A 458,506-nucleotide genomic window follows, 5' to 3' on the forward strand; every position below is an offset into this window, starting at 1 on the left:
CGAGAAGGTGCGCCCAGGCCCTGTAGGGCGTGGTGACGGCGGGCAGCGCCGTGGCCGGAACGGGGTGCTCGCCCCTGTCCGCGGCTTCCGTGACCGTCTGCCATGCGCGGGCCAGGTCGGTGGCGAGGATGCGCCAGGAGACCGCGTCGACGGCCAGGTGGTGCACGACGAGCAGCAGACGCCCGCGGGCGTGCGGCCCGGCATCGCCCCAGACGGCCTCGATCACGTCCCCGTGCGCGGGCCGCAGACGGCTGCGCGCCTGTTCGCCCGCCTCGGTGACGGCGGCGCGGGCGGCTTCCATGTCGAGGCCGGCTGTGTCGACCCGGGTGAAGTGGCGGCGGGCCTGCACGGCGCCGGGTGGCAGGGCTTCGAGGACGGGTTCGCCTCCGGCCGGACGGCTGACTCGCAGACGGAGCATGTCGTGGTGGTCGATGAGCAGTTGGAGGGCGGCGACGAGCGTGTCCTCTTCGGCGCCCGCGGGCGTCCGCAGCACCCCGGACTGGTTGTAGCCGTCCGTGTTGCCGGGCCGCTCCAGGAGCCAGGCGGCGATGGGCGTCGGCGGCATTTCTCCGGTGCCCATTTCGGCCGGTGCGGCGGCGTCCTGACCGAGTGCGGTGGCGACGGCCGCGATGGCCTCGGGGGTGCGGTGGACGAACACGTCGCGAGGGGTGATCCCGAGCCCGGCCTCGCGGACGCGGCTGACGAGTTGGATGGAGAGGATGCTGTCGCCGCCGAGCGCGAAGAAGTCGTCGTCCGTGCGGACGGACGGGCTACGCAGGACGGAGGTGAACACGTCGCACAGGACGCGTTCCTGCGCGGTGCGCGGCTGCCCGCCCGGCCTGGTGGCGGCAGGGCGCTCCGGGACGGGCAGAGCTTGGCGGTCGGTCTTGCCGTTGGGCAGGAGCGGCAGCGCGTCGAGGGTGACGAAGACGGCCGGCACCATGTAGGGCGGCAGGGCCGATGCCAGTCGGGTGCGCAGTTCACCGGCGTCCGGACTCGCGGCGCCGCCGCGCCTGTCGGGAACGGTGTAGGCAACCAGGCGCCGCTCGCCCGGCCGGTCCTCGCGGACGAGGGCGCAGGCGGCGGTGATGCCGTCGAGCGCTGTGAGCGCGGCTTCGATCTCGCCGAGTTCGATACGGAAGCCGTGCAGCTTGACCTGGTCGTCTGCGCGGGAGACGTAGGTGAGCAGGCCGTCGGCGCCCCGTCGGACGAGGTCGCCCGTGCGATACATGCGGCTCCCGGCGGGGCCGTACGGATCGGCGACGAATCGCACGGCGGTCAGGCCGGGGCGCCCCAGGTAGCCACGCGCGAGTCCGTCGCCCGCGATGTGAAGCTCACCGGTGACACCCGGCGGCACCGGCCGGAGCCCCGTGTCCAGGACATAGGCCCGGGTGTTGTCGACAGGGCGGCCGAGCGGCACGCCCCCCTCCACCGCGACGGTGTCCGCCTCCCCGCCGCTGTCAAGGTGGGCGGTGGCGTCGATCGTCGTCTCGGTGGGGCCGTACAGGTTGTGCACCTCGACCCGCCAGGCCTGCCCCACGCGCGCCGCCAGGGACCGGGGCAGGGGTTCACCGCCGCACAGGACGGCCCGCAGGGTCGTCGGCGCCTCGTCGGGACCGGTCTCGGTGAGGACGAGCGAGAGGTGCGAGGGCACGAACTGCACCAGGGTCGCGCCCGCTTCGCTCATGCGGGCCAGCAGTCCGGCCGGGTCGTGGTTGAGCGCCGGCGGCACGGGGCAGGTGGAGCCGCCGTGCAGCAGCGGCAGCCAGGTCTCCCAGACCGAGGCATCGAAGCTCGGCGAGGTACGTGCCAGGACCCGGTCCTCGTCGGTGAGGCCGAGGTGGCCGGCCATCCACGCCATGTGGTTGACCAGGGACGCGTGGGTGACGACGACACCCTTGGGGCGGCCGGTGGAACCCGAGGTGTAGATGACGTACGCGGCGTCGAGCGGGTCCGGCGCGGCGGCCGGCGGTGCCGCGCGCCCGGTGGACCATGCGGCCCGGTCGTCGAGTGCGAGGCAGGGCACGGACGGGACGTACCGGGCGGCGCGGGCGGTGCCGTGGGTGAGGAGCAGCGCCGGGCGGGCGTCGTCGAGCATGTAGGTGATCCGGGCCTCGGGGTATTCGAGGTCGACCGGCAGGTAGGCGGCCCCCGCCTTGACCACCCCCAGCATCGCGACGACCTGGTCGGCGGTGCCTTCCAGGGCAAGGGCGACGAGGTCACCGCGACCGATGCCCCGGTCGTGCAGGTGGTTCGCCAAGTCGTCGGATAGTGCGTCCAGTTCACCGAAGGTGAGCCGGTGCGAGCCATCCCGTACAGCGATCGCCTCGGGGGTTCTGGCGGACTGTGCGCGGAACGCCGCGGACGCCGTGCGCGCCGCCAGGGGCCGGACCGGGCCGTGCGAGGCCCGCTCCAGGCTCTCCTGCTCCGCCGTGTCCAGAACGCCGACCGAGTGGACACGCAGACCGGGGTCGGCTGCGAGCAGGGCAAGCAGACGGGTGAGGCGCGCGGCCAGGGCGTGGGCGGTGGTGTGGGCGAACAGTTCGGTGGAGAACTCCAGGACTCCGCCGAGGCCGGCGGGTCGGCCTGCGCCGTCGTGTGTCTCGGTGAAGGTGAAGGTCAGGTCGAACTTGCTGATTCCGGTGTGCACGGGCTGCTGCGTCACCGTGAGACCGCGGAGGCCGACGGCGGTGTCCGCCTGGTTCTGGAGGACAAGCATGGTCTGGAACAGCGGGTGGTGGTTCTGCGCCCGTGCCGGGCTGAGGGCATCCACGAGCCGCTCGAACGGCACGTCCTGGTGGGCGTAGGCAGCCAGTGCGAACTCTCGTGCCCGGTCGATCACTTCGGCGAAGGTGGGGTCTCCGGTCAGGTCGGTGCGCAGGACGAGGGTGTTGACGAAGAAGCCGACCAGGTCGTCGAGGGCTTCGTCGGTGCGTCCGGCGACGGCCGTGCCGAGCGGGATGTCCTCACCGGCGCCGTGCCGGGACAGGAACACCGACAGGGCCGCCTGGAGCACCATGAAGAGGCTGCATCCGCGGGCTCGGGCGAGATCCGCGAGTGCCCGGTGAGTATCCGCGTCGACGGGGAAGGCGAACGCGTCGCCGCGGTACGTGGTGACGGCAGGGCGCGGCCGGTCGTACGGCAGAGCGAGCAGGTCGGGGGCGTCGGCGAGTGCGGTGCGCCAGAAGTCCAGCTGGCGGGCGGCCTGGCTGGTGGGGTCGTCCTCGGCTCCGAGCAGGGCGCGCTGCCACAGGGTGTAGTCGGCGTACTGGACGCCGAGTTCCGTCCAGGACGGCTCCTCGCCCTCGGCGCGTGCCCGGTAGGCGTCGCCGAGGTCGCGGGCGAGCGGGGCGAGGGACCAGCCGTCGCCCGCGATGTGGTGGACGAGCAGCACGAGAACATGGGTCTCGGCGCCGAGCCGCAGCAGCCGGGCCCGTACGGGCAGTTCGGCACTCACGTCGAAGGTGTGCGCCACCTCGGCGGTCAGGACTTCGTCGAGGCAGTCGGGGTCGGTGTCCCGGGGCGTCAGGTCGAGGTCGGCGCCACTGGCGTCGAGGACCAGTTGGCGCGCCACGCCGTCGGTCTCGGGGAACACGGTACGCAGGCTCTCGTGGCGTTCGACGACGTCCGCGAGGGCGTTCTGCAGGGCGTCCGCGTCGAGCGGGCCGTCCAGGCGGAGCACCATCGGCACGTTGTACGTGGCGGAGGGACCTTCGAGCCGGTTGAGGAACCACAGGCGCTGCTGGGCGAAGGACAGCGGCAGCGGCTCCGGTCGCCGCCGGGCCCGCTCCAGCGGGGCCCTGGCTTCTTCGGCGCCGTTCAGAGCGGAGGCGAGGGCGGCGGGAGTGGGGTGCTCGAAGACTGACCTGACCTGGATCTCCACGGCGAGCGCGGTACGGATGCGTGCGGCGAGCCGGGTAGCGAGCAGGGAATGGCCGCCCAGGTCGAAGAAGTCGTCGTCCGCGCCCGCCGCGTCGAGGCCGAGCACGTCAGCGAAGAGTGCACAGAGGATCTCCTCGCGCGCGGTGCGGGCGGCGCGCCCGCGGACCGGAGCATCGTGCGCGGGCACCGGCAGGGCCCGCTGGTCCACCTTGCCGTTGAGGGTCAGCGGAAGCGCCTCGATCAGGACGAACGCGGAGGGCACCATGTATGCGGGCAGGGACCGGCCCACGGCCCGGGCGAGATCGGCGGAGTCGGGACGTGCCCCGGTGGCGGGCACCACGTACGCCACGAGCCGTCGGTCACCGGGCGCATCTTCGCGGACGACGGCGAACGAGTCGGCGACGCCGTCGCAGCAGGCCAGCACGCCCTCGATCTCGCCGAGTTCGATACGGTAACCGCGCAGTTTCACCTGGTTGTCCGCGCGGGCGACGTAGGCGATCTGCCCGTCATCGGTCCACCTGACGAGGTCTCCGGTGCGGTACATGCGCCCGCCCCTCGCGTCGAACGGGTCGGCAACGAAGCGTGCGGCTGTCAGGCCCGGAAGCCCGGTGTATCCGCGCGCCACGCCGCGGCCGGCGAGGTACAGCTCGCCCACCACGCCAGGTGGGACCGGGCCCAGGGAGCCGTCGAGGACGTAACTGCGCATGCCGTCCAGGGACCGTCCGATGGGCGGCGGGCCCGACGGCAGGCCGGCCGCCACGTCGTAGCGGGTGGCGAAGGTGGTCGTCTCGGTGGGTCCGTACACGTGGAGGACGCGCACGCCCGGCGCTGTGCCGGCCACTCGTTGCATCGCGTCCGGGGAGGCCAGTTCGCCACCGGCGCAGACGAGCCGGAGACCGGCGAAGGCGCCCGGATCGGTCTCGGCGATCACGTTGAACAGGGCCGTCGTCAGGAAGACGGCGGTCACTCCGTGCTCATGGACGGCATCGCCGAGGACGGCGGCCTCCAGGACGCCCTCCGGTGCGATCACGACCCTGCCGCCACGCAGCAGCGGGGCCCAGATCTCGAACGTGGAGGCGTCGAAGACGTACGCCGAGTGCATGAGTACCGCGTCGGCGGCGCCGCCCTGCCAGGCCGAGTCGGCCGTCAGGGCCACCACGTCGGCGTGCGTGACCCCGACACCCTTGGGCAGACCGGTCGAGCCGGAGGTGAACATCACGTAGGCGAGGGTTCCGGGGCCCGGCACGGCAGCGGGGCGGCCCGGCTGCTCCGGCGCGCCCCGGAGGATCCGGCCGAGCCGGTCCACGACGACGACCGGTACCTGCTGGGCCATTGCGGCCACCCATGGGGAGGTGAAGGCGTCCTCGTCGACGATGAGGACGCGCACGGCCGCTACCCCGGCGACCTGTTCGAGCCGCTCCCCGGGCCAGCGCGCGTCCAACGGGACGTAGGCGCCGGCCGCACGGACCGCGCCGAGCGACACGGACACCACGGCCGGCGACCGGGTGAGCAGCACACCGATCCCTGACTCCGGGGCGATGCCGAGGCCCGCCAGGGCGCCGGCGAGATCGGCGGAGATCCGGTCGAGTTCGGCGTACGTGAGGGTCGTGCCGTCGCCGGCGACGGCCACTGCGTCCGGTGTGCGGTGCGCCTGTGCCGCGAAGAGGGCGGGCAGGGTGGCGGTGTCGGAGGCGGGCAGGCCGCGGCCGGTTCCCCATCGGGTGACACGAGCGTACTCGCTCTGCGTCATGAGGTCGTGGCTCGCGACGGGCAGTGCGGGCTCGGCGGCCGCCCGCTCCAGGAGCCGGATCAGGCGGTCCGCGAGTGCTGCGACGGTGGAGCGGTCGAAGAGTGCCGTGGCGTACTCGATTCCGGCGGTGAGGCCTGCCTCGCCCCGCTCCTCGTTGAAGGCGAAGGTGAGGTCGAACTTGCTCAGGCCGTTGTGGACGAGCCGGTCCACGACCGTGAGACCGGGCAGGTCGGGGCGGGCGGTCTCCTGGTTCTGGAGGACCAGCATGGTCTGGAACAGCGGATGGTGGTTGCGTGCCCGGACGGGGTTGACGCTCTCCACGAGGCGCTCGAAGGGAACCTCCTGGTGCGCATAAGCGGCGAGGTCGAACTCCCTGACGCGCTGGAGCAGTTCGAGGAAGGTCGGGTTGCCGGACAGGTCCGTGCGCAGGACGAGCGTGTTGACGAAGAAGCCGACCAGGTCCTCCAGCGCCTCGTCCGTGCGGCCGGCGACGGGCGAGCCGAGGGGGATGTCGTCGCCCGCGCCGTGGCGGTGCAGCAGGGCGGCCACCGCCGCCTGGAGCACCATGAACAGGCTGCTGCCGGACTCACGTGCCAGACGCAGGAGTTGAGCGTACAAAGGAGGCGGTACGTCGAAGGTGTGGACGGCTCCCCTCGGGTCGGTGGTGGCCGGGCGCGGCCGGTCCAGTGGCAGGTCGATCAGCCCGGGAAGGCCCGCGAGGGCGGTGTGCCAGTGGTCGAGCTGCCGACGCAGGACGCTCCGCGGTGCGATGCCGTCGCCCAGGGCGGCATGCTGCCAGAGGGTGTAGTCGGCGTACTGGAGCGGGGTGCCGGCCGCGGGTTCGGGCTCACGGCCCGTGAGACGGGCCGCGTAGGCCTCGCCGAGGTGACGGGCGAGCGGGGCGAGGGACCAGCCGTCGCCCGCGATGTGGTGCAGGACGAGCACCAGGACGTGATGGCCGGGGGCGGAGCGCAGCAGCAGGGCCCGCAGCGGCGGGTCCGTGACGACGTCGAACGGTTCACGCACGGCGGCCAGGACGGCCGCCTCCAGGTCTGCGGGCGCCGTGCTCACGACAGGCAGGTGGGGTGTCACCGCGTCGGCCGGAAGGACCAGTTGATGCGGTACGCCGTCGCGTTCGGGGAACAGGGTGCGCAGCGCCTCGTGCCGCTCCACGACGTCGCGCAGGGCGGCGCGCAGGGCGTCCGTGTCCAGGGCGCCGTCGAGTTCGAGGACGAGCGGGATGTTGTAGGCGGAGCTGGGGCCTTCGAGCCGGTTCAGGAACCACAGGCGTTGCTGGGCGAAGGAGAGCGGCAGCGGATCGGGCCGCTCTGCGGCGGGCACCACCGGCGGGTGGGCGCGGCCCTGCAGGTCGAGGACGCGGGCCAGGCCCGCGACGGTCGGGTGCTCGAAGAGGGTGCGGACGGCGATCTCGGCACCCAGGACGGCCCGGGCGCGGCTCACGACTCGCATGGCGAGGAGCGAGTGCCCGCCGAGGTCGAAGAAGCTGTCGTGCGGGTTCACGAGGGGCCGTTGCAGGACATCGGCGAAGATGCCGGCGAGCAGTCCCTCCTGGAGGGTGCGCAGCCCCGCTCCGTCGGCGGGGTCGGACCCCGCCGACGGCTCCGGCAGGGCTCGCCGGTCCACCTTCCCGTTGGGCAGGAGCGGAAGGTCGTCCAGGATGACGACGGCGCCGGGCACCGTGTAATGGGGCAGAGTCTCTGCGAGGGCATCGCGCAGGGCGACGGGCCGCAGGGCCGGGTCGCCGGTGACGGCATAGGCGACGAGAAGTCGCCCGCCGGCCATGTCCTCATGGACCACGGCGCAGGCGGCCGTGACGCCGGGGCACGCAAGAAGCGCGGCCTCGACCTCGCCCAGCTCGATCCGGAATCCGCGGAGTTTGACCTGGTCGTCGCTGCGTGCCACGAAGTCGAGCAGACCGTGGCGGTTCCACCGCACGAGGTCGCCCGTGCGGTACATCCGTGCGCCCGTGCCGTCGAACGGGTCGGCGACGAAGCGTGCGGCGGTCAGGCCCGGGCGGTCCAGGTAACCGCGGGCGAGGTTGGGACCCGACAGGTACAGCTCGCCGGTGACACCGGGTGGTACGGGTCGCAGCCGGCCATCCAGAACGTAGGCGCGCATGGTGTCGACGGGGCGGCCGATCGGCACGGTCTCGTACGGCGTGCCTTCCCCCTGCCCACTGGGCTCCCGGCCGGCCACGCGGTGGGCGGCCGCGTCGATGGTCGCCTCGGTCGGCCCGTAGAGGTTGTGCACCTCGGCCCGCCACAGCTCGGCGACGTCGTCGGCGAGGGTGCGCGGCAACGGCTCGCCGCCGCACAGCACAGCGCGCAGGCCGGGCAGCGGCGCGGCGTGTGCCGCCTCGGTGAGGACGAGGGTCAGGTGGGACGGCACGAACTGCGCGACGGTGACACCGAACCGGCTCATCCAGGAGACCAGGGTGCGGGGTTCCGTGTTCGCGCCGTCCGGCAGCACACAGACTTCGGCGCCGTTCATCAGCGGGAGCCACAACTCCCACACGGAGGCGTCAAAGCTGGAGGAGGTGCGTGAGAGGACCCGGTCGTCCGAAGTGATCGCCAGGTGCCGTGCCATCCAGGCCATGTGATTGGCCAGGGCTGCATGCGACACGACCACACCCTTGGGGCGGCCGGTGGAGCCCGAGGTGTAGATGACGTACGCGGGGTCCGCCGGACCGGGTGGGGCCGGGAGGGGCCCGGTGGGGCGCGTGGGCCGGGCCTCCTGGCCGTCGAGGGCAAGCCACGGAATGTCGCAGGTGGGCAGGCCCGCTTGAACGTCCCTGGTGGTGAGCAGCAGGACGGGGCGGGCATCGTCGAGCATGTGGCTGATGCGGGCGGGCGGATACTGCGGGTCGACGGGCAGGTAGGCGGCGCCGGCCCGCAGCACGGCCAGCAGGGCGACGACAGTGTCCACGGACGGCGGTGCGGCAATGGCCACCCTGTTCTCGCGGCCCGCGCCGCGCTCACGCAGGACGTGGGCGAGAGCGTCGGCGCGGGCGTCGAGTTCGGCATAGGTGAGGCGCGTGTGCGCGTCGCGCACAGCGACGGCATGCGGCGTACGCACGGCCTGCTCCCGGACCGCTTCTGGGGCGGTTCGGGTGGGCAGCGGCTGCTTCGCGCCGCACCCCTGGGCGAGGAGACGGTCCCGCTCCCCCGGGGCCAGCGGGTCCAGATCGCTGACGGCCAGGCCGGGTTCGGTCACGGCCAGGGTGAGGACGCGGGCGAACCGGGCGCACAAGGCGCGGGCGGTGGCGGCGTCGAAGAGGTCGGTGGCGTATTCCAGGTAACCGCCGATGCCTCCGGCGCCGTGCCGGGGGGCCGCGGCTGCGCGTCCTGCCGGGTCGGTGGATCCACCGGGCCCGGGAGCCTCGGCGGGTCTCCCGACCGGTCTCTCTGCGGCTTCGGTGATCTCGGTGACTTCGGTGACTTCGGTGACTTCGGTGAGCGAGAACGTCAGGTCGAACTTGCTGCCCCCGCGGTGCCGGGACCTGTCACGAACAGTGACGCCCGGCAGATCGAGGGCCGCCCGCTCCTGGTTCTGAAGGACCAGCATGGTCTGGAAGAGGGGGTGGTGGTCGCCGGACCGCTCAGGATTGAGTGCCTCCACTATCCGCTCGAAGGGTAGGTCGCCGTGGTTGAGGGCGGCGATGTCGAATTCCTTGACCCGGTCGAGCAGTTCGCGGAACGTCGGGTCCCCGGACAGGTCAGCACGCAGCACGACTGTGTTGACGAAGAACCCGACCAGATCGTCGAGTGCCTCTTCGGTGCGTCCGGCCACCGCGGTGCCCAGCGGGATGTCGGAGCCCGCGCCGTGCGCCTGCAGTGTCACGGCGAGAGCCGCCTGGAGCACCATGAAGGGGGTGCAGCCGGCAGCACGGGCGAGCCGGATGAGTGCGGCATGCGCGGGGGCGGGCAGCTCGAAAGGAACGGCGCCGCCCCGATGGCTGGGCACGACCGGACGGGGCCGGTCGAGAGGCAGGTCCAGCAGTTCGGGGGCGCCCTGCAGCGCGCCCTTCCAGAAGGAGAGCTGGGAGGCGGCCAGGCTGTCCGGGTCGCCGTCGTCACCGAGCAGCCGGCGCTGCCAGAGGGCGTAGTCGGCGTACTGCACGCGCAGCGGGGCCCAGTCGGGCGTGCCCGTGCGCTCGCTCCTGGCGCGGTAGGCGGTGCCCAGGTCACGGCTGAGCGGGGCGAGGGACCAGCCGTCGGCGACGACATGGTGGAGGACGAGGACCAAGAGGTGGCGGGCGGGGCCCAGGCGGAGCAGATGGGCGCGGACGGCGGTGTCGGCCGTGAGGTCGAAGGGCGTGGTGGTCAGGCGGCGCAGCGTTTCGTCAGCCCAGACGTCTGCGGTCTCCTCAGCCGGGGGGTGCTCGACGACGAGAGGGACGAGGGTTGCGGCAGCGTCCGCAGCAAGGACTTCCTGACGGGCGATGCCGTCGTGTTCGGCGAAGACGGTGCGCAGGCTCTCGTGGCGCACGACCACGTCCGCGAGGGCACCGCGCAGGGCGTCCGTGTCCAGAGGACCGTCGAGTTCGAGGACGAGCGGAATGTTGTAGGTGTCACCGGGGCCCTCCACCCGGTTGAGGAACCAGAGGCGCTGCTGCGCGAAGGACAGGGGTACTGCTTCGGGCCGTGGCTGCGGGGAGAGGGCGGGCCGGGCCGCCGCGGTGGAGTCCAAAGCCGCGGCCAGGGAGGTGACGGTGGGGTGGTCGAAGAGCGTGCCCAGGCCGAGTTCGGCGCCCAGGGCGGTCCGCACCCGGCCGGTGAGGCGGGTTGCGAGAAGCGAGTGGCCGCCCAGGGAGAAGAAGTTGTCGTCGGTTCCGACCTCGGTCACACCCAGGACATCGGCGAACAGGCCGGCCAGGACCTCCTCGTAGGCGGTACGCGGTGCGCGGCCCGTGGTGGCGACGGCGCGGGGGGCAGGCAGGGCGGCGCGATCGACCTTGCCGTTGGTGTTGAGGGGCAGCGCGTCAAGGGCTACGAACGCGGAGGGCACCATGTACGCGGGCAGGGCGCGCCCGACACGGCGGGCAAGGGCGGAATCGTCCGGCCGGGCGCCGGGGGCGGGCACGACGTAGGCCACGAGTCGGCGGTCGCCGGGTATGTCCTCGCGGACGACGACGCAGGCGCCGTGCACATCCGGATCGGTGAGCAGGACGTTCTCCGTCTCGGCCGGTTCGATGCGGAACCCGCGGAGTTTGATCTGACCGTCCGCGCGCCCGACGTACTCGATGTCGCCGCTCGCGGTCCAGCGCACGAGGTCGCCGGTGCGGTACATGCGGCCACCGCGTGTGTCGTAGGGATCGGCGACGAACCGGGTGGCAGTCGGCGCGGGACTCCTCTGGTAGCCGCGAGCGACGCCGTGACCGCTCACGTACAGCTCCCCCACGACGCCGGGCGGCACCATGCCGAGCGAGTTGTCCAGCACGTACAGACTCATCCCGTCGAGGGCCCGGCCGATGGGCGGCACGCCCGCGGTGCCGGCAGCAACGGGGTGGCGGGCGGTGAAGGTCGTGGTCTCCGTCGGGCCGTACACATGCAGGACGAGCGTCGCGGGCGCCGCGGCGGCCACCCGCTGCATCAGGTCCGGGGTCGCGGCCTCTCCCCCCGCGGCGACCATGCGCAGCCCGACGAACGCCGTCGGATCCGCCTCGGCCACCACGTTGAACAGCGCCGTCGTCAGGAAGAGCGCGGTGACACCGTGCCGGTGCACCATGTCGTGGAGCACCCGTGCCTCCACGACACCACTGGGTGCGACAACCACGCAGCCGCCGTTCAGCAGCGGCACCCAGATCTCGAACGTGGAGGCGTCGAAGACGTACGCGGAGTGCAGCAGCACCGCGTCGCACACGCCGTCCTTCCAGGTGTTGTCGGCCGCCAGCGCGAGCACATCGGCATGGGTGACGCCGACGCCCTTGGGCAGGCCGGTTGAGCCGGAGGTGAACATCACGTAGGCCAGTCGGTCGCCGCGGGTCAGGCGCGGCAGTGGGGCCGGTCCTGGCGGAGCGCCTCGTAAAATGCCGCCGAGAGCGTCGACGACGATCAGCGGCAGGTCGGCCGTCTCCTGCACCCAGGGGTGATCGGCGGTGGCCTCGTCGACCACCAGGGCACGGACGTGGGCGGCCTCGGCAACGCGGGCGAGCCGCTCGGCCGGCCAGGCAGGGTCCATCGGTACATACGCCGCTCCCGCGCCGACGGCGCCGAGCGTGGCGGACACCACGGCCGCCGAACGGCCCACGAGGACGCCGACGCCGTCTTCGGCACCGACGCCCCAGCCCACCAGGGCACTCGCCAGCCCCTCCGCCGACTGCGCCAGCTCCCGGTACGAGAGCGTGACGGTGCCGTCCACCATCGCCGGCGCGTCCGGCGTCCGGCGTGCCTGTGCGCCGAACGCCTCCGGCAGGCTCGCGGCCACGGCTTCCGCGGACAGCGCGGTGCCGCGCCCCTGCGCAAGCAGGGTCTCGGCGGCGGTCTCATCCACGAACGGCAGGTCGTGCAGGGGGGTGTCGGCATCGGCGTCGGCCAGAGCCGACAAGAAGGAGACGACAGCCTGCTGGTGCAGCCGCACGTCCTCGGGACGGTACAGCTCCGGGTTGGCGTCGAACCCGATCAGCGGCCCTTTGCCGACGGCCCGTTCGGAGACGAACAGGGACAGGTCGTCGACCGGCCCGATGGACAGCACGCGGGAGGCGCCGGGGCTGCCGGCGAAGTCGAGGTCGTAGTCGTAGCCCATGATGTTGACGACGACACCCGCGAGGCGGGCCGCGTCGTCGGCCATGTTCAGTTCACGGGCGAGTTGTTCACGGGAGAATCGGCGGTGCCGCAGGGCGCCGCGCATTTCGGCGGCGACGGCCCGGACGAGATCGCCGACTGTCATGTCGGCTGCCACGGTCAGGCGCAGAGGCAGGATGTTGGCGGTCATGCCGACGATGTGCCGCATTCCGCCGGGCCGGCCGTTGGAGGCGAGGCCCAGGGTGACTTCCTGCATTCCGGTGACCCGGCCGACGTATGCGGCGACCGCGCTGACGAGGACGGCGCTCCAGGTGGTGCGGTTGGCGGAGGCGAGTCGGCGCAGGCTGTCGAAGACGGTGACGGGCAGCGTCTCGCCGGTGTGCAGCCGGATGTCCGGCCCGTCGAGGACCGTCGGTGGCGGAGCATCGGTGCGTCGGCGGATGAGCACCCGGCCACCGTGCGGGTCCGCTTCGCCCCCGGCACCGGCCGGACCCACGGTGCGGTCGGTGACCAGGTCCGCGAACCGGTCGGTCCAGTAGACACGGTCGGCCTCGTACCGCTCCGAGCCGAGATAGGCCATCTCGTCGGCAACGAGATCGCGCAGGGGTGCGGTGGGCAGCTCGGCTTCGGCGAGCTTCTCGCCTCGCACGGCACGCCCGTAGAGGTCGGCCACGGTGCGGGCGAAGACGGAACCGCCGAGGCCATCGACGACTATGTGGTGGAAGCGCACGTACCAGTAGTGCAGTCGGGGACCGAGACGCAGCAACGCGAAGTGGTGGTGCGGGGCGTCGAGCCCGTGGGCGGCGGCCATGTCGTCGACCAGGTAGCGCTCGGCCTCCCCGACCGGATCCTCGGCGTCGGACAGGTCGACCACGCGGAGCCGGCTGATCCCGGCCGGGGAGCGACGGACTACACGCTGGCGGACTGCCTCGTCACTGACAACGAACTCCACGTTGAGGCTGTCGCACAAGGCCACAGCCCGGTCGAGCGCTGCGGCGAACAACAGCTCGTCGAGGCCTCCACGAATCTCGAAGCACTCCGCGATGTTGTACTTCGGACTGTCCGGATCGACCAGTTGTCCGTACCAGACGCCCTGTTGAGCCGCAGTAATCCCAAAGGACTCTTCGGGATCCGTGTGCGAGGGGATAGAGCTGTTTTCACGCATGCCGAGTCACACCTTTGGGGAGAGTTTTTCGGGGGGACGAAGAAGGCAGGCTGAAGCCGAGCACGCCGGTGCAGCAGCCATCGCCGACAACGGGCTGGTGAAATCCCAGGGGTGCATCGCGGCACCCATGGCATTAGGCAGCGCCGGGATCCTTGCCGACTCAGGCACCCGGCAAGGCACTTGGCTTTCTTCACGAATCAGAGACGAACCACGCGGCAGTCCACCGATGATTCACGACAGCCATATGAAAGCGATATGAAAACATGCGGGCACGACATGACCGATTACCGCTCCCCCCTGATCCGTTTCGCTCGAATTCGAGCAAACTCGATCAGGGAGGAGCGCCGGAACCCGCCCGGCCCACTAGGGAGCGTCCGCGAAGTGTCGTCGCCCGCCCGCAGACCAGGCGAGACTCTGCAGACACGGCCCCGAGGCAAGCGACACCTCGACGACCCGGAGGCCCCTATCCGGCGCCGGACTCCATCGCCCGCACCAGACTGGTGGGCCGCATGTCAGTCCATGCGGCCTCGATCGCAGCCAGGCACTCCTGGCGCGACCCCTCCGGCCCGCCCACACTCCAACCACCCGGGATATCGATGTGCGCCGGCCACAGCGAGTACTGACCCTCACCATTCACCAGCGTCACGAACCGCCCCGACTCGTCATCAAAAGGATTGATCACGACTGCCCCCTGACTTGTTCTCACACTTTCCACGACATGTTCATCAGCAGCATGCTTGCGGAGATCAATTCTCTGCACCCACACCACCGAGCCACCCACCCCTTGCGGTGCACTCTCGGCCACGCATGGCGGAAATACGTTACGCCTTGAGATATCGGCGTCACACCAACGGGCCCGCCAGGTTTCTCCCGGCTTCCCCCGTCCACCTCAATCACAATAGATGACCCTCAACGGCCAAAGATGCAAATCCAGCCGACTGCTTACAAGTACCCAATGGAACAACTGGGAAGCGGGTCGCCCGAGACATATGCCAACCCACCCTCAACGGAAACATTCGGCCACCCCATGCCCCTATTGTGCAAGTATCACTGAATACGACCCGAGCAAATCCGGATAGCCGCCGGCGTGCGCCCGCAGACTCTCTGACATGAACAGATCTCGCCGAGCCCCCGTGCGCCGGTCACGCGCCCCGCCTCTTACCCGCCGCGCCGAGCGGAGCCGGGTGACGACGGCGGCTTGGACTTCATGGCACCAGGCGCTCCCGCGCTGCCGACAGCGGATGGGCAAGCCACGGGCTGTCATCCGGGACGGCTCATGGCGGAGGAAGAAGTGTGCCGACAATGCCGGCCTGGCGCGAGTCGGCCCGGCCCGCGAGGGCGAGACCGATCGCGGCCACGGTCGAGCGCAGCCGCTCGGTCCGCCGGCCGTTCCTTCGGGTCAGGCCACGTATCTGCTCGACGAACGTGCGACGTCCGCATGCGGCGTTCCGGCAGGTGAACCGGCGAACCCGCAGCTGGAGTAGGACACTTCGTCCCGCACTCGGAACATCCGCAGGAAACCGCAGGTAGGAACCGTGATGAGCTACCGGGAATGACTGTCTGTCAGAGAGGCGTGGGGTGGGGTGGGGTGCGTGACGGCTCGCGGCCGACCCGACCTGCGACGGTTACTGCGCAGGAGAGCCACACACATACTGTTCGGTGCCGTTCTCTGACCCCGTTGAGCAGTTCGGGACGGGGACCGGGGAGGTGGGCGGGTGCCAGGTGAGCATCCAGCCGGCGGTAAGCGCCGCCGCGCCGCCGGCCAGGGCGATTGCGCCGCCTGTTCCGATGCCTGCGGCCACCGAGCCGAAGCAGGCCGGCCCGAGGCCCTGCAGCGTCATGCTGCCGGAGCCGAGCAGACCGAAGGCCTGGCCCTGGCCATCCTGCGGCAGGGCGCCCAGGAACGGCCGTTGCAGGCCGAGACCGTAGGCGAATCCGAGGCCGCTGACCAGCAGCAGGCAGGACGAGACGCCCACTCCGGGTCCGGCGGCGAAGCCGACCAGCGGCAGCCCCATCAGCATGATCAGCGGGACTACCAGTCGCTCCCGGGTGGGTGGCCGTAGGAGGCGACCCACCAGCAGGTCACCGACAAGCATGCCGACCGGCAGACAGCCCATCAGCGCCGCGTACCAGCCGGGCGCGAAGTGGCGTTCTCCCGCGTAGGCGACGATCAGGCCTTCCGCGCCCGCTACGAACGCGGGCGGTAGCCACTGGGCCAGCATCAGTCGTCGCACCGTGTGTCCGCGCAGCAGCAGGCCGGCACCGTGCAGGCTTGCCCGGACGGCCCCGTCATCGCCCCGAGCGCTGCCAGGAGTGCCGCCGAACTCTCCCGGCTGCAGCCGGGGTAGCCGGATGCGGACAGCGAGCGCGCAGCCGAGGTAGAGGACGGCGCTGACCGCGAGCGCCCGGTGCGGGCCGAGTGCCGCGACGGCCGCACCTCCCAACGCCAGACCGAACAATTGCGCGCCGGAGGCAGCGATGTTGTTCAGTGACCGGCCCAGTACATAGGCGTCGCCCTCCAGCGACTGCGCGACCAGCCGACTCGACGCGCCGTGGAACACCGGTGTGGCGAGGGAGACCAGCGCCACGACACCGAGGCTTGCCGCGATCGGCATCCGCACCAGGGCGAGCAGCAGGGCGGCGGCGCACGTCAAGGCGTAGCCGCCGGTGATGAGCGCGCGGGGCGGCAGTCGGTCGGCCAGTGAGCCCAGCAGCAGCGAGCCGAACAGCTGCGGGATGAAGCCGATGCCGAAGGCCAGTGCGCTCAGCAGCGGGGAGCCGGTGGCCGAGAAGACCAGCACCGAGAACGTGGTGATCCGCAGCGCGTCCGCAGTGATCGCGACGGTGCGGGTTGAGAAGAGCAGCCGGAATCGTGGCTCGGCCAGCACCTCCCGGTAGGTGGCACGGTGGTTGCCCTGCGCGGGTTCGGCGGTTGGGGTCATGACGCCCAGCCTCGCCGTGCGCGCGCCCCACCCAACAATGATTCGTCGCTCGACGAATCGGAACGGACGTCCTGCGGTAACGTCGCAGGGTGCTCCGCTTGGAAGTCTCCGTCGAAGCCCTGCTGCGCAGCCGCTTCGCACTCTCCCCCGCGATGGACCTCTGCTTCCTGCTGCGCTCGCTCGCCGGCCAAGACCGGCCACTGCCGCGAGCCTGGGCCACCCGGCTCCTGCCGGCCTTCGAACGGCTTCGCCGCGAGACCGAACTGAACGCCGCCCTCGCCCTGCACACCCCGCAATCCGGACCGAACTTCGTCGCCCCGCCCCCGCGCGGCCTCAACCAGACCTGGGCAGACGACCTGGCCATGATCCGGGCCACACCGCTGGAAGCGGCCCGCCACGAATTCGCCACCACCGCGACCGGCCCGTCCGCCCGTGATCCCCGCGTACGCGCAGTGCTGGACTCGACGGACGCCGTCTCCAGAATCGCCGAGGCGATGGACCAGGCGTGGCACGAGCTGCTCGCCACGGACTGGCCGCAACTGCGCGCGATCTGTGAGCGCGATGTCGTGCACCGGGTGGGTGTGATCGGCGAACACGGATGGGTCACGACCATCGAGAGCCTGCACCCGAGCATCGCCTGGCAAGCCGGCGGTATCGAGATCGGCCACTTCCCCCAAGTCGGAACAGTCCGCCTCGCCGGCGACGGGCTCCTGCTGATCCCTTCTGTCTTCGTCGCGAATATCGCCGCCCACCTGGAAGACCCCTGGCCCAGGACCTTGATCTATCGTGCCCGCGGCACCGCCGCCCTGTGGGGCGAACAGGAGAGCGTCCACCGACCGGACGCCCTGACCGCTCTGGTCGGCCGGTCCCGAGCCCGGCTGCTGGTGGCGCTGGACGCCCCGGCCAGTACCAGCCACCTCGCCCGAAGCCTCGCCATGACACCCGGCGCGGTAGGAGACCACCTCGCCATCCTGCGAGGCGCGGGACTGCTCGTCCGCGCCCGGTCCGGACGGTCGGTGCTCTACCGGCGCACCCCGCTCGGCGAGGCACTGGTAGGCGGTACGGGCTGAGGGATCAGATCAGCACTGCTTTCGAGGCGCCGCCAGCAGATGATTGCGCAGCCGAGGGTGAGGAAGGCCTGGTGGATGTCGGCGCGGATTCCCAGCGGATACGCAGTCGGCGGCGCAGAAGTACGAAGGCCGCTTCGACGGCCCAGCGGTTCTTGCCCAGGCCGCTTCCGTGCTCGGTGCCGCGCTGGGCGATGAGCGGGCGGATGACCAGCTCACGGACCTGGCGGCGGTAGACGTTGTGGTCTTAACCGCGGTCGGCGCAGCGGACGTCGGGGCGCTGACGGAGTCGTCCTCGCTGGCCGCGGATGGGCGGTACGGCGTGGATCTGGGGCAGGAGCTGGGTGACGTCGTTGCGGTTGCCACCGGTCACGGTGACGGCCAGGGGTATGCCGTGGACGTCGACAATGTGGTCCAAGGCGTCGCCGGCTCGGAGTTCGGCGAGCAGGAGTTCGCGCAACTGCTGCCACACGCCGGCCTCCTTCCAGTCGCGCAGTCGCCGCCGGCAGGTCATCCCGGAGTCGAAGGCCAGCTCCTGCGGCAGGAACTCCCGCCGGATCCCCGTGTACAGCTCGAACAGGATCCCGCACATGGCTCTGCGCCGCTCAAGCCGTTTACGTCCGGGATAGCGGTAGCGCCGCTTCACTACCGGCAGCAGCGGTTCAATCCGCTCCCACCGCCCGTCCTCGACCTCCCACGGCTTGTGCTTCATCGCCCCAGAAGCCGTCGCACACCCCCACAGCTCGCCGATACCAATGCGAGGAAGACACAAGCTGACAGGCAGTCATTCCCAGTAGCTTATTGTGTTAGGCGTCCCAAGAAGCGCTGCTCACCTCGCTGGTCCGGCTGATGCGCCCTGGCTCCTACCGGGACCGCCGGATCACCGTCGGGCGGGTCGTCTTCACCGCAGACGCCGCCACGCTGATGGCATGACCTCCTCCACACTCTGCCCAACACGGACCCGCTGCGCACGAGGAACCGGAGCGGTCTGCGGCCGACCGCCGACCGCTCCCCCTGTTCCACCGGCCCGAGGGCGGTTCGTAGGGGGCATCTCCCAGGTCACCGCACCGGCCGCCGGAGGCGTTCCGTAGGATCCGACCGTGACGACGGGAACAGGGACGACGGGGGCAGGTGTGCCGGGGACAGGGGCGCCGGGGTCCGGGTGGGGGCCGCCGACCGAGACCGAACGGCTGCACCACGAGACGGCGGCGGCCGGCAACCGGGACACGATGCTGGACACCCTGGCCAGGAGCAGGCTCTTCGTGCTCGTCGCCCGGCTGCACGCGGACACTCCCGGCTTCATTCCCCCGCTCACCGCACAGCCGGATCCCGTGACGCCGGGCCGGATGTGTGTCACCGCGCTGACCTCCGGCACATTGCCGCCCTGGCACCCGGACTGGGTGTTCGAGGCGACCGGCCTCGACGAGCTCGCGCGACGCTGGCCGGACGGAGCGCGGTGGCTGGCAATCAATCCAGGCACGCCATATGCCGTCACTCTCGAGGCCGGCCCGGGACGTCGCCGGGCGTGGCAGAGGGCCCACGCACGGTCCGGGGGGCCGCAGACCGGCCTGCTGCTGACCCATCGGGCTGGTCCGCTGCACGGACCGCTCGCGCACGGACTGGCACTCGGAGCCCATCTCGCCGTGCACAACGGCCTCGTCTGGAACGACCTGGGCGCCGCCTACGAGGGGTACTCAACGGATCGTGCCCGGCTTCGCAACCCCTGGGGAGTGCTGGACCGCGCGGCCTACCGGGAGACTCTCGAAGCACTGCTGACCACTCGGCTCGTCGGCCGTACCTACGAGTCGGTGCTTCGGATCCGTCGCACCCTCGCCGGGCGCCTGGGCCGGACCCCCACGATCCCGGAGTGGTCCGCCGCGCTCGCCGATGCGCTGGCGCGCCGCCGGTCCACACCGTCCGAGGCAGCCGAGGCCCATGAGGCACTGCGGCTGGCCGTCACGTACGAGGGCAGGCTCCGCGCGGATGGCGCTCTCGGAGCTGACGAACGGGTCGACACGCTGGCCGCCTTCGACTACGGGCGGGCCGTCAACGTCGTACGGCTCGCGCTGGGCGCCCGCCTCTGCGATCCGCGCGAGGCCGAACAGACCGTGCTGCGGATCGGCGCCCTGGCCGGGCAGGAATACGGCTCCTGGGCGCAGTTCTCGCTCGGCTACTCGCTGGCCCGCGTGATGCACTTCGACGCGGACGATCAGTCCGGGGTGAAGTACGAGCAGTCACTTGCACAGCACAGCGTCCTGACGCAGGACCCCAACAGCCCCTACCGGAACATCGCATGGTCATGAATCCACTGCCCTCCTACCCCGGCCATCCTGCCCACGGTGTCCCCTGGATGTCGCCGTCGGTGACGGAACATCTGCTGTACGAGGCGGGAGTACGCGGTGACTCGGAGGCTCAACTGCGTGTGTTGGCCGGCGAGGAGCTGTACATCGCCGCGCCGAAGTCCGAGGTGGACGCCGCTCCCGACATGGTCACATGGCGCTCGCACCGGGACGAGGCCGGTCGGAGCTGCCGGCCGGTGCTCACCCGCGGGATGCTGCCGCCGTGGCATCCGGAGTGGGTGTTCCACGCTGTCTCCCTCAGGTGGGTGGCGGAGTTCGACTGGCGCGATCCTTATCAACTGCTGTCCGTCAATACGGGCACTCCCGCCCAGATACTCTTCCCTGCCACGCCCCCGCACCGCGCGATGTGGCGGCGCTACCACGCGGAGAACGACCGCCCGAGGAACGACCGCCTGATCGCGTTGCGCCACGGGGCACTGCACGGTCCACTGGCCTACGGGCTGGCGTGCGGGGCGCATCTGGCGGTCGGCAACGGCGTGCCCTGGAACGAGGTGGGCACCGCCTACCACGACTACTCGTGCGAGCGGGAGCAGCTCCGCGACTCATGGGGCATCACCGAACCGACCGGCTGGCGGCTGCAGTTGGACGCTCTGCTGGATGCCCGCAACAGTCCGGCCGAGCCTGATTTCGTACTCCGGGTACGTGAACAGCTCAGGGCCGGGCTGGGCGAGCAGCCGTCTGCGGACCTGTGGCGCGAAACGGCCGCCGGGCACGCCCAGGACATCGGGGTGGGCCACGACACGGTCAGGGACATCGAGGAACTCGTACGGCGCATCGTCAGGTACGAGGCCCGGTTCCGCGCCGACGGGCTGCTGCCGCCGGACGGCCGGGTGACCACGACCGTCGCCTACGACTATGGGCGCGCTGTGAATCTGGCCAGGTGGGGGCTGTCCGCCCGATTCTGCGTTCCGCACGAGGCGGAGCAGGCCGTCGTCCACGCCGGTGCGCTGAGCAGATCGGCCTACCGATCCTGGGAGGATTTCTCGGCGGGGTACGCGCTGAGCCGTGTGCTGCGCTTCGACGGCGAGGACTTCGGCGACTACTACCGGAGCAATGTCACGGCGCACCGTCTGCTGACGGAGAGCGAAGGCAGCCCGTGGCGGAATATTCCCTGGCGCTGAGCCTGCCGACCCCTTCTCCACCAGAATGCGGCCGGTCGGCCAGGGTCTTCCGTGAAGATATCGCCCCGATGGCTTCGTTCACTTTCAGCAGGTTCTGGCTCGGGTTCTGTGGTCCGTGACTGTGCGGCACTGACCACAGAACCCGAGCCAGAGCCATGTCTCGTGAGTACGCGACGCGTAAGGGCCGTGTCTACGGCACGGTCCTGGTCGATGTCGAGACCCGTCGACCGGTGGACCTGCTGCCCGACCGAGAGGCATCCAGCCTGGCGAAGCGGCTGGCGAAGCGGCCAGGGATGGAAGTGGTCTGCCGAGACCGAGCTCCGTTCTTCGCCATAGGCGCCACGGCCGGAGCACCCCAAGCAACCCAGGTTGCTGACCGCTGGCACCTTCGGAACAACCTCGGCGATGCGGCCGAGCGGGCCGTCGCCCGCCACCGCCAGTGTCTTCGCGTCCTCGTCCCCGAACCGGCCGGGGAAGAGGACGACGAGCCCGCGCCTCCCGAAGAGACACCGGTCTCGCCGTGGCAGAGCCACCGGTTCGCCAACCGCATCCGAGCCAGGCACGCGACCGTCCACGCACTGCTGGAAGCTGGCCACAGCCGCCGCTCGATCGGCCGCCGGCTCCACATGACCCATCGCACCGTCAAGAGACTCGCCGACGCCGTCCAGCCCGAAGAACCCTTCCGGGGCAGTGGCAGCACAACCGGACCTCCGCCTTGGACGAGTACAAGCCCTACCTGGACGGCCGCTGGAACGATGGCTGCACCAACGCCTGGAGGCTCTGGGAGGAGATCGTCCCGCTCGGTTACCTGGGCAGTTACGGCATTGTCAGCGCCTACATCAGGAAGAAGCGCACCTCACCCCGCCCGGTCACGCGCAGCCGCCAGCACCCCGCGTAGTGACCAGGTGGATCCTCAGCCGGCCGGAATCCCTCACCGAGATCGAACAACTCCGGCTCAAAGCTGTCCTGGACGACTGCCCTGAACTCGACGCCCTCACCGGCCACGTCCGGTCCTTCGCCCAGATGCTCACCGAGCGCCAGGGCGAACGGCTCCCACAGTGGCTCCAAGCCGTCCGCCAAGACGACTTGCCCAGCCTGCACTCCCTGGCCGCAGGCATCGGCCGCGACCGCGACGCCGTCATCGCCGGCCTCACACTGCCCTGGGGCTCCGGCGTCGTCGAAGGACACGTCAGCCGCATCAAGATGCTCAAGCGCCAGATGTTCGGCCGAGCGGGTTTCTCTCTCCTTCGGAAACGAGTCCTCCTTGCCTGACGGGCCCAGACGGATCTTTTCTGCCTCAGGCAGCAGATCTCAGATCATCCGCAGTCAGCAGTGACAGCAGTTGGATTCGCTCCGACGCAAGCGCCTCGGCCCCACCCTGCTGGCGGTCGATGACGCAGAGCGCTTCTCGAACGTCTGCGCCCAGATCACGCAAGTCGGCAGTGGAGAGCACGATCTGCCCACCGCTGGTGACCACGTCTTCCACGACCAGCACCCGCCGCCCGGCGATGTCCGCGCCTTCAGCCAGACGACACGTTCCATACGACTTGGCCTGCTTGCGGACAAAAGCGCACGGAAGGCCGGTGTGCCGGCTGAGCGCGGTGACCACCGGGATGCCACCCATCTCAAGGCCGGCCAGCACCTCCGTGTCCGTCGGCACGAGCGTAGCCATCGCCTGGGCGATGGAATCGAGGAGAACGGGGTCGCTCTCGAAGCGGTACTTGTCGAAGTACTCCGAGGCTCTACGGCCAGAGCGGAGAACAAAGTCACCCTTCAGGTGGGAAGCAGCATGGATCTGCAGAGCAATCTCTGAGGAAGTCACAGGACGGAAGTATCCCAGGCCAACCGCACCTCTCGGCGGCTGGTGGTTCCCAGCACGCGGGAACCTAGGCCAGACACACCAAGATCAGCCATCACCGAGCGTGCTCGATTCACAGAAAGCGAGCCGGAACCCGTTCTCGGGTTCTGGCTCAGGTTCTGTGGTGCAGCCACGCTGACTGACCGGATCGGCTCGGGAGTGGCCAATCCCGGTGGCGAGAGCGAACCGCTGGTCAGCCCCCCGCCTCGACGGCCTCTTCCACCCCGACCCCACGGACAGCGACGACGTATCCGGCTGCAACATGGAGACATCGTGACCGACCACCACGCTCACCTGCTCGCCGCCATCGTCGCGCTCGGCAGCGAGCTGGAGCTCCCAGCTACCCGTAACGGGCGCTTCAGGGGCACGGTCATCCCAGCAGGCTGCGCGGTCAGCGCCGGCCGCCGCCGATGCGGCGGTCGTCGGCCAGTCCGGTAAGCGGGCCGAACTCACTGGCAAGCTGGTTCCACGTCAGAACCTCGCCACAGCGGGCCGGGAACTCCTTCGGGTTGAACTCGGGCATGGTCCAGGTGCCAGTGCCCCGGTCCCGCAGCCACAGGTCCCCGTCACCGTCGACCACAGTCGGCGGGACCGGTACGGGCTCGGCCTGATCGGTAGGCTCCCAGGTTACCCGGCCCGGGTGGGAAACGCGGCGCAGCTCGGTGGTGGCCAGCCGCGCGGCCAAGTCACGGGTGGACTCTTCGGCGTCCTTGACCGACGCGAGTCGGAATGCGTCGTCAAGTACGGGCAGGGCTGGATTCTTGCTGCGCTTCGAACTCATACGCTGACTACCTCCGGTGGGGGGCGTCACATCCGTTATGGCACCCCGTAGAGGAACACGGTATCCGAGGCGGGAGCCGGGCCGGCTACGACCACTGTCCAGGTGGAGGCGCTGGCACACCGGGCGGTGGGGCTAGGTGGTGAGCTGGTCCTCGATGTGGCGCAACCCGTGGTGGTAGCGCTTAGATATGGCGGTCCGGGTCTGAGAAGGTGAGGCCGCCGGGGGCGAGCGGACGTCGGGCCGGGGCGGGTGCGGGCTCGGTCTCGCCAGCTACCGCCTGCCGGATGCCCTGCACGGACCGGACGACGCCACCCACCCATGGCGCCTGGGCGATACGTGCCGGCCGCTGATGAGCTACGGACCGGTTATGGCATGCGGATGCTACGTGTGACTTCCGCGGCGCCGCCCAAGTGGACCAGCAGCCCCGACGCGTCGTGCCGTGCGCTGGCGGTGATCGTGGAGGGACTGCCGAGGGATTCACCCATGTCGACGGCGATGTCGCTGCTGCCCTGGCCGGCCAGGTGCGCAGCGAGGCAGGCGGTGCTGTTGGCGTTGGCGATGTCTTCCGCGACGCCGATCGACGGGGCGAACATGCGGGCCGCGACGCGGCCCGTGGGCATCGGCACCGAGTATGCGTAGCAGCCCAGGAAACCGAGACGGTCGCAGGCGGCACGGAGCCGTTCGAAGTCCGGGCTGAGGGTGGTGAGAGCGGACCGCGTAGTAAGGGGAACCAGTAACCGCGGCCGCCCCACTGAGGCGACGCGGATACCAGGAGCGAGTGTCCCCGAGGTGACACCGAGTGCGGGCAGGACAAGGTCGCACTCGATCGCTGTGGGCCTGCGGAGGTCTACGGGACCCGGGTCGAAGGCGGCATTGACATGCGTCTCCTCCCGTACGGACCAACCAGGGAAGACACGCCCTGCCGCATGGATGGTGGCTCGATACTCCCGGCCCCCGGCGCGCTCGGCCAGGAAGGCCAGAGCGGCAACCGTCCCATGACCGCACGCGGGTAATTCCCCCTCGGCGGTGAAAAAGCGGAGGGAAACGACCGGGCCACCCCGTCGGCTGTCGCGCACCGACACGAAAACGGCGTGCGACGTTCCCGTCAGGACCGGCACACGACGGCGCTCATCGTCACTCAACTGCACCTCGTCCAGCACCGCGGTGGGACTACCGCCTTGGCCGTCGCGCAGACACGCGCGGACGATCGTGACGGGCAGACGGTGCCCGCTCATCGCAGTGCCGTGATCCTTGTGCCGGACTGGCGTCCGCTGCCCCCGCCCACCGTCGGCTCCACCTTCATACCTCCGCAGGGTCGTTCTGTTCTTGCGCCTGCGCCCAGGTGATCGCCCATTCGTTGAGCGGTCGTAGGGCGTGACTGAGGGCTACCCCCAGGCGAGTGAGCTCGTAGCCGTCGGCTGAGGGGGCGATGATCCCGCCTGCCGTGAGTTCGCGAAGCCGCTGGTAGAGGACGCTGGATGACAGTCCTTCGCAATGTGCCAGCAGCGTGCGGGCGCCGAGCGGACCCGCACGCAGCTCCCAGAGAATGCGCAGCGCCCACCGACGGCCGAAGAGGTCCATCGCGGCCATGATCGGACGGCCTGTCGTCGATCCACGAACCGGTGTTCCTGGGCGCGGTGTCGGCATGACCCTCCTTGTGTTTCGTTATTCGAAACACTAGCATCCGTCCCGTGTTTCGAATTTCGAAACAACTTCAACGGGAGCGCCGATGTCGCGAATTGCCCTGCTGGAACCGCCGTACGCCGACCAGGCCGGCGCTCTGCTCGCGCGCATGATGCCCGGGGACGTGCCGCCGATCGGGCTGTTCCGGATGTTCGCCAGGAACCTCCCGATGGCCGGCGCCATGCACGGATGGGGGCGCTATGAGCTGGGCCGACAGCTGACCCTGAGCATGAGGGAACGCGAGATCGCCATCGACCGGACGTGCGCGCTGTGCGGCTGCGAGTACGAGTGGGGCGTGCACATGATGACGTTCGCCGAACGGGTCGGGCTCACCCGCGAGCAGGCGGCATCCCTGGTGCACGGCGGCCCCGCTGACGAGTGCTGGACGTCCGAGCGGGAACGGCTGCTCATCCTCGCCGTCGACGCGCTGCACGAGCGTTCCGACATCGATGACGCGCTGTGGACACAACTCGTGTCGGTCTTCGACGAGCTCCAGCTGCTCGATCTGCTTCTGCTGTGCGGGTGGTACCACGCCGTCAGCTTCGCCGCGCGCGCCACGCGCATGCCGCACGAGCCCGGCGCGCCTCGCTTCGCCGACTTCCTCCCCAGCACGACCGGAACCAACCGGTGAGCAGTACCCGGGAGCACTCAGAGGCGCGGCTGCTGGTCCCCGCCCTGATGTTCATCGCTCCGGTCGTGGCGGCAGTCGCCAGCCTCGGGGCACCGCTCATCACCAGCGTGGCGACCACGTTCCACGTCTCGCTCGACAGCGCGCAGTGGACGCTGACCATCGCGCTGCTCAGCGGCGCCGTCGCCACACCCGTCCTCGGCCGGATCGGAGCCGGCCCGCACCGACGAGCCACGATCCTCGCCACGCTGGCGGTCGTCGTCGCCGGCAGCGCGCTCACCGTGTTACCACTGCCGTTCGCGTGGCTACTGGCCGCCAGGGCAGCCCAAGGCGTCGGGCTCGGGCTGACGGCGCTGATGATGGGCGTGGCCCGGGACCACCTCCCCGAGGGACGCAGCGCGGCCACGATCGCCCTGATCTCGGTGGTCTCCATCATCGGGATCGGCGTCGGCTACCCCCTCGCCGGCCTGCTCACCGAGTTCGGCGGGGTGCGCGCCACCTACGGCCTCGGCCTGTTCGTCACCGCTGTTGCCTTCCTGGCCGCCTGGCGCTCCATGCCCGTAGCTCCCGAAGGCCGCTCCCCTCACGGACCTAGCGGGCGCACTCGTCCTGGCGGGTGGACTGTTCCTCGTCCTGTTCCTCGCAGGCCAGACGACTCCATGGAGCCATCACCTCGCCCTGGCGGTGAGTCTGGCCATCGTCACCGTGCTCCTACTCTGCGCCTGGACCGCCTCCGAGCTGCGCAGCACGACGCCCCTGGTCGATATCCGGGCAGTACGGCATCCGGCGGTCGCCGGGGCGAACATCGTCATGTTCGTCGGCGGGATCGGCATGTACCTCCTGCTCACGCTCATCACCCGGTACGCGCAGACACCGCGCGACGCAGGCTACGGCTTCGGGCTGACCATCTTCGTCGCCGGGCTGGTCCTCGTTCCGTTCTCCGTGCTGGGGTTCGTCGCCGGCAAGCTCACGCCTCGGGTTGGGATGCGGATCGACGCGCCCATGCTCTTGGCCGGCAGCGCCGCCGTCGTCGGTGGCGGGTTCGCCCTCTTTGCAGCGGCCCGGCCCAACGTGGCCGAACTGTTCATAGCCATGGGCGTGCTGGGCTTCGGCGTCGGCAGCTTCTCGGCAGCCATGCCCGGCGTCATCCTGGCCGTCACCCCCAAGAGCGAGACGTCGAGCGCCATGAGCTTCAACTACGTCGTCCGCAGCGTCGGATACTCCCTGGGCAGCGCCATCGGCGGCCTGATCCTCGCCGCCGGCACCGACACCGACCACCTCTTCCCGAGTGATGGCGCCTACACCACCGCGGCGCTGGTCGGCATCGGCGCCATGGCGATCACGACGCTGACAAGCCTCGCTCTCGCCCGCCGACGCTCGTCCGAGACCAACCCGTAAGTCAGATGCACTCATCCCAACACTGGAGGTTCCATGCCCAAGGGCTACTGGGTCAGCGTCTACCGCACCATTTCAGACCCTGAGAAGCTGGCTGCTTACAACAAACTGGCCGCTCCGGCCGTCAAGGCCGGGGGCGGTCGCACCTTCGCCCGTGGCGGTCGGGTCGTGGCGCATGACGCCGGAATCGCCGAGCGCACCGTCCTGATCGAGTTCGACAGCTTCGAGCAGGCCGTCGCGGCGCGCGAGAGCCCGGCCTACCAGGAGGCGTTGGTCGCCCTCTCCGACGGCGTCGAGCGCGACTTCCGCATCGTCGAAGGCATCGACTGACCGAGGTCCAGTCGGACACGCAACTTAGTCGCCGCAGGTCAGCATCCTGCGCCCGACTGTCTTCGCTGTCAAAGGACAGGAGCACCATGCAACTGATCTTGCCCAAGGGCCTGACCCTCGACAGGCTGCGCCAGGACCGGATTCTCGATGAAGCCTTCGCCACCGGCGACCCGCTCAAGCTCATGAGGCTCTTCGGCATCACCGAGGGAACCGCCATGCGCTAGATCACCGCCGCTCGCCCTGAGCGCACCGCGAAGCTGACCAGATGACGCGCACAGACTAAACAGCGCGTTCACGTGGGCACGGCCCTCACACGCGTCAGAGTCGAACTCAGCGAGGCACCGGATCTTCGGAGGCGGGCAGCGGCTCTGCGGTCTTCGGGACCAGCGCGCGGATGGAGGGGGTGGCGACCATGGTGAGGGTGGCGAGGAGGATGAGCGCGGCGGCCGCGTAGAGGGTGGCATGGAGCCCGAGGAGGAGTACGACGGGTCCGGCAGCGAGCTGGGCGAGCGGGAGCGCGAGGTAGGCGCCGAGGTCGTCGTAGGCGTAGACGCGGGCGAGGCGGTCCTCGGGGATCTGCTCGTTGAGGGTCGAGTACCAGGCGACGCCAGCTTGTTCGACCCCCACACCCGCCACGAAGTTGGCCACGACCAGCAGCCAGGTGTACGGGGCGAGCGCGAGCAGCAGCGGGATCGTCGCCGTGAGGCCCATCAGGGCGCAGCCGACCAGGATCGCGCGCCGGGGCCGCCAGCGCAGCGACAGGACGCCGCCGGCGACCGCGCCGAGCGAGCCCGCGGCGAGGGCCAGGCCCCAGCCGCTGCGGCCGATCCCGGTGCTGTCGGCGACAGCCGGGCCGAGGACGGTGAATGAGGCGGTGAGGCCGGCGTTCAGGAAGCAGAACGCCACCACGATCACCCACACCCAGCTGCGGGAAGTGAACTCTCGCCAGCCGACGCGCAGTTCATGCACCAGGCCGGGGCTGGGCGCGGGCGGCGCGACCTGGACGCGGACCAGTGCGAAGGACGTGGCGGCGAGCGCGAAGCTGAGCGCGTCGATGGCCAGGCCCCACCCGGGGCCGACCGCGGCGACCAGTACGCCGCCCAGCGAGGCGCCCGCGGTCATCGCGCTGCTGCCCGCGATCCGAGAGAGCGCGAGCGCGGCGCGGCGGGACTCGGCCGGCACGGTCTGCGGCAGCAGAGCCTGGGCTGCCGGCTGGTAGCAGGAACTTGACGCGCCGTTGACCGCGGCGAGCACCATGACCAGGGGGATGGCGGCGTTGTGGGTGAGGACCAGGGCGGCGGTCACCGCCTGGCTCGCGGCGCTCACCACGCTGCTGCCGACCAGTAGCGGGCCACGCGGCAACCGGTCCGCCAGCACCCCGCCGTACAGCAGGAAGAGGATGCTGGTGAGGGAGTGGGCGCCGACCACCAACCCGAGCGAGCCGACTGAGCCAGTGGCATCGAGAACGGCGAACGCCAAGGCGATCGGCGCCACCCCGTTGCCGAGCAGGTTGGCCGTCGTACCGATGAAGAGGTGAAGGAACGGGCGGTGGCGCAGAGGCGCCAGGGCGGCAGACACGCGCCTGATCGTCGGGGCTGGGCGGCGCGCCAGTCAAAGGGTTATAGGACCGGCACCGGGCCCAGGCGGTGCGGCATGCCGCACAACCGCTGATGGCCTCGGTCTCTACACCCTCCAGCCCTCAGAGCGCCTCCGGTCCGAACTGGCCATCGCGGACCATCCGCGTCGACACACCGACCCCACTCACCAAGGGTTCTCAATGGCCATCCTGCGCGCAGGTTCCCTCACGCTCCCCGTTCAGGAATCCGCGAACCCGCGCGCTTCCAGCCGCACGGACGGCAAGTCGTCCTTACCGCCCGCCTTCAACTGCGCCGTCCTGGCTGGCCTGGCGTCCTCGAGGACAAGAATCTGCCGCTGCCGGCCAAGGTGTTCGGCTCGACGGCAGTTCTTGCCTTTTGCGCGGCCGCCGTGCTGCTGCTCCTGGTCGTCCGGCCCAGGCTCCGCGCGGACTACAGGACTTCCTTCCCGTGCTGGGCGCAGCTCGACGAGGACGCGATCCGCGACTGCACGCAGGGCGACCCCCGCGCCGCCCGCATCCGGGTTCTGTCCGCGCTCGCGGTCCGCAGTTTCCTCTACATGCGCCGCGCGGTCGACCTCGGCCTCACCGCCCTGTCCTCGCCAGGACGTGGGAACTGGCTACGGTGTTGCCGCCCGGCATCAATGCGCCCCTGTCCCTGAGCGACCTCGAGGGGTGTCGCAGCCGCCTTTGCAGCATCACCACCGCACCCCCCGTCGCCGGGCAGGCCCGGATGAGACCAACCCGCTCGACGGCTCAGCTGGACCGGCCCGGTATCCGAACACTCAGGAGGCTTGCAGTCGCCCATGGAGCGGGGGCGCAGCATGACCGGCCCCCGCCCCGTGGCCGCGTGCTACGTTCGCGACATCGGACGACCGGGGGCACGTGGTGACGGAAGCAGGGACGTCGCAGCCGCCGTCGCGGGCGCGGCTGCGGAGGGAGCCTCAGCAGGCACGCAGCCGGGCCCGGGTCAAGGCCATCCTCGCCGCGGCCGACCGGATCCTGTCTCAGGAGGGGTACGAGGCCCTGACGATGCGGCGGATCGCCGAGGGGGCGGGCACGCCGGTTGGCAGCATTTACCAGTTCTACGCGGACAAGAGCGCCGTCGTGGACGCGCTGGGCCAGCGTTACCTCGATGTCTTCAAGGCCGCCATCGACGAACTCGTCGAGCGTACGGTCAAGGGCGAACTGTCCGACCCGGTCGGCATGATGGTCGGCGTCTACGCCGAGCTCTTCCGGTCCCAGGCGGGCGGCATGGCTCTCTGGGCCGGGCGGCACCTCAGTCCCGAGCTCGCACGGGCCGACGAGGCGAGCAACGCGTACATCGCCGAAGGGCTGCAGCGCATCGTGGAGCAGCTGACCGACGGGCCCGGCGGTCACCGGGCGCAGCGGGCAACGCGGATGGTGGTGTGGGCCGCCAACGCCGTGCTGCACGAAGTGTTCAAGAGCGACAGCGAGCCGGACCTGGAAACCGTGGACGAGCTCAAGCGGATGCTGAACGCCTACTGGGAGGACCTGCGCGGCAGGCTGACGGCCGCGGAAGGGTGAGCCGAGGCGTTCAGCAGCTCGCCGGGCCTCGGGCACGGGCTGTCGGGCCGACCGGGACCGCAGTTGACCGGCCCGCATTCCGGGCGTCGTGACGCGGGAATCTTCCCGGCCAGGCCCTGCACCCGGCAAGTCGTGCCCGCCGGGCCCGGCCACCCGAGGTCCCGTGACGGGGCTGACTCCGGGGGCCGGCCAAGCCGGCCACGAGGTCTTCCACCGTCCGAGGTACACCGCCGCGGACCGCGGTTTTCGACCTGGCCGCCGGCCGTCCCGACCCACGCTGCTCCTGCCCGAGCCGTGCCTCTCCTCTCTCCGCGGACCATGTCGTGGCCAGGCCCGACCCATAGAACATGAACGAATGTTCATGTTATGGTGCGGCCCACCTTGGACGGCGTGCCCCGGTCGCGAACAGCCGCCCCCCAAGCTGCCGTTGGGGCGCGTTGGAGCCCGTCGGCGGAATCCCGGATCCGCGCGCGGGCGGCCGAAACTGGGCGCCTCGCGCATCACCCATGAAGGCAGGCGCCAGTGACGACGAGCCCCACCGATGCCACCCGACTCCCCCGGCTCCCGGCCGGCTTCGCCTGGGGCGCCTCGACCGCCGCGTACCAGATCGAGGGCGCCGCCGACGAGGACGGCAAGGGAGCGTCCATCTGGGACACCTTCGTACGGCGCCCCGGGGTTGTACGCGACGGCCACACCGGCGACATCGCCTGCGACCACCATCACAGGTTCGACGAGGACGTCACGCTGATGCGCCGGCTCGGGCTCGACGCGTACCGCTTCTCGGTCTCCTGGCCTCGCATCCTGCCCACCGGCGCGGGCAAGGTCGAGCCGCGAGGGCTGGACTTCTACGACCGCCTGGTCGACGCGCTGCTCGACGCCGGGATCGAGCCCACGCCCACACTGTTCCACTGGGACCTGCCGCAGGCCCTGGAGGACGAGGGCGGATGGCTGAACCGCGGGACCGCCCATCGGTTCGCCGAGTACGCGGCTGTGGTCGGGGAACGGCTGGGCGACCGGGTCAAGCGGTGGATCACCCTGAACGAGCCCTTCGTTCACATGTCTTTCGGCTACGGCTTCGGCGTCCACGCCCCAGGCCGTGCACTGATGCTGGACGCGCTGCCCGTCGCACATCACCAACTGCTCGGCCATGGCCTCGCGACCGCGGCGCTGCGAGCCACCGTTCCAGGTGGGCAGATACTTATCGCCAACAACTGCACGCCCGTCCGTCTGCGGCAGGACGCCCGGCAGGACGAGGACGTGGCCGCGGCCTCCGCCTACGACGTCCTGCACAACCGGCTCTTCAACGACCCGCTGCTGCTGGGGAGTTATCCCGACCTGTCGGCCTACGGCATGACGGACCCGAGCTGGGGAGGAGTGGTGCGCGACGGCGATCTCGCCACGATCGCCGCACCCCTGGACGGTCTGGGCGTCAACTACTACAACCCCACCTGGGTCACCGCCCCGGCCGATCCTGCCGCCGCGCTGCCCTTCGACCTGGCCGAGCCCACGGAGCCGTACGAGCGAACCGCGTTCGGCTGGCCGGTGGTGCCCGACGGCCTCACGGAGCTGCTCACCGGCCTCAAGGCCCGCTACGGCGACGGCCTTCCACCGGTGTGGATCACCGAGAACGGCTGCTCGCAGCCGGCCGGGCTGCACGACCGGGCGCGCATCGAGTACCTCGCCGGACACATCACCGCGATTGCTCGCGCCGTGTCCCACGGGGTGGACGTGCGCGGCTACTTCACCTGGTCGCTGCTCGACAACTTCGAGTGGGCCGAGGGCTATCACCAGCGCTTCGGTCTGGTCGAGGTCGACTTCACCACCCGGCGCCGCACGCCCAGGGCGAGCTTCGAGTGGTACCGCGACCTGATCGCCTCCCAGCGGTCCTGAGCGACGGAGCCGCCATGTCCCACGCCTTCACTGCGGACGACGCCGCCGTCTTCGCCGAGCCCACCGCTCCGGTCAGGACCGAGTGGACGGTGAACCTCTCACTGGCCACGCTGGCTGTCTTCATGGCATTCATGACCCCCATCCAGATCCTGCTGCCACTCCAGCTGGAGGACATCGACCCGCACGACAAGAACGATGCGCTCTCGCTCGTCACCGGTCTCGGCGCACTCGTCGCGGTGCTTGCCAACCCTCTCGCCGGCGCATGGTCGGACCGCACCACGAGCCGGTTCGGCCGCCGACGGCCCTGGATTCTCGGCGGCGCCCTCGCCGGGGCAGTGGGGTTGTCGGTCACCGCCACCCAGCACACCGTGGCCGGGGTCGCCGTCGGCTGGTGCCTCGCGCAGGCAGGGCTCAACGCGATGCTGGCCGGGGTCACCACCCCGATCGCCGACCGTGTGCCGCTCACCCAACGCGCTCAGGTCTCCGGCTGGACCGGCCTCATGCAGTCTGTGGGCCTCGTCCTCGGCGCGCTGATCACCACCCTGTTGATCACCGGAGTCCGCTCCGGCTACGTCACCCTCGCCGTGCTCACCGTCGCACTCGCCCTCCCTTTCGTGCTGCGCCACTCCGAGCCACCTCTGCCCCGGGCGCTGCGTCCCGCCTTCGATGCCCGCGCCTTCGCCCGCTCGCTCTGGGTGAGTCCCCAGCAGCACCCCGACTTCGGCTGGGCCTGGCTCACCCGGTTCCTGATCAACCTCGGCAACGCCCTCGGCACCCTCTACCTGTTCTACTTCCTCGCCGACGCCGTCCACTACGGCGACCCCGGTACCGGCGTACTGATCCTCACGGTGGTCTACACCCTCTGCGCCGCACTCACGGCCGTCCCCGCCGGCGTCCTGTCCGACCGCATTGGACGCCGCAAGGTATTCGTCGTCCTCTGTTCGCTGGTCATGGCCGCGGCGGCAGTACTGCTCTCCCTGCTGCACACCTGGCCGTCCGCCGTCGCCGCCGCGGCCGTCCTCGGCGCGGGATACGGCATCTACCTCGCCGTCGACCAGGCCCTGGTCACCCAGGTGCTGCCCGAGGCCGCCGACCGCGCCAAGGACCTCGGTGTCATCAATATCGCCAACTCCGGCCCGCAGGTCCTCGCCCCCGCCCTCGCCTCGCCGATCATCACCCACCTCGGCGGCTACACCGGCCTCTACGCCACCGCGGCCATGGTCATCCTCATCGGCGGTCTCCTCGTCAACCGCATCCGCAGCGTGGCCTGACGAATGGCCGGGCAGGCCTGTCCGGCCGTCCGGTCATTCGACTCTCGGCACTCGTGCAACGCGCAACTGGCCGCATCCGAACACGGGTTCACCAAAGATGAGAATTTCTCATGTTTACCTGCCCGGACCGTTGACTCCGCCGACAGTGGTCGCGATTCTGATAACCCGTCAGTAACTTGAATGAGCATGCCAATCGAAGTGAGTGATGACCATGGCTCAACCTCCACGCCGCAGAATCAGATCCCTCACGGTGGTGTCACTGCTCATCGCCGTGATGTCGCTGGTACTCGGCCCGATGCCCACCTCCGCGGCGGAGCCCGACCCCGGGTGGTGGAACCCGACCGCGCGGCCCGCGCCCGACGCGCAGATCAACGTCACGGGCGAGCCCTTCAAGGGCACCGACTCCCAGGGCCGCGTGAGAGGCTTCGTCGACGCCCACGACCACATCATGGCCAACGAGGGCTTCGGCGGCCGGCTTATCTGCGGCAAGCCGTTCTCGGAGCAGGGCGTCGCCGATGCGCTCAAGGACTGCCCCGAGCACTACCCCGACGGCTCGCTCGCGGTCTTCGACTTCGTCACCAAGGGCGGCGACGGCAGGCACGACCCCGATGGGTGGCCCACCTTCAAGGACTGGCCCGCCCACGACTCGCTGACCCACCAGCAGAACTACTACGCCGAGATCGAGCGGGCCTGGCGAGGCGGCCAGCGGGTGCTGGTCAACGACCTGGTCACCAACGGAGTGATCTGCTCGGTCTACTTCTTCAAGGACCGCAGCTGTGACGAGATGACCGCCATCCGTCTTGAGGCGAAGAAGTCGTACGACATGCAGGCCTTCATCGACAAGATGTACGGCGGCCCGGGCAAGGGCTGGTTCCGGATCGTCACCAGCAGTGCGCAGGCCCGCGAGGTCATCGAGCAGGGCAAGCTGGCTGTCGTCCTGGGGGTGGAGACGTCCGAGCCGTTCGGCTGCAAGCAGATCCTGGACATCGCGCAGTGCAGCAAGGAGGACATCGACCGCGGCCTGGACGAGCTGCACGAACTGGGCGTGAGCAGCATGTTCCTGTGCCACAAGTTCGACAACGCCCTGTGCGGGGTGCGCTACGACTCCGGCGCCCTCGGTACGGCGATCAACGTGGGCCAGTTCCTGTCGACCGGCACCTTCTGGAAGACGGAGACCTGCCGCGGTCCGCAGCACGACAACCCCATCGGCAACGCGGTGGCGGCGGAGGCGCAGAAGCTGCTGCCGAGCGGGGTGGCCGTCCCCTCGTACGCCTCGGACGCGCAGTGCAACACCCGCGGGCTGACCAGCCTGGGTGAGTACGCGGTGCGCGGGATGATGAAGCGCCACATGATGCTGGAGGTCGACCACATGAGCGTCAAGGCCGCAGGTCAGGCCTTTGACGTCCTCGAGTCCGAGTCGTACCCGGGCGTCATCTCGTCGCACAGCTGGATGGACCTGGGGTGGACCGAGCGGCTCTACAAGCTCGGCGGGTTCGCCGCCCAGTACATGAGCGGCTCCGCGGCGTTCAGTTCGGAGGCCGACCGCACGGACGCGCTGCGCGAGAAGTACCAGGTCGGCTACGGCTACGGCACCGACATGAACGGCGTCGGCGGCTGGCCGGCCCCGCGGGGCGGGGACACCCCCAACCCGGTGAAGTACCCCTTCCGCAGCACGGACGGCGGCTCGGTGATCGACAAGCAGACCACCGGCGAGCGCACGTGGGACTTCAACACCGACGGCGCGGCGCACTACGGCGTGGTCCCGGACTGGATCGAGGACATCCGCATCGTCGGCGGCCAGAAGGTCGTGGACGACCTCTTCGCGGGTGCCGAGTCCTACCTGCGCACCTGGGGGAACGCCGAGAAGCACCAGTCCGGGGCGAATCTGGCCTCGGGTGCGGCCGCCTCGGCGTCCACGTCCCAGTGGTGGAACCCGGCCGTCAACTTCGCTCCCGGCCAGGCCGTGGACGGAGACAAGGGCACCCGCTGGGCCAGCGAGTGGAAGAACGACGAGTGGCTGAAGATCGACCTCGGATCCGCGAAGCCGGTCAAGCGCGTCACCCTCGACTGGGAGGAGGCATACGCGAAGTCGTACCGGATCGAGCTGTCGCAGGACGGCGAGAGCTGGCAGACGGCATGGTCCACGACCGCCGGTGACGGCGGCCTGGACACAGCGTGGTTCGCCCGGGCTCAGGCCCGCTACGTACGAATCCACGGCCTGGAGCGCGGCACCAAGTGGGGCTACTCGCTCCGGGAGGTCGGCGTCTACAGCGACTGACGGCACCGGCGGCGGCGCGCCGGGCCGGGGCCGGCCGGATCAGCTCTTCCGATCCGGCCGGCCTGAGCAAGCCCGAGACCACGATCGCTGCGTGACGCAACCTCTGGTTTCACACCGGTGACGCCGTGGTGCTCCAGCCCCACGGCGTGTCCGACTTCGCCGGCGGCTCGGTGACCGGATCCTCCTGCGCGGCGAGAACCTGTCCTCCTTCCAGGTGGAGGACCTGCTGAACCAGCACGAGCGGTCCAGCCGGCCGCCGCGTCCGCGATCCCGGGAGCGAGTGGGACCAAGACCATATCGTCGCGTGCATCGTTCATGGCGATCGCCACCGGCCAGGAGGCTTGCGTGGCTGCGACCGGGTGACGACCGTCGGCAGAGCACCTGGATGCTGGGCCCTGTGGACCCGTGGCCCACCACGGCGCGCGTCCCCGGCGAACTTCTCCGGCCCCGAACTCACCAAGGTCTTCGCGATCTTCGGACCCGTCCTCGGCCTGGGCGGCATCATCGGCCCGGTCCTGGGCGGCTTCCTCATCGAGGGCGACTTCTTCGGCCTGGGCCGGCGGTCGGTGTTCCTGATCAACCTGCCCATCGGAATCGCGGCGCTGGTCGTCGCCGCGAAGTGCGTACCCAACAAGGCGGGCGACCGCACGGTGCGGGTCGACATGGCCGGCGCGGCCCTGGTGGTGGTGTCCTGCGCGCTGCTGGTACTGCCTCTGAACCAGGGGCAGGAGGACAACTGGCCGCTGTGGACGTGGCTGTGCATGGCCGCCTCGGTGATCGGTTTCGTCCTGTTCGCCGTCCAACAGCGCCGAACGGCCACCGCGGGCCGTGAGGCGCTGGTGACGCCGGGCCTGTTGCGCAAGCCGGCCTTCAGTGTCGGGCTCGGCGGCATCGCCCTGTTCTTCGGCGGGCTGATCGGCACGCAGCTCGTGCTGACCCTGTTCCTCCAGATCGGCCAGGAGTTCACCGCCGGTGACGCAGGACTCGCCAACCTGCCGCTCGCGGTGGGAACCGCGATCGGCGGTGCTGTCAGCGGCGCGTTCCTCGCGGACAGGATCGGCCGCAAGGTGCTGCAGATCGGACCGCTGGTCCAGCTGGCCGGCGCGGCCGTGCTGTGGCTCGAGCTCGACGGCCTCGACACCGGCTCGTTCTCGATCCGGGACATCGTGCCCGGCACTGCGGTGGCGGGCGTCGGCGCAGGCATGGTGATCGCCGCCCTGTTCAGCTTCATCCTCGCCGCAGTCGACGACGACGAGATCGGATCCGCCTCCGGTGTGCTGACGGCGGTCCAGGCGGTCGGCGGCTCCATCGGCGTCGCGGTCTTCGGCTCGGTGTTCTTCGCCCGGGCCGAGACCGGTGACTTCACCAGGGGCTTCCAGCACGCGCTGATCGTCCAGGCGTGTCTGCTGGTGGCGTTCCTCGCGATCACCTACCTGCTGCCCAAGCAGGGCCGCCCCGAGGAAGAGCAGCACGGCACCATCCCCGGGGCCGCTGCCGACGGATCCGGCGCGAAGCGGCACCTCACCGTGTGAGCCCCGTCCTGGGGGCGCCCACGAGGAGCGGTCCCGGGCCCGCGTATACGGACCGTGCGCCGCTATCCCGTCGGACACGGCCCCTGCAACGTCGTCAGGCTGTGATCCGAATTGGTCAGCGCCGGTACTGGCCGGCCAGTACCGGCGCCGGGTACGGACGACTGACAGGCTGACCTCGCCACAGGTCGCCTTCGTGAACGCGGCGCAGGTCCTGGGGCGCGCCTCAGGGGTCCTGTGGCCCCCCGAGCAGCCGGATGCGAAGGCTGGGCGCCTCTGCCGTGACTGGCGATGCCCGCACATGCGCGAGTGCCTCAGTTCGGGCTCGCCTGCCGCGATCCTGTCACTTCCGGTCGAAGGAGAGCCATGTACCGGCAAGGCCCTGCTGGCCCACCCCAGGCTTGGACCAATCGCAGACACCGTCCCGGAAGATCGCCTTCAGATCGTTGAACTGGCCGTCGGTCACTGGCCCGCGGTAGTCGGAACGGATCACGGAACGCTTGCGGCACTTGACGATGTCGTTGGCCACATCGGCTCCCGCGACCATCCGCGGTGATGTCCACACCGGGTAGAGGGTGTTGCACTCGGTGTTGTCGATGCCCTCGACCTGGGGCTCCGTGATCTTCTTCGCGCCGATGCCACGGGTCCAGCAGGCGTCCGTGAGACCCTGCGGCTGGTGACGGACGATCTTCTCGATGGGGGCGTCGGCGCCGGAGTCTCCCTTGATGCCGGTGAGCCACTGGTCCATGTCGGACAACATCCCGGCGAGAGTGAACCCGTGGCCGTTCGCGCGGGTGAGCATGACCTGATTCGCGTGGGTGCCGTTGGCCTTGTCCAGGCGCGCCCGAGTGGAGAAGGAGTGGAACCGCATGTGCATGTCGCCGGCCGACGCATCGTCCGTGTAGTCACGGTAGTCAATGATCGGAACGTCGGCGAGGCCGCCACCGCCGTTCAGCATGCGGCCCGTGCGGTAGGCCGTCCGTACCGCACGGGGATCGGCTACGGTGCGCTCCGCGGCGGGCTTGGCATCATCGTCCAGGCCGCCTATGCGCCGGTTCAGGTCGATGAACTGGTCCATGTCGATGACCCCCTTGTCCAGAGCCTCGAGTCCGTACTGGATTCCGGTGTTGTCGAGCGGCCTGCGCACCTTCCCGGTTTCCGGTTCCTTGCCGTAGACGTTCACGGTGTGGCTGTAGACGTCACAGCGGGCACCATTCGGATTGGTTACGGGGTCGTAGCGCTGCTCCTCGGGCAGTTGGGGCGGGCAGAACACCGTGGGGTCGATTCGGCCGCCGGCCCGGGCCAGGCTGCCGATGCTCTCCCACTTACCGAACCCGGAGACCGCCTTCTGCTGCTCCTTGGTGAATGCGTCCGGCGCGACTTCCCTGAAGTAGTGGTTCAGGAGCTGGGCGTCACTGAGGGTCTGTATCGTCCCGAAGCCGACGTCGGGGAAACTGCAGCCGGAGAGGATGCCGTCCAGCAGGCCCGGGTAGTTGTCCGCGATCTGGTGGGTCTGGTACGAGCCGCCGGAGCAGCCGTTTCCGATGGTGAAGGCCGGGTCGCCGTACGTCTCCACGAAGCGTTCCTTGACCATGCTGGTGGTCTCGGCGGCCAGCAGATCGTTGCAGTTGTTGCCGAAGACGTTCAGCGTGGACGATGCGACGCCGTAGCCCTTGCTCAGGTACGTGTCATTCATGATGCCGACGGTGTTGCGGCCCTGGACGTACCAGCCGCTGGAACAGCCCCCGCCGAAGCCGTACACGAGGCGCCCGTTCCAGCCCGGTCCACGCTGCAGCGGGTCGGGTGCACCGGATTTCGGGTCGTGCAGCACGGCCGTCTCGTAGATGCCGCGGTTGATGGTGCCGGTCTCGACTCGGACGATGTACGGCACCGCCTTGCCCATGCTCGTCGTGGCGGTCGCCAGGTCTGCGGGGCGGACGTTCTCATCGGGCAACGGAACGAACTTGCCGGCCGTGGTGCGATACATGTAGTCGACGCGGGTCCTGACCGAGCAGTCCTTGTCGATCGGCTGCCCGAGCGTGCCGCCGGTCACCGTCTTGAACTCGGCGGTGTCACAGATGAAGGGCTGCTCCTGCGGACCGGCGAACACCGGCCCGGTGATGGGGTGGTTCTTCAGGGTCAGTTGTCCGGTGTCCGCGCCCTGAGCCCTGGCCGTGAGCCTGTTGTCGCCCTTGGACAGCTCCTTCACCACGCCCATCAGCGCATCACCGGACGGCCGGAAGCTCGAGGTCACGTCCCGGCCTTCCAGCTCGACCCGGACCGTGTCGGCGGCGATGGCTGCGGGCACCTCGACACGTATCAGGGCGTCACCTCCCGAAACCGTGCCCGGCCGCGACGATACGGCCGTCACCTGCAGCTTCGCGCGTTCCTGACCACCGGCCGGCGTCGCTGACGCACCTACCAACACGCCCATGAACGCTATGCCGGCCAGACCGATTTCGACCGGCCTCGCGGGTCCTCTGAACAACACGACGGAACTCGCCTCATTTCCTGGAGTCGGAGATCGTACTCAGTGCGTAGAAGCGGGCTGCGGGCCCGCCGGGGACGGTGATGCGAGTGTCCCGATGTCAAGGTGTGCGGGTCGCCGTGCCAACAGCATGGGCGTGACACCGCGGTTCAGCGAACGGGCGATGCCTGCCCACGAAGCCGCCGAGGGACTTCAGTTGGGCCCCGATCAGCTGCTTGCTGCCCTGCGAAAGCCATGCCACTCCTTGATGAAAACGTTCCCGCAAATTCAGTGATGTTCTGGAGGCACATCATCGACAGCAGTCGAGCCGAACCGCAAGACCCGTGCATCCAGAAGGATTTATTCGGTGAAGTGGCCCTGCCGCACGCCTTGACATGCCCTGGGAACGTTCGCAAGCATCAACCGCATTGGCAGGATCCAGGATGCGGGCCGGCCGGTGCCCCCGGCTCAGGACGACGAGGAGGCCGCGCGTGGCAGCCACGATTCGGGAGGAGGCGAGCGCCGCGGGCGTCTCGGTGTCGGCGGTGTTCCGTGCGTCCAACGCACCCGACAGACCCGGACGACAACCCGGCAGCGCGTCCTCGGCGCGGCGGCCGAGCCGTGCCACTCCCCCAACCCGGCGGCGCGCAGCCTGCGGGGCGGCGACACGGGGACGCCCGGGCTGATCGACCCGGACATCTCCAACCCGTTCTTCCCGGCGATCTTCAAGGCGATGCAGGCCAGGGACCGGCGACTGGCGCGCACGGTCCTGGTCGCCGACAGCGACGAGCACGTCCCCGATGACCGGCTGCTGACTTCGAGACCATGCAAGGCCGTGCGCTCTGTACGGGAGCAGCCTGACTCTTCAGCTTTGCCAAGGAATGTGGGGCGGAGAAGGCCGTGCCGGATGCCCGGCAACACCGGCGGCCTGATGGCCTGCGCCCGCCCCCAGCTCGGCGACCCTTCGCCCGGCGGCGTCACCGAGGACCAGCCGCTGCGGTTCCGTCGGTTCCAGGGCGTCAACTTCCCACTGCACGGTCGGGTCGACGTCGAAGCCAAGTGCGAGCAAAGAGCGGCCAACGGGAAGGTCTGTGCTTCCCTTCGGTCGCGGGCAGCCAGGAATCATGGATCAACCGGTGGATGGATCGACTGGTGTTAGGTGAGCGGCAGACGCCCAGCCGGGTCCAACACCCCCGTGCGCGCTCCTCAGCCCCGTTCGGCTCCTCTCCCCGGCAGCGCCTGACACGGCTGTGGCCGTCCTCAACCGCAGTTGCGGGAAACCCCTTGGGCTCCGTGCTCCCGGGCCGACGCGATACCCGCCCGTACCGCTTCCAGCAGGGCTTCCAGGCCCTGTGCCCGCTGCCATTCCTCGGCAGAGTGGTGCCATGTGTGCCCCAGGATCGCGGCCGGACCGTTCTCCCGGCCGGCCGCGAGCAGCGCCGACCGGAAGGGGAGGCGGACCGTCGAGATCGTCGCCGGTTCGCCCGAAGCCCCGGCGTCGCAGGGGCCCGTGACCCGCAGGTCCATGTTCCGGATGTGGAACCGCTTCGGATAGCTGCCGAAGACCTCCAGGATCCGGCCGTCGAACGTGTAGAACTCTCGAGCAGCATCATTCCCAGCACGGGCCACGCCTCCCGCCTGCGACGGTGCAGCCGCGTGGTGTCCATCTCGCTACGTAAACTGTTGGCTCGTATGCCCGTCTGTGATGGCTACGCGCGCGCTGACGGTTTCCCGTTCGACCCGAAGGACTGAGCCGTGCCCGACCGACCTGAGATTGTCTGCATCTGCGGCTCCACCCGGTTCGTGGACGAGATGAGCGCGGCGAACCGTGATCTGACCTTCGCAGGTGTCATCGTCGTCGCGCCAGGCGTCTTCCTGCGCGCCGAGGATCACGAAGCAGACGAGTTGATCACCAACGAGCAGAAGACCGCGCTGGACGCCCTCCACCTGCGCAAGATCGACCTGGCTGACAGGGTTCTGGTCGTCAACCCAGGCGGGTATATCGGCGAGTCCACGAGCAGGGAGATCGCATACGCCCACGCCACCGGCAAGCCCATCTCGTTCACCGATCCCTTCTGACCAGTAGACGCCTCGTGGTGCGCGCGGGCAACGAGTCTCGGTCAGCCTTGGAGCGTGTTGCTGGAGGGTCTTCGAATTCGTCGGGCGCAGCCTTGTGCTCGTATCGCGTGACGTGATCTCGGATGAGACGTCGGCCGTGCTCGGGCCGTTGTTCCCGGGCGTGAAGGCCAGGGGCCGCCCGCCTGTCGATCGACGCACGGTCGTCGAGGCGGCGGCGTGGCGGTTCCGCACCGGGGCGCCGTGGCGGGATCTGCCGGAGCGGTTCGGGAACTGGAACACGATCTACAAGAACTTCGACCGGTGGTCGAAGGCTGGGGTGTGGGCGCGGGTGCTCGAGCAGGGGTCCAGGAGATGGCCCACCGGGGCGGCGACGTCGAGTGGGTCGCGTCGATCGACTCCACGATCGTGCGCGTCCATCAGCGCGGCGCGACCCTGCCACGGGACACAAGGGCGAGGTCGACCTACAAGAAGTTCGGTGATGAACCCGCTGATCACGCGATCGGCCGCTCCCGCGGCGGACTGACGGCCAAGTCGTACCTGGTCGCGGACGGCTAAGGGCTGTCCTGCAATTCCTGGTGGATCAGCGCGCGGCGTCAGATGCGGTGCATCGCAAGGCGGAGGGACGCCCGAATACTGGATGTATTCGGGCGTTCCGACAACGCCGCGAGGTGCCGTAGCTGTCGTCGCGCGCCCGCCAGGAATTGCGGGACAGCCCTTAGGGACGGGTACTGGCGTTCATCCTTACCGGCGGCCTGGCCGCGGACACAACCATGCTGCCCGACACGCTCGACGAGATACGCGTCGCCGGTGCGACGGGGCGTCCGCGAGCAAGCGCCCGGACCGCCTGCTCGCGGACAAGGGCTACCCGTCCAACGCGAACCGGGCCTGGCCACGCAAGCGTGGCATCGCCACGACAGGTGGCAGTTGGCCAGCAGGTAGCCCACGACCTTGCGACCCGACTCGGCGACAGCGACCAGCGTGCCGGGCGCCTCTCCGAGCCTCTGCCATGTCACGTCGAACGCTCCGCGTTCTGGAGCGAACAACCTCGCGAAGTCGCGGGACAAGGGCCAGACCTGATCGGCGTCTCCCGGCTGTGCGGGGCGGATTCAGGGATCGCCGCAGTCTTCCGGGCGCTCACGCGTGCAGCAAGGCTTTAGCAACACGCCCTACGAGCTCGTGCGCGGTTAGCGGTGAGGTGGACGCTCGGGTTCAGTGCCGGGCCCGGTAGGGCGGGAACCTTGCCGAGTCGGCGAAGTCCTGGTCCGCGTCGGGCCATCGGTGGCGTAGCTCAGCGGCGATACGGCTGATCCAGGAGGTGAGATGGGGCATAGTCCTGTAGGTCTGGGCGGTGCGGGCGGCTGCTTCCAGCGTGGCGATGAGCTGGAGTCGGCTGTGGTCACCTGGCGAGCGGGTGTCGAGCAGGGCGAATCTCTGCAGACGGACCAGCATCCAGGACACGCAGGCAGCGGCGAGGCCGTCTCCATATCGCCGGTCGTCCTCGGCCGCCGGGATGCCGCGGGCCAGAGCGCAGCGGTACTGGTCGGCGAGGCCTGTGGCAGTCGGATTGCCCACTGCCAGCCAGGCCGGGCCGGGCACGTAGAGGCACACGGCATCGGTCAGCGCGTGCGTGTAGCCGGCGAATTCGAAGTCGATGAGGCGGGCCTCGGCCGGGCCGGAGGCGTGGAGCAGGATGTTGTTGACTTCCGCGTCCCCGTTACTCAGGGCAACGAAGGGGCCTGGACCAGCCAACTCCTCCAAGGCTGAGGAGAGTTCGTGCGCCGATCGGGTGTCCAGGGGTACACCGAGCGACGAGGCGTGCTCGATCGCTGCCGCCCGGAGAGGGGAGAGCCGTCCTCCCCGATCGGCCGCAGCATCAATCGGTCCCAGCTCGGCCCGGCGGGTGTAGTAGGTCTCGGCCCTCCCCGCAGTGGCCGCACTGAGCTCACCGCGGGCGCGGGCGAACGCGGTCAGTCGGTCGCCGTGCGTTGCCGCTCCGTCCCGTCGAAGCAGTTGGTCCAGGGAGACGCGGGGAGCGAGGTCTTCCAAGACGAGGAATCGGGCAACGGTGTCGGCGGCGATGACGCGAGGCGCGAGGTTGATCCCGACATCCTCGCTGAGGAACTGGAGCGCGGCCAGCTCGTTACGCAGCCGCCATGGAGCAGAACGAGCCTCGCGATACCCGTCCGGTATCCACTTGACGACGACGGAGCGCGGAAGCGCGGAAGTACTTTGGAGCCAGACCCGGGCTACGGCCCACGGATCCAGTCGCTCCAGGCGGTCTACGGCGACCGGCGAGGCGCAGACGTCGGTCAAGAGGTTCTGCAGCGCATCGACCCGAAAGGTCCCGCTGGGGGCAGCCATCCAGCCACCCTACGACTCGCCCCTTTGCACCGGGCACGCGTGCGAGGAACCAGGGCGAGCAGTCTGGTCCTCCTCCGAGCGTCACCTGGGGAACTTCAAGGCTCTGACCAGATCTGAGTGAGTGGTCCTGTAGTTTCTTCCGAACTCGCGTGGGCGGGTCTCGGTGGAGGCGACAGGGAGTGTCCGTGGCTCACGAACGGCTTGATGCCGAGTGGCTTCGCAGCTGGTGTGAACAGACGGATGCGGCGCTCGCGAGGCTCATGCAGCCGTTTCAGTCACGGTATGGCTTCGAACCTGGCAACAACGTGGTCGTGCTCGCCACGGAGGCGAGCCATCAGGCCACCGCCGCGCTCGTGGAGCTGACGCCGATTGCCTCGGACCTGACGACTATGTACTGGGTGATCGACGAGGTCTCCCTGTCCGATGTCGAGAACGGCTACTTCGTCCATCCGGCCTCGCTGGTCGCGGACCACTTCCGCGAGTACGGGACCGTCCGGATCGACGGGGAAGAGCCTGCCCTGGTCTTCGCCAGCGACGGCGGTGGCCATCTGTTCGCGCTGGCAGGCTCCGGGCGGGTCTGGAGGTCGACCACCGCCTCGTGGTTCGATCAGTTCGATCTCGCTGCGGCCAGTCTTCAGGAATTCTTCGAGGGGCTCTCTCAACAGATCAGCAGTCAGCCCTGACTTCCGGCCGCAAGGCAAGCCGAATCGTCATGGCCAGGCTGGCAGTTGGGCCGCTGGTTGATCACCTGGAGCAGTGCGTCGCACCGTCCGCGGGCAGCGGCAGACAGCCTGGATCGTCGCTGATCAGCACCTCGGGCCAGCGAGACGAACCGCGTGCCGGTATTCCGGCGGCCCTCGATCACGGCCCTGTGTGACCTGGCCGCGAGTTCGGCAGCGGTGGTGAAGTGGCCCGCCGCCCGGCATCGTCCACGGCCCGCCCCAGCGCGAGGGAAAGCACTCTCAGGGGTGCGGAACCGTGAGCGCAGTGACGACCAGGCCGTGGCGGATTATCCACCGCCCCTCGAAGATCCCTATCCGTCGTCCTCCGACCAGCGGTCCCGGGACGAGCAGTTCGGCGCGAAAGCGGCCCTGCGGCGACGTTCCGGGGTCCTGGTGAAACCCGATGTCCGCGTCCTCGAAGTCCAGCCATTTGCCGGTCAGCGGGAACCATGCCTTGTAGACGCACTCCTTCGCGCTGAACAGCAGCCGGTCCCAGTGGACGGCGGGCTGCCCGGCGGCAAGCACGGCCAGCCGCTCCCGCTCGGCCGGGAGCGCCACGGAATTCAGGACGCCGTCCGGAAGCGGACCGTGCGGTTCGGCGTCGATGCCGAGGGAGGCCAGGTCGGTTGCGCGGACGAGGGCGGCGGCGCGGTATCCGTCGCAGTGGGTCATGCTTCCGCGCAGGCCCTCCGGCCAGCGCGGGGCGCCGCGCTCACCCGGCAGGATGGGCTGCGGCGGGACGCCGAGCCTCGCCATGGCCCGGCGGGCGCAGGCACGCACCGCGGTGAACTCACGGCGGCGCTTTTCCACCGCCCTCGCCACCACCACCTCTTCCTCGGGGTGGAGCGCGGCGTGGCAGGCCTCGTCGTCCCCTCGGCTCTCCACGGCCACCACCGAGTCCGGGAGTACTTCCTCGATCACTGGCTGTCTCCTGCGGTCGGCAGAATGCGGCGCAGTCTGCCGGGCGCCCCCGGGCGGGCGCGCCACTCACGGGGATATCCCACCGACACCTCTTCGAAGCGGACGCCTTCGTGCCAGGTGGTCCGGGGGATGTGGAGATGGCCGTAGACCATGGCGGTCACCCTGAATCTGTGGTGCCAGTCGGCGGTCAGCCGGGTGCCGCACCACATGGCGAACTCGGGGTACCGCAGGATGTCTGTGGGGTGTCGATCCAACGGATAGTGGTTGACGAGGACCGTGGGCAGGTCCTCGTCGAGCGCCGTCAGCCGGCGCTCGGTCTCGGCCACCCGGTCCCGGCACCAGGCCTCACGGCTCGGGTAGGGGTCGGGGTGCAGCAGGTACTCGTCGCTGCAGATGACGCCGGTCTTGTTTGCGTAGGCGAGCCCTTCGGCCTTGGTGGAGCAGCCGGCCGGCAGGAAGCTGTAGTCGTACAGCAGGAACAGCGGTGCGACGGCGACTGGGCCGGTGGGACCGTTCCAGACCGGATAGGGGTCCTCGGGAGTGCTCACGCCCAGCTCGCGGCACATCTCGACGAGGTGCTCGTAGCGGGCGGCGCCGCGGAGGGTGACGGCATCCGTCGGGTGCGTCCACAGTTCGTGGTTGCCGGGAGCCCAGACAACCTTGCGAAAGCGGCTCGACAGGGTTCTGAGGGCCCATCCGATGTCGTCCACCGTCTCCGCGACGTCCCCGGCCACGAGCAGCCAGTCGTCATCGGAGCCGGGCACCATCTGCTCCACCAGGGCCCGGTTCTCGGGATAACTGATGTGCAGGTCGCTGATGGCCAGCAGTTGCCCGGTACCGCCGGTCATCGAAGTCCCCTCGTCCGCGCACGTGATCGCGTCCACGACAACACATCTCACGCCTCCCTGACAAGCACTCACGTGCCACGGGCGGTCAGCTCGACGGCCTCGCTGGGATGCGGGGACCGTGCCGACCGGGCCTACCCGACCGAGTGCACTCCGACGACGGCACTTCGTGCTGATCGCCGCGTGTCGGCGCCGCCGAGCCGGAAACCCCCGGCGTGCTCCTGCTTCTGCTCCTGCTCCTGCTTCTGCTCCTGCTCCTGCTCCTGCTCCTGCTCCTGCTCCTGCTCCTGCTCCTGCTCCTGCTCGAGATGACCGCGCGGCGGCCGACGGAACGTCCTGCGCCCGCCCGGAAGGCCTTGGGTCAGCAGCCCTGCCGCAAATGACCACACATGGAGTTCAGCCGGCGGGTTCTGCGGTGGTGCGGTGCTGGTCGGCCGCCCACGAGGCGAGGATGCGCAGTCCGTCGTAGGTGGAGGAGCCCACTTCGGCAGTCCATACGACGAGTTGCTGGTCGGGGTCGGTGCTGGCGGTGAGCGTGTCCCAGTCCAAGGAGAGCTCGCCGGCGATGGGGTGGTTGAGGACCTTCGTTCCCACACTGAGAGTGGCGACATGGTGTGCGGCCCACCACTGGCGGAAGTCCTCGTCCTGAACGGACAGTTCGCCGACCAGAGCGGTGAGGCGGGGATCGTCCGGGTACTTCGCCGCCTCCATCCGCAATTGCGCAACGGCGGTACGGGCAACGCTTTTCCAGTCGGCATACAGGGTGCGCATTTTCGGGTCGATGAAGAGAATGCGCACATAATTCCGGTGCTTTTCCGTGACAGTGGCAAAGTCGGTGATGAGGGCCGCCGCGAGGGGGTTCCAGGCGATGACGTCCATCCGGCGGCCCATCACGATGGCGGGCGTGGCGGTGAGGTCGTCCAGGACCCTGCGTAGCTGCGGCTGGACCTTCTGTCGGGCCCGGCGGCGCGGCTTTGCCGTCTCTTTCCCAGCCAGGCCGAAGAGGTAGCGTCGCTGGTCGTCGTCCAGACGCAGGGCCTGGGCCACCGCCTCCAGCACCGGCGCCGATGGAGGCAGCCGGCCCTGCTCCAGGCGGGTGTAGTAGTCCGTGGAGATCACCGCGAGCTGAGCGACCTCTTCCCTGCGCAGCCCGGAGACGCGGCGCGGCCCGCCGCTGTCGGGCAGGCCCGCGGCGCGGGGGCTCAGCTCGGCCCGGCGGGCCTTGAGGAACTCGCCCAGCTCGTTCAAATGCGGTGTCGGACTCATGCCCCCAGTCTGGCAGCGGACGGGCGCGGCGTGAGGGGGAAGGATTCTTCCCAGGATGCTTCCTTCCCAGGAACAAATTCTCCTCTGCACGTGCGCGCGCAGAAGTGCCAACCTGGAATTCCGCCAGCCAGGGCATGGGAAGGAAAGAGCATCGTGTCCGAAAAGAAGTCCGCAGCACAGCAGGCCATCGGCGACGCCGCCCCCAAGCTCGCCGGCCTCACCGACCAGGTGCTTTTCGGCGACGTCTGGGAGCGCGAAGGGCTCTCCCCGCGGGATCGCAGCCTGGTCACCGTTACCGCACTGATCGCCCTGTATCGCACCGACCAGCTCGGCTTCCACCTCAGGCTGGCCCTGGAGAACGGGGTGACCAAGGATGAGCTGGCCGAGGCCTTCACCCACCTGGCGTTCTACGCCGGCTGGCCCAACGCCATGGGCGCCGCCGGCCAGCTGAAGGCTGTCCTGGCGTCCGCCGACGCCCCCCAGGACCACTGACACCCCCCTTTACACAGGAGCACGCTTTCTCATGAGCAAGGTCATCTTCGTCACCGGTGCCGGGCGCGGCCTGGGAACCGACATCGCCCGCCAGGCCCTGGCCGCCGGCCACCAGGTCGTCGCCACCGGCCGCCGCCCCGCGAACGTGCTTGACGCCCTCGGCGGCGAGCAGGGAAACCTCCTGGTCACCGCCCTGGACATCACCAGTGCCGACGCCGCCCAAGCGGCCCTCGACGCCGCCGTGACCCAGTTCGGCCGTATCGACGTACTGATCAACAACGCCGCCGCCTTCCAGGCCGGGTACTTCGAGGAGATCTCCGACGCCCAGATGCGGGCCCAGATCGAGACGAACCTGTTCGGCCCGATGAACATCACCCGCGCCGTCCTGCCCGTCATGCGCGCCCAGAGCTCCGGGCACATCGTCACGATCTCCTCGATCGCCGGGCTGGCCGGCCAGGAGTTCTGCGTCGCCTATGCCGCCTCCAAGTTCGCCGTCGAGGGCTGGATGGAGTCCCTGCGCTACGACGTCGAGCCGTACGGCATCCGCACCACCATCGTCGAGCCCGGCTTCTTCCGTACCGAGCTGCTCGTGGACGCCTCCACCAGCTGGGCGGAGCTGTCCATCGACGACTACGCCGAGCGCACCAGGACCACCAAGGCGATGTGGCAGTCGATGAACGGTCAGCAGGCCGGCGACCCGGCCAGGCTCGCCGACGCCCTGCTGAAGGTCATCGGCCTGGACGATCCGCCGCTGCGCTTCGTCGCAGGCGACGACGCCATCCCCACCGCCGAAGCCAAGGGCCAGGAGATCACCGCGCAGGCCACTGCCTCCCGCGCGCTGGGCAGCGGCCTCGCCCACACCGACGCCCGCTGATCCAGCACCCGATGCACACCAAGGAGCACGTCATGGAATTCGTCACGCCGCAGCCCACCGGTAGGGGTCCCGAGAACTGGTTCAACGGGGACGTCTGGTTCGACGTCATCCACGCCGGCACCGAGCCCTCCCGCATCCGCGCCAACATGGTGCGCTTCGCCCCCGGCGCCCGTACCGCCTGGCACCACCACGCCGTCGGGCAGACCCTGCACGTCGTCGCAGGTATCGCCCTGATCGGTACTCGCGACGGCACCGTCCACGCCGCCCAGCCCGGCGAGACCGTCACCTGCCCGCCAGGAGAAGAGCACTGGCACGGTGCCGCCGAAAGCCGCTTCATGCAGCACCTCGCGCTGTGGGACGGCACCGCACCGGACGACGACCGCCCGGAGACCACCTGGCTGGAGCACGTCACCGACGCCCAGTACCAGGCCCCCCGTACCCGCAACAGTCACTGACCTCAGCCGCGCCGGCGAAGGAGCACCCGACCATGACCACCACGATGACCGCCCTCTTCGGCGGCACCGGACCCCACTGGGCCCCCCGCCAGGTAGCCGTCCCCGAGCCGGGCCCCGGTCAGATCGTGGTGCGTACACACGCGGTGGCGCTGAACAACACCGACGCCGTCATGCTTGCCGCCGCCGACCCCAGCACGGGCGGTAGCGGCAAGGAATACCGGGCCGGCTACGAGTTCGCCGGTCAAGTCTCAGCAGTCGGCGACGGCGTCGGCACCGCCACCGTGGGCCGTCATGTGATGGGCACGGCCCCCGCGGCCTTCGCCCAGTACGTACTGGCCGACCACCGGCACGTCCTGCCCATCCCTGACGGGCTCGGCTATTCCGAAGCCAGCGCGCTGCCCACCGGACTGCTCACCGAGCACGGCGCCCTCACGACCGGCGGATTCCGCCCCGGCCAGTCAGTGCTGATCACTGGCGCCACCTCCAGCATCGGCCTCATCGGCCTTCAGATCGCCCGCGCCCTCAACGCCGGCAGGATCATCGCCACCACCCGCAGCGCTGCCAAGCACGACCTGCTCAAGCAGGCCGGAGCCGACACCGTCGTCATCACCGGTGAACAGGACCTCACCCGGTCAGTACTCGACGCGACCGCCGGCGAAGGCGTCTGCCTGGCCCTGGATCACGTCGGCGGCCAGACCTTCGCCGCCTGCCTGCCGGCCACCAAGGTGGACGGCGCGGTGGTCAACATCGGCCGCCTCGGCCAGGCTGCCTCCACCATCGACCTCGACGCCCTGTCCTACCGCCACCTGCGCCTGCACGGAGTGTCCTTCGGCTTCACCCGCGCCGCGGAACTCGGCGCTGTCATCGCAGCCGCCGGCCGGGATCTGCTGCCCGCCGTCGCCGACGGACGCGTACGCCCCCTCGTGGACAGGACCCTCTCCTTCGACACCGCCGCCGAGGCTGCCACACGGCTCCGCTCCCACCAAGCCCAAGGAAAGATCGTCTTCGCCGTCCCGTGAGAGGGTTCAGACTTCGTCATCATGGGCCCCGAAGAACTGGCCTCGACCGGTTCGAGGAGGTCCGGGACTCGGCTTACCGACGGATCACGGCCCGGCCGTCATACACCGGGGTCATACACCTCGCCGACCGCGCCTTTCCCGACCTACGAGCCAGGAACGGTCCGGCGCCTGCTCTCTTCGTCCGGGTAACACTGCCCTGGCCAGGGTGTTGACCAGTGCCGCGGCAGCTCTCTCCCGGCTTTGCCCCGCTACACGTGCTGGTCTTGTTCAGCTGTGCCGCATCCAGATGTTGGGCTCTCGATACACGCCATGATCGGCGGATCGGTCGACCCGAAGGAGACTCAGTCCTCCTGGAATCACGTAGTCGCCCGACTCGGGGAAGGCCATGCCCGTCCAGTGTTCCCACTCGGCGACCGTGCCGGTCATCGTTTGCGAAGCGGGAGCTGCCGAAATGATCTCGGCACCGAGCCGCTGATGGGTCCGTATCCACGGGTCGAGGGCCATCCCGTCCTCACGGCACCACCTCATGAAGGTCTCGATGGGCGTCAACGGATACTGGGCCTTCGTCGTCGGGCGGACCGGCGCGATGACGTTGCCCAAGCCGGCTTTCTCGGCTGTCTGACGCAAAGCTCTGAGTGTCTCTCCTGCGAGCCCGCGCCCCTTGAGCGACGGGGTGACGACAGCTCCGCAGATGACCAGAGTGTTGGCTTCGGTCCCCTGCTCACGACCTTCGACCGCACGGACAAGAGCCTGGGTGTACCCGGTGGGGAGCGTCTCGGTCAGGCCGTCCCAGTGGATTGGTACACCCCAGCCCGATGCGACCGGCGCCTCGTGCTCATCCACCAGCGTCAGGTCCAGACCGGCGAACCACTCACCGACCCTGCCTATGTACTCCTTCACCAGCCGGTCAGCGGTGATGAACTCCGGAAAGCCCTCACTGAAAAGCTCCGTCAGCTGCTCGTCAGGCCACGTACGCGCGTCAGTTCGCTCGATCTTCAATGCCATCCCTGTTCATAGCACACAGGTTCTCAGTAGTCCCTGCACCGTTTCCATCCCGCCGTATGTGACCAGGAGCTGCCGGCACCGGTCCGCAAGCGCCTCCAGCCGGGCGGCCCCGCCGCGCCAGGGATGTGGAAACTGAACGAAGCCCGGGGGCGAAGCTCCTCAGGAACGCAGGGCCTCAAGTTCGTTCGCGCGACGAAGATCTTTGGGGCGGCCGAGGGAGCGCCTCATGAGGATCAGATCGTCCAGATCGGCGTACCAAATGTCGAAACCGGCCGGATCATGGGTGCTCACGGCCCGGGTAAGGCAGGGCATGACATCCATGTCACCCCAGGGAAGTGCAGGTGTGCACAGGTCGCCGCTGACACCGGTCACCTGGTAGGCCACCTGCGGCCGGTCCAGTTCGGGCAGGGCCGTGCAACCCGTGGCGGCCAGGGCATCGTTCAGGGCGCGCGCCTGCTCCGGCGAGCCGTCCCACAGGAGGTCGAGGTCACCCGTCAGCTCTGTCGAGCCGTGCATGATGCCGGCGACCTGACCTATGACCACCGCGCGCGAGCCAGCGTCGTGCAGAGCCCGAAGAAGGGGCAACGGGTCGAAGCCGAGCGCACCGTCCGTGGCGAAGGTGCCGGCAACGTCATTGGCTTCCTCCGGGCCGCACCCCGTGGCGGCACGTTCACGGGTAACCTCCCGCGTACGACGAACAGCGTGGTGAAGTCGCAGCACAGCAGTCTCATTCACCCGGCTCATTGAACCGTAATCGCTCATCGGCCTGAAGACGGGATGTCGGCCGGTTGCCGCATCAACGCTGCCGTCACTCAAGAGCCGGCGGAAGCTCTGCTCAAGCAGTCGGACGTGTGCAGTTTGCGCATCGTCCTCGCGGCGCTCATTGACGCGGACGATGACACAGGCGATCAACTCGACGTCGCAATCAACGATGTCTGCTGCCAGCCCGAAGAAGGTCTCGAACGGCTCGGGAAGCAGGCATCCGACGCCGGCGTCGGATGAGGTCGGGCGTACGAGTCACCGGTCCCGCGTCGTCTTGGTGGTGCACATGGACGCCAGGTGCGTGAGCGAGGGGCGCCGGCCCACAGGCAGCCGGCGTGGTTGAGGCGGTTGTTCACCGCACTGTGCCGCCCGGCCTGCTTGTGTTCGACAGCCCCAATTGACGTGAACACGTCTTGACTGATGGGTGCCTGTGCACGCACCTTTGCTGGGCGGATCTTTCCCAGGGGGGTACATGAACAGCAAGGTCCTCGGCGCGTCCACGGTCCTGGCCTTGTTGGCCCTGGTGGGGGCCTTGCCGGCACCGGCCTCATCCGCGCCGCGCCCCGGGCCGACGCGAGCCCTGCCGCTGGGTGCCACCGGATTGACCGAGACCCGAAGTACGCGGACGCTGCAGCCCGGTGTCACGCTCACACGCATCGTGCGCGGCGCCGACGCCCCGGCGCTTGCGTGGACGGTCGAGGTCTCCATCCCAGGCGGTGCCACCTCGCCGGACCCCGATGCGCCGCCGACTGCGCTGAAAGACCGGGCGAGCGCCGACGAGCTCACTGCCGCCGTGCAGGGAAAGGGCTTCGACGCCCGGGCGGAGCACGTCACGACTCCGGCTGTCGCCGACTACGCCGGCGGATCACTTGGGTGGCGGGTCCGGGTCGGACGGTTCGACTCGCAGTCGGCCGCGTCGGCCGAACTCACGCGGCTGAAAAAGGCCGGGTACGCCGGATCCGCCGTGTACACCGGATGGGACGGCAACCCCGCAGACCGCGGCCCGTGGCGGATCGACGTGCTCACCATCGACCCGGGCCGGTTCCGCGGCGGGCTCAAGGCGTCGTACGGTCCCGATCTGGAGAACCGCGAGAAGACCAGCGAACTGGCGGCCGCGGCCGGCGCGACCGCAGGGATCAACGCCGGGTTCTTCGTCCTCGACCCGAAAGCCGGAGCGCCGGGTGATCCGGCCGGCGTCGGCGTCTACGACGGCCGGCTGCTGAGCGAGCCGGTCAACGGGCGCCCCGGCCTGGTGATACGCGACGACGGCCGGCACAGCGGTGTCGCCCGGCTCACCTGGAAGGGGCGAGTCGTCGGCCGGGACGCGTCGCAGCCGCTGGACGGGATCGACCGTGTTCCGGGCTTGATCAGGAACTGCGGTGGCACCGACGACGACACTCCGACCTCCCTCCCCCTGCACGACGTGACCTGCACCGACGGCGACGAGCTCGTTGCCTTCACTCCTCAATACGGCAGTCAGACGCCGCATGGCGACGGCCTCGAGGCCGTACTGGACGCCCGCGGCCGAGTGCTGGAGATCCGCTCACCGCGCGGCGGACCGCTGCCGGCCGGCGGCAGTTCCGTGCAGGCGACCGGCAGCCACGTCGCCGAGCTGACCGCTCTGGCAGGGGTCGGCCGACCCCTGCGCGTCGAGATGACGTTGCAGGACGGCCACGGCCACCAGGTCTCCCCGTCACCGGCGACCAGCATCCTCAACGGGGGCCCCGAACTGGTCCGCGACGGAAGGCTGCACGTCACGCCTGCGACCGACGGGATGGTGCAGCCCGGCAACGCCAGCTTCTACTACGGCTGGGTACACAAGCGCAATCCCCGCACGCTGGCCGGGGTGGACGCCGCCGGCAGGACCGTACTGGTGACGGCCGACGGGCGCAGCACGGACGCGCTCGGGCTGAGCATCCCCGAGAGCGCCGCCGTCGCCCGGGCACTCGGCCTGCGCGACGCGGTCAATCTCGACGGAGGCGGGTCGACCACCATGGTGATCGACGGAGAAGTGATCAACGACCCGTCCGACGCAGCCGGTGAACGCCCCGTCGGGGACGCGCTGCTGATCCTGCCCGACCCGCACTGACCAGGTCGAGCCCGTGAAGGCCCGAGCCCGCGTTCACTCACTGCCAGAAGTCGCCATGAGCGCCGTCCCGATCCGACGAGCCCGCCTCCTGCTCGTCGTTGCCGCACTACTGCTCACACTGGTGTCGACCCCGGCGGCTCCTGCCGCCGCCTCGGCGGTGTCACCGGCCGCGGAAGCGAGCGGGATCGCCTCGTCCCAGGGGGCCGAGGTCGTCGCACTCACCCAGGTCGCCGACCGGCAGGTCGACCTGTCGGTCCGTTCACCGGCCCTCGGCGGCCGGACGGTGAACGTGCGCCTGCTCACGCCCGATGGCTGGGACCCGGGTGACCGGAGCCGGCACTGGCCCACTCTGTGGCTGCTGCACGGCTGCTGCGGGGACTACACGTCATGGACCGGTCAGACCGACGTCGCGCGGACCGAGAGTCTGCGCGATGTCCTCGTGGTCATGCCCGAGGCCGGCTGGAACGGCTGGTACAGCGACTGGTGGAACTACGGCCAGGGCGGTGCCCCGGCATGGGAGACCTTCCACACCAAGGAGTTGCGTCTCCTCCTCGAACACGGCTGGGGAGCGAGCAGTAATCGCGTCGTGGCGGGGCTTTCGATGGGAGGCCAGGGCGCTCTGCTGTACGCCGCCAGGCACCCAGGGATGTTCAAGGCGGCAGCAGCGTACTCGGGCTCCGTGCACCCGCTGCTCAACGACGAGTCGGTGAACCGCATCCTGGGGTTCTTCGCCGGTCAGGGCAACGACCCGCTGAGGGTCTGGGGCGACCCTGTGGCGCAACGCGATGTCTGGGCAGCCCACGACCCGTTCCACCTGGCCAAGCGCCTCAAGTCGATCCCCGTGTACCTGTCCTGCGGTGACGGCACCACCGGCCCCCTGGACCCGCCCGGCGCCACGAGCGCGCTCGAAGCGGACTTCAACAGGCAGAACCAGGCCCTTGCGGACGAGCTCGAACGCAGTGGCGCACAGCAGGTGACCACCCACTTCTACGGACCCGGAACCCACGGCTGGGCGTACTGGCAGCGTGAGTTGCACTCCTCACTGCCGATGCTGCTCCACGCCTTGCGAGCCGGCCGCTGAACGGCCGGCCCGGCGAGGTCGTCCGTCCTGCCGTCCCGCTCAAACAGATATGAATGACCGCCGGGACACGTACGCGGGGGCCTGTGCCCGCAGCCGCTCCCCGCAGCCACTCCCCGCTACCAGCCACGACTCGCCCCGGCAGCACCTCGCGCCAAGCACCATCCGTGCGGGGGCCGATCGTAGGGTGACGTGGGTGATCGTTCGTGAGGGTGCGGTGAGAACAGGCGGCGGGCGGCGGCCCGGCTATCTGGCGGCGGCTGTGGTGTTCGCCATCGGGATGGCCGGAACTACATTGCCCACTCCCCTGTACGGGCTCTATCAGCGGCAGATCGGCTTCTCCGAGCTGATGGTGACCGTCGTGTTCGCCGCCTATGCCCTGTCGGTGATCACCGTACTGATGCTGGTGGGCAACTACTCCGACAAGGTCGGCCGCAAACCCGTAATCCTGTGCGCCATGGCGCTTTCGGCAGCGAGCGCGGGATGCTTCCTGCTGGAGAGCGGGCTGCCGCTGCTCTTCGCCGGCCGCCTCCTGTCCGGCGGCGCGGCCGGCCTGCTGAGCGGCGCGGCGACGGCGGCGGTCCTGGAGCTCGCCCGTCCCGGGCAGAGGGCGCGGGCCGGGTTCGCCGCCACGGCCGCGAACATGGGAGGGCTGGGCTGCGGGCCGCTGCTCTCCGGCTTCCTCGCCGAGTACTCGCCGTGGCCGCTGATGCTGCCCTTCTGGGTTCACCTGGGCCTGGTGACCGTGGCGTGCGGGATCACCTGGTGTCTGCCGGAGACCGTGCCCCGGCCTCAGCGCTGGCCGCGTCCGGCACCGCAGGGCGTAGCGGTGCCGGACGAGGTGAAGGGTGTGTTCGTACGCGCTTCCCTGGCTGCGTTCGCCGGCTTCGCGCTGCTCGGACTGTTCACCGCGGTCGCGCCGAGCTTCGCTACGCAGACGCTGGGCGTGGACAACCTGGCCGTCACCGGAGCCGTCGTGTTCTCCGTCTTTCTGGCCTCGACTGCCGGGCAGTCGCTGACGCAGCGGATCGGTGCGCGCCTTGCGCTGCCCGTAGGGTGCGGTGCACTCGTCGCCGGCCTGCTGCTGGTGGCGTCGTCGCTGATCGCGGAATCCCTGCCGCTGCTCGTCCTCGGCGCTCTGTGCGGGGGCACGGGCCAGGGTCTGTCCTTTCGCGCGGCACTCACTCTGGTCAGCGACGTCGCTCCGGCCACGCACCGGGGCGGCACCATTTCGGCCTTCTTCGTCGTGGCGTACACCGGGATCTCGGTGCCCGTGGTCGGGGTCGGGGCCATGGCCACGTGGCTCGGGCTGCGCGAGGCCGGGCTGATCTTTACGGGCTGCGTCATTCTGCTGGCGGGCTGCGCGGGCACCTATGCGGCTCTCAAGCCGCCGCCGCAGACATAGCCGGAAGGCCGCGGTCAGCAAGCTGACCGCGGCCTTCCGGCGGTTGACTCCGCGGAATCGTCCGGCGGTTCAGTGTGTGGCGACCGGGATCTTCACCTCGTCCTGGCTTCCGTCCGTGGTGCGTGACGTGGCTGCGGGTCCGCCCTGGTGACCGGCGTTGATCATGGTCAGCGCGATGCCGGCGGCGAGGACCAGGATGCCGACGGCCCACCAGGTGGCGCTGGAGTAGCCGTCCACCATGGCCCGTGCCTGGACCAGTTTCCGTGCGGCCGGAGTGGCCGCATCCGCGGCGTGCGCGGCGAGGTAGGCCGTCGTGGCCGAGGCGGCGATGGTGTTCAGGAGCGCTGTACCGATGGCACCGCCCACCTGCTGCGAGGTGTTGACCATCGCGGAGGCGACACCGGCGTCACGCGGCTCGACGCCATGGGTGGCGAGCGACATCGCGGGCATGAACGCCGTACCCATGCCGAGGCCGAGCAGCAGCAGCCCGGGCAGCACCAGGCCGGCATACGAGCTGCCGATGTCCATCTGGGTCAGGAACAGCATGCCGGCCGCGGCAGTCAGGAAGCCCGGACCCATGAGCAGTCGCGGGGGAATCCTGGTCATCAGCCGGGCGCCGATCTGGGTGGAGCCCGTGATCATTCCGGCGACCATCGGCAGGAAGGCCAGTCCCGTCCTGATCGGCGAGTAGCCCTGGACGATCTGCAGGTAGTAGGTGAGGAAGAGGAAGGTGCCGAACATCGCGATGACCGCGAGACCGAGCGAAAGGTAGACACCGCCACGGTTCCGGTTGGCCGGTACGCGCAGCGGCAGCAGCGGCGCCTTGACCCTGGCCTCCGTGGCCAGGAACGCGCCGAGCAGCACCGCGGAGGCGACGAACGTGCCGATCGTCAGCGAGTCCGACCAGCCGGCCGACTCGGCGCGGGTGAAGCCGTAGACCAGGGCGACCAGACCGAGGCTGGAGAGCACGACGCCGGGGAGGTCGAGCGGCGAGCGGTTGCGGCCACCGGCCGGCTCACGGATCACGAAGTACGCGCCCAGGGCCGCGACGATCGCGAAGGGAACGTTGACGAAGAAGGTCCAGCGCCAGTTCAGGTACTCGGTCAGGGTGCCGCCGAGGATGAAGCCCACAGCACCGCCGCCACCGGCGATCGCACCGTAGATGCCGAACGCCTTGGCACGCTCCCTGGCCTCGGTGAACGTCACCGCGAGCAGCGAGAGCGCGGCAGGTGCGAGCAGCGCGCCGAAAGCTCCCTGCAGCGCACGGGCTCCGAGCATCATGGCCTCGCCCTGGGCGGCGCCGCCGAGCACGGAGGCGGTGGCGAAGCCGGTCAGGCCGACGAGGAAGGCCCGCTTGCGGCCCCAGAGGTCGGCGATACGGCCGCCGAAGAGCAGGAGACCGCCGAAGGCCAGGGCGTAGGCGGTGATGACCCACTGCCGGTTGCCGTCCGAGATCCCCAGGTCCTGCTGGGCGGAAGGCAGCGCGATGTTCACGATGGTCGCGTCGAGCACGACCATCAGCTGCGCCAGGGCTATGAAGATCAGCGCTCTCCAGCGCTTCGGGTCGGGGCCGGTGTCGACTTTCCCGGCGGACAGAACTGTTTCGGACATGGGGGTACTCACTTCGGGACTCAATTCGGAACTCAAGACGGGTGAACGGCGCCGCGCTGCGCCGTTTCCATGGATCGGGGCCGGTCCTCCGGAGCTGCGTCCGCAGGCTCCGGGTGGTGCGGGGTCAGGCCATGCCGTGGCTGACGGCGGGGCGTCGACGTCGTGCGGTCACGGTGAGTGCGGCCGGGCAGGCCATGCCGAGGGTGCCGATGCCGGTCACCGGGGCGAGGGTGGCGCCGAGGCGGCAGGGGCCGGCCTTGATGCCGGCCCGGCCCGGCGTGCGGTACCGCATGGCTCTCCTCCAACCGTGGGCTGCTGGTCACGGGTCCGGCTAGAATGAAACCGGAACACCGTTCAGCAATCACAATACGGAACATCGTTCCGGAGCGCAAAAGGGAAGACACTCCATGCCTGATCGCCCCGCCGAGGAGCCGGTTGCCCGCCGCGTGCGGCCCGATGTCCAACGCAACCTCGACGCCCTGCTGACCGCGGCCGCCGAGGTCTTCGCGTCGGACGGCGTGGACGCCCCTGTGCGGCGGATCACGGCAAAGGCCGGAGTGGGAGCGGGGACCCTCTACCGCCACTTCCCGCAACGCTCCGACCTCATCACCGCCGTCTTCCGCCACGAAGTCGACGCCTGCGCCGAGGCGGCCCCGGCCCTGGCGGAGCAGTACGAGCCGGTCGAGGCCCTCACCCGGTGGCTGCAGCGCTTCGCTCGGTTCGTCGCGGCCAAACGTGGTCTCAAGGCAGCCCTGCACTCCGGCGACCCCGCTTACGAAAGCCTGCCCGCCTACTTCCAGCAGCGCTTCCTCCCCGTCGTGACGGAGCTGCTGGACAGTGCCACCGCATCCGGCGGGATCCGCGCCGACATCCCCCCGTACGATCTGCTGCGCGGGGTCAGCGATCTCGTCTCACCGGACGACCAGGGTTACACCCAGCGCATGATCACCCTGCTCGTCAACGGCCTTCATTACCGCACGGATGCGCCTTCCTCCTGACTTCGGGCGGCAAGCGCGTCGAACCGGACCCGCTGGATGACCGGCAGCCGTCCGGCAGTTCGTGCCCCACGGCCCGGTGCGACGCCTCCTTGCCCGCCTTCCCCCGCCATTGCGCCAAGCAGCCTGGATCCGGTACGGAGTCCGATGTGAACGACCCGGCACAGCCCGCGACCATTCGCGTGTTCATCGCCCTCGCCCCGCCCGACCCGGCAAAGGAAGAGCTGGCCCGGGAACTCCGCCCCGCCTACGGCACACACCCGGACATGCGGTGGAACCGCATCGAGGACTGGCACATCACCCTTGCGTTCCTCGGCGAGCTGCCGGCCGCAGCGGTTCCCCTCCTGCGCCCGCCCCTCGCCGGCCTCGCAGCGGCACATCAGCCACCTCGCCTGGCGCTGCGGGGCAGCGGGGACTTCGACGACCGAGTGCTCTGGACCGGAATCGACGGGGACCTGGACGAGTTGCACCGGCTCGCCACCGACGTGCGTACCGCGGTCAGGGGCTGCGGGATCGCGTTCGAGGAGCGGCCCCTGCGACCGCATCTGACACTGGCCCGTGCCCGCCGCGGCGATCGGTCCTCGGCAGGGGAAATCGCGGCGGGGCTCGCCGGATTCACCGGCCGTCGATGGGCTGCCGAGCGTCTGCACCTGGTCGGCAGCAACGCCGGTCGGAGCCGTGGGCCGATCCGCTATCGCGACATCACGGCGTGGCCCCTCGGCTCCGGGGACTCCGGGGACGGGTCCTCGACGCCTCGGTCGGCTGCGGGCCGGTGCTGTTCGGCGGGCCCGCCCGCCGGCACCTCCCATGACGGATGATCACTGATCCGCCCCGGGACACTGACCCACCTGCCAGGCTGATGTGAACCAGCGGCCGGGCACCTTCACGTTCTCCGCCGAGAGAACGGCCCGGCTCGTCAGCGAGCCTCCCCGCCCCCGCGGAACTCATGGACCACCTGGATCTCGCCGACGATGTGAGCGTTGAAGTCGTCCAGTTCCTCGGCCGGAACCCAGAGTTCGAGGATCGTGCGGCCGCCGGCCTGCTGGATGGGATACCGGCTCAAGAACTCCGACTCGACTTCGAAACGAGTGACAAATCCGGCGCCGTCGTGCTTCACGTTCCAGTCCCGCGCGATCCTGACCGCATAGTCCTCGTTGAGGACCGGGTAGAAGATCGGCTGCTCGGGCAGCCGGGGCGGCCAGGCACGCCAGTTCAGTTCCCGGACCAGATCCAGCTCCTTGGGTCCGGTGGGGCGCCAAAGGGTCGTCGTTGCTTGCCTGCTGGTCATCTGCGTCGCTCTCTGAACGTAGCCGCTGTCACGCGGGGTGGGAGACCGGACCATACCGGGACGGCAGACTCTGCGGCCACGCGCTTTTCCCCATCCCGGCCGTCTCCGCAACCAGCGGCTTCCGGACACCCCTGATCCCGGAGTCCGGGCCCGTGCGAGTACTCCTGCCGGGTCCTTGGCCGACGAGCCGGTACCGAACGGCGGACCGAGCCGGTGCAGAACGGCGCTGCGTGTCATCGGGGCCAAATTCATGTGCCGCGGTTCGCCGGCGACGATACAGTCGTTGGCATGAACGTCACCGGCCCAAACACCACCGCGACCGCGCGAGCGACCAGCTCGCCGGTTGCCGCCGTCTGACCTTCCCTCCCCCGGCGACCGGAAACGGTCCGTCGGTAGTGCCGTGGAGCCTCTCGCCCCGGCCGGACGACTGAACGGTCCCGTTCTCCGGTGCCTCCCCCGCTGTAACGCGAAGGAGCCATCCCATGAATACGGAACAACTGGTCAGCACGTTCGTCGAGTACTTCCACGAGCGCGGCCATCGCCGGATCGTCGGATCGACGCTGCTGCCGCCACCGGGCGACCCCGTCCTGTTCACCACCTCCGGGATGCACCCGCTCACCCCGTACCTGGAAGGCATCCCCCATCCGCTGGGCAGGCGGCTGGTCAACGTTCAGCGCTGCCTGCGCACCACGGATCTGGAGGAGGTCGGCGACGCCACTCACCTGACGGTCTTCGAGATGCTCGGCACCTGGTCACTGGGCGACTACGGAGGCCCGCTCAGTCTCGACTGGGGGTACGGCCTGCTCACCGACGGTCTGGGTGTCGATCCCGGCCTGCTGCACGCCACCGTCTACGCCGGTGACGGTCAGTGCGAGCCGGACCATGACTCCCTTGAGCTGTGGCAGGACCGCGGCGTCCCCGTCGAGCTCACCGTCGAGGACAACTGGTGGTCCAACGGTCCTGTCGGACCGTGTGGTCCCGACTCGGAGATCTTCCTGTGGAGCGGTGACTGCCCGCCCGAGTCGACACCCACACAGGACGACCGCTGGGTGGAGGTGTGGAACCACGTCATGATGAGGCACCGCCGGCTCGACGACGGCTCCCTCGTGCCTCTTCCCCAGCGCAACGTCGACACCGGACTCGGCCTGGAGCGGCTGGCCTCCCTGCTCCAGGGCAAGTCGTCCGTGTTCGAGTGCGACGTCTTCGATCCCTGGCGCCGACTGGTTCCGCTCCTGTGGCATCTGGACGAACCGTCCCTGCGTCTGGTCTGCGACCATCTGCGCTCAGCCGTCGTGGTGCTGGGCGACGGTGTGCGCCCGGCCAACACCGGACGGGGCTACGTACTGCGCCGCCTGCTACGACGGGTCCTCACCGTGCTGTGGCGGGAGGACCCCTCGTACAGCCTCGGCGACCTGCCGGACGACCTGATCCAGCACACCCTGGACCACTTCCGGCAGAACATGTCACCGGCCGGCGTACGCCATGTGGTGCATGACGAGGAGCAACGGTTCGATCGCCTCATGGAGCGCGGTCGGCAGGTGCTCGCCCGCCCCCGGTTCCGAGGCCGGCTCACCGAGGAGGACCTCCACTACCTTCACGACACCCACGGGCTGCCACGCGACCTGATCACGAGCCTGCGGCCCGGATGAGACGCACGGTGCCGGCCCGGTCGGTACTCCCGACCGGGCCAGGGCCAGGGCCGCGGGGTCCAGGAGCCGTCCACGCTGCTCGCCCGTGCAATCACCCAAGTCGTCACGCCTGGAAACGTTTACGGTGGCGGGGTCGCACCACGCTGAGCCATGTCGCCGGACTGCCGTCGCCGAGCGGCTCGCAGCCACTTCACGCCTCACCGGCAGCGCACAACGGCATCGGGATCTGACGGGCCGAGCGCCGTCGGCCCATGAGGTCCCGGGCTTCAGGGGCCATGCGCACCGGCGGCAGGCAGACTGTGCTTGTGACGAATCTGAGCAAGGGCGCCAACATGGCGGTGACGGCATCCACCATCAGAGCTGTCCTGGGCTGGTCCCCCGGGACCGGCGCGCCGGATGTGGACGCTTCCGCGCTGCTGCTGACCAGCAGCGGACGAGTCCGTTCCGACGGCGACTTCGTCTTCTACAACCAGCCGCAGCATGCATCCGGCGCCGTGCGTCACCTGGGCAAGCAGTCCGGATCCGACTCGTTGGACGTCGATCTCAACACGCTGGGACGGGACATCGAACGGGTCGCCCTGTGCGCTTCGGTCGACAGTGGGACCTTCGGGCAAGTGCCCGGGCTTCATCTTCGGCTGTTCGATGCCGCGTCCGGTGCCGAGTTGGCCCGCTTCGACATGGAAGCCGGCCCGGAGACCGCGTATGTGAGCGGTGAGCTCTACCGACGCGACGGCTCATGGAAGTTCCGGGCTGTCGGCCAGGGGTATGCGGACGGGCTGGCCGGGCTGGCAACGGACTTCGGCATCAGCGTCGACGCGGAGCAGCCTTCGGCTGCTCCCCCGCCCGTCCCGGACCGGGTGTCGCCGCACCCCGCTCCCGCCCCGTCCACAGTCCGGCCCACCTCTGCCGTCGGCTCCGCGGCCGGCCGGGACGAGCCCTCGATCCGGCTCACGAAGGGCGAGGAGAACCTGCCGGTCGACATGCGCAAGCGCCTGTCGCTGCGCAAACAACAGATCGCGGTCAGCCTGACCAAGCACGGTCTGGCCAAGCTGACCGCGCGGGTCATCCTCGTCCTCGACGCGTCCGGATCGATGAGCGGCCTCTACACACGCGGCACCGTGGCGGGCGTAACCGAGCGGATGGCGGCCGTCGCGGCACAGCTCGACGACGACGGGGAGATGCAGGCCTGGACGTTCGCCAGCAACCCAGCCCGGTTGCCCGACCTGGTGGTCGGTGAACTGCCCGAATGGCTGGCCCTGCACGTGCGTGTGGGACAGGTCAGCCTCTTCGGCCGCAAGAAGCCGCCGAAGGGGCTCCGCCCCGGGCAGGTCGACATGCGAGCGGTCGGGATCCAGAACGAGGAGCAGAAGGTCATCGCCGAAGTGCGCGCGTTCGTGCGCGACCATCCGGTGCCCGACCCGACCCTGGTCCTGTTCTTCTCGGACGGAGGTGTGTACCGCAATGACGAGATCGAGCGGGAGCTGCGTGCCGCGGTGGAGGAGCCGGTGTTCTGGCAGTTCATCGGACTCGGCCGGTCGCAGTACGGCGTGCTGGAACGCTTCGACACCCTGCCCGGCCGCCGGGTCGACAACGTCGGCTTCTTCGCCGCGGACGACATCGAGAAGGTCCCTGACGCGGAGCTGTACGACCGGCTCCTGTCGGAGTTCCCGTCCTGGCTGACGGCTGCCCGGCAGCTCGGCATCCTGCGCTGAACGCGCGCCGCCGGTGGCCGGCGCACGTGCGGGTCGTCCGTCCCGCACGTGCGTTCTCCGGCCCCGGGGCACCCGTCCCTGAGCGGGCGTCACCGACCGTCGGTCGGCTACGGCGTCACCACGGTGCCGCCGAACGTCACGACGAGGCGGCCGTCCGCGGCGAACGACCAGCCCAGGGCGCCGTCGTACGAGGAGCACCGGGAACCGTTCGAACCCGTCCAGAACTGGTTCGAACTGTCGGCGTCACCGACCGTCTTGTCGTTCGACCCGCTGCCGCTGCGGCAGGAGGTGTTGTTCCGGTACACGGAAGTGCCCTTGTCGAAGGAGAAGTTGCGTTCCTCGTTGTCTATGCCGACGTTGTCGGACACCGTCATCGAGCCGGGGTTGCTGTTGTACGTGAATCCGTGATGGCCGTTGCCGTAGGCGATGTTACGGCGCACGATGTGGTCGACCTCGATGTCGTCGCCGCCGAGCTTGAAGCCGTTGCGGTCTCCGTCGGCGTTCACGGTCCCGTCCGAGAGCGTGCCATTGCTGTAGGAGAGGGAGTCCTCGATGGTCACCGGGCCGATGGGGCCCGTTTCGTTCTTGGTGTAGAGGTCCCAGCCGTCGTCGATGTTGTTGTGGGACACGGTGTAGCGGAAGACGTTTCCGGGGCCGGAGGTGAGCTTGGAGGCGAAGCCGTCGGCGTCCTCGCCGTCGGAGTCGGCGTTGTCGTGCGACTCCGAACTCAGGATCAGGTTGTCGGCGGGCCACTCGTCGTCCGGAGTGGTCGAGGCGATCCGTGAGATCTGCAGCCCCGAGTCATGGTTGAAGCGCGTCACGACGCGTTCGATGACGTTGTTGCTGCCCCCTACGAAGATCCCGTTGTCGCCGGCGTGCTCGACGGTGATCCCGTTGATGTGCCAGAAGGTCCCGTTCACGGCGAGTCCCCGGTTGGCCGGGTCCTCGCTCATCTCCGAGAAGTTCAGCACCGGGGCCTCGCCCGGGTAGGCGGCCAGGGTCGTGCGGGCACTCGCCGTGCCGTCGTTGCCCGGCGGAATGGTGACCGTCTGTGCGTAGTGGTACGTCCCGCCGCGCAGGTAGACCGTCCCGCCGGAGGTGACGCGGCTGATCGCGGAGGCCAGCGTCGTGGGGTCCGCCTCCGTACCGGCTGCGTCGTCGGTGCCGTCGGGTGCCACGTAGAGGGCAGTGGCGTCCAGCGGCACGGAGGCGACCGCCGCCTCGCTGCCGAAGGCGCTGCCGCCGGACAGGCAGGACTCACCGCCCGCGACGGAACTGGCGCAAACGGCCGGCGATCCTCCTGCCCGGTGCAGGGTGGGCGCGGCCTGAGCGGTCGTGCCTGACACGGCGGCAAGCGAGCCGGCCAGCAGGCTGACACACGCGAAGACGGGTTTGATCTGCATCGTTCGACTCCAGGTGGGGTTGGTTCGTTCGACGAGTTCGTTCGACGGGACGCAGCGAGGTCACGCGGCTCGGTCCGCCTCTGGGTGGGGCGGCGGATCGGGCAACTGTGCTGCGTTGATGACGATTTCGATACGGCGCGACCGCGGCCGTATCAGGAGGGAAGCAGGACGCTCCTCTTCTGACACGGCCTCAGTCGTGACGACGTGTCTGTTCGAGTCCATGAACGGGTCGCACGAAGAGGGACTCCACGCGCCCCGCACAAGCGCTTTCTACGGACGATAGACTCAAGACATGTTCACGTCAATGACATATATATGAAATGAGAACACACACATGAACACCCACTGCCATGCGTGCATGCGGGCGTCCATGCGCGTGATTGCCCAGCAGCGCAGGTCACCGAGACTGCCGGGCTCGGGTCGGCCAGGCAGACGCCACGGGTGCCGACGGACGGCTTGTGCGCCTTCCCCACCCACCCGCGGGGCGGGTCGTTCTCCACCGAGCACCCCGGCCCGGTCCGCGCGTACCGGTCAACGCCACCTGCCGTCAACGCCACCCGCCGTTCGGCCGCTTCAACGACTGGCGCTCCAGGACCTGCCGCGATGGCCGCTGCCGACCCTTGTCAGCCATCGTCGCCTGCGGCACGGGACGCCCACGACAGGGAGGGCCGCCACGTCGAAAGGCGTCGTGGGCGCCGCGAAGTGCCGCCGTCCTGTCCGTGTTCGGCTCGTCCGTTGCCTTTCGGCAGCGTCGGACCGGGCATGCATTCCGCTTCAGCCGGGGCGCGTTGTACGCGCGTCCCCCTCCGGCCCCTCGGCAACGCGTTTGATGTGCGCCAGCCGCCGGTCCCAGTCGGCCGCGAGGGAGGCCATCCACCGCGCCGTCGCGTCGAGTGCCGCGGGCCGTACCGCGTACCGCACCTCGCGTCCGACCCGGGTGCCGGAGACCAACTCGGCGGCGTCCAGGACGGCAAGGTGCTTGACCACCGCCTGTCGCGAGACGGGAAGCTGCTCGGCGAGCGTCGTCGCGGTGGCCTCGCCCCGCGAGGCGAGCAGATCCAGCAACTGCCGTCGCGTCGGGTCGGCGAGCGCGCCGAGGACGGTGCCGACGGCCTCGGCTGCGCCTGGCTGTTCCTCCGTCACGCGGAGGGCTGTTCGGCGCGCACCTTGAGCGCGTCGAGCTCCAGGGGCCAGCCCCCGCTGTGGTCCTTGAGGTTCTGACTGCGCAGTTCCTCGGATCCCGCCAGCGCCGCGAACCCGCTCTCGACGACGCGCAGCCGCGTCCGGTCGCCTTCCTGGGTCAACGTGAACTCCACGAGGGTGCTGTTGTCCTCGCGCAGGTCTTCTCCCGGGAACGCGCTGGTCCAGCGGTACGCCAGGTACGTCGGCGGCTGGACCTTCTCCACACGCACCGGGAAGTCCCCGTGCTCGGCATGCTTCGCCACCATTGATTCGCCTTCCCTCGCCACGGTGCCGGGCAGGCTCGCCTTGTCGGCCACCCAGAAACCGGGTTGGGCCACCAGCGACCAGACCCGCTCCAGGGATGCCTCGATCAAGGTTTCGCGTTCGATCCGGTCCTCGCTCATGAAATGACTCCGCTTCATCGCTGCCATTGACTTGCAACTCCAGAGTTGCACGATGCGACACTTAGCGCAACCCGTGAGTTGCACGACAGCTCGCAGCACCGCAGTTCGCTCATCTGTTTGTTCATTTGAACGCATCAATGGTAGAAAGTTGTCATGAGTGTCGCCAACCGTTTGGACCTGACCCTGCGACTGGTGCAGGGCTCCGCCCGGGTCTCCGTATCGGAGCTCTCCCAGCGCCTGGGCGTGTCGGAGATGACCGTGCGCAGGGACCTGGACGCCCTGGAGAGTCAGGGGCTGGTGCGGCGCGTTCACGGCGGAGCCGTGGCTACGCGCTCCCGGGCCGAGGACGCCGGATTCTCGGCACGAGAACCGTGGCAGGCCGCCACCAAGGACCGACTGGGCGGCGCTGTGGCCGCGTTGGTGGAGCCGGGATCACGGGTGCTGCTGGATGCGGGGACCACGACGGTGCACGTTGCCGAGCACCTGGCGACCCGGGCCCCGCTGACAGTCGCCGTGCTGAGTCTTCAGGCCGCGGTGTGCCTGGCCGACCGGCCCGGGATCGATCTCCTGGTCGTGGGTGGGCGCTCCCGGCCCGGTGAGCGGTCCTTCGTCGGTCCACTGGCGCTGCGCACGCTGGAGTCCCTGGCTTTCGACTGCTTCGTCATGTCCATCGGCGGTGTGCACGCCGAGCACGGCTGGTCGGAGTTCTCCCTGGACGACGCCGCCGTCAAGCAGGCCGGGCTCGCCCGGGCCGACCGCACCATCGCGGTGGCGGACGCGACCAAACTCGGCGTGCGGGCCTTCAGCCGGGTGGCCCCCCTCGACGCCGTGCACTGCTTCGTCACCGACCGGGCCGCCGGCAGCGCCGGCACACACCCCAGCGGTCCGCAGACCCTGGACGCCCTGCGTGAAGCAGGTGTCGAGACCGTCCTGGCCTGAACCCCGCCGCCATCCCACCCCCCATTGAGGAGTGTGCCGTCATGGCCACCGATCCCCGTTCACTGATGATTCTCGTCGCCGGCCCCTACCGATCGGGCACCGGCGACGACCCGCACAAGCTGGAGGCCAACGTCCGCGCGATGAACGAGTCGGCCCTCCGCCTCTTCCGCGCCGGGCACCTGCCCGTCACCGGCGAGGCCCTCGCCCTGCCGCTCCTGAACACCGCGGGAAGCACCCGGCCGGGCGACCCGCTGTTCGACGAGATATTCCACCCGGTCGCCGAGCAGTTGCTCTCCCGGTGTGACGCTGTTCTGCGGATCGGCGGCCCGTCCGAGGGAGCGGACCGCATGGTCGCCCAGGCCTGCGCCCTGGGCAAACCCGTCTACAGCGACCCCGCCCACGTACCGGACGCCCGATGACCGCCGGCGTCGACACCCCCGACCGCCGTGGCCGCACCGGACTGGACCGGCACGGCCTCGACTTGACCGGCAACCCCCGCGTGCGGATCGGCAATGTGGAGGTGCTCTCCTGCGACTGGTACGTCCTGCGCAAGACCACCTTCGACTACGAGCACACCGACGGGCACGTCAGCCGGGAGCAGCGGGAGACGTACGACCGCGGCGACGGAGCGACCATCCTGCTCCACAACGCGGACCACCGCACCGTGCTGCTCACCCGTCAGTTCCGCCTGCCCGCCTACGTCAATGGACACGCCGACGGCATGCTCCTGGAGACCGCGGCCGGGCTTCTCGACGGTGACAGCCCGCACGCGGCGATCCGCCGCGAAGCCGCCGAGGAGACCGGACACGTGATCGGCACGCCCGAGCACGTCTTTGCCGTCTACATGAGCCCGGGTTCCGTCACCGAGCGCCTGCACTTCTACGCCGCCCCGTACAACCCGGCGGACAATCCGGCCGGGTCGACCGGAGTGGCGGCCGAGGGCGAGGACATCACCACCGTCGAGCTCCCGTTCGACGAGGCACTGGCCATGGTGCGCAACGGCGCGATCGTGGACGCGAAGACCATCATGCTGCTCCAATGGGCCGCCCTCGACGGCCCGTTCCGACAGCCCGGCCCGCTCCCCCATCACAACTGACCGGGCGTCCGGCACCGGCCCATGGCCGGCAGGCATCCGAAGGGCGGCGGTCGCCACGGGGCCGACGATGCCCGGCAGTCAGAGGCCGGCGAGCAGGCCGTCGAGCGGGGCGGGGACGCGGCCGGGATCGAGGGCCTCGACGAGGACACGACCGTATTGGATCTTGCGCCCCTTCTTCGTGCCGAGGAACCGCCGCAACTGCTGCGGTGCCGTACGGCCCTGCTGGGCGGGCTGGCGCTGGAAGGTCTGCAGGGCCCGCAGGTCGCCCTCGGCCTCGATGAGCGCCTCCACCCGTGTCACGCCCAGTGCGCGGATGAGCTCTTCCTCCAGATCCGCCGCGCATACGAAGAACCGCTGCCCTGCCGCACCAGCCCGCTCCAAGCCGCGGATGTAATAGGGGCGTTCCGCTTCGTCGCACAGTCCCGTGAGACGAAGACCGAGGCCGGGTGGACCGAGGAGGGCGGCGAAGCGCGCGACGCTCATCGCGCCGCCCATCGGCAGGACGCAGACTCCTTCGGCCGGCAGGTTCCGGCCGCGGCTCGCCGCCAGGGCATTGACGGCTGCGGCATCGCTCGGTCCTTCCAGCAGGACGACGGTGCGTACGGACAACTGCGCGGCCAGTTCGCGCGCGGAGTCACCGGAGCCACCAGCCGCCCACGCGGTGACAGCCTCCTGGAACAACCCCATGTCAGCCACGGGACGAGTCTCCGCCATTTCCGGCCACGGCGGTAGGGGATTTCCGCCGACGTCGCCCACGGCATCGGCGGATCGGTGTCGGTAGCGGCGACAGTGCCGTGGACGACGTCGGCGCCACCACCGAAGCAGGCAGGCCGACCAGGGCCATGCGGATGCCGGCGGTCGCGAGGACGCTGGAGACGTCGACGGATACGCAGGCCATGGCTCGGCCGACGGCGAGTGCCGTCTCGCCATCGGGGGAGCAGGATCCTGAAGAACAGCCGCAGGCGTTCGACCATACGCTCGCCCGTCAGCCGGCTCAGCGAACCCGGTCGTAGACCATGGCCATCTCCCCCAGCTTTCCGGTCTCCTGGTGCGTGAGCGTCCATACCGAAGCCGGCAGACCGTCGTCGAACAGTCGCTGCCCGCCACCAGCGATCTCGGGAAAGATCATGAGGTAGAGCCGGTCGATCAGGTCGGCCGAGAGGAGGGCCTTGATGACGCTCGCGCTGCTGTTGACGAGGATGTCTCCCTCGCCGGTGGTCTTGAGTTCGGCGACGACGTCCGCGGCGGGTGCATTCACCAGACGGGTGCGTTCCCAGGGCGCTTCGGTCAACGTGGTCGAGAAGACCACCTTCTCGGCACCCACCAGCCACTTCGCGTATCCGCGGTCACGCGGATCGGCGCTCTCGTCCTCGGCCACCGAGGGCCAGTACCCCAGGAAACCCTCGGCGTTGATCCGGCCGAGCATCGCCGTCGTCGCGCCTTCCCAGATGCGGGTCAGGTGGCCTCGCGCGACCTCGGTGGTCACGTACGGAGCGAACATGCCAAAATCGCTGGGCCCGCCGGGGCCGTTGTAGCGCCCGTCCAGGGTGAGACTCAGGTTCGCGGTCACCTTGCGGCCGGTCGAGCTGGTCATCCCGTGCTCCTTGTGTCGATGTCGCTGATGTCTCCGTCGTGCGGTTCCGCAGCAAGGTTCGCCGCGAGCTTGTCGAGGCTCTGGCCGAAGCCGATCTCGATGCCCGCGACGAAGTCCGCGGAGCCGACCGTGCTGTCGGTGATCCGCCAGTGGACGTCGAGGTCCGTGCCGCCATCGGTGGGCCGCAGATCCATCTCCACGTGGGCGGTGAAGGCAAGGCTGCCGTCGGGCAGCAGCGGAGAGAGCCGATAGGCGAGGCGTTCGCCGGGGCGCACATCGTCGACGACTCCCTCCGCACGCCCGGCGATCACGTCGGAGCCGTCGGTGTCCTCGGCGTCGCGGTACTCCTGGACGACCCGTCCACCCGGTCGCGCCTCGAAGATGATCTCGGAGACGCGCAGGTCGTCGGGGGTCCACCAGCGCGCGAGAAGCGAGGCGTCGGTCACGTGGCGCCAGGCGAGCCCGGGGTGCCCCTTCAGCGAACGACGGAACCGGAACGAGCGGCCGTCGGCCCACCCCGAGTCGTCCGCGGCCAGCCGCTCCGCGCGGACGCTGAGCCCGTACCGGTCGTAGGTCGCGCGCGGGCCGCCGGCCTGTTCCGCGATGTCGGCGAGCGTGCCCAGCGCTGCCGCGAGGTCCCGAAGCGGGCCGGGGCGCAGTGCGTAGATGCGGCGCTGGCCGGTGCGCTGGGAGGTGACGACGCCGGCGCGCTCAAGGGTCTGCAGATGTTTGGTCGTCTGCGGCTGGCGCGCCTCGGCGAGCTGGGCGAGGACGCCGACCGAGCGGGGTCGCTCGGCCAGCAGGCCCACGAGCCGCCAGCGGGCCGGGTCGGCCAGTGCAGTGAGGAGTGCGTCCATGGCGCAAGCATTCCCCATGGCGAATATTCCTGTCAAGGAATATATTGGATCGGGCGAACCGCACCGGGGCCGATCCCTCTCCTTTGCCGGTCGACAGCCTTCCAACGACCGACGCGGTTCATGAGGCCAGGCCGGAGACCAGGCGTTGGCTGCGCCTGTGGGCAGTCGCCATGCCGGCGGTCGCGATCGGGCGGTCCCGGCAACGTTTCACGAGGCGCAGTCGCCTCTCTGGGGACAGCGGTGCACTGCGGTGAGTCACAGGCACTCCTAGCGCCAGGGATCGAGCGCGTGCTTGCCGCGGGTCTGGCCGGCTTCGAGTTGCCGCAGCACTGACGCCCCCTCGATCAGGGGGTGAACCTGAGGGGTCCCGGGCGGGTACACGCCGTGTGCGATCAGTGCCTCGATCTCGACGAGCAACGACCGGTAGAGGGAGGGCGCTGCGACCGCCAGCGCACCGATGTGCAGGCCCTTGAGCTGGACCTGGTGGGTGAAGACCAGGTCGTGCGTGGTCACAGTGGCGTCGCCGGAAGCCGCACCGAACACGACGACGCGTCCGGTGAAGGGTTTGGTGACCGACAGGCTGGCCTCGAAGGTGGCCTGTCCCACCGATTCCAGGACCAGGTCGACCCCGCCCGTCAGGCGGCTGATCTCCGCGGCCAGATCGGGGCGTGTGCTGTCCAGGACTTCGTCGGCGCCGAGCGCTTCGACGGTGTCGTGCTTGGCCGGTGACGCCGTGGCGATCACGCGTGCACCGTAGTGGCGGGCGAGGCGGACGGCGGCCTGCCCCACACCTCCGGCCGCGGCATGAACGAGCACCACCTCACCCGTCTTGATCTCGCCCAACGGCTTCAGTGCCGCCAGGGCGGTGGCCCAGTTCAGCACCAGGCCGAGGGCTTCGGCGTCGCTCCAGCCGGAAGGCACGGTGAGTACACCAGCGGCCGGCATCGTCATGTACTGCGCGAAGGCGCCCGGTCCGGTTCCGACGACGTGAGTGCCGAGCGGAAGCGGGCTCTCGACGTCCGGGCCGACGCCCACGATCTCGCCGGCGGCTTCGAAGCCCGCCACATAGGGCGCCTGCGGGCCTCCCTCGTACGTGCCATGGGTCTGCATGACGTCAGCGAAGTTGACCCCGGCGGCGCCCACACGGATCAGGTACTCACCGGGTCCCGGGGCGAGACGGCGCGGGCCGGTCGTGAGGGTCAGGTCCTTCGGCCCTCGGTGCGACTGCTGGACCAGTACCCGTGTCGTCCGACCGGCGCTTTTCTGCTGCTCGTTGATCTCCATGCACGAAACGTAGGAGTCTCACACTTGCGTCAAGGTCAAGTGGCGGTCAGAGGCCGGCGCGACGAGCCTCCCGCAGGTAGGCGTCGAGTGCCGCTTGCTGATCGCTGAGAATCGCGATACGCGCAGCGAGGCGGTCGCGATGGCGCTGCACCTCGTGCAGGAACTCCGCCTGCACCACATCCGTGCCGCCATCAGATGCGTCGGTGAGGCCCGGCAGAGCTTCCCTGATCAACCGCACGGGCAGCCCGGACTCCAGCAGCGAGCGTATGACGAGCACGCGGTCGACAGTGGACTGGCAGTAGTCGCGGAACCCATTGCTGAAACGACCGGGGACGATCAAGCCCTCATCTTCGTAGTGCCGCAACGATCGCGCGCTCACGCCGCTGACTCTGGAGGCTTCGCTGATCTTCATACCTGGAGTCAACGTCCAGGCGTGCCGCTGTCTTCCAGCAATCGTCGCGACGCAGACCAGACTTGATCAGACGTCGACAACCTCGTGTCCCGCAACAGCTGGGCCCGCCCGGCCTGGACCCGAGCGATGTCAATGCGCCTCGGCCTGCAAGCCCGGCCGGACGCGGCGGTCGTCCTCACCGAGCCGGAACCTGGTGCGGTACCCCATACAGGCCGCCGACAGACCGAACCTCGGCAACGTTCACACCCGAGGAAGCCACCAAGGTTCGATGTGCACTCGGCCGACAGGGCAGGCCTGCAGACGGATCGCAGTGCGTATGTCAGCGCCGTCGCGTGGAGGCGATCGAGGTGGCGGTGGTGCCGTACGCTCCCCTCGGCGGCAGTCAGGGTGCCATCGCAGGAAGCGGCCGTCCGTGGGGAGACCGAGTCAGCGATCGCGCGCACCAGTTCGCCGTTGACCCGGTTGATCTCTTCGCGCACCTCCGCGAGGTCCGGCCGAAACGCCGGCGCCCCGGAGGGATCGGCGTCCCAGCGACTGCGCATCGCGCGCTGCACCCGCTTGTTCGCCTCGATCTGCTCCCGGAAGATCCGTACGGCCTCCTCCGGTTCGCCCCCGGCCCCGCGCGCCTGCCTTGCCACCGCGTCGAGGACCTCCCGCTCACGGTCCGGATCCTCGACGGGGCTGCCCGTCCCCCACTTGGCGGCGACGACGAGAGCCGCAGTGGCAAGTCGCCGGGCCGAAAGCTCGGCGAGCAGGTGGAGCCGGTCGAATCCGCTCCGGCTCGCTCCGGCAGCGGGGGCCACCGGCAACGGGGCAGGAGCCGCATTCGAGCCTGCGAGGAAGATGGCGGCGACAGCGCCGGCGGTCAGCAGGCGCACGAGGTGCCCGGTCGGCTGCATGCAGCGATCGTACGGTCACTGTATGCTGCCCCCGATGCCACACGCGGAGTCGGCGGGTCCTGTTCCGCAGAGCGGTTCCTGCTGAAGCAGGAGCGCACCGGGGCCGGTCCGCCCCGCATTCCGCACCGGCCGACCGTCCGACTCCCTTGGCTGCGCCCGGCGTTCGGTCAGGCGTCGAGCGTCCCGGCCAGAGCTGCGAGACCGTCCCGGTAGATGCCCTCGAACAGAGCGGTCGCCTCGCTCTCGCTCGTGCCGGCCGGAGTGAACGTGCCCGACCATTCCACCCGGGCTCCTTCCGGCCCCAGGTCGATGACCCGCAGCGTGGAGAGATAGCCGGTGACGGGAAGCGGCGCCTGCGCGATGGAGTACCGATACGTGCGGGCGGCCTCGTCAAAGGCTTCGAGACGTTCGACGATGACGCCGCCATCGGCGTTCGTCAGCGTGCGCAGCCGTCCGCCGCCGCTGAGCCGGCTGTTTGTGATGTACGGCAGCCAGTCGGGAAGGGAGCCGAAGCCCCCGATGAGCTGCCAGATCCGTCCGGCGGAATGAGGAATGTCGAGAGTGACGGCGAGGGAAGCCATGATGCCTCCTTGCGGGGTGGATGAGGTCGGTTCAGCTGGTCGGCACGGGCGCGTCGCGAGCGATGATCTTCTGGTCGCGCAGGGCCTTCCAGAAGGCGTACGGAACGTCCTGGGCGAGAGCGCCGAGGTCCTCGGCGATGCGGCTGGGCCGGGTGGCGCCGGGGATGGCCGCGGCGACGGCGGGATGGGCCAGCACGAACTGGAGGGCGGCGGCCTTGATGCCGATGCCGCTCTCGTCGGCGAGTGCCTTGATACGGCCGACCTTGTCGATGACGGCGGCAGGCGCTTCGGCGTACTCGAAGTGACTGCCGCCCGCGAGGATTCCGGAACTGTAGGGCCCGCCGACGACAATGTCGACGTCCTGCGCGGCCGCGGCGGGGAGCAGTCGCTGCAAGGCTCGTTCGTGGTCGAGCAGCGTGTAGCGTCCGGCCAGCAGGAACGCGTCGGGCTGCGGCTCGTCCAGGTCCAGCGTCATCTCCAGCGGCTCGACCTTGTTGACGCCGAGACCCCATGCCTTGATGACGCCCTCGTCCTTCAGCCGTGTCAGCGCGCGGAAGGCGCCGGTACGGGCGCTCTCGTAGACGTTGACCCACTCGTCGCCGTAGAAGTCCTGGGCGACGTCGTGGACCCAGACGATGTCGAGCCGGTCCGTCCTCAGCCGCTTGAGGCTGTCCTCGACGGAGCGCAGGGTGGCGTCGGCGCTGTAGTCGTTCACGATCTTGTTGGGACGCCCGTGCTCGAACAGCGCCCCCTTCTCACCGAGTTCACGGCTCGCGGGATCCTCGACCTCGTCGAGGATGACCCGCCCGACCTTGGTCGACAGGACGAACTCGTCGCGGGGCTGCTGTGCGAGAACCTCACCCAGACGGATCTCCGCAAGGCCCGCTCCGTACAGAGGTGCGGTGTCGAAGTAGCGAATGCCCTGGTCCCACGCGGCCTGAACCGTGGCCGCGGCCTCGTCGTCGGGGATGGCGCGGAACATGTTGCCGAGGGGAGCGGTGCCGAAACCTATGCGGCCGGGCAGCAGGGAACGAATGGTCATGGGGGACCTCAATCAGGTGCTGATGGTGGGGGGTGCCGCGCGGAACAGCGATGACGCGGTAGCGCGTACGGCGGAGGCGCACGAGGGAGTGAGTGCCGGCGCCGTCCGGACGCCGGTGCCTACGTCCCGACATTACTTGCACACGCGGGTTACATGCAAGCGCGCTATATTGCCGTGCGCCTCGTCGCCCATTGAGCCACCCACACCCGGGATCCACGAGGGAAGCTCTCCCACGGGCGTCGAGGCGCCTAACTGGTCGTTTCGGAATGAGAAACGCAGGACGGTGAGAGTGCGGGCAGGCGCCTCGACCTGCGAGGAAAAGGCCAGGCATGGATGCCGGCTGTTGCAGTACAACGATCTGTATGAGCTGGGTGGCGAACGTGATGATGTCGGTTGACGTGGCCGACAGCGCGGGCGTGAAGGCGTTGAGCGAGTGGTTGCGGTCGGACGCCCCTCGTCGCACCCAACCGCAGGTCCATGGGGTCGGCTTCTTGAAGCTGCTCACCAGCCCCGAGGCGAACCAATGGGGTGGCTGGAAGCACCCTGAGTGCGAAGTGTGGGCGGGTGCCTTGAACCATGCCGACCTCGACGCTCTCAAGCAGCGAGTGTTTGAGACGTCGTGGCGCGAACCGAATCTGGTCCAACTCCTGGTGATGGATCAGGAGGAAGGGTTCTTCGGCATGTGGATGATCCGGGAAAGCGAACTGCGGCAGTTTGCACCGCTGCAGCCAGACGAGCAGGACGAGGGCTTCTGCCTGGGCTGATGAGCTGGGCCGTGACTCACACCGCCCTTCTCGCCGAACCTTACGTGTTGTTGCTCTCTGAGCCGGGTGGAGGCGGGTGCACCGTCCGTCACGGTCGAGGAAGCACAGGATTCCGCCGGTCCGCCGTGCGCCTTGAGGCGCCCCTGCCGACACCCGGCCGAGGCGGCGAATCCTGATCGCCCGTCGGCCGGGCCCGCCGGTCAGCCGGCTACCGCGGTCCCCAGTTGCTCCCGGTGCGCCCGGGCCGTCGCCACCAGTGCGTCGAGCGTGTCCCTGGTCCGCAGGAGGTCGTCGATGTGTGTGGAGAGCCGGTCGCGTTCCTGTGCCATCCGCTCGAGCGCGGAGTCGGAGTTCTCCCGGCTGGGCGCATCGACGCAGGGCAGCAGCTCGACGATGGTGCGGCTGGACAGACCTGCGGCGTAGAGGCGCTGGATGAACGCGACCCGTTCGACCTCCTCGTCCGTGTAGTGCCGCTGCCCACTGGGGCTACGGGTGCTGGCCAGCAGCCCCTGCTCCTCGTAGTAGCGCACGGACCGGATACTGACCCCGGCCCGTGACGCGAGCTCCCCGATGCGCACGAAACCCTCCCGGCTGTGTCCTGTGTCACAACGCTTGCCTCTGACATTGATGTGAGGTTTTAGCGTAACTGCACGCCCGAGGTACGGGCACCGCTGAACGCGAAGGAGTCGCGACGTGACTTCCCTTTTCACCGGCTACGGGCTCGCCGGCCTGACACTGCCCAACCGAGTGGTCATGGCGCCGATGACGCGGGTCCGGGCCGCCGCCGGCGGGCTGGCGACGCCGTCCATGGCCGCCTACTACGCCCAGCGGGCCACCGCCGGACTGATCGTGAGCGAGGGGATCCAGCCGAGCGCGGTCGGGCAGTCCAATCCCGGGACGCCGGGGCTGCACACCGATGAGCAGGTCGCCTCCTGGCGCCCCGTGACCGCCGCCGTCCACGCCAACGGCGGGCGGATCTTCGCCCAGGTCATGCACGGCGGCCGGGTCTCGCATCCCGACACCACCGGCGTGCAGCCGGTCGGGCCCTCGGCCGTCCCCGCTGTCGGTGACGTGTTCACTCCGACCGGCCCCCAGCCCGCACCGACACCCCGCGCCCTGGACACCGCCGAGGTGCCCGAGCACGCGCAGTCGTACGCCCTGGCGGCCCGCCGCGCCGTCGACGCCGGCTTCGACGGTGTGGAACTGCACGGCGCCAACGGCTATCTGATCTCGCAGTTCCTCTCGTCCAACGCCAACCTGCGCACGGACCGCTACGGCGGTCCGGTCGCCAACCGGATCCGCTTCGCCGTCGAGGCCGTCGCCGCCACCGTCGACGCGATCGGCGGTGCCAGGACCGGCATCCGGCTCTCGCCGGGCGGGACGTTCTGGGGCGTCGAGGACACCGACACCGTCGAGCTCTACACCGCGCTGCTGGCCGAACTGGCCCGCCTCGACGTGGCGTACGTACATCTTGAGGCCACCGTCGACGAAGACGCACTCCTCACCCTGCGCCGCGCATGGCCGAGCGCCCTGATCATCAACCCCACGCTTCCGATGGGGCCCAAGCAGACCGGCCGGGACGACGCCGACCACTGGCTCTCGCTGGGGGCCGACCTCATCAGCTTCGGCCGCGCCTTCATCGCCAACCCCGACCTCGTCGAGCGGCTCCGCGTCGGGCTTCCGATCGCCCCCGTCGACGAGACCACGTACTACCAGGGCGGCGATACCGGCTACCTGACCTACCCGGCCCATCAGTACGCGGCCTGACTCCCCGCACCGGCCACCCCACCGAGCGCGCCCGCTCCCGGGGGGTGGCCGGAGGCCGGCCGGAAGGTCCAAGTCCGGCCGGCAGCGCCACGGTGGTCGTGACGAGCTCCTGCTCACGGCCGGGTGCGGGGCGGGTGGCGCTGATCACGACGTCCTGGCCGGAACTCGACTCGGCCACGCCCTCGACGTGTGCCGCGTCCCCGGCACGGCCCTCGGCAGCCCCGGGCAGTGCGTGCCCCCGGGCCGGATCGCGTACCACGGCGGTGACGTGACGGCCACGTGCGAGCGCTTCGGTCACCACGCGGCCTTCCGCGTTGCCGGCCGCTGCGAAAGCGGTGATGGCGTATGACTTCAGCTCCTCGGATCAGTTGGCCGCAGTGGCCGATCGCGAGTCGTGACCTCGGTGGGCCGGGGGCTCCGGGGACTTGTTCGCCGTCCGTCCGACGGTGATGCGCTCCAGGGACCAGAGCAGAACGGTCCCGGCCGAGAGCGAGGCGCCAAGGATGCACACGCCGGTCCAGCCGTCGCGCACCCAGACCACCGAGGTCAGCGCGGACCCCACCGCACCGCCGATGAAGAAGGAGGTCATGAAGGCGGAGTTGATCCGGTTCCGGGCCTCGGGACGGAGCGCGTAGATGACGTTCTGGGTGCTGTTGAGTACCGCCTGATGAGCCAGGTCCAGCACGATGACGCCGATGAGGAGCCAGACGAGGGATCGGGCGCCGGCCGCGACAGCCGCCCAGGATGCCACCAGCAGGACCGTCCCGACGCCGGTCACGATCTGGACGTGCCCGCGGTCCGCCAGCCGCCCCGCGACCGCGGCAGTCAGCGCGCCCGCGGCACCGACCAGGCCGAAGAGGCCGATGGCCGACTCCGACCAGCCGTACGGGGATTGCACCAGCAGGAACGTCAGGGCCGTCCACAGCACGCTGAACGAAGCCAGGCTCAGAGCGCCGATACCCGCGCGCCACCGCAGCAACGGCTCGTACCGGAACATCGCCACCGTCGAGCGCAACAGCCCGGGATAGGACAGGCCTCCGCCGTCCCCGCCCAGCCGGGGCAGGAAGAGACGCAGCAGTACGGCCATCAGTGCCATCAGGACCGCGTTCACCCAGTAGACCGTCCGCCAGCCGCCCACCTCCGACAGCGCTCCCGCCACGGTGCGGGCCAGCAGGAGGCCGAGCAGCAGACCCGTCATCACCGTGCCGACCACCTTGCCGCGTTCGGCCGGGGCCGCCAGTGACACCGCGAACGGCACCATCACCTGCGCCCCCACCGAGGCCAGCGCGGTCAGGGCCGTCCCCACCAGCAGCACCGTGCCGTCGGCAGCGGTCGCCGACACCAGCAGGAACACCGCCGTCGCCGCGTAGAGCAACACTGCCAGTCGCCGGCGCTCCATCAGATCGCCGAGCGGCACCAGCAGGATCAGGCCCAGCGCGTACCCGCCCTGGGCCACCGTCACGACCAGCGCCGCCGATGTGGGCCCGAGTCCCAGCTCCCGGCCGATCAGGCCGAGCAGCGGCTGGGCGAAGTAGTTGCCGGAGACCGCCAGACCTGTCGCCACCGACATGAGCAGGAGCAGCCCGCGTGACAATCCGCCGTCCGTGCCAGATCTCATCGACTTCATGCGTTCAGCCTGGGTGACGAGCCATCAATGAGTCCAACGCATGTTTGTCATCGGACCGATCGTGAATCACGATTGGTCCATGGACCTTCAGCAGATGCGGTACGTCGTGGCAGTCGCCGAGACGAACAACTTCACCCGTGCCGCCGAGCAGTGCCTGGTCGTCCAGTCCGCGCTGAGTCACCAGATCGCCCGTCTGGAACGCGAGCTGGGTGCCAGGCTGTTCGAGCGCACCAGCCGCCGGGTCCGGCTCACGGCCGCCGGCGAGGCGTTTGTCCCCGCAGCCCGCCAGGCTCTGGCCGCCGCCGAGCGAGCGCGCGCGGAAGTGGCGGCCGCGGCCGGGGAGATCCGGGGTAGGCTCGCCATCGGCGCCATTCCCACGGTGACGGCGGTCGATCTGCCCGCTGCGCTGAAGCAGTTCCACCTGCGCCACCGGGAAGTGCGTATCGGCCTGCGCGCGGGCGCGAGCGAGGAACTGGTCGACCGGGTGCGGCAGGGCACTCTGGACGCCGCCTTCCTGGGGCTTCCCCTCGGTCAGCAGCCCAAGGGTGTCCGCGGCCGGGAGCTGGCCCGCGGTCACCTCGTCGCCGTGGTTCCGCCCGGTCACCCGCTGGCGGACCAGGATGAGGTGGACCTGGCGCGGCTCGCGGACGAGCCGTTCGTCGACTTCCCCGCGGGCACGGCCGGGCGGGCGCAGTCGGACGACGCCTTCGCCGCGGCGGGGGTACGGCGCGACGTCGCCTTCGAGGTGTCAGCCCCTGACCCCCTGGCCCGTCTGATCCGGCAGGGGCTCGGGATCGGAATGCTGCCCGCCGCCTACATGTCCGAGTTCCCCGACCTGCCCTTCGTTCGCCTCCGGGACGCACCGGCCCGGGTGGAGCACCTCGTCTGGAGCAGCTTCCGGCCGTCCCCCGCCACCACGGCCTTCCTGTCCATGTTCGGCATCACGGCAGCGGAGTCGGGCGGGTGAAGGGCGAGTGACGGGCAGGTGATGCCGGGGATTCCCCCCTCGGGGCCGTTCGAGTGCGGGCTGGTCGGCGAAGGTCTCCTTTCACCGGGCGTTTCGCCGGTGCGGAGGGCTGCCGTTCTCCGTCGCCGCATCAGAGCACGCCGGGCCGCCTCGGAGTTGCCGACGATCCGGTGTCGCGGCACGTGACGCACGCCATCCTTTGCGCCCGCGATCTCTGGGAAGGTCTCCGGTACGGTGTCGAACGCTCCGGGCCCGAGAACCACGGAGCACTTCGCCACCGCCACGTGACCACCGGATGCCGACACGCGCATCCCGTGCGACATCGCCTGTCCTGAGGCCACGCGCCCGCGACACGACTGGGGAGTTTGATGTTCGACAAGGTTTTGGTCGCCAACCGCGGGGAGATCGCGATCCGCGCGTTTCGTGCGGCGTTCGAGCTCGGAATCTCCACCGTGGCCGTGTACCCCTACGAGGACCGCAACTCCCTGCACCGGGCCAAGGCCGACGAGGCCTACCGGATCGGGGAACCCGGACATCCTGTACGGGCCTATCTCTCGGTCGACGAGGTGATCAAGGCCGCCCGGAAGGCGGGGGCGGACGCGATCTACCCGGGGTACGGCTTCCTGTCGGAGAATCCAGACCTCGCGGCCGCGTGTTCCGAGGCCGGGATCACGTTCGTCGGACCGCCGGCACCGGTACTGAACCTGACGGGGAACAAGTCCCGGGCGGTCGCGGCCGCCAAGGCGGCCGGCGTACCGGTGCTGAAGTCGTCCGAGCCCTCGGAGGACGTCGACGCACTCGTCGCGGCCTCCGACGACATCGGCTTCCCTGTCTTCGTGAAGGCCGTCGCCGGTGGCGGCGGGCGGGGGATGCGCCGGGTCGCGGAGCCGGGTGAGCTGCGCGAGGCGATCGACGCGGCCATGCGCGAGGCCCGCTCCTCGTTCGGCGACGCGACGGTCTTCCTGGAGCAGGCGGTGATCAATCCCCGCCACATCGAGGTGCAGATCCTCGCCGACGCCGAGGGCAATGTCGTCCATCTCTACGAGCGGGACTGCTCGTTGCAGCGCCGCCACCAGAAGGTCGTCGAGATCGCGCCCGCCCCGAATCTGGACCCGGACCTGCGGGACCGGATCTGCGCAGACGCCGTCGCCTTCGCGCGCCACATCGGATACGTGAACGCGGGCACCGTCGAGTTCCTCGTCGACGAGCGCGGCAACCACGTCTTCATCGAGATGAACCCGCGCATCCAGGTCGAGCACACCGTCACCGAACAGGTCACCGGACGCGACCTGGTGATCGCACAGCTGCGCATCGCCGCCGGCATGACGCTGCCCGATCTCCATCTCACGCAGGACGACATCAGCCTCAACGGCACCGCCCTGCAGTGCCGCATCACGACGGAGGACCCGGCCAACGGGTTCCGGCCGGACACCGGCACCATCTCCGCCTACCGCTCCCCCGGCGGGCCCGGCGTCCGGCTGGACGGCGGGACCGTACACACCGGCGCCGAGGTGTCGGCCCACTTCGACTCGATGCTGGTCAAACTGACCTGTCACGGGCATGACTTCACCAACGCGGCCCGCCGGGCGCGCCGGGCCATCGCGGAGTTCCGCATCCGCGGGGTGGCGACCAACCTGCCGTTCCTGGGGGCCGTGCTGGACCAGCCCGACTTCCGGGCGGGACACATCACGACCAGTTTCATCGAGGAGCACCCGGAGCTGATCCGGGCCCGCCCGTCGGCCGACCGGGGCAGCCGCATGCTGGGCTATCTCGCGGAGACCACCGTCAACCGGCCGTACGGTCCCCGGCCCGCCGTGATCGACCCCGCCGAGAAGCTGCCCGCCCTGCCGACCGGGACACCACAGGCCGGGTCGCGGCAGCGCCTCGCGGCCATCGGTCCCGAAGCCTTCGCCGCCGAACTCCGGGCCCAGTCGGCCGTCGCCGTCACCGACACCACGTTCCGTGACGCCCATCAGTCACTGCTGGCCACCCGGGTCCGTACCCGCGACCTGCTGGCCGTCGCGCCGCACGTGGCCCAGACCGTGCCACAGCTGCTGAGCATCGAGTGCTGGGGCGGGGCCACCTACGACGTGGCGCTGCGCTTCCTGGCCGAGGACCCGTGGGAGCGGCTGGCCAAGCTGCGTGAGGCCGTGCCCAACATCTGTACGCAGATGCTGCTGCGCGGTCGAAACACGGTGGGCTACACGCCGTACCCCACCGAGGTCACCGAGGCGTTCGTCGCCGAGGCCGCGGCCACCGGAATGGACATCTTCCGGATCTTCGACGCTCTCAACGACGTGTCCCAGATGCGCCCGGCAATCGACGCCGTCCGCGCCACAGGCACCTCGGTCGCCGAGGTGGCCCTCTGCTACACCGCCGACCTCTCGAACCCCGCCGAGACCCTGTACACGCTGGACTACTACCTGCGTCTCGCCGAGCAGATCGTGGAGGCGGGTGCCCATGTCCTGGCCATCAAGGACATGGCCGGGCTCTTGCGCCCGCCCGCGGCCCGCACCCTCGTCACCGCGCTGCGCGAACGGTTCGACCTGCCGGTCCACCTGCACACCCACGACACCGCGGGCGGGCAGCTCGGCACGCTGATCGCCGCGATCGACGCGGGCGCGGACGCGGTGGACGCGGCGGTAGCCTCCATGGCCGGGACCACCAGCCAGCCCCCGCTGTCGGCGTTGGTGGCCGCCACCGACCACACGGAGCGCGCGACCGGCCTCTCCCTCCAGGCGGTCGGCGACCTGGAGCCCTACTGGGAGGCGACCCGCAAGGTGTACGCCCCCTTCGAGTCCGGACTCGCCTCGCCGACCGGCCGGATCTACCACCACGAGATCCCCGGCGGACAGTTGTCCAACCTGCGCCAGCAGGCCATCGCCCTCGGTCTGGGCGACCGCTTCGAACTCATCGAGGACTGCTACGCCGCGGCCGACCGCATGCTCGGCCGGCTGGTGAAGGTGACGCCGTCATCGAAGGTGGTCGGCGACCTGGCGCTGCATCTGGTGGGCGCGGGGGTCGAGGCATCGGACTTCGAGTCGGACCCCGGCAAGTTCGACGTACCGGACTCCGTGATCGGGTTCCTGCGGGGTGAGCTGGGCGACCCGCCCGGCGGATGGCCGGAGCCCTTCCGTACCCGTGCGCTGCAGGGCCGGCCCGCCAAGGCTCAGACGCCGCACCTGTCCGAGGAGGACCTCGAAGCGCTGCGGGAGTCGCCGCGCGCGACCCTGAACCGGCTCCTGTTCCCCGGCCCGACCAAGGAGTTCAACGCCCACCGCGAGGCGTACGGGGACACGTCCGTGCTGCCGACGCAGGACTTCCTGTACGGCCTGGAGACGGAGACCGAGCACACCGTCACGCTCGATCCCGGTGTCACGCTGCTGATCGAGCTGGAGGCCATCTCCGAGGCGGACGAGCGCGGCTTCCGGAGCGTACTGGCCACCCTCAACGGGCAGTTGCGGCCGGTTTCGGTACGGGACAAGGCCGTGGCGACCGACGTGAAGGCGGCGGAGAAGGCGGACCGCGGCAACCAGGGCCATGTCGCCGCGCCGTTCGCCGGGGTCGTGACGCTGCAGGTGGAGGAGGGCGCGTCGGTGTCGGCCGGTCAGACGGTCGCGACCATCGAGGCGATGAAGATGGAGGCGTCCATCACCGCGCAGGCCGCAGGAGTGGTACGGCGGCTGGCGATCGGCAAGGTGCAGCAGGTCGAGGCCGGTGATCTGCTCATCGAGATCGCCTGACGCCACGGGCCCGCCTGTACGTCTGCGGGCGGGCCGGGCGTGCCGTCGCTCAGCTCAGCCTGGACACCGGCCCGCGCGGTGTGAACGGCAACGGGGCACCCTGCGGGATCAGGAAGGCGTGCTCGCGCCTGATCCCGCAGGTGTCGCACCGGCCGTCGGTGATGAGGAGCAGCGGGGCCGTCGGCGGGAAGTCGTGGGCTCGCTGCAACAGGCCGACGCCCGGCTGGAGTTCGACACCTCCGCGGCCACGGATCCGTACTGGCCGGCAATCTCGGCCGGGCGGCAGGCGGCCGGCGTCGTACGGTGCCGCATCGCCCTCGAGGACCGTCTCTTGCCCCTCACGCGTCGAGGGCTTCGGCACACCGGAGCAAGCCCCTCTAACGGGCCTGGTGCCGTCCCCTGTTCACGAATGGCCTTCGGGGCCTCCCTCACAGTCGAAATCCACGAGCCGTGGACCCACAGCCCAGGAATGATGCCGTCCGTGAACCATGTTCTGCACGGCCTCGCCTCCAATGCCGCTCTCCCGCCCGAGCTGGTGGACCGGCTGATCACGGTCGCGGACGCCGACGTCGCCACGGGACTCGCCCGTCGCCCGGACCTCAGCCATGCGCAGGCGGTCACCTTGGCCTCCCGCGTCGCGGAGAGCGTCGTCGAGCTCGTCCGTGCGGGCCGGTTGACCGTCGTCGACATCGATCCCCTGGCCCGGCCGGACGCCGCCCTCGCCCTGCTCGACGAGGGTTCCGGCACCCCGGAATGGGCGCGCCGGTTCGCGGCGGATCCGGTCCGTGAACATCGGGAGAGGCTGGCAGCCTGTCCCGGTCTGCCGCCCGATGTGGTGGGGATGCTGACCGTGGACCCGGACGCGCGGGTCGTAGCGGAACTTGCCCTGTGGTCCCCATCGGACGTCGCCGCCGGGCTCGCGGCGCATCCGCACGCCGAGGTGCGCCGGGCAGTGGCGGTCAACGAGGCGACACCTCCGACGGTGCTGACAGCGCTGGTCACCGGTGAGGGGTTGCCTCCCGCGCAACGGTGCCTCGTGTGCGACCGGGAGGAGACGCCGTTCGTGCACGACCGGCAATGCGGGCGTCTCGACTGCGATCTGTTGCCGGGAGCGTCGTGCGACGGCTCCCACGAGTCGACGGTGCACGACATGCGTCAGGCGGCGCTACGCAACCCGTCAACGCCCGTCGAAGTCCTCGTCGGCTTTGCCGAGCATCCTTCGATGCTGCTGCGCTGGGCCCTTGCCGCTCGCCCCGACCTGCCCGGGGAGGTGGGCGGACGGCTCGCCGAGGATCCGGTCCCGGGGGTGCGGGCGGACCTCGCAGAGAATCCCGCGATCGACCACGCCCTGATGCGGGCCCTGGCGAGCGACCGCGGCCACGACGTACAGCGCCGGCTGGCCCACAACCCGAACGTGCCGCTCGACGTACTCGTCCATCTGGCCGGTGCCACACGGATCGGCCCCACTCTGCTGCCTCGTATCGTCGCCGCATCTCCCGGCGAGGTCGAGGAGCTGGCCCGGTCGGCGGTGCCCGCCGCACGGATGCTGCTCGCTCTGCGCCGCGATCTGCCGGCCGGGATCCGCGACGCTCTGGCCGCCGACCCCGACGCGAAAGTGGTCAGAGCCGTCGCTCCGCACCCGGGTCTCTCCGAAGCACAGCTACAGGCCATGGCCGACCGTCACGGAGCTCAGGTCGCGTCCGGGGTGGCAGCCAATCCGGACGCGACTCCCCCATTGCTGGAGAGCCTGGCCCGGCACGATTCGCCGGCGAAGAGGACCCTCCGCGTGATCGCCAGGCATCCCCATGCGACCGCCCCTGCACTCCTGGCCTGCTTCTCGGACAGCAGGGCTCGGCAGGCTGCCGCCGGGCATCCGCAACTCCCGCCGCACGTCATCGTCGAGTTGCTCGCCGACCCCGACCCGCAGGTGGCGGAGGCGGCGGCAGCCAATCCGTCGCTGCCGCCGGCCGTGATGTCGGATCTGATACCCCGGTAGAGAGCGCCCGCGCCAACGGCTCGCGGGGAGCCGACGCGGGCCGCGCTCGCCGAACGCGCCGAACGCGCCGAACGCACACGAGGGTGCCGCCTCTACCCAGCCCGGGCACCGAGGTTGGCTCCGCACACGTCGGTCGGCGCCCAGGAGCGCGGTTCGGAACCCATGTCGGTCGTCGGCCAGGAGCGCGCACGCCATCGTGCAGCCGGCACCGGCGCACGCTGCGCACCCAGCTACGGCAGCGGCACCCGCTGCAGCGCTGTCAGCGGGGCAGCCTCAGCTCCCCCGCTCGCAGCCCGGCCTGGAAGCGTGATCCGGCCTCGAGGGCGGCCATCAGCTCGGCCACGCGCCGACGGTAGGTACGCAGCGAGACGCCGAGCCGTCTGGCTGCCGATTCGTCGGTGAGTCCGGAGCCAAGGGCTCTGAGGATCGCGCGGCCTTCGTCATCGAGATGGGGGACGTCGCTGCGCAGATAGGCATCGAGCTCAGCGGAGTTGTCCCAGACCGCCGAGAGCAGCGAGTGCACCCCGTCGACCATGGTCTGCGATGTCGTCACGCTGTACTCGCGGCCCGCAGGCGTCTCCCGTCCGGCAAGGATCATCACCCGCCGGTCGATGATGATCGTCTCGTGCGGCAGCGGTGCACCGCTGATCCGGACGAGAGCCCCCTTGCTCTGCACCAGCCGCAGGTGCGCGCGGGCCTCCTCGTCGACGAGCGCCACCGGGCTGAGCAGCTTGCGGGAAGTGAAGGCCGGGGAGTTCGCAGCACGCATCCGGAGCTGGATCGCGGCCCTGGCCTCCGGCTGCGACCAGGTGTCGAGGTCCCGGGCAGCACACAGGAACTCGGTGGACGCGGACGCGAAGAGATGGCCGGCACGCGCGATCAGTTCCACGTCCCCCTGGACTGAGAACATCTGTTCATTCCGCACCTCGCCAGTCTGGCAGCAACCTGCCACGAGCTCGCCGGTGTTCCTGCCTGCGGACACCATGAACCCCATGACGATCAAGACTTTCTCTCTCGGCGGGGACCTGACCGTCAACCGCCTCGGATTCGGCGCGATGCGGCTGGCGATGGGCACCTTCGACGGTCCGCCGCGAGCCCCGGAGACCGGTGTCGCCGTACTGCGGCGCGCGGTGGAGCTGGGAGTGGACCACATCGACACGGCAGGCTTCTACGGCAGAGGGGCGGTGCGGGCGAACGAGCTGATCCGTACGGCGCTGGCTCCCTACCGTGACGATCTGGTGATCGCGACGAAGGTCGGGCCGCTGCCCGGACCGAATGGTGTGCCGAGCGGGCAGGCGGCGCCCGGTCAACTGCGCTCCCTGGTAGAGGCGGATCTGCGCGCCCTCGGGCTGGACCGGCTCGACCTGGTCTACCTGCGGGTGGGTGGCATGACCGGACCGGGCGGCGAGTCGATCGCGGAACGCTTCGCGGTCTTGGCCGGGCTCCGGGCGGAGGGGCTGATCCGTCACCTGGGGGTCAGCAATGTCGACGCCGCCCAGTTCGCCGAGGCCCGGGCGATCGCGCCCGTCACCGCGGTGCAGAACCGGCACACCGACGAGATGGGGCTGCTCGCGGAATGTGAGGAGTCGGGGATCGCGTACGTGCCGTACTTCCCGCTCGGCGGTGGCACCACCCCACTCGAAACCGAACGGCTCAGCAGGGTCGCGGCGCGCCTGGGCGCCACTGCCGCCCAGGTGCGAATCGCCGCGCTGATGGCGCCGTCGCCGGCGGTGCTGGCGATTCCGGGCACCGGTTCGCTCGATCATCTGGAGGAGAACCTCGCGGCGGACGACCTCGTTCTCAGCGAGGAGGACCTGTCCGAGGTACAAGGCTGAGCGGTCGATCCGGCAGCGCGCGGGCGACGAGTATCCGGCATGACCGGCTGCCTGCAGATGCTCTCTCGCCGCCGCAGGGTCAGGTACCGGAAGGTTCCGGCCGATACGTCGGCCATACCGCGGAGCACGTAGCCGATCTCTTCGGGGTCATGGGCCGGCGCATTCCACGACCCAAATGAGGCAGGGCCCGGAACCTGAAGGTTCCGGGCCCTGCCTCGACAGTAGCGGGGACAGGATTTGAACCTGCGACCTCTGGGTTATGAGCCCAGCGAGCTACCGAGCTGCTCCACCCCGCGTCGTTGTGATCCCTACCGTATGCCATCACAGCGGGTCCCGTGACCACTTGTGTCGCGTGGACCCGGCGTGCCCGGTCAACCGCGTGGTGTTCCCGGGCTCGTCGCCACGGAGATCGTCACCCCGGAAGCGGGCCCCAGGCGGAGAGGAAGCCTCCGGTGGGCCGTCGGGGCCCAGGCGCGCCATACGGACGAAGATTCCGGCGCCCTCCCTCCGGTCCGGCGCTGCGCACTCTCGATCGTGGCGTCAAAGATCCTCTGCCGTAGGGTAGTTGCCTGATCACGCCACCCAGAGGGAGTACACGTATGCCGGCCGCGCTCGGTCTTGGTCTGCCGCAGATGAAGCAGTACGCCATCGGCCGCGACGTCGCCGTCGTGGCGCGCGCCGCGGAAGCAGTCGGGTACGAGAGCCTCTGGGTGTTCGAGCGGGTTCTGTTCCCCGAGCCCGCGGCCCAGGGTCTCTACGGCATTCCGGGGCTGGCCTGGCCCGATCACTACCGCAGTGTCGCCGATCCGCTGGTCACGCTGACGCTGGCCGCCGCGGCGACGGAGCGGGCCCGGCTCGGCACCAGTGTTCTCGTCGCCCCTCTCCACGTGCCCTTCCAGCTCGCCCGTTCACTGGCCTCGCTCGACGCCGCCAGCGGGGGCCGCGTGATCGCCGGACTCGGGACGGGGTGGTCCCTGGACGAGTACGCGGCCGCCTCCGTCGCCCCCTTCGAGAGGCGCGGCGCCGTCCTGGACGAGCTGCTGGACGTGTGCGCAGCCGTCTGGGGGCCGGACCCCGTCTCGTACAAGGGGAATCTGACCACGATCGTCCCCTCCGAGGTGGGGCCGAAGCCGGCTCGTCCCATCCCCGTCTACCTGCCCGCGAACAGCCCCCGGGCCACGCGCCGTCTGGTCGACCGGGCCGACGGGTGGATGCCCGTCGCCATGGGCGCCTCTCAGCTGTCCGAGCAGTGGCAGCGGGTGCGTGACGTCGCCGCCGAACGGGGCCGCACGCGTGCGCTCGCTGTCTGCGCCCGCGCCAACGCGCGGTACAGCGCGACGGCGGTGCCCGGCGCCGGCCGGCGGCCCTTCCACGGCAATGCCACGCAGATCGTCGAGGATCTCGTCGCACACGCCGCCACGGGGGTTCCCGAGATCATGATCGATCTCCAGGGCACGCTCCGTGACGCCTCGCAGCTCGTCGACGTGGCGACCGAGGTGTACGAGACGGCACGGGCAGCCGGGGTCTGAGCAGCGCCCTGCGGGTCCGCTGCCAGGTCGGCACCGGCGCACCAGTAGTTTCTCAGGGGCAGCTTCAGCGGAAACCCGCCGACGGAGGAACGTGAACGATGGACGACCGTACTGCGCTGGCCGAACGGTTCGAGGCGGACAGGAGCCACCTGAAGGCGGTGGCGTACCGGATGCTGGGTTCGGCGAGTGAGGCCGATGACGCGGTTCAGGAATCCTGGCTGAGGGCCGCTCAGACCGACGTCAGTGAGGTGCAGAACCTCACCGGGTGGTTGACCACGGTGGTGGGCCGCGTCTGCCTGAACATGCTCCGCACTCGCCGGACTCGGCGCGAGGACCCTCTCGACGCGTACGACCGGACCCCTGACCAGGACGAGGGGAACGCCCCGGAGCGGGAGGCCCTGCTCGCCGACTCCGTCGGGCTGGCCCTCCTCGTGGTGCTCGACAGGCTGACTCCGGCGGAGCGCCTCGCCTTCGTGCTGCACGACATGTTCGCGGTGCCGTTCGGCGAGATCGGCCCGCTGATCGACCGTTCCGCGGACACCGCCCGGCAGCTCGCGAGCCGTGCCCGTCGCCGGGTGAAGGGTGGCGCCACGTCGCCGGATGCGGATCTGTCCCGTCGCCGACGGGTCGTCGAGGCCTTTCTGTCCGCCTCCCGTGGTGGGGACTTCGACGCACTGGTCGCGTTGCTGCACCCGGATGTGGTGCTGCACGCCGACCGGTCCGTCATTCCCACCCTTGAGCCCGTGGTGGTCCAGGGTGCTCACACCGTGGCGAAGGGTGCGATGGCGGCCACGGGACGCGCGCTGTTCACCGGGGTCGCGCTCGTCGATGGAGCGGTCGCGCTGGCAATGGCGCCGCAGGGACGGCTTCGTCTGGTTCTCGGCTTCACCATCGTGGACGGCCTGATCGCCGAGATCGACGTCGTCGCGGACCCGGAACGGCTCGGCGGGTTCGACATCGGCGTCCTCGACGACTGATACGGCTCGGGGCCCGGTCGTCGACACGTCGTCGAAGTCGGCCCGGGCCCGCTCCCCGACCCGTTGTCATACGACCCGTTGTCATACCCCTGTGGCAGGGTCTTCTCAGGGCGCCGGGCCAGGTGTCCTGTTCTCACTGTCGGACGCGGTCTCACGGCTGCCGAAGGAGCGTTCTCCATGTCCGGACCCGACGACGCCCGTTCGTTGCTCGCAGCTGCGGCTGCGCTGCTCGCGCCCGCCCACCAGGCCGTCACCGAGCGGGTGCTGCACGCGTTCGACCACCCCGAGGCCTATGTGCGCGACCACGCCGACCGACTGGCGGACCGGGGTATCGACGAACCGGTGCCCGATCTCGCCTGGATAGCGCTCATCGACACCCTGGCCGACCACCGGCTGCTCGCGGAGTTCGACTGGAAGGAGGACGCCCAGGAGGTCCGGTCCCAGTTGAATGGGCTCGACTCGCGGCCTTCCGTGGATCCTTGGGTGCTGGTCGAGGAGGACGAGATGCTCCTGCCGACCGATGAGTTCCTGAATGCCTGCGGGCGGCACCACGGCGATGTCGGTGCGGCGCTCGTCGTACTCGACATCGAGTCGGACTGCTACCCCGTGGTGTGTCTGCGCGCCGCGCGGGTCGAGGAGCTGACCGCACTCGCGAAGCGGGCGGGTTTCCACGCGTGGGCGCTCGGCGTCTGACACGGGTCCGGAAGGAACGGAACATCGACCACCCCGTCTCGCGGCCGCACGAGGGAGCCTTCGGCCGGGCCGTCACACCACCGCGCGCTCAAGACGCCGGTAGCTGACGCCATCCTTTGTCCGCGCCAGCAGGCCGCCGATGACCATGTAGCGGCGAAGCGCGGCACAGTCCTCATGAACGGTGAGAAGGGCGTCGTTCACTTCGCGTTCGGTGTACGTCCGGTCGGGCAGGAACAGCGTTTCCGCGAGGTGTTCGAGGAGCTGTTCGCGACGGGCGGTCTTGCGTGGGATCGTCGTCAGTCGCCCCTGGGAGAAGAGGGCGGCCACGCCGTGACTGGAGCTTGATCGGTTGTCGGGCATGGCCCGGAGCCTCTCAGCCGGATCCGGCACGCTGCAACATGTTTCTTCCGGGGATCCGGCCCGAGCTGCGGCGATGGGCCGCCGGCTGTTCCATCCCTGCCGAGGGGCGCACGAGTTGACGCTCGGGCGCCCTCGCGGTTTCCTGCTGCGATGACTGAACTGAGTATCGAGCGTGTGGACGGCGACGCCATGCTGCAGGACTGGCGGTCCATCCACAACGCGATCATCCCCACGGCTGTGCTGTCGCTCGCGGATGTACGCGAACGCGCCGGTCGCAACCGGCTCGCCGTGGCGTATCTCGGTGGCGTCCCGGTGGGCTGCTCGACCGTGCGGCCGCCTGCCGACGGAGCTGCCACCGCCACCGTGATCGCACGGGTGCTGCCGGACCACCGCGGCAGGGGGTTCGGCGGGCAGTTGTACGAGAGCGGCCTGGCGGCGGCGCGCGCGGTCGGCGCCGAGGTGATCGAGACCTGTGTGCTGGAGTCCAACCCGGAGGGACTGCGCTTCGCGCTCGGCCGTGGATTCGTCGAGACCGAGCGGTACGTCCTGCCGGGTGACAGCGTGCCCTTCATCGATCTGAGGCTGGCCTGATCTCGCTCCTGCGGAAGGCGGCGCTCTGCGGCGGTCGCAGAGCGCCGGCTGTCAGTCCTGCAGGGCGGCGAGTTCGCGCACCGTCGCCATGTCGCTGAAGGGGATGAGCTGTTCGCCGACTGTCTGGTAGGGCTCGCTGCCCTTCCCCGCCACCAGGACGATGTCGTCGGGGCCGGCGGCCGACAGGGCGAAGGCGATCGCCTCACGCCGGTCCGCGTGGCGTTCGAACCTCGTTCCCGTGGCCCTGAGGCCCGGAGCGATCTGGTCCATGATCGCCTCGGGGTCCTCGTACCGGGGATTGTCGGACGTCAGGACGCACAGGTCGGATCGGGACCCGGCGATCTCGCCCATCCGGGCCCGCTTGGTCACGTCCCGGTCTCCCCCGCAGCCGAACACGGTGATGACCCGGCCCCGGGCGAAGTCCCGTACGGCGCTGAGCACCTTGTCGAGGGAGTCCGGGGAATGGGCGTAGTCCACGATCACCGCTGTGCCGCTCGGCGTCTCGAACCGTTCGAGCCGCCCGGGGACCGGGGGCATCCGGTCGAGCGCTGCCACAAGCCCGGCGAGGTCGTGTCCCAGGAGGTGGCAGGCCGCCAAGGAGGCGAGTGCGTTGGACACGGAGAAGCGCCCCGGCACCGGGATGGCCGCCGGATACTTGCTGCCTTCGTGGTGGAGCGTGAAGCGGGTACCGAAGGCGTTCATGCTCAGGTCCGTGGCGCGGTAGTCGGCCGGCGCGTCGATTCCGTACGTGGTGACCATGCCCGGCATCGTCGGCACGATCGCGGCCCCCACCGGGTCGTCCGCGTTGACCACGGCGCTGCGGCACAGCCCCTGGAAGAGCCGGAGTTTGGCGTCGCGGTAGTGCTCCATGGTGCCGTGGTCGTCCAGGTGGTCCTGGGTGAGGTTGGTGAAGATGCCCACGTCGAGGAAGGCACGGTCCACCCTGTGGTGGAGAAGGCCCATCGACGTGGCCTCCAGAACCACGGTGCCGACGTCCTGGTCGCGCATGTGGCCGAGGAGGTACTGGAAGTCGGGTGACTCCGGCGTGGTCAGGACCGAGCGGGGCATCGGGATGAGTTCGTCACCGATCCGGCTGCCGGCCGTGCCGATCACGCCGACTTTCGCGCCCTCGGCGATCCTCAGCACGGACTCCACCATGTACGAGACCGAGGTCTTCCCGTTGGTACCGGTGACGGCGACCATGTCCATGGCCCGGCCGGGTTCTCCGAAGTACCGGGATGTGACGACCGCCGCCGCGGTCCGCGCATCCGCCACCCGCACCACGCACGCACCGGTGGCCGCGGCCTGCACGGCCGCGAGGATCCCCGGCGCCTCGCACTCCAGGAGCACGGCGACGGCTCCGCGGGCCAGTGCCGGGCCGACGGCCTCGGGACCGCCCTCACGGTGATCGGGCACGGCGATGTACAGCGAACCGGGCGTGACGCGATGGGCGTCGAAGCAGGCTCCTGCGGTGATCGGGGTCTCCGGATCACCGAGGAGGACCTCGTGATCGTGACCGGCCAGCAACTCCCTCAGATTCATGCAGGGGTCCTCTCGAGAATGCGGCTCTGCCCGTCGGTCGCCGTGGGGTTGCCGACGGCGCGCCGCGGGAGCTGCGCATGGTGCGGGGTGCTGCGGTCTGCGCAGCGAAGGGGGTGAAACGGCTCCGGTGGCGGAGCGGGAAAGCGCGGCCGGGACGGGAAGGGCGTCGTGGTGCGGCCGGCTGCGGTGGGGTCCTGGTCAGCCGTGACCGTGCAGGGCGCGGCAGCGCGCCTGGGGAGCTGCGGGGCCCAGCAGGTGGGGCACCTGTCGCAGGCACTCCCTCACCGCATCTGTGTGACCCATGAGTGGAGTGTACGTCCCGTGGACCGTGCCGGATCCCGGTCACCTTCCTGGCCATGGGCAGCTGTTGCCCAGGTGGGGCTGCGGGGCGGTGACGCGGCTGCCCCGGCCGGTCCCGGTGGCCACCCGGATCACGCGCCGAGGGCCTGCCACGCGGGAGCGGTGTGCTCCGCGCGACAGGCCCCCGGGGCCGGTCTGCCTGTATCAGGCCGTGTGCAGCGTCAGCCCGTACCTGTTCAGGATCTCGTTGATCGGCTGGTGCCAGGTCTCACCGCCGGAACTGCAGTTGCCCCACCCGCCCGAGGTGACGCCCTGTGCCTGGTCCCCGCTTATGAAGGATCCGCCCGAGTCGCCCGGTTCGGCGCAGACACTGGTCTTGGTCATCTCGTGGACCGCGCCCTGGCTGTAGTTCACCGTCTCGTTGGTGGCGAGTACGTTCCCGCAGTGCCAGTGCGAGGTGGAGCCGGAGCGGCAGATCGACGCGCCGACCGGGGCCACGGCAGAGCCACGGACCAGCTGATCGGAGACGGTGCCCCAGCCCAGGACCACGGGGACGGTCCACCAGCCGTTGCCCACGCTGACCCAGGCGTAGTCGTTGTCCGGGAAGGAGGATCCCTGGAAGCTGCCTATCCCCGATCCGTCCCAGCCGCTGACCCCGGCACCCGCCTGTCCGCAGTGTCCGGCGGTGACGAAGCCGCCGTACACGGAGAAGCCGATGGAACACCGGACGTTGCCCGTGTAGTAGGGGTCGCCGCCGACGGTCCCCGCGGAGAAGGTCCGCGGCGCCTCGGCGGTCTGCTCGACGGCGACGGGGCCGGCTTCCCGGGCCCGCTCGACGAACTTCCGGACATCGTTGTCGGACCGTGCCGAGGAGACGACGTCGACGACGACCTTGTTGGCCTCGGGGTCGACGTGCCAGCTGCTGACACCAGCGGGTGCCGGGAGCCGGTCGATCTTCGCCTTGGCAGCGTCGAGACTGCGCGCGGTGTGCGTCACCAGACGAACGGCGGCGCCCGTCGCCCGTACGGCAGCTGCCTGCTTCTCGCTGGTGACGGCGACCGTGAGGCCGCCCGTCGACGGGTCGAACCAGGAACCGCCGTACGACGCCCCGGCGGCGCGTTGCGCGTCGGGCTGTATCGCGGTCGCCGCCTTCTCCGCGGAGAGCCGCGCCCTGGCCTGGCTCTCCGTCAGGCCGAGGTCCTTCTGCATGGCGGCCAGCAGACCGGCGGACGCCTGCCGCGTGCCGGTGCGGGATTCAGCGGTGGGGGCGTCCGCCGCCGAAGCGGACGGGAAGCCTGCTCCCGCCCAGGCTCCGACGAGGAGTACGGCGGACAGGGCGGTGCGTAAAGCCGTGGTGCGTCTCATGGTGTTGGCCCTTCTGTTGTTCCGGGGACGTGGGGGAGGAACAGCAGGCGTCCGGGAGACGTCTCGCCTGAGAGCGCTCTCAGAGTGTGCCGATCCGGACTGTAGCCGAGAGCCGTTAGCAGGTCCATGCCAATGACCAACCGAGGGGCGGCACCGGGCGAGCCGCTCAGGGTCGCGCCGGGCGATAGGTGAACGAGCTCCACAGTTCGCGCAGAGCGTCGCCGTCACGCCAGAAGTCGGGCCCCGCGGCAGGTTCCGCCGCTCCCCAGATCCTGATCACGTCCCGCGAGACGTCACCGAGCGGCTGCCACCCCGGATCACCGGTGGCAGCGAATCCGGCCCAGGCCGCGACCAGCCGGGCCGAGAGACGGTGGTCCGCCGGAGTGGGCGGACCACCGATCAGGAACTGGACGTTCTCGTCGGCGAGGTTCCCGAAAGCGAAGGGAACGTCCGCGCAGTGCCAGGCGTACACCCCCGGCTCCGATCCGCCCCGCTGCCGGGCGAATCGCGACAGGAAGGTGCGCCCGCCGCTCCGCGCATGCGCGGCGGCGAGCCGGTTGCTGTACTCGCCGTACATCAGGTCCCCGTACATCGCGAGGTGGATCTCGCGCACGGACGCCTCGGGCACACTGCGGCGATAGCCCTCTGGAACGGAGTCCGGGAGGCCGAAGTCCTTGGCGAAAAGGGCCATTTCGGACTCCGTCGTGACCTCGGCGCAGCTGCCGACGGCATCGAACAGCCAGCACTCCTGGGTGGTGTGGCAGACGAGGAGGTCGACGTCCGAGGCCTCCCCTGCCGCCATGAGGGCCAGCGGGTCGGCGCGCAGGAGGCGCCCGTCGGCGACCGGGCCGAAGATGACGGGGTCCCAGGAGAGGTGTCCGGAGTGCGGGTCCTGCCGGTATCCGTCGGAGACCGCGTCGGCTGCCTGCACCAGGGCTTGTGGAGACGTGGCTGCCAGGCCGGCGTGCGTCGCGGGGACCTCCGCCTCGGCGGCCACCTTCCGCATGAGGTGCTCGGCGAGTTCCGGTGCGAAGACCGGGCCGACCGCGCTGTGCGCGATGGCCCGCCGGAACAGTCCCTGTGCCCCGTCCATGGTCATCAGGCAGGCCACCGCTGTCGCCCCGGCGGACTGACCGGCCACAGTGACGTTGTCCGGCGCCCCACCGAACGACGCGATGTTGTCGCGTACCCACTCCAGTGCTGCGGTCTGGTCGAGCAGCCCGCGGTTCGGCGGGCCGGCGTCCTCGCCGTCGGCTGGGACATGGCCGAAGCCCTCGAATCCGACCCGGTAGTTGAGAGTCACCACTACCAGGCCGGCACGGGCGAGCGCCGTACCGTCGAAGTCCGGCTGGGCGCTCGACCCGAAGGTGTAGGCCCCGCCGTGGATCCAGACCAGCACCGGCAACGGGCGGTCCTCGGCCTCGTTCCCGCGTTCGGGGGTCCAGACATTGAGAGTGAGGATGTCCTCGTCACCGGACGACCACCGCGGAGCGCCCGGCAGCTCCGCCGACTGCGGCGAAACGGGGCCGAACTCCAGGCAGTCGCGGATGCCCGCCCAGGCTCGCCGCGGGCGCGGCTCCTTGAACCGGTCGGCTCCGAAGGGCGGTTCGGCGTACGGAATGCCGAGTACGGCGACGACGCCCCGGTTGGGGGCGCGTCCGCGTACCCGGCCGCTCACCGTGTCGAAAACACTCATCAAGGGCTGCTCCGCCGTCCTTCACTCCCCCGCCCCGGCCGGGCGGCACGAAGATCAGAATGGCAGAGCAGCCGGTCGTTGCGCGAACGAGATGACCGGCACCGCACGGGGTGCGTCAACAGGTGGAGAACGCGTGCACGGTCGTCGTCCGATAGGTCCGGCCGGGGCGCAGCACGGTGGAGGGGAAGGACGGCTGGTTGGGTGAGTCGGGGAAGTGCTGGGCCTCCAGGCAGAAGGCGTCGCCCTGCCGGTAGAGGCGGCCGGAGGTGCCGGTGAGGGTCCCGTCGAGGAAGTTCCCGGTGTAGAGCTGCATGCCGGGTTCGGTTGTGTACATCTTCATGACCCGGCCGGATTCGGGGTGGTTGACCGTCAGGACGTACTCCGGCCGGGACGTGAGGCCTTTGTCCAGCACGTAGTTGTGGTCGATCCCCTGCGCGATCACGCTCTGCTCGTGCGGGGTGCGGTCCTGCGTGCCGATGCTTGTGGCCCGACGGAAGTCGAAGGAGGTGCGGGCGACGGGGGCGAGTTCGCCGGTCGGGATGAGCGTGGAGCCGACCGGGGTGTAACGGGCGGCGGCGAGTTCCAGCAGATGGCCGTCGATCGTGCCGCTTCCCTCCCCCGCCAGGTTGAAGTAGGTATGGCTGGTGAGGTTGACGACGGTGGCCCGGTCTGTCGTGGCCTCGTAGTCGATGCGCCATGCGCCGCGCGGGGTGAGGGTGTAGGTGATGCGGACGGCCAGGGTCCCGGGGTAGCCGGCCTCGCCGTCCGGGCTCGTCCGCGTGAGGACCAGGCCCGTGTCGGCGCCTCGGGTGAACGGCTCGACGTCCCAGATCCGCTTGTCGAAGCCCCGGTCGCCGCCGTGCAGGCTGTTCGGGCCATCGTTGACGGGTAGTTGGTAGGTGGTGCCGTCGAGGGTGAACCGTCCGTCGGCGATGCGGTTGCCGTAACGGCCGATCAGTCCGCCGAAGTAGGGCGACTTGGCCACGTAGTCGTCGAGGTTGTCGAAGCCAAGGGCGACATTGGTGGCCCTGCCGTGGCGGTCGGCGGTCTCCAGGGACTGGATGACACCGCCGTAGGAGAGAGCCTTGAGGGTTGTCCCGCCGTTGCTCAGGGTCCAGCGGTGCACCGCCGTGCCGTCGGCGAGCCGGCCGAAGAGCTCCTTGGCGGGCGCGTGGCCGGGTGTGCCGCGACGGCCGTCGGTGGCGCGGGCGGTTCCTGCAGCGGTGGCGGTGATGCCCGCGGCGGCCGCGGCCGTCAGCACGGTGCGTCTGGTGCTACTGGGCATGGGTGACTCCTTGAGGGGCGGAGGGTCACGAGCCGACCTTGCGTTTGTTGTAGACGTCGAAGCCGACGGCCGCGAGCAGCACCAGACCCTTGATGACCTGCTGGTAGTCGGTGCCGATCCCCACGAGCGACATGCCGTTGTTGAGTACGCCGAGCACGAGGCCACCGATGATGGCGCCGAAGACCGTGCCGACTCCACCGCTCATGGAGGCTCCGCCGATGAACGCGGCGGCGATGGCCTCCAGTTCGAAGTTGGTTCCGGCCTGGGGTACGCCGGCGTTGAGGCGCGCCGCGTAGACGATGCCGGCGAGCGCCGCCAGTACGCCCATGTTCACGAAGACGAGGAACGTGACGCGCTGGTCCTTGACGCCGGAGAGCTTCGCCGCGGCGCGGTTGCCGCCGAGCGCGTACACGTGGCGTCCGATGATCGCGTTGCGCATGACGTAGCCGAAGCCGATGAGCAGAACGGCGAGCAGGAGGAGCACGACGGGGACGCCGCGGTAGCTGGCCAGGGTCATGGTGAAGGCGAGTACGGCCGCGGCCATGGCCACGCACTTGGCGAGGAAGATGTTCCGGGGCAGGACGTCGAGTTCGTAGCGCTGCTGGCGCCGCCGGTCGCGGACCTCCTGGAGGAGAGCGAAGGCCAGCAGCGCGCAGCCCAGGAGGAGGGTCAGATTGTGGTAGTTGGTCTCCGGCCCGATCTCCGGGAGGTACCCGGTGGAGATCTTCTGGAAGCCCTCGGGGAACGGGCCGAGCGAACGGCTGCCCAGGAGGATCTGCGTTCCGCCGCGGAAGAGCAGCATTCCGGCCAGCGTGACGATGAACGAGGGGATGCCGACGTACGCGATCCAGAAGCCCTGCCAGGCGCCGGCGACCGCTCCGACGATCAGCGAGAGTACGAGAGCGAGGACCCAGGGCATGTCGTGCTGGACCATCATGACCGCGGCGGCCGCGGAGACGAATGCGGCGAGTGAGCCGACGGAGAGGTCGATGTGACCGGCGATGATGACGATCATCATCCCGATGGCGAGGACCAGGATGTAGCTGTTCTGGAGGACGAGGTTGGTGACGTTGTTCGGCTTGAGCAGGACTCCGTCGGTCCATATCTCGAAGAGGACGACGATCAGCCCGAGGGCGATGAGCATCCCGTACTGGCGCATGTTGCGGCGGACCGCGTCCAGGAGGAGGGTGCCGGTCGTGGGAGGCGCGGCCAGGGCTTGCTTGTCGGTGCGCTGCGGGGTGTCGGTGGGGGCCTGGGGCATTCCTGCTACCTCTTGTCGCTGGTCATATGGCGCATGAGGACCTCCTGGGTGGCCTGTGCGCGCGGGACTTCGCCGGTGAGCCGGCCGGCGGCCATGGTGTAGATGCGGTCGCACATGCCGAGCAGCTCGGGAAGTTCGGAGGAGATGAGCACAACGGCCTTGCCCTGGGCGGCCAGCCGGTCGATGACGGAGTAGATCTCGTACTTCGCGCCGACGTCGATCCCGCGGGTCGGCTCGTCGAGGATGAGGACGTCGGGACCGGCGAAGATCCATTTACCGAGGACGACCTTCTGCTGGTTGCCGCCGGACAGGCGGCCCACCTGCTCGAAGACCGTGGGCGTCTTGATGTTCATGGAGGTGCGGTAGGACTCGGCGACACGGGTCTCCTCGTGCTCGTCGACGATCCCGCGCCGCGACACCTTGTCCAGGGCGCCGAGGCTGATGTTGCGGCCGATGGTGTCGATGAGGTTGAGGCCGTACTGCTTGCGGTCCTCGGTGACATACGCGATCTTGTGGCGGACCGCTTCGGAGACGGTGCGGGTGCGGATCTCCTTGCCGTCCTTGAGGACCGTGCCGCTGATGTTGCGGCCGTAGCTGCGGCCGAAGACGCTCATGGCGAGTTCGGTGCGGCCTGCGCCCATCAGCCCGGCGATGCCGACGATCTCTCCGCGCCGGGCCAGGACGGAGACGCGGTCGACGACCTTGCGGTGCTGGTCGATCGGGTGGTGGACGGTCCAGTCACGGATCTCCAGGGCCGGGTGTGCTCCCGGGTCGCCTGCGTACGGGGTGCGTTCGGGGAAGCGGTGGTCGAGGTCGCGGCCGACCATGCCGCGGATGATGCGGTCCTCGGTGGCCGATCCGGCGCTCACGTCAAGGGTTTCGACGGTCCTGCCGTCGCGCAGGACGGTGACGGAGTCGGCGACCGCCGTGATCTCGCCGAGCTTGTGCGAGATGATGATCGACGAGATGCCCTGGCCTTTCAGCTCCTTGATGAGAGTGAGGAGTTTGGCGCTGTCCTCGTCGTTGAGGGCGGCGGTCGGCTCGTCGAGGATCAGCAGTTCGACCTTCTTGGAGAGGGCCTTGGCGATCTCGACCAGTTGCTGCTTTCCGACGCCGATGTCCGCGACCCTGGTCTGTGGGTGCTCCCGCAGACCGACCCGGTCGAGGAGGACGGCCGCGTGGCGCAGGGTCTCGTTCCAGCTGATGAAGCCGCGCGTGGCGTGTTCGTTGCCGAGGAAGATGTTCTCGGCGATGGAGAGGTACGGCACCAGGGCGAGTTCCTGGTGGATGATCACGATGCCGCGTGCCTCGCTTGCCCGGATGTCCTTGAACGCGCAGTCCTCGCCCCTGAACCGGATCTCGCCCTCGTAGCTGCCGTGCGGGTGCACCCCGCTGAGGACCTTCATCAGGGTCGACTTCCCGGCACCGTTCTCCCCGCAGACGGCGTGCACCTCACCCTGGGCGACGGTCAGGGAGACGTCGGAGAGCGCCTTGACACCGGGAAACGTCTTGACGATGGACCGCATCTCCAGGACGGGTACGGCGGCGGCCACCGGGTCCGCCGTCGGGGACTTCATCGGAGGTCGCTCTCCTTGATGTAGCCGGAATCGACCAGCTCCGCGCGGTAGTTCGTCTTGTCGACGCTCACCGGGTCGAGCAGGAACGACGGCACGACCTTCTTCTCGTTGTCGTACGTCGTGGTGTCGTTGACCTCGGGCTTCTTGTCGTTCAGTACGGCGTCGGCCATCTGGACGACCTGCTTGGCGAGGGCGCGGGTGTCCTTGTAGACGGTCTGCGTCTGCTGTCCCGCCATGATCGACTTCACGGAGGCGACCTCCGCGTCCTGACCGGTGACGACGGGGTACGGCTTGGAGCCGGTCCCGTATCCGTCCGATTTCAGGGCCGAGATGATGCCGATCGAGATGCCGTCGTACGGGGAGAGCACGGCATCGACGTCTGCGGATGAGTAGGCGCTGGTCAACACGTTGTCCATGCGCTTCTGTGCGGTGCCGCCGTCCCAGCGGAGCGTGGTGATCTGGTTGAGCTTCGTCTGCTTGCTGCGAACGACCAGTTGCTTCTTGTCGATGTACGGCTTGAGCGTCTTCCAGGCGCCCTGGAAGAAGTAGCGCGTGTTGTTGTCGTCGGGCGATCCGGCGAACAGCTCGATGTTGAACGGCCCCTTCTCGGCACCGGACTTCAGCCCCAGCTTGTCGAGGATGTATCCGGCCTGGAGCTCGCCGACCTTCTCGTTGTCGAAGGAGGCGTAGTAGTCGACGTCCGGGCTGCCGAGGATGAGCCGGTCGTAGGAGATGACCCTGATGCCCTGCTCCCCTGCCTGGTGCAGCACATCGCTGAGGGCGCGGCCGTCGATGGCGGCGATCACGAGGACGTCCACACCCTTGGTGATCATGTTCTCGACCTGGGAGACCTGCTGGTCGACGTCGTCCTCGCCGTACTGCAGGTCCGTCTTGTATCCGAGCTTCTCGAACTCGGCGGCCATGTTCTTGCCGTCGGCTATCCAGCGCTCCGACGACTTGGTCGGCATGGCGATTCCGATGGTCGCGCCCTTGCCGCCCGTCTTCTTGTCCTTGCTGCCGCCTTCGCTGCTCTGTCCGCAGGCGGCGAGGGTCACGGAGAGGGCGAGCGCGGTGAGGACCGTTGCGGTCCGGGCGACGCGCGGGGTGGACGCGGTTCGTGAGGTGCGCATGGTCGGTCCTCCGGGTGCGGGGGGAGCGGCTGGGCGGGCCGCGCCACCCTCATCGACTGTTCGGTATTTCGGACATGGTTCGGTATGCACGACGGGTGAGGGCACTCGAAGACCGCCTCCGGGCATCCTCCCCGCGCGACAAGGCAGTTGAGTCGCACTGTTCGAAATTTCGTCACGCGTTCGAAATATGGGCGTGACGGTAGTGAGGAAGCGGGGAGGCTGTCAATGGTTCACGCAGGCACCGTCGGGCCAACTCGCACCGACAAGAGGTGGTTTCGGCCGCCGGGCCCTCGATCTTCGCGCCCCTCCCGGCCGGAGGGCGGACAGCGCCGGCCCGGCACGACACAGAACCGCACCCACGCCGGACGCGCCGGCGCCCCGCATCACCCCTCGTTGCGGAAACCCGCCCGCTCTCCGCGCCGCCACCCGTTACCGCGAGCGGGCCCGTCCGGCGTGCAGGTGGTCAGCCGGCCTGACCGATCGCACTGCGGAGCATGGCCACGGTGGTGGCCGCCGCGGCACGTTCCGCCTCGTCGCCCGTGGCGCGCACCCGCTCCTCCAGCAGCACGACGGCCGCCTGGAGCACGCCCACCCGCACCGGAACGCTCTGCATGGCCGTCAGCACGGCCGCCGCCTGTTCGGCAGGCGTCGCAGTCGCGGCCTGCGGAATGAGGGTGGAGATTCCGCGCCCGAGTGCACGGTCACGAGGCGGCTGAGCCGCGGCAGTGGTCACCGGGAAAGTCTGCCGCACCCTGGGCGCGGAATGGGTCAGCGACTTGACCGCCGCATCCCGGATCCGCCCTGGAGATGACCGTGAACTCGCGTCAACAGGGCTGTCAGCTGGGCACGTTCGCGCGTGTTCAGCGGCGCCAGAATGTCGTCCTGCACGGCCGTCGCGTCGGCCTGGAGACTGTCTAGCAGCGCGCGGCCGGCCGGGCTGACGGTGACCGTGACTCGCCGCCGGTCGGCCGCGTCGCGCGCTCGCTCCACCAGTCCGGCCGCGCCCAGATCGTCGACGATCTTCACCATGTCGCTGCGGTCGATGGCCAGTCGTGCTGCCAGTTGCCTTTGCACATGGGGGCCGAAGTCCACGAGCGCGGCCAGCACCGCCATGTGCCGGAGCCGCAGGCCACGGTCGGCCAGCCGATCGGCAAGCCGGCTCCGCGCCGCCTTGCCGGTCCTGGACATGAGGTAGGTGGTGAAGCCCAGGAGACGGGGCGGGATCTCGTTCTCGTTCACATGCATATCGTAGGCGAACACCAATTATGGGTGCTTACCCACCATTGAGGAGTGCGTCATACCGGCGTGCCGCTTGGCGTCATACCGGCGGCGTGCCGCTCAGGTCGAAGACGAGGCGGCCCGACACCTTGCCCTTGAGGACCTCGTCGATCGAGGCGTTGATGTCCGCCAGGTCCCGGCTCTCGCGCACCACACGGGTACGGCCGAGGCGGTGCAGCCGGAAGACCTCGGCCAGGTCCTGACGGGTGCCGACGATCGAACCGACGATCTTCGTGCCGTTCAGAACGGTGTCGAAGACAGGGATCTCCAGCCTGCCCTCCGCCGGGAGGGCCACCAGAACGAGCGTGCCGCCCCGCCGCAGCGCCCCGTACGCGGCCGCGAACGACTCGTTGCTCACGGCCAGTGAGACGGCGGCGTCGGCGCCACCGAGACGGCGTGCCTCATCGGCGACGTCCTGGACGCGGGCGTCGATCACATGGTCGGCGCCCAGCTCCCGGGCGAGGGCCAGCTTCTCGTCGGTCACGTCGACGGCGATCGTCTCCGCACCGAAGATCCGCGCGTACTGCAGGGCGAGATGCCCCAGGCCGCCGATTCCGGAGACGAGGACGCGGGTCCCGGGCCGCGCCCCGGAGAGCTTGACCGCCTTGTACGTGGTGACGCCCGCGCACGTGAGGGGCGCCGCGTCCAGCGGGTCGATGCCGTCGGGCACGGGCACGACGTACGTGCCGTGGGCGAGGGCGTACTCGGCATGGCTGCCGTCGACCGAATAGCCGCTGTTCCGCTGTTCCAGGCAGAGCGTCTCCCAGCCGGAGACGCAGTGGTCACAGTGTCCGCAGGCCTCACCGAGCCACGGGATGGCCACCCGGTCCCCCACCGCGAGATGACCGACCTGGTCACCTGCCGCCTCGACGATGCCGATGCCCTCATGGCCGGGGACGAAAGGCGGACTCGGCCTGACCGGCCAGTCCCCCTGGGCCGCGTGGATGTCGGTGTGGCACAGCCCGGAGGCCTCCATCCGGACCAGGACCTGATGTGCGGCCGGGATGGGTACCGGCCTGTCCTCGACGACGAGGGGCTCGGTGAAGCTGCGGACGACGGCGGCTCTCATGGGTGCTCCTCCGCTTCGATGCACGCGCCCGGCCGGCGCCTCTCGCACAGCCCGGGGTGCACAAGCTTCGAAACAGGATATTTCGGATAGCCGGTTCTCGCCTTCCCTCCCGCCGTCCCTGCCCCGCCGGGTCGCTACCCCCGAGCCCAGGTACGCATGGCCGCCCGCGAGGAGAAGGCGGCGACATCTTTGTCGAGTGGCTGATCGGTGTACTGGTGGATGCGCCAGGAAGCCTTGATGCGCGGCTTTCCGGAAGTGACGTAGTCGGCGATCCAGAGGCCGTCCCCGGCGTACGACGTGGTGTCGTGATTCAGCCAGAAGTAGCGGTTGCAGTAGAGCAGGACCTTGTGGTGCGGCCGCAGCCGTTTGACCTCCCGGATGAAACGGTCCTTCTCGGCATTGCTCGCATGGGTGCCCTCGCCGTTCTGCTCCCAGTCGACGGCCAGCAGTTCGCCCGCCTTTTCGGGCGCCCTGCTCAGGAAGTATTCCGCCTGCGCCGTGATATTCCCCGGCCACAGGAAGTGGTAGAAGCCGACCACACATTCCGCGTCGCGGGCACGCTTCGCCTGGGCGGCCAGACGCGGATTGACGTACGAACGACCCTCGGTGGCCTTGATGAGGACAAAATCCAGCCCGTCCGTGTCGAAGGACGACTGATAGGCGCTGACGTCGACACCGTGCAGCATGGGTACCGCCTCACACATGGTCCGGGTGATTCCGCTTCCTTCTCTGTTACGTGCCCGCAGCCTGCGGGTCCCATCCGTCCGACGCGCCGGGAAAACAATGTGCCACCGCACGGAATAGCTTCCGGGAGGGCGGAGTTGGTGAAGCGGCGAGAGCCTTTTCACGTACCGAACGCACCATCGGAAGGTCGCATCCATGAAGATCGGCATCATCGGGGCAGGGAATATCGGCGGCAACCTCACCAGGCGTCTCACCGCACTCGGACATGAGGTGTCCGTCGCCAACTCGCGTGGTCCGCAGACGCTCACCGCACTCGTGGAGGAGACCGGAGCAACCGCCGTCACCGCCGCCGAGGCGGCGAAGGGCGCGCAGGTCGTGGTCGTCACGGTTCCGCTCAAGGCCGTCCCGGCCCTGCCCGACGGCCTCCTCGACGGGGCCGCGGAGGGCGTCGCGGTCATCGACACCGGTAACTACTACCCGCGCGAGCGCGACGGCCGCATCGCGGCGATCGAGGACGGGCAGCCCGAGAGCCTGTGGACGCAGGGGCAGATCGGCCACCCGGTCATCAAGGCGTTCAACGGGACGTACGCGCAGGACATTCTGTCCAACGGCCTGCCGAAGGGCAGCGCGGACCGTCAGGCCCTGCCGGTGGCCGGGGACGACGCCGCGGCGAAGCAGGTGGTCCGTGACCTGATCGACGAGCTGGGCTTCGACACCGTGGACGCCGGCCAGCTGGACGAGTCGTGGCGCCAGCAGCCGGGCACACCGGTGTACGGCAACCGGGGTGATGTCGCAGCGATCGAGAAGGCTCTGGCCGCGGCGTCCGCCGAGCGGACCGCCCAGTGGCGGGCCTGAGATCCGGTGCGGCGCGGGTGCGACGGGGCGCGGACCCCGTCGCACCCGCTGCGTCGACAGGGTGCACACACCATCGCACCCACAGCGTCGTCAGTCGTCGAAGCCGGTGCTACGGCTGACCTTCTCCCAGGCCAGCGCTTCGGTGCGGGAGGCGTCGAGGCTTGCGAGGACCGCGTCCGTCGCGTCATTGCCGAGCGGCAGCCGCAGCGGCGTGTCCTGGGCAGCGAGCGCGGCCAGGATGGCGGCCGCCGCCTTGTCCGGGTCGCCCTCCTGCCTTCCGTCAGAATCCGGCAGGTCGCCGCGGACCGGGCCCACCGTCTCCTCGTAGGCCGGAAGGGCCGCGGACTGGCGCAGGGCACCGCCGCCGGCGAAGCCCGTCCGGAACGATCCGGGCTCGACGATCAGGACCTTGATCCCGTGCGGGGCCACCTCGGCCGCCAGCGCCTCCGACAGACCTTCCAGGGCGAACTTCGTTGCCGAGTAGGCGCCGACGCCGGGGAACGAGAGCCGGCCGCCCATGCTGCTCATCTGGACCACGGCACCCGAACCATTGCGCCGCATGTGCGGCAGCACGGCCCGCACCAGCGCGGCGGGCCCGAAGAAGTGCAGGTCCATGAGCTCGCGCAGCTCGCGGTCGCCGGTCTCCTCGACTGCGCCGATCAGCCCCATCCCCGCATTGTTGACCAGCACGTCCATCCGGCCGTACCAGAGCACGGCGTCCGCGACGACATCCGCGATGCGCGCCGTGTCGGTGACGTCCAGCTGTACGGCGACGGCCCGGTCGGGGTGTTCGGCGACCAGGTCGTCGAGCGCCTCCGGCTTGCGGGCCGTGGCGACGACGGTGTCCCCGGCTGCCAGAGCGGCTGCGGCGATGGCACGTCCGAAGCCGGAGGAAGCGCCGGTGATCAGCCAGACGCGGCCCGGCGTGTGGTCACGGGCGGTTGCTGCCTCGTCTGCTTCGTGTGCGGTGGTCACATTCAACTCCTGCCGTTCACAGTGGTGTTGCGGTGACTCAGTTATGTCATCCGACTCCCGGGACGGTCCAAGACGGAGACTCGTCGGTTCGATAAGCGCGCCTTATGATCGCTGCATGGAGCTGCGTCAGCTGCACTACCTCACCGTGATCGCCGAAGAGGAGAACCTGGGACGCGCCGCCAGGCGGCTGTTCGTCAGTCAGCCGGCCCTGTCGTACGCGCTCAAGAGTCTTGAGTCCGAGCTGGGGGTGCGGCTCTTCGACCGTCACGCCGGTGGTGTGTCCGCCACCGCCGCCGGCCGGGACGTGATCGCCGAGGCGCTGCTCACCGTCCGTCAGTCCGAGCGCGTGACGGCCGCTGCCGAGCGGCACACCCGAGGGGAGACAGGCGTACTGCGGGTGGGTTTCGAGGCGAGTGGCGCGGGCGAACTGACCACCCGGGCACGGGCGGAGTTCTCCCGGCTTCACCCCGGGGTGCGGGTGGTGCCCAGGCGCTACGACTGGGGGCAGGAGGCCGCCGCGCTCCGGGACGGCCTGACCGACGTCGCCTTCGTCTGGCTGCCCAACGATCTCACCGGCCTGCACAGTGAGCCGGTGCACACCGAGCCCCGCGTCGTGGGTCTGCCGGTCGGCCATGCGCTCGCGTCCCGATCCGGCGTCTCGGTGCTCGAGGTCGGGGACGAGCCGTTGCTGTGGACGGAGCGGGCGCCTCGGGAGTGGGTGGACTGGTGGGCCGTCAACCCCCGTCCCGACGGCTCGAGTCCACGATGGGGTCCGACCAACGACAACGTCGAGGAGATGTTGGAGCAGGTGGCGGAGGGAGCCGCGATCTGCTTCGCTCCCCTGAGCATGGCGCGGTACTACGCGCGGCCGGATCTCTCCTGGGTCCCGCTGACGGACGTGGAGCCGCTGCGCGTCGTACTCGCCTGGGTGGCCGGCACGGAAAACGAACTGGTCCGGGGTTTCACCGGCGTGGTGCGGGAACTGGCCGCCGCCTCCGGGCCGACGAGTGAGTGACATGGCACGAGGTCAGCGCCTCCGGAGCGGCGGGGCAGGACGGTTGCCCCCGGGCCACGATCCGTGGCGCCGGGTACGGGGCACGGGGACACGGTCGACCTGCGACACCTGGACGCACCGACGGCGGCGCGGTACACCGCCGTGGCCGGGCAGGACCGCTCCTTCCCTGAGACGCGGGCACCGGTGACCGAACCGGGTGAGGAATCCCGGTGGCTCGTGGACAACCTCCCGGGCGAGCGGGCGGCGTTCGGTTCCGTCGGGGGCCGGGGCTTCCCGGAGCATCAAGGAGAAACGTCCTGGACCGGGTCCTCCTGACGGGCCGGCAGGCTGTCCATGAACGAGCTGACGGAGAACACCGCCTGACCGGGGCCGGGCGGGCCGTAGCCGGGAGGCGAGCTGAGTCCGTACTCCTCCATCGTCGCGCGGTAAGCCTCCAACAGCCGGATGTGGTACTCCAGCGGCGCACCGTCCGGGTTGGTCTTGCCGAGCGGTGTCGTCGGTTCGGGGCACCAGGTGGTGAAGCGCGGGGTGATGCCGTGCGACATGAAGAACCGCAGTCCTTCGGTGGTGGAGTCGATCGCCTCCTTCACCGTGGTGAAGCCGAACGGCTCGGCCATCTCCACACCCGCGACGAAGTTGGGGATGACGTTGCGGGCGCCGAAGACGTCGGCGGAGTCGAGGATGCGGCGGTGCCATTCGTCGCGGCCGACGTAGCGCTCCTTGCCGGGGCAGTAGAGCTCGAACAGCCGACGGTCCCACACCTCGTAGTTGGGGTGGTAGATCTGCACGCCGTAGTCGTGGAAGCGCTGGACGTCGGACTTGGGCAGGGCCTGGGCGACGACCTTGCCGATCCAGCGGCCGGGGAAGCGTTCCTCGATGGCTTTGGCGTACTGGCCGTAGAAGTCGGCCTCGTCGCGTCCGCCGATGTGGGAGGTGATGGCGCCGCCGGTGAGGGTGTAGGCCGTGGAGGTCTTCGCCGTGTCGTACCGGTCGATGATGGCCAGTGCCTCCAGGACCTCCTCGACGGGCTTCACTCCGGTGTACGGGCGTCCCGCCGCCTTGTGCTGGCGCCAGTTGTGGTTGATGTCGCAGTACTGGCACTCCTCCTTCGCGCCGAAGTACTGGCAGACACGGAAGACCGTGAGGTAGACCAGGTATCCCCACTGGATGGTGGGCGCGACCTCCATGACCGACTTGCCGTTGCCGAGGGTGTGGCGGTAGTAGTCCGGCATCGGGGGCAGACCGACGTCGGAGATCCGCCGGCCGTCGAGATACAGCCCGAGCACGCCGTCGTCGTCGGCCGCCACGCGGTAGGGGGATGCCGGGTTGACCCGCACGGAGACGACGGTGCGCCGCAGTTCGTACGGGCCGCCGGTGAGGACGATCTCTTCGGGTGGCCGGCGCAGCGCCGCCGCGCCCAGCTCGGGGAGGGTGCCGTGGTCGAAGGAGAAGATGAAGTACGACTTGGGCTTGACGTCCCCGTCCTCGTTGTCGCTGAGCGCGGACTCGTCGAAGGCGACGCCGCCGCGCAGCAGGTCCTCCTTGATGACGGCCTCCCGCGGTACGTGCGGGAACTGCTCCATGAGCCGCTCGATCAGTCGGGTGCGGCTCGTGTCGGTACTGCCGGGGTCGGTACGGCTGAGCATGTGCGGGCTCCTGGATCCGGTCGTCGAAGGTGATGCGGGCAAGCCGTCCTGTCCAACGAACCAGACGGGTGAAGCGTTCGCGCTCCGGCCCGCCGGAACGGCCGGAACCCGCCGCAGGACTCTATGTGACCGGTGAGTAGGGTGTGGGGCCCGGGAGCCCGTCGGCCGTGCGGCCGTTCCGACGCCCCGGTGGTTGCCGCAGTCGGCCGCGGAACGGAAGTGCCTCATGCCCCGCACCATGTCCGTGTCTGACAGCATCGTGGTTCTCGCCGAACCCTCGTTCGTGTACGAGCAGTTGAGCGACCCCACGGCGATGGGGCGCTGGAGTCCGGAGAACCGGGGTGCGAAGGTGCTCGGGGAGCGTCGGGGCGCGTACGTCGGGATGGTCTTCGAGGGCCGGAACAAGCGAGGGGCCATGCGCTGGACGACCCGGTGCACGGTGACGGTGGCCGATCCGGGTGAGCGGTTCGCCTTCCGCGTCCACGCCATCGGGGCCAAGCGGCCGCTGCTGCCGGGCGCGATCGCCACCTGGGAGTACCGCTTCGAAGCCGTGGACGGCGGCACCAGGGTCACCGAGATATGGACCGACGACCGCCGCGCCTGGCCGGACTTCCTGGCCAACGCCTTCGACCGGGCGGCGACCCGGGGGCACACCTTCGGCGAGTTCCAGCGCGGCAACATCCGTACCACGCTCCAGCGCCTCAAGGCAGCACTGGAGGCCCCGGTGGACGACGAGGCCCCCCGGGCGTGACGTGGTGGCTGCCGGTCACTTCTCCCAGTGCGCGGGGCGGCCGAGCGAGGGAGGCAGCCGGGTGGCGCCGTTGCCCCTGGCGGCGTTGAGCTGGGACTGCGTCAGGAAGAGCGCTCCGGTCAGGTCGGCGCCGGACAGGTCCGCGTCCCGGAAGTCGGCGCCGATGAGATCGGCGAGGCGCAGGTCGGCGCCGGAGAGGTCCGCCGCGATGAGGTAGGCGCCGCGCAGATCGGCGCCCCGAAGATCCGCTCCCCCGAGGCGGGCGGCGATCAGATCCGCACCGCGGTGGTTGCGCTTCTTCTTGCGGGGCGCGGTGGCGCGCACGAGTTCACTGGTACGCGCCAGCAGGGCGGCGACCTCGTCCCGGTGCGCTGCCACGTCCAGTCCGGCGAAGGCGTCGGCGTCGAGGTGGGTGAGGCGTTCGGTCGCCTCCAGGGTGCGCCGGATCTCGCCGTGGAGGGAGCGGGCCGGTGCCAGGGTCGCCGCCTCCGTGAGGTACCAGAGGAGTTCGTGGAGCTGTCGCACGACCGGAAAGACCTGGAACATCTGCTGGGCGCTCTCCGGTGCCGTACGCCAGTCCCTGCCGCCGAAGGTCTCCCCCGACACCTTCTGGCCCGCCCCGAAGCAGTCGTACACGGTGCAGCCGGCGAAGCCCTCGGTGCGCAGCCGGGTGTGGATGCCGCAGCGGAAGTCGTCCTGGAGGTTGCGGCAGGGCTTGCCGGCGTCCTTGTTGATGGCGAAGTCCGCGGACCGGGTGAGGGTCAGCGCGACGCAGCACAGTCCGAAGCAGTTCCCGCAGTCGGCGCGCAGAACGGCAAGGCCGGTGGCGTCCACGCGGTCGGTGCCGGGGACTCGGTCGTTGTCGGGCACGGTACGTGGGGTCCTTTGGTGTGCGAGGTCCATGAGCGGTCGAGCCTACCGAGGTTCGGTGGTCCACCCGGCCGCGAGGTGCCCGCATCCGACGGCGCCCCGGCTCCCGGCCCCCTCGGACCGGGACCGCCCACGCCGCCCGGCGACACCGCAGACCATAATGATGGGTAATACATCTTTTGGGAGGTGGCCACCATCGTGGCGAACGCACCAGTCGACAGCATTCCGGCCCAGCGGGTGCTGACCGATCCGGCGGGCCTGACCCGGTACCAGCACGACGAGGCCGAGTGGGCTCCGTACGGGACTCCGCTGGCCGTGGTGCGACCGCAGAGCACCGACGAGGTGCGGGACGTGGTGCGTCACTGCATCACCCATCGCATCCCGTTGGTTCCGCGTGGTGCGGGCACCGGTCTGTCCGGGGGCGCGAACGCCGTCGACGGTGCGATCGTCCTGTCCTTCGAGGACATGAACCGCATCGTCACCATCGACCGCGCGGAGCGGCTGGCCGTCGTCCAGCCCGGTGTGGTCAACGACGATCTGCGCGCGGCGAGCGCTGAGCACGGGCTGTGGTACCCGCCGGATCCGGCCAGTTCGCCCTGGTCCACCATCGGCGGGAACGTTGCGACCAACGCCGGGGGCATGTGCTGCGTCAAGTACGGCGTGACACGCGACTACGTGCTGGGTCTGGAAGTCGTCAACGGACTCGGCGAAGTCGTCTCGCTCGGGCGCAGGACCGCGAAGGGCGTGGCGGGATACGACCTGGCCGGACTGATGGTGGGTTCCGAGGGCACGCTCGGGGTGATCACCGAGATCACGGTGCGCCTGCGGCCGGCGCGGCTCCAGGAGCGGACGGTGGCGGGGTACTTCTCCTCCGTCGTCGCCGCCGGTGAGGCGGTGAGCGCCGTGACCGCGTCCGGTGTCATCCCCTCGGCGCTCGAACTCGTCGACCGCCACTGCCTGGCCGCGGTCGACGCCTGGAAGAAGATGGGCCTCTCCGCGGACGCCGACGTGGTGCTGCTCGCTCGCGTCGACACCCCTGGCGCCGAGGGCGACGCCGAGGCCGAACTGGTCCGCGAGTGCTTCGACCGCGCCGGGGCGACCTGGGCCGCGGTCTCCACGGACCAGCAGGAGGCGGACGCGCTGTTCCAGGCCCGGCGGCTGGCCTATCCGGCGCTGGAGCGGCTCGGTCCGGTGCTGACCGAGGACGTCTGTGTGCCGCGTACCGCGGTGCCGGAGATGCTGGCCCGGATCGAACGGACGGCTGCCCGGCACGACATTCTCGTGGCCAACATCGCGCACGCGGGAGACGGCAATCTCCATCCGCTGATCATTACGCCGCCCGGGGACGAAGCCGCGCGCGCCCGCGCCCAGCTCGCCTTCGAGGACATCCTGGACGACGCGATCGCGCTCGGCGGCACGGTCACCGGTGAACACGGGGTGGGGCTGCTGAAGATGCGCGGCATGAACAAGGAACTGGGCCCGGCGGCGCTCGGGATGCACCACGCGGTGAAGGCGGCGCTCGATCCGCACGGCATCCTCAACCCGGGCAAGGTGCTCGGGGCCGCCTGACCCGGTTGTCAGTGGGGCGGCGCACACTGGCACTCATGCGGTACGGCGAAGGGGAATCGGATGAGCGCCGAGGAAGAGACCGGTTTCGAACCGGCCACCGGGGACGGCCCGCCGTCCTCGGCGCCGGCCGAGCAGCGGGCCGCCTCGGTGCGGACCGCTTTCGCCGGGATGCTCCAGATCCGGCGCCTGACGAACACCGGGTGCTCCGAGCCGGAAGCGGTGCCTGCGGCATGGGAACTGCACAGGACGGTACGGGCCGTTGCCCTCGCGCTGGAGGCATCGGGACTGGCCTCGTCGGCCGTTGACGCGTCGGGCAGGCGCACGACGACGGGTTACCGGGTGGCTGCGGGCGATTTGCCGGGCACCGCACGGGTGGAGTGGCTCGGTGCGCCAGGCAGTGGGGCGGCGCACGAGGAGGAGGGTGAGCTGACTCGGTGTGCGGCGGTCCTGCGGGAGTTGGGCTGGACCGCCCTGCTGTACCGCGGGCCGCGCCGCCGCCGGTTCCTGGAGGTGGAACCCCCGGTGGGTACGGCCCGGCCGGTCGGCCGGTAGGAGGCGTGCCACAGCCGTCGCCGAGGGCCGTTGTCAGACCCATGAGGGATGCTTGTGGGTCCGACACCTCTGACCGGGAGATGCTGAGATGCGCAATGACGAACTCGCCGCGGCGCAGGCGTACGTCCGTTTACTGGAGGCGACGCGGGCGGCGCTCTCCGATCCGGAGGACACCCCGCTGTACATGCCGTTGCTCGCCTCACCGATCGAGGAGGCGGACGGCGCGCTGCGGCGGGCGGGGCTCTCGGGCAATGAGTCCCGTTTCTTCGACCTCGTACGCTCGCTCCAGCCCAGTATGTCGGACAGCGGGCGCTGAACTGCGCCGTCCGGAACACGGCCGCACGGCGGGCCGGTCTCCGCACCTGCCCTCTCATCCCGGGAGGCGCGCAGCGGCGTCCCCACCGGCTTCCGGAAATCTGTCCACCGCAACTCACGGGCCCAGGCCGCCCCTGATCTCCGGGGCGGGCCGGGCCCGTCTTCGGCCGGGACGCCCCGATCCGTGGTGAATTGATTCAACTCCACTCCATCCCAGATGAAGAGAGACTGACGGCTTGACTAGTGAGCGGCGTCATACCTAGCGTACGTTCAGATGAAACGATTCACTTCATTCTGACAATCACGATCGTCGGATGACTCTGCTTACGAGGTGTTCATGTCTGATGTGTCGGCCGTCAAGGCAGCCCTGAAGTCCCAGGTGATCGAGACCCCGTCATGGGGCTACGGCAATTCCGGGACCCGGTTCAAGGTGTTCGCGCAGCCGGGGGTGCCGCGCGACCCGTTCGAGAAGATGGAGGACGCCGCGCAGGTGCACGCGTTCACCGGCGTCGCCCCGAAGGTGTCGTTGCACATCCCCTGGGACAGGGTCGCGGACTATGCCGCCCTGACCCGCCACGCCGAGGGACTCGGGCTGCGGATCGGCGCCATCAACTCCAATGTCTTCCAGGACGACGACTACAAGCTGGGCTCGGTCACCCACCCCGACGCGGCTGTGCGGCGCAAGGCGACGGACCATCTGCTGGAGTGCGTCGACGTCATGGACGCAACAGGGTCACCCGATCTCAAACTGTGGTTCTCCGACGGCACGAACTACCCGGGGCAGGATGACATCGTTGCCCGTCAGGACCGGCTGTCCGAAGCACTGGCAGAGGTGTACGAGCGCCTCGGAGACGACCAGCGGATGCTGCTGGAGTACAAGCTCTTCGAGCCGGCCTTCTACACGACGGACGTGCCCGACTGGGGCACGGCGTACGCACACTGTCTCAAGCTCGGCCCGAAGGCCCAGGTCGTCGTGGACACCGGGCACCACGCCCCCGGCACGAACATCGAGTTCATCGTGGCCCTGCTGCTCCGGGAAGGACGGCTCGGCGCGTTCGACTTCAACTCCCGCTTCTACGCGGACGACGATCTGATGGTCGGGGCCGCCGATCCCTTCCAGCTCTTCCGGATCATGCACGAGGTCGTCAAGAACGGCGGTCTCCGCTCAGAGACCAACGTCAACTTCATGCTCGACCAGTGCCACAACATCGAGGCGAAGATCCCTGCGGTGATCCGGTCGGTCGCCAATGTCCAGGAGGCGACGGCCAAGGCGCTGCTGGTCGACACCGCCGCGCTCGTCGCCGCGCAGACGTCGGGTGATGTGCTCGCCTCGAACGCCGTGCTGATGGACGCCTACAACACCGACGTGCGGCCGCTGCTGGCCCAGGTGCGGGAGGAACAGGGGCTGGCAGGCGACCCGTTCGCCGCCTACCTCGCCTCCGGCAACCAGGAGCGCATCGCCGCCGCCCGGGTCGGGGGCACCCAGGCCGGCTGGGGCGCCTGACCCCGGTTGCGCCCATAGGCCGCTGTCCGTCGACCACGCACTTCTCGTCCCGAAGGAATTGCCATGACGTCCCCGACGCACGCCGAAGTCGCCGCGCTCCTGGAGCGCGCGCACCGGATCGGATCCGATCCCCGCAACACCAACTACGCAGGCGGCAACACCTCTGTGAAGGCCGCCGGCACCGACCCGGTCTCCGGTGGCGAGACCGAACTCCTCTGGGTCAAGGGATCCGGGGGTGACCTCGGCACCCTCAAGGAGGAGGGCCTCGCCGTGCTGCGCCTGGACCGGGTCCGCGCCCTCAAGGACGTGTACCCGGGAGTGGAGCGCGAGGACGAGATGGTGGCGGCCTTCGACTACTGCCTGCACGGCAAGGGCGGCGCCGCACCGTCGATCGACACCGCCATGCACGCTCTCGTCGAGGCGGCGCACGTCGACCATCTGCATCCGGATTCGGGGATCGCCCTGGCGTGCGCGGCCGACGGGGAGAAGCTGACCGCCGACTGCTTCGGTGACAAGGTGGCCTGGGTGGGCTGGCGCCGGCCCGGCTTCCAGCTCGGGCTGGACATCGCCGCCGTCAAGGAGGCCAACCCACAGGCCGTCGGCGTCGTGCTGGGCGGTCACGGAATCACCGCCTGGGGCGAGACGTCGGACGAGTGCGAGCAGAACGCCCTGTGGATGATCCGTACGGCCGAGACCTTCCTCCAGGAGCACGGCCGGCCGGAGCCGTTCGGAGCCGTGCTCCCCGGCCGGGCAGCGCTGTCCGCGCAGGAGCGCCGGGAGCGGGCGGCGGCGCTCGCGCCGGTGATCCGCGGCCTGGCGTCCACCGACCGCCCCGTGGTCGGCCACTTCACCGACGCCGAACCGGTGCTGGACTTCCTGTCCCGCGCCGAGCACCCGCGGCTCGCCGCCCTGGGCACCTCGTGCCCGGACCACTTCCTCCGTACGAAGGTCAGCCCACTGGTGCTCGACCTTCCCGCGGACGCACCGGTCGTCGACGCCGTGGAACGGCTCAGGACGCTGCACAGTGAGTACCGCGAGGCGTATCGCGCGTACTACGAGCGGCACGCCGTCCCCGGCTCCCCCGCCATGCGCGGCGCGGATCCGGCGATCGTGCTGGTGCCCGGAGTCGGGATGTTCTCGTTCGGCAAGGACAAGCAGACCGCCCGCGTCGCCGGGGAGTTCTACCTCAACGCCATCAATGTGATGCGTGGCGCCGAGGCCGTCTCCACCTATGCGCCGATCGAGGAGTCCGAGAAGTTCCGGATCGAGTACTGGGAGCTGGAGGAGGCCAAGCTGCGCCGGATGCCGAAGGCGAAGCCGCTGGCCACCCGGGTCGCGCTGGTGACCGGAGCGGGTTCGGGGATCGGGCGCGCCATCGCGCACCGGCTGGTGGCCGAGGGTGCCTGCGTGGTCGTGGCGGACCTGAACGCCGAGAACGCGGCCGCGGTCGCTGAGGACCTCGGCGGACCGGACCGGGCCGTGGCCGTTACCGTCGATGTCACGAGCGAGGAGCAGATCGAAGAGGCGTTCCGGGCCGCCGTGCTCGCGTTCGGCGGTGTGGATCTCGTCGTGAACAACGCGGGTATCTCCATCTCGAAGCCTCTGCTGGAGACCACGGCGCGTGACTGGGATCTGCAGCACGACATCATGGCGCGCGGCTCGTTCCTCGTGGCGCGCGAGGCCGCCCGGGTCATGCAGGCGCAGAACCTCGGCGGAGACATCATCTACATCGCTTCCAAGAACGCCGTGTTCGCCGGCCCCAACAACATCGCGTACTCGGCGACCAAGGCCGACCAGGCCCATCAGGTACGGCTGCTGGCAGCCGAGCTCGGCGAGCACGGCATCCGCGTCAACGGCATCAACCCGGACGGCGTGGTGCGGGGTTCGGGGATCTTCGCCGCGGGCTGGGGCGCCCAGCGGGCGGCGACGTACGGCATCGAGGAGGAGAAGCTCGGCGAGTTCTACGCCCAGCGGACGCTGCTCAAGCGCGAGGTGCTGCCCGAGCACGTCGCCAACGCCGTGTTCGCCCTGACAGGCGGCGACCTCACCCACACCACCGGTCTGCACATTCCGGTCGACGCCGGCGTGGCAGCCGCCTTCCTGCGATGACCCGGACACGATCCCCGTGGCTGTGAACTCCATCGACACCGCACCCGGCGAAGCCGTCTTCGCCGCCGTGGATCTCGGCGCGACCAGCGGCCGGGTGATCACCGGCCGGGTCGGGCCGGGAACGCTCGAACTGACCGAGGCGCACAGGTTCGCCAACACACCGGTGCGCCTGCCGGACGGTCTGCGCTGGGACGTACTCGCCCTGTACCAGGGCATGCTGGACGGGCTTCGGGCTGCCGCGCGCTCGGGTCCGGTCGCCTCCGTGGGCGTCGACACCTGGGCGGTGGACTACGGGCTGCTGGACGCCGACGGAGCGCTGCTGGGGCTGCCGTTCCACTACCGGGACGAGCGCAACAGCCGGGCGTCGGATCGGCTGCCGGACGGCTGCGGTGTGCGGGAGCTGTATGCGGTCAGCGGATTGCAGCACCTGCCGTTCAACACTGTGTTCCAGCTTCTCGCGCACCGGGCGACGGCCCAGTGGGGGGCGGCTCGGACGCTGCTGCTCATGCCGGATCTGCTGGTGCACTGGCTGACCGGATCGGTGGGCGCGGAGATCACGAACGCGTCGACGACCGGTCTGTTCGACGCACGCAGCGGTGACTGGTCCGATGTGTTGATCAGGCAGTTGGGGCTGGAGCGATCGCTCTTCCCGCCGCTGCGTGAGCCCGGCGATCCGGCGGGGACGCTGCTGCCGCACGTGGCCGATTTCACCGGTCTGCCGACGGGCACCCCGGTGACGACGGTCGCCTCGCACGACACGGCGTCGGCGGTCGCGGCAGTCCCGGCCCCGGCAGCGGAGTTCGCATACATCTCCTGCGGCACCTGGTCGCTGGCCGGGCTGGAACTGGATGCTCCGGTGCTCTCCGAGGAGTCCCGGGAGGCGAACTTCACCAATGAGCGCGGGGTGGACGGCACGGTCCGCTATCTCCGCAACATCATGGGCATGTGGCTGCTGGAGGAGTGCCGCAGGGCGTGGGACCGCGCGGGCCTGTCCCTCGGACTGGCGGGTCTGCTTGCCGACGCGGCCGCGTCGGAGCCGTTCGCCGCGGTGATCGACCCGGACGACGCGTCGTTCCTCGCACCGGGTGACATGCCGGCCCGGATCGACGCGTATCTGCTGCGGACGGGGCAGGCGCCGCCGCGGACGCCAGGCGGGTACGTGCGCTGTGTGCTGGAGAGTCTGGCGCTGGCACACCGCAGGACGCTGCGCAGGGCAGCCGAGCTCGCCGGGCGCGACCCGGTACGGATCCACCTGGTCGGCGGCGGTTCGCGCAACGAACTGCTGTGTCAGTGGACGGCCGACGCGAGCGGCCTTCCGGTGACGGCGGGACCCGCGGAGGCCACGGCGCTCGGCAACATCCTGCTCCAGGCCCGCGCCCACGGCCTGGTGGGTGACCTCGCCGGTCTGCGACGGCTGGTCGCCCGTACCCAGGAACTGCGGCACTACGAGCCGCGGGGGGACCGGCGTGCCTGGGACCGCGCGGAGGCGCGGCTCGGGCCCTCGGCCGGTGGCGTGGACGCGGGAGCGACGCCCGGGCCGAAGGACGGAAAGGTCTGACCGTGCCCCGGCCGGGACCGTGGGCGTCCGACCGCTGTCGCGGCGGAGTCCACGGATGTCCGGCCGTGGCCCGGCGCGGTCCGGAGCATTCGGCGCAGCAGTGGTTCCGTCGGCGCGGCCTTCGATCCCGTCGGCGCAGTACCGGGTCCCACCGGCCTCAGCCGGTCACCGTCGTGGCGGGGCCCACGCCTGGACCGAGACCGAGTTCGCCGTCCCCCAGCGGTGCGAAATGGCGTGCCACGTCCTCGTCGGTGACCTCGGCCAGTTCTGCCGGGCTCCACCGAGGGTTCCGGTCCTTGTCGACGATCTGGGCGCGCACCCCCTCGATCAGATCGGGCCGGGTGAAAGCGGTGGACGAGACGCGGAACTCCTGGTCCAGGACTGCTTCCAGGCTGTCGAGACGGCGCGCGCGGCGGATGGCCGCGAGCGTCACTTTGAGTGCCGTGGGCGACTTGGCCAGGATCGTCGTCGTGGCCTGCTTCGCAGCAGGCACCCCGCAGTCGTCGAGGCGCTCGATGATCTCCTCGACCGTGTCCGCCGCGTAGCAGGCGTCGATCCAGTCGCGGTGCCCGGTCAGCTCTCCGCCGGGTGCGGTGCCCGCGAACCGCTCCGCCGTCGCGACAACGGCCTCGGGCGTGGTGCACGTGTCGAGCGCTGAGATGAAGGCGGGAACGTCCTCCGACGGTACGAAGTGGTCGGCGAGGCCGCACGCGAGCGCGTCGGCCGCGCCGACCGCGTCGCCGGTGAGCGCCAGGTGGGTGCCGAGTTCACCGGGGGCGGCGCCGAGCAGGTGGGTGCCGCCGACGTCCGGGACGAATCCGATGCCGGTCTCGGGCATGGCGATGCGGGAGCGCTCCGTGACGATACGGAGCGACCCGTGGGCCGACACGCCGACCCCGCCGCCCATCACGATGCCGTCCATGAGGGCGACGTACGGCTTGGGAAAGCGGGCGATCCGGGCGTTGAGCCGGTACTCGTCACGCCAGAAGTCCAGTGAGGTCCGGCCGCCGGCCAGGGCGTCGTCGCGGATGGAGCGGATGTCGCCGCCCGCGCACAGTCCCCGCTCCCCCGCACCGGTGAGCAGCACCGCGACGACCGAGCCGTCGTGTTCCGCGGCGTGGAGTGCCTCCCTCATGCGCAGCACCATGGCGTGGTTCAGGGCGTTCAGGGCGCGCGGCCGGTTCAGCGTGACGTGGCGGATGCGTCCCTCGGTGTGCAGCAGGACGGAATCCTCGTGGTTCATGCGTGCGCTCCGGTCAGCCCCAGTGCCATACCGTCCGCCGGTCACGGACGATCTTCCCCTCCCATTGTGCGCGGCGGTCCGGGGGGTGTGGCAGGGGGGCGCCCGGGAACTCCGGGCGGAGCGCCGTACGGCGGGGTTCCCGCTGTGGCAGACGTACCGAACCCGCCAGACAATTGAGTCACGCCGTACGGCAGCCCAGCCGGACGATCCTCGGAGCACGAATGACCGATCACGACCGGCCGCCATTCATCCCCGTCCCGCCCCGCCTGTTGGTCGAGAAGACACACAGCAGCGAGACGGCGACGGCGGAGCGGCTTGCCATGAACCGCACCGGCAGTTTCGAGTGGGACCTGGACGCCCGGACGCTGGACATCGACGAGGCGGGACTGCTGGTCTTCGGCCTGGATCCGGCCGTGTTCGACTCACGGCCCGAGTCCCTCATGGAGCGGCTCGAGCCATCGGAACGCATCCGCCTCGATGTGGCCATCGATGAGGCCATCAAGGGTGGGAGCTCCTCCTACAGCATCCATTTCCGGGTTCCGCTCGAGGACGACAGCGATCAGTGGACCCACGTCCAGGCACGGATCCTGCGCAGCGCCGACGGCCGGGCGCACCGCGTGATCGGCCTGGTGCGGGACGCGACGGCGGAAGTCACCCATTCGGCCTTCGTACTGGAACTGGAAAAGCGCCGCCAACGACAGACCGACATAGTTGAGCGAACAACCAGTGCGTTGTCGCGCGCGGTCACCGTGGACGATGTGACGGCTGCGCTGACCGGACCGGGCGGACTGGCGCGGCTGGGCGCCGACGGGCTCGCGCTCGGCCTGCTGGACAACACCACGCTCAACGTCATCGCACTGAGCGGCGAGTCGCTCGAGGTCGTCGACGAGCTGGGCTCGGGCCGGCTCGACCCGAAATTCCCCCTGGCCGACACCGTCCTCAGCGGACGACCACGGTTCGTGAGCTCACTCGGCGCGCTCACTCGGCGCTATCCGGTGCTGGAGCCGTTCGTGGGACAGCTCAAGTTCCAGGCTGCGGCCTATCTGCCCCTCATCGCCCAGGCCCGCACCCTCGGCGGCCTGGCCCTCTTCTACCGCGAACGCACGGCCTTCACGGCCGACGAACGCAACCTGTGCCTGGGGCTGGCCGCCATTGTCGCCCAGTCCCTCCAGCGGGCAACGCTGTTCGACGAGGAACGCGAATTCGCCACAGGGCTCCAGTCCGCGATGCTGCCCCGCCGGATCCAGGACATCGAGGGCGGCGAGATCGCCGTCCGCTACCACGCGGCGTGGAGCGGCCGTCAGGTCGGCGGTGACTGGTACGACGTGATCGCGCTCCCCAAGGACCGGTTCGGGATCGTGGTCGGTGACGTGCAGGGCCACGACACGCACGCGGCGGCGATCATGGGCCAGCTGCGCATCGCGCTTCGGGCGTACGCCGCCGAGGGTCATCCGCCCTCGACGGTGCTGGCACGGGCCTCGCGGTTCCTCGCCGAGCTGGACACGGACCGGTTCGCCACCTGTACGTACGCCCAGGTCGATCTGGGCACCGGCACCGTGCGGGTGGTTCGGGCCGGCCACTTCGGTCCGCTGATCCGGCACATGGACGGACGCGTCGGCACGCCGCAGGTGCGCGGCGGCATACCGCTGGGTATCGCCACCGACTTCGGCGACGAGGAGTTCCCGGAGACCCGGCTGGATCTGGTGCCGGGCGAGACACTTGTCCTGTACACCGACGGACTGGTGGAGGAGCCGGGCGCCGACATCGACGCAGGGGTGCGCACGCTCATCAACGAGGTCAGCGCGGGGCCGGCGGCTGCCGAGGCGCTGGCGGATCATCTGTCGGACCGGCTGTGGGAGCGCTGGGGCTCGGGCGACGACGTCGCGTTGCTGGTGCTTCGGCGCAGCCCCGACCCGGGGTCACCACGGGCACCCCGGCTGCATCAGTACATCCACCAGGCCGATCCCGAGGGGCTCTCCGACGCGCGGACGATCGTGCGTCAGGCCCTCACCGACTGGGACATGGCCGAACTCGCGGACGACGCCGAGCTGGTGACCGGTGAACTGCTGGTGAACGTGCTCCTGCACACGGAGGGCGGCGCCGTACTCACCCTGGAGGTGCTTCCGGAACCGGTGCGACGGGTCCGGCTGTCGGTGCAGGACCGCTCCAGCGCATGGCCCCGGCGCCGCACACCCGGTGAGACCGCGACCTCGGGCCGGGGGCTGCTGCTCCTGGACGCCGTCGCCACCCGCTGGGGCATCGAGCCCCGCGGCGAGGGCAAGGCCGTCTGGTGCGAGATCGGTCCGGCGGCGGCGCCGCCCGAGTCCGCCGCGGTCCGCAGGAACGCCGCAGAACCCGCAGAGCCCGCCGGCCCAGCCGGCTCGGACCGTCCCGGCGATGACTCCACGGACCGTGCCGGCTCCGCGGGCGGGAAGCGCTGAGCGGACAGCAGCGAGGGGCGTGCCGTCTCGTCCCGCAGGACACGGCACGCCCCTCGGCCGGAACCCGGGCGCGCTGAGTGCGCGCCCGGGCGACCGGACTGCGTCAGTGCTGGGCGGTGCGACGCTTGCGCACGGACCACATGATGCCGCCACCGGCCAGCAGCACGGCAACAGCCGCACCACCGATGATCGGCGTGGCGGACGACGAACCGGTCTCGGCCAGATCCGGCGAGCTGGGGCTCGGCGTGGCTGCGGCAGGCGCAGACGACGAAGCGGTCTCACTGGGAGTGGCGGTCGGCGTGGGCGTCGCCGTGGTGGGCGTCTCGGACGGCTTCGTCTCGGTCGGCGTAGGCGTGGGCGTCGGCGGCTTCTCCTCGCACACCGGCGCCTGCTTGCTCTCGTCGCGCGAGTACTGGTCGCCGTCGCCTGCCTTGACGACCAGACGGACCGTCAGCGCCTTGTCGTGCTCGGGCAGGGTGAGCGTCTTGTCGATCCCCCTGCCGAAGGTCTCCGTCGGCAGGAGGTCCTTTCCGTCGACGGTGACGGTCACCTGGTTGGTGACGTTGTCGTTGTACGCGGTCAGGTGCAGGTTCACTTCAGTACAGGTCACGTCCCAGGTGGGGGTGTGAGCTGCGGCCGGACCGGCGGTGAGAACCGCACCGGTCAGGCCGACAACCGCAGCGGCGGCGAGGGTTCCCGCAGCACGCCACGATCTCCTGGGTATGGTCATGGATTCTTCCTCCGCAAATGTTTCATCGCCCGAATGGCGGTGGGGCGCACAGTACTGCCCCCGTCCCCCATGTGTGCACCCGCCCCACATACCATTCGGCGTCACAACTAGCCGCACTTCGTCGCTGCTTGGGGCAACACGGACACTGATGCCGACGCCCGGTCCGCCCGGCCGTGGCGCGAAGTGAACGTCCGGCGCCGGACCGTGTCCATGGGGACGATCCGCAGCCACGACCCCACCCGGGTCCGTCAGAGCGGCCGGTGCATGATGTGCAGTCCCACGAACCCCTTCTTCGGGTGGTTGAAGCCCTCCGGCAGGGTCCCCAGAACCTGGAAGCCGAGCGAGCGGTAGAGCCCGACCGCGGCGGTGTTGCCCTCCACGACCGCATTGAACTGCATGGCGCGGAACCCGGCCGTGCGAGCCCAGTCGATCGTGTACTCACACAGAGCCCGCCCCACGCCCTTCCCTGAGTGCCGGGGATCGACCATGTAGCTGGCACTGGCAACGTGCGAGCCGTTGCCCATCTGGTTGTTGTTCATCTTCGCCGTGCCCAGGACGCTGCCGTCTTCGTCGACCGCGACCACCGTGCGGTTCGGGCGCTCCAAGAGCCACCAGTCGAGGGCGTCGGTCTCTCCGAGATCGAGGGGGTAGGTGAACGTCTCGCCTGCGGCGACGATTTCGTGGAAGAAGGGCCAGATGACAGGCCAGTCCTCAGCGGTTGCTTCCCTGATCAGCATGGTGCAAAGAATGCCTGGCCCGGGTGGCGGTGGCGAGCCGGTTCCCCGTGCGGCCGCCTGTCCGGCGAGGACGTCGGCGCCCAGGTGTCCTGCGTAGGCGGAGCCGGGTCAGCAGACCTGGCCCGCCACGGCCGCTGCCCGCGCCGCCCTGCCCGCCGTGCTCCGGCATGACCGACTCCGGTCGTTCGGCGGCATTGTCCCCCGATCCCGGCGGCCCCGCGGGTTCGGCCTGTGTGTCCCCCGATCTCACTGACCCCACCGGGGCCACCGGGGCCACCGGGGCCACCGACACCGCTGGTTCGACCAAGGCCCCTGATTCGCCCGCAGCCACTCCGTCCGGCTCGTCGGCCGCTCCGGGCCAACGCTCCTCTCCTGGGCGCGGGGCCGGCCGCAGTTCGCGTGCGCTGTCCAGCTCCATCCCGAGGGTGACCCTCCGCCAGAGGATCTCGTCCGGTTCATCGGCGAGCATCAGCTGGGCCATGGCCTCGCGCCCGGCAGCCGACCCCCGTTGACCGAAGACCGGTTCGGGCCGGATCCGGCCGAAGTAGGAGCGCTCGTACGGATCATCGACCACCTCGCCCAGCTGGACCGGGTCCAGTGTTTCCGCGACGACGGCCGCACGGGCCCAGGGGTCCTCGGTAAGGGTCAGCAGCCGCTCGATCCGGCGCGAGCGCCAGTTGCGCGCCCGGCAGTCCGTGCCCGCGTCCAGTCGGCTGCGCATCCAGGACGGGCTGTTGCCCACCAGAAGCTCGGGTGACCGGGCGGCCAGTCCGCCCAGCTCCTGCACGAGGTAGAGCCACACCACGGCACGGTATCGATTGAGGTAGAACGCGACCGGCGTGACACAGCCCGCGCGCGCCAGCCGAGTGAAGCGGACCGGACTGATCCCGAGCAGCCTCGCCCCTTCCGCCGTCCCCACCGTGCGCACCCGCTCCCGCAGCGTCTCCGGGAATCCGTCCTCCGACTTGAGGCGGTCGATCTCCTCCGGACAGACCCTGGCCCGCCCGCCTGCTTGCGGCACGTCCACCCGGACGATGCCGAGGTGCACCGCCAGGCCGAACTCTCCGCGCTTCAGCTCCAGTTCCGCGGCGGCCCTGCTTACGGTGACCATGCGAGCGCCGTCATCGCGCACCGCTTCCGTCATCGGCATGATGATTCTCCCCCGTGAGACTCGGATACTCTCCGTGACCACGGTAGCCCTGGAAAGGCAACTGCCGCCCGCCCTGTGGATAACTCCAGGGCCGGGCGGCAGCACCGACCGGGCCGTCAGACCCGCTTGACCCCCATGCCCCCGTCCTGCCGTGCGGCCACTCCGAGATGCTCCCCGACTCTGTTGACCAGCAGCGTCATCTCGTACGCCACCTGACCCACGTCGGCCTCGGCCTCGCTCAGCACACACAGGCAGCTACCGTCTCCGGCGGCCGTCACGAAGAGCAATGCCTCGTCGAACTCCACCATCGTCTGCCGGGCCTTTCCGGCACGGAAGTGCCGTCCCGAGCCACGGGCGAGGCTGTGCAGTCCCGACGAGACGGCGGCCAGGTGTTCCGCGTCCTCACGTGCAAGCCCCGTGCTCGCTCCCGTCACCAGGCCGTCGTTCGACAGCACCAGGGCGTGCCGTATGTGCTCCACCCGGCTGGTGAGATCGTCAAGCAGCCAGTCGAGTCCCCTGTCCAGCGCCATTCTGTTCCTCCCCGCTCATACGTTCCCCGTGCCCCACTTGTGCGCAAGCCTTACGCACCGGTCACGTACGGGCAAGCGCCCAGCTGCGCAACAGCGCGGCGGGATCAGGCCATGGCGGCTCAGCCCACCGAGTCGAGGAGCCGTGCAGTGTGCATCCGGCCCGCGTACTCGACCATCCGAATCAGGACCTCCTTGCCGGAATCCCGGTCTCTCGCGTCGCACAGCACCACGGGCGTTCCGGGATCGAGGTCGAGGGCGCGCGACACGTCCCGTTCGCCGTACGAACGCACCCCCGCGAAGCAGTTGACAGCGACGACGAAGGGGATGCGACGGTGCTCGAAGTAGTCGACTGCCGGGAAGCAGTCCTCCAGCCGCCGGGTGTCCGCCAGGACGACCGCGCCGAGTGCACCTTGGGAGAGCTCGTCCCAGAGGAACCAGAACCTGTCCTGCCCCGGGGTGCCGAACAGGTACAGGGAGAGTCCGGATCTGATGGTGATGCGTCCGAAGTCCATGGCCACGGTGGTGGTGGTCTTCTGGGCGACGCCGTCGGTGTCGTCCACCGACTGTCCGGCCTCACTGAGGAGTTCTTCCGTACGCAGGGGCCTGATCTCGCTCACCGCGCCGACGAGCGTCGTCTTGCCGACCCCGAACCCGCCCGCGACCAGGATCTTCAGGGCCAGGGCTTCGGTCGGGGCGGCCCCGGCGGTCTCGTCCCGGGTGCTGTCAGCGTGCTCGGTCGACATCGATCACTTCTCTCACCAGTGAGCCTCAAGACGCCGACTGCGCAGGTCAGAGCCATCTTGAGTGGTCTCGGATTCAGTGAATCAGCGGCAGGCGTACGGCGACAGCATGGCAAATCAGCCCCTGCCTCGTGGGGTGCGATCGCATTTTTGGGGATGTGACTGTTTCGGGCCGCTCTACGCCTGGAACGGTACGAATTTCAGTGTGATTGTCAGCCATTCGATTATTCTTGGCCGATCACCACGTGCAGCCCTTCCCTGGCGGCCGTGTTCCTGCTCCCGTCGCAGTTGCTCCTCACCCAGCATTCCGAGGCCGAGCTCTATGTCGCGACGAGTTCGCCCGCGACCGCGGCCGACCGGTCGTCGCGGAGACCGGGCATCAGGCGGACAGCCTGCGCCGCGTAACGACGGGCACGGAACGGATCGGCCTCCCACCGGCTGATCTCCGCCAGTACGAAGCGGGTCCACGCGTCGGCCTGGGCGTCGGGGGCGGTCGGAGTCCACTCCCCTGAGGTCGCAAGCCCATCCACGGCCGCTTCGGGCTCGGCGCCTGGACGAGGGCCAGCGCGAGCAGCGCCTCCGACGGCGGACCTCGCGGCGGCTCCCCCATCGTCCACCTGCGCGAGACGGTCGAGTTCATGTCGATCACCGGACCGCACGGCCTCGCGATCGCCCTCACGCTGCGCTCGCTCGAAGACCTGCCGGCCTGTGCGTCCACCCTCATGCGGCGGATGCCAGGACTCAGGATCGCGGACTCGTCAGTCGTCCCGCACTGCCACAAGTTCGCCGCGCAGGTGCTCGGCCCCGACGGCCGCCGGACCCGCACCGTGCCGCCGGACATATGGACCCGGCCGGTTCCGCTGCCGGCGGCACGCTGACCGTACGGCTGCGAGCGGGCCCGGGGGGCTTCGTGTCCGGCGCCTACACTGGTCGTCTCGGGTGCGAGGAGTCGGCCCACGCGGACAGGAGAGCAGAAGTGTCGACAGGTGCCGGCGGCGGTTTCCAGGATCCGCCCGCGGATGTGCTGGCCCAGGCAGCTGCCGCCTTCGGTCTCCTGGCCACCCCGGCCCGGCTGCACATCATCTGGGCTCTGGACCAGGGCGAGAGCGATGTGACCGGTCTGGCTGAGCGGGTCGGCGGCACGCTCCCCTCGGTCAGCCAGCATCTGACGAAGCTGAAGCTCGCCGGTCTCGTCCGCTCCCGACGCGAGGGCCGCCGCCAGGTGTACCTGGTCGATGACCCCATTGTCGTGACGGTGGTGCGGTTGATGGTCGGCCAGCTCGCGGAGCGGTCCGGGCACCAGGCCTCGCACCCCGTGCATCTCCGTGAACTCGGTGCCTGAGAAGGCTGCCGCTGCGGGATCCGGGCAGACCGGCGAGCCGTCGTCCGTGGCCGTACCCTTGCCCGGCGCCGCTTCCGCTGCCGCACGGCGGCCCACCCCACCGACTTCGCTCCAGGTGCTCCGCTCGCTGGACAGCGGGCCTCGGGGACTCCTGGAACGGGAAGCGCAGAAGCGGCTGACACGGTTCGGCGAGAACACCCTCCCTGCCCGGCGCCCGGTCCCCTGGCCGCGGCGGTTCCTGCGGACCCTGCGGGACCCCTTCACTTCGGTACTGCTCTGCCTGGGGCTGGTCTCGGCCCTGGTGAGCGCATGGGGCACAGCTGCCGTCACCTCGGCGCTCGTGATCGTCAGCTGTCTGCTGCGTTCCACGGAGGAACACCGGGCCGACCGGGCAACGGCCGCGCTGCACGAGCTGGTGGCGACGACCGCGACGGTGCTGCGCCGCCACGGCTCCGACGCGGTGGCGCAGGCCCGCGAACTGCCGGTCGGGGAACTCGTGCCGGGTGATGTGATCCGGCTGGCCCCGGGCGATCTCGTCCCCGCCGACGTGCACCTGCTGCGGGCGAGCGGCCTGACCGTGCACCAGTCGGCCCTCACCGGGGAGTCCGCGCCGGTCGTGAAGCAGCCCGTCGACGCACAGGCCCGGTGTGCGGCCGGGACCGGGCCGCCAGGCGCGCCCGACACCGGGGACGACCTGTTCGCGCAGCGTCAGTTGTGTTTCCAGGGCAGCAGTGTGGCGTCGGGCAGCGGTACGGCGGTGGTGGTGGCGACCGGTGGCGGCACCCGGTTCGCCGCCGCATACGACCGGTCGGCGCGCCGCCGTGGTGCGAGTGCGTTCGACCGCTCCGTGCGGGGTATCTCCTGGACACTGATCCGGTTCATGCTCATCACTCCGCCGCTGGTCCTGATGGCCAACGCCGCGCTGCGCGGACGCGGTCTGGAGACCTTGCCGTTCGCTGTCGCGGTCGCGGTAGGGCTGACGCCCGAGATGCTGCCGGTCATCGTCACCACGGTGCTCGCCCGGGGCGCCTCGCTGCTCGCCGGCGACCATGCGGTGATCGTGAGACGGCTGCCCGCGCTGCACGACCTGGGCGCGATCGATGTGCTCTGTCTGGACAAGACCGGCACCCTCACCCAGGACCGCCCGGTCCTTGACCGGACGGTCGGTCCCACGGAAGAGCCCGATCCCCTCGTGCTGCACTGGGCGGCCGTCAATGCGCTGTGGACGCTGCAGCTCGCCGAACTGCCGGCGCCGGACGCCCTCGACGAGGCCGTGCTGGACGCCTGGGACCAACAGGCCGGGCCGGATGCGGTGGCGCTCCTGCCTGTCGAGGAGTACGACGCGGTGGCCGCGCTGCCGTTCGATCCAGTACGTCGTCTCTCCACGGCGGTCGTCCGTCCTCCCGGCCGGTTCGCAACCCACGTCCTGGTGACGAAGGGCGCGGTGGAGGCCGTCCTGGAGCGTTGCGATCTGGACCCGGCCGAACGGAACCGTCTGGGTGCGCTGGCGGCGCGCGAGGCCGCGGACGGTCTGCGGCTGCTCGCCGTCGCCCGCACCGAGCGGCCTGCCCGGCTCGGTCCGTACACGCCGGCCGACGAGCGCGGGCTGACCTTTCTCGGGTTCGTCGCGCTGCGCGACGCGCTCACTCCGAGCGCCGCCGACGCCCTTGACGTACTGGCCCGCCGGGGTGTCGCGGTGAAGGTCCTGACCGGCGACCACCCGGGCACCGCGGCCCGTGCCTGCCGGGATCTCGGCCTCGACCCGGGGCAGGTCCTGTCCGCCGGGGAGATCGACGGTCTGTGCGACGAAGAGCTCGCCGGCGCGGCCGGACGGGCGATGGTCTTCGCGCGCTGCACCCCTGCGCACAAGGCCAGGATCGTCGACGCGCTGCGTTCCTCGGGGCACACCGTCGGGTTCCTCGGCGACGGTGTCAACGACCTGCCGGCCCTCTACGCAGCTGATGTGGGCATCTGCCCGCGCAACGCGGTGGATGTGGCACGGGAAGCCTCCGACGTCGTTCTCGCCGAGAAGGACCTCGGCGCCATCGATCACGCGATCACAGCGGGCCGCCGCAGCAGCGGCACCATCGCCACGTACCTGCGCATCACACTCTCGTCGAACCTCGGCAATGTCATCGCGATGCTCGCCGCCGGTCTGCTGCTGCCCTTCCTCCCCATGCTGCCGGCGCAGGTACTGGTCCAGAACCTGTGCTTCGACGCGGCACAGCTCGCGTTCGCCTTCGACCGGCCCGCACCCTCGGTCCTGAGCCGTCCGACGGTGCTGCGCCCCCGGGACTTCCTCCGCTTCATCACGGCCTTCGGGCTGCTGAACGCCGCCGCCGACCTGGCCACCTTCGGCGTGCTCGCCCTGGCCCTGCACGGTTCGGCGACGGACGGCCAGGCAGCCTTCCACGCCGGTTGGTTCACCGAGAACCTCCTCACACAGGCCCTGGTGATGCTGCTCCTGCGCACCGGCCGGCGAACCGCGCAACGGCGCGGCGGCGGGCCCCTGCGGGCAGCGGCGGCCGGTCTGGCGGCCGTCGGTGTGCTCCTGCCGCTCACCGCGCTCGGGCCGCTGCTGGGGATGGGCGCCCTGCCTCCGGTCTATTTCCTGTTGCTCGCCACCGTCCTCGCGTTGTACGCATGTGGTCTCGGATGGGCGCGCAAGCGCTACGAACGGAACCGGAGGAGCTCATGACGGTGAGTACGGGCCGCACCGCCGCCGGATCCGCCGACGGCAGCCCGGTGCGGGTGCGCCGGGCCACGCTCGCCGATGTCGGCGAGCTGGTGCGCATGCGGGCCCTGATGCTCGCCGACATGGGGATGGACGTCGGGGACGACCGCGCTCCCTGGCGCGCGGACGCGGCGCGATGGTTCACCGACCGGATGCCCCTGACCGACGAGTTCGCCGCATTCCTCGTCGAGGATGCGGAACTGGGCGTGGTGGCGTGCGCGGTGGGGGCGTGCGACGCGCATGCGCCGAGTCCGGCCAATCCGAGCGGGCTGCACGGGCACGTGTCCAATGTGGCCACGGATCCGCGGCGGCGCAGGCGCGGGCATGCCCGCGCCTGCGTCGAGGCACTGCTCGCCTGGTTCCACCAGGAGACGCGGGTGACGGTCGTCAATCTCAACGCCACGGGGGACGGGGCCGGGTTGTACGAGTCGTTCGGGTTCGCGCCGCCCCGCCACCCTTCGTTGCAGCTGCGGACGGCCCTGCCACAGCGCTGAGCCGTCCACGCCGGTCTCAGCCGTAGGAAAGGTCACTGCACGGGTCGTCGTCGGCGGAGCGCGCCTCGTCGGCGACGGTGGACGGCACGGTGTCGGGCTTCGGTGACACGGGGGCGGCCGAGGGGTTCGCGGCGAAGTCGCTGCCCACGATCACCTGGATCCCGGGCTGACCGGACTCCGTGGTCCGCGCGCCCCCGAACAGCCGGGCCGTGGTCCCCGCCGCGCCCTGCAGGCCGGGGCCGTAGGTGACGACGGTCCGTGCCTGGTCCTGGGAGTTCGCGGTGGCCGTGCCGGTGACGGTGAACCCGTGTGTACGCAGGAGTTCGGCGGCCCGGGCAGCGAGCCCGGTCACCGTGGTGCCGTTGTAGACGGCCACGTCGATGCCCTCGCCCGAGACGGGACCCGTGAGTGAGGGTGACGCGCCGGGTGCGGGCGTGGAGCGCTTTGCCTCGGACGTGCCCGCGGCGTCCTGGCCGTCGATCGTGCGGTCGGCCTTCAGCGCCGCCCACAGCGCGTCGGCCTCCGGTTCCACGATGGCGACGCGGGCTCCCTCGTAACGCCAGGGAACAGTGACGAACTTGGTGTTGTGGAGATCGATGTTCTTCATCGACATGGCGAACGACAGGAGTTTGTCGGCCGAGCCGAGGCCGGGGTCGACGGTCATCGCGTCGGTCGCCGCGTTGGCCAGCGGCAACAGGGTGGTGGGGTTCAGGCCACGGGACTTCACCTTCTTGACGAGGGAGCCGACGAACGCCTGTTGCCTCTTGATCCGGCCTATGTCGGAGCCGTCGCCGATGCCGTGCCGGATCCGTACGTAGTCCAGTGCACGCTGTCCGGAGACCGTCTGGGGCCCCTTGCCGAAGACCAGTTCGCCGCGGGTGGGGCGCTTGGGGTTCAGGTCCCGCTGGTAGATGTCCTGCGGAAGGCACACGGGCACTCCGCCGACTGCCGAGGTCAGCGCGGAGAAGCCGGCGAAGTCGACCACGACCGTGTGGTCGACGCGCAGACCGGTGAGGTGCTCGACGGTGTTCTGGGTGCAGGCCGGGTTGCCCTCGGCGGTCTCCCCCACGGAGAACGCCCCGTTGAACATGACGTGGTGCTGAGGGGTCGTCCAGTCGCCGTCGGGCTTCTTGCAGGCCGGAATGTCGACCAGCGAGTCACGGGGGATGGAGACGGCCACGGCGTGTCTGTGGTCGGCGTAGACGTGCAGCAGGAACGCGGTGTCGGAACGGCCGACCGTACCCGTGCCGCCGCCGAGTCCGCTGTTGTCGCCCGACCGGGAGTCCGACCCGATGACGAGAACGTTCTGCCCTGCGGATGTGTCGGGCGGCCGGTCACCGGAGATCCCGTCGGCACTGAACGTATCGATGCTGCCGGTGAGTTTGAGGTAGCCCCAGCCGACTCCGGCGACCAGCAGGACGAGGAAGGACAGCCCGATCAGAGCCGTCCGCCGCAGGCGGCCTCCCCTGCTGTTGCCGGCTGCCCCCTTGTGACTGCCCGTCATCGACCACCCCGTTCGTCCGGCTGCCATGGAGGAGGACCGGCACCGGCCTCACATGGTTGTACAGTTGCGCAATGTAGCAAGTGTTGGTGTCCGCGTGGATCAACGGCCCCGTCCATCGTCGGTCCGATCCCCTGTCCAATAACGCCTGCTGGAAACATTGACCGGAAGACGTCTCAGGAAAGGGCGTACCGCACATGCTGCGCAACGGCCTCGAACCATGGCACCTGTTGATCGTGGCGATCGTCGTGCTCGTGCTGTTCAGTTCGAAGAAACTGCCGGACACCGCCCGCGCTCTGGGCAAATCCATGCGAATCCTGAAGAGTGAGGCCAAGGCCATGAAGGAGGACGCACCACCGCAGGTGGCCGGCAGCGACTCCCGCGACCACGCCACCACTTCATGACTTGCGCAATCAGGGAACCATGGGGGAAGGGCCGCCGTCCTCTTCGGTGGCGGCCGAAGGAACGCCGATCAACGGATCACCGGATCATTGGAGGAAGCTCATGGGTGTGACCCTGGCCAAGGGTGGCAACGTCTCCTTGTCGAAGGAGGCACCCGGCCTGACCGCGGTGACGGTGGGCCTGGGCTGGGACGTACGGACGACGACGGGCGCCGATCACGACCTCGACGCCAGCGCGCTGCTGTGCTCGGACGCCGGCAAGGTGCTCTCGGACCAGCACTTCGTCTTCTACAACAACCTCAACAGCCCGGACGGTTCCGTCCAGCACACCGGTGACAACCTGACCGGCGAGGGCGAGGGCGACGACGAGTCCATCAACGTGGACCTGGCGGGCGTCCCCGCGGATGTCGCCAAGATCGTCTTCCCGGTCTCCATCCATGACGCGCAGAGCCGTGGGCAGAGTTTCGGCCAGGTGCGCAACGCGTTCATCCGCGTGGTGAACCGGGCCAACGGCGTGGAGCTCGCCCGCTACGACCTCAGCGAGGACGCCTCGACGGAGACCGCGATGGTGTTCGGCGAGCTGTACCGGCACGGTGCGGAGTGGAAGTTCCGCGCAGTGGGCCAGGGTTACGCCTCCGGACTGGCCGGAATCGCGTCGGACTACGGCGTCAACGTGTGACCGTCCGGCACGACATCTCGCAGCACTCCCGGGCCCCGGCCCCGCCCCGGACTTCCGGAGGCGGACCGGGGCCCGGCCGCGTCACCCGCCTTCGCCGCCCTGCCCCGCTCCGGCCGGGATCCGGCTGATCCTGCTCGGCCACCAGGCCCTGGGGCCGATGTCCACGACCAGGGCGGGGGCCAGGAGCGAACGGACCACCAGCGTGTCCAGCAGCACGCCGAAGGCCACGATGAACGCGATCTGAGCGAGGAACGCCAGGGGAATCACGATGAGCGCCGCGAAGGTGGCGGCCAGCACCACTCCGGCCGACGTGATGACCCCGCCCGTGCTGACCAGCCCCCTCAGCACTCCCTGCCGGGCCCCGTGCTCCAGCGCCTCCTCCCGGACGCGGGACATCAGGAAGATGTTGTAGTCGACGCCGAGGGCCACCAGGAAGACGAATCCGTACAGCGGCACGGACGCGTCCGTGCCGCTGAATCCCAGGACGTGTTTGAAGACCAGCGACGAGACCCCGAGGGTCGCGAGGAAGTTGAGGCCCACCGTGGCCACCAGCAGGACGGGGACCAGCACCGACCGCAGCAACCCCATCAGGATCAGCAGAATGATCACGAGCACCACCGGCACGATGATGCCGCGGTCGCGCTCGGCGGTCTGCTGCGTGTCGTACTGCTGCGCCGTGTAGCCCCCGACGAGCGCCTCGGCTCCCCCGACGCCGTGCACGGCGGTACGCAGACGCTGCACGGTCGCCTTGGCCGCGTCGCTGTCCGCGGCATCGTCCAGGGTCGCGTCGATGCGTACCCGGCCGTCGACCACCAGGGGCGGCCCCCCGCCCGGGGCGCCGGAAGCGGTGACGGGTGCCGCGGCGGCGACACCCCGGGTTCCCGCGGCCGCGGCGGTCACCTCGTCGACGCGGTCGGCCGCCGCGACGACCACGGCGGGATTGCCGGAGCCGCCGGGGAAATGTCTGCCCAGCGTGGCCTGGGCCGAGACGGACGGGGCATCGTTCACGAAGATCTCGTCCAGGGGCACGCCCTGCGACTTGAGTGTGGGTGCGAACGCCGCGCAGGCGACGAGGACCAGGGTCGTGGAGACCCACACCCTGCGCGGGGACCGGTCGACGCGAGTGGCGACCCGGCGCCAGATGCCGCGCCCGCCCGACTCCGCGTCCGCCGGACGCGGCCCGGCCGGCCAGTAGGCGGCCCGGCCGCACAGGACCAGCACCGCGGGAAGGAACGTCAGCGTGCTGAGCACCGCGCAGACGATGCCGATGGCTCCCACCGGCCCCAGGGCCCGGTTGTTCGTCAGATCGCTGAGCAGCAGGGCGAGGAGACCCAGTGCCACGGTGGCGGCGCTGGCGGTGATCGCGCCGAAGGAGCGGCGGAGCGCGGCGAGGGCTGCCGCCGTCCGGTCGCCGTGCCGGGCGAGTTCCTCCCGGAAGCGGGCGGTGAGGAGCAGGGCGTAGTCGGTGGCCGCCCCGATCACGAGAATGGACAGGATGCCCTGGACCTGCCCGTCCACGCGGACGACGTCCTGGTCCGCGAGGACGTACACGACGGCGCAGGCGAGGCCGAGGGCGAGAACGGAGCTGAGGATGATCAGGAAGGGCAGCAGCAGGCTGCGGTAGACGAGCAGGAGGATCACCAGCACGGCGGCCAGCGCCACACCCAGGAGGAGCCCGTCGATCCCCGCGAACGCGTCCTTGAGGTCTGCCTGACTGGCGGCGGGCCCGGCGATCTCCGCCTTCGTACCCGGCACGGAACCGGCCGCGGCGCGTACCCGGTCGAGGGTGTCCGGCAGCGCGTCACCCAGATCCGAGCGCAGTTGCACGACGCCGGAGAGCGCCTCACCGTCCGCGGAGGGCCTCGCGGCCGACGGCGCGCCGACCACACCGGGTTGGCCGGCCAGGGAGGCGAGCGCCCGGGTGGCGGCCTCCTGCCCGTCGGCGGGGATCCCGCTCGCCCCGCCGGTCCACACGACGATCGCGGGTACAGTCCCCGACTTCTGGAACGCCTTCTGCGCCTCGGACACCTTGGTCGACTCGGCGCTGCGCGGCAGGAAGGCCGCCTGATCGTTGGTGGCCACCTCGCCGAGCTTTCCGGCGTAGGGACCCAGCGTCCCTCCGATGCCGAGCCAGACGACGAGCAGGGCTACGGGCACCAGCCATCGGACGATGCGGTGCCGCGGTGCGGGCTTCATTGCTTCCCCATGGGTCGACGCACGACAGATACTTCTCGGCCATTGATTATCTCAATGAGTGAGAGATATTACTCTGGGGGTATGCGCACCGCAGACAGAGGCCCGGACAGAGACATGAGCGACGGTCCCACCGGGCTCCAGTCGTTCGCTGTGCTGCTGCGCCGTATGAACGGCGAGTTCAATCGCATCACCCATGAGTTCGCCCAGAACCAGGGCCTCCACCCGACGGATGTGCAGGCCCTCATCGCCATCTTGGACGCCGATCACGGCGAGGAGGGCTCGGTCATGACCCCCGGACGGCTGCGCGAGCAGCTGGACCTCACCTCGGGTGCGGTGACGGCGTGTCTGGACCGGCTGGAGCGTGCGGGTCACATCCACCGTGTCAGGGACGGCGGCGACCGCAGGGTGGTGCGTCTGCATTACGCCGCCGCGGCCAAGCTGGTCGCCCGCGACTTCTTCAGGCCGCTGGCGGCAAGCACCGATGCGGCCCGTGGCCAGTTCGACGAGGACGAACTGCACGTCGTCATCCGCTTCCTGGAGGCCATGAACGACGAGCTCACGCAGCTGAGGGGCAGCAAGCGGCAGCCGTAGGCAGAGGGCCGCCCGGGGACCGGCCGCCCTCAGAGCGCGCGAAGGCCGTTGATCACCTCCCGGAGGATGCGTTCATCGGGCAGCTGGGCAGGCGGCACCGGGCGGCTGACCGTCACGTACCCCGATTCGAGCAGGTCTCCGAGCAGAACGCGCACCACGCCGACCGGCAGATCGGCGTCGGCGGAGAGCTCGGCGACCGACTGTGTCTCGGTCCGGCAGAGGGTCAGCAGCGTCCGGTGCTCCGGCCCCAGCAGTGTGTCCTCGGAGCTCCCGGTCACGGTGTCGTCGAAGGTGACGAGCGCGATCAGATCGAAGCGCGCGCCACCGGGACCCGGTTCGGTCCGGCCACCGGTCATGGCGTACGGACGGACGAGCGGGCCCGCGTCGGCGTCGTACCACTGGCTGCCCGGCAGCTCGTACGGGTCGGGGGCCTCCGGGCCCCTGGTGCTGGACACTGATCTCCCAGCCCCCTTCAGCCGGCTGCCGACGGGTGCTCGGCGAAGCGCGCCGGGGTACGCAGGTGCTCCCCGACCCGCTTGACGAGTCGGGCCATCTCGTAGGCGACCAGGCCGATGTCGGCGAACGCCGTGCTGAGCACGGCAAGGCACGACCCCTCCCCCGCGGCGGCGACGAACAGGAATCCGTCGTCCATCTCGACCATCGTCTGGCGCACGTCTCCCGCCCGGAAGTGCCGTCCCGCCCCCTTGGCGAGGCTGTGGAAGCCGGAGGCGACCGCGGCCAGGTGCTCGGCGTCCTCGCGGCTCAGCGCGCTGGACGCGCCGACCGCAAGCCCGTCACCGGAGAGCACGACCGCGTGCCGGACCTCGCCGACGCGGGTCACCAGATCGTCCAGCAGCCAGTCGAGTTCACCGGATCGGCGGGGCACCCCGGGCCTCTCGTTCGCGATCATGCAGGATCTCCTTCGCTGAGCGGGCTGGGTTCGGTGGTGCTCGGGACTGCTGCCGGGGCCCCCGGAGCGGCTCCGCCGCCGCGTACCCAGCCGGCCCGGTAGGCGGCCATACGGTCCCTGGCCTGCTCCGGGGTGCGTTGCGCGGCCGTGTCCTCGGCCGGTCCGTCGGCCCGCGGCGGTTCGGGCCGTGGTTCTTCGCGCAGTTGCGGTACGAGGCTGGCCTGCCGCACCCGGCGGGGCAGGGTGTCGTCGTCCTGTTCCCCGGCCGGCGGCCGGGGTGCCGGCCGGGTCTCGTCCTTGTCGTCGGCCCGGCGGGGGCGCAGCGAGGTGACCTGTGCGGCGGGGCCCGTGCGGGACTCCAGCGCCGGAACCGGAACGGGCGCGGGAAAGGCCGTGTTCTGGGGACGTACGGCCCGGGGACCTGGTCCGAACGAGGTGCGTTCGGACGCGTCCCGGCGCTCGACGGAGGCCTTCTGCGGCGCCGGCTGTTCCTCGGCCGGCGGCAGCGCGGTCTGCAGCAGCGCCGTCGGCAGCAGGACCACCGCCGTCGTGCCGCCGTACGGGGAGGTGCGGAGCTGGACCTTGATCCGGTGCCGTACGGCGAGCCGGCTGACGACGAACAGGCCGAGCCGGTCGCTGTCGAACAGGTCGAGTGCCTCCGCCTGCTCGATGCGGCGGTTGGCATCGCCGAGCAGTTCGGCCCCCATGCCGAGGCCCCGGTCCTCGATCTCCAGTGCGTAGCCGTTGCCCACGGGTTCGCCGGTGATGCGCACCTTGGTGTGCGGGGGTGAGAACTGTGCGGCGTTCTCGACCAGTTCGGCGAGCAGGTGGGTGAGGTCGGCGACAGCCGTGCCCTTCACCGCGGCGTCGGGCAGCCTGCTGACCTCCACCCGGGCGTAGTCCTCGATCTCGGAGACGGCGGCGCGCACGACGTTGGTCAGGGACACGGGCATGCGCCAGGCCCTGCCGGGGGCCGCGCCGGACAGGATGATCAGGCTCTCGGCGTGCCTGCGCATCCGGGTGGTGAGGTGGTCGAGGCGGAAAAGATCGCTCAGCTCGTCCGGGTCGTCGGCGCGACGCTCCATGCTGTCCAGGAGGTTGAGCTGACGGTGGACCAGCACCTGGCTGCGCCGGGCGAGGTTGACGAAGACGCCGGAGATCCCGTCCGCGAGCTCGGCCCGTTCGACCGCGGCGCTGAGGGCGGCCCGGTGGACCGTGCCGAGGGCCTCGCCGACCTGGCCGATCTCGTCCTGGGAGGCGAGGCCCGGCGGCGCCTCGGCCCGGATGTCGAGCTCTTCGCCCGCGCGCAGCCGTTGCATGGCGAGGGGCAGTTTGCGCCGGGCGATCTCCAGGGCGCTGTTGCGGAGGCTGACGAGTTCCACGACCAGCGCGCGCCCGATGCGTACGGAGATCACCAGGGACGCGGCGACGGCGACGCAGCCGAAGATCACGGCGGCTCCGGACGGGCTGAGCAGTCCGTGGGCGAGGGGGTCCGCGCGGTCGGCGGCACGCTCACCGGCACCGGTGCCGATGCTGTGCAGTTCGCCGCGGACGTCGTCGGCGGCGCGCTGCCAGTCGGTGGCGGGCACCGCCAGAGCGGCCTCACGGCCGGGCGCCGCTGCGAGCACCTTGTCCTCGGCTGCCTGGATGCCGCGGTAGGCGGGCCGGGCGGTGAACTCCCGCCAGGCGGTGCGCTCGGTGGCGGGCAGGTCGACGCCGGCCGTCTCGGTGAGGCTGCGCCGGGTGTCGACCGCGCCGGTGAACAGCCGCAGCGACCGGTCCTTCAGGGTGCCGACGCGTGCCGCGGTGGCCAGCAGGGCGTCCTCACGGGCCAGCATCTCGTCGGCGCGGGCGAGTTCGAGCAGGACGCGGGCGTCGGAGCCGAGGGCGTCGTCCTGGATGCCGGTGAGGGCTCCGGAGACGGCGAAGGCGGCGCTGACCGCCGAGGTGTAGCGGTCGTACACAGCGGCCTCGTCGGACCCGGCACCCTTCCGGGTCCCGTTGTCCGCCCGCAGGTCCTGCGCGAGGCTGAGGAAGCGGTCGAGCCGGCCGGCCACTCCGCCGGGGAGGTTGCCGGTGTCGGCGATGGTGTGACCGTCGTCGAGCCGCAGCTCGTCGAGGGCCGTGTCGGTGCGCCCGGCGCGCTCGTCCATGGCCGAGGCGTGTGCGCTGCTGGGTTCGGCGGCCTGGAGCATGGCCGCCTTGCGTTCGTTCTGGAGCGCGGAGACCGCCACCGCCACCGGAGCCCTTACCTCTTCGTCGACGCGTTGCAACTGACGCAGCCGTGCCACGTCCTGGGCCGTGGACACAGTGGCGAAGCCCCATAGGGCCAGCAGGGAGACGACGGGCAGCATGAGCAGCGAGATGATCTTCGCGCGCACGGTCCTGGGGCGCAGCGTCCGGCGTCCGCGCGAGGCGGATATGCCGTACGCGGGCAGCAGACCGTCGTGCTCGGCGCTTTCGTCGGCCGGCGGTCCTGCGTGCGCGCGGCGGCCTCGGGCCGGCGGCACCGACGGGATGCCGTGCCGGGCATCAGAGGCACCGGGGTCCGGGGTCGTGCGGGGTGGGCGCATGGACTCCTCGATCCGGGTCGGAGCTGGGTGGGTGGCGGTGCGGCGGGCCGGGCCGCTCGTCAACGGATGCCGGCGGGGGAACCGGTGCCGACGGGTGGCGTATCGGAGCTGCGGGCGGCGCGCCGCGATCGGAGGTCCGGACCGCGGCCGACCGTGACGGCCCCGTCGGCGGGTGCCTGCGCGCCCTCGGCGTGGACGTACGCCGCACGTTCCGGTGCGGTCGGTGAGAGGGCCACGAACGCCGAGGTGAGGAAGAGGTAGGAGCCGAGCCCGACCGCGAGGGGGAAGATGAACTGCATCGCGGTGGCCCCGTGGAGTGCGCCGCCCGAGGGAGTCACCTGCACGGTCACGGCCAGCATTCCGGTGTAGTGCATGCTGCTGACCGCCGCTCCCATGACGAGGGAGGCGAGGGCGACGGCACGGGTCGATCTGATGTTGAGCGCGGCCCAGAGAGCGGCCGTCGCGGCGATGACCGCGATGACGACGGAGAGGACGACCCGCAGCGGGTCGTAGTGGATGGTGCCGTGCAGGCGGAGGGCCGCCATGCCGAGGTAGTGCATGCTGGCGACGCCGAGCCCGGTGGCGAAACCCCCGAGCAGCAGCGCCCTGGTCCGGTCACGGCTGTAGCCGACGGCGAAGACGCCCCCGCCGACCACCACCATGGCGCCGAGGAGGCTGAGGAAGGTCAGCGGCACGTTGTACCGGATGTCGGTCCCGTACACGCCGAAGCCGAGCATGGCGACGAAGTGCATGGTCCAGATGCCCGAGCCGATGGCCGACGCGGCCGTGATGAGCCAGTTGCGGCGCGAGCGCCCGGTCGTGTCGAGTGCGCGCACGGTGCAGCTCAGGCCGAGCGCGGCGCCGATGCAGGCCATCGCGTACGACAGCAGAGGTGTCAGCCAGCCGAAGGTGGCGTGGTCCAGGTGTCCCATGACTCGGGGACGCTAGTCGCGCCGGGGCGCGCGCCTGGGGCACATTCGAAAGCTGCCGAAATATGACAGAGAGATGTTCCCCAACGATCGCAGCGTGGTCGAACATGCGCGTCGATTCACGACGTTCCGTTCGGGCGGGCGCTGCGCGATCATGTCCGTATGGCCGATGACCACACACACGTCCAGGAGTTCTTCACCGCTCGTGCCGCGGACTGGGACGCACGTTTTCCCGACGACGCTCCGGCCTTCACCGCCGCCGTCACCGCACTGGGGCTCCGCCCCGGCGATGCCGTGCTCGATGCGGGTTGCGGTACGGGGCGGGCGATGCCGGCCCTGCGGGCGGCGGTCGGGCCCCGGGGTACCGTGCTGGGCGCCGACCTGACCCTGGCCATGCTGGAGTCGGCGGCGCGCGCGGGGCGCGGCAGCAACGGGCTGCTGGTCCAGGCTGATGCCGCCCGGCTGCCGCTGCGGTCGGGGACGCTCGACGCGGTGTTCGCGGCCGGGCTGATCTCGCACCTGGCTCAGCCGGGTCCCGGCCTGGCCGAACTCGCCCGGGTGGTGCGGCCGGGCGGGCTGCTGGCGCTGTTCCACCCCATCGGCCGGGCGGCGCTGGCCGCGCGGCACGGCCGGCAGATCACGGACGGCGATCTGCGGGCCGAGCCGAACCTGGGCCCGCTGCTGGCCCGTGCGGGCTGGCGCCTCACCTCGTACGTCGATGAGGACAGCCGGTTCCTCTGCCTGGCCGAACGGACCGGGTGACGGGCCGCCCCGGGCGGCTCAGGCGGCGGGTCTGCTCGCCTGCCGGGTCACTGGGCCCGGGTGTCCGGGCGGCGGTGCGGAACCGGGCAGCCTCCGACGCCTGGTGTGGGGAACGTGCCGAGCGCGGCCACCTCGTATCCGTTCGGGTATCCCCTGATCTCCGGGTTCTGCCGGGCGTAGTGCGGCTTGGTGCGCGGCGGCAGCAGCCGGACCGCGCGAGCTCTCAGACGCAGGGCGCCCCGGGTGAGTGAGCGGGCTGCGGCGCTCGGCTGTGCGTAACGGAAGGCCCGCAGCAGCGAGTCGTCGAGAAGGGCGAGGCTCGCGCCGCGCACGATCGGCGCGAGGGGACGCGGATACCAGGAGGCCATCAGCTCCAGGGTCGCGTCCGACACCGAGCGCGCCCCTGCGTCCCAGCCGAACTGTGCGGCCTCGTAGGTGTCGAGGGTGCGCTCGAAGTCCTCGTACGTCTGCGGCAGGTCCCTGATCCCCATGTGGGTGCCCAGGGTCCGGTAGTAGGCGGCACACGCCCGCAGTTCGTGGTCGGACAGCCGGCGCCAGCCGTAGGCGTCGAGCCACCGCTTCGGGGTGACGACGAAGGTGCACAGCACGTAGCGCATGTCGTCGTTGCTGATGTCGTAGCTGTTGTGCATCCGGTTGATCCGGCGGAGGGCCGTCCGTCCCGGGTCGCTGTCGAATCCGTGCTCGACGACCGCGTCCAGGAGCAGCGCGGTGTCGTCGTACCGCTTCTGTGAACGGTCCGTCAGCTCGGCTGTCTCCGCCAGGAGCCGCCCGATGCTGGGGACGGCATAGGTGCGGTACAGGGCCAGTTCGAGGGCGCGGGCGATGTCCCAGGGGAACTCGTACGTCGCCGTGATCCGGTAGATCTCGAGGAAGTCCCGCTCCGGATCGAGGCGTTGGATGTCCTTCAGCCGGTCATAACGCTTCACCGCACCATCCCCCTTGTCCGGGTCGAGTGTCCAAGCCTACGTGCGGGGGCAGGACGGTGAGTACGTACGCCGGACAGGGACGGCACGTACGCACGGCACGCACCCCTCACGCGTGTGCGACGCACGGCCCCGCACACGCACCGACGAAAGGCGGTCCCCATGGCCAGCATGTTCGGCATCCTGCGCAGAGCCGTGACCCCCGGGCACAAGGACAGCCCGTCCACGGCGCCGACACGGGCGCCGGGGCGCCGGCAGCACAACCTCTTCGAGGCGGCCGCCACGTTTGTCGCGGCATCGGTGGAGGACGACCAGGACCGGATGGACGAGGCGAGCGGCTGGGTGTCGCCGGAGGCACTCTCGTTCGGCGTCGGGGAACTGGCCTGCCGGGCCGTCATAGCGCTCGCCCGTGAGCGCGACGAGTCGCCGGAGACGGTGGCCCGTACGCTGCTCGGCCTCGCGGACGGCTGAGCGGGGGCGTCCGGTTCGCTGCGCAAGCCTGTGTCCGGCCTTGTCAGGGCCTCGACGAGCGGGTTACCCACTGGTTAAGGTGCGCCGACGACAAGCATGACGGAAGAGGAGGGTGCAGTGGCCGGGACGGACAACACAGTCGCCGACGACGACGCACTGTATGTGCTGACTGCGGTCCTGCTGACCCCTGCGCAGTTCCCGAGCGTCCTCGGCGACGACTACCCGGCAGCCTGTACGGCCCTGGGCCTGGAGCCGTACGCCGAGGGATACGGCCTGGTCCTGGGCCAGGACTCCGACGGGGCCCGGTGGACCGTGGTCGTCGACGACGTGTCCCTGGTGGCCGTGGCGATAGCGTCCTGGGACTGCGGGATGGAGTACGACCTGTCGCCGGACGACCGCTCGGTGGTCTGTGCGCTTCCCGGCTGGCCGCTCGCCGTGGCGGTCGCCGCTCCCGGAGTGGCCGCCCCGCACGATCCTGCGCCTGACCCGGATGCGGACGGAGAGGACCTGCCACCGCTGTCCCCGCCCGACACCGATGCGTGGGGGCCCGCCCAGCGCCGGCTGGGCGCGGACGCGATCGCGCTCCAGTGGGCGGTCTGGCGGGAACAGATCGACGACGAGACGGCCTTCCCGCCGGCGGATGGCGAGGATGCGGACGGCTCGGACACGGACACGGACACGGACACCGGCGCCGAGACCGCTGCCGATGCGGGCACGGGCTCTGCTTCCGGGACGGGTTCCGGTTCGGAGGAGACGGGCTCCGGCTCCGCTTCCGAACAGACGGCCGGGGCCACGGAGGAGTCGGAGACCGGAGCAGTGCCCCCGCGGCCCGCGGACGACGGCATCCCCCGCTCCGTAACGCATCCCGGCGTACGGCGGGCTCTGGCCGACGCGCACGCCTATGTCGACACCCCGCCGCCCCCTGGCCGAGTCCGCTCCTCCTTCGCCCCCGGCGACGCCCGGATGATCCGGGCCGACGGCCCCGGCTGGTCCATGGTCGCCAGGACCGACGACATCGCCTTCCTGCTGCTCGACGAGGTGCCGGGGGAGATCCTGACCGTGGGGCGAGGGACTGAGCTCCCCAAACTGCTCAAGGCCCTGGACGCGATGGCCGTTCGGCCGTCCTGACCTCGGCGGCGGCCGACCAGCGCGTGCGGGAGCCCCGGGATCATCCGATCCCGGGGCTCCGGCACGTCAGGCGTCAGGCTGTCAGACCCGCTCCAGCGGCCGGTGGGGCTCCGCGGGGAGCTCGACCTTGACCGGGTCCCCGGGCCGGACCAGGCCGCCCACGGCGACCACGCTCATGATCCCGGCCTTGCGGACGATGTTGCCCGCCTCGTCCCGGCCGACGACCTGCTTGAGCAGCCCGTCCTGGAAGTTATCGATCTGGAGGCACGGGTTGCGCAGCCCGGTGACCTCGACGACGGCCTCGTCACCGAGGTGCAGCCGGGTGCCTACGGGGAGCGCCAGCAGATCGACACCCCTGGTGGTGACGTTCTCCCCGAGATCACCGGGGGTGACGTCGAAGCCCGCCTCACGCAGCTCGTCGAACAGCTCTTCCTGGATGAGATGGACCTGCCGCAGATTCGGCTGGGTGGGATCCTGCGCGACCCTGGAGCGATGCCTTACCGTCACCCCCGCGTGTACGTCTCCCTCCACGCCCAGCCCGGTCAACAGCGTCACGCTGTCCCGGTTCGGCTTGGTGAAGCTGTACTCCTCATTGCTGCTCACGACGGTGACTCTCCCGCTCACTGCGCAGGTCCCCTCTCAGTCTCAGCGGCCTATTTCCTTACGCGTGATCCTACGGAGCCTGCGCCGCTGGCTCGGATCCAAGGCCAGGTAAGCGATCGCGGGAACTCCGATGAGCACCAGCAGTGACAGCCAGAACCCGATGAACGGCATCAGGACGACCGCGACGACAACTCCCCCGATGGCGATCTTTGCGCTGTTCGACATCGTCCACGCCTCCTTCGCGGCCATGGGCCGCTCCTGTTGTGAGAACGCCTGTGGGCGCCCATCGGTTCCAGCCGCCGCGGGTGCGTCCGCGCCGGTCACCTCAGAGGCGCGCCGACCTCGTGCATGTGCTCCAGGGCCTGCCGGTAGGACTCGATGAGTCCGGTCTCGGCGTACGGCATGCCGAGAGCCTCGCAGTGGGCCTTGACCAGGGGCTGGGCCAGCCGCAGATGCGGTCGCGGCATGCTCGGGAAGAGGTGGTGTTCGATCTGGTAGTTCAGCCCACCGAGGAACCAGTCGGTGAGGACGGCTCCCCGCACGTTGCGCGAGGTGAGCACCTGCCGCTGCAGGTGTCCCCAGCGGTCCCCGTCCGGATCGGGCATCTCCATGCCCTTGTGGTTCGGGGCGAAGGCCATGCCCAGGTGGAGGCCGAAGAGCGCATGGTGCACGAGTGCGAAGACGACGGCCTTTCCGGGGGACATGACGGTGAGCAGCAGCGTGGCGTAGAGGCCGAGGTGGGCGACCAGGAGCAGGGCGGACAGGGCCCGCTCCCTGACGGGCTGCTGTCGCAGGTACTGGAAGCCGGAGATCTTCAGGGCGATGCCTTCGAGGAGCAGCATCGGGAAGAACAGCCGGGCCTGGTTACGGGTGAGCCAGCGGGCGAAGCCCTCGCGCTGCGCCGCCTGCTTCTGGGTCCAGACGAGAGCGCCGACGCCGACGTCCGGGTCCTTGTCGATGTGGTTCGGGTTGGCGTGGTGACGTACGTGCTTGTCGTTCCACCACGCCTCGTTCATGCCGAGCAGAAGGTTGGCGTGGAACAGGCCGATGGTCCGGCTCGCCCGCCGGTCACCGGTTATCTGGGCATGGCCGGCGTCGTGTCCGACGAACGCGGTACGGGACCAGATGATGGCCAGGGGCAGTGTGAGCAGCAGGGTCCACCAGGTGTTCCCGAGAAGGACCACTGCGGTGACCACCGCTCCCAGTGCGAGCAGATTGACGGCAATGCCTGCCGCGTACCAGCCGGTGCGCCGTTCGAGGAGTCCTTGCCCCTTGACGGCCCGCAGCAGTGGCGCGAAGTCACTTCCTGTACTTCCGGCACTTCCGGCACTGTCGCGGGTTCGTTCCGCGACGGTGGTTGCGGCCTGAGGCATGATGTCTCCGGTCTTACTAGGTGCGCTGACCTGATGAAACGTACGGGTCGCAGATGTATAGCAGCCATGGAGCCACCACCCGCGGTTTCCTGGTGCCAACCCCCTCATTCCGAGGGGGTGCTGGCACCACCGGGCAGACATAAGGGATATTTACAAGTGATTTGAATCACGCACTCGACGCTCCCGTCACCGACCGCAATGGAGTACCCTCGGCGACCTTGGCCCACTAGTCAAATTTGAGGACTCTGACATCGCTGTGCACCGCCTCCCCGCAGCATCGCTCTCCGAGATCTCCGCGCTCGCCGGCTGTTCCGTGGCCTTCCTTCCCTCGGATCCCTCCAGGACGGGACGGGTCGCCTTCTGGTATCCGGACGGCAGCAGTCCCCCCGACGCCCCGGGAAGCGTCGAGGAACTCACCGTCGCCGGCGCCGATGCCCTGCCCTGCGGGGTACCGGCCCGGATCCTCCCGGTGCGGGACGCGCTCCCGGTGCTCACACGTGCCCGGACCGCGGCGCACGCCTCCGCCGCGGCCCTGTTCTGGGGCGCGGCGGGGCTGCTGGCCCTGCAGTTCGCCGCGCGAGGACTCCTGCTGCCGGGGCTGAGCGCCACGGATCACGACGCGTGGCGGGCCGGCCCGCTCACGGCGGACGACCGGACGCGGATCCGCACCCTTGCCGCGTCCATGCCGCCGACCGCCCACGCGGTGCCGGTCGACGCATTGGCGCAGCCCCTCCTGCTGCCCGATCCGGAGTGGCTGGTACGGGAGTTCCTCGACGCGGTCGCGGACGGGCTGCCGCGCACACCCGGTGCCCCGATCGCCGCGGGCGTCCCGGCGTTCACCGCGGACACGCCGCAGCACCTGCCGGTTCAGCGCGCCTGGGTCACCGACGTCGCCGCGGGACACGACGCGGGCGTCCGGCTCTCGCTGCGCGTGGAGGTGTCGGGCCTCGAGCGGACCGAAGAGGCGCCCGCGGGGCAGTCGTCCGGCCCGTCCTTCCGCGTCGTTCCGCAGATCCACGGCGTGAGCGATCCGACGCTGGTCGCCGACGCCGCCGAGATCTGGGCCGGCTCGGGACCGGCAGCAGCGGCCCTCGGGCCGCGGGCCCGGATGGACACCCTTCTCATGCTGCGCCGGGCCGCCCGCGCCTGGCCGCCCCTGACGCCACTCCTGTCGGCGGCCGTGCCGGATGCCGTGGAGCCGGCCGACGAGGAGATCGCCGAACTCCTCGGACCCGCCTCACGGGCCCTCGCCGCCACCGGTGTTCAGGTGCACTGGCCGCGGGAACTGGCGCGCAAGCTGACTGCGCGCGCGGTGGTCGGCCCCCCGGACCAGGGGGACGGCGGAGGCGAGCCGGACGGCAGCCGGGACCCCGCGCGCAACGCGTCGGACACCGTGCCCCTGCTGTCGGCCGACTCCCTGCTGACGTTCAACTGGTCGTTCGCCCTCGGTGACCAGCAGCTCAGCCGCACCGAGCTCGACCGGCTCGCCGAGGCGGGGCGACCGCTGGTGCGGCTGCGCGACCAGTGGGTGCTGATCGATCCCGAAGAGGCGCGTCGCGCCCGGCAGACGCAGGACCGCAAGGTCACCCCCATCGACGCGCTGGGCGCCGTGCTGACGGGTTCCACGGAGGTCGACGGCCACCGGGTCGACGTCCGGGCGACGGGCTGGCTGGAGCGTCTGCGGCAGCGGGTCGCCGACCCGGAGTCCCGGCAGGGCGACGAGCCTGCGGTCGGTCAGCCGGCCGCACTCACCGCGACGTTGCGGGACTACCAGCTCCGGGGCCTGAACTGGCTGCACACGATGACCTCGCTCGGGCTCGGCGGCTGTCTCGCCGACGACATGGGGCTCGGCAAGACCATCACGCTGATCGCTCTGCATCTCCACCGCCAGACCCTCGCAGGGGCCGCCGGGCCCACCCTGGTGGTCTGCCCGACCTCGCTGATGGGCAACTGGCAGCGGGAGATCGAGAAGTTCGCCCCGGGCACCCCGGTCCGCCGCTTCCACGGCGCATCGCGCAGCCTGGAGGACCTGGCGGAAGGCGAGTTCGTCCTCACCACGTACGGCACGATGCGGCTGGACGCGCCCCGGCTCGCGACCGTGCGGTGGGGCATGGTCGTCGCCGACGAGGCACAGCACGTGAAGAATCCGTACTCGGCAACGGCCAGGCAGCTGCGCACGATCGGGGCGCAGGCACGGGTCGCACTCACCGGCACGCCCGTGGAGAACAACCTCTCCGAGCTGTGGGCCATCCTCGACTGGACGACCCCCGGCCTGCTCGGCAGGCTCGGCACCTTCCGCACCCGGTACGCGCGAGCGGTGGAGGGCGGCGGCGACCCGGCGGCGGCCGAGCGCCTCGGCGCTCTGGTGCGCCCCTTCCTGCTGCGCCGGCGCAAGTCCGATCCGGGCATCGCCCCGGAGCTCCCGCCCAAGACGGAGACGGACCGCGCGGTGTCGCTGACGGCCGAACAGGCGGGGCTGTACGAGGCCGTGGTGCGGGAGACTCTGGCGGCCATCTCCGAAGCCGACGGGATGGCCCGGCGCGGCCTGGTGGTGAAGCTGCTGACGGCGCTCAAGCAGATCTGCAACCATCCCGCGCAGTACCTCAAGGAGGAGGACCCGCAGGTCGCGGACCGTTCGGGCAAGGTGGAACTGCTCGACGAGCTGCTGGACACGATTCTCGCGGAGGGCGCGGGCGTCCTCGTCTTCACCCAGTACGTGCAGATGGCCCGGCTGCTCGAACGGCATCTGGCGGCGCGCGGGATCGGCACCCAGTTCCTGCACGGAGGGACGCCTGTGGCCCAGCGTGAGGCGATGGTCAGCAGGTTCCAGTCGGGCGGGGCGCCGGTCTTCCTGCTGTCGCTCAAGGCCGCAGGAACGGGGCTCAATCTCACCCGGGCGGGCCATGTGGTGCACTTCGACCGCTGGTGGAACCCGGCCGTCGAGGCGCAGGCCACGGACCGTGCGTACCGCATCGGGCAGACCCAGCCGGTACAGGTCCACCGGCTGATCGCCGAGGGCACGATCGAGGACCGGATCGCGGAGATGCTCGTCCGCAAGCAGGGGCTTGCGGATGCGGTGCTCGGTTCGGGCGAGAGCGCCCTGACCGAGCTCAGCGACGCGGAGCTGGCCGATCTGGTGGAGCTGCGAGGGGGCACACGATGAGCGACGGATACGAGTCGGACGCGTTCGGCGACCGGTACGACGGGGACGGGGACGACACGGCGCCCGGGCAGGAGCGCACTTTCGCCGCGCTGCCTCCCTCCCAGGGACACGGCTTCGCGGAGTCCTGGTGGGGCCGGGCGTGGCTGAAGGCGTTGGAGGACACCGCGCTGGACGGACAACAGCTCAAGAAGGGCCGCCGGTTCGCCCGTGAGGGCCGGGTCGGTGCGGTGTCCGTGCGGCCGGGGCGGATCACCGCCGTGGTCCGCGACCGGGACGACAGCGGCTACCGCAGCGACGTACTGCTCCAGGAGCTGACCGACGGGGAATGGGACCGCTTCCTGGACATGGCCGTCGACCGGGCCGGGCACATCGCCGCGCTGCTCGACCGGGAGATGCCGCCGCATCTGGTCGAGGACGCGGCGGCGGCCGGGGTGGATCTGCTGCCGGGAATCGGCGACCTCGACCCGGAGTGCACCTGCGAGGCGTGGGATCACTGCCCGCACACCGCCGCGCTCTGCTATCAGGTGGCGCGGCTGCTGGACCAGGATCCGTTCGTCCTGCTGCTGATGCGGGGCCGCGGGGAGCGGCGGCTGCTGGACGAGCTCCAGGTGCGGATCGCCGCCAGGGCGGCGGGCCACGGGCCGTCTGACACCGCGGATGAGCCCGCCGAGGAGGCGGAGGACCAGGCCGCCGTGCGCGGGGTGGTGGCGGCAGAGGCCTACGCGGCGGCCGGCGGCCTCCCGCCACTGCCACCGGTCCCGGTGCTCCCCGGCGAACCGGGACCGGCCCCCTCCCTGGACACGGAGACCGACCCCGAACCGGGCGTGGACCCGACTGCCCTGGAGATGCTGGCAACGGACAGCGCAGCGCGCGCTCACCGGATGCTGGCGGAGGCGCTGTCACCCGGTCACGGACAGCAGCCTGTCCCGGCCGGGCTGACACCCGAGCAGGACGCGGTACGGCTGGCAGCCGAGGCGCACCCCGAACCGTGGATCGCGAACCGGCTGGCGACCGGATCGGGCCGTCAGCGCGCCGGCCTGCCGGCCGCGGTGCGCGCCTGGCAGTACGGCGGCACGGCCGCGCTCGCCGTCCTCGACGAGGAGTGGGCGCCTGACGCCGACGCCCTCGCCCGCGCCAGAGCGCGGCTCGCCGGAGCCTGGGAGGAGGACGAGGCCCCCCGGCTGCGCGCCGAGCGCAACCGCTGGACTTCGGCGGACGGCACGGTTCAGCTGCGGTACGGGCGGGACGGGCGCTGGTATCCGTACCGCAAGGAGGGCGGCCGGTGGACTCCGGTGGGGCCTTGTGACGAGGATCCGACGGCGGCCTGGGCGGACGCTACGACCCCCGCCGACAGCTGACGACGGCTCACCGGCGGCGGGCAGGGGCACATCACCCCTGCCCGCCGCCGCGTTCTGCCCCGGAGTTCAACTCGATGTCACCGGTCGTTGAGGAGCGCGGCGGAACGTGACGGCCGTCAGATCCTTATGTCCTCAGGAGGCCCCATGTCCGCGCGTGTCGTCCGTCGATCCCTTGCCGTCGGGCTGCCGCTCGCTCTGCTCGGCACCGTGTGTGTCGCAGGCACCGCAACCGGCGCGCAGGACCGGCACCACCGCCGCGCGGGCACCGCACGGGTCACCGCGAGCGCCGTGCTCGGGGACGTCCCTCTGGCCGGCTTCAGCAACGGGCTGCTGCCGGGGACCGTCGGTGACGACCGCGGCGTGATGCTCGGCGGCATCGGCAGCGACATCTACCCGGCCGGCCGCGAGGGCGAGTTCTGGACCGTCACGGACCGCGGCCCGAACGGCCAGATCAAGGTCGACGGCACCAAGCGGCGCACCTTCCCCGTCCCCGGCTTCGACCCGGCGATCGTCAAGGTACGGGTGCGCGGCGAGCGCGTCGAGGTGCTGCGCGCCATCCCGCTGACCACGCGTTCCGGCGCCCCCGTCAGCGGTCTGTCGAACCAGGCGGGCCGGGACGAGGCCCCGTACGCCTACGACGCGAAGACGCCTCTCGCGTACAACCCGAACGGTCTGGACACGGAAGGCATCGTCCGCAGCGCGGACGGCTCGTTCTGGCTGGTCGACGAGTACGGTCCGTCGCTGGTGCACGTCTCCGAACACGGCCGGGTACTGGCCCGTTACGTCCCTGAGGGCCTGAACCTCAAGGGCGCGGACTACCCCGTCGTGGAGTCCCTGCCGGGCGTCCTGCTCCACCGGAAGATCAACCGCGGTTTCGAGGGCCTGGCGCTGCTGCCGGGCGGCGATCTGGTGCTCGCCGTCCAGAGCCCGCTCTCACTGCCCGACCAGGACGCGGGCGAGGCCTCGCGCAATGTGCGGCTGTTGCGCTTCTCCACGAAGAAGCGCGCGGTCACGGCGGAGTACGCCTACCGCTTCGACGCGGTGGGTGTCGTGGATCCGGGTGAGGACGACACGTCCGAGCTGAAGGTCTCCTCGGTCGTCGCGATCGGCGGCAACGACCTCCTGATCGAGGAGCGCACGGACCGGGCGGCGCGCCTGCACCGCATCACGCTCCCCCGCGGCGCCGGCATCCTGGGTTCCCGCTGGGACGCCCCGGCCGCTTCGCCCTCGTACGAGGAACTGGCGGACCCGGCGGCCTCGGGGGTCCCGGTCCTGCGCAAGAGTCTCGTCGTCGACCTGGGCACGGTCGAGGGCGTGCCCGGGAAGATCGAGGGCGTGGCAGTGACGGGCCGGGACACGCTCGCCCTGATCAACGACAACGACTTCGGGATGACCGACGGGACGGGCGCCTTCGACGCGGACGGCCGGCTGGTCGACTCCGGCATCGAGACATCCGTGACGCTGCTGAAACTGCCGCGCCCGCTGACCCGCTGACGGGCCGAAGCTCCAGGGCCACCGGACCTCACCGTCCGGCGGCCCGGGCACGGCACCCATGCCACCGCCAACTCCCGCTGCTGCAGACCGATTTCGGGCTGCCGCCGTCTTCCGCCACCCGCGTGACGCCCGTACGGTGGTGCGCGCACGCTGCTCGGCCGTACATCGGACATCACATTCCGGTCATCGGACAAGAGGGAGTCACGGGATGTCGGGGGAATCGGGTACCGGACTCCTGCGCAATGCCGTAGGGCTGCGCGAGGTCCTGTTCCAGAGCATCACGGCGATGGCGCCGGCAGCTGCCATTGCCGCGTCCATACCCGCGGGAGCCGCGTTCGCGGGAGGAAGTCTGCCGCTGTCGGTACTCGTGGCACTGGTGGCCTGTCTGTTCACCGCCTCGTGCGTGGCGGAGCTGGCCCGTCACCTGCCGGCCGCAGGATCGGTCGCCACGTACTCGGCGCAGGGGCTGCATCCGACGGTGGGCTTTCTCGTCGGTTGGGGCTATGTGTTCGTCGAGGCTCTGGTGCCGTCGCTGTTGCTGCTCCAGCTCGGCTTCACGACAGCGGGCACCCTGCATCAGGAGTGGGCTTCCTACCCGGCGGACCTCTGGTGGCCGTGGTCGCTCCTGGGCGCGGTCGTCATCGCGCTGGCCGGCTTCCTCGGCGTCCGGGCCTCCGCCCGTTTCGGCACCGTCCTCGGCATCTTCGAAGTGCTGGTGTTCGTGGCCTTCGCCATCCTGCTGATCGGGCAGGCCGGCTCGGACAACACCCTGTCGGTGTTCGGCCCGTCGCACACCGCCGAGGGCTTCGACGGGATCAGCGGCATCTTCGCCGGTTCCGTCTACACCGTGCTGGCCTTCGCCGGATTCGAGGCAGCGGCCCCCCTCGCCGAGGAGACGAAGAACCCGCGTCGCACCATGAGGCGAGCGGTGCTGGGCGCCGCGCTCTCCATAGGCCTGGTGTACGTCCTCACCACGTACGCGATGTCCGTGTACTTCGGGCCCGACCGGTTCGCAGGCTTCGGCGCCTCGGGGGCGGCGTCATGGGAGGGCGTGGCCCGTGCGTCGTTCGGCCTGTTCTGGGTACTGCTCTTCCTCGCTGTCGTCAACTCGACCGTGGCCAACGCGAATGCGTGCGCGAACGTGTCCACCCGTACGGCGTTCGCGCTCGGCCGCACCGGGGTGTTTCCCCGGGCATTTGCACAGCTCCACCCCCGTCGGCGCTCCCCCGTCACCGGGGTCGCCGTGCAGTTCGTGATCGCGGCCGGCGCGGCGCTCGGGCTCGGATTCGCCTACGACCCCGTGACCGCCTTCGTCCTGCTGGCCACCGTGATCGTCACGGTGATCATCGGGGTGTACATCATCGTGAACCTGGCCTGCGCCGGCTATTTCCTGCGGCGGCGCCGGGACGCGTTCAATCCGGTGCTGCACCTCCTGTTCCCGGTGCTGGGCATCGCGGCGTTCGCGCCTGCCCTGCTGACGGCCGCAGGGATCCCGGCGTTCGACTTCGTCTCCGAACTCAGCGCCCCCGTCTCCTGTGCGGGTCCCGTCGTCGGCATCTGGATGGTGCTCGGGATCATCGTCCTGGCGGTACTACTGCGCAGACATCCGGAACGGGTGGCCCAGATGGGCAGAATCCACCTGGACGAGGACCCGCCGGCCCGGGCACCTGAACCGGACAACTGACCGATCATCCCCACCTGTTACTCTCCCCCACCACCCAGGAGTACGCATGGACCGCAGAAGGATCCTTCAGGGCGCCGCGGCGACGGCCGCGGGGGCACTGCTTCCCGCCTCCGTCCGCGCCGCTGCGGCGACGGCCGGCGAAACGGACTACCCGGCGGCCCACTGGGTACCGGCCTCGACGTCCAACTACACCGTCTCGACGCGGCCTTCGGCTTATCCGGTGCAGTACGTGATCATCCATGTCACCCAGGAGACGTTCTCGGACGCCGTGGCGATCTTCCAGAATCCGGCGAAGCAGGTGTCCGCGCACTATGTGGTGCGCTCCGCCGACGGGTACATCGACCAGTGTGTGCGGGAGAAGAACATCGCCTGGCACGCGGGGAACTGGGACTACAACACCCGTAGCATCGGCATCGAGCACGAGGGCTATGTGGACCAGCCCTCCTACTTCACCAACGCCATGTACGAGAAGTCGGCGCTGCTGACCGCCTCGGTGTGCGACCGCTACGGCATCCCCAAGGACCGCGCGCACATCCTCGGCCACGTACAGGTCCCGGGTACGGACCACACGGACCCGGGACCCCACTGGGACTGGGTCCGCTACATCCGTATGGTCAACCTCCTGGGCGCGGGCTGAGCCGCGCACGGGCCGGCGGGATCTCCGGGTCCCGGGCGTCCCGCGTCCGGGCCGGCGGGCTCACCCGTTCGCCGGTCGGGGCGTCGTCCGGTCCGGTCGTCACCTGGGGCGCCCCGCTGCGTGCGAGGGTCGCCGGCCGGCAAGCCAGGGCAGATCCGCCGGCACTCGTGACCGTTCCGGTCTGCGCCGGAGGTGCGGGCCGCAGCGAAATGGCTGCCAACGCCGGTGACCACCAGGCGAGACGGCTCGTCCCGCCTTCTTGACGGCGCCACCGGACGCACCGAAACTGACGTGGACGGTCACGATTGTCAGCGCTGCCCGTGCGGGATCTCCCGCCTGTGCGGTCATCGGCCCCGGCCCGCTGACAGGCAACCCTTCCACCGCGATGGGGTGCCCCGGGTGACGACCGGGTCCTGTTGGAGCAACAGGACAAGCGCGGTCTCGCGTCTCGCGAGCCCCAATGGCAGGACCGGTGGGAATTGCCCAGGAACGGCTTGACGAGGCGCCTGCACATCGATCTCCTGCGCGTCTCCAGCGCTTACTAGTCCGCATCGGACCCGTCCCCGTCCGATCGGCCGGACTCCTCGTCCCGGTGCGCTCGCACCGGGCCGGACGGGTCCCCTCGGTCCGGACCGGTACGCAAGCGCAGTCGCTCCGTATCCGGCCGCCGGTGCCACCATGGCGGCGGTGGCTTCGTCGTTCCCCCAGGGATCCCCATAGGGAGAGTCATGCCCGAGACAGCATCGCGCGGTTCCAGTACAGACAACTCGCCGCAGTGCGGCCCCGTTTCCTCCGCCTCCGCTTCACGCGCCGCAGGCCTCCGCTCTCCTTCGGGTGTTCCGTCCCCCCGCTTCGACAGCCGGATCGGCGTCGGTCTCGCCGGCGGCTTCTATCCGGCGCCGCACCGCTACGAGCTGTTCCTGTCGGCGAGTTGTCCGCGCTCGCAGCGCATCTCCATCACTCTCGGCCTCCTCGGTCTGCAGGACTCGGTCGCCACCACGCTCCTGACCCACCCGTCCGGGACACCCGAGGCCTTCGCCTCGCTGCGCAGTGCGTACGAGGCAACGGTGCACCACTACGACGGACCGCTGACGGCTCCCGCCCTGTGCGACCGCTGGAGTGGCCGCATCGTCAGCAACCACACGCCCGACATTCTCCGCGACCTGGCGGGTCTGCTGTCCGGGCACAACGAGGCCTGCCCCTCCGCACTGCACCCGCCGGAGCTCGCCGCGGACATCGAAGCCCTGCGTGAGCTGCTCGACCGGAAGGTCACTCCGTCCGCAACGCCCTCGGAGCGCTCGGCGGCGCTCGACCTGATGGAGCGCCGGCTCTCCTTGCATCCCTATGCGCTGGGTACGGAGCTGACGGCCGCCGATGTGGACCTGTGGGTGGCGCTCGTCCAGCCCGGCGCCAACTTCCTGCGCCCGTACCCCCTGCTCCAGGACTTCGTCCGCCGCCTCGGCGACCACCCCGCCTTCCCGTCCGCGAACGACGTGGCGTCCGACGCGGCGTGAGCCCCGGCGCTCAGCCGTCGTCGCGCGCGGTTGTCCGACCGGCTCCACCGGCAGGCTCCCCCGCCGAGGGATAGCGGACGAAGAGGATGCCCTGCACATCCCCGTCGGGCGCGCTGTAGACGTGGGGCACGTCGGCCCGCCAGTGCGCGCAGGCGCCGGGGCCGGCCGTGCTGATGCCGTCCGGCGGGCCGACAACGGCGGTGCCGGTCAGGACCATCAGGCTCTCCTGCGTACCCGGGACGTGCCCTTGCGACTCCTGTACGGCACCCGCCGTGATGCTGATGCGGAACACGTCGGTGACCGCGGACCCGTCCTCGTACCGCTCCAGAAGAACGGCGGTGACGGCACTTCCCGAGACCCCGGGAAGTGCCGGGCCGGAGCCGCCTCTCGGGCGCAGGTCGCTCAGTACGGCGCTGAGCGGCAGGCCGAGTGCGGTGGTGAGGGCGTACAACGTCTCCAGGGTGGGGTTGCGCGTGCCGCTCTCCAGCTCCGAGAGCGTGCCCTTGCCCACGCGGGAGCGCCTGGACAGCTCCGACAGCGACAGGTCCCGCTCGCGCCGCAGCGCTCGCAGCCTGCGCCCCACGTCCTCGTTCAGCCCCATCGGCCGTGCACCCGCTCCGCTGTCCTGGTTGACGGGCGTCGGCCCGCCTCTCTAGTGTTCCACATACAGAACGTTCCGTATACGGAACACACCGCGGCGCGCCGGGTCAGCCGCCGGCCATCGGCGCAGGCCGGCACCGCACCCGGTCGGGCACAGCACAGGAAAGTGACTCACTCATGTTCACGATCACCCGCATACGCTCGGCCGCGCCGCCCTCGGCCGTGGTCGCCGGACTGATCGCCGTCATGGTCGGGGTCACCAGTTCGGCGGCGCTGGTCTTCACGGCCGCGCAGGCGGCGGGGGCGGACTCACGCGAGATCTCCTCCTGGATGCTGGCGCTCGGCGTCGGACTGGCCTGCACCTGCATCGGGCTGTCGCTGCGTTACCGGGCGCCCGTCGTGACCGCCTGGTCGACGCCGGGAGCCGCGTTGCTCACGACCGGCCTGAGCGGTGTGTCGATGGCTCAGGCGGTCGGGGCGTTCGTCTTCTCGGCCCTGCTCATCCTTGTGAGCGGTGTGACGGGCTGGTTCAGCCGTCTCATGGGCCGGATCCCGGTGCCGCTGGCGGCCGCACTTCTCGCCGGGGTGCTGCTGCGGTTCGGCACAGGGCTGTTCAGCACGATGGACGGCGGATTCGCGGTCGCGTTCCCCATGTTCGTGATCTACCTGCTGGGCCGGCGCCTGCTGCCCCGGTACGCGGTGCTGCTGGCGCTCGCCGCAGGCGTGGTGGCCACCGTGTTCACCGGCGGCTGGCAGCTGGGCAAGGTCCGGCTCGCCCTGGCCACCCCCGCCTTCACCGCGCCGGAGTTCGACTGGAAGGTCCTCGTCAGCGTCGGTGCGCCCCTCTTCGTCGTCACGATGGCCTCGCAGAACCTGCCCGGCGTCGCCGTGATCCGCGGTGCCGGCTACGACGTGCCGGTCTCGCCCCTGATGACGTGGACCGGGGCGGCCAATGCCGTCCTGGCACCCTTCGGGGCGTTCGGCCTCAACCTGGCCGCGATCACGGCCGCCATCTGCACGGGCGAGGAAGCACACCCCGACCGCGACAGACGCTTCCTTGCCGCCGTGTGGGCGGGCGTCTTCTACCTCTGTGTCGGCCTTCTCGGCGCCACCGTCGCCTCGCTCCTCACCGCGATGCCGCAGGAACTCGTCCTGACGATCGCCGGGATCGGCCTGCTCGCCACCATCGAGGCCTCCCTGTCCACGGCACTGGCCGACAAGGCGTCCAGGGAGGCGGCCGTGGTGACGTTCCTCGCCACCGCCTCCGGCGTGACGCTGCTGGGGATCGGCTCCGCGTTCTGGGGCCTGCTGGCCGGCCTGGTCACCGGCGTGATCGCCTCGGCGGGCCGCCCGCGCCGCAAGGAGCCCGCGCCCGACCCCCGGCCGGACGAAGTCCGCGTCCGCTGAGGCCCGCCGGGTCCCACGGCGGATTCCGGGGCCCTCGTGCCCCGTCCGTGGGACGGGGTTGCCGCGGAGAGCGCGAGCGGGGTGGGATGGCCACCATGCAGAAAGCGGTTTCCCAACCCTCCGCCGAACCCCTGGCGCCCTTCGACCACCTCGACCACCGCTACCGCGGCGAGAACCCGTTCCGCACCCTCGGCCACCTCTTCCGGCCAGACCGTGGGCGGCTGGCCCTCGCGGTCGTCTTCTTCGTCGTGAAGCACAGCCCCATCTGGCTGCTGCCCCTGATCACCGCCACGGTCCTGGACGTGGTCGTCCAGCACGGCCCGGAATCCAGGCTCTGGAAGTCCACCGGCGTCCTGTTGTTCATCCTCGTGATCAACTACCCGCTCCACCAGTGGTACGTACGCTGCCTCGGCGGCAGCATCCGGCGCATGGGCACGACCCTTCGCTCTGCGCTCTGCCGCCGGATGCAGCAGTTGTCCATCGGCTATCACTCACGGATCAGTTCGAGTGTCCTGCAGGCCAAGGTGGTCCGCGACGTGGAGTCGGTGGAGCAGATGATGCAGCAGAGCGCCGACATGGGACTGGGCGCCGTCGTGACGCTGGTCGGCGGTCTCGTGGTCATCGGCGTGCGCGTGCCCGCCTTCCTTCCCGTCTTCCTGATCGTGGTGCCCGCGGCGGGCTTCCTCGTGATGAAGCTGCGCGCCCGACTGCGCAGTCACAACGAGTCCTTCCGGCGCGAGGTCGAACAGCTCTCCTCCCGCGTCGGCGAGATGACCACGCTCATCCCCATCACCCGCGCCCACGGGCTGGAGCGCACCGCGCTCGGGCGGGTCGACGGTTCGCTGCGCCAGGTCTTCGCGGCCGGTCTGCGCCTGGACGTGATCAACGGCCGCTTCGGCTCGCTGGCCTGGGTCATCCTCAACACGCTGGGCGTGCTGTGCCTGACCGGGTCCGCCCTGGTCGCCTACCACGGCTGGATGCCCATCACCCCCGGCGACGTCGTCATGCTCAGCGCCTTCTTCACCGTCCTGACGGGTTCCGTCACCACGCTGCTGGGGCTGGCTCCCATCCTCACCAAGGGCCTGGAGTCGGTGCGTTCGGCAGGTGAGGTACTCCAGGCACCCGACCTCGAACACAACGCCGGCAAGGCACAGGTCGACCGCGTCACCGGCCGGATCGACTTCGAGGACGTCGGCTTCGCCTACGACGACGCGGCCCCCGCCGTCGACGGGTTCACCCTCTCGGCACGGCCGGGCGAGACGATCGCGCTGGTCGGCGCGTCGGGCGCGGGCAAGTCGACCGTGCTGAACCTCCTCATCGGATTCATCCGGCCCACCTCGGGCCGCATCATGCTCGACGGGACCGACATGGCGGGCCTCGATCTGCGCAGCTACCGGCGGTTCCTGTCCGTGGTGCCGCAGGAGTCGATCCTCTTCGAGGGCAGCATCCGCGACAACGTGACGTACGGAATGGGAGACACCGACGAAGCCACGCTGATACAGGCGCTGGCGGACGCCAACGCGCTGGAGTTCGTCAAGGACCTGCCGCTCGGCCTCGACACGGTCGTCGGCGAGCGGGGAGCGCGGCTCTCGGGCGGCCAGAAGCAGCGACTCGCCATCGCGCGGGCGCTGATCCGCGACCCCAGGGTGCTGGTGCTCGACGAGGCCACCTCCGCGCTGGACAACCGCTCCGAGGCCCTCGTGCAGGAAGCCCTCTCCCGGCTCGTGCACGGCCGTACGGTCTTCGTCGTCGCCCACCGGCTCTCCACGATCCAGGGCGCCGACCGCATCGTGGCGATGAAGGGCGGCCGGATCGCCGAGGTGGGGACGCACGACGAACTGATCGGCCGGGAAGGGGTGTACGCGGGCCTTCAGCCCGCCTACCCGTAGCGGCCTGGCGTGGCGCCGCCGGACGGCGGCGCCACGCGGATCACCAGTCGTGGACGCTGCCGTCCCGCAGGCGGTTGACCGGAAGATAGGCCTGCACGTACGGATGCGCGGCCGCCGCCTCCTCGTCCAGCTCCACACCGATACCCGGCGCCTCGCCCGGGTGCAGGTACCCGTCGGTGAAGGTGTACGCGTGCCGGAACACCTCCTCGGTGAGAGGGCTGTGGCCCGAGTACTCCTGGATGCCGAAGTTGTGAACGGCGAGATCGAGGTGGACGGCCGCGGCCATCCCGACCGGCGAGATGTCCTCCGGCCCGTGGACGGCGCTCTTCACCTGGTACTGAGCGGCGAAGTCGAAGAGCTTGCGCAGCGGCGTGACCCCGCCGAAGTGGGTGACAGCCGAACGTGCGTAGTCGATCAGCTGCTCGGTGATCAGCGCCTGGTAGTCGTACACGGTGTTGAAGACCTCGCCGACGGCCAGGGGCGTGGTGGTGTGGCGGCGGACCAGACGCAGCGCCTCCTGGTTCTCGGCCGGAGTGCAGTCCTCCAGCCAGAACGGCCGGAACGGCTCCAGGTCCCTGCCGAGCCGAGCCGCCTGGATGGGGGTGAGCCGGTGGTGGGCGTCGTGGAGCAACGGCAGCTCGGCGCCGAACTCCGCACGTACCGCCTCGAACACGGCCGGCGTGTGACGCAGGTAGGCGTCCGTGTCCCAGTCCTCCACCAGGGGGCGTGCCTGCTGGTGGGCAACCGTCGTGCCGTCGTCGTCCTGGCTGTGCACGCCGTACACGGCCTTGAGTCCGGGGATGCCCGTCTGGATCCGGACGGCTGGATAGCCCTCGGCCAGCCTGGCCCGTACGGAGTCGAGGAGTTCGGGGATGTCGCGGCCGTTGGCGTGGCCGTAGGTGCCGATGCGCTCCCGGCCGGCGCCGCCCAGCAGCTGGTAGAGCGGCAGGCCGGCGGCCTTCGCCTTGATGTCCCACAGCGCCACGTCCACGGCGGCGATCGCAGCCATGGTCACCGGCCCGCGCCGCCAGTAGGCGCCGCGGTAGAGGTACTGCCAGGTGTCCTCGATCCTGTGCGGGTCGAGTCCGATGAGCAGGGGCACCACATGGTCGGCGAGGTAGCTGACGACGGCCAGCTCCCGTCCGTTGAGCGTGGCGTCGCCGAGCCCGGTGATGCCTTCGTCGGTCGTCAGTCTCAGGGTGACGAAGTTGCGTCCCGGGCTGGTGACGACGACCTTCGCGTCGGTGATCTCCATGGACTCTCTTTCGGGAGGGAACGGGCAGAACGCCAGGGGGTTGTGTGCACCGACGTGCCCAGGGAACCTGGCCACGCCTGCGCTGTGGGGGTACCGAGCGGGTCCCTGCGGAACGGCCCGCGTGGTCAACTCCGGGACGGGCGGACACCGGAGCGCCGGGACATGAGCTCACACCGGTCGGCAGCTGCACCGGAGGTCCGTACACGTCCGTCGATTCGCTCAGCCACAGCACACACGCATCGCCCCGTGCCCGGGCCACCAGCAGGGAGTTCGCGGCTGAGGTCCACGGCGAGTCAGTGGTCCGGAAGCGAGCCTGCGGCCTCCGGAAACGAACCCTGCCCGGCCGAAGCGAGCAGCATCGGAAGACTGGTTGCCTCGGGCATGAGGGCGTCGCGGGACACGCGCGTCCCGGTGGCGAGCGCCCGGCCCACGGAGGAGGCGTGGGCACTTGCCGGGAGGATTCCGCGGCTGCCGCTGAGGATCACGTCGACTCCGCCCGTCGCGCCGTCCGGCTCCGTGGTCCGGTCCAGACGCCGCAACGTCTGCCGGGCGACCGCCTCCGCACTGTCGTACAGGGTGGTGCCGGCAGGCAGCCGCTCCAGAATCTGCCGTGCCACCAGGGGGTAGTGCGTGCACCCCAGCACCACGGCGTCGCAGTGCTGCGGGGTACGCCCGGCGGCATCGGCGATCGCCTGCGACACGGCCGCCGGGTCCCCGCGGTCGATGGCTTCGGCCAGACCGGGACAGGCGATCCGCACGACGGGCTTGCCGTTCGCGAAGTCGGCGATCAAACGGGCCTGATAATCACTCGCCGTGGTCCGCACAGTCGCCCAGACCGCGACGCTCGTGCCGCCGGCCGCGGCCGGCTTCACTGCGGGAACGGTGCCGATCACCGGCACATGGGGTTCGAACTCCTGGCGCAGGGCGTCGATCGCAGTGACGGTCGCGGTGTTGCAAGGCACGACGATCGCCTCCGCGCCCTGCCCGACCGCCGTGCGAGCGGCGGTGACCAGACGATCGGTGATGAAGGACGTGCCCTTCGGCCCCCAGGGGGCACCCTCCGGATCCAGGAGCAGCAACAGATCGAGTTCCGGGGAGAGGTGCCGCAGCCAGCCGGCGGTGGAGAGGAGACCAAGTCCGGAGTCGATCAGTGCCACTGTCATGACGATCAAGCTACCAAGCCTGTTCTCACCGCGGGTGGTGCGCGAAGGAGAGACTGCCGTGATCGACTCTCCGGTCCAAAAGAGCACGGCCGGGTGCGTGCGCATGGTCGGCGCCTGACCTGTCCGGCGGACCGGCGGGGCGTGGGGGGTCCTGGTCCCAGCCCCTTCGACCCCTCCCTATCAGCCCCCTCCGCCCCTTCAGGCCCTTCAGTCCCCGATGTAACCCGTCGCCGGATCCACCTGCTTCAAGAATCCCCGGGCGGCGTCCTCGAGCTCCTCCCGTCGCATGGCCGCGGCGCCATGAACGGCCGCCGTGAATCCGTACCCCGGGTTCGGACCGGATTCCCAGTCGAAGTCGTACACCCCGCGACTCCCCGCCCGGCGGGTCACGGTGAACCGCTCTCCGTCCACGTTCAACACCACGTGCCGCACTCCCCCTTCGTACCGTCTCCTCAGCCAACCACAGACACGCCACTCTTCCGATGGCACTGCCCGTTGGGCATCCGCTTCACGGAGTGGCTTCCCAGAAGAATCCTCTGGTTCGCCGAGGCCGCGTACCGATGTCCGGCCGCCACGTACGACATGGATCTCGCCGAGACGGAACGGATCCTGCCCGACGGATCTGGCGCTCGCTGCAGCCCTGACCTCGTCGAAGACCGGCTGCCGTACGGGACAGGGGCTCGGGGACCCGTCGGCCCCGAGCCCCAGTTCGGCCGCTCGCGCCACGGCCCGTCGCCGTCCGCGTGAGCCGGGTCACTTCCCGGCAGCCGCCGCGCATGCCTTCCCCCTTGCGGGGCAGATGGCCAGACCGCCGGGAATCACCCGGCGTCGAACCCATGGCCATCGAAAGGGCAGCACACGACGTGTCGGCACAACACACCATCCAGGTAGCGGGAGAGTGGCGAGCGGCCGCCTCCGGCGCCACGCGCGAGATCCTCGACCCCGTCGACGCGACCGCCTTCGCCGTCGTGTCGGAGGGCGATGTCGTGGACGCGGACGCCGCGGTCGCCGCCGCCAGGGCCGCCTTCGACGCGGGGCCCTGGCCGCACACACCCGTCGCGGAGCGCGCCGCACTGCTCAGGCGGGTGGCGGACCTGCTGGAGCGCGACCGGGAGCGGCTCGGCGCGCTGGAGTGCCGCGACGCGGGCAAGACCCTCGACGAGGGCCGGGTGGACGTGGACTGCGTGCGCGACGCCTTCCGCTATTTCGCCGACCTCGTCATGAACGAGAGCGGCGGACGGGTCGTGGACGCCGGATCCGAGGAGATCCACAGCGTCGTGGTGCACGAACCCGTGGGTGTCTGCGGGCTCATCACACCGTGGAACTATCCACTGCTCCAAGCGAGTTGGAAGATCGCTCCGGCGCTCGCCGCCGGCAACACCTTCGTGATCAAGCCCAGTGAGATCACCCCGCTCACCACCGTCGCCCTGGTCGCGCTGCTCGCCGAGGCGGGACTGCCGCCCGGTGTGGCCAACATCGTGACGGGTGCGGGCGCCACGGTCGGCGCCCGGCTGGCGGACCATCCCGATGTCGACCTGGTGTCCTTCACCGGTGGACTCGCCAGCGGTACGAAGGTGATGCGGGCCGCAGCGGACACGGTCAAGAAGGTCGCACTGGAGCTCGGCGGCAAGAACCCCAACGTGGTGTTCGCCGACGCGTGCGCCACCGAGACGGGTTTCGACACCGCCGTCGACCAGGCACTGAACGCCGCGTTCATCCACAGCGGCCAGGTCTGCTCGGCCGGATCCAGGCTGATCGTCGAGGAGTCGGTGCGGGAACGGTTCGTGGCCGAGCTCGCGCGGCGCGCGGAGAGGATCCGCATCGGCCGCGGCACGGACGACGGTGTCGAGTGCGGTCCGCTCGTCTCCGCCGCGCAGCTCGCCAGGACCGAGGAGTTCGTCGCCTCCGCGCTCAAGGAGGGCGCGGTGCTGCGGGCGGGCGGCGAGCGTCCGGAGGGAGCCGGCTACTTCTACCGGCCGACGGTCCTGGACCGCTGTGACCGCTCCATGCGCGTCGTGCGCGAGGAGGTGTTCGGCCCGGTGCTGACCGTCGAGACCTTCCGTACGGAGGACGAGGCCGTGGCTCTCGCCAACGACACCGAGTACGGACTGGCAGGCGGCGTGTGGACGGCGGACGCGGGCCGCGGGCGCCGGATGGCGGCACGGCTGCGGCACGGGACGGTCTGGATCAACGACTTCCACCCCTACCTTCCGCAGGCGGAGTGGGGCGGGTTCGGCAAGTCCGGCATCGGCCGGGAGCTGGGCCCGACGGGCCTGGCCGAGTACCGCGAGGCCAAGCACATCTACCAGAACCTCGCCCCTCGCCCGGTGCGCTGGTTCGCGGGCTGAACGGGGAGCAGAGGCGATGGAGAACGACATGACCATGTACGACTACGTCATCGTCGGCGGCGGCACCGCCGGTTCGGTGATCGCGTCCCGGCTGACCGAGAATCCCGACGTCACCGTCGCCCTCATCGAGGGCGGACCGAGCGACGTGGGGCGCGACGACGTGCTGACCCTGCGCCGCTGGATGGGTCTTCTCGGCGGTGACCTGGACTACGACTACCCCACCACCGAGCAGCCCCGCGGCAATTCGTACATCCGCCACAGCAGGGCCCGGGTACTCGGCGGGTGCTCGTCCCACAACACCCTGATCGCGTTCAAGCCGCTGCCGTCCGACTGGGACGAGTGGGCGGCCGCCGGTGCGGCGGGGTGGGACGCCTCTTCGATGGACCCGTACTTCGACCGGCTGCGCAACAACATCGTCCCCGTCGACGAGGCCGACCGGAACGCCATCGCACGCGACTTCGTCGACGCGGCGCAGTCGGCACTCGGGGTGCCGCGCGTCGAGGGCTTCAACAAGCAGGCCTTCCAGGACGGTGTGGGGTTCTTCGACCTCGCCTACCACCCGGAGAACAACAAGCGCTCCTCGGCCTCGGTCGCGTATCTGCATCCCTTCCTCGACCGGCCGAACCTCCATATCGCCCTGGAGACCTGGGCGTTCCGCCTGGAGTTCGACGGCAGCCGGGCCACCGGTGTGCGGGTGCGGACCCCGGACGGCGAGGAGCGGGTGGTGCGGGCCCGGCGCGAAGTGGTGGTGTGCGCGGGCGCGGTGGACACGCCTCGGTTGCTGATGCACTCCGGCGTCGGTCACCGCGCGGAGCTGGAGAAGCTCGGCATTCCGGTGCTGCACGACCTGCCGGGGGTCGGCGAGAACCTGCTCGACCACCCGGAGTCGGTCATCGTCTGGGAGACGCACGGGCCGATCCCGGAGAACTCCGCCATGGACAGCGACGCCGGGCTCTTCGTCCGGCGGGATCCGGACAGTCCGGGACCCGACCTGATGTTCCACTTCTACCAGATCCCGTTCACGGACAATCCGGAGCGGCTCGGCTACGAACGCCCGCCGCACGGGGTGTCGATGACCCCGAACATCCCCAAGCCCCGCAGTCGCGGCAGGCTCTACCTGACGAGCCCCGACCCGGATGTCAAACCGGCCCTGGACTTCCGCTACTTCACCGATTCGGACGACTACGACGGACGCACCCTCGTCGACGGGATCAGGATCGCCCGGGAGATCGCCGCTCAGGAGCCGCTGGCCGGCTGGCTGAAGCGTGAGGTCTGTCCGGGGCCGGAGGTCACCTCCGACGAGGATCTGAGCGAATACGCGCGCAAGGTCGCGCACACCGTCTATCACCCGGCCGGAACGTGCCGCATGGGCGCGCCCGACGACGCGCTCGCCGTGGTCGCACCGGACCTGCGCGTCCGGGGCCTCGACGCCATCCGGATAGCCGACGCGTCGGTCTTCCCGACGATGACGACCGTCAACCCGATGATCGGAGTCCTGATGGTCGGCGAGAAATGTGCGGATCTGCTCGGCGCCACCCATGGGAGTCATGTCTGATGAACACGCCACCGCACGTCTTCTCCGTACGCAACCTCTGGAAGGTGTTCGGCCCGAAGGCCGAACGCGTGCCCGGTGATGCCGAACTCGGTGCGCTCGACGCCGCGGAGCTGCGCGCACGCACCGGCTGCACCGCCGCCGTGCGTGACGTCTCCTTCGATGTCCGCAAGGGCGAGGTGTTCGTCGTGATGGGGCTGTCCGGTTCGGGCAAGTCCACGCTCGTACGCTGCCTCACCCGGCTCATCGAGCCGACCTCCGGCGAGATCACCATGGACGGCGAGGACGTGCTGTCGATGAACACCGGACGGCTGCGCGAACTGCGCCGCCACCGGGCCGCCATGGTCTTCCAGCACTTCGGTCTGCTGCCGCACCGCTCGGTCCTCGACAACGTCGCCTACGGCCTGGAGATCCAGGGCATGGGCCGGTCCGAACGCCGCGACCGCGCGGCCGGGTTCATCGCCAAGGTCGGGCTCGACGGGCTGGAGAGCCGCCGCCCCGGGCAGCTGTCGGGCGGTCAGCAGCAGCGGGTCGGGCTGGCGCGCGCACTCGCCGTCGACCCCGAAGTGCTGCTGTTCGACGAGCCGTTCAGCGCGCTCGACCCGCTGATCCGCCGCGATATGCAGGAGGAGGTCGTGCGGCTGCACCGTGAGGAGGGCCGCACGATGGTCTTCATCACCCATGACCTGAACGAGGCGCTGAAGCTCGGCGACCGCATCGCACTGATGCGCGACGGCCGGATCGTGCAGCTCGGCACGCCGGAGGAGATCGTGGGCTCGCCCGCCGACGACTACGTCCGCGACTTCGTACGGGACGTGCCGCGCGAACAGGTGGTGACCGTGCGGGCCGCCATGCGCCCCGCGGACGGTGCGGAGAGCGTCTCCGGTCCTGCGCTGGCCCCGGGAGCCACCGTCTCCGAGGCGATCGAGGCGGTCGTCCGCACCGGGGAGACGGCACGTGTGGTCGAGGACGGGCGCTGTCTGGGCGTGGTCGACCACGCGTGCCTGCTCGGCGTCGTGGCCGGGGTCCCGTCCGTGAAGGAGGCCGCGTGATGCGAGTGGACAACGCGTCGGGACCACCGGGCCGTACGCACGAAGGCGTCGCCCACCGCCAGGCCACCGAGGAGACCGTCGGCGGGAGGTGGGCGATATGACAGCGACCGCGACGCCTGCTGCCCCGCTCGGCGCGGCCGGGCAGGCCGCCCCTCTCGCCCGGCACCGCACCGGGCTCCTGCTGGCCGGCGCTGCCGTGCTGCTGGTGATCGGCACCGTCCTCGTCGGCCACGGTGCGTGGCCTGCGCGGCTCACCGTGGACCTCACCGGACCGCTCGGTGACGTCAGCGACTGGATCATCGACAACCGCGACACGCATCCACTGTTCCTCTACTTCTTCGGGCACCTCAGCAACGCCGTGGTGCTCTCGGTCCGCGGGGTCTACCTGGTCCTGCTCGCCGCCGGCTGGGCCGGTGTCACCGCGGCGGCCGGACTGATCGCCTGGCGGGTCGCGGGGGTCAGGCTCGCGCTGACCGCCGTCGTCGCCTTCCTCGTCTGCGCCGCGCTCGGCATGTGGGTGCCCACCATGCAGACTCTTGCGCTGATGGTCATCGCGGTCCTGGCATCGGTGGTGTTCGGGGCGGTCCTCGGCCTCGCCGCGGGGCTCTCGGACCGCGTCTTCCGCATCCTGCGGCCGCTGCTCGACACCATGCAGGTCATGCCGGCCTTCGCGTATCTGCTGCCGGTGGTGCTCGTGTTCGGCATCGGTGTCCCCGCCGCCGTCCTCGCGACCGTCGTCTACGCGGCGCCTGCGATGGCCCGGCTGACGGCGCTCGGGCTGCGCGACGCCGACGCGGGAGTGCTGGAGGCGGCTGCCTCGCTCGGTGCCACGGGACGGCAGCGGCTGCTCACCGCCCGTCTTCCGCTGGCCCGCAGGGAGCTGCTGCTCGGTCTCAACCAGACGATCATGATGGCTCTGTCGATGGCCGTGATCGCCTCGGTGATCGGCGCCGGCGGGCTCGGTGACCGCGTCTACCAGGCGCTCGCCTCCGTCGACGTGGGCGCCGCGCTCGCGGCCGGGATCCCGATCGTCCTGCTCGCCGTGGTGCTCGACCGGGTCACCGCAGCAGCCGGCCACCGCCTGGGCGCGGCGCCCCGCGCCGGCTCCGCCCGGTTCGGCTTGGCCGTCGCCGCGGCCGGCACCGTTGCTGCCGCCGTCGTGGCCCGTCTGGTCTCCGGGACGGGCTGGCCGGACGGATGGACGGCCGACATCGCCCGTCCCGTCAACACGGCCGTCGGCTGGATGACCGACCACCTGTACTCCGGTGTGCCCGTGATCGGGGGCACGGCGGACTGGGCCGGCCGGTTCACCACCTGGGTCCTGGACCCGGTGCGCGACGGACTGCAGTGGCTGCCCTGGTGGGCTGTGCTCCTGCTGATCGCCGTGCTCGCCCTGCTGATCGGCACCTGGCGCACCATGCTGACCGCTGTCCTCGCGATGGCCGCCATCGGTGTCCTCGGGGTCTGGGACCCGGCGCTCGACACGCTGTCCCAGGTGCTGGCCGGTGTCGCGGTGACCCTGGTGGCCGGTTTCGCCGTCGGGATCGCCGCCTCCCGCAGTGAACGGGTGGAACGGCTGCTTCGGCCGGTGCTGGACGTGTTCCAGACGATGCCGCAGTTCGTCTATCTCATCCCGGTCGTCGCCCTGTTCGGCGTCGGCCGCGCACCGGCGGTGGCCGCTGCCGTCGTCTACGCGCTGCCCGCCGTCGTACGGATCACCACACAGGGCATGAACGGCGTCGACGCCGTCACCATGGAGTCCTCCCGCTCGCTCGGAGCGACGGGCATCCAGCAACTGCTCAAGGTCCAGCTGCCGCTGGCCCGCCCGGCGCTGCTCCTCGCCGTCAACCAGGGCGTCGTCCTGGTCCTGGCCGTCGTGGTGATCGGCGGCCTCGTCGGCGGAGGTTCGCTCGGCTACGCCGCCGTGTTCGGTCTCGCCCAGGGAGACCTGGCGACCGGTCTGGTGGCCGGCGGTGCGATCGTCCTCCTCGGCCTGATGCTCGACCGGGTCACCCAGCCGACCCGGCGCCGCTCCGGAAAGGGGGCCTGACATGGCTCGTACGCGTACTCCTCTCGTCACGCTCGCATCCGCCACGGTCCTGGTCGCCGTGGCCGGCTGCGGCGCGGCGGACATGACACAACAGGCCTCCCCGTTCGCCAACGCGCGGGGGGCTGGGACCGTGACCCTGTCCGTGCAGTCGTGGGTGGGTGCCCAGGCCAATGTCGCCGTGGCCGAGTACCTCCTCGAACACGAGCTGGGCTACCGGGTCGACACCGTGCAGATCGACGAGGTGCCGGCCTGGGACGCCCTCAGCCAGGGCCGGGTGGACGCGATCCTGGAGGACTGGGGCCACCCGGACCAGGAGGCCCGGTACGTCCGGGACAAGAAGACCATTCGGTCCGGCGGTGAGCTCGGGGTGACCGGCCACATCGGCTGGTTCGTGCCGACGTACTTCGCGAAGGCGCATCCCGATGTCACCGACTGGCGCAACCTCGACAAGTACGCCGACAGCTTCCGCACGGCCGAGAGCGGTGGCAAGGGCCAACTGCTGGACGGCTCGCCGTCGTATGTCACCAATGACAAGGCACTCGTACAGAATCTCGGCCTGGACTACCAGGTCGTGTTCTCGGGGTCCGAGGCGGCGCAGATCACCCAGATCAAGCAGTTCGCCAAGGGGAGGAAGCCGTTCCTCACCTACTGGTACAAGCCGCAGTGGCTGTTCGAGCAGGTGCCGATGACGGAGGTGAAGCTCCCGGCGTACAAGGAGGGCTGCGACGCCGAGCCGGAGAAGGTGGCATGCGCCTATCCGCACACGCCGCTGAAGAAGTACCTCAACGCGCGCTTCGCCGGCACCGGCGGCAAGGCGGCCTCGTTCCTCAAGAACTTCTCGTGGGACACGGCGGACCAGAACGAGGTCGCCATGATGATCGCCGATCAGAAGATGTCGCCGCAGGACGCGGCCGAGAAGTGGGTGGCCGGGAACGAGAAGAAGTGGCGGGCCTGGATCCCCGGGTGAGCCCTCGGCGGCCGGCCTGAGGGGGCTGTCCCGGCCGCGCCGGGACAGCCCCCTTCGTGGATCAGTCGCACTCGCTCCCGCTGAGGGTGAAGGAGGCCGGATCCTGTGTGGGCGCACCGGTGGCCTGGAACCCGAAGGAGACGGTGCCGCCCGCCGGTATGACCGCGTTGTGCCCGGCGTTCTTCACCGTGACGCGGGAGCCGGTCTGGGTCGCGGTCGCGTTCCAGGCGTTGGTGACCGTCTCGGCCCCGCCGAAGGCGAAGCCCAGCTGCCAGCCGTCTACCGGGGCCTTCCCGGTGTTCCGTACCGCGACGTCGGCCGTGAATCCGCTGCCCCAGGACTGGCTGACCCGGTACGTGACGGCGCAGGATCCGGCCGGGCCGGGCGTCCCCGTGGGGTCGGGCGTCGGCGTCGGGTCGGGTGTCGTGGTCGGATCGGGGTCGGGCGTCGGGTCCGTGCCGTCCGGCGCGGTCCCCCACTGCGGCGCCGCGCCTTCCAGCAGCACCATGTGCGGCGCGTCCACCGGCGTGGTGCCGGGGGTCGTGGCCGTCGACGGGTAGGACCAGTCGTTCGACGGATCCCAGACCCCGGCCGAGGTGATCCGGAACTGCACCTCCTTGCGGTACGCGGACTGGCCGGACGGTGCGATGTCCGTACCGGAGCAGTCCACGGTCACGTAGTAGACGTCGCCCGCCTCGTGCGTGGGGCCGGTCACCTGACCGCACTGGTTGTAGTTGGTGGTGAAGCTGATCTGTTCGGGCGTGACCCCGGGCTCCAGGGTGAAGTAGTAGCGAACGAACGCGTCGGTGAGGGCGCGTGCCGGCCACGCGGACCGGTTCACCACATAGGCCTTGATCTCGGTGAAGTTGCTGCCCGCCGCGTTGACCGACGCCTGGACGGACATCTCGGGCACGTCCGGTGTCTCCTGCTGCGGGAAGTCCGCGAGCGGGGCGCCGCCGTACTCGCCGTAGAGCCGGGCCAGAGCCCCGGTGAAGGCCGCGTTGTAGTCGGTGGCGACCTCGTTGCTCACGTAGTTGGACCGGTCGTCGGTGTACGTGTCGTCCGCCGCGCTGGGCCCGCCGACCAGCGCTCCGTACAGCGTGTGCCGGCTCTCCACGGGGCTGTTGATCTGGTCGGTCCACGAGCCGTGGGCGGTGCGGTGGTGCGGCTTGGTCGGCGGGTTGCTGCCGAAGCCGACCACGTAACTCGACTTGCGCGGGTTGTCGCCGAGCGCGTAGTCGATCTGCCGGACCGCGAAGTCGTGGTATCGGGCCTTGCGGGTGGCGTCCGCGGTCAGCCAGTCGGAGTAACTCAGCGCCACATAAGCGGTGTTCGCCGCATACCGCAGCGATCCCCAACTGTCCAGCACGGCCTGGCCGCCTGGTGAGTAGGCCACCCGCTGCCCGTTGACGCCGACCGTCCACCAGTCCAGCCAGCGGTTCGCGTCGTCGACGTACTTCTGCTTCCCCGTCAATTGCGCGAGCAGCACATACGCCCCGTAGGAACTGTCGTCCCAGGAGAGCGTCCAGCGGTAGGACCGTGTGGTGCTCTGCGGCTCGGTCGAGAGGTTGTCGTAGTACGACTCGGCCTTGGCGAGGTACGAGGCGTCACCGGTGGCCTTGTACAGCCAGATCGCACCCCAGACGAGTTCGTCGTTGTACCCGCTCCAGGAGTTGTAGTACGCCTGCGCGTCGGTGATGCAGTCGCTGTACTTGCCGCGGTAGGTGTCGGCGAAGGTGTACAGCTGCTTCGCGTGGGTGATCAGCTTCGCGGCGTACGCCGGGTCGCTTCCGGCGAACACCATCGACGACGAGGCCATGGCCGCGGCCGTCTGGCCGGCCAGGTCGGTACCGGGACAGGATGTATCGATCTTGTAGGCGGGCCGCTTCATCGGCATCACCTCGGCCGGTCCCCACCACTTGTGGTCGTCCCCGCCGTTGCCCACCTGCCCGTAGAGGACGTTGGGTGACGGGTGCGCCTTGAGGAAGTAGTCGTTGACGAAACGAAGGTTGTTCCTCAGGTACGGAAGCTGGCCCGAGGCTGCGTACGCGTCCTCCTGCTCGACACCTCCCCAGGCGAGCATGGTGGTGGAGAAGGCCATCGGCAGGCCGAACTTGACGTGGTCGCCGGCGTCGTACCAGCCGCCCGTCAGATCCAGACCGACGTCCTTGCCGTCGTCGAGGGCCGAGTCACCGCGCCAGCCGACCCGGTTGCTGTCGGGGAGTGTGCCGGACTGCTGCGCCTCGTAGAACAGAACCGACTTCTGCAGCGCCTCACCGTAGTCGAAGGCCGGTGCGGCGGCCGCGTTGCCGGACAGCGACAGCGGAAGCAGCAGACCGGCGCCGAGAGCGAGCGCCAGCGCGATGGCACCGGGACGGGCGGACCGCTGTGCGGGCGGGCCGCCGCCGGCCCGTCGGTGTCGCCTTCGCAGGGTGGGGAGAGTGAGCGAGCGCAACGGAACATTCCCTTCCGTACGTCGGTGGGGGCGCGGAACCGCAACCTGCATGGGAGCGCTCCCATAGGCGTTGCTCATGAAGCCAGCTACCGAGGGAGCCTGTCAATAGTTCTGGCAGGAACACATCACGCAACGGCTCTCAGGGATGCGCGGGCTCCAGCCGGCAGCGGTGGCGCAACCCCCCGTCCGGGTGACCCCGCGCGCGAACCGGGGCCGTTCGCCGGAGGCTGGCGGCCTGAACGCCCCGCACCTGTGGCGTTGCGACCGGAGGTATGCATGAGCGCGATGTAGATGCCGGCTGAACTGCCGAAGGAATCGGTGCGGCCCATGGCCAGGGCCCGGCCGGCTGCACCGAGACTCAGCTGGCTGACGCCGGCCCTGATGACGACGGCGTCGGTGGCGAGCCTCCGGGCGGCGCCCACGATGGCCGTCTACGGACTGGCCTGTGTCTTCCTCTGCCTCATCCCCGCGATCGTGTTCCTGCTGCCCACCGCACTGGTCTCGGCCGAGCCGGCGTCGGGCTGGCCGGGCGGTGTGTACCGCTGGGTGAGCGAGGGGCTCTCCAAGCCGCTCGGCTTCCTGGCGGTGTGGTGCCAGTTCGCGATGACGCTCCGCTGAGCCGGGTGGCGGGCGTCGTGCCGGAGGACGGGCGCGACGCCCTGGCCGGCTTCCTGGCCCGGCCGCCCTGGCTGACCCGACGGGGTACGTCAGGTCAGCCTGCGCGGTGCGGCCCCTTGCCGGCTTACGGAACGAGCAGTTGGAAGAGGTGTGCGCACGCCACTGCTTCGTCCGGGTGACGGGCGATCACCTCGTACCTGCCCCGTTCGTACGCACCGGTCTCCCACTCCCCGTCGGCTGCCCGCCGCAGGAAGAGGAAGTCGGTGGGGGTGGGGGCCGGTTCGTGGACCCCCTCGATGCGGTAGTAGCCATCGGCCACGCCCGCGGCGCTCAGCGCGCCCCGCAGTTCCCGGCGGTCCACGTCGGGGTTACGCGCCCGCGGGGGTGAGGTAGTCGTGCTCCAGCAGCCACTTGACGTTCAGGCGCTGGCCCTGGCCCGGGTCGAGGAAGACGGCGTCGAGCTTGATCTGCTGGCCTCCGCCGGGCTGCTCGAACCACGGGGCGATGCTGCCCTGCCACACCCAGAACGGCTTGGCGACCTTGTAGACGCGGTAGTCGCAGGCGACGGCCGCGTCACGGGTGTTGAGGTTCTGTGGGGGCAGTGCGCGCTCCGCGTACGCGTCACCGGCCGGGGCCAGGTAGCCGCCGAACTCCGAGCCGAAGCGGTCCAGGCGCTGGCCGGGGCGCAGTTTCGTGGGCTCCTTGTCGATCTCGCCGTTGACCTCGCCGAAACCGTCGTTGGGCGGGTACTTCCAGCTGCCGGAGTCGGCGGGCCCTTCCCAGTACTTCTTCAGGAAGGCCTGCGGGGACAGGGCGCCGGTGCGCTTGTAGCCCTTGAGAAGCGGGCCGACCGGGGCCAGGTTCCTGTTCGGCAGCCACTTCGGGCCGAGCCGCGCGTCGTCGTGGAACTCGCCGGTGCAGGGCTCGTGCATGGCCGTGGTGTCGGCCTTCGGGCTCTCCGGCTTCGCGGAGGCGGAGGCCGCGGGGGCCGTGATCAGCCCGGCAGTGATGCCGAGTGCGGCAAGTACGGTGCGCATGCGGTGCATTCAGGGGTCCCCTCGGGTACTGACGATCAAACGGGAGGTGACCCAGGGTATCCACATGATCACCCTGAGGCTTCACGCCGTGCCGTCGTGTTCCCCCGGGAGGGCGGGGAGTTGCCGGGCTGCGGCGGTGTCGCCGCACGGGCCGAGGTCAGCCCGTGACGGTGTCGCCGGGATCCGCCGGCGCTTCGGCGAGCGCGAACCAGGCTGTCTTGCCCTCGGGTTCGGGGCGCACGCCCCACTGGTCGGCCAGGATGTCGAGCAGCATCAGACCGCGGCCCGACGAGGCGAGCTCGCCGGGGGTCCGCTGGTGGGGCAGTTCGTCGCCGCGGTCCATGACCTCGACGAGCAGTCGGCGATGGCCGGTCTCGCCGGTGACGTACGCGTTGAGGGCGCCGTCCTGGTCGGTGTGGACGAGTACGTTGCCGAGGAGTTCGGTGGCCAGGAGCACCGCGGTGTCCACCTGGTCCGGCCGCGCCCAGTCGTGCAGCAGCGCCTTCAGTTCGGCCCGGGCCTCGGAGAGTCCCTCGCCCTGGTCCTGGCCCACGGTCAGCATCAGCCGGCGCCGGCTGACTTCCGCTCGCACCTGTCCGGGGTCCCGGCGCAGGAGCAGGAGGGCGATGTCGTCACCGTCGCGCGCGGTGTCGCCCTCCCGGTCCCCGGGTTCGGGGCTGAGCACGGCCCCCATGAGCCGGTCGGCCATCCCTTCGAGGTCCTCTACGGGGCCGGGCGAGAACGCGTCACGTACCCGGACCCAGCCGGTGTACATGTCGTGGCCGCCGTTCTCGATCAGCCCGTCCGTGCACAGCATCAGGATCTCGTCGTCGTGCAGGCGGACGATGTCGACGGGGTAGTCCTCCTCGCCGGGCATCAGTCCCAGCGGCAGTCCGCCGCTGATGTGCTTGATCAGACAGGTGCCGTCCGGAGTGCGCAGGACCGGGTGCGGATGTCCGGCCCGCGCGATGTGCAGGTCGCCCGTGGACGGATCGGCCTCGATGTAGAGGCAGGTGGCGAACCGGTCCTCGTCGAGGGTGGTCAGGAAGCGCGAGGCCCGCGCCAGTACGGCATCCGGCCCGTGCCCTTCCGCGGCGTAGGCGTGCACGGCGGTACGCAGCTGGGCCATCAGCCCCGCTGCGTGCACATCGTGCCCCTGGACGTCGCCGATGACCAGGGCGAGGCGGCCGTTGGGCAGGTCGATGCTGTCGTACCAGTCCCCGCCGACCATGAGGCCTCCCCCGGTCGGCACGTAGCGCGTCGCCACACTCAGCCCGGTCAGGGCCGGGCCGTCGGTGCGCATGCTGCGGCGCAGGCCGCGGGAGAGCTCCAGCTCGGCTCTGCTGGCCCGGGCCCGTTCGAGCACCTGGGCGATCATCCGCCCCGTCGTGGTCAGCAGGGCACGCTCGGCAGCCGTGAACGCCACGGGTGCGCGGAAGGCGGTCAGCCAGACTCCGGTGATCCGTCCGGCGGTCACGAGTGGCACGAAGGCCCACGCCTCGCGGTTCTTGCGGGCGGACATGTGCCAGGTCGCCGGGAAACGGCGACGGTACTCCGCCTGGGAGGCGAGGTAGACGGCTCGCCCGGTTCTGGCCACCTCGGCGGCCGGATATCCGGTCGTCATCGGCATCCGGAACCCCTGGTCGGCTCCCCCCGGCCGGAAGCCGTACTGCCCGAGGGCAGTCAGGGTTCCCTCGCCGATACCGAACACACACTGGCCGTCCAGCGTGAAGTCGGGGGTGTACAGGGCGGCCACCAGCTTCAGCGCCTCTTCGAGGGAGTCCGCCTCGGCCAGGGCATGCCCGGCGGAGAGCAGCCGGGAGTCGCGGCGCCTGCCCTCGTCCCCCGTGCCGTCGGCCGGTACCTGCGGGTCCGGGGGGCCGGGGCGGGGCGCCTCCCAGTGGTTCAGGGCGTCGATCTGGTCCCGCTCCGCCTCGAATCCGTCCGGTGGCGGCTCATGCCGTTCACCACCCATCCGGCATCCCTTCGTCCCGATGTCGTCGGCGACTGTTCGTTCCATGCTCCGACGGGAGAGCCCGGTCCGCAGTGCGAGACGTCGTGACGGCAGTGGGGCGCACGGTGCTGCGCCCCACTGTGAGGCGGGCGATCAGGACACCGGCCGGGGCGCGATCGCGGCTTCGAAGGGGGTACCTCGGTCGCCGCGACCCACCGCCCGCCGCCGGGGTGGATACGCCCCCACGAGACCGGTCCCCGGCTGCTACCGGTAGGCGGCCGCCCTGCGCACGTCACTGAAGTCGATGGCCCGGTCGGCCTCGCGCAGCGTCTCCTCAGCCACCCGGCGCACCTCGGCCGGCACATCCCCGTGCTCTTCCACGAGTCCGGCGTAGATCGGTGCATCGGTACTGTCTGTGAAACTCACGTCGCACTGCCTCAATCGGTTGTGTTTGCCATCGTTCGGCCGGAAACAGGGGCCGATTCTACGTGGTCCGCATACGCTGCCGCAGACGGCACCGAGGATTGGGCGTCCAAGCGGCCGACCTGCGCTCTTGTCGCACTATTCGGTCTTCCGGACCGCACTTTCCCCGCCCTCACGGAGGAATCCGTTGACCTCAAGTGCGCTTGAGGTCATAGCGTTCTCTCTGCGCCCCGGTCCGTGTCCGGGAGGCACGCAGGCTTTTTTGCACCCCGGAGGCACCGCATGAGTATGGAAGTCACCGCTTGGTCATCGCTGCACAGCGCGATGAACGCCCAACAGGACCGCAGACCCTTCTCCCGGGCCACCGTGCGCCGGATCGCCTCCTTCGCCCGGCCACGCCGTCGTGAGCTCTACCGCTTCCTGCTGCTGAGCGTCGTCATGGCTCTGCTGGCCGTGGCCACGCCGGTACTGGCCGGCAAGGTGGTCGACACGATCGTCCAGGGCAAGGAGAACGGCACCGTCACGCGGCTCGCGCTGTTGATCGCCGTGATCGCGGTGGCCGAGGCGGGGCTCGGCCTGCTGACCCGTCTGCTGTCGGCCACGCTCGGTGAGGGCCTGATCCTGGACCTGCGTACGGCCGTCTTCGACCATGTCCAGCGGATGCCGGTGGCCTTCTTCACCCGGACCCGTACCGGCGCCCTGGTGAGCCGGCTCAACAACGACGTGATCGGGGCGCAGCGGGCGTTCAGCAACACCCTGTCCGGGGTGGTCTCCAACCTGGTGACCCTGCTGCTGACTCTTACGGTGATGCTGACCATCTCCTGGCAGATCACCCTGCTCGCGCTCGTCCTGCTGCCGGTGTTCGTCGTGCCGGCCCGCCGGATGGGCTCCCGCATGGCGCGGCTGCAGCGTGAGGCTGCCGCTCACAACGCGGCCATGGGCACGCAGATGACCGAGCGCTTCTCCGCCCCCGGAGCCACACTCGTCAAGCTGTTCGGCCGCCCCGATGACGAGTCCGCCGAGTTCGCCGCCCGTGCGAGCCGGGTCCGTGACATCGGCATCCGTACGGCCATGGCGCAGTCCACGTTCATCACGGCGCTCACCCTGGTTTCCGCGCTGGCGCTGGCGCTCGTCTACGGACTCGGCGGCTACTACGCGCTGCACGGCAGCCTGGAACCCGGCGCCGTCGTCGCCCTGGCTCTTCTGCTGACCCGGCTCTACGCCCCGCTGACGGCGCTGGCCGGTGCCCGGGTCGAGGTGATGAGCGCGCTGGTGAGCTTCGAGCGGGTCTTCGAGATCCTCGATCTGAAGCCGCTGATCGCCGAGAAGCCGGATGCGCGCAGGGTGCCGGACGGGCCGGTGTCGGTGGAGTTCGACCGTGTCTCCTTCGGCTATCCGTCGGCCGACAAGGTCTCGCTCGCCTCGCTCGAAGAGGTCGCGACGCTCGACACCCGCGGCGGTACGGAGGTCCTGCACGAGGTGTCCTTCCGTGCCGAACCCGGCCGGATGATCGCCCTGGTCGGCTCGTCCGGCGCGGGCAAGTCGACGATCGCGCAGCTGCTCCCCCGGCTGTACGACGCCGACTCGGGTGCCGTACGGCTGAGCGGGATCGACGTCCGCGACCTGACGGCTGAGTCGATCCGCGAGACGCTCGGGATGGTCACCCAGGACGGGCACCTCTTCCATGAGTCGGTCCGTGCCAATCTGACCCTGGCCAGGCCCGGGGCCACCGAGGACGACATCTGGGACGCGCTGCGGCGCTCCCGCCTCGACGGTCTTGTGGCCTCGCTGCCCGACGGGCTCGACACGGTGGTGGGCGAGCGCGGATACCGGCTCTCCGGTGGTGAGCGCCAGCGGCTGACGATCGCCCGGCTGCTGCTGGCACGCCAGCGCGTGGTCATCCTTGACGAGGCGACCGCCCACCTCGACTCCACGTCGGAGGCAGCGGTGCAGGAGGCCCTGGCCGAGGCGCTGGAGGGGCGCACCGCTGTGGTGATCGCGCACCGGCTGTCGACCGTGCGGGCGGCCGACCTGATCCTCGTCGTGGAGGAGGGCCGGGTGGTCGAGCGCGGAACCCACACCGAGCTGCTGGCCGAGGGTGGCCGGTACGAGGAGCTTTACCGGACGCAGTTCGCGTCGCCGGAGCCCGAAGGGGCGCATTCGGAGTCCGTCTGAGCGGGCCGGACGTCGCGTCACGGGCTCCCTGATCGCCCTCCTCCGTGCCGGTCCGGGCACCGTACCTTCCGGGCAGTCGGATCGCATGGCGAAGGGACTGACGACGTCACACGGGCCCGCGCCCGCCGCGTGCCAGTGCCTGAACCTCGGCATAGGACGGGGCACTCGGATCCGCCGGCCGTCCGTCCCGGATGGCGGTCGCCGTGGTCACGGCCGCCGCGAGCGCCCTTCGGTAGAGCAGCGAGCCGAGGCTGACCCTGCGCACACCCAGCGCGGTCAGTTCGCGGAGGGTGGGGCCGGTCGGTGTGTACAGGATGTTCAGCGGCACGACGAGCGCCGCGGTCAGCTCGGCGATGCCGTCCGGATCCGACAACCCCGGCACGAACACCCCATCGGCGCCGGACTGTTCGTACAGGGCGAGGCGCGTCGCGGTCTCGTCCTCCTGGCGGGCCACCCAGTGGGTGTCGGTACGTGCGTTGACGAACAGCGCAGGCACCGCGCGTTTGACCGCGGTGATCTTCGCCGCGTGCACCCCCATCGGTGCGAGCGTGCCGTCCGCGCGGCCGTCCTCGAGGTTGATGCCGGCCGCGCCCGCCTCGTACAAGCTCCGGGCCAGCTCCGCCACTTCCTCCGCGTCGTCGCTGAACCCGCCTTCGGCGTCGACGGTGAACAGGAAACGGCCCTCTCCCAGGCGGCGGGCCAGCGCCAAGGTCGCCTCGAACGTAGCGCCCGCCCCGTCCGGCAGGCCGGCGGCAGCGGCGACGCCCAGGCTCGTGGTGCCCACGGCAGCAAAGCCCTCGGCTGCCAGTGCTGCGGCGGAGGCGTAGTCCCAGGCGTTGGGGAGCAGTAGTGGGCCGGTCCGGCGGTGCAGGCGGGCGAACGGGGTGAGGGCCGGGTCGGCAGGCGTCGACCGTACGTCCTCGAGGGGATCGAACTCATCCATCGTGTGCGTCATGGCTCCGACGCTAGGGCCGGCACGGTTCGGCACAGCCCGAACCGTCGCCGCGGCATCATGGCTGCATGTCCTCACTCTCCGAGACCGCCGCGCTGCTCGCCGACCACACCCGGGCCACCTTCTGTCAGGCCCTGCTCGACGGCCGCGCCTGGACCGCGGGCGAGCTGGCCCGGAGCGCCGGGGTCAGCGCGTCCACCGCGAGCGAGCAGCTCTCCCGTCTCATCGAGGGCGGTCTCCTGGCCGAGGAGCGACAGGGCCGGCACCGCTATGTGCGGCTGGCCGGCCCGGAGGCGGCCGCCCTGATCGAGGCCGTCGCCTCATTCGCCCCCGGCACCCCCCGCCCGCGGAACCTGCGCCAATCGGTGCAGGCAGGTGCCGAGGCGCGCGCCAGGACCTGCTACGACCACCTCGCCGGTGAACTGGGGGTGACCCTGGCTGATGCCATGGTCTCCCGGGGTCTGGTCTCCGACGTCGCCGGGCTGGCCGTCACTCCGGCAGGCGTGGCCTGGCTGGCCGACGCCCTGGACTACCGGCACCCCGCGGCCGCGCGCCGGCCCCTGGTGCGGAGTTGCCTGGACTGGACCGAGCGCCGGTCACATCTGGCCGGGGCGGTGGGAGCGGCCCTGTGCGCAACCGCGCTGGAGAGGCAGTGGGTGCGGCGGATCGGCTCCGGACGAGCGGTGAAGGTGACGGCGGTGGGGGCCGGGGCCTTCCGGGAGCTGTTGGGAACGGAGGTCGCGTGAAGTCGCGTGAAGCAGCGCGAAGAGCCGGGAACAAGCCGAAGTGGCAGGCCGTGCGCCGAGCGGTTGCCGTCTGTCCGCACCCGCAGGAGCTCGAGTGGCGCCTCGGACGGAGCCTGCACGCCGATTCTGCGACGCGGGCCGGCGTACGCGCCCCCTCTTCCTGACCGCCGCCGACGCGTATGCGCCGTGATCCCGGCCGCCGACTACCTCCGGGGTAATCGACGGCTCTCCCCTCTCCCGGCAGGATCGAGCACAGCGACGGGAACCCCCGCCGGAAGTCGGCCCCAGCCGCAAGGAGCCACCATGACCGTCAAGCCCGTTACCACCAAGCCTGGTTCGGCCCCGATCGCGGATTCCACCGCCGAGGCCACCCGGGCTGTCGTGCAGGAGTTCCTCGCCGCCCGGCTGGCAGGGGACACCGAGCGGATCGTCGCGTTCTTCGCCGACGAGGTCGACTGGCTGCTGGCCGAGAACCCCGTGGTCCCGTGGATCCGGCCACGGTCCACCGCCGCCGAATGCGCTGCCCAGTCCGCGGAGTTGGCGGCGCATACTGTGCCCGAGGACGCGCGCGCCTCCGTCGACACCTTCCTCGTCGACGGCGCCGACGCCGTCCTGATGGGGCACTTGTCAGGAACCGTACGGTCGACGGGCAAGTCCTTCGAAGGCCCGTTCGCACTCCACCTCACCGTGGAAGACGGCCGCGTCACCCGGCACCACCTCTACGAGAACAGCCTGTCGATCGCCGGGGCCTGCACCCCGTAAAGGCCCGGGCGCGCCCGGCTGCCGGGTCAGCCAAGAGCCGGCGGAGCCTGTGGGGAAAGGTGCTGCCACAGGAACGTGTGCATCAGAGCGTTGTTGTGGGCGGACTGTTCGTTGTCGCCGGCGCCCGCGTGGCCACCGCCGGTGTTCTCGTGGAGCAGGACCCGGTGGCCGAGTTCGCGCATCCGCGCGGCCGCTTTGCGGGCGTGGCCCGGGTGGACGCGGTCGTCACGGGTGGAGGTCGTCAGGAGCAGCGGCGGGTACGTCTGGCCCGCGGCAAGCCGGTGGTAGGGGGACAGCTCGCGCAGATGCTCGCGGTCGTCCTGGTTGTCCGGGTCGCCGTACTCAGCGATCCAGGAGGCACCCGCCAGGAGCTCATGGAAGCGGAGCATGTCCAGCAGCGGGACTTGCGCGACGATCGCGCCGAACAGTTCCGGGTAGCCGGTGACCATGGCGCCCATGAGCAGTCCGCCGTTGCTGCCGCCCGTGGCGCCCAGCATCGCCGGGGTGGTGATCCCCCGCGTGACGAGGTCGGCGGCGACGGCCGCGAAGTCCTCAAAGGCCCGTGCCCGGCCCGCGCCGAGCGCGGCCCGGTGCCATCCCGGCCCGTACTCACCGCCGCCCCGGATATTCGCGATCACGTGGGTGCCGCCGCGCTCCAGCCACGCCCGGCCCGTCACCGCACCGTAGTAGGGGGTGAGCGAGACCTCGAAGCCGCCGTATCCGTGGAGCAGTGCGGGGCCGGGGCCCTGGGATGTGTGGTCGGGGCCGATCACGAAGTACGGCACCTGTGTGCCGTCCTTGGAGATCGCGAAGAACTGCTCCACTGTCAGGCCGGCCGCGTCGAAGCGTGCCGGGGCCTGCTTGAGGATCTCCGTACGGCTCCCGATCCTCCCGTGGTGGAGCGTGGACGGTTGCAGGAACCCCGACACGTCCAGGAAGAACTCGTCGGAGACGTCCGGGTCCGTGTCCACCACGGTGACGGCGGACAGGGCAGGGATGTCCGCGAGCGGCTCGCGTGCCCATCCGGCGCCGGGGGTGGGTGTGAGTACCTCGATGCGGGTGCTGACGTCGCGCATCGTCTCCAGGATCAGATGGTGACGGGTCCACGAGTGCCCGGCCAGAGCGGTCCGCGCGTCCGGGGTGAACAGCACCTCCGGGGTGCGGTCGCCCGCCAGGAAGGAGTCGAAGCCGAAGGCCAGCATGGAGCCCGCCCGCTGTCCGAGCCAGTCGGACTTCAGGATGACGATCAGATGCTCTCGATGGGCATACGCTCTGGCGTCGTCCGGGACATCGATCCTGATGAGCGAGGAGTCGGGGCGAGCAGATACATCTCGCTGTGGTGGAAGTCGATCGACCGGAAGACGAAGTCCCGTTCGAAACCAGGTGTGGAGTCATGCCGGCCCCCGGCCGCCACGTCCCGCATCTCGCCCTCGAAGACCAGGTCGGCCGCTTCGAGTGGTGTACCGCGACGCCATCTGCGAACCGTCCGCGGATAGCCGGATTCGGTGAGGGTGCCGGGCCCGAAGTCCGTGCCGATGAAGACGGTGTCGGCGTCGATCCAACCGATCTGTGTCTTCGCCTCCGGCACCTGGAACCCGTCCTCGACGAAGGTCCGGGTGCCGAGGTCGAACTCGCGGACCACCACGGCATCACCGCCGTCGCGCGAGAGGCAGACCAGGGCGCGGCCGCAGTCGGGGTGGCGGACCCGTGCGCCGGCCCACATCCACTTCGTACCCTCCGTGGCGGCGAGCTCGTCGACGTCGAGGAGGACCTCCCATCGGGGAGCGTCCGTGCGGTACTCCTCCAGTGTCGTACGCCGCCACACACCCCGCGCGTGCCCCGCGTCCCGCCAGAAGTTGTAGAGGAACTCCCCGTGCCGCGAGGCGTAGGGGATCCGGTCCGGCGCGTCCAGCACCTCCAGCAGGCGCTCCTTCAGCGTGGCGAAACCGCCGCCGACCGCCAGCGCGGCCTCCGTCTCGGCGTTCCGTTCAGCCACCCAGGCGAGCGCGGCTTCGCCCTCGACGTCTTCCAGCCACAGGTATGGGTCATCAGTGATCACCACAGAATTGTGCAGGTTCGCGAGGCACTGCGGGACCATGTCCGTCTCGTGGAGCCGGAGGCCGCCGGGTTCGAGAGCTCGGTGCTGCCGTCGGTGGCGAAGCCGAAGTTCCCCCCGTACCCGGTTGCGCGGTGCACGGCAGCCCGTGCGTGCGTCCGCCGCCGGTCTGCGCAGAACCGTCGGACGTCCGATCATCAGGGCTATGGTTCCGAATCCTTCCGGCGCCCTGTGGTCGCCGCCGCCGATCGCACCCATGCTGGCCGTGCCGGGTCCGCTGCCCGTGCCCGATTCGGACTGGGCGTTCGAGACCAAGTGGGACGGTGTCCGCTGCATCCTGAGCACCACGGGCGACGGATCGGTGCGGCTGACCTCGCGGGCGGGCAACGACATCACCGTGGCCTATCCGGAACTGCAGGCATTGGGCAGCGAGCTGCGCGGCCGCGGTGTGGTCCTGGACGGTGAACTCGTGGTCCTCGATGCTTCCGGACGGTCCGACTTCGGCCTTCTCCAGAGCCGGATGGGTGTGGTCAACTCGCGCCGCGCCGGCCGCCTCGCGCTGGACTGTCCGGCCCATTTGATGATCTTCGACGTCATGTACATCGACGGCCATGCCCTGCTCGGCGCCTCGTACGTCGAGCGCCGCGAGGTCCTGTCCGTCCTGGGGCCGGCCGGAGCGCACTGGTCGGCACCCTCATACGTGCACGGCCGCGGGACACAGGTGTGGGAAGCGGTGGTCCGTGAAGGCCTGGAGGGCGTGGTGGCCAAGAGGCTCTCCTCGCCGTACACGCCGGGCACCCGATCGGCTCACTGGCGCAAGACCAAGCGGGTGGAGACCCTGGACGTGGTCATCGGGGGCTGGACCCAGCGACGAGGCACCGCCGCAGGTGTGCCGGGAGCCGTGCTCGTCGGCGTGGCCGGTCCCGCCGGGCTGCGGTACGCGGGATCGGTGGGATCGGGAATGTCCGAGCGTGAACAGAGCCAACTCATGGCGTACTTCACGGTCATCGCACGATCGACGTCCCCGTTCACGGACCCGGTCGACGTGACCGGCGCGCACTGGGTGGAACCACGGCTGGTCGCCGAGGTCACCGCGACGGAATGGACCAGGGCCGGCCGTCTGCGCCATCCGGTCTGGCAACGGCTGCGGCCGGATCTGACCCGGCTGGACTGATGGACCGGCTCCGGCAGCGCTGTTCCTCCGGAGACGCGTGAACGTCGGCGAGAAGCAGGAGCACCTGCGCTGGTGCGGGATCTCGGTGACCACGTGCGGACGCGGACCGGTCCGTGCAAGGTTGACAGGATGTTGATCCGAAAGGCTGATGCCGCGTAGGCGTCCGAAGGGGCTGCGCACGAGGCGTTGGCGTCCCGGAAGAGGTACTGCGGTTCGCAGGATCGGCGGCGTTCCCGCGGCGACTCGGGTAGCGGTCCGGAAGTTGGAAGAGGGCCGGTTGCGGCCGGGGCTCAGTCCTCACCTCGTGCCGGCAAGCCCGTGGGGTGCGTGCGGCTGGTGGCGTCGGCGGCTCATGGAGGACTGAGGGGTCTGGCGGTTCTTCGACGTCCAACCGCCGCGTCCCCGCCCGGACTGGACGGCCGCCAGGCGCGGGCCGCGTGTCCGCACCCGTTCTGCGGCTTCTGGCAGGATCGCGCCATGGCTGAACACGACACGGAGCGCGGTTATCTTCTGGACAACCAGCAGTCGGAGGCGGGAATCCGCTTCGGAGCTCTCAGCGAACTGTTCGATCCAGTGACGTTCCGGCATGTCGACCGGCTCGGGATCACCACCGGCATGCGGTGCTGGGAGGTGGGCGCCGGCTCCCCCTCCGTCCCCCTGGGGCTGGCCGAGCGGGTCGGACCGACAGGAGCGGTGGTCGCCACCGACATCGATGTGTCGTGGACGCAGGGCGTCACCGGCGGCGTGATCGAGGTGCTGCGCCACGACGTGGCCGCCGACCCGCCGCCGCCCGGCGGTTTCGACCTCGTCCACGCCCGCTTGGTCCTGGTGCACGTCACCGATCGGGCCGAGGCGCTGCGCCGGATGATCCAGGCACTGCGGCCGGGCGGCCGGCTGCTCCTGGAGGATGCCGACCCGGGGTTGCAGCCGCTGCTGTGCCCGGACGAGTCAGGCCCCGAACAGCGGCTCGCCAACCGGCTGCGCTCCGGCTTCCGCGCGTTGATGGCGGCTCGCGGCGCGGACCTCACGTACGGACGGACCCTGCCCAGGCTGCTGCGCGAAGCCGGTCTGGAGGACGTACAGGCCGACGCGTACTTCCCCATCACCTCACCGGCGTGTTCCGTCCTCGAGGCCGCGACCGTGCGGCAGATCCGCGGCCTTCTGGTGTCGGAGGGGCTCGCCACCGACGAGGAGATCGAGCGCCACCTGGCCAACGTCGCCACCGGCCTCCTCGACCTCGCCACCGCTCCCATGATCTCCGCGTGGGGGCGCCGCCCGTGACGCACTGCTCGCGTACCGCTGCGCCCGGAGGGGCGAACTGCTGTGATCCACCATGAGCCGGTGCACCTCTAGCGTTTGGACCGTGCCGGGCTCGCGGGGCCCGGCACGCACATCTGCGGCGTTGTCGTCGGTCGCCACTGGCCTGCGACGCCCCGGGCGGGCATCCAGCACGCAGCGGCGTCGCGCAGTGGGAAGGCAGAAGAACCGGCGGGATCGGTCAGGAATCAAGAAGCGCGGGCCGCAGGGGCGGCCTTAGCCTGATCGTCATGGACATCAGCATTCACACCAGCTTCCTGCCGCACGACGACCCGGACGCATCCGTGGCCTTCTACCGCGACGTTCTCGGCTTCGAGGTCCGCAGCGACGTCGGGCAGGGCAAGATGCGGTGGATCACAGTCGGCCCCGCCGGGCAGCCCAGCACGTCCATCCTGCTGGCGCCGCCTGCCGTCGACCCCGGCATCACCGAGGACGAGCGCCGCACCATCACCGAAATGATGGCCAAGGGCACCTACGGATGGATCCTGCTGGCCACCCCGGACCTCGACGCCACGTTCGAGAAGGTGCAGGCAGGCAACACCGAAGTCGTCCAGGAGCCGACCGAGCAGCCCTACGGCATCCGCGACTGCGCCTTCCGCGATCCCGCGGGCAACCTGGTCCGCATCCAGGAGCTTCGCTGAACCGTCCGGTCATCTGTCCGGCCGCGACGGCCGGTACCGCGACCGCCGGCAAGGAGTTCGGTGGACGGCCCGCACCCGCCCATGCGCCATGGCCGACCGCCGCACTCCGGGTATGCACGGACGACGACGAAACGGAGCTCGCATGTGTCACCCCGCGTGGGGGCGCGCACGCATCGCGGCGCAGCACCTGAGCGACCTCGCACGACTGCGTCGCGTACGCGACCGCATCGACCGGGAGTACGCGCAGCCACTGAACGTGGAGACGCTCGCCCGCGGCGCGAACGTACCGGCCGGACACCTCAGCCGCCAGTTCCGGCTGGCCTACGGACGATCGCCGTACGCGTACCTGATGGCCCGTCGCATCGAGCGCGCGGCTGCCCTGCTGCGGCACGGTGACCACAGCGTCGCCGAGACCCGCCGCGCGGTCGGTTGCCCATCGCCGGCCATCTTCCGTACACGCTTCACCGAGCTCGTCGGCGTACCACCCCATGTCTATCGGCGCCGCGCAACGGGCGCCGCCGCGGGGACGACGCCGCGGGTGCCGCACCAGGCGACGCCATCCGTCGGGCGGCGGGAAGTTCCGGCCGTCGGACCGGAACCGGCCTTTACATGAGCGGGGTTGTGCTCGGAGTGACTGGAGGATTCATGACGGATGCACCACCACGTGGACTTGAGGCAAGGCTGCGGGACACCCGGGCGCGGCTGGAGAGCGAGATCGATCTCTGGGCCGCAACGTCGGGTTCCCCGGGCGGCGTCCACCTCATCCCGCTGTCCTATCTCTGGGACGGAACCACCTTCCTCATCTCGACGCCGCGCACTTCCGTCACCGGACGCAATCTGCTGGCGGACGGTCAGGTACGGCTCAGCATCGGACCGACCCGCGACGTCGTCGTCGTCGACGGAACCGCCGAGCCGGTGGACATCGCCGGTCTCGCACCCGAGGCGGGCGACTCGTTCGCGACGAGGACCGGCTTCGACCCGCGCGCTCTCGGCGGGACGTACCAGTACTTCCTGATCCGGCCGCGACGCATCCAGGCATGGCGTGAGGCGAACGAGCTGCGGGGACGTGACCTCATGCGCGACGGCCACTGGCTCGGCTGACCGCGGGTCGTGTCCTCGGCCCGTGACCTCCGGTGCAGCGGCGTCCCGGCAGGCCTCACACCCCCCTGGCACCGTCGATCCGTTCGCGAAGCAGGTCCGCGTGCCCGTTGTGCCGGGCGTACTCCTCGATCATGTGGATCAGCACCCAGCGCAGCGACACCGCTCCGCGCCAGGAGTCATGGCCGTGGATGTCGAGGTGCGGCGCCTCCCTGACCAGGCGATCGGCGAACGCCACCTCGGCCCGCCAGGCCGCCCAGGACGCCGCGACCGGCTCAGGGCCGGAAGCCACCGTGTCGAAGTCACCGTCGGCGTTGTCCTCGGAGCAGAAGAGGGGCGGGACATCCTGCCCGGCCAGTACCTGGCGGAACCAGCGGCGTTCCACCTCCGCCAGGTGCCGGACCAGGCCGAGCAGCGACAGCGTGGACGGCTCCACGGACCGCCGGGTCAGCTCCTCCTCAAGGCCGGCGCACTTCAGCTCCAGTGTCGCGCGCTGATCCCGGAGGAAGTCGACCAGCATGCTCCGTTCGTCGCCGGTTCCGGACCCGCTGAACCGATGGTCGGGCCCGGGACCGGCGAATATCTCGGCTCGTCTGCTCGATGTGGTCATGCCCTCATCGTCCACCCCGGCCTGCCGGCCCCTGCGCTCAGCCCCCGGATCGCGCGTCTCTGCGACGGGCGGCAGGCCGCCGGCGTGAGGGAACAGCGTTCTGCCCCGCCATCGGGATTCTGAGCGAGGTGGTTCTTCTCGCCCCGCCCGCCTGTTCGGCAGGGACGCGGCCGGTATCACCAAAGGCGAGAGGGAGTAACCACCTCTCGCCACTCTTAACTTATAGCGCAGTGGGGGGCTTGCGGCAAGGCCCCGGTCATGCCGCAGAATCACTCGTCGAGGCCAGAAGCTGCGGAAATGGGAGATTCACGAAGTGCGTATGTCTTTGCCGGTTCACGGGTTGCGCGGCGACGGCGACCCGGTGGTGGGGCTCACCGTGTGGTGGCGGGCGCCGCGCAACGAGGTGCGGGAGTACGCGCCGACGGACTTCCCGGACTCGACCTCGGATCGGAGCTGATGGCATGAACCCCCTGACCACCAGTGCGTTCGACCTTCCTGACCGCCTCTCCCCCAAGGCCGACCCGAGGCTGACCGCCGGCGACGACAAGCACTTCGCGGCCATCGCCGAGTGCCTTGAGCAGTCGATCGCCGAACTGTCCGCACGCCTCGACGCCGAGCGCAGGTCGCCCGGCGGTACGGGCCGCCAGGCGATGGACCGGGACATCGAGATCCACCGGCTGACCGCCCGGCTGCGTACGCTGCGCCGGTTCGGCCTGGATCTGTGTCTCGGGCACATGGTCGGCACGGACGCCCCGGAGCCCGTATACGTCGGACGGCTCGGGCTTACGGACAGCACGGGCCGTCGGCTGCTGCTCGACTGGCGCTCCCCCGCAGCCGAGCCGTTCTTCGGAGCAACCCATGCCAACCCGATGGGCCTGGAAAGCCGCCGCAGGTATCGCTGGACCCGCGGCCGGGTCAGTGACTACTGGGACGAGGTGTTCACCCCCGGCGGGGGCGCCGGGCACGCGGCGCTCGACGACCAGTCCGCCTTCATCGCCACCCTGGGCGGCAACCGGTCGGCACGGATGCGCGATGTGCTCAGCACCATCCAGGCCGATCAGGACGCCGTCATCCGAGCGGGATCCCGTGGCGCGCTCGTTGTCGACGGTGGTCCCGGGACCGGAAAGACCGTCGTCGCTCTGCACCGTTCCGCGTACCTCCTCTACTCCGATCCCCGCCTCGGCCATCACCGCGGTGGCGTGTTGTTCGTCGGTCCGCACGAGCCCTACCTGGGCTACGTGGCCGATGTGCTGCCCAGCCTCGGCGAGGAGGGAGTGCAGACCTGCACCCTGCGCGACCTCGTCGCCGAGGGTGCCGCAGCAGCGGTCGAGGCGGACCCGGACGTGGCCCGCCTGAAGTCGTCCGCGGATCTGGTGAAGGCGATCGAGGCGGCCGCCAGGTTCTACGAAGAGCCCCCCGCCAAGGGGATGACGGTCACGACCCAGTGGTCCGACATCCGGCTGAGCGCCGGCGACTGGGCTGTGGCGTTCGAAGCGGCACCCGGCACTCCGCACAACGAGGCGCGTGATCAGATCCTGGAGGAGCTGGTCACGATCCTGGTGGACAAGCACGACGGTGACGTTCCGGACGATCTGCTCCGCAAGTCCCTTTTGCAGAACCGGGAGTTGCTCGCGGCCCTCGACGGTGCGTGGCCGCTGATCGAAGCGGCCGACCTCGTCGGAGACCTGTGGTCGGTACCCGCCTACCTGCGAATATGCGCCCCCTGGCTGAGCCGCGACGACGTGTCACGACTGCAGCGCGCGGACGCCCAGGCCTGGACGGTGTCCGATCTGCCTCTCCTGGACGCGGCACGCCAGCGGCTCGGTGACCCGGAGACGTCGCTGCGCAGGCGTCGGCACAACGCCTCCGTCGCCGCCGAGCGTGAGCACATGTCCCACGTCATCGACGCCCTGCTGGAGGCCGATGCCGACGGCGAAGGTGCGGTCACGATGCTGCACGGACAGGACCTCAAGGACACTCTGGTCGACGGATCCGCCCTGCCCGGCGGGGAACCGGACCTGCTCGCCGGGCCGTTCGCGCACATCGTCGTGGACGAGGCTCAGGAACTGACCGATGCCGAATGGCAGATGCTCCTGCTCCGCTGCCCCTCGCGGAGCTTCACCATCGTCGGGGACCGCGCCCAGGCCAGGCACGGCTTCACGGAGTCCTGGCAGGAACGGCTGGAGCGGGTCGGTCTCGACCGGATCAACCAGGCCTCCCTGAGCATCAACTACCGGACACCGGAAGAGGTCATGACGGAGGCCGAGCCGGTCATCAGGGCCGCACTCCCCGACGCCAACGTGCCTGCCTCCATCCGCAGCAGCGGCATTCCCGTCGTCCGCGGATCCGCTGCCGAACGCGACCTCGTCCTCGACACCTGGCTCGCCGAGCATGCCGACGGAATCGCCTGCGTCATCGGCGATCCCACGTTCAGGGCGACTCCCAGGGTCCGTTCCCTGACCCCGGAGCTGTCGAAGGGGCTCGAATTCGACCTGGTCGTCCTCATCGACCCGGAGGGATTCGGCGAGGGCATCGAAGGAGCGGTCGACCGCTATGTCGCGATGACCCGGGCGACGCAGCAACTCGTCATCCTCACGAGTTCGTGACGCGCGCCGGCATGACCGCGATGGCGGTCATGCCGGCGTCGCACCCGCGTGTGTCGCTTCCCGCCGTCCGTCCGGATCCGGCGCTGCCGGATCCGGACAGGCGGTGCGAGGCTGCCGCTACCCGGCGTAGGTCTCGAACTCGGCGATCTTCGGGGTGCCGGTCGAGCCGGTGATCTCGAAGGTGATCTTGCGCAACGAGGTCTTCGGAATCGTGATGGCGCCCGCGCCGCTGCCGGTGGTCAGCACGGCCCCGGTGTCGCCGTTGAGCACCTTCCAGGATCCGATGCTGCCGGCGGAGCCCGACGCCTCCCGGATGTTGACCGAGGAAACGGCGGTCGCCGAGGCCCACTTGACCGAGACCGAGCCGGTGGCTCCGGCGGGCGACCAGTAGGTGCTCAGGTTACCGTCCCGCACATTGCCGTAGCTCGTCCCGTCGGCCTTGCTGGTCCCGTCGGAGCCTGCGCCGATGCTGAGGTTGGTTCCGGCGGGGTCAGTCGGGTCGGTCGGGTCCGGAGTGGGGTCGGTCGGGTCCGGGGTCGGGTCGGTCGGGTCCGGGGTCGGCGTCTGCGTCGAGCAGTTGCCGTCCGACACCTTCAGCCCCTTGTTGGCGCCGGCCGTCTGGGCCACGATGCCGGGCACGCAGGATGCCGCGTCGAGGCTGTACGCGTAGGGGATGCTGACGGTGGTGTTGGACTTCGGGTCGGGCCCGGCCGGGTTGTTCTCACTACCGGGGGCGGACCACGTCACGTTGTCGAAGGTGTTGCCGCTGACCTGCCAGTATCCGACCGCGTCGGTGTAGAAAGTGCCCAGGACGTCCTTGGAGTCCTTGAAGTAGTTGTTGTCCACCTTGGCGCGGGCCCCGGCCCGGGAGTTGATTCCGGACTCGTTGAGCTTCACGTAGTAGTTGTTGTAGATGTGGGCGATGCCACCGCGCAGCAGGGGGGTGCGGGAGTCCAGGTTCTCGTACAGGTTGTGATGGAACGTGACGAAGCCGTTCGACAGTTCGGTCTCACTCGACCCGATGAGGCCACCACGGCCGGAGTTGCGCAGTGTGCTGTAGGACAGCGTCACGTACTGCGTGTTGTCCTTCATGTCGAAGAGGCCGTCGAACCCCTCCGACTCCCCTCCGGACGCCTCCAGGCTGGCGTGATCGACCCAGACATTGCGGACGTCGCTCTCCATGCCGATGGCGTCGCCGCCGTTGGACGTGGGCGAGCCGGACTTCTTGACGTTCTTGACGGTCACGTTCTGGATGATGATGTTGCTGGACTGGCGTATGTGGATGCCCAGTTGATCGAAGACGGCGCCGCTGCCCACACCGACGATCGTGACGTTGCTGATCTGCTTGAGCTCGATCACTCCGTCGGCGGTGTTGCAGCTGTCACCGGAGACCTTGGCCGTGTTGGCGTGGTTGATGGTCCCCTCCACCTCGATGATGATGGGGGTGCTGCTGCTGGCCCGGCCGCAAAGGGCCTGGTGGATCGCGGTGCCCGTAGTGGCCCGGACCGTCTGTCCGCCTGCACCGCCGGTGGTGCCGCCGTTCTGGGTTGCATAGCCGGTAGCCCCACCGGTCGCGGCCGATGCCGAGGGCATCGACACGACGACACCGGTCGCGGCGGCAAGAGCGGCCGTGGTCAGCGCCGCATACAGTCGCAGTGCGACTCGTCGTTTCATGATGGTTTCTCCCTGTTCGTCTTCTGGGCCGGACCGCAAAATGGCATGCCCATGTCATTCAGCAGCCGACACGTCTGCCGGCTGCCGACTCCTGGCTGGACAAGCCCTGATCGGCGTGGTTGCGGGTGCTCTTCTTCGGTGCGATCGGACGGGCCGCGCCATTGCGGCCTGGAGCTGCGCGTACGTCGGCGCCGGCCGCGGGATCACCGCTACCGCCGCTACAGGAAGCCGCCGCTTTCGAAACCGTGCAGGATGACGCGATGCGTCGTCGTCATGGCGCGTCCTCGACCCCATGACATGTCGGCACCGTGGGTACAGCCCCGCGCCGGATCGATGGCGGCTCGCTCGTGAAGTCGCGGCGGCTGCCGTGGCTTCACTGTCACCGGAACGGAGTTCAGAGAAAAAGGGAAAGCGCTTTCTCGTCGTGAGAATAGGACCGCTTCAGCTGGGCTGGCAAGGCTCTGGACACCCTCGCCGTGGCAACTGCCCCAACTCATGCACCAACTGCCCTACGATCGCTGGATTTAGAGGTGAATTCACGGCACGGCCGACGAGCCCCGAGGCCATGGATCTCGCGTCACACCGGATGATCCAGAGAAAGCAAGCGCATTCTTTCCGAGCACCCCGTGTGCCCCGGTCGCCTCATCGGGTTGAGTGGTGATTGACGGAAGCATGGGGCAGTGTGACGATGCGCCGATGCTTGGCCTACATGCACGGATGGCTGTTCGCAGCGGCGATTTCACCGCGACCGTGGTCGCTCGCTGTGCTGCGGAAGTGCCGTTCTATGGGGAACTACCGCGTCGCACGCTCGACGGTGAGGTGACACGGTCGATCACGGCGGTGCACGGGCTGCTGCTGCGGGCACTTCGTGACGGCGGCGCCATGGACTCGGGCGACCTGACCCGGCTCATCGAGTGGTCGGGGCGCCGGGCCGAGGAGCGCGTCCCCCTTGAGGCGGTGATCGCCGCCTATCTCATCGGTGCCGAGGTGTGGTGGCAGGTCCTGGCCGAGACGGCTCAGCCCGAGGAGCTGACCGGGGCGGGTGCCGGGCTGCTGGCTTGGCTGCACGCGGCCATGCCCGCCGTCGTGCTCGCTCACCGCAACGCCCAGGAGGACATCCACAGCGAGCACAAGCGGGTACGGCGGGCCTTGCTGACCGCCCTGCTCGCCGGTCGGCCGTACGAAGAGCTGGCGGAGGCGGCAGGGGTGACGGTGACCGGCGAACACGAGGTGGTCGCCTTGTCGTTCGAGTCGAATCCGCCGGCCAGGCTGGTCCAGTCGTCCCTGGAGGCCCGCGCCGGTGTCCCGGTACTGATGGATCACGTCGCCGGGATCGCGCTGCTGCCGGGCGGCTGCGACGTGGTCGGGCTGCCGGCTTCGCTCGGGAAGGAGGTGGGACAGCGTGTGTTCGCCGCTGCCGCCCCGGCTGTTGATCCTGCGGCCGTTCCCGCAGCCGCCGCAGAGGCGGGGCGCGTACTGGAACTCGTACAGCGGTTGGACCGCCCACCCGGGCTGTACCGGCTCGATGACGTACTGCTGGAGTACCAACTCGCACGCCCCGGTGACGCCCTGCTGCGGCTGGCCGCCAAGCTGGACCCGCTGGAGGAGCATCCGTACCTGCTGGAGACGCTGCGGGTGTTCGTCGACCGTGGCCACAACCGCCGCCAGAGCGCCTTGGAGCTGTGCGTCCACCGCAACACCCTGGACTACAGGTTGCACCGGGTGAGCACGCTGACCGGGCTGGACCTCGCGGTCCCTGCCGAGGCGCGGCTGCTCCAAGCGGCGCTCGTCGCCAGGGATCTCGCCTGACAGGTGGCCGAATCGGACCGGGCCTGCGGCGGGCCGGGCCACCACGGACCGGTACCGGGTCCGACACCGCGCCCTCCCCGGCGAGGATACGGTTCCCCTCGGGCCGCGATGGGCCGGGGCGGTTGTCGGCGATCCGGGTGGCTAGAGCCAGGCCTGCAGTTCCTCCTGGCGTGGCGCGAGGACCACACCCGTGTCGGGGTGGTCGAAGACCATGACCGGCCGGCGCGCGTCCCAGGCGGACCAGCCCGGGTCTCCGGAGGAAGCGAAGGCGACCCAGGCCCGGTGCATCATGTCGGCAAGCGGCTGGGGCGCATCCGGTCCGGTGAGCCCTTCACCGTGGCGAAGGTTGTCGAAGACGAAACCGATCTCCAGTGCATGACACGCGCCCAGTCCCAGGGTGGGCGAGCGCCAGGCGAACTCGTACAGAAACGTCCGTGCCGGCCGCGAGTCGGCAAGACGGTTGAGCGGCCCTCGCAGCAACAGGTCAGTGGCCATCTCGCCGAGGATCACCCCGGGCTTCGCGCCCGGTCTGGCCGCCTTGTACAGCCGGGCGACACGTCCTGGGATCCGGAACTTCAGCAGGGCCAGTCGCAACGACAATCCGCTGACGCGGTCCACCGCCCCGCTTGGCACGAACCACAACCGGTACTCCTCCCGGTTGGCGCCCATCAGCAGGTCGACCGTGGGCAGCGAAGGTTCTGCCGGAACCACGTCGTCGTCGACCACGAGGTGGAAACCGGGACCGCCACTGATCGGATCGGCTTTGCCGATGACCTCGTTCTGCACGTCCAGCAGCACCGCGCGGTCCACCGCCGCGAACGCCGCCGCCGTTGCGGGCACCCGCAGCGCCTTCGCCATGGCCTGTACGGTCTTCGCGCCCCGGCTGCGCGGCACCGTCTGCGGAGGCCCGCTCTGCAGGATCGCCCGGTGGAACAGGCCGGCCGCGCGAGGGCTGGTCATCAGGGCGGCGATGCTGATGGCCCCGGCGGACTCTCCGCACACCGTGACGTTGTCCGGGTCGCCGCCGAAGGCCGCGATGTTCTCCCGCACCCAGGCCAGGGCCGCGATCTGGTCCAGCAGGCCCCGGTTGTCGGGTGCGTCGGGGAACACTCCGAATCCCTCGACACCGAGCCGGTAGTTGACGGTGACCAGGACCACGCCGTCGCGTGCGAAGGCCCGGCCGTCGTACAACGGCACGGCACCCGAGCCGTTGCGCAGGGATCCTCCATGGATCCACACCATCACAGGCAGCGGTCCTCCACCGGCTTCCGGGGCCCAGATGTTGAGGTTCAGGCATTCCTCCCCGGGGATGTCCACGTCGGGAATCAGCTCGTCGAGAGGCGGCCGATAGGGGCGCTGCGGCGCGGTCGGCCCGTAGTCCACCGCATCGCGCAGTCCTTCCCAGGGCTCGACGGGCGCAGGGGCGCGAAAGCGGTGGGCGCCGAACGGTGCGGCGGCGTAGGGGATTCCCAGGAAGGTGGCGATTCCTTCCCGGACGCGGCCCCGGACCTTGCCTTGGCACGTGGTCGCGATGGCGTCCATGTCGGTCCTTTCACGAGATGTGACCGCCTCCCCCGCCGCGGGAGCGCGCAGGGGAGACGGATACGAGAGAACTCGGGCATCACGGGAATCGTGGTGCCTTCATGCGGTGGATGCCGGTTACGGGGTGCCGGCCGGGATGCTCAGGGCCAGGTCGTTGCGGCGGACGTCGGACCAGGTGGTGGTGTCGGTGCAGATGCCGCACGCGGGGCCGAAGAACTGGGCACGGGCCGTCTGGTCACCCATGAGCTGTGCACGGAACCACGCGGTGGTCGGCGCGGCGAACGGGCCGGCGTCGCCCACGACCGTGAAGTGGTCGGCCCCGCGCACCTCGCCGTACAGGGCGGGGATGTGGTCGGCGGCGTCGTAGAAGGCCTTGACCAGGAAGGGAAAGACGATGCTGTCCTTCTCACCGGCCAGCAGGAGTGCGGGGACGTGCACGGAGTTGATGTTGGCGAGGGGGCCGGGCTGGATCGGCAGGATGGTGTCGATGCGGGGGTCCGCGCCGACGACGATGGCGGCAGCGCCCCCCTGCGAGTGACCCGATGCGCCGATGTGCTCCAGGTCGACGTGGTTGCGGAAGATGCTGTCCGGGTCGGCGTTCCTGCGGGTGAGCATGTCGATGCCCGCTCGCATGGAGATGCCGAGGTTGGACTGCGGGGTGTTCGCCGCGGCGACGATGAAGCCCTGGCTGGCCCAGTGCAGCAGCAGGTCCCGGTAGACGACGGGGAAGGCGAACGTGCCGTTGCCCCACACGATCACGGGGTGGCGGCGGTCGCTGCTCGCGATGTCACGCGGGTAGTACAGGGTGGTGATCGCGCCGACTTCCACAGCGGTGGCGTAGGGCCCGGGGGCGCCGAAGTCGCCGGCGGCCGACACCGTGGGGGCGCTGGTGGGGGCGGGCGGCGGCGCTGCGCCCGCGCCGGCCGACGCGGACAGAACGAGGGTGAGTGCGGCCAACGGGACGAGCAGTTTCCTTCTCCACAACACGGCGACTCCTGACGTCAGGGCGAGCTGAATGATTCATCCGGATCACATCGGTGCCTGATGGCACATCCTGTGGGAGCGATCGGCGGTCGTCTCTGCGCAATCGCGGCAATCACCGACGGCGGAGTTTGTGCAACCTGCCGACGGACGCGGGCTGGGCGGTGGAGCCGCGCCTTGTCCGGCCGTCGCCGATTCCGGCGGAGACCGGACGCCGGCTGGCCTCGCGGGCGGTTGTCGCGTGCCTCGGCGGGCGGTCAGGCGGGCCGGGCTCCCCCACCGGCCTCCGCGGTCAGTTCACGCTTGAGGATCTTGCCGGTGGACGTCAGGGGCAGGCTGTCGCGGAACTCCACGCTGCGGGGGTACTTGTAGGCCGCCATGCGTTCACGACACCAGGCGATCAGTTCCTCCTCGCTCAGCGGCGCGCCGGGCACGCGGATGACGAACGCCTTGACGTCTTCACCGTGCGTGGCGTGGGGTACTCCCACCACGGCGGCCATGCTCACGGACGGATGCGTGATCAGGACCTCTTCGATCTCGCGCGGGTAGACGTTGAAGCCGCCGCGGATGATCAGGTCCTTGACCCGGTCCACGATGTAGTAATAGCCGTCCGCGTCGCGCCGGGCGATGTCTCCGGTACGGAACCAGCCGTCACGTATCACCGCGGCCGTGTCCTCGGGCCGACGGTAGTAGCCCTTCATGACGTTGTGGCCGCGGATCGCGATCTCGCCCCGGCCGTCACCCGGGACGGCCTGCCAGGAGTCGTCGACGAGCTTCATCTGCACGCCCCACACGGGCCGGCCGATGGAGCCGGGCCGCGGCGGCAGTCCGGGCGGGTTGAAGCAGGCGACGGGCGAGGTCTCCGACAGACCGTAGCCTTCCTGAACACCCACGCCGAAGGCCTTCCCGAACTGCCGCAGCACTTCGACGGGCAGAGCGGCTCCCCCGGAGACCGCGGTGCGCAGGTGCGCGGGCGGTGCCTGTTCGTCGAGGTCGCCGAGCGCGCCGAGCAGGGCCCAGTACATCGTCGGGACCCCCGCGAAGAACGTGACGCCTTCACGGTGCATCAGCCGGAGGGCCTCCGCCGCGTCGAAACGGGGCTGCAGGACGAGGGTGGCGCCTCGGAGCAGGCCCATGTTCATCACCGCGCTCTGGCCGAAGGCGTGGAACAGCGGGAGCGAGGCCAGCATCACCTCGTCCTCCGCTGCCGTGAACAGCCGGTCGGCGACCATGGCGTTCATCGCCATGTTGCGGTGGGTGAGTTCGGCTCCCTTGGGCCGCCCCGTCGTGCCGCTCGTGTAAAGGATCACCGCGGTGTCCTCCGCCGCGGTGGCCACCACCTCAGCGGGCCCGGCACTCCCGGAACTCGTGTGCTCGATCCGGTGCAGCAGAAGGAAGTGCTCGCAGGCGGGCGCCTGGTCGAAGCCTGCCTTCGCCACCTCGGCCAGGGGCAGCTGAGGTGTGCCCTCGAAGCAGAGCAGAGCTTTGGCGCGGGAGTCGGAGAGGTGGTACGCGACCTCCTGCGGACGCAGCAGCACGTTGAGAGGCACCACGACCGCTCCGACCCGGAGTATGCCGAAGTAGGCGGCCGGGAAGTCCGGCACGTTCGGACAGGACAGCGCCACCTTGTCGCCCTTGCCCACACCGCGGTGCCTCAGTGCGTCGGCGATGTCCTGGGACCGTGAGAGCAACTCGGCGTAGGTCAGGCGGGTGTCACCGAGGACCAGCGCGGTTCGCTCGGGGTGCTCCTGGGCGCTGTGTTCCAGCAGGGACGACAGGTTCAGCATCAGTTCTCCTCAGCGGCTCGTGAGGAAATGCTGAGGCACAACACGCTCCGTTCACGGTGGGCGGCCGACCTCGGATCCGGCAGCCACCTTGTGCGACTGCACAATTGCGGTCCAGGGGGTGAACCGTATGCTGACCGGCATGTCAGAGCAGCACGCCGATGGCGGTCTGATCGTTCCTCCGCTGTTGTCCGTGTGTGCGGCGGAGCTGTTGGAGGGGGTCGATGCCCTCGCTGACGATCTGTTCCGTGCGATCACCGCCGAGATCGCCCCCTACGCACTGTTGAGCGAGGAGGTCCAGGCCGACGTACGCGACTTCAACGGACGCAACCTGCACGAGCAGCTGACGTGCATGGCCGACCACCGGCCGGTGCGCACTGACTCCACCCGGCAGTGTGTACGCCGTCGGGCCACGCAGGGCGTTCCTCTCGACGCGGTCCTGCATGCCTTCCGCATCGGCTACCGCTTGTTGGCCCACGCCCTCATCGAGCGCGCCTCGGAGCAGCCCGGCACGACGATGGACGACATCGCCCAGGCGTCGATGTCGATCTGGTCCCTGTTGGATGCCGCATCGCAGACGGTCAACGATGTCTACCGGGAGACCCTCGTGGGTCTGGCACGGGCCGACGAGCTGCAGCGGCTGTTGCTGCTCGACGCGCTCCTCACCGGCAAGACGGCCGACTGGGCGAGGCTCGGGGGCACCGCCGCCTCCCTCGGTCTGCCCGAGCAGGGTCCGTACATCTGCGTGGTCGCCGAGCACAGCGACGTCACCGCGATGGAACAGGCCCTGCTGCGCAGTGGACTGCGCTCCGCCTGGCGACCCCGTCCCGACGGCCTGGCGGGCATCGTCGCGCTGCCCGACCCCGCACTCACCTCCGGTTCCGCACGTGTTCCGCAAGCTGCGCTCGTCCTGGAGGCTGTCGGCGCCGCGGTCACCGGGCGCGCGGGTCTGAGCCCTGTGTACCCGCGGCTGCGGGAGAGCGCCGACGCGCTTCGCCTCGCCACGCTGGCCCGGGCCTCGCTGCCTGCCGGGACGCACCGGGCGGTCACGCTCGATCACGACCCGGCCGCGGCCCTGGTCGCGGCCGGGCACGACCTGGCGTTGCGGCTGGGCATCGCCCTGCTCGACCCGGTCCTGGCCGCTCCGGACCGCAAGGACCTCATGGAGACGCTCACGGCATGGCTGGACTCCGATACCGGCTCCACCACCGAAATCGCGGAGACCCTGTACTGCCACCGCAACACCGTCCGCAACCGGCTCGACCGCGTCTCCCGCCTCACCGGGCGCTCCCTGCTCCGCCCGTCCGACGTCGCCGCCCTCTACGCCGGAGTGCGAGCTCTCAAGCTCCGCACGCACTGACCCGCCCGCCCGCTCCGCCGGCGTCAGGGCGCTCATGCGGCGTGCGGCGGGACGCGCCCCGCTACCGCATGTGTCCGCCGCAGGGCGGATGAATTCGGTTGCGGCGGGGCCGTCGAGCCAGGTGAGGTCATTCCATGGGCGGTGGCGCGGAGCAGGTGCATCGGGCGAGGACGGGGAGCGACCGTACGGGTACACCGCGCGCGGCTCCATGGCGCAGAGTGGCGGTGCTCGTGGCCCTGATGCTGGCTGCCTTCACCTTCAACACGGCGGAGAACCTGCCGATCGGTCTTCTGGAGATCATCTCCGGAAGTCTGCGGGTGCCGGTGTCAGCGGTCGGTCTCCTCGTCACCGGCTACGGCGTGACGGTGGCGGTGGCATCTCTGCCGCTCGCCCACTTCATGCGGGCTGTGCCCCGGCGCCATGTGCTCACGGGGTTGCTGACCGCCCTGGTCGTGTCCAGTCTGGCAGCGGCGCTGGCGACCTCCTACGGCCCGCTCCTCGTGGCCCGGCTGCTGACCGCGCTCGCCCAGGCGCTGTTCTGGGCCGTGATGGGGCCGGTCGCGGTGGGCCTGTTCGCGCCCGGGGTCCGTGGCCGGGTGGTCGGGGCGCTGTCCGTCGCCGGTTCGCTCGCCCTCGTGCTCGGTGTTCCCGCCGGGACCTGGCTGGGCCGGCAGAGCGGCTGGCCGGTTCCGGTCGCCGTGCTGGCGGCGCTGGGGCTCGTCTCCCTGGTGACGATCGCCGCTCTGCTGCCGACCTCCCGTCCGGAGGAGGAGCACGCCGCCTACGGGGTCAGGCCCGATGCCCGCCGGTTCGGGATCGTGCTGGCGGCCGGGACCCTGGCCGCCACCGGGGCGTTCGCCGGATTCACGTACATCGTGAAGTTCCTGGGCGACGTGAGCGGGTTCCCGCCAGACACGGTCAGCGCCCTGTTCGTGGCCTTCGGGACGGCGTGTCTGGCCGGGGTGAGCATCACCGGGGCGTTGCTGGACCGCTTTCCGGACTCCGCGCTGACCGCGGCCGTGACCACGCAGGCGGTGGGCATGTCCGGCCTGTACGCGGCCGGAACCGACCCGGTGGCGGCAGTGGTGTTCCTGATGCTGATGGGCGGTGCGCTCGGTCCGGTGTTCATGACCACCCAGAACGCGATGCTGCTCAGTGCACCGGGCCGTACGGATATGGCGCTCGCGGGCAACTCCGGTTGCTACAACGCCGGGATCGCGGCCGGCGCGGCACTCGGGGGGCTGATCCTGCCGCTCGCCGGCGTGCGCGGAACCTTCCTCGCCGGCGGGCTGCTGACCGTCGGCGCGTGCACGGTGCTGCTCGTCGGACGGCTGCTGCCCCCCGGACAGCACGCGGTCCGCCGGTGTCAGCGAGAAGACGCCGATCCAGCACCGGCGGCACATGGAAGACGGGCTCGTTCGTCGTGAGGTGTACCCGAGCCGCGGCCGAAGGCCGAGTACTCCCTGCGCTTGTTCCTCAGCCGCTGGCCCATCAGTCCAGCAGGGCAGCGGTGAACGTCTCATGGTGAGCAACCAGCCATCCCTGCATGCGGTCCCAGCGCTGCCACCCACCGCGCTCGGACAGCACCTGGGTGTAGACGGGGTCACCGTCGGCCACCCGGTCGGCGACGAAGGCCCGGCTGGATGCGGTGGCCTGTTCGATGACGCGGGGCAGTTCAGCGCATTCCTGAGCGGAGAGGCCGTAGCTCTCGGCGAGGATCCGCAGTCGGGTCGGAACATCCAGCCCTTCGGGATAGAGAGCTGCCGCGGACACGGGATCGAGCATGGGAACCCAGTAGCGGGCGGTCATGGCGACATCCCACAGTGGTCGGCCGGGTGCCGCCAGGTCGAAATCGATCACGGCCGCGGCACGGCCGTCGCGGAAAACGACGTTGTCCGGGCACACATCGTTGTGACACAGCATCGTTCCCCCCTCCGGATCGGCCAGGTCCCGGGGCCATTCGACGCATGTGTCGACCGCGATGGACTCACTGGCGTCGTGCAGGCGCCGCAGCAGGCTTCCCACCGATCTCAGCGCTGTCTCCGTCATCACCCAGCGCGGAAACGGCGGCAGGGCGACGTCGCCAGGGATGAAAGTCAGCTGCTCACGGCCATCGGCTGTGAGACGTACGGGCGTCGGAGCGGCGTCGAAGCCGTGCTCCCCGAGCGCGAGGAGGTGTCTGTGGAGGGCGCGTGCGGTGCGCGGCGCCGGGCGTTCCACCAGGGCACCGCGGCGGAACACCGCGCCCGCGTTCACCATGCCGCCGGCCAGTGCTTCGCCCTCTGTCTCATCGCCCTCAGCTGTCATGTCGATCACGCTACCGGCAGGTCGGGCGTGTGGGGACGGTCTCGAAACGGGGCTTCGAACTCGGTCGCTCACCTGGGCAATTGCGGGACGTCGAGGCGGCCTTCGTCTGATCATGTCGCAGGTGTGGCCGCGGCTTCCCGGCGACAGAGGCGGACCGACCACCCCGCCGTCGAGGCCACCGGCCCGGGTCCCTTGACCGGGACCTGGAGCCGGGCCGAGGTGCCTCGTACGCCGTGTCAGCGGTCCACTGCCGTGGTCGTGAAGCGGTCGCCGCAGATGTGGAGCTGGGAGGCCCGCAGGGTCATGGCCTCCTTGGAGCCGGGCGGGTAGACCCGCAGGTAGTCGGGCCGGCTCCAGCAGCCGGAGTCCGTGATGCCCTGGTTCAGGGTGTGCAGGGTCACCTCTGCGGTCTTTCCGGGACCGATCAACGTCCGCTCCCGCATGGCGCCCTCGCGCTGGGCCGGCACGCCGATCGCACTGCCGTCCCGCCTGATCAGTGAGACACCGGGAAAGCCACGCAGCGTACACGCGGTTGTGGACTTGTTCGCGAACGTGAGCCGGTAGTAGATCTGCCCCGCACCCGCGTCGGCACGGCCCAAACTCATGGTCAGGCCGTCGGCCGTACAGCGCCGGGCAGCCGGACCGGCCCCGGCGGTGGCACTGCCGGTGGACGGATCCTTGGCAGTGGATTCTTCAGGGGCGACGGTTGCCGAGGCAGGGGCGGAGGAGGTCCCGTCGGAAGGGCGGTCGGCACCCTGTGCGGAACCACCGGGCGCGGAGCCCGTCGCCCCGGGCGGTCCAGCTGAGGCCGGGGTACCGCCGCAGCCGGCTGCGACAAGGGTGAACGACGCGATCGCGACCGGGACAAGGACATGCCGACGGAGCATGCGAGCCCTCCGGGCTGTCCTCCCGCTCCGCGGCCGGCGCAATCGCTCGGACGGTGGTGGAGTGGTACGCGAGAGTGAACTCATCCCTCTCACCTGCTCGATTCTGCGCCGTTTGAACCTGTCCCGTCGCACACCGGCACGACAGACGGAGCAAAGCAACAAGCAGAGAGAGCAGCTGTCGGCAAGGTGTCCCCTTCTGTGGGGAATTCGTCGGCCCAGGCGGGTGACTTGGGCTGCCAGGGACTGCCGCCCGGGCGACACGGCAGCTATGCCTGACGTTCGTGATCAAGAACCTGATGCGCACTGCTGCGGCAGTCGCGTTGACCGCCCTGTCTCCCGCCCTGGCCGGCCCGGCGCACGCCGCGGACGGCTCCGCCCCGTCGCGGGCGGACCCCTGCGCGTCCGTCGCCGTACCCACCGGGTACGGCTGTGTCCCCGCCCCCAAGCAGTGCATCACGACGCCGTGCCCGCAGTACGACATCGTGCCGCTCCTGCCCGAACCATGGTCGGACGCACGAGCCTGACGGCCCCCTTCCCCGTCGCCGGCTCAGCTCAACGAGGCAGGCCAGCCCAGGGAAGCGCGGACCGCGTCAGTCACACAGCACTGCACGCCACCTGACGGCAGCCAAACGAGAACAGGGCCGACGGGCCCTGGACCGGTCACCTCCCGGCAGCCCACCCCGGAACCGTCGGCAGGATCGTCTCGGCGACGCGGAGCACCGCCGCGTCGTCCGGCACCCTTCCGTCCTCGCGCCACAGCACCGGTTCGAAGGAGCCGCCGCTGTCCTTCGCGTCCCGGGCCACGGCGAGTGCGCGGGCCTGGACACCGGGGACCGCTCCTGGTGTCGCCCCCCGTCGAGACGGAAACCGATGCTGATGGTCCGGTCCGAGTGGAGGACTACCGGCCGGCCCGGAACGTTCTGCTGCTGCGCGGCCTCGCGCAGCAGCGTGGCGTACGCCGCCATCGGCATACGGTCGTAGGTGGCGTCAGTGTCACGGTGTACGTCCCGAACTCGACGCGGGCCGAGGGGGTGGCGGTCTCCTTGCCGCCGGCAAGCATGACGGAACCGTCCCTGCCGCTCGCGGACTTCGCGATCTCGCCCGGTGTGCCCAGCAGTTCAGCAAGGTCGGAACGGTTCAGCGCCTCGCACAGCCGGGCCCCGGAGGCATGCGGACAAGGCAGTTGTGGTCGGCCGCGACCGCCCCTGTGCTCCCGGGGTCAAGGCACGCATCCTCAGCGTTCCAGGCGGGATCCGACGCATCGCGGCTCAGGTCCCGTCGGGGCCCTCAGGCCGGTTCCGCCGCCTTGCCCCGGCCGGCCGGAACCACCAGCCCTCCGATGACCGCGAGGCTCATGAGGACCACGCCGAACACTGTGGCACCGCCGGTCAGGCCCATGACGTCGCTGAGGTAGCCGGCGGACACGGGCAGGACACCCGCAAGGACGTAACCCCCCACATTGAGGGCGGCGTTGGCCTCAGCGAGGCGCTGGGGTGGCACAGCGGCATTGAGCAGCGACAGGCCACCGAGCTGCCCCATGCCCTGACCGGCCCCGGCGAGCAGCGCCGAGATGACGAGGATCGGCGCCGACGACGCGTGCACCGCGATGATCAGTATGACCATGCTCGCCGCGGTGCTGGTCGCACCGGCCGCGAGGATGGCGTGCCGGCGCAGATGCCGGACGGCGAACTGCACCCCGGTGGCAGTGAGGAACATGGCGAACGCCATGCCGCCGGCGACGATCCGGCTGGTGGTGCCCAGCAGCCCCGAGAGGAGCGAGGGACCGAGCGAAAGCACGAAGGAGGTGGCGGTGAGCCCGGGCGCGAACACGGCGACACCCCGGCCGAGTTGACGGCCGCTGCCTCGCGGCACGGCGGGCACGCGCACCCAGGGACCCTTCGCGGGCGATGTGGGACGCCGGACCGGCATGCGCAGCACCACAAGCACCGCGGTGACGAGCAGCGCGGCCTCGACGACGAAGACGGTGACGGTCGGCGCGGGCAGGGTCTCGGAGAGGACCCCGGCCAGGAACGGGCCGAGACCGGCGCCGAAGACCATCGCACACGAGGCGAGCAGGGCGGCGGTCCGATTGCGCTCGGGACCGGCCACGTCGGTCACCGCAGCCATACCGGCCGAGACCACGGCACCAACAGCGACGCCGGTGAGCAGCCGGGCCACGATCAGGGCGGCTACACCGGCGGCAGTCGCGAAGATCAGACATGCGACCAGGGCAAGCGCCAGGGCCGGCAGCAGGACCGGCTTGCGCCCGATCCGGTCGGAGACCACACCGGAGACGAGGAGTGAGCCGATGAGACCGACGATGTAGAACGCGAACACGATGGTCAGGGTGCCTTTGGAGAAACCGAGGTCCCGCTGCCACAACACGTACAACGGGGTTGCGGCGTTCGAGAGAACGAAGACGGCCGTGACCGGCCACGCGGCGAGCCATACCCACCACAGCGGAGCGGCACTCCGCCCATCGGCCTGCTCGGGGACGCCTTGCCGCCCTGGGCGGCCGACGGCACCGACTGATGCGGTCCGGGTTCTGGGCATGGCTGTTCCTCCCGACATCCTGCAGTACGAATTAAGTCGAACTTAGCATGCAGTACGATCGGAGTCGTACATAGGAATCGAGCCATGAGGAGTGACCGTGCCTCCGACAGCGCGCACCGCGCCCGCCGCCGACAAGGTGTTCCCGGAGCCGCCCGGCCTGCCTGATCCGCTGCCGGAGCCGGCGGTCGAGGACCTTCGCCTGGAGACGGTTCTCGCCGCGCTCAGCGACCCCTTGAGGCTGACGATCGTCCAGAAGCTCCTGCTGGAGTCGGAACAGTTCGATCACCCCTGCGGCTGGTTCGGCTTCGACCGGCCCAAGTCCTCTCTCACACACCACTTCAAGGCGCTGCGGGAGGCGGGAATCACGCGCCAGCGCCAGTACGGGCTCGAGCGCCGAAGTCACGTGCGCGTCGACGACCTCAACACGCGCTTCCCCGGGCTGCTCGACCTGGTCACAGCCTGGATCCCTCGGGCGTGACAAGGCGGCCCCACCCGGCCGCTCTCCTGTCAGTGGCGCTGCTGGGCCCCGGCGGAGGCTCCGGAGTCGCAGGCGGCCTCCTTCTTCCGGATCAGGAACACAGGGCGTGCGTCGAACCCAACCTTTCGGAGCCCCTCTCATGAAACGAGCTCCGGGCCGGCTCGATCACCCCCGAGGCCGATGGCCCTTCAGGCGGACTCCGTCAGCCCCTTGAGCCGCGCCAGGTCGGCGGCGACCATGTCGGCGTCCCGCCGGAAGTCTGCGTCACTCATCCCCGGCTGCCGCCGCAGGGTGAATACCACCTCGCTTCCCGTGCCGTCCGCGATGACGCGAACCGGGTTGTGGACGGTTTCCCCGGAGGGCAGCGTGACGTCGTGGTCGAGCACGCCCAGCTCGTTGTGAGGGGCGAAGGAAACGACGACGCGCCCCAGGGGGGACGAATCCGCGACCCATTGACCGTCGATCTTCTCGATGGACCCTCCCAGCCCCTTGGCCCACGCCGGGAGATGGGCGGGATCCGAGGCGTAGGCGTAGACGGCCTCGACGGGGCGGTCGATGCGGATGCCGATATGGCGCGATTCTCTTCCGGTGCTGTTCATGGCGGCGAGAATATCGACTGTTTCCGTCATTCTCTTGAAGAAAACGGACACAGTCCATTGCGCGAGGCCCTCGGAGCCGGTCATATCGCCGCCGCGGCCTGGAACACTCGGGCACATGGCCGAGCAGCATCAAGACACAGCACCGAACGGTCGCCTGCACGTCTTCGCGGCACATTCTCCAGATGTAGTGCGGTCGGGATCCCTGCAGAACGCCCTGCAAGCCGAGTCTGACCGCGCGGGCCACGGGCTCACGGTCGGGTTGACGTCCGCGCCCGGTTGGCGCCACTCGGCGGCGACGGTGGCCGCCGGGGACCGCTCGGCCAATTCCCTCATGGCACTGGAGGTCCGCAGCTTCTCCGTCGAGTGCTGGGCGGGTGGAGTGCACATGGCTACGGGTTCCACGGACGACCTGTCCGAGGTTGCCGGTGCGATGAGCTCCTGGCTGCGCCCATCCGGCGTTCGCGATCTCGTGGCCGCATGGCCTTTCATGCGGACCTGGGAGCTGGCCGAGGCGCATGAGCGCGGCGAAGCCGTACCGGCGCGCTGGCGCCAACTGCGTGAGTCCACCGCGCGCCGACAGGACACCATGCTGCATCAGCTCGTCGAGGCCGCCTACGAGGAGCCGCTGCTTCGGACTCTTTCGCCGGGGCGGAGCATGTACTGGCTCACCTTCAGCCGCCGTGCAGCACCCCCCATCTGCCACGACCTGCCGCGTGTCAGGCCGATGAGGAGCGGAGGCTATCTGGTCGCATACGCGGACGGGCGGCAGCAGGAGGTGAACGGTGCGGTGGAGGCCGTCGCCCTGATCCTGGCCGGCCTCCCCGACGATGTTCGCCGGGGACCTCAGAGCCCGTGACACGCATGCGGCTCAACGGCTCCTGGAACCCCGGCTGTCCCGCTCAGAGGACGGCCGTGAGGCGCGCGTACGCGACGACGTTGCCGTCGTAGCCCGTCTTCCGGGAGAAGCCGCCGCCGCAGGTGAGCACGCGCAGCTCCGGGTCGGAGGTGTTCGCATAGACGCGGTCGGCCGGGAACGCGGCCTTGCTGACGACCTCTACGGCATAGACGGAGAAGACGGCGGTGGTGCCGTCGCTGCGGCGGATCTCGATGCGGCGCCCCTTCTCCAGTGCGCCGAGGCCGTAGAAGACGGCGGGGCCGGCCTTGTTGTCCACATGGCCCACGAGCACGGAGGTGCCACGTTCCCCGGGAGTGACGGAACCGTCGTACCAGGCGGCCAGGTTGTTGTCCGTCAGCGGTGGTGCGTCGATCCAGTCGTCCGCGCCCAGACCGACCTTTCCGACCGGGGCGGCGACGTCGAGGAAGGGGATCGTGATCCGTTCGGGCAGCGAGCGGGTGAGGGGTTCGGGGGGTGGCTCCTTCGGCCAGGTGCCGGCACCCGAGGCGCCGGACCGGTCGCCCATGGCCGACGCGGGTTGCGGAGGGCCGTCGTCGCCTCCGACGCCCTGCCGGATCAGGGACACACCGAGCAGCAGGGCGACGACGAGCGTGCCCCAGCCCGGGCCGCGGCGGGCCCCAGCCCTTTTCCTTCCGTCCCGGCCATCGGCGGCGGCGCGGCGGCCGAACAGGCCCCGACGTTCCCGTTCCGGAGGTTCGGCGGGCTCGATCCACTCGTGCCACACGGCTTTGTGCACGTCTTCACCGCATTTCGGTCCTGTGGTGCCAGGACCGGGCCCGCGAAAGGGCCCGGTCCGTCGGCGCTCTCGCGGTCAGGCGTCGCTGCCGGAACGGCGGCGCATCTTGTGGACACCGAATCCGAGCGCGCCCGCGACGAGTGCGGCTCCCGCACCGATCTCTCCCGGGCTCATGCCGGAGAGGCTGCCACCGGCGCCGGCCCGGACGCCGTTGCCCGGCATCACCGAGCCCGTGTGGTCGTCGTGGCCGGAGCCCTCACGAATGGTCAGCGGCGTGGTCCCCTTCTCCCCCTTGCAGTCGAAGGTGACCTCGTACTCGGCACCGGGCTTGGCGTCGTCATCGACGCGCGCGGTGGCCGAACGCCCCGCCTCAAGGGTGACGGTGTCGAACACGCCCGAGGTGACGGTCACGGACGGGACCTCGCACCCGGTGGCGTTGAGGGTCACGGTGCCGCCGGGGGCCACCGTCGACGGGGAGACGGTGAAGCCGAACGACGTGATGTTGTGGTTCCCGTCGTCGGCAAGGGCCGCCGGAGCAGCGACTCCGAATGCGGCGGCACCGAGCAGGGCAACAGAAGCAGCACGTATCACGCGCATGATGGTTCTCCGGATTCTCGAGAAGCAGCTGTGGACCTTTTGTACACACAAGCGAGCAATGCCCCTCGACTTGGGCGACGCTAGGTCCCCTCCAAGGGGCTCGCCAGTCGACCGTGGCGGGGCGGCGCCGAATGGAGCAGCGCCGCCGTGACGCGCACGGATCGGCGGCATACCCCGTGCGGCCGCACGTCCATTCCGTAACCCAGCCACCCGCCGGCGGCCGAGCCTGTCGAAGCGAGCGGCGCCGGAACGCCTTTGCATCGACGGGACTTCGAGGTGGCGGAGCCGAGAGTCCTGCCCGCCGGTGGTTCTGGCGGCCGACAGGCGGCGGCGCGTTCGGACCACACCCCGCCCATGCCCCACCACGCTCGAACCGTAGATTAGGTTAGGCTTGCCTAAGTAGTCGCCATCGGATCTCGCCGCCCTCCCCTCAGGAGACCTTGGATGCGCCCTTTCAGCGCCCGCAACACGCAGCCGACTCCCGCCGAACGCATGCGGTCGATTCTCGTCGCAGCCCATTCGATGACGGTGGTGAGTGACGGCCTCGACCCCATCGAGGTCCACCGCCTCGACGGAACGGGCGCCATGGGCCACATCCACCTCCACGAACCGTCCGGGACAGGCCCCGCGCATCCGGCCGCGCCCGTCCCGGTCCGGCTGGAGTTCACGGACATCGCACCCACGCCCGTACGCGACCGGCTGCGCGCCCGCGTCACGATGACCGGGCTGCTGGCCGCCCGCTACGACGCGGATGCCACGGACAGCATCTGCATGGAGTTCGGCCAGGCGGTTCTCGACGACGGCGAAGGCCGCACATTCGTCACACTGCCCGCGCTCCTGGCGGCGACCCCCGATCCGGTCACCACACACGAGGCGGACATGCTGACCCACCTCGTGGACAGTCACGCAGAACTCGTACCGCTGCTGCTGCGCCTCGTACGCCCCAGGCCTGACAGGACCATGCTGCGCGCCCTGCCCGTGGCCCTGGACCGGTACGGCGTCACCCTGCGCCTGGAGTACCGCCGCACCCGGCGCGACGTGCGGCTGCCGTTCGCGACGCCCCTGACCGAGATGAACCAGGCCGGCAACCGGATCCACGCCCTGCTCACAGCCGCCCGTCGCGCTTCCCATCCCAGCCGGCTGTTCGCCTGACGGCACACGAAGCCGCGCCGCGCCGCGCCGTGTCCGCGGCGGGCCGGCGACGGCTCCTCACCCACGCTTCTTCGGCGCAGCCGCGACAAGGAGCCCTCTCAGGTGTCCAGGGTTCCCTGCAGTTCCTCCACAGCGGCCCGCGCCGCCGCCCCGATCACAGCGTCGGCACGGGGCAACTTGCTGTCGGCCCGGGCGGCTTGGGTGAACACCACCGCCGTATAGGTGCTTCCGTCCGCGAGTTCGACGACACCCGCCTCGTGGCGCAACGCACCGAAGCTGCCGGTCTTCCCGTAGACGGTGACGTCGTCGTAGGGGAAGCCGGAGGCGAGCCGGTGCGTCCACGGCTGGCTGCGCATGACCTCGCGCATGTAGGCGCAGCGCTCTTCGGAGGCGGCCCGGCCGGTCCAGATCGCGCGCAGAAGTCGGGCCATGTCCGACGCCGTGCTGGACGCCTTGAACGCAGGGTCGTACACGTCCACCGGCACGACGACGTCGTTGTCGTTCACGCGTGCCATCGCCGCGTCCAGCGATCGGGCACCCGTTTCGGCGACGAGCCGGCGGAGCGTGCTGACGACTCCCCCGTGGATGCGAGTGTCAGGCATGTCCAGGTCCCGGCACACGGCGTCGACCACGTCCGCGCCGACTGCCCGGAGAACGGCGGCGGCTGCAGTGTTGTCGGAGATACTCATCATCTGGGTCACCAGGTCGCGCAGTGACATGGTGACGGGGTCGCTGAGGATGGAAACACCGGTCGGACCGGGGACGCGGTCCGCGGGTTCCAGGGTCAGCCGACGGCACGGATCGATCAGCCCCGCATCCGCGAGCCGGCAGAAGGCGACCATGAGCGGCACCTTGTAGACCGAACCCATCGGCAGTTGTTCGTCGGGGTCGATGACCACTTGGGCCGAAGGGCGGTGCAGCCCCGCCACGTGGAGCCAGCCCCGGACACCCGCGTCGTCGAACATGCCGCGGATGGTGCGCTCCACACCGACGCCTCGCCGCATCCCCTTCACAGCGCCGCCTTCCGGGCCAGTGCGTCCTCCAGCAGTTGCGCCGTCCTCGCCGTCTCCTTCGAACCCGGACGCCGCGGGTTCCACGCCACTCGCAGCCGCAGGGGCAGCGGGGGCTCCGTCGCCGCGCGGCGCACGACTCCGGAGGCCGTCAACGCGCCGTCCGCCGTGACCAGCACTGCCTGACCTGACGCAACCAGGGCGAGGCCGGCGCGCTCATCGGCGACGACCACGGTCTCCACCCGGCGGCCGCGGCCGGCCAGGGTGTCGATGAACAGGTCATGGGCCGCCGGCGCCTCGGCGCGCGGGCGCACAGCGACGGGGAGCCCCAACGGCACAGCGCCACCAGCCTGTTGGAGGCCTGCGGGGACGAGGGCCCAGGTCGGCAGAAGGATCACGCGGCCTGCGGCCAGACCGTGCAGCACCGACGGATGCCGGATCACCGCCAGGTCGAGGCGCCCGGTCTCGACGTCGCTGAGCAGCGCGGCCGTTGACGCCGTCACCATGCCGGTCCTGGTCCGCTCGCCGGCCCGGACCGGCGCGGCTGCCACATCGGCTGCGAGCGACGCCGGCACCTCGGGGGTCAGCCCTAGTCGCAGCCGACGGCCGTCCGCGTGCTCGCGGGCGCCGGTCTCCCGGAGTTCCGCGAGCGCCGCCAGTGCCCGGCGGGCGTGCGGAAGCAGCAGGGCCCCCTCCTCGGTGAGAAACACCCCGCGCTCGCGATCGAACAGGCGAACCCCGAGCAGTGCCTCCAGCCTGCGCAGGCCTTGCGAGAGCGGTGGCTGGGTGATGCCCACCCGCTGGGCAGCCGTGCCGAAGTGTTCCTCCTCCGCCAGCGCGACAAAGATTTCCAAGTGCCGTTCGGTCAGCACCGTGCCCCCTGACATGCAGCGATATGACTTACGAATCCCCTTGATGCCGAGAGCGTATTCGACATGCGGTCGGGCAACGAGTTTGACTCCCGGCGGGGGTTGCCCTCGGGGGCAGTCGAAGGCCTGCCCGCACGGCTGCGCCCCCGTGGACGCCGGGGGTCGTCTCCGGCAGGCCGATCAGGCCGGACCCAGAACGGAGAGCACCTTGACGCGTGCCGGCAGCCGGAACACTCACCCGGGATACGGGCCGCGACGCCGCGGAAGGCGGCTGCTCGGCATCTTCACGGCCCTTCTCCTGCTGGCCGGCGGCGGGTACGCCGTCTTCAGTCTCGGGGGCGGCGGCGCGGAGGAAGACGATCCGCAGGTGACAGCCGCCCGGAAGCCCTTGACGGCATTCCTCGCAGCATGGGCGGGGCACGACGCGACAGGGGCCGCGCGCCATACCGACACACCCGACAACGCCGCGTCGCTCCTCACGTCGGTACTGACCAACCTCAAGCCTTCCAGGACCACCCTTGTGAGCGGCGACGGCCAGAAGAAGGAGGACGGGAAAGTGCTCTTCCCCTTCTCCGTGGCCATGGAGGTTCCTGGTGCGGGCGAGATCACCTGGCGCTCCCGGGCCGAGGTGAACCGCACGTCCGGGACGTGGAAGGTCGAATTCACCTCGCCGATGATCCACCCGGAACTGAGCCCGGGGCAGACACTAGCGCTCAAGACGGACGACACCCGGGCCAAGGTGCTCGACAGCCGGGGCCGGCCGCTTCAGGCCGCGTCACTCGTAGGCATCGTCGACCCGGTCAGCGGCAAGGGCACGTCGGGGCTCGAAGCCCGGTACGACAAGGTGCTGTCCGGTGGCAGGAAAGCCGGCAAGTCCCTCGTCGTCGCGGACCGGCAGAGCGGGCGTGCGGTCAAGAACCTCGGCTCAGCCGGGCCGGCCGAAGGACGTCCGGTACGTACCACCATCGACCCGCGCATCCAGACAGCGGCAGCCGATGCCGTGGCCGAGGTCAAGGACAACGCGGCGATCGTCGCCATCAACCCGCGCAATGGTCACATCCTCGCCGCCGTCAACCGGCCCGGTGGTCTCAATCGCGCTCTCGAAGGACGCTACCCGCCCGGCTCCACTTTCAAGGTCGTCACCACAGCGGCTCTGCTGAAGGGCGGCACCCGGCCCACGGATGCCGCGGCCTGCCCGAAGTTCGCGCACGTCGACGGTCAGCGCTTCGAGAACCAGGGGCAGTTCTCCCTCCCTGCCGGCTCGACCTTCACCGATGTCTTCGCCCAGTCCTGCAACACATACTTCGTCAACGCACGCAGCCGGCTCTCCAGCACCGATCTGCGGGATGCGGCCCAGGCGTTCGGGATCGGGGGCAGCTGGGACGTCGGCACGACCACGTACGACGGCAGTGTCCCTGCCACGACGAGCGACAACGACAAGGCCGCCGCCACCATCGGTCAGGCACGTGTCCAGGCGTCTCCGCTGGTCATGGCGTCGATCGCGGCCACCGTCAAGAACGGCACGTTCAGCCAGCCGGTGCTGGTCCCTGACGCGGTCAAGAAGAAGTTCACCGCGCCGGCTGCGCTCGGTGCCGAGGTCACCGGTCAGCTCCGCGAGCTGATGCGCGCCACGGTGACCTCGGGTTCCGCCCATGCGTTGCGGGAGCTCCCCGGCAGCCCCCACGCGAAGACCGGAACGGCTGAGTTCGGAACCGGGAAGCCGCCCCGCACCCACGCCTGGATGATCGGTTACCAGGGCGACTCCGACCTCGCATGGGCCGTCCTCCTGGAGGACGGGGGGTCCGGCGGCGCCGACGCGGGCCCGGTCGCGGCACGGTTCCTTCGCAACCTGGCCCGCTGAGCCGACTACGGTGCCCGGACGGGGCGCGTGACCGCGGTCGAGACCGGGTCAGCGCCCCACGCCGTTCGCTGCCGCCCGGCTCAACAGAGGTTCGACCAGGGCCGGTTGCACGCCCATGACCAGGAACGCCAGGCGTCCGGCCCCTCGTCTGTCGACCTCGAACCGGTGGAAGGCCATGAGGAGCGACACCGTGACCATCACGTTGAGCGCCGTCACTTCGCTCCATGCCACGACTCCTCGCGGCCGGCCGAACAGGCCGGTGACAACCAGGCCGCCCGGGAACAGGTAGCACCTGCGGAGCCCCAGCCTGGCGGACACGAGGCCCCATGCGCGGGTGAGCCCCCACGCGACGAGCGCGATCCCGGTGACGACAACGCCCTTGGTCAACGCAGCCGTGGGCTGCTTGACGACCAGGAGGACGAGCAGCACCAGGCACAGCGTCATGAGTATCCGCCGTCCCGTCTGCATGAGCGCGCCACCCACTCCCGCGACGGCGTAGTCGCCGCACGCCTCGCCCAATCCGAATCCGTTCACGGCCGGTCTCATCCGAATCGTCTCCTTGGAGGATGTGTCACGGTCCACTTGCCCGGTACGGAGGAGCACGTCATCGCCTCGTCCGCGCGATGAGTTCGGCGAGCAGCCGGGCGCGGGGAACCATCCGGGTGACATCGACATACTCGGAGTCGGCGTGCGCTCCGGCGCCCACGGCCCCGAGGCCGTCCAGCGTCGGACAGCCCATCGCCGCGGTGTAGTTGGCATCGGATGCACCTCCGACGGACACCCCCCTCAGCGGTTCCTGCCCCAGTTCGGCGGCGATCCGGGTCGCCAGGGCGAACAGGGCGGCGGAGGACTCCGGGCCCATGGGCGGCCGCTGTCGGCCGCCCCGCACTTCCAGTCGCGCGCCGGGGATCCGGGGTGTCATCCCTCGTACCAGCGCGTCAATCGTCTCCTGCGCCGCCGCGCTGGGCGCCCTTACGTCGACCGTCAGCCGCGCGAGTGCGGGGACGGTGTTGCGTGCGCTTCCCGCCGACAGGAGGGTGGGCGTGATGGTTGCCGCGCCCAGGGGGCCGCCGTCCACGGCCGCGGCAGCCGAGGCTCCCAGGCCGGCGACGGACAGCACCTGGTGAGCAGCCTCGATGGTGGCGTTGACCCCCTTCTCGGGTTCCTGGCCCGCGTGTGCGGCCTTGCCGTGCACCACGATCTCGTAGCGGGACGTGCCCTTGCGTGCGGTCTTGAGCGCGCCCCCGTCGTCGGCCGACGCCTCCAGCACGAACGCGGCGGCACACCCGGCGGTGGACTGCTCGATCAGCTGCCGGGAGGTCGTGGAGCCCACCTCCTCGTCCCCGTTGACGATCACGCACACCCCTTCCGGCGAGGAGAGGGACGCCAGCGCGTGGAACATCTGCACCAGCCCAGCCTTCATGTCGAGAACCCCGGGCCCCCACGCCCTGCCATGCGCCACCGACCAGGGGATCCTGCGGATCGAGCCCATGGGCCACACCGTGTCGTGATGTCCGACCAGCAGAACCTTCGGGGTGCCGAAGCACCACCTCAGGTGGCTCACTCCCCCGATCACGATCCGGTCCGGCGCGACCCCCAGCAGTCTTGCCCCGAGAGCTCCGACCACCTTCGCGCTCCGCGCCACCGCCACCATGTCGGACGAGAAGGACTCGCACCGGACGAGCTCCTCCAGATCGGTCAGCATCGCCGGCAGGGAGAGGACCCCCTCCCCCGTCACCGGGTCCGCCTCGTCATCGCTTGCCTTGGTGACAACACACGTCCCCCTTGGGCTTCTTGGTCCATGGATGAAGTGGCGGAACGCGTATCCGTGCTGCAACACCGCCGTGCGAACGACGTTAGGGCGGAGCCCGGCATACCACCAGCGACTGGATCGTATGGAAGCCATGCGCACCAGGGATGGGAGGGGCGAGAATGGCGGGCGAGGTCATCGACAACCGGAAGGTGGTGAGCGGGTGTTCGAGAACGATGCGCTTCGGCTGCTTGTGGCCGTGGCGAAGTGCGGTTCGTTCACGCAGGCGGCGATCCGGCTCAACTACACGCAGTCCGGGGTGTCCCGGCGGATCGCCGCGCTGGAAAAGCAGGCGGGCGGCCCCTTGTTCGACCGGCTGCCCAGGGGCGTACGACTCAATCCCGCCGGCCGCGCGCTGCACCGGCACGCCATCGAGGTGCTGGACCGGCTGGCCAGGGCGGAGCGCGAACTGGCCGTGCTCCACGCAGGGCAGGGCGGGCTGCTGCACGTCGGCGCGTTCGCCACGGCCAACATCTCCCTGGTACCCGGCGCCCTGCGGTCGCTCAGCGACACCCGGCCCGGCGTCGAGGTCGCGGCATCCGAGGGCCCGACCGACCTGCTCATGCGGCGGCTCATGGACGGCGCCCTCGACCTGGCCGTCGTCAGCGACTACCCGTCCGGCCTGCCGCAGGCCGACGGCGTCACCACGACGGTGCTGTGCGAGGACGAGTTGTGCGTCGTACTCCCCCAGGGCCACCGGCTGGCCGAAGCCGGTACGTTCGACCTGCGTGAACTGCGCGACGAGGCCTGGCTTCAGAGCGCTTACGGCGACCGCCCGACGATGCTCGCGGACGCCTGCGCCCGCGCGGGCTTCACCCCCAGGAAGGTCATTCGCATCGCGGAATGGACCGGCAAGTTCGGCTACGTCGCCGCGGGACTGGGGGTGGCGCTCGTCCCCTCGCTGGCCGCCCGGGCCGTCCCCGGCACACTGGTCCTGTGCCGGCTCACCGACCCGGATCTGCGCCGGACCGTGCACGTCGCGCTGCCCACCGCCCCGCTCCCGGCCGCCCTGGAACTGCGCGATCTGCTGCGTACCGCGGCCGGCCCCCAGAGCCTGGTGCCCGGCATGTGCAGCTGACCGGCGAGGTCCGCGCCGGCGACATCATCGCCCGGCCCCCACGGGGGAAGTGCTCGGAACCGATGCGCCGCCGTCCTCAGAGGGCTGACGGTCGCCGGCGCGCCCCGCGCGTCCGAGTGCGGGATAGTCGTTGTACCCCTCCTCCCCGTGTACGTGCATCAGGAACTCCGGGCGGATCTCGTTGAGCGGTGCGCCTGTGCGCAGTCTCTCCACGAGGTCGGGGTTGGCGAGGAAGCCGCGGCCCAGCGCGATCAGGTCGGCGCCCTCGGCCAGCAGTCGCTCCCCCCTCCTCATGCCGCCGTCGGCCGCTGCCTCCTCGCGTGACAGCGCCGGGTTGGCGATCAGCGTGCCCGGCCAGGCATTGCGGATCTCCGCGAACAGAGGCTGGTCCGGATCGGCCCTGACCAGATGCAGATAGACCGGGGCGATGCGCGCGAGGGCGGGCAGGAGCGCCGTGTAGATGGCCTCGGTGTCGCCCTCTTCGACGCTGTTGACATCTGCTCCGGGCGAGATGCGTACGCCGACCCGTTCCGGGCCGATGGCCTCCGCGACGGCCCGCACCACCTCGACGGTGAAACGGATCCGGTTCGCTGCCGGGCCGCCCCACTCGTCGGTCCGGCGGTTGGTGTTCTCGGCCAGGAACTGGTGCAGCAGGTGGCCGTTGGCCGAGTGCACCTCCACACCATCGAAGCCTGCCTCGACGGCGTTGCGGGCGGCAGCGGCGAAGTCGGCGATGGTGGAGCTGATGTCCTGCGAGGACATCTCACGGGGCACGACGGCGTCCTGGAGCCCACGCGGTGTCGGCAGCGTCTCCGGGAAGCGCACGGCGGACGGTGCCAGCGGGATCCGACCGCTGGTGTCGGGGTGCCCCACCCTGCCGCCGTGCTGCAGCTGGAGGAACATCGGGCTCCTGCCGGAAGTCGCACGTACCGCTTCGGTGACCCGGCGCCATCCGGCGATCTGCGCGGGACTGTGGATGCCCGGGATATGGGGGTAGGTCTGCCCGTCGGCGTTGGGGGTCGTGGCCTCGGCGACGATCAGACCGGCCGAGGCGCGTTCTGCGTAGTGGGTGGCCATCAGCTCGCCCGGGACACCGTCGACCCCTGCGCGGTTACGTGTCAGCGGTGCCATGACCAGACGGTTGGCGAGTCCGAGGCCACCGAGGCGGGCGGACTCGAAGAGACGGGATACGGCGGGTACCTGCTGTGTGTGCGTCATGCCGGTACCGTAGAACCTGACATTGATGTCAGATTCAAGTCGTGGGGTGGACATGCGAATCGGTGAACTGGCGGCTCGCACCGGTGTCGGCGAGCGTTCGTTGCGCTACTACGAGGAACAGGGGCTGCTGGCGGCAGACCGGACACCAGGCGGTCACCGTGACTATCCAGAGAGAGCCGTCGACCGGGTCATCCGCATCCAGGAGCTCTACGCGGCCGGTCTCCACAGCTCGAAGATCGCACGGATTCTGCCCTGCATGCGTGACGAGGACGGCGGGCCGTCACTGCGCGCCACCCCGGCACTGGTCTCCGAGCTCACCACGGAGCGGGACCGCATCGACCGCATGATCACCGACCTGCTCCGCTCCCGCGACGTCCTGGACGAGGTCATCGACACGGCAGCAGGCCGCGCTCCCGCGGAGCCTGCGTAGACCGGAGTGCGGACCGGCGCGCGCCGGGGCCGCGGGGACTCGCGACCCCGGTGCGCCCACGTCTTCCGCTCGGTCCTTCCGGCGCCGGCAGCGCCAGGCAGAAGCTCACCACTCACGGGCGGCGACGAGTTCCTCCGTATCGGCGTCATCGAACCCATAGGCCTTGGCCACGAACCAGAAGTCCTCGGATATCTCCTCGCGCGCGACGGTCTCGATCTCGCTTCCCGCCGCCTCGAACTCGGCCTCCAGCTCGTTGAACGCCTCCGTCGCCACCTCCGTGAGCGCGTACAGCGCCGTCAGGTCCGAAGGCCGCTCCGCCTCTATCCGCTCGCACAGACCCAGGAAGATCCTTCTGCCCATGTCCACGACGTGATCCGGGAAGTACGCGTCCTCGTACAGCCCTTGCAGAAACGCGTACGCCTTCACCTGCTGGTTTGCGATCGACATGATGAATCCCCACTCCTCCGAAGAGCCGATGAGGCGATTCTCCACCGCGCCACTGACAACGGGTGTCACACGCGGGCCACCGGCAGCAAGCAGGGCGAACGTTGCATAATGCGACACCTGGAATCCCTGACAGCGAACCCCAGGAGTCATCCATGCCATTGACCCGTGAAGAGCGCGAGCAGTTCCTGTCCGAGCCGCATGTGGCCGCACTGGCCGTGGCCGCTGCGGAGGAGGGCCGCGCCCCCCTCGTCGTGCCGATCTGGTACTCGTACGAACCGGGCGGCGATCTGTGGATCATGACGGGGCGACACTCCCGCAAGGGGACCTCGATCGCCGCGGCGGGGCGGTTCTCCATGATGGTCGAACGGGTCAGGCCGACCGTTCGATACGTCTCCGTCGAAGGCCCGGTCATCGCGACCCGTGCAGCCACTCGCGAGCTGCTGGTGGAGATCTCGTCACGCTATCTCCCCCCGGAGAAGGTCGACGGCTACGTCGACTTCGCCTGGCGGGAACACGGTGAGCAGGTGGTCATCCACATGCGGCCCCAGCACTGGCTCAGCGCCGATCTGGGCGGTGCCTGAGACGACCGGTAGGGCATAGCGCACCCCCGTCCGCCGATCGTCCCGGCCATTCGGTCCGCACGCTCGGGCCGGCGGGCGCCTCATCGGCCGAGGAGCGGGAACAGGCGGGTGACCGCGGCCACGGCCACCGTGCCGGCGGGCCGCCCGTCCCGGTCGCGGTATTCGGCCAGCAGGCGGCGGATCGAGGCGCCGAGTTCGGCCATCTCCTCCGGGGTGAGGTGGACGACGGCGCTGAACGACTCGTCGTGCTGCCACTCGCCCGGCGCCTGCTCCCGGTGGTCCAGCCAGTACTGATAGCTCTCGTCCTCCAGTCCGCGTGCCGGCCCGGCGAACTCTCCCGCCGCGTCCGTGTCCAGCCCGTCCGGCACCTCGGCAGCCGTCCAGCGAAGCCGCCACGGCCGCGCCCGGCCACCGCTGTGCGGCACTTCCTCGATGAGGCCGTGCCGGGCGAGCTGGCGCAGATGGAAGGAGCACAGACCGGAGCTGTGACCGAGACGGGCGGCGGCCTGGGTGGAGGTGACCGTGCCGACCTCGGCAAGCAGGTCCAGGAGGGCAACGCGCACGGGATGATCGGGGAGTTGCCGACGGGCGCGGTGCAGCAAGGGGTCCACGCAGGGAAGTTGGCGGTTCTCGTCGCTCATTTTGCAAAGGGTGCTACTTTGCAAAGCATTCGGTCAAGCTGCTGCGCGGGCCGGCCGCGGCCAACGGCTCCGGCCGTCCGAGGCATGTGCGGAAGGCGTTGGTGCTCCATGACGGTTCGGCTCGACAACACTGCGCAGGACCGCCGGGTGCGTGTGCTGGGAGTACCGGTGGATTCCTATCCGCGGCTCGCGCCGGAGGTCGAACGGGGTGCGGTGCGCCGCATCACCGTCGTCGGGGAGGAGATCCTTCGGCGCCGGTGTCTGGAGGTCACCCGGTTCGGCACGCCGGAGTTGTCGCAGCTGATCGACGACATGTTCGCCACGAACCAGGTGGCGGAAGGCGCGGGACTTGCGGCCAACCAGGTCGACGTGGATCTCCAGTTGTTCGTGTGGGACATCACGGACGAGTGGGGAGTACGTCATGTCGGGCACATCGCCAACCCGGTCCTGGTGGAGGTTCCGGCCGGGGAGCGCCGCCTGGTCGAGGAATCCGAAGGGTGTCTGTCCGTTCCGGGTCCCTACCGGATGGTGCCCCGCCTCGACCGTGCCGTCGTGCGAGGCCGGGACAGGAACGGCGCACCGCTGGTGATCGAGGGCCGCGGGTACTTCGCGCGATGTCTTCAGCACGAGACCGACCACCTTCGCGGTCAGCTGTATCTGGACCGGCTGGCCCAGCGGGACCGAAAGGCGGCCCTGCGTGAGATGGCGGCGTCCAAGGACGAGATGTTCGCCCGGCGGGCTGCCGTCGCCGAGAAGCTGGGCAAGTAGCGCCGTCCTCGCAGAGCCGGTCCGCCCACCCGCACCCCCTAGGGCCTTTTGGCCCGAAGGGCTGTCCCGCAGTTCCTGGCGGGACAGCCCCTAGACGCGCTCCAGCGGTCGGTGCGGGCCTGCGGGCAGATCCACGCCGATCGCGTCACCGGGACGCACCCGGCCTCCCTGCCGGACCACGCCCATGATCCCGGACTTGAAAGTGAAGTCCCCGGTCGCGAGGTCGATCTCGAACATCTCGTTCAGCAGGCCCGGCCGAAACGTGTTGATCTTCGAGCACGGGTTGCGCAGCCCTGTGACTTCCACGATCGCTTGCTCACCCAGGTTCAGCAGCGTTCCTGTGGGCAGGCCGAGCAGGTCGATCCCCCGGGTGGAGATGTTCTCGCCGAGCTCACCCGGGGCAACAGCGTAACCCTTTCCGGCGAGCTCGTCGAAGAGCTCCTCGTGCATGAGGTGCACCTGGCGCAGATTGAGCAGCTCCGGTTCGTAGGTCATGCGGAACTGGTGCTTGATGGTCTCCCCGGCGTGGACATCGTCCTCGACGCCGAGACCGGCGAGCAGTGTGATGCCCGCCCGGTTCGGCTTGCTGAACGAGTACGTCCCGTTACTGCTCACAGCGGTCACGCGCGCCGTGGTGGTGCTCACTTCTCACTCACGTCGAGGGGACGCAGGAAGCGGCGTTCGTACCGTCGGATGCATCGCGTGCGGCGCGCCAGCTCGAATGCGGCCTGGCACTCGGGGTCGGTGGTGCTGTCGGCCCGGTAGCGCTCGTACTCCGCGAAACCGGGGAACGAGAAGAGCGCGTAGGCGATGTCGCTGTCACCCTCACTGGGCAGGAAGTAGCCGTGGTGGGTGCCGCCGAACCGGTTGACGAGTACGACCCATCGCCGGCCGTACTCCTCGAAGTCCTCGATGCGGTCGGGGTCGATCTCGTACTTCAGATGAATGGTGATCACCGACGACATGATGCCTCAGCGGACGCACATTGCGGACGGGTGGATGCTGTGGACCATGCCACGGTTCAGCCGTAAGTCAGACCACGGGCAACCGCACCGCCGCCTGACGCGTCCTGCTGCGGGCGCGACCGCCTGAACGCGGAGGAGCGCACGTCCCCTCTCCTCGGGTACGTGCGCTCCGTCCGTGCTCGGGTCACGGGCGCGGGCCGCGATGGGCCCGGCCGGCCGTCAGCTCTTGACCGGCCATTCCAGCGGCTCGGCGGTGAAGCCCTGGCTCAGCTGGACCGCGGCGGCCTTCTGGCCCTCGGGGATCAGGAAGGCCTTGCAGATCTTCTCCGACTGCCCCGCGCTCAGCTTCTTGACCGAGTCGGGCGCCGGGCAGTTGGGCCATTTGGCCTCGCCCATGATGACGATGAGGGCCCTCGTGCGCTGGCCCTTGTCCGTCTCCACGACCAGGTCGTCGTCCATGTCGCCGACTTCCATGGCCTTGCCACTCTTGTGCGTGACGGTCGCCCACACGTACACCGGGACCCTGGGACTCTTGTCCTTGTCCGTGTCCAGGCCGGACTTGTCCAGGTCGGCCTTCGTCCCCGTCTCCACCTTCGTGGGCGTGACCGTGTACGTGCTGTCCTTCGACTCCTTCATGGTGCTCTTCTGCGGCGGGCTGGCCTCACCCAGGCTGTAGACCTTCTCGCTGTCCGACGCCTCGGAGCCGGACCCCAGCCCCTTCCTGCCCTTGGCCGAATCCGTGCCGTTGCAGCCGCTCAGCACCACGGCCAGCGCCAGAGCGCCCATCGCCGCAGGTACCGCTCGAGTCCACGTACGCATAGCTTCCTCGTTCCCCGTTCAACAACTTCGTGCACCCGGCGGGGACATACGACTCCCCCGACCGGGCTATCGGTTCAGGCGCACGATCCTGCCAGAGGGGGCGGCCCGGGTCGCACCAGGGTCCACGGCAGACGGTTTCGGGCCGGGCACTCGTGGCCGTCCGGGCTATCCGAACTGGCCGGGCTGGTAGTCACCGGCGGGCTGCCGGACGATGACGTTCACTCGGTTGTACGTATTGATGAGGCCGATGAGGACCACCAGCGCGGCAAGCTGGTCCTCGTCGTAGTACCGGGCGGCGTTCGCCCATGCCTCGTCCGAGACGCCTCCGGCCGCGTCCGCGATGCGGGTGCCCTGCTCAGCCAGCTCCAGCGCGGCGCGCTCGGCATCGGTGAACACCGTCGCCTCCCGCCAGGCCGCGACCATGTTGAGGCGGATCGCGGTCTCCCCGGCGTGCGTCGCGTCCTTGGTGTGCATGTCGGTGCAGAAGCCGCAGCCGTTGATCTGGCTTGCGCGGATCTTCACCAGCTCCTGGGTGGCGGCCGGCAGCGTCGAGTCCGCGACCACCTTGCCTGCGGAGTTGATGTACCTCAGGAACTTGCCCCCGACCGCGTTGCCGAAGAGGTTCAAGCGAGCATCCATGGTGCGCTCCTGTGCCGTCGTGGATGAATGGACTCTCTGACGGAGCAGATCGGCACGACGTGACAGAATCTGAAGTGCTGATGTCTACGACATCGCGTCGGCCACGATCGATGCCGCCTCGGCGATCAGCGCGTCATCGTACGAGGCGTCCTCGTCCAGGCGATTCGACATGATCGCCACCACGATCGGCGCCGCACGCGGCCGCCACAGCACGGCGATGTCGTTGCGGGTGCCGTACGTACCACCGGCCCCGGACTTGTCCCCGACCAGCCAGCCTTCGGGCACACCCGCCCTGATGCCCGCTCCGGTGGTGCCGTTCCTCAGCCACTGCGTGAGCAAGGCGCGCTCGCCCTTGCCGAGGGCGTCACCGAGGACGTACGCACGAAGCCCGGTGGCGAGGGCCCGCGGTGTGCTGGTGTCACGCGTCTCCCCCGGCACCCAGTCGTTCAGGTACGGCTCCTTGCGGTCCACTTGCGTCTCGTCGTCACCCAGCTCGCGGAGCTCGGCCTCAAGGCCCTCGGGCCCGCCGAGCCGGTCGACCAGCAGGTTGGCAGCGGTGTTGTCGCTGAGGCGGATGGCCGCCTGGCAGAGCTCGTTCAGACTCATGCCCGAACCGGTGCGCTGCTCGGTCCTCGGTGAGTGGCTCACGAGGTCCTCGCGGGAGAAGCGGATCGTCATCTCCCTCTCCTTCGCCGTGTGCGTGCGCAGCACGGCACCGACAGCCAGCGCCTTGAAGGACGAGGCGTAGGCGAAGCGCTCCCCGTCGTTGTACGTGACCTCGCGTCCCGTGCCGGTGTCGACGGCATGGACACCGACCCTGGCATCGAACCTGCGCTCGAGCTTGCGCCACTGATCCGCCGACGGCGTCGGTCCGGTGCCGGGGGACACGGCCCGGGACGGCGCTCGCTCCGGCGGACGGGACGGTGTGGCGGCATCACCGCAGGCAGCCACCGGAGCGAGGCATGACAACGCGAACAGAGCTGCGGCGAGACGCCGCGCGTACGTACTGCATGGGTCCGCTTTCCCTCTTCTCCCGGCTGTGCCCGCTTCCGGCGGTCCCGGTGCGGTGGCACGGTTGCGAGGCCGACGGGATTCGAACCCGCGGACAGGCAGGGGCAGGTCCGCCCGCACCCCGTCAGTCGTCGTGAGGGGGACCTCCCCCACGACGATCGCAATGGGCCGCTCTGCCACGGCCTCGCAACCTACGGGACCGCGCGGTCCCGACCCGCAGAGCATAGGCAACCGCGAGACGGGGACACGACGGATTTCCGCGCGTTCTGTAGCGGCGGGTGACCGTTCGAGATGCAGGTGTGGGGACGCGCTGATTCGCTGGTGTGGTCGGCTCTCCCCCGAGACCCAGGAGTGATCATGAGTGTTGCGGATGAAACCGGCGGCCGCGCGGAACGTATCCGGGCCAAGGCGCAGGAAATGAAGGAAGCAGCCGAGCGTGTCTCCGATCCGCAGGAGCGCCGGCGTCTCGAGGACAAGGCGCGCCGACTGCAGGAGCGGAGCGATCAGGTCTCCACCAAGGGTGAAGGCGGCACGAACCCGCTCTGACCGGCCACGGTGCCCGCCGGAAGGTGGCCCCTAGTCGTGGCAGGAGGGGCAGCCGGCCCGTCCGTGCGGGTGGCCGGGGTCCGGGGGAGGTTGACCCTCCCCCGGAACGGTGGTCCTACTGCGTGAACCGGGGCAGCCACTTCACCTGGTAGCCGGGGTGCCCCGCGTGTTCCGCGGCCATCTGCCGGACCACGAACCCCAGGCCGAAGGCCCGGCCCGAGGGGAAGTCCCGCTGGGGGCGGTCGACGTCCAGGGCGGCGACCTCCGCGTACTCGTCCAGGAGCACCCGGCTGGTCTCGATGCGCTGGAGGGTTCGCGCGGGATCCTGCAGAGCGATGTGGTGGTCGTATCCGTGCGTCCTCAGGGTGAACGCGATGGCACCGGTCCGGTCGTGGATCTCGCCGGGTACCTCGGCCGGGCACCGCCACCCTTCGCCGCCGGCCGCGCGTGCGACCCCTTCTTCCTCGTCGAGGCGCGCCCGGACGAACGCGACCAGCTCGGAGTTGTCTGTCATCTGGTTGTGCATCCTTCCGCTCGGCCCCACGCCTCAGGAGCCGTGCTGGAGAGTATCCCGTCGCGCTGTCCGCACTCGTGCGCAACGGCCGGCCCGAGACCGTGACGTCCCGGCCGGCGCCGCGCAGCCTGACGGACCGACCACACCCGTACCCGGTCGCCTCCGGCCCGTCCGCACGTGTCCGTGTTGCTCAGTGACCGCCGTCCACGGGCTCCAGGACGAGGACCGGGATCTGCCGGTCGGTCTTCTTCTGGTAGTCGGCGTAGTCCGGATACGCCTCGACGGCGCGCTCCCACCAGAGGGCCTTCTCGTCCCCGGTCACCTCACGGGCGGTCATGTCCCGGCGCACCGGGCCGTCCTGCAGCTCGGCGCGCGGGTCGGCGGTGAGGTTGTGGTACCAGACCGGGTGCTTCGGAGCCCCGCCCAGTGAGGCGACCACCGCGTACGAGCCGTTGTGCTCGACCCGCATCAGGGGCGTCTTTCGGATCTTCCCGCTCCTGGCCCCCAGTGTCGTCAGGACGATCACCGGCATGTCCCGCATGGTCGTCCCTTCCGTCCCGCCCGAACTCTCGTACTGCTCGACCTGGTCACGAACCCAAGGGGTGGGGCTCGGCTCGTACTCGCCGTGAAGCGGCATGGCAGCTGTCCCGTCGTCGACGTCCGTCCGCAGCAACTTGTCGGCCGCGGACCCTCATCATGACTTCAACAGCACCGGCCACCGAAAAATCCCGGTACGGCCGACGTGTCGTGCTCGGCGGGCGAAACGGTCGCGACGCCCCCTGCTTCGTGCGGCCGGCCCGTTTCGGGTCACTCGGTGTCGGCGTAGCCCATGGTCCGGTTCATGCCGATGGCGCCGGCGTTCGCCGGATGGTGGAAGGTACGGATCCTGCGCACACCGCACGTCACGGCGAATCGCATGCCGAGCGTCTTCATCGCGATGGAGACGCCCCGGCCCCGGTAGGACGCCCTCACCCCGGTCATCTCATTGAAGAGGAAGTCCGCGTGGCGGGACGTGGCCGCCATGCCGATCCAGTCGTCGCCGTCCAGTGCGATCACGACGCCACGCGGGTCGTACGAAGGCGTGTCGAACCGGCGCGTACAGAATTCCTCGTACGAGAAGAACTCGCCCCGTTCCGGGATGTCGGCCGAGCACTCCTTGTTGAGTTCGTACAACGCACGCCGGTGCTCCGGGCTGTCGCCCAGCTCGGCGAGCGTGGTCAGGTGGATGCCTTCGTCACGGCACCTGGCCACGTACCGCTCGAACCGTTCGGTATCGAATGTGGTCAGGTCGAGTTCGAGCCTCACCCATTGGTCAGCCATGATCCGTCCTCCGTCCGTCGCGCACTCCGGTTCACGGGCCGCGGAGCGGCGCCGCGCCGGAGCCCCCACCCTAGGCAATGGCGGGGGCCCCCGTTCGTACGGGTGTACGTATGACGAACAGCGGCCGGCTACCGGTGGCCGGCGCGACGGGTGGTGCGTGCGGTCAGCTGACGTCGACGTCGATGCACGCGTAGAAGGCGTTGGACGTGTCGGCGATGTTCCACACCGCGAGGACCTTCTGCCTGCCGGTGTGGCTGCCGAAGTCCACTTGGTGGGTGACGGTCGCGCCGGGCTGGGCGCCGTTGTCGTTGAACTCGGCGATCTTCTGCCCGCCTGCGAAGTACTGCCAGGTGCTGGTGGAGTGACGGGCGGTCAGCACCCACTGGAAGGAGGTGCTCCGGCTCACCGGGGTGACCTGCCAGCCCTTGGAGTCGTCGTCGAGTTCGGCGAACCTGCTGTTGCCGCCACTGCAGCTGGTCAGACCCTTGGGGCCCTCCACGCTCTGGGGCTCGTACTTGATGTCGCCGCAGCTGACGGTCCCGGCGGCACACTGGGCCTGCCTGCTGGGGGGTGACGAGATGTAACCGTGGGCGTCGGCCGAGCTTGCCGGCAGGCTCAGGGCGAGCACCGGTGCGAGTAAGGCACCGATGGCTGCTGCGGTCTTCCTTTTCGCGTGCATGGTTCTCCTTCACATGAGGCGTCGCTGCACGCGGGCGGACTGTGGGGAGCCCGGAAGCGGCAGGCCGGCCTCTCAGGTGTGGGGCCAAGAGGCGCGAAGGGCACGGCAGGATTCGTGGCCGGACACACCCCGAGATTGCGGGCGTCCGACGCCGGCCCTGCACTTGGCCTAGACCATGCCCATCGGAGCGTGACCGTCAAGAGTGCCGCAGCGAAAGGGAGTTCGGCGCGAGAAGCCGCTCGGGACGGCTACGGGTGCGCGTCACCGTACTTGACCGTGACCCTCTCGAAGCCGAGTGAGCCGAGCAGGCCCTGAAGCATCGCGGTGGTGTTCTTCTCGGCGCGCTGCGTCAGCCCGCTCTCCTTCGCCGCTTCGCCGATGTGCCGGGCTGCCAGTTCGTTGACCGCCTGCTCGCTGCCCGGGTTGTCGGAGAAGAAGTCCCCGATCCGGTCGAGGAGGCCACGCTGTTTGGACACCGCGTAGGAGTGGCTCGGGTCGAGTGCCGCCCTGCCCAGGACGGCGTGCGGCAGCCGTATGTCAGCCTCGGTACGGTCGTCGTTGACGACGACCCCGCTGCTCACCGCCTTGCCCAGGTCCACGGAGGCCCCGACCGTACCGGCGCCGACGTACAGCGTGCGGGAGCCGCGGATCGCGTCCGGGAGGAACTTCGCGTCCTTCTCCAGGTCGACGACGACCTGGAAGTTGCCCGCTGCAGCCTCGTACCTGCTCATGTCCTGGATCGACTTGAGCACGGCGGGACCCGAGCGGTCCCGGGTCTGCTCACCGAAGAGGTCGGAGAGTCCCGGGAGCAGACTGAGACGGGTACCGAGGAGCAGCAGGACGAGAGCGGCCGCGCAGACGGCCACCGCTCTCCCCCATCGGTGTGGGCGGCGGTCCCGGACGCGGCCGGTGGCTCCGGCGTCGTCGGGCCGGTGGGACAGGTCCGTGGGTGTACCGGTGGACTTCATGCTCTCCGTGTGACCCGGTCCGGGGGATTCACACCGCCGGCCGGCACGATTGCGCCGGCTGCCGTACCTCGGCGCAGACGCCTCGGCCGGACCGTCGGCGTTCGCGGGCCTCCCTCAGTCCCCGGTGACTCCGTCCAGCCGCTCGCGCACCAGATCGGCGTGGCCGATGTGACGCGCGTACTCGCCGATCATGTGGACGTGCACGAGCCGCAGCGAGAAGACCTCGCCGTTGTGGACGAACGTGTCGTCGAACGACGCACCGGCGACGATCTCGTCCGCCAGGCGGCACTCCTCGACCAGGCGGGCGTAGTCCTCGGCGGCCAGGGCCGGATCGAGGTCCTCGAAGTCCGCGTCCTTGCCCTTCTGCGGGTCGTACATCGGGGCGAGGTCCTGACCGGCGAACCGCTGCCGGAACCAGGTGCGTTCGACCTTGGCCATGTGGCGGACGAGTCCGAGGAGCGAGAGGTTCGACGGTGGCGTGGTCCGCTCGGCGAGCTGCTCGCCGGTCAGGCCGGCGCACTTCTGGAGAAGGGTGCCGCGGAACCATCCGAGGTATCCGGTGAGCATCTCCCGCTCTGCGGCGACGAGCGAACCTTCGGTACGTGTGGCTTCAGGTGCTGTCCATGTCATCGGACGATCATGCCGGTCGGCAGGTGGTTCGCACGAGTCCTTTACGCCTGCATGTGATAGTCGGTGTCGTCCGACGACGAGCGGGTCACGGACGTCGTGATGCTGCCGATGAGCCCGACGACCAGGAACAGGACCAGCAGCGCCTTGCCGGCGGTACTCATGACCAGGGGCCGGGTCGCGGAGCGCCCCTGCTGTTCCGGTACGGACAGGGCGTCCTCGCCGAAGAAGCCCTTGGGGTAGGCGGGGCTGAGCATCGTCACATAGGCGGACACGCGCATCTCGTAGCGCAGCGTGGCCGCGGTGGCTTCGAAGAGGGGGCGGGGCATGCGGCCCAGGATCAGCGTGATCAGCCACCACACGATCGCCACGGCCCACCAGCCGTACGTGGCGAGACTCTGCACGACCGCAGCGGGAATCACCAGGATCAAGCGGAAGAAGACGGCCAGCCGGTTGAGCTGTGTCGGACGGACCTCGATCCTGACCGGATAGTCCGGCGGCTGGACCAGCGTGAACGGCGGATACCGGTCGACGAGGAGCATGCTGCTTGCGGAGACCCTCGTACGGTAGGCGAGAACCTCGGCGAGGAAGCGGAAGACGGGTTCGGGCAACCGTCCCAGGACGAGTGCGGCGAACCAGCCGAACACCACGGTGAAGAAGGCCGCGATCTCCAGGAAGAACAGCACGATGAAGTGCGGAATCAGCAGGAGGAGACGGAACAGAACGGTGAGCCGGCGCTGGCGCGGGGGCTCGATGATGTCCAGCACGGGCAGGAATTCGTCCGCGTCTCCTGCCCTTCGCCCCGGGCTCCACTGGGCGTCGGCCATATCGCTCCCCTTCGGCGGGTGATCCGTGCGCCTGCTGCACATGCGGCGTCACCCCACGCTGGGACCACCGGGGGCCGCCTGCAATCGGCCACGGGCCGATCGGGTGCCCGCCGGGGCCGGTCGGCTCTCCCCTCGCCGGCCCCGGTTCCCCATCAGCCCTTGCGGACGCGTTTGCGGGTGAGGCCCGCCCGTACTCCCTGCCGGACCCGAGTCCAGGGCGTGGCCGCCCGCCCGGCCCGCTTCTTGGTCCGGGGGCGGACGGCCTTCGGCCGCCTGGTCCGCGCCTCAGTGGTCTCGCGAGTGGTCTCGCGCCCGGGTTCGGCCGCGAGCACGTGGTAACGGTGACTCAGACGCCGCCCCAGCAACAGATAGCCGAGCAGCGCACCCGTCGTGTTGAGAATGACGTCGTCGATGTCGAAGGCCCGCCCCGTGACCAGCGCTCCCTGCACCAGTTCGACCACGACGATGACCAGGACGGTCAGCAGGACCATGCGGACCATGCGCAGCCGCCGTGGCACGAGAATCGGCAGCAGAACGCCGAACGGCATGCCCAGCACGAGGTTGCCGCCGGCCTGTTTACAGGCGGCCAGGAAGGTGTAGTCCTCGGCGTACTGCCGGAGCGAGCGCCCCGGGTGCAGGTTCGACGTGACGAGATCCTCCGAGGCGGGCGACGGCGTGAGCGTCACCCTCGCCAGCACGACGGAGAATCCGACCATGGCCAGGAAGGCAAGTACCAGGATGGTGACCTGCAGGAAAATCCGGCCCCATGCCCTTTTGGGCGTTGCGTTGCGCGCGCTTCTTCCAGCCTCCACGTTCATGGGCGACAGGTGCCCCCGACCGGCCGTGCCACACCTGGGGCGCCGCACCCACATGGTGCGGCGTGCGGGAACCGAGACCAGACTGGTCGGAGCGGTCGGGTGCGCCGACGGCCCGGTGCACCCGGCAGGACGAACCGATGCGGAGGTCTCATGACGAGCGACCGCGGGGATCAGCCTCCGCACTGCCTGGTCACCGGCGCCACCGGCTACATCGGTGGGCGGCTGGTCCCGGAACTTCTTGCGGCGGGGTACCGGGTGCGCTGCCTGGCCCGCAGCCCGGAGAAACTGCGGGACTACCCGTGGGCCCGTGAGGTGGAGGTCGTCCGCGGCGACGTCACGGACGCCAAGTCGCTGGCCCCGGCGATGCAGGGCATCGACGTGGCCTATTACCTGGTGCACGCCCTGACGGCCGGCGGCGGCTTCGAGGAGACGGACCGCAGGGCCGCCACGGTCTTCGGCGAGCAGGCACACGCGGCGGGGGTCGGCCGGATCGTCTACCTCGGCGGCCTCACTCCTTCCGACGTCCCCGAACAGGAGCTGTCACCACACCTGCGGTCGCGGGCGGAGGTCGGCAGGATCCTGCTGGCCTCCGGCGTCCCGACCACCGCTCTGCGGGCCGCGGTCATCATCGGATCCGGGTCGGCCTCCTTCGAGATGCTGCGCTATCTCACGGAGCGACTGCCCGTCATGGTGACGCCGAGCTGGGTGTCCACGCGGATCCAGCCGATCGCCGTACGGGACGTGCTGCGCTATCTGGTGGGCAGTGCCCGGATGGAGCGGGAGGTGAGCCGCACCTTCGACATCGGCGGGCCCGACATCGTCACCTACCGGGTCATGATGCAGCAGTACGCGGAGGTCGCGGACCTTCCGCACCGGCTCATCCTGCCCGTTCCGATGCTGACCCCACGGCTGTCCAGCCACTGGATCGGACTGGTCACACCCGTGCCGAGGTCGATCGCGCGCCCGCTCGCCGAGTCGCTGCGGTACGAGGTGGTGTGCCGGGAACACGACATCGCCCAGTACGTCCCCGACGGACCCGGGCAGCCGTTCGGCCTCGACAAGGCGCTGCGGCTGGCACTGCAACGGGTCCGGGAGGCACGGGTCACCACCCGGTGGTCCTCCGCATCGGTGCCCGGGGTGCCCAGCGACCCACTGCCCACCGACCCCCACTGGGCCGGCGGCAGCCTGTACACGGATGTGCGCGGACTCGACGTCGACGCGTCCCCGGAGGCTCTGTGGCGGGTCGTCGAGGGGATCGGCGGCGATCACGGCTGGTATTCGTTCCCGCTCGCCTGGGCGGTGCGCGGGTGGCTCGACCGACTGGTGGGAGGCGTGGGACTGCGGCGTGGACGGCGGGACACCGACCGGCTGCGTGTGGGCGATTCGCTGGACTTCTGGCGGGTCGAGGAGATCGAGCCGGGGCGGCTGCTGCGGCTGCGCGCCGAGATGCGGCTGCCGGGCCTGGCCTGGCTGGAGATGTACGCGGAGTCCGACGGCCGGGGCCGCTCGCGCTACCGCCAGCGCGCGCTGTTCCATCCGCGCGGGCTGTTCGGCCACGCGTACTGGTGGAGCGTGCGGCCCTTCCACTCGATCGTGTTCGGCGGGATGGCCCGCAACATCGCCCGTTCGGCAGCAGCCGCAAAGTCACCCGAACCGGCGAGTGCCACGGTGTCGCCCTGACCGGTCCGCCCGCGGACGGCAGCATGACAGGTCCCCGGCCTCCCCAGGAGTTGCGCCATGACCGTAGCGGTCGTCCTGTTCACTGCCGATCTCCGGCTGCACGACCATCCGCCGCTGCGGGCGGCGCTCGCTTCGTCGGACGAGGTCGTGCCCCTGTTCGTCCGTGACAGCGCGATCGAGGCGGCCGGGTTCGGCGCCCCGAACCGCTTGGCCTTCCTCGCCGACTGTCTGCGGGATCTCGACGCCGGGCTGCGTGAGCGGGGCGGCCGGCTGGTGGTCCGTTCGGGCGATGTCGTCGAGGAGGTGGGCCGGATCGTCGCCGAGACCGGCGCGGCGGACGTCCACCTCGCGGCCGGTGTCAGTGCCTACGCCCGCCGCCGTGAGGAGCGGCTGCGGGCGGCGCTCGAGTCCGGCGGCCAACGGCTGCACGTCCATGACGGCGTGATCACCGCGGTCGTGCCCGGTGCCGTGACGCCGGCGGCATCGGACCACTTCGCCGTGTTCACGCCGTACTTCAGGCGCTGGTCCGCGGAACGGGTGCGGGACGCCTTCGCCGCACCACGTGCCGTGCGGGTCCCGGACGGTCCGGAGTCCGAGGCGGTACCGGCCCGCGGCGAGGTGACCGGTGTGTCGGAGGGGCTGGCAGAGGGCGGGGAGCAGCAGGGCCGTACCCGGCTCGCCGCATGGCTCCGCCGCGGGCTCGCTGCGTACGAGGAACGTCACGACGATCTGTCCGGCGACGGCACGTCCCGGCTCTCACCGCATCTGCACTTCGGCACCCTGTCCCCCGTCGAACTCGTCCACCGGGCCCGCACCGCCAAGGGGCCCGGGGCCGAGGCCTTCGTCCGGCAGCTGTGCTGGCGCGAGTTCCATCACCAGGTCCTCGCGGCCCGGCCGGACGCGTCCCGGCAGGACTACCGCACCCGGCACGACCACTGGCGGTCCGAGGCGGACGCCGCCGACGACATCGAGGCCTGGCGACGGGGGCGCACCGGCTACCCCGTGGTCGACGCGGCGATGCGCCAGCTGCGCCACGAGGGCTGGATGCACAACCGTGGACGGCTGCTCACCGCGGGCTTCCTGACCAAGACGCTGTACGTGGACTGGCGCATCGGCGCCCGGCACTTCCTGGACCTGCTGGTCGACGGCGACGTCGCCGACAACCAGCTGAACTGGCAGTGGATGGCCGGGACCGGTACGGACAGCCGCCCCAACCGGGTGCTCAACCCCGTGACCCAGGGCAAGCGATACGACCCGGACGGCAGCTACGTCCGCCGCTGGGTGCCGGAACTGGCGGCGGTGTCCGGGTCCGCCGTGCACGAGCCGTGGAAGCTCCGAGGGGCGGGGGGCGACCGACCGGACTATCCCCGGCCGGTGGTGGAACTGGCCGACGGGCTGTCCCGCTTCCGGCGGGCACGAGGCCTGGACTGAGCACCACACGCGCGCCGGAGCCGAATCCGGTGAACGCGGCGCGCACCCCCAGGGAATGCCCAGGCGCCGCGTCCGCCGCGCCGCGCCGGGGGCAACGCCGCCCTGCCGGCCGGGCGGCGACGAGGATGCTGACGTGCCGACTCCCACCGCATCCACCGAACCGGCCGGCCGCGACACCACGGACGGTTCCCGTGCTCATACGGCGCTCCTGCTGCTGTCGGCGGCCTCCGGGGCGGCGGACGCCTTCGTCTTCATCTGTGTCGGCCAGGTCTTCGCCGGTGTGATGACGGGCAATCTGGTGCTGCTGGGCGCCGCAGCAGCGGGGGCCGGCGAGGAGGGGGTCGCGCTGCGTGTGGTCACGGCGCTGGTCTCGTACGGATGCGGGGTGGCCTGGGGCGCGGTGGCCGGCGAGCGAATGTGGTGGCGGCTGCCCGTCATGCTGTCGTTCGAGGTGGTGCTGCTCGCTGCCGGCGCCGTGCTGTGGGCGTGCGGCCTGATCACGTCGGACGCGGACCGGCTGGGGTTGCTGGTCGTCATGGGGCTCGCGATGGGGATTCAGGGCCGTGTCCGGGCCACCCCCACGAACTACTTCACCGGAACGCTGACGTCTCTCGTCGCACGGCTGGCCCGGGCATCGTGGCGCCGCGATGACGTCTGGGTCGCCGGCCGGCTGCTCGCCGTCGTGGCGGGCGCGGCACTTGCAGCGCTGACGGTGCGCCTGTGGCCTGCGTCGGGCGCCGTGACCGCTGCGGGTCTGGCGGCCGCCGCGCTGTTCGTCGAAGCCGCCGGACGGCGGGCCGTCCCGGCAATGGCCCGGTCGTAGGCCACGGACAAGGGGAAGCCCCGGCCGGATCGGGGGAATCCAGCCGGGGCGGCTCTCGTGTGGGCGCTCAGCGCGTCATCCACATATAGGTGAACGATAAATCATCCAGCCTTGTTCCCGGGAATCCGCACCCCGGACTGTGATCCAGGGCACGGACCGCCGACCCGGGGACGCGGCGTCACGCCCCGGCTGCGGGCGCCTCGGTGCCGTAACGGCGGTGGAACTGTTCGATCCGGCCGGCCGTGTCCAGCACCTGCCGGGTCCCCGTGTAGAACGGGTGGCTCGCCGACGAGGTCTCGACGTCGATGACGGGATAGCTCCGGCCGTCCTCCCACGTCACCCGCCGATCGGAATCCGCGGTGGAACGGGTGAGGAAGGCCGCCCCCGCAGCGCGGTCACGGAAGACCACCGGACGGGAGACGGGGTGGATACGGGACTTCATGGGCATTCCTTCCCTGGTGCGAGAGCGGACGGACGACGCGGGCCCCCCGGCGGTGGCCGGGGCTGCGGTCAGCGTTCCTCGCGGAACAGAACGTGCTGCCCGGCCGCGGGGTCGTACTTGCGCAGGACCAGACGGTCGGGGTTGTTGCGACGGCTCTTGCGCGTCACATAGCTCTGACCGGTTCCGGCGGTCGAGCGGAGGGTGACGACGGGACGGGCCTCACTGCGGGCCATGGGCACCTCCGGACTCCTGTACCGATCCCGAACCCTTGATGGGAACGGGATTCGTTTTCGTTCTGGTCGTGTAACGCGAGCACACCCGCGGCCATTCCCGGCCCCCCGGACACCCCCTCACCGGCCGCCCAAGCGCTTCACCCGAACGAACCGCACACGCTCCGGCGAACCGTCACGCGGAGACGCTGCGCTCGTTGATCGCTGAGCCCGGCATTGCAGCCGACTTCCCGAGGAACGTGAGCCATGCGCCTGAAGAACACCCTGACCACCCTTGCGGCCACCGCGATGATCGCCGCCTGTTCGATGACGGCGGCCGGCCCGGCGGTCGCCGCCGGGGACACCGCACCCGCCTGCGTGGCACGCGACGTCATCAAGCAGAACAAGACCGCCTGGACGACGAACAACTGCGGCCGGAACATGCACATCCAACTGGTGATCAACAACGGCCCCGACAGGTCGTGCTGGACCACCTCCCCCGGCGAGACCCTCGAGTGGAAGTGGAAGATGGGCTCGTACGGCCGCATCGCACTCTGCTGACACCGCGGGCCACCACGGCCCCCGTGGCCCGGCCCACGCAACCCCGGAGCCCTCGCCCCCGGCGGGGGCTCCGGCCCGCATATGCCCCGGCACGGGTCCACGGACACCGCGCGAAACGGCACACACAGGCTCACATCAGGGGTCGGATGCCTGATGACTTGCATCAACACCCGGATTCAGCAAGGGTGTTCGACGAATCAGAGTTCCGGCCAGCCGCTGGCATATGCCGGACGCAAGAACGCGTCGAGTGTTGCCAAACCCCTTACGGGCGCCTGCGGGCTGTGCAACAGTCGTATTCGGTCCACCCTCAGACCTGGTTGTACCGCGCCTGTATCGGAGTACGACATGCCGCCCCATCCGTCCGCGGACCGTTCCGCCACCCAGCCGCCCGAGCGCGATGCCGTCGACGCGTTGATCAACCGGACACAGCGGCTGCGCGGCGACGTGGACGCGGTGCGGCGCGACACCGTCCTCGTCGACGAGGACGATCCTCAACTGCGCTGGCAGCGCGCACTGTGCGACCTGGCGGTCCATCAGCTCGACGACCTCGGCGCGCATCTGGGACAGCTCAAGCAGGGACTGCCGTCGGAGGCCGCGGAGCAGTTCACAGCCGGGACGGCGCAGCTCGCGGGCCAGGATTCACCTGTCGGCGAGCAGCAGGGTTCCCTCATCGGCCGGGTCGGCAGTGCCGAATGGAATCTGCTGACCGACGAGGTCAGCTGGTCCGACGAACTCCTCCAGATCTTCGGCCGCACGCCCGAGGCGGGGCCGCTTTCGCTCGACGACCTGCCCTCCGTACTCCTGCCCGAGGACCAGTCCCTGCTCACCGCGCTGGTGACGGACTGCCTGGTCGACGGCAAGCCGATAGACGGCGAGTTCCGCATCCTGCGCACGGACGGGCGGATCAGGACCTTGCACATGATGGGCGAGCCCGTCCTCGACGCGGACGGCTGCACCGCATCCATGTGGGCAGTCCTGCGCGATGTCAGCGCGCTGCGCCGCAGCCAGCAGGTAGTGCGCCGGACCCAGGAGTCCCTCCGCCACCAGCAGCACGTCGCCAGGACCGAACGCCGGCTGGCCGTGGAACTGCAGGAGGCCGTGCTCCCCCCGTGGCGGGGCTCGCTCAGCCTTCCGGACCAGGGGCCCGGGTCGCTGGACATCGCGGCCCACTACCTGCCGTCGGATTCGAGCGCTCTGATCGGCGGTGGCTGGTATGACGCGATGGAGCTGCCGGACGGCCGGACTCTGCTCACGGTCGGCGATCTGACCGGTCACGGTATCCAGGCCACCTCCGCCATGGCGATGATCCTGGGTGCGCTGCGGGGCATGGCGGTGGCCGGGATCGAGCCCGGAGCACTGATGCGGTATCTCAACCAGTTACTGGAGACATCCATCCAGCCCGCCCTGGGCAGCGCGGTGTGCTGCCGGTTCGACCCCGCCACTCGCAGGCTGGACTGGGCGCAGGCCGGACACCCGGCACCACTGCTTTTCCGCAATGGAGCCGGGCGCCCGATTCCCCCGCCGGACGGGGTGCTCCTCGGAGCGGCGTCCGGGGTCGCCTACGAGCAGGACGAAGTACACCTGCTGCCCGGTGATGTGCTGGTACTCCACACCGACGGGTTGGCCCGGGGCACGGGGAGCGCGCACAACGGTCTCCGCCCGGGGACCGAAACACTCCTCGGACTCGCGCCGCGCTTCACCGAGGCCCGCACGGCGCAGGAATGCGTACGGACCGTCGTCGAGGAGTTCGGTGGCACCGAGCGACTGGACGACGCGTGTGTACTGATCGCACGCGTCGGGGCGTAGGAACAGTAGGGGCACACCACGCACGGGGGCCGGCTCACGGAACTCAGGGCACGGCACGGATACGCCGGAGGCCTGGCGGCCCCCACGGTGCTGCGCCCGGACGGGTGTTGAGGAACGGCGTCTTCACGTCGCGACAACTCTTCGTCGCGACAGCTCTTCGTCACCGCACCCGATGATCAGATCTCTGAACTCCTGGGCCTCTTGATGACGGAGCTCTGCGGCAGCGAGAGCTGGATCTCCTCGCGCAGGTCCTCGATCTTCGCGTAGCCCGCAAACTGACCCGTAAGCCGGTACATCTCGCGCAGCCGGTCCCAGGTGCGGTGCGATGAGGTCTCCCCCATGGTCACCAGAGCGAGCCGGGCGTAACGGTCGGCTTGCTCGGGGTCGTCGGCGATGAAGCAGGCCGAAGCCAGCGAGATGTAGTCGAAGATCTTGGACCGCTGGCGTCCGTTGACCCGCAGTTCCAGCGCCTGTTTCGCATGGCGCTGGGCAGTGATGGCCGCCGAGGGGTCGTGCTCGGCCAGCGTACGGAACGCCAGGGCCTGCATGCCGTGCAGATCGGCCTCGTCGAACATCTGCATCCAACTGGGCGGTGGCACATCACCCTTGTCGGAGATGAAGAGCTCCTCGGCCCGGCCGAGGGTGCGCCGCATGGCCTGCCCCCGCCCCATGGAGGCCTGTGCCCACGCCTCGATGGTGTGCAGCATCGCCTGGGTGCGCGGCAGAACCATGTCGCCCGAGCCGGACTTGGCGAGTTTCATGAGGTCGAGCGCGTCGTCGGGACGGCCCAGGTGGACCATCTGGCGGGCCGCCCTGGAGAGCGCCTCGCCCGCCCGCGGCCGGTCACCGCCCTCGCGCGCGGCGTGTGCGGCGATGACGAAGTACTTCTGGGCCGTGGGTTCGAGGCCGATGTCGTGGGACATCCAGCCCGCGAGGACGGCGAGGTTGGCGGCGACGCCCCAGAGACGGCGCTGCAGATGGTCGGGGTGGCGGTAGGCGAGCATGCCTCCCACCTCGTTGAGCTGGCCCACCACGGCCTTGCGCTGGAGGCCGCCACCACGGGAGGCGTCCCAGGCGCGGAACACCTCCACGGAGCGTTCCAGTGCCTCGATCTCCTCCGAGCCGATGGGCGCGGCCTCGTACCGGTCGTAGCCGGCCGGGTCCGCGTACACGGGGTCGTCGATGCGTGGGGCGTCGGCCGCCAGTACGGGGTCGGTGTGCAGCCAGTCGTGCATGGGGCCGGTGATCGTGGAGCCGGCGGCGAGCGCGGCGCCCGCGCTCACCAAGCCGCGTCGGTTGAGCATGAGGTCCATTCCCGTGAATTCGGTGAGGACCGCTGCCGTCCGCTCGGGCGCCCACGGGAGTTGGTCGGGATTGTGTTCCGTCCCGGTCTCTCGCCGTTTCCCCACACGCCCGCGTCGGCCGAACCCGAGGTCCTCGATGGTCACGACACGACCGAGCCGCTCGGTGAACAGGGCTGCCAGCACCTTGGGCACGGGATCGCGCGGGGACTCCCCCATGTCGATCCAGCGCCTCACGCGCGAGGTATCGGTGGCAAGTTGGGGGTGGCCCATGGCCGCCGCCTGCCTGTTCACCATTCTCGCGAGCTCGCCCTTGGACCAGCCGGCAAGGCCGAACAGGTCCGACAGGCGGGTGTTGGGTTCTCCGGTCACGTCAAGCCCCCAGGTTCTCGGCTGTGTTGACAGTAACCCCCTGTCAGATGCCTTGCGACTATTCGCCAGGGTTCGCCAGGGTCCGCCACATGGTCTGCCACCCGCGCGCCGGTGTCAGGTAGGAAAGCGCCACCCCGCCCGGCAGCCCTAGGTACTCCCCAGGGTGCCGAACGGCCGCCGGCCGGGGCGGCGCACGCAACTTGTCGGCGCACGAAGGGATCTGTCTCGCCCATGTACACAGCATCGTCCTCCGTGCCCGCCCCGCCCCGGCCGCTGCGTCCCCTGGGAGTGGGTGGCGGACCGTATCTCGACCCCCGCGCCGTCGTCCCCGCGCCCGGCATCGGCCGGACCCGGCGCGTGGCAGGGCCGGGTGCCCCCTCGCTCAGCGGAAGACTGGACCTTTCCGGCCCGCAGGGTGCTCAGCTGAGAATGGCGATCGCCTCGGTGCACCGGATCTGCCCGGAGTTCAATCCGGTACAGGTGCTGCGACGCAGCGGCCGTTCGGTGCTCCTCGTCGGTTCCACCGGCCGCGCGACCGCTGTCGCCAAGTGTTTACTGGACCACTCCCCCGCATGGTCGGAGCGGTTCCGCCATGAAATAGCGGCATACCGGGCGTTCGTCCGGCACCGCCCGCCGGTCCGGGTTCCCCGGCTCATCGCGGCGGACCCGGAGAACTGCACTCTGGTCATCGAGCGGATGCCCGGCCGGGTGGCGGCGTTGACCAGGCACCCGTCGGAGGCCCCGCCGCGCGCTGATCTGCGGGCCGTGCTCGGTGCGGTCAGCCGGGTCAACGCCTGGCGTCCACCGGCCGGTCTGTTCGACGCCCCGCTGGACTACGCGGCACGCATCGCGCGCTATCACGAGCTCGGCCTGTTCACCGACCGTGATCTGGGAGACCTTCAGAAGCTGCTGCACGGCCTGGCCCACGCCGGGGGCCGCCAAGGCATGGGGCAGTTCTGCCACGGTGACGCATTGCTCTCCAACATCCTCCTGTCGCCCACCGGTCCGGTGCTGGTGGACTGGGAACACGCCGGGTGGTATCTGCCGGGCTACGACCTCGCGACGCTCTGGGCGGTTCTGGGTGACGCGCCGGTGGCGCGGCGTCAGATCAGCCAGCTGGCCCAGGTCGCGGGTCCGGCGGCGCGGGACTCGTTCCTGGTGAACCTGATGCTCGTACTCACCCGGGAGATCCGTACGTACGAGACTGCCCTTCAGCGGGCCATGCGGGACACCACCGCGCCGGCCAGGACGGGGCAGGACCGTCCGGGTGCGCTTTCGTCGGGTGAGGAGCAGCGACTGCTGCTGCGCCGCCTGCACGACGACTGCGCCATGGCGCGGAGTGCCGTTCGAGCCGCAGTCGGCACTCGCTGACCTGCCGATGGGGATGCGCGCTGCGGGTCCGGTGCCGACACACCGGACCCGCAGCGCGCTGTTGTGCCGCCCCTCGGGCCGAGGCCTGAGCCCAGCCGGCCTCAGTGTGCGCGGACGATGTCCACGTCGGCTGCCTTCACGAAGGCGATGCGGTGGCCGATCTGGACCGTCACGTACTTCTCCTTGCCCCGGAAGTACGCGTGGTCCAGGGGGTAGGAGGAGTCGATGGTCGGCGCGTAGAAGAAGCCGGTGGGGGCCTCTCCGCCGCCGGGGTAGGACTGACCTGCCTTGATGGTGTACTGCAGGGCCGTGCCCACTCGCTGGTCCGCGAAGTCGGCCGGGTATTCCGACTTCTCCGGATACGCCACGCCGTACACCGGGACCTCCGTCCTGCCCTCCTTGGGCCTGACGACGTACCCGGCGGTGGGGGTGGTGGTGCGGGCATGGTCCGGGGTGCGGAGCCACGCCTTCTTGCCGTACCACCAGATCGCCGTCCAGCCGGGTGCGTGGTCGGCGACGACGGCCTGCTGGGTGGCGCTGATCTTACTGCCCCAGTCGGCGGCGCAGTTGGTGCCGGGCGAGCCGTCCGTATGCAGCCCCGGGTCGGAGAAGAGCGGTGCGTCGTCGGCGGGTTCCGTGTGGAGCGGCACCGCACTGGAGCCCTGTACGGGCAGGTCGACGCCCTTCTCGCAGTCGCGGAACGCCTGCTGGTTGTCCTTGAACCGCGGGCTGACGGTGATGAGTTCGCTGCTCTTTCGGGCCGTCGGCACAGTGGGCTTGCCGAGGAGGGCCATGAAGCGGTTCCAGTCCCAGTAGGTGCCCGGGTCCCAGTGCATGTTCTTGGTGCCGGCGGCGCTGGTGGGCGGCACCCCGTCGTGGCCGATGATGTGCTGGCGGTCGAGCGGGATGTCGTACTTGGCGGCGAGATAGCGCACAAGTGCCGCGGTGGAGCGGTACATCTCGGGGGTGTACCACTTCGCGCCCTCGGTGGCGACGCCCTCCTGCTCGATGCCGATCGAGTGGGTGTTGAGGTACCAGTTCCCGGCCTGCCAGGCGACGTCCTTGTTCTTCACCATCTGCGTGACGTGACCGTCGCCGGAACGCACCACGTAGTGGGCGGAGGTCTGCTTCAGCGGGTTCTGGAAGATCTTCAGGGTGGTGTCGAAGTCCTCCTCGGTGTCATGGAGGACGATGAACTTGATCTTGTTGCTGTGCGGCCGGTCCGCGGTGTCGTAGTTGCCGTACGTCTCCTTGTCGGCCGGGTCGCCGGTCTGCTGGTAGGCGGCCGGGACCCAGTCGCATGCGAGACCGCGCGGGCACTCCGGCCGCACCCCGTCCGCGCCGGCGTGCGCCGCGGGACTGAGCAGCGCGAGACTCAGCGCGCCGGCGGTGGTCAGCGCGAGTGCGCGTCCGGTCCTCTGCTTGGACGTCATGACAACCCTTCTTGGAGCTGGGCGTCTCCCGAGCCGTACGTGTCGAGAGGTCTTCGTGCCGATCTCGTGTTGCTTCGTGCGCGCACACTCTCTGACCTGAGGTGATGGCGCGTCAAGGGTGTTGTGGGGACCGCGGGTCGAGCCAGTGGACCAGACCACTGGCAGGTGCTCTGACCTGCGGCCGGAAAGGAGCAACGGGTTTCTGGCGATGCCGCGTTACCTGAGTTTTACGCAGGGGCGGGCCGGCCGGCGCGGCCGGGTGTCGTCCCTCGAACGAGCGCACTCCTTGTGTGACTAATGCCGGCTGTGCGTGCCTCGAACGGCCGAGGGGTAGGGCTCGCGCGGACACGACCGAACCGCGTGACGCTCACGCGGAGGCTCATCGAAAGGCCGGACGCACATGGCACAGCCCTTCACCCTGCCGGACTTCTATGTTCCGTATCCGGCGCGCCTCAATCCACATGTCGAGGAGGCGCGGCAGCACACGAAGACGTGGGCGCGGGCCATAGGGATGCTGGAGGGGTCCGGCATCTGGGAGGAGAAGGACCTCGACTCGCACGACTACGCGCTGCTGTGTGCCTACACCCACCCCGACTGCTCGGCCGAGGCCCTGTCCCTGGTCACCGACTGGTACGTGTGGGTCTTCTTCTTCGACGACCACTTCCTGGAACTGTTCAAACGGACCCCGGACCGCGAGGGGGGCAAGGCGTACCTGGACCGGCTGCCGGCGTTCATGCCGATGGAGCGGGGTGCGCCGACGCCGGAGCCGACCAATCCTGTCGAGGCGGGGCTGGCGGATCTGTGGGCGCGGACGGTGCCCGGCATGTCGGACGCGTGGCGGGTGAGGTTCGCCGAGGCGACGAAGAACCTGCTGAACGAGTCGCTGTGGGAGCTCGCCAACATCAATGAGGGCCGCATCGCCAACCCCGTGGAGTACATCGAGATGCGCCGCAAGGTGGGCGGCGCCCCCTGGTCGGCGGGTCTGGTGGAGTACGCGGCCGGCGCCGAGGTGCCCGAGGCGGTGGCCGGCGAACGGGCGTTGCGCGTGCTGCGCGACGCGTTCTCCGACGGGGTCCATCTGCGCAACGACCTGTTCTCGTACCAGCGCGAGGTCGAGGACGAGGGCGAGAACAGCAATGGCGTCCTGGTCCTTGAGCGCTTCCTCGACTGCTCGACGCAGGAGGCCGCCGAGGCGGTGAACGATCTGCTGACGTCACGCCTCCAGCAGTTCGAGAACACCGCGCTGACCGAACTGGGCCCGCTCTGCGTGGGGAAGGGCCTCGACGCGGCGCAGACGGCGGCCGTGCTCGCGTACGTCAAGGGGTTGCAGGACTGGCAGTCCGGCGGCCATGAATGGCATATGCGCTCCAGCCGCTACATGAACGACGGCGGGGCCGCGCAGGCCGCGCCGGGCTTCGGGATGGCCGCCGCGTCGATCCGCTTCACCCCCCGCTCGGAATCCGCCAGGCTGCGCAGCCACACCCATCTGCCGTACCAGCATGTAGGCCCGTCCCTGCTGCCCGACTTCGATCTTCCGTTCGGCACGACGCTCAGTCCGCATCTGGACGGGGCCCGGGTCCGGATCGTCGACTGGGCGAACCGGATGGGCATCCTTCAGGCGCAGCCGGGGGTTCCGGGCTCACACATCTGGGACGAGGAGCGGCTGCTGGCGATCGACCTCCCGCTGTGCGCGGCGGGGCTGCATCCGGACGCCACCCCGGACGAACTCGACCTGTCCTCTCAGTGGCTGGCGTGGGGGACGTACGGGGACGACTGGTTCCCGGTGGTGCACGGTCGCGCCCGTGATCTGGCGGGGGCCCGCCTCGCCAACGAGCGGCTGTCGCTCTTCATGCCACTGGACGGGGCCGCGACGCCCGAGCCCGTCAACGCGCTGGAACGCGGCCTGGGCGATCTCTGGCAGCGCACCAGCGCACCGATGGACGACAGCGGCAGGCGTGCGTTCCGCACGTCCATCGAGGACATGACCGCCAGCTGGCTGTGGGAGCTGGCGAATCAGGCGCAGAACCGGATTCCCGACCCGGTGGACTACGTCGAGATGCGACGCATGACGTTCGGCTCGGATCTGACGATGAGTCTGTGCCGGCTCGGGCACGGCAGGAAGGTACCGCCGGAGATCTACGAGAGCGGCCCGCTCCGCTCCCTGGAGAACGCGGCGGCCGACTACGCCGCGCTGCTCAACGACCTGTTCTCGTACCAGAAGGAGATCGAGTACGAGGGTGAGGTACACAACGGTGTCCTGGTGGTGCAGAACTTCTTCGGGGTGGACTATCCGACGGGGGTGGCGATCCTGCACGATCTGATGAAGTCGCGGCTGCGCCAGTTCCTGCACGTCGCGGAGAACGAACTCCCGGTCCTGTATGACGACTTCGCTCTGGACGCCGAGGCGAGGGAGATCCTCGCCGGTTACGTCCAGGAGCTGAAGCACTGGATCGCGGGCATCCTGATCTGGCACCGGGACTGCAGGCGCTACCGCGAGGAGGACCTGCGGCGGGGTACCGCGGCCCCGTGGCACCTGGGCGGTCCCACGGGGCTCGGCACATCGGCGGCGCAGGTGACCTCGCTGTTCGCTCAGCTCTCCGGGGTCAGCGTGTAGCGCTTACCGGCGCGGGCCCTGATGACCTTCTCGCCACTGCTGAACAGCGTGCTGCGGACGGTCACTTCGCGGGTCCGGCCCGCCGTGATCACCACACGGCGGGCCTGTCCCGCGGCCCATTCGATGTCGACGGTGAATCCGCCGCGGGCGCGCAGCCCGCGCACCGACCCGGCCGGCCAGGCGGCGGGGAGGGCGGGGAGGATCTCGACGGCGTCGTGCTGGCTCTGCAGCAGCATCTCCGCGATACCCGAGGTAGCGCCGAAGTTCCCGTCGATCTGGAACGGCGGGTGGGTGTCCCAGAGGTTGGGCAGGGTGGAGCTCTTCAGCTGCTCGGAGAGCATCTTGTGGGCGTGGCTGCCGTCCCGCAGCCGCGCCCAGAAGTTGATCTTCCAGGCCTTGGACCAGCCGGTGCCACCGTCCCCGCGGGCACCCAGGGAGACCTTGGCGGCTTCGGCCCAGGAACTCCCGGCCTCGATCTGGCGGCCTGGGTGGAGGCCGAAGAGATGGGAGACATGGCGGTGGTCGTCGGCAGGGTCGTCGCGGTCGGTCTTCCACTCCTGGAGCTGGCCCCAGGAGCCGATGCGCAGGCCGGGGTCGAGGCGGTCGAGGGCCGTTTCGAGACGACCGCGGAAGGCGGGTGCGTCACCGAGGGTACGGGCGGCCTCCAGGGTGCTGGTGAGGAGGTCGTGGACGATCTGCTGGGACATCGCGGCCCCGGCGGTGAAGTCCCCGTGCTCGGGCGAGTAGCTCGGGGTGACGACGAGGAGTCCGTCGCGGGGGTCGGTGCGCAGGTTGGCCAGCCAGAATTCGGCGGCTTCCTTCATCGCCGGGTAGGCGGTGGAGCGCAGATAGTCGGTGGAGCCGCTGAAGCGGTAGTGCTCGTACATCTGCTGGGTGAGCCAGGCGGCGGCCTCGGGGAACCAGAAGGCGGTGGACCAGTCGTGGACTCCGGTGAAGCCGAACGGGTTGGTCTCGTTGTGCACGACCCAGCCGTCGGTGCCGAACATCTCCTTCGCCGTCCTGCGGCCGGGCTCACGCATGGCCTCGATGTAGCGGTCGTAGGGGGCGGTGGTCTCGGCGAGGTTGGTGACCTCGGCGAGCCAGTAGTTCATCTGGAGGTTGATGTTGGTGTGGTAGTCGGCGGACCAGGGCGGGGTGGTGGAGTTGTTCCAGACGCCCTGGAGGTTGGCGGGCAGCGAGCCGGCTCGCGAGGAGGCGATCAGCAGGTAGCGGCCGTACTGGAAGAAGAGCGCCTCCAGAGCCCGGTCCGCGGCGCTCGTTCCGCCTGTGTAGGCGCTCAGCAGCTGGTCGGTGGGCAGGTCGGGCAGTTGCTGACCGATGTCGAGGGCGACCCGGTCGAAGAGAGTGCGGTGGTCGTTCACGTGGGCGTCGCGGACACGCTCGTACGAGGTGGCCGCCGCGGTGTCGACGGCGGCCGTGACCTTGGCGTGCGGGTCCTGTCCGCGGTAGGCGGGAAAGGTGTCCGCATAGTCGGTGCCGGCGGCGAGGAAGAACCACGCACTGTCCGCGCCGGTGACGGTGAGACTGCCGTCGGCCCCGGCGGTGACCTTGCCACCGGTGGTGCGGACGCGGATCTGGGCCTCGAAGCGCAGGCCGTTGTCCTCGAGGGCTCCCCTGACGGTGAGGCGGTCACCGGCGGCGGATGCGGTGAAGTCGGTGCGTGGCGAGGTGTAGCGCAGAGTGAAGGCCACCTGTCCCGGGCGGTCCGCCGTCAGCCGTCCGGCGATGACGGAACCAGGATGGGAGACGAAGAACTCCCGGCTGTGGGCGACGCCTTCGTGCGTGTACGCGACGGTCGCGAGGGCGGTCCGCAGGTCCAGGCCACGCCGGTAGGAGGAGTCGGGGGCGGCCGGAGCGCCGGGCACGTCGAGGTGCAGTTCCCCGAAGACCTGGTAGGCGCCGTAGCCCCGCCGGGGCTGTCCGAGTTCGGCAGCCACGGCGTCGGGGCCGAGGCTGCCTTCGCTGTCGAGGCGCTCCTGCACCCCGGCGAGGGCGCCCGGTCTGGGGGTGGTCCAGTTGCCGAAGTCGTAGCCCTGGGCCGAGCCTGGGCCGCCGGACCAGAGGGTCTTCTCGTTGAAGGTCAGGAGCTCGGAGGCGAGCGTTCCATGGACGCTCGCGCCAAGAGCCCCGCCGCCGATGGGCAGGGACTCGCGCTCCCAGCCGACGGCGGGGGCACGGTAGTGGAGCACCGGGTTCGGCAGCTCCGCCTTCTGCTTTCCCGTCGCCGATTCATCGGAGGTCCCGGCGGCGACGGCCGTGCCGTTGAGGGCGGGAACCCCCAGCGCCAGAGCGCCCGTTACGCCGATCGCTGTCTTCACAGTGGTACGTCGCGTCATCCCGGATGTCATACCGAACGACGCTAGAGGTCCGATGACTACCCGAACAAGAGGCACGACAAAGCGGCCTCTTGGACGGAGGCCGCGTGTACTTGGACGGAAGTGCCGCTACCGGGCCGGGCGTGCTGAGCCGGCCCGGGCCGGCTCAGCCCTGCTGGAAGAGCTCGGCGGGCAGCGGCTTCAGGAGGGTGTACAGGTCGTCGGTGATCGGCCGGTCCCAGCTGGCGATGGTGACGAGCACGCCGTCGCTGCGGTCGAACTGGACGCAGGAGATGCGGCTCTCGGAGAGCTTCACCCGGCGGACGATCAGCAGGTTGTCGCCCTGCATCACGGGCATGTCCTCGGTACCGGTCACCTCGACCGGCTCGTCGTTCTCCAGCGCGAGCAGCAGCTGGGCCACCTCGAAGGGGACCTGGCCCTCCTCGGTCTCGCGGGCGGGCGAGCCCTCCGGGAGGTTGCCGATGATCATCGCGGGGCCGCGGCCGCCGAACAGGTCGTAGCGCAGGAAAACGCCCTGACAGCTGCCGTCGGGGGCGGGCAGCAGACCGGCGCCGAGGTTTCCGGGCCAGTCGCCCGGGTCCATGGCCAGGACGTCGAAGTCGGGGCCCGCGGGTGTGGCGGCGCTACGGCGGCGGAGGAAGGACATGCAGACATGTTACGTGGCCTGGGCCGCCTCGCCGAGCCGGGCCCGGGCAGGCCGGTGCCGCCCCGACGTCCCCGGTCACCCGGTGCCCGACTCCGCGGCGAGCGCCTCCAGCACGGCGACGGCCTCGGCGGCCCGGCCGAACGGCACGAAGAGGTGATCGTGGTGGAATCCGGCCACCACGTTGCAGCTGATCCCCGCATCGGTGAGGGCCAGCGCGACGGCGGCGGTCAGCCCGACGGCCTCCAGAGCCGAGTGCACACGGAACGTGATCCAACCAGCCGCGTAGGAGAAGGGCAGCCCGGCCGCCGTGGCCTCCGCTTCCGGGAGTACCAGTGTGAGGCCTTCGGCCTCACGGACCGTGACGACGGGGGCGGCCCGGTCGGGCACGACGCCGTCGGGCACGGTCACGTAGACGTAGCGCCCCGGGTGCAGCTCCGGACGCAGGTCGCTCAGCAGGACGCGAAGATCACTCTCACCTGTCACGCCCACCACGCTACCTACGGTGTGCGGTGCCGCTCGTCGTGGCGTGCGGCACGAAGTGGGCGGAGTTGCTTCGGGCGCATCAATGAGGAACGGCCAGGCATGGCGGTGACCTGGGGGCAGTAGCTCGTTCAGATGGAGCCGGGACATCTGGTCTCGGTCGAACCATGCCGAGCGCGAAGCGCTACTGGGCCGGGCGGAGGACTGCCCCCTACCAGCGTCACCTACGAACCCGCGCCGTAGCCACCTGTGGAAAGCGGCGTGACCGAAGTCCACACGCCGAACCACTGCTCGGCGCCGAAGTCCTCGTACCGCTCCACCTCGGTGAACCCCAACTTTGCCGCGAGGCGCATCGAGCGCTCGTTGGCGGTCTGGGTGCGGAGCACCACCGCCTGGCCGGGAAGCGCTTGGGCGAACCAGTCGAGTGCCGCTGCGCACGCCTCGGTGGCGTACCCGTACCCCCACGCCTGCGGCAGGAACAGGAAGCCGAGCTCGGTGCTGCCGACGTCCGGACGGACATGCCCCGGACGCTCTGCGTGCGGATCGAGCATGACCGTGCCGATCATCGCCCCGTCGAGATCGATCACGAAGAAGCCGGGGCGCCGCCCGGGCACCTCGGGCACCGTGCGTTCGAGTTCGGCACGCGGTTGTGGTCCGCCGAGGTAAGTGCCCACCTCGGGAGAGGCGTTCAGCTCGATGACCGTCGCACGGTCCCGGGGTTCGGACTCGCGGAGTACGAGCCGCTCGGTCTTGATCGGGGCAGGTGGCCAGGCGAGGGCTCTGGGGGCAGTCATGCCGGCCAACATAGCCAGCATCCTCAGAAGTGATCAAGGCGCACGAGCCGATCAACACACCGGCCTGCGGCCTCACCCTCACCATCGGGGCCGGGCCCGCCAAGCCAGCGCTTCGCATGACGCTCCCCGCCGGCCGACGCGGATGCCGCAGGACGGGGTTCGCCGTCCCGCCTCCGGTCCGGGCGGGCTCGGGGCCGCTGCGGTCCTGACCGCAGCCGTCACGTCGGGTCGAACTCGCCGTCGCGGGCTTTCACGACGAAGGCGCGCCATTCCGCCGGGGCGAAGACCAGCGGCGGGCTGCCGGGGCGCCCTGCGTTGCGCATCGCGATGAATCCCTCGACGAAGGCGATCTGGACGTCGCCGATGCCCTGACTGCCGGACCGCCAACGGGCGTTGCCCAGGTCGACATCCGGCTTGTCCCAGCCGGCCATGGGCTGCTGGGGCGTCGTGCTCCGTGCCACGTCGGCTCCTCCCGCTCGTCGTTGCGGCCGGGGCAAGCCTAGCCACCGCGGACGGTCCCGAACAGGCCACGGAACGCGGTGGGTGCGGCCTGTCCGGGAAGGCTCGCGGTCAGCCCGTGGGGGGTTCGGCGCCGACGAGCCACATGGAGAAGAACTGGGCGCCGCCGCCGTAGGCGTGGCCGAGGGCCCGCCGGGCACCGTCCACCTGGTGCTCACCCGCCTGCCCCCGGACCTGGAGCGCGGCCTCGGCGAAGCGGATCATTCCGGAGGCGCCGATGGGATTGGTGGAGAGCACCCCGCCCGAGGGGTTGACCGGCAGGTCGCCGTCGAGCTCGGTGACTCCGGCCTCGGTGAGCTTCCAGCCCTCACCCTCGTCGGCGAAGCCGAGGTTCTCCAGCCACATCGGCTCGTACCAGGAGAACGGCACGTACATCTCGACGGCGTCGATCTCCCGGCGCGGGTCGCTGATCCCGGCCTGCCGGTACACATCGGCGGCGCAGTCCTTGCCCGCCTGCGGCGAGACGAAGTCCTTGCCGGCGAAGAGGGTCGGTTCGCTGCGCATCGCGCCGCCGTGCACCCAGGCGGACGGATGCGGTGAACGGTCCGCGCCCGCGCGGTCGGTGAGGATCATCGCGCAGGCCCCGTCGGAGGACGGGCACGTCTCCGAGTAGCGGATGGGGTCCCAGAGCATGGGCGCGGCCTGGACCTTCTCCAGGGTGATGTCCGGGTCGTGGATGTGCGCGTACGGGTTCTTCAGCGCGTTGCGCCGGTCCTTGTACGCGACGAGGGAGCCCACGGTGTCCGGCGCCCCGGTCCGCCGCATGTAGGCGCGCACGTGCGGGGCGAAGAAGCCGCCCGCGCCGGCCAGCAGCGGCTGCTGGAACGGAATGGGGAGCGAGAGGCCCCACATCGCGTTGGACTCCGACTGCTTCTCGAAGGCGAGCGTGAGAACGGTCCGGTGCACGCGGGCCGCGACGAGGTTCGCGGCGACGAGTGCGGTCGAGCCGCCGACCGAGCCCGCGGTGTGGACCCGGAGCATCGGTTTGCCGACCGCACCCAGTGCGTCGGCGAGATAGAGCTCAGGCATCATCACCCCCTCGAAGAAGTCGGGTGCCTTGCCGATGACGACGGCGTCGATGTCCGCCCAGGTGAGTCCGGCGTCCTGGAGGGCGGCCACGGCTGCCTCGCGGACGAGGCCGGCGAGGGAGACGTCGCGGCGGGCGGAGACGTGCTTGGTCTGGCCGATGCCGACGACGGCCACGGGCTCCTTAGCCATGAGCACTCTCCCCTTCGAGAACGGCGACCAGGTTCTGCTGGAGGCAGGGCCCGGACGTGGCGTGGGCGAGTGCCCGGTCGGACTCGCCGCGGTGGATGCGGGCGGCGGCCTCGCCGAGCCGGATCAGCCCGGCGGCCATCAGTGGATTGGCGGCCAGCGCGCCGCCGGACGGGTTGACCCGGACCTCGTCGCCGAGGCCGAGTGCCTTGCGCAGCACCACTTCCTGGGAGGTGAACGGGGCGTGCAGTTCGGCGGTGTCGACGGGGCGCTCGAAGGCCCCGGCCCGTTCGGCGGCGAGGCGGGTCGACGGCGATTCGGTCAGCTGGCGCACGCCGAGACCATGAGCCTCGATGCGGTGGTCGATGCCGCGGATCCAGGCGGGCCTGGCGCAGAGGGACCGGGCGGTGTCCCCGGCGGCGAGGATCACGGCGGCGGCGCCGTCACCGATGGGCGGGCAGTCGCCGGTCCGCAGCGGCCGGACGAGGTAGTCGCCGGCCGGGACCGCCCAGCTGAGCTGCGCGTGCGGGTTGTCCGACGCATCCGCGCGACTGCGGACGGCGATGGCCGCGAGCGCGGCCTCGTCCGTGTCGCCCGCGTCGATCAGCGCCTGGGCCTGGAGGGCGGCGAGCGCGACGGAGTCGGGCCACAGCGGGCCGGTGTAGTACGGGTCGAGCTGCCGGGTGAGGACGTCGCGCACCTGTCCGGGCGAGGACTTCCCGTACGCGTAGACGAGCGCGGTGTCCGCCTCGCCCGTCTGGATCTTCACCCAGGCCTCGTACAGGGCCCAGGCGCCGTCCATCTCGACATGGGACTCGGAGATCGGCGGGTGCGCGCCGACGCCGTCGAGCGCCATGGTGAAGGAGAAGGCGCGGCCGGCGAGGTAGTCGCTGGAGCCGGAGCAGGTGAAGCCGATGTCGCTGGTCCTGAGGCCCGTGGCGTCGAGGACCTGATGCAGGACGGGCATCAGCATCTCGACTTCGGAGAGTTCGTCGGTGCGCCGCAGGTGATCGGTCTGCGCGAAGGCGACGATCGCTACGTCTCGCATCTAGACCAGCTCCTTGTACGCGTCGTAGTCGGCGTCGGGCTCGCCGGTCGGCCGGTAGTGGTCGGGGTGGCGGCTGCCCTCGGACCAGACGGGCTCGACACGCAGTCCCATCCGCACCTGGTCGTACGGGATGCCGCCGATCCGGGCGTGCAGCGCCAGGTCCGCGCCGTCGAGGGCGATGTGCGCGTAGACGTAGGGCACCTCGATGTCGAGGTTCTTCGCCTTGATGTTGACGACGCAGAAGGTGGTGACCGTGCCGCGCGGCCCGACCTCGACCTGTTCGTCGGTGGCGACGCCGCAGGTGGGGCAGGCGCCGCGGGGCGGGACGTACACCTTGTGGCAGGACGGGCAGCGTTCACCGACGACGCGCCGGCTCGCGAGCGCTTCGAGGTAGGCGCTCTGTGCGCGGCCCGGCGAGTAGGTGTAGTCGAGGCGGGCCGGAGTGACGATGCCGGTGACGGCGTCCGCGAACCGGCCGTCGTGCGGGGCGGATGCGCCGGACTCGCTCTCGTACGGTTCGAAGCAGGCGATGTCCGTGATGGCTCCGGTGCGGGCCTCGGCCCAGCGGATGCGGACACGCATGCCGGAGCGGACCGCCTCGGGCCCGGGCGCGTCCAGGACGTGCAGGAGGGCGGTGTCGGCGCCGTCGAGGCGGACGAGCACCCAGGCGAAGGGGGTGTCCAGCGGCTGGTCGCGGCGGGGGTGCGGATTCCAGGCCCAGGTGGTGACGGTGCCGGTGCCCGCGACCTCGACCAGGTCGCGGATCTCCTCGGCGGTGACGGGGTCGTACTCGACGGGCGGGACCAGGACCTTGCCGTCGCCGGTCCGTACGCCGAGCACGGTGCGTTCGCGCAGTCCGGTGAGGAAGGCGCTCTGTACGGGGCCGAGGGAGCGGGTGAAGGGGAATTCGACCACCAGCGGTGCGCTGAGGACTTCGGGCACGGTTGGCTCCTTTGGTCAGGCCCGCCGGTAGACGGGCGGGCGCTTCTCGGCGAAGGCGCGGGCGCCCTCCTTGGCGTCTGCGGTGGCGAAGACGGGCCAGCCGCGCTCGAGTTCGGCTGCCAGGCCGTCCGTCTCGGTCATCTCCGCGGTCTCGTAGACCGATGCCTTGACCTCTTCGACGGCCAGCGGGCCGCAGGCGTTGATCTGTTCGGCGACGGCCAGGGCCGCCTCCAGTGCGGTGCCGTCGGGGACGACCCGGCCGATCAGCCCGATGCGGGCCGCTTCGTCGGCTGTGTAGGGACGGCCGGTGAGCAGCATCTCCAGCGCATGGGTGCGGGCGATCTGGCGCGGCAGCCGTACGGTCGAGCCGCCGATGGGGAAGAGACCGCGCCTGACCTCGAAGAGCCCGAAGGTCGCGCTCTCGCCGGCGATGCGGATGTCGGTGCCCTGGAGGATCTCGGTGCCGCCTGCCACGCAGTGGCCCTCGACGGCGGCGATGACCGGCTTGCGGGGGCGGTGGTGACGCAACATGGCCTTCCAGTGCAGATCGGGGTCGGCCTTCATCCGGTCCCGGTACTGCTCGCCCTCCATTCCCTTGCCGGCAAGGGCCTTGAGGTCCATTCCGGCGCAGAAGCAGCCGCCGGCTCCGGTGAGGACGACGGAGCGGACCTCCTCGTCGTCGTCCGCGGCGAGCCAGCCGTCGTACAGGCCGACCAGCATCGGCAGCGAGAGCGCGTTCTTGCTCTCGGGCCTGTTCAAGGTGAGCACCAGTGTGGCGCCTTCGCGCTGCACGGTGAGGTGTTCCGTACCGCCCATGGTCTGTCTCCCGTCTCAAGGCTAGAACAGGTTGCAGTAGACGGAGGAGCAGTTCAATAGTTTGCTGACAGTCAGTCAGATTTCTTCCCGAGCCCTCTTCCCACTTGTGGCGGTGGGCGCTCTAATGACCGCCGGGCCACTCAGCAACCGGGGTCAGGAGGAACGGTGGAGTACAACCTTGCCGACCTGTTCGAATCGGTCGTCGACGCTGTCCCGGAACGGGAGGCGCTCGTCTACCTCGACCATCCCGGAACAGGTGCCGAGCGCCGGCTCACGTACGCGGAGCTCGACGCGGCGGCCAATCGCATCGCCCATCATCTGATCGAGGCGGGCATCGGCCCGGGCGAGCACCTCGGGCTCCACCTCTACAACGGCATCGAATACCTCCAGACCGTGCTGGCCTGCCTGAAGGCGCGCATCGTCCCGGTCAACGTCAACTACCGTTACGTGGAGGAGGAGCTGGTCTATCTCTACCGCGACGCGGATCTGGCGGCCCTCGTCTTCGACGCCGAGTTCGACGAGCGCGTCGCGGCCGCCGCGCCGCAGGCGCCGAAGCTCCGCCACCTCGTCCGGGTGGGCACGTCCGCGGACGGCACGCCCGGGCCCGACGCCGTCGCGTTCACCACGGCGGAAGCCGCCGGGGATCCGGGGCGCGGCTTCGCGCCCCGCTCGGCCGACGACCAGTTCATCATCTACACGGGCGGCACCACGGGCATGCCCAAGGGTGTGATGTGGCGCCAGGAGGACCTGTTCTTCTCCGGCCTCGGCGGCGGCGCACCGACGGGCGACCCGGTGAAGACCCCGCATGAGCTGGCCGAGCGGGTGGCCGCCGGCGGGGAGGGCATCACCTTCTTCCCGACTCCCCCGCTGATGCACGGCACCTCGACGCTCACCGCGTTCATCGGCTTCAACTTCGGACAGCGGGTCGTGGTGCACCGCAAGTACGTGCCGCACGAGGTGCTCCGCACCATCGAGAAGGAGAAGGTCACCAGCGTGTCGCTGGTGGGCGACGCGATGCTGCGGCCACTGATCGACGCACTGAAGGGGCCGCTGAAGGGCACCGACTGTTCGGCGATGTTCTCGGTCTCCAGTTCGGGCGCGATCATGTCCGATTCGGTGCGGGCGGAGTTCCAGGCGCTGGTGCCGCACGTGATGCTGCTGAACAACTTCGGCTCCTCCGAGTCCGGCTTCAACGGCACCGCGACCGCCGACTCCAGCCCCGAGAACGGCTTCCGGCTCCGGGTCAACTCCCGTACGGCGGTCGTCGACCCGGCGACGTACGAACCGGTGGCTCCGGGCGAACCGGGACGGATCGCCCAGCGCGGTCACGTACCGCTCGGCTACTACAACGACCCGGCGAAGACCGCCGAGACGTTCTTCCGCAAGGGCGACGAACGGTGGGTACTGCTCGGCGACATGGCGACGGTCGACGCCGAAGGGATCGTCACGGTGCTCGGCCGGGGCTCGCAGTGCATCAACACCGGGGGCGAGAAGGTGTATCCGGAGGAGGTCGAGCAGGCGCTCAAGTCCCACCCGGATGTGTACGACGCGCTGGTCGCGGGTGCCCCCGACCCGCGCTGGGGCAGTCAGGTCGCCGCCGTGGTGCAGGTGCGCGAGGGCGCCGACGCCCCCTCGCTCGACGACGTCCAGGCGCACTGCCGCACCCGGCTGGCCGGCTACAAGATCCCGCGCCATCTGGTGATCGCCCCCCAGATCCAGCGCTCCCCCAGCGGCAAGGCCGACTACCGGTGGGCCCGCTCCGTCGTCGCACCCGCCCGCCCGGCCACCGACTGACGCGGGCCCCGCCACAAGGACGAATCACCCGAGTGCACGGCCCCGCGTCCACGGCGGACGCGGGGCCTCCTCGGAGACGTAAGCCATTCGGGCACGCCCCGTGCCCATCCGGGTACCCTGCGTGGCATCGAGGGGTGATCGCCCATAGCTTCGGCTCATGAGAAAACGACACATCAAGGGCCTCGTGAGCATCGCAGCCGCCTCGGCCGCCGGACTGGGCGTCGTCGCGCCGTCCGTCCCGGCCGTCGCCGCGGGCGGCCACGTGGTACGTCCGGGCCAGTCCATCCAGGCAGCGGTGGACGCCGCACAGCCCGGTGACACCATCGTCGTCCGGCCCGGCACCTACCGGGAGAGCGTGCTGATCACCACGCCCGGACTGACCCTGCGCGGCTCCGGGGACCGTACCGTCATCGAGCCCGGCGCGAGCGGGACCCAGCCGGACAACGCCTGTGCGAAGGCCGGCAACGGGGTCTGCGTACTGGGCACGGCGGGGCACACCGTAGACGACGTGTCCATCAGGTCCCTGACCGTCTCCGGCTTCACCCGGAGCGGAGTCTGGGCGTCCTGGACGGACGGACTGAAGGTCCGCTCGGTGACATCCGCGTCCAACGGCGTCTGGGGCATCGCGCAGCAGCGGTCCACCCGCTCCGACATCCGGGACAACACTGCCCGCTCCAACGGGGACGCAGGCATCTTCGTCGCCAACAGCGTCGACGAGGAGGGTGGCGCCACCGACACCGGCGGCACCCGGGTCCGGGGCAACACCCTCACCGACAACCGGATCGGGTTCACCGCACGGCGCGTGCGGAACCTGACGGTGAACCACAACACCTTCACCGCCAACTGCAGCGGCGTGTTCGTCGTGGGCGACGAGGGAACGCCGCGGGCCGGCGCCATGACCATCCGGTCCAACCGGATCAGCGGCAACAACAAGTTCTGCGCCGCCACCGAGCGGCTGCCCGCGATCCAGGGTTCCGGGATCGTCCTCACCGGCACCGAGTCCACCGAGGTGCGGTCCAACGTGATCCGCGACAACGTGGGCGCCACCCCGCTCTCTGGCGGCGTCGTGCTGTTCAAGAGCTTCGTGGGTGCGAAGAACACCGACAACACCATCAGCGGCAACCTGGTCCAGGGCAACCAGCCGGCGGACCTGGCCAACCAGGACACCGGCACGGGCAACCGCTTCACCGGCAATGTCTGCACCACCTCCGCACCGGCCGGGATGTGCTGACCGGTGTCCCCCCGCACAAGGAGAAGCGAGACGGTATGACCACCGTGAGCACCACCCCCACCACCACTCCCGTCCAGCCCGTTCCCACCCCGCAGCCCGCGATGCGGCTGCGCGAGATCGTTTTCGGCGCGGCGCGATCCGCTGCCGTGCGCGCTGCGGCGCGGCTGCGCGTCGCGGACGCGCTGGGTGAGACGCCGGCCACCGCGGCCGAGCTCGCCGCTGTGGTGAAGACCGAACCCGGTCCGCTGCGGCGGCTGCTGCGCGCCCTGTCCTGCTACGGCATCTTCACGGAGAACGCCGACGGCACCTTCGCCCACACCGATATGTCGCGGCTGCTGCGCGAGGACGACCCGAACAGCCTGCGGGACATCTCGCTGTGGTGCACGGAGCCGTGGACGTGGGAGGTCTGGCCCCGGCTGGACGACGCGGTGCGCTCCGGCGGCAATGTCTTCGAGGGCGTGTTCGGCAAGGAGTTCTTCGACTACCTCCACCAGGACGCCCATGAGTCGGCCCAGGTGTTCAACCGGGCCATGACGACGTCCAGCATGCAGTCCGCACTGGACGTCGCCGCACTGCTCGACCTCACCGGGGTGTCGGCCGTCGCCGACATCGGCGGCGGTCAGGGGCATGTACTGGCGAGCCTGCTGGAGAAGCACCCGTCGGTCAGCGGCACTCTGATGGACCTGCCGGGTGTGGTGGCACGGGCCGACGAACGGCTGCGGGACGGCGGTCCGCTCGCCGGCCGGGCGACCATCGTGGCCGGTGACTGCCGCCAGGGCATTCCGGTGGCGGCCGATCTCTACATCATCAAGAACATCCTGGAATGGGACGACGACAGCACCCGCCGGGCGCTGCGCGCTGTCATCGCGGCCGCCCGTCCCGGGGCCCGGGTCGTCGTCATCGAGAACCTCGTCGACGACACCCCGTCGATGCGGTTCACCACCGCCATGGACCTGCTGCTGCTCCTGAACGTGGGCGGTGCCAAGCACACCCGGCAGAGCCTGGTCGACCGGCTGTCCGAAGCCGGGCTGAGGATCGGCGAGATCCGGCCGGTCAACCCGTACCTCCACGCGTTCGAGTGCGTGGTGCCGGACTGACTCCCGCTTCCCGGGCAGCACGAGGACCGCCCCGGGTCCGGCCTGGTGGCCGGACCCGGGGCGGTCCTCGTCGTCAGGCGCTGGTGTCGCGCTCCCAGCGGTAGAACTCCTGCGCCATCGCGTCCTTCGGTCCCCGCCACGTCTTCGGGTCGTAGGGGCTGACGAAGGCCGTGAGACGGTCGCTGATGTCCTTGAACGCCGGATGGCCCGTCACTTTGGCGATCTCCGGGCCCGGCGGCCGCTCGGACTCGATCAGGTGCAGATAGACGTCGCCGAACTGGAACAGCTTGCGCCGGGTGACGCCGACCAGGTGCGGCAGTTCACTGCTGTCGGAGGCGGCGAACAGCTCGGCGATGTCCGGCGCGGACTCCGGCGCCATCCGCGCGACGATCAGGGCGTGGTGCATCGGGTGATGCCTTTCTGGTACCCGGTCCGGGCCCGGCGGGGAGGGCCGGGCTGCCGGCCGTCGGCGGACGGTGTCTCAGTTGGCCGGGACCGCGGCCGTGCGGCGCTCGCGGTCGCGCTGCTCGATCTTGTCCCGGATGAGTTCCATCTGGACACGCGAGTTGCGGTTGATGTTGTCGGTCATCCACGCGTCGTCGACCGGGGCGTCGGGGCGCATCGCGAAGTCCTGCGCCCAGTGCATGCGGGTGCCGCCGGGAACCTCGGAGTACTCCCACCGGATGTCCATGTGCTGGAACGGGCCGGGCTCGACACGGCGGGCCCGGACGGTGCGTCCGGGGCGGTCCGTGGTGCGCTCGGAGACCCAGCTCCACACCTTGTCGTTGTCGTCCGGGTGCATGGTCAGGCGGAAGGTGGTCCGCTCGCCGTCGCGCTCGATGACCTCGACCGAGGCGTACTCGCTGAACAGCTGGGGCCAGTTCTCCAGGTCGTTCGTCATGTCCCAGACCAGGTCCAGGGGGGCGGCGATGACGATCTCGTTCTCGGTGTGTCCGGACACGTCAGGCTCCTGTCATGAGGCTGTTGTTGACGAGGTCGAGGAACTCTCGGGGCGTCTTGCACCGGTCGGCGTCGGCCGGGAGCGGCTGCCCGTGCCGGTTCTCCAGGACGCCGACGATGCCGAGGAGCCCCAGCGAGTCGAGGCCGAACTCGTCGAAGGCGGTGCCGGACCGGTTCTCCATCTCCTTGGGGTCGACGGTCAGTCCGGCGCCCTTCTTCATCAGGGCGGCCAGCTCTTCGTATGTCAGCCGTTCGGTCATGAGGAACTCTCCTTCTCACAAGGGTGTGGGGTTGGGGATCACGCAGGGCGCCGGAGCACCATCGCCGCGTTCGAGCCCATGAGGCCGCGGCTGAGCACGAGGGCCGTGCGCAGTTCGGCGGGGCGGGCACGGCCCATGACCAGGTCGAGGTCGTGGCACACCTCGAACACGTTGGGCGTGGGTGGGATCAGGCCGTTCTCCATGGCGAGGACGGCGGCGGCCGTGTCGAGGACGGGCGCTCCGCAGTAGGCCCGTCCGATACCGGTCTTGGGTGCGGTCACCGGGACGCGCCGGCCGTGCGGGCCGAGCGCGTCCGACAGTGCCAGCGCCTCGGCCCGGTCGGCGGCGGGGACTCCGAGGGCGTCCGCGAAGACCACGTCGATCTCCTCGGGCGCGCAGCCGGCCTCCCGCAGTGCGCCCTCGATGGCGTGGGAGAGCCCTTCGCGGGACTCCTCCCAGCGCATCGCGGTGGTGAAGGTGGCTGCGTGCCCGGCGATTTCGGCCCGGACCCGGGCGCCGCGCTTGCGGGCCGCCCCTTCTTCCTCGACCACGAACATCGCGCCGCCCTCGGCGGGCACGAATCCGCAGGCGTCCGAGGTGAACGGGCGGTAGGCCCGCGCCGGGTCCTCGGCCGCGCTCAGGTCGCGGTAGCCGAGCTGGCAGACGACGGAGTAGGGCGCGAGCGGGGCCTCGGCCGCGCCGACCACCACCGCGTCGGTGCCGCGCCGGACGGACCGGTCGGCGTGCGCCAGGGCGTCGAGGCCGCCGGCCTCATCACTGGCCACCACCGCACACGGCCCCTTGAAGCCGCCGCGGATGGAGATCTGGCCGGTGCTGGCCGCGTAGAACCAGGCGATCGACTGGTAGGGGCCGACGTACTTGGAGCCCTGGCCCCACAGCCGTTGCAGTTCGCGCTGACCGAACTCGCCGCCGCCCGAACCGGCGGCGGTCACCACGCCCACGCTGTACGGCGCGTCCTCGTAGTCGGCGCGGCCCAGCCGGGCGTCGTCCAGCGCCATGTCGGCCGCGGCCATCGCGAAGTGCGTGAACCGGTCGGTCTGCACGAGGTAGCGCTCCTCGATCAGCGAGACCGGGTCGAAGCCCCTGACCTCACCGGCCACGTGCAGCGGCAGCTCCTCGCACCCTTCACGGGTGACCCGGTCCAGGACGCTCATGCCTTCCTGCGTCCGCTTCCAGAAGGCTTCGGTGTTCGTGCCGTTGGGGGCGACGACGCCGATGCCGGTGACAACGGTTCGCCGGGCCTTGCGGGTGCTCATGGTGTCCTCCCACCGCTTCTGGTCAGGGCCACCGCGGACTGGAATCCGCCGAATCCGCTGCCGACCGACAGGACGCTGCGCAGTTTCAGCGGACGTGCGGTGCGGGGCACGTAGTCGAGATCGCACTCGGGGTCCGGGGACTCGTAGTTCGCCGTCGGCGGCACCGTCTGGTGGACCAGGGCGAGTACGCAGGCTGCGATCTCTATCGCACCGATGGCCCCGAGCGAGTGGCCCACCATCGACTTGATGGAGCTCATCGGCACGTCATGGGCGTGTGCGCCGAGCGCCCGCTTCACGGCGGCGGTCTCGTGCCGGTCGTTCTGCTTGGTGCCCGAGCCGTGCGCGTTGACGTAGTCGATGTCCGAGGCGGCGATCCCGGCGTGCCCGAGCGCCCGGTTGATGGCCTCGGCCATCTCCAGGCCCTCCGGGGTCAGCCCGGTCATGTGGTAGGCGTTGCCGAAGGTCGCGTAGCCCGCGATCTCGCAGTACACCGTCGCGCCGCGGGCGCGGGCATGCTCCAGTTCCTCCAGGACGAGTACGGCTCCGCCCTCACCCATCACGAAGCCGTCGCGGCGGGAGTCGAAGGGCCGGGAGGCGTGTTCCGGGTCCTCGTTGTTGGCCGAGGTCGCCTTGATCGCGTCGAAGCACGCCACCGTGATGGGGGTGATCGGCGAGTCCGAGGCCCCGGCGATGCACACGTCGACGCGGCCGTCCTCGATGGAGTGGAAGGCGTAGCCGATCGCGTCGAGGCCGGAGGTGCAGCCGGTGGAGACGGTCTGCACCGGTCCGTGCGCACCGACCTGTTCGGCCACGGCCGCGGCCAGCGAACTGGGTGAGAAGGCACGTTCCAGATGGGGTCCGGCCGGGCGGTGGTCGACGTCCCAGCGTGCTCCGCTGCCGCTGACGGCGACGTAGTCGTGCTCCAGCCGGGTGGTTCCGCCGACCGCGGTGCCGAGCGAGACGCCCATGCGCCACGGATCGGTCCGCTCCACGTCGAGGCCCGCGTCGGCGAGTGCCTCGCGGGCGGCCACCATCGCGAACTGCACGTAGCGGTCCGCGCGGGCGACCTCCTCCTCGTCGAGTCCGTACGCCGCCGGGTCGAAGTCGCACTCGGCGGCGATCCGGGACCGGAAGCCGGCCGGGTCGAAGAGGGTGATACCCCGGGTCGCGGTGCGGCCGTTGGAGAGGAGGTCCCAGAAGGCAGGGGTGCCGATGCCGCCCGGGGCGACGACGCCGACACCGGTGACGGCCACGCGCCGGGTCATGAGGCGGCCTCGGTTCGTTCTGGCGGCGCGCCCCGCTCGGCCGACTCGGTGACCTCGGTGTCGACGTGTCCGAGTTCCGGGCGCGGGGCGAGCGGTCCGAGATGGAAGACCATGCGCGCCTCGGTGTCGCCCACGTTGCGGAAGCGGTGCCGGACGTGCGGGGGGATCAGCAGTCCCTGGTCGGGCCGCATCGCATGCGGTTCGCCGTCCAGGTCGACCTCCAGGAGCCCGTTCACCACGTAGACGAACTCCTCGGAGTACGGGTGGTAGTGCTCGCCGATGCGGTCGCCGGGCTGAACGATGGCCAGTCCCATGAAGCCGCTGGTGGCGCCCACGGCCGTTGGGGTGAGCAGTGCGCGCAGGTCACCTCCGCGCCTGCGGTTGGGCTGGGTCTCGCTGAGGTCCACGATGCGTGGCCGGTGCATGGTCATGACTGCTTTCCTCCTGGCGCATTGCGCGTTGTAACGACGGGTTGAGCGAGAACCCCCCAGGGTGCTGCTGCGCGGCTCAGGACTCCGCGGCCCGCCGGTCTGTGATGAGCCGCATCTCGGACCGGGCGAGGAAGCGGGCGGCGTCCTGGTCGGTGGTCGGCACGGCGTTCGCGTCACCGTCGAGGAGACGGGCGAGCCGGGCCGCCTTGCCGGGCCCGTGGATCCCGAGCGCCTGGGCGGGCTGTGCGTCGAGCGGGCCGCTCACCTCGAGGAGGCGGACCACGACGTCGTCGCGCTGGAAGATCGTGCTGCTCTCGATGGGGCTGCCGGTGTTGTCGGCCTCCTCCTCGTCGTGCTCGGCCAGGAGGCGGGCCAGCGCCATTCCGCAGCCCTCCTTGGCCTGGTAGAACAGCGCGTGGCGCTTGTGCTCCCCGGCTGCGTGGCGGCCCGTCGTCACGTGGTGGACGGTGGGCAGGGCCGCCCGGGTGAAGAACATCCGGGCGGAGTCGGGATCGGCCAGGTCGCGGTCCTGCTCCAGGTAGGGGTTGATCGCTTCCTCGACGGCCCGGACCTCGGGCTGCCGGGAGACGTGGCGCAGGGCCGCGAGGAGGTCGCCCTCGACCTCGACCGCGCGCACCACGCGGTTGCCGTGCATGAAGAGCGAGGTGCGGCGCAGTCGGGTGTGCTCGTCGACCCGGGCCTGCGGGGAGTCGTAGTCGGCGAGGATCTTCGCGACGATCTCCTCGGTGCCCGGCTTGACGGTGAAGGTCAGCGCGTGGCGCACCACCCCGTCCCCGAGGCGGGGCGCGGCCTGGAGACCGCCCTTGACGGGCTCGAAGCTCTCCTCGAAGGCTGCGCCGGTCTCGCGCAGGACGCTGAAGCGCAGGGAGCGGGTGTCGCGCACGCAGCTGTGCAGGGGCTGGACCGTGGCGACGTGGTCCTCGCTGTTGACCCAGGCGAGGAAGGGCGGCGCGCTCTCCCACTCGCTGGTGATGAGCCACTGGGACGGGTTCTCGATGGACTGGCACAGCTGGTCGCTGATGTGGCCGGGGATCGAGGCGACCTGGTTGCGCATGTGCTCGTACGCCTCCAGGAACTGCTTCTGGGCGCCGTCGTGCAGGTCAAGGAGCAGGATGACCCGCAGCCTTGATCCGTCGAAGGCGGACTGGGAGGTCCGTTCCGAGAGGGTGGTGGTCATATTGCGAACTCCTTCGAGACGAGGGGAGAACCGGCCGGGCCGGTGGGGAACCGTCGAGTGGGGTCGGAGCGGGGAATCTCCCGGCGGATGCGCACAGTCCGCCCGGACCGTGGGCGACGTCTCCGTGACCGATCGTGAAACGCTGGTCCGCCTGACGCGAGATTTATGAACCGTTCAGGTGAGCGGGCGCCCGAAGCGCTCCGACGAGGCTCCGACAAGGGCATGGACACTGCATCTGTACGGCGTCCGAGCTGGAGCAACTCATGAACGAGAACGTCGACGTCCAAGTACCGGTCCTCATCGTGGGCGGCTCCCTGGTGGGCCTGTCCGCGTCCCTCTTCCTCGGTCGGCTCGGCGTCGAGCACCTGCTGGTCGAGAAGCACGCCGCAACCTCGACACATCCGCGCGGCCGTGGCAACAACGTCCGCACGATGGAGATCTTCCGCCGGGCCGGGGTGGAGCCGCAGATCCGTGCGGCGGCTTCGGTCCTGGCGGAGAACCACGGCATTCTGCAAGCCGGTTCACTGACCGGCGACGACCAGGAGTGGCTGTTCAAGGAAATTGACCCGGGTGGCGCACTCGCCCGCTTCAGCCCGAGCGGCTGGTGCCTGTGCAGTCAGAACGACCTGGAGCCGGTTCTCCTGGACCGGGCCCGGGAGCAGGGCGGCGACCTGAGGTTCTCCACCGAACTGATGTCGTTCGACCCGGACGGCTCAGGTGTCACCGCGGCCCTGAAGAACCGGCAGACGGGTGAGCACACCACGGTGCGGGCGGACTATCTGATCGCCGCCGACGGTCCGCGCAGCCCGGTCCGCGAGCAGCTGCGCATCGGCCGTTCGGGTGCGGGTGACCTCTTCCACAACGTGAGCATCACCTTCCGCTCCCGCGGGCTGGCCGAGGTGCTGGGCGACCGGCGCTTCATCGTGTGCTACCTGACCAATCCGGAGGCGGACGGCGCTCTGCTGCCGGTGGACAACGAGCGGGAGTGGGTGTTCCACGCGCCGTGGCAGCCGGGCCGGGGCGAGACCCTGGAGGACTTCACCGACGAACGGTGCGCGGCGCACATCCGCAAGGCCGTCGGGGCGCCCGACATCGACGTCGAGATCACCGGAAAGGCGCCGTGGCATGCGGCCGAGCGGGTGGCCGACCGCTACGCCCGGGGCCGGGTGTTCCTCGCCGGCGACTCGGCGCACGAGATGTCGCCCACGGGGGCGTTCGGATCCAACACCGGCATCCAGGACGCGCACAACCTGGCGTGGAAGCTCGCGGCAGTGCTGCGCGGTGAGGCGGGTCCGGGCCTGCTGGACACGTACGAGGCGGAGCGGCGGCCGGTGGCGCGGGCGACGAGCGAGCGGGCCTCGGCGCGTTCCGGAGAGCACAGCCACCCGGGGTACGCGGCGCCGCCGACCGTGGGTGGCGGGAAGCGCGGCGGGATGCTGAACGTGGCGCTGGGCTACCGCTATGTGGACGGCGCCGTGCTGGGTATCGGCCCGGACCGGCCCGTGGTACCCGAGGGTGTGCAGCTGACGGGTGAACCGGGCAGCAGGGCACCGCACTTGTGGGTGCGCCGGGCCGGTGAGCGGATCTCCACGCTGGATCTGTACGAGCGGTCGTTCGTGCTGCTGACCGACGCGGCGGACGTGGCGTGGCGGCAGGCGGCAGCGCGGGTCGGTGACCGGCTGGGGGCGCGGCTCGACGCCTTCGGGATCGGCACCGGCCCGGGCGGAGATCTGGAGCCGGAGGCCGGTGCCGACTGGGCCGAGGCACACGGGACGAGCGCCGATGGTGCGGTGCTGGTGCGTCCCGACGGGTTCGTCGCCTGGCGTGCGGAGTCGGGCGTCGAGGACGCCGAGGCGGCACTGTACGAGGTCATGGTGGCGCTGCTGCGCCGGGACTGATGCCGCGCCCGTGTACCGGGTCAGCCCACGCCGAACGACCGGAGGGCCGCGAGGAACTCCTCCGGCCGTTCGGTGTGCACGAGGTGGCCGGCGTCGATGGTGACGAGCCTGGCGCCGGGTATCCGCCGTGCCATCCGGGCGAGGTCCTCCTGGGCGATCTGACTCCTGGGCCCGCCGCCGATGACGAGCGTGGGCGCGGTGATCTCGCCGAGGCGTTCGCGGCCCTCCGGGTCGGGTTCGTTGAGCTGTGCGTTGGTGGACGGCACGACGGGCCAGTCGAAGTCCAGCTCCCCGCCGGGGTGTTCGACGGGTGCGCGGGGCGGGTCGAGCGGGAACGGCGGCGGCGCCTCCTCGATGACGAGGCGGCCGATGAGTCCGGGCTGCCGCTCGGCGAGCAGATAGGCCGCGGCGCCGCCCATGGAGTGCCCGACGACCGTGGCACCGGAAAGGTTGCGGGCCTCCAGGAAGGCGTGCAGGTCGTCGCGGAACAGCTCGAAGGAGTAGCGGCCGGTCCAGTCGCTGAGCCCGTGGCCGCGGAAGTCGAAGGCGTACACCCGGTGCCGGGCGGCGAGGCGTTCGGCGACGGTGGTCCAGGTGGTGCTGTCGCCGCAGCGTCCGTGGGTGAGGACGACGGGCGGCGCGGACGGGTCCCCCCACACCCGGTAGGCGAGCCGGATCCCGCCGGCCTGGACACTGTGCACGTCGGGGTCCAGGAACGCGGTGACGGTACGGACGAACGCCCCCGGGTCGTCCAGCCAGGGGAAGTGCCCGGCACCGCGCTGCACGGCGAATTCCGACTCCGGGAAGAGCGCTGCCAGTTCGGCAGAGCGGTCGGGCGTGGTCAGGCCGTCGTACTCACCGGCCAGGACGAGCACCGGGGCCGGGCACTCACGCAGGGCCGCGACCGTCGCGGGCGGATCGAATGCTCCCGGCCCGTAATAGCCCCGTGCCGCGTCGGCGTTGATCTGCACCGCGGAGAGGGCGGCATGCGCCTGCGCGGCCGCGTCCCAGCGTCCGTAGAGGAACGGCCGTGCGGCGGCGCGCAGTTCGTCCGTGAGACGTCCCGCCCAGATCTCCTCCAGAGCCGGTAGCGCCTTCGCGTACCAGGGTTCCGAGCTGCGCAGGGCGGCGGCCTCCCGGGCCTCGCGTTCGACGAAGGCGAATCCGGTGGCTTGCATGCCGGGGGCGACAAGGACAAGGCTGCGCAGGGCCCACGGGTGGCGCGCGGCGTAGAGCGCGGCCAGGTTCCCGGCCGCCGAGTGGGCGAGCAGATCGATGCGTTCGAGGCCGAGGTGGCGGCGCAGCGCCTCGACGTCCTCGACAAGTCGGTCGCAGCGGTAGGTGGAGACGTCGTCCGGTACGGCGGAGTCCCCCGTCCCGCGCAGATCGAGGACGACCAGTTGCCGTACGGCAGAGAGTCCGCCGAGGTCTCCGAGGTAGGCACCGGCTCTCATCGCGCCGCCCGGGAGGCAGATCAGCGGCGCACCCTCCCCCATGACGTGATAGGCGAGCTCGGTCCCGTCGTACGTATGGAAAGTCGGCATGGACCCATCCAAACAGGGCCGACCAGGTGATGCAGCTGTGTTCGGTACGGGCGTATCCACGATGCGGGACGGTGCCCGGCGGGTGCGGTGCGTCGAGTGGAGTGGACATGACGGCCTTCGAGCCGGGGCGGCCGTACGGCACGAGGCGGCTGGGGCGTGGCGAGCGGTGCTCCCGGCGGCGGCGCGCACGACATGCGTCGCCCCTCTTGCCACCTGGTGGAAGATCCTGAATTACTGCTCCCGGAAGGAACGACCGAATGATCGGTCGCCTGCACGGTGCGCATGGGAAGAAGGAGATCCGCATGACGGCTCTGCTGGACGCAGCGGAACGGATGGGCCGCGAGGAGCTGGAGGCGCTGCAGCTGGAGCGGCTGCGGGCCACCCTGCACCATGCGTACGAGCGGGTCGGCCACTACCGGAAGGCGTTCGACCGGGCGGGGCTGCGTCCGGACGACTGCCGTTCCCTCGCCGACCTGGCCCGGTTCCCGTTCACCACCAAGGCCGATCTGCGCGACAACTATCCGTTCGGGATGTTCGCGGTACCCGAGGAGCAGGTGCGGCGGATTCACGCCTCCAGTGGGACGACCGGCCGCCCGACAGTCGTCGGCTACACCGAGAAGGATCTGGACACCTGGGCGGACGTGGTGGCCCGCTCGATCAGGGCGGCCGGCGGACGCCCCGGGCAGAAGGTCCATGTCGCGTACGGGTATGGGCTGTTCACCGGCGGGCTGGGCGCCCACTACGGGGCGGAACGGCTCGGTTGCACCGTCATCCCGGCCTCGGGTGGCATGACGGCCCGGCAGGTCCAGCTGATCCAGGACTTCCGGCCCGAGGTCATCATGGTGACGCCGTCGTACATGCTGACGCTGCTCGACGAGTTCGAGCGGCAGGGCGTCGATCCGCGGACGACGTCGCTGAAGGTGGGCATCTTCGGGGCCGAGCCGTGGACGGAGGAGATGCGCCGCGAGATCGAGGAGCGGTTCGCGATCGACGCGGTCGACATCTACGGGCTGTCCGAGGTGATGGGCCCGGGCGTCGCGCAGGAGTGCGTGGAGACCAAGGACGGGCTGCACATCTGGGAGGACCACTTCTATCCCGAGGTGGTCGACCCGTTCACCGGTGAGGTGCTGCCGGAGGGGGCGGAGGGTGAGCTGGTGTTCACCTCGCTCACCAAGGAGGCCATGCCGGTGATCCGTTACCGGACCCGGGATCTGACCCGGCTGCTGCCGGGCACGGCCCGCGTCTTCCGGCGTATGGAGAAGGTCACCGGGCGCAGCGACGATCTGGTGATCCTGCGCGGGGTGAACCTCTTCCCGACCCAGATCGAGGAGATCGTGCTCCGTACGGCGGGGGTGTCGCCGCACTTCCAGCTCCGGCTGACCCGCGAGGGCCGGCTGGACGTACTGACGGTGCGTGCGGAGGCACGGGCCGGGGCGACTCCGGAGCAGCGGGCGGCGGCGGCCGCGTCGGTCGCGGCAGCCGTCAAGGACGGGATCGGGGTCTCGGTCGGGGTGGAGATCCTCGATCCGGAGACGCTGGAGAGGTCGGTCGGGAAGTTCCGACGGATCGTGGACGAGCGTGAACGGCACGGGAGTTGACCGTCGGCCGACGGCTGGCGGCATCAACTGGCTCTGAGGTCACCTGGGTTGCTGTGCCAAAATGCGTCGGGGTGGCCATGGGGCGCAGAAGGGATGTGTCCGGCCGCGTGCCACCCCGTTCTGATTGTTCTCCCGTACCGAAGACTTGGAGTTCGCCATGACGCCAGGCCCGGCCGAGGCTCGGATCGACACCAGCAGGCCGCACCCGGCGCGCGTCTACGACTACCTCCTGGGCGGCAAGGACCACTACCCCGTCGACCAGGCGCTCGGCGAGCAGATGCCGCCCGAGGCGAAGGACGCCGTCGCGCAGAACCGGGCCTTCATGCACCGGGCGGCCGGCTGGGCCGCGCGTACGGGCATCGACCAGTTCCTCGACATCGGGACGGGCATTCCGACCCAGCCGAACCTCCATCAGGTCGTCCAGGAGATCAACCCGGCGGCCCGGGTGGTCTACACGGACAACGACCCGATCGTGCTGCGGCACGCCGAGGCGCTGCTCGTCAGCACACCGGAAGGCACCACCGACTACCTCGAAGCGGATGTGCGCGAGCCGGGGAAGATCCTCGGCCACGCCAGGACCGTGCTCGACTTCGACCGGCCCGTCGTGCTGTCCCTGATCGCCCTCATGCACTTCGTTCCCGACGAGGACGATCCCTACGGCATCACCCGCACCCTCCTCGACGCGCTGCCCTCCGGCAGCTGCCTGGTGCTTTCGCACTTCACCAAGGACTTCCTCTCCGCCGAGCAGGACAAGACCGACGAGTACCGGTCGAGCGGCATCGCCCTGCGGCCCCGGACACGGTCGGAGGTCGCACGGTTCTTCGACGGGCTCGACCTGGTTGATCCGGGCCTCGTCACGGCCCCTCGCTGGCACCAGGGCGCGGCTGTCCCGGGGAGCAGGGGTGCCACCGACAGCTTCCACGCCGGGGTCGCCCGCGTCCGCCGGTAACGATCCTCCGTGCGACGGGGAGTGGAGCGCGCTCCCTGTCGCGTGGGAGGTCGTGGGGCACCGGCGAACTCAGGCGAAGCGGTCGCGGAGCTCCCTCTTGAGGATCTTTCCGCTGGCGTTGCGGGGAAGCCCGTCCACGAACACGACCTTCTTCGGGGCCTTGAAGTGGGCGAGCTTCTCGCGGGCGTGGCCCATCAGTTCGGCCTCGGTCGCCACCCCGCGCAGGACAACCACCGCGGTGACGGCCTCGATCCAGCGGTCGTCGGGCAGCCCGATGACCGCCACTTCGGCGACGGCGGGGTGGGTGTACAGGGCATCCTCGACCTGGCGGGAGGCGACGAGGACACCGCCCGAATTGATGACGTCCTTCACCCGGTCGACGACCGTGAAGTATCCATCCGGGTCGCGTACAGCGAGATCTCCGGAGTGGAACCAGCCGTCACGGAACGCCTCGGCGCTCTCCTGCGGCTTCTCCCAGTAGCCGCTGCACAGCTGGGGCGAGCGGTAGACCACCTCGCCGGCCGTGCCGTCGGGGACGTCCTTGCCGTTCTCGTCGACGATCTTGGCCTCGACGAAGAGGACGGGCCGGCCGCAGGAGTCCATCCGGCCCTCGTGCTCGTCGGGTCCCAGGACGGTGGCGAGCGGGCCGATCTCGCTCTGGCCGAAGCAGTTGTAGAAGGCGAGTCCGGGCAGGCGTGCGCGCAGACGCTCCAGCACCGGGACGGGCATGATCGACGCCCCGTAGTACGCCTTGCGCAGGCCGCCGAGGTCGCGGACCGCGAAGTCCGGATGGTTGGCGAGGCCGATCCAGACGGTGGGCGGGGCGAAGAGGCTGTCGGCCTGCCCCGACTCGACGAGGTCGAAGATCCGGGCCGCGTCCGGGGCGTCGAGAATCGTGCTCTCGGCGCCGACCGCGAGGTAGGGCAGCAGGAAGACGTGCATCTGCGCGGAGTGGTAGAGCGGCAGGGCGTGCACGGGGCGGTCGGTGGCGCGCAGATCGAGGGCTGTGACGGCGCTGACGTACTCGTGGACGAGGGCGCCGTGCGTCATCATCGCGCCCTTGGGCAGGGCGGTGGTGCCGGAGGTGTACAGCAGCTGGACGAGGTCGTCCGCGGCCGGTTCGTGCGCGGACGCGAAGGGGCGCGGGGAGTCGAGTTCGGCCAGGAGGGAGCCGGCGGCGTCACGGAGCGGCCGTACGGCGTATCCCTGCGGGACGCGGCCGGCAAGGTCCGGGTCGGCGAGGACGAGGGAGCTGCCGGACTGGCGCAGGATGTACGCGAGGTCCTCGCCCGTGAGGTTCTGGTTGACCGGCACATGGACCAGCCCCGCGCGGGCGCAGGCGAGATAGGCGATCAGGTACGCGTCGGAGTTGTGGGCGTAGGAGGCGACCCGGTCCCCCGGGTGCAGTCCGTGGCCGTCCATGAGGACGGCGGCCGCAGTGCTGACCGCCTCGTCGAGCCCGCGGTAGGTCCAGGCCCGGTCGGCGTACCGCAGGGCGGTGCGCTCGGGGGTGCGCCGTGCGCTGCGGGTCACGACGCCGTCGACTGTGCTGCTGCGTACACCGGTCATGGCGTGATCCTGTGCGGCCGGGGCCCCACGGTCAAGGGTCCGGATACCGGCCGGGATGTTGACAGACGTACAGGAGTGCTGGCTGAGTTGCCCATGACATCTCGAACTCCTGAGTAACCGTCTTTCGCACCCGCAGAGTTGGGAGGACCGTTGCCCCTCCGGAACCGTCTGAGGATTCTCGCCGTATCCGGTCTTGCGCTGTTCACCGTGTCGGCGTCACTGCCGCCGGCCTCGGCGCTCACCACCCGCACCCACCATCCGTCGGGCGGCGGGCTCTCCGCCGTGATCCGCTACACCGAGTACGGCATTCCGCACATCGTGGCGAAGGACTACGCGAACCTGGGCTTCGGCAACGGCTGGGCGCAGGCCGCCGACCAGGTGTGCACGCTCGCCGACGGCTTCGTCACGCTGCGCGGGGAGCGGTCCCGGTACTTCGGTCCGGAGGCGGCGCCGGACGGTTCACTGTCCTCGGCGGCGAAGAACCTCTCCAGCGACCTGTACTTCCGAGGGATTCGCGACAGCCACACCGTGGAGAAGCTGCTGAAGGTGCCGGCCCCGGCCGGACCCGGTCGCGCGGTGAAGGAGCTGCAGCGCGGCTGGGCGGCGGGCTACAACGCCTGGCTGAAGCAGAACCGGATCACCGACCCGGCCTGCCGGGGCGCCGGCTGGGTACGCCCGGTGACCACGCTCGATGTCGTGGAGCGCGCCTTCGCCCTCTCCGTACTCGGCGGTCAGGGGCGCGGCATCGACGGCATCACGGCCGCGCAGCCACCCGCCGCCGCACCGGCACCCGCGCCCCCGGCACCCTCACCGTCCCCCGACGAAGCGGCGGAGGCGGCGGCACGGCTGCTGTCTACGCAGAACGCGGACATGGGGTCCAACGCCGTGGCGTTCCGCGGCAGTACGACCGCGGGCGGCCGCGGGCTGCTGCTCGGCAACCCGCACTATCCCTGGCAGGGCGGGCGCCGGTTCTGGCAGTCCCAGCAGACGATCCCCGGTGAGCTGAACGTGGCGGGCGGTTCGCTGCTGGGCTCGGCGACCATGTCGATCGGGCACAACGCCAATGTCGCGTGGAGCCACACGGTGGCCACGGGCGTCACCCTCGATCTGCATCAGCTGACCCTCGATCCGGCCGATCCGACCGTCTATCTGGTGGACGGAAGTCCGCATCGCATGACGAAGCGCACGGTCTCCGTCGCGGTCGAGGGCGGCGGGAACGTGACGCGCACCCAGTGGTGGACCCGCTACGGACCGGTCGTCACCTCGCTCGGTGCGGGGCTGCCACTGCCGTGGACGCGGACGACCGCGTACGCGCTGGGCGATCCCAACGCCGTGAACCTGCGCTCGGGCGACACCGCACTCGGCTTCAGCAAGGCGCGCAGTACGGCCGGGATCAAGGAGTCGCTGCGCCGTACGCAGGGTCTGCCGTGGGTCAACACGATCGCCGCGGACTCCTCCGGGCACACGCTGTTCTCGCAGTCGCAGGTGCTGCCGAGGATCACGGACGAGCTCGCGCAGCGGTGCTCGACGCCGCTGGGCAAGGCCACGTACCCCACGTCCGGACTCGCAGTACTGGACGGCTCGCGGAGCGACTGCGCACCGGGGTCGGACCCGGACGCGGTTCAGCCCGGGATCTTCGGCCCGGGCCGGATGCCGACCGTGGAGAACGCACCGTACGTCGAGAACTCCAACGACAGCGCCTGGCTGACGAACGCCGATGCTCCGCTGACCGGCTACGAACGCGTCTTCGGGACGGTCGCCACACCGCGCTCCATGCGGACCCGGGGCGCCGTCGAGGACGTGTCCGCGATGGCGGACGGCGGCGGGCTGACCGTCGCCGATCTGCAGCGTCAGCAGTTCGCGAACCGGGCGCCGGCCGGTGACCTGGCCGCAACCGACCTGGCACGTGCCTGCGCGGCGCTGCCCGGTGGCACGACGCCCGGGAGCACCGGCACACCGGTCGACGTTTCGGCGGCCTGCCCGGTGCTGCGCGGCTGGGACCGGAAAGTCGACACGGGAAGCCGGGGCGCGCTGCTCTTCGACCGGTTCTGGCGCAGGGCGGTGGCAGTGCCGGCGGCCGAGCTGTGGAAGGTGCCGTTCTCCCCCGCCGACCCGGTGGGTACGCCGAACACGCTCAACACCTCGGCGCCGCGCGTCCTCGCGGCCCTCGCCGACGCGGTCGCCGAGCTGAGGGGCCGGGGCATCGCGCTGGACGCGCCGCTGGGCGAGCACCAGTCGGTGCTGCGGGGCGAGCGGCGCATCCCGATCGGCGGCGGTACGGAGTCCCTGGGCATCTGGAACAAGACCGAGGGCGTGTGGGACGCGGCAGCGGGCGGGTACACGGACGTCTCGACCGGCTCCAGCTACATCCAGGCGGTCGGCTGGGACGGCGGTCCCTGTCCGGTGGCGCGCACCCTGCTCACGTACGCGCAGTCGTCGAATCCGGCGTCGCCGCACTACAGCGATCAGACCGAGCTGTACTCGGGCGAGCGCTGGGTGACCTCACGGTTCTGCGAGAAGGACATCGCGCGTTCGCCCGCACTGAAGGTGGTGCGGGTGCACGAGCGCCGGTAGAGCCCTCCGGCCCGCGATCGGCCCCTGCCCGTATACCGGTCAGGGGCTGATCGCGAGGAAGACGAACGCGGCGAAGATCGACAGGTGCACGCCGCCCTGGAGCAGGGTGGCGCGCCCCGGTACGACGGTGAGCGCGCCGACCACCACGGTCAGCGCGAGCAGCACCATATGGGTGGCGCTCAGCCCCAGGTGGAGCGGTCCGGACAGCCAGATCGAGGCAAGGGCGATGGCCGGGATCGTCAGGCCGATGCTGGCCATCGCCGATCCGAGCGCCAGGTTGAGGCTGGTCTGGATGCGTTCGCGGCGTGCCGCCCGTACGGCGGCCAGGGTCTCCGGCAGGAGCACCAGCAACGCGATGACGACACCGACGACGGCCTGCGGCATTCCGGCGGCCTCCACCCCGGACTCGATGGCCGGCGAGACGGCCTTCGCGTCGCCGACGACGGCGACCAGGGCCACGAGCAGCATGGTCAGGCTCAGCGCGGTGGCTCCCCTTCCGGGCAGCGGCGCCCGGCGCTCCTCCTGTTTGAGCTGTCCGTCCTGGGTGAGCGGGAGGAAGTACTCGCGGTGCCTGACGGTCTGCATGGCGACGAACAGGCCGTACAGGAACAGGGAGGCGACGGCGGCGAAGGCGAGCTGGGCGGAGGAGAACTCGGGGCCCTCCTTGCCGATGGTGAAGGTGGGCAGCACCAGGCTGAGCGTGGCGAGCGTCGCCACGGTCGCGAGGGCGGCGCCGGAGCCTTCCGCGTTGAAGACGACCACGCGGGTACGGACCGCTCCCACCAGCAGGGAGAGGCCGACGATGCCGTTACATGTGATCATCACCGCTGCGAACACGGTGTCCCGCGCCAGCGCGGACGTCTTGGGACCGCCGTCCACCATGAGGGTGACGATGAGCGCCACCTCGATCACGGTCACGGCGACGGCCAGGACGAGCGAGCCGAACGGCTCACCGACGCGGTGGGCGATCACCTCTGCATGGTGCACGGCGGCCAGGACGGCGCCTGCCAGGCAGAGGGCGACCACCGCGACGGCGAACGGCGGCAGCTCACGCCCCCAGCTGAACACCAGCGCGAGCGCGGCGACCAACGGCACGACCACGGTCCACCGGGCCGCCAGTGACCGGATCGTCGCGCTCGTGTTCATGGGCCACACGCTGCCAGAGCGGGCCGGTGCCCGCTCGCCGGGAGGGACGCCCGGAGCGGGTCTTCAGCTGTGTCCCTCCCAGTACGGTTCGCGCAACCGCCGTTTGTACAGCTTGCCGTTGGGGTCGCGGGGCATAGTCGTGATGAAGCCGAGAGTCTTGGGTCGCTTGTACCCGGCGAGCAGCCCGGCGCAGTGGCCGAGGATCTCCGCGGCGAGTTCGTCGCCCGCCGCATGCCCCTCGGCGGCTTCGACGACGGCTCTGACCTCCTCGCCCCAGTCGGCGTGCGGAATACCGAATACGGCGGCGTCGGCGACCGCGGGGTGGCTGAGCAGGGCGCTCTCGATCTCGGCGGGATAGATGTTCACCCCGCCGGAGATGATCATGTCGATCTTGCGGTCGCGGAGGAAGAGGTAACCGTCCTCGTCCAGGACGCCGAGGTCACCGACGGTGAAGAAGTCGCCGATGCGGTTCTTCTTCGTCTTGCCCTCGTCCTTGTGGTAGCTGAAGCCGCCGGTGCTCATCTTCATGTACACGGTGCCCAGCTCGCCCGGCCCGAGCCGGTTTCCGTCGTCGTCGAAGACCGCGAGTTCACTGATCGGCCAGGCCCGGCCCACCGTGCCCGGTTTCTTCAGCCAGTCGTCGGCGGTGGCGAAGGCGCCACCGCCCTCGCTGGCCGCGTAGTACTCCTCGACGCACCGGCCCCACCAGTCGATCATGGCTCGTTTGACGTGGTCGGGGCAGGGGGCGGCGCCGTGGATGGCGTGGCGCATCGCCGAGACGTCGTACCGCTGCCGGACCTCGTCGGGGAGGGCGAGGAGGCGGTGGAACTGGGTCGGGACCATGTGCGTGTGGGTGCAGCGGTGGGTGTCCATCGCCCGCAGCATCTCCTCGGGCGACCACTTGTCCATCAGGACGAGCGGATGGCCTATGTGCAGGGCGGCGCCCGCGAACTGCAGCACGGCGGTGTGGTAGAGCGGCGAGCAGACAAGGTGGACGTTGCCGTCGAACGGCTTGATGCCGAAGATGCCGAGGAAGCCGCCGAGGTAGCTCTCCTCGGGGAGCTTGCCGGGCAGCGGCCGGCGAATGCCGCGTGGGCGGCCGGTGGTGCCGGAGGTGTAGTTCATGACCCAGCCGAGCGTGCGGCCCTCCGGGGGCGATACCGGCCGGTTCTCCAGCAGTTCGGCGTACGGGCGGAAGCCGTCGACGGCACCGACCCCGTAGCGATGGCTCGGGGGCAGTTCCGCCTCGTCGGCGGCGGCGGTCGCGGCCTGGGTGAAGCGCTCGTGGGCGATGAGCACCTTGGCGCCGGAGTCGGAGACGATCCAGGCGATCTCGGGCCCGACCAAGTGGTGGTTGACGGGGACGAGGTAGAAGCCGGCCTGCGAGGCGGCGAGGTAGGCGGTGAGGAACTCGACGCCGTTGGGCAGGACGACGGCGAAGGCGTCGCCCTCTTCGAGTCCGGCCGCACGCAGTCCGTGGACCATGCGATTGGCCTCGGCGTGCAGCCGTCCCGCCGTCCACGTCTCGCCGTCGGGTGCGATCAGGACCGTACGGTCGGGGTCTGCGGTGGCCTGGGCCCAGAAGCCGTTGGGCGGCTGGTTCATGAGGCGCTCCGTCCGGCGATGCGGTTGATCCGGTCGACGGCCCGTTCGAAGCCACGGGTCAGGTCGTCGAAGACTGCCTGCACGCTGCGTTCGGTGTTCATCCGGCCGACGATCTGGCCGACGGGGGTGCCGAGCAGCGCGCCCGTCTCGTACTTCTGGATACGGGAGACGGCCTCGGCGACCAGGAGTCCCTGGAGGGGCATGGGCAGGGTGCCGGGTCCCGAGGGGTCGTCCCAGGCGTCGGTCCATTCGGTACGGAGCTGTCGCGCGGGTTTGCCGGTGAGGGCGCGGGAGCGGACGGTGTCGCCGGAGCCGGCGGCAAGGAGTTTGGCGGTCAGCGCCCGGGAGTGCATATCGGCTTCCTCGGTGGTGAGCCAGAGGGAACCGAGCCAGACGCCCTGGGCGCCCAGGGCGAGGCCGGCGGCGACCTGTTCGCCGCTGCCGATGCCGCCCGCGGCAAGGACGGGCAGCGGGCCGACGGCGTCGACGACGTCCGGGACCAGCACCATGGAGGCGATCTCCCCGGTGTGGCCGCCCGCCTCGTATCCCTGGGCGACGACGACGTCGATACCCGCGTCCGCGTGGTGCCGGGCGTGCCGGGCGCTTCCGGCGAGGGCGGCGACGAGGACGTCCCGGTCGTGGGCGCGGGCGATGACATCGGCGGGCGGTGAGCCCAGCGCGTTGGCGAGGAGCTTGATGGGGTAGCCGAAGGCCACGTCGAGCTGGTTGCGGGCGACTTCCTCCATCCAGCCCGTGATGCGCCAGCCCGATGCCTCACCCTCGGCGAGTTCGGGGACGCCGTGTTTGGCGAGGGTCTCCTGGACGAACTGCCGGTGACCGGGCGGGATCATCGCCTCCACATCGGCCTCGCTCACGCCCTCCACCTTCTTGGCGGGCATGACGACGTCGAGGCCGTAGGGCTTGCCGTCCGTGTGTTCCTGCATCCAGTCGAGGTCGCGTGCGAGGTCGTCGGGGGCGGTGTAGCGAACCGCGCCGAGTACGCCGAATCCACCGGCCCGGGTGATGGCCGCGGCCACCGCCGGGAACGGCGTGAAGCCGAAGATGGCGTGCTCGATCCCCAGTTTTTGACTCAGCTCCGTCTCCATGGGCGGCAGGATGCCGCAGTCAGACGGACGAGGGAAGAGATTTTCTGATGCAGTGTCAGATTCTTTGTGACTCCGGGGCCTACGGGACGGCGGAGGGTGACAGTACCCTCTGCTTCGGCAGGAAGTTTCACGCTCGGAACATATTTCGAAAGTTACTTTCAGGCATGGGGAAGGGGTTCCGTATGACCGAGGACACGGCGGGCGGGGGCATCAGCCGGCGGAGGCTGGGCGGTGGGATGCTGGCCCTGGGCGGAGCACTCGCCCTGGCGCCCATTCCGTTCGCGGCGGCGGCGTCTGCCACGGAGTCGGGGGCGGGGTCGTCGGACATGAGCACAGGGACCGCGGCGGGGACGCAGCCGGGTCGGGACAGGCCGACGCTGCGGCGCGGATCGGCCGCCCGCGCGGGGCTGTTGCAGGAGCCGCTCGACCGACTGGTCACCGAGGCGGAGAGATACCTCGCCGACTCGCCCAAGCACCCTTGGTACGCGGGCGCCGTACTGCTCGCGGGACGGGGCGGGACGGTGGCACTGCACCGGCCGATCGGCAAGGCGGTGCGCTATGCGGCGTACGACGAGAAGACCGACACCGGTGTGGAGTTCCCGGCGGACCAGCAGATCCCCATGGCCGAGGACACGGTCTTCGACCTGGCGTCGGTGTCGAAGCTGTTCACCTCGATCCTGGCCGTGCAGCAGATCGAGCGCGGCGCGCTGGAGCTGGAGGCGACCGTCGCCTCGTATCTCCCCGACTTCGCCGGCGGTGGCAAGCAGGACATCACGATTCGTCAACTGCTCACGCACACCTCGGGTTTCCGCGCCTGGATCCCGCTCTACAAGGCGCCCACCCGGGAAGGGAAGCTGGAACTCATCTGGAACGAGGTGCCTGCGAACCCGCCCGGCACGGTCTACCTCTACTCCGACCTCAATCTGATCTCGCTCCAGCTGGTGCTGGAGAAGATCACCGGCCGCACCGAGGACGTACTGCTCCGCGAACAGATCACCGCTCCACTCGGGATGCACCGCACCCGTTACAACCCGCCGGCCTCCTGGAAGCCGAAGATCGCCGCGACCGAGGACGCCCGGCTCCCCTGGTCCGGGCTGGAACGCGGGCTGGTCTGGGGCGAGGTCCACGACGAGAACGCGTACAGCCTGGACGGGGTCGCCGGCCACGCCGGAGTCTTCAGTTGCGCCTGGGACCTGGCGATCCTCGCCCGTACCCTGCTCAACAGCGGGGTCTACGGCCGGGCGCGGATCCTCTCTGCCGCGTCGGTGGACCTGCTCTTCACCGACTTCAACACGGCGTTCCCGGGTGACGCGCACGGTCTCGGCTTCGAGCTCTACCAGCACTGGTACATGGGGGCGATGGCCACTCCGCGCACGGCGGGCCACACCGGCTTCACGGGCACCAGCCTGGTCCTCGACCCGACCACCGACTCGTTCCTGATCGTTCTGGGCAACTCGGTCCACCCGGTGCGCAGCTGGCGCTCCGGCAGCGCGCCGCGTGTCGCCACCGCCAACCAGATGGCCCGGGCGGTCGCGGTCCGGCCGGCACGGGGCCGTACGGCATGGTTCTCCGGTCTGGCAAGCGCCTCGTCGGCCACCCTCGCCCTCCCGCCGCTCGCCCTCACCTCCTCGCGTGCCCGGCTGAACTGCGCCCTGTGGTGGGACACCGAGCCCGGTTCCGACTTCCTGTTCCTGGAGGCCTCGGCGGACGCGGGGGCCACGTGGCAGCCGGTCCCCTTCAGCACGGGACCGGCCTCGCCGAACGGGCCGGAGCAGCCCGAACCGCATCCGACGGGCGCCGTCTCCGGCTGGTCGGGCCGGGTCTGGCACCGGCTGGAGGCGGACCTCGCGCAGTGGCGCGGCGGGGAGTTGCGGCTGCGCTGGCGTTACACCACGGACCAGCTGTACGTCGGCCGCGGGGTGTACGTGGACGCCATCAGGGTCGAGGACGGCGGACGTGCGGTCTTCGACGAGGGGCGTCCAGGAGACGCCCGGCGCATCTCGGCGAACGGCTGGGCCGCTTCGGCGGACTGACCGGCACCCAGGGGACACCGCCCCAGCCGGGCCCGGCCGGGCAGCCGAGGAGTGACGGGTAGCCCGGACACAGAGCGCGTTCACGAGTCTCCAGGGCGCGGCTGAAGGTGGCGACGGCCTCGCTCGGGGCGGCGGCCGCCCGGCGCGCGGGCGACCTTGCGGGGCCGCCGCGCGCGAGGCGGTGGAGATCATCTGCGAGCGCGGCGCAGCCTCCGCGCGAGTCCCCGACCGCCGCCGGCCTCGGCGCGCCGGGCCGGTGCCGGCAGGCGGTCCCGGGCTCAGGGCGTGCCGCGCACCGGGCGCTCGGGACGCGGCGTTGCCGGCAGGGGCGGGGAGAGCAGGGGCTCGAGCAGCCGCGCCAGTTGCTCGAGCTGCTCCGGACCGAGTCGGCCGGTGGCCGGCGCGAGGGCGTTCTTGGCTTCCTCGTACATGCGTTGGGTGAGGTCGCGTCCGGCGTCGGTGATCAGGACGACGACGGCGCGCTTGTCCTCGGAGCTCGTACCGCGTGTCAGCAGCCCACGCCGTTCGGCGCGGGCGATGAGGCCGGACATGGTGGACTTGTCCAGTCCCAGGAACGCCGCAAGGTCGCTCATGCGGGGGTGTCGGTCGCGCAAGATGCCGAGCACGCGCAGCTGGGTGAGGGACAGGTCGTGCTCAGCACCGATGCGGGTGAGCACGCCCATGACCTGGAAGGCACTGCGGACCAGGCCGTCGACCAGGGCGTCCGTGGAGTCGTCGGGAACCATGCATCCCACCAAACCGCCGGGGCCACCGCAGGCCCGCCCTGGGCTGGCTGGACCAGCCGGCCCGCCCCACCGCGATGGGCCGGGGCGACATGGAGGCCGCGCTCTGGCAGCAAGTCCAGCCGCACAGCGGTGACGGTGTCGAGGTCCGCTTCTCGACGGCACCGATGGAGATCGTCGAAGACGGCTCCGCGGCGGAGGTACTGCTGGAGGACGCCACCGGCCGGCGCTACCGCGAGCCCTTCGGCCTGGTCGTCGGCGCGGACGGAATGCGCTCGACCGTACGGCGCCGCGCATTCGGCCCTCACGAGCGCTTCATGACCACCTGGAACGCGATGATCTGCGCCTTCCCACTGTCCGAGCAGGCGCCGTCGCTCGGCGCGCAGGACAGTCTCATCAGCGCCCGCTCCGGGCGCGCAGTGTGGGTGTTCGGCCTGGCGGACAGGGCACCCACCGCGCTGTTGACCTACTGCACCCGAGACATCGACGCCCAGTTCACCGGAGACCGCACCGAGCGGCTGCGCGCCGTGTTCGACTACATGGACCATCCCGCCGTGCGCCACGTCCTGGACGCGCTGCCCACCACGACGGACTGCCTGTTCGACTCGGTGCACCAGGTGAGGATGGATCGGTGGAACACCGGACGGGTCATGCTCGCCGGCGATGCGGCGTGGTGCCTGAACCTGTTCTCGGGCATGGGCACCACAGCCGCTTTGACGGGCGGAGCGGAACTCGGCCGCGTCCTCGCGGAGCACCCCGACGACCTCGCCGCCGCACTGACCGCATGGAAAGCCCGCCTGCGCCCGCTCAGCACCACCCATCAGCGCGTGGCACGGCTGAAACACCAGTGGTTCGCGCCAACGAACCGTGCTCTGGCCGGAGTTCGGACGCCGGCCCTGCATCTGACAGTCAACGCCCGGCGCACCGTCACCGAAACTCGCCTCCTCCAAGCCACCGCCCCGGCCCCGAACAGCGCGTGAGACGTGCCGGCCGGCTCCGCCTCGCCGAGCCGGCCCGGCTGTCACAGGCTGCTTGCCGTCCTCGTTGGCCCCAGGCTGTCGGCGTCCTCGGATTCCGGGGCCCGGCGGGGCGAGGCCGGCCTGGCCGACTGAAGTACTCAATGGCCAACCGAAGCATGCCTTCGGCGTGCAGACGTCACAACAGGCAGAACTCGTTGCCCCCGGGTCCGCCAGGCAGGCGCCGTCGTCCCACTCCTCCGCCGGGACGTCGTAGTGCGCGAACCACTCCCCCCAGCTGCCGAAGCCCTTCGGCGCCGGCTTCTGCGCGTATCCCGGGGCGAGCGCCCAGAACTCCGCCAGTTGCGCGGGGTGCGCGCAGTCGATTCGATTCAAGATTCTTTTTCTGTCGAAACATTTCGATCGATTGCGTCTTCGATATCGATTCACCAGCCATCCGATTCGCCGATGCGAGCTAAAGAACCCCAGATCAGCCGGGGTGGCCCTGCAACTCGTTTTGCACTTGCCATGACGACTCACACGCTCAATCCGCTGAACATTCGGAATCCTTTCGTAACGCTGAGGGTTGAATGTACGCATGCGTCCCCTCGCATCCCATGGCGTGCATGAATAGGAGAACAAAACAGCAGGTCAAAGCTATACATGGCGCCACCGAGGTGGTTAACCTCTTCGAAATGTTTCGGAAATGTGGCGTTGACGAGCGATCCAGGCGCGCGCATACTCTCCCTCGCTCCCTGCATCACCGATCAACTTCGCGCCACGGAACCGTCGTTGGACGGCGGATCCCCCCGTGGCCGACGAACCGCTCAGCACACGGTCCACTCACGCGTCCGGGCGGCCCGCTCATGCCGCCCGGCGACCGGAAGAAGGTGTTGGAAAGTGATCGTCAATTCACCGCACAGCGGCGAAGCCGCACGTCCGCAGTTGCTCTCACGGGCACGAAGGGCCGGCGTGCTCGCCACGGCCGGCGTGCTCGCCGCGGCAGGAGTCCTCTCGCTCGCGGGCACCGCAGACGCCGCGACGACCCTCGGGGCTTCCGCCGCCGCCAAGGGCCGCTACTTCGGCACCGCGGTCGCCGCCAACCACCTGGGCGAGTCCGCGTACGCCTCCACCCTGGACACCGAGTTCAACATGGTGACCCCGGAGAACGAGATGAAGTGGGATGCCGTCGAGGCCTCCCGCAACAGCTTCAACTTCGGCTCCGCGGACCAGATCGTCAGCCATGCCCAGGGCAAGGGAATGAAGCTTCGCGGTCACACGCTGGTGTGGCACTCCCAGCTGCCCGGCTGGGTCAGCGGGCTCGGGGCCACCGACCTGCGCTCGGCGATGAACAACCACATCAACCAGGTCATGGCGCACTACAAGGGCAAGATCTACGCCTGGGACGTCGTCAACGAGGCCTTCCAGGACGGCAGCAGCGGGGCCAGGCGCAGCTCGCCCTTCCAGGACAAGCTCGGCAACGGCTTCATCGAGGAGGCCTTCCGCACCGCCCGGGCCGCCGACTCCGGAGCCAAGCTCTGTTACAACGACTACAACACCGACGGTCAGAACGCGAAGAGCAACGCGGTCTACGCCATGGTGAAGGACTTCAAGCAGCGCGGTGTGCCGATCGACTGCGTCGGCTTCCAGTCGCACTTCAACAGCAACTCCCCCGTCCCCTCGGACTACCAGGCCAATCTCCAGCGCTTCGCCGACCTCGGGGTCGACGTGCAGGTCACCGAGCTTGACATCGAAGGCTCGGGATCGGCGCAGGCCGCGAGTTACACCAAGGTCGTGAACGCCTGTCTGGCCGTGTCGCGCTGCAACGGCATCACCGTGTGGGGCATCCCGGACAAGTACTCGTGGCGCAGCAGCGGCACCCCGCTGCTGTTCGACGACAACTACGGCAAGAAGCCCGCGTACACCGCCGTACTCGCGGCACTGGGCGGCACCAGCGGCGGCGGGGACAACGGCGGCGGGACCGGCTCGTGCACGGTCACGTACACGAAGACCGACACCTGGGGAGACCGCTTCAACGGGCAGGTGACGGTCAAGGCGGGCAGTTCGGCGATCAGCACCTGGACGGTTCCGGTGACGGTGACGTCGCCGCAGAAGATCACCACCACCTGGAACGGCACTCCGTCCTGGGACAGCAGCGGCAATGTGATGACGATGAAGCCCAACGGCAACGGCAGTCTGGCCGCCGGGGCCTCGACATCCTTCGGGTTCACCGTCATGACGAACGGCAACACCTCGGCGCCCTCCATCGGCGCCTGCACCGCCTCCTGACCCACGGGCGGACGCGGGGCGCGGTGGCACCCACCGACGTCCGGTGACCATCGGCGCGAGGGCACCCCTACCCAGGCGGTGTCCTCGCTGCTCCGTTCACCGGCCGGCAGACATCCCTGGTGCGCACCGGTTCCTCACCGCCGCGCATAGACCTCGCCCGGTGACGCCACCTCGGCAGGGGCGGGCGCGGTCGACTCCCGGACCACCAGTCTCGGCCTGATCAGGAGCGAACGTCCGGCGACCGGGGCGGAGTCGATACGGGCCTTCAGCTGCTGGAACGTCTCGGCGGCCATCTCCGGCAGCGGCTGGCGCACGGTGGTCAGCGGCGGCTCGAAGAGGTCGGCCAGCAGGATGTCGTCGAACCCGACCACGGACACGTCCTGCCCGGCGCTGCGGCCGGCGTCCTTCGCGCCCCGGCAGATCCCGATCGCGCACATGTCGTTGATCGCGACGAACGCCGTGGGCGGACGCGGCCCGCACAGCAGCTCCCGGGCGGCTTTGCGCCCCAGCTCGGCCGCGTCCTTGTCACCGAACTCCGCGGTGTCGGCGCCGGGCCACACGATCGCGTCCGCCGGGTCCAGGCCCGCCGACTCCAGGGCGGCCCGGAATCCGCGCAGCCGCTCGCGACGGTTGACACTGTTGACCGAGCCGGAGACGAATGCCAGTCGGCGGTGGCCCAGTTCGAGCAGATGCCGGGTGGCGAGCTCGGCTCCCATCGCGTTGTCGACGCTGATGGAGGCCAGTGACGGCGGATCGCCCGCCTGGGCGGTGCGGTCGAAGGCGACCATCTTCAGACCGCGGCTGAGCAGCGGGGCCACATGGTCGAGCGAGGGCAGCGAGGAGCAGAGCACCACCCCGCTCACCCCGTCGGCCAGCAACTCCTCCCCGTACTTGAGCTCACGGGCCGGATCGCGCTCGCTGTTGCAGAGCAGTACGTGATACCCCTCGGCCAGCGCTATGGCCTCCAGCTCCCGGGCGAGCGCACCCCAGAAGGGGTTGGCGACGGACGGCACGATCAGGCCGATGACCTTGATCCGGCCGGTGCGCAGCATGCGCGCCGCACGGTTGGGCCGGTAGCTGAGCTGCTCGATCACCTGCTCCACGCGGGCCAGGGTGGCCGCCTGCATACGGTCCGTACGTCCGTTGAGGACGTTCGACACGGTGCTGGCGGAGACACCCGCAGCCTCCGCGACCTGATGGATCGTTACCCCGCTCATGCCACCTCCGGTTCGGAATGTGTTCGCCAGACTAGTGTACCGATTTACTGAACTCGCTTCACCGGTACACCCGTTAACTTCCCGGAAAATTGTTGTGCATCAGCTGTTGACGCGCCTCTCGAGGCGTTCTTAGTCTCAGTGCATCGATTTACCAGCGCTTCCCAGCCATGGCCGGGATGCGTATCGCTGGATCGATCCACCGCCTCCACCTCAAAAGGGGTGCCACATGGAACTCAAACGACGGTCGCTGCTCGCTGCCATCGGTGCCGGTACCGCTGCGGCCGCGCTCAGCGGCTGCGGCACCGGCTCCACGGCCGCAGGCTCCGCCGATGGTCCCGCCGAGGGCGAGATCACGCTGCTCACCCCGATCTACGAGAACGCCAACGGCAAGACGCTGTTGGAGAAGGAGATCCTCGGCGGCTTCCGGAAGAAGTATCCGGACGTCAAGGTGAACGTGGACTACACCACGTACACGCAGCTCAACGAGAAGATCACCACGGGTATGGCCGGCGGTCTGCTGCCCGATGTGCTGATGATGGGCGTCGGCTGGATCCCGCCGTTCGCCGCCAAGAAGGCGATCGCCCCGCTGCCGGAGAAGTTCGCCACCGCGCACGACTACGAGAAGCGGGTGCTGGAGCCGTCGCGCTACGACGGCAAGCTGTACGCGCTGCCGGTGGTGCTGGACACCCGCATCGTCGTCTACCGCAAGGACCACTTCGCCGAGGCGGGCATCAAGAAGACGCCCGCCAACTGGGCCGAGCTGCGGGCCGTGGCGAAGCAGCTGACGAAGGACGGGCGGATCGGTTTCGACCCGTTCTCCATCGATCTGCGCCAGTGCTGGGAGACCTTCCTGTTCGCCAACGGCGGTCAGCTGTTCAGCGCGGACGGCAAGAAGGTGCTCTTCACCGACAACCGGGGGGTCGAGGCTCTGCAGTTCTTCAAGGACCTCATCAAGGACGGCTCCGCCAGCTACGCCAAGAAGACGGCACTCGGTGAGCCGGCGAACGTCCAGACGGGCAAGGCGTCGATGATGATGACGAGCAGCGCCCTGTGGGAGCAGGTCCGCCTGCAGAACCCCGAGCTCCTGAAGGAGGACAAGCTCGGCGCGTTCGTGCTGGCCAACCGCAAGCCGGCGATGCTCCAGGGCGGCACTCTCGTCACCCAGTCGGCCAGCTCCAAGCACCCGGCCGCCGCCCGCGCACTGGTCCAGTATCTCGCGACCCCGGAGTCGATCCTGGGCGCCGCGAAGCAGCGCGGCTCGGTGCCGGGGCTCAAGGACCTCAACGAATCCGGCTATGTGAAGGAGAACAAGTTCGTCGACCTCTCCCTGCAGAACATGAGCGCCGCCTGCTCCGAAGGCGGCTCCCCTGCCTGGATGGAGATCCGCGAGAAGATCAAGCCGACGCTGGAGCCCGCGATCGTGGGCAACCAGTCCGCGAAGGACGCCATCGCGGAACTCGGCCGTCTCGCCGAAGCCGCCATCGGCCGGATGTGAGGCGCCACTGTGGGAGCTGTATCCGTACTGAAGGCACGGCCCGCGCGGCCGCCTTCCCCGCCTGAGGAGACCCGGCCCGCCAAGCGGCGGACCGGCAGGACCCCGACGGGTCCGGGGCGCCGCCGGCAACGGGCCGGCATGCTGATGGTGGCCCCCGCCCTGCTGCACGCGGCGCTCTGGATCGGCCTGCCGGTCGTCGCCTCGGTCGTCCTGGCCTTCACGAAGTACGACGTGCTGACGCCGCCGCAGTTCGTGGGGCTGGACAACTTCAAGGAGATGATGGACGACGCGGTGTTCCGCAAGTCCATCGTCAACACCGTCGTCTACACCTTCTTCACCGTGCCGTTCGGCATGATGCTGGGGCTGCTGGTGGCGCTCGCCCTGCACACGGGCCTGAAGGCGCGCGGCATCTTCCGTACCGCGATCTTCCTGCCGCAGGTCACTGCCACGGTGGCGATCGCCCTGGTCTGGCTGTGGATCTACAACCCGAGCAACGGGCTGCTCAACGCCCTGCTCTCGTTCGTAGGGATCGACGGCCCGGCCTGGCTCTCGTCGACCACCTGGGCGTTGCCCTCGGTGATCCTGGTCGGCATCTGGCAGGGCATCGGCATGAAGATGCTCATCTACCTGGCCGCGCTCCAGTCCCTGCCGAAGGAGCTGTATGAAGCGGCGTCGGTGGACGGCGCGTCCAAGGCGCGGCAGTTCTTCTCCATCACGCTGCCGCTGCTGAAGCCCGCGACGTTCTTCGTGCTCATCACCTCGATGATCACCGCCTTCCAGTCGTTCGACCAGATCTACATCCTCACCGAGGGCGGGCCGGCCAACAGCACCACGATGATGACGTACGAGATCTACAAGTCCGCCTTCCGGGAGTTCCGCGTCGGCTACGCCTGCGCCCAGTCCCTGGTGCTGTTCGTCCTGCTGATGGGCTTCACCCTGGTCAACCGGCGGATCATGGGAGGTACCCGTGGCCACAACTGAGCTGCACAAGCCCGGCGTCGCTCGCCCGCCCCGGCCCACGGCCAAGGGGAAGCCGGTCACTTTCGGGCGGATCGCGCTCTATGTGACGCTGTCCGCCGTGTCGCTGCTGATGGTGGTGCCGTTCGTCTGGATGGTGCTGACCTCGCTCAAAACACCGGTGGAGATCGCGTCGCAGGATGCCGGACTGCTGCCGGAGCACTGGGATTTCGGCAACTACGCCGAGGCGCTGAAGGCCGCGCCCTTCGCCACGTACGCCCGCAACAGCTTCATCATCGCGACCAGCCACACCGTGCTGAACCTGGTGATCGCCTCGATGGCCGGGTACGCGCTGGCCCGGATCAAGTTCCGCGGCAGCGAGGTCATCTTCTACCTCTTCATCGCGGCGCTGATGATCCCGACGTACACGAAGGTGCTGCCCGAGTTCCTGATCGTCCGCTTCATGCCGCTGGCCGGCGGGAACGACCTGTTCGGTCAGGGCGGCAGCGGCTGGCTCGACACATGGTGGGCGCTGATCGTGCCCGGCGCGGTCACCCCGTTCGCGGTCTTCCTCTTCCGGCAGTTCTATCTGGACCTGCCCGTGGAGCTGGAAGAGGCCGCCCGGCTGGACGGTCTGGGCGAGTTCCGGATCTACGCCCGGATCATGACGCCGCAGGTCAAGCCCGCCCTCATCACGGTGGCGCTGCTGACCTTCGAGTCCTCCTGGAACAACTTCCTCTGGCCGCTGCTGGTGACCCGGACGGACAGTCTGCGGGTCATCCAAGTGGGGCTCTCCGTCTTCAGGACGGAGAACGGTCCCCAGTGGCACTTCCTGATGGCGGGCACCACGCTCGCCACCCTGCCCATGGTCGTTCTCTTCCTGATCGGCCAGCGCTACTTCGTGCAGGGCTTCGCAACCGCCGGTCTCAAGTGACCGGTCCCGGTCCTCGACGGCCGGTTATCGAAAGGGTTACCCCCCATGTCTGCTGATCTCCAAGGTTCCCGCGCGCTGGTGACCGGGGCGGGCCACGGCATCGGCCGCGCCATCGCCGTCGCCCTGGCCGAGGCCGGCGCCGATGTAGCCGTCCACTACCACTCCTCCGCGGACGAAGCCGCGAAGACGGTCTCCGCGATCGAGGCGCTCGGCCGGCGGGCCAAGGCGTTCCAGGCCGATGCGACGGTGACGGCCGAGGTGGACCGCTTCGTCGAGGAGGCCACCGGGTTCCTCGGCGGGCTGGACGTCCTGGTCTGCAACGCCGGTCATCTGATCGGGCGGGCCACCATCGCCGAGATGTCCGACGACCACTTCGACCAGGTCATCGACACCAATCTGACCTCGACGTTCCGTACGGTACGGGCGGCGCTGCCGCAGCTGAAGGAGTCGTCCGCCGGGCGCATCATCACGATGTCGTCGCTCGCCGCGCACAACGGCGGCGGTCCCGGATCGGTCGCCTACGCGGCCGCCAAGGCCGGGATCCGCGGCTTCACCAAGGGTCTGGCCAAGGAACTCGGCGGCAGCGGCATCACGGTCAACACCGTCGCCCCCGGCTTCATCAAGGGCACCGCCTTCCATGACACGTTCACCGCGCCCGCGGCGCAGCAGGCGATGGAGGCGGGCATCCCGGTGGGCCGGGCCGGCACGCCGCAGGACGTGGCCGCGGCCGTCGTCCACCTCGCATCGCCCTCGTCCGGCTTCCTCACCGCGACCACCGTGGACATCGACGGTGGCGTGTGGCCGCGTTGAGGCGGATCGCGCGGGAGCGCGGCGGCTGGTGGCACGCGTACGTCTGCCCCGCGCACGGGGTGGAGCTGGACCACGGTGATGTACTCGCCGGGGTGTTTCCCGAGGGCGGTGCGCGCTGTGCGTACGGCTGCCGGGTGGACAACGAGGCGGTGCGCGGTGCCTGGACGGTGCTGTCGCACCAGGCGTGGGCGCGGCACCTGCGGGTGCTCGCCCACCGCGGGGAGCGTGCCGAGGCGGTGTCCCGTCTCGTCGAGTACACCGCTCTGTACGAGGAGTTGGCCACCGCGCAGCACGGCGAGGCACAGGGCTGGATGCTGCGCGGCCGGCTCTTCCACCAGGCGCTGACCGACGCGATCTGGGCGGTGAACATCGGGCACACCGTCATCACACTCGCCGAGCAGGGCACGGACGACCTGACCGGGGTGCTGCCGCTGCTCGACTCCCTGGAGCGGGCAGCTCTCGATGCCCGCTCGGTGCTGATCGGCAAGGGCCAGCTCGCCTCCAACTACACCGCGTGGCTCAACGCCGCGGGCGCCGCCGCCGGGCGGGGCGCCGCGGCGGTGCGCGGGCAGGAGTGGGACGGCTCCAAGGAGTGGCTGGAGGGCGACAGCGGGCTGTACGCGCATCTGCGGGTCGCGGTCGCCGGGGACGGCTGGGAGTGGGAGGGCAGCACCTACTACCACGGGTTCGTCCTGCGGGCGGCGCTGCTGGCGCTGCGGGGCACCGATCCGGTGGCCCTCCCGTCGGACGTGGTGGGTGTGCTGGCCGGGATGACGGACGTGCTGGCGGCGATCGCCACGCCGGGCGGCATTCTGCCCGCGCTGCACGACGGCCCGTATCTACGTGCCCCGCTGGCTCTGGAGTGGCTCGAACTGGTGGCTCTTGCCCAGCAGTTGGTTCCTTCGGCCGCGCTGGCCGCGGTGGCCGTCCGGGCCCGTGCCGAACTGGGCCCTGCCGACGACGGGCTGGACCGGGAGCTGGGCGGCTGGTTCACCGGCCCGCCGCTGCCGGAGCGCCCTGCGCCCGGCGCGCTCACCTTGTTCGGCACGGCCGGCTATGCGGTGCTGCGGGTCGCGGGCATCCACGCCCTGCTGGACTTCGGTCCGCACGGCGGTTCGCACGGCCACCGGGACAAGTTGTCTCTCTATCTCTATGGCGACACCACGCCGTGGCAGCCCGATCCGGGCCAGGTCCCCTACGCCCACGCCGAGTTCCGTGATCTGTACGCCTCGACCGAGGCCCATCCGGCGTTCCGGGTGGACGGCCTCGAACAGGCGGAGTGCGCGGGAGCCCTGCTCGGCTCGGACGACCGCTCCGTCACCGCCGAGGTGACCACGGCGTACGAGGGGGTGCGCGGCGTCCGCCGGATCGCCGCGGGCGCCGGCTATCTGGTGGACATGCTGACCGTGACGGCCACGGAGTCCCGGCACATCACCGCCCAGTTGCGGCCCGGTACCGCGCTGGACGTGCAGGTGCAGGCGGCGGGCGCGACGCGGACCACCTGGTACGGCGACGAGACCCTGCACGGCTGGCACACGCACCGGGCCGACGTGCCGGTGCGCCCGGTGAGCCGGCCGGGCCCCGGGCCGGCCGACGACCCGCAACGCGTACGGACCCGGGTGGACTTCACCGCCGACACCGACCGGGTCACGTTCGCCTCGGTGTACCAGGCCGCGTCGGCCGGGCCCGCGGTGACCGACGTACAGCTGGACGGCGACGGGCTGACGGTCTGCCTGGCCGACGGCAGCACCGCACGGTTCCGGACGGAGGACTGACCCTTGTTGCTCTCGGCGACCCCGCCGCCAGGACCGCGTCCCGCGCAGGAGAAGCGGCTGTACGAGGAGGCCACCCGCCACCGCGGGCTGACCCCGCCCCGTACGCACCCCCTGGCCAGCATCACCTGGCTCGGCCCCGCCGCCTCCAACCCGGCCCTCGCCTACCGGGTCTCCGGCGACCCCTCGCACCTGGCGGAGAGCCTGCGCTGGATCGAGGCGGCGGTGCGGCTGCCGCACTGGGGCAGGGCCCATATGCCGGACCACGACCTGGATGCCGGCTGGCTGCTGCACCATCTCTCCCTCGCCTACCGGTGGCTCGGCGACGACCTGCCGGACGGGGTACAGGCGCTGCTGCGGTACAAACTGCTGCTCCAGGGGCGGCGGATGTACGAGTTCGCGGTGGCGAGCGAGGGCCGTTGGTGGTCGTCGTCGTACTGGCAGAACCACAACTGGATCTGTTACGCGGGCCTGGCGACGGCCGGGTACGTGCTGGGCAAGGAGGAGTGGACCGAGCGTGCCAGGGACAACCTCGCAACCGTCCTGGACCTGATGCCCGAGGACGGATCGCATGCCGAGGGCGTCGTCTACTGGCGCTACGGCGTGCCGTTCCTCGCCATCCACCTGGATCTGCTCCAGGAGGCGGAGGGCATCGACTGGTGGGACCGCGGCGGTTTCATGTCCCGCACGTTCCGCTACCGGCTGCACCAGACGGCGCCCGGGTTCGCGTTCAACGTCGACCACGGCGACTGCCACGACCGGCGCAGCGGCCACAGTGCCGGTCTCTACTACCGGCTGGCCGCCCAGTACGCGATCCCCGAGGCGCAGTGGATGGGCGATCTGGCGTCGGGCGAACTGCTGTGGCCGGAGGCGGCCGAGAGCGGGGTGCGGCCGGGGATCCTGCCGGAGGCCTATCTGGAGTACCTCTGGTACGACCCGTCCGTCCCTGCCGCCCGGCCCACCGAAACGCGGGCGTTCTTCCCCGACCTCGGGCTGCTGGCCGCGCGCACGGGCTGGGACGACGACGCCACTCTGGTGTCGTTCAAGGCCAGTCCGGGCGGGGGCCACCGGGCGTGGGAGACCGCGGAGAAGCACCGGGCGGACAAGGGCTGGGACACGCTCAACCAGGGGCACCACCACCCCGATTCGGGTTCCTTCGTGTTCGTCTCGCAGGGCGCGTTCCTCGCGGTCGACGAGGGCTACAGCAACCGCAAGCGGGCCGCGCACCACAATCTGCTGCTGGTGGACGGGCAGGGGTACGCGGACGAGGACCGGTACCACGTGTACCGGGACATCCCCTTCGAGCGGCAGGCCCGGCAACGCGATGTGCTCGTCTCCCCCGACTGCGGATGGGCGCACTCCACGGCCGAGATCGCCGCGATGTACGACCCCGCGCTGGGGGTGCGGCGGCTCGACCGGACGCTGGTGTTCACGCCCTCGGGACGCCTGGTGCTGCTGGACCTCGCCGAGGCGGAGACGGCACGGGAGTGGACGTTCCTGCTCCAGACCGACCGGCCCACGGAGCCCCAGCAGGACGGCAGCCGGCTGATCCGCGCCCGGGCGGCCTCGGCCCGGTTGCGGCAGTTCGCCCCCGTCGACGGCCGCGTCGTCGGGGAGGTGACCGAGGTGGAGGCCAATCCGACGTCGAGCACGCCGGAACTGCGCCTCACCCGCACCCTGCACACCCTGCGCTCCACCACGACGCGTTCGGCCGAGGGGCTGTTCCTCACCACGATCGCCCCGGGAACCGGGACGGACGCCACCCGGGTTGCCTGCACGGAGGGCCAGGGCGTGGCCTTCGGAACCGAGACCGTGCTGCTCTCCCCCGTCACCCGGCGGATCCGTACCGCCGGAGTCCTCGCCGATGCCGCGGCCGTGCTGCTCACCGAGATCGACGCCCCCTGTGTCGTGGCGGCGACCCGGCTGGAGCTGGACGGCGTCGTGCTGCTCGATGTGGCGGAACCGTACACAGGAAAGGTCGGCTGATCATGCAGGCAACTCTCTCGTCCGGCTGGCCGACGCTGCTGCGGCGGCTGGAGTTCGTGGCCTACCCGGCCGCCGCCGGGGCCGCGTGCGCCGTGCTGTCGCTGGGGGTGGTGACCTGGCTTCCCGCGCTCGCCGCGATGGCGCACGGGCTCCAGCGCTGGAGGGCCGAGGGGGACAGCCGGTGCGTCGTCCACACGTTCAGGGCCTTCCCGCAGTACTGGCGGGCCCTGTGGCGGCACTCGCTCGTCTCGACGGCGGCCGGGGGCGTGCTGGCCGCCAACATCGTTCATCTGCTGGGCCGTTCGGAGCCGTGGACCTTCGTGCTGCTGGCGGCCCAGGTGGGCATCGCGGCCGCCCTGGTCATCCACCATGTGGCGCTCGCGGCCGAGGCCGGCCGGGCGCCGGACGGCACCGTCCGTACCTGGACCCGGGGCGCGCTGGCGCTCGGCTTCGGTTCGGCCGCCCGGGGCACCGCCCTGCTCGGCGCGGTGGTCTCCTCCGTGCTCCTCTCCCTCGTCGTACCGCTGGGGCCACTGCTTCTCGGCCCGAGCATTCCCGTACTGCTCGCTCTGTCCTTCGCTGATCCCAGGAGGCACACCCCATGAGCCACGCACTGCGCACCACTCTCGTCGCCGCGCTCGCCGTCGGCGCCCCGCTCGCCTTCCCCCCGCCGTCGGTGGCCGCTGCCGCCGCCACCGCCTACTACGTGTCGCCGACCGGCAGCGACAGCAACTCCGGTACGTCGGCCGGCTCCCCGCTCGCCACGATCCAGAAGGCGGTCGATCTGGCGCCGACGGGTGCGGTGGTCAACCTCGCCGCGGGTACGTACAAGCAGGATGTCGTGACCAAGCGCGCCGGCGTCACGATCACCGGCCCGGCGAACGCCGTGGTGAAGGGGGCGGGCGACGCCCGGATCATTCAGGTGCAGCACGACTCGACGACGCTGAACGGCTTCACCGTCGACGGGCTGCACGGGTCGTCCACCGATGTGGCGGGGTACCGCCTCAAGCTCGTATATGTCATGAGCACAACTCCCGGTAACGGTGTGGGTGGTCTGCGCATCACCGGCATGACACTGAAGAACGCCGCCGACGAATGTCTGCGGGTGCGCTATCTGGTGACCGGCGCCGACATCTCCGGCAACACCATCAGCGACTGCGGTGTCGCCGACTTCAAGTTCGGCGGCGGGGGCAAGAACGGCGAGGGCATCTACCTCGGCACCGCACCCGAGCAGCAGGGTGCGAACGGCGCCCCGGACGCGGCTCCCGACATCAGCAGGAACAACCGCATCCACCACAACACGATCGCCACCCGCGGCAACGAGTGCGTCGACGTGAAGGAGAACTCGACCAACAACTACGTCGAGTACAACGACTGCAGCCAGCAGAAGGACTCCAGCTCCGGCGGGCTCGACGCGCGCGGCAGCGGCAACATCTTCCGCTACAACACCATCCACGACAACGTCGGTGCGGGCATCCGGCTCGGTGGCGACACCGAGACCGACGGCATCGACACCAGCGTCTACGGCAACACGATCACCGGGAACGCCGGCGGCGGCATCAAGTTCATGCGCACCCCGCAGGGCCCCGTCTGCACCAACACGATGAGCGGGAACACCGGCGGCGACGCCGTGGGAACCTACGGCGGCGAGTACGCCCCGACCGGTGCGTGCCCCCAGTGAGCGGGCAGGGACCCGCGAGACGCGGGGTACTGACGGCGGCGGCCGGGCTGGCAGCGGTCGTGGCGGCGGCCCCCGGCGCGCAGGCCGCCGCAGGACCGGGCACCGGTGCGCGCCGCTCGCGCTGGACGGCGTCGTGGGCGACCGCGCAGACCGCGCCGACGCCCACCGACACGGTGGCGAGCGCCGGGCTGACGCAGGGCACGTTCACCGCGCACGTACGCCTGTCGGCCGGCGGACAGGTCCGGCTGCGCTACGGGCACGCCTTCGGCACGGTGCCGGTCCTGGTCGGCCCGGTGACCGCGGGCGGCAGGCCCGTGACGTTCGGCGGGAAGCGGCGGGCCTGGATCGCCGCGGGCGCCTCGCTGACCAGTGACGCGCTCGCGGGTCTGCGGGCCGCCGAAGCCTCCCTGCTGACGGTCCGCACCGAACTGCCGGGCCCCACCGGACCGTTGTCCTTCCACCGCAACACCCATGCCTCGCACGACGTCGACGGGGAGCGCACCGCCTCGGTGTTCCTGCTGACGGGCGTCGAGGTGACGGGCGCGCACGGGCCGGTGATCGCGGTGCTTGGCGACTCCATCGCGGAGGGCGTCGGGACACCCGACGACTCCGATCTGCGCTGGCCCGACCAGCTGGCCAGGCGACTGCCCGGCGCGGCGGTCGCCGATCTCGGGATCAGCGGCAACCGGGTGCTGCTCGACGACGCCCGGTTCGGGCCGGGCGGACAGGCCCGCTTCGACCGCGATGTGCTGTCCCTGCCCGGGCTGCGGACCGTCCTGATCCACCTCGGGGTCAACGACCTCCAGCAGCCGCCCAGCCAGACCGACCCGGCGCTCGTCCTGGCCGGCTACCGGCAGCTGGTGCTGCGCGCCCGTGACGCCGGACTGCGCGTGGTCGGCGCGACCATCGCGCCGTTCGGCGGCTGGACCCGCTGGACGCCCGAGCTGGAGACGGTACGGCAGCGGATCAACGCGGCCGTGCGGACCGGCCGGGTCTTCGACACCGTCGTCGACTTCGACGCCGCCCTGCGCGATCCGGACCACCCGGAGCGGATGCTGCCCGCGTACGACAGCGGCGACGGGCTCCACCCCAACCCTTCCGGCCATGCGGCGCTCGCCGCGGCCGTCGACCGCCGACACCTTCTGTGAGGGCCGCACCATGAACCCAGGCACCACCAGGGGCACCACCCGCCGCACCGTGCTCGCCGGTGCGGCAGCGCTCGGCGCGACCGCCGCCCTGCCCCTCACGCTCACGGCAGGCACCGCGCACGCCGCGGACCCGGTCGACGACGCCGCCTCCCTGCGTACCCGGTGGCACACCCTGCTCACCGGCGGCCCCGGCCTCGACCTCACGGACCCGCAGATCGCCGCGGCCGTGGCGAGGATCGGCAAGGCCGCGACGACGTCCGCGAAGGGCCTGGACCCGTCCCGTACCGACGGGCTCTTCCCCGACCTGACCAGCACCACGCTCTCCAACCACGTCACGACGTCGTTCAAGCGGCTCGCCACGGTCGCGACCGCGTGGGCCGTCCCCGGCACCGTCCAGTACGGCGACACCGCGCTGCGCGACCTGCTCCTGGCGGGCATCGACTGGATGCTCACGAACCGGTACGGGCCCGGGCACACCCGGTTCGACAACGACTGGGACTGGGAGATCGGCTCCGCGCTCGCGCTCAACGACGCGACCGTGCTGCTGTACGACGCGCTCGGTACGGAGCGGCTCGGCCGGATCAACGAGGCCGTCCGCAGCTACACCCCCGACCCGAACCTCTGGCGGGCCGACCGGCAGATCGCGACCGGCGCCAACCGGGTGTGGATCTCCACCGTCGTCGCCGTGAACGCGGTGCTCCGCGACAGCGGCGACGACCTCGTCCGGGTGCGTGACGCTCTTTCGGACGTCGAGGGTTCGGGCGCCAACAGCGTCCTCGCCTTCAACGACGCGAGCGCGGCGGCCGAGGGCACGGGCGAGGGCTTCTACTCCGACGGTTCGTTCCTCCAGCACTACAAGCACCCGTACAACGGCGGCTACGGCAAGGAGCTGTTGAACAACCTCTCCCGGCTCCTGAACCTGCTCGCGGGTACGGCGTGGACGGTGACCGATCCCGACCTCGACAACGTACGGCTCTGGGTCGACGAGGGCTTCGACCCGCTGCTGGCACGCGGCGATGTGATGGCGTCGGTCTGCGGGCGCGAGATCGCCCGGCCGAGCAAGCAGGGCCACGTCTCGGCGCAGACGGTCATCGAGGCGGTGGTGCGGCTGATCCCGAGCTTCCCCGGGGAGACCGCCGACCGGTTCACCTCCCTGGTCAAGCAGTGGATCGCCGAGGACACCTACCGGGACTTCCTCGCCGTCACCGACCTCGCCTCCCTCGTCGCGGCCCGGAACGTCATCGCGTCACCGGTGCCGGCCCGCGGCCCGCTGGTCGCCCACAAGCAGCACCCCCGGATGGACAAGGCGGCCCACCACCGGCCCTCGTTCGCCCTGGGCATCTCCGCGTACTCGTCCCGGATCTACAACTACGAGTCGATCCAGAACGAGAACCTGCACGCCTGGCACCTCTCCGACGGCATGGTCCTCCTCTACACGAACGACCTCGGCCACTACAGCGAGGACTACTGGCCCACGGTCGACCCCACCCGGCTGCCCGGCACCACCGTCCTCGCGGGCCGGCCCGCCGACGCGGCGGGGCAGCGCACCACCAGCACCACCGACTGGGCGGGCGGCGCCGCGCTGCCGGGGACGACGCTCGGCGCGTACGGCATGGAACTGCGGGCGTTCGGCAGCTCGCTGCAGGGCCTCAAGAGCTGGTTCTGCCTGGACGACGTCATCGCCTGCGTCGGCTCCGGGATCAGCGCCGACGCGGGTAGGGCCGAGACGATCGTGGAGAACCGGAAGCTGCGGGACCCCGCGGCGGCGCTGCTCGTCAACGGACAGGCCGCCCCCGCGGACACCGGCTGGTCGGCGACGCTGGACAGGGTGCGATGGCTGCATGTCGCCGGAACCGGCGGCTACGTCTTCCCCGAGGCCGTGACCCTGCACGGTCTGCGCGAGGACCGGACGGCGACCTGGCGCGAGATCAACCTCAAGTACGGCACGGACACCTCCGTCACCCGCCCGTATCTGACGCTGTGGCAGGACCACGGGACGACGCCGGAGGGGGCGGGCTACTTCTGGCTGCAGGCACCGATGGCCTCTGCCGAGCGTACGAAGCAGTGGTCGTCCGCGCCTCCGGTGGAGCTCGTCGCGGACACCACCGCCGTGCACGCGGTACGCCGCTGCGCGGACGGGCTGCTCGCCGCGAACTTCTGGACCGCCGGAACAGCGCAGGAACTCACCGCGGACGGACCGGCCTCGGTCCTGGTCCGGCCGGAAGGGAAGACGGTCACCGTCTCGTTGTCCGACCCGACCCAGCTGCGGTCCTCCGTCGTGCTGGACCTGGCCCGTCGCAATCTGAGCGTCGTCTCCGCCGACCCGGGCATCACGGTGGCCCCGACCGGCACCGGGATCAGGATCACCGCCGACACCGCTGAACACCACGGTGCAACCCTCAACCTCACCCTGAAGAGGAGCTAGACCCTTGCTGTTCGACATGCCCCTGGAACGGCTGCGCGACTACCGGCCGGAGCCGGAGGAGCCGGCCGACTTCGATGCCTTCTGGGAGAAGACGCTCACCGAGAGCACCCGCCACGGCCTGGACGCCGAGTTCGTCCCGTACGACGCCGGATTCGCCACCGTCGACGTGTTCGACGTGACGTTCCGCGGCTGGGGCGGCCAGCCGGTGAAGGCGTGGCTGATGCTCCCCCGGGAACGCTCGGGTCCGCTGCCCGCCGTCGTGCAGTACATCGGGTACAACGGCGGCCGCGGCATCCCCTACTCCTGGCTCACCTGGAGCGCTCTGGGCTACGCCCATCTGGTGATGGACAACCGCGGGCAGGGCGGCGGCGGCAAGAACACCGCCGACACCGTGGACATCGGCCCCGACGGAAACGGCTCCTCCTCCCCCGGCTTCCTCACCCGGGGCATCGAGGACCCGTACCGGCACTACTACCGCCGGCTGATCACGGACGCGGTGCGGGCCGTCGACGCGGCGAAGGCCCATGACGCGGTGGACGCCTCGCGGGTCGCGGTGCTCGGCGGCAGCCAGGGCGGCGGCCTCGCGCTCGCCGCGGCGGGGCTGCGGGACGACGTCGCGGCGGTCGTCGCCGATGTGCCGTTCCTCTGCCACTACCGGCGTGCCTCGCAGATCACGGACGCGGGGCCCTACGCGGAGATCGCCCGCTGGCTGTCCGGACACCGATTCCGGATCGACGAGGCGATGGAGACCCTGTCCTACTTCGACGGCGTCAACTTCGCGGCGCGGGCGACGGCTCCCGCGTGGTTCTCGGTGGGACTGATGGACAAGGTCTGCCCGTCCTCCACCGTGTTCGCCGCCTACCACCGCTACGCCGGTCCGGCGCAGATCGAGGTCTTCACGTACAACGGGCACGAGGGCGGCGCGGAGTACGACCTGCCGCGCAAGATCGCCGCGCTGCGGGGCGTGCTCGGTCGGTAGCGGGTGCCGGTCACCGGCCCAGCGCCGCCATCGCGGCGTTGTGGCCGGGGACCCCGCTCACACCTCCGCCGCGCACCGCGCCCGCCCCGCAGAGCAGGACGTTGGCGTGCGCGGTCTCCACGCCCCACCGGCCGGTCTCCGGTGTGGCGTACGGGAAGGCGAGGTCCCGGTGGAAGATGTGGCCGCCGGGCAGCCGCAGGTCCCGTTCGAGGTCGAGCGGCGTCTTCGCCTCGATGCACGGCGCGCCGTTCTCGTCGAGCGCCAGGCAGCCGGCGAGCGGCTCCTCCAGGTGGGCGTCGAGCTCGGCGAGCGTGGCCTTGAGCAGGGTGGCGCGGGCGGCGTCGTTGTCCGCGGCGAACAGGCGGGCCGGGGTGTGCAGGCCGAACAGGGTCAGGGTCTGGTAGCCACGGGCCGCGAGATCCGCGCCGAGGATCGAGGGGTCGGTCAGGGAGTGGCAGTAGATCTCGGAGGGCGGCGCGGCGGGCAGCCGCCCCGCGGCCGCGTCCCGGTAGGCGTCGGCCAGTTGCCCGTACCCCTCGGCGATGTGGAAGGTCCCGGCGAACGCCTCGCGCGGGTCCACGGACCGGTCCCTGAGCCGGGGCAGCCGGGTGAGCAGCATGTTCACCTTCAGCTGGGCCCCTTCGGCGGATACGGGCGGCTCGTCACCGAGGAGGGCGGCGAGCGCCTCGGGCGAGGCATTGACCAGGACGCGGCGTGCGCCGACGGCCGTCTCTGCGCTGTCCGTCCGTACCGTCACCTCGGCGTGCGTCCCGTCGGTGTCGATGCGGACGGCCTCGTGCCCGGTCCGGATCTGCGCACCGGCGGCGAGCGCGGCCCCGGCGAGGGCGTCGGTGAGCGCGCCCATGCCGCCGACCGGGACGTCCCAGTCACCGGTGCCGCCGCCGATCACGTGGTAGAGGAAACAGCGGTTCTGGAGCAGTGAGGGATCGTGCGCGTCCGCGAACGTGCCGATCAGGGCGTCGGTGAGCACGACGCCGCGGACGAGGTCGTCGGCGAAGTTCTCCTCGACGGCGACGCCGATGGGCTCCTCGAACAGCATCCGCCAGGCGTCCGCGTCGCCGATCCGCTCCCGCAGTGCGTCACGGGTGGGCAGCGGCTCGGTGAGCGTGGGGAAGACCCGCTCGGCTACCTGCCCGGTGAGTCCGTAGAACCGCTGCCACGCCTCGTACTCCCGGTCCGATCCGGTGAGCGCGGCGAAGGAGTCACGGGTGCGGTCGCCGCTGACGAGCAGTCCGGTGGCGTGTCCGTCGCGGACGGCGGGGGTGTACGAGGAGACCGTCCGCTTGCGTACGGCGAAGTCCAGGCCGAGATCGCGGACGATCTTCGGAGGGAGCAGTGACACCAGGTAGGAGTAGCGCGACAGCCGTGCGTCGACCCCGGCGAAGGGGCGGGTCGAGACTGCCGCTCCGCCGGTGGTGGCCAGCCGTTCCAGGACCAGGACGGACTGTCCGGCGCGGGCGAGGTAGGCGGCGGCGACCAGGCCGTTGTGGCCGCCGCCCACGATCACTGCGTCATAGCTGTCTCGTACGGGCATGCCCCTTGGTAACACGGACGAGCGGTCCGGACCAGAGCTCCCGCCGGGGCGTCGCTCAGTGCAGCGGGATGCCGCGTTGCTGCCGCAGCGCCGCCACCTGCCGATAGAGATCGACGGCCTCCGGGCCGCGGCCGAGCTGTTCGAGGCAGTGCGCCTCGTCGTTGCGGCCGGCGAGGGTGTCGGGGTGGTCGGCCCCGAGGATCCGGGTCCGTGCCTCGGCGACCCGCCGGTAGACGGCGAGGGCATCGGCCCACCGCCCCAGCCAGCCGAGGCCGACGGCGACCTCACGGCGGCTCACCAGGGTGTCGGGATGGTCGGCTCCCAGGGTGCGTTCGCGGTGCGCGCACACCTCGCGGGATTCGGCCAGCGCCTCCTCCCAGCGGGCCAGCCTGCCCAGGTTGACGCCCAGCCCGTGGCGGGCTCGAAGGGTCTCGGGGTCGGCGGGGCCACTGACCCTGGTCCGGTCCTCGACGAGCCCGCGGTAGAGCTCCAGGGCCTCGGCGCTGCGGCCCAGCCTGCCGAGGCTGATCCCCACCTCGTAGCGGGCCGCGAGGGTGTCGGGGTGGTCGGCGCCCAGTGCCTGCGACCGGGCCTGGACGACTTCCCGGTAGGTCTGCAGGGCCTCCGTCCAGCGGCCGAGCCGGCCCAGGGTGTAGCCGACCTCGTAGCGGGTGACGAGGGTGTCGGGGTGAGCGGCGCCGAGGAGCCGGGCGCGCGCCGTCGCCACGTCCCGGGCCATGGCGTACGACTCCTCCAGCCGGCCGAGCCTGCTCAGGTTGAACGCCAGGTTGTGGCGGCAGCGCAGGGTGTCGGGGTGGTCGGACCCCATGGAGCGTTCCCGGGAGGCGAGGACGGCGGCATACAGCTGGTGTGCCTCGAAGTGACGGCCGAGCTGGCCCAGTACGTAACCCATCTCCTGGCGGGCTGCGAGGGTCTCCGGGTGGTCGGGCCCCAGGATGCGTTCGCGGCCCCGGGCCACGCGGCTGAACTCCCGCAGGGCGTCCGCCGCGTGTCCGGTGCGGCTGAGGGTGAACCCCACCTCGTACCGGCTGGAGAGCGTGTCGGGGTGGTCGGGGCCGAGGGCGCTCTCGCGTTCGGCGGCGACCGCGCGGTGGACCTCGGCGGCCTCGTCCCAGTGGCCGAGCCGGCCGAGGTTGAGGCCGGCGCTGTGGCGGTTGGCGAGTGCCGAGAGGATCTCCGGGTCCGGGGTGGGCCGCTCGGCCCCGGGCGGCCCGCTGATGCCGGTGGTCCATGCGCCGGTCAGACCCGCCGAATGGTCGAACGAGTACGGCGGGACGGTCGCGCTGCCGGTCGCCTTGTGCCCGGTGGTCATGCCGTGGGTCCAGGCCGGCAGGTGCGGTGCGGGGGCGGCCGGTGCGCCGGGAAGCGCGACCGGGACGGGCGGCGCGAGGAGCACCCGGCCGGTGGGTTCCAGGTGCGGCTGTTCGCCGGTGCGGCCGACGGCGATGCGGCGGCGCAGGTCGCTCGCGTCGGCCGGCCGCTGGTCCGGGGCCTTGGCCAGCAGATCCAGGACGACGCGGTCGAAGAACCCGGGCAGTTCCGCCCGGTGGGTCCGCAGGGGTTCGGGCGGGGTGTCGCGGTGGCCGACGAGCACGCCCCAGGCGTCGTCGAGGTCGAACGGCGGGGCCCCGGTGGCGATCTCGTACAGCACGCAGCCCAGCGAGTAGAGGTCGCTGCGGTGGTCGACCTGGCCGCCGCTGATCTGCTCCGGCGACATGTAGTGCGGGGTGCCCATGGCGATGCCGACACCGGTGAGGCGGGAGGTGACCGAGATGTCGTGGCCGAGCCTGGCGATGCCGAAGTCGCAGATCTTCACCGTCCCGTCGGCGAGCCGCATGATGTTGGCGGGCTTGAGGTCGCGGTGGATGATCCCCTGCTGATGGGTGTAGCCGAGGGCGTCGGCGACCTGTTCGGCGATGTCGACGACGTCGTCGACGGGCAGCGGGTGCTGCTTGTTGTCCTCCAGGAGCTGGCTGAGGTTGCGCCCGTCCAGCAGTTCCATCACCAGGTAGAGCACGCCTTCGTGTTCGCCGAAGTCGTGGACGACGGTGACGCCCCGGTGCTGGAGGGCGGCGGCGACCCGGGCCTCCCGGCGGAAGCGTTCGCGCAGGATGCGGGTGAAGTCCTGGTCGTGCTGCGGGCCCATCGGCTTGAGGCATTTGACGGCGACCTGCCGGCCGAGGGATTCGTCGCGGGCACGCCACACCTCGCCCATGCCGCCGCGCCCGATCAGATCGAGCAGTCGGTACCGGCTCTGGATCAGCCTGGTTTCCGCCATTCCTGCTGTCGCCCCCGTCATTCCGCCTACTGTTGCTGCGCCCTCCCCGGCCCGTCCAGTATGGCTGCCTGCCTCTTCAGTTTGTACGGGGTGGGGCGGCTACCGGGTCCGAGTCGCGCCATCGCGTTCACGATGTGACCGGGCGGGAGTTGCCAGCGCAGCTTCGACGGAATGGTGCGCAGGACGGTTCCGGTGGTGCGCAGGCGACGGTCGACGGTGGCCGCCGGCGGCACCGGTCTGCCGTACAGCTCGTGGGCGAACGGGGGCGGCGACTGGTAGGCCATTGTCGCGACGCGTCGCCACAGCACGGCGCGGGCCGGCAGCAGCAGGGGGTGGACCGGCGGCCTGCGCAGGAAGTCGTCGACGTCCAGCGCCTCCCAGGAGCAGGCGAGTTGCGGCCGCACGCGCGCGAAGTACGCGGCCAGCTGGGCGGCCGTCGCCGGTACGCCGGCCGGGTCGAGGCCGACGAGACGGGCGCTGTTGCGGTGTTCGTCGACGTACCGGTCGGCCTGCTGACCTGCGGCACCGGCTGACGTACTGCTGCGAGGCGTTCCAGGCCTGCCACTACGGTGCGCTGGGCCGTGACCTGCCCTCCCTGATCGTGAAGTCCCAGCAAGCCGCCAGCAGGGGGAGCGCGGACTCTGGCGAGGCGTATGAGCTGCTGTCCCGGGTGCTACAGCTGGCCGCCTCGTTCCTCCACAAATACGGGCCTTCGACCGCGGTCCAAGCCGCCGTGGCTGCCGACCGTGCCCTTGCCGCAGCTGAGCGGTCGGGGGATGCGGTGGCGATAGGGGCGGCATCCCGCCGGGTCGCGAAGTCGCTCAGCTACCAGCAGCAGCCGCAGGCGGCCGTGGACTTCGCCATAGGGGCTGCACGCCGACTGTCCTCCGACCTGGAGGCGTCTGGTTCGCTCGGGCTGTCGACGCTCGGCATGCTCGACCTGAACGCAGCGATCGCCGCCGCCACGCTGGAGCGGTCGACGGCGGCGGTGCGGGAGGCGGTCGAGCACGTGGATGAGGCCGCAGAGGTGGCTGACCGTCAGGGCGCTGATCTGGACGAGGACCACACCAAGTTCGGGCCCACGAACGTCGTCCTGCACCGGGTGGACGTGCTGGCCCGCTTCGAGGACGGCTGGTCCGCCCTCGAAGCCGGGGAACCTCTGGGCGTTGAGGCGATCGGCGGGCTGTCGAAGGAGCGGCTGCCCAGCGCCTCATCACGATGGCACGCAGTCTGCTCTTGACACGCCGCAAAGAGGGTGCCGCCGAGTCCCTCCTGGAGGCGGCGCGTCTGGCCCCCTAGGAGGTCATCGGCCGCCAGTCGACGGTGGACCTGGTGGCCGACGTGGTGGGTGCGACGTTGCGCTACTTCGTCGCCGTCGCCGACAAGCTCCACTTCGGCCGCGCCGCCGATGAGCTGCACATCGCGCAGCCAGTACTCAGCCGGCAGATCCGCGCGCTGGAAAAGGATCTCGGCACCCCGCTGCTGACAAGGGACAGCCACGGCGTGGCGCTGACCGACGCCGGCAGGCAGCTGCTGACCGACGCCGGCCCGCTGCTGGCCTCCGCGCACGCGGCCCGCCGCCGGGTGACCGTGGCCGCGCGGGGCAGCCGGCGGCTCATGGTCGGCTTCCGGGCAGGCATCGCGGTCGCCCCGGCGGTACAACTTTTCGCCACCCAGCACCCGGACGTTCTGGTGGACGTGCAACGGATCGAATGGGACGACCAGGCCCCGATGCTGCTCGACGGTCGCATCGACATCGGCTATGTGAGGCTGCCCATCGACGAGGCCGGCCTGCGCGTCGCCCCGCTCTACACCGAGCCACGGGTGGCGGTGCTGCCCGTCGGCCACCGACTGGCCGGCAAGGATGAAGTCACCGAGGCCGACCTGGCTGGCGAGCCGCTGGTCTGGCATGCCGACACGAGCACGCAGCCCACCAGGCACCCGCACCCCAACGCCGGGTACCTGGCGCGCGGGGTGGACGAAACGCTCGAGCATGTCGCGGCCGGCCGGGGCATCTCATTCCTGGCCCGTTCGGCGACCGTGTTCTACTCACATCCGGACGTCATCTATGTGCCCATCCCGGATCTGGCGCCCGACCAGGTGTGCCTCGCGGTGCCGACATCGCGCATCTCGCCGCTGGTCGACGACTTCTTCACCGCGGCTCAGACGGCGGCCGAGATCACGGCAGAATGTGGGAACTATGAAATGTGGCAGCGTGGAGGCGCTGCCGCTGCAAAGCACGGTTGAGCAGTTCGACTGACAACAGCAGCGCGGAATGTGCCGAGCTCCCGCCGGGAGTTCGTCCAGTTCCTCTCGGTCCCGGAAGCCTGGTGACCTGCAGACCCGCTGCGAGTTCTTCGCGGGTCTGCTCCAACTCCAGGGACAGCTCGGTGGCGGCGCGTACCAGGGCGTGAACCCGTTCTCGCTCCGCTGCGAGATCCGCCTTGATCTTCGTCAGGGCTTTGCGCAGCACGATGTTCTCGTCGGCCATGTTCTGGACGACCTGCGGAGTGAAGTTCTGCGCCTTGGCCCGCGCCCGGAACTCATCCACGAGCTCCTTGTGATCGCCGTAGACGACGTCGCGCCGTAGCCCGCATTCGACGACCGTGAACCGTGTGCGGAGGTGCCGCCCCCACTTCATCGAGCTGCATGGCGACGGCTGGCGCACCACCGACCCGCAATCGCACCCCCCAGGAGAGGGACACTAACGAGCCCCAGGGCCAAAGCGCCCGCGAATGCGATTGCCACCGCGTCGGATGAATGGACATCTGGATCGCTGAGGACCGTGAAGTCGAGAATCCAAAGGAACGGGCCCAAGGCGGCACACGTAGCCAGCGCCCAGCAGGCGCGAGCACGCCCCAGGAGCCCTCCCAACAACAAGGAGGGCACAAAGCCGCAGACCAGCATGCTCAGAATGACAGTAACGCCGGTCAGATCCACGATGCCCGCGGTCCATGGCAGCCAAGGGCTGACAGTAATCACCGTCGCCCACAACATGGACGCTGAGACGAGCCCAGTGGAGCCCCCCACAGTCGTCCCTCCCTGACATGCCGTCTTGCTCACCATCCTCGCCCTCCCGAGTGAGCATGATGCTCCCACAAGATTTGAACGCGTTCAACCCATAGAGCGAATCAACGACGTCCCGACCTGGCGAGGCCGCATGGTGCAGCAGGAGTGGTGTCCTACTCGTCGCCGCAACCACCGGCCCAAGGTGTCGACGGCTTGACAAACGACATGAGGAATCGTTGAGAATGCTCAATCTTCGGTGCGACGGAACAAGAACGCCGAGTTTCAGCTCCGTCTCCTTGCCGCGCCCTACGTCGAACACCAGGACTATCCGCGCGTCCAGGACCTGTCCGGTCGATCATGTGACTACTCCGCGCCCGTGTCGTTGATGTGGACATGGGGCGGGGTGATCTCACGGATGCCGAGTGGGAACGGTTGCGGCCGTTCCTGCCGGTCAGTAACGGTCGTTGTGGCAGGTGGCGGGACCACCGGCAGGTGATCGACGGGATTCTGCACCGAGTGCGGACCGGCGTGCAGTGGCGTGACCTGCCCGAACGGTTCGCGCCCTGGAAGACCGTCTATGAACGCCACCGGCTGTGGTCGGCCGACGGGACGTGGGAGTGTCTGCTCCAGCAGGTAGGCCGCAGCCGACGCAGCAGGTGAGATCGACTGGGACATCTCAGTCGACTCAACCATCGTTCGTGCGCATCAGCATGCGGCGGGCGCCCGCACCGACCCGCCGCCGGCGCCCGGCTCAAAGGGGGCCGAAAGGCCAGAACACCAGGCCGAGACGCCGTGGCAGAGCCTGCAAGGCCGCCTGGTGGAGGTGGTGCGGGAGGAGAGGCCTTGGCCGCTCGCGCGGCGGCTTCACCACAAAAAATCCACTTGAGCGCGGACGGCCGCTGCCGCCCACTTTCCTTGATCGTCACACCCGGCCAGCGGGCGGACTGCACGCAGTTCAAACCGGTGCTGGAGAAGATCCGCGTCCCGAGGTCCGGGCCGGGCAGGGCCCCGCAAGAAGCCGGACAGCGTCGCCGCCGACAAGGCATACAGCAACGGACCGTGCCACGAGCACCTGCGACACCGGGGCATCCGGCACACGATCCCGGAGAAGACCGACAGCCAGGCCGCCCGCCTGCGCAAAGGCTCACACGGCGGGAGGCCACCTGGCTTCGATGAGGAGCGGTACACGAAGCGATACACCGTCGAACGGGCTATCAACCGGTTGAAGCAACACCGGGCGGTAGCCACCCGCTACGACAGGCGCCATTACGTCTACCTCGGCACCGCCACTGCGGCAACTCTCACGATCTGGCTCCGCACATGATCGACGGGAATGCTCCGTGTCACTGATCCGGCAATGTGCCGCGCTGCCGTAGTCGAGGGTCTGCACCTCACAACAGCGATCGAACCGCCGCTACGCGGGGCGAAGAACGGGATCGATCTCTGCCAGGCTCGCATGCAACCGACGGGCCCCCTGGGCAACACGATCGTCGGTGTCGCCCGACATCTCGTCGCAGATCCGTAGCGCCTCGTCCAGATCGTCCGAGAAGATGCTGAAGACATCGACGATCGCGGTGTGGAGGTAATCGGCGTGGTTGTCGTTGGCGACTGCCAGTGCGGACGCGACTATCGTCAGTCCGACCCTGTCCTTTCGTCGAAGCAAGCCCTCTGCGGTCCGCCGGGTGACAAAGGTGTCACCACGGTCGAGCACAAGGCCCAGCAGTAGCTCTACGGCCTCCGGCATCTCGGCGAACCCTGCCAGGCTGTGACCGGCATCCGCCCGGTCACGCCAGTCATCGCTTCGCCCGAGTTCGCCAAGCGTCACGACCACCGCACGCCGCAGGTCACTGTCCACGGATTCGCCCGCCCCTTCCCACGATTCCGGTCAAAATATCACCGAGGCGCCTTACCGGATGATCGCCAGGACAGGGCCTAGAGGCCTGCCGCTTACTCGGGTCCACTGCCAAATGGCTGCTGCGGCGCCCACGATGAAGCCCCCGCACCAGAGCGGTGCGGGGGCTTCATCGCGCGTCAGACGGGGCCGGGTTCGCTCACCGGTAAGCCCCGCTCGACGTGGAGTACACCGAGTTCGACGACTGGCGTGGCGGCGTCTCATCGACCCGCCCGTAGACCCTGTGCCAGCGCGCCTGCTCGGCAGTCCTTCGCTTTGCCAACTCGGCATTTTGGATGCGCTGTTCCACCCACCAGCCCTTGGGCTTCTTTGGCTTCTTCTTCGCCATGCTGCCCCACCCCCCTGAGTTGGGGAACGAGCGTAGCCCCGGCTCGGGCCGGACCGCTAGAGCCCATACGGGAGTTCACCCCCCACCTCCCCTGCTCCACCGGCAGAATGCCCCCATGGGCGCGAGGTACACGGTGCACGGCACGACCCAGCAGGAAGGCCAGCAGGCGTTGGATGACCTGTGCCGGCTGCTCGGTGCAGTGCCCACGACCAGGCCGATCGACCCGGCCGCGGATGGATCGCACGCGCGGTACCCGCGACGAAAGCCCCGGACCAGGAGGTCCGAGGCTCCGCCATGCGGTGATGTAGTGCCGCATCAGGCAGCAGCGCCACTCATCGTCCATCGCTCTCCGATTCGGAGCGAGGCCGACGAAGCATGACCATGAGGAACGCTGCGACCAGCAGCACCACCCCTGTCCCGGCACTCAGTGCGCCAGCCATCTCAACGGTGTTCCACAGCCCGCTCTCCACGCGTCGGCAAGTCGATTCGCACTCCCACGACATCGCCCCGTCGCTCTGCGAACCAGCGACGCCAACCAAACCGAGCACGAAGAGCAGGATGCCGCACCAGACCATCCGGCGTGCGGCAAGCAGGTACCCGCGCGAGTGAGTATCGACCATGCGACCACAGTCCCAGCCGCCCAGCCGGCAGGCAACGGTGCGGGGCGGGGCGGGCCGCGAAATTGAGGGTTCGTCGGTCGTGTGGCCGCCTCCTGCGACCCTCCAGGTACCCCAACCTCATCCAGCTGAGTATGAACAAGCGCGACATTGGCGCGCCGGCCGGTGCGAGCCACTTCGCGTAAGGCAACGGCCTTCGGAAGGCTCGGGCTTCTCTGGGCAGAGCGTGGCATGCGAAGGGGTCCATGGGTGCTTCAGGCAGCACTGCGTCTGCCGATGCGGAGCACTGTCCCCGGAGCGACGGCGCTCGGCAACGGGGCCGGGATCAACTCGGGTCCTGCGATGTCGCATCACAAGGCCCTGCATGCCTTTCGCTCAAGGCGGAGGATGCAGGCAACCCGGGCCACCCCGGGGGCGGGTCCGTCTCAGGATGCACGACGTCACCCTCACCCCCGCAGCCTGACGCACATCGCCACCTCAGCTCAACGAAAGCGCCGGCACGTCAGGCCCCAGGCCCTTCGACCTTGACCGCTGAGGTGACGAACCCGGGGTCCGACGGGGTTCCGTGCCGCAGCTCCACGTACCAGGCCATGCTCGTGTCCGCAGGGAAGGGGACGTCGGCGCGGTATGTCCCGTCGGCTGTCGGTGCCATGGCGGTCAGGGTCCACTTGGCGTGGCGCCAGTCCGTGCCGGGGACGCCTGCGGCGGCGAGGTGCGCCGCCGTGATCGGGATGTCTGTGCGGGTGGTCACGGTGAGGTGCTCGGGAGACCGGTCGACCTTCACGTCGTCGAAGGTGGGGAGGGGCTGCCCGTGGGCGAGGTGGTCCAGCCACATGCGCCAGGCAGCGAGGATCTTCTGCGAGGTCCAGGTGTGGGTGAGGTTGTCGACGGCGAGGAGTGTGGTCGGTCCCTTCGCGTGCCGCATGCTCTGTGCGACGTCCACGGCGAAGAACGGATCGTTCGTGCCGTTGACGACGAGCCATGGTGTCGTGATTGAGTCGCGCCAGAAGTACGGGTCGAATCGCTTGAGCGCCTCGAAGCCGAGCGGCGTGTTGAACATGCTCAACTGCGTTTCGGCGGAGAGGAATCCGAGGCCCTCCCTGCGCATCGGGGGGCCTGCGACGTCCATGCCGAGTTGGCCGACCTTGCGGGCGGTGGCCTCCAGCATGTTCATCCCGTTGGTGCCCGTCGTCACGATGCCGGCGAGGCGGTCGGGGTCCACGCCTGTTGCGATGCTCGAGCCGATGCCGCGTTTGGAGTGGCCGAACAGCACGGCTTTGCGGACGCCGAGTCCCGGGAGGGTCGTCAGGAGGGTGATGGCGCGCAGATAGGAAGTGGCGACGGGGTAGTAGCCGTACCAGGTGAAGTCGCCCGTCTCGAAGAACTTTCGGTTGCTGTAGCCGTTGAGGTCCGACTCGTTCATGTCGATGGGGAGTTCGGGAGGCGTCGCGAAGATCATGACCGGAATGCCGAGATCGACGGCGACACCTTCCGCGTACTCCTTCTCCGTCTCCCGGCCCGTCTCGGGGATGACGCGGCGCTCGTGGCCGGGATCGTTCCAGAAGTCGGCCTCGGTGCCGATGATGCCCGCGATCCCGTGGGCCGGCGGGTACTCAAGGGTGTGGGCGGGGGCGTAGACGTGGACGGGGTGACGCCAGGTCATGCCGTGCCACCGCTGGCTGGTGAAGGTGAGAACGATTTTCCGTACGCGGGCGCCGGGCCGGGCCGTGCTCTCCTCGACCGTGTCCTTCTCGATCACCACGTCGAGACTCTCGGTGTCGTACAGCTCGCCGAGGTCGAAGAGGCCGGCGGGGCCGACGTGCTTCCAGGCGTCGGCACTGGCTGCCGAGGCGGTCATACGTTCTCCATCGGGGTGTCGGGACGAGTAGTGCGTGTGGCCGGAGCTGGTGTCGTGTTCCCGCCGGAGGCGGCGTCCTCCAGGCTGACGCCCGTGGAGCGCGGCCCGAAGAGGTACACGGCACATCCACCCGTGGCGGCCAGGGCGGCCAGGAGAACGAAGACAGCCGTGTAGCCGAAACCTCCGTAGACGGCGGTCACCAGAACGGGGCTTGCGAAGTTGACGATCCGGGAGAGCGCGTTGGCGGTGCCGGACCCGACGGCGCGGATCCGGGTGGGGAACACCTCGGCGGAGTAGACCTGCATGAAGGGCACGGCCATCTGGAACAGCATGCTGACGGCGAATCCGAAGACGAGGATCGTCGCGTGGGATCGTGCCACGCTGAACAGCAGCAGCACAGTCGCGCACAGGGCGCCGACGACCAGCTGGGTCGTGCGCCGGTCCCAGCGGTCGATGAGCGGTGCGGCTATGAGCGCACCGATGGGGGCCGCCGTGGCGAGGACGGCGGACAGCAGCAGAGTGTCGTCGAGTGTGAGGCCGTTGTCCTTGAGGAGGGTGGGGGTCCAGGTGTTGAAGGAGGAATACGCGAGAAGTCCGGTGGTCCACAGGGTCGTCACGACGAGGAACCTGCGCCGGTACGCCCCGGTGATCAGGCTGACCGCGCGGACGCGGGGCCTCGCTCCGGCAGCGGATAGGGCTCCGTCCGGGGGCAGTGAGGGCGCCGGGCCGGACGGTGTCACCCCACAGGCGCGTTCGATGGAGCAGACGATCTCATGGGCGCGCTCCGTCTGTCCTTGAGCGGCCAGCCAGCGCGGGCTCTCCGGCACCCACCGCCACACGAGCACGGCGAAGACGGCCCCGAGCGCTCCAAGACCGAACAGTAGACGCCATCCCCAGCTCCATTGGGGCAGCAGCAAATACCCCGACCAGGCGGCGATCGGGATGCCGAGTGACCCGAGAGCCACCTTGTAGGTCTGCATACGTCCGCGGGCGGTTGCGGGCACGAACTCGGAGAGGACGACGATGGCGACGACAGCTGTGCCCTGCGCGCCGAACTGCACTGCGGTGCGTGCCACCAGGAGCTGTTCCGGCGACTGCACCAGGGTGGCCGACAGGGCGGCCAGGCAGTAGACGACGGCGAAGGCGAGGAGCGTACGCCGTCGCCCGGCCCGGTCGGCCAGCCAGCCGCCCAGGACGCCGCCGGTGAACGCTCCGAGTGAGCTGACCGCGACGACTGCCGCGAGCCCGGAGATCGGCAGGTCCCACTGTTCGCGCAGAATGGGTGCGGCGAATGCGAAGGAGTGGGTTTCGATCCACTCGAAGAGGATCATTCCGGCCAGCGCGATGACGAGTCTGCGGTGGAACGAGGTGAGGGGGAGCCGGTCGAGCCGGTCTCCCACGCTCAGGGTGGGGACGACACTGTCCACGGTGTGCTGACCTCCGGTGCGGCGGGGGCGGGGTGGTGTGAGGACGGAGCTGGGTGGATCGGGCCTTTCACGTACAGGAGCCGGGCCGGTCGGGAGACAGGAAGTCAGCCACGTGGCCGGTCGCCGAGAAGCAGCGAGCCCGCGATGGCGTTCCGCTGGATCTCGGAGGACCCGGTGAGGATCCGGAACATCCGCAACTGCCGGAACAGAAGCTCGACTTCGGAGCCGCGGACGAGTCCGGCCTTGCCGTGGATCTGTACGGCCTCGTCCGCGATCCGGAAGGCGCTCTCGGCGACCTGCAGCTTGCACATGAACGCCTCTGTGCGCGGTTCGGCGCCGGCATCCAGGGCGGCCAGCGCGTCGTACGTCATGGAGCGCGCCGCGTAATAGGCGGTGGCCATGTCGGCGAGCTTGTGCTGGATGGACTGCAGGGCGCCGAGCGGGGCACCGAAGACCTGCCGGGTCCGGGCGAAGTCGACGCTGAGGGCGAGGGCACGGCGGGCGCCGCCGAGGGCGGTCGGGCAGTGCAGGAGGCGGTTGGTGGTGACGCGGCCCAAACCGATGCGCAGGCCGTCGCCGACGTTGCCGAGGAGTTGTCCGGGGCCGACGTAGCAGTCGTCGAGGATGATGTCGCTCTCGATGTGCTCGCCGGACATCGGGGTCTCGCCCGCTTCGACGGTGACGCCGGGCGCGTCGAGGTCGACGAGGAACGCGGAGAACCTCGGCTTGACCGGCGGGGTGCCGTCCTCGGCCTCCGGCTCGGCCATGCGCGCGATGAGGACGGAGAAGTCGGCGAAGGGCCCCGCGGAGGAGAACACCTTGTGGCCGGTGATGCGCCAGCCCTCGCCGTCCGGGGTGGCGGTGGTGCGCATGGCGCGTACGTCGGAGCCCGCGTCGGTCTCGGTGAGCGAGAAGCAGCAGGCTCGCTCACCGCGGATGACCGGCAGCAGGTACTTCGCCAACTGCTCGTCGGTGGCGTACTGGAGGATGGATCCGGCCCGGAGCGGCCCGCCCATATCGCCGAGCACGCTGTGCTGAAGCACTCGCCCGGAGGCGCCCACCTCCTCCTTGAGAGCGGCGAGTTCGGTGAAGGTCAGACCCTGGCCGCCATGTTCCGGCGGCAGATGGATGCCGTAGAAGCCGAGCTCGCGGCTGCGCTTCCAGACGGGTTCGAGCACCGAGCGGGTGTAGAGGGACTCGTGGGTCAGGCCCATGTCGGATTCGTAGGCGGCGAGTTCACCGTCGAGGTATTCGCGCAGACGGCCGACGAGATCGGCCAGGCGGGGATTGCCGTCGTAGGCGGGGGTCAGGGAGAAAGGCATGAGTGATCGGGCTCCGTCGATGGGTCAGTGGACGTTGCGGGCGCTGCCGGACCAGTAGCGGTCGCGTACGGCGCGGCGGTCGGTCTTGCCGTTGCGGTTGACGGGGAGAGAGTCCACGAAGTCGACCGACTTGGGCTTCTTGATACGGGCCAGTCGCTCGACGCAGAACTCGATGAGTTCGCCCTCGGACAGCGCCGCGCCCTCGCGCCGTACGACGACCGCCTTGACGGCCTCGCCCCACTCCTCGTCCGGCACACCCACCACGCATGCCTCGGCTACGGCCGGGTGCTCGTAGAGCGTGGCCTCGACCTCGCTGCAGTAGATGTTGAAACCGCCGGAAATGATCATGTCCTTCTTGCGGTCGACGATGAACAGGTAGCCGTCTTCGCGCAGATAGCCGATGTCGCCGGTGTGTACCCAGCCGTCGCGGAAGGTCTCGGCGGACAGCTCCGGCTCTTTCCAGTACGCGCGCACGCAGTCCGGTCCGCGCGCGACGATCTCGCCATGGCTCCCGGCCGGTACGGGCTTGCCGCTGTCGTCGACGACCCGCACCTCCGTGTCGAAGACGGGACGCCCGCACGACATCAGCAGGTCGGGGTCGGTGGTGACACCTGCCGCCACGTCCTCGGGGGTCAGCACGGTGATGCCGCTGGTCGTCTCCCCGAGTCCGTACCCCTGCATGAGGACTGGCCCGAACGCCTTGACCGCCTGACGCAGCCGCTGCGGTGACACCGGTGCGCCCCCGACGCGCACGGAGGCGAGGGACGACAGGTCGTGCCCGGCGAGGTTCGGGTGGGCCAGGACCATGTTCAGCATGGTGGGCACGAGGAAGGTCGTCGTGATCCGTTCGGCCTCGATGTTGCGCAGGAACAGCTCCGCGTCCCACCTGGGCAGTACGACGACGGTCGAGCCACGCGACAGGGACGCGAGCAGCCCCATGCCGGTGGCGTGCGTGATGGGGCCGGCGGCGAGATAACGCTCGGCCGTGGAGGGACCGCCGCCCGGGGTCATCAGGAGCTTGCGCATGTTGGCGAGCCGGTTGCCCTGGGTCTGCACGGCGGCCTTGAGCTTGCCGGTGGAGCCCGAGGTGAAGTTCAGTACGGCGGGATCGTCCTCGCTCACGTCGACGGCGACGGGCTCGGAGGCCGCGCCCTCGGCCAGCAGGGCGCTGTAGTGCGTGACACCTTCGACGGCGTTGTCGTAGTCGACGACCAGGCAGTCGGCGCCGGCGCGGGCGACGGCACGACGAGCGGTCTCGGCGTGCGCGCTATCGGTGAACAGGACGCGTACGGAGGCGTAGCCGAGGATGTGCTCGACTTCCTCGGCGGCGAGGCGCGAGTTGACCGGCACGCGCAGGAAGCCGCCCTTGCACAGGGCCATCTCCGTCTCGACGAGCTGCCCGGAGTTACCCGCGAAGGTCGCGACGGCCTGCCCCGGCAGAACGCCACGCATGAGCAGGGCGGACGCGAGCCGGTTGGTGGAGTCCTCCAACTCCCGGTAGGTCCATCGCTGTTCTTCGCAGACCAGAGCCTCATGGTCGGGCCAGAAGGTGCTGCTGCGGCTGAGATAGCTGCCCAGATTCACTGGCGAATCACATCCCTCTCTGCACTCGGTGCACTCATTCGGCCTGGCAGTTATTTGCCTTGGTGGCCAATGCTGGACAGCGTGTCCAGAAACTGTCCGAGTGTCAATGGGGGTGTAACCTGCAGTTCGATCAAGACTGTGAGGAGGGCCGATGTCGCCAGAGGTGGGGGACCGCCGCGTACGACGCAGCCGGCGTCTGCTCAGAGACGCGCTGGTGTCACTGGTCCTGGAACGGGGCTACGCGGACGTCAAGGTCGAGGACATCACCGAGCGAGCCGACCTGGGACGCGCGACGTTCTACAGCCATTTCACGGACAAGGACGACCTGCTCGGCCAAGTCGTGGCCGATCTCCAGGAGGAGCTGGACCGTCGGCTCCGGCCACTCGTGCCCGCCGACGCGCAGGGATTCACCGGCAAACCGGTCCTGGAGATGTTCCGCCACGCCGACGAAGAGCGAGACGCCTACCGGGTCGTGCTGCGCGGTGAGGGCGACGGCCGGGCGCTGCGCCGGCTCGTGGAGGCGCGGACACAGGCGGCGGCCGCGGTGTTCACTGCCCGCGCCGAGCACTTTGGAGTGACACCCCGCATCGACGTCGAGGTGCTCGCCCGCGCCTGGGTCGGCGAGCAGATCTCCGTACTCCAGTGGTGGCTGGAGACCGACCCGCGCCCGCTGTCACCCGAGGCGGTCACCGAGATGCTTCTCGACCTGTCGCTGAGGGGACGGTACTGGGCGAACGGATTCGAGGGGCAACCACCGGCAGTCGGCAGGGAAGACGGACAGGAACGTCGGTAGCAGGGGCTGTTGACACCGAGGCGGCTGCTACGGCCTCCGCCGTGCGCCATCGTCTGTTTGATCTGGATGAGAGACGCCGGTCCCCCCGGGCACGTTGCCACGCAGCAGCAGGGCGGCCAGTGCCAGGGCGCTTCCGCGCGCGGAGGCGATGTCGAGGCCGGTGAGTTCGGTGATTCTGGCCAGTCGGTTGTCCACGGTGTTGGGGTGCAGCCCGAGATGGCGTGCGGTGCTGCGCCGGTCGTGCCGGTGTTCGAGGTGGACGCGCAAGGTCTCGATGAGGTCGGGCCGGTCGCCGACAGGGTCGAGGAGGGCGGCGATGCGGTCGCTGCTCTCGTCGCGGCGGGAGAGGTGGTACTCCAGCAGGACGTCGTCCATGCGGTGCAGGCCGGCGGGTCGTCCGCAGGCGCGGGCGACCCGGACGATGTCGGTGGCGGTGCGGGCGGCAGCCGGTACGTCCTGGGGAGTGGCGGCCGTGACCGCGGCCAGCCGGACGTTGCCCCCGCAGACCTGCCGGAGCCGGGTGGACAGCTCCTCGCAGGTACGGACGCCGTCGACGTCGTCGGCCCGCTGCGGCGCGATCACGTGACCTCCGCCGACGCCGAGCAACGACACCGCCTCGGTGCCGAGTGAACGGTCGAGAGCGGTCTGGACGCGGCGGACCTGGCGGCGGCCTGCGACGTCCGATGCCGCCGTGCCCTGCTCCTGTGCGACATGCAGGTGAATGACGAGAGAGCGGCCTTCGAGGCCCAGCTCCTCGAAGGCACGGGCGGGAGGCAAGGAGCCGTCCAGCAGCCCGCGTACCAGGGAGCGGTGGTGCTCGCGGCGTTCGGCGAAGAGTGCGGCCTGCTCATCGAGGTAGGTCTCGGCCACGGCCCCGATGATGGCTTCGTGGCCGCGCAGGAGGAAGTCGACGAGTTCGATGAGCGCGCCTTCCTCTCCGTCGGCGGCCTCGTCCCTGAGCGCTTGCCACAGGACGTAGACGCCCGTGGAGTGGCTGCGCAGAAGCGTGTGCAGGGGCATGCCTTCGTCGGCGCGCTGGGCGGCGCGTTCGCGGAAGAGGCTGTAGTCCCCCGCGCGGCCCTGGGTGTCGCGTACGCGGCGCAGGAAGAGGCGCAGCCCGTTGCGGACCGTCGCGGCGATCTCCACGTCCTTCACATCGGCGGGGAGCTCGGCGTATCCGGGCAACCGTTCGAAGGTCTCGCGGGCCATGTGGCGGGCGAGCTCGTTGACGCGGCTCTCGCACCGGGCGGCGAGCGCCTGAGCGGCCGGTGACAGTGCCGGATGCGCGCCGTGACCTTCGGGCGGCAGATTGTTCGGCACCGGGCAGCCCCTCCCTGAGGTTGTGACACATCACAGAGTACGTCGGCTTCGACTGTGAGGGCGGAGGGTGTCTCCCGGTCGGGCTCCGACGCAGACTCTACGGACATCAGCGGGCCACCGCAGCGGGCAGAGCGATGGTCCCCAGTGTGACGCACGAGGAGCCGGACATTATGACGGAAGACAATTCCAGCTACATCGGGTACGCGGACCGGGTCTGGTCCGGGGAGGAGTCGCTGCTGGCCCACTTCACCGGGCAGTTCGCCGACGGCGGTCTTGTGCACGTCGGCGATCGGACCGGGTTCTTCCCGGCCTTCGCGAATGTCGCGGTGTTCGACACCGGGGACGGCTTGGTGCTGGTCGACTCGGGCGACTTCCGTACCGCGTCCCAGCTGCACGAGTCGGTGCGCAGCTACTCGCCGGCTCCGGTGAGCGCGATCGTGTACACCCATGGCCATGTGGATCACGTCTTCGGTGTGGGGCCCTTCGACAGGGAGGCCGCCGACGCCGGTACGGGGCGCCCCGAGGTCGTCGCGCACGAGGCGGTGGCGGCGCGCTTCGACCGCTACCGGGAGACGGCCGGTTACAACACGTGGATCAACCGGCGGCAGTTCGGCGTGCCCTCCCTGGAGTGGCCGACGGAGTACCGCTACCCGGACACGACCTACCGCGACCGGCTGGCCGTGCGCCGGGGAGAGCTGACCTTCGAGCTGGTGCACGCCCGCGGGGAGACGGACGACCACACGTATGTGTGGATCCCGGAGCTACGGACCCTGTGCACGGGCGATCTGTTCATCTGGAACTCGCCCAACGCCGGCAACCCGCAGAAGGTGCAGCGCTACCCGGTCGAGTGGGCGCAGGCGCTGCGCGACATGCAGGACCTCGGAGCGGAGGTGCTGCTCCCCGGGCACGGCGTGCCGATCCTCGGCTCCGAACGGATCCAGCAGGCCCTCGGCGACACGGCCGAGCTGCTCGAGTCCCTGTGCAACCAGACGCGCGACCTGATGAACGCCGGCGCGCGTCTCGACGAGGTGCTGCACGGTGTGCAGGTTCCGCCTGGCCTCCTGGAGAAGCCGTATCTTCACCCGGCGTACGACGAGCCGGAGTTCGTCGTACGGAACCTGTGGCGGCTGTGGGGCGGCTGGTACGACCAGAACCCGGCGAACCTCAAGCCCGCCCCCGAAACCGCGCTGGCCGCCGAACTCGCCGACGCGGCCGGCGGTGCGCGAACGCTGGCGGACCGGGCGGAGCAGTTGCTCGGCCGCGGGGAACTGCGTCTGGCGGCGCACCTGGCCGAGACCGCCGCGCTGGCCGCACCGGCCGACCGCGAAGTCGCCCGGATCCGGGCCGAGGTCTTCGCCCGCCGGGCCGAGCGCGAGACCTCGACGATGGCGCGCGGCGTCTTCAACTGGGCGGCCGCGGAATCTGCCGCCGTGGCGGCGGGCACGGACGTCGCCACCGAACTGACGCGCAGTGACGAGGGGCGGCGACGGGCCGCAGGAGCCATCAGCGTGGGCGTCGTCGACGACGACAGCTGCGGATGCGGCGCGCCCATGGACGACAGCGCACAGCAAGGGGTGCGCCCGTGGGAGCAGTAACTGCCGCGACGGGGCGTACAGGGCCGACAGGCCCACCGGCCGGCGGCCGGCAGGCATGGACGACCACCTGGCTCTTGCTGGCATTCATGCTGGTGAACTTCGCCGACAAGGCCGTCCTGGGACTCGCCGGACCGGAGATCATGAAGGAATTCGGTCTCAGCCGCCAGGAGTTCGGCACGGCCCAGGCCGCGTTCTTCAGTCTCTTCTCACTGTCCGCACTGGGCGTTTCGTTCCTGACCCGCAAGGTGCGCACATCGGTGCTGCTCCTGGTGATGGGCCTGCTGTGGTCGGCCACCCAGCTGCCGATGCTCTGGGGTGCGGCGGGCTTCGGGACACTGATCGTTACGAGGGTGCTGCTCGGCATCGCCGAGGGGCCCGCGGCGCCCGTGGCGGTCCACCATGTGCACGGCTGGTTCGAGCAGCGGGAACGCACCCTGCCCACGGCAATCCTCATGGTGGGCGCCGCGGCGGGGGTCGCGGTGGCGGCGCCCACCCTCGGGGCGGTGATCTCCCACTTCGGCTGGCGCTGGGCCTTCGGGGCGGCGGGCATCGCGGGACTGCTGTGGGCAGCGGCGTGGAGGGTGAAAGGCAAAGAGGGGCCGCTGGCCCCGCCCGTGGGCCTTAGCGCACGCATCGCGGACGGCGGAGCCGGGTCCCCGGAGGTAGCGCTGCGCGCCGTGTTCCTTTCCGGCACATTCATCACGGCGGCACTGGGCGCGTTCGCGGCCTACTGGGTGATGAGCGCAAAGCTCACCTGGCTGCCGGACTATCTCCGGACGGTGGTGGGCTGGGACCTCGGGCAGGCCAGCGCCGCGGTGGGCGGGGGTGCTGTGGCCAACGGCGTGGTCCTGCTGGCGCACGGGCTGCTGGCCCGCCGGGCCGCCCTGCGCGGCACCGGAGGAAGGCTGCCGGCCGGCGCCGGTGCCGGTCTGCTGCTGGTGGCCTCGGCGGGTGCGGTGGCCGTGTTCGCCACCGTCGACGCGCTATGGATCAAGGTCCTGATGATGCTCGGCCCGACGGCGGTCGCCCTCGTGATGATCACTGTCGCGCAGACGGCTATCGCCCGCATCACGCCGCCCTCCCAGCGCGGCGTCGTACTCGGCGCGCTGGTGGCGGTCTTCGCCCTGGGCGGCATCGTGTCGCCGCTGCTCCTCGGCTGGATCGTGGACAGCGCGGAGTCGGCCACGTCCGGCTACGAGAAGGGCTGGCTCGCCACTGCGGCCCTGTTGCTGGTCACCGGCATCCTGGCGGCCCTGTTCATGCGGCCTGAACGAGACGCCCTGCGCCTCGGCGTACCTGAGTCCCCGGGCACCGGGGTGCCTGTCAGCCACTGAGAGGGCGTGTCGTGCCGCTCGCGAGAGATGACAGCGGGGCGCGCGGACGATCCAGCCGGGGCTGGATGTCAGGGAGTGAACACAGTGACCGCTCTGCCGGGCTCGGTGACGACCGGGAAGAGCTGGCCCAGGACAGCTGGGTCGCCGTCCGTCTCGCCGTCCGGCGGCACGCCGACCACCGCCGATGGCACTGACCTGACGCTGTTCGCGACGGTGCGGCGCGCTGACGAGCCGGGGTGATCCCCGCAGTCGGCTTCGTGTTCGTCGCCGAGGCGTCGGCCTCGATCGTCAGTCGAGGCCTTCGATGATGCGGAAGTCGCGCTCGACGCCGTCAGCAAGTACGGCCAGCGCCTCCTGGTAGGCCGCACTCGCGCGTGCGGCGACCGCCTGTTCGAAGCTGTCGAACTCGATCAGGACGGTGCGCTCGGCGATTCCGGCGTCGTGTGCGACGACCCGGCTGCCGCGGGAGAGCAGCCGCCCGCCCGCGGCCCTGACGGCTGGACCGGCCAGCTTGTCGTAGGCAGCAAGCCTCTCAGGGTCTGCGACGGTGCGGTAGACGCTGACCCAGTAGCCCTTGACCACGGTACCTCCTGTGTTCGGAATTGATGATCAGAAGCATGCTCAGATCCATGGCCGGCGCGCTGTGGGTCAGCGAGCCGACGGAGACGGCGTCGAAGTGGGACGGCTTCGATCCTCAGCTTCCGGTTCGACTCGACCGGCCCGGGCCCGGCACACCGACTGGGGTTGTGATCGGATTGGTCTCGGGTGAGCGTCGGCGGGCGAGGGCGAGACTGGCCATCGTCGTGATCGCCATCGCGGCGACGCCGACCATCGCCGCGGTCGTGTAGGCGTCGTCGTTCGGGAAGAGGCGGCCCGTGGCGGTGCCGGCGGCCAGGACCAGACCGCCGATGGCGCTGCCCAGGGAGTACCCGACGCTGCGGACGACGTAGTTGAAGCTCATGGCGCTCGACGTCTCGCCCTTGGGGGTGACGGCCAGGATGACGCCGGGCATGGCTGCCGAGAAGCTGCCGACGCCGAAGCCCAGCACGCCCATGGCCGCGAGCAGTTCGGCCAGGTTGGACCGGGCGGTGGCGAACAGGACGAACCCGCCGCCGACGATGGCGGCGCTGCCGGCCAGGAGGAGGGGGCCGTCGATTCGTTCGCGGACCCGCGGCGTGAGCTTGCCGGCGACGAACCCCAGCACGGAGAACGGGATGAGGACCAGCCCCGCCACGAAGGTGGTCAGTCCGAAGCCGTAGCCGGCGCTGTGCGGCGTCTGCGCGTAGCGGGTGATGAGCGTGAGCAGGAGGTACATGCCGCTCCCGCCGACGAACATGACGATGTTCGCCCCGGCGACCGCCGGGTGCCGTACCGCTCGGACGTCGACCAGGGGCGTCTTGGTTCGCAGTTCGGAAACGGTCCAGACGCAGAGCAGGAGTACGGCGGCGACGGCAAGGGTCACCGCCACGGCGAGGTGTCGGCTCCACAGGCTCCTCTCGCCGGCCAGGAACAGGACGAGGAGCAGTCCACCCGCCAGGACGAGGGCACCGGCCACGTTCACGTGAGCGGAGCGGCCTTCGGGAGCTGCGGGCATGGAGCGCCACGCGGTCACGAAGGCGATGGCGGTGACGAGCAGACCGAGGCCGTAGGCGGCCCGCAGTCCGCCGAACTCGGCGAGCAGCGCGGCCAGCGGGTAGCCGACGCCGGCTCCGATGATGGAGACCACTGAGATCAGGGCGATCGTGGCCGCGCTGCGCTCCTCGGGAAGATGGTCACGGGCCACGCCCATCAGCAGCGCCGTGAGACCGAGTCCGACGCCTTGGGCCGCTCTGCCCACGAGCAGCCAGGCGAACGGCAGCGGCAGCACGGTGAGCGCGCTGCCGACGACGACGATCGCCAGCGTGGCGAGAATCGTGGCCCGCCGGTGCGGACCGGCTCCGAGCCGGCCGAGGACGGGTGTGGCGACGGCGCCGCTGAGCAGGGCGATGGTCAGCGTCCACTGAGCGCTGTCGAGGGAGACGTGGAACGTGGTCGCCACGCTGGTGATGAGCGGCGTCCCGAGGCTGGCGACCGCCGCCACGACCAGGGCGATGAACATCAGGGCGGGGACCAGCAGACGTGCCTCGGAACGTCTCAGGGCAGTGCTCATGGGCTGGTCATGAGCCTGGGCCGCGGTCACCGGTCCGACCCCTCTCGGGCGTGGCTTTCGAGCTCCGCCAGATGCAGCAGCGCCGGAAGGGCTGCTGCCAAGGCCTCGACCTCGTCACCGGTGAGTTCGTCGATCAACCGCGCGTACGCGTCGACGCCCGCCCGGCGTCGCGTCCGGACGTACGACGCGCCGGCCTCGGTCAGGCACACCAGCGTGACCCGCTTGTCGGACGGATCGCCCTTCCGCTCGACCAGCCCGGATTCCTCCATCACCCGGACCAGGACGGTCATCGCGGGCTGGGTGACGCCCTCGGCCACCGCCAGATCGGTGATCCGTCGCGGGCCGGTCTTGTCCAGGGTGGCCAAGGTGGCGGCGGACGTCAGGCTCATGTCGCGGGGAAGGCGTCTCACGGCCGTGGTGGCCAGACCGTAGAGAGCTGACCCGATGGCATCGGAAGCGCCGTGCGCGGCGTCTCGGCGACTCATGCCAGAAGCATAGCAGTTTTATATGAATCCTTTATGCATCTCCGGATCGGGGTTCGGCGATACCTGACAGGGACTCAGCGGCGTACACGCGGCATCCCGAGCCCGATCCACGAGATGATCTCCCGCTGGATCTCGTTGTTGCCGCCACCGAAGGTGAAGATGACGGCGGACCGGTATCCGCGTTCGAGCTCGCCGTGCAGGACGGCCCCCGCCGAGCCCTCCTTGAGCGGGCCCGCCGAGCCGACGACCTCCATGAGCCAGGCGTAGGCGTCGCGGCGCGCCTCGGAGCCGTAGACCTTGACGGCGGAGGCATCCTGCGGGGTGAGGGTGGCGTGCTGCACGGCGGACACCATCTGCCAGTTCAGGAGCTTCATCGCGTCGAGCCGGGTGTGCGTGCGGGCGAGACGGGCGCGGACCCAGCCGAGGTCGATCACGCGGCGGCCGTCGGCGAGGCGGGTGTCGGCGGCCCAGCGGCGGACGTTGTGCAGGGCGCGGATGGCCATGGTGCCGTGAGCGGCGAGGGTGACGCGTTCGTGGTTCAGCTGGTTGGTGATGAGCCGCCAGCCCTTGTTCTCCTCGCCGACCCGGCGGGAGACGGGAACACGGATGTTCTCGTAGTAGCTGGCCGTGGTGTCGTGCGAGGCAAGGGTGTTGATGAGGGTGCAGGAGTAGCCGGGGTCGGAGGTAGGGACAAGGAGCATGGTGATCCCTTTGTGGGGCGGGGCGTCCGGATCGGTACGGGCGGCGAGCCAGACCCAGTCCGCGGTGTCGCCGTTGGTCGTCCAGATCTTCTGCCCGTTGACGACGTACGTGTCGCCGTCTCGCACCGCCCGGGTCTTGAGGGCGGCGAGGTCGGTGCCCGCGTCGGGTTCGCTGTAGCCGATCGCGAAGTCGATCTCCCCGGCAAGGACCTTCGGCAGGAAGTAGGCCTTCTGCTCGTCGGTGCCGAACTGCATGATCGTCGGGCCGACGGTGTTGAGGGCCATCAGCGGCAGCGGGACGCCCGCCTGCGCCGCCTCGTCGAAGAAGATGAACTGTTCCATGGGCGAAAGACCGCGCCCCCCGTACTCCTTGGGCCAGCCGACGCCGAGCCAGCCGTCGGCGCCCAGACGTCTGATCGTCTCCCGGTAGAAGCGCTTCTGCGCGGCGGGGTCGGCGTAGCGCGCGTAGGCGTTGTCGGGGACCAGGGCGGCGAAGTACGTATGCAGTTCGGCGCGCAACTGCTGCTGTTCAGGCGTGTATTCGAGGTGCACGGCCCCTCCAGGAGTCTCGCTTCGCGTCGCCCTTGTGCGGCGGCGCACACAGTAGAACGTGTTGCAAGAATCCGGAAGGGGCGCGGACACCCGGGGCGTGCCGCTCAGCGCTTGACGGCGCGCAGCACGACGAATTTGGGGTCGCCGGCCACTGTGGTGCAGTTTCCGAAGATCCGGCGCAACTGGGTGTGGTAGCCCAGGTGCCGGTTGCCCACCACCCACAGTTCGCCGCCCTGGCGCAGAGCGGTGCGAGCCCCGTGGAACATGTTCCGGGCGGTCGCGTCCGTGGTGGCCTGGTGCGAGTGGAACGGCGGGTTGTTGAGGACCAGGTCCGCGCCACCGGGCTCGGCGCCGGCCAGCCCGTCGCCGACCACGAAGCGGGCTTCGGCGTCCGGCCCCGCGTTGGCCCGGAAGGTCGCCTCGGCCGAGGCGAGGGCCTGGTAGGACTCGTCGACGAAGGTGAGTTCGGCCTCGGGGTTGGCGAGTGCGGCGGCCAGGCCGAGGACCCCGTTGCCGCAGCCGAGGTCGACGACCCGGTCGGGGCCACTGCGCACCGGCAGGTGCTTCAGGAAGAAGCGGGTGCCGATGTCGAGCCGCTCCGCGCAGAAGATCCCTGCGTGGTTGACGACGGTGCGGCCGGCGACCGTTCCGACGTCGTCGGGCACCTCGTAGCGGTGCGGCCAGGGGCTGGGGGTGCGGGCCAGGGAGGGGTCCGGCGTGCAGTGGATGAGCCGGGCCTTCTTGACCGCGAGCGAGGTGCGGGTGGGGCCGATGATCCGCTCGAACAGTTTGAGGGTGGAGGTGTGGATCTCCTTCACCATGCCGGCGCCGATGACGACGGTGCCGGCGTGGACGGCGGGGGCGAGCCGGTGCAGCTGATCCTCGAGGAACGCGAGGCTCTTGGGCACGCGGACGAGCAGGACGTCGATACGGTCCGGCGGCGTGTCTCGGGCGGACAGCAGGTGTACGGCATCGGGGTCGGCGCCGTTGCGCTCCAGATTCGCCGCCGTCGCCCGCTGCGCGAGGTAGGAGTCGGTGATCTGCGCGGGGCGGTGCGCGGCCAGCGCCGTACTCAGCGCGCCCCAGCGGTCGCCGACGATCACGACGCGTCCGGCGAGGACGACCGGCTCGGCTCCTTCGCCCCCCTCCAGGTGCCGGAGCAGGTATTCGTCGGCCGCGTCCCAGGCCTGGAAAGGGTCGCGGGGGTTCTCGGGGAATCGGGCGAGGTCGTAACCAGCCCCTGACGTCGTCAAACGGTTCATATTGCGTTCAGGCTAACCGAGCAGCGCCGTACGCCCGCACAATCTGCGGCCCCCGTGCCCCCGCACCGCGGCGCCACACGGCCGCCCTGCGGTCGGGCACACCGGGCCACCGCCGGATGCCGGTGGCCCGGTGCGCCCGGCCGCGGTGACTACGGCAGCTGCTTGTCGATGGCCGCCCGGCCCTCCCTGGCCAGCCGGCGCTCCGCCCACTCGAGATTCCGGGGTGTCAGGTCCCGCCCGGAGGCAAGCACCACGTCCTCCGCAGACGGATTGTCGGTGGCACCTGTGTGCAGAAGGCTGTCGGGGGTCACGCCCCGCACGGATATGGATTCGGGCTCGTCGCTCATGCCGCCTCCTCGTCCTTGCGGCAATTCTCGCCCCGCTCCGACGGCGGCGCATCCGAGACCCCGCGGTACGCCCGTGGCAGCCCGGCCCCGACCCTCACTTGACCTGCACATGATAGGTACGCAGTGTTCACACCTCGGTCACGGTGCGTGTGGAAGGCTCCCGCTGACCACCTAGTAACACGACCACCGCGGAGCCGCTCCCCACCCTGCGACGGCGCTGCGGTGCCCGTATTTCCGGAGAGGACACCCCACATGTCCCGTCGTCACCACTCCTGCCGACGCCCGCTGCTGGCCACGCTCGCCGCCTTCGCGGTGCTCGCGGGCACCGCGGCCGCCGCGCCCGCCGCGACACCACCGGCACCGACGGAATCCGTCACCCCGCTCGGCGCACTGGACGACACGTACTACCAGGACGCGACCGGCAAGACCGGCACCGCACTCAAGGCCGCCCTGCACACGATCATCAGCGACCAGTCCAAGCTCACCTACAGCCAGGTCTGGGACGCACTCAAGGACACCGACGAGGACCCGGCCAACTCCTCGAACGTGATCCTTCTGTACACCGGGCGCTCCGAGCCCAAGAGCGACAACGGCGGCAACGTCGACCAGTGGAACCGCGAGCACGTCTGGGCCAAGTCCCACGGCGACTTCGGCACGGCGACCGGCCCGGGCACCGACATCCACCACCTGCGCCCGGAAGACGTCTCGGTCAACTCCACCCGCGGCAACAAGGACTTCGACAACGGCGGCACCGAGCTGAGCGAGGCACCCGGCAACTACACCGACAGCGACTCCTTCGAGCCGCGCGACGAGGTCAAGGGCGACGTGGCCCGCATGATCCTCTACATGGCGGTGCGCTACGAGGGCGACGACTCCTTCGCCGACCTCGAACCCAACGACAGCGTGTCGAACGGCTCCGCGCCGAACATCGGCCGGCTCTCCGTGCTGAAGACGTGGAGCGAGCAGGACCCGCCGGACACCTTCGAGCAGCGGCGCAACGACGTCATATTCGACCAGTACCAGCACAACCGGAACCCGTTCATCGACCACCCCGAGTGGGTGGAAGCCATCTGGTGAACGGGCCCCTCTGACACACCTCCCCAAAAAAGCGACACTCCGGGCAGAACTGAGCAGTTGCCCCAGAACGGGTGATTTACTGCGCAACGTCTTGCCTACTGCGTCGGGGAGCGTGTTTTCAGATGAGTCCTTCCGCCTTGCCGTCTCCCATCCCGTCACGGAGCCGACACCCCGACATCGAGGTGACAGCGCGGTCGGCCCCGCCACAGGCCGGCACCGGGATTCCGACCGGTATCCCGGTCACGTCGTCGGGCGAACTGCCCGACGACGTGACCTTCGGCACGCAGGCGGCGCAGGCCGTCGGAATGACCGGAGCGGTGGGCCAGACCCTGGTCTGCACCGACGCTTCCGGCTCTCCCGTGGTCCTGTACGGAATCGGCGACCCCGGCGCGCTCGACGCGTCCACGCTGCGCGACGCGGTGGCGGCGTTCGCCCATGCCGCACACCCCGCGCGGCTTGAACTGGTGCTGCCCGAGAGCCCGCTGCTGACGCCGGAGGCAGCGGCACAGGCCGCCGTCGAGGGGGTCCTGCTCGCCCGGTACGGGTACGAACCGCTCAAGGCCACACCCTCCGTGACGCCTGTCGGTTCCCTGACGCTGCTGGTGGACGACGCGTCCGTCGAAGCTGCGCGGCAGGGAGCGGAGCGCGGCGTGGTCTATGCCCGGGCCACTGCGCTCGCCCGGGATCTGGCCAACGCCCCGCCCAACATGCTGACCGCTGTCGGGATGGCCGAGTGCGCGGCCCGGCTGGCCGCCGAGTCCGGATTCCGGATCGAGGTCTTCGACAAGGAGGCGCTCACCGAACTGGGCTGCGGCGGACTCCTCGGCGTCAACGCGGGCAGCACCGAGCCGCCCCGCATGATCAAGCTGAGCTACACCCCCGCGGACCCCGACGCCGCGCGTCTGACGCTGGTCGGCAAGGGCATCATGTACGACTCCGGCGGCATCAGCCTCAAGCCGAGCGACGCGGTCCACGCGACGATGAAGAACGACATGTCGGGTGCGGGCGCGATCCTGGCCGCGATGACCGCTCTGCCGGCGCTGGCCTGCCCGACGGCGGTCACCGCGTATCTGATGTGCACGGACAACATGCCGTCCGGCACGGCGACGAAGCTCGGGGACGTACTGTCCATCCGCGGAGGCACCACGGTGGAGGTGCTCAACACCGATGCCGAGGGCCGTCTCGTGATGGCTGACGCGCTGGTGCTCGCCACCGAGGAGCCCACCGACGCCATCGTCGACATCGCCACTCTGACGGGAGCCTGCCTGCGGGCCCTGGGCGCCGAGATCGCCGGTGTCTTCGGCAACGACCAGCCGCTGGTCACCCAGGTCCTCGCGGCTGCCCGCGACACCGGCGAGCCCGCCTGGCAACTGCCGCTGGCCCGCCGCTACCGCGCCGAACTCGACTCGGACGTCGCCGACATCAAGAACATGGGCGGCCCCAACGGCGCGGCCATCCACGCGGCGCTCTTCCTGGAGGACTTCGTGGCCGGTGTCCCCTGGGCCCACATCGACATCGCCGGTCCGGCCCAGAACGACAAGGCGGCCTCCTGGCGGCCCCGTGGCTGCACCGGCTTCGGCGCGCGACTGCTCACCGAGCTGGCGCTCAACTTCCGCCCGGTGAGGAGCAGCTGACATGAGCACTGTCTCCGGCAACGATGCCGCCGCCGACGAGCGGACCCGCTCGCAGCGCGTCCTCGACTTCATCGAGCGCATCGGCAACAAGGTCCCGCACCCGGCCGTCATCTTCCTCGTCCTGTGCGGTCTGGTCATCGTCCTCTCGGCGATCCTGTCCGCCCTGGACGTCTCCGTCACCTACGAGACCACCGTCCCGGAACCGATCGTTGCGGAGGAGACCTACAACGGCGGGACGAGCGAACCGTCGATCGAGTACCCGCCGTCCGAGCTCTACGTCCACGACTACGGCGTCAAGACCGAGACGACGGGCATCGAATCCCTGCTGACGGGTGACGGAATCCGGTTCATCTTCACGTCGGCCGTCGACAACTTCAACAACTTCGGTGTCGTCGCGGTCATCCTCGTCGCCATGGTCGGCGTCGGTCTCGCCGAGGAGGCGGGCCTGATCGGCGCGCTGATCCGCAAGCTGGTGAAGGTGGCCCCCGCGGGTGCGCTGACCTTCATCATCGTGCTGCTCGGCATCATCTCCAGCATCGCGTCGGACGCCGGCTATCTGGTGCTGATCCCGCTGGGCGCGGTGGCGTTCATGAGTGTGGGCCGGCATCCGCTGGCCGGACTCGCCGCCGCCTTCGCCGGTGTCGGTGCCACCTTCGGCGTCAACTTCCTCATCACGCCGACCGACGGCATCGTCACCGAGGTCACCAACGAGGCCATCCAACTGGTCGATCCCGATCTCTCGATCGACCTCACGGCCAACCTCTACTTCGGGATCGGCTCGTCGATCTTCCTCGCGCTGGTGATCACCTTCGTCTCCGACAAGATCATCGAACCCCGGCTCGGGAAGTTCGAGGGCACGGTGGAGCAGGAGCACACACAGGAGACCGACGGGGGCCCGGAGGGCGAGGCCAGGGGGCTGCGGTTCGCCGCACTGGGTTTCTTCGCGGTGGCCCTGCTGATCGTGCTGCTGACCGCGCTGCCGAACGCGCCCCTGCGCAACCCCGACACCGGCAGCGTCTTCGACGACTCGCCGTTCATGGACAGCCTGATCTTCATCATCATGCTGATCTTCCTGGTGGCCGGTCTCTGCTACGGCTACGGCGCCAGGACCCTGCGGGGCAGCGCCGCCGCGATGGAGGCCATCACCAAGACGTTCTCCGGCCTCGGCGGGCTGATCTTCCTGCTGCTGATCATCGCCCAGTTCATCTCGTACTTCAATTACAGCAACATGGCGACCGTCGCGGCCGTGAAGATGTCCGACGCGCTGGAGAGCGCGAACGTCGGGGCGCTGTGGCTGCTGGTCGGGCTGATCGTCGTGACGCTCATTCTCGACATCATCATCCCGGGTGTGATCCCCAAGTGGGCCATCTTCGCCCCGGTGTTCGTGCCGCTGTTCATCCGGCTCGACGTGGCACCGCAGACGGTTCTCGCCGCTTACCGGGTCGGTGACTCCCCCGTCAACGTCGTCACCCCGCTCATGGTGTACCTGCCGTTCATCGTGCTGCTGGTGCAGAAGTACAAGAAGGAGGCCGGCATGGGCACGGTGGTGTCCCTGATGCTGCCGTACACCCTGATCGTCGCCGTCGCCTGGATCCTGTTCTTCATCGCGTGGTACCTGCTCGGCATCCCTCTGGGGCCCGGCGCACCGGTGGAGACCTGACAGGCATGAGTGATGCCACCCTGTCCCTGACGGTGCTGGGCGTGGTGATCGTTCTCTTCGTCTGGAACCGGCTGCCCGTCGAGGTCGTCGCGCTCGGCTCGGCGATCGTGCTGTACGCGACCGGGGTCATCTCGGCCGAGCAGGTCTTCTCCGGATTCGGTGACCCCGTCGTCCTGTTCATCGCCGGTCTGTTCGTCGTCAGTACGGGGCTGACAGCCGCCGGGGTCACCACCTGGGCCGGGCAGCAGTTGGCGGCCCGGGCAGGGAGCGGGTCCCGGCGGCTGCTGGTGCTCACGATGGTGCTGGCCGCCGCCATCGCCGCCCTGATCACGGTCAACGGGGCGGTCGCGGCACTGTTGCCGATGGTGGTGATGCTCGCGGTACGGAGCAAGCTGCCGCCGTCCCGTCTGGTGATGCCGCTGGCGTTCGCCGCTCACGCGGGATCGCTGCTGGTCCTCACGGGAACCCCGATCAATGTGCTCGTCTCGGAGGCTGCGGCCGACGCGGGCGCCGACGGTTTCGGATTCTTCTCCTTCGCCCTCGTCGGGCTGCCACTGGTGGCGGGCACGGTCGCCGTCGCCGTCCTGTTCGGCGACCGGCTGCTGCCCAGCCGTACTCCCAGCAGCCTGCCGCCGGACCTCAGCAGGCACGCACGGACGATGGTCACTCACTACGGTCTGGAACAGGACGCGGTCCGGCTGCTGGTGCCACCGGGGGCAACGGCGCTCGGCAGTACGGCCGACGCGCTGGCGGTGGCCGCGCCGCCGAAGCTGACCATCGTCGGTGTGGTCGCCGCGTCCGGCTCACCCCGCGGCAGTGTGCCACTGCGGGCCGACGACGTGCTGATCGTGCACGGTCCGCCGGAAGCCGTCGAGGAGTTCGGCGATCGGTTCGGGCTGCAACCGCTGGCCGGTCCCGTCCGCCCGTACCTGGTCGGGGCCCTGGTCGACCAGGAACTGGGCGTGGCTGAGACGGTGATCAGCCCGCGCTCCGCACTCATCGGCGCGGAGGTCTTCCCCGGGATGGCGACCGACAGCGGCGACCTCGTCATCCTGGCCGTCCAGCGCAAGGGGCACGACCTCGGGCCGGAACCCTGCGTGCTCGCCGCCGGGGACACCCTGCTGCTGCGCGGTCCGTGGCAGGCGCTGAAGCGCCGCACCGAGCTGTCCCCGGACGTGCTGGTGGTCGACTCACCCGCGGAGATGCGGCGCCAGGTGCCGACGCTGGGCGCGGACGGACGGCGCGCCATCCTCGCGCTCGTCGCGATGGTGGGGCTGCTCGCGTCCGGCGCGGTACCGCCCGCGGTGGCGGCCCTGCTCGCAGGTGGCGCCATGATCCTGATGCGGGTGCTGTCGATGGCGGACGCGTACGACGGCGTCGCCTGGACCACGCTCGTCATCGCGGGCGGCATGTTCCCGATGTCGGCGGCCATTCAGCAGTCGGGCGCCGCCGGCCACATCGCCGACCTCGTGGTCTCGGCTGCGGGCGGCAACGGCTATCTGCTGCTCGCCGGGCTCTTCCTGGTGACCGCGGTGCTCGGTCAGCTGATCAGCAACATGGCGACCGCGCTGATCGTGATCCCGATCGCCGTCTCCGCGGCGGCCGATGTCGGGATCTCCGTCCGGCCGGTGCTGATGTGTGTAGCCGTCGCCGCGGCGGCCGCGCTGCTCACCCCGGTGGCGACCCCCGCCAACCTGATGGTGATGGGACCGGGCGGCTACCGCTTCGGCGACTACTGGAAGTTCGGGCTGCCCGTGCTGCTCTGGTTCATGGCGGTGGCCCTGCTCGTCGTGCCGCTGGTCTGGCCCCTGTAGGGCGGCTCAGCCGGCGGCCGTCTCCGTGCACCAGGCCACGGCCTCCTCGCGGGAGGCGAAGCAGCGCGGGGCCCCGGCCTCGTCGCCCGGCTCCCGCAGGCGGCCGTCCGGGTCGGCCACGGCGGTACGCCTGCCGTCAGCGGTGAGCCGGGCCAGTCCGCTGCGCAGCATCGCCCGGGCCACGGTGTCGATGTCCGTCACCCGCAGCAGGTCGAGCACCACGGCGACGGATCGTCCGGGCTCCGCCTCGTCGAGCGCGTACAGCACGCGTTCCGCCGCGGTGAAGTCCAGAGCGCCCTGGGCTGCGACGACCGCCACCCGTTCACGGCGGGCGCGCTCCCGCTCGCCCGCCGGAGCGGTCGGCAGGTCGTCGGCGGTCGTGACCAGAGTGACGGTGGAGCCCGCCAGTGCCGGGTTGTGCATGAGATGCAGGCCGAGCCGCTGCGAGAGTGTCCCGATCGCCAGGTGTCCCCGCACGGAGGTGCCGGTCGGGTCGAGCAGCGGGCTGTACGTCGCCAGTCCGAACCGTGCGGGCCCTGCGGCGATCACACCGCCGGACACCCCGCTCTTGGCCGGCAGCCCCACTCTGAGCAGCCAGGCGCCCGAGGCGTCGTACATGCCGCAGGTCGCCATCACGGCGAGCACCTGGGCGGCGACGGGCTCGGGCACCACTCTGTCCCCGGTGAGCGGATTGACGCCGCCGTGCGCCAGGGTCGCCGCCATGGCGGCGAGATCCAGGGCCGTGACCCGTACCGCGCACTGGCGGAAGTACGTCTCCACCGCCGCCACCGGGTCCACCGGCAGGGGCCCGGTGCTGCGGATGAGATAGGCGAGGGCGCGATTGCGGTCCCCGGTGGCCGCCTCGGATGCGTACACCTCCTCGTCGACGTCGAGCCTCCGGCCGGCGAACCGGCTCAGGCAGTCGAGGATGCGTCCGAACCTCGGTGCGTCGGAAGTGTCGGGGATCAGGGCGGTGGTGACGATGGCGCCCGCGTTGACCATGGCGTTGGCCGGGCGGCCGGTGCCGCGTTCCAGGCTGATGGCGTTGAACCCCTCACCGCTGGGTTCGGCGTTCACCCAGCGGGACACCTCGTCGAGGCCGAGGAGCGACAGGGCCAGGGCGTAGACGAACGGCTTCGACACGGACTGGACGGTGAACGGCACGTCGGCATCGCCCGTGCTGTACCGGTGACCGTCCATGCTGATCAGGGCCAGCCCGAAGGCGCCCGGGTCGGCGAGCGCCAGTTGCGGAATGTAGTCGGCGAGTTCGCCGTCGTCGACGCCGGCGTACCTGATGTGCAGCTCTCGCAGTGCGTCCGTGACCGCACCGGTGGCGGCGCTCACCGTGGTCCCGGCCGTCAGCTGCGCTCGGCCTGGGCGATCCGGGGGAACGACTTCACGCCGGCGGCCTTGCGGCTGTTGGCGTGCTGACTGACCGTCCGGTTCGGCGGGGCGTCGGCGAAGCCGAGCACCACGGAGTCCAGCACCTTTCCGGACGCGTCCACGAACTCCACGCGCACGGCGTAGAAGGCAGCCTCGTCGGTGCGGTTGGTCACCCGCACGAGGGCGCTGCGGAACTGTTCCGACGCCGCGACCGGGAGACCGTTGACGGAGACGTCCTCGACCGCGTTGCCCTTCCCCTCGACGCCCTTGAGCGTCGCCACGGCCTTCTGCCGGTTGCGTTCCACATCGGCGGAGACCGAGGCCGCGAAGTCCTCCTGGGTGCGCTGGCTCTCGGTGGCCGTGGGAGAGGCGTCCGGCTCCGCGGACACCGTACGGGTGCTTCTGGCCGTGCCCTGCGACGAGGTGTCGGAGCTGTCGCAGGCCGCGGTTCCGGCGACGAGCACCGCGGCGAGCACGGCGGGGGTCAGGCTGCGGGCTGCGCGGCCGCCGAGGGCGCGCCGCACGGGACTGGTCTGGTTCACGGACGCTCCGTCTGCTCGGAAGTACGAAAGGAAGTGGGTGCCGGTGAGACGGGGCCCCGTCGCGGGGCCGGCTCCCGGGAGGTCATGCCGCGTCCTCGCCGAAGATCTCGCGGAGCCGCTCCTCGCTCCGGGTGTCCAGATTGCTGTGGAGCAGTTCGGCGCCGCCGCCCGGGAGCGCGTCACTGATCCGGTCGGGCACCTCGTTCATGGTGAGCAGGAACAGGGCCGAAGTGCCGGGCGTGATCTTCTCCTTGACCTCGGCGATGAAGTCGTCGTCGATGCCGATGTCGGCCAGCTTGCCGCCGAGCGCTCCGGCGGCCGCGCCGATGGCGGCGCCCAGCAGCGGCATCAGGAAGATGAGCCCGAAGAGCATGCCCCAGAAGGTGCCGCTCAGGGCGCCCGCGCCGACGAGGTTGAGCAGCTGCTTCGTGCGCGGCTTGGCGCGGTCGGCGGGCCAGCTCACGAGAGCGGCGTCCAGGATCTTGATCAGCCCCTCCTTCTGAAGGGACTTCAGCGTCGTCTCCACGTCCTCCGCGCCTTCGGCCGACTGGAATTTCCACACGGTGAGCGTGGACATCGCGCATACCTCCCGAACCCGGAATAGCCAACTCGCCCATATTAGGATCAAAAGGTATGAATTGACTCGTCGAATCACCCGCTCCGCACCCCAGTGCGCGTAAGTCCCCCCGGGAGGGAACTGATGGATACGGATGCCCTGACCGCCGGTCTGTTGCAAGAGCTCCGCGCGGCCAAGCCCTATCCGGCCCTGTCCCTGACCATGCCGACCCATCGGCGCGCCCCGGACAACGCCCAGGACGCCGTAAGGCTGCGCAACCTGGTGTCCGAGGCCGGCAACCGGCTCGACGCCGACCCCGGGGTCACCCGCGAGGTGCGCGCCGCGGTCAAGCAGCAGCTCGACCGGGCGGTCGCCGAGATCGATCCGCGCCGGGCCCTGGACGCGCTGGTCGTCCTCGCGACGGCGGACGACCACCAGATCTGGCAGCTGCCGCGCACCGCGCCCGAACGGGTGGTGCTCAGCGACACCTATCTGACCCGCAACCTGGTCGCCGCGAAGGCCCAGGCGCAGCCGTTCTGGGCGCTCACGGTGTCGGCGGACCACGCCACCCTGTTCAGCGGGACGTCCGATGCCGCGCACGAGGAGCACATCGGCGGCTTCCCGCTGACGGCTCCGCGCGAGGCGCCCAACCCGCAGCGCGAAGAGCGGATCGGCGACACCCCGAGCACCTTCAGCGACGAGGAGACCCGGCAGTTCCTGCGCACGGTGGACGAGAAGCTGCGCAGGGTGCTGGCCACCGATCCTCGCCCGCTGTACCTGGTCGGCCTCGCTCCGGCGCTCGCACTGCTCGACGAGGTCGGCGAGAGCGCCAAGGGTGCGGCCGGCCGGGTCACCAAGGGCGCACCGGCCGACACCTCGCCCAGCGATCTGCTGACCGAACTGCGGCCCGCGCTGGAGGCCCGGCAGAAGCGGTTCGCCGCGGAGATCGACGGCAAGCTGGACGAAGCCCGCGGGCGGCGCGCCTTCGCCGGGGGCCTCGACGAGGTGTGGGCCGCCGTACGGGAGGGACGCGCCGGACTGGTGGCAGTGGAGGAGCACTACCAGCAGACGGTCCGGGTCGACCAGGAGCACCTGGTGCCGGTCAGCGGGGACGCCGCGGACCCGGCGGACGAGAAGGTCCGTGAGGACATCGTCGACGAGTTGGTCGAGGCGGCGCTGGACGGCGGCGCCGACGTCGTCTTCGTCGCGGACGAATCGCTCAAGGAGCACGGCCGGATCGCGGCGGCGCTGCGCTACTGAGCGGTGGCTGTGGTCCTGCCTCTCTTGTGACACTGGAGAGGTCCCGGGCCGTAGCCCCGAGAGGAGAACGCACCATGCCACGCGGATCGAATCCGAAGCGGGAACGGCAGTACGAGCACATCAAGGAGAGCGCCCAGGAGCGCGGCGTCGGGGAGGACCGGGCGGAGGAGATCGCCGCCAGGACGGTCAACAAGGCGCGCGCCCGCGCCGGTGAGTCGAGGACCGCGAGCCGTACGTCGACCGAGGACATCCCGTCCTCGCGGCGCGGCGGGCTGCGCTCGCACAGCGGCGCTCAGGGACCCACCCGCGACCAGCTCTACGAAGAGGCGAAGCACAAGAACGTCAAGGGGCGTTCGTCGATGACGAAGGCCGAGCTGGCCCGCGCGGTCGGCCGCTGACTCGCGCACCGCGGGGGCCCGGACGGTTCATCCGTCCGGGCCCCCGCCCTGCACTCACCCCTCCCAGGTCCACTCGGCCACCTCCGGCAGGTCCGTGCCGTGCTCGCGGATCCAGTCGTGGTGGCGGGTCCGGGTGTCCGCCATCGCCTGACGCACCACCACCGCGCGGACGCCCAGACCCGGGACACGGTCGATGACGTCCATGACGAGGCGGTAGCGGTCGAGGTCGTTGCGGACCACCATGTCGAAGGGCGTGGTGGTCGTGCCCTCCTCCTTGTATCCCCTGACGTGCAGCTGGGCGTGGCCGGCACGGCGGTAGGCCAGCCGGTGGATCAGCCAGGGATAGCCGTGATAGGCGAAGATCACCGGCTTGTCGCGGGTGAAGAGCGCGTCGTACTCGGAGTCCGGCATCCCGTGCGGATGCTCACCGTGCGGCATGAGCCGGGCCATGTCGACGACGTTCACCACCCGCACGGACAGCTCCGGCAAATGGCGCCGCAGCAGACCGGCAGCCGCCAGGGTCTCCAGGGTGGGTACGTCTCCGGCGCAGGCGAGCACGACATCGGGTTCGCGGCTGCCGTCCTCGGTACCCGCCCATTCCCAGACGCCCGCTCCGCGCGCGCAGTGTGCCCGGGCCTGGTCGAGGGTGAGCCAGTCGAAGCTCGGCTGCTTGCCGGCCACGATCACGTTCACGTAGTCGCGGCTGCGCAGCACGTGGTCGGCCACGGACAGCAGGGTGTTCGTGTCCGGGGGCAGATAGACGCGTACGACCTCGGGGCTTTTGTTCAGGATGTGGTCGACGAAGCCCGGATCCTGATGCGAGAAGCCGTTGTGGTCCTGGCGCCAGACGTGCGAGGTGAGCAGATAGTTGAGGGAGGCGATGGGGCGGCGCCAGGGCAGCCGCCTGGAGGTCCGCAGCCACTTGATGTGCTGGTTGACCATCGAGTCGACGATGTGGGCGAACGCCTCGTAGCAGGAGAACAGGCCGTGACGGCCGGTGAGCAGGTACCCCTCCAGCCAGCCCTGGCACAGGTGCTCGGAGAGGACCTCCATGACACGGCCGTCACGGGAGAGATGCTCGTCGGTCGGAAGGGTCCCCGCCTGCCAGGCCTTTCCGGTGGCCTCGTACAGGGCGTCGAGGCGGTTGGACGCCGTCTCGTCGGGCCCGACGACCCGGAAGTCGCGACGGTCGGCGGTGGCCGCCATGACGGCCTCCAGCAGACCGCCGAGGACCCGCGTCGGCTCGTGGAGCCCCGTCCCGGGCCGTTCCACCTGCACCGCGTGCTCGTCGAGGGCCGGGACCGGCAGGTCGCGCAGGAGCAGCCCACCGTTGGCGTACGGGGTGGCGCCGAGCCGCGCCGTTCCCTCGGGCACGCAGGCGAGGACCTGGTCCGAGGGGCCTCCCGTGGCGTCGAAGAGTTCCTCGGGCCGGTAGGAGCGCAGCCAGCGCTCCAGCTGTCGCAGGTGCTCGGGGTTGTCGCGGACCCCGGGCAGCGGGACCTGGTGGGCGCGCCAGGTGCCCTCGACGGGCACTCCGTCGACCTCGGCCGGTCCGGTCCATCCCTTCGGGGTACGCAGCACGATCATCGGCCAGCGCGGGCGCCGGGAGTCGCCGCCGGTCCGGGCGGCGTCCTGGAGCTCCCGGATGCGGTCGACGGCGCTGTCCATCGCGGTGGCCATCGCCCGGTGCACCGTGAGGGGGTCGTCCCCCGCCACGTACAGCGGCTCATGTCCGTAGCCGCGCAGCAGGGCGTCGAGTTCCGTCTCGGGGAGGCGGGCGAGCACGGCCGGATTGGCGATCTTGTAGCCGTTGAGGTGAAGGACCGGGAGGACGGCTCCGTCGTGGACGGGGTCGAGGAACTTGTTGGCGTGCCAGGAGCCGGCGAGCGGTCCGGTCTCCGCCTCGCCGTCGCCGATGACGCAGGTGACCAGCAGGTCGGGGTGGTCGAGTGCGGCGCCGTAGGCATGGGCGAGGGCGTAGCCCAGTTCGCCGCCCTCGTGGATGGAGCCGGGCGTCTCCGGCGCTACGTGGCTGGGGACGCCGCCGGGGAAGGAGAACTGCCTGAACAGCAGGCCCATGCCCGCCGCATCCCTGCTGACGTCGGGGTACGTCTGTGAGTAGCTGCCCTCCAGCCAGGAGTTGGCGAGGACGGCAGGGCCGCCGTGACCGGGGCCCCAGACGCACAGCGCGGGGGTGCCACGCGATTTGATCACGCGGTTGAGGTGGGTGTACACGAGGTTGAGCCCCGGCGATGTGCCCCAGTGGCCGAGGAGTCGGGGCTTGATGTCCTCGGGGACGAGTGGGCGGGTCAGCAGCGGATTGGCCATCAGGTAGATCTGCCCGACGGCCAGATAGTTGGCGGCCCGCCAGTGCGCGTCGAGCGCGGCCACCTCTTCGTCGGTCGGGCAGGTCGTCGATGAGGACGGCGGAGCGTCGCTCATGGTCACCTCTCAGCGGGCGTGTGCGGTGGCCGGCTACCGAGGCTCGGGGCCGTACCAGACGGTGGTGGCGTTGCAGAACTCGCGGATACCGTGACCGGCGAGCTCACGTCCGTATCCGGAGCGCTTCACCCCGCCGAACGGCAGCGCGGGGTGCGAGGCCGTCATGCCGTTGAAGAAGACGCCGCCCGCCTCCAGGTCGCGGATACAGCGGCGGCTTTCCTCGGCGTCGCGGGTCCACACGTTGGAACTGAGTCCGAAGGGCGTGTCGTTGGCCAGCTCCACGGCCTCGTCGAGGCTGTCTGCCCGGTAGAGCGTGGCGACGGGGCCGAAGGTCTCCTCGTGGTGGATGCGCATGGCGGGAGTGATCCCGGCGAGGACGGTGGGGGTGTAGAACCAGCCCCGCTCCAGTCCGCCGGTCAGGCCCTCGGGCCGGCCGCCGCCGCACAGGGCGTTCGCACCCTGTCGCACGGCGTCGTCGACGAGCTCCTCCAGGTCGGTGCGCCCCTGTTCGCTGGCGAGCGGGCCGATGTCCGTGGACTCCTCCAGTGGGTCGCCCACGGTCAGGTCGCGCATGCCCACGGTGAAGCGTTCGGCGAACTCCTCGTACACCTCCGTGTGCACGATGAACCGCTTGGCGGCGATGCAGGACTGCCCGTTGTTCTGGACGCGGGCGGTGACGGCGGTGCGCGCTGCCTTGGCGACGTCGGCCGAGGGCAGCACGAGGTAGGGGTCGCTGCCGCCGAGTTCCAGGACGGTGTGCTTGACCTCGTCGCCCGCGACGGCCGCGACGGCGCGGCCGGCCGGTTCGCTGCCGGTCAGGGTGGCCGCGGCCACCCGGCGGTCGCGCAGGATCGCCTCGACCGCTCCGGAGCCCACCAGAAGGGTCTGGAAACAGCCGGCCGGGAAGCCGGCCCGGTGGAACAGGTCGCCCAGGTACAACGCGGTCTGCGGCACGTTCGAGGCGTGCTTCAGCAGCCCGGTGTTGCCGGCCATGAGTGCGGGGGCCGCGAACCGCACGACCTGCCAGAGGGGGAAGTTCCACGGCATCACGGCGAGCACGGTGCCCAGCGGCCGGTAGTGGACGTAGGCACGGGACGCACCGGAGTCCTCCACGTCGGCGGGCGAGGGGTGCTCGTCGCCGAGGAGTTCCTCGGCGTGGGCCGCGTACCAGCGCATGGCCTTGGCGCACTTCGCGGCCTCGGCACGGGATGCCTTGACGGGCTTGCCCATCTCCAGGGTCATGGTGCGGGCGATGTCCTCCTGGTCCTCGTCGAGGAGGTCGGCGGCCCGGTTCAGCAGACGGGACCGTTCGCCGAATCCGGTGGTGCGGTACTCCCGGAAGGCGGCGTCCGCCGCGGCGAGCCGCCGCTCGATCTCGTCCGTTCCCAGTGCGTCGAACGTTCTGAGCGTTTCGCCGTTCGCGGGGTTGACCGTCGCGATGGGCATGGCTGTGGCCTCCTTGCATCGGTACTTCGACCGTGCCGCGCCGCACGTGGCGGCGCAACGCGGGCCCCGCCATCCGCATACCCGACCGGCGCGGACCATGCATGCCTGAGGCATGCGATCCGCGCCGGGAAGGGCTGTGGGTTCGGACGGGTGCGTGGGGCCGGTCCGTGCCGCGCCTCAGACGAGGGCGGGTACGTCGGTCCGCACCGGGGCGGCCGTGGGAAATTCCGTGACCACGGCAGGCGGCCGGCGGAACTCGCGGACTCCGGGCAGCGGCGGCAGCGGCACCAGCTCGATGTGCTGGGGCTCCTGCGCGTACCGGGTGAACCAGACGACCTTGCCCTCGGTGGTCCGGCAGGTGCCCCAGCTGTCACTGAGGGCCATGACGCGGCTCAGGCCGCCGCCCTCGTGGAGCAGTCGCGGCATATCGGATCCGTTGTCGGCGACGGAGACCGTGAGGTGCCGTCCGGACCAGCGGAGTTCGAGGACACAGGTGTTGTCGTCACCGACGTGCCGCTGGACGTTGGTCAGCAGCTCCTCCACAGCACGGCACACGGGCCGGATGTGGAGTTCGAGACTCCAGTGGCGGAGATGTGCGGCCACGATTCGTCGCAGCTGGGACACACGCTCTGCCGATACCTGGAGTTCGACCAGATAGTGCCGGTCGAGTGGAACGGTCATCGTCGAGGCTCCTCACATCGAGGCCCACATGCTTCGCCCCGTTCAACCAACGACCCCCGAATACGAAGAGTGAGCAGATGTCACTTCTGGGTCACTCCTTAGGGTGAGGCCGCAGAGCCGGTTGCGCAACACATCCGGCCGCGCACCCCCGGTGACCAGCGCCCATGCGCCGACGGCCCCATGCCGGATCTCAGGACGGATACGGCAGCAGCCGGTCCGCAGTGAGCGGAAGCGCGCGAAGCGGATCGCTGCACAGCCGCGGTTCGTCGGGGTCGAGCCCGGCAGACAGCCGAGGCGAGTTCGTCGGCAGCTGATGCGAGGCGTACGGGTGATGACCTCAGGGCCACCGGGGAGAGGGTGCCGTCGCTCTCCGCACCGAGCCGGACGCACTCCTGCATCATCACGGGCCGCAACCACCATGCCAACGGCATGGCGGCGATCACGGAGCTGCCACGGCGCTGTGCTCGCCGTCGCGCGCCCGCGTGGGAGTCGCTCACGCCCGACGCGCGGCGCCTGACCGCGCGGATGATGGAGGTCTACGCCGGGTTCCTCTCCCACACCGACCACCACCTCGGGCGGCTGCTCGACTCCCTGAAGGAGACCGGCGAGTTCGACAACACGCTGATCACGGTGGTCTCCGACAACGGTGCGAGCGCCGAGGGCGGGGTGACCGGGACCACCAACGAGCTGCAGGCCTTCAACAACGCGCCCGAGACGCTGGAGGAGAGCCTGGCGCCATCTAGGAGATCGGCGGCCCGGCCACGTTCAACCACTACCCGTGGGGATGGACGTGGGCGGGCAACACCCCGTTCCGGCGGTGGAAGCGGGAGACCTACCGCGGCGGCGTCAGCTACCCCTTCCTCGTCCACTGGCCGGCCGGTATCCGAGCCCGCGGTGAGGTCCGCGACCAGTTCGCGCACATCATCGACATGGTCCGCCCACAACTACGTCCAACGGGCCCTGCACCACGTCGCATCCAGCGAGACACTCCCCGAGGGGCGGCACGCCTTGCGTTTCGAGTTCGAGCCCACCCGGCCGCGCCCAGCTCTACATCGACGGCCGCCTGGTCGGCGAGAGCGACATGCCGATCACCACCCCGATCACCTTCAATCCGGGCGGCATGGCCTGCGGCGCCAACCCCGGTTCTGCCGTCACCCCCGACTACCGGGCGCCGTTCCGCTTCACCGGCACCCTCCACAGCGTCACCGTCGACCTGTCCGGCGACCTCATCCTCGACGCCGAGAGCGAGATGCGCATGCACATGGCCCGCCAGTGACCCACATGCACATGCGGGTCTCAGCAACCCGGCGCTGACCGGGAGAGGCTAACGGCCCTGTGTCCGCATGCCCTTGGAGCGGCGGAACGGGGCCGCCAGCAGAACGCCCGCCAGTTCGGTCTCGCTGGTCGTGGTGAGGAGCCGCTTGGGCACGATCAACAGGCAGGCCTTCCAGCCGAGGCGTCCGGTCACCACGTAGACCCGCTCCGCCTCGTAGGAGCGGTGCATGGTGCGCCACGGCACCCGCATGAGTTCCTCGGAGCCTCGCGAGAGGACGAAGCCGGCGTCGTCGATGACGGCCTGCTTCTCCCCCGTGGCCTGGTCGGCACGGAACATGCGGCCGGCTTTCAGCCGGGGCAGGCACAGGCCGAGCACACCGTAAACAAGAGCGAGCATCAGCAGACCAACATTGATCGGGCCGCCGTGAGTAACGGGCCTCAGGCTCAGCGTCGCCATCAGGGCCGCGGCCACGACAACGAGCCACCGCAGGCGTCGGAACCAGCCGGCTGCCGCCAGGGCCTCGTCGAACTCCTCCCGCGTCAGGATTCCGCTGAAGGTGATGGTCGTCTGCCGTATGTCGTCCACGGGCGCGGAGCCTACAGGTCCGCGCCTGGCACGCCCGTACCTGGTCGGAACACAGGCACTATGACCTGAGTCCGAGGTTCAGCGTCAGATCTCACTTCAATGGGTGAGCCTGCCGTGGCAGACGAGCTTTCCCGCCCTGTTGTCCGAAGGCTCCCACAACCGGGCTGCGGATGCCGTTGGCGGTGGGGTTCGGTCAGTCGCTCTCCCGGTAGTTCATGAACCAGTGGGTGTCGAAATAGCGGGCCATCGTGAACGGGTGGTGCGGGTCGACGAGGATGCGACAGACGAACTGCGCGGCCTGGTAGCCGAAGGGGACGTCCTCGCCATCGAAGGACCGGACAACGACGGGCCAACGGTCGGGGTCGTCGCCGTCGGCCCGCCAGCAGTAAAGGTCCTCGTGCTCGGTGCCCGCCCAGATGAGCAGTCCGTCCTCCCTGAGATCCGTCCACGGCTCCTGGTTCAGGCTCAGATATGCGTCGAAGGCGCCCTCGCCGAACGTTTCGACCATGCGCTTGTAGTCGGTCGGGAGCCCAGTTCCCAGGCGCGACTCCACCTCCGCCCAGTGCACGTCCGCCCGCCGGGCGGACTGCGTCCGGCCGGTGATCCGTATGAGCCGCTCCATCCAGTCGACGTCCTCGTCCGGAGCGACAGCCAGGGGTTCGGGCACCTGCCTCTGAGCGACCACCAGCACTGGCCGCTCGACGCCTTCGTCGTCTCGCGCCGTACCCGTCCCGACCCACTGATTCCCGTACGCCCACGCGCGTATCTTCACCGCCCGGTCCTCGAAGGGGACAAGGAGAGCCGCGCCCCTGGAATCATCGACCGTCGGATCGGCGAAGCCGTCGAGGACGAGGGTGCGTGAGGCTCCGTACCTGCCGGCGAGCAGGTCGGTCAGAGCTTGCGGGTCCAGATCACCGGGCAGGTACATGTAGCCGCCTGCCGGGCCGAGCTGAGCCAGCAGATCGTTCACAGTCGTCTGCGTGAGCTTCATGGCGGACAGTGAAGCGTACTGCTCTGACAAGGGCCGCTCCTCCCCCTCGTTGCCCTCATCACGCTGGCCGGGCCGACGTGACTGCACCCCCTACCGAGAGCTCGTTCCGCCTGCTCCACGGGGCGGGCGGCGGCTCCGCGTCATGAGCCCGGGCCTGCGGAGCGTTCGGCCTGCTTGTTCTCCAGCCGCAGGCGGACCTCCTCCTCCTGGTCGCCGGACACGGTGCCCACGACCCGCACGGCGAAGGCGCCCGCCAGGCTCTGCCGGAGCCGGTCGACCGCCCAGTAGCCGCCCTGCACGTCGGCGGTGACGGGCGCACCGAGCCGCACCGGCCCGGACACTACCCGGGCCTCGGTGACGTCTACGGTCACGACCCATGCCGTGGGCCGCTTGCCGGTGACGTCCTGCGGTACGTCGACCGAGGCCCGGTCGGTGACGAAAGCGGCCCGCAGCACGTCGAAGACCGTGCGTGCGTCGTCCTTCTCGCACCCGCTGACGACGACCGACACCTCACGGCCGTCCCGGCTTTCCTCGGACTGCTGCTTGTCCTGTGTGCTGTTCACCGCGGTTCCTTCCCAAGGGGTTACCTCCAGGCTCACCCCGCGGGCGGAGGCCTGCGACACGGGCGACCCGGGCACCCAGCGGGCCCCACGGCGAACGGCCTCGCGACATCCCAAACACTTTGGGTGGTGATATCCACTTAAAACATGAATTAGGCGTCAGAGCCGAGTGACGGCCCCGCCCTGGGGTATCCGGCAAGCATGGACGTATCGGATGGAGCCCTGAATTCCCTGGCCCTCACCCTCGCGGACGGACGGGGCGCGACCGGGGCGGTGCTGGGCGTTGTCGGCGTGATCCTGGTGGCTGTGCTGATCGGCGCCGTCTGGCTGGGCAGGCGTCGGCGCGCCGAGGAATTGCCACCGCCCCGGCCCGAGGAGCAGCCGATGGCACCGGACCACCGCACCCACGTCGAGAAGCTCGACGTCCACGGGGACGACGACTTCCCCGCCGACGGCCGGGGGCTGTCGCCCTACGAGCTCGGCGACCACGGGAACGAGACCATCCACCGGGACAACGACGAGCGGCGCGACTGAACTGAGGGGCCTCCCCGCGGTTCCGGGGACTGCTTCCGCCACCGTCCCGGAACACCTGCCGCCCGGCCCCCCGCCCGCGCGGTGGCCGCCCCGGGCGGCGGGGCCGCGTGTTGCGGGACCGCCCGCACGCGGTGAGGCTGGTGAAGTCCCGAAGACCACCGGCACACACCTGCCGCACTCCCCATGAAGGCAGTAGGAACATGACCGGAAGCACCCCTGGCACGGCATCCGCGCCCGCACCGCTGACCGGGCCGGCGGCGCCCTGCTGGGTCAACCTGATGACCCGGGACCTGGAGTCCGCCCAGGAGTTCTACGGCCCGGTGATGGGCTGGACGTTCCGGCCGGGCAAGCTCGGTCAGGAGTTCTCGGTCGCCCGCCGCGGTGACGTACCCGTCGCCGGGATCGGCGCTGTGGCGACCACCTTCAGCGTCGCGGTGGCGTGGACGCCGTACTTCGCCGTCCAGGATGCCGATGTGACCGCTGCCCGGATCCGGGAGCGCAGCGGCACCGTGGCGGTGGGCCCGCTGGCGCTGGGCAAGGGGCGCGGCGCCCTGGCCGCCGACCGGGACGGCGCGGGGTTCGGCATCTGGGAGCGGACCGCGCCCGCGACCTCACCGCCCGCCCCGGACGGCCATGCGCACGCCTGGCTGCGGCTGCGCACGCGGAACGCCTTCGACGCCGCGATCTTCTACGGCGAGGTCCTGGACTGGGCCAGCGGCCGGCCCGGCTCCTGCGAGGTGGCGTACGCGAAGGACGAGGTGATCGTGCAGTGCGGTGGACGCCAGCTGGCCCGAATCAGCTCGGGGGCGGTCGAGGCGGCCCCCGAGCCGCTGGTCCGTCCGCACTGGCAGGTCAATTTCCCGGTCGACGACGTCAGCGCCGCCATCGCTTCGGCGCATGCGCACGGCGGTTCTCTGGTCGAGGAGCTGTCCCGGCCCGAGGGGCGCGAGGCTACGCTGATCGATCCGGACGGCGGGCTCTTCACACTCACGGACGTCCACAAGGCCGGGGCCGCCGGCGCGGCGTGACCACGGGCACCGTCATCTCTCGTGACGGCCGTGGGACCGGGCCAGCGCCCAGGCCGGGAAGACGAACCAGCAGACCAGGAACCACAGCGCCATCCCGCCGACCAGCCAGAGGGCGAGGGCGTTGTGCAACGCCACGCGCAGGATGAGCAGGAGCGCCGAGCACATCGTGCAGAACAGCAGGAGCAGCCCGATCACGGTCAGGCGTGACGCCCAGGTGACCGTCTGGGGCTTCAGTCGCCGGCCGGTGAGCAGTCGGTGGTACGACACCGGGCCGATGAGCGCACCTGCCGTGGCGGAGCCGAACATCACCGTGACTACGTAGATCGTGCGGTCGGTGTCGGAGAGATCCACGAAGCGCGGCTGGAAGACGACGGCGAGCAGGAAGCCGAAGAGGATCTGCACGCCCGTCTGGGCTACGCGCAGCTCCTGGAGCAAGTCGGTCCACCGGCGGTCGGCCCGCTCCTCCGCCGTCTCCTTGCGCCCCCACCCGCGGTCCATGCCGTGCTCCTCCCCGGGTGGGCTCACCGTGGACCTCCGTCCGGTACGCGCAGCGCCTGAATGCGCCTGTTCTGACACGGTAGACCTCCGGGTGGGCCCGGGCCCGTCCGGTGAGCGGGGGCCGGCCCATGCCGCAAGGGCTCCGGCTCCCCTCCCGCTCTCCTGCTGTCAGGCGATCGGCAGCATCAGTTCGGGACGGTCCCACATCACTGCCGGCGGTGCGGCCCTCACTGTGCCGGTCCGCCGGGCTCCCACGCTCGTGTAGAAACCCTCGGCCGGCGGATGCGACACGATGCGCACCTCGGTGAGTCCGGCCTCGTACGCCTCGTCCCTCAGGTGCCCGATGAGCACGCGTCCGATGCCTGCGCCCTGCGCATCGTCGGCGACGAACATGAGATCGAGTTCGGGCGGGTCGAGGATCAGGGCGTAGAAGCCGAGCAGCCGGTCACTGGTTTCGCCCACGGCTGCGAAGACCCTGTGCGTCTCGACGTATTCGTGCCCCACCCGGTATCCGGCGACCATGGGGGCGTACGGCCCCCCGTAAGCACGGGAGGTCCGGACCAGACGGGTCAGCCGCTTCGCGTCCCGGGCATCGGCCCGTCTGATCCCCACCTCTTCACCCAGAGCCCGGCGGCCGCGTGACGTAATACCTGATCTCATACATCGAGTATTACGCATCCAGGATGGGAAAGGAGCCGCCGACAGCCTCAGGGGGAGCGTCGTGTGGTGCGCCACTCCTCGACCAGGGCCTCGACGTCGAACGGCTTCAGCTTCAGGAGCGGCCCCTGCGGCGGGCGCCTGACGGCCTCGGCGATCTTCTCGTTCATCTCGTTCAGCATCCGTCGCACCTCGGCCTCGGTCCGCGTCCCGGGCACGGCGGCGAGGGTGTCCTCCGCCTCCTTGCGCAGGGCCAGCGAAGGCGGGAGCACGGATACGCCCTCGCGCTGCATCTTCGCCTTGATCCACCACGCCTCGTCGTACGGGCGGTCAAGTCCTTCGAGGGGCTTGCCGAACCCCGGCAGCTGGGCGAAGTCACCACGCTGTTCGGATTCACGAATCTGTTTGTCGACCCACGACTCGAAGCTGACGCCCGCGGGTTTGCGCTCGGTCACCGTGATGCCCCTCTCGGAGATGCGTGTGATGCAGCCCCTTCACGATACCCAGGGGCCGTACAGCAGCGGCCGGAGCCCGCCCGGAACACAGTCGGCGGGCAGGTTCCGGGCCTTGAACGCGGACGGCGGGGTACACGAGCAGCACGCCCGGCCGACACTGCGCCGGGGCACGATCCGAAAGGGATGGTGAGAGTGGAACACAGCGACAAGCGGACCGAGAACCGGCAGGAGTGGTGACCATGACGACCGTAGTGATCATCGTCGCGGTCGCCTTCGTGGCGGCCTGCGCACTGGCCTTCCGCTACGCACGACAGACCGGCGGGCACGGGATGCGGCGCCGCTTCGGACCCGAGTACGACCGGACCGTCGAACGCCACCACGGCGACGCCAAGGCCGCCGACCGCGAGCTGCACGAGCGGCTGAAGCGGCACCGGTCCCTGCACGAGCGTCCGTTGACGACCGAGGCGCGCGCGCAGTACGCGGACCGCTGGACGCGGATCGAGGCCGGCTTCGTGGACGCGCCCCAGCAGGCAGTCGCCGAGGCGGACGCCCTGCTGGCCGAACTGGCCCGAGACCTGGGCTTCCCCGACGGCAGGGACTTCGGCGAGCAGAGCGCCGCACTCTCCGTTCACCACGCCGAACACGTCAACGGCTATCGCCTGGTGCACGCCGCCAAACAGGGCGACGGCGGCACTGAGGAGATGCGCGAGGCACTGCTGGAGGCCCGCGGCCTGTTCGACGTGCTCGTCGCGAACGGCACGGACCGGCCGGCTCGCCGGCACCCGCACCACGCGGAAGGAAGTGGCAAGGCATGAATCACGACACGGGATCCACACCTCGCATCCCCACCGAGGTCCCCGAAACGGCCAAGAAGCCCCGGGCCGCCGCCCCCGACCGTGCAACGGACCACGGCCCCACGGGCACCCACGCCGGGGACCATGGCCCCACGGGCGCCGGAGCAACAGGTGCCGCACGGAAGCAGGATGCCCCGCCGACCGGGATGCCGCACACGAAGGCCGCCCCCGCCGCGGCGGCCCTGCCCGGCGACGGCATGCCGGGGGAACCGGTGACCGGCAGCCGGCCGGCCACCAGGGAAAGCACACCCGGCACAACCCACCCCCTCTTCCCGGACGGTGACCACGACCGGCTCTCCGAGCGGCTCCAGCACGCGGTGAGCGAGTTCGTCGAGAGCCCGCACCGGGCGGTCGAGGAAGCCGCGAGCACGTTCGACACCGCTGTCGACGGCCTGACGGACGCGCTCAGGGAGTACCGGCGCACGCTCGGCACCGCAGGACGGGACGGCGATCCCGGGATGCGAACCGAGGAGTTGCGGGTCACCTTGCAGCACTACCGCGACCTCACCGAGCGGCTGCTGAACGTGTGAGGTACACCGTCACCCACTACGGGCCTGCGAGCAGACGATTCACACATGACTCCGGCCTTAGTCTGTCCTGCAGGCATGCCTTCTGCCGCCGGCGCGCACGCGCGGGCGGCAGAAGGCATGCCGTGATCAGTGGCCGTGCACCGGCAGTCCGCCGCGCCGGCCGCTCGTCCCGACCGGTTGCCCCTGCAGCCGGTCGGACCTGTGTCGTCTCGGGGGCTCTCGCGGAGAAGTCACTGGGCGGTCATCACGAGTTCGCCGCGCAACCGCCGCAGCACAGGGACGGGAATCCGCAGCCCGTCGCGCGCGTACCCGTCAAGCCCTCCCCAGCGTTCGTCCATGGCGTCCAGGGCCGTGTCGAGGTAGCGGGGCCGGACCTCGATGATCGCGGAGGCGATCTCGGGGTCGCCGCCCGCATCGAGGAAGCTCTGCACGTACGGCCGGAAGGCGACGCGCACCACCGGGTTCACCGCGAGGAACTCCGTCCTCACGACGTCCCGGGAAGCGCCGAGGAGCAGCAGCAGCACGGCCGCCGCCCAGCCCGTGCGGTCCTTGCCCGCCGTGCAGTGGAAGAGCACGGGGCGCGCCGCCGCGTCGGCGGCCGTCTCGACGAAGGCCCGGTAGGCGGCAGCGGCACGCGGCGAGAGCACCATCTGCCGGTACGTCTCCGCGAACATCTCCTCGGCCTTGCCGCCGCCGAGCAGCCTCTCCGCCTCGACCGGATCGGCGAGCAGGGCACGGAGCCGGGCCGGTGCCACGCCCGGGTCGTCCCCGAGCACGTCGGCGACGAACAGGCGGGCTCCGGGCGGCAGACGGTCGGGAGCCGAGGCCCGCTCGTCCGCGGTCCGCAGATCGACGACGGTGCGGATGCCCAGTTCGGCCACCGCCCCGTCATGCACCGGGTCCAGGCCACTGAGCTGACCGGAGCGCAGCACCACGCCCGGCCGTACCTGCCGGCCGGGCCCCACGGCGATGCCACCCAGGTCCCGCAGGTTGAGAACAGAGGCTGCCGGGACGGCCCTGGCGGTCTGCACGATGAACTTCCTCTTTTCCCGACACGTATCCGAAATTGATTTCGGCCTGGCCGGATCAAAAGTCGCATGATGTCGGGAAATCGACAAAGTAAAACGCCGGTGATCATCGATCGGGCGTGCCGGGCAGGCGAAAGGAAGAGGGGATGCGCCGCTCAGGGCTTCTGGCCTGGGACGTCGCATGTCCGCCCGACGCCGGGAAGCCCCCGGATCCGGATTCGCGCCGCCCGCCGGAACGTAACGGGGCCGCTGATCCGGCGTACGGAACGCACCACTGCGCCACTCGAGCATGCAGGCACCGCGGCCGGCCGGTCATGCCCCCTGGGCAGAACGGGGTCACGCCCCATGATTCCGCCGGGCGGGCGGCTGCCGCCGGGCGGAACATCACTCCGCCAGAAGTCTTGTCTTCTGCGCTTCGAACTCGGCATCGGTCAGGATGCCCTGCTTCTTCAGCTCGGCCAGCCGTTCCAGCCGGCTGATCAGATCGTCGACGGGCGGCTCGGCCGCCTGCTGCTGCGCAGGCTGTGCCTGCGTCTCCTGACGCGGCTGCTCCGCGGCCATCTGCTCGGCGTCGTTCTCGGCGAACTTCGCCTGTTGGTGCCGCTGGACGCGGCCGCTGACCGCCGAGGCGGTACCCGCGACAACGGCCGTACGCGCCACCGCCCCGAGCAGACCGGGTCCGCGACGGTTCATTCCAGGTCCTCGAAAGATCGGCATGTCATAGGCCTTTCCAGTGCGGTGCCGTGCGGGATCAGCGTGCGGAGGCTGCGGCAGAGACAGCGGCCTCCGCAACCTCGGCGGGAATCCGCTCATGGGCGACGAGCTGACCGCCCGAGGCGCGGACCGCCTCGGTGAGCGGCAGCGCCCACAGGTCCTCCCACACGATCAGCGCCGCGGAACTGCCCGGCGGCACCCTCTCGGCCAGCGCCTCGATGTCGTCGCTGTTCAGCATGCCGGTGACCTCGCCCTCGACCGGCTCGAAGGAGACGAGGTCGTCGGGGTCGAGGTCGTCCAACTCGACGATGTCGATCGCGCCGTCCTCCGCCCGGTACACAAAGGTCAGGTCGATGATGCGCACCGCCTTGGACGCGACCGCTTCAGCCAGCGCCGGGGCGATGGCACCGGTGAACCGGCTGCCGGGGAAGGCGACGACGAGGTACTCCACAGGTCCCACAGCCACGAGCGTGTCCTCTCCGGAAGGATGAATTGCCAGCAGCATAACTTCGGACATTTATTGCTGCATTATGGCAAATCACTACCAGCCGGAGGAGTGTCGGGACAGCGGACCCGAATGCGGCGGCGGAGCATCCAATGAGGGGTGAGGGCCGCACGCCCCCTGGACGTGTTGCGCGGATCAGGGGCGCCGTCGAGGCGTGAGAAGCACGAACCGCACCGGCCTCCAGATCACACTCACCCGCACGTGCCATACGGCATTCATGTCGGGCAGGCATCTGCGATGTTTCGCATCGATCCATGGAGCAAATGCCGGAACCCATGGAGGAAGCGCCGAGCCTCCCGGCGAGTGACGCGACCGTAAGTGAAGGATCAAGTGCGCTCGGAGAGGGCAAGGTCACAGGCCGAGCCTCTGCTGCCCATCTGAGACCTGTCCTAGCATCTGGGCATGACGGTCCTGCCTGCCGACGGGCTTTCGTTGGCCGCCGAATTCCCTGATCCCGCCCACGAGCAGTGGCAGAGCCTCGTCGAAGGTGTGCTGCGCAAGTCGGGCAAGGACGTTTCGGGTTCGGCCGCCGAGGAAGCGCTGTCCACCACGGTGGAGGACGGGCTCATCACCCGCCCCCTCTACACCTCGCGCGACGACGCGCCCGATGCCGGTCTCCCGGGCTTCGCCCCCTTCACCCGCGGCAGTACACCGCAGGGCGGTACGGCGGGCGGCTGGGGGGTACGGCAGCGGCACGCGTCGACGGATCCCGCCCGGCTCAACGAAGCCGTGCTCGGGGATCTGGAGAACGGTGCCACCTCGCTGTGGCTGACCGTCGGAGGCGCCGGCGGCGTGCCGGTCTCCGGTCTGGCGAGAGCACTGGAGGGCGTCCATCTCGATCTGGCACCGCTCGTGCTCGACGCGGGGGACGAACTCGACGCCGCGGCCACAGAGTTGCTCAGGCTCCACTCGGAGCGTGGCGTACCGGCGGACTCGGTGCGCGGCAGCCTCGGCGCCGACCCGCTGGGTCAGGCCGCCCGCACCGGCGGCGAGGCGGATCTGACGTCCGCCGTCCACTGGGCGAAGCACTGCGCGGCCGGGTTCCCAGGGCTGCGGGCGCTGACCGTCGACGCCCTGCCGTACCACGAGGCCGGCGGCTCGGCTGCCCAGGAGCTGGGCAGTTCGCTGGCCACGGGCGTCGCCTATCTGCGGGCGCTGACCGAGTCCGGGCTCGGTGTCGAAGAGGCCTGCGCCCAGCTGGAATTCCGGTACGCGGCCACCGCAGACCAGTTCCTGACGATCGCCAAGCTGCGGGCCGCGCGCCGGCTGTGGGCGCGGGTCGCCGAGGTCTGCGGGGCGCCGGAGGCCGGGGCACAGCGCCAGCACGCGGTGACGTCGCCGGTGATGATGACCCGTCGCGATCCGTGGGTGAACATGCTGCGGACCACGCTGGCCTGTCTGGGTGCGGGAGTCGGCGGTGCGGATGCCGTGACCGTGCTGCCCTTCGACCATGCGCTGGGCCTGCCTGACGCGTTCGCCCGGCGCATCGCGCGCAACACGTCGACGATCCTGCTGGAGGAGTCCCATCTGGCCCGGGTCATCGACCCGGCGGGCGGCTCCTGGTACGTGGAACGGCTCACCGACGAACTCGCGGACGCCGCCTGGGCGTTCTTCCAGGAGATCGAGCGGGCCGGCGGTCAGGCCGCGGCGCTCGGCTCCGGCATGGTCGCGGAACGCATCGCGGCCACCTGGGCCGCCCGCAGCAAGGATCTGGCACGGCGCAAGGAGCCGATCACCGGCGTCAGCGAGTTCCCGCAACTGGCGGAACGCACGGTGGAGCGCGAGCCGCTCCCGTCCGCCGCGGCGCGTGGCGGCCTTCCGGTGGTCCGCCGTGACGAGGCCTTCGAGGCGCTGCGCGCCCGTTCGGACGCCCACCTGGCGGCGACCGGCGCCCGGCCGCGGGTCTTCATCGCCGCGCTCGGTCCCGCCGCGGCGCACACCGCGCGGGCCTCGTTCGCGGCGAACCTGTTCCAGGCGGGTGGCATCGAACCCGTCCACGAGCCGGTCCAGGTGGACGCCTCGTCGGCCGCCGCAGCGTTCGCGGCGGCGGGAACGGACGTGGTCTGCCTGTGTTCCAGTGACGCGCTCTACGCCGAACAGGCCGGCGACGTCGCCGAGGTGCTCGTCGCGGCCGGTGCGCAGCGGGTGTACCTGGCCGGACGGCCCGGTACGTACACGGGCGTCGACGAGTACGTCTTCGCCGGCTGTGACGTGGTGGCCGTTCTCTCTTCCGTTCTCGACCGTATGGGTGTGGCGTAATGCGGATCCCCGACTTCTCCGACATCGAGCTCGGGCCGGGCGGCGGCGCCGAGGTGACCGAGGACCAGTGGCGTACCGCGGTCAAGGAGTCCTCCGGCACCTCCGACGACGACCTTCTGTGGGAGACCCCGGAGGGCATCGCGGTCAAGCCGCTGTACACCGGCCGGGACCTGGAGGGCATCGACTTCCTCGGAACGTACCCGGGGGTGGCACCGTATCTGCGCGGCCCGTACCCGACGATGTACGTCAACCAGCCCTGGACCATCCGGCAGTACGCGGGTTTCTCCACCGCGGAGGAGTCCAACGCCTTCTACCGCCGCAACCTCGCGGCCGGGCAGAAGGGTCTCTCGGTCGCCTTCGACCTGCCGACCCACCGCGGCTACGACAGCGACCACCCGCGGGTGACCGGTGACGTCGGCATGGCGGGCGTGGCGATCGACTCGATCTACGACATGCGGCAGCTGTTCGACGGCATCCCGCTCGACAAGATGTCCGTGTCGATGACGATGAACGGCGCCGTACTGCCGGTACTGGCGTTGTACATCGTGGCCGCCGAGGAACAGGGTGTTGCGCCCGAGAAGCTGGCCGGGACCATTCAGAACGACATTCTGAAGGAGTTCATGGTCCGCAACACCTACATCTACCCGCCGAAGCCCTCGATGCGGATCATCTCCGACATCTTCTCGTACACCTCGCAGAAGATGCCGCGCTACAACTCGATCTCCATCTCCGGCTACCACATCCAGGAAGCCGGAGCCACGGCCGACCTGGAACTGGCCTACACCCTGGCCGACGGGGTGGAGTACCTGCGCGCCGGACGGGACGCCGGACTCGACGTCGACGCGTTCGCCCCGCGGCTGTCGTTCTTCTGGGCGATCGGCATGAACTTCTTCATGGAGGTCGCCAAGCTGCGGGCGGCCCGGCTGCTGTGGGCCAAGCTGGTCAAGGAGTTCGAGCCGAAGAACGCCAAGTCCCTGTCCCTGCGCACCCATTCGCAGACCTCCGGATGGTCGCTGACCGCACAGGACGTGTTCAACAACGTCACCCGCACCTGTGTCGAGGCCATGGCCGCCACCCAGGGCCACACCCAGTCCCTGCACACCAACGCCCTCGACGAAGCCCTCGCCCTGCCCACCGACTTCTCGGCCCGCATCGCCCGCAACACCCAGCTGCTGCTCCAGCAGGAGTCCGGCACGGGACGGGTCATCGACCCGTGGGGCGGCAGCGCGTACGTGGAAAAGCTGACGTACGACCTGGCGCGGCGGGCCTGGCAGCACATCGAGGAGGTCGAGGCGGCGGGCGGCATGGCCAAGGCCATCGACGCCGGCATCCCCAAGCTCCGCATCGAGGAAGCCGCCGCCCGCACCCAGGCGCGCATCGACTCCGGGCGCCAGCCCGTCATCGGCGTCAACAAGTACCGGGTCGAGACCGACGAGAAGATCGACGTTCTCAAGGTCGACAACTCCTCGGTCCGCACCCAGCAGTTGGAGAAGCTTCGGCGGCTGCGTGAGGAGCGCGACGAGCAGGCCTGCCAGGACGCGCTGCACGCCCTGACGGCGGCGGCAGGGCGCGACCCGGGTCCCGGGCTGGAGGGCAATCTGCTGGCGCTGGCGGTCGACGCGGCGCGCGCGATGGCCACCGTGGGCGAGATCTCGGACGCCCTGGAGAAGGTGTACGGACGGCACGCGGGCCAGATCCGTACGATCTCCGGTGTGTATCGCAACGAGGCAGGGGAGTCGCCGTCCGTGGACCGCACCCGCGCACTGGTCGACGCGTTCGAGGAGGCGGAAGGGCGCCGTCCGCGCATCCTGGTCGCCAAGATGGGCCAGGACGGGCACGACCGCGGCCAGAAGGTGATCGCGACCGCCTTCGCGGACCTGGGCTTCGACGTGGACGTCGGCCCGCTGTTCCAGACGCCGGGCGAGGTCGCCCGGCAGGCGGTCGAGGCGGACGTGCACATCGTGGGCGTCTCGTCCCTGGCCGCCGGCCACCTCACGCTCGTACCGGCGCTGCGTGAGGAGCTCGCTGCCGAGGGCCGCGAGGACATCATGATCGTGGTGGGCGGGGTCATTCCGCCGCAGGACATCGACGCGCTGCACGAGGCGGGCGCGGCTGCCGTGTTCCCGCCGGGAACGGTGATTCCGGACGCCGCCCACGATCTGGTGACGCGGCTCGGTGCCTCGCTCGGTCACGAGCTGTGAGCCGCTGAACCGATGGCTCCGAAGATCGATCTCGACAGCTATGTGAAGGGGGTACTCGACGGGAGGCGGGCGCACATCGCGCGCGCCATCACCCTCGTCGAGTCCACCCGGCCCGATCACCGGGCGCTGGCGCAGCAGTTGCTGCGCGAACTGCTGCCGCACTCGGGCAACGCCCGGCGCATCGGCATCAGCGGTGTGCCCGGGGTCGGCAAGTCCACGTTCATCGACGCCCTCGGCACGATGCTCACCGGGCTCGGGCACCGGGTAGCGGTGCTCGCCGTGGACCCGTCCTCCAGCCGCACCGGCGGCTCCATCCTGGGCGACAAGACCAGGATGGAGCGGCTCGCGGTGGATCCGGCCGCTTTCGTGCGCCCCTCCCCCACTGCCGGCACTCTGGGCGGGGTGGCGAAGGCGACCCGCGAGTCGATCGTGGTGATGGAGGCGGCGGGCTACGACGTGGTGCTGGTGGAGACGGTCGGCGTCGGCCAGTCGGAGACGGCGGTCGCCAACATGGTCGACACGTTTCTGCTGCTGACGCTGGCCCGCACCGGTGACCAGCTCCAGGGCATCAAGAAGGGTGTGCTGGAGCTGGCGGACGCCATCGCGGTGAACAAGGCCGACGGCCCGCACGAGCGCGATGCCCGCTCCGCCGCACGTGAACTCGCGGGCGCACTGCGGCTGATGCACCCCGTGGACGCGGCGTGGACTCCGCCGGTGCTGACGTGCAGCGCCCGGGAGTCCAGCGGTCTGGACACCTTGTGGGAGCGGCTGGAGCAGCACCGGGAGCTGCTCGAATCGACGGGCCGGCTCGTGGCCAAGCGGAGTGAGCAGCAGGTCGACTGGACCTGGACCATGGTGCGGGACGACCTGCTGGACAGCCTGCGCAGCCATCCCGGGGTGCGCGCGCTCGCGCCGGAGCTCGAACTGCGCGTGCGGGAGGGCTCGTTGCCCGCCACGCTGGCCGCCGAGCAGATCCTGGAGGTGTTCCGGGCGCCGGGACCGGCGGCCGGACGCGACGAGGACCACGGCCGACCTCGGAGATCGAGCTGACCCTGGAGATCGAGCCGCCCGTGGAGATCGACGGCCCTGGGTCCTGTCTCATTGGTCAGCGTCGGTCCGAATCAGGATCGCAGCGAATGTGGTGTGTCACCCACCAGTCCGCGTTCCCCGAACAGGAATCCGGTGGCCTGGATTGCCAGACCGTCCGCAGACTCGCGACCCTCGAACGCTTCCGGTGGATCGGCGGTCCCGCCGACGTCCGGCAGATCTTCCACGCCCCCGGGGCGCTCCCCGCTGAGGTGCACGGCCTGGCCGGCCGTTCCGGGACGACGGCGTCACGGCCGTCTGCGGCATCGAGTCGCGGGGATTTCTGCTCGGGCACACGCGGTGGCCGTCCGGCATGAGGCACCGCGTGTGCCCGGGCTGCAGGCCCGCGTAGTGCAACAGGCCTGGCGCGGTGCTCAGTTCGAGCGCCGCAGGGCGGGCAGGTCGGCGCACAGGGCGGCCGGGAAGGCGGGCTCGACGCGGTGCACGTCGGAGCAGCCCGCCTTCGTGCCGCGTGCGAGGGGCACCCACCCCGACTTCTCGGCCCGGAAGAACCACCGGTCGCCGAGGCTCGCCCCACAGCCCGGCGCCTCACCCTCGGCGCAGGCCGGGCCCATGCGCGAGGACACATCGAACACCAGCCACTTCCCGTCGCAGTGCTCCTGGCCGCGGGAGGTGTGGTTCGGCACGTCGAGCGCCGCCACCGCCTGGTCGTAGGAGGCGGGGGTGCAGCCGGTGGGTGCCGGGTGGCAGCCGCGGTCGCCGCACAGGCGCAGGTCGGGCAGGTCGGCGTCGTCCGCGGTGAACGTCGTGTCGTTGTCCACGACCAGTTCGCGGTGGCCGAGCCCGGACGGCAGCCGCACCTTCGCCGTGCCGGTCGCGGTCTTCGAGCAGTCGGCGTGCGCGTCGCCGGTCAGGGCGGAGAAGGTGACCTGCACCCACACGGTGCGCTCAGACGTGGAGGACACGACCGCCTTCAGCTCGCGCGCGCAGGTCTTCCCCTTGCCGGGCACCTCTGCGTCGACGCTGAGCGCGCGCCCGCCGTCGGAGAGCCGGGCGGCAGTCACGCGGAACGGCGCAAACGTCTGCCAGTGCGGCGATTCCGTCGTCGTCGGCGCCCCGGCCCCGACCTGCTGCGTCCCGCAGGCACTGAGCAGCAGCACGGCGACGGTGCTCAGCAGAATGCCGGCCAGTGATCTACTGGACTGCATGCGTTCCGGACCCCTCACGAAAACGGTCGACCCGGGTGACTATAGAACGCCGCGTACACGTCAGGCCCGGCGCACCACACGGTGGCCGAGCGGCGGCAGGGTCAGACGCAGGCTCACCGGGCGCCACGGACCGGATCGGACGGCTTCAGCGGCTCGATCCGGTCCCGCATCGCGTCAGTGATCACTGACCGGACTGACACATCCGATCAACTGGCCAACCCATCGAGGAGACACTCTCTAGAGATCGAGCTGGTACTCGATCGAGCGGTGCGTCGCCTCGTATCCGAACGCGTCGTTGATGCGCCGCATGTACGTGTTGCTGTCGGCGGTGTCCGCGAGCAGGCCGCCCAGGTCCGGGTGGCGCTCGCGGGCCCGCAGGATGGACGCCGCCTTCATCCAGCGTGCGAGGCCGTGGCCCCGGTGCTCGGGCAGTACGCCCGTCCCGTAGTGCTGGCCGTCGCCCTGTCCGTCGCCCGGCACGACGAGTTCGGTGAAGCCGGCGATCGTGCCGTCGGTCACGTCGACTGCGGCCACGGTGTGAAGGCGGTCGCCGCGGTCCTCGACGGCCCGTGCCACGGCAATGACCCGGTCGACGTCCCACACGACGGCGCCGTAGTCGGTGTCGTCCATGGGCATGTCGTCCATGGCGCGGCGCGACGCTGCGAACGTCTGTGCCAGTGGACCGGGGACGGTGCCGTCCCAGGACTCCAGCCGGTAGCCCGGGTGCGGCTCCCGGGTGACGGCGGTCAGGGCCGCGGTGTCCACCGCCTCCAGTGACAGCCGGGCGTAGGTGAGGGTGAGGACCCTGCGCAGTCCCCTGGCCCGCAGGAACCCGTCTCCCGGGGTCCCGGCCTCGGTCTGCGCCACCACGGAGCGGCGGCCGTGCTCCCTGGCGGCCAGGACGGCCGCTTCGAGCAGCTGCGAGCCGGTGCCCTTGCGGCGTTCCGACGGGTGCACATGAAGTTCCAGTTCGGCGAGGTGGTCCTGGCCCTCCCGGGTGAAGACCCGGAGGAACGCCGATCCGACGGGCGCTCCCGCCTCGTCGGACGCCAGCCACGCCAGGCGGAAGTCGTGGGCGCCGCGGTCGGGATCGGTCAGAGCGGTGAGGTGTATCGGCAAGGTGACTCCGTAGTCGGAGGAACGGACCGGAGTACGAAACCACCCCGGCTCCCCCGCCGCAACGGGGTTACCCGCACCAAAGCCGCCATCGGCGCCGGACATCCGTGCTACATTGCAATCGGTACATGTGCATGCCTCCCATTCAGGCTCCGGTACCGATTCACCTTCACCACGCTGATGCGCCCGTCCTTTCCGGCCGGCGATCCAGCTTCATCGCATTGATTCCCTCAGTCCGGTACGGGTTCACCCACCGGCCTTTCCTGCCCGTCGTCCGGGGCGTGAGATCTCCGCCCCCGTCTCAGCCGGGCCCCTTCATTCGCATGTCCGCGAAAGGACCACCCCGCATGACCACCACACTCGAACACCCCGTATCCACCACCACCCGGCCCGCGGCCACCACCGCAGCAGCCGGCATCCTCGACATCGCACAGCAGGGGCACGGTTCCCTGCGCTCCGCCGGCGGCCACCCCGCCCCCGGGGACGTACAGGTCCCCGCGGCACTCATCCGCAGGTACGGCCTGCGCAAGGGAGATGTCGTCGAGGGCGCCTGCGAGCGGCCCCGCGCCCTGAGCGCCGTCGCACGGGTCAACGGACTGCCGCCCCAAGCACTGCGGGGCCGCCCGCACTTCCGCGACCTCACCCCGCTCCACCCCCGGCAGCGACTGCGCCTGGAGACGCCGTCCGGCGGCCCCTCGACGCGGATCGTCGATCTCGTCGCCCCGATCGGCAAGGGGCAGCGCGGCCTGATCGTCGCCCCGCCCAGGACCGGGAAGACGGTCCTCCTCCAGCAGGTCGCGGCGGCCGTCGCGGAGAACCACCCCGAGTCCCATCTGATGGTGGTGCTCCTCGACGAACGGCCCGAGGAGGTCACCGACATGCGCCGCTCGGTGCGCGGCGAGGTCTACGCCTCGACCTTCGACCGGCCGGCCAGGGAACACATCGCCCTCGCGGAACTCGCGCTCGAACGCGCCAAGCGGCTCGTCGAGCAGGGCCGGGACGTCGTCATGCTGGTGGACTCGCTCACCCGGCTCTGCCGGGCCCACAACAACGCCGCAGGCAACGGCGGACGCACCCTCAGCGGTGGTGTGGACGCAGCCGCGCTGCTCGGCCCCAAGCGGCTCTTCGGCGCCGCCCGCCTCACCGAGGAGGGCGGTTCACTGACCATCCTGGCCACGGCACTCGTCGACACCGGCTCCCGGGCGGACGAGTACTTCTTCGAGGAGCTGAAGGGAACCGGCAACATGGAACTCCGGCTCGACCGCTCACTGGCCGAGAAGCGCATCCACCCGGCGGTGAACATCGCCGCCTCCGGCACCCGCCGCGATGAACTCCTCGTACCTGCCGATGAGTTGACCGCCGTACGAGACCTGCGCCGGGCCCTGCACTCCCGGGACGCGCAGACCTCTCTGGAGACGTTGCTGGACCGGATCCGGCGCACCGCGGACAACGCCGCCTTCCTGCGCCTGATCCGCACCACCGTGCCGTCGGCCTGACGGGTCCCGGTGCAGGATCACTTCATCCGGGCGTTCAGCGAGGCGGTGTGCTCCCGCACCTGTTCCGGGGTGAGGTAGCTGTCCGTGTACTCGAAGTCCCGCAGTGTCGCGGGCTTGCGGGACTGGAATCCGGTCCGGACGAAGTCGTCGCCCGCCGCCGCGTTGATCAGCCAGTTGGTCATGACGCGTGCCTTGGCCACGTTGGTCCGCAGCGCCGACCAGTGGTAGCCCCGGGCCACGGCCTGGGCCGTGATCCCGTGCATCTCGATGCCAAGGGGCTTGGAGACGGCGTCCTTGCCGCCGAGGTCCACGACGAGCCCGAGATCCTTGTGGACGTACGGCCGCAGCGGCTGGTGCCGGAGCGTCGCCAGCAGGTTGTCGGCGAGCCTGCGGCCCTGACGCATCGCGTGCTGGGCCGTCGGCGGGCAGACCGCGCCGTCGCCCTTGACCAGGTCCGGCACGGCCGCCACGTCGCCGAGCGCGAACATGCCGTCGTAGCCGGGCAGGGTCATCTCGGGAGTCACCGCCAGCCTGCCGCGCACCGTCTCCGCGTCGAAGGTGGTGACGAGCGGGCTCGCGGTGACACCGGCCGTCCAGATGAGCGTGCGGCAGGGCAGTACCCGGCCGTCGGTGAACGTCACCTTGTCGGCGCCGGCCTCGGCGACGGAGACACCGAGCGACACCTCGATGCCGCGTTCCCGCAGGACCTTCAGCGCGCTCTCGCCGAGCTTGTCGCCCAGCTCGGGCATCAGCTTCGGAGCGATGTCGATCAGATGCCACTTGATCAGCTTCGGGTCGAGCCGGGGATAGTGCCTGACCGCGTTGCTGGTGAGCCGTTGCAGACAGGCGGCCGTCTCGGTGCCCGCGTACCCACCGCCGACCACCACGAACTGCAGCCGGGAGGCCCGCTCCTCCTCGTCGCTGCTGGCGTCCGCGAGGTCGAGCTGGGCGATCACGTGGTCTCGTACGTACGCCGCCTCGGCCAGCGTCTTCATGCCGCGGGCGTTGTCGAGCAGTCCGGGAATGTCGAAGGTGCGGGTGACGCTGCCCGGGCTGAGCACGATGTAGTCGTACGGCTCGTAGACGACCTCGTCGGTGATCTTGCGGATGACGCAGATCTTCGCCTTCGGGTCCACGCCGATGGCCCCGCCGGGAATGATGCGCGTGCGGTGCCGGCTACTCCGTCGCAGTGACACCGCGACGGACTGCGGGGTGAGGACGCCGGAGGCGACCTGCGGCAGCAGGGGCAGGTAGAGCTGGTACGAGAACGGTGCGACGAGCGCGATGTCCGCTTCGCCCGGGCGGAGCCCGCGCTCCAGACGGCGTACGCACTCGACCCCGGCAAATCCGGCTCCGACAACGAGAATCCTGGGTCGTGCCACAGTGTTCGTCCCTTCTCGGGGTCTGCACGTCGTCCGTTCGCCTGCCCCGTCACACGCGCCCGTCACCTCTCATCTTTACGAGACGGGCGCGAGTCCGCCTGCTGGGGCGGCAGAACGGACGACCTCAGCGGGTCATCTGGCCAGGTATGCCGCGACCGTGCAGGCCCCGCCGGCTGTGCCCGCGCAGACCACCGCGGTGGCGACGCAGCGCGTTCTGAGCCTGCGGTAACGCTCGTTGTACTCGCCGCGCAGTTCGGCGGCGCGGGCCGAGACGCGTACGAGCATCGCCCGCGAGGCGGCGGCCCGGTCGGCCGCGTAGACCCGCTCCACGTCCTCGCGCTGGGCCGTCGTGAGCCACGGCAGCTCGTCGGTGAAGCGGCGGGCGCGCCGGCGCGCCTCCTCGATCTCGGCGTTCCACAGCAGGTAGCCCTCCATCTGGGCCAGGCCGCGGGCGCTGTCCTTCTCGGGATCGGGACCCATGCGTCTCTCCTCTCGCCCGGCCCTCCTGCTCACGCCTGCCTGTCCCCCGGCGCCACCGTCACGGATTGGTCACCGCGGTTGGCGGTCTCGTCGAGCTCACGTACGGCGGGGTGGTGCAGGTCGAACGCCGGGGATTCGGAACGGATCCGGGGCAGCGTGACGAAGTTGTGCCGCGGCGGCGGGCAGGAGGTCGCCCACTCCAGCGAACGGCCGTAGCCCCAAGGATCGTCGGCCTCGACCTTCTTGCCGTACTTGGCGGTCTTCCACACGTTGTAGAGGAACGGCAGCATCGACAGGCCGAGCAGGAACGAGGAAACCGTCGAGATCGTGTTGAGAGCGGTGAAACCGTCCGCGGCCAGGTAGTCGGCGTAACGACGCGGCATGCCCTCCGCGCCCAGCCAGTGCTGCACCAGGAACGTGCCGTGGAACCCGACGAACAGCGTCCAGAAGGTGATCTTGCCGAGCCGCTCGTCCAGCATCCTGCCGGTGAACTTCGGCCACCAGAAGTGGAATCCGGCGAACATCGCGAACACCACGGTGCCGAAGACGACGTAGTGGAAGTGCGCGACCACGAAGTACGAGTCCGAGACGTGGAAGTCCATCGGCGGCGAGGCCAGGATGACGCCGGTCAGACCGCCGAAAAGGAACGTGACGAGGAAGCCGATGGACCAGAGCATCGGTGTCTCGAAGGACAGCGAGCCCTTCCACATCGTGCCGATCCAGTTGAAGAACTTCACCCCGGTGGGCACCGCGATGAGGAACGTCATGAAGGAGAAGAACGGCAGCAGCACGCCGCCGGTGACGTACATGTGGTGCGCCCACACCGTCGCCGAGAGACCGGCGATCGAGATCGTCGCGGCCACGAGGCCGATGTAACCGAAGATCGGTTTGCGGCTGAAGACGGGGATGATCTCACTGACGATCCCGAAGAAGGGGAGCGCGATGATGTACACCTCCGGGTGGCCGAAGAACCAGAAGAGGTGCTGCCAGAGCAGCGCGCCGCCGTTGGTCGCGTCGAAGACGTGGGCACCGAACTTCCGGTCCGCCTCCAGGGCCAGGAGCGCCGCGGCGAGCACCGGGAAGGCCAGCAGGACCAGGACACCGGTCAGCAGGACGTTCCAGACGAAGATCGGCATGCGGAACATCGTCATGCCGGGCGCGCGCATGCAGATGATCGTGGTGATGAAGTTGACCGAGCCGAGGATCGTGCCGAAGCCGGAGAAGGCCAGACCCATGATCCACATGTCTCCGCCGATCCCCGGCGAGCGAATGGCGTCCGTCAGCGGGGAGTAGGCGAACCAGCCGAAGTCGGCCGCGCCGTTCGGGGTGAGGAAGCCGGCCACCACGAGGAGCGAGCCGAAGAGGTACAGCCAGTACGCGAACATGTTCAGCCGCGGGAACGCCACGTCGGGCGCGCCGATCTGCAACGGCATGATCCAGTTGGTGAATCCGGCGAACAGCGGCGTCGCGAACATCAGCAGCATGATCGTGCCGTGGATGGTGAACGCCTGGTTGAACTGCTCGTTCGACACGAGCTGCGTGCCCGGACGCGCCAGCTCGGCGCGCATGACGAGCGCGAGCACGCCACCGAGGAGGAAGAACGCGAAAGACGTGACCAGGTACAGCGAGCCGATCGTCTTGTGGTCAGTGGTGGTCAGCCACTTGATGACGACGTTTCCCGGCTCCTTGCTGTGTACCGGAAGCTCGTTGGCGTACGACTCCTCTTCGTCCGTCGGCTCTGCTGTGCCCGTCGTCGTCACTGGGACGCTCCTTCGGTTGTCATCCGCGGGTGGAATGCGCACCCGGCGTGGCGCCGCTTCCAGCGGGTGGGCCGAACGGCCCTCCCCGCGCGTCGCGCGTGTTTCCGGTTGCAGCAAACCAGTCACGGCCCCACCGAAGGCGGCCCGGCGCCCGCCACGGCTCCACTTTCACTCGTCAGGGCGTCCCCCGGGGCCCCGGCGGCCGAGCCGACCGGTCCGCGCGGGGAGCGGTGCGGGAACAGCTCCGCCCCGGCTCGACGGAAGGTCGGCCGGGGCGGAGCAGCAACAGGGCTGTACGGGCTGGGGGGGCAGAAGTGCGGGCGCCTGTCCCCCATCGCCCTGTTACATCAGGCGAGGCTCGCGATCGCCTGGTTGAACGTCGCCGACGGGCGCATGACGGCCGCGGCCTTGGCCGGGTCGGGCTGGTAGTAGCCACCGATGTCGGCCGGCTTGCCCTGGACCGCGATCAGTTCGCCGACGATGGTCTGCTCCTGCTCGGCCAGCGTCTTGGCGAGCGGGGCGAACGCCGTCGCGAGGTCGGCGTCGGTGCTCTGCTGCGCCAGCTCCTGGGCCCAGTACAGCGACAGGTAGAAGTGGCTGCCGCGGTTGTCGATGCCGCCGAGCTTGCGGCTCGGGGACTTGTCCTCGTTGAGGAACGTGGCGGTCGCACGGTCCAGCGTGTCGGCGAGGACCTGGGCGCGCGCGTTGTCCGTGGTCTGCGCGAGGTGCTCGAAGCTGACCGCGAGGGCGAGGAACTCGCCCAGGCTGTCCCAGCGCAGGTAGTCCTCCTTGACGAGCTGCTGGACGTGCTTGGGCGCGGAGCCGCCGGCGCCCGTCTCGAACAGACCGCCACCGTTCATCAGCGGCACGACGGAGAGCATCTTCGCGCTGGTGCCGAGTTCCAGGATCGGGAACAGGTCGGTGAGGTAGTCGCGCAGCACGTTGCCGGTCACCGAGATGGTGTCCTCACCGCGGCGGATGCGCTCCAGCGAGAAGGCGGTGGCCTTCTCCGGGGTCAGGATCTCGATCTGGAGACCGTCGGTGTCGTGGTCGGCCAGGTAGGTCTTGACCTTGGTGATGAGCTGCGCGTCGTGGGCGCGGTCCTCGTCGAGCCAGAACACGGCCGGGTTGCCGGTCGCGCGGGCGCGGGTGACGGCGAGCTTGACCCAGTCCTGGATCGGCAGGTCCTTGGTCTGGCACATCCGGAAGATGTCACCGGCGCCGACGGCCTGCTCCAGGACGGTGGTGCCGGCGGTGTCGACGACCCGCACCGTGCCCGTGGCGGGGATCTCGAAGGTCTTGTCGTGGCTGCCGTACTCCTCGGCCTTCTGCGCCATCAGACCGACGTTGGGCACCGAGCCCATGGTGGACGGGTCGAAGGCGCCGTTCGCACGGCAGTCGTCGATCACGACCTGGTAGACACCGGCGTAGCTGCTGTCCGGCAGGACGGCGACGGTGTCGGCCTCCTGGCCGTCCGGGCCCCACATGTGGCCGGAGGTGCGGATCATGGCCGGCATGGAGGCGTCCACGATGACGTCGCTGGGGACGTGCAGGTTGGTGATGCCCTTGTCGGAGTCGACCATCGCCAGGGCGGGGCCCTCGGCGAGCTCGGCCTCGAAGGACGCCTTGATCTCGGCGCCGACGTGAGGCACGGAGTCGAGGCCCTTGAGGATCCCGCCGAGGCCGTCGTTCGGGGTCAGGCCCGCGGCGGCGAGGACGTCGCCGTACTTGGCGAAGGTGTTCGGGAAGAAGGCGCGGACCACGTGGCCGAAGATGATCGGGTCGGAGACCTTCATCATCGTGGCCTTGAGGTGCACAGAGAACAGCACGTCCTCGGACTTGGCCCGGGCGATCTGCGCGGTGAAGAACTCACGCAGTGCTGCGACACGCATGACGGCGGCGTCCACGACCTCGCCGGCGAGCACGGGTACGGACTCGCGCAGCACCGTGGTGGTGCCGTCGTCGCCCACCAGCTCGATGCGCAGCGAGCCGGGCTCGGCGATCACGGCGGACTTCTCGGTGGAGCGGAAGTCGTCGACGCCCATGGTGGCGACGTTCGTCTTCGAGTCGGCCGACCATGCGCCCATGCGGTGCGGGTGGTTCTTGGCGTAGTTCTTGACCGACGCGGGGGCGCGGCGGTCGGAGTTGCCCTCGCGCAGGACGGGGTTGACCGCGCTGCCCTTGACCTTGTCGTAGCGTGCGCGGACGTCCTTGTCCTCGTCGCTCTGCGGGTCGTCCGGGTAGTCCGGAAGCGCGTAGCCCTGCTCCTGGAGCTCGGCGATCGCGGCCTTCAGCTGCGGGATCGAGGCCGAGATGTTCGGCAGCTTGATGATGTTCGCACCGGGAGTGGTGGCCAGCGCGCCCAGCTCGGCAAGAGCGTCGTCGATGCGCTGGCTCTCCTGGAGGCGATCGGGGAAACTGGCGATGATCCGGCCCGCCAGGGAGATGTCACGGCTCTCCACGGTGACCCCGGCCTTCGAGGCATACGCCTCGACCACGGGCAGGAACGAATACGTCGCCAGGGCCGGGGCCTCGTCGGTGTGTGTATAGATGATGGTCGAGTCAGTCACCCTGTGCTCCGCTCCACGTCTGCAACATTGCTTGACATCAAGATATCTCGTGATCGCCGCTGTCTCGACAGGGCCCTGCTCCACATGGTTTTGCGCTGTGCCCGTCGGCCTGACAGCGTGCGGCTGCATGAGCACCGACAATGAGCACGAGACGGCGGACGCGGCTCTCGCACGGGCGGTGCGCCTGCGCGAGCGGAAGACCGCGCAGGCACACGAGGAGCTGGTGACCCTGGCGGCACGCCATCCGCGCGATGCCGCCATCGCCTACCAGGCCGCCTGGTCGCACGATTCCCTGGGCCTCGAGGCCGAGGCCGTGCCGTTCTACGAGCGCGCGCTGAACGGGACAGGCCTTTCGGCGCAGGACCGCCACGGGGCCTTCCTCGGCCTCGGCAGCACGCTGCGGGTGCTGGGCCGCTACGAGGAGGCGCGCGAGGTACTGGGGCGGGGTCTGGGCGAGTTCACCCACGATGCCGCCCTGCGGACGTTCCTGGCCATGACGCTGTACAACCTGGGCGAATCCCGCGAGGCTGTACGGACGCTCCTGCTGGTGTCGGCCGCCACCAGCGAGGATCCGCAGGTCCGGGCGTACCGTCCGGCGATCGAGTACTACGCCGATCACCTGGACGAGACGGAGTAGGGCTGCTCAGGGCCGGTGCCGTGGTGGGACCTTTTCACCTGCCGGTACGGGACCGGGCGGAGTGCCGTCGCCGAACGGCCGGCCGCCGAGCTGCTCGCGGTGGTGCGGGGTCAGGAATCCCGACAGGTCGGGCCCGGCGGGCACGATGCCGGTGGGATTGATGCCCGTGTGGACGCGGTAGTAGTGCTGCTTGATGTGGTGGAAGTCGACGGTGTCCCCGAACCCGGGGGTCTGGTAGAGGTCCCTGGTGTACGCCCACAGGACCGGGTCCTCGGCCAGTTTCGAGCGGTTGCACTTGAAGTGGCCGTGATAGACGGCGTCGAAGCGCACCAGGGTGGTGAAGAGACGGATGTCGGCCTCGGTGATCGTGTCGCCGACGAGGTAGCGCCGCTCCCTCAGTCCTTCCGACACCTGGTCCAGGCGGCGGAAGAGGGCCTCGTAGGCGCTCTCGTACGTGCTCTGGTCGTCCGCGAACCCGGCCTGGTACACGCCGTTGTTGATGTCGCGGTAGACCCCTGCCATCACCTCGTCGATCTCTTCGCGCAACGGCTCCGGGTAGAGGTCGGGCGCCCCTGGGCGGTGCAGTGCGGTCCATTCGGTGGCGAGATCCAGGGTGATCTGCTGGTAGTCGTTGGTGACGAGCCTGCCGCTGGGGACGTCGACGATCGCGGGGACGCTGACGCCGCCGGGGTACCCGCGCTCCCTGGCGTCGTACGCCTCGCTCAGGTAGCGGATGCCGAGTACCGGGTCCCGGCCGTCCGGGTCCAGGGTGAAGCGCCAGCTTCGGTCGTCCTGCAGCGGGTCGGCGACGGCGAGCGAGAGGGCGCTCTCCAGACCGAGCAGCCTGCGGGAGACCAGGGCGCGGCTCGCCCAGGGGCAGGCGCGGCTGACGACGAGGCGGTAGCGACCGGCCTCGACGGGCCAGCCGCCCTGGCCGTCGGCAGTGATGCGGTCGGCGAAATGACTCCGGGACCGTTTGAAGGGCTTGTGTCCGTACGAACTGTTGCCGTCCTGCGCGGTGCCGTCGGGGTCCTTCATTCGCGTCTCCTTAGAGGTCCGCCGTGGAGGATGCGGACTGCTGTGTACGGCTTCTGCCCCGCCGGGCCCCGCCCACGTCGGCCAGCGCCACGACGAGTCCGGCGATCACGAAGGCGACGGAGACGATGAGTCCGTGGTCGTAGGCGGTGGACCAGGCGGCGGGGCCCACCTGGGCGAAGAACACCGAGCCCACGGCGGCGATCCCGATCGCGGAGCCGACGCGCTGGCCGGTCTGCAGGGTGCCGCCGGCGCTTCCCGCGGTGGCCACCGGCACCTGCGACAGGGTCAGGGTCTGGTTGGGTGCGATGACCAGGCCGCTGCCCAGGCCGGCCAGCAGCAGCGGGGCGGCCATCGCCCATCCGGCACCCCTGCCGGGCACCAGGTGGACGGCGAGCGCGGTGGCTGCCAGCCCCACCGCGACAGTGGCCATGCCGAGGACGACGAGGGGGCGCCCGTACCGGCCGACCATTCTGCCGCCGGGGCCTGCGGCGACGGCGGAGCCCAGGGCGAACGGGGTGATCGCCAGGCCCGCCTGCAGGGCGGTGTAGTGCAGGCCGCTCTGCAGGTAGAGCGTGGTGATGAAGAAGATCGAGGTGAATCCGGCGAAGTACAGCAGGATCAGCAGGCAGCCCAGCCAGTAGGAACGGACGCGGAAGAGCCGGAGGTCGACGACCGGCTGCGTGCCGCGGCGCCCGCACCGGGACTCCCAGCCGACGAACGCGGCGAGCAGTACCGCGGCGACCAGCAGGAGCAGCCACTTCCCGTTGCCCGGCCACTGATGGGCCTGGACGAACGGCAGCAGCAGGGCCAGCACCCCCGCCCCCAGCAGCAGGATCCCGAGGGGGTCGAGATCCCGCAGCCGCACCGGGCCCGCGGAGGGGGTGTCCGGCAGCAGCCGCCGCGCCAGCAGGAGGCAGACGAGCCCGAGCGGCAGGTTGACGTAGAACACCCAGCGCCAGCCCTCCTCGGCCCCGGCGGCCTGGATGAGCAGTCCGCCCAGCAGCGGGCCGACCGCGGTGGAGATGCCGACCACCGTGCCGAACATGCCGAACGCCCGGCCCCGCTCCCGCCCCGAGAACATCTGCTGGATGAGGGCGGAGATCTGCGGCGAGACCATACCGCCCGCCAGTCCTTGGACCAGTCGGGCGATCACCAGCCAGGTGCTGGACTGGGCGGCGCCGCAAGCGGCGGACGACAGGGTGAAGAGCACCAGCCCGGTCATGAAGACCTCGCGGCGCCCACGGGCGTCGCCGAGGCGCCCGGCGGGAATCAGGAAGAGACCGAAGGCGAGCGAGTACCCCGAGAGCACCCACTGCAGATCGGACTCCGGGGTGTGCAGCCCTTCCCGGATGGACGGCAGGGCCACGTTGACGATGGACACGTCCAGGAGGGTCATGAAGCCCGCCACCAGACAGACCGCGAGCGCCTGCCACCGCCGGGGGTCGGGGGTGTCCGGTCCGGCGGCGGAGCCCGCATCCCGCCCCGCAGAACCCCGGTACGCCGCGCTCTCTGCCATGGCTCGCACACTAGGTCGCACGCCCCGATTCCTCATCCCGGCAGGGCCACCCGGCCCACCGACCGGGTGACAGAATCGCATCTGCTAGCATTTTTCGAGAACATGCTTGCATTTGCAGCTCCAATGAGCTTAGAGTCCAACATATGCAGTCTTACACCATCGGACAGGCCGCCCGCTTGCTCGGCGTCAGCCCGGACACCGCGCGGCGCTGGGCGGATGCCGGCCGGGTCGCCACCCACCGCGAGGAGAGCGGTCGCCGCCTCATCGACGGCCGCGATCTGGCCGCGTTCTCCGTCGAGGTCGCACAGAACGGCACGGCCGAGGAGGAGGTCTCCTACACCTCCGCGCGCAACGCCTTTCCGGGCATCGTCACCGCGGTCAAGCTCGGGGACGTGGCGGCACAGGTGGAGATCCAGGCCGGTCCGCACCGGCTCGTGTCACTGCTGACCCGGGAGGCCGTCGAGGAGCTCGGGCTTGAGGTCGGCATGACGGCGACCGCCCGCGTGAAGTCGACCAGCGTGCACATCGACCGCACCTGACACACCCGTCCGCCCGCGGTCCGCCCTCCGCCCGCGGGCGCACGTCCGCCACCGCACGTGCGCCGCGGGCGACGGAAACCCGTCCGCCGCGGCCCGGCGATCCACGGAGAAGCATCTCCGCGGGCCCCCGCACACCCGTCACCCCGGCGCGGCCCCCCGCGATGCTCCGAGTCGCACGGGCGGCACCGGCCGCGCTCAGCCCGGCGCGGGCCCGGTGGAGTCCCGGACCACCAGCTGGGTGGCCAGCTCCACGTGCAGGGTGTCCACCGCCTGCCCGTCCAGCAGCCGCATCAGCAGGGACACCGCCATCCGCCCCATCTCCTGCACCGGCTGACGGACCGTCGTCAGCCGGGGCACGGTGCTGCGGCCCAGGTCCGTGTCGTCGAAGCCGGTGATCGACAGATCCTCCGGCACCCGTAGCCCGCGTTCGTAGGCCGCGCGCAGCGCGCCGACCGCCGCCTTGTCGTTGAACGCGACCAGCGCGGTCGGGCGTTCGGGCAGTTCGAGCAGCTCGCGCGCCGCCACATACCCCCAGTCGGCGGTCGGCTCGATGCTACGCAGCAACTCCGGGGCGTGCAGCACGCCGACGTCGGCCAGCGCCGAGCGGTGGCCGGCGAGTCGCGCCTGGCAGGCCAGCCATTCGGCCGGGCCCCCGATGACCCCGATCCGCCGGTGACCTAGGCCGGCCAGGTGCGCGGTCACGTCCCTGGCGCCCGCCAGGTGCGCCGCGGAGACGGAGGCGATGTCGCCGGGCAGCGGCGTCCGCGGGTCCACCACCACGAACGGCAGACCCTGCCCACGCAGCGCCTCCAGCTCCGGCCCGGGTTCCGGCGGCAGGATCAGCAGGGCGCCGCCGACGGCCGGGTCCGCCGCCAGTCCGGGCAGCACGGACCGCTCCCGGGCGGCGTCGCCCGCACTGAGCACCAGCCGTCTTCCGTGCACGTCCAGGGCCTCGGCGATCGAGGAGACGATCACCCCGAAGTAGTCGGTGAGCACATAGGGGCAGCGCACGAAGACGGCACCCTCCGCGCTGCCGCGCCGCGCGGGCGGCGTGGCCCCCAGCCGTTCCGCTGCCGAGCGGACACGCTCCTGCGTGCCGGGCGCCACCCGGGCCTGCCCGCTCATCACGCGCGACACGGTCGCGATCGAAACGCCCGCCTCGGCCGCGATCATCCGCACCGTCACCTGGGACCCCACCGGCCTAGCCACGCGTTACAGAATTCCGTTTCATACATGCAGCCTATCGCGCTTCCCTGACCGCCGGAGCTATGTATTGACAACGACGCAGAGCGGGGCTTTCCTGTGAGGCGCCGCGTTTCCAATTCGTTTCATTCTGTTTCATGAATGGTGGATTCCGGTGCCGCCGCAAGCGAACCGTCAGCGAGGAGAACCACCATGAGACGTGCCCTCGGCGCGTCGGCCGTCACGGCCGCCGCACTCTGCCTGACCTGCCTGCCGGCCACCGCGTCGCCGGCCCACACACCCTCGCCGCACACCGCTGCGCAGGCGCAGGTGTGGGTGACCTCGGCCGACGGCGCCGAGCACATGCAGCGGCGGACGCCGGTCGCCTTCCACGCCGGCGGGTCCGACCGGACCACGATCACCGTCGACCCGACCCGGAGCTACCAGCGGATGGACGGTTTCGGCGGCGCGCTCACCGACTCCTCGGCCGCGGTGCTGAGCAGACTGCCGGCCAAGGACCGGGACGCCGCGATGCGGCAGCTCTTCGACCCGGAGCAGGGCATCGGCGTGAGTTTCCTGCGTCAGCCGGTCGGCTCCTCCGACTTCACGGCTTCGCCCGAGCACTACACGTACGACGACATGCCCGCAGGACAGACCGACTTCGCGCTCAGGCACTTCAGCATCGCCCACGACGAGCAGCAGGTGCTTCCCCTGCTCCGCCAGGCCAGGAAGCTGAATCCGCAGCTGACCGTGATGGCCACGCCGTGGAGTCCGCCAGCGTGGATGAAGGACAATGGTTCGCTCGTGGGAGGCCATCTCAAGGACGATCCGGCCGTCTACCGGGCCTATGCCCGCTACCTGGTGAAATTCGTGCAGGCCTACGCCGACGCGGGCGTGCCCATCGACTATCTGACCGTGCAGAACGAGCCGCAGAACCGCGCCCCCAGCGCCTATCCCGGCACCGACATGCCCGTCCGGCAGGAGGCGCGGATCATCGAGGCTCTCGGCCCGCTGCTGCACCGGGCCAGCCCACGCACCAAGATCCTCGCGTACGACCACAACTGGAGCACCCACCCGGACGACATCGCCACCGCCGAGCGGCTCGGCGAGGATCCGGAGACCGACTACCCGTACCAGCTCCTGGACGACCCCGCAGCCAAGTGGATCGCGGGGACCGCCTACCACTGCTACTCCGGGGACCCCAGCGCGCAGACCGCGCTGCACGACGCACATCCGGACAAGGGCATCTGGTTCACCGAGTGCTCGGGCTCGCACGGCGCCGCCGACACACCCGCCCAGTTCTTCCGCTCCACCCTCACCTGGCACGCCCGCACGATCACGGTCGGCACCACGCGCAACTGGGCCAGGTCCGTCGCCGACTGGAATCTCGTACTGGAGGCCGACGGCGGTCCGCACAACGGCGGCTGCGACACCTGCACCGCACTGCTCACCGTGCAGGACGACGGCACCGTGACGCCCAACGCCGAGCTGTTCACCATCGGCCATCTGTCGAAGTTCGTGAAGCCCGGAGCCACCCGCATCGCCAGCACCAACTACGGCACCACGGGCTGGAACGGGCAGCTGACCGATGTCGCCTTCCGCAATCCGGACGGATCCACCGCACTGGTCGTCCACAACGAGAACGATGCCCCCCGGTCCTTCACGGTGGCCGTCGGCGACCGGTCGTTCGACTACACCCTGCCGGGCGGAGCGCTGGCGACGTTCACCTGGCCGAAGTCGGCGACGCCCCGCGGTCTGCTGCATGCGGTGCCGCTGGACGACGCCACCGCCACGGCACAGCCCGCCGGTGAGGGCGCGGCCCGGCTCGCCGCCGACGCCGACGGGTCCACCCGCTGGAGCGCCGGTACGGCGCAGGCCCCGGGGCAGTACGTTCAGCTCGACCTCGCCCGGCGCACCACGTTCCGCCGGGTCGCTATCGACAGCGGGGACAACCTCGGCGACTACGCGCGCGGCTGGCAGCTGTCGGTCAGCGACGACGGCAAGCGCTGGCGGACCGTGGGCAGCGGTACGGGCACCGGCCAGCTCACCACCGTCGACCTGCCGCGCACCAGCGCCCGCTTCCTCCGCGTGACGCAGACGGGCACCTCCGACAGCTGGTGGAGCCTCGCGGACGTGCGCCTGTACCGCTGATCCGGAGACCTCAGGTTCCGCAGCAGCCGCCGGCCGGGGACTCCCCCGCCACTTCGGCGGGCCGGCCGGAGCGACGCCGGCGATCTGCACCAGCGCCGGGGCGGGAGCGGCGCAGCAGCCAACGTCGTCGGCCTGGCCTGCGGCGGAGTCGTCGAAGAGTCCGGCGCCGCCGCAGACCCCGGCCTCGGGGAGGGTGAGTTCGACGCGGTCGGCGGCTTCGGTGTCACCGGCGAGGGCGGCCGTGCCGGAGCGGACCTGCTCGTGACCGGTCATGGCGAGGAAGGCCGGGGCACGGCCGTAGGACTTCATGCCGACCAGGTGGAAGCCCGGCTCGGGGTGGGCCAGTTCGCGGTGGCCGTGCGGGTAGACGGTGCCGCAGAAGTGCCGGTTCTCCGCACCTGATGGTGCGCCGATGCCCCGCCCGCAGCACGTGCGGGCGGGGCATCGGCGCAAAGTCAGCCCTCCCGCCCCACCGTGACGGGCGACGCGAACCTGTTGCGCCAGGCCAGTGCGACGTACACCAGCCCGATCAGTACCGGGACCTCGATCAGCGGGCCGACGACACCCGACAGCGCCTGGCCGGAGGTGACGCCGAAGGTGGCGACGGCGACGGCGATGGCCAGCTCGAAGTTGTTGCCCGCCGCGGTGAACGCCAGCGTCGCGGTGCGGTCGTAGGCCAGCCCGAGGGCCTTGCCGAGCGCGAACGTTCCGAAGAACATGATCGCGAAGTACACGAGGAGCGGCAGCGAGATGCGTACGACGTCCAGCGGCTGCGAGGTGATGGTCTTCCCCTGGAGTGCGAAGAGGATCACGATCGTGAAGAGCAGCCCGTACAGGGCCCAGGGACCGATCCTCGGCAGGAACGTCGCCTCGTACGACTCGCGGCCCATCTTCTTCTCGCCGATGCGGCGGGTGAGGAAGCCGGCGAGCAGCGGGATGCCCAGGAAGACGACGACGTTCAGCGCGATGTGCCAGACGGGTACGTCGAGGCCCTGTCCGTCCCCGAGGCCCAGCCACCGCGGCAGCAGGTCCAGGTAGAACCAGCCCAGCACGCCGAACGCGATCACCTGGAAGACCGAGTTCAGCGCGACGAGGACGGCCGCGGCTTCGCGGTCGCCGCAGGCGAGGTCGTTCCAGATGATGACCATGGCGATACAGCGTGCGAGGCCGACGACGATCAGGCCGGTGCGGTACTCGGGCAGGTCGGGCAGGAAGATCCACGCCAGGGCGAACATCACGGCCGGACCGATGATCCAGTTGATGACCAGCGAGGACACCATCAGCTTCCGGTCGCCGGTGACGGCGTCGAGCCTGTCGTAGCGGACCTTGGCCAGCACCGGATACATCATGACCAGCAGGCCGAGCGCGATCGGCAGCGAGATGCCGCCGACCTCGATCTTCGCCAGGGCGTCGCCCATCCCGGGAACGAGGCGCCCCAGGCCGAGGCCGACAGCCATGGCCAGCAGGATCCACACCGCGAGAAAGCGGTCGAGGGTGGAGAGCTTCCGGACGACGGACCCGTCCGCGGCAGGCCGGACCGGCGGGGCGGCGGACTCGGTGGAGGTCACGGACAGACCCTCTTCCTCGCGTCGGCGGTCCTGGCCGACTCGGCGAGCGCCGCGAACTGCGCGGAGAGCCCGGCGAGGACGTCGGGGCGCAGCTTGTAGTAGGTGAAGCGGCCGCATGGCTCGGTCTCCACCACACCGGCCTCCCGCAGCACCTTCATATGGTTCGAGAGGTTGGTCTGCTTCGCGCCGGTCTCCTCGACCAGGTGCGTCGTGCAGAGCGTCTCACGCGCCAGCAGGGTCACGATCCGGAGGCGGAGCGGGTCGCCCAGCACCCGCATCAGATCAGCATCGACTGAAGTCAGCATGCACTGATACTGTCACATCACCGCCCACTGATACCAGCTGGGACTGATTCATCGACGGCTGGTTCCGTCATGCGACGAGGGAGCACGATCACCATGACCGAGCCCGGCGGCAAGCCGTCCGTCCTGTTCGTCTGCGTGCACAACGCGGGCCGGTCCCAGATGGCCGCGGCCTGGCTGGCCCATCTGGCCGGGGACCGTGTCGAGGTCCGGTCCGCCGGCTCGGCGCCTGGCGCCCACGTCAACCCCGCCGCCGTCCAGGCGATGGCGGAGGCCGGGATCGACATCTCCGCCGAGACCCCGAAGGTCCTGACGGCCGACGCGGTCCGGGAGTCGGACGTGTGCGTCACCATGGGCTGCGGCGACACCTGCCCCGTCTTCCCCGGCAAGCGCTACCTCGACTGGAAACTGGACGACCCGGCCGGCTTGGGGATCGAGGCCGTGCGCACCGTCCGCGACGAGATCAGGGCGCTCGTCGAGAGCCTCGTCGAGGAGATCGCCCCGGACACCGGAGCCTGACGGCCCGTCCCTCAGGCCGCGCCCTTCTTGGCCGCGCCGAGGATCTTCACCACGGTGTGGAAGAAGCGCGTCGTCGCGTCGTGGCCCAGGACGCGCTCCTGGAAGCCCTTCGCAGCGGGCGCCTTGCTGTTGATCAGATACCAGACGACGAAGGCGTCGTACCCGGTGCTGCCGATGATCTCCATGTCCTTCTTCGGAGAGAGCATCGGCAAAGAGAGCTCCGGATCGATCCGCTCGGTCGTGAACACCACGCAGCAGCGCAGGTCGTCGGTGATCGTGACGTCCTTGAACGGGTCGAGCGCGATCAGCGCCTCCAGTTCCGGCACCGTACGCAGACAGACCGCGACCTCGTAGCCGAGCTCCCGTTCGAGGTGCTCACCGATCCGGGCGGCGAGCACGGCCCGGTCCGACTCGTCGGACTCGAAGAAGACGTTGCCGCTCTGGATGTAGCTGCGTACGGAGTCGAACCCCATGTCCGTGAACAGACGGCGCAGATACTCCATCTTCACCGAGCGGCCCGGCACGTTCATCCCGCGCAGGAACGCGATGTACAGCAAATCAGATCACCTGTCCGCAAGGAGAAGTACGCAAGAGGAGGGGAGCCACAACCGGCGTCCGACAGAGTAGCCCGTGGGCCGCCGGCCGGGCGGACAGCAGGTCCGCGCGTTCCGGCGGATTCGCGGCCGGGTCACGCGGCATCCCCCAACGGCCGCTCGGCGGGCGAGGACTGCGCGATCCCGGTCACCGTGCCCACCAGCGCGATGCAGAGCACGGCGATGCCGACGACGACGAAGACCGCGGTGACCCCGAGGCCCGCCGCGGCCGCCGTGGCAGCGGCCGCACCCAGTGGGCCCAGGGCCGAGTGGATGGTCCAGAACGTGGAGGTGACCCGTCCCAGCAGCCGGCTCGGCGTCACCTCCTGACGCAGTGACATGGAGGAAATGCCGGCGACACCGGTGCACATGACGTTGACCGTCATCAGGACGGCGATCACCGGCACGCTCCGCGAGAGCCCCATACAGGCGACGGCCACCCCGGCCAGCGCGAAGGCCGTGATCCAGCTCGCCCCGAACCCCATCCGCGCACGGACCCGGGCGACCACGGCGGAGGCGATGAACGTGCCGACCGTGCCGGCCGCCAGCACATAGCCGACCGTGGTGTCGCGGTGGCCGAGATCGTGCTTCAGCAGATAGATGACGAGGTCCGTCATCCCGTAGGTGAGGAAGGTCAGCAGGGACAGCAGCACGGTCAGCGGCCGGAGCACCGGATGCGCCCAGAGGAACCGCGCACCCGCCAGGAACTCCCGCCGCACCGAGCCCCGTCCGGCCCTGTCCGAGTCGACGCGCGGAGTCGTACGGATCCTGACGAACAGCACGCCGATGGCGGAGACCGCGAAGGTGACGGAATCGATGCCGATGGCCGCGGCCGGACCGGCGGCCGCGGCGACGAAGCCCGCGAGTGCCGGGCCGGCGACTCCGGCGACGGCGAAGGTGGCGAAGAGATGCCCGTTGGCTCTCGCGATCTGGTCCGGCGCCACGATGGCCGGGACCACGGTCACGTAGGTGACCTGGAAGAGCATGGAGAAGACGCCCACGACCGGCACGATGGTGTAGACGAGCCAGATCGGCGTCGCGAACAACCAGACCAGCGGGATGAGTGCGTAGAGCAGAGAGCGGGCACCGTCACTGATCATCAGGAGCCGCCTGCGGTCGAACCGGTCCGCGATCACACCGGCGAACACACCCGTGACGATCGACGCGACTCCCGTGAGGCCGGTGACGACCCCCATCTGGACCACCGACCCCGTGCTGTGCAGCACCAGGAGCGGAATCGCCACGTACGAGAACGAGTCGCCGAGGGCGGACAGGGCCTGGATCACCAGGAACATGCGGTAGGCGGGGTTCCTCCTGAGTGAGAGGGGAACGGGTTCACCCGCCGCCGTCGTCGGCTCCTTCTGCGACGGTTCACCTGCACCCACTGCGTACCCTCCTCGGTGGCCCGGCCTCGACGTTATGTGCCAGGGTGCTGGCGGGGCCCGTCATTTTCCGGCCGCACCGGGGACATCGCGAGCGAGCGGACACCTACGGTTCTTCGCACGGGACCTCCGGCGTCCTACGGTGGTGGTCCAGCGTCGACAGCCTTCCTGGGAGATTCCGTTGCGCATGCTGATCAACGTCCCTGAATCCGTGGTCGCCGACGGGTTGCGCGGCATGGCCGCCGCCCATCCCGAACTGACCGTTGACGTCGAGAACCGTGTCGTCGTACGACGCGACGCCCCCGTGGCCGGGAAGGTAGCCCTGGTCTCCGGCGGCGGGTCCGGGCACGAGCCGCTCCATGCCGGGTTCGTCGGCCCCGGCATGCTGTCGGCCGCGTGCCCGGGTGAGGTGTTCACGTCCCCCGTGCCGGATCAGATGGTGCGGGCCGCCGCCGCCGTCGACAGTGGCGCGGGCGTGCTGTTCGTCGTGAAGAACTACACCGGTGACGTCCTCAACTTCGAGATGGCCGCCGAACTCGCCGACGAGGAAGGGGTGCGGGTTGCCCAGGTCCTCGTCAACGACGACGTGGCGGTGACCGACAGCCTCTTCACGGCGGGGCGACGGGGCACGGGCGCGACGCTGTTCGTCGAGAAGATCGCCGGGGCGGCGGCAGAGGAGGGGGCACCGCTGGACCGGGTGGCGGCCCTCGCGCGCCAGGTCAACGACGCGTCGCGGAGTTTCGGGGTCGCACTGACCTCGGTCACCACACCCGCCAAGGGCTCCCCCACCTTCGATCTGCCACCCGGCGAACTCGAACTCGGCGTGGGGATCCACGGAGAGCCGGGACGGGAGCGGCGCCCGATGATGACCTCGCGGGAGATCGCCGACTTCGCGGTGGACGCGGTGCTGGAGGATCTGCGGCCGCAGGGGCCGGTCATCGCGCTCGTCAACGGGATGGGGGCGACACCGCTGCTGGAGCTCTACGGATTCAACGCCGAGGTCCAGCGGGTGCTCTCCGAGCGCGGAGTGGTGGTGGCCCGTACGCTCGTGGGGAACTACGTGACCTCGCTCGACATGGCGGGCTGTTCGGTGACGCTCTGTCAGGTGGACGAGGAGCTGGTACGGCTCTGGGACGCTCCGGTGCAGACTCCCGCGCTGCGCTGGGGCCGCTGACCCGCGTGTCCGCCGCGCGGGCATGCCGTTTCGTTCGACGTACCGAGGAGAGCATGTGCTCGACGCAGATTTCTTCCACCGCTGGATGACCGCGACCGCCGCCTCGGTCGACCGTGAGGCGGCGCATCTGACCGAACTCGACTCCGCGATCGGGGACGCCGACCACGGCAGCAATCTCCAGCGCGGTTTCACCGCGGTCTCGGTCGCCCTGGACAAGGAGCCGCCGCAGACACCGGGGGGCGTACTGATGCTTGCCGGGCGGCAGTTGATCTCGACCGTCGGCGGGGCATCGGGGCCGCTGTACGGGACGTTGCTGCGGCGCACGGGCAAGGAACTGGGTGATGAATCCGCTGTCAGCGCCGAGGAGCTGGCGCGGGCGCTCGGGGCGGGCGTGGCGGCGGTAGCCCAACTGGGCGGTGCGCAGGCCGGTGACAAGACGATGCTCGATGCGCTGCTGCCGGCGGCCGAGGCGCTCGGAACGTCCTTCGAGGCGGGACGGGACGCGGCCCGGGCGGGCGCACTGGCGACCGTTCCCCTGCAGGCGCGCAAGGGCCGCGCGAGCTATCTGGGTGAGCGGAGTATCGGGCATCAGGATCCGGGGGCGACGTCGGCCGCGCTGCTGATCGCCGCGCTCTCGGAGACCGCCGCCGAAACTGGAGGTGGCGCGTGAGCGCGGACAGGCAGGTCGGGATCGTGCTGGTGTCGCACAGCGGTCCGGTGGCCGAGGCGGTCGCCGAACTGGCGAGGGGACTCGCGGCAGGCGGGGCGACGGCACCGGTGGCCGCGGCCGGCGGTACGCCCGCCGGCGGGCTCGGGACAGCGCGGAACTCATCGCCGAGGCGGCCCGGTCCGTCGACGGCGGTGCGGGGGTCGCGGTGCTCGTCGACCTGGGCAGCGCGGTGCTCACGGTGAAGGCGATGGTGGCCGAGGGCGACGAGCTCCCGGACGGGGCACGCCTGGTGGACGCGCCCTTCGTGGAGGGTGCGGTGGCCGCCGTGGTCACGGCGTCGGCCGGCGGCGACCTCGACGCGGTGGCGGCCGCGGCCTCGGAGGCGTACGACTACCGCAAGGTGTAGCGGCCAGTCGTCCGTACGGTGCCGGGCCTGGCGCCCACACTTGACGGCATGGCACCCCACACGCCCCCCGGACGCAGCGCCGGTCTCCTCCTGTTCCGCCGCCGCGGCACGGGCTTCGAACTCCTCATCGGGCACATGGGCGGCCCGTTCTGGGCGCGCCGGGAGAGTGCGGCGTGGTCGGTCCCCAAGGGCGAGTACGGCCCCGAGGAGGGAGCGGAGGCTGCGGCACGACGGGAGTTCGAGGAGGAGTTCGGCCACCCGGTGCCGGCCGGCGTATGGGTGCCGCTGGGCGAGTCGCGTCAGGCAGGCGGCAAGACCGTGACGGTGTGGGCCGTGGAGGCCGACCTCGATCCGGCCACGGCGGTTCCGGGGACGTTCACCATGGAGTGGCCGCGGGGGTCCGGAGTGCAGCGGGAGTTCCCGGAGATCGACCGGTTCGCCTGGTGCGCGCCGGAGGTAGCGGCCGAGCGGCTCGTCAAGGGGCAGCGGGTCTTCGTGGACCGGCTGCATGATCGTCTGTCGGGCGGGCAGGGCGGCCCTGCCGCGCACGACGACGGGGCCTGAGCCCGTATCCGCCCCGTCGTCGTGCGTCGCCGTGTCAGGTGCGGGCGACGGGCCTGCCGGCGTGGAGCTCCAGCCGGTCGCCGGTGAAGCGGCCTCGGAAGCTGCGGTCGTGCGAGACGACCACGATGGCTCCCTCGTATGCCGCCAGAGCCGCTTCCAGTTCCTCCACCAGGGCCAGGGCGATGTGGTTGGTCGGTTCGTCCAGCACCAGCAGATCGGCGGGACGGGTGACCAGCCGGGCCAGCGCCAGTCTGCGCTGCTGTCCGACGGAGAGCGCGGCGACCGGGACGGACAGGTCCTCCGGGCGGAAGAGGCCGAGCGCGAGGAGCATGTCGGTGTACTCGTCGGCGTGACCGGGCCGTCCGGCCGCGAAGGTGTCCAGCAGGGTGCGGCGGGTGGGCCGGGCGGGGAGTTCCTGCGGGAGATAGCCGATCCGGGCCCGGCGGCGCACGGTGCCCGATTCGGGGGCGAGGTCGCCCGCCAGAACCCTCAGGAGGGTCGACTTTCCGGCCCCGTTCGCCCCGGTGACCAGCAGGCGCTGCCCGCTGTACACGCGCAGCGCCGGCATGCTCAGCCGGTCGCCCACCGAGACGGCCGCGAGTTCCACGAGTGGCCCCGACTCCCGGTGGCCGTCGGTGGCCAGGGTCAGTCCGGGGGAGAAACGCAACGGCTGGGGAGGAGCCGGAACGGGCGCCCTGCGCAGCCCTTCCAACCGCGTTCTGGCAGCTCTGACCTGACCGGACAGCTTCGCCTCGTGCGAGCGGCGGTGCTTGCCCCAGCCCTCCCCCGGGTCCTTTCCGGTGGCGGCGAGCCGCTGGCCCGCGGCGTTCACGAGCTCTTCGGTGCGGGCCAGGTCGTCCAGCCACTCCTGGTGGTCCTGCGCCCAGCGGCGGCGTGCCGCGGCCTTCGCCGTGCGGTAGCCGTCCCAGCCGTCCCCGTACCGGACGACGCTGCGCAGATCGCGGTCGACCTCGACGATGACGGTGGTGGTCCGTTCCAGGAAGGCACGGTCGTGGGTGATCACGACGAGGGTGCCCCGGTGGGCGCGCAGATGGTCCTCCAGCCAGGTGGTGGCCCGGAGGTCGAGGTGGTTGGTCGGCTCGTCGAGGAGCAGCAGTTCGGGTCCTGACGCCAGCACGCAGGCGAGCGCGAGCCTGGACTGTTCGCCCCCGGAGAGGCTGCCGAGCGTGCGCTCCCTGGTGATCTGCACGAGTCCGAGGCCGTGCAGTGCGGCGTCGACCCGGGCATCGGCCTGGTATCCGCCGCGCTCCTCGTACTCCGTCAGCAGGTCTCCGTACACGGCCAGTTGTGCGTCGTCGACGCCTCCGGGCGCGGCAAGTGCCTCTTCGACGGCGCGGATCCGCCGCTCCAGTGCGCGCAGTCCGGCGAGGGCGGCGTCGACGGCGTCCTGGACGGTGCGGGCGGGGTCGAGGGCGTGCGTCTGGGTGAGGTAGCCGGTGCCACCGTGGAAGCGGACGGTGATCTCGCCGCTGTCCGGCGTCTCGGCACCGGCGATCAGCCGCAGGAGCGTGGACTTCCCGGATCCGTTCTCGCCGATGACACCGACGTGGTCGCCGGGGCGGACTGTGAGTGACACCTGGTCGAGGACTGCTCGGTCTCCGTAGGCCTTGGAGACGTCTTTCATGGTCAGCTGGGCGCGGTCGTACGGGAGGGGCATGGTTGCTTTTTCCCTGGGGGGTACATGCCTCGGCGGCCCATGGCAGGGCGCGGCGGGCGGGGCTTCCGGACGGTCCGAGGGGAGGGCGGCACGCGGCGCGGCCTGGCGTCAGGAGGTGACGGCTCGGCGTCGCGCGGTGGCGTCCCTGCCCGGAATCAGCGGAAGAAGTAGTACGAGCCCATGAGGGCAGTGTAGCCGGGGCACTGCGCCGGCTGTCAGATCTTTTCCTGGGGGGCGACTTCCTGAGGGCGACAGTGGAGCCCTGCTGTGGACCGTTGCCTACGGGTGCTCGTCCTGCGCGATCTCGATGCTGCTGTGCAGGCCGTACGTGGCATCGAGAGCGGCTGCACCCGACACCGCCAGGCAGGCCGGCAGGGTCGCGGCGGCGACCCTGCCGACGCGTGGGCGCGCTGCGGCCCGGCCGAGCAGAGCGGCGACGATCCGCGCGCGAGGCGGGTGGCGACATGGAGCCGCCAGCAGATGCTGCCCCTTCACTCCCCCGGCAGGCGGATGACTGCGAGCCCGCCGTCGAGGTCGACGGTGGTGCGGTGGGGCGGGGCGCCGTCCTCCTCGTCGTCGCGCAGCAGCAGGGCGCTCTGACGTTCCTTGAGCTCGCTCTGCTTGCCGGGTGAGAACGTCGCGTGCAGCTGCTCGAATCCGGTCGCCGAGATCTGGCCCTGCCGGGCACTGTTGCGCCACGGCAGCAGACCGGCCCGCCCCGCGCGGAGCAACAGCTGGTCCAGGAAGGCGACGACGGTCAGACCGATCACCAGTACGGGCAGCGTCATCAGGGCAGCGAATTCCATGCGGGGAGTATCCGTCCGAAGTGGTGCGGTGTGCATCAGCCGGGGGCATGACGATGCGGGCCGGCGCACAGTGCGACGGCCCGCAGGGTCGTGAGGGCGGGGCCTGGCCCGGTCAGCCGTTGGGGAGGATGACCGCTCGGCCGTTGATCCTGCCGTCGTGCAGCCGCTCGTACGCCAGCGGCGCCTCGTCCAGCGAGTACGTCTCGACGTGGACCTTCACCGCGCCCGCGTGGGCCAGGTCGAGCACCTCGGCAAGCTCGGAGCGGGATCCCCAGTACGGGGCGGTCACCGTCGTGCTGAACGGCAGTGAGCCGAAGCCGACCGGCAGTGCTCCGCCGCCGATGCCGACGATCGTGACGTCGGAGTCGATCGCGGCCGCGGCACCGGCCGTGGCGACGGTCGGCGGCGCTCCGACGAAGTCGAGGACGACCTGGGCGCCGATACCGCCGGTCAGTTCGCGGATCCGGTCCGCGGCGTGCTGGTCGGACAGGACGGTCTCGTGCGCCCCGACCGTGCGGGCCAGGGCGAGCTTGTCCTCCGTGACGTCGAGGGCGATGACCCGGACGGCCGTCATGGCGCGCAGCAGTTGGATGGCTACGTGGCCGAGACCGCCGGTGCCGATGACGACGGCGGTCGCCCCGGGCACCAGCTTCGGCAGGGAGCGCTTGATCGCGTGGTACGGGGTGAGGCCGGCGTCGGTGAGCGGCACGGCCTGCACCGGGTCGAGGTCGCCGAGGGGTACCAGGTGGCGCGGGTCGTCGACGATCATGTACTCGGCCATGGCGCCGGGCGATCCCAGTCCGGGCGGGTTGATGCCGAGTTCCTTGGCGCGCAGGCAGTAGTTCTCCTTGCCCTCTGCGCACTTGATGCACGTACCGCAGCCCCAGGGGCCGTAGACCGCGACGGACTCGCCGACCGAGAGCCCGCCGACGCCGTCGCCGAGTCCGGCGACGGTGCCGACACCCTCATGGCCGAGGGTCAGCGGCAGCGGGTAGGGGAACTGGTCCGCGGGCCAGCTCATCACCGCGATGTCCGAGTGACAGACGCCTGCGGCGGTGACCTTCAGCAGCACCTGCCCGGGGCCGGGTTCCGGGTCGGGAATGGTGACGACCTCGGGTGCGGCTCCGACTTCGCGGTACTGAACGGCTTTCATGGGGTCCTCCTTGACCTCTGCTGCTCTATTTCTCGCCCCCCTGTCCCCCGTCCGCCAGTCAGGCGGCGGAGTAGCCGCCGTCCACCAGGTGGTAGCTGCCGTGGATGAAGGACGCGCGGTCGGAGAGCAGGAAGGCGGCGAGCTCCGCCACTTCCTCCGCCGTGCCGAGGCGTCCCGCCGGGTGCAGCGAGATCAGGTGGTCGCGGGCAGGTCCATCGGTGTTGCGAAGCAGCGGGGTGTCGATGAAGCCGGGGCCCACGGCGTTGACGCGGACGTTCTGCGCTGCGTACTCGAGGGCGGCCGTCTTGGTGAGGCCGACGACTCCGTGCTTGGCGGCGACGTACGCGGGCGAGCCGGCGAAACCGTTGGTGCCGAGGATCGACGACATGTTGACGACGGCGCCGCCGCCCGCGGCGACGATGGCCGGGAGCTCGTAGCGCATCGAGTAGAAGACGCCGCTCAGGTTGGTGGCGACGACCCGGTTCCAGTCCTCGACGGCGTAGTCGCCGGTCGGGTTGCTCGGGCCGCCGATGCCGGCGTTGTTCACGGCGAGGTGCAGGGCGCCGAAGGTGTCGACGGCGAACCGCACGCCGGCTTCCACGGAGGCCGGGTCGGTGACGTCCATGGCCACCGCGGCGGCCTTGGCGCCGGTTCCCTCCAGGGCGGCAACCGCCTTGCGGGCACTTTCCTCGTCGTAGTCGGCCACGACGACGGACGCGCCGGCGGCGGCCAGCCGGTGCACGAGGGCGAGGCCGATGCCGGAGGCGCCTCCGGTGACGAGGGCGGTGCGGCCGGTGAATTCCTGGTCGGCGGGGGTGGGGGTGGTGCTCATGGTGTTCCGTTTCCTTCCGTGGTGCTGTGTGACGCCGGTCCGGCCGGAGGCTGCGTGAGCAGTTCTCCCGCAAGGGCGTCGAATGCCTGCTCGACGAGTCGGGGCAACTCGTCGGGGCAGCCTCCGCGCACCCACGCCGCCTGGGCGGCGAGGAGCGCGCCGGCTCCGGCGGCGACCGTGACGGCGGGGCGGATGTCCTGCCGCGGGTCGACGCCGAGCCGCTCGGCGACGATGGCGACCGAGTCCTCCTGGGCGTCCACCCGGATGTGGTGGAACGCCGCGTAGAGGGTCGGTTCCTGCTCGGCGAGGACCAGCAGCTCGAAGATCCTCGGGCGGCGGTGCCAGGCCTCCGCCTCGGGGTCCGCCAGCCAGTCCAGAACGGCCCGGCGGTACGCGGTGAGCGGGCGCTCACCGGCGGGTCGGGCCCGCAGGGCGTCGTTGATCCGGTCGCCGTCACCCCGGACCGAGTCCAGGACGGCGGCTTCCTTGCTCGTGAAGTACCGGCTGAACGTGCGCCGGTCGACGTCCGCGCGTTCCGCGATCTCCTCGACCGTCACGTCCCTCAGACCCCGGTCGAGCACGAGCTCGAACGCGGCCTGGGCCAGTGTGTCCCGGGTCCGGCGCGCCTTGCGGCTCCGCCTCTCCGGGGTCTTCCGTTCCCGGTTCATAACTGCACCGTACACCCAAAAATGTCCCGGCGCGACACAAGTCTCTCCGGGACATAAATGGTCCGCCTCGGTGCCTGCGGCGCCCGATGCGGCCGCGGTACGCGGCATGGCCCTACCGCCCGCTGAACGCCTCCGCAGCCCGCATCGCGCCATGGCCCGTAGGCGCGGGCCGGCAGGAGGTGCCTGACGGCGTCCGCCGCACTGCGAGCACCGCGATGTCGTCGCGCCGCACACCGCCGGAGAACTCCTCCAGGTCGCGATGGAGTGCGTCGAGCAGCTCCCGGGGGGCCAGATGCGCCCAGCGGCCCAGCCGCGTGTCCAGCGGGTAGAAGGTTCCGGCGGCGGCACGGGCCTCGGTCACTCCGTCGGTGAACATCAGCAGCGTCGCACCGGTCGGGAAGTTCAGCTGTTCGGTGACACGCGCCTCGCTGCTGAGCTCCGCCATACCCAGCGGAACCGACGTACGGCGCAGCGGGACGGGGCAGGCCACGTTCTCGTGCAGCAACCGGGGCGGCAGATGGCCGCAGTTGACGGCCTGGACACTCCCGTCGCCGTCGAAACCGAGCACCAGCGCGGTGACGAAGCGCTCGATCTCGCCGGTCTGGGCGGAGAAGGCGTTGTGCCGGGCGACCGCGTCCTCCAGGGCGTCGACGACCCCGGTCAGGGAGGGCTCGCGGATGGCGGCCTCACGGAACGCACCGAGGACGGCGAAGCCCGCCCCGATCGCGGCGAGCCCCTTGCCCTGGACGTCACCGATGATCACCCGGGTTCCGTAGGGCGACTGGACGACCTCGTAGATGTCACCGCCGACCAGTCGGTCCTCCTCGATCGGCGCATAGGTGCCGTGGGCGACGACCTGGTCGGTCACGATGGGCAGCGGGCGCAGGATCTGACGCTGGAGCGCGACGGCCGCGGAGCGCAGCCGGGCTATCTCGGTGGCATGACGGATGCGCAGCGCGCAGGCACCGACGCCGAGGAAACAGGCGAGCACCGTGAAGACGACACTGCTGGTGATGTCCCAGAACGTCCCACCGGTCACCAGCCGCGAGGTGACGGCCACCACCATGATCCACGAGGCCACGCCCACAGTCTGCCGGATCGTCCCGAAGACCGAGACGAGTGCGGGCACGACGACCAGCAGCGGCACGATACGCAGATCGTCGCCGGACCCCATGTCGAGGAGGACGATCGCGGCGGTCAGCAGAGCCAGACCGCCGAACAGCGCCCCGTTGCCGACCCTGGGCGCCCGGACGGCCGCCTCGCCCGCCTCCGTACCCGTGAGCGCTGTTCCACGCGTCGTCGACAGGTGCTGAAGCCCGATCGTCACGGCCGTCTCCTCCCGGGGCCTGCCGGCCCGGCGCCGGCGTTCCGTACCAGTGCACCCGAGCAGCGACGGGCGGCACACGAGGCTTACGGCCTCACACACCGCGCCGAAGGTCCCGGAAACAGCCACGGCCGGTGCCTTCGGCCCGCCTGCCGGGGGCCGAAGGCACCGGCCCGGCGGCCCCGGGCCCTGCGGTCAGCGGGTGGCCGCCTCACGTGCGTCGCCCCGGACGGTTCCCGGCACGCGTATCGGCGGGTTGTCCGGGACGACTGCAGAGAGGAACGGCGTACGGCGGCGGAGTGCGAAGCCCAGTGATTCGTAGAGCCGGACAGCGTTGGTGTTGGAGGCGGCGGCGTGCAGGAACGGAGTCTCGCCGCGCTCCCGGATCTCGTGCGCGACGGCCCGCACGAGTCCGCCCGCGAGCCCCTGTCCACGTACCGACTCGTCCGTGCAGACGCCGCTGATCTCGCTCCAGCCGGGCGGGTGCATGCGCTCGCCGGCCATGGCGACGAGGACCCCGTCACGCCGCACACCGAGGTAGGTGCCGAGCTCGACCGTGCGGGGCTCGAAGGGGCCGGGCCGAGTGCGTCGGACCAGTTCCAGCATCTCCGGCACATCGGCGGGGCCGAGCCGGACGGCCTCCGGATACGGGGCCGCCTCGACTCCCACGTCGACGAGCTGCACGCCCTCGGCGTGGAAGAAAACCTCCCAGTCGTCCGGCGGCGGCTCGCGGAAGGCGGTGATCGTGACGGCACCACCGGGTCCGGCGAGCGCTGCGACATCGGCCCAGTCAGCGGCCTGCGGCCTGTCCGGAAGGGCGACCCAGGGAGTGACCTCCGGCGGATAGCGCAGGATGCGGCCGCGGCGCTCGGCGAAGTGGGCGTGCGGCCCCCTCAGCGAGGCGCCCACCGGGTCGTCGAGGGGGTGCACACCACCGGCGGGGATCCCGGGCCCGGTCATGCGGTCACCTCGATCACGGACTTCCCGAGGGCGTGGCCGTCCTCCACCGCGCGAAGCGCCTCGCCCGCCCCGGCGAGCGGGAAGGTCCGGGTGACATGCGTGCGCAGGACGCCGGCGACGACGAGGTCCGCCACCGCGTCGAGCACCGCGGCGGTGCGGGCCCGTTCGACGGGCGCCCCGCCGAGCTCGGCCGCGAGCTGCTTGCCGCCGGCGCTGATCAGCTTGGCGGGGTCGTCGAGCAACGTGGCTGCCTCGCGCAGCGTGTCGCCGCCGACCAGGTCGAAGACCGCGTCGATCCCGTCGGGTGCCGCTGCCCGTACCCGGTCGGCGAGTCCGGCGCCGGACGCGACGTGCACCGCACCGAGCGACTCGACGAAGTCCTTCTTGGCCGCGCTCGCCGCGCCGATGACATGGACACCCGCGTGCCGTGCGATCTGAAGGGCGGCGGTTCCCACACCGCCCCCGGCTCCGGTGACCAGGAGTGTGGCACCCGGGGCGAGGCCGAGCTGCTGCACTCCGTCGTACGCGGTGGCCGCCGCGACCGGCAGCACGGCCGCGTCGGTGAACGAGAGCCCGGCCGGCTTGTGTGCGGTCACCGCGACGGGCAGCAGAGTGTGCTCGGCATACCCCCCGGTCACCGGGTTGCCGAAGACCTCGTCCCCGACGGCGAAGCCCTCGACTCCCGGGCCGACCGCCTCGACGACACCCGCGGCCTCGCTGCCGAGGACGGTGGGAAACGGCTGCGGCTCACTGCCGGGCCTGCTGTATCCCGTGCGCAGTTTCCAGTCCACCGGATTGACCCCGGCCACCCGGACGGCGACGAGGAGTTCCCCGGGACCGGGCACCGGCCTGTCCCGGTCGACGAGGGCCTCCACCTCAGGCCCGCCGTTTCGGGTGAACACGTACGCCTTGGACATCGGCTCCCTCTCTGATCACAGCACAGGCACCCGGGCCGGGCGCCGGTTGCCCCAGCAGCAGGAAGTCCTGCCGCCGCGCACGTATTCCCCCGGGGCCGGAGCGTTCACCGGGCCGCAATGTTCCGGTGCGGAGCGATGAGGCCCCGGGCGGAGTCAGCCGGCTGTCGGGCGCAGCACCAGAGTCACGAAGCCCCACGTCTCCCGGTACACCCGCAGCCACTCGGTGCGGCGGGTCGCCGCGGTCTCCAGCACCTCCGCGCTCTCCGGGTCGGCCGGGTGGTCCAGGGCCCAGGAGGCCAGCGAACCCCAGCAGGACCACTCGTAGTCGTCCAGTTCACCGCGCGAGCTGACGTGTCCGTGCACGGGCGTCCATCCGTCGGCGGCGACCCGGTCCAGGGTGGTCGCGAGGTCGGCGAAGTCGCCGAGCATCTCGACGGCCTCCGGCGTCGGCTCGCGTTCCCAGAAGCCGTCACCGATCAGGACGCGGCCGCCGGGAGCCAGGTGCCTGCGGGCTGCCGCGAGGGTCGGCAGCAGTCCGCCGAACACGTGCGCGGCCCCGACGCTGAGCACGAGGTCGAACGGGTCCGCGGAGGCGAATGCGGCGCCGTCCTGGTGGTGCAGTACCAGGCGCTCGCGCACGCCGAGGCGGTCCGCCGCCTCAGCGGCCTCCCGGAGAGAGCCCTCCGAGATGTCGACGCCTTCGGCCCGCAGGCCCGAATGGCCGCTCAGGGCACGCAGCAGCCACTCCCCTCCACCGCAGCCCAGGTCGAGCGCTCTCGCATCGCCGCGCGGGACGGCATGGTCCAGGAGCTTCCTCACCGAGCCGTCGTCGAGCGGCGCCTTGATCGGGTGGCCGGCATGGGCGAGGGCGGAGATCTGGTCACGGTTCACCGGCGCAGCCTCTCAGCGTCACCGGCCGGTACGCACGTCATTTTCGGTGCCGTCCCGATCGCCGGGCACCCGTACCCGACCCCGCCGATCGCCCGCCGGCAGGGAATCCACCCATCGAGAACCAGCCGCACCTTTTACCCCCTTGCGCCGCATAGATCCTCACCAATCGTCCACTCCTTGGACGGTTATTAGCCACCCTTTGACGCCCCCAAAGCGTTCGGCTACTGTCCACGCCCAGTTGGGCAGTTTCAGTGGACAAAGTGAGATGGGTGGTTCCCGATGACCTCGGAACCGGGTGGCAACCTCAGCCGACGCCGACTGCTGCGCCTCGCCGGCGCCGGTATGGGCGTCCTCGCCGCGTCCGGTGTGCTCGCCGCGTGTGCGCCCCCTCCCGCGAAGGACCCCGGTGACAGCGCGGCGGGCTCGGGGAGCGGTGCGCAGGGCGCGGACGTGCCGATCAGCACGCTCACCCTCGCCCTGCCCTCCTCCCTCTCCAGCCTTGACGTGGGCCGTGAGTCCGGCGTCCTCAACTACCTGGTCGCGGTGCTGGCCCAGGAGTCCCTGCTCGCGGTCGACCCGTCCGGGAAGCTGGGTCCCGGACTGGCGTCGTCCTGGAAGCAGCCCGACGCCAGGACGTATGTGTACACACTGCGCCGCGGTGTCACGTTCACCGACGGCACCCCGTTCACGGCGGACGACGTGGTGGCGTCCATCGACGCGATCCGGGACCCCAAGAACGGCTCCGCCCTCGGTTACGCGTACGCAGGCGTCGAGTCCGTGAAGTCCACCGGCGACCATGAGGTCACCATCCGGCTGAAGGCGCCGGACGCCATGTTCGCCTGGACGACGACCGCCGGCGGACTCCTCGTCAGCAGTCGCGCCTTCCTCACCCGGAACAGGGGAAGGATCGGCACGGCGAAGACGCTGCTGCTCGGCACCGGCCCGTACCGGATCACCGAGTTCGCGGCCGACGACCATGTCCTGCTGGAACGCAACGACGCCTGGTGGGGGGAGAAGCCCGCCGTCCGGAAGCTGAAGCTCTCCTTCGTCCCCGACGCGGGTACGCGGCTGGTCGCGATGAAGTCCGGTGCGGTGGACGGCGCCCTGGGCCTCGCATCGGACGAGGCCCGCGGCTGGGAGTCGAGCGCGCGCGTCACGTACACCGGCGACCGCTCCGTGGTGTCGCTGGCCTTCGACACCGCCGAGGCACCCTTCGACGACGGGCACGTCCGCCGTGCCATCGCCCACGCGACGGACCGCGAGGGCATGGTGAAGGGCATCCTGCACGGCCGGGCCGAGGTCGCCGACGCGCTGCCCTCCCGCGAGATGTGGGGCGATCTGATGCCGGCGGACGAGGTCCGCTCGGGCTACGACGCGATCCCCGCCCTGGCCTTCGACCTGGACGCCGCGCGGGCCGAACTGGCCAGGTCCTCGGCGAAGGGCGGCTTCACGACCGAACTGCACTACCCCAACAGCGGTCCTCAGCTGGGCAAGGCGGCGCTCGCGCTCGCCTCTTCGCTCAAGAAGATCGGCATCACGCTGAACGTCAAGGAGATCACCCTGGAGCAGTGGGTGGCGGAGCTCGGCTCCGGCAAGCAGCCGCTGCAGTTCCTGTGGTACTTCCCCGTCACCGGCGACCCGGCCGAACTGGCCGACCCGTACCTCAACGCGGCAGCGACCGCGACGGACATCGCGCACTACGACAACAGCACGGTCAACACCGCGCTGGACACGGCGAAGTCCGCCACGGACAAGGATGTCCGCGCCCGGGAGCTGATGAAGGCCGTGCAGACGGCCGGCACAGATCTGCCGTACCTGCCGCTGTGGTGGGCGCAGACCGCGTCCGCGTTCTCCAAGGAGTTCGTGCTGCTTGACCAGGGGCCGTTCGCGTTCATCGGACCGTGGGCGACCCGTATCCGCAGGTCTGCCTGACCAGTCCCGCCGCCACCTCTTCCTCCATCTTCAAGGAACGGACACCCATGCCCAGTACCGCTGCGACCGTCGTGCGGCGCGTCCGCGAGGCGATGCTGCGCCTGGTCCACCCGGTCGAGGCCCGGATCAGCCCGGACGGCCGCGCCGTCGCCGTGGCGGCGGCCGGTCCCGGGCAGGCCGAGCTGGTCCTCGCCCCGGTACCCGCCGGGCTGTCCGGCGGGAGCACGGACGCGCAGCCGCCCGCGCTCCGCGCACCGGCCGGTCCGGATGCCCCGACGGACCGTCACAGCCCGCGCTGGCTGCCTGACTCCCGAACCCTGCTGCACATCGCCGAGAGCGCCGGCCCGGCCGGGACCGAGGTGCGGCTTGCGGCGCTGGACACGGTTTCCGGCACCGTACGCACCGTCGTACGAGCACCCGGTGCGGTGGAGGAGCTGCTGGTCTCCGACGACGGCAGCCAGGCGCTGCTGCTCTGCGCGGCGGACGGCGCCGAGCGTGACGGCATGCACCTCGGTCTGCCGGTGCGGCTGGGATCCGTACCGGCGCCGGAGCGCTTCGCCCCGGGTACCGGCCGCCGTTCGCTGCATCTCGTCGGCCTCGCCGACGGATCGGTGCGGGAGGTCGGGCCCGCGGGGCTCACGGTGTGGAACGTGGCCTGGCGCGGCGGGACGACCGCGGCCGCGACGGTCTGCGAGGACACGCTGCCTGCCGGGTACTACGGCGCCCGGTTCGCCGCCCTGGACCTCGACGACCGTACCGCCAGGACCGTGTACACGCCCCAGGGGCAGCTGGGCGCCCCTGCGCTCGCCGCTGACGGCCGGTCCGCGGCGGTCTGCGAAGGCATCTCCATCGTCGCCGGACGCCCGGTCGTGGCCGACCTGACGACGGGAGACACCGCCGGGGTGCCCGGCGTCGAGGACGCCACCTGGCTGCGGTTCGACGACTCCGCGCCAGGCACACTGTGGTTCGCGGGCTGGGACGGTACGGGCTCCCGCGTCGGACACACCGGGCAACCCGCGGGCACCCGCTGGTCGGGGCCGGCGACCCTCGGCGGGGCCGGCTACCAGCCCGAACTGTCACTCAGTGGCGACGGGCTGCTGGCCGCGACCGTGCTCGACGCACCGGGCCGTCCCCCCGAGGCCGTCGTCACCCGTACCGAAGGACCGGGCGCCTGGGACTGGACGCCGGTCACCGCGCTCAACGCACCCGCGGCCCCCGAACTCGCGGGTGTCCGTACCGAACAGACCCTCTGGTCCGCACCCGACGGGCGCACCGTGCAGGGGCTCGTCCTCTCCAACGGCGAGAACGGCGAGAACACCGGGCCCCGTCCCCTCGCCGTCCTCGTGCACGGCGGCCCCGCCTGGCTCTGGTCCGCCGGATACGCGCCGGGCGACGTACTGGGACTCGCGCCCGCCCTGGCCGCCGCCGGATACCTGGTGCTGCTGCCCAACCCCCGCGGCAGCAGCGGCCGAGGTCTCGAACATGCCCGTGCCGTGGTCGGCGACGTCGGCGGCGCCGACCTGGACGACGTACTGTCCGGCGTGCGCCACCTCGTCGACGCCGGACTCGCCGACCCGGACCGCACCGCCGTCCTGGGCCACAGCTACGGCGGCTTCCTCGCCGCCCAGGCCGCGGCGCGCACCGATGTGTTCCGGGCCGCGGTCGTCGTCTCGGCGCCGACCGACTGGCTCAGTTTCACTCACACCAGCAACATCGGCGGCGGCTACGACCGGACGTACGCGATCGGGGCCCCGGACGCTCCGCAGGAGTTGATCCGGCGCTCGCCGGTCTTCGCCCGCGGCGGCAGCGGCACCCCGACACTCATCGTGCACGGGTCCGCGGACCGGGTCACGCCGGTCGGCCAGGCCCACGAGCTGTACCGGTCACTGCTGCGGACCGGCAGCGCGCCCGTCGAGCTGTACGTGTACCCCGGCGAGGGCCATGAGTTCACCGACGGCGGCCATCTCCTCGATGCCGCGGCCCGGGTCGAACAGTGGCTCGCCACCCACCTGGCGCCGCGCCCCGCGGCAGCCCACCAGACCGCCGTGCCGGGGGACGCTTCCCCCGAGCCGATCCCCGGCACGGCTTCCCCGGCAGGGCCGGACGGTGACACCCCCCTGGAACCGTCCGGCCCTGCCACCCTCCGCGCCGCTTCCGCCGGCCAGGACGGAGGCGAGCGATGAAGTCCACCACCCGGTCGCGGCTGCGCGCCGCGCTCCCCGCCGGGCTCGTGGTGCGCCGCCTCGCCGGCACGCTGGGACTCCTCGTCGTCCTGTCCGTCGCCGTCTTCGCCCTGCTCCAGGCCGCACCGGGCGACCCGGCCCAGACTCTGCTGGGCCCGCGCAGCGCCACCCCCGAGGCGCTGACCGCCGTCCGGGCCCGCTACCACCTCGACAGCCCGATGGCCGTGCAGTACTGGTACTGGCTGAGTGATGCCGTCCGGCTCGATCTCGGCACGTCGATCCGCACCGGTGAGAGTGTCGCCGCCGCGCTCGGCGACCGTCTGGTGCTCACCGGGCAACTGGTCGGCCTGGGCTTCGCCGTGGCGCTGCTCCTCGGGGTGCCGCTGGGCGTCCTGGCGGGCCTGCGCAACCGGCGCGCCACCGACCGCGCGGTGCAGAGCCTCGGTGTGGTGGCGCTGTCCACCCCCGCCTTCGCGGGCGGGCTGGTGCTCATCTACGTGTTCTCGCTGATGCTCGGCTGGTTCCCCGCGTACGGACCGGGCGAGGGCCCGGGCACCGACCGGCTGTTGCATCTGGTGCTGCCGGCCCTGGCCCTCGGACTCGCCGTCACCGCCGTTCTGCTGAAACTGACCCGGGCGGCGGTGATCCGGGAGCTCGACCGGGAGCACGTCACGTTCGCCCGCGCCCGGGGTGTGCGGGAACGGGACATCCTGCTGCGGTACGTGCTGCGGGGCACCGTCGTCCCCGTCCTCACCGGGATCGGGCTGATCCTCGCTTACCTCCTGGCGGGAACGGTCATGGTGGAGCAGGTCTTCGCGCTGCCCGGACTCGGCTCCCTGCTCGTCGACTCGGTCACCTTCCGGGACGTGCCCGTCGTGCAGGCCGAGGCGCTGCTCATCGCCGCTCTGGTCTGTCTGGCGAACCTCGTCACCGATCTCGTACAACCGCTGCTGGATCCGCAGCTGCGGACCGCACCCGTGGCAAGGACGGAGCCCGTGCCGAAGGAGTCCGCCGCGGTTGTACCGTCCGGCGTCCGTGAGGAGGAGAACGCATGAAGACCCGCACCGCCCGCAGGTTCTCCCCGCTCACCGTCTGCTGCACGGTTCTGCTGGTGCTGTTCGCGCTGGCCGCGGCCGTAGGCCAGCTGGTTCTGCCGGGCTGGGACGCGCAGGATCTCGCGACCGGCGCGGCCATGCCGGGCGGCGGGCATCTGCTCGGCACCGACGAACTCGGCCGCGACATCGCCCGGATGGTGGTCGCCGGCGCCCGGAGCACGCTGGTCGGTGCGGCTCTGGTCGCGATCGGGTCGATGATCATCGGCAATGTTCTCGGTCTCCTCGCCGGATACCGGAGCGGCTGGATCGACACCGTCGTGCGGCGCTGGGCCGATCTGCTGCTGGCGCTGCCCGCCCTCCTCGTGACGATCGTCGTCGCCGGCATCGGCGGTGGCGGTTACGCACTGGCCGTCGGCGTGCTCGTCGTGCTGACGTCGCCCGCCGACATCCGGCTGGTGCGGTCCGCCGTGCTGGAGCAGCGGCACCGCGCGTACGTCGAGGCGGCCCAGACCCTGGGGCTCTCCCCTTTCACGGTGATGACGCGGCACATCTGGCCCAATGTGCTGCCCGTCGTGGTGGCCAACACGCTGCTGAACTTCGCCGGGGCTATCGTCGCGCTGAGCTCCCTGTCCTTCCTGGGCCTCGGTGTGCCGCCGGGCGCCCCGGACTGGGGCCGGATGCTCTCCGAGAACCGCACCCTGCTGTACGACAACCCGTCGGCCGCACTCGCGCCGGCCGTACTCATCGTCGCGGCGGCCGTGGCCCTCAACCTCCTCGGCGACCGGCTGTTCGAGGCGTTCTCCGACCGTGGGAGGTCCTGATGACAGCGCAGTCGGCGACGGACAGCCGCACCGCCCCCGCCGCACCGGCCGCCGGGCCACTGCTCGCCGTCGACGGTCTGCGGGTGGCGGCGACCGCCGGGCCGGCCGGCCCGGTACCGATCCTGGACGGCATCTCGCTGGAGGTCGGCCGGGGCGAGTGCATTGGCATCGTCGGTGAGTCCGGCAGCGGCAAGTCCCTGGCCATGCGGGCCGTGGCGGGTCTGCTGCCCTCCGGGACCGGGGTGACGGGAGGCTCCGTACGCATCGACGGCCGGGAGGTCCTCACGCTTTCGCCGCGCGAACGCCACGCGATGCGCGGCCGGAGCGTCACGCTGCTGATGTAGGACCCGTTCACCATGCTGCACCCGCAGCTCACCTGCGGGCGTCAGATCGCGGACGGTCTCCGCGACGCCGACGGCGGACAGGGCCGGCGCGCGGCGAAGGCGGCCCGGCGCGCGGAAGTGGAGCGGCGGCTCGCCGAGGTCGGGCTCGGACCCGATGTCGCCGACCGCTATCCGCACGAACTGTCGGGAGGGATGCGGCAGCGTGTGGCGGCGGCCGCGGCGCTGGCGGGCGACCCCGAACTGCTGATCGCGGACGAACCGACGACCGCGCTGGACGCCGCCAACCAGCATGCCGTGCTGGAGCTGCTGCGCGGCCTGCAGCAGAGCCGGCAGATGGGCCTGGTCCTCATCACGCACGATCTGCGGGTCGCGTTCTCCGCCTGCGACCGGGTGTACGTGCTGTACGCGGGCCAGGTGCTGGAGCACGGCCACTCGCAGGAGCTGGAGTCCGGCCCGCTGCATCCGTACACCGCGGGTCTGCTGGCCTCCGAGCCGTCCGTGCGCGAGCGGTTCGCGGAACTTCCGGCCATTCCCGGTGCCGTGCCCGCTCCGGGGTCCCGGGGGCCGGGCTGCCCGTTCGCCGACCGCTGCGCCCACGCGGCTCAGGTGTGCCGCAGCGAACCGGCCCTGCTGCTGCCGGTGAGGGCGGGGGCACCGGCGGACGGTGCGGACCGGCTGTCCGCCTGTGTGCGGATCGCCGAGATCGGTGGCGCGCTCGTGGCACCGTCGGCGCGCAGGGCCGCCGAACCCGCGACGGTACCCGGTCAGACCTCCGGCGAGCAGCAGGACCGGGATCCGGCGCTCGTGGCCACGTCCGTCGACCGCACGTTCCGCTCGCCGGCCGGGGACCACGCCGCCTTGCTCGACGTGAGTCTGACGGTTCCGCGGAACTCGGTCGTCGCCCTGGTCGGTGAGTCGGGCTCGGGCAAGACGACGCTGGCCAGGATCGCGGTCGGCCTGGAGACGTTCGACGGCGGGACGGTGTCCGTGGGCGGGATCTCGCTGCCTTCGGGGCGCCGCCCCACGACAGCGGACCGGCGGCGTCTGGCGGAGCAGGCGCAGATCGTGTTCCAGGACCCGTACTCCTCGCTCAACCCGCTCCGCACCGTGGGCGCGACGCTGCGCGAGGCCCTGGCGGCCGCCGCGGGCGGGCGGGGGCGGGGTGACGCGTCCGGCGTGGACGCCCTGCTCGCGCAGGTCGGGCTGCCCGGCTCGTACGCCTCGCGCCGCCCGGCCGCGCTCTCCGGCGGTGAGCGTCAACGGGTGGCCCTGGCACGGGCGCTGGCCGCCCGGCCCCGGCTGCTGATCTGTGACGAGGCGGTGGCGGCGCTCGATGTGTCGGTCCAGGCCCAGTTGCTCAACCTGCTCGTCACGCTCCAGCGCACCGAGGGCTTCGCGGTGCTGTTCATCACCCACGACCTGGGTGTGGTGCGGCAGATCGCCGACCTGGTGGCGGTGATGCACCGGGGACGGATCGTCGAACAGGGCACGGCCGCCGCGGTCCTGGACGCGCCGCAACACGCCTGGACCCGGCGCATGATCGACGCCCTCCCTCGCGCCGCGGACATCGGCCGCACCACCTGACCGGTCCGCGCCCACGCGGGTAGAGTGTGCCGCTGACCTGCGCGTACCACCGAGAGCGAGGAGGAACGGTGTCCGAACCGACCACCGCCGCCGGGGCGCCCGCGCCCGCGCGCCCGCCGCAGGCCCAGGAGTCCGGCGCCCTGGGTGTACGGGTTTCCCTGGCCGGGAACCTCAACCGCCGTCGGCTCGCCCGCGGTTGGAGCCTGCGCGAGTTGTCGGCGGCGACCGGCGTCAGCAAGGGGCTGCTGTCCCAGATAGAGCGGGCCGAAGCCAATCCGACCGTCGACGTGCTGGTCCGGATCGCCGATGTGCTGGGTACCAACTGCACGGATCTGCTGCGCCAGCCGCTGCTGGAGCCGGAGATCATCCGTGCCGCCTCGCTGGACGAACCCGAGGACGAGACCTCGGTGAACCTGCTGTACTCCGGTCACGAGCAGGCCCGCATGGAGATCTACCGGACACGGCTGCACCCGCACGCCCAGAGCCAGGTCAGCTCACACGGCACCGACTCGGTGGAGTACGTGCTCGTGATGTCCGGCCAGGTGACGCTGGTGGTGAACGACGTCCCGTACCTCCTGGAGGCGGGGGACACCGCCCGGTTCTCGGCGCAGAGCAGCCACTACTACACCACCGAGGACTCGCCCGCGGTCACGCACACGGTCGTCGGCTACCCGCGCGACTGAGCCGTCGTGGCCGGGACCCGCTCGGAGCACCGTCGATTTTGACTCAACTACCGCCGGATATGCGTCGCCCGGCCCCCCTGCTGCCCCCGTCTGTGGCACTCTGGTGCCGACCGCCCCACCGGGCTCCCCCGTACCGGTGGGGCGGTTCTTCGCGTCAGTACGCCCGATTCGGCAGGGATGTGACATCGGATCACGTCACATTCCGGTCATTGAGGCACTGTGACGTGATCAACTTCCGCTTGTGTGCATGGGAGCCTCCTGACGGGGCAGACGCTTACACCTCATGGCCTACCACCAGGGGAGCGTGACGAGATGACGGCGCACACTGCGCAGACTGCCCATGCGGAGCGAGCGGAGCGTGCACGGCCGGCACCGGCCGACAACGGCGCGGCCTCGGCTGCCGTCGCCGAACACGAGGAGCTCATGGGCTCCGCTCTGCAGCCCGCGGACCTCGGCGATCTGCCGTGGATCGAGGACGCGGGCAAGGTCGCGCCCACCGACGCGCGGGAACTGTCCCGGCTGTTCTTCGACCGGCTCCAGGTCCTGGAAGAGGGCACGCACGCCCATCAGTACGCACGCAACACGCTCATCGAGATGAACCTCTCCCTCGTCCGGTTCGCCGCCGGCCGGTTCAGGAACCGGGGCAGCGGCGACATGGAGGACATCGTCCAGGTCGGCACCATCGGGCTGATCAAGGCCATCGACCGGTTCGACCTGTCCCGCGAGGTCGAGTTCACCTCATTCGCGGTCCCGTACATCACCGGGGAGATCAAGCGGTTCTTCCGCGACACCAGCTGGGCGGTCCATGTCCCGCGCCGGCTCCAGGAGCTGCGCGTCGACATCGCCAAGACCAAGGAGACCCTGGCCACCGAGCTCGACCGGGACCCCACCGTCGCCGAGCTCGCCGAGCACCTGGGGCTGAGCGAGGACGAGATCACCGAAGGCATCGTGGCGGCCAACGGCTACACCGCGGGCTCGCTGGACATGCCGGCCGCTCCGGCCGACGCGGGACAGCACAGCGCGGCCGGGCGCACGTTCGCCGATGTGCTGGGCAGCCCGGATCCCGCCATGGAGACAGTGGAGAACCTGCACACGCTGGCTCCGTTGCTGGGGGACCTGGACGAGCGTGAACGCCGCATCATCGACATGCGGTTCGGCCAGGAGATGACGCAGTCGCAGATCGGCGCGGAGCTCGGCATCTCGCAGATGCACGTCTCCCGGCTGATCAGCCGGATTCTGCACAAGCTGCGCGACGGCATGTTCGTCGAGGAGTGAGCGGGGCGAGGGGGGCTCCCGGCCGAAGTGGCCGGGAGCCCCCCTCGCCGTTTCCCGACGAGTCCCCCGTTCCCCGACGAGTCCCCTCGCCGTTCCCCGGTACCCGAACATTGCGGCCCGATGAAATCGCCGCGGGCCCGGCCCCCGTCGCCAACCCGTCGGCCTCCCGCCCAGCCGACCGGCACGCGACCCCACCGACGGCACACCTGAGCAGGCCGAACGGGCAGGAGGCGGCGACATGCGCGGTGGCCGGCCCGGCCCTCCCGCCTTCCCGGCAGGCACTCCGGCCGTACGGGGCGCTGTTGACGCCCACCTGAGCCACTGACACGCTCTCCCGCATGCCCGCGACTCCGGTTCTCTTCTCGCGGCGCCACGTCGATCTGGGACGCCTCGCGTCCGCCGCGTGTCGTCGCGGCCATTGCCGCGCCCCCGTACCGTCGAGCGGCTGACCCGCTCCGGCGCCGGCGCGACGACGATTCCCGCGCGCCTGCCACGAGGGGCGCCCGGACGGGTCCGGCTCCGGATCCCGACGGCGCCCCGGCCCGCCGCCCGGTCCCCCTCCGTACCGAGAACCGCAGAGGACCGCCATGAGCCAGCCCGTCGACTCCGTCACCGCAGGCCACACTCCCGAGGACACCGACCGTCAGGAACCTTCGGCCGCCTGGTCCTTCGAGACCAAGCAGATCCATTCGGGGGCCACGCCCGACGCGGCGACCGGCGCCCGCGCGGTGCCGATCTACCAGACGACCTCGTTCGTCTTCCGCGACACCCAGCACGCCGCGGATCTGTTCTCGCTGGCCGAGCCCGGCAATATCTACACCCGGATCCACAACCCCACCCAGGACGTGCTGGAGCAGCGGATCGCCGCGCTCGAGGGCGGAGTCGCTGCGGTGGCGCTCGCCTCCGGGCAGGCGGCCGAGACCCTTGCCCTGCTGACGCTGGCCGGTGCGGGCGACCACATCGTCTCGTCCACCTCGCTGTACGGCGGCACGTACAACCTCCTGCGTCACACGCTCCCCCGGTTCGGCATCGAGGTGTCGTTCGTCGACGACCCGGACGACATCGAGGCGTGGACGGCGGCCATCCGGCCGAACACGAAGGCGCTGTTCGCGGAGACGCTGGGCAACCCGCGCGGTGACGTCCTCGACATCCGGGCGGTCGCCGACGCCGCGCACGCCTCCGGGGTGCCGCTGATCGTGGACAACACGGTGCCCACCCCGTTCCTGCTGCGTCCGATCGAGCACGGAGCGGATGTCGTCATCCACTCGGCGACGAAGTTCCTCGGCGGCCACGGCACCACGATCGGCGGTGTGGTGGTCGACGGCGGTACCTTCGACTTCGGGGCGCACGCCGAACGGTTCCCGGACTTCAGCTCCCCCGACCCGAGCTACCACGGTCTGCGCTACTGGCCGGACCTCGGTCCCAGCGCCTTCGCCGTCAAACTGCGGGTCCAACTGCTGCGCGATCTCGGCCCCGCACTCTCCCCGCACTCCGCGTTCCTGCTGTTGCAGGGGGTGGAGACGTTGAGCCTGCGCCTGGAACGGCACACCGCGAATGCCCTGGCGCTGGCCGAATGGCTGGAGGGGCGCGACGAGGTGTCGGCCGTCCACTACGCGGGCCTCCGGTCGAGCAAGTGGTACGAGGCGGGGCGCCGCTACCTCCCGCGCGGCGCGGGAGCGGTGCTCGCCTTCGAACTGCGCGACGGGGTGGAGGCGGGGAAGCGGTTCGTGGACGCGGTCGAGCTGTTCAGCCACCTCGCCAACATCGGTGACGTACGGAGCCTGATCATCCATCCGGCTTCGACCACGCACAGCCAGCTGACCGAGGAGCAGCTGGCCGCCACCGGGGCCACCGCCGGGCTGGTCCGCCTCTCCGTCGGGCTGGAGAACGTGGACGATCTCAAGGCGGACCTGGACGCGGGGTTCCGGGCCGCGAAGGCGGCGTCCTGAACCGGACTGCCCCCTCGCTCACGCTCCCCCTCCCGCCGGCCACCGGAGGCCGGCGGGAGGGGGATCCGCCCGGCCGCCGCTCCTGGCTCCGTCCCGAGCGGCCACTGTCCCTGGAGTCCGGCGGCGTGCTGCCCGGTGTCCGGCTGGCGTACGAGACGTGGGGCCGCCCGGCACCCGACGGCTCCAACGCCGTGCTGGTGCTGCACGCCCTGACCGGTGACAGCCATGTGGCCGGGGCGGCGGAGCCCGGGCACCCCACGGCGGGCTGGTGGGACGCACTGGTCGGCCCCGGCCGGGCACTGGACACCGACCGGTGGTTCGTCGTCGCGCCGAACGTGCTCGGTGGCTGCCAGGGCAGCACCGGTCCGTCCTCCCGGCGGCCCGAAGGGGCTCGCTGGGGCGGCGACTTCCCGTATCTGACGGTCCGTGACCAGGTCGCCGCCGAGGTGACCCTGGCCGACGCGCTCGGTATCGGGCGATGGGCGGCGGTGATCGGCGGATCGATGGGCGGCATGCGCGCCCTCGAATGGGCGGTGGGCCGGCCGGAGCGTACCGGAGCACTGCTGGTGCTGGCCGCGCCCGCCGCGGCGTCGGCGGAGCAGATCGCCTGGGGATCGCTGCAGATCTCCGCGATCCGCTCCGACCCGGGGTGGCGCGGCGGCCATTACCACGATGCAGCCCCGGGCGAGGGACCGCATCGCGGCCTCGGTCTGGCGCGCAGGATCGCCCATGTCACCTACCGCAGCGAGCCGGAGCTCGCCGCCCGGTTCGGCGGTGATCCGCAGCCCGGTGAGCAGCCGTGGCACGGCGGACGGTACCGGGTGGAGTCGTATCTCGACCATCACGCCGCCAAGTTGGTGCACCGCTTCGACGCGGGCAGCTATGTGACCCTGACCGGGGCGATGAACGGGCACGATGTCGGGCGCGGGCGTGGTGGTGTGCCCCAGGCGCTGCGCCGGGCCGGGATGCCCGCGCTCGTCGCCGCGATCGACTCCGACCGGCTCTATCCGCCGGCACAGCAGGCGGAGCTGGCTGCGCTGTTGCCCGGAGCCGACCGGGTCAGGACCGTGGAGTCCCCGCACGGCCACGACGGCTTCCTGATCGAGACGGGTCAGGTGGGCGCGCTCGTACGGGAGTTGCTGCCGGCCCGGCCGGACCCGGAGCCGGACCGCTGAATCCACCCCTGCTGTCCCCATCCACTAGCCCCCTGGAGATGTCCATGAGATCCGTTCCGCCGTCCGAGGCCGCCTACGACGGAATGCGGCTGCGCCAGTGGTCGCGCGGCGCCGCGCGCTCCGCGGGGATCGAGCGCCGTGATCTGCTCCGGCTGGTCGCCGCGGCTTCGGTGGCAGGCCCACTGGCCGGGCTCGCCGCTCCCGCGCACGCGGCGTCCGGGACCGCGTCCGCCGCCCCGGGAATCGTGAAGCCGCTGCCGCCCGAGGTGTTCACGGTGCGCGGCACCAACGCGGAGACGAACTTCGCGGCGCTGCGCGACACGGGGCTGCTCACACCGGCCGACCGCTTCTTCGTGCGCAACCACACCGTCACTCCGCGGATCGACGCGTCCACCTGGCGGCTGAGGATATGGGGCGACGGGCTGAAGGGCCCGGCGGTGGAGTTCACGTACGACGACCTGCGGGCCCTGCCCTCCGTCACCCGTACCTCGTTCGTCGAGTGCGCGGGCAACGCCCGCAGTTACTACACCACGCAGCAGGGCCAGCAGGTCAGCGGGACCGCCTGGACCCTGGGGGCGATCGGCACGGCCCGCTGGCGCGGGGTGCGGCTGGCCGATGTGCTGCACCGCGCGGGCATCGCCCGGCACGCGGTCGACGTGCTGCCGCGCGGTCTGGACGACGAGGTGGTCAGCGACGGGATCAATCTCGGACATGTGCGCAGGCCGCTGCCGGTGGCCAAGGCGCTGGACGACGTCCTGCTCGCGTACGAGATGAACGGCGAACCGCTGCCTCCCGACCACGGCTATCCGGTGCGGCTGATCGTGCCGTCCTGGATCGGGATCGCGAACATCAAGTGGCTCGGCGACATCGAGGTGAGCGCACAGCCGCTGGTCTCCCCGTGGAACACCGGTCTCTACCGGCTCTTCGGCCCCGGCTACCCGGCGGAAGGCAGCGCACCGCTGACCCGCCAAACGCTGAAGAGCGCCTTCGAGCTGGCGCCGGGCGCGACGTTCCCCGCCCGCCGGCGCCAGGTTCTGACGGGGCGGTCGTGGTCGGGCGGAGCGCCCGTGCGTACGGTCGAGGTCAGCACCGACGGGGGCGTGCGGTGGCGGCGCGCCCGGCTGCGCGACGAGCCGCGGAGCGGGAGCTGGGTGCGCTGGTCGGCCGACTGGCTGCCGGAGGATCCTGGACCTGCCGTCCTGCTGGCACGGGCGACGGACCGCTCGGGCCGCACCCAGCCGGAGGCCACCGTCCACAACACGCAGGGCTACCTGTTCGACGCGGTGGTCCGGCACGAGGTGCAGGTCGTCTGACGCAGTGGCCGGGCCCGGGTGCCGGAGCATCAGAGCGCTCCGGCACCCGGCGGGAGGACAAGGGTCAGGCCTGGTCCTTCTCCGCGGGCCGGCCGGCGTAGTAGGTGGCGATCATGTCGTCGTCGCCGTGCCCCGCCGCTTCGGCGCGCTCGAAGCGGGCGGCCGACGCCTCGGTCAGGTCCAGCCGGACGCCGGAGTGTTCGGCGGCGTCGAGAATGAGGCGGGTGTCCTTGAGGGCCGTGGACAGGGCGAAGCTCGGGGTGAGGTCTCCGGAGAGGACCGCGGCGGACTTGCCGTGCAGATAGGCGGAGTCGAGCGGTCCGCCCTTCATGACGTCGAGGAACGACTGCGGGTCCACGCCCAGTCCCTCGGCGAGGTTGAGGCATTCCGCGACGCCGCCCACCATGTTGATCACCCAGGTGTTGACCACGAGCTTGAGCCGCGAGGCGGCTCCCGGCTCCTCGGCCACCCAGTGGGTGCGCTGCCCGATCGCGTCGAGCACGGGCCGGGTCACCTCGCGTGCGGCGGACGGTCCGGAGACGAAGACGGTCAGCGTGCCCTGCTCCGCGGGCTGCCTGGTGCCGGAGACCGGGGCGTCGAGGTAGACGAGGCCGAGGTCCGCGGCGCGTTGCGCGAGGTCCGCGGTGGCCTCCGGCCCGACGGTGGAGCTCTGCAGGAGGACCTGGCCGCGGTGCACCCCGTCGGACGCGGCGGTGAGCGCGGCGGCGACGGCGGTGCTGTCGTTGAGCACGGTGAGGACGACGTCGGCCCCGCGCACGGCTTCGGCCGCGGTGTCCGCGACCGTGGCGCCGTCGGCGGCGAGCGGGACCGCCTTGGCGTGCGTGCGGTTCCAGACGCGGACGTCGAGACCGGCCCGCAGCAGGCTTCGGGCCATCCCCGAGCCCATGATTCCGGTTCCGAGCACGGCGACGGCCGGCCGCTCCGGTACTGCGTCGGCTGCTGAGGTCATGAGGGCGTTTCCCTTCTTCGGCCGCGCAGAGTCCGGCTCGCGGCGCTTCGGATGCTCAGGATTGCCGCAGCGCGCCGTCGAGAACGGCAGCGTGCACAGCTCTGGCGAGTCGTGCACCCCAGCGCGACCGGGGCCCCGCGAACGGCTCGCCCGCCCCTGCCTCCGGGGCAGGGGCGGCGATGCAGACGGAGTCGGTGGGGGTGCCGGAGCAGTCGAGTCCGGCGTCCAGGAGGGCCTGCACCTTGGCTTCAGTGGCGGTGGCGACGGCGTTGACAAGCGCGGCGTCGGAGAGGGGAACGGGAAGTGTGACGACGATGTTGACCGTCCCCGGCCGGGGCGGCCCCTCGGTGCCTCCGGCGGGAGCCGCCGCCCAGCCGCGCACCCCGAGGCCGCAGGTGGCGGTCGCGGTGACGCCCTCGTCGGCGGCGACGGTGTACGCGGTGACGTCGGCGGCCGTCATCAGTCCGGCGCCGGGACCGGTGAGCCGTTCGCCGGCGGCGATCTCGGCAAGGTGCCGGTCGGGGTCCATGCGCGGATAGCCGCCGGGAACCTGGGCGTTGAGGATCCAGTCACGCGGGCCGATGCCGCCGCCGAGTACAGCGCTGCTGCACACCCGCCACCCGGGTCCCAGCCGCCACACGAGATGGTGCAGCTCCAGGCCGTCCTCGCGCCGGGCCAGCAGCTCACCGCGCTGTTCGGGCAGCCGGATGCGTACGGAACGGATGGGGTACCCCCGGTGTGCGGCAGGACGACGGTCGGCGTGTGACCTGTCGATCATAGGCACTGGGGCAGGGCTCCCCCGGGGGCGCCCTGCCCGTCGCCGCGCGGGTTCAGGCCTCGCCGCGGGCCATGGCGATCAGCCGGTGGCGCGGCCACCCTGGGCGCGGACCGGCTCGTGGAGCGCGGCGCACAAGGGCCGTTCGGCGAAGGACACGGCGGCGTCGACGCCGCGCATGACCGGGCGCCCGGCCTGAAGGACGCGGCACATGAACTCCGGGGACCGGTGTCCCGCTCGACGAACATGTAGTAGGGAACGGCACCGGGATCGCCCTGCGTCTGCCGCTGGTCGGCCAGGATGTCCGCGCAGTCGCCGACGTGCCGCACGACGGGCATCCGCAGCACGGCGCCGGCGGACCGGATCCGCGGGCGGCGTCCGTGCGCAGCTCGCGCGGAGGGGAGAGGGGCTGCATCAGTGCGCGAACCGGTCGCCAGGTCGCGGGCGCCGGGCGGCCCGTCCCACCGCCTCGTCATGCCGCACCGCGGCCGTTTCACCCACCTCTCCGGCAGGCCGGACCGGGGAGCACCGGCACGGGCACCCTTCACTCGATTGGCCTAATCGGGCCGGCGGCCCCTCAACGGCATCGCACGGGGCCTGCACCGACGTGGGGCAGGTGCGGCACCCGGCCTCCGACGGCCGGGCGGTTGCAGCGTCCATCCGGGTGAGGCGCGATGGAATCCGGACGCGCCTCCCCTGCTGGACCCACCCACAGGACGCGCCCGGGCGAGGAGGAATCGGTCATGGGAGCCGCTGACGGTTTCACGGATTCCGGAGAGCTCGACGGCCTGACGGTGTACGACACCGAGGGCGAGAAGATCGGCAACGTGGGGCGGGTGTATGTCGACGACAACACCGGCCGGCCGGACTGGATCACGGTGAAGACCGGCCTGTTCGGCATGAAGGAGAGTTTCGTGCCCCTCGCCGGAGCCCGTCGCGTGGGCTCCGACCTGCACATCTCGCATCCGAAGGACCGGGTCAAGGAAGCCCCCCGAGTGGACGCGGACGCCCATCTGTCCGTCTCCGAGGAGGAAGAGCTCTACCGGCACTACGGCCTGAGCCGGAACACCGAAGCCAATCTCGGCGACCGTGCCGGGGCCGGCGGCACCACGAGCGCCGACGCACCGACCACGACCGGGACGGGCACCATGGGCGCGGCCGGAGCCGGAGCCGGAGCCGGAGCCGGAGCGACAGCCGGGGCCGGGGCCATGGGCGCCGCGGGCACGGGACGCACGACCGACCGGACCACGTCGGCCGGCGTGGCCGGTGCGGGCACCGGGACCGGCAGGCACCGTGACACCGAGACCTCGGGCACGTCCCGTCCGCTGGTCGGAGCCGGTGCGGGCGCCGAGCGGTCCGCCGCCGACCTCGGCGGCAAGGAGGAGCTGATCCGCTCCGAGGAACAGCTCCATGTCGGCACCGAGGAGTACGAGAGCGGCAAGGCCCGCCTGCACAAGTACGTCGTCACCGAGAACGTCACCCGGACCGTGCCCGTGTCGCACGAAGAGGTGCGCGTGGTCCGGGAACCGCTCCGGCCGGGGGACAAGGCGGCCGGCCGGGCCGACATCAACGAGCAGGACGTGGAGGTCACCCTGCACGCCGAACGCGCCACGATGCGCAAGGAGACCGTGCCGGTCGAGCGGGTACGGATGGAAACGAAGAAGGTGACCGAACAGAAGGAAGTCTCCGCCGAACTGCGCAAGGAGCAGATCGACTACGCGGACGGTACGACCAAGAGCGGCAAGGACATGGGTGGCAAGGACATGGGCGGTGAATTCGGTCAGGGGCGGCGCCGCTGACCCCCCGCGTACCGCGCCGCACGGCCGTACCGCACCAGCGAGGGGCGGGCCCCGCACGAGGGTCCGCCCCTTGCGTTCCGGGGCACGGAGCAGCCGGGCCGCGGCAGGGAGTCAGCCCGCTCGGGAGTCTTGCCCGATGCGGAGTGAGGACCGCTCCGGACGAAAGCGCACCGAGGGCCGCCCCTGCGGGCCGTCCGGTGTCACGACGGCGGACACGCGGTAGACGTCGGCGATGAGCTCCTCGGTGATCACCTCCGCCGGGCTGCCGCCCGCGACCACCCGTCCGTCGTTCATCACCACGATCCGGTCACAGAACATCGCGGCCAGATTGAGGTCGTGCAGGGCGACGACGGCGGTCAGCGGCAAGGACGTGACCAGGGACAGCAGTTCCAGCTGGTGCTGGATGTCCAGATGGTTGGTCGGTTCGTCCAGCAGGAGTTCACGCGGCTGCTGGGCCAGCGCACGGGCGATCTGGACGCGCTGGCGCTCCCCGCCGGAGAGTGTGTGCCAGGACTGGTCACGGCGGTCGGCGAGACCGGTCCGCTCCAGGGCCTCGCGCACCGCCGCCTCGTCCGCTGCCCCCGGCGCCGACCAGGCGCGACGGTGCGGGATGCGGCCCAGGCGCACGACGTCCACGACGCTCAGCTCGACCTGCGTGACGGCGTGCTGGTCGACCACCGCGACCCGTCTGGCCACGGTGCGGCGCCCTATGGCGGCCAGCGGATCGTCGTCGAGGGTGACCACGCCCGCGTCCGGGGCCAGAACTCCGGCCAGGATCCGCAGCAGGGTGGACTTTCCGGAACCGTTCGGGCCGATCAGCCCGATGGTGGCGCCCGGCGGCGGGGCGAGCGAGACACCGTCCAGGATGAGGCGGCCGCCCGCCTCCCTGCTGACCCGGTCGGCCCGCAGGCCGCCGGGGGTGGTCGGGGTCATGTGGTCCGCCTGGTGCGGTGGAGGACCAGCACGAAGGCGGGTACCCCGATCAGGGCGGTGACGACTCCCACCGGAACCTCCTGCGGGTCGAGGACGGTCCGGGCGAGGGTGTCGACCCAGACCAGGAAGACGGCCCCGGCGAGCGCGGTGACCGGCAGCAGCCTGCGGTGCCCGGAACCGGTGAGCGCACGGGCCGCGTGCGGCAGCACCAGTCCGACGAACCCGATGGCACCGGCCGAGCTCACGAGTGCGGCGGTCAGCAGCGCGGTCGCGCACAACAGGACGATCCGGGTACGGCCGACGTGGACGCCGAGGGTGGCTGCCGCGTCCTGGCCGAAGGCGAAGGCGTCGAGCGTACGGGCGTGGCCGAGGCAGATCAGCAGCGTCACGGCGAGCACGGCGGAGCAGGTCCACACATCGCTCCAGCCGACGCCGCCGAGTGAGCCCAGCAGCCAGAACAGCACCCCGCGGGTCTGCTCGGCGTCGGCGGCGGTCATCACGACGAAGGAGGTGAGCGCGGAGAAGAGCTGCATGGCCGCGACCCCTGACAGCACGACCCGGTCGGTGCTGCCGCCGAGGGTGTGGCTGAGCAGCAGGACCAGGGCGAAGGAGCAGAGCGCCCCGATGAACGCCCCGGCCGACAGGGAGACCGCTCCCCCGCCGACGCCGAGAACGACTACCACGACCGCGCCGGTCGACGCCCCGGAGGAGACGCCGAGGACGAAGGGGTCGGCGAGCGGGTTGCGCAGCAGCGACTGCATGACGGTGCCGCAGACCGCGAGCCCCGCGCCGCAGACGGCGGCGAGCAGGGTGCGCGGCATGCGCAGGTTCCAGATGATGCCGTCGCGGATCGGGCTGAGCCGCGACTCACCGGCACCGAGGTGGGAGGCGACCGTGGACCAGACGTCGGCGACGGAGATCCGGGCCGGGCCGATGGTGACGGCGAGGGCGACGGACAGGGCCAGCAGCAGGAGCCCGCCGGCCCACAGGAGTCCGCCCCGGACACGCCGGGCGCCCCGCCGGCCGGGCCTGGCGTGCACACTCGCGTCCTCGCGCGGTGCCGCGGCCTGTTCGGTGTCCGTCACCTCGCGAGCCCGAAGGTACGCAGGCCGGCTGCCACGCGCTCCACACCCTCGACGGTCCGGATGGTCGGGTTCATGGCCTGGCCGCTGAGCAGCACGTAGCGCTTGTGCCGGACGGCGTCCATGTTCTTCGTGGCGGGGTTGGACTCCAGGAAGGCGATCTTCTTCGCGGCGCTCTCGGCGGTCTGCGACTTGCGCGTCAGGTCGCCGATGACCAGCACGTCCGGGTTGCGGTCGGCGACGGTCTCCCAGTTGATCTGGGGCCATTCCTCGTGGGTGTCGTCGAAGGCGTTCTTCGCGCCGAGTTCCCGGGTGATGATGCCGGGCGCTCCGCAGCAGCCGGCCAGGTACGGGGCCTCGGAGTTGGCGAACCAGTACATCAGGGAGGCGCCTGAGGCGTCGATGCCTCCCGTCGCCTTGCGCACCCGGGCGCGCAGCTCGGCAACGAGTCTCTCGCCGCGCTCGGGAACGCCGAACACCTTGGCCAGGTCCTGTACTTCGCGGTAGACGCTGTCCATGGTCAGGGCGCCGGTCCGGACACCGTCACCGTCCTTGCTGTTGTCCTTGGCGGTGCAGTCGGCGGGCGAGACGTAGGTGGGGACGCCGAGCGCCTCGAACTGCTCGCGTGGGGCGACACCGCCCTTGGCGAGCGTCGACTCGAAGGAGGCGCTGACGAAGTCGGGCTCCTGATCCAGGACCTTCTCCGACGAGGGCCGGTTGTCGGAGATCCTCGGGATGCCGGCGTTGGCCTTCTCCAAGCCCTTCAACACGGGGTCGGTCCAGGTGGCCGTGGCGGCGAGCCGGTCGGCCAGTCCGAGCGAGAGCAGGATCTCGGTCGATCCCTGGTCGACCGGCACGGCGCGCTGCGGGGCCGCGTCCACGGTGACGGTCCGTCCGCAGTTCTGCAGGGTCACCGGATAGCCGTCGGCTCCCCCGGCCTTGGCGGCGGTGCTGTCCCTGCCGCCGCCGCAGGCGGTCAGCAGGATCAGTGCGGCGGTGAGCAGGGCGGCGGAACGGGTGGGGCCGGCTATGGGCGGCACGAAGTACCTCGGCGTCTCTGGGCCCATGCGCGGGGCCCGGTGTACGGAGTTCCGCAGCCCGGTACCGGACCGCGGGTGCCAGCAGGTCTTCGGACTCGGGTTCACGCGGACGGGACGCCTTCCCGGGAAACCGTGGGTCTCCCAGTGGCTGTGGCCCCGCCCGTCCCCCTCACCGCTGCGCGTCAGTTCCGGATTCGCACCGGATTCCCTGACCCCTACGTGGAGTTCGACTGGCTCTCGGCACGCTACCACGAGCCTCTGCGCAGCTCAGCGGCGGTGCGCCCGGGCACGGGCGGTGGGGCGGACGGGGCGGCGCGGCCGCGCACCGCCCCGACGCCGGAGTGTCCGGGCGCACCGCTCCGGTCACGCCTTGCGGCGAACCGATTCGCCACCGTGGGTGCGCACCCCCTCGCACCAGCGTGAGAGCAGGGCTGCGGTCCCCCAGAAGGCCAGCAGGACGACGCGGACGCCCAGGCACCGGAGCGCGCCCGCCGCCCGGCGCGGCAGGGCTGCGGCTCCCTTCAGCGGTGCGCCTGTCATCGTGCGTCCCCGGCAGGTTCCCGGGCCGCGGCGGTGTGCCAGGAGGCGCCCGCGTCGTCGTACGCGTCCGTGTAGCGGGCTCCCGCGATGGGCCAGTCGGCGAGCAGTTCACCGGGCAACGCGAAGGACTCGGTCAGTTCCGGCAGATGACCGCTCACGGCGGCGATGAACTGCTCGCTGACATCGGTCAGTCCCTCGACCTGACCAGCGGTCAGGTGGCCGGCCGCAAGCAGATCCCCGCTGTTGCGCGCGACCCAGCGCAGAGCGAACAGCCGGGCCAGTTCGCCCAGCCGCTCGCGGGCCTCGCCGCTGGGCAGGGCCTCGAGCGCGCACTCGTACGCGTGGGCTGCCTGCCGGTACGCATGGGCCTCCACTCCCCGCAGCGCGGGCCCGGACCCCTCGTTCCAGCGCTCCAGCGGGTCGCCGTGCGCCACCCGGGCCATCCGTGCGGCCGCCCGGGCGAACCAGATACGCTCCACCTGGTCCAGGAGCCGGCCGAGGAAGCGCAGATCGGTGAGGTCGCCGCCGGGCGGAGCGGCCGCCGGACCTTCGTCCGGGTCCCGGGCGGCCTCCAAGAGCAGTCCCGCGGCCGCCCTGGAGTGGATGGCCAGGTTGTCACCCTCGGCGGTGATGGCGCCCTCGACGCCGGTGACGAGTTCGGTCATCCCGTTGTTCTCCAGCAGCCCCTGGGCACCGCACCGTTCCCGGCATTCGACGATGACGGACCGGGCCTGCCAGGTGATCCACCCCTTGGCCACGTCGACCAGCCGCTCGGCCGCCTCCCGGTCCGCGGGCGGTCCTGCCGCCGCCTCCTCCCAGCGGTCGAGGACCCGCCGGTGCAGCAGGCTCATCGCGAAGACGGTGGCCATGGCCTCGGCGAGCGGCCCGTGGTGACTGCGGTGCGCGATCACCGGGACAGGCGGTGACGGGCGGCTCCCCGAGACGAAACGGTGGCCGCCGTAGCGGACGGCGACGGCCAGCGTGGCGCGTGCGGACCCCACCGCGCTGGCGCTCATACAGATCCGGCCCGCGGTGACCCGTCCGATCGACGCGCGAAAGCGGTGCCTGCGCCCCTCGGTCTCGCTGCGGAACACCCCTTCCTCGCCGACCCGCCCCTGCACGCCGCCGAGCAGAGCGCCTCGCCCCACGAAGACCTGGTCGAAGGAGGTCAGGCAGTGGTCGACGGGGCTGCCCATCCGTGCGGGAAGCCGGCGCACCCGCACCCCGGGCAGGGCCCGGGACGCATCGGTGAGCGGCACCAGCAGCAGGAAGACCCCGTGGTCGGCGCCCCCGACGATCAGCCGGGCGGCGACGAGCCCCGACTTGGGGCCGCCGGCCGGACTGGTATTGGGCATGAACTTCTGTGCGCCGGCGTGCGGGGTGTGGAGCACGAACCCGTCCCGGGCGGGGTCGTAGGTGGCGGTGGTCTCGACGGCGGCGGCGTCGTTGCCGTGCGCCACCTCCGTACAGAGGAAGGTGCCGATCCGTCGCAGCCGGAGGAAGTCCGACAGATCGCGGGTGCTGTCGGTGTCGTGGTCCAGAAGGCTGCCGAGGAAAAGGTTGTAATGAATGCCCGCAACGGTGGTGAGGGCCGGGTCCACGGGGGCGAGCCATTCGTGCATGGCGGCGAGCGCGCGCGGGTCGGAGGCCGGCCTGGCGGCGCTGTCCAGCGCACTGTTGAGCGCGCGCAGCCGTGCGTGGGCCAGGGCGAGCCGCTCGTCGGGGGTGGGGCCGGGAGGCGGCCAGAGCGGCCGGCGGAACGGTTCTGTGGTGACGAGCCGGCGCCAGAAGCCGTGCTCGCGGCGGGCGTCCGGACCGAGGAGCGCTGTGGCGAGCAGATCGGCGACCCGCCCGGTTCCGGCTCCTGAGGGGCCGTTGCTGTCGAAAATAGTGGTCATAAAAGCACAAACGATCAGGAAACTTCCAGGACACCCTCACAGCCGGCGTCCGCGGCAGCCCGCCCCTGCCCGGTGGGAGCCCGGACGACACCGTACCGGCCGCCGCCCGTCACCCGTATGCAGCAACTCACCGCGCTGTGCGGGCGGCCAGGACATCCCCTTGGGTCATGGAACGGGACCCCGGTCAGTCGGCCGCACCGGACGAGCACGCCGAACTGGAAGCCCTTCGTGCACGGGTGACCCAGCTGGAGGAGGACCGCGCCCCGGCGCGGCACGGGCTGCGGCTGCGTTCGTTCTTCGCGGTCCTGCTGATCCTGGTGGCGGCCGTACTGACACCGCTGAGCATCGTGTCGAGCTGGGCGAGCGACGTCGCGGGGGACACGGACCGCTATGTGGCGATGATGGAGCCGCTTGCCGCCGACCCCGATGTACAGGCGGCCGTGACCGACCGCGTCACCCATGCCGTCATGACCCATCTGGACATCGACGCGCTGTTGGCGGACGTCGCACCCGACGACCGGCCGGTCGTCGACAAGGCCCTCGGGAAGCTCAGCGGCCCGCTCACCACCGGTGTCACGAACTTCGTGCACGGGACCGTCGAGAAGTTCGTGACCAGCGACGCCTTCGAGCGGGTGTGGAGTGACCTCAACCGACAGGCGCACGCCTCAGTCGTGAAGGCGCTGACGGGTGAGGGCGGCGGGGCTGTGAAGCTGACCGACGACACCGTCACCCTGGACCTCGCCCCGGTCATCGACCGGGTGAAGCAGCGCCTCGTCGACCGCGGTCTGACGGTCGCCGAGAAGATCCCGGAGATCCACACCGACTTCACGGTCCTGACCTCCGACTCGGTCGGCAAGGCCAAGCAGGGGTTCCGGGCGCTCGAACTCCTCGGATTCTGGCTTCCCGTGGTCACGCTGGTGGTGGCGGTGGGCGGGGTACTGCTCGCGGTGCGCCGCCGACGGGCCCTGGTCACCGCTGCGCTCGCGGTCGCTGCGGGCGCCGCCCTGCTCGGGCTCGGCCTGTGGGCGGGGCGCGCGTTCTATCTCGACAGTCTCCCCTCCGACGTCTCCCAGCCGGCCGCTGGTGCCGTCTTCGACGGCCTGGCGGGATATCTGCGCGCCGGGGTCCGGCTGGTGGTGACCGTCGGTGCGGTGGTGGCTCTCGCGGCCTGGCTCACCGGAACCGGCCGCGCCGCGACCCGCGTCATGGCGATGTGGAGCGGCGGCATCGGGGCCGTACGGGATGCGGCCGGTTTCACGGGCGGTCCGGTCGGCCGCTGGGTGCACCGGGCCAGGCGACCGCTGAACTGGACCGTGGTCGTGGTGGCCGTCGCGGTGCTGGTGGCATGGGACCGGCCGACCGGTCTGGTCACGGTGTGGATCGCGCTGTGTGCCCTGTTCGCCCTGGCCGTCGTCGAGTTCCTCGACGACGACAGCACTCCGCACCTGGCGGCCCCCGGCAGCGGACGGGCCATGGGCGGTTCCTAGCGTCTGCCGGGCGGCAGGGGTGAGGCGGCGACGCCGGTGAGCGTGCTCAACGTGTCGTTCGACGCGCCGCTCAACGACTTGAAACAGGCCCGTGCCGGTCTCCCCCTGCTCGTGAAGGCAGATGTCACGGGCGCGGTGGACGGGCTGCGCAAGGTGCGGGCTTGGGTCACCTCCGACAACGGCACGACCTGGAAGCAGGTCCTGGTCCTGCCCCTGCATGACGGTGGACACGGGTTCCTCGCGCCGCACACCGCACTCGTCAAGGGCGGCTTCCTCGGCCTGCGGGTGACGGCCGAGGACCGGCACGGCAGCACCGTGGACTCGGCCCTTCCCAGGGCCGTGCCGGTCGGCTGATTCCGAGCCGACACCGACGACGGTGCCACCGTCCCCGTGGGGGGTGACGGTGGCACCGTCCTGTTCACATCCGGCCGAGCGCCGCGGCGAGTTCCGCGCTGTCGGGCGGGTTGGCGCCGGCCCGGGAGACGGTCACGGCCGCCGCTGCCGCCGCGTGCCGCAGGACATCGGTCACCGTGGCCCGGTCCAGCGACCGCAGCCCTTCCCGCCCGGCCGCTCCGAGCAGTCCGTGGGCGGCGAGCGCGTGCAGGGTGCCCGACATGAAGGCGTCCCCCGCCCCCACCGTGTCGACGACCTCGGTCGGCAACGCCCCGACGGTCACCTGCCCGTCGGGCAGAACCGCGAACGCTCCGTCGCCGCCCCGGGTGACGAGGACGACGGCAGGCCCGGTGGCGAGCCATCGCTCGGCGACCTTCTCCGGGGCCTGACCCGGGTACAGCCATTCCAGGTCCTCGTCGCTCGCCTTCACCACATCACTGAGCGCCACACAGAACTCGGCCTTGCGCACGGCCGCCTCGTGGTCCCCCATCAGTTCCGGCCGCACGTTGGGGTCATAGCTGACCGTCGCTACGGCCCGCAGCGATTCGACGGCGGAGCGGACCGTGGCCGCGCCGGGTTCCGTGACCGCCGCGATCGAGCCGGTGTGGACGTGCGCGGGCGGCCGGTCCGGGGAGACCGGGCCCAGAGTCCAGGTGATCTCGAAGGTGTACGCGGCGTGACCCGCGCCGTCCAGCGTAACTGCGGCGGACGGGGTGGGGGCGGTGGAACCGTCCGTGCGGACGTCGACCCCGGCTCCGGCCAGGTGGTCACGGATCAGCTGCCCGTTGGTGTCCGGCCCGAGCTGGGTGAGCAGGGTCGCGTCGTGTCCGAGCCTGGCCAGGCCGTACGCGACGTTGGCCGGGCTGCCGCCCGGGTGAATTCGGTCGGCCGCACCCGGCAGCCGGACGATGTCGGCGACGCATTCGCCGATGACCAGCAGATCGAGTCTGTCGAGCATGAGGGTGAGGTCTCCTAGAGTGCGGTGACGTGGGTGTCCTGGTAGGCGGCACGGCCTCCGAACACATTGAGCCCGATCCTGCCGCGTGCATAGCGTGTATCGGTCACGTCGACGACCGGCCTGCCGTCGACGGATACCTCGATGCGCCCGCCCCGGGCCAGAATCCGCAGCGTCAGGGTCACTCCCGTCCGTATCAGCAACGGCGTTTCGGCGAGTACGGTCGTCTGTCCGGCGTCCCGGCGCATCAGCCGGACCGTCCGCAGATTCGGATCGAGGTTGACCGCGTATCCATCGGCGATGTCGGGCGTTGTGCGCAGGAACACCGATCCGGCGCCGCTCGTCCCGTCGGGGCCGCCGAAGCGCACGAGGGTGGTCAGTTCCAGATCGCCGTACTCGGTGCCGGAGACACTGGTGGTGTCCCGGTCGAACGCCCCGGTGCGGCCGGCCCCGGTGGTGGTCCAGTGGCCGGCCGGTACGACGGTGAGGTCACCGAGGCCGCTGCTGCGGAAGGTCCCGCCGGCCGGGGATGCGGACGTTGCCGGGTCCTCGCCGGTCACCCGGAACACGTCCCGGAGGCGGTGGAGGTTCAGCGTGACGATCCGGACCGTGCCCCCGGTCGCGTAGAACTCCATGCCCTGATCGGACGGCCTGGGGAACAGCAGGCTGCTGATCGTGACAGCGCCTTCGCCGCCGAAGACCTCGACGGACGAGGTGTCCATGAACAGCCGGATACGCAGGCGACGTTCGCCGCCGGACTCGGTGAGCCCCAGCGGTGCGGAGGTACGTCCGGCGAAGTGTTCTGTGAAGTCGGCCGCGCCGGCTGCGGCCCGGTCCACGAAGAGCGCACCGGCGCCGACGTCGTAGCCGATCAGCGTCCGCCGGTCGTCGCCGGTGCGGAGCCGGAAGCCGCATTCGGTCGCGGCGCCGGTCGCAGGCAGGGCGATCTCCGCCTCGATCTCGTACGCACGCCCGCGTTCGGCGGCGAGTGGGTTGGCCGAGTCCGGGCCGACGGTGATGTCCTGGAACGTGGTGCTCGTCGAGCGCAGAGCACCGGTCTCCGCCGCGGGGAGCTGCACGAGTCCGGTGGCGGAGAGGCTGAGTTCGCGCGGCAGGCCGAGCTGCCCGTTCCATGCACCGGTGGGGGCACTGAAGGCGTAGTCCCAGTTGCTGAGCCAGCCGAACTGAATCCTTCGGCCGTCGGGCAGGCCGGAGAAGGTCATGGCCGCGTAGTAGTCGCGGCCGGCCTCGGCGCGCAGTGGGGTGCCGGGCTCATTGGTGGTGGTGAACGTGGTGCCGTCCCAGTCGCCCAGGAAGTACTCGGCGGCCGAACCGTCGGTGGCACGGACCGCTCCGGTGGAGAGCATCAGCACCCAGCGGACCCGGCCCGGGTCTCCGTCGACGGGCAGCGGGAAGAAGTCGGGGCACTCCCAGACGCCGCCCGTCACCCAGTCCCCGTAGCCGAAGGAGGAACGGTACGTCCAGTGCAGCAGGTCGGTGGAGGTGAAGAAGCGGACGTGGTCACCGCCGGACACGACCATCACCCACTGGCCGTGCTCCTCGTCGCGCACGACCTTGGGGTCGCGGAAGTCCCAGTCGCCGTCCGGACCGCCGGGGTTCTCCACGACGGGCCCGGTGCCGTACCACTGCCAGGAGCGGCCCCGGTCCTTGCTGAGGGCGGCGCGCACGCACTGGTTCCCACCGGGCCGGTCCGGGTGGTAGCTGGTGTAGAAGGCGAGCAGGCCCGAACCGCCGTCGAAGAGCCCGCTGGCGTCGTCGGTGTCGGCGACGCACGACCCCGACCAGCTGTGTCCGAAGGCGGAGACGGGCAGAGCGACGGGCAGTGCCCGCCACTGCAGCAGATCGGTGGACACTGCGTGCGCCCACTGGCCGGCGTCCTGGTGGAAGAGGTGGTACTCGCCCTCGTGGCGGACCAGTCCGTTGGGGTCGCTGGTGCGCGAAGCGAGCTGGGTGTACCGGTACGACGGCCGGTACTGCTCGGTGAAATGGGCCTGCGGTGTGCGGGCCCTGACCTCCTGGAAGTGGGCCGGGCCACCGTGTGCGACGAGGCCGACGGTGCTGCCGCCGGTGCGGGAGACCTGGGCGGTGAGGACGTCGACGCCGTCCACGGTCACGGTGAGGTCCGCGCCCAGGGCACGGACCTCGGTCCGGTAGACGGACCCCGCGGCGAAGGGGCGGACAGGGTGGGCGGCTCGTCCGAGTTCGGTTCCGGCCGCCCGGTCCAGGAGCCGTACGCCGGAGGCGTCCAGCCGGATGTCGTATCCGCCCGAGCCGGCCGCGTCGGCACGCACCACGAGCCCCGCGCCGGACGCCCCGGCCGGTGCGATGTCGGCGCTGATCAGCAGCTCTCCGCCGGGGAACGGCGCGACGCTCAGGGCTTCGGTGCCCTCGGCGCGTAGACCGCGCAGGTCGGGTGTCCAGCTCCCGGACACTGCGGACCAGCCCTGGAGGTCCGTCACGAGGCCGCGGACGGCGATCTCCTCGAAGGTGACCGCGCCGTTGTACGCCAGGACGCCGAGCTGCCCCGCGGCGTGGGCGGAGTCCTCCGCCGTGATGACCGGGGCGTAGCCGTCCGGAGTGATGAAGTCGGTCTGCCAGTGCACCGCGAGACGCGGGCCGTCGGCCTCGACCCGGAGCCGGTACACCGTGCCCGCCTCGATGGTGGTGCTGTACGTGCCGAGCGTGATGTCGCCGTCGATCCGGTAGAGCCGCAACAGGTCCCGGTTGGGGTCGACCTGGACTCCGTAGCCGGTCGTACCCGCGGCGTCGGTGCGCAGGAGCAGTGCGGCGACGGCGTACGGATCGGTGATCAGGACATCGGCCTGATAGCCGGTGTCGTGCACCCTGGTGCCGGCCACGGCGCGGCAGTTGGCGCCGTCGGGGGCCTGGGCGTGCCAGCCGAGCGTGGTGGCGGTCCAGGTGCCGCCGTCGGTGGTCCACCCGGTGGCGTCGGTGGTGACGGTGCGCAGCCCGGGAGGGCCGAAGCCGACCGTGCCGTTGTAGGCGTGCAGTCCGGCGGCTCCGTGCGCGTATGCGGTGTCGTGTGCGGTGAGCAGCCGCTCCCCGTCGAGCAGGACGGTCAGCTCGGGTCCGTCCAGGTCCACTTCCAGGAGGTAGCCGGTCCCGGGCGTGAGGGCGGCCGGGGCCGGGGGGACGAGGTCTCGGCCGGTGGCCAGGTCGTACAGGCGGACGCGCCGGAGGTTCGGGTCCAGGCTCGCGGCGTAACCGGCGGATCCGTCGTCGGCGGCGCGGACGAGCAACGAGCCGACGGCGTACGGCGATCCGGGGTCGACGGTGATCCGGGCCTGGTAGGAGGCGACGGATTCGATGCGCTGCTCGGAGAGTGCGACGGCGTTGCGGTCGGCACCCGTCACGACGCGTTGTCCGCCGTCGTCGGTGCGGGACCAGGTGCCGGTGAGGCCGAGCGGGTCGGGGACCGGCGTGAGGGCCCCGGCCGGTAGCGCGGACCGGGAGGCGGGCGGCGGCGTGGCGGACGCCCGGCCGGCCCCCGCGAGGGGGGCCAGCAGGGTCAGGCCGGCCGAGGACAGGAGTGCACGCCGAGAGATGGACATGGTCGTCTCCTCAGAGTGGGTGGGGGAAGGGGTGGCCCGATCAGGGCCAGAGCGGGCGGGGGCCGTCGAAGAGCGCGGCCATCCGCCAGGCGTCGAACCGCTCCACGGCGACGATCCCGGCGGCACGGATCCCGACGCCGAGCGCGTCGGGACGGGTCGGGTAGATCCGGGCGGCCAGCGCGCGTCCGTTCGCGAAGATCTCCAGCGCCGAGTGGTCGATGAGTACTCGCAGGTCCACGGCTCCGTCACCCGTCAACGGCAGCTCTCCGTAGCGTGGTTCACTGTCGACGGACGGATCGAGGCTGCTCGTCTCCCGGTGCAGGCTCAGCGTTCCCGTGATGCCGTCCGCCGCGCGCGACACCTCGATCACGGTCCGTTCCGACCCGTCCGCGCTCTCGCGCACCACGAGCCTCGCCGACCCTCCGGGAGCGATGCGCAGCGTCGTCTCGATGTCGAGCTGGTCGCCGCTCACGTCGTCGAGCCCCACGTGTGTCCCGTCGGCCATGGTGAACGCGCCGGTGCGCACCGCGTCGCGGCGCAGGCGGGCGAGTTCCGGCACGGGTGCCTGGGCGAGCTGCCCGTCCGCGCCCAGGGTGACGACGCGCGGCAGGGACATCACTCCGCACCAGCCCGCCGCGGCGATGGCGTCCTTGTCGCGGCCCTCCTGGAGCCAGCCGAACATGACACGTCGGCCGCGTGCGTCGCGGGTGGACTGCGGGGCGTAGAAGTAGCGCTGCCCGTAGTCAAGCCGGTGGAGCGCGTCCGGGGTGAAGGTGTCGCCCTCGTACCGGCCGGTCCAGTAGAGCGGGTAGTGGGTGGTGCCCTCGTCCCAGGCGGAGAAGGCGAGGATGTCCGCGCCGTCGATCCGGAAGAGGTCGACGCACTCCCACATGGTGCCGGTCCAGTCGAGGTCGGCGGCCGTGCCGCTGCTCGCGTCGCCCGTGAGGAGCGGGCCGACGTAGCGCCAGTCGCGCAGGTCCTCGGACTCGTACAGGAACGCGGTGCCGCCGACGCCTCGGATGCCGGAGCCGACGAGATGGCGCCAGGTGCCGTTCTCCCGCCAGACGCAGTGGTCGCGGAAGGCGGTGAGATCACCCTCGGGCGGGGCGGCGATCACGGGGTTGGCCGGGTCCTTGCGCCAGCTGCGCAGGTCGGGCGATCCGGTGGCGACGCAGGGCAGTTCGCGCTCACCGTGCCGGCCGGAGTAGACCAGTGTGGGTGTGCCGGCGTCGTCGACGAGGACGCCGGACCAGCAGCCGTCCCGGTCCGGGCCCTCACTGCCGGGGACCAGCGCGACGGGTTCGTCGGTCCAGCTCACCAGGTCGCGGCTGGTGGCGTGGCCCCAGTGGATGCGGTGGTGGGCGGCGGCGAGGGGGTTGTACTGGTAGAAGAGGTGGTAGACGCCGTCCCAGTGGGCCAGCCCGTTGGGGTCGTTGAGCCAGCCGCCGGGGGCGGTGAAGTGGAAGCGGGGCCGGTGCGGGTCGAGGACGGCCCGTTCGGCCAGGCCCTTCGGCGCGTCCTCGTGACGGGCGCGGGCCTGGGTGAGGTCGTGGGTCATGATCAGGCGTTCTCGGTTTCCGGGGTGGCCGCGGTCAGGACGCGGCGCGCGGTGGGGGTGGCGGGAGCGTAGAGGTGGCAGCGCACCCAGTGGGGCTGCCCCTCGTCCTCGCCGATGACGTGGCGGACGGGGTGGGTGCGGCTGCACGCGCCCTCGTCCTCGTAGGGACACGACTCGGGCGTCAGCACGGCGGCGCGCAGCGCGGCCCGCTCGACGGGGTCGTATCCGTGCTCGCGCTCCGGGTCGGGGACGGCGGAGAGCAGGAGCCGGGTGTAGGGGTGGGCGGGGCGGTCCATCAGGGCGAGCGAGTCGCCGCCCTCGACGAGTTCACCGGCGAAGAGGACCTGGGTGGAGTCGGCGACATAGCGGGCCGACGCGAGGTCGTGGGTGATGTAGAGCATGGAGATGCCGCGCTCGTCACGCAGCCGCCGCATCAGGTTGAGGATGCCGATGCGTACGGACACGTCGAGCATCGACGTCGGTTCGTCGGCGAGGACGAGCCGGGGGTCGACGGCGAGGGCGCGGGCGACGGCGACGCGCTGGCGCTGGCCGCCGGAGAGCTCGTGCGGGTAGGACTCCAGCATGTCCTCGGTCAGGCCGACCGTGGACACGAGCTCGCGCAGTTCGTCCGCACCGGCGGGCCGCCCGTGCACGACCAGGGCGCGGCGCAGGAAGTGCTCGACGCGGTGGACGGGGTTGAGGGAGCCGAAGGGGTCCTGGAACACCATCTGCACAGCGCCCCGGTAGGCGCGGGACACCCGGCGCCGCTGCGTCCTCAGCACGTCCTCGCCGTCCAGCAGGACCTGGCCCGCGGTCGGCCGTTCGAGCCGGGCCAGACAGCGCGCCAGGGTGGACTTGCCGCTTCCGGACTCGCCGACGAGGGCGACGATCTTCCCGTGGGGGATGTCGAGGTCCACGGCGTCAAGGGCGCGGTGGCGGTCCCGGGAGAGCAGGCCGCCCATCCGGAAGTCCTTGGTGAGCCCGCGCACGCTCATCAGCGGGGTGCGGGTCTCGGTGGCCTGCGCGGTCATCGCGCGCCTCCAGCGGTACGGGCGACGAAGCGCCCGGTGGCCACCTCGCGCAGGTCGGGGATGTTCATGGAGCAGTCCGACCGGTCGTCGGGGCAGTGGGCGTGGAAGCCGCAGTTGGAGTCCGTACGCGGCAGGTCGGCGAGTCCGGTGAGGTGGACGCGCGGTCCGGTGAGCGGCGGGAAGGCGTTCATGAGCGCCCGGGTGTAGGGGTGGAGCGGGTCGGCGAAGAGTTCGGCTGCCGGCGCGAGTTCGACGAGCCGGCCGCCGTACATCACGCCCATCCGGTGCGAGAGTTCGATCATCAGCGACATGTCATGGGTGATGAACAGGACGGAGAAGCCCAGTTCGCGCTGGAGGTCACCGATCTGCGCCATGATCTCCTGCTGGACGACGACGTCGAGTGCGGTGGTCGGCTCGTCCATGACGAGCAGCGCCGGCCTGAGTGCCACGGCCATGGCGATGACGACGCGCTGGCGCATGCCGCCGGAGAGCTGGTGGGGGTAGGACTTCAGCCGGACCGGGTCGATGCCGACCAGTTCGAGCAGCTCACCGGAGCGCTCCCGCGCCTGCCGCTTCCGCATCCGTTCGTGGGTGGTGAAGATGTCGCCGATCTGTTCGCCGATGGTGAGGACCGGGTTGAGGGAGTTCATCGCGGACTGGAACACCATGGCGATCTCACTCCAACGGAAGGCGCGCAGCTCGCGCGGGTCCATGGCGAGGACGTCGCGTCCCTTGAACGTGATCGATCCGGCGGTGATCCGCGCCGGCGGTTTGAGCAGGCGCATCAGGGCGTTGGCGACGGTCGACTTGCCGCAGCCGGACTCCCCGGCGAGGCCGAAGACCTCGCCGGCGCCGATGGTGAAGGAGACGTTGTCGGCGCCGACGACGCTGCGGCCGTCCCCGCCGTACTCGACGCGCAGGTTCCGTACGTCGAGGACCGGGTCCGGGCCGGGCGTGGCGAGCTCGGGGTGGTGAGAGGGCGTGGTCATCGTTCAGCCCTTCCGGTTGCGGTTCTTGGTGCGGCGGGCGCGCAGCCGTGGGTTGGTGATCTCGTCGACGGCGTAGTTGACCATCGCGAGGGCGAAGGCGACGAGGGCGATGCAGAGACCGGAGGGCACGAAGGCCCACCAGGCCCCGGTCATCAGGGCGCCGTCGTTGCCGGCCCAGTAGAGGTTGGTGCCCCAGCTGACGACGGACGCGTCGCCCAGGCCCAGGAATTCGAGGCCTGCCTGGGCGCCGATGCCGAAGATGACGCAGCCCAGCAGTGTCGTCATGACGACGGATGCCATGTTGGGCAGGATCTCGCGGAACATGATGCGTACGGCTCGTTCGCCGGTGACGACGGATGCGGCGACGAAGTCCTTGCCGCGGATCGACTTCGCCTGGGCGCGCAGCACGCGGGCGGAGCCCGCCCAGCCGGTGACGACGAGGACCAGGATGACGGTCGCGGTGCCCGGCGGCATGAACGCGGCGAGGATGACGAGGAGCGGCACGCCGGGCACCAGCAGGAAGATGTTGGTGACGAGGGAGAGCACATCGTCGACGATGCGGCCGAAGTAGGCGCCGGCCATGCCCACGAGCACGGCGAGCGCGGTCGCGGCCAGTCCGACGCAGAAGCCGACGAACAGGGAGCTACGCGCCCCCCACAGAGTCAGGGCGAGCACGTCCTGGCCCTTCGCGGTCGTCCCCAGCAGGTGGGAGCCCGAGGGGGCCGATGCTCCCAGGCCGTTGATCGTCGAGGGGTCGCCCGGGGCGATCAGCGGCGCCAGCAGGGCTGCCAAGACGAACAGCACCAGGACGACGGCGCCGAACAGCGCCTTGCGGTTGGCGAGCAGGGCCCGAAGCAGTCCGGCCCGGTCACGGCGTTTCGGGGAAGCGGGGGCCTGCGGTACCTGCCGTGGCACGGCCGGTTCCGTCAGGGAGTCGAGGGCACTCATGGGTCTTCTCCTTGTCCGGCCGCTCAGCGGACGCGCACACGCGGATCGAGTCGGACGTAGACGAGGTCGACGAGGAAGTTGGCGACCAGTACGGCGGCGGTGATGGTGAGGAAGATCCCCTGCATCAGCGGGTAGTCGAGGCCCTGAACGGCGGCGAGCAGTTGGAAGCCGACGCCCGGGTAGGCGAAGACGACCTCGGTGAGCAGCGCGCCGCCGACCACGAATCCCAGCGCCATGCCGAAGTTGGTGACGGAAGGGAGCATCGCGTTGCGTGCCGCGTACCGGAACATGATCCGGCTCGGGTTCAGGCCCTTGGCCTCGGCCATCGTGATGTAGTCCTCGGCGACAGTGGCGATCATGCTGTTGCGCATGCCGAGCATCCAGCCGCCGACCGACACCAGGACGATGGTCAGCGCGGGCAGGAAGAGGTGCGAGGCGGCGTTGGAGACGAAGGCCCAGGACAAGTCGGGGCTGAGGCCGACGTCGAAGGCGTGCCGCATGGGGAACCAGCCGAGTGTCATGCCGAACAGGTAGAGCGCGCCCATGGCAAGCCAGAAGTACGGGAACGAGCCGGCGAAGACGAGCAGCGGCGGGAACACCGAGTCGAGGACGCCGCCTCGCCGCCAGGCGGCGAGGATACCCAGCAGGTTGCCGATGACGACGGCGATGACGAGGGCGGTGCCGCCGAGCAGCAGCGTCCAGCCGATCTGGGAGGCGATGACCTCGGAGACGGGGGTGGGGAAACGGGAGATCGAGATGCCCATGTTCCCGGTGCAGACGTCCTTGACGTAATCGATGTACTGCTGCCACAGCGGCCGGTGTTCGAGGCCGAAGAGCCTGCGGAGCTGGTCGATCTGTTCGGGCTGCATCTGGCTTTGGGAGCGGGCGAACATCCGGGAGACGGGGTCGCCCGGCATGAAGCGCGGCAGCATGAAGTTCAGGGTGACGGAGGCCCAGAAGGCCAGCAGGTAGAAGCCCAGGTTGCGCAGGATGTAACGCACTGGTCCCTCTCCGAATCTATGAGGGCCGGTGGCCCGCCCGGGATGTCGGCGCGGGCGGGCCACCGGAGCGGCAGGGTGTCAGTGCGGTCAGTTCTTGACGGGCTTCAGGCTCGTCAGGACGAGGACGGTGGTGTCGCCGCGGTTGGTGAGCGTGGCGTACGGATTGTCCTCGGTGGGCCAGCCGGTGAACCGGCTGTCGGTGTAGGCACCCCACTCCGGGCCGGGGAAGAGCGGCACGACGGGTGCGTTCTCGTCGAACAGCTTCTGCAGTCCGTCGACGGCGGCGCGTTGACCCGCCTCGTCGGATGCGGCTGCGAACCGGTCGAGGAGCGCGTCGGCCTTCTTGTCGCCGAACCGGTGGTAGTTGCGATCCGTCTTGGTGCCGGTGGGCTCGACGGACTCGGTGCCCATGGTGGTCCGGTAGAACTGGAACGGTGTGGCGCCGTTGTCGCTCCAGACGATCCCGGTGTCGTAGTTCCCGGTCTCGTAGTCGCTGACGACCGCGGCCCAGTCCGGGGACTTCACCGTGACCGTGACGCCGATCCCAGCGAGGTTCTGTTTGATGATGTTGGCGACGGACAGCCAGTCCGAGGAGGCGGAGCCGACCGACAGGTCGAAGGCGAACGGCTTGCCGTTCTTGAGCTTCCGCTTGCCGTCGGAGCCCTTCGGGTACCCGGCGTCGTCGAGTGCCTTCGCCGCCGCAGCGGCGTCGTGCTTCGTCCAGGTGCAGGACGCCGCGAGCTTCTTGTCGCGCCATGTGTCGTAACCGCCGGACAGGCCGGTGCAGTCGGCGGGCTGCGTGTAGCCGTTCATGCCGACCTTCGTGACGCTCTCGCGGTCGACTGCCCGGCTGAGAGCCTTGCGCACCTCGACGTCGTCGAACGGCGCCTTGGTGGTGTTCATCGCCCAGTCGACCATCGAGCCGGTCTTCGGGTACCAGTACGTGTTGTGCTTCGGGTCCTTGGCCACGAAGCTCTTCGCCACGTCGGGGATGAACGACTGCGTCCAGTCGGCCTCACCGTTGACGAAGGCAAGGTTGGCGCTGTCGTTCCCGGAGAAGCCGAGCACCCGGATGCCCTCGATCCGCTGCTTCTCCGGCTGCCAGTACGAGGGGTTCTTGCGGAGCTCGTAGGACTGGCTCTGGAAGTTGGCGACCTGAGTGTACGGGCCGGTGCCGACCGGGCTGGGATTGGTGTCCTTCGCCGGGTCCTTGACCTTCTCCCAGATGTGCTTGGGCACGATGATCTGCTTGCCGAGCTCGAACAGGCCGGGCGAGTAGGGCTTGGTGAGCGAGAAGACCACCTTGTCGGCACCCACGGCCTCGGTCGAGCGCAGGTACTCGTAGCCGCCGAGCAGCTTCTTCTGCAGACCGAAGGTGTACGCGACGTCCTCGGCGGTCAGCGGCTTGCCGTCCGACCACTTGACGCCGTCGCGCAGGGTGAAGGTCACGGTCCTGCCGTCCTCGGAAGTCTTCCAGGACGTGGCGAGCCAGGGGGTGGCACTGCCGTCGGCGGGGTTGTAGACGAGCATCGCCTCGTAGATCGCCTGGGTGGTCATCGGGGCCACCACCTGGCCGGGGGCGAACGGGTTGAAGTTCCTGGTGAAGGTCGCGAAGTCCTCGCGGGGAATCGTCAGGAGCTGGTGGCCGGAGGTGTCCCCCGCGGCGTTCGTTCCGGTGCCGCTGCAACCCGTGAGCAGCAGGGCCGCGGCAAGGACGGGAGCGGCGAGCGCGGCAGGCCGGAGGCGGCCGGCGCGTATCGACGGTGCCATAATGTGGTTTCTTCTCTCTCTTCAATATGCCGAAGACGGGTGAGGACTCCCGTCGGGCTGATTCGCAGTCAGACCGACGAGCGTTCGATCAGCGGGCAGTCGACCGTCACCTGTGTGGTGGTGAGCGGCTGACCCGCTGTGAGAGCGCCGAGCATCTCGACGCCCTCGGCCCCCATGGCCTCGAAGGGCAGGGCGACCGTGGTGAGCCCGGGCCGCAGGTAGGCGGCGATGAGCTCCTGGTTGTCGAATCCGATGACGGCGATGTCGTCCGGGATCCGCAGTCCGCGTTCCTTGATGGCGTCGTAGGCGCCCATCGCCGTACGGTCGTTCCCACAGAACAGCGCCGTGGGCCGGCCGTCCTCGCGGTCGAGCAGTTCGCAGGCTGCCGCGTACCCGCCGTCGGCGGTGGCGTGGCCGGGCACGACAAGGGTGTCGTCGATGTCGATCCCGGCCTCGCGCAGCGCCTGTTCGTAGCCCCGGCGCCTGCCGACGGCGGCCGGAATGCCCGTGTCGAGGTTGATGAACCCGATCCGGCGGTGCCCCGCGTCGAGCAGCCGCCGGGTGGCGGTGTGACCGCCCGCCACCTCGTCGGGCACGACGGACGGCAGGGCGCCGTCCGCGTCGAAACAGTTCACCAGGACGACGGGCACCTCGCGGGCGGCGGGCGGCAGGGTCACGGCGCGGTGCCAGGTCGTGGCGTACAGCAGGCCCTCGGCGCGCTGCTCCAGCAACTTGTCGAAGGCCGCGGCCTCCATCGCCGGATCCCGGTCCCCCGCCGTGATGAGCAGGAACTTCCCCTCGGCCCAGGCCCGGTCCTGGGCACCCTTGATGACATCGACGGCGAAGGGCGCCGTGACGATCTCGGTGATCAGGCCGTACCACTCGCTGCGCTTGGCTGCCAGCGCCCGCGCACCGGCGTTGGGCCGGTACCCGAGCGTCTCTATCGAGGCCCGGATGCGGACCCGGGTCTCCTCGGGGATGCCTGCGTCGGCACGCTCGTTGAGGACGAAGGAGACGGTGGTGCGCGAGACGCCGGCATGGCGGGCGACATCGCTCATCGTCACGCGTCGCGCCTTGTTCGTGGCCACTTCGAATACCCCCTGCGTCCCGCGGGAGCGGATCGCCAATTGCTTACGCGCTTTAGTAACGCGCGTTAGTAGGATGTTGCACGCAAGTTACGAGGGGTTGGCCAACTGTGTCAAGAGGGGTGACGGGCGGAGTCCCCCGGGCCTTGTCGCGAGGGCCGGAGGACTCGAAAGCGCGTCGGGACACGACTCGGGCCGACGCGCGGGTCAGGAGACGTCCCCGCCGCCCTCCTCGCCGTACCTGCGCTCGAATTTGGCGACCTGCCCCTCGGAGTCGACGACTCGCGCCTTCCCCGTGAAGAAGGGGTGGCTCTCGGCCGAGATCTCCACGTCGACGACGGGGTAGCTGTTGCCGTCGTCCCAGTCGATCGTCTGCTCGCTCGACGCGGTGGACCGGGTAAGAAAGGCATAGCCCGCCGAACGGTCACGGAAGACGACGGGGCGGTACGAAGGATGCTTGTCCTGCTGCATGCCTGCTCCTGGAGTGTGAGGGTGCGGGACGCTCCCGGCCAGCCTGGCCAACCGGGGCGGCCCTCGCGATCGCACACGTCCGTACGGGGCATCGGCGCCACGGTCCCACCCTCGCGCACGAGGCAGGCCGGTGCGAGGGTGGGACGCGGTCCCTGCCTCGGCCCGCCGGCCGGGCGCTACGCCATCAGCGCGTCGGCCACCAGGTCCAGGAACCGCGCATGGGCCCGCGCGCTGCACACCGGCTCGGGGTTCCAGGGCACCACCCGCACGGAGCGTTCGATCGACGTCCAGTGCTCGTTGGTCCGAAGCTCGTCGAGCGGGGTGGCGTTGGCCCGGATGTCGGCGAGTACGACGGCCGGGCGCAGCGCCGCGGCCTGCGCCCAGCCGACCGTGGACCAGTTCGCGCCGGGCCCCTCGGCGGGGTCCACGAGGCCGACGCCGAGCTCGGCCAGCACCCGCAGTTCGGGCCACATGCGGGGGCGGGCCAGGTGCGCCTCTTCCTGGCCGGCCGGGGAGAGGGCCAGGACCCTCGCCCGCTCCGGCCCCGCGGCAAGGGCGCGCAGCCGGTCCCGGGCGGCGTCCAGCTCCTGTGTGGCCGCCGCGGACTCCTCGGCGCCGAGCGATCGGGCCAGCTCGGCGAACCGGTCACCGATCTCCGCGAGGGTACGCGCCTGGCCCACGTCGATGACGACGACCGGGACGTGCCCCTCCAGGTGCTTGGCCGTCTCCGGATCGAGCCCGTAGACCTGGCCACCGCCGTAGCTGACGGCCACCACGAGGTCCGGCCCACCGCTCAGCAACGTGTCCACGTCCAGCGTGGCGCCGGCTCCGACGTACGCGACGTCGGTCAGGGGCAGCGATCCGGTCTTCGCCGCGTCCGCCGCCGCGGGGTCGTCGTGCCCCGAACCGAATATCCCGCTCGGGCGGATGCCGTGATCCCATAAGGTCGCACCGGCCTGGACATAGGCGAGGACCCGCGTCGGGCGCCTCCCGGCACTCGACACCTGTCCACGATCGTCGGAGAATTCCCACACGGTCCGCTCCCTCACTTCACATGCCTCTCGCCGCTGGCTGCCCGCCCCCCGTCGCGGTCCCGTCCCGGACTTCCTGCCCAGCGAAACGGCGTGGCACCCACGACAGCGGCGACTACAGGTCCGCCGCCGTGGAGCGGACGAGGTAGGTGACGGGGCCGGGATCCGGGACCTCGATCTCGGCGAAGCCGAGCCGGTCGTAGAACGCCCTGGCCGGGGTGTTGGCCGTGACCATGCACAGGTGCACGCCCTCGACCCCCTTGGCGTCCAGGGCCGCGAGGAAGGCGCGCATCAGCTCCCTCCCGTACCCCTTGCGCTGCCAGTCGGGCAGCAGGTCGATGTGCAAGTGGGCGGGGTGGGACACAAGTTCGGGCAGGACCATGCGCTCCGGGTTGTGAAGGAGTCCGACCATCTCGTCGCTGGGGCTGCGCGGCGCTCCGTCGGGCCGCGGGTAGCGTTCCTCGACCAGGGGCAGCCAGCGCTTGCGGAACTCCGTCACAAAGCGCGGCGTGTCGGCCGTCCCCAGGATGTAGCCGACCGCCCGGCCCGTGCCGTCATCGACGACGAAAGCCAGGTCGGGTTCGAGGTAGGCGTACGGCGCGGCGAAGATCGAAGGCATCAGCTCCGGGTCCGGGTACAGGTGCCGGGAGTCACCGCCGTTGTCGGCTGTCCGGACGCAGATGTCGGCGAGGGCCGCACGGTCGCCGGATCGATAGGCCCGTAGGCCGGGAAGCAGGGTCACCGCCTCATCCTGCCGACTTTGGGAGCGCTCCCACAAGGCGGTGGGGAAGATTTCGTCGAACACGGCCGTGTTCCATGTCGATCCGGGCGGCAGGCGTTCGTATAGAGGGTGAGAGACCGGCACGGCGCCGGTTTCGCACCCGAGGAGGCACACCATGAAGCACTACCTGCTCAGCGTGGTCACACCGGCCGACGGCGTTCCGCCCGCCCCCGAGGAGCTGGAACAGATCATGCGGAGGGTCGAGGGCTTTCACCGGGAACTCGAGGAGGCAGGGGCCTGGGTCTTCGACGGAGGACTGAGCGCGCCGAGCACCGCCACCGTCGTGCGGGCGAAGGACGGCGACACCGTACTCACCGACGGCCCGTACATCGAGGGCAAGGAGTATCTCGGCGGGCTCAGCATCATCAAGGCGCCCGATCTGGACGCCGGGCTGGACTGGGGTCGCAAGGCCGCGCTGGCCATCGGACTGCCCATCGAGGTCCGGGCGTTCGAGGGTGAAGTGGAGGGCTGAGCATGAGCTCGACCGCCCGGTCCGCCGGGGGCCGCGAACCGGACCGCACCGCCGCGTCGGCGGGAGACATCGAGCGGCTCTTCCGTTCGGAGTACGGACGGTGCGTGGCCGTGCTCGTCGGCGCGTTCGGTGACATCGACCTCGCCGAGGAGGCGGTCCAGGAGGCGTTCGCCACCGCGCTCGGCCGCTGGCCGGAGACCGGGGTGCCGCCCGCACCGGCCGGCTGGATCATCACCACCGCCCGCAACCGCGCCATCGACCGGCTGCGCCGCGAGGCCTCGCGTGCCGGCCGGCACGCCCGGGCCGCACTGCTGAACGCCCGGGACGAACCGGCCCAGGAGGGCCCCGTGCAGGACGACCGGCTCCGCCTCATGTTCACCTGCTGCCACCCTTCGCTCTCCGCCAACGCCCAGGTCGCCCTGACCCTGCGGCTGCTGGGCGGTCTCACCACTGCCGAACTTGCGCACGCGTTCCTGGTCCCGGAACCGACAATGGCGCAGCGGCTGGTGCGGGCGAAGGCCAAGATCCGCGATGCCCGGATCCCCTACCGGGTGCCGGCGGACGCCGATCTGCCCGAGCGGGTCCGCTCGGTCCTCGCCGTGGTCTACCTCGTCTTCAACGAGGGGTACGCGGCGAGTTCGGGTGACCGGCTGGTGCGCGAGGACCTGTGCGCAGAGGCGGTCCGCCTCGGCCGCCTGCTCGCCCGGCTGATGCCCGACGAACCGGAGGCGGTGGGGCTGCTCGCCCTCATGCTGCTCACCGAATCGCGCCGCCCCGCACGCTCGGGTCCGGAGGGCGAACTGGTGCCGCTGGACGAGCAGGACCGCGGTCTGTGGGACCGCGAACTGATCGCCGAGGGGCAGGCGCTCGTCCGGCAGTGCCTGCGAAGGGCCCGCCCCGGCCCGTACCAGATCCAGGCCGCGGTCAACGCCGTGCACAGCGATGCGGCGGTCGCGGCGGACACCGACTGGGAGCAGATCCTGCGGCTGTACGACCAATTGCTGGCCATGGCCCCGAGTCCGGTGGTGTCGCTGAACCGTGCCGTCGCGGTGGCCGAGGTGGCGGGGCCGCAGGAGGCGCTCGCGCTCCTCGGCCCGCTGGAGCTGGACGACTACTACGTGTTCCACGCGGTGCGGGCCGATCTGCTGCGCAGGCTGGGCCGTATTCCGGAGGCCGCGGCCGCGTACGAGACGGCCACGAGGCTCACTGACAACAGGGCCGAGCAGGACTTCCTGCGGCGCCGCCGCAACGCGCTGCCCGGCAGCTGACCGGGCCAGGCACCCCTACGGCACCGGCGCCGGGCAGTGGCAGTGGCAGTGGCAGTAACGTCCGAACGGCGCCGCCACCGACAACGGCCCGTCAGTCGTTGACGGCCGTCAGCAGTACCACCGCGTCCTCCAGGGCGAGCAGCCCGTGCCTTTCCTGAGGGATCGGGTACAGCTGTCCGGCGGCCAGTTCCACGTCGCCCGACCCCGCGGTGAGCCGCACCGAGCCGCGCAGCACCTGGAGGGAGGCGGCGGGCGGGGCGTTGTGCTCGTCGAGGGCGCGGCCCTCGGCCAGCGCGATGACGGTCTGGCGCAGCGGGTCCTCGTGGAGCAGGAGGTGGGCGCTGCGGCCGTGCGGGGAGGTGCGGGCCGCGGCCAGGTGCTCGTCGGCCAGGGCATTCAGATCATTCGGAGCGTCCATGTGCCCCACTCTGCCGCAGCCCCCGCTCCCCCGCGATCCTGCCGGACCCGGCCGTGCGCCACGCACAGCCGGTTCCGTCGACAGGTGCGTCGCCGCCCGGACCGTCAGACGCGCAGCCAGACCGCGGTGTCCTGCGGCAGCCTCCCCACGCCGTCCAGGGGGCCGCTGGCCAGGAGGATCCTGGTGTGCTGCGGCAGCTCGGCGGCCTCGGCGGCCAGGTTGACGACGCAGACGAGACCGTCGGTCCGGGTGAAGGCGAGCACCTCGGGCGCCGCGTCCAGCCAGGTGAGCCGGCGTATCCCGGGCTCGCCCGCCGTGTCGAACCCTGGTTCGGTCCGGCGCAGCAACAGGGCCTCGCGGTACAGACTGAGCATCGAGTCCGGGTCGCCGCTCTGGAGGTCGGCTGCGTACGCGGACCAGCCGGCCGGCTGCGGGAGCCAGGGTGCGGTGGTGGCGCCGAATCCGGCGTACGGTTCCTGCGCCGCCCAGGGCAGCGGTACCCGGCAGCCGTCGCGTCCGGGGTCGGTGCCGCCCTTGCGGAAGTGCATCGGGTCCTGGATGCGGTCGAGCGGGATGTCGGCCTCCGGCAGTCCGAGTTCCTCGCCCTGGTAGAGGTAGGCCGCACCGGGCAGGGCCAGCGAGAGGAGGGCCGCGGCGCGGGCCCGCCGGGTGCCGAGGGCGAGGTCCGTGGGCGTACCGAAGGTTTTCGCGGCGAAGTCGAAGCCTGTCTCCGCCCGGCCGTAGCGGGTGACGGTGCGGGTCACGTCGTGGTTGCACAGGACCCAGGTGGCCGGAGCGCCGACCGACGCGTGCTCGGCGAGTGTGCCGTCGATCGCGGTCCTCAGGAGCGCGGCGTCCCACGGGCAGGCCAGGAAGTTGAAGTTGAAGGCGGTGTGCAGCTCGTCGGGGCGCAGATAGCGGGCGAACCGCTCGGTGTCCGGCAGCCACACCTCTCCGACGAAGACGCCGCCGTACTCGTCGGCTATGGCACGCCAGGAGCGGTAGATGTCGTGCAGCTCGTCGCGGTCGACGAAGGGGTGCGGGTCGCTGCCCCGGACGAAGTCGGGCAGCGCGGGGTCCTTGGCGAGCAGGGCCGCCGAGTCGATCCTTACGCCCGAGACCCCGCGCTCGAACCAGAAGCGCAGCACGTCCTCGTGCTCCTGGCGGACAGCCGGGTGTGCCCAGTTGAGGTCGGGCTGCTGGGTGGCGAAGAGGTGGAGGTACCACTCCCCGTCATCCAGCCGGGTCCACGGTGTGCCGCCGAATTCGGACACCCAGTCGTTGGGCGGGATCTCGCCGTCGGCGCCGCGCCCGGTGCGGAAGTGGAAGAGGTCACGTTCGGGGCTGCCGGGGCCGGCGTCGAGGGCGGCCCGGAACCACGCGTGCTGGTCGGACACGTGGTTGGGCACGATGTCGATGATGGTGCGGATGCCCAGTTCACGGGCCTCCGCGATCAGCTTCTCGGCCTCGGCGAGGGTGCCGAACGCCGGGTCGATGGTGCGGTAGTCGGCCACGTCGTAGCCGCCGTCGGCGAGCGGTGAGAGGTACCAAGGGGTGAACCAGAGTGCGTCCACGCCCAGTTCGACGAGGTAGCGCAGCTTGGCCCGGACCCCCGCGAGGTCGCCGGTGCCGTCACCGTCGCCATCGGCGAAGCTGCGTACGTAGATCTGGTAGATGGCGGCGTCTCGCCACCAGTTCGCGGTGGCCTCGGACGGACGGTTGGCTGCCACGTGGCGTTCCTTTCGGGCAGGTGGGACTCCGCCGCCGGCCCGGCGAGCGGGGCAGGACGGGAGGGCCGGCGGCGGAGTGCTGAGGGGAAGGCGGCGGACGGGACCCCGGCGGTCGGTCCGGGGCATGGTCCCGGAGGGGCTACCCCTTGAGGCCGCCCGCGGTCAGACCGCTCATGATGTTGCGCTGGAAGAGCAGGAAGATCAGCAGCGTCGGAATCGACGCGATGGTGAGCGCGGCGATGAGTATGTTCTCGGGTACACCGCTGGCCAGTGAGTAGATGCCCACGTTCAGGGTCTGCTTGCCGGGGTCGGGCAGGGTGAGCATCGGCCAGAGGAAGTCCTTCCATACCCCGACGACGGCGAAGATGGAGACGACGCCGAGGATCGGCCGGGAGATCGGCAGGACGATCGAGCGCAGGGTCCGCAGCGGCGACGCACCGTCGATCGCGGCGGCGTCGAGGAGTTCGCGCGGGATGGAGTCGAAGAACCGCTTCAGCAGGAAGATGTTGAACGCGTTGGTGACCGACGGAAGCCAGATCACCCAGGGCGAGTTGACCAGATTGCGCTGGAAGACCGGGACGTCCAGGACGGTGAGGTACTGGGGTACGACCAGCACGGTGGCCGGGATCATCAGGGTGGCCAGCATCATCCCGAGGATGACCTTGCCGAACACCGGCCGGAGCTTGGACAGCGAGTACGCGGCCGCCACGTCGAAGACGAGCTGGAAGGCGAGCGCGCCGAAGGCGTAGTACAGGGTGTTGAACAGCAGCTTGGACAGGTCCATCACGGTCCAGGCCTGGCTGTAGTTCTCGGTGTGGAGCGAGCTGGGGAATGCGGTGGGCGGGCTCTGCACGACTTCCTGGGTGGTCTTGAGGCCACCGGTGACCATCCAGTAGAGCGGCCCGAGGAAGGCCACCGTGAACAGGATGATCACCAGGGTGAAGACGATCCAGTAGAAGGCCTTGCCGCGGGGTCTGCCGAGCTGGGCCGGCGAGATCAGGGTCCGCTGGCGCCCGGGGTCCGCAGCGCGTCCGGCCCTGCGCCGGTCCGCTCTGCGCGCCTCGCTCCCGCGCCGGGAGACAAGCGTGTTCGTTGCCATGGTCGTGCTCCCGTCCTAGTCTTCGCTGCTGCGGCTCAGTCGTACGTACACCGCGGAGAACCCCGCGAGGACGACGAGCAGGACGAGGCCGAGTGCCGCCGCGCTGCCGTAGTTGTTGAAGTTGAAGGCGTACTGGTAGATGAGGTAGACGACGGTCGTGGTGGAGCCCTCCGGGCCGGCGCCGTTGGTCAGCAGGAACGGCTCGGTGAAGACCTGCATCGTCGCGATGACCTGCATGAGCAGGAGCAGCGAGAGGATGAGCCGGGTCTGCGGGATGGTGACGTGCCAGATCTTGCGCAGCAGTCCCGCACCGTCCAGTTCCGCCGCCTCGTACAGCTCCCCGGGGATGCCCTGGAGTGCGGCCAGGTAGATCAGGGTCGCGCCGCCCATGTTCATCCAGGTCGCCGCGATGACGACCGAGAGCATGGCGGTGTCGGTGTCCTGGAGCCACTGCTGGGCGGGCAGGTGGAAGATGTCCAGGATGCGGTTGAAGAGTCCGTATCCGGGGTCGTAGAAGTACTTGAAGAGCAGTACGGAGGCGACCGGCGGCAGCATCACGGGGAGGTAGACCAGCAGCCGCAGATAGCCCTGCCCGTGCCGGAACTCGTTGAGCACGACGGCGACGACGAACGGGACGACGAAGCCGAGCAGCAGCGCCAGCACGGTGAACAGCAGGGTGTTGCGCCAGGCCTGCCAGAAGGCCGGGTCGTTGAAGACGTAGGTCAGGTTGGACCAGCCGGCCCAGGTGGTCCTGCCGTCCTCGGTCTTCTGGAAGGCCAGGACGAATTCCCTGACCATCGGATACCAGGAGAAGAGCGAGAAACAGAGCACCGCTCCGATCAGGAAGCCGTGTGCTGAGATGTTGCGGCGCAAGGCGCGCAGGAACTCCTCACGGGCGGAGTCACGACGGGCGCGGCCCGGATGTCCTGGGCGGGGCCCGGTCGCCTTGTGGGACGACAGAGTAGGGGCCGACATGGTGTGTCTCCTCGGTGCCGGTGAACTTCGAGCGCAGTCAGACGGGTCCGGATGCGGGACCGGGTCTGCGGGACCCGGTCCCGTGCGTCCGCTACTGGTTCGCCAGAACCTGGTTGACCTGCTGCTCGGCGGTGGAGAGCAGTTTGTCGATGTCGGCGTCCTCGTTGGTCAGCACGCCGGACATGGCGTTGTCGAGGATCTTGTAGATCTCCTGCGCCTTCGGCGGCTCGGCCTTTCCCTGGACGGGGTTGTCCATGAAGGCCTTGAAGTTCTCGATGGGCATCGAGGCGTTGGCGGTGCGTGAAGCGTCGTCCTTGGCCTTGCTGCCCCCCAGGAAGAAGTTCGGCTGCGGAAGCCCGACGGGAAGCTTGTCGGCCTTGGTGCGGGCCCAGTCGAACTGGCCCTTGCCCGGGGTGAGGTTCTTGAAGTTCAGCCAGGCGACGGCGGCCTTGATCTGGTCGGGCGAACTGCCCTTCTTGATCATGTAGTTGTTGCCGCCGAACAGGGTTCCCTTGGCGCCGGGGATCGGGCCAAGGCCGAAGGTCTCGTACGTGGCACCGAGCTGCTGGACCATGTACGCGATGTCGTCGGGGGCGGCGAGGAACATGCCCAGCTTGTCGCTGGATATCTGCTTCTGCAGGTCGCCCCACTTCAGCAGCTGGGTCTTGCCCATGCTGTCGTCCTCCCAGCGCATGTCGTGCAGCTGCTGGAGGACCTGCTTGCCGGCGACGTCGTTGAAGGCGGCCTTCTTGCCCGAGGCGTCGACGACATCCCCTCCGAGGCCGTACTGGGTGGCAGCGAAGTGCCAGCCGCCGTTGTTGCCGGCGCTGTACTCGCCGAAGCCGGCGATGCCCTTGCCCAGGCCCGCGATCTTCTTGGCCGCGGTACGGACCTCGTCCCAGGTGGCGGGCGGGGTGTTCGGGTCGAGACCGGCCTGCGTGAACAGCTTCCGGTTGATCATCAGGCCCATGGTGTAGTTGCTGGTCGGCAGGGCGTAGAGCTTGCCGTCCTTGCGGGCCACGTCGACGACCTGGGGCTGGATGTCCTTCAGCGCGGGCACGGTCTTGTCGGTGACGTAGGCGGAGATGTCCTCGGCCCCGTCGTTGTCCAGCACCTGCTGGAGGTCGGTGAAGTACGCGTAGAAGACGTCGGGTTGCGACTTCCCCTTGAGCATGGCGGTGAAGCGGGGCGGCTCGTTGCACTGTCCGGGGGTGGACTTTCCGTTGATCTTGACGTTCGGGTAGGTCTTGCTGAACGTCTTGATGTCCTCGTTCCACTCGCGCAGCTCCGCAGCCTTGGCCGCCGGCGGCATGCAGTCGATCGAGATCGTCACCTTCGCCTTCGGGTCGAGCGGGGCGGAAGGGTCGGACGATCCCTTGGACGCGCTGTTCGAGTCCCCGTCCTTGCTGCTGCTCGTGCCGCAGGAGGCGAGCGAGGTCAGGGCAAGTGCGGTGACAAGGGCAGCCGCGGAGGCACGGCTGATACGGCGTGTGCGGCGCAACCCAGCACTTCTCATCGATGGTCCCCTTTGGGCATGAGCGTGGATGGCCCTCGGCCGACTCTCTGCCGGGGCGAGGCACACTCAACCAGCGGCAACATGTGAACGCAATATCTCGCGCAGTTTTCGTAAAAGTTTGACAGCTCTTCGCACGCGGTGTGCGGGGGCCGACCTGCGCGCAGCACGGAGCGCCGTCCGGCAGACCGGACGGCGCTCCTGGATGCGGTGCGGCTTACGGGTTGATGTTGATCTTCATGGTGGAGGTCGTGTTCTTCACGTCCAGGGCGTTGCCGCTGAGCTTCAGCCCGTTGAAGGTGACCTCACCGACGGCAGGCCCCTGTCCGGACTCCGGCATCTCGTTGGCCCACAGCCCGAATCCGGACTTGGCGTCGAAGGCGTCCCCGCTCTTGCGGGCGCCGGAGATCGAGATGTCGGTCAGAATCGTGTCCTTGATCGGGAACTGGGGCTGTCCTCCTACGTAGTTGGTCTGGAACATGATGCCGCTGTACGTCGGGTCGACGATGTCCACGTGGTTGATCCGGATGCCCTGGAAGACCTTGGAGGCGGAGAACAGCCAGATGCCGGGGAAAGTCTGCGACCCCCAGAAATGGCCGCCGGAGCGGAGCACGGAGACGTTCTCGACCGTGGTCGGACCGGTCCCGAAGCCGTTCATCGGGTAGCCGAAGTCCAGCGAGCTGACCGTGATGCCGGAGTAGACCAGGGTGTCCGCGATGAGGATGTTGCGGAAGGTGTTGTCGTAGCCGCCGTAGACGGCGACACCCGCCGCACGCCAGGTCAGCAGCGACGTGAGGTTCTCGTAGACGTTGTTCTTCATGTCCGCGCCGCCGGAGTCGATGGCGGAGAACAGCGCGAAGCTGTCGTCCCCGGTGGCCCGGGACTCGTTGTTCACGACGTGGTTGTCCGTCGAGCCGTTGGTCATGTTGATGCCGTCGGCGAACGTGTTCCGGATGCGGGAGTTCCTGATGGTGATGCTGTCGGTGTTGGCGCCCCAGTAGAGGCACACCTGGTGCTCGTTCCAGACGTTGTCGATCACGATGTCCGAGACGTTGGAGAAGTCGAACACCTTGCCGGGGCCGTCGATGCGCGAGGTGTAGTTCCCGAAGTACGCGAAGTTCGCGAACGACGAGCCCTTGGCGCCGGCCTCGGCACGGAAGCCGTTGTCGGTGTTCTCCTGGCCGGAGGGTGCGAAGAACCTGGTGTACCAGGGACCCGCACCGACGACCTTGACGGCCTTCCCGTAGACCTGGAACTTGCTCGCGGTCTGGTAGTCACCGGCCGGCAGGTAGACGCCGACCAGCTTGCCCGTGGTGTCCATCCGTACCTTGTCCAGGGCGTTCTGGACGTCCTGGTGGGTGAACCCGGCGGGCACGGCGTAGGCGGCCGCGTCCGGGTTCGGGATCTGCGTCGCCTGCTCCAGGCTGATGAAGTCGATCGCGTACGTGCTGGTGTTCGCGGCGTCCTTCTGGAGCCGGATCTTGCTGCCGGCCGGGACGGTCCTGCCCAGCAGCATGTTCGCCTCGTCGTAGATGTGCCGCGGCGAACCCGAGCCCGGGGAGTTGCCCGGCCCGGTCTCGGCGCCGTACAGCCACGCGTACTTCGAGGTGAGGTCGATCGCCTTGAGGAAGGTGCCGTCAACGTAGACGTTCAGCTTGGAGTCGATGCCCCCGCCGCCCGCGGAGTCCGGGACGGAGAAGCGGGTCACCAGGGAGTTGGTGCTCGCCCTGGTGGTGAACTCGACGTAGTTGCCGGTGCTGTTGAGGGTGACGGCCTTGCGGCCGGACGCCTCGCCCGCCACGTCGCCGACGGTCCTGTTCGGGCCGACGACCTGCGCACCGCCGCCGGTGACCCCGTCCTCGGCCTCGTACATGTCGTACGGCATGTCGGCGCCGCGTCCGACGAAGAGCGAGCTGGTGGCGGTGTTGTTCTCGCGCTTCACCGGGAGTTCGTTGGCGTCGTCCGCGATCACGGTCTTCACGGAGTAGGAACCGTTGGCCGCTGTCCAGCTGCCCAGGTTCACCGGGGCGCCGGTCGCACCGGCGGCTATCGCTCCGTTGTAGGTGCCGGTGAGTGTCTTCACCGTGGCGCCCTTGGAGTCGAGCAGCGTCAGCGTGATGGCGTGGCCGCCCGAGGCGGACGCCACTGTGCCCTGGTTCTTGACGGCGACGGAGAAGGTGACGTTCTGGCCGGCGGACGGGGCCGACGGGGAGGTGCTGACCCCGGTGGAGACCAGGTCCGAGCTGGCGACCGGCTTCACGACCAGGCCGGTCGCGCTCGTGTACGTGTTGTCGGTCTCGTTCTGCTCGATGACCTCGTTCGCCGGGTCGGCGACCGCACTCAGTGCGTACGTGCCCGCGTCACGCGGGCCGATGTCGGCGCTGACCTGGACGGAGGCCCCGCCCGCCAGTGCCCCCACGGACGCGGTGGCGACCTTGGAGCCGCCGAGCCGGAACTCGACCTTGCTCGCCGGTGCCGCGACCGAACCGCTGTTGCGCACCGTCGCGGTGAGCGTGACCGGGTCCGACTCGACGGGCGCGGCCGGGGCTGCCGTCACCGAGCTGACCTGGAGGTTCGGATTGGGCGCCGGGGCGCCCAGGACCTGGAACTCCGCGACCTGACCGGCAGGCGAGCCGGTGTTGGAGTTGAACTTCAGCTGGACGTCGGCGACCCGGCCGCTGACCGGAATGGTCACCACGTTGCCGCTGCCCGGGCTGAACGCGTAGTCCTTGGCCGCGACCAGACCGGTGAAGGACGAGGCACTCTGCTCCCGGCCGAGGACCTGGATGTTCTGCGTCCTGGCGCCCCAGCTGCTGTCCGGGTTGAGCTTGACGACGACGCTCTCGGTGTCGGCGTTGGCACCCAGCTTCACGGTCAGGGTGTTCGGGTAGCTGCCCCCGGCACCCTCCCAATAGGTGGTCACGCTGTTGTCGTTGGCGTTCTCCGCCACGAACGTGTGGACCACGGACGAGGCGGTGATGGGCTTGCCGATCGCGAGGTTGGACGCCGTTCCGGTGCTTCCGTTGCGGGTGACGGTGTTGCTGTCGCCCGATACGTTGCCCGCCGCGTCCTTGGCCCGGACGGTGTAGGAGACGGTGGTGCCGGCGGACTGGGTGTCCGTGTAGGTGGTGACATCGCCCCCGACGCTCCTGCGCAGCACGTTGTTGGCGTAGATGTCGTACCCGGTGACGGCCTTGTTGTCGGTGGACGCCTGCCAGACCAGCTTGATCTGCCCGGCGGTCGACTCTGTGAAGCTCAGGTTGGCCGGTGCGGTCGGCGCCTGGGTGTCGCCGGTGCCCCCGGTCCGCGTCACGGTGTTGCTGTTCGCCGAGGCGTTGCCGGCCGCGTCCTTGGCGCGGACGTAGTACGACACGGTGGTGCCGGCCGGGCGGGTGTCGGTGAACGTGGTGACATCGCCGGCCACGCTCGTCAGCAGCGTGTTGTCGGCGTAGATGTCGTACCCGGTCACGGCGGTGTTGTCCGTCGACGCCTTCCAGGTCAGCCTGATCTGTCCGGTGGCCGGTTCGGTGTACGCCAGTTGCGTCGGCGCGGTCGGCGCCTCGGTGTCACCGGACGCCGGCCCGTAGATCTCCAGCTCGGAGACCTGTGCGCCCGGCTGGACGGAGTTGGCGCTCACGAGCACACGCACATAGCGGGTGGTGGTGGCGTCGAAGGAGATCGTCGCCGACTCGCCGGCCGTCGGACTGAATGTGTACGCCTGGGACTGCGTCAGATCGCTGAAGTCCGAGCCGTTGGTACTGCCCTGGATCTTCAGCGTCTGACTGCGGGTCTCCCAGCCGTCCGGCAGCCGCAGCACCACCCGGTCGACCCGGACCGAGGAACCGAGGTCGGCCTGGATCCACTGCGGAAGCGCGCCGTTGCGGCTCTCCCAGTAGCTCGCCGCGTTGCCGTCGTTGGCGTGGGCGGCGACGTACGTCTCGGTGTAGCTGCTGGCCGCGAGCGTGCGGCCGGCCGCGAGGTTCACCGACGACTCCCCCGCCGCGCGCACCTCCAGCTCGGCGAGCTGGCCGTTCTTCGCCGCGGTGTTCGCGGTGATGTCCGCCCGTACGAACCGGGCCCGGGTGGCCGGAACAGCGATGGTGACCCTGTTGGAGCTGCCCGGCGCGAAGGTGTAGGCGGCCGAGGTCTTCAGCGTGGTGAAGCTGGTGCCGTCGGCGCTGCCCTGGAGCGAGAGGGTCTGCCGGCGGCTCTTCCAGTCGGCGGGAAGCTTCAGGGTGACCTGGTCGATGCGGGTGACCTTGCCCAGGTCGCTCTGCACCCACTGGGGCAGGGAACTGCCTGCCCCTTCCCAGTACGTCGACTGTTCTCCGTCGGCGATGTTCCCGGCGTCTCTCCCGCTGCCCGCGCTGCTCGCGGCCGTCCTGTGCCCGGCGGCGATGTTCGGGCCGCCGGCCGCCGACGCGTTGAGCGCCGGCCATCCGACCATCAGCAGGCTCGTGGTGACGGCGGTGGAAAGGACCCGCCACCTCCAGCGTTGCGTTCTCATATGTCCCCGATCTTCAGCCTCGGCGCAGGGAGCGACCAAGGCGCGGCTCTGTCTGCGTACCTGCTGAGGCATGGATTCCTGCACCAACAGGGTGGACTTTTGCGTTTTGCGGTCAGAGAGTTGCAGAGAAATGAGAACTCGTCCACTGTTGTGGCAGAAGAAGAAACCCGAACGGACTCCGCCGTGCCGCCACAATTGGCATGACAATCAAGGCATTTGGCTCCGCATCGATCAGCCGTGCGCGCGCCCGCGCTTCACGCAAGGAATTTGCGCGTTGATGAAAGGCGCTGAAAGGTGCCAGTTCGGAGGGGGAGGCGGAGCAGCCGGGCGGCTTGGTGTGATCGGGCCGCCTGGACGCGGCCACCCGCAGAGCCTAGGGTCGGGCTGTTCGTACACCCGAGACCACCCGAGAGACCTCTGCCCGGTGATGGAGTCGGCATGGGGTGCGCGTCCCTGCTCCACGCCAGCACTGGACGGTTCCAGGCGATGACCACGGGTCGGCACATCAGGACGCCGACGACCCCGGGTGGTCCGCCCCGCCGGGCAGCGAAAGAGACGCGCCGTGTCTTCGGCGACCTACCGCACCCTGCTCCGCACCCCTGGCGCCCCGGCCTTCTTCCTCACTGCCACCGCCGGCCGCATCGGCATCGCCATGACCGGCCTCGGCATCATCTGGCTGGTACACGGCCGAACCGGCTCCTACGCCGCGGCCGGCCTGGTGACCGGCGGTTTCGCCGTTGCCGATGCGCTGGTCGGACCGCAACTCGCCCGGCTGATCGACCGCTTCGGCCAGACCCGCATGCTGACACCCATCCTCCTCGCCCACACCACCGCAGTGGTTTCACTGCTGACCGTGGTCGAGAACGGCAGTCCGCACCGTCTGATGACGGCGGCCGGAGCGCTGGTGGGCGCCACGATGCCGCAGCTCGGCGCACTGTCGTCCGCCCGCTGGTCGGCGCTGCTGACAGGCGAGCGGGCGGAAGCGCTGCCCACCGCCTTCGCCCTGGAATCGCTAGGCAACGGGCTGTGCTACCTGACCGGACCGGCCCTGGTCACCGCGGTCGGAGCGAGCAGCGACCCGTCGTACGGCATGGTGCTGGCCACGACCCTGGTGGTGGGTGGCGGACTGGCCTTCGCCGCGCAGCGCCGCACAGCGCCCCCCACGGCCGGAACGGCTGAGCGCAGACGCGCAGGCCGTTCGTTGCGGCGGCCGGGGTTCGCGGTGCAGGTCGGTGTCAACCTCACCCTGGGCCTGTACTTCGGCGCCATGCAGGTCTCGGTGACGGCCTTCGCGGTGGAGCACAGCGCGGCGGAGACGGCCGCGCCGCTCTACGCGGTGTCGAACTGCGCCGGCCTGCTGGCCGGCTGGCTCTACGGTCTGCGTCGGTGGCGGGCCGCGCAGCAGGTGCAACTGGCGATCGTGTCGGCCGGGTTGGCCCTCAGCTGCCTGCCACTGCTCGTCGCCGACTCGTTTCTGGGGATGGGGTTCGTACTCACTGTCACCGGCATGGCCATCCCCCCGGTCCTGGTGCTCTCCTCGGTGCTCACCACGGCAGCTGTGGACCGTGCCGCTCTCACCCAGGCGTTCACCTGGCTGAACTCGGCGAGCGCCGCTGGTTCGGCCGGTGCGGCAGCGCTGTCCGGGCGCGCGGTGGACGGGTACGGCGCCAACGGCGGCTTCGCGATCGCCGCGGCGGCCACCGCCGGGATGGCAGTACTGGCCGCGGCCCATGCGCGTGCCGCGTGGGGCCGCCGTATCAAGTCCGGGCTCCCGCCTCACCGGCTGACGAGCTGATAACGGCTCAACGACGAGACGAGCGGGGCCCGTCGCCGCGGACCCCGCTCGTCTCCTCCGGTTTCGCACGCCTGCCGGTTGAGCCGGCCGCTGAAGCCCGCCGGTTCAGCCCGCCGGGCTCCAGTGGTATCTGACGTCCGGCTCGTTCTCCTCGTTGCGGCTGCCGTCGTCGAACCCGACGGAGGTGAATCCGTGCCGCTCGTAGAAGGCCCGGGCGCCGGAGTTCCGCTGGAAGGTGTACAGGGCGAGCCCCTGCGGGCTGCTTTCCCTGGCCTTCGCGAGCAGCAGCGTTCCGATGCCCCGGCGGCGCATGTCGGGTCGCAGATAGAGGTGTTCGAGCTCATCGCCGTCGACCGAGACGAAGCCGACCGGCTCCGCCACTCCCCCGCCCTCCGGGAGCTCGGCCACCCAGACGTCCGTGTCGGGCAGCACGACGTGGGTCATCCAGCCAAGTGTCGCCTCGTCGCTGTGCACCCGCTTCAGGTACGGCATGGCAGCGGCACGCGAATCGAGAAAGAGCCGGGTGAGGCGCTCTGCGTCCTCGACGCGTGCCTCCCGCAGCAGTACCGCGTCCGAGCGCGGGTGGCTGTCCGATGACATCAGGGGTCTCCTGTCCGAAGGGGCCGGTGGCCCGTAAAGCCCGCCGCGCCTCGTGAGCGCGATGAACTGGCCACACTGTGATCGACCGTACGTCGGCCCCTGTCCGGATCTCCATAGGATATCGGTGACCGCTCCGCCGTGACACGTTCTCACGGCGCCCTCCCCGGCGAAGGAATCGACGTAACGGTGTATCAGCCCGACATGTTCGCATTCCCCGAGGACGGTCACCGGATCCCACCCCTCCGCTTTCCGCCCGGCGTCCCCTCACTCTGGCTGGTGGACGCGGTACGGCACGGCGGGCATGCGCAGCGGCTCGCGCCGGAGATCCTCGATGCCGGTGAACTCGACAGGGCGGCACGCCTGGTCGTCGCGGCCGACCGCAGTTGTTACGTCGCCGCGCATGTGGCCCTGAGGCTGCTGCTCGGGGCGCGGCTGGGCGTCGCGCCCGGTGCCGTGCCCCTCACTCGGGAGCCGTGTCCGTCCTGCAGTGGCCCGCACGGCCGTCCCGCGACCGGCGGCGGTGTGCATTTCTCCCTGTCGCACACCCGCGGGGTGGCGCTGCTGGCGTTCGCGGACGTGCCGGTGGGGGTGGACGTCGAGCTGGTCCCGAAGCCCGGGGTCGTGTCCGAGATCGCCGATCAGCTGCACCCGGCGGAGTCCCGCGAGCTGGCGCAGCTCCCCGCTGAGCAGCGGCCGGCCGCATTCGGCCGGGTCTGGACCCGTAAGGAGGCCTACCTGAAGGGCGAGGGCATCGGCCTGGCCGGCGGCCTCGCGGCCGAGCATGTGGGCACCGGCCCCCGCCCCGGGCCGGGCCCGGCCGGCTGGACGGTCACCGATGTCGAGGCGCCCGCCGGATACGCGGCGGCGGTGGCCGTCCGTGCGGCGGGGCAGCCGCCGGCCCGTGTCGGCGACCAGCGAAAATAGCGGGGCGGGCAGATCGTACCGACCGACCGATACGGAGGAGTGGCAGATGCCGCAGACACGAGCCGGACAGCAGGCGCGTCCGGAGGACCTGACCGATGTGGCACGGCTGGTGACGGCGTATTACACGCTGCACCCCGATCCGGCCGAACCGGGCCAGCGGGTCGCCTTCGGCACCTCGGGGCATCGCGGGTCGTCGACGGCCACCGCGTTCAACGAAGACCACATCGCGGCGACGAGCCAGGCGATCAGTGAGTACCGGGCACTGCAGGGCACGGACGGGCCGCTCTTTCTCGGGGCCGACACCCACGCACTCTCGGAGCCCGCGCGGGTCACCGCCATCGAGGTGTTCGCCGCGAACGGCGTGACCGTGCTCATCGACTCCGCCGACGGCTACACCCCGACGCCCGCGGTCTCGCATGCCATCCTCACGTACAACCGGGGCCGCGGCTCGCACCTCGCCGACGGTGTGGTGGTCACCCCCTCACACAATCCGCCGGGCGACGGCGGGTTCAAGTACAACCCGCCGAACGGCGGCCCGGCCGGGTCGGAGGCGACCGGCTGGATCCAGGAGCGGGCCAACGAGATCATCGCCGGCGGTCTCAAGGACGTGCGCCGTATGCCGTACGTCCGGGCGCTGGCAGCTCCGTCGACCGGAACGTACGACTTCCTGGGCACCTATGTGGCGGACCTGCCGTCGGTGCTCGACCTGGACGCGGTGCGCGCGGCCGGGGTGCGGATCGGCGCCGACCCGCTGGGCGGCGCCTCGGTCGCATACTGGGGCCGCATCGCCGAGCAGCACCGGCTCGACCTGACCGTGGTCAATCCGCTCACCGACCCCACCTGGCGGTTCATGACGCTGGACTGGGACGGCAAGATCCGGATGGACTGCTCCTCGCCGTACGCGATGGCCTCGCTGATCGGGCAGCGTGACCGCTACCAGATCGCCACCGGCAACGACGCCGATGCGGACCGGCACGGCATCGTCACCCCGGACGCGGGGCTGATGAATCCGAACCACTACCTCGCCGTGGCCATCAACTACCTGTACACACACCGGGACCGCTGGCCGGCGGGTGCGGGCATCGGCAAGACCCTGGTGTCGTCCGGCATGATTGACCGGGTCGCCGCCGATCTCGGCCGGCAGCTGGTGGAGGTGCCGGTCGGCTTCAAGTGGTTCGTGGACGGCCTGGCCGACGGGTCGCTCGGCTTCGGCGGCGAGGAATCGGCCGGGGCTTCGTTCCTCCGCCGTGACGGATCCGTCTGGACGACGGACAAGGACGGCATCCTGCTGGCCCTGCTCGCCTCCGAGATCCTCGCGGTGACGGGTGATTCGCCGTCCGAGCACTACGCCGCGCTGACCGCCCGGTTCGGTGAGCCGGCCTACGCCCGGATCGACGCCCCCGCGGACCGCGAGCAGAAGGCCGTGCTGGCACGTCTGTCCCCCGAGCAGGTCAGCGCCGACACCCTGGCGGGTGAACCGGTCACGGCCGTCCTCACCTCGGCGCCGGGCAACGGGGCGGCGATCGGCGGAATCAAGGTGACGACGGAGAACGCCTGGTTCGCGGCACGGCCTTCGGGCACCGAGGACGTCTACAAGATCTACGCGGAGTCCTTCCGGGGCGCCGAGCACCTCGCCCGCGTCCAGGAGGAGGCCAAGGCCGTCGTCTCCGCCGCCCTGGACGCCTGACAGAAGGCGTCTCCCCCGTTCGGGCCGGCGCGGAGGGAGGCGCCTTCGCTTCTCCCCCGCCGGCCACCGCGTGCCCGGGCCCCTGCAGCCGCCCGACTGGCCGGGCACATAACCGTACCGGTCGATAGAATTCGGGCATGGGAGAGCGGCCTGTCGCGCCGACTGCGCCCGAGCTCGTACTCGAAACCGACGCAGGACCCACGGTGATGAGTCCGAGCCGGGAGTACCACGTCGGACGCGACCCCTTGAGCGACATCGTCATCGACGACGTCCGGGTCTCTTGGCATCACGCGGTGCTCAGGCCGTTGGCCGGCCGCTGGTCGATCGAGGACGAGGGCAGTACGAACGGCACCTACACCGACGGCCGGCGCATCCACGAGTCGGACGTCGGGCCCGGCACCGTGATCCGCTTCGGCCATCCGGCGGACGGGCCGCAAGCCGTGCTGAGCAGCCGGCCCGCGCCGACACCGGCGCCCTCGCTCCGGGACCGTCCGTCGGCCGTCTCCATGCCCGCCGCGACCGGCACGTTCCGGCAGCCGACCACCGTTCGCCCGTTGCCGTCCCGCACCGTACGGATCGGCCGCGGGTCCGGAAACGACCTTGTGGTCGACGATCTGAGCGTCTCGCGCCGCCATGCCGAGCTACTGGCCCATACGGACGGCACCTACGAGATCGTCGACCTCGGCTCGCACAACGGCACCTTCCTCAACGGCCAGCCCGCCGACCGTGCACCCGTCTCCCCCGGAGACATCGTCGGCATCGGGCACTCCGCCTTCTGCCTGGTGGGGGACACGCTGCAGGAGTTCGTCGACACCGGTGAGGTGTCGCTCGACGTTCAGGACCTGGCGGTGACTGTCGACAAAGGACGCAGGACGCTGCTCGACCATGTCACTTTCCCGGTGGGCGAGAAGTGCCTGCTGGGTGTGGTGGGGCCCAGCGGGGCGGGCAAGTCCACGCTTCTGAACGCCCTGACCGGACTGCGCCCGGCCGATGAGGGGACCGTCCTCTACGACGGCCGGGACCTCTACCACGACTACGCCGAACTGCGCCAGCGTATCGGGCTGGTGCCCCAGGACGACATCCTGCACGCCCAGCTGACGGTGGGCAGAGCGCTCGGTTACGCCGCGGAGCTCCGTTTTCCTCAGGACACCGCCAAGTCGGAGCGCCGGGAGCGGGTCGCCGAGGTGGTGCGCGAACTCGGACTCGAACAGCGGGCCGGCCAGCCGATCCACAGTCTCTCCGGTGGTCAGCGCAAGCGGGTGAGTGTGGCACTGGAACTGCTGACGAAACCGTCGCTGCTCTTTCTCGACGAGCCGACGTCGGGCCTCGACCCCGGCATGGACCGCTCAGTCATGCACATGCTGCGCGGCCTCGCCGACGACGGGCGCACGGTCATCGTCGTCACGCACAGCGTGCTGAGCCTGGACGTGTGCGACCGGCTGCTGGTGCTCGCACCCGGGGGGAAGATCGCCTACTACGGCCCGCCCGAGGACGCGCTGGCCTTCTTCGGTTTCGCCGAGTGGCCGGAGGCGTTCGAGGCCTTCGAGAACGACCGCGACCGGCCCTGGGCCGAGGAGTTCGCCGCCTCCCCCATCCACCGGCGGTACATCGCCAACGCCAGTTCGCAGCCCCAGCTGCCGCACGCCGCGGCCGCGGCGGTCGCCCCGCCGCCGAAGACCCGCAGCTGGGGTGCGCAACTGCGGACCCTCGTGCGGCGGTACGCGGCCGCGCTGAGCGCCGACCGGACGTTCCTCGTCATCATGATCGCGCTGCCCTTCGTGATGGGAGCCATGACCCGGGCCCTCGCGGGAAGTCGGCTGACACAGGAGACAGCGATGAACGCGCTGCTCATCCTGTGTGTCGGCGGTGTGCTGACGGGCGCCGCCAACGCCGTCCGGGAACTGGTCAAGGAACGGGTGATCTATCAACGGGAGCGTGCCGTCGGCCTGTCCAGATCCGCGTATCTGATGTCCAAGGTCGTGGTGCTCGGCACCATCACGGTGCTCCAGGCCGTCGTGCTGACCCTGGTCGGTCTCGTGGGTGTCGATCTCAACGCCCCGGGCGGACAAGGGGTGCTCCTGCCACCCCTGGCCGAAATCACCCTGACGGTGGCTCTGTTGTCCTTCACCGCGATGATGCTGGGCCTCCTGGTGTCCGCGCTGGTGCGCAAGGAGGAGGTCACCATGCCCCTCCTGGTGCTGCTCGCGATCGTCCAGGTCGTCTTCTGCGGCGCGCTGCTGAAGCTGCACGGGGTACCCGGCATCGAGCAGCTGTCCTGGCTCATCCCCTCACGCTGGGCACTGGGCGCCATGGCAGGGACCATCGGCCTGGCCAGGATCGTGCCCGGGAAGCTGACCGCGGACCCCCTGTTCGAGCACTCCGCCGGGATCTGGCTCCTCAACATGGGGATGCTGGTGGTGCTGTCCGCCGTCTTCGGATTCGCGGTGGCCAGGCTCCTGCGCCGGCACGAGCCCGCCATCATGCGGAAGTAGGAGCGGCCCATGGAGAGCGAGGACTTCCGCCCCACCCATGTCGTCCCCCGGGACGGGCTGCCCGCCTGGGAGGCGCCCGACGTCTCCCGGCCCACCGAACCGCTCGACCCGCTGCTCCCCGTCCAGTTGCTCGACCGGCGCGGCGACTGGGGGCAGGTACTGTGCGCCAACGGCTGGTCTGCCTGGGTCGACGGCCGGCTTCTCGTGTCCGTACCGCACGACCCGCCGCAGGCCGGTCAGCCGATGGCCCGCACGGCGGACCCGCGGCCGCTGATGGCCCGGGTCCAGGAGTCGCTGGACCGTTTCCGCCAGGCGTGCGAGGAACTCGTCGAGGGCCGCATCGACGGCGAGACCTTCCGAAGGCGCACCCAGGGGCTCCGCGCAGGCGTGGTCGTCGACGGCGAGGCCGTGTGGCTGTTCGACGTGGAGCACGAGCGCTGGGTGTTCACGGACGGGACCCGGCTCACGACCTACGCGGCGCAGTCCGGCCCCGGCCGGCCGAGCAGCGCCCCGGCGCCCGGGGCCGGCCCGGAGCCGACCCGGCTCGTCGATCCCGCCGCGCATCCGCGGACCCTGCCGGGTGATGTGTGATGGCCCAGGACGATTCCTCACTGCCCGCGGGCCGGCCCTCGGACCTGATCGGCCGGAGGATCGCGGGCTACCTGGTGGAGCGCGAGATCGGGCGCGGCGGCATGGCCGTCGTCTACCGGGCCAAGGACCTGCGGCTGGACCGCACGGTCGCCCTCAAGCTGCTCGCCCCGGAACTCGCCCGCAACGACACGTTCCGCAAGCGGTTCACGCACGAGTCGCGCGTGGCGGCGGCGATCGACCATCCCCACATCGTGCCGGTCTTCGAAGCCGGTGAGACCGAGGGCATCCTCTACATCGCCATGCGCTACGTCGCCGGTCAGGACCTGCGTGCCCTCATCGACCGGCAGGGGCCGCTGCCGCTCGGAACCGCACTCCGGATCGCCGCCCAGGTGGCGTCCGCCCTCGATGCCGCCCACGATCACGATCTGGTGCACCGGGACGTCAAACCCGGCAACATCCTGGTCGCGGCAGGCACGGACAGCGATCATCCGGAGCATGTCTACCTGACGGACTTCGGCCTCACGAAGAAGTCGCTGTCGCTGACCGGGTTCACGTCCGTGGGCCAGTTCGTCGGAACGCTCGACTACGTGGCGCCCGAGCAGATCTCGGGCCGTCCGGTGGACGGGCGATGCGACGTCTACAGCCTCGCGTGTGTCGTGCACGAGACGATGGCCGGCGCCCCGCCGTTCCAGCGCGACGACGACATGGCTCTGCTGTGGGCCCACCAGTTCGATCCGCCGCCGGCGCTGACGGGACTGCGCCCCGGTCTCCCGGCGGGTGTCGACGCGGTGCTGGCGAAGGCCCTGTCCAAGAGTCCGGACGACCGGTACGACTCCTGTCTCCAGTTCGTCGCCGCGCTGCGCGCCGCAGCCCGGGGCGAGGAGCGGGGCGGCCATCCGCCGACGCAGGTGGACCGGCGGATCGGTGCGTGGACGTCGGGGCCCGAACCGCCGCCCCCACCGCCGCGGTGGGCGCTGCCGGTGTTTCCCGGACAGCCGGACAGCCGGCCCTTCTAGGTGTATTGACCCGGAGCGTTGTTCACTCGCCTGGCCTGCGGGCGGACGACGACACTCTGCGCTGGATGTGCTGTCCCGGACCCCGCGAAACCCGGCACGATCCGACGAGAGGCCCTGACCGACCGGGCCCGGACGCGAAGGTCACGACAGCCGCTCGGCGCGCACGATCACCGGCCCCGGGCCTCGACGTTCCCACCACGCCGGCCGCCGCGGTGCCGTGCCCTGTCACTGCAGACCGCCCCCAAGGGCCTCTGCATCCTGTTATTTTCCGGATGTCGCCCGCACGGCGACGTGCGGAACGACAGTGGGGGGTCCACTTGAACGGCTACAGTCACGCCCGTTTCAGACGCGCAAGAGGTCTGCTCGTCGCACTCGCGCTCAGCGCCGCCGCACTGGCCACCGGAACGCCGGGCGCACAGGCGGCCGAACCGGGCGAACCGTCCGACGTCACGGTCGAACTGCCGACCGACACCTACTCGCGCATGCTGGTCGACGAGGCGCGCCAACGGGTGTACGTCACCACAGGCGGCCTGTCGGCGACCGTCCACGCGATCCTGGTGTACGACTTCGACGGCAATCTGCTCCGTACCGTCACCACCGAGGCCATGACCGCCGCGGGCGCCATGACGCTTTCCGCGGACGGCAGCATCCTCTACGTGGCCGTAGCCGACTACGTACTGATCTTCAACCCCGACACCTTCGCGTACATAGGCGGTGGATGGGTGAAGAGCGACTTCAGGGATGGGCTGTGTTCCGGCGACCTGGGCATCACCGGCGGTCGGCTGTGGGTCACCAGAATGGGTAGCCAGGAGTACCCGAAGGACTGCTCCAGCGAGGTCCAGACCTTGTGGAGCGGAGCCCCCACGGGCGGCACCTTCACCAACAGCGGCAGCCTGGTGAGCGCGAAGTTCGCCACCTCGCCGGGACTTCCCGGCAAGCTCGTCCAGGCCTACGCGACCTACGGGACGCCCAAGCTGGTCGTCGGCGTCTACGACGCCACCACCGCCTACACCGAACCGCTGGCCCTGCGGGCGTACACAGCTGCCACCGACCCGGCGGCCCCGCCGAAGGACGTCGCCGTCAGCCCCGACGGCTCTCTGGTGGCGGTCGCGGCCGGGGCCTCCGGCACCAGGGCGTTGTCCACCACCGGTCTCACCGACGCGACGCCCGGCTACGGTTCGCTGCCGGCAGGCACCAGTTCGACCTCGGTCGCCTTCAGCCCGGACGGCTCGCTCGTCGCCCGCGGCGGCGCGGTCGACGGCACGGCAGCCGACCTGCTGGTCCAGCCGGCCCGACCCGCGCAGGGCGACACGCCACGGGGATACGCCTTCACGGACGGATCGGCTGGCGGAGACCAGGTGGCCGACCGCGGCCTCGCCTTCAGCCCGGACGGCTCACGGCTGTTCGCCATGACCACGAACGCAGCCAAGGACTCCTACTGGCTGCACATCATCACGAACCCCGGCGCCCGCTACCACTCCGCGTTCGGGGGTCCGCCGACCGTGGAACCCGGCACTCCCTTCGTGGGCCAGGCCGTGCGGATCTCCGGCACACTGCGGCGGAACGGTCCGGGGCCCGTCGAGCCGGCGCGGGTGACGGCCGTACGCCACGACGCAGACGGCGACCACACGGTCCCGGCGGCGGCCGTCGGCGCGGACGGCACCTTCACGCTGGACGACACCCCGTCCACCACCGGGAAGACCACCTACACCGTCTCCTTCGCGGGCGACACCGCGCACGACCCCGCCGCGGACTCCACGGTGGACGTGGAAGTGACCAAGGCTCCGACGGAGCTGGCGCTCGACCAGCCCGAGGGCGCGACCACCGCGGGCGTGGTCGTGCACGGCACCCTGAGCACGGCCGGGGCGCCGCTGCCCGAGGGAACCCTCGTCGCCGTCCAGCGCTGGTCGAAGACGGGCGTCGCCGACCTGCCCGCCGCCCTCGTGGGCCCCGACGGCGACTTCACCGTGACGGATGCACCACCCGCCGCCGGCAGCACCCTCTACACGGTTTCCTACGCCGGTGACGCGTTGCACGACGCCTCGGCAGACTGGGTGACGGTCCCGGTCACCGGCTGAGCCGGGCACCGTGACGGGACGGCGGACGCGCACCGAGCCGACGCCGTCCCGTCGAACGGCGGGGCCGGCACTTCGCCTGTCGACGTCCCGCACGGGGTCAGGGGCTTGTCCCACGCCTGACAGCCGAACCCCTCGCACTTCCGGCGGGCATCCCCTATTTCTGGGGGTGCCCGTCCGGCGGGACCACCTCGCCGCGCCGGTGCACGCGGGAAGCGAGCAGCCCGCCCAGGAAGCCCGTCACCAGACCCCACAGAACGGCCAGGCCGAGCGCGCTCCAGAGCCGCGGACGCAGCAGCACCTCGCCGCCCAGCCCACCGCCGAGGTCTCCGAGGCCCAGCAGGGACAGTCCGTAGTGCGCGGAGATCCTGACGAGCAGGCACACGGTGAGGACGGTGAGGACGAGCGCCGCCGCCATGTGCAGGGCATGCTGCCAGGGGCGCATCCGGGCCGGTGAGCGCGCGGCCATCAGGAACGCCGCCGCCACGGTGAACAGTGCGGCAGCGACGACGCACCACCAGACGCGGCCGTCCTGCTCGGCGAGCGTGCTGATGTTCAGGGTGGAGAGGTCCGGAGTCCGCAGGACGGAGTCCAGTACCTGAGGCATCGGGAGCCCGAACGGCCCGTCCACCTTTCCCTCCCAGGACGCCCCGAGGCCCAGCGTGAACACGAGCCAGACGAGGTTGGGCAGTCCGAGCAGGATCACCGCGAACGTCTCGGCGGGATGTCCGCGGGTCACCGCGACGACGAGTGCGATGACCAGGCCCACCACCACATAGGCGAGCAGTAGTGCCACCATGGCGTACGCGGCCGGGCGCACTGATTCCTGGAAGCGCACCAGGCGCGCGGGGAGCGGCGCGCCGCGCGCGACGAGCAGGGCCAGGACGAGGACGCCGGCCAGCCAGAGCAGGCCGAGGACGAGGGTGAGCGGGATCTCGGCGCGGAATCCGGCCCGGGGCGAGGCGTCGAGCAGGTCGCCGATGACACCGCCCGTCGGGTCGGCCGCGGGGATGTCGAAGGTCTGCCGGGCCAGGAGGGACAGGCCGATGAGCACCAGAGCCCACAGCAGCGCGATCCGGCCGGCCCAGCTTGCCAGTTCGCGGCTGGTGGCGACGGCGCGGTGTCTCAGGGGGCGCAGGAATCCGGCGGCGAGGACCAGCGCGCCGACGAGGGTGACCGAGAGCGGCAGCACCGAGATGTCCGCGTTCGTCCTGGCGAGTTCCCCCGCGTTCCCCGACAGGGCGACGGACCCGCCCGCCGCCATGACGACGACGGCCGCGACCACGCGGGGGAAGGAGCCGCCGGGGAGTTCCGCCGCGCCGGCCGCCCACAGGCCGAGGGCGGCGGTGACGCCCATGACCACGAGTCCCGCGAGAACGGTCAGGAGGGCGTCGCCCCAGCCGTGCGCGACGCGGACTCCCGTACCGCTCCGGTCGTCCGATCCCTGTGTGCTCACGGGCCCACGCTAGGCAGCCGCGCTGCGGGCCGCCCCTCGGGTGGGCCGACCGCGTCGGCTTGCGGGCCTCGCCGGTATGGGGAACACAATGGCTGATACCGGAAGAATCCGGTATCGATCCTGGTGTGGGGAAGATGAGCCGTGAGTGACCAGCCGCCGTCGTCCGGCCGCCCCACGGGGCCGCCCTCAGGACCGCTTTCGGGCCCTTCGCAGGAGGGGCCCGTCCCGCCGCCTCCCGAGCGCCCGTCCGGTCCGCCGGCCGGTCCGCCCTCCGGCGGCAGCCATGGCGGACCCGGTGGTCCGGGCGGTCCTGGAGAGACCCCGCAGGACCCTGGGCACGGCCCCCGCACTCCTTGGTGGCGGTCGGTCCCCAAGGTGGCCACGATCGCCGTCGCCCTCGTGGCGGCGGTGGTGATCACCGTCGTCCTCACCCGCCCGGACGGGTCGGCCAAGGCCGGCGGGGAGGTGTTCCTCCAGGCGGCCGGTTCGACCGGCCCCGACCCGTTCACCGGCTCGACCGCGCGCAGCAGCGCCGGGGACGCGACGCCGACCGCCGTTCCGAGTCCGGTGGCGAGCGCCTCCCGGATGCGGTCCAACGTCACCCAGGGCGTGGACGGTTCGGCCCCGGGCCTGTACGGCGGCACCCGCAAGGTCGCCGCCTGCGACGTGGAGAAGCAGATCACCGCTCTCACGGATCAGCCGTCCAAGAACAAGGCCTTCGCCTCGGTCGAGGGCATCGACCCGTCCGGCGTCCCCGCGTATCTGCGCTCGCTCACCCCCGTCCAGCTGCGGCTCGACACCCGGGTGACCAACCACGGCTACGAGAACGGCGCGGCCACGAACTACCAGGCGGTCCTCCAGGCCGGAACGGCGGTGCTGATCGACGACCGCGGGGTGCCCAGGGTGCGATGCGCCTGCGGCAACCCCCTGCTGCCGCCGGTCGCACTGCAGGGGACGCCGAAGCAGAAGGGCGATGCCTGGCCGGGGTACCGGGCCGGAAACGTCGTGGTGGTGGAGCCCGCTGCGCAACCGGTGAACGTGTTCATCATGTTCGACCCCCGGACCGAGGGCTGGTTCGAGCGGGACGCGGGCGACACGGGCGGCGGCGACAAGAAGACGGATCCGCCCGCCGACTCGAGCGCGTCGTGTCCTCCGCGGTCGGGCGGCGGGCGGGCCGAGGACTGCCCCTCCGACTCCTCCTCGCGCCCTCCCACGTCCGGGAAGCCGTCGCCGCCGCCCACGAAGTCCGGTGAGCCGTCCAACGAGCCGCCGTCGCCGCCTCCCTCGTCCGAGGAGCCGCCCCCGTCACCTCCGCCCACCTCCGAGGCGCCGCCCACATCGGAGTCGGCCCCGGAACCTGTGACACCGCAGACCGCGGAGTCACAGGCACCGCCGCCCGCGCCGCCGGCGTCCGGCGACGGCACGGCGTAGCCGGCCCGGCGTAGCCGGCCCGGCGGTTCCCCGGCGGGCCGTCCGTATCGGCCACGGCGTCGGTCAGGGTGTCGACACAGTGGGCCGCGGCGCCGTCGCCATCCCGCTGCCGATGAAGAAGCTCGGGTGCGGCGGCTGGTTGTAGGCGGTGTTCTGCCAGGCCAGGGCCGTGCGGTAGGTGGTGTCGTGGAGCAGCGTGGTGATCTTCGTGGTGGTCTCGTACGGCGTGGAGTAGATGCGCAGAGCGGTGTTGTTCGTGGTCGCCCAGACCACTTCCTCGCGCCAGTCGCCGAACAGGTCGCCCGAGATCGCGGGGGTGGCCTTGGTCCCGTTGTTGGAGTGGACCGATGCCCCGGTCAGCTGCCGGGTGTCGGCGGAGGTGCCGTACTTGTCGATGTGGGTGCCGTCGAGGAGTTCCCGGTTGGTGTCGCCGTCCCACCAGGACAGGAAGTTGGCGCTGGAGGGCTTGCGGCTCGCGACGACGGTGCCCTTGGGGCTGCGTACCCCGTCGGCCGCGGACGACCAGGACTCGGCTCCGGCGCTGCCGGACCAGATGTCGTCGCTGACACCGCGTCCGTTGTCGCCGTTGGCGGGCGTCGACCAGATGATCTGACCGGTCTTCGCGTCGGCCATCCACGACGAGGGCTTGGAACTGTCCTCGTCGACCTTGAACTCCTCCATGCCTGCGCGGGAGGGATCCAGGTCCCCGACGTGCATGGCGTCGCCATGGCCGTTCTTGGTGGTCCACAGGGCGTTGCCGTTGTCGTCGACGGCCATGGCGCCGTAGACGATCTCGTCCTTGCCGTCCGCGTCCACGTCGGCGACCGACAGCTGGTGGTTGCCCTGGCCGTCGTATCCCTTGCCGGAGTTGGTCGAGCTGTTGGTGTCGAAGGTCCAGCGCCGGGTGAACGCCCCGCCCCGCCAGTCCCAGGCGGCGATCACCGTGCGCGTGTAGTAGCCGCGGGCCATGATCAGCGAGGGCCTGGAGCCGTCGAGGTAGGCGGTGCCGGCGAGGAAGCGGTCGACGCGGTTGCCGTAGCTGTCGCCCCACGAGGAGACGGTGCCGCGCGCGGGGACGTAGTCGACGGTACCCATGGCGGCGCCCGTCTGGCCGTTGAACATGGTCAGGTACTCGGGGCCGGACAGGATGTAGCCGGAGGAGTTGCGGTAGTCGGCCGACGCGCTGCCGATCACCGTGCCCTTGCCGTCGACGCTGCCGTCGGCGGTCTTCATCGCGACCTCGGCCTTGCCGTCGCCGTCGTAGTCGTAGACCTGGAACTGGGTGTAGTGCGCGCCCGAGCGGATGTTGCGGCCCAGGTCGACGCGCCACAGCCGGGTGCCGTCGAGCTTGATCCCGTCGACGACGGTGTTGCCCGTGTAGCCGGACTGGGAGTTGTCCTTGGCGTTGGTGGGCTGCCACTTCAGTACGAAGTCGAGTGCGCCGTCCCCGTCGAGGTCGCCGACGGACGCGTCGTTGGCCTCGTAGGTGTAGGCCACGCCGTCGGGGGTCGTGCCGCCGGC

Annotated in this window: 399 protein-coding genes, 2 tRNA genes, 15 pseudogenes and 3 riboswitches (2 of these 419 cut by a window edge); of the genes and pseudogenes, 187 read left to right on the forward strand and 229 right to left on the reverse strand. The window is 70.4% G+C overall.

The genetic code is table 11. From position 1 onward, the window contains the following. From SH922_RS00595 to SH922_RS00605, 3 genes are all read right to left on the reverse strand, one after another. Positions 1–13,561, reverse strand: the 5' portion of a protein-coding gene (locus tag SH922_RS00595) for an amino acid adenylation domain-containing protein (RefSeq protein WP_393053226.1). The gene continues 974 nt to the left of window position 1, outside the view; only the first 13,561 of its 14,535 coding nucleotides appear in the window; the start codon lies at positions 13,559–13,561; its stop codon lies beyond the left edge, outside the window. Between the two features lie 463 nt (positions 13,562–14,024). Beyond that, complete coding sequence (locus SH922_RS00600) at positions 14,025–14,243, reverse strand: MbtH family protein (RefSeq protein ID WP_393063425.1); 219 nt, start codon at positions 14,241–14,243, stop codon at positions 14,025–14,027. A gap of 943 nt (positions 14,244–15,186) precedes the next feature. Continuing rightward, positions 15,187–16,503 (reverse strand): MFS transporter, encoded by a 1,317-nt coding sequence (locus SH922_RS00605; protein WP_393053229.1) that lies wholly within the window; start codon positions 16,501–16,503, stop codon positions 15,187–15,189. An 89-nt stretch (positions 16,504–16,592) separates the two neighbouring features. Between SH922_RS00605 and SH922_RS00610 the strand changes: the two genes are divergently transcribed. Continuing rightward, the gene (locus SH922_RS00610) at positions 16,593–17,573 is read left to right on the forward strand and encodes an ArsR/SmtB family transcription factor (protein ID WP_393053232.1); all 981 of its coding nucleotides are present in this window, start codon (positions 16,593–16,595) and stop codon (positions 17,571–17,573) included. Here the strand turns inward: SH922_RS00610 and SH922_RS00615 are convergent. After that, positions 17,525–18,282: pseudogene (locus SH922_RS00615) on the reverse strand (transposase). The gene SH922_RS00610 and the pseudogene SH922_RS00615 overlap by 49 nt on opposite strands. Before the next feature lie 388 nt (positions 18,283–18,670). On the opposite strand from SH922_RS00615, the gene SH922_RS00620 reads away from it, so the two are divergent. From SH922_RS00620 to SH922_RS00640, 5 genes and pseudogenes are all read left to right on the forward strand, one after another. After that, positions 18,671–19,873 (forward strand): DUF1266 domain-containing protein, encoded by a 1,203-nt coding sequence (locus SH922_RS00620; RefSeq protein WP_393053235.1) that lies wholly within the window; start codon positions 18,671–18,673, stop codon positions 19,871–19,873. Next, complete coding sequence (locus SH922_RS00625; RefSeq protein WP_393053238.1) at positions 19,864–21,051, forward strand: DUF1266 domain-containing protein; 1,188 nt, start codon at positions 19,864–19,866, stop codon at positions 21,049–21,051. The genes SH922_RS00620 and SH922_RS00625 overlap by 10 nt, the downstream gene beginning before the upstream one ends. A gap of 155 nt (positions 21,052–21,206) precedes the next feature. Then, positions 21,207–21,431, forward strand: a pseudogene (locus tag SH922_RS00630) (transposase); the annotation flags it as partial. A 335-nt stretch (positions 21,432–21,766) separates the two neighbouring features. Beyond that, positions 21,767–21,949 carry a hypothetical protein gene (locus SH922_RS00635; protein WP_393063830.1) on the forward strand — a complete coding sequence of 61 codons (183 nt, stop codon included), beginning with the start codon at positions 21,767–21,769 and terminating at the stop codon, positions 21,947–21,949. Then, entirely contained in the window at positions 21,949–22,323 is a 375-nt protein-coding gene (locus SH922_RS00640) for a transposase (RefSeq protein ID WP_393053241.1), read from the forward strand. The genes SH922_RS00635 and SH922_RS00640 overlap by 1 nt, the downstream gene beginning before the upstream one ends. A gap of 25 nt (positions 22,324–22,348) precedes the next feature. Here SH922_RS00640 and pyrE read toward each other — a convergent pair whose 3' ends face one another. The 4 genes from pyrE to SH922_RS00660 all read right to left on the reverse strand — a co-directional run bounded on the left by pyrE (position 22,349) and on the right by SH922_RS00660 (position 25,280). Next, the gene (gene pyrE / locus SH922_RS00645) at positions 22,349–22,873 is read right to left on the reverse strand and encodes an orotate phosphoribosyltransferase (RefSeq protein WP_393053244.1); all 525 of its coding nucleotides are present in this window, start codon (positions 22,871–22,873) and stop codon (positions 22,349–22,351) included. 427 nt (positions 22,874–23,300) lie between these two features. After that, the gene (locus SH922_RS00650; protein WP_393053247.1) at positions 23,301–23,690 is read right to left on the reverse strand and encodes a hypothetical protein; all 390 of its coding nucleotides are present in this window, start codon (positions 23,688–23,690) and stop codon (positions 23,301–23,303) included. Between the two features lie 365 nt (positions 23,691–24,055). Continuing rightward, positions 24,056–24,925, reverse strand: coding sequence for a PhzF family phenazine biosynthesis protein (locus SH922_RS00655; protein ID WP_393053250.1), 870 nt, complete (start codon positions 24,923–24,925; stop codon positions 24,056–24,058). 64 nt (positions 24,926–24,989) lie between these two features. After that, positions 24,990–25,280, reverse strand: coding sequence for a winged helix-turn-helix transcriptional regulator (locus SH922_RS00660; RefSeq protein ID WP_393063426.1), 291 nt, complete (start codon positions 25,278–25,280; stop codon positions 24,990–24,992). Between the two features lie 139 nt (positions 25,281–25,419). On the opposite strand from SH922_RS00660, the gene SH922_RS00665 reads away from it, so the two are divergent. The 5 genes and pseudogenes from SH922_RS00665 (at position 25,420) to SH922_RS00685 (ending at position 27,950) form a co-directional block, all read left to right on the forward strand. Beyond that, a complete protein-coding gene (locus SH922_RS00665; RefSeq protein ID WP_393053253.1) occupies positions 25,420–26,004 on the forward strand; it encodes a carboxymuconolactone decarboxylase family protein in 585 nt (194 codons plus the stop codon). A gap of 47 nt (positions 26,005–26,051) precedes the next feature. Then, positions 26,052–26,543 (forward strand): annotated as a pseudogene (locus SH922_RS00670) (MFS transporter); the annotation flags it as partial. A gap of 142 nt (positions 26,544–26,685) precedes the next feature. Further along, on the forward strand, positions 26,686–27,399 hold the full coding sequence (locus SH922_RS00675; RefSeq protein WP_393053256.1) for a hypothetical protein: 714 nt from the start codon (positions 26,686–26,688) through the stop codon (positions 27,397–27,399). A gap of 33 nt (positions 27,400–27,432) precedes the next feature. Next, positions 27,433–27,726 carry a DUF1330 domain-containing protein gene (locus SH922_RS00680; RefSeq protein WP_393053259.1) on the forward strand — a complete coding sequence of 98 codons (294 nt, stop codon included), beginning with the start codon at positions 27,433–27,435 and terminating at the stop codon, positions 27,724–27,726. Positions 27,727–27,812: 86 nt separating this feature from the next. Beyond that, positions 27,813–27,950 carry a hypothetical protein gene (locus SH922_RS00685; protein ID WP_393053262.1) on the forward strand — a complete coding sequence of 46 codons (138 nt, stop codon included), beginning with the start codon at positions 27,813–27,815 and terminating at the stop codon, positions 27,948–27,950. 106 nt (positions 27,951–28,056) lie between these two features. On the opposite strand, the gene SH922_RS00690 is transcribed toward SH922_RS00685, so the two are convergent. Continuing rightward, the gene (locus tag SH922_RS00690; protein WP_393053265.1) at positions 28,057–29,304 is read right to left on the reverse strand and encodes an MFS transporter; all 1,248 of its coding nucleotides are present in this window, start codon (positions 29,302–29,304) and stop codon (positions 28,057–28,059) included. Positions 29,305–29,712: 408 nt separating this feature from the next. On the opposite strand from SH922_RS00690, the gene SH922_RS00695 reads away from it, so the two are divergent. From SH922_RS00695 to SH922_RS00715, 5 genes are all read left to right on the forward strand, one after another. Then, on the forward strand, positions 29,713–29,982 hold the full coding sequence (locus tag SH922_RS00695; RefSeq protein WP_393053268.1) for a hypothetical protein: 270 nt from the start codon (positions 29,713–29,715) through the stop codon (positions 29,980–29,982). A gap of 226 nt (positions 29,983–30,208) precedes the next feature. Continuing rightward, on the forward strand, positions 30,209–30,868 hold the full coding sequence (locus SH922_RS00700; protein ID WP_393053271.1) for a TetR/AcrR family transcriptional regulator: 660 nt from the start codon (positions 30,209–30,211) through the stop codon (positions 30,866–30,868). A gap of 522 nt (positions 30,869–31,390) precedes the next feature. Beyond that, positions 31,391–32,758, forward strand: coding sequence for a GH1 family beta-glucosidase (locus tag SH922_RS00705; RefSeq protein ID WP_393053274.1), 1,368 nt, complete (start codon positions 31,391–31,393; stop codon positions 32,756–32,758). Positions 32,759–32,772: 14 nt separating this feature from the next. Then, a complete protein-coding gene (locus SH922_RS00710; RefSeq protein ID WP_393053277.1) occupies positions 32,773–34,029 on the forward strand; it encodes an MFS transporter in 1,257 nt (418 codons plus the stop codon). 205 nt (positions 34,030–34,234) lie between these two features. Continuing rightward, positions 34,235–36,307: a discoidin domain-containing protein gene (locus tag SH922_RS00715; protein ID WP_393053280.1), complete on the forward strand. Its 2,073-nt coding sequence runs from the start codon at positions 34,235–34,237 to the stop codon at positions 36,305–36,307. A gap of 109 nt (positions 36,308–36,416) precedes the next feature. Here SH922_RS00715 and SH922_RS00720 read toward each other — a convergent pair whose 3' ends face one another. Further along, positions 36,417–36,545, reverse strand: a complete 129-nt coding sequence (locus SH922_RS00720) for a hypothetical protein (RefSeq protein ID WP_393053283.1) — start codon at positions 36,543–36,545, stop codon at positions 36,417–36,419. A 157-nt stretch (positions 36,546–36,702) separates the two neighbouring features. Between SH922_RS00720 and SH922_RS00725 the strand changes: the two genes are divergently transcribed. After that, positions 36,703–37,839 (forward strand): MFS transporter, encoded by a 1,137-nt coding sequence (locus SH922_RS00725; protein WP_393063427.1) that lies wholly within the window; start codon positions 36,703–36,705, stop codon positions 37,837–37,839. A gap of 340 nt (positions 37,840–38,179) precedes the next feature. On the opposite strand, the gene SH922_RS00730 is transcribed toward SH922_RS00725, so the two are convergent. Continuing rightward, on the reverse strand, positions 38,180–40,270 hold the full coding sequence (locus SH922_RS00730; protein ID WP_393053286.1) for a DUF6351 family protein: 2,091 nt from the start codon (positions 40,268–40,270) through the stop codon (positions 38,180–38,182). Between the two features lie 490 nt (positions 40,271–40,760). Between SH922_RS00730 and SH922_RS00735 the strand changes: the two genes are divergently transcribed. Then, positions 40,761–41,462 carry a hypothetical protein gene (locus tag SH922_RS00735; protein WP_393053288.1) on the forward strand — a complete coding sequence of 234 codons (702 nt, stop codon included), beginning with the start codon at positions 40,761–40,763 and terminating at the stop codon, positions 41,460–41,462. 101 nt (positions 41,463–41,563) lie between these two features. Here SH922_RS00735 and SH922_RS00740 read toward each other — a convergent pair whose 3' ends face one another. Continuing rightward, complete coding sequence (locus tag SH922_RS00740; protein WP_393053291.1) at positions 41,564–41,932, reverse strand: hypothetical protein; 369 nt, start codon at positions 41,930–41,932, stop codon at positions 41,564–41,566. A 126-nt stretch (positions 41,933–42,058) separates the two neighbouring features. On the opposite strand from SH922_RS00740, the gene SH922_RS00745 reads away from it, so the two are divergent. From SH922_RS00745 to SH922_RS00755, 3 genes and pseudogenes are all read left to right on the forward strand, one after another. Then, positions 42,059–42,382, forward strand: a complete 324-nt coding sequence (locus SH922_RS00745; protein WP_384270134.1) for a hypothetical protein — start codon at positions 42,059–42,061, stop codon at positions 42,380–42,382. Positions 42,383–42,494: 112 nt separating this feature from the next. After that, a pseudogene (locus SH922_RS00750) lies at positions 42,495–42,701 on the forward strand (transposase); the annotation flags it as partial. A 32-nt stretch (positions 42,702–42,733) separates the two neighbouring features. Then, positions 42,734–42,937 (forward strand): hypothetical protein, encoded by a 204-nt coding sequence (locus SH922_RS00755; protein ID WP_393063831.1) that lies wholly within the window; start codon positions 42,734–42,736, stop codon positions 42,935–42,937. 654 nt (positions 42,938–43,591) lie between these two features. Here the strand turns inward: SH922_RS00755 and SH922_RS00760 are convergent. Continuing rightward, positions 43,592–44,743, reverse strand: coding sequence for a phosphotransferase (locus tag SH922_RS00760; protein WP_393053293.1), 1,152 nt, complete (start codon positions 44,741–44,743; stop codon positions 43,592–43,594). Positions 44,744–44,928: 185 nt separating this feature from the next. Here SH922_RS00760 and SH922_RS00765 point away from each other — a divergent pair, with 185 nt between their 5' ends. Next, entirely contained in the window at positions 44,929–45,426 is a 498-nt protein-coding gene (locus SH922_RS00765) for a hypothetical protein (RefSeq protein WP_393053296.1), read from the forward strand. Positions 45,427–45,705: 279 nt separating this feature from the next. Here the strand turns inward: SH922_RS00765 and SH922_RS00770 are convergent, their stop codons facing one another. Both SH922_RS00770 and SH922_RS00775 read right to left on the reverse strand, forming a co-directional pair. Next, positions 45,706–46,386, reverse strand: a complete 681-nt coding sequence (locus tag SH922_RS00770) for a 4'-phosphopantetheinyl transferase (RefSeq protein WP_393053299.1) — start codon at positions 46,384–46,386, stop codon at positions 45,706–45,708. Then, entirely contained in the window at positions 46,383–47,234 is an 852-nt protein-coding gene (locus tag SH922_RS00775; RefSeq protein ID WP_393053302.1) for a metallophosphoesterase family protein, read from the reverse strand. The genes SH922_RS00770 and SH922_RS00775 overlap by 4 nt, the downstream gene beginning before the upstream one ends. A 212-nt stretch (positions 47,235–47,446) precedes the next feature. Here SH922_RS00775 and SH922_RS00780 point away from each other — a divergent pair, with 212 nt between their 5' ends. Continuing rightward, positions 47,447–47,614, forward strand: coding sequence for a hypothetical protein (locus SH922_RS00780; RefSeq protein WP_393053305.1), 168 nt, complete (start codon positions 47,447–47,449; stop codon positions 47,612–47,614). Between the two features lie 13 nt (positions 47,615–47,627). Here the strand turns inward: SH922_RS00780 and SH922_RS00785 are convergent, their stop codons facing one another. Beyond that, entirely contained in the window at positions 47,628–48,497 is an 870-nt protein-coding gene (locus SH922_RS00785) for a helix-turn-helix domain-containing protein (protein ID WP_393053308.1), read from the reverse strand. 153 nt (positions 48,498–48,650) lie between these two features. On the opposite strand from SH922_RS00785, the gene SH922_RS00790 reads away from it, so the two are divergent. The 4 genes from SH922_RS00790 to SH922_RS00805 are packed head-to-tail and all read left to right on the forward strand — an operon-like array spanning position 48,651 to position 51,337. After that, positions 48,651–48,989, forward strand: coding sequence for a carboxymuconolactone decarboxylase family protein (locus SH922_RS00790; protein WP_393053311.1), 339 nt, complete (start codon positions 48,651–48,653; stop codon positions 48,987–48,989). Between the two features lie 31 nt (positions 48,990–49,020). Then, positions 49,021–49,863 (forward strand): SDR family oxidoreductase, encoded by an 843-nt coding sequence (locus SH922_RS00795; protein ID WP_393053314.1) that lies wholly within the window; start codon positions 49,021–49,023, stop codon positions 49,861–49,863. Between the two features lie 32 nt (positions 49,864–49,895). Further along, on the forward strand, positions 49,896–50,318 hold the full coding sequence (locus SH922_RS00800) for a cupin domain-containing protein (RefSeq protein WP_393053317.1): 423 nt from the start codon (positions 49,896–49,898) through the stop codon (positions 50,316–50,318). Between the two features lie 32 nt (positions 50,319–50,350). Continuing rightward, on the forward strand, positions 50,351–51,337 hold the full coding sequence (locus SH922_RS00805; RefSeq protein ID WP_393053320.1) for a zinc-binding alcohol dehydrogenase family protein: 987 nt from the start codon (positions 50,351–50,353) through the stop codon (positions 51,335–51,337). A gap of 267 nt (positions 51,338–51,604) precedes the next feature. Here SH922_RS00805 and SH922_RS00810 read toward each other — a convergent pair whose 3' ends face one another. Next, positions 51,605–52,342, reverse strand: coding sequence for a hypothetical protein (locus SH922_RS00810; RefSeq protein WP_393053323.1), 738 nt, complete (start codon positions 52,340–52,342; stop codon positions 51,605–51,607). A gap of 159 nt (positions 52,343–52,501) precedes the next feature. Further along, positions 52,502–53,254 (reverse strand): hypothetical protein, encoded by a 753-nt coding sequence (locus tag SH922_RS00815; protein WP_393053326.1) that lies wholly within the window; start codon positions 53,252–53,254, stop codon positions 52,502–52,504. A gap of 322 nt (positions 53,255–53,576) precedes the next feature. Between SH922_RS00815 and SH922_RS00820 the strand changes: the two genes are divergently transcribed. The 3 genes from SH922_RS00820 (at position 53,577) to SH922_RS00830 (ending at position 57,676) form a co-directional block, all read left to right on the forward strand. Then, the gene (locus tag SH922_RS00820; protein WP_393053329.1) at positions 53,577–55,193 is read left to right on the forward strand and encodes a phosphodiester glycosidase family protein; all 1,617 of its coding nucleotides are present in this window, start codon (positions 53,577–53,579) and stop codon (positions 55,191–55,193) included. 55 nt (positions 55,194–55,248) lie between these two features. Beyond that, positions 55,249–56,274 (forward strand): alpha/beta hydrolase, encoded by a 1,026-nt coding sequence (locus SH922_RS00825; RefSeq protein WP_393053332.1) that lies wholly within the window; start codon positions 55,249–55,251, stop codon positions 56,272–56,274. A 196-nt stretch (positions 56,275–56,470) separates the two neighbouring features. Beyond that, a complete protein-coding gene (locus tag SH922_RS00830; RefSeq protein WP_393063428.1) occupies positions 56,471–57,676 on the forward strand; it encodes an MFS transporter in 1,206 nt (401 codons plus the stop codon). Positions 57,677–57,745: 69 nt separating this feature from the next. Here the strand turns inward: SH922_RS00830 and SH922_RS00835 are convergent, their stop codons facing one another. Both SH922_RS00835 and SH922_RS00840 read right to left on the reverse strand, forming a co-directional pair. After that, on the reverse strand, positions 57,746–59,287 hold the full coding sequence (locus SH922_RS00835; RefSeq protein ID WP_393053335.1) for an MFS transporter: 1,542 nt from the start codon (positions 59,285–59,287) through the stop codon (positions 57,746–57,748). A 124-nt stretch (positions 59,288–59,411) separates the two neighbouring features. Beyond that, positions 59,412–59,579 (reverse strand): hypothetical protein, encoded by a 168-nt coding sequence (locus tag SH922_RS00840; RefSeq protein ID WP_393053337.1) that lies wholly within the window; start codon positions 59,577–59,579, stop codon positions 59,412–59,414. 115 nt (positions 59,580–59,694) lie between these two features. Here SH922_RS00840 and SH922_RS00845 point away from each other — a divergent pair, with 115 nt between their 5' ends. Both SH922_RS00845 and thpR read left to right on the forward strand, forming a co-directional pair. Next, on the forward strand, positions 59,695–60,285 hold the full coding sequence (locus tag SH922_RS00845) for a TetR/AcrR family transcriptional regulator (protein ID WP_393053340.1): 591 nt from the start codon (positions 59,695–59,697) through the stop codon (positions 60,283–60,285). A gap of 146 nt (positions 60,286–60,431) precedes the next feature. Beyond that, on the forward strand, positions 60,432–61,100 hold the full coding sequence (gene thpR, locus SH922_RS00850; RefSeq protein WP_393053343.1) for an RNA 2',3'-cyclic phosphodiesterase: 669 nt from the start codon (positions 60,432–60,434) through the stop codon (positions 61,098–61,100). Between the two features lie 98 nt (positions 61,101–61,198). Here thpR and SH922_RS00855 read toward each other — a convergent pair whose 3' ends face one another. Continuing rightward, positions 61,199–61,570, reverse strand: coding sequence for a hypothetical protein (locus SH922_RS00855; RefSeq protein ID WP_393053346.1), 372 nt, complete (start codon positions 61,568–61,570; stop codon positions 61,199–61,201). Positions 61,571–62,052: 482 nt separating this feature from the next. On the opposite strand from SH922_RS00855, the gene SH922_RS00860 reads away from it, so the two are divergent. After that, on the forward strand, positions 62,053–63,219 hold the full coding sequence (locus SH922_RS00860; RefSeq protein ID WP_393053349.1) for an alanine--tRNA ligase-related protein: 1,167 nt from the start codon (positions 62,053–62,055) through the stop codon (positions 63,217–63,219). A gap of 275 nt (positions 63,220–63,494) precedes the next feature. Further along, the gene (locus tag SH922_RS00865) at positions 63,495–64,931 is read left to right on the forward strand and encodes a VWA domain-containing protein (protein ID WP_393053352.1); all 1,437 of its coding nucleotides are present in this window, start codon (positions 63,495–63,497) and stop codon (positions 64,929–64,931) included. A 107-nt stretch (positions 64,932–65,038) separates the two neighbouring features. Here SH922_RS00865 and SH922_RS00870 read toward each other — a convergent pair whose 3' ends face one another. The 3 genes from SH922_RS00870 to SH922_RS00880 form a co-directional block, all read right to left on the reverse strand. Further along, positions 65,039–66,334: a right-handed parallel beta-helix repeat-containing protein gene (locus tag SH922_RS00870; protein WP_393053355.1), complete on the reverse strand. Its 1,296-nt coding sequence runs from the start codon at positions 66,332–66,334 to the stop codon at positions 65,039–65,041. A gap of 774 nt (positions 66,335–67,108) precedes the next feature. Then, the gene (locus SH922_RS00875) at positions 67,109–67,477 is read right to left on the reverse strand and encodes an ArsR/SmtB family transcription factor (protein ID WP_393053358.1); all 369 of its coding nucleotides are present in this window, start codon (positions 67,475–67,477) and stop codon (positions 67,109–67,111) included. Beyond that, complete coding sequence (locus tag SH922_RS00880) at positions 67,474–67,920, reverse strand: SRPBCC domain-containing protein (RefSeq protein ID WP_393053360.1); 447 nt, start codon at positions 67,918–67,920, stop codon at positions 67,474–67,476. Before SH922_RS00880 ends, SH922_RS00875 begins: the two co-directional genes overlap by 4 nt. A 153-nt stretch (positions 67,921–68,073) precedes the next feature. Between SH922_RS00880 and SH922_RS00885 the strand changes: the two genes are divergently transcribed. The 3 genes from SH922_RS00885 to SH922_RS00895 are packed head-to-tail and all read left to right on the forward strand — an operon-like array spanning position 68,074 to position 69,955. Beyond that, positions 68,074–68,859: a DeoR/GlpR family DNA-binding transcription regulator gene (locus tag SH922_RS00885; RefSeq protein ID WP_393053363.1), complete on the forward strand. Its 786-nt coding sequence runs from the start codon at positions 68,074–68,076 to the stop codon at positions 68,857–68,859. A 41-nt stretch (positions 68,860–68,900) separates the two neighbouring features. Continuing rightward, on the forward strand, positions 68,901–69,278 hold the full coding sequence (locus SH922_RS00890) for a DUF4406 domain-containing protein (RefSeq protein WP_393053366.1): 378 nt from the start codon (positions 68,901–68,903) through the stop codon (positions 69,276–69,278). Then, positions 69,275–69,955, forward strand: a complete 681-nt coding sequence (locus tag SH922_RS00895; RefSeq protein ID WP_393053369.1) for an NUDIX domain-containing protein — start codon at positions 69,275–69,277, stop codon at positions 69,953–69,955. Before SH922_RS00890 ends, SH922_RS00895 begins: the two co-directional genes overlap by 4 nt. Positions 69,956–70,033: 78 nt before the next feature. On the opposite strand, the gene SH922_RS00900 is transcribed toward SH922_RS00895, so the two are convergent. The 8 genes from SH922_RS00900 to SH922_RS00935 form a co-directional block, all read right to left on the reverse strand. Beyond that, positions 70,034–70,651: a TOPRIM nucleotidyl transferase/hydrolase domain-containing protein gene (locus SH922_RS00900; RefSeq protein ID WP_393053372.1), complete on the reverse strand. Its 618-nt coding sequence runs from the start codon at positions 70,649–70,651 to the stop codon at positions 70,034–70,036. Positions 70,652–70,949: 298 nt separating this feature from the next. After that, positions 70,950–71,549 (reverse strand): dihydrofolate reductase family protein, encoded by a 600-nt coding sequence (locus SH922_RS00905; protein WP_393053373.1) that lies wholly within the window; start codon positions 71,547–71,549, stop codon positions 70,950–70,952. Next, on the reverse strand, positions 71,546–72,406 hold the full coding sequence (locus SH922_RS00910; protein WP_393053376.1) for a metalloregulator ArsR/SmtB family transcription factor: 861 nt from the start codon (positions 72,404–72,406) through the stop codon (positions 71,546–71,548). Before SH922_RS00910 ends, SH922_RS00905 begins: the two co-directional genes overlap by 4 nt. A gap of 267 nt (positions 72,407–72,673) precedes the next feature. Continuing rightward, positions 72,674–73,690: a zinc-binding dehydrogenase gene (locus tag SH922_RS00915; protein WP_393053379.1), complete on the reverse strand. Its 1,017-nt coding sequence runs from the start codon at positions 73,688–73,690 to the stop codon at positions 72,674–72,676. 46 nt (positions 73,691–73,736) lie between these two features. Continuing rightward, the gene (locus tag SH922_RS00920; RefSeq protein ID WP_393053381.1) at positions 73,737–74,102 is read right to left on the reverse strand and encodes a MerR family transcriptional regulator; all 366 of its coding nucleotides are present in this window, start codon (positions 74,100–74,102) and stop codon (positions 73,737–73,739) included. Positions 74,103–74,110: 8 nt separating this feature from the next. Further along, complete coding sequence (gene aroQ / locus SH922_RS00925) at positions 74,111–75,001, reverse strand: gamma subclass chorismate mutase AroQ (RefSeq protein WP_393053383.1); 891 nt, start codon at positions 74,999–75,001, stop codon at positions 74,111–74,113. Positions 75,002–75,168: 167 nt separating this feature from the next. After that, positions 75,169–75,582 carry an SRPBCC family protein gene (locus SH922_RS00930; RefSeq protein WP_393053386.1) on the reverse strand — a complete coding sequence of 138 codons (414 nt, stop codon included), beginning with the start codon at positions 75,580–75,582 and terminating at the stop codon, positions 75,169–75,171. A 31-nt stretch (positions 75,583–75,613) separates the two neighbouring features. Beyond that, a complete protein-coding gene (locus tag SH922_RS00935) occupies positions 75,614–76,624 on the reverse strand; it encodes an aldo/keto reductase (RefSeq protein ID WP_393053388.1) in 1,011 nt (336 codons plus the stop codon). 362 nt (positions 76,625–76,986) lie between these two features. Here SH922_RS00935 and SH922_RS00940 point away from each other — a divergent pair, with 362 nt between their 5' ends. After that, positions 76,987–77,388, forward strand: a complete 402-nt coding sequence (locus SH922_RS00940) for a squamosa promoter-binding protein 15 (protein ID WP_393053391.1) — start codon at positions 76,987–76,989, stop codon at positions 77,386–77,388. Positions 77,389–77,588: 200 nt separating this feature from the next. On the opposite strand, the gene SH922_RS00945 is transcribed toward SH922_RS00940, so the two are convergent. Beyond that, positions 77,589–77,966: a MerR family transcriptional regulator gene (locus SH922_RS00945; RefSeq protein WP_393053394.1), complete on the reverse strand. Its 378-nt coding sequence runs from the start codon at positions 77,964–77,966 to the stop codon at positions 77,589–77,591. A gap of 115 nt (positions 77,967–78,081) precedes the next feature. Here SH922_RS00945 and SH922_RS00950 point away from each other — a divergent pair, with 115 nt between their 5' ends. Then, positions 78,082–79,155 (forward strand): alkene reductase, encoded by a 1,074-nt coding sequence (locus SH922_RS00950; RefSeq protein WP_393053397.1) that lies wholly within the window; start codon positions 78,082–78,084, stop codon positions 79,153–79,155. A gap of 121 nt (positions 79,156–79,276) precedes the next feature. Here the strand turns inward: SH922_RS00950 and SH922_RS00955 are convergent. Together SH922_RS00955 and SH922_RS00960 are read right to left on the reverse strand one after the other, a co-directional pair. After that, positions 79,277–79,510 (reverse strand): annotated as a pseudogene (locus SH922_RS00955) (NAD(P)H-binding protein); the annotation flags it as partial. A 9-nt stretch (positions 79,511–79,519) separates the two neighbouring features. Continuing rightward, positions 79,520–80,782, reverse strand: coding sequence for an MFS transporter (locus SH922_RS00960; RefSeq protein WP_393053400.1), 1,263 nt, complete (start codon positions 80,780–80,782; stop codon positions 79,520–79,522). Between the two features lie 79 nt (positions 80,783–80,861). Here SH922_RS00960 and SH922_RS00965 point away from each other — a divergent pair, with 79 nt between their 5' ends. Continuing rightward, entirely contained in the window at positions 80,862–81,749 is an 888-nt protein-coding gene (locus tag SH922_RS00965; RefSeq protein WP_393053403.1) for a LysR family transcriptional regulator, read from the forward strand. Positions 81,750–82,117: 368 nt separating this feature from the next. Next, complete coding sequence (locus SH922_RS00970; protein ID WP_393053406.1) at positions 82,118–85,492, forward strand: pyruvate carboxylase; 3,375 nt, start codon at positions 82,118–82,120, stop codon at positions 85,490–85,492. Between the two features lie 49 nt (positions 85,493–85,541). Here SH922_RS00970 and SH922_RS00975 read toward each other — a convergent pair. Beyond that, positions 85,542–85,805 (reverse strand): annotated as a pseudogene (locus SH922_RS00975) (hypothetical protein); the annotation flags it as partial. A 168-nt stretch (positions 85,806–85,973) separates the two neighbouring features. Here SH922_RS00975 and SH922_RS00980 point away from each other — a divergent pair. Continuing rightward, complete coding sequence (locus tag SH922_RS00980; protein WP_393053409.1) at positions 85,974–87,488, forward strand: hypothetical protein; 1,515 nt, start codon at positions 85,974–85,976, stop codon at positions 87,486–87,488. A 259-nt stretch (positions 87,489–87,747) separates the two neighbouring features. Here SH922_RS00980 and SH922_RS00985 read toward each other — a convergent pair whose 3' ends face one another. Continuing rightward, complete coding sequence (locus tag SH922_RS00985; protein WP_393053412.1) at positions 87,748–88,398, reverse strand: DNA-binding response regulator; 651 nt, start codon at positions 88,396–88,398, stop codon at positions 87,748–87,750. 82 nt (positions 88,399–88,480) lie between these two features. Between SH922_RS00985 and SH922_RS00990 the strand changes: the two genes are divergently transcribed. Further along, on the forward strand, positions 88,481–89,323 hold the full coding sequence (locus SH922_RS00990; protein WP_393053415.1) for an oxidoreductase: 843 nt from the start codon (positions 88,481–88,483) through the stop codon (positions 89,321–89,323). A 222-nt stretch (positions 89,324–89,545) separates the two neighbouring features. Here SH922_RS00990 and SH922_RS00995 read toward each other — a convergent pair. Continuing rightward, positions 89,546–89,619: transfer RNA gene (locus tag SH922_RS00995), tRNA-Met, on the reverse strand. A gap of 303 nt (positions 89,620–89,922) precedes the next feature. Between SH922_RS00995 and SH922_RS01000 the strand changes: the two genes are divergently transcribed. The 3 genes from SH922_RS01000 to SH922_RS01010 all read left to right on the forward strand — a co-directional run bounded on the left by SH922_RS01000 (position 89,923) and on the right by SH922_RS01010 (position 92,522). Then, positions 89,923–90,852: a TIGR03619 family F420-dependent LLM class oxidoreductase gene (locus SH922_RS01000; RefSeq protein ID WP_393053417.1), complete on the forward strand. Its 930-nt coding sequence runs from the start codon at positions 89,923–89,925 to the stop codon at positions 90,850–90,852. A gap of 98 nt (positions 90,853–90,950) precedes the next feature. After that, entirely contained in the window at positions 90,951–91,829 is an 879-nt protein-coding gene (locus tag SH922_RS01005; RefSeq protein WP_393053420.1) for a sigma-70 family RNA polymerase sigma factor, read from the forward strand. A gap of 177 nt (positions 91,830–92,006) precedes the next feature. Continuing rightward, positions 92,007–92,522, forward strand: a complete 516-nt coding sequence (locus tag SH922_RS01010; RefSeq protein ID WP_393053423.1) for a DUF6630 family protein — start codon at positions 92,007–92,009, stop codon at positions 92,520–92,522. Positions 92,523–92,594: 72 nt separating this feature from the next. Here the strand turns inward: SH922_RS01010 and SH922_RS01015 are convergent, their stop codons facing one another. Beyond that, positions 92,595–92,882 (reverse strand): DUF2087 domain-containing protein, encoded by a 288-nt coding sequence (locus SH922_RS01015; protein WP_393053426.1) that lies wholly within the window; start codon positions 92,880–92,882, stop codon positions 92,595–92,597. Positions 92,883–93,032: 150 nt separating this feature from the next. Between SH922_RS01015 and SH922_RS01020 the strand changes: the two genes are divergently transcribed. Next, complete coding sequence (locus SH922_RS01020; RefSeq protein WP_393053429.1) at positions 93,033–93,473, forward strand: GNAT family N-acetyltransferase; 441 nt, start codon at positions 93,033–93,035, stop codon at positions 93,471–93,473. Positions 93,474–93,524: 51 nt separating this feature from the next. Here the strand turns inward: SH922_RS01020 and SH922_RS01025 are convergent, their stop codons facing one another. The 11 genes from SH922_RS01025 to SH922_RS01075 form a co-directional block, all read right to left on the reverse strand. Next, positions 93,525–95,015: a UDP-N-acetylmuramoyl-L-alanyl-D-glutamate--2,6-diaminopimelate ligase gene (locus SH922_RS01025; protein ID WP_393053432.1), complete on the reverse strand. Its 1,491-nt coding sequence runs from the start codon at positions 95,013–95,015 to the stop codon at positions 93,525–93,527. Between the two features lie 504 nt (positions 95,016–95,519). Beyond that, a complete protein-coding gene (locus SH922_RS01030) occupies positions 95,520–96,680 on the reverse strand; it encodes a S1 family peptidase (protein ID WP_393053435.1) in 1,161 nt (386 codons plus the stop codon). Positions 96,681–96,846: 166 nt separating this feature from the next. Further along, positions 96,847–98,376: a carboxylesterase/lipase family protein gene (locus SH922_RS01035; RefSeq protein WP_393053438.1), complete on the reverse strand. Its 1,530-nt coding sequence runs from the start codon at positions 98,374–98,376 to the stop codon at positions 96,847–96,849. Between the two features lie 115 nt (positions 98,377–98,491). Further along, complete coding sequence (locus SH922_RS01040; RefSeq protein WP_393053441.1) at positions 98,492–99,661, reverse strand: aldose epimerase family protein; 1,170 nt, start codon at positions 99,659–99,661, stop codon at positions 98,492–98,494. Positions 99,662–99,686: 25 nt separating this feature from the next. Then, a complete protein-coding gene (gene mmsB, locus SH922_RS01045; RefSeq protein ID WP_393053443.1) occupies positions 99,687–100,922 on the reverse strand; it encodes a multiple monosaccharide ABC transporter permease in 1,236 nt (411 codons plus the stop codon). 5 nt (positions 100,923–100,927) lie between these two features. Next, on the reverse strand, positions 100,928–102,499 hold the full coding sequence (gene mmsA / locus SH922_RS01050) for a multiple monosaccharide ABC transporter ATP-binding protein (RefSeq protein WP_393053446.1): 1,572 nt from the start codon (positions 102,497–102,499) through the stop codon (positions 100,928–100,930). Further along, positions 102,496–103,629 (reverse strand): multiple monosaccharide ABC transporter substrate-binding protein, encoded by a 1,134-nt coding sequence (gene chvE / locus SH922_RS01055; protein ID WP_393053448.1) that lies wholly within the window; start codon positions 103,627–103,629, stop codon positions 102,496–102,498. The genes mmsA and chvE overlap by 4 nt, the downstream gene beginning before the upstream one ends. A gap of 463 nt (positions 103,630–104,092) precedes the next feature. Next, the gene (locus tag SH922_RS01060; RefSeq protein ID WP_219568734.1) at positions 104,093–104,362 is read right to left on the reverse strand and encodes a hypothetical protein; all 270 of its coding nucleotides are present in this window, start codon (positions 104,360–104,362) and stop codon (positions 104,093–104,095) included. Between the two features lie 35 nt (positions 104,363–104,397). After that, entirely contained in the window at positions 104,398–104,817 is a 420-nt protein-coding gene (locus SH922_RS01065) for a MarR family winged helix-turn-helix transcriptional regulator (RefSeq protein ID WP_393063429.1), read from the reverse strand. A gap of 130 nt (positions 104,818–104,947) precedes the next feature. Beyond that, entirely contained in the window at positions 104,948–105,976 is a 1,029-nt protein-coding gene (gene adhP, locus SH922_RS01070) for an alcohol dehydrogenase AdhP (protein WP_393053451.1), read from the reverse strand. 134 nt (positions 105,977–106,110) lie between these two features. Beyond that, complete coding sequence (locus SH922_RS01075) at positions 106,111–106,662, reverse strand: glycoside hydrolase family 25 protein (RefSeq protein ID WP_393053454.1); 552 nt, start codon at positions 106,660–106,662, stop codon at positions 106,111–106,113. 181 nt (positions 106,663–106,843) lie between these two features. Between SH922_RS01075 and SH922_RS01080 the strand changes: the two are divergent. Then, positions 106,844–107,515, forward strand: a pseudogene (locus tag SH922_RS01080) (NADPH-dependent F420 reductase); the annotation flags it as partial. A 90-nt stretch (positions 107,516–107,605) separates the two neighbouring features. On the opposite strand, the gene SH922_RS01085 reads toward SH922_RS01080, so the two are convergent. Continuing rightward, positions 107,606–108,490 carry an oxidoreductase gene (locus tag SH922_RS01085; protein ID WP_393053456.1) on the reverse strand — a complete coding sequence of 295 codons (885 nt, stop codon included), beginning with the start codon at positions 108,488–108,490 and terminating at the stop codon, positions 107,606–107,608. Positions 108,491–108,605: 115 nt separating this feature from the next. On the opposite strand from SH922_RS01085, the gene SH922_RS01090 reads away from it, so the two are divergent. After that, positions 108,606–109,505, forward strand: coding sequence for a LysR family transcriptional regulator (locus tag SH922_RS01090; protein ID WP_393053459.1), 900 nt, complete (start codon positions 108,606–108,608; stop codon positions 109,503–109,505). Between the two features lie 281 nt (positions 109,506–109,786). Here the strand turns inward: SH922_RS01090 and SH922_RS01095 are convergent, their stop codons facing one another. Next, on the reverse strand, positions 109,787–111,151 hold the full coding sequence (locus tag SH922_RS01095) for a radical SAM protein (RefSeq protein WP_393053462.1): 1,365 nt from the start codon (positions 111,149–111,151) through the stop codon (positions 109,787–109,789). A 226-nt stretch (positions 111,152–111,377) separates the two neighbouring features. On the opposite strand from SH922_RS01095, the gene SH922_RS01100 reads away from it, so the two are divergent. Beyond that, positions 111,378–111,902, forward strand: coding sequence for an SRPBCC family protein (locus SH922_RS01100; RefSeq protein ID WP_393053465.1), 525 nt, complete (start codon positions 111,378–111,380; stop codon positions 111,900–111,902). A gap of 15 nt (positions 111,903–111,917) precedes the next feature. Here SH922_RS01100 and SH922_RS01105 read toward each other — a convergent pair whose 3' ends face one another. After that, on the reverse strand, positions 111,918–112,772 hold the full coding sequence (locus SH922_RS01105; protein ID WP_393053468.1) for a pentapeptide repeat-containing protein: 855 nt from the start codon (positions 112,770–112,772) through the stop codon (positions 111,918–111,920). A gap of 198 nt (positions 112,773–112,970) precedes the next feature. Here SH922_RS01105 and SH922_RS01110 point away from each other — a divergent pair, with 198 nt between their 5' ends. The 6 genes from SH922_RS01110 to SH922_RS01135 all read left to right on the forward strand — a co-directional run bounded on the left by SH922_RS01110 (position 112,971) and on the right by SH922_RS01135 (position 120,379). Further along, entirely contained in the window at positions 112,971–114,341 is a 1,371-nt protein-coding gene (locus tag SH922_RS01110; protein ID WP_393053471.1) for an FAD-binding oxidoreductase, read from the forward strand. Between the two features lie 60 nt (positions 114,342–114,401). Then, positions 114,402–114,893: a hypothetical protein gene (locus SH922_RS01115; RefSeq protein WP_393053474.1), complete on the forward strand. Its 492-nt coding sequence runs from the start codon at positions 114,402–114,404 to the stop codon at positions 114,891–114,893. 88 nt (positions 114,894–114,981) lie between these two features. Next, positions 114,982–115,209, forward strand: coding sequence for a hypothetical protein (locus tag SH922_RS01120; RefSeq protein ID WP_393053477.1), 228 nt, complete (start codon positions 114,982–114,984; stop codon positions 115,207–115,209). Between the two features lie 336 nt (positions 115,210–115,545). Then, on the forward strand, positions 115,546–116,712 hold the full coding sequence (rhaI, locus tag SH922_RS01125; RefSeq protein WP_393053479.1) for an L-rhamnose isomerase: 1,167 nt from the start codon (positions 115,546–115,548) through the stop codon (positions 116,710–116,712). A 63-nt stretch (positions 116,713–116,775) separates the two neighbouring features. After that, positions 116,776–118,821: a bifunctional aldolase/short-chain dehydrogenase gene (locus tag SH922_RS01130; protein WP_393053482.1), complete on the forward strand. Its 2,046-nt coding sequence runs from the start codon at positions 116,776–116,778 to the stop codon at positions 118,819–118,821. 31 nt (positions 118,822–118,852) lie between these two features. After that, a complete protein-coding gene (locus SH922_RS01135; protein ID WP_393063430.1) occupies positions 118,853–120,379 on the forward strand; it encodes a rhamnulokinase family protein in 1,527 nt (508 codons plus the stop codon). Positions 120,380–120,536: 157 nt separating this feature from the next. Here SH922_RS01135 and SH922_RS01140 read toward each other — a convergent pair whose 3' ends face one another. Next, positions 120,537–121,622 carry an enoyl-CoA hydratase/isomerase family protein gene (locus SH922_RS01140; protein ID WP_393053483.1) on the reverse strand — a complete coding sequence of 362 codons (1,086 nt, stop codon included), beginning with the start codon at positions 121,620–121,622 and terminating at the stop codon, positions 120,537–120,539. A gap of 221 nt (positions 121,623–121,843) precedes the next feature. Between SH922_RS01140 and SH922_RS01145 the strand changes: the two genes are divergently transcribed. Then, positions 121,844–124,063: a SpoIIE family protein phosphatase gene (locus SH922_RS01145; protein WP_393053486.1), complete on the forward strand. Its 2,220-nt coding sequence runs from the start codon at positions 121,844–121,846 to the stop codon at positions 124,061–124,063. Positions 124,064–124,166: 103 nt separating this feature from the next. Here SH922_RS01145 and SH922_RS01150 read toward each other — a convergent pair whose 3' ends face one another. From SH922_RS01150 to SH922_RS01175, 6 genes are all read right to left on the reverse strand, one after another. Beyond that, on the reverse strand, positions 124,167–124,793 hold the full coding sequence (locus SH922_RS01150) for an LAETG motif-containing sortase-dependent surface protein (RefSeq protein WP_393053488.1): 627 nt from the start codon (positions 124,791–124,793) through the stop codon (positions 124,167–124,169). Positions 124,794–125,041: 248 nt separating this feature from the next. Beyond that, positions 125,042–125,530, reverse strand: a complete 489-nt coding sequence (locus SH922_RS01155; RefSeq protein WP_393053491.1) for a GNAT family N-acetyltransferase — start codon at positions 125,528–125,530, stop codon at positions 125,042–125,044. After that, the gene (locus tag SH922_RS01160; RefSeq protein WP_393053492.1) at positions 125,505–126,680 is read right to left on the reverse strand and encodes a DUF6397 family protein; all 1,176 of its coding nucleotides are present in this window, start codon (positions 126,678–126,680) and stop codon (positions 125,505–125,507) included. The genes SH922_RS01155 and SH922_RS01160 overlap by 26 nt, the downstream gene beginning before the upstream one ends. A gap of 116 nt (positions 126,681–126,796) precedes the next feature. Further along, positions 126,797–127,210 (reverse strand): roadblock/LC7 domain-containing protein, encoded by a 414-nt coding sequence (locus SH922_RS01165; RefSeq protein WP_393053495.1) that lies wholly within the window; start codon positions 127,208–127,210, stop codon positions 126,797–126,799. A gap of 119 nt (positions 127,211–127,329) precedes the next feature. Further along, a complete protein-coding gene (locus SH922_RS01170) occupies positions 127,330–127,953 on the reverse strand; it encodes an ATP/GTP-binding protein (RefSeq protein WP_393053498.1) in 624 nt (207 codons plus the stop codon). A gap of 317 nt (positions 127,954–128,270) precedes the next feature. Then, positions 128,271–128,480 carry a hypothetical protein gene (locus SH922_RS01175; protein WP_393053501.1) on the reverse strand — a complete coding sequence of 70 codons (210 nt, stop codon included), beginning with the start codon at positions 128,478–128,480 and terminating at the stop codon, positions 128,271–128,273. Between the two features lie 108 nt (positions 128,481–128,588). On the opposite strand from SH922_RS01175, the gene SH922_RS01180 reads away from it, so the two are divergent. From SH922_RS01180 to SH922_RS01195, 4 genes are all read left to right on the forward strand, one after another. Next, positions 128,589–128,828: a hypothetical protein gene (locus SH922_RS01180; RefSeq protein ID WP_393053504.1), complete on the forward strand. Its 240-nt coding sequence runs from the start codon at positions 128,589–128,591 to the stop codon at positions 128,826–128,828. A 98-nt stretch (positions 128,829–128,926) separates the two neighbouring features. Beyond that, a complete protein-coding gene (locus SH922_RS01185) occupies positions 128,927–129,292 on the forward strand; it encodes an ArsR/SmtB family transcription factor (RefSeq protein WP_393053507.1) in 366 nt (121 codons plus the stop codon). After that, entirely contained in the window at positions 129,285–131,990 is a 2,706-nt protein-coding gene (mgtA, locus tag SH922_RS01190; protein ID WP_393053510.1) for a magnesium-translocating P-type ATPase, read from the forward strand. The genes SH922_RS01185 and mgtA overlap by 8 nt, the downstream gene beginning before the upstream one ends. Further along, positions 131,987–132,520, forward strand: coding sequence for a GNAT family N-acetyltransferase (locus SH922_RS01195; RefSeq protein ID WP_393053513.1), 534 nt, complete (start codon positions 131,987–131,989; stop codon positions 132,518–132,520). Before mgtA ends, SH922_RS01195 begins: the two co-directional genes overlap by 4 nt. Before the next feature lie 16 nt (positions 132,521–132,536). Here SH922_RS01195 and SH922_RS01200 read toward each other — a convergent pair whose 3' ends face one another. Then, entirely contained in the window at positions 132,537–134,024 is a 1,488-nt protein-coding gene (locus tag SH922_RS01200; RefSeq protein ID WP_393053516.1) for an LCP family protein, read from the reverse strand. Positions 134,025–134,218: 194 nt separating this feature from the next. Between SH922_RS01200 and tatA the strand changes: the two genes are divergently transcribed. Continuing rightward, complete coding sequence (tatA, locus tag SH922_RS01205) at positions 134,219–134,425, forward strand: Sec-independent protein translocase subunit TatA (RefSeq protein ID WP_393053518.1); 207 nt, start codon at positions 134,219–134,221, stop codon at positions 134,423–134,425. A gap of 100 nt (positions 134,426–134,525) precedes the next feature. Continuing rightward, positions 134,526–135,101 (forward strand): TerD family protein, encoded by a 576-nt coding sequence (locus SH922_RS01210; RefSeq protein WP_393053521.1) that lies wholly within the window; start codon positions 134,526–134,528, stop codon positions 135,099–135,101. An 81-nt stretch (positions 135,102–135,182) separates the two neighbouring features. On the opposite strand, the gene SH922_RS01215 is transcribed toward SH922_RS01210, so the two are convergent. Beyond that, complete coding sequence (locus tag SH922_RS01215) at positions 135,183–137,297, reverse strand: MMPL family transporter (RefSeq protein WP_393053524.1); 2,115 nt, start codon at positions 137,295–137,297, stop codon at positions 135,183–135,185. 81 nt (positions 137,298–137,378) lie between these two features. Between SH922_RS01215 and SH922_RS01220 the strand changes: the two genes are divergently transcribed. After that, the gene (locus tag SH922_RS01220) at positions 137,379–137,888 is read left to right on the forward strand and encodes a MarR family winged helix-turn-helix transcriptional regulator (protein ID WP_393053528.1); all 510 of its coding nucleotides are present in this window, start codon (positions 137,379–137,381) and stop codon (positions 137,886–137,888) included. 29 nt (positions 137,889–137,917) lie between these two features. Here the strand turns inward: SH922_RS01220 and SH922_RS01225 are convergent, their stop codons facing one another. Genes SH922_RS01225 through SH922_RS01240 form a run of 4 tightly spaced genes read right to left on the reverse strand, consistent with a single transcriptional unit; the run spans position 137,918 to position 142,303 of the window. Beyond that, positions 137,918–138,343 (reverse strand): DUF742 domain-containing protein, encoded by a 426-nt coding sequence (locus tag SH922_RS01225; RefSeq protein ID WP_393053531.1) that lies wholly within the window; start codon positions 138,341–138,343, stop codon positions 137,918–137,920. Positions 138,344–138,360: 17 nt separating this feature from the next. Continuing rightward, complete coding sequence (locus SH922_RS01230; protein ID WP_362547068.1) at positions 138,361–138,798, reverse strand: roadblock/LC7 domain-containing protein; 438 nt, start codon at positions 138,796–138,798, stop codon at positions 138,361–138,363. Continuing rightward, complete coding sequence (locus SH922_RS01235) at positions 138,795–141,371, reverse strand: nitrate- and nitrite sensing domain-containing protein (protein WP_393053534.1); 2,577 nt, start codon at positions 141,369–141,371, stop codon at positions 138,795–138,797. Before SH922_RS01235 ends, SH922_RS01230 begins: the two co-directional genes overlap by 4 nt. 59 nt (positions 141,372–141,430) lie before the next feature. Next, positions 141,431–142,303, reverse strand: coding sequence for an MHYT domain-containing protein (locus tag SH922_RS01240; protein ID WP_393053537.1), 873 nt, complete (start codon positions 142,301–142,303; stop codon positions 141,431–141,433). 159 nt (positions 142,304–142,462) lie between these two features. Between SH922_RS01240 and SH922_RS01245 the strand changes: the two genes are divergently transcribed. Beyond that, positions 142,463–143,062: a class I SAM-dependent methyltransferase gene (locus SH922_RS01245; protein ID WP_393053540.1), complete on the forward strand. Its 600-nt coding sequence runs from the start codon at positions 142,463–142,465 to the stop codon at positions 143,060–143,062. A gap of 47 nt (positions 143,063–143,109) precedes the next feature. Here SH922_RS01245 and SH922_RS01250 read toward each other — a convergent pair whose 3' ends face one another. Beyond that, on the reverse strand, positions 143,110–144,009 hold the full coding sequence (locus SH922_RS01250) for an oxygenase MpaB family protein (RefSeq protein WP_393053543.1): 900 nt from the start codon (positions 144,007–144,009) through the stop codon (positions 143,110–143,112). Between the two features lie 159 nt (positions 144,010–144,168). Here SH922_RS01250 and SH922_RS01255 point away from each other — a divergent pair, with 159 nt between their 5' ends. After that, a complete protein-coding gene (locus SH922_RS01255) occupies positions 144,169–144,477 on the forward strand; it encodes a hypothetical protein (RefSeq protein WP_393053545.1) in 309 nt (102 codons plus the stop codon). Positions 144,478–144,573: 96 nt separating this feature from the next. Next, positions 144,574–145,605, forward strand: a complete 1,032-nt coding sequence (locus SH922_RS01260; RefSeq protein WP_393053547.1) for a hypothetical protein — start codon at positions 144,574–144,576, stop codon at positions 145,603–145,605. 81 nt (positions 145,606–145,686) lie between these two features. Here the strand turns inward: SH922_RS01260 and SH922_RS01265 are convergent, their stop codons facing one another. From SH922_RS01265 to SH922_RS01275, 3 genes are all read right to left on the reverse strand, one after another. After that, positions 145,687–146,229, reverse strand: coding sequence for an MOSC domain-containing protein (locus SH922_RS01265; protein WP_393053549.1), 543 nt, complete (start codon positions 146,227–146,229; stop codon positions 145,687–145,689). Between the two features lie 21 nt (positions 146,230–146,250). Then, a complete protein-coding gene (locus SH922_RS01270) occupies positions 146,251–146,433 on the reverse strand; it encodes a hypothetical protein (protein WP_136325839.1) in 183 nt (60 codons plus the stop codon). Positions 146,434–146,528: 95 nt separating this feature from the next. Next, positions 146,529–147,581 (reverse strand): fatty acid desaturase family protein, encoded by a 1,053-nt coding sequence (locus SH922_RS01275; RefSeq protein WP_393053552.1) that lies wholly within the window; start codon positions 147,579–147,581, stop codon positions 146,529–146,531. 256 nt (positions 147,582–147,837) lie between these two features. Between SH922_RS01275 and SH922_RS01280 the strand changes: the two genes are divergently transcribed. From SH922_RS01280 to SH922_RS01310, 7 genes are all read left to right on the forward strand, one after another. Further along, complete coding sequence (locus tag SH922_RS01280) at positions 147,838–150,744, forward strand: SNF2-related protein (RefSeq protein WP_393053555.1); 2,907 nt, start codon at positions 147,838–147,840, stop codon at positions 150,742–150,744. After that, positions 150,741–152,102 (forward strand): SWF or SNF family helicase, encoded by a 1,362-nt coding sequence (locus SH922_RS01285; RefSeq protein ID WP_393053558.1) that lies wholly within the window; start codon positions 150,741–150,743, stop codon positions 152,100–152,102. The genes SH922_RS01280 and SH922_RS01285 overlap by 4 nt, the downstream gene beginning before the upstream one ends. 144 nt (positions 152,103–152,246) lie before the next feature. After that, on the forward strand, positions 152,247–153,596 hold the full coding sequence (locus SH922_RS01290) for an esterase-like activity of phytase family protein (protein WP_393053561.1): 1,350 nt from the start codon (positions 152,247–152,249) through the stop codon (positions 153,594–153,596). 208 nt (positions 153,597–153,804) lie between these two features. Continuing rightward, complete coding sequence (locus SH922_RS01295; protein ID WP_393053564.1) at positions 153,805–155,280, forward strand: APC family permease; 1,476 nt, start codon at positions 153,805–153,807, stop codon at positions 155,278–155,280. Positions 155,281–155,326: 46 nt separating this feature from the next. Next, a complete protein-coding gene (locus SH922_RS01300) occupies positions 155,327–155,917 on the forward strand; it encodes an N-acetylmuramoyl-L-alanine amidase (protein WP_393053567.1) in 591 nt (196 codons plus the stop codon). 59 nt (positions 155,918–155,976) lie between these two features. Further along, positions 155,977–156,090: riboswitch (SAM riboswitch) on the reverse strand. Positions 156,091–156,214: 124 nt separating this feature from the next. Beyond that, positions 156,215–156,359, forward strand: a riboswitch (SAM riboswitch). Between the two features lie 52 nt (positions 156,360–156,411). Beyond that, positions 156,412–156,462, forward strand: coding sequence for a putative leader peptide (locus tag SH922_RS01305; protein WP_393063431.1), 51 nt, complete (start codon positions 156,412–156,414; stop codon positions 156,460–156,462). Between the two features lie 183 nt (positions 156,463–156,645). Then, the gene (locus SH922_RS01310) at positions 156,646–157,431 is read left to right on the forward strand and encodes a cell envelope biogenesis protein OmpA (protein WP_393053570.1); all 786 of its coding nucleotides are present in this window, start codon (positions 156,646–156,648) and stop codon (positions 157,429–157,431) included. A 10-nt stretch (positions 157,432–157,441) separates the two neighbouring features. On the opposite strand, the gene SH922_RS01315 is transcribed toward SH922_RS01310, so the two are convergent. Continuing rightward, positions 157,442–158,032, reverse strand: coding sequence for a helix-turn-helix domain-containing protein (locus tag SH922_RS01315; RefSeq protein ID WP_393053573.1), 591 nt, complete (start codon positions 158,030–158,032; stop codon positions 157,442–157,444). A 176-nt stretch (positions 158,033–158,208) separates the two neighbouring features. Here SH922_RS01315 and SH922_RS01320 point away from each other — a divergent pair, with 176 nt between their 5' ends. Next, entirely contained in the window at positions 158,209–159,438 is a 1,230-nt protein-coding gene (locus tag SH922_RS01320) for a benzoate/H(+) symporter BenE family transporter (protein ID WP_393053575.1), read from the forward strand. A 95-nt stretch (positions 159,439–159,533) separates the two neighbouring features. Beyond that, positions 159,534–161,327, forward strand: a complete 1,794-nt coding sequence (locus tag SH922_RS01325) for an ABC transporter ATP-binding protein (protein WP_393053578.1) — start codon at positions 159,534–159,536, stop codon at positions 161,325–161,327. A gap of 40 nt (positions 161,328–161,367) precedes the next feature. On the opposite strand, the gene manD is transcribed toward SH922_RS01325, so the two are convergent. From manD to SH922_RS01340, 3 genes are all read right to left on the reverse strand, one after another. After that, positions 161,368–162,582 carry a D-mannonate dehydratase ManD gene (manD, locus tag SH922_RS01330; RefSeq protein ID WP_393053581.1) on the reverse strand — a complete coding sequence of 405 codons (1,215 nt, stop codon included), beginning with the start codon at positions 162,580–162,582 and terminating at the stop codon, positions 161,368–161,370. 293 nt (positions 162,583–162,875) lie between these two features. Then, a complete protein-coding gene (locus SH922_RS01335; protein ID WP_393053584.1) occupies positions 162,876–163,745 on the reverse strand; it encodes a glutamate racemase in 870 nt (289 codons plus the stop codon). A 207-nt stretch (positions 163,746–163,952) separates the two neighbouring features. Next, on the reverse strand, positions 163,953–164,168 hold the full coding sequence (locus tag SH922_RS01340) for a hypothetical protein (RefSeq protein WP_393053586.1): 216 nt from the start codon (positions 164,166–164,168) through the stop codon (positions 163,953–163,955). Positions 164,169–164,581: 413 nt separating this feature from the next. Between SH922_RS01340 and SH922_RS01345 the strand changes: the two genes are divergently transcribed. From SH922_RS01345 to SH922_RS01365, 5 genes are all read left to right on the forward strand, one after another. Beyond that, a complete protein-coding gene (locus tag SH922_RS01345; RefSeq protein ID WP_393053589.1) occupies positions 164,582–166,093 on the forward strand; it encodes an aldehyde dehydrogenase family protein in 1,512 nt (503 codons plus the stop codon). Between the two features lie 16 nt (positions 166,094–166,109). Next, on the forward strand, positions 166,110–167,648 hold the full coding sequence (locus tag SH922_RS01350) for a GMC family oxidoreductase (protein WP_393053591.1): 1,539 nt from the start codon (positions 166,110–166,112) through the stop codon (positions 167,646–167,648). Then, positions 167,648–168,697 carry a glycine betaine/L-proline ABC transporter ATP-binding protein gene (locus SH922_RS01355; RefSeq protein WP_393053594.1) on the forward strand — a complete coding sequence of 350 codons (1,050 nt, stop codon included), beginning with the start codon at positions 167,648–167,650 and terminating at the stop codon, positions 168,695–168,697. Before SH922_RS01350 ends, SH922_RS01355 begins: the two co-directional genes overlap by 1 nt. 97 nt (positions 168,698–168,794) lie before the next feature. Beyond that, positions 168,795–170,747 carry an ABC transporter permease subunit gene (locus SH922_RS01360; protein ID WP_393053597.1) on the forward strand — a complete coding sequence of 651 codons (1,953 nt, stop codon included), beginning with the start codon at positions 168,795–168,797 and terminating at the stop codon, positions 170,745–170,747. A gap of 1 nt (position 170,748) precedes the next feature. Continuing rightward, positions 170,749–171,714, forward strand: coding sequence for an ABC transporter substrate-binding protein (locus tag SH922_RS01365; protein ID WP_393053599.1), 966 nt, complete (start codon positions 170,749–170,751; stop codon positions 171,712–171,714). Between the two features lie 61 nt (positions 171,715–171,775). Here SH922_RS01365 and SH922_RS01370 read toward each other — a convergent pair whose 3' ends face one another. Beyond that, positions 171,776–174,169, reverse strand: a complete 2,394-nt coding sequence (locus SH922_RS01370; RefSeq protein WP_393053602.1) for a glycoside hydrolase family 9 protein — start codon at positions 174,167–174,169, stop codon at positions 171,776–171,778. A 327-nt stretch (positions 174,170–174,496) separates the two neighbouring features. On the opposite strand from SH922_RS01370, the pseudogene SH922_RS01375 reads away from it, so the two are divergent. Further along, positions 174,497–174,781: pseudogene (locus SH922_RS01375) on the forward strand (amino acid permease); the annotation flags it as partial. Positions 174,782–174,911: 130 nt separating this feature from the next. On the opposite strand, the gene SH922_RS01380 reads toward SH922_RS01375, so the two are convergent. The 4 genes from SH922_RS01380 to SH922_RS01395 form a co-directional block, all read right to left on the reverse strand. Continuing rightward, positions 174,912–175,148, reverse strand: a complete 237-nt coding sequence (locus SH922_RS01380) for a hypothetical protein (RefSeq protein ID WP_393053605.1) — start codon at positions 175,146–175,148, stop codon at positions 174,912–174,914. Between the two features lie 7 nt (positions 175,149–175,155). Beyond that, positions 175,156–175,833 carry a TNT domain-containing protein gene (locus tag SH922_RS01385; protein WP_393053608.1) on the reverse strand — a complete coding sequence of 226 codons (678 nt, stop codon included), beginning with the start codon at positions 175,831–175,833 and terminating at the stop codon, positions 175,156–175,158. 148 nt (positions 175,834–175,981) lie between these two features. After that, positions 175,982–177,799 carry a SpoIIE family protein phosphatase gene (locus SH922_RS01390; protein WP_393063432.1) on the reverse strand — a complete coding sequence of 606 codons (1,818 nt, stop codon included), beginning with the start codon at positions 177,797–177,799 and terminating at the stop codon, positions 175,982–175,984. 243 nt (positions 177,800–178,042) lie between these two features. Next, positions 178,043–178,204 (reverse strand): hypothetical protein, encoded by a 162-nt coding sequence (locus tag SH922_RS01395; RefSeq protein WP_326733509.1) that lies wholly within the window; start codon positions 178,202–178,204, stop codon positions 178,043–178,045. 279 nt (positions 178,205–178,483) lie between these two features. Between SH922_RS01395 and SH922_RS01400 the strand changes: the two genes are divergently transcribed. Further along, complete coding sequence (locus tag SH922_RS01400; RefSeq protein ID WP_393053611.1) at positions 178,484–180,376, forward strand: ABC transporter ATP-binding protein; 1,893 nt, start codon at positions 178,484–178,486, stop codon at positions 180,374–180,376. 106 nt (positions 180,377–180,482) lie between these two features. On the opposite strand, the gene SH922_RS01405 is transcribed toward SH922_RS01400, so the two are convergent. Continuing rightward, positions 180,483–181,331 (reverse strand): isocitrate lyase/phosphoenolpyruvate mutase family protein, encoded by an 849-nt coding sequence (locus SH922_RS01405; RefSeq protein WP_393053614.1) that lies wholly within the window; start codon positions 181,329–181,331, stop codon positions 180,483–180,485. Positions 181,332–181,396: 65 nt separating this feature from the next. Between SH922_RS01405 and SH922_RS01410 the strand changes: the two genes are divergently transcribed. Further along, the gene (locus tag SH922_RS01410; protein ID WP_393053616.1) at positions 181,397–182,074 is read left to right on the forward strand and encodes an ArsR/SmtB family transcription factor; all 678 of its coding nucleotides are present in this window, start codon (positions 181,397–181,399) and stop codon (positions 182,072–182,074) included. Between the two features lie 303 nt (positions 182,075–182,377). Next, entirely contained in the window at positions 182,378–182,836 is a 459-nt protein-coding gene (locus SH922_RS01415; protein WP_393053619.1) for a nuclear transport factor 2 family protein, read from the forward strand. A 26-nt stretch (positions 182,837–182,862) separates the two neighbouring features. Here SH922_RS01415 and SH922_RS01420 read toward each other — a convergent pair. Beyond that, positions 182,863–184,934: pseudogene (locus tag SH922_RS01420) on the reverse strand (prolyl oligopeptidase family protein). A gap of 163 nt (positions 184,935–185,097) precedes the next feature. On the opposite strand from SH922_RS01420, the gene ligD reads away from it, so the two are divergent. The 5 genes from ligD to SH922_RS01445 all read left to right on the forward strand — a co-directional run bounded on the left by ligD (position 185,098) and on the right by SH922_RS01445 (position 189,125). Continuing rightward, a complete protein-coding gene (gene ligD / locus SH922_RS01425) occupies positions 185,098–186,066 on the forward strand; it encodes a non-homologous end-joining DNA ligase (RefSeq protein ID WP_393053621.1) in 969 nt (322 codons plus the stop codon). Between the two features lie 477 nt (positions 186,067–186,543). Further along, positions 186,544–187,347 (forward strand): class I SAM-dependent methyltransferase, encoded by an 804-nt coding sequence (locus SH922_RS01430; protein WP_393053623.1) that lies wholly within the window; start codon positions 186,544–186,546, stop codon positions 187,345–187,347. Positions 187,348–187,613: 266 nt separating this feature from the next. Then, complete coding sequence (locus SH922_RS01435) at positions 187,614–188,024, forward strand: VOC family protein (protein WP_393053626.1); 411 nt, start codon at positions 187,614–187,616, stop codon at positions 188,022–188,024. A 142-nt stretch (positions 188,025–188,166) separates the two neighbouring features. Next, the gene (locus SH922_RS01440; protein WP_393053629.1) at positions 188,167–188,637 is read left to right on the forward strand and encodes a helix-turn-helix transcriptional regulator; all 471 of its coding nucleotides are present in this window, start codon (positions 188,167–188,169) and stop codon (positions 188,635–188,637) included. A 32-nt stretch (positions 188,638–188,669) separates the two neighbouring features. Continuing rightward, the gene (locus SH922_RS01445) at positions 188,670–189,125 is read left to right on the forward strand and encodes a pyridoxamine 5'-phosphate oxidase family protein (RefSeq protein ID WP_393053631.1); all 456 of its coding nucleotides are present in this window, start codon (positions 188,670–188,672) and stop codon (positions 189,123–189,125) included. 55 nt (positions 189,126–189,180) lie between these two features. Here the strand turns inward: SH922_RS01445 and SH922_RS01450 are convergent, their stop codons facing one another. After that, positions 189,181–189,732, reverse strand: coding sequence for a DinB family protein (locus tag SH922_RS01450; protein ID WP_393053634.1), 552 nt, complete (start codon positions 189,730–189,732; stop codon positions 189,181–189,183). Positions 189,733–190,051: 319 nt separating this feature from the next. Here SH922_RS01450 and SH922_RS01455 point away from each other — a divergent pair, with 319 nt between their 5' ends. Together SH922_RS01455 and helR are read left to right on the forward strand one after the other, a co-directional pair. Beyond that, positions 190,052–190,189 carry a hypothetical protein gene (locus SH922_RS01455; protein ID WP_393053636.1) on the forward strand — a complete coding sequence of 46 codons (138 nt, stop codon included), beginning with the start codon at positions 190,052–190,054 and terminating at the stop codon, positions 190,187–190,189. A 4-nt stretch (positions 190,190–190,193) separates the two neighbouring features. Beyond that, entirely contained in the window at positions 190,194–192,338 is a 2,145-nt protein-coding gene (helR, locus tag SH922_RS01460; protein WP_393053639.1) for an RNA polymerase recycling motor ATPase HelR, read from the forward strand. Positions 192,339–192,455: 117 nt separating this feature from the next. Here helR and SH922_RS01465 read toward each other — a convergent pair whose 3' ends face one another. Continuing rightward, a complete protein-coding gene (locus SH922_RS01465) occupies positions 192,456–194,012 on the reverse strand; it encodes a polysaccharide lyase family 1 protein (RefSeq protein ID WP_393053642.1) in 1,557 nt (518 codons plus the stop codon). Between the two features lie 717 nt (positions 194,013–194,729). Between SH922_RS01465 and SH922_RS01470 the strand changes: the two genes are divergently transcribed. Further along, on the forward strand, positions 194,730–195,821 hold the full coding sequence (locus tag SH922_RS01470) for a PucR family transcriptional regulator (RefSeq protein WP_393053644.1): 1,092 nt from the start codon (positions 194,730–194,732) through the stop codon (positions 195,819–195,821). A 141-nt stretch (positions 195,822–195,962) separates the two neighbouring features. On the opposite strand, the gene SH922_RS01475 is transcribed toward SH922_RS01470, so the two are convergent. The 3 genes from SH922_RS01475 to SH922_RS01485 form a co-directional block, all read right to left on the reverse strand. Continuing rightward, positions 195,963–197,363 carry a carboxylesterase/lipase family protein gene (locus SH922_RS01475; protein WP_393053647.1) on the reverse strand — a complete coding sequence of 467 codons (1,401 nt, stop codon included), beginning with the start codon at positions 197,361–197,363 and terminating at the stop codon, positions 195,963–195,965. Positions 197,364–197,480: 117 nt separating this feature from the next. Beyond that, positions 197,481–198,350 (reverse strand): alpha/beta hydrolase family protein, encoded by an 870-nt coding sequence (locus SH922_RS01480; RefSeq protein WP_393053650.1) that lies wholly within the window; start codon positions 198,348–198,350, stop codon positions 197,481–197,483. Between the two features lie 251 nt (positions 198,351–198,601). Further along, on the reverse strand, positions 198,602–200,131 hold the full coding sequence (locus SH922_RS01485) for a long-chain fatty acid--CoA ligase (protein WP_393053653.1): 1,530 nt from the start codon (positions 200,129–200,131) through the stop codon (positions 198,602–198,604). Positions 200,132–200,270: 139 nt separating this feature from the next. On the opposite strand from SH922_RS01485, the gene SH922_RS01490 reads away from it, so the two are divergent. After that, entirely contained in the window at positions 200,271–201,488 is a 1,218-nt protein-coding gene (locus tag SH922_RS01490) for a PucR family transcriptional regulator (RefSeq protein ID WP_393053655.1), read from the forward strand. A gap of 239 nt (positions 201,489–201,727) precedes the next feature. Further along, positions 201,728–202,915, forward strand: a complete 1,188-nt coding sequence (locus SH922_RS01495; protein WP_393063433.1) for an MFS transporter — start codon at positions 201,728–201,730, stop codon at positions 202,913–202,915. 64 nt (positions 202,916–202,979) lie between these two features. On the opposite strand, the gene SH922_RS01500 is transcribed toward SH922_RS01495, so the two are convergent. Continuing rightward, on the reverse strand, positions 202,980–203,795 hold the full coding sequence (locus SH922_RS01500; protein WP_393053658.1) for a phosphotransferase: 816 nt from the start codon (positions 203,793–203,795) through the stop codon (positions 202,980–202,982). A gap of 236 nt (positions 203,796–204,031) precedes the next feature. Next, complete coding sequence (locus SH922_RS01505; protein WP_393053661.1) at positions 204,032–204,766, reverse strand: DUF4232 domain-containing protein; 735 nt, start codon at positions 204,764–204,766, stop codon at positions 204,032–204,034. Positions 204,767–204,963: 197 nt separating this feature from the next. Between SH922_RS01505 and SH922_RS01510 the strand changes: the two genes are divergently transcribed. Beyond that, positions 204,964–205,206, forward strand: coding sequence for a hypothetical protein (locus SH922_RS01510; protein WP_393053663.1), 243 nt, complete (start codon positions 204,964–204,966; stop codon positions 205,204–205,206). A gap of 136 nt (positions 205,207–205,342) precedes the next feature. On the opposite strand, the gene SH922_RS01515 is transcribed toward SH922_RS01510, so the two are convergent. The 3 genes from SH922_RS01515 to SH922_RS01525 all read right to left on the reverse strand — a co-directional run bounded on the left by SH922_RS01515 (position 205,343) and on the right by SH922_RS01525 (position 207,235). Beyond that, on the reverse strand, positions 205,343–205,486 hold the full coding sequence (locus SH922_RS01515) for a hypothetical protein (RefSeq protein WP_393053666.1): 144 nt from the start codon (positions 205,484–205,486) through the stop codon (positions 205,343–205,345). Positions 205,487–205,580: 94 nt separating this feature from the next. Continuing rightward, the gene (locus SH922_RS01520) at positions 205,581–205,865 is read right to left on the reverse strand and encodes a DUF6215 domain-containing protein (RefSeq protein WP_393063434.1); all 285 of its coding nucleotides are present in this window, start codon (positions 205,863–205,865) and stop codon (positions 205,581–205,583) included. 104 nt (positions 205,866–205,969) lie between these two features. Beyond that, on the reverse strand, positions 205,970–207,235 hold the full coding sequence (locus SH922_RS01525; protein WP_393053668.1) for an MFS transporter: 1,266 nt from the start codon (positions 207,233–207,235) through the stop codon (positions 205,970–205,972). A gap of 97 nt (positions 207,236–207,332) precedes the next feature. Between SH922_RS01525 and SH922_RS01530 the strand changes: the two genes are divergently transcribed. After that, positions 207,333–207,713, forward strand: coding sequence for an ArsR/SmtB family transcription factor (locus SH922_RS01530; RefSeq protein ID WP_393053670.1), 381 nt, complete (start codon positions 207,333–207,335; stop codon positions 207,711–207,713). Positions 207,714–207,901: 188 nt separating this feature from the next. Here the strand turns inward: SH922_RS01530 and SH922_RS01535 are convergent, their stop codons facing one another. Continuing rightward, a complete protein-coding gene (locus SH922_RS01535; RefSeq protein WP_393053673.1) occupies positions 207,902–208,312 on the reverse strand; it encodes an SRPBCC family protein in 411 nt (136 codons plus the stop codon). Positions 208,313–208,643: 331 nt separating this feature from the next. On the opposite strand from SH922_RS01535, the gene SH922_RS01540 reads away from it, so the two are divergent. Further along, entirely contained in the window at positions 208,644–209,168 is a 525-nt protein-coding gene (locus SH922_RS01540; protein ID WP_393053676.1) for a DUF6193 family natural product biosynthesis protein, read from the forward strand. A 43-nt stretch (positions 209,169–209,211) separates the two neighbouring features. Here the strand turns inward: SH922_RS01540 and SH922_RS01545 are convergent, their stop codons facing one another. Continuing rightward, entirely contained in the window at positions 209,212–209,898 is a 687-nt protein-coding gene (locus tag SH922_RS01545; RefSeq protein ID WP_393063435.1) for a class F sortase, read from the reverse strand. A gap of 141 nt (positions 209,899–210,039) precedes the next feature. Further along, positions 210,040–210,561 (reverse strand): hypothetical protein, encoded by a 522-nt coding sequence (locus SH922_RS01550; RefSeq protein WP_393053679.1) that lies wholly within the window; start codon positions 210,559–210,561, stop codon positions 210,040–210,042. Positions 210,562–211,005: 444 nt separating this feature from the next. Here SH922_RS01550 and SH922_RS01555 point away from each other — a divergent pair, with 444 nt between their 5' ends. Next, positions 211,006–211,713 carry a DUF2470 domain-containing protein gene (locus SH922_RS01555; RefSeq protein WP_393053682.1) on the forward strand — a complete coding sequence of 236 codons (708 nt, stop codon included), beginning with the start codon at positions 211,006–211,008 and terminating at the stop codon, positions 211,711–211,713. A gap of 98 nt (positions 211,714–211,811) precedes the next feature. Here the strand turns inward: SH922_RS01555 and SH922_RS01560 are convergent, their stop codons facing one another. Both SH922_RS01560 and SH922_RS01565 read right to left on the reverse strand, forming a co-directional pair. Beyond that, the gene (locus SH922_RS01560; protein WP_393063436.1) at positions 211,812–212,717 is read right to left on the reverse strand and encodes a serine hydrolase; all 906 of its coding nucleotides are present in this window, start codon (positions 212,715–212,717) and stop codon (positions 211,812–211,814) included. 5 nt (positions 212,718–212,722) lie between these two features. Then, positions 212,723–213,577, reverse strand: coding sequence for a LysR family transcriptional regulator (locus tag SH922_RS01565; RefSeq protein ID WP_393053685.1), 855 nt, complete (start codon positions 213,575–213,577; stop codon positions 212,723–212,725). Positions 213,578–213,800: 223 nt separating this feature from the next. Here SH922_RS01565 and SH922_RS01570 point away from each other — a divergent pair, with 223 nt between their 5' ends. Then, on the forward strand, positions 213,801–215,453 hold the full coding sequence (locus tag SH922_RS01570; RefSeq protein ID WP_393053688.1) for a penicillin-binding transpeptidase domain-containing protein: 1,653 nt from the start codon (positions 213,801–213,803) through the stop codon (positions 215,451–215,453). 48 nt (positions 215,454–215,501) lie between these two features. On the opposite strand, the gene SH922_RS01575 is transcribed toward SH922_RS01570, so the two are convergent. Both SH922_RS01575 and SH922_RS01580 read right to left on the reverse strand, forming a co-directional pair. Continuing rightward, entirely contained in the window at positions 215,502–215,999 is a 498-nt protein-coding gene (locus SH922_RS01575; protein ID WP_393053691.1) for a hypothetical protein, read from the reverse strand. Positions 216,000–216,057: 58 nt separating this feature from the next. Continuing rightward, the gene (locus tag SH922_RS01580) at positions 216,058–217,158 is read right to left on the reverse strand and encodes a M20 family metallopeptidase (RefSeq protein WP_393063437.1); all 1,101 of its coding nucleotides are present in this window, start codon (positions 217,156–217,158) and stop codon (positions 216,058–216,060) included. 268 nt (positions 217,159–217,426) lie between these two features. Here SH922_RS01580 and SH922_RS01585 point away from each other — a divergent pair, with 268 nt between their 5' ends. Next, the gene (locus SH922_RS01585) at positions 217,427–218,341 is read left to right on the forward strand and encodes a LysR family transcriptional regulator (protein WP_393053694.1); all 915 of its coding nucleotides are present in this window, start codon (positions 217,427–217,429) and stop codon (positions 218,339–218,341) included. 24 nt (positions 218,342–218,365) lie between these two features. Here SH922_RS01585 and SH922_RS01590 read toward each other — a convergent pair whose 3' ends face one another. Next, entirely contained in the window at positions 218,366–219,559 is a 1,194-nt protein-coding gene (locus tag SH922_RS01590) for an alkene reductase (RefSeq protein WP_393053697.1), read from the reverse strand. A gap of 52 nt (positions 219,560–219,611) precedes the next feature. Here SH922_RS01590 and SH922_RS01595 point away from each other — a divergent pair, with 52 nt between their 5' ends. Continuing rightward, a complete protein-coding gene (locus SH922_RS01595) occupies positions 219,612–219,989 on the forward strand; it encodes a MerR family transcriptional regulator (protein ID WP_393063438.1) in 378 nt (125 codons plus the stop codon). Positions 219,990–220,094: 105 nt separating this feature from the next. Here the strand turns inward: SH922_RS01595 and SH922_RS01600 are convergent, their stop codons facing one another. Then, the gene (locus SH922_RS01600) at positions 220,095–220,436 is read right to left on the reverse strand and encodes a DUF5713 family protein (protein WP_393053700.1); all 342 of its coding nucleotides are present in this window, start codon (positions 220,434–220,436) and stop codon (positions 220,095–220,097) included. Positions 220,437–220,588: 152 nt separating this feature from the next. On the opposite strand from SH922_RS01600, the gene SH922_RS01605 reads away from it, so the two are divergent. Continuing rightward, positions 220,589–221,017 (forward strand): pyridoxamine 5'-phosphate oxidase family protein, encoded by a 429-nt coding sequence (locus SH922_RS01605; protein WP_393053702.1) that lies wholly within the window; start codon positions 220,589–220,591, stop codon positions 221,015–221,017. Between the two features lie 80 nt (positions 221,018–221,097). Here SH922_RS01605 and SH922_RS01610 read toward each other — a convergent pair whose 3' ends face one another. Next, entirely contained in the window at positions 221,098–221,658 is a 561-nt protein-coding gene (locus SH922_RS01610) for a helix-turn-helix domain-containing protein (RefSeq protein WP_393053705.1), read from the reverse strand. 108 nt (positions 221,659–221,766) lie between these two features. On the opposite strand from SH922_RS01610, the gene def reads away from it, so the two are divergent. Next, positions 221,767–222,426 carry a peptide deformylase gene (gene def / locus SH922_RS01615; protein WP_393053707.1) on the forward strand — a complete coding sequence of 220 codons (660 nt, stop codon included), beginning with the start codon at positions 221,767–221,769 and terminating at the stop codon, positions 222,424–222,426. A 90-nt stretch (positions 222,427–222,516) separates the two neighbouring features. Here def and SH922_RS01620 read toward each other — a convergent pair whose 3' ends face one another. The 6 genes from SH922_RS01620 to SH922_RS01645 form a co-directional block, all read right to left on the reverse strand. Further along, a complete protein-coding gene (locus tag SH922_RS01620; protein ID WP_393053710.1) occupies positions 222,517–223,071 on the reverse strand; it encodes an MOSC domain-containing protein in 555 nt (184 codons plus the stop codon). Beyond that, positions 223,068–223,382, reverse strand: a complete 315-nt coding sequence (locus SH922_RS01625) for an NIPSNAP family protein (RefSeq protein WP_393053713.1) — start codon at positions 223,380–223,382, stop codon at positions 223,068–223,070. Before SH922_RS01625 ends, SH922_RS01620 begins: the two co-directional genes overlap by 4 nt. A gap of 228 nt (positions 223,383–223,610) precedes the next feature. Then, a complete protein-coding gene (locus SH922_RS01630; RefSeq protein ID WP_393053716.1) occupies positions 223,611–224,210 on the reverse strand; it encodes a hypothetical protein in 600 nt (199 codons plus the stop codon). 165 nt (positions 224,211–224,375) lie between these two features. After that, the gene (locus tag SH922_RS01635; protein ID WP_393053718.1) at positions 224,376–224,849 is read right to left on the reverse strand and encodes a carboxymuconolactone decarboxylase family protein; all 474 of its coding nucleotides are present in this window, start codon (positions 224,847–224,849) and stop codon (positions 224,376–224,378) included. 84 nt (positions 224,850–224,933) lie between these two features. Beyond that, entirely contained in the window at positions 224,934–225,827 is an 894-nt protein-coding gene (gene bla / locus SH922_RS01640) for a class A beta-lactamase (protein WP_393063439.1), read from the reverse strand. A 100-nt stretch (positions 225,828–225,927) separates the two neighbouring features. Beyond that, a tRNA-OTHER gene (locus SH922_RS01645) sits at positions 225,928–226,046 on the reverse strand. Between the two features lie 171 nt (positions 226,047–226,217). On the opposite strand from SH922_RS01645, the gene SH922_RS01650 reads away from it, so the two are divergent. Beyond that, the gene (locus tag SH922_RS01650; protein WP_219566791.1) at positions 226,218–226,406 is read left to right on the forward strand and encodes a DUF6381 family protein; all 189 of its coding nucleotides are present in this window, start codon (positions 226,218–226,220) and stop codon (positions 226,404–226,406) included. Positions 226,407–226,521: 115 nt separating this feature from the next. Here the strand turns inward: SH922_RS01650 and SH922_RS01655 are convergent, their stop codons facing one another. The 8 genes from SH922_RS01655 to SH922_RS01690 all read right to left on the reverse strand — a co-directional run bounded on the left by SH922_RS01655 (position 226,522) and on the right by SH922_RS01690 (position 232,159). Further along, positions 226,522–226,920 carry a DUF6221 family protein gene (locus SH922_RS01655; protein ID WP_393053721.1) on the reverse strand — a complete coding sequence of 133 codons (399 nt, stop codon included), beginning with the start codon at positions 226,918–226,920 and terminating at the stop codon, positions 226,522–226,524. Between the two features lie 190 nt (positions 226,921–227,110). Beyond that, positions 227,111–227,557 carry a nitroreductase family deazaflavin-dependent oxidoreductase gene (locus SH922_RS01660; protein WP_393053724.1) on the reverse strand — a complete coding sequence of 149 codons (447 nt, stop codon included), beginning with the start codon at positions 227,555–227,557 and terminating at the stop codon, positions 227,111–227,113. A 170-nt stretch (positions 227,558–227,727) separates the two neighbouring features. After that, on the reverse strand, positions 227,728–228,240 hold the full coding sequence (locus tag SH922_RS01665) for a GNAT family N-acetyltransferase (RefSeq protein ID WP_393053727.1): 513 nt from the start codon (positions 228,238–228,240) through the stop codon (positions 227,728–227,730). A 163-nt stretch (positions 228,241–228,403) separates the two neighbouring features. Beyond that, positions 228,404–228,919 carry a lytic polysaccharide monooxygenase auxiliary activity family 9 protein gene (locus tag SH922_RS01670; protein ID WP_393053730.1) on the reverse strand — a complete coding sequence of 172 codons (516 nt, stop codon included), beginning with the start codon at positions 228,917–228,919 and terminating at the stop codon, positions 228,404–228,406. 248 nt (positions 228,920–229,167) lie between these two features. Then, entirely contained in the window at positions 229,168–229,887 is a 720-nt protein-coding gene (locus SH922_RS01675) for a DUF4230 domain-containing protein (RefSeq protein ID WP_393053733.1), read from the reverse strand. Between the two features lie 114 nt (positions 229,888–230,001). Further along, on the reverse strand, positions 230,002–230,517 hold the full coding sequence (locus SH922_RS01680; protein ID WP_362545841.1) for a DinB family protein: 516 nt from the start codon (positions 230,515–230,517) through the stop codon (positions 230,002–230,004). A 41-nt stretch (positions 230,518–230,558) separates the two neighbouring features. Then, a complete protein-coding gene (locus SH922_RS01685; protein WP_393053735.1) occupies positions 230,559–231,341 on the reverse strand; it encodes a DUF4389 domain-containing protein in 783 nt (260 codons plus the stop codon). A gap of 152 nt (positions 231,342–231,493) precedes the next feature. After that, positions 231,494–232,159 carry a VanZ family protein gene (locus tag SH922_RS01690; protein ID WP_393053738.1) on the reverse strand — a complete coding sequence of 222 codons (666 nt, stop codon included), beginning with the start codon at positions 232,157–232,159 and terminating at the stop codon, positions 231,494–231,496. Positions 232,160–232,309: 150 nt separating this feature from the next. Here SH922_RS01690 and SH922_RS01695 point away from each other — a divergent pair, with 150 nt between their 5' ends. The 3 genes from SH922_RS01695 to SH922_RS01705 all read left to right on the forward strand — a co-directional run bounded on the left by SH922_RS01695 (position 232,310) and on the right by SH922_RS01705 (position 236,093). Then, on the forward strand, positions 232,310–233,839 hold the full coding sequence (locus SH922_RS01695) for an SDR family oxidoreductase (RefSeq protein WP_393053741.1): 1,530 nt from the start codon (positions 232,310–232,312) through the stop codon (positions 233,837–233,839). 57 nt (positions 233,840–233,896) lie between these two features. Further along, on the forward strand, positions 233,897–235,270 hold the full coding sequence (locus SH922_RS01700; protein WP_393053743.1) for a cryptochrome/photolyase family protein: 1,374 nt from the start codon (positions 233,897–233,899) through the stop codon (positions 235,268–235,270). Positions 235,271–235,403: 133 nt separating this feature from the next. Beyond that, the gene (locus SH922_RS01705) at positions 235,404–236,093 is read left to right on the forward strand and encodes a DUF1275 family protein (RefSeq protein WP_393053745.1); all 690 of its coding nucleotides are present in this window, start codon (positions 235,404–235,406) and stop codon (positions 236,091–236,093) included. 178 nt (positions 236,094–236,271) lie between these two features. On the opposite strand, the gene SH922_RS01710 is transcribed toward SH922_RS01705, so the two are convergent. Together SH922_RS01710 and rpmG are read right to left on the reverse strand one after the other, a co-directional pair. After that, on the reverse strand, positions 236,272–236,535 hold the full coding sequence (locus tag SH922_RS01710; protein WP_393053748.1) for a type B 50S ribosomal protein L31: 264 nt from the start codon (positions 236,533–236,535) through the stop codon (positions 236,272–236,274). Positions 236,536–236,603: 68 nt separating this feature from the next. After that, positions 236,604–236,768 carry a 50S ribosomal protein L33 gene (gene rpmG, locus SH922_RS01715; protein ID WP_326734205.1) on the reverse strand — a complete coding sequence of 55 codons (165 nt, stop codon included), beginning with the start codon at positions 236,766–236,768 and terminating at the stop codon, positions 236,604–236,606. 243 nt (positions 236,769–237,011) lie between these two features. On the opposite strand from rpmG, the gene SH922_RS01720 reads away from it, so the two are divergent. After that, entirely contained in the window at positions 237,012–237,305 is a 294-nt protein-coding gene (locus tag SH922_RS01720; RefSeq protein WP_393053751.1) for a hypothetical protein, read from the forward strand. A 345-nt stretch (positions 237,306–237,650) separates the two neighbouring features. Beyond that, positions 237,651–239,111, forward strand: a complete 1,461-nt coding sequence (locus SH922_RS01725; protein ID WP_393053754.1) for a PP2C family protein-serine/threonine phosphatase — start codon at positions 237,651–237,653, stop codon at positions 239,109–239,111. Positions 239,112–239,287: 176 nt separating this feature from the next. Here SH922_RS01725 and SH922_RS01730 read toward each other — a convergent pair whose 3' ends face one another. Beyond that, positions 239,288–240,784 (reverse strand): hypothetical protein, encoded by a 1,497-nt coding sequence (locus SH922_RS01730; protein ID WP_393053757.1) that lies wholly within the window; start codon positions 240,782–240,784, stop codon positions 239,288–239,290. 231 nt (positions 240,785–241,015) lie between these two features. Here SH922_RS01730 and SH922_RS01735 point away from each other — a divergent pair, with 231 nt between their 5' ends. Beyond that, a complete protein-coding gene (locus tag SH922_RS01735) occupies positions 241,016–242,155 on the forward strand; it encodes an aminoglycoside phosphotransferase family protein (protein ID WP_393053760.1) in 1,140 nt (379 codons plus the stop codon). Between the two features lie 101 nt (positions 242,156–242,256). Here the strand turns inward: SH922_RS01735 and SH922_RS01740 are convergent, their stop codons facing one another. After that, positions 242,257–243,588: an N-acetylmuramoyl-L-alanine amidase gene (locus tag SH922_RS01740; protein ID WP_393053763.1), complete on the reverse strand. Its 1,332-nt coding sequence runs from the start codon at positions 243,586–243,588 to the stop codon at positions 242,257–242,259. Between the two features lie 400 nt (positions 243,589–243,988). Between SH922_RS01740 and SH922_RS01745 the strand changes: the two genes are divergently transcribed. After that, positions 243,989–246,202, forward strand: a complete 2,214-nt coding sequence (locus SH922_RS01745) for a germacradienol/geosmin synthase (RefSeq protein ID WP_393053766.1) — start codon at positions 243,989–243,991, stop codon at positions 246,200–246,202. On the opposite strand, the gene SH922_RS01750 is transcribed toward SH922_RS01745, so the two are convergent. The 9 genes from SH922_RS01750 to SH922_RS01790 all read right to left on the reverse strand — a co-directional run bounded on the left by SH922_RS01750 (position 246,178) and on the right by SH922_RS01790 (position 255,019). Next, positions 246,178–248,412, reverse strand: coding sequence for a glycoside hydrolase N-terminal domain-containing protein (locus SH922_RS01750; RefSeq protein ID WP_393063440.1), 2,235 nt, complete (start codon positions 248,410–248,412; stop codon positions 246,178–246,180). The two genes, SH922_RS01745 and SH922_RS01750, sit on opposite strands and share 25 nt — an antisense overlap. Positions 248,413–248,704: 292 nt before the next feature. After that, positions 248,705–249,205: a hypothetical protein gene (locus tag SH922_RS01755; protein ID WP_018550733.1), complete on the reverse strand. Its 501-nt coding sequence runs from the start codon at positions 249,203–249,205 to the stop codon at positions 248,705–248,707. A 75-nt stretch (positions 249,206–249,280) separates the two neighbouring features. Continuing rightward, entirely contained in the window at positions 249,281–249,688 is a 408-nt protein-coding gene (locus tag SH922_RS01760) for an ACT domain-containing protein (protein ID WP_393053769.1), read from the reverse strand. Between the two features lie 221 nt (positions 249,689–249,909). After that, positions 249,910–250,479: a GNAT family N-acetyltransferase gene (locus tag SH922_RS01765; protein WP_393053771.1), complete on the reverse strand. Its 570-nt coding sequence runs from the start codon at positions 250,477–250,479 to the stop codon at positions 249,910–249,912. A gap of 218 nt (positions 250,480–250,697) precedes the next feature. Then, a complete protein-coding gene (locus tag SH922_RS01770) occupies positions 250,698–250,910 on the reverse strand; it encodes a DUF397 domain-containing protein (RefSeq protein WP_393063441.1) in 213 nt (70 codons plus the stop codon). 139 nt (positions 250,911–251,049) lie between these two features. Beyond that, positions 251,050–252,216 carry a thiolase domain-containing protein gene (locus tag SH922_RS01775; protein WP_393053774.1) on the reverse strand — a complete coding sequence of 389 codons (1,167 nt, stop codon included), beginning with the start codon at positions 252,214–252,216 and terminating at the stop codon, positions 251,050–251,052. Continuing rightward, positions 252,209–253,261 carry a thiolase domain-containing protein gene (locus SH922_RS01780; protein ID WP_393053777.1) on the reverse strand — a complete coding sequence of 351 codons (1,053 nt, stop codon included), beginning with the start codon at positions 253,259–253,261 and terminating at the stop codon, positions 252,209–252,211. Before SH922_RS01780 ends, SH922_RS01775 begins: the two co-directional genes overlap by 8 nt. Beyond that, the gene (locus SH922_RS01785) at positions 253,262–254,203 is read right to left on the reverse strand and encodes a Zn-ribbon domain-containing OB-fold protein (protein WP_393053780.1); all 942 of its coding nucleotides are present in this window, start codon (positions 254,201–254,203) and stop codon (positions 253,262–253,264) included. Between the two features lie 15 nt (positions 254,204–254,218). Next, a complete protein-coding gene (locus SH922_RS01790; protein ID WP_362545789.1) occupies positions 254,219–255,019 on the reverse strand; it encodes a crotonase/enoyl-CoA hydratase family protein in 801 nt (266 codons plus the stop codon). A 165-nt stretch (positions 255,020–255,184) separates the two neighbouring features. On the opposite strand from SH922_RS01790, the gene SH922_RS01795 reads away from it, so the two are divergent. From SH922_RS01795 to SH922_RS01805, 3 genes are all read left to right on the forward strand, one after another. Further along, positions 255,185–256,813 carry an acyl-CoA synthetase gene (locus tag SH922_RS01795; protein WP_393053783.1) on the forward strand — a complete coding sequence of 543 codons (1,629 nt, stop codon included), beginning with the start codon at positions 255,185–255,187 and terminating at the stop codon, positions 256,811–256,813. Positions 256,814–256,970: 157 nt separating this feature from the next. Next, on the forward strand, positions 256,971–258,044 hold the full coding sequence (locus SH922_RS01800) for a nitrous oxide reductase family maturation protein NosD (RefSeq protein ID WP_393053785.1): 1,074 nt from the start codon (positions 256,971–256,973) through the stop codon (positions 258,042–258,044). A gap of 35 nt (positions 258,045–258,079) precedes the next feature. Further along, complete coding sequence (locus tag SH922_RS01805; protein WP_393053788.1) at positions 258,080–259,141, forward strand: methyltransferase; 1,062 nt, start codon at positions 258,080–258,082, stop codon at positions 259,139–259,141. Positions 259,142–259,214: 73 nt separating this feature from the next. Here SH922_RS01805 and SH922_RS01810 read toward each other — a convergent pair whose 3' ends face one another. The 7 genes from SH922_RS01810 to SH922_RS01840 form a co-directional block, all read right to left on the reverse strand. Further along, positions 259,215–259,547, reverse strand: coding sequence for a TcmI family type II polyketide cyclase (locus SH922_RS01810; RefSeq protein ID WP_393053791.1), 333 nt, complete (start codon positions 259,545–259,547; stop codon positions 259,215–259,217). Positions 259,548–259,622: 75 nt separating this feature from the next. Next, positions 259,623–260,102, reverse strand: a complete 480-nt coding sequence (locus SH922_RS01815) for an SRPBCC family protein (RefSeq protein ID WP_393053794.1) — start codon at positions 260,100–260,102, stop codon at positions 259,623–259,625. Between the two features lies 1 nt (position 260,103). Then, positions 260,104–260,361: a phosphopantetheine-binding protein gene (locus tag SH922_RS01820; RefSeq protein ID WP_393053797.1), complete on the reverse strand. Its 258-nt coding sequence runs from the start codon at positions 260,359–260,361 to the stop codon at positions 260,104–260,106. 38 nt (positions 260,362–260,399) lie between these two features. After that, entirely contained in the window at positions 260,400–261,638 is a 1,239-nt protein-coding gene (locus SH922_RS01825; RefSeq protein WP_393053800.1) for a ketosynthase chain-length factor, read from the reverse strand. Continuing rightward, the gene (locus SH922_RS01830; RefSeq protein WP_393053803.1) at positions 261,635–262,903 is read right to left on the reverse strand and encodes a beta-ketoacyl-[acyl-carrier-protein] synthase family protein; all 1,269 of its coding nucleotides are present in this window, start codon (positions 262,901–262,903) and stop codon (positions 261,635–261,637) included. The genes SH922_RS01825 and SH922_RS01830 overlap by 4 nt, the downstream gene beginning before the upstream one ends. Next, positions 262,900–263,334 (reverse strand): cupin domain-containing protein, encoded by a 435-nt coding sequence (locus tag SH922_RS01835; protein WP_393053805.1) that lies wholly within the window; start codon positions 263,332–263,334, stop codon positions 262,900–262,902. The genes SH922_RS01830 and SH922_RS01835 overlap by 4 nt, the downstream gene beginning before the upstream one ends. A gap of 76 nt (positions 263,335–263,410) precedes the next feature. Beyond that, on the reverse strand, positions 263,411–264,532 hold the full coding sequence (locus SH922_RS01840; protein WP_393053808.1) for a SchA/CurD-like domain-containing protein: 1,122 nt from the start codon (positions 264,530–264,532) through the stop codon (positions 263,411–263,413). 263 nt (positions 264,533–264,795) lie between these two features. Between SH922_RS01840 and SH922_RS01845 the strand changes: the two genes are divergently transcribed. Then, positions 264,796–266,430, forward strand: coding sequence for an FAD-dependent oxidoreductase (locus SH922_RS01845; protein ID WP_393053811.1), 1,635 nt, complete (start codon positions 264,796–264,798; stop codon positions 266,428–266,430). Between the two features lie 20 nt (positions 266,431–266,450). Here the strand turns inward: SH922_RS01845 and SH922_RS01850 are convergent, their stop codons facing one another. Next, positions 266,451–267,974, reverse strand: coding sequence for an alpha/beta fold hydrolase (locus SH922_RS01850; protein ID WP_393053813.1), 1,524 nt, complete (start codon positions 267,972–267,974; stop codon positions 266,451–266,453). Between the two features lie 302 nt (positions 267,975–268,276). Here SH922_RS01850 and paaK point away from each other — a divergent pair, with 302 nt between their 5' ends. Both paaK and SH922_RS01860 read left to right on the forward strand, forming a co-directional pair. Further along, entirely contained in the window at positions 268,277–269,572 is a 1,296-nt protein-coding gene (gene paaK / locus SH922_RS01855; protein WP_393053816.1) for a phenylacetate--CoA ligase PaaK, read from the forward strand. A gap of 157 nt (positions 269,573–269,729) precedes the next feature. Beyond that, positions 269,730–270,521, forward strand: coding sequence for an SAM-dependent methyltransferase (locus SH922_RS01860; protein WP_393053819.1), 792 nt, complete (start codon positions 269,730–269,732; stop codon positions 270,519–270,521). Positions 270,522–270,590: 69 nt separating this feature from the next. Here SH922_RS01860 and SH922_RS01865 read toward each other — a convergent pair whose 3' ends face one another. Next, positions 270,591–272,090 carry an acyl-CoA synthetase gene (locus tag SH922_RS01865; RefSeq protein WP_393053821.1) on the reverse strand — a complete coding sequence of 500 codons (1,500 nt, stop codon included), beginning with the start codon at positions 272,088–272,090 and terminating at the stop codon, positions 270,591–270,593. A 150-nt stretch (positions 272,091–272,240) separates the two neighbouring features. On the opposite strand from SH922_RS01865, the gene SH922_RS01870 reads away from it, so the two are divergent. After that, the gene (locus SH922_RS01870) at positions 272,241–274,664 is read left to right on the forward strand and encodes a penicillin acylase family protein (protein WP_393053823.1); all 2,424 of its coding nucleotides are present in this window, start codon (positions 272,241–272,243) and stop codon (positions 274,662–274,664) included. A 39-nt stretch (positions 274,665–274,703) separates the two neighbouring features. On the opposite strand, the gene SH922_RS01875 is transcribed toward SH922_RS01870, so the two are convergent. The 3 genes from SH922_RS01875 to SH922_RS01885 all read right to left on the reverse strand — a co-directional run bounded on the left by SH922_RS01875 (position 274,704) and on the right by SH922_RS01885 (position 278,521). Then, positions 274,704–275,810, reverse strand: a complete 1,107-nt coding sequence (locus tag SH922_RS01875; protein WP_393053826.1) for a calcium:proton antiporter — start codon at positions 275,808–275,810, stop codon at positions 274,704–274,706. Between the two features lie 63 nt (positions 275,811–275,873). Further along, positions 275,874–277,415, reverse strand: a complete 1,542-nt coding sequence (locus SH922_RS01880) for an acyl-CoA synthetase (RefSeq protein ID WP_393053828.1) — start codon at positions 277,413–277,415, stop codon at positions 275,874–275,876. Then, positions 277,412–278,521, reverse strand: coding sequence for an NAD(P)H-dependent flavin oxidoreductase (locus SH922_RS01885; protein ID WP_393053831.1), 1,110 nt, complete (start codon positions 278,519–278,521; stop codon positions 277,412–277,414). The genes SH922_RS01880 and SH922_RS01885 overlap by 4 nt, the downstream gene beginning before the upstream one ends. Before the next feature lie 182 nt (positions 278,522–278,703). Between SH922_RS01885 and SH922_RS01890 the strand changes: the two genes are divergently transcribed. Then, positions 278,704–280,554, forward strand: coding sequence for a serine hydrolase (locus tag SH922_RS01890; protein WP_393053834.1), 1,851 nt, complete (start codon positions 278,704–278,706; stop codon positions 280,552–280,554). Between the two features lie 278 nt (positions 280,555–280,832). Here SH922_RS01890 and SH922_RS01895 read toward each other — a convergent pair whose 3' ends face one another. Continuing rightward, positions 280,833–281,300 carry a MarR family winged helix-turn-helix transcriptional regulator gene (locus SH922_RS01895; protein WP_393053837.1) on the reverse strand — a complete coding sequence of 156 codons (468 nt, stop codon included), beginning with the start codon at positions 281,298–281,300 and terminating at the stop codon, positions 280,833–280,835. Positions 281,301–281,347: 47 nt separating this feature from the next. Here SH922_RS01895 and SH922_RS01900 point away from each other — a divergent pair, with 47 nt between their 5' ends. Beyond that, positions 281,348–282,277: an FAD-dependent monooxygenase gene (locus tag SH922_RS01900; protein ID WP_393063442.1), complete on the forward strand. Its 930-nt coding sequence runs from the start codon at positions 281,348–281,350 to the stop codon at positions 282,275–282,277. A 921-nt stretch (positions 282,278–283,198) separates the two neighbouring features. Beyond that, positions 283,199–284,542: an endo-1,4-beta-xylanase gene (locus SH922_RS01905; RefSeq protein ID WP_393063443.1), complete on the forward strand. Its 1,344-nt coding sequence runs from the start codon at positions 283,199–283,201 to the stop codon at positions 284,540–284,542. Positions 284,543–284,676: 134 nt separating this feature from the next. Here the strand turns inward: SH922_RS01905 and SH922_RS01910 are convergent, their stop codons facing one another. Continuing rightward, positions 284,677–285,759 (reverse strand): LacI family DNA-binding transcriptional regulator, encoded by a 1,083-nt coding sequence (locus SH922_RS01910; RefSeq protein ID WP_393053840.1) that lies wholly within the window; start codon positions 285,757–285,759, stop codon positions 284,677–284,679. Between the two features lie 226 nt (positions 285,760–285,985). Between SH922_RS01910 and SH922_RS01915 the strand changes: the two genes are divergently transcribed. The 11 genes from SH922_RS01915 to SH922_RS01965 all read left to right on the forward strand — a co-directional run bounded on the left by SH922_RS01915 (position 285,986) and on the right by SH922_RS01965 (position 299,946). Next, positions 285,986–287,254, forward strand: a complete 1,269-nt coding sequence (locus SH922_RS01915) for an ABC transporter substrate-binding protein (protein ID WP_393053843.1) — start codon at positions 285,986–285,988, stop codon at positions 287,252–287,254. Positions 287,255–287,392: 138 nt separating this feature from the next. Beyond that, positions 287,393–288,235, forward strand: coding sequence for a sugar ABC transporter permease (locus SH922_RS01920; RefSeq protein ID WP_327713004.1), 843 nt, complete (start codon positions 287,393–287,395; stop codon positions 288,233–288,235). Then, the gene (locus SH922_RS01925; RefSeq protein WP_393053847.1) at positions 288,222–289,145 is read left to right on the forward strand and encodes a carbohydrate ABC transporter permease; all 924 of its coding nucleotides are present in this window, start codon (positions 288,222–288,224) and stop codon (positions 289,143–289,145) included. The genes SH922_RS01920 and SH922_RS01925 overlap by 14 nt, the downstream gene beginning before the upstream one ends. A gap of 45 nt (positions 289,146–289,190) precedes the next feature. Next, positions 289,191–289,955, forward strand: coding sequence for an SDR family NAD(P)-dependent oxidoreductase (locus tag SH922_RS01930; RefSeq protein ID WP_393053850.1), 765 nt, complete (start codon positions 289,191–289,193; stop codon positions 289,953–289,955). Next, positions 289,943–291,730, forward strand: coding sequence for a heparinase II/III family protein (locus tag SH922_RS01935; RefSeq protein ID WP_393053853.1), 1,788 nt, complete (start codon positions 289,943–289,945; stop codon positions 291,728–291,730). The genes SH922_RS01930 and SH922_RS01935 overlap by 13 nt, the downstream gene beginning before the upstream one ends. A 3-nt stretch (positions 291,731–291,733) precedes the next feature. Next, the gene (locus SH922_RS01940; RefSeq protein WP_393053856.1) at positions 291,734–293,713 is read left to right on the forward strand and encodes a hypothetical protein; all 1,980 of its coding nucleotides are present in this window, start codon (positions 291,734–291,736) and stop codon (positions 293,711–293,713) included. Positions 293,714–293,715: 2 nt separating this feature from the next. Then, a complete protein-coding gene (locus tag SH922_RS01945; RefSeq protein WP_393053859.1) occupies positions 293,716–294,318 on the forward strand; it encodes a hypothetical protein in 603 nt (200 codons plus the stop codon). Further along, positions 294,315–295,394, forward strand: a complete 1,080-nt coding sequence (locus SH922_RS01950; RefSeq protein WP_393053862.1) for a DUF1565 domain-containing protein — start codon at positions 294,315–294,317, stop codon at positions 295,392–295,394. Before SH922_RS01945 ends, SH922_RS01950 begins: the two co-directional genes overlap by 4 nt. After that, the gene (locus tag SH922_RS01955; RefSeq protein ID WP_393053865.1) at positions 295,391–296,542 is read left to right on the forward strand and encodes an SGNH/GDSL hydrolase family protein; all 1,152 of its coding nucleotides are present in this window, start codon (positions 295,391–295,393) and stop codon (positions 296,540–296,542) included. Before SH922_RS01950 ends, SH922_RS01955 begins: the two co-directional genes overlap by 4 nt. 10 nt (positions 296,543–296,552) lie before the next feature. Further along, complete coding sequence (locus SH922_RS01960; protein ID WP_393053868.1) at positions 296,553–298,967, forward strand: polysaccharide lyase 8 family protein; 2,415 nt, start codon at positions 296,553–296,555, stop codon at positions 298,965–298,967. Between the two features lie 4 nt (positions 298,968–298,971). Then, complete coding sequence (locus SH922_RS01965) at positions 298,972–299,946, forward strand: acetylxylan esterase (RefSeq protein WP_393053871.1); 975 nt, start codon at positions 298,972–298,974, stop codon at positions 299,944–299,946. A gap of 10 nt (positions 299,947–299,956) precedes the next feature. On the opposite strand, the gene SH922_RS01970 is transcribed toward SH922_RS01965, so the two are convergent. From SH922_RS01970 to SH922_RS01980, 3 genes and pseudogenes are all read right to left on the reverse strand, one after another. Further along, the gene (locus tag SH922_RS01970) at positions 299,957–301,501 is read right to left on the reverse strand and encodes a phytoene desaturase family protein (protein WP_393053874.1); all 1,545 of its coding nucleotides are present in this window, start codon (positions 301,499–301,501) and stop codon (positions 299,957–299,959) included. A gap of 55 nt (positions 301,502–301,556) precedes the next feature. Further along, the gene (locus SH922_RS01975; protein WP_393053877.1) at positions 301,557–303,800 is read right to left on the reverse strand and encodes a tetratricopeptide repeat protein; all 2,244 of its coding nucleotides are present in this window, start codon (positions 303,798–303,800) and stop codon (positions 301,557–301,559) included. Positions 303,801–303,826: 26 nt separating this feature from the next. Continuing rightward, positions 303,827–304,312 (reverse strand): annotated as a pseudogene (locus SH922_RS01980) (oxygenase MpaB family protein); the annotation flags it as partial. A gap of 221 nt (positions 304,313–304,533) precedes the next feature. Here SH922_RS01980 and SH922_RS01985 point away from each other — a divergent pair. Beyond that, entirely contained in the window at positions 304,534–305,040 is a 507-nt protein-coding gene (locus tag SH922_RS01985; RefSeq protein ID WP_393063832.1) for a hypothetical protein, read from the forward strand. Positions 305,041–305,132: 92 nt separating this feature from the next. Continuing rightward, positions 305,133–306,047 (forward strand): LysR family transcriptional regulator, encoded by a 915-nt coding sequence (locus SH922_RS01990; RefSeq protein ID WP_393053880.1) that lies wholly within the window; start codon positions 305,133–305,135, stop codon positions 306,045–306,047. On the opposite strand, the gene SH922_RS01995 is transcribed toward SH922_RS01990, so the two are convergent. After that, positions 305,980–306,351 (reverse strand): hypothetical protein, encoded by a 372-nt coding sequence (locus tag SH922_RS01995; protein ID WP_393053883.1) that lies wholly within the window; start codon positions 306,349–306,351, stop codon positions 305,980–305,982. The genes SH922_RS01990 and SH922_RS01995 overlap by 68 nt on opposite strands. 851 nt (positions 306,352–307,202) lie before the next feature. Between SH922_RS01995 and SH922_RS02000 the strand changes: the two are divergent. Then, a pseudogene (locus SH922_RS02000) lies at positions 307,203–308,133 on the forward strand (IS5 family transposase). A 90-nt stretch (positions 308,134–308,223) separates the two neighbouring features. On the opposite strand, the gene SH922_RS02005 reads toward SH922_RS02000, so the two are convergent. The 7 genes from SH922_RS02005 to SH922_RS02035 form a co-directional block, all read right to left on the reverse strand. Then, positions 308,224–308,664 (reverse strand): hypothetical protein, encoded by a 441-nt coding sequence (locus tag SH922_RS02005; protein ID WP_393053886.1) that lies wholly within the window; start codon positions 308,662–308,664, stop codon positions 308,224–308,226. 196 nt (positions 308,665–308,860) lie between these two features. Further along, positions 308,861–309,049 carry a hypothetical protein gene (locus SH922_RS02010; protein WP_393053889.1) on the reverse strand — a complete coding sequence of 63 codons (189 nt, stop codon included), beginning with the start codon at positions 309,047–309,049 and terminating at the stop codon, positions 308,861–308,863. 332 nt (positions 309,050–309,381) lie between these two features. Further along, a complete protein-coding gene (locus SH922_RS02015; RefSeq protein WP_393053892.1) occupies positions 309,382–309,669 on the reverse strand; it encodes a hypothetical protein in 288 nt (95 codons plus the stop codon). 499 nt (positions 309,670–310,168) lie between these two features. Beyond that, positions 310,169–311,524 carry a PhoPQ-activated protein PqaA family protein gene (locus SH922_RS02020; RefSeq protein ID WP_393053895.1) on the reverse strand — a complete coding sequence of 452 codons (1,356 nt, stop codon included), beginning with the start codon at positions 311,522–311,524 and terminating at the stop codon, positions 310,169–310,171. After that, positions 311,521–312,951: an MFS transporter gene (locus SH922_RS02025; protein ID WP_393053898.1), complete on the reverse strand. Its 1,431-nt coding sequence runs from the start codon at positions 312,949–312,951 to the stop codon at positions 311,521–311,523. The genes SH922_RS02020 and SH922_RS02025 overlap by 4 nt, the downstream gene beginning before the upstream one ends. Positions 312,952–313,055: 104 nt before the next feature. Then, positions 313,056–314,273, reverse strand: a complete 1,218-nt coding sequence (locus SH922_RS02030) for an acyl-CoA dehydrogenase family protein (RefSeq protein WP_393053901.1) — start codon at positions 314,271–314,273, stop codon at positions 313,056–313,058. A gap of 24 nt (positions 314,274–314,297) precedes the next feature. Beyond that, a complete protein-coding gene (locus SH922_RS02035) occupies positions 314,298–315,857 on the reverse strand; it encodes a long-chain fatty acid--CoA ligase (RefSeq protein WP_393053904.1) in 1,560 nt (519 codons plus the stop codon). 151 nt (positions 315,858–316,008) lie between these two features. Between SH922_RS02035 and SH922_RS02040 the strand changes: the two genes are divergently transcribed. Continuing rightward, positions 316,009–316,650 carry a TetR/AcrR family transcriptional regulator gene (locus SH922_RS02040; RefSeq protein WP_393053907.1) on the forward strand — a complete coding sequence of 214 codons (642 nt, stop codon included), beginning with the start codon at positions 316,009–316,011 and terminating at the stop codon, positions 316,648–316,650. Between the two features lie 27 nt (positions 316,651–316,677). On the opposite strand, the gene SH922_RS02045 is transcribed toward SH922_RS02040, so the two are convergent. Continuing rightward, complete coding sequence (locus SH922_RS02045; RefSeq protein WP_393053910.1) at positions 316,678–317,970, reverse strand: helix-turn-helix domain-containing protein; 1,293 nt, start codon at positions 317,968–317,970, stop codon at positions 316,678–316,680. 170 nt (positions 317,971–318,140) lie between these two features. On the opposite strand from SH922_RS02045, the gene SH922_RS02050 reads away from it, so the two are divergent. Further along, positions 318,141–319,565, forward strand: a complete 1,425-nt coding sequence (locus SH922_RS02050; RefSeq protein WP_393053913.1) for an alkyl sulfatase dimerization domain-containing protein — start codon at positions 318,141–318,143, stop codon at positions 319,563–319,565. Positions 319,566–319,639: 74 nt separating this feature from the next. Next, positions 319,640–320,899: an MFS transporter gene (locus SH922_RS02055; RefSeq protein ID WP_393053916.1), complete on the forward strand. Its 1,260-nt coding sequence runs from the start codon at positions 319,640–319,642 to the stop codon at positions 320,897–320,899. 68 nt (positions 320,900–320,967) lie between these two features. Here the strand turns inward: SH922_RS02055 and SH922_RS02060 are convergent, their stop codons facing one another. The 7 genes from SH922_RS02060 to SH922_RS02090 form a co-directional block, all read right to left on the reverse strand. Next, positions 320,968–321,090 carry a hypothetical protein gene (locus tag SH922_RS02060; protein ID WP_393053919.1) on the reverse strand — a complete coding sequence of 41 codons (123 nt, stop codon included), beginning with the start codon at positions 321,088–321,090 and terminating at the stop codon, positions 320,968–320,970. 97 nt (positions 321,091–321,187) lie between these two features. Then, positions 321,188–321,481, reverse strand: a complete 294-nt coding sequence (locus tag SH922_RS02065; protein ID WP_393053922.1) for a DUF1330 domain-containing protein — start codon at positions 321,479–321,481, stop codon at positions 321,188–321,190. A gap of 112 nt (positions 321,482–321,593) precedes the next feature. After that, entirely contained in the window at positions 321,594–323,048 is a 1,455-nt protein-coding gene (locus SH922_RS02070; RefSeq protein WP_393053924.1) for an MFS transporter, read from the reverse strand. 26 nt (positions 323,049–323,074) lie between these two features. Continuing rightward, entirely contained in the window at positions 323,075–323,533 is a 459-nt protein-coding gene (locus tag SH922_RS02075) for a MarR family winged helix-turn-helix transcriptional regulator (protein WP_393053927.1), read from the reverse strand. 74 nt (positions 323,534–323,607) lie between these two features. Further along, positions 323,608–324,786 carry an acyl-CoA dehydrogenase family protein gene (locus tag SH922_RS02080; protein WP_393053930.1) on the reverse strand — a complete coding sequence of 393 codons (1,179 nt, stop codon included), beginning with the start codon at positions 324,784–324,786 and terminating at the stop codon, positions 323,608–323,610. Between the two features lie 104 nt (positions 324,787–324,890). Continuing rightward, the gene (locus SH922_RS02085) at positions 324,891–326,048 is read right to left on the reverse strand and encodes a methyltransferase (RefSeq protein ID WP_393053933.1); all 1,158 of its coding nucleotides are present in this window, start codon (positions 326,046–326,048) and stop codon (positions 324,891–324,893) included. Positions 326,049–326,197: 149 nt separating this feature from the next. After that, a complete protein-coding gene (locus tag SH922_RS02090) occupies positions 326,198–326,395 on the reverse strand; it encodes a hypothetical protein (protein WP_393053935.1) in 198 nt (65 codons plus the stop codon). A gap of 252 nt (positions 326,396–326,647) precedes the next feature. Between SH922_RS02090 and SH922_RS02095 the strand changes: the two genes are divergently transcribed. From SH922_RS02095 to SH922_RS02110, 4 genes are all read left to right on the forward strand, one after another. Further along, positions 326,648–327,472 (forward strand): endonuclease I family protein, encoded by an 825-nt coding sequence (locus tag SH922_RS02095; RefSeq protein ID WP_393053938.1) that lies wholly within the window; start codon positions 326,648–326,650, stop codon positions 327,470–327,472. 122 nt (positions 327,473–327,594) lie between these two features. Then, complete coding sequence (locus SH922_RS02100) at positions 327,595–329,106, forward strand: leucyl aminopeptidase (RefSeq protein ID WP_393053940.1); 1,512 nt, start codon at positions 327,595–327,597, stop codon at positions 329,104–329,106. Between the two features lies 1 nt (position 329,107). Next, positions 329,108–330,766: an AbgT family transporter gene (locus tag SH922_RS02105; protein ID WP_393053942.1), complete on the forward strand. Its 1,659-nt coding sequence runs from the start codon at positions 329,108–329,110 to the stop codon at positions 330,764–330,766. A 5-nt stretch (positions 330,767–330,771) separates the two neighbouring features. Continuing rightward, on the forward strand, positions 330,772–332,580 hold the full coding sequence (locus SH922_RS02110; RefSeq protein ID WP_393053945.1) for an SLC13 family permease: 1,809 nt from the start codon (positions 330,772–330,774) through the stop codon (positions 332,578–332,580). A 6-nt stretch (positions 332,581–332,586) separates the two neighbouring features. On the opposite strand, the gene glsA is transcribed toward SH922_RS02110, so the two are convergent. The 3 genes from glsA to SH922_RS02125 form a co-directional block, all read right to left on the reverse strand. Further along, positions 332,587–333,924: a glutaminase A gene (glsA, locus tag SH922_RS02115; RefSeq protein WP_393053948.1), complete on the reverse strand. Its 1,338-nt coding sequence runs from the start codon at positions 333,922–333,924 to the stop codon at positions 332,587–332,589. Between the two features lie 14 nt (positions 333,925–333,938). Beyond that, positions 333,939–334,505: a hypothetical protein gene (locus SH922_RS02120; RefSeq protein ID WP_393053951.1), complete on the reverse strand. Its 567-nt coding sequence runs from the start codon at positions 334,503–334,505 to the stop codon at positions 333,939–333,941. Between the two features lie 82 nt (positions 334,506–334,587). Then, on the reverse strand, positions 334,588–335,082 hold the full coding sequence (locus tag SH922_RS02125; protein ID WP_393053954.1) for a DUF1269 domain-containing protein: 495 nt from the start codon (positions 335,080–335,082) through the stop codon (positions 334,588–334,590). Between the two features lie 123 nt (positions 335,083–335,205). Here SH922_RS02125 and SH922_RS02130 point away from each other — a divergent pair, with 123 nt between their 5' ends. Both SH922_RS02130 and SH922_RS02135 read left to right on the forward strand, forming a co-directional pair. Beyond that, complete coding sequence (locus SH922_RS02130) at positions 335,206–336,321, forward strand: chemotaxis protein (protein ID WP_393053956.1); 1,116 nt, start codon at positions 335,206–335,208, stop codon at positions 336,319–336,321. A gap of 74 nt (positions 336,322–336,395) precedes the next feature. Beyond that, entirely contained in the window at positions 336,396–336,719 is a 324-nt protein-coding gene (locus SH922_RS02135; RefSeq protein ID WP_393053959.1) for a plasmid stabilization protein, read from the forward strand. 54 nt (positions 336,720–336,773) lie between these two features. Here SH922_RS02135 and SH922_RS02140 read toward each other — a convergent pair whose 3' ends face one another. From SH922_RS02140 to SH922_RS02150, 3 genes are all read right to left on the reverse strand, one after another. After that, the gene (locus SH922_RS02140; RefSeq protein WP_393053962.1) at positions 336,774–339,161 is read right to left on the reverse strand and encodes a phosphoketolase; all 2,388 of its coding nucleotides are present in this window, start codon (positions 339,159–339,161) and stop codon (positions 336,774–336,776) included. A gap of 33 nt (positions 339,162–339,194) precedes the next feature. Further along, the gene (locus SH922_RS02145; protein WP_393053965.1) at positions 339,195–340,607 is read right to left on the reverse strand and encodes an NADP-dependent succinic semialdehyde dehydrogenase; all 1,413 of its coding nucleotides are present in this window, start codon (positions 340,605–340,607) and stop codon (positions 339,195–339,197) included. A gap of 177 nt (positions 340,608–340,784) precedes the next feature. Then, positions 340,785–341,288 carry an ATP-binding protein gene (locus tag SH922_RS02150; RefSeq protein ID WP_393053968.1) on the reverse strand — a complete coding sequence of 168 codons (504 nt, stop codon included), beginning with the start codon at positions 341,286–341,288 and terminating at the stop codon, positions 340,785–340,787. A 429-nt stretch (positions 341,289–341,717) separates the two neighbouring features. Between SH922_RS02150 and SH922_RS02155 the strand changes: the two are divergent. Together SH922_RS02155 and SH922_RS02160 are read left to right on the forward strand one after the other, a co-directional pair. Then, positions 341,718–341,900 (forward strand): annotated as a pseudogene (locus SH922_RS02155) (hypothetical protein); the annotation flags it as partial. Positions 341,901–342,369: 469 nt separating this feature from the next. Next, positions 342,370–342,564 carry a hypothetical protein gene (locus SH922_RS02160; protein WP_393063833.1) on the forward strand — a complete coding sequence of 65 codons (195 nt, stop codon included), beginning with the start codon at positions 342,370–342,372 and terminating at the stop codon, positions 342,562–342,564. Positions 342,565–342,612: 48 nt separating this feature from the next. On the opposite strand, the gene SH922_RS02165 is transcribed toward SH922_RS02160, so the two are convergent. The 3 genes from SH922_RS02165 to SH922_RS02175 form a co-directional block, all read right to left on the reverse strand. Beyond that, complete coding sequence (locus SH922_RS02165; RefSeq protein WP_393053971.1) at positions 342,613–343,149, reverse strand: hypothetical protein; 537 nt, start codon at positions 343,147–343,149, stop codon at positions 342,613–342,615. Positions 343,150–343,342: 193 nt separating this feature from the next. Continuing rightward, on the reverse strand, positions 343,343–344,170 hold the full coding sequence (locus tag SH922_RS02170) for a hypothetical protein (protein WP_393053973.1): 828 nt from the start codon (positions 344,168–344,170) through the stop codon (positions 343,343–343,345). Between the two features lie 110 nt (positions 344,171–344,280). Further along, positions 344,281–344,703 carry a hypothetical protein gene (locus SH922_RS02175; protein WP_393053976.1) on the reverse strand — a complete coding sequence of 141 codons (423 nt, stop codon included), beginning with the start codon at positions 344,701–344,703 and terminating at the stop codon, positions 344,281–344,283. Positions 344,704–344,901: 198 nt separating this feature from the next. Here SH922_RS02175 and SH922_RS02180 point away from each other — a divergent pair, with 198 nt between their 5' ends. Together SH922_RS02180 and SH922_RS02185 are read left to right on the forward strand one after the other, a co-directional pair. Beyond that, positions 344,902–345,234, forward strand: coding sequence for a DUF6479 family protein (locus SH922_RS02180; RefSeq protein WP_393053978.1), 333 nt, complete (start codon positions 344,902–344,904; stop codon positions 345,232–345,234). A 200-nt stretch (positions 345,235–345,434) separates the two neighbouring features. Then, complete coding sequence (locus SH922_RS02185; protein ID WP_393053980.1) at positions 345,435–346,262, forward strand: VOC family protein; 828 nt, start codon at positions 345,435–345,437, stop codon at positions 346,260–346,262. A 12-nt stretch (positions 346,263–346,274) separates the two neighbouring features. Here SH922_RS02185 and SH922_RS02190 read toward each other — a convergent pair whose 3' ends face one another. From SH922_RS02190 to SH922_RS02200, 3 genes are all read right to left on the reverse strand, one after another. Continuing rightward, positions 346,275–346,760 carry a DUF6328 family protein gene (locus SH922_RS02190; protein ID WP_393063444.1) on the reverse strand — a complete coding sequence of 162 codons (486 nt, stop codon included), beginning with the start codon at positions 346,758–346,760 and terminating at the stop codon, positions 346,275–346,277. A 168-nt stretch (positions 346,761–346,928) separates the two neighbouring features. Beyond that, positions 346,929–347,420: a GNAT family N-acetyltransferase gene (locus SH922_RS02195; RefSeq protein WP_393053983.1), complete on the reverse strand. Its 492-nt coding sequence runs from the start codon at positions 347,418–347,420 to the stop codon at positions 346,929–346,931. Positions 347,421–347,467: 47 nt separating this feature from the next. Continuing rightward, entirely contained in the window at positions 347,468–347,872 is a 405-nt protein-coding gene (locus tag SH922_RS02200; RefSeq protein WP_393053986.1) for a DUF1992 domain-containing protein, read from the reverse strand. A gap of 239 nt (positions 347,873–348,111) precedes the next feature. Between SH922_RS02200 and SH922_RS02205 the strand changes: the two genes are divergently transcribed. Continuing rightward, the gene (locus SH922_RS02205; RefSeq protein ID WP_393053988.1) at positions 348,112–348,687 is read left to right on the forward strand and encodes a hypothetical protein; all 576 of its coding nucleotides are present in this window, start codon (positions 348,112–348,114) and stop codon (positions 348,685–348,687) included. Then, complete coding sequence (locus SH922_RS02210) at positions 348,684–349,256, forward strand: hypothetical protein (RefSeq protein WP_393053991.1); 573 nt, start codon at positions 348,684–348,686, stop codon at positions 349,254–349,256. The genes SH922_RS02205 and SH922_RS02210 overlap by 4 nt, the downstream gene beginning before the upstream one ends. Before the next feature lie 230 nt (positions 349,257–349,486). On the opposite strand, the gene SH922_RS02215 is transcribed toward SH922_RS02210, so the two are convergent. From SH922_RS02215 to SH922_RS02225, 3 genes are all read right to left on the reverse strand, one after another. Further along, positions 349,487–350,287, reverse strand: coding sequence for a tyrosine-protein phosphatase (locus SH922_RS02215; protein ID WP_393053994.1), 801 nt, complete (start codon positions 350,285–350,287; stop codon positions 349,487–349,489). Positions 350,288–350,668: 381 nt separating this feature from the next. Next, the gene (locus SH922_RS02220; protein WP_393053996.1) at positions 350,669–350,977 is read right to left on the reverse strand and encodes an SHOCT domain-containing protein; all 309 of its coding nucleotides are present in this window, start codon (positions 350,975–350,977) and stop codon (positions 350,669–350,671) included. Positions 350,978–351,035: 58 nt separating this feature from the next. After that, on the reverse strand, positions 351,036–351,464 hold the full coding sequence (locus SH922_RS02225; protein ID WP_393053998.1) for a DUF6325 family protein: 429 nt from the start codon (positions 351,462–351,464) through the stop codon (positions 351,036–351,038). A 441-nt stretch (positions 351,465–351,905) separates the two neighbouring features. Here SH922_RS02225 and mutA point away from each other — a divergent pair, with 441 nt between their 5' ends. The 3 genes from mutA to meaB are packed head-to-tail and all read left to right on the forward strand — an operon-like array spanning position 351,906 to position 357,013. Then, positions 351,906–353,762 carry a methylmalonyl-CoA mutase small subunit gene (gene mutA / locus SH922_RS02230; protein ID WP_393054000.1) on the forward strand — a complete coding sequence of 619 codons (1,857 nt, stop codon included), beginning with the start codon at positions 351,906–351,908 and terminating at the stop codon, positions 353,760–353,762. After that, complete coding sequence (gene scpA / locus SH922_RS02235) at positions 353,762–355,963, forward strand: methylmalonyl-CoA mutase (RefSeq protein WP_393054003.1); 2,202 nt, start codon at positions 353,762–353,764, stop codon at positions 355,961–355,963. Before mutA ends, scpA begins: the two co-directional genes overlap by 1 nt. Before the next feature lie 12 nt (positions 355,964–355,975). Beyond that, positions 355,976–357,013 carry a methylmalonyl Co-A mutase-associated GTPase MeaB gene (gene meaB, locus SH922_RS02240; protein WP_393054006.1) on the forward strand — a complete coding sequence of 346 codons (1,038 nt, stop codon included), beginning with the start codon at positions 355,976–355,978 and terminating at the stop codon, positions 357,011–357,013. A gap of 410 nt (positions 357,014–357,423) precedes the next feature. On the opposite strand, the gene SH922_RS02245 is transcribed toward meaB, so the two are convergent. Then, entirely contained in the window at positions 357,424–358,218 is a 795-nt protein-coding gene (locus SH922_RS02245; protein ID WP_393054008.1) for a hypothetical protein, read from the reverse strand. Positions 358,219–358,455: 237 nt separating this feature from the next. Then, a complete protein-coding gene (locus SH922_RS02250) occupies positions 358,456–359,337 on the reverse strand; it encodes a GNAT family N-acetyltransferase (RefSeq protein WP_393054011.1) in 882 nt (293 codons plus the stop codon). A 320-nt stretch (positions 359,338–359,657) separates the two neighbouring features. On the opposite strand from SH922_RS02250, the gene rho reads away from it, so the two are divergent. Then, positions 359,658–360,830 carry a transcription termination factor Rho gene (gene rho / locus SH922_RS02255; protein WP_393054014.1) on the forward strand — a complete coding sequence of 391 codons (1,173 nt, stop codon included), beginning with the start codon at positions 359,658–359,660 and terminating at the stop codon, positions 360,828–360,830. Positions 360,831–360,847: 17 nt separating this feature from the next. Here rho and SH922_RS02260 read toward each other — a convergent pair whose 3' ends face one another. The 4 genes from SH922_RS02260 to SH922_RS02275 all read right to left on the reverse strand — a co-directional run bounded on the left by SH922_RS02260 (position 360,848) and on the right by SH922_RS02275 (position 367,022). After that, complete coding sequence (locus SH922_RS02260; RefSeq protein WP_393054017.1) at positions 360,848–362,212, reverse strand: NAD(P)/FAD-dependent oxidoreductase; 1,365 nt, start codon at positions 362,210–362,212, stop codon at positions 360,848–360,850. Between the two features lie 132 nt (positions 362,213–362,344). After that, the gene (locus SH922_RS02265; RefSeq protein ID WP_393054020.1) at positions 362,345–362,692 is read right to left on the reverse strand and encodes a hypothetical protein; all 348 of its coding nucleotides are present in this window, start codon (positions 362,690–362,692) and stop codon (positions 362,345–362,347) included. Between the two features lie 29 nt (positions 362,693–362,721). Then, positions 362,722–364,452 (reverse strand): cytochrome c oxidase subunit I, encoded by a 1,731-nt coding sequence (gene ctaD / locus SH922_RS02270; RefSeq protein ID WP_393054023.1) that lies wholly within the window; start codon positions 364,450–364,452, stop codon positions 362,722–362,724. A 347-nt stretch (positions 364,453–364,799) separates the two neighbouring features. Beyond that, complete coding sequence (locus tag SH922_RS02275) at positions 364,800–367,022, reverse strand: NADP-dependent isocitrate dehydrogenase (RefSeq protein ID WP_393054025.1); 2,223 nt, start codon at positions 367,020–367,022, stop codon at positions 364,800–364,802. 127 nt (positions 367,023–367,149) lie between these two features. Between SH922_RS02275 and SH922_RS02280 the strand changes: the two genes are divergently transcribed. Continuing rightward, positions 367,150–367,659, forward strand: coding sequence for a tetratricopeptide repeat protein (locus tag SH922_RS02280; RefSeq protein ID WP_393054028.1), 510 nt, complete (start codon positions 367,150–367,152; stop codon positions 367,657–367,659). A gap of 6 nt (positions 367,660–367,665) precedes the next feature. Here the strand turns inward: SH922_RS02280 and SH922_RS02285 are convergent, their stop codons facing one another. Beyond that, the gene (locus SH922_RS02285) at positions 367,666–368,697 is read right to left on the reverse strand and encodes a glutathione S-transferase family protein (RefSeq protein ID WP_393054031.1); all 1,032 of its coding nucleotides are present in this window, start codon (positions 368,695–368,697) and stop codon (positions 367,666–367,668) included. A 10-nt stretch (positions 368,698–368,707) separates the two neighbouring features. Next, entirely contained in the window at positions 368,708–370,213 is a 1,506-nt protein-coding gene (locus SH922_RS02290; protein ID WP_393054034.1) for an MFS transporter, read from the reverse strand. A gap of 143 nt (positions 370,214–370,356) precedes the next feature. On the opposite strand from SH922_RS02290, the gene SH922_RS02295 reads away from it, so the two are divergent. After that, the gene (locus tag SH922_RS02295; protein WP_393054037.1) at positions 370,357–370,752 is read left to right on the forward strand and encodes a molybdopterin-binding protein; all 396 of its coding nucleotides are present in this window, start codon (positions 370,357–370,359) and stop codon (positions 370,750–370,752) included. 195 nt (positions 370,753–370,947) lie between these two features. On the opposite strand, the gene SH922_RS02300 is transcribed toward SH922_RS02295, so the two are convergent. After that, a complete protein-coding gene (locus SH922_RS02300) occupies positions 370,948–371,961 on the reverse strand; it encodes a LacI family DNA-binding transcriptional regulator (protein ID WP_393054039.1) in 1,014 nt (337 codons plus the stop codon). Between the two features lie 186 nt (positions 371,962–372,147). Here SH922_RS02300 and SH922_RS02305 point away from each other — a divergent pair, with 186 nt between their 5' ends. After that, positions 372,148–374,085: a discoidin domain-containing protein gene (locus SH922_RS02305; RefSeq protein ID WP_393054042.1), complete on the forward strand. Its 1,938-nt coding sequence runs from the start codon at positions 372,148–372,150 to the stop codon at positions 374,083–374,085. A 10-nt stretch (positions 374,086–374,095) separates the two neighbouring features. Here SH922_RS02305 and SH922_RS02310 read toward each other — a convergent pair. The 3 genes and pseudogenes from SH922_RS02310 to SH922_RS02320 form a co-directional block, all read right to left on the reverse strand. Next, a pseudogene (locus tag SH922_RS02310) lies at positions 374,096–374,493 on the reverse strand (flavoprotein); the annotation flags it as partial. Positions 374,494–374,540: 47 nt separating this feature from the next. Beyond that, entirely contained in the window at positions 374,541–375,653 is a 1,113-nt protein-coding gene (gene arsB / locus SH922_RS02315) for an ACR3 family arsenite efflux transporter (protein ID WP_393054045.1), read from the reverse strand. Next, positions 375,650–375,958, reverse strand: coding sequence for an ArsR/SmtB family transcription factor (locus SH922_RS02320; protein WP_393054048.1), 309 nt, complete (start codon positions 375,956–375,958; stop codon positions 375,650–375,652). Before SH922_RS02320 ends, arsB begins: the two co-directional genes overlap by 4 nt. Positions 375,959–376,051: 93 nt before the next feature. Here SH922_RS02320 and SH922_RS02325 point away from each other — a divergent pair, with 93 nt between their 5' ends. Continuing rightward, the gene (locus SH922_RS02325; protein WP_393054051.1) at positions 376,052–376,474 is read left to right on the forward strand and encodes an arsenate reductase ArsC; all 423 of its coding nucleotides are present in this window, start codon (positions 376,052–376,054) and stop codon (positions 376,472–376,474) included. An 11-nt stretch (positions 376,475–376,485) separates the two neighbouring features. Here SH922_RS02325 and SH922_RS02330 read toward each other — a convergent pair whose 3' ends face one another. Together SH922_RS02330 and SH922_RS02335 are read right to left on the reverse strand one after the other, a co-directional pair. Beyond that, positions 376,486–377,031: a DUF1697 domain-containing protein gene (locus tag SH922_RS02330; protein WP_393054053.1), complete on the reverse strand. Its 546-nt coding sequence runs from the start codon at positions 377,029–377,031 to the stop codon at positions 376,486–376,488. Positions 377,032–377,162: 131 nt separating this feature from the next. Continuing rightward, the gene (locus SH922_RS02335; protein ID WP_393054056.1) at positions 377,163–378,452 is read right to left on the reverse strand and encodes an MFS transporter; all 1,290 of its coding nucleotides are present in this window, start codon (positions 378,450–378,452) and stop codon (positions 377,163–377,165) included. A gap of 178 nt (positions 378,453–378,630) precedes the next feature. Here SH922_RS02335 and dhaK point away from each other — a divergent pair, with 178 nt between their 5' ends. From dhaK to SH922_RS02355, 4 genes and pseudogenes are all read left to right on the forward strand, one after another. Next, a complete protein-coding gene (gene dhaK, locus SH922_RS02340) occupies positions 378,631–379,623 on the forward strand; it encodes a dihydroxyacetone kinase subunit DhaK (protein WP_393054059.1) in 993 nt (330 codons plus the stop codon). A gap of 55 nt (positions 379,624–379,678) precedes the next feature. Then, the gene (gene dhaL, locus SH922_RS02345) at positions 379,679–380,293 is read left to right on the forward strand and encodes a dihydroxyacetone kinase subunit DhaL (RefSeq protein WP_393054062.1); all 615 of its coding nucleotides are present in this window, start codon (positions 379,679–379,681) and stop codon (positions 380,291–380,293) included. Beyond that, positions 380,290–380,699, forward strand: a pseudogene (locus SH922_RS02350) (PTS-dependent dihydroxyacetone kinase phosphotransferase subunit DhaM). The gene dhaL and the pseudogene SH922_RS02350 overlap by 4 nt, the downstream one beginning before the upstream one ends. 48 nt (positions 380,700–380,747) lie before the next feature. Next, positions 380,748–381,263: an NUDIX domain-containing protein gene (locus tag SH922_RS02355; RefSeq protein ID WP_393054065.1), complete on the forward strand. Its 516-nt coding sequence runs from the start codon at positions 380,748–380,750 to the stop codon at positions 381,261–381,263. A gap of 34 nt (positions 381,264–381,297) precedes the next feature. Here the strand turns inward: SH922_RS02355 and abc-f are convergent, their stop codons facing one another. From abc-f to SH922_RS02405, 10 genes are all read right to left on the reverse strand, one after another. Continuing rightward, positions 381,298–382,941 (reverse strand): ribosomal protection-like ABC-F family protein, encoded by a 1,644-nt coding sequence (gene abc-f / locus SH922_RS02360; RefSeq protein ID WP_393054068.1) that lies wholly within the window; start codon positions 382,939–382,941, stop codon positions 381,298–381,300. 279 nt (positions 382,942–383,220) lie between these two features. After that, complete coding sequence (locus SH922_RS02365) at positions 383,221–383,436, reverse strand: hypothetical protein (RefSeq protein WP_393054071.1); 216 nt, start codon at positions 383,434–383,436, stop codon at positions 383,221–383,223. Beyond that, positions 383,433–383,747, reverse strand: coding sequence for a DUF6191 domain-containing protein (locus tag SH922_RS02370; protein WP_393054074.1), 315 nt, complete (start codon positions 383,745–383,747; stop codon positions 383,433–383,435). The genes SH922_RS02365 and SH922_RS02370 overlap by 4 nt, the downstream gene beginning before the upstream one ends. Before the next feature lie 112 nt (positions 383,748–383,859). Further along, positions 383,860–384,900 (reverse strand): NAD(P)-dependent alcohol dehydrogenase, encoded by a 1,041-nt coding sequence (locus SH922_RS02375; protein ID WP_393054077.1) that lies wholly within the window; start codon positions 384,898–384,900, stop codon positions 383,860–383,862. A 58-nt stretch (positions 384,901–384,958) separates the two neighbouring features. After that, complete coding sequence (locus tag SH922_RS02380) at positions 384,959–385,732, reverse strand: SDR family NAD(P)-dependent oxidoreductase (protein WP_393054080.1); 774 nt, start codon at positions 385,730–385,732, stop codon at positions 384,959–384,961. Then, positions 385,729–386,400, reverse strand: coding sequence for a TetR family transcriptional regulator (locus SH922_RS02385; RefSeq protein WP_393054082.1), 672 nt, complete (start codon positions 386,398–386,400; stop codon positions 385,729–385,731). Before SH922_RS02385 ends, SH922_RS02380 begins: the two co-directional genes overlap by 4 nt. A gap of 112 nt (positions 386,401–386,512) precedes the next feature. After that, positions 386,513–387,727, reverse strand: coding sequence for a PP2C family protein-serine/threonine phosphatase (locus tag SH922_RS02390; RefSeq protein WP_393054085.1), 1,215 nt, complete (start codon positions 387,725–387,727; stop codon positions 386,513–386,515). 192 nt (positions 387,728–387,919) lie between these two features. Further along, positions 387,920–388,684, reverse strand: coding sequence for a GNAT family N-acetyltransferase (locus SH922_RS02395; protein ID WP_393054088.1), 765 nt, complete (start codon positions 388,682–388,684; stop codon positions 387,920–387,922). Next, complete coding sequence (locus tag SH922_RS02400) at positions 388,681–389,601, reverse strand: NADP-dependent oxidoreductase (RefSeq protein WP_393054091.1); 921 nt, start codon at positions 389,599–389,601, stop codon at positions 388,681–388,683. Before SH922_RS02400 ends, SH922_RS02395 begins: the two co-directional genes overlap by 4 nt. A 153-nt stretch (positions 389,602–389,754) precedes the next feature. Next, positions 389,755–390,492 (reverse strand): SAM-dependent methyltransferase, encoded by a 738-nt coding sequence (locus tag SH922_RS02405; RefSeq protein ID WP_393054094.1) that lies wholly within the window; start codon positions 390,490–390,492, stop codon positions 389,755–389,757. Between the two features lie 279 nt (positions 390,493–390,771). Between SH922_RS02405 and SH922_RS02410 the strand changes: the two genes are divergently transcribed. The 11 genes and pseudogenes from SH922_RS02410 (at position 390,772) to SH922_RS02460 (ending at position 404,806) form a co-directional block, all read left to right on the forward strand. Continuing rightward, positions 390,772–392,424: an ABC transporter substrate-binding protein gene (locus tag SH922_RS02410; protein ID WP_393054097.1), complete on the forward strand. Its 1,653-nt coding sequence runs from the start codon at positions 390,772–390,774 to the stop codon at positions 392,422–392,424. Positions 392,425–392,471: 47 nt separating this feature from the next. Beyond that, positions 392,472–394,607, forward strand: a complete 2,136-nt coding sequence (locus SH922_RS02415; RefSeq protein WP_393054099.1) for an alpha/beta hydrolase family protein — start codon at positions 392,472–392,474, stop codon at positions 394,605–394,607. After that, a complete protein-coding gene (locus tag SH922_RS02420; RefSeq protein ID WP_393054102.1) occupies positions 394,604–395,662 on the forward strand; it encodes an ABC transporter permease in 1,059 nt (352 codons plus the stop codon). Before SH922_RS02415 ends, SH922_RS02420 begins: the two co-directional genes overlap by 4 nt. Next, positions 395,659–396,483 carry an ABC transporter permease gene (locus SH922_RS02425; protein ID WP_393054105.1) on the forward strand — a complete coding sequence of 275 codons (825 nt, stop codon included), beginning with the start codon at positions 395,659–395,661 and terminating at the stop codon, positions 396,481–396,483. The genes SH922_RS02420 and SH922_RS02425 overlap by 4 nt, the downstream gene beginning before the upstream one ends. Next, positions 396,483–398,411: pseudogene (locus SH922_RS02430) on the forward strand (dipeptide ABC transporter ATP-binding protein). Before SH922_RS02425 ends, SH922_RS02430 begins: the two are co-directional and overlap by 1 nt. Before the next feature lie 68 nt (positions 398,412–398,479). Continuing rightward, positions 398,480–399,094 carry a helix-turn-helix domain-containing protein gene (locus SH922_RS02435; protein WP_393054108.1) on the forward strand — a complete coding sequence of 205 codons (615 nt, stop codon included), beginning with the start codon at positions 398,480–398,482 and terminating at the stop codon, positions 399,092–399,094. A gap of 423 nt (positions 399,095–399,517) precedes the next feature. After that, positions 399,518–400,369 (forward strand): RNA polymerase sigma factor SigF, encoded by an 852-nt coding sequence (locus SH922_RS02440; protein ID WP_393063445.1) that lies wholly within the window; start codon positions 399,518–399,520, stop codon positions 400,367–400,369. 338 nt (positions 400,370–400,707) lie between these two features. Further along, positions 400,708–400,818 carry a putative leader peptide gene (locus tag SH922_RS02445; RefSeq protein ID WP_393054111.1) on the forward strand — a complete coding sequence of 37 codons (111 nt, stop codon included), beginning with the start codon at positions 400,708–400,710 and terminating at the stop codon, positions 400,816–400,818. A gap of 138 nt (positions 400,819–400,956) precedes the next feature. Continuing rightward, positions 400,957–402,318: a bifunctional o-acetylhomoserine/o-acetylserine sulfhydrylase gene (locus tag SH922_RS02450; RefSeq protein WP_362555613.1), complete on the forward strand. Its 1,362-nt coding sequence runs from the start codon at positions 400,957–400,959 to the stop codon at positions 402,316–402,318. Beyond that, a complete protein-coding gene (locus SH922_RS02455; protein WP_393063446.1) occupies positions 402,315–403,493 on the forward strand; it encodes a homoserine O-acetyltransferase in 1,179 nt (392 codons plus the stop codon). Before SH922_RS02450 ends, SH922_RS02455 begins: the two co-directional genes overlap by 4 nt. A 44-nt stretch (positions 403,494–403,537) precedes the next feature. Further along, positions 403,538–404,806, forward strand: coding sequence for a sulfite oxidase (locus SH922_RS02460; protein ID WP_393054114.1), 1,269 nt, complete (start codon positions 403,538–403,540; stop codon positions 404,804–404,806). Positions 404,807–404,870: 64 nt separating this feature from the next. Here SH922_RS02460 and SH922_RS02465 read toward each other — a convergent pair whose 3' ends face one another. The 3 genes from SH922_RS02465 to SH922_RS02475 all read right to left on the reverse strand — a co-directional run bounded on the left by SH922_RS02465 (position 404,871) and on the right by SH922_RS02475 (position 406,764). Continuing rightward, complete coding sequence (locus tag SH922_RS02465; RefSeq protein WP_393054116.1) at positions 404,871–405,776, reverse strand: NAD(P)-dependent oxidoreductase; 906 nt, start codon at positions 405,774–405,776, stop codon at positions 404,871–404,873. 55 nt (positions 405,777–405,831) lie between these two features. Beyond that, positions 405,832–406,554 carry an adenosylcobinamide amidohydrolase gene (locus SH922_RS02470; protein ID WP_393054119.1) on the reverse strand — a complete coding sequence of 241 codons (723 nt, stop codon included), beginning with the start codon at positions 406,552–406,554 and terminating at the stop codon, positions 405,832–405,834. A 78-nt stretch (positions 406,555–406,632) separates the two neighbouring features. Then, a complete protein-coding gene (locus SH922_RS02475; RefSeq protein WP_393054121.1) occupies positions 406,633–406,764 on the reverse strand; it encodes a hypothetical protein in 132 nt (43 codons plus the stop codon). Between the two features lie 530 nt (positions 406,765–407,294). Here SH922_RS02475 and SH922_RS02480 point away from each other — a divergent pair. Further along, positions 407,295–408,350 (forward strand): PRC and DUF2382 domain-containing protein, encoded by a 1,056-nt coding sequence (locus tag SH922_RS02480; RefSeq protein ID WP_393054123.1) that lies wholly within the window; start codon positions 407,295–407,297, stop codon positions 408,348–408,350. Positions 408,351–408,461: 111 nt separating this feature from the next. Here SH922_RS02480 and SH922_RS02485 read toward each other — a convergent pair whose 3' ends face one another. The 5 genes from SH922_RS02485 to SH922_RS02505 all read right to left on the reverse strand — a co-directional run bounded on the left by SH922_RS02485 (position 408,462) and on the right by SH922_RS02505 (position 413,843). Beyond that, entirely contained in the window at positions 408,462–409,283 is an 822-nt protein-coding gene (locus SH922_RS02485; protein WP_393054126.1) for an ABC transporter ATP-binding protein, read from the reverse strand. Continuing rightward, positions 409,280–410,323, reverse strand: a complete 1,044-nt coding sequence (locus SH922_RS02490) for a FecCD family ABC transporter permease (protein WP_393063447.1) — start codon at positions 410,321–410,323, stop codon at positions 409,280–409,282. The genes SH922_RS02485 and SH922_RS02490 overlap by 4 nt, the downstream gene beginning before the upstream one ends. Positions 410,324–410,364: 41 nt before the next feature. Then, positions 410,365–411,405, reverse strand: coding sequence for an ABC transporter substrate-binding protein (locus SH922_RS02495; RefSeq protein WP_393054129.1), 1,041 nt, complete (start codon positions 411,403–411,405; stop codon positions 410,365–410,367). Between the two features lie 62 nt (positions 411,406–411,467). Continuing rightward, positions 411,468–411,655: riboswitch (cobalamin riboswitch) on the reverse strand. Positions 411,656–411,768: 113 nt separating this feature from the next. Continuing rightward, positions 411,769–411,945 carry a hypothetical protein gene (locus SH922_RS02500; RefSeq protein WP_393054132.1) on the reverse strand — a complete coding sequence of 59 codons (177 nt, stop codon included), beginning with the start codon at positions 411,943–411,945 and terminating at the stop codon, positions 411,769–411,771. Further along, positions 411,942–413,843, reverse strand: coding sequence for an acyl-CoA dehydrogenase (locus tag SH922_RS02505; RefSeq protein WP_393054135.1), 1,902 nt, complete (start codon positions 413,841–413,843; stop codon positions 411,942–411,944). Before SH922_RS02505 ends, SH922_RS02500 begins: the two co-directional genes overlap by 4 nt. Positions 413,844–414,010: 167 nt before the next feature. On the opposite strand from SH922_RS02505, the gene SH922_RS02510 reads away from it, so the two are divergent. Together SH922_RS02510 and SH922_RS02515 are read left to right on the forward strand one after the other, a co-directional pair. Beyond that, the gene (locus tag SH922_RS02510; protein WP_393054137.1) at positions 414,011–415,330 is read left to right on the forward strand and encodes a hypothetical protein; all 1,320 of its coding nucleotides are present in this window, start codon (positions 414,011–414,013) and stop codon (positions 415,328–415,330) included. A 36-nt stretch (positions 415,331–415,366) separates the two neighbouring features. Then, a complete protein-coding gene (locus tag SH922_RS02515; protein WP_393054140.1) occupies positions 415,367–415,684 on the forward strand; it encodes a hypothetical protein in 318 nt (105 codons plus the stop codon). A gap of 64 nt (positions 415,685–415,748) precedes the next feature. Here the strand turns inward: SH922_RS02515 and SH922_RS02520 are convergent, their stop codons facing one another. The 12 genes from SH922_RS02520 to SH922_RS02575 form a co-directional block, all read right to left on the reverse strand. Continuing rightward, positions 415,749–416,681, reverse strand: a complete 933-nt coding sequence (locus tag SH922_RS02520) for a carbohydrate kinase (protein WP_393054143.1) — start codon at positions 416,679–416,681, stop codon at positions 415,749–415,751. A 14-nt stretch (positions 416,682–416,695) separates the two neighbouring features. After that, positions 416,696–420,271, reverse strand: a complete 3,576-nt coding sequence (locus tag SH922_RS02525; protein WP_393054146.1) for a GH32 C-terminal domain-containing protein — start codon at positions 420,269–420,271, stop codon at positions 416,696–416,698. A 40-nt stretch (positions 420,272–420,311) separates the two neighbouring features. After that, the gene (locus tag SH922_RS02530) at positions 420,312–421,829 is read right to left on the reverse strand and encodes a glycoside hydrolase family 32 protein (protein WP_393054149.1); all 1,518 of its coding nucleotides are present in this window, start codon (positions 421,827–421,829) and stop codon (positions 420,312–420,314) included. A 2-nt stretch (positions 421,830–421,831) separates the two neighbouring features. Beyond that, positions 421,832–422,860, reverse strand: coding sequence for an ABC transporter ATP-binding protein (locus SH922_RS02535; protein WP_393054152.1), 1,029 nt, complete (start codon positions 422,858–422,860; stop codon positions 421,832–421,834). Then, on the reverse strand, positions 422,857–423,849 hold the full coding sequence (locus SH922_RS02540) for an ABC transporter ATP-binding protein (protein ID WP_393054154.1): 993 nt from the start codon (positions 423,847–423,849) through the stop codon (positions 422,857–422,859). Before SH922_RS02540 ends, SH922_RS02535 begins: the two co-directional genes overlap by 4 nt. A 3-nt stretch (positions 423,850–423,852) precedes the next feature. Then, the gene (locus SH922_RS02545) at positions 423,853–424,797 is read right to left on the reverse strand and encodes an ABC transporter permease (protein WP_393054157.1); all 945 of its coding nucleotides are present in this window, start codon (positions 424,795–424,797) and stop codon (positions 423,853–423,855) included. Positions 424,798–424,820: 23 nt separating this feature from the next. Further along, positions 424,821–425,798 (reverse strand): ABC transporter permease, encoded by a 978-nt coding sequence (locus SH922_RS02550; RefSeq protein WP_393054160.1) that lies wholly within the window; start codon positions 425,796–425,798, stop codon positions 424,821–424,823. Between the two features lie 87 nt (positions 425,799–425,885). After that, a complete protein-coding gene (locus SH922_RS02555) occupies positions 425,886–427,568 on the reverse strand; it encodes an ABC transporter substrate-binding protein (RefSeq protein ID WP_393054163.1) in 1,683 nt (560 codons plus the stop codon). A gap of 68 nt (positions 427,569–427,636) precedes the next feature. After that, positions 427,637–428,656 carry a LacI family DNA-binding transcriptional regulator gene (locus SH922_RS02560; protein ID WP_393054166.1) on the reverse strand — a complete coding sequence of 340 codons (1,020 nt, stop codon included), beginning with the start codon at positions 428,654–428,656 and terminating at the stop codon, positions 427,637–427,639. 204 nt (positions 428,657–428,860) lie between these two features. Then, positions 428,861–429,124 carry a type B 50S ribosomal protein L31 gene (locus tag SH922_RS02565; RefSeq protein ID WP_393054169.1) on the reverse strand — a complete coding sequence of 88 codons (264 nt, stop codon included), beginning with the start codon at positions 429,122–429,124 and terminating at the stop codon, positions 428,861–428,863. Positions 429,125–429,300: 176 nt separating this feature from the next. After that, positions 429,301–430,173 (reverse strand): ABC transporter substrate-binding protein, encoded by an 873-nt coding sequence (locus SH922_RS02570; protein ID WP_393054172.1) that lies wholly within the window; start codon positions 430,171–430,173, stop codon positions 429,301–429,303. A gap of 97 nt (positions 430,174–430,270) precedes the next feature. Next, positions 430,271–430,897 (reverse strand): GNAT family N-acetyltransferase, encoded by a 627-nt coding sequence (locus SH922_RS02575; RefSeq protein WP_393054175.1) that lies wholly within the window; start codon positions 430,895–430,897, stop codon positions 430,271–430,273. 154 nt (positions 430,898–431,051) lie between these two features. On the opposite strand from SH922_RS02575, the gene SH922_RS02580 reads away from it, so the two are divergent. Both SH922_RS02580 and SH922_RS02585 read left to right on the forward strand, forming a co-directional pair. Next, positions 431,052–431,408: a YciI family protein gene (locus SH922_RS02580; protein ID WP_393054178.1), complete on the forward strand. Its 357-nt coding sequence runs from the start codon at positions 431,052–431,054 to the stop codon at positions 431,406–431,408. A 2-nt stretch (positions 431,409–431,410) separates the two neighbouring features. Beyond that, positions 431,411–432,676: an RNA polymerase sigma factor gene (locus SH922_RS02585; RefSeq protein ID WP_393054182.1), complete on the forward strand. Its 1,266-nt coding sequence runs from the start codon at positions 431,411–431,413 to the stop codon at positions 432,674–432,676. A gap of 91 nt (positions 432,677–432,767) precedes the next feature. Here the strand turns inward: SH922_RS02585 and SH922_RS02590 are convergent, their stop codons facing one another. From SH922_RS02590 to SH922_RS02615, 6 genes are all read right to left on the reverse strand, one after another. Continuing rightward, positions 432,768–433,094 (reverse strand): cupin, encoded by a 327-nt coding sequence (locus SH922_RS02590; RefSeq protein WP_393054183.1) that lies wholly within the window; start codon positions 433,092–433,094, stop codon positions 432,768–432,770. 104 nt (positions 433,095–433,198) lie between these two features. Then, complete coding sequence (locus SH922_RS02595) at positions 433,199–434,824, reverse strand: glycoside hydrolase family 13 protein (RefSeq protein ID WP_393054186.1); 1,626 nt, start codon at positions 434,822–434,824, stop codon at positions 433,199–433,201. A gap of 139 nt (positions 434,825–434,963) precedes the next feature. Then, positions 434,964–435,923, reverse strand: a complete 960-nt coding sequence (locus SH922_RS02600) for a carbohydrate ABC transporter permease (RefSeq protein WP_393054189.1) — start codon at positions 435,921–435,923, stop codon at positions 434,964–434,966. A 15-nt stretch (positions 435,924–435,938) separates the two neighbouring features. Then, on the reverse strand, positions 435,939–436,898 hold the full coding sequence (locus SH922_RS02605) for a carbohydrate ABC transporter permease (RefSeq protein ID WP_393054192.1): 960 nt from the start codon (positions 436,896–436,898) through the stop codon (positions 435,939–435,941). 91 nt (positions 436,899–436,989) lie between these two features. Beyond that, positions 436,990–438,414: an extracellular solute-binding protein gene (locus tag SH922_RS02610; RefSeq protein WP_393054195.1), complete on the reverse strand. Its 1,425-nt coding sequence runs from the start codon at positions 438,412–438,414 to the stop codon at positions 436,990–436,992. 214 nt (positions 438,415–438,628) lie between these two features. Beyond that, the gene (locus SH922_RS02615; RefSeq protein WP_393054198.1) at positions 438,629–442,918 is read right to left on the reverse strand and encodes a discoidin domain-containing protein; all 4,290 of its coding nucleotides are present in this window, start codon (positions 442,916–442,918) and stop codon (positions 438,629–438,631) included. Between the two features lie 562 nt (positions 442,919–443,480). On the opposite strand from SH922_RS02615, the gene SH922_RS02620 reads away from it, so the two are divergent. After that, the gene (locus SH922_RS02620; RefSeq protein ID WP_393054201.1) at positions 443,481–444,713 is read left to right on the forward strand and encodes an MFS transporter; all 1,233 of its coding nucleotides are present in this window, start codon (positions 443,481–443,483) and stop codon (positions 444,711–444,713) included. A gap of 105 nt (positions 444,714–444,818) precedes the next feature. Here the strand turns inward: SH922_RS02620 and SH922_RS02625 are convergent, their stop codons facing one another. Next, positions 444,819–445,313: a GNAT family N-acetyltransferase gene (locus tag SH922_RS02625; protein WP_393054205.1), complete on the reverse strand. Its 495-nt coding sequence runs from the start codon at positions 445,311–445,313 to the stop codon at positions 444,819–444,821. 201 nt (positions 445,314–445,514) lie between these two features. On the opposite strand from SH922_RS02625, the gene SH922_RS02630 reads away from it, so the two are divergent. From SH922_RS02630 to SH922_RS02655, 6 genes are all read left to right on the forward strand, one after another. Continuing rightward, positions 445,515–446,237: a 4'-phosphopantetheinyl transferase family protein gene (locus SH922_RS02630; protein ID WP_393054208.1), complete on the forward strand. Its 723-nt coding sequence runs from the start codon at positions 445,515–445,517 to the stop codon at positions 446,235–446,237. 46 nt (positions 446,238–446,283) lie between these two features. Next, positions 446,284–447,924 carry a phosphoglucomutase (alpha-D-glucose-1,6-bisphosphate-dependent) gene (pgm, locus tag SH922_RS02635; protein WP_393054211.1) on the forward strand — a complete coding sequence of 547 codons (1,641 nt, stop codon included), beginning with the start codon at positions 446,284–446,286 and terminating at the stop codon, positions 447,922–447,924. A gap of 137 nt (positions 447,925–448,061) precedes the next feature. Further along, complete coding sequence (locus SH922_RS02640) at positions 448,062–450,416, forward strand: FHA domain-containing protein (RefSeq protein WP_393054214.1); 2,355 nt, start codon at positions 448,062–448,064, stop codon at positions 450,414–450,416. Between the two features lie 9 nt (positions 450,417–450,425). Then, positions 450,426–451,007 carry a hypothetical protein gene (locus SH922_RS02645; RefSeq protein ID WP_393054217.1) on the forward strand — a complete coding sequence of 194 codons (582 nt, stop codon included), beginning with the start codon at positions 450,426–450,428 and terminating at the stop codon, positions 451,005–451,007. Next, positions 451,007–452,023, forward strand: a complete 1,017-nt coding sequence (locus SH922_RS02650; RefSeq protein ID WP_393054220.1) for a serine/threonine-protein kinase — start codon at positions 451,007–451,009, stop codon at positions 452,021–452,023. The genes SH922_RS02645 and SH922_RS02650 overlap by 1 nt, the downstream gene beginning before the upstream one ends. 317 nt (positions 452,024–452,340) lie before the next feature. After that, positions 452,341–454,101 carry an Ig-like domain repeat protein gene (locus SH922_RS02655; protein WP_393054222.1) on the forward strand — a complete coding sequence of 587 codons (1,761 nt, stop codon included), beginning with the start codon at positions 452,341–452,343 and terminating at the stop codon, positions 454,099–454,101. 154 nt (positions 454,102–454,255) lie between these two features. Here the strand turns inward: SH922_RS02655 and SH922_RS02660 are convergent, their stop codons facing one another. Further along, a complete protein-coding gene (locus tag SH922_RS02660) occupies positions 454,256–455,554 on the reverse strand; it encodes a streptophobe family protein (protein ID WP_393054225.1) in 1,299 nt (432 codons plus the stop codon). 141 nt (positions 455,555–455,695) lie between these two features. Here SH922_RS02660 and SH922_RS02665 point away from each other — a divergent pair, with 141 nt between their 5' ends. After that, entirely contained in the window at positions 455,696–456,985 is a 1,290-nt protein-coding gene (locus tag SH922_RS02665) for a DUF6777 domain-containing protein (RefSeq protein WP_393054228.1), read from the forward strand. Between the two features lie 63 nt (positions 456,986–457,048). Here SH922_RS02665 and SH922_RS02670 read toward each other — a convergent pair whose 3' ends face one another. Further along, positions 457,049–458,506, reverse strand: partial view of a rhamnogalacturonan lyase gene (locus SH922_RS02670; RefSeq protein WP_393054231.1) — the 3' portion only. It continues 432 nt past the right edge of the window; 1,458 of the gene's 1,890 nt are visible here — the last part of the coding sequence; its start codon lies beyond the right edge, outside the window; it ends in the stop codon at positions 457,049–457,051.

It is taken from the genome of Streptomyces sp. LN549 (assembly GCF_043203805.1).
In the GTDB taxonomy this organism is placed as follows: Bacteria; Actinomycetota; Actinomycetes; order Streptomycetales; family Streptomycetaceae; genus Streptomyces.

Coding starts and splice junctions, on each gene's coding strand:
- SH922_RS02305 (WP_393054042.1), top strand. CDS start 372,148: ATGAGACGTGCCCTCGGCGCGTCGGCCGTCACGGCCGCCGCACTCTGC.
- SH922_RS01635 (WP_393053718.1), bottom strand. CDS start 224,849: ATGGATGCTCGCTTGAACCTCTTCGGCAACGCGGTCGGGGGCAAGTTC.
- SH922_RS01970 (WP_393053874.1), bottom strand. CDS start 301,501: ATGCCCGTACGAGACAGCTATGACGCAGTGATCGTGGGCGGCGGCCAC.
- SH922_RS02050 (WP_393053913.1), top strand. CDS start 318,141: ATGACGGAAGACAATTCCAGCTACATCGGGTACGCGGACCGGGTCTGG.
- SH922_RS02375 (WP_393054077.1), bottom strand. CDS start 384,900: ATGAAAGCCGTTCAGTACCGCGAAGTCGGAGCCGCACCCGAGGTCGTC.
- SH922_RS01200 (WP_393053516.1), bottom strand. CDS start 134,024: ATGACGGGCAGTCACAAGGGGGCAGCCGGCAACAGCAGGGGAGGCCGC.
- SH922_RS00890 (WP_393053366.1), top strand. CDS start 68,901: ATGGCCACCGATCCCCGTTCACTGATGATTCTCGTCGCCGGCCCCTAC.
- SH922_RS00660 (WP_393063426.1), bottom strand. CDS start 25,280: ATGGCCGCGATGGACCTCTTCGGCCGTCGGTGGGCGCTGCGCATTCTC.
- SH922_RS02205 (WP_393053988.1), top strand. CDS start 348,112: ATGACGACCGTAGTGATCATCGTCGCGGTCGCCTTCGTGGCGGCCTGC.
- SH922_RS01165 (WP_393053495.1), bottom strand. CDS start 127,210: ATGGCGCTGGACAGGGGACTCGACTGGCTGCTTGACGATCTCACCAGC.
- SH922_RS01725 (WP_393053754.1), top strand. CDS start 237,651: ATGCCGCCCCATCCGTCCGCGGACCGTTCCGCCACCCAGCCGCCCGAG.
- SH922_RS02385 (WP_393054082.1), bottom strand. CDS start 386,400: ATGAACCGGGAACGGAAGACCCCGGAGAGGCGGAGCCGCAAGGCGCGC.
- SH922_RS01945 (WP_393053859.1), top strand. CDS start 293,716: ATGCAGGCAACTCTCTCGTCCGGCTGGCCGACGCTGCTGCGGCGGCTG.
- SH922_RS01350 (WP_393053591.1), top strand. CDS start 166,110: ATGGAGAACGACATGACCATGTACGACTACGTCATCGTCGGCGGCGGC.
- SH922_RS01975 (WP_393053877.1), bottom strand. CDS start 303,800: ATGGCGGAAACCAGGCTGATCCAGAGCCGGTACCGACTGCTCGATCTG.
- SH922_RS02565 (WP_393054169.1), bottom strand. CDS start 429,124: ATGCAGCAGGACAAGCATCCTTCGTACCGCCCCGTCGTCTTCCGTGAC.
- paaK (WP_393053816.1), top strand. CDS start 268,277: ATGACGGCTCTGCTGGACGCAGCGGAACGGATGGGCCGCGAGGAGCTG.
- SH922_RS00855 (WP_393053346.1), bottom strand. CDS start 61,570: ATGACCAGCAGGCAAGCAACGACGACCCTTTGGCGCCCCACCGGACCC.
- SH922_RS02020 (WP_393053895.1), bottom strand. CDS start 311,524: ATGACCGCCTCGGCAGCCAGTGCCGACGCCTGGAAGCACGTCGGCCCC.
- SH922_RS00800 (WP_393053317.1), top strand. CDS start 49,896: ATGGAATTCGTCACGCCGCAGCCCACCGGTAGGGGTCCCGAGAACTGG.
- SH922_RS02125 (WP_393053954.1), bottom strand. CDS start 335,082: ATGTCCACGCTCACCGTGTGGAAATTCCAGTCGGCCGAAGGCGCGGAG.
- SH922_RS02185 (WP_393053980.1), top strand. CDS start 345,435: ATGACCGGAAGCACCCCTGGCACGGCATCCGCGCCCGCACCGCTGACC.
- rhaI (WP_393053479.1), top strand. CDS start 115,546: ATGTCTGATGTGTCGGCCGTCAAGGCAGCCCTGAAGTCCCAGGTGATC.
- SH922_RS00795 (WP_393053314.1), top strand. CDS start 49,021: ATGAGCAAGGTCATCTTCGTCACCGGTGCCGGGCGCGGCCTGGGAACC.
- SH922_RS00865 (WP_393053352.1), top strand. CDS start 63,495: ATGCGCACCGGCGGCAGGCAGACTGTGCTTGTGACGAATCTGAGCAAG.
- SH922_RS00835 (WP_393053335.1), bottom strand. CDS start 59,287: ATGTCCGAAACAGTTCTGTCCGCCGGGAAAGTCGACACCGGCCCCGAC.
- SH922_RS01960 (WP_393053868.1), top strand. CDS start 296,553: ATGAACCCAGGCACCACCAGGGGCACCACCCGCCGCACCGTGCTCGCC.
- SH922_RS01180 (WP_393053504.1), top strand. CDS start 128,589: ATGTCGATCACCGGACCGCACGGCCTCGCGATCGCCCTCACGCTGCGC.
- SH922_RS01440 (WP_393053629.1), top strand. CDS start 188,167: ATGTGTCACCCCGCGTGGGGGCGCGCACGCATCGCGGCGCAGCACCTG.
- SH922_RS01710 (WP_393053748.1), bottom strand. CDS start 236,535: ATGAAGTCCCGTATCCACCCCGTCTCCCGTCCGGTGGTCTTCCGTGAC.
- SH922_RS01890 (WP_393053834.1), top strand. CDS start 278,704: ATGACCGAGGACACGGCGGGCGGGGGCATCAGCCGGCGGAGGCTGGGC.
- SH922_RS02525 (WP_393054146.1), bottom strand. CDS start 420,271: ATGTCCATCTCTCGGCGTGCACTCCTGTCCTCGGCCGGCCTGACCCTG.
- SH922_RS01210 (WP_393053521.1), top strand. CDS start 134,526: ATGGGTGTGACCCTGGCCAAGGGTGGCAACGTCTCCTTGTCGAAGGAG.
- mmsB (WP_393053443.1), bottom strand. CDS start 100,922: ATGCCCCAGGCCCCCACCGACACCCCGCAGCGCACCGACAAGCAAGCC.
- SH922_RS02245 (WP_393054008.1), bottom strand. CDS start 358,218: ATGCAGTCCAGTAGATCACTGGCCGGCATTCTGCTGAGCACCGTCGCC.
- SH922_RS02075 (WP_393053927.1), bottom strand. CDS start 323,533: ATGAGTCGCCGAGACGCCGCGCACGGCGCTTCCGATGCCATCGGGTCA.
- SH922_RS01465 (WP_393053642.1), bottom strand. CDS start 194,012: ATGAAACGACGAGTCGCACTGCGACTGTATGCGGCGCTGACCACGGCC.
- SH922_RS01770 (WP_393063441.1), bottom strand. CDS start 250,910: ATGGCCGGCTGGGACAAGCCGGATGTCGACCTGGGCAACGCCCGTTGG.
- SH922_RS01670 (WP_393053730.1), bottom strand. CDS start 228,919: ATGCACGCGAAAAGGAAGACCGCAGCAGCCATCGGTGCCTTACTCGCA.
- SH922_RS01800 (WP_393053785.1), top strand. CDS start 256,971: ATGAGAAAACGACACATCAAGGGCCTCGTGAGCATCGCAGCCGCCTCG.
- tatA (WP_393053518.1), top strand. CDS start 134,219: ATGCTGCGCAACGGCCTCGAACCATGGCACCTGTTGATCGTGGCGATC.
- SH922_RS02645 (WP_393054217.1), top strand. CDS start 450,426: ATGGAGAGCGAGGACTTCCGCCCCACCCATGTCGTCCCCCGGGACGGG.
- SH922_RS02520 (WP_393054143.1), bottom strand. CDS start 416,681: ATGCTCGACAGACTCGATCTGCTGGTCATCGGCGAATGCGTCGCCGAC.
- SH922_RS01630 (WP_393053716.1), bottom strand. CDS start 224,210: ATGCGTACGTGGACTCGAGCGGTACCTGCGGCGATGGGCGCTCTGGCG.
- SH922_RS00730 (WP_393053286.1), bottom strand. CDS start 40,270: ATGGGCGTGTTGGTAGGTGCGTCAGCGACGCCGGCCGGTGGTCAGGAA.
- SH922_RS02540 (WP_393054154.1), bottom strand. CDS start 423,849: ATGACCACGCCCTCTCACCACCCCGAGCTCGCCACGCCCGGCCCGGAC.
- SH922_RS01015 (WP_393053426.1), bottom strand. CDS start 92,882: ATGCCCGACAACCGATCAAGCTCCAGTCACGGCGTGGCCGCCCTCTTC.
- SH922_RS01860 (WP_393053819.1), top strand. CDS start 269,730: ATGACGCCAGGCCCGGCCGAGGCTCGGATCGACACCAGCAGGCCGCAC.
- SH922_RS01605 (WP_393053702.1), top strand. CDS start 220,589: ATGCCATTGACCCGTGAAGAGCGCGAGCAGTTCCTGTCCGAGCCGCAT.
- SH922_RS02460 (WP_393054114.1), top strand. CDS start 403,538: ATGAGATCCGTTCCGCCGTCCGAGGCCGCCTACGACGGAATGCGGCTG.
- SH922_RS02355 (WP_393054065.1), top strand. CDS start 380,748: ATGGCACCCCACACGCCCCCCGGACGCAGCGCCGGTCTCCTCCTGTTC.
- SH922_RS00915 (WP_393053379.1), bottom strand. CDS start 73,690: ATGGAGATCAACGAGCAGCAGAAAAGCGCCGGTCGGACGACACGGGTA.
- SH922_RS02370 (WP_393054074.1), bottom strand. CDS start 383,747: ATGGAATTCGCTGCCCTGATGACGCTGCCCGTACTGGTGATCGGTCTG.
- SH922_RS02610 (WP_393054195.1), bottom strand. CDS start 438,414: ATGAGAAGTGCTGGGTTGCGCCGCACACGCCGTATCAGCCGTGCCTCC.
- SH922_RS02145 (WP_393053965.1), bottom strand. CDS start 340,607: ATGCCCATCGCGACGGTCAACCCCGCGAACGGCGAAACGCTCAGAACG.
- SH922_RS00990 (WP_393053415.1), top strand. CDS start 88,481: ATGACGATCAAGACTTTCTCTCTCGGCGGGGACCTGACCGTCAACCGC.
- SH922_RS01720 (WP_393053751.1), top strand. CDS start 237,012: ATGCGCCTGAAGAACACCCTGACCACCCTTGCGGCCACCGCGATGATC.
- SH922_RS00625 (WP_393053238.1), top strand. CDS start 19,864: ATGGTCATGAATCCACTGCCCTCCTACCCCGGCCATCCTGCCCACGGT.
- SH922_RS00895 (WP_393053369.1), top strand. CDS start 69,275: ATGACCGCCGGCGTCGACACCCCCGACCGCCGTGGCCGCACCGGACTG.
- SH922_RS01300 (WP_393053567.1), top strand. CDS start 155,327: ATGGACCGCAGAAGGATCCTTCAGGGCGCCGCGGCGACGGCCGCGGGG.
- SH922_RS02395 (WP_393054088.1), bottom strand. CDS start 388,684: ATGACCGGGCCCGGGATCCCCGCCGGTGGTGTGCACCCCCTCGACGAC.
- SH922_RS01790 (WP_362545789.1), bottom strand. CDS start 255,019: ATGGGCGGTACGGAACACCTCACCGTGCAGCGCGAAGGCGCCACACTG.
- SH922_RS02585 (WP_393054182.1), top strand. CDS start 431,411: ATGAGCTCGACCGCCCGGTCCGCCGGGGGCCGCGAACCGGACCGCACC.
- SH922_RS02500 (WP_393054132.1), bottom strand. CDS start 411,945: ATGACAGGCGCACCGCTGAAGGGAGCCGCAGCCCTGCCGCGCCGGGCG.
- SH922_RS01735 (WP_393053760.1), top strand. CDS start 241,016: ATGTACACAGCATCGTCCTCCGTGCCCGCCCCGCCCCGGCCGCTGCGT.
- SH922_RS02140 (WP_393053962.1), bottom strand. CDS start 339,161: ATGAGCGACGCTCCGCCGTCCTCATCGACGACCTGCCCGACCGACGAA.
- SH922_RS00685 (WP_393053262.1), top strand. CDS start 27,813: ATGCAACTGATCTTGCCCAAGGGCCTGACCCTCGACAGGCTGCGCCAG.
- SH922_RS00840 (WP_393053337.1), bottom strand. CDS start 59,579: ATGCGGTACCGCACGCCGGGCCGGGCCGGCATCAAGGCCGGCCCCTGC.
- rho (WP_393054014.1), top strand. CDS start 359,658: ATGTCCGCGAAAGGACCACCCCGCATGACCACCACACTCGAACACCCC.
- SH922_RS01220 (WP_393053528.1), top strand. CDS start 137,379: ATGCGCACCGCAGACAGAGGCCCGGACAGAGACATGAGCGACGGTCCC.
- SH922_RS02420 (WP_393054102.1), top strand. CDS start 394,604: ATGAAGTCCACCACCCGGTCGCGGCTGCGCGCCGCGCTCCCCGCCGGG.
- SH922_RS02480 (WP_393054123.1), top strand. CDS start 407,295: ATGGGAGCCGCTGACGGTTTCACGGATTCCGGAGAGCTCGACGGCCTG.
- SH922_RS01610 (WP_393053705.1), bottom strand. CDS start 221,658: ATGAGCGACGAGAACCGCCAACTTCCCTGCGTGGACCCCTTGCTGCAC.
- SH922_RS00605 (WP_393053229.1), bottom strand. CDS start 16,503: ATGACCCCAACCGCCGAACCCGCGCAGGGCAACCACCGTGCCACCTAC.
- SH922_RS02150 (WP_393053968.1), bottom strand. CDS start 341,288: ATGACCGTTCCACTCGACCGGCACTATCTGGTCGAACTCCAGGTATCG.
- SH922_RS00985 (WP_393053412.1), bottom strand. CDS start 88,398: ATGTTCTCAGTCCAGGGGGACGTGGAACTGATCGCGCGTGCCGGCCAT.
- SH922_RS02640 (WP_393054214.1), top strand. CDS start 448,062: ATGGGAGAGCGGCCTGTCGCGCCGACTGCGCCCGAGCTCGTACTCGAA.
- SH922_RS02470 (WP_393054119.1), bottom strand. CDS start 406,554: ATGATCGACAGGTCACACGCCGACCGTCGTCCTGCCGCACACCGGGGG.
- SH922_RS02615 (WP_393054198.1), bottom strand. CDS start 442,918: ATGAGAACGCAACGCTGGAGGTGGCGGGTCCTTTCCACCGCCGTCACC.
- SH922_RS00935 (WP_393053388.1), bottom strand. CDS start 76,624: ATGACCATTCGTTCCCTGCTGCCCGGCCGCATAGGTTTCGGCACCGCT.
- SH922_RS00930 (WP_393053386.1), bottom strand. CDS start 75,582: ATGGCTTCCCTCGCCGTCACTCTCGACATTCCTCATTCCGCCGGACGG.
- SH922_RS01000 (WP_393053417.1), top strand. CDS start 89,923: ATGCCGGCCGCGCTCGGTCTTGGTCTGCCGCAGATGAAGCAGTACGCC.
- SH922_RS02475 (WP_393054121.1), bottom strand. CDS start 406,764: ATGTGCCGCGTCCTTCAGGCCGGGCGCCCGGTCATGCGCGGCGTCGAC.
- SH922_RS01865 (WP_393053821.1), bottom strand. CDS start 272,090: ATGACCGGTGTACGCAGCAGCACAGTCGACGGCGTCGTGACCCGCAGC.
- SH922_RS02535 (WP_393054152.1), bottom strand. CDS start 422,860: ATGACCGCGCAGGCCACCGAGACCCGCACCCCGCTGATGAGCGTGCGC.
- SH922_RS02410 (WP_393054097.1), top strand. CDS start 390,772: ATGACCTCGGAACCGGGTGGCAACCTCAGCCGACGCCGACTGCTGCGC.
- rpmG (WP_326734205.1), bottom strand. CDS start 236,768: ATGGCCCGCAGTGAGGCCCGTCCCGTCGTCACCCTCCGCTCGACCGCC.
- SH922_RS01040 (WP_393053441.1), bottom strand. CDS start 99,661: ATGCCCAGTAGCACCAGACGCACCGTGCTGACGGCCGCGGCCGCCGCG.
- SH922_RS00805 (WP_393053320.1), top strand. CDS start 50,351: ATGACCACCACGATGACCGCCCTCTTCGGCGGCACCGGACCCCACTGG.
- mutA (WP_393054000.1), top strand. CDS start 351,906: ATGACGGTCCTGCCTGCCGACGGGCTTTCGTTGGCCGCCGAATTCCCT.
- SH922_RS01035 (WP_393053438.1), bottom strand. CDS start 98,376: ATGAGTGTTTTCGACACGGTGAGCGGCCGGGTACGCGGACGCGCCCCC.
- SH922_RS00825 (WP_393053332.1), top strand. CDS start 55,249: ATGAGCGCCGTCCCGATCCGACGAGCCCGCCTCCTGCTCGTCGTTGCC.
- SH922_RS01030 (WP_393053435.1), bottom strand. CDS start 96,680: ATGAGACGCACCACGGCTTTACGCACCGCCCTGTCCGCCGTACTCCTC.
- SH922_RS01435 (WP_393053626.1), top strand. CDS start 187,614: ATGGACATCAGCATTCACACCAGCTTCCTGCCGCACGACGACCCGGAC.
- SH922_RS00860 (WP_393053349.1), top strand. CDS start 62,053: ATGAATACGGAACAACTGGTCAGCACGTTCGTCGAGTACTTCCACGAG.
- SH922_RS00910 (WP_393053376.1), bottom strand. CDS start 72,406: ATGGACGCACTCCTCACTGCACTGGCCGACCCGGCCCGCTGGCGGCTC.
- SH922_RS01260 (WP_393053547.1), top strand. CDS start 144,574: ATGACGGAAGAGGAGGGTGCAGTGGCCGGGACGGACAACACAGTCGCC.
- SH922_RS01500 (WP_393053658.1), bottom strand. CDS start 203,795: ATGACAGCTGAGGGCGATGAGACAGAGGGCGAAGCACTGGCCGGCGGC.
- SH922_RS01580 (WP_393063437.1), bottom strand. CDS start 217,158: ATGCTGACCGATCTGGAGGAGCTCGTCCGGTGCGAGTCCTTCTCGTCC.
- SH922_RS01005 (WP_393053420.1), top strand. CDS start 90,951: ATGGACGACCGTACTGCGCTGGCCGAACGGTTCGAGGCGGACAGGAGC.
- SH922_RS01575 (WP_393053691.1), bottom strand. CDS start 215,999: ATGAGACCGGCCGTGAACGGATTCGGATTGGGCGAGGCGTGCGGCGAC.
- SH922_RS01550 (WP_393053679.1), bottom strand. CDS start 210,561: ATGCGCGTGATACGTGCTGCTTCTGTTGCCCTGCTCGGTGCCGCCGCA.
- SH922_RS01920 (WP_327713004.1), top strand. CDS start 287,393: ATGCTGATGGTGGCCCCCGCCCTGCTGCACGCGGCGCTCTGGATCGGC.
- SH922_RS01310 (WP_393053570.1), top strand. CDS start 156,646: ATGCCCGAGACAGCATCGCGCGGTTCCAGTACAGACAACTCGCCGCAG.
- SH922_RS01880 (WP_393053828.1), bottom strand. CDS start 277,415: ATGAACCAGCCGCCCAACGGCTTCTGGGCCCAGGCCACCGCAGACCCC.
- SH922_RS01450 (WP_393053634.1), bottom strand. CDS start 189,732: ATGACCACATCGAGCAGACGAGCCGAGATATTCGCCGGTCCCGGGCCC.
- SH922_RS02440 (WP_393063445.1), top strand. CDS start 399,518: ATGGGCTCCGCTCTGCAGCCCGCGGACCTCGGCGATCTGCCGTGGATC.
- SH922_RS01775 (WP_393053774.1), bottom strand. CDS start 252,216: ATGGCTAAGGAGCCCGTGGCCGTCGTCGGCATCGGCCAGACCAAGCAC.
- SH922_RS01160 (WP_393053492.1), bottom strand. CDS start 126,680: ATGCCGATGACGGAAGCGGTGCGCGATGACGGCGCTCGCATGGTCACC.
- SH922_RS02600 (WP_393054189.1), bottom strand. CDS start 435,923: ATGGCAACGAACACGCTTGTCTCCCGGCGCGGGAGCGAGGCGCGCAGA.
- SH922_RS01285 (WP_393053558.1), top strand. CDS start 150,741: ATGAGCGACGGATACGAGTCGGACGCGTTCGGCGACCGGTACGACGGG.
- SH922_RS01850 (WP_393053813.1), bottom strand. CDS start 267,974: ATGCCGACTTTCCATACGTACGACGGGACCGAGCTCGCCTATCACGTC.
- SH922_RS00650 (WP_393053247.1), bottom strand. CDS start 23,690: ATGAGTTCGAAGCGCAGCAAGAATCCAGCCCTGCCCGTACTTGACGAC.
- SH922_RS02110 (WP_393053945.1), top strand. CDS start 330,772: ATGAGTGATGCCACCCTGTCCCTGACGGTGCTGGGCGTGGTGATCGTT.
- SH922_RS01195 (WP_393053513.1), top strand. CDS start 131,987: ATGACGGTGAGTACGGGCCGCACCGCCGCCGGATCCGCCGACGGCAGC.
- SH922_RS01845 (WP_393053811.1), top strand. CDS start 264,796: ATGAACGAGAACGTCGACGTCCAAGTACCGGTCCTCATCGTGGGCGGC.
- SH922_RS02135 (WP_393053959.1), top strand. CDS start 336,396: ATGCCACGCGGATCGAATCCGAAGCGGGAACGGCAGTACGAGCACATC.
- SH922_RS01455 (WP_393053636.1), top strand. CDS start 190,052: ATGTCTTTGCCGGTTCACGGGTTGCGCGGCGACGGCGACCCGGTGGTG.
- SH922_RS00965 (WP_393053403.1), top strand. CDS start 80,862: ATGGACCTTCAGCAGATGCGGTACGTCGTGGCAGTCGCCGAGACGAAC.
- SH922_RS01470 (WP_393053644.1), top strand. CDS start 194,730: ATGGCTGTTCGCAGCGGCGATTTCACCGCGACCGTGGTCGCTCGCTGT.
- SH922_RS00920 (WP_393053381.1), bottom strand. CDS start 74,102: ATGAAGATCAGCGAAGCCTCCAGAGTCAGCGGCGTGAGCGCGCGATCG.
- SH922_RS02580 (WP_393054178.1), top strand. CDS start 431,052: ATGAAGCACTACCTGCTCAGCGTGGTCACACCGGCCGACGGCGTTCCG.
- SH922_RS01345 (WP_393053589.1), top strand. CDS start 164,582: ATGGCCATCGAAAGGGCAGCACACGACGTGTCGGCACAACACACCATC.
- SH922_RS01410 (WP_393053616.1), top strand. CDS start 181,397: ATGTCCTCACTCTCCGAGACCGCCGCGCTGCTCGCCGACCACACCCGG.
- SH922_RS01315 (WP_393053573.1), bottom strand. CDS start 158,032: ATGGGGCTGAACGAGGACGTGGGGCGCAGGCTGCGAGCGCTGCGGCGC.
- SH922_RS02545 (WP_393054157.1), bottom strand. CDS start 424,797: ATGAGTGCCCTCGACTCCCTGACGGAACCGGCCGTGCCACGGCAGGTA.
- SH922_RS01445 (WP_393053631.1), top strand. CDS start 188,670: ATGACGGATGCACCACCACGTGGACTTGAGGCAAGGCTGCGGGACACC.
- SH922_RS01235 (WP_393053534.1), bottom strand. CDS start 141,371: ATGCGCCCACCCCGCACGACCCCGGACCCCGGTGCCTCTGATGCCCGG.
- SH922_RS01745 (WP_393053766.1), top strand. CDS start 243,989: ATGGCACAGCCCTTCACCCTGCCGGACTTCTATGTTCCGTATCCGGCG.
- SH922_RS02650 (WP_393054220.1), top strand. CDS start 451,007: ATGGCCCAGGACGATTCCTCACTGCCCGCGGGCCGGCCCTCGGACCTG.
- SH922_RS02530 (WP_393054149.1), bottom strand. CDS start 421,829: ATGACCCACGACCTCACCCAGGCCCGCGCCCGTCACGAGGACGCGCCG.
- aroQ (WP_393053383.1), bottom strand. CDS start 75,001: ATGCAGCCGACCGGGCACCTCGTGCGCCTGCTGACCGCCGGCGCTGTC.
- SH922_RS01255 (WP_393053545.1), top strand. CDS start 144,169: ATGGCCAGCATGTTCGGCATCCTGCGCAGAGCCGTGACCCCCGGGCAC.
- SH922_RS01910 (WP_393053840.1), bottom strand. CDS start 285,759: ATGAGCGGGGTAACGATCCATCAGGTCGCGGAGGCTGCGGGTGTCTCC.
- SH922_RS01680 (WP_362545841.1), bottom strand. CDS start 230,517: ATGACATGGACAGCACCTGAAGCCACACGTACCGAAGGTTCGCTCGTC.
- scpA (WP_393054003.1), top strand. CDS start 353,762: ATGCGGATCCCCGACTTCTCCGACATCGAGCTCGGGCCGGGCGGCGGC.
- SH922_RS02450 (WP_362555613.1), top strand. CDS start 400,957: ATGAGCCAGCCCGTCGACTCCGTCACCGCAGGCCACACTCCCGAGGAC.
- SH922_RS02505 (WP_393054135.1), bottom strand. CDS start 413,843: ATGACCACTATTTTCGACAGCAACGGCCCCTCAGGAGCCGGAACCGGG.
- SH922_RS02285 (WP_393054031.1), bottom strand. CDS start 368,697: ATGAAGGACCCCGACGGCACCGCGCAGGACGGCAACAGTTCGTACGGA.
- SH922_RS01840 (WP_393053808.1), bottom strand. CDS start 264,532: ATGACCACCACCCTCTCGGAACGGACCTCCCAGTCCGCCTTCGACGGA.
- SH922_RS02090 (WP_393053935.1), bottom strand. CDS start 326,395: ATGAGCGACGAGCCCGAATCCATATCCGTGCGGGGCGTGACCCCCGAC.
- SH922_RS01820 (WP_393053797.1), bottom strand. CDS start 260,361: ATGACCGAACGGCTGACATACGAAGAGCTGGCCGCCCTGATGAAGAAG.
- SH922_RS01505 (WP_393053661.1), bottom strand. CDS start 204,766: ATGAGTTCACTCTCGCGTACCACTCCACCACCGTCCGAGCGATTGCGC.
- SH922_RS01600 (WP_393053700.1), bottom strand. CDS start 220,436: ATGTCGATCGCAAACCAGCAGGTGAAGGCGTACGCGTTTCTGCAAGGG.
- SH922_RS01145 (WP_393053486.1), top strand. CDS start 121,844: ATGACCGATCACGACCGGCCGCCATTCATCCCCGTCCCGCCCCGCCTG.
- SH922_RS01490 (WP_393053655.1), top strand. CDS start 200,271: ATGTCAGAGCAGCACGCCGATGGCGGTCTGATCGTTCCTCCGCTGTTG.
- SH922_RS01665 (WP_393053727.1), bottom strand. CDS start 228,240: ATGGCTGACCAATGGGTGAGGCTCGAACTCGACCTGACCACATTCGAT.
- SH922_RS01115 (WP_393053474.1), top strand. CDS start 114,402: ATGAGCGCCGAGGAAGAGACCGGTTTCGAACCGGCCACCGGGGACGGC.
- SH922_RS01740 (WP_393053763.1), bottom strand. CDS start 243,588: ATGACGTCCAAGCAGAGGACCGGACGCGCACTCGCGCTGACCACCGCC.
- SH922_RS02630 (WP_393054208.1), top strand. CDS start 445,515: ATGTTCGCATTCCCCGAGGACGGTCACCGGATCCCACCCCTCCGCTTT.
- adhP (WP_393053451.1), bottom strand. CDS start 105,976: ATGAGAGCCGCCGTCGTCCGCAGCTTCACCGAGCCCCTCGTCGTCGAG.
- SH922_RS00755 (WP_393063831.1), top strand. CDS start 42,734: ATGGCCCACCGGGGCGGCGACGTCGAGTGGGTCGCGTCGATCGACTCC.
- SH922_RS01230 (WP_362547068.1), bottom strand. CDS start 138,798: ATGATCGCGAACGAGAGGCCCGGGGTGCCCCGCCGATCCGGTGAACTC.
- SH922_RS02295 (WP_393054037.1), top strand. CDS start 370,357: ATGCAGTCTTACACCATCGGACAGGCCGCCCGCTTGCTCGGCGTCAGC.
- SH922_RS01780 (WP_393053777.1), bottom strand. CDS start 253,261: ATGCGAGACGTAGCGATCGTCGCCTTCGCGCAGACCGATCACCTGCGG.
- SH922_RS02130 (WP_393053956.1), top strand. CDS start 335,206: ATGGATACGGATGCCCTGACCGCCGGTCTGTTGCAAGAGCTCCGCGCG.
- SH922_RS01675 (WP_393053733.1), bottom strand. CDS start 229,887: ATGAAGTCCACCGGTACACCCACGGACCTGTCCCACCGGCCCGACGAC.
- SH922_RS01560 (WP_393063436.1), bottom strand. CDS start 212,717: ATGCGGCGAGGCGTCGGTGTGGAGCGCACCATCCGCGGCATGTTCGAC.
- SH922_RS02040 (WP_393053907.1), top strand. CDS start 316,009: ATGTCGCCAGAGGTGGGGGACCGCCGCGTACGACGCAGCCGGCGTCTG.
- SH922_RS01650 (WP_219566791.1), top strand. CDS start 226,218: ATGAGTGTTGCGGATGAAACCGGCGGCCGCGCGGAACGTATCCGGGCC.
- SH922_RS00680 (WP_393053259.1), top strand. CDS start 27,433: ATGCCCAAGGGCTACTGGGTCAGCGTCTACCGCACCATTTCAGACCCT.
- SH922_RS02210 (WP_393053991.1), top strand. CDS start 348,684: ATGAATCACGACACGGGATCCACACCTCGCATCCCCACCGAGGTCCCC.
- SH922_RS01270 (WP_136325839.1), bottom strand. CDS start 146,433: ATGTCGAACAGCGCAAAGATCGCCATCGGGGGAGTTGTCGTCGCGGTC.
- SH922_RS01875 (WP_393053826.1), bottom strand. CDS start 275,810: ATGAACACGAGCGCGACGATCCGGTCACTGGCGGCCCGGTGGACCGTG.
- SH922_RS01695 (WP_393053741.1), top strand. CDS start 232,310: ATGACGAGCGACCGCGGGGATCAGCCTCCGCACTGCCTGGTCACCGGC.
- SH922_RS01400 (WP_393053611.1), top strand. CDS start 178,484: ATGAGTATGGAAGTCACCGCTTGGTCATCGCTGCACAGCGCGATGAAC.
- SH922_RS01930 (WP_393053850.1), top strand. CDS start 289,191: ATGTCTGCTGATCTCCAAGGTTCCCGCGCGCTGGTGACCGGGGCGGGC.
- SH922_RS01755 (WP_018550733.1), bottom strand. CDS start 249,205: ATGTCCTTCCTCCGCCGCCGTAGCGCCGCCACACCCGCGGGCCCCGAC.
- SH922_RS01100 (WP_393053465.1), top strand. CDS start 111,378: ATGCCCCGCACCATGTCCGTGTCTGACAGCATCGTGGTTCTCGCCGAA.
- SH922_RS01655 (WP_393053721.1), bottom strand. CDS start 226,920: ATGACAGACAACTCCGAGCTGGTCGCGTTCGTCCGGGCGCGCCTCGAC.
- SH922_RS00710 (WP_393053277.1), top strand. CDS start 32,773: ATGTCCCACGCCTTCACTGCGGACGACGCCGCCGTCTTCGCCGAGCCC.
- SH922_RS00655 (WP_393053250.1), bottom strand. CDS start 24,925: ATGAGCGGGCACCGTCTGCCCGTCACGATCGTCCGCGCGTGTCTGCGC.
- SH922_RS01355 (WP_393053594.1), top strand. CDS start 167,648: ATGAACACGCCACCGCACGTCTTCTCCGTACGCAACCTCTGGAAGGTG.
- SH922_RS00960 (WP_393053400.1), bottom strand. CDS start 80,782: ATGAAGTCGATGAGATCTGGCACGGACGGCGGATTGTCACGCGGGCTG.
- SH922_RS01555 (WP_393053682.1), top strand. CDS start 211,006: ATGCGCCCTTTCAGCGCCCGCAACACGCAGCCGACTCCCGCCGAACGC.
- SH922_RS01595 (WP_393063438.1), top strand. CDS start 219,612: ATGCGAATCGGTGAACTGGCGGCTCGCACCGGTGTCGGCGAGCGTTCG.
- SH922_RS01335 (WP_393053584.1), bottom strand. CDS start 163,745: ATGACAGTGGCACTGATCGACTCCGGACTTGGTCTCCTCTCCACCGCC.
- SH922_RS01240 (WP_393053537.1), bottom strand. CDS start 142,303: ATGGGACACCTGGACCACGCCACCTTCGGCTGGCTGACACCTCTGCTG.
- abc-f (WP_393054068.1), bottom strand. CDS start 382,941: ATGCCCCTCCCGTACGACCGCGCCCAGCTGACCATGAAAGACGTCTCC.
- helR (WP_393053639.1), top strand. CDS start 190,194: ATGAACCCCCTGACCACCAGTGCGTTCGACCTTCCTGACCGCCTCTCC.
- SH922_RS01430 (WP_393053623.1), top strand. CDS start 186,544: ATGGCTGAACACGACACGGAGCGCGGTTATCTTCTGGACAACCAGCAG.
- SH922_RS02180 (WP_393053978.1), top strand. CDS start 344,902: ATGGACGTATCGGATGGAGCCCTGAATTCCCTGGCCCTCACCCTCGCG.
- SH922_RS02320 (WP_393054048.1), bottom strand. CDS start 375,958: ATGCTGACTTCAGTCGATGCTGATCTGATGCGGGTGCTGGGCGACCCG.
- SH922_RS01535 (WP_393053673.1), bottom strand. CDS start 208,312: ATGAACAGCACCGGAAGAGAATCGCGCCATATCGGCATCCGCATCGAC.
- SH922_RS01475 (WP_393053647.1), bottom strand. CDS start 197,363: ATGGACGCCATCGCGACCACGTGCCAAGGCAAGGTCCGGGGCCGCGTC.
- meaB (WP_393054006.1), top strand. CDS start 355,976: ATGGCTCCGAAGATCGATCTCGACAGCTATGTGAAGGGGGTACTCGAC.
- SH922_RS02290 (WP_393054034.1), bottom strand. CDS start 370,213: ATGGCAGAGAGCGCGGCGTACCGGGGTTCTGCGGGGCGGGATGCGGGC.
- chvE (WP_393053448.1), bottom strand. CDS start 103,629: ATGCGCACCTCACGAACCGCGTCCACCCCGCGCGTCGCCCGGACCGCA.
- SH922_RS01485 (WP_393053653.1), bottom strand. CDS start 200,131: ATGCTGAACCTGTCGTCCCTGCTGGAACACAGCGCCCAGGAGCACCCC.
- SH922_RS01805 (WP_393053788.1), top strand. CDS start 258,080: ATGACCACCGTGAGCACCACCCCCACCACCACTCCCGTCCAGCCCGTT.
- mmsA (WP_393053446.1), bottom strand. CDS start 102,499: ATGAAGTCCCCGACGGCGGACCCGGTGGCCGCCGCCGTACCCGTCCTG.
- SH922_RS02425 (WP_393054105.1), top strand. CDS start 395,659: ATGAAGACCCGCACCGCCCGCAGGTTCTCCCCGCTCACCGTCTGCTGC.
- SH922_RS02605 (WP_393054192.1), bottom strand. CDS start 436,898: ATGTCGGCCCCTACTCTGTCGTCCCACAAGGCGACCGGGCCCCGCCCA.
- SH922_RS01130 (WP_393053482.1), top strand. CDS start 116,776: ATGACGTCCCCGACGCACGCCGAAGTCGCCGCGCTCCTGGAGCGCGCG.
- SH922_RS00760 (WP_393053293.1), bottom strand. CDS start 44,743: ATGGCTGCCCCCAGCGGGACCTTTCGGGTCGATGCGCTGCAGAACCTC.
- SH922_RS00810 (WP_393053323.1), bottom strand. CDS start 52,342: ATGGCATTGAAGATCGAGCGAACTGACGCGCGTACGTGGCCTGACGAG.
- SH922_RS02325 (WP_393054051.1), top strand. CDS start 376,052: ATGACCGAGCCCGGCGGCAAGCCGTCCGTCCTGTTCGTCTGCGTGCAC.
- SH922_RS01950 (WP_393053862.1), top strand. CDS start 294,315: ATGAGCCACGCACTGCGCACCACTCTCGTCGCCGCGCTCGCCGTCGGC.
- SH922_RS01825 (WP_393053800.1), bottom strand. CDS start 261,638: ATGAGCACCCGCAAGGCCCGGCGAACCGTTGTCACCGGCATCGGCGTC.
- SH922_RS00785 (WP_393053308.1), bottom strand. CDS start 48,497: ATGAGTCCGACACCGCATTTGAACGAGCTGGGCGAGTTCCTCAAGGCC.
- SH922_RS01495 (WP_393063433.1), top strand. CDS start 201,728: ATGCTGGCTGCCTTCACCTTCAACACGGCGGAGAACCTGCCGATCGGT.
- SH922_RS01140 (WP_393053483.1), bottom strand. CDS start 121,622: ATGAACCACGAGGATTCCGTCCTGCTGCACACCGAGGGACGCATCCGC.
- SH922_RS01390 (WP_393063432.1), bottom strand. CDS start 177,799: ATGGGTGGTGAACGGCATGAGCCGCCACCGGACGGATTCGAGGCGGAG.
- SH922_RS01895 (WP_393053837.1), bottom strand. CDS start 281,300: ATGGTTCCCGACGACTCCACGGACGCCCTGGTCGACGGCCTGGTCCGC.
- SH922_RS01320 (WP_393053575.1), top strand. CDS start 158,209: ATGTTCACGATCACCCGCATACGCTCGGCCGCGCCGCCCTCGGCCGTG.
- SH922_RS02100 (WP_393053940.1), top strand. CDS start 327,595: ATGAGTCCTTCCGCCTTGCCGTCTCCCATCCCGTCACGGAGCCGACAC.
- SH922_RS01590 (WP_393053697.1), bottom strand. CDS start 219,559: ATGACGCACACACAGCAGGTACCCGCCGTATCCCGTCTCTTCGAGTCC.
- SH922_RS02010 (WP_393053889.1), bottom strand. CDS start 309,049: ATGGCGAAGAAGAAGCCAAAGAAGCCCAAGGGCTGGTGGGTGGAACAG.
- SH922_RS02555 (WP_393054163.1), bottom strand. CDS start 427,568: ATGGCACCGTCGATACGCGCCGGCCGCCTCCGGCCTGCCGCGCTCGCC.
- SH922_RS02160 (WP_393063833.1), top strand. CDS start 342,370: ATGCCGATCACCACCCCGATCACCTTCAATCCGGGCGGCATGGCCTGC.
- SH922_RS02015 (WP_393053892.1), bottom strand. CDS start 309,669: ATGGTCGATACTCACTCGCGCGGGTACCTGCTTGCCGCACGCCGGATG.
- SH922_RS01385 (WP_393053608.1), bottom strand. CDS start 175,833: ATGCACCGCATGCGCACCGTACTTGCCGCACTCGGCATCACTGCCGGG.
- SH922_RS02400 (WP_393054091.1), bottom strand. CDS start 389,601: ATGTCCAAGGCGTACGTGTTCACCCGAAACGGCGGGCCTGAGGTGGAG.
- SH922_RS01810 (WP_393053791.1), bottom strand. CDS start 259,547: ATGCACCACGCCCTGATCGTCGCGCGGATGGCGCCGGAGTCCGCGCCG.
- SH922_RS00870 (WP_393053355.1), bottom strand. CDS start 66,334: ATGCAGATCAAACCCGTCTTCGCGTGTGTCAGCCTGCTGGCCGGCTCG.
- SH922_RS02485 (WP_393054126.1), bottom strand. CDS start 409,283: ATGACCCCGACCACCCCCGGCGGCCTGCGGGCCGACCGGGTCAGCAGG.
- SH922_RS01090 (WP_393053459.1), top strand. CDS start 108,606: ATGGAGCTGCGTCAGCTGCACTACCTCACCGTGATCGCCGAAGAGGAG.
- SH922_RS01415 (WP_393053619.1), top strand. CDS start 182,378: ATGACCGTCAAGCCCGTTACCACCAAGCCTGGTTCGGCCCCGATCGCG.
- SH922_RS01835 (WP_393053805.1), bottom strand. CDS start 263,334: ATGACCATGCACCGGCCACGCATCGTGGACCTCAGCGAGACCCAGCCC.
- SH922_RS02070 (WP_393053924.1), bottom strand. CDS start 323,048: ATGAGCACTGCCCTGAGACGTTCCGAGGCACGTCTGCTGGTCCCCGCC.
- SH922_RS02590 (WP_393054183.1), bottom strand. CDS start 433,094: ATGGACGCTCCGAATGATCTGAATGCCCTGGCCGACGAGCACCTGGCC.
- SH922_RS01065 (WP_393063429.1), bottom strand. CDS start 104,817: ATGTCCAGGACCGGCAAGGCGGCGCGGAGCCGGCTTGCCGATCGGCTG.
- SH922_RS00880 (WP_393053360.1), bottom strand. CDS start 67,920: ATGAGCGAGGACCGGATCGAACGCGAAACCTTGATCGAGGCATCCCTG.
- SH922_RS01885 (WP_393053831.1), bottom strand. CDS start 278,521: ATGGAGACGGAGCTGAGTCAAAAACTGGGGATCGAGCACGCCATCTTC.
- SH922_RS00775 (WP_393053302.1), bottom strand. CDS start 47,234: ATGACCGGCGGTACCGGGCAACTGCTGGCCATCAGCGACCTGCACATC.
- SH922_RS01275 (WP_393053552.1), bottom strand. CDS start 147,581: ATGCCTCAGGCCGCAACCACCGTCGCGGAACGAACCCGCGACAGTGCC.
- SH922_RS01660 (WP_393053724.1), bottom strand. CDS start 227,557: ATGCCGCTTCACGGCGAGTACGAGCCGAGCCCCACCCCTTGGGTTCGT.
- SH922_RS01915 (WP_393053843.1), top strand. CDS start 285,986: ATGGAACTCAAACGACGGTCGCTGCTCGCTGCCATCGGTGCCGGTACC.
- pgm (WP_393054211.1), top strand. CDS start 446,284: ATGCCGCAGACACGAGCCGGACAGCAGGCGCGTCCGGAGGACCTGACC.
- SH922_RS01150 (WP_393053488.1), bottom strand. CDS start 124,793: ATGACCATACCCAGGAGATCGTGGCGTGCTGCGGGAACCCTCGCCGCC.
- SH922_RS02085 (WP_393053933.1), bottom strand. CDS start 326,048: ATGAACCGTTTGACGACGTCAGGGGCTGGTTACGACCTCGCCCGATTC.
- SH922_RS01365 (WP_393053599.1), top strand. CDS start 170,749: ATGGCTCGTACGCGTACTCCTCTCGTCACGCTCGCATCCGCCACGGTC.
- SH922_RS02625 (WP_393054205.1), bottom strand. CDS start 445,313: ATGTCATCGGACAGCCACCCGCGCTCGGACGCGGTACTGCTGCGGGAG.
- SH922_RS02380 (WP_393054080.1), bottom strand. CDS start 385,732: ATGAGCACCACCCCCACCCCCGCCGACCAGGAATTCACCGGCCGCACC.
- SH922_RS02030 (WP_393053901.1), bottom strand. CDS start 314,273: ATGCCTTTCTCCCTGACCCCCGCCTACGACGGCAATCCCCGCCTGGCC.
- SH922_RS01360 (WP_393053597.1), top strand. CDS start 168,795: ATGACAGCGACCGCGACGCCTGCTGCCCCGCTCGGCGCGGCCGGGCAG.
- SH922_RS00970 (WP_393053406.1), top strand. CDS start 82,118: ATGTTCGACAAGGTTTTGGTCGCCAACCGCGGGGAGATCGCGATCCGC.
- SH922_RS01075 (WP_393053454.1), bottom strand. CDS start 106,662: ATGCTGCACGGTGTCGACGTCAGCGCCTATCAGTCGTCCTTCGACACG.
- SH922_RS00845 (WP_393053340.1), top strand. CDS start 59,695: ATGCCTGATCGCCCCGCCGAGGAGCCGGTTGCCCGCCGCGTGCGGCCC.
- def (WP_393053707.1), top strand. CDS start 221,767: ATGACGGTTCGGCTCGACAACACTGCGCAGGACCGCCGGGTGCGTGTG.
- SH922_RS01325 (WP_393053578.1), top strand. CDS start 159,534: ATGCAGAAAGCGGTTTCCCAACCCTCCGCCGAACCCCTGGCGCCCTTC.
- SH922_RS02465 (WP_393054116.1), bottom strand. CDS start 405,776: ATGACCTCAGCAGCCGACGCAGTACCGGAGCGGCCGGCCGTCGCCGTG.
- SH922_RS00820 (WP_393053329.1), top strand. CDS start 53,577: ATGAACAGCAAGGTCCTCGGCGCGTCCACGGTCCTGGCCTTGTTGGCC.
- SH922_RS00715 (WP_393053280.1), top strand. CDS start 34,235: ATGACCATGGCTCAACCTCCACGCCGCAGAATCAGATCCCTCACGGTG.
- SH922_RS02095 (WP_393053938.1), top strand. CDS start 326,648: ATGTCCCGTCGTCACCACTCCTGCCGACGCCCGCTGCTGGCCACGCTC.
- SH922_RS01120 (WP_393053477.1), top strand. CDS start 114,982: ATGCGCAATGACGAACTCGCCGCGGCGCAGGCGTACGTCCGTTTACTG.
- SH922_RS02105 (WP_393053942.1), top strand. CDS start 329,108: ATGAGCACTGTCTCCGGCAACGATGCCGCCGCCGACGAGCGGACCCGC.
- SH922_RS01690 (WP_393053738.1), bottom strand. CDS start 232,159: ATGAACGTGGAGGCTGGAAGAAGCGCGCGCAACGCAACGCCCAAAAGG.
- SH922_RS01295 (WP_393053564.1), top strand. CDS start 153,805: ATGTCGGGGGAATCGGGTACCGGACTCCTGCGCAATGCCGTAGGGCTG.
- SH922_RS01700 (WP_393053743.1), top strand. CDS start 233,897: ATGACCGTAGCGGTCGTCCTGTTCACTGCCGATCTCCGGCTGCACGAC.
- SH922_RS01215 (WP_393053524.1), bottom strand. CDS start 137,297: ATGAAGCCCGCACCGCGGCACCGCATCGTCCGATGGCTGGTGCCCGTA.
- SH922_RS02220 (WP_393053996.1), bottom strand. CDS start 350,977: ATGAACCGTCGCGGACCCGGTCTGCTCGGGGCGGTGGCGCGTACGGCC.
- SH922_RS01155 (WP_393053491.1), bottom strand. CDS start 125,530: ATGCTGATCAGGGAAGCAACCGCTGAGGACTGGCCTGTCATCTGGCCC.
- SH922_RS01095 (WP_393053462.1), bottom strand. CDS start 111,151: ATGCTCAGCCGTACCGACCCCGGCAGTACCGACACGAGCCGCACCCGA.
- SH922_RS00885 (WP_393053363.1), top strand. CDS start 68,074: ATGAGTGTCGCCAACCGTTTGGACCTGACCCTGCGACTGGTGCAGGGC.
- SH922_RS01245 (WP_393053540.1), top strand. CDS start 142,463: ATGGCCGATGACCACACACACGTCCAGGAGTTCTTCACCGCTCGTGCC.
- SH922_RS01405 (WP_393053614.1), bottom strand. CDS start 181,331: ATGACGCACACGATGGATGAGTTCGATCCCCTCGAGGACGTACGGTCG.
- manD (WP_393053581.1), bottom strand. CDS start 162,582: ATGGAGATCACCGACGCGAAGGTCGTCGTCACCAGCCCGGGACGCAAC.
- SH922_RS01540 (WP_393053676.1), top strand. CDS start 208,644: ATGGCACTGGAGGTCCGCAGCTTCTCCGTCGAGTGCTGGGCGGGTGGA.
- SH922_RS01830 (WP_393053803.1), bottom strand. CDS start 262,903: ATGACCCGGCGCGTGGCCGTCACCGGTGTCGGCGTCGTCGCCCCGGGC.
- SH922_RS02445 (WP_393054111.1), top strand. CDS start 400,708: ATGCCCGCGACTCCGGTTCTCTTCTCGCGGCGCCACGTCGATCTGGGA.
- SH922_RS00905 (WP_393053373.1), bottom strand. CDS start 71,549: ATGACCAGCTCGACCGGCCGCAAGGTGACCGCGAACCTGAGTCTCACC.
- ligD (WP_393053621.1), top strand. CDS start 185,098: ATGGTTCCGAATCCTTCCGGCGCCCTGTGGTCGCCGCCGCCGATCGCA.
- SH922_RS02280 (WP_393054028.1), top strand. CDS start 367,150: ATGAGCACCGACAATGAGCACGAGACGGCGGACGCGGCTCTCGCACGG.
- SH922_RS02265 (WP_393054020.1), bottom strand. CDS start 362,692: ATGGGTCCCGATCCCGAGAAGGACAGCGCCCGCGGCCTGGCCCAGATG.
- SH922_RS02415 (WP_393054099.1), top strand. CDS start 392,472: ATGCCCAGTACCGCTGCGACCGTCGTGCGGCGCGTCCGCGAGGCGATG.
- SH922_RS01765 (WP_393053771.1), bottom strand. CDS start 250,479: ATGACTGCCCCCAGAGCCCTCGCCTGGCCACCTGCCCCGATCAAGACC.
- SH922_RS01525 (WP_393053668.1), bottom strand. CDS start 207,235: ATGCCCAGAACCCGGACCGCATCAGTCGGTGCCGTCGGCCGCCCAGGG.
- SH922_RS02190 (WP_393063444.1), bottom strand. CDS start 346,760: ATGGACCGCGGGTGGGGGCGCAAGGAGACGGCGGAGGAGCGGGCCGAC.
- SH922_RS01290 (WP_393053561.1), top strand. CDS start 152,247: ATGTCCGCGCGTGTCGTCCGTCGATCCCTTGCCGTCGGGCTGCCGCTC.
- SH922_RS02510 (WP_393054137.1), top strand. CDS start 414,011: ATGGAACGGGACCCCGGTCAGTCGGCCGCACCGGACGAGCACGCCGAA.
- SH922_RS01170 (WP_393053498.1), bottom strand. CDS start 127,953: ATGTCGACCGAGCACGCTGACAGCACCCGGGACGAGACCGCCGGGGCC.
- SH922_RS00940 (WP_393053391.1), top strand. CDS start 76,987: ATGAGCTGGGTGGCGAACGTGATGATGTCGGTTGACGTGGCCGACAGC.
- SH922_RS01020 (WP_393053429.1), top strand. CDS start 93,033: ATGACTGAACTGAGTATCGAGCGTGTGGACGGCGACGCCATGCTGCAG.
- SH922_RS01685 (WP_393053735.1), bottom strand. CDS start 231,341: ATGGCCGACGCCCAGTGGAGCCCGGGGCGAAGGGCAGGAGACGCGGAC.
- SH922_RS00665 (WP_393053253.1), top strand. CDS start 25,420: ATGTCGCGAATTGCCCTGCTGGAACCGCCGTACGCCGACCAGGCCGGC.
- SH922_RS01025 (WP_393053432.1), bottom strand. CDS start 95,015: ATGAATCTGAGGGAGTTGCTGGCCGGTCACGATCACGAGGTCCTCCTC.
- SH922_RS02195 (WP_393053983.1), bottom strand. CDS start 347,420: ATGAGATCAGGTATTACGTCACGCGGCCGCCGGGCTCTGGGTGAAGAG.
- SH922_RS01010 (WP_393053423.1), top strand. CDS start 92,007: ATGTCCGGACCCGACGACGCCCGTTCGTTGCTCGCAGCTGCGGCTGCG.